The organism is Streptomyces griseus (assembly GCF_001715295.1).
Taxonomy (GTDB): Bacteria; Actinomycetota; Actinomycetes; order Streptomycetales; family Streptomycetaceae; genus Streptomyces; species Streptomyces griseus_G.
The window spans coordinates 665,770-1,127,142 of sequence record NZ_MDKB01000003.1 but is presented as its reverse complement, the minus strand read 5'-3'; the positions used below and the strand labels follow the sequence as shown (position 1 = coordinate 1,127,142).

Genomic DNA, 461,373 nt, shown 5'->3' with positions numbered 1-461,373 from the left:
GTGAACTGCCCCGGTCCTCGTTCCGGGCGCCCGGTGCGCCCTTCAGCAGCTGGTTCGCCCTCGCGTTCATCGGTCTCGTCGTCGTCATGATGGCCATCGACAAGGACGCCCGGATCTCGCTGTACTGCGCACCCCTGTGGGGGCTCATCCTCGGCGTCTCGTACCTGGTCCTCAAGGCCCGCAACCCCGAGAACGCCTCCTTCGCCAAGCGCTGACCCGCGCACGGCGACAGGTCACCGGCCGCCCGACGGCGGTGTCCGGCATCCGGCCCTCCTGTACCGCACCTCGGTACGGGAGGGCCTCTCCGCTCCCGGCGGCCGTGGCGCGGGAGCGCCTCTCCGCCCGCGGCGGGCCCGTCCTATCCTGGCGCCATGCTGACCATCACCCAGGCGCTCCACGACCAGATCGTCGCGCACTCCCGCGCCGACCACCCCGACGAGGCGTGCGGAGTGGTCGCGGGCCCGGCCGGAACCGGCCGCGCCGAACGCTTCATCCCGATGCTCAACGCCGCGCGCTCACCCACGTTCTACGAGTTCGACTCCACGGACCTGCTGAAGCTGTACCGCGACATGGACGACCGCGACGAGGAGCCGGTGATCATCTACCACTCCCACACGGCGACCGAGGCCTACCCCTCCCGCACCGACGTCTCGTACGCCAACGAGCCCGGCGCCCACTACGTGCTCGTCTCCACCGCGGACACCGACGAGGCGGGCCCCTTCCAGTTCCGCTCGTACCGCATCGTGGACGGCGAGATCACGGAGGAGGACGTGGAGATCGTCGAGGCCTACCCCTCGACCGCCTGACCGCACGGAAAGCGGGGCCGGTCGCCTCACCCCCCGCCCTTCTGTCCGCCTGGCGAACGCTCACCGTCCACGATGCGGGATCACACTCATGGTTCCGGGTGGGGAATCGATACGATGAGCGCATGGTTTCCCATGACGTGAGCGACAAGACGCCGGGCATGCTGCTCGTCGCGCGGCTGCACGTCGACCTGTGCAGGCTCTCCAGCGCGATGTGTCCCGCCGCGGCATGCCCGTGAACCGCACGGCCTGACCCCGGGTCCGAGCGCCCTCACCCACACACCACCCCCTGCGCGGGGGCCGCGAACGCGTGTCCCCGCGCCACCTCCACGCTTTCGACAGGAGCCCACGCCATGGCCATCGAGGTCCGCATCCCGACCATCCTCCGCACCTACACCGACGGCGCCAAGGCCGTCGAGGGCAACGGAGACACCCTCGCCGACCTCCTCACCGACCTGGAGAGCCGCCACAACGGCATCCGTGAGCGCATCGTCGACGGCGACAAGCTCCGCCGCTTCGTGAACGTCTACCTCAACGACGAGGACGTCCGCTTCCTCGACGGCATCTCCACCAAGCTGGCCGACGGCGACAACGTCACCATCCTCCCGGCCGTCGCCGGCGGCATGCGCTGATGAGGTACGACTCCCCGCTGGACGCCGTGGGCAACACGCCCCTGGTCCGCCTGCCGCGACTGTCCCCCTCCGAGGACGTCCGCATCTGGGCCAAGCTCGAGGACCGCAACCCCACCGGCTCGATCAAGGACCGCCCCGCGCTCCACATGGTCGAGCAGGCGGAGAAGGACGGCCGGCTCACCCCCGGCTGCACCATCCTCGAGCCGACCAGCGGCAACACCGGCATCTCGCTCGCCATGGCGGCCAAGCTCAAGGGCTACCGCATCGTGTGCGTCCTGCCGGAGAACACCTCGCAGGAACGGCGCGACCTGCTCGCCATGTGGGGTGCCGAGATCATCTCCTCCCCGGCCGCGGGCGGCTCCAACACCGCTGTACGCGTCGCCAAGGACCTCGCGGCCGAGCACCCCGACTGGGTGATGCTCTACCAGTACGGCAACCCGGACAACGCGGGCGCGCACTACGCCACCACCGGGCCGGAGATCCTCGCCGACCTCCCCTCCGTCACCCACTTCGTGGCCGGCCTCGGCACCACCGGCACCCTCATGGGCGTCGGCCGCTACCTTCGGGAGCACAAGCCGGACGTCAGGATCGTCGCCGCCGAACCCCGCTACGACGACCTCGTCTACGGCCTGCGCAACCTCGACGAGGGCTTCGTCCCCGAGCTCTACGACGCCTCGGTCCTCACGACCCGCTTCTCCGTCGGCTCCGCCGACGCCGTCACCCGCACCCGCGAACTGCTCCAGCAGGAGGGCATCTTCGCGGGCGTCTCCACCGGCGCCGCACTCCACGCCGCGATCGGCGTCGGCCGGAAGGCCGTCAAGGCCGGCGAGCAGGCCGACATCGTGTTCGTCGTCGCCGACGGCGGATGGAAATACCTGTCGACGGGCGTCTACACCGCCCCCACCACGGAGGCCGCCATCGAGACGCTGCACGGCCAGCTCTGGGCGTGACCCACCAGCCACCACAGGCACGACGGACACCACGGCTCACGGCGCGGGGCGGACCTGATCACCAGGCCCACCCCGCACCGCCGTCCCCGAGCCCGGAGCCCGCCGCGCGGAACGCATGGAGTTGTGGCCCGCGAGTCAGCGCCCCCGGAGTGCCCGTCCCGCAGCACGTGCCCGGAGTCCGGAGATAGCCCGGCCGGGGCGGGCGCCACCGACCACTCGTACGGATCCCCGGCCCGCGTGCCAGCAGTCCGGTCCGCGCCCGGAGTCGGGAGCTAGCCCAGCCCCCGCACCCGCTCCCACACCGACGCGTCCACCTCGCCCGCCTTCCGGCGGAACCCCGACACCGCAACGTCCCGCAGCTCGTCCGTCTCCAGGTAACTCCGCCGCCCCCGCGCGTCCCCCACCGCTCCCGGCGGGAGCGCGATCACCCCCGGCCGCTCCTCGTGACGCCTGCTGGTGATCTTGGCGACGACCACCGTGCCGCCCCGCACCGACAGCACGAGACACGGCCGGTCCTTGGACCCGGGCCCGTCCTCGAACGGCACGTCCGCCCACCAGATCTCCCCCGGCCGCGGCACCCCGTGCGGTCGTCCCCGCACCCGCTCCGGCGCCCGCCCCGGCGGCCGTGTCCGCCCGCCCGGCCTTCGCGGACCGCGCCCGCCCCGCCCCCGCGCGTCCGAGACCGTCGCCACGAGAGCCAGCAGGACGACGGCGGCCAGTGCCACCCACCACCACGTGTTCATCACCCGACCGTACCCGTGTCCCCACGCCCCGGGGCTTCCGTCGAACCGGTGACAGCACAGGTGAGTTCCCCCACAACGACAGGCCGTGGAGGAGCGACCACCGGTTTCGCGCCTTACGCTCGACGGACCGCACGAACCCTCCCCGTACCCACTCCCGGAGGTTCACGCTCCATGAAGCTCACCGTCGTCGGCTGCTCCGGCTCGTTCCCCTCCGCGGGTTCGGCGTGCTCGAGCTACCTCGTAGAGGCCGACGGCTTCCGGCTGCTCCTCGACATGGGCAACGGCGCCCTCGGCGAGCTGCAGCGCCATGTCGGTCTCTACGACCTCGACGCCATCTTCCTCAGCCACCTCCACGCCGACCACTGCATCGACATGTGCGCGTACTTCGTCGTGCGGTACTACCGTTTCGACGGCGGACGCCCCGCCGCCATCCCCGTGTACGGACCCGAGGGCACCGAGCAGCGGCTGACCACCGCCCACGGCGACACCCCGTCCGACCACGCCATGGGCGAGGTCTTCGACTTCCACACGCTCAAGCCGGGTTCGTTCGAGATCGGCCCCTTCTCGGTCCGCACCGAGAAAGTCCGCCACCCCGTCGACACGTTCGGCATTCGCATCGAACACGACGGCCGCTCCCTCGTCTACTCCGGAGACACGGGCACCTGCGAAGCGCTGGCCGAACTCGCCGAGGACGCCGATCTGTTCCTCTGCGAAGCCTCCTTCGTCCACGGCAAGGAGGACATCCCGGACCTCCACCTCAACGGCCGCGAAGCGGGCGAGTACGCCGCACGCGCCGGAGCCGGACGCCTGGTCCTCACGCACATCCCGCCGTGGACGGACGCCGAACGCAACCTCGCCGACGCACGCGAGGTCTACGCCGGCCCGGTCGAGCTCGCCGCGCCCGGCGCGGTGTACGAGATCTAGCGCCCCTCCCGGCAAGCTCTACCCCGTCCCGCCGCCCAGCACGCACGCTCACCTCGTTGGCCGGAAGTCCTGGTAGCTCCGCTACCAGGACTTCCGGCCGCCTTGCGATCGCACGCGCCGGACGACGCTCCTCATGGGGCAAACATTGCCGATCACGGCACTGGGTCCGGAGGGGCACCGGGAGCCGGGCACGAAGAGGGCCCCCACCATCCCTGTTCGGGAGGTGGAGGCCCTCGTCGTACACCGTCCGGGTTACGCCTTGGTGAGGTCCTCGACCTCCTCCTCGGGCTCACGCCCCGGGGTGGTGAGGTTGAACTTCGTGATGGCGAAGCGGAAGACCACGTAGTAGATCACCGCGAAGACCAGACCGATCGGGATGATCAGCCACGGCTTGGTGTCGAGTTTCCAGTAGAGGGCGTAGTCGATGAGACCGGCCGAGAAATTGAAGCCCGCGTGCACGCCGAGGGCCCAGGTGACGGCGAGTGAGAGAGCCGTGAGGACGGCGTGGATCACGTACAGCAGCGGTGCGATGAACATGAACGAGAACTCGATGGGCTCCGTCACACCGGTGACGAACGAGGTCAGCGCCAGGGAAATCATCATGCCCATCACAGCCTTGCGGCGCTCGGGGCGGGCGCTGTGGGCCATGGCGATGGCCGCGGCCGGGAGGCCGAACATCATGATGGGGAAGAAGCCGGACATGAACATTCCGGCGGACGGGTCGCCTGCGAGGAAGCGGCCGTAGTCGCCGTGTGCGACCTCGCCGGCGGCGTCGGTGAAGTCACCGAGCTGGAACCACGCGACGGTGTTGACGAACTGGTGCATGCCGATCGGGATCAGGCCGCGGTTGATCAGGCCGAACAGGGCGGCGCCGCCCGAGCCGAGACCGGTCATCCACTCACCGAAGTTGCCGATGCCCTCGCCGATGGGCTCCCAGACCAAGCCGAAGAACACGCCGACGATCACGCCGACGAAGGCCATGATGATCGGGACGAGACGGCGGCCGTTGAAGAAGCCGAGCCAGTCGACCAGCTTCTTGCGGTGATACCGCTGCCACAGGACTGCGGACAGCAGGCCCATGATGATGCCGCCGAGCACTCCCGGGTCGTTGTAAGTCGCAGCGACGTCCGCGCCCTTCTGGACCACCGCTTCGGTGACCGGGAAGGCTTCGAGGACCTTGCTGTACACCAGGAAGCCGACAAGGGCGGCGAGGGCGGTGGACCCGTCGGCCTTCTTCGCGAAGCCGATGGCGACACCTATACAGAACAGGATCGGCAGGTTGCCGGTGATCGCGCCGCCTGCGTTGCCGAATACCGCGGCGACCTTGTCCCAGCCGAGGCCGTCGGCGCCGAAGACGTCCGGCTGTCCCAGCCGCACCATGAGGCCCGCCGCAGGCAGCACGGCGATCGGCAGCTGCAGGCTGCGCCCCACCTTCTGCAGGCCCTGGAACACGCCGGAGCCCCGCTTCTTCGCGGGAGCCGCCGCCGCAGCGGTGTCCGTACTCATCAACTTCCTCCAGTAAGGCAAGGCGCCGCCAGGGACGGGATTTCCGGGGGCGGCGACTCGAGGAACGCGGCGGGGGACGGCCGCGTGGTCTGGACCACTCAGTGGTGTAGACCAGTTTTAGCACGGTGAGGGATAGATAAGGAACCTGCAATTCCCTCCCTGTTTGCCCTGTAGTTCCGTCACCACCGTGGGTGACACGGCGAAGGCCCCCGGACCGGCGGGTCCGAGGGCCTTGCGGAACGGGGAGAGCCTCTACTTCGTGAGGTCCTCCTCCGTCTTCCTCTCCTCCTCGACGGGCTCTCGCCCGGGGGTCTGGAGATCGAACGTGGTGATCGCGAACCGGAAGACAACATAATAGATCACCGCGAAACACAACCCGATGGGGATGATCAGCCACGGCTTCGTGTCCAGGTGCCAGTTGACGACGTAGTCGATCAGCCCCGCGGAGAAGCTGAACCCCGCGTGCACCCCGAAGGCCCAGGTGACCCCCATCGACACGCCGGTGAGAACCGCGTGGACGCCGTACAGCAGTGGCGCGACGAACAGGAACGAGAACTCCAACGGCTCCGTCACCCCCGTCACGAACGACGTCAGGGCCACGGACAGCATCAGCCCCGCGACCTCCTTGCGGCGCTCCGGCCGTGCGGTGTGGGCGATCGCCAGAGCCGCCGCCGGCAGGCCGAACATCATGATCGGGAAGAAGCCCGAGGTGAACTGCCCCGCCGTCGGGTCCTCCGCGAAGAAGCGGGAGATGTCGCCCTGTACGGTCTTGCCGTCGCTCCCCGTGAACTCGCCCGCCTGGAACCAGAAGAAGGTGTTCAGGAACTGGTGCATGCCGATCGGGATCAGCAGCCGGTTCGCGAACCCGAAGATCGCGGCGCCCCAGGCGCCGAGGTCGATCAGGTGCTTGGCGAACCAGGTCAGCGCGTCGCCCACCGGCTGCCACAGCAGCCCGAACAGGACGCCCAGGACCACGCAGAGGAACGCCATCAGGATCGGCACGAGTCGGCGCCCGTTGAAGAAGCCGAGCCAGTCGACCAGCTTCGTGCGGTGGTAGCGCTGCCAGACCACCGCCGTGAGCAGGCCGATGATGATGCCGCCCAGGACGCCGGGGTTCTGCGGGACGCCGTCCGGGGTCGCCGCGGTCACCGAGTCGGCCACGGGGAAAGCGGCCAGCACGCCCCGGTAGACGAGGAAGCCCACGACCGCCGCCAGCGCCGTCGAACCGTCGGCCTTCTTCGCGAATCCGATCGCCACACCGATGCAGAAGAGCAGGGGCAGACCCACCTGGCCGTCGAGGATCGCCGTTCCGCCGTTCAGCAGGACGGTGGCGAACTTGTCCCAGAAGGTGCCGTGCAGAGAGGAGTCGAACAGGTTGCCCAGGCTCACCAGCAGGCCCGCCGCAGGCAGCACGGCCACCGGCAACTGCAGGCTCCGGCCCACCTTCTGCAAGCCCTGCACCGGCCCGTTCCACCACGCACGCTGCGGTGCCGCAGCCGGGCTCGCACTCATCGGCATCCTCCCGGAACACGCCAGGTTTGGCAGGCGTCGCATACTGGTGTAGACCAGTTGTCGTACGGTCGGAGCCCGCCTGCAGGCAGGGCGCCGGTCACGTCATCATCGGGGACCGTGCGGTTACCCGCCCGTGAAGGTGGGCCAACCGTGCGTTACCTTGACGAAACGGACCCACGGTGGGCCGCCCACGCACGCACAGACCAGGAGAAGGACATGGCCAGCAAGGCTGAGAAGATCGTCGCCGGGCTCGGCGGTATCGACAACATCGACGAGATCGAGGGCTGCATCACCCGCCTCCGCACCGAGGTCCACGACCCCAGCAAGGTCGACGAAGCCGCGCTCAAGGCCGCCGGCGCCCACGGCGTCGTGAAGATGGGCACCGCGATCCAGGTCGTCATCGGTACCGACGCCGACCCCATCGCCGCCGACATCGAAGACATGATGTGACCTCCTGACCCACGGCCCACCCCGGCTCACCCACCGCGGTCCCACCCGTCCCGCACCGCAGGCCCCGCTCCCGCCGCCCCCACGGCCCGGGAACGGGGCCCGCGGCGTCACAGGCCCCGCCCTCCCCGCACGAGCACCCGAACGGAGTCATCCCCACCAGCCGATAGGCTCGACGCCATGTCTCGTATCGACGGCCGCACCCCCGCCCAGCTCCGCCCCGTCACCATCGAACGCGGATGGAGCAAGCACGCCGAAGGCTCCGTCCTCGTCTCCTTCGGCGACACCAAGGTCTTCTGCACCGCCTCCGTCACCGAAGGCGTCCCCCGCTGGCGCAAGGGCAGCGGCGAAGGCTGGGTCACCGCCGAATACTCCATGCTCCCCCGCGCCACCAACACCCGTGGCGACCGCGAAGCCGTACGCGGCAAGATCGGCGGGCGCACCCACGAGATCAGCCGCCTCATCGGACGCTCCCTGCGCGCGGTCATCGACTACAAGGCCCTCGGCGAGAACACCATCGTCCTGGACTGTGACGTCCTCCAGGCCGACGGCGGGACCCGCACCGCAGCGATCACCGGCGCCTACGTCGCCCTCGCCGACGCCGTCACCTGGGCCCAGGGGAAGAAGATCGTCAAGCACGGCCGCAAGCCCCTGACCGACACCGTCGCCGCGATCAGCGTCGGCATCGTCGACGGCACCCCCCTCCTCGACCTCTGCTACGAGGAGGACGTCCGCGCCGAGACCGACATGAATGTCGTCTGCACCGGCGACGGCCGCTTCGTCGAGGTGCAGGGCACCGCCGAGGCCCAGCCCTTCGACCGCACCGAACTGAGCGCCCTCCTCGACCTCGCCACCGCCGGCTGCGCCGACCTGGCGGCCCTGCAGAACGAGGCGCTCGCCCGCACGCTCGGCGAGTAAAGAAGCAACCAAGAAGGCAGCGCACGGCGTCGTAGCGGATACGGGCGCACGGGTCGAACCGTGCGCCCGTCCACGTATCCGCCCCCGGGGAGGGACCGCACCATGGCCTCGCGCCGCCACAGCCGCCACCACCGCACCGCGCTCGCCGTCACCGCCACCCTGCTGACCCTCGTGGCGGCGGTCGGCTGCGGAGCCGTCGACAAGGCCCTCGACTGCGTCCGCACCGCCGACGCCATAGCCACCAGCGTCGACAACCTCCAGCAGGCGATATCCAGCGCCTCCGACGACCCCACGCAGGCGTCCGAGGCACTGGACCGGATCGACAAGGAACTCGAGAACCTCGGCGACACCACGGACGACGCCGACCTCGGCAAGGCCGTCGACGACCTCCAGGCAGGCGTCACCAACGTCCGCGCCTCCCTCGAGAAGGGCGACGCCACCCCCGACATCACGCCCGTCACCGACGCCGCCACCGAGATGGGCAAAATCTGCACGCCGTGACCCCGGTGATAATCGAGGCATGACTCGCCTCATCCTCGCCACCCGCAACGCCGGGAAAGTCACCGAACTCCACGCGATCCTCGCCGACGCGGGACTCACCCACGAACTCGTCGGCGCGGACGCCTACCCCGAGATCCCCGACGTGAAGGAAACCGGCGTCACCTTCGCCGAGAACGCCCTCCTCAAGGCCCACGCCCTGGCCCGCGCCACCGGCCACCCGGCCGTCGCCGACGACTCCGGCCTCTGCGTCGACGTACTCGGCGGCGCCCCCGGCATCTTCTCGGCCCGCTGGGCCGGCACCCACGGCGACGACCGCGCCAACCTGAACCTGCTCCTGGCCCAGCTCTCCGACATCGCCGAGCCTCACCGCGGGGCCTACTTCGCCTGCGCCGCCGCCCTCGCCCTCCCCGACGGTACGGAACGCGTGGTGGAGGGCCGCCTCACCGGCATCCTGCGCCACGTCCCCGCCGGCACGAACGGCTTCGGCTACGACCCGATCCTCCAGCCGGACGACGAGACCCGGACCTGCGCGGAGCTGAGCCCGGCGGAGAAGAACGCGATCAGCCACCGGGGGAAGGCGTTCCGGGCGCTGGTACCGGTGGTGCGGGAGCTGGTGGGCTGACAGAAATGAGGCCTTTACCTTCGATGTGAAGGTAAAGGCCTCATTTCGCCTGTGGGCCCGGTGGGATTTGAACCCACGACACACCGGTTCTAAGCCGGCGCCCTCTAGCCTGCTGGGGTACGGGCCCGCGTTTCACTACTGTACTGGGTGTACCTTCGCCGCTTTGAGAAGGTTGCGGTCTGGCTGTGGCATGACGGACACAAGTAGCGCAGGTTCTCCCGGCAATTGTCCAGATGGTCACCGTTGATGTGATCGATCTCCAGTACCAGACGCTTGCCCTGCCAGGTGTCCCCGATGCCACACGCGGAACACACGCGCGGGCGTCCGATCTCATCGAGTGCACGGCGCAGGAGTGTGGTTCGGGTCCGTGCGGCGCCGGACTCCCGGCGCTGAAGGATCTCGGATGCAGCCTTGCGGTGAGGAGAGCTGGAGCCTCTGGTGTGTCCCTGTCCGGTGAAGTGGGCGGTTGAGAGGCCGTGTTCGGCGAGACTCCGTTCTAGGCGGGCGCGAGCCGCGCCGGTGTTCGTATGGCCCAGATGCTCCAATACTCCGGCCATGCTTTTGGACTTCCCGATGGCAGAAGCCAGTTCGTGTCGGGAGGTCAGAGGTGGCCCGTACCTGCGGCCGTCCGTGAAGTGTGAGGTGTCGATCCCTAGGCGGTCGAGCCTCTTCCTGATGTGGCCGTAGGGCCCGTCATCAGGCGGGACGTTCATGTACTCCAGCATTTCCCGGATGCTGTGCGCGTGGATGGCGGCTTCCTCGAGGAGTTCCCGCGTGTATGACCGCCGCTGTCGTTCCGGGAGAGCCTCGTCGACGAAGTGCGTGGTGTCGATGCCGTAGAGCTTCAGTCGATCGCGCACGTAGCGGAGAGGCCTGCTGCCCAGCGGCGCGCCCAATCGCCTGAGCAGGTCGACGAGGCTGGTCGAGGTGGCCGCGGTCCGGGTCAGCAAGTCGCGCGGATACTTGTTCTGGTCGCTCATGCGAGCTTCCGTCGATTGCGCCCGCGGTAGGTATCCGTAGCGGCATGGCAGTTGGGGCAGAGCAGGCGCAAATTGTCGGGCCGGTTGTCCCACCATTCGCCGTTCATGTGGTCGACCTCGAGCCGCAGTGGCCTGCCGTTCCACTCTGTGCCGATGCCGCATAGGGCGCAGAACTCCGCGATGCCCGTCCGGAGAAGCTCCCGGTGCAGGCGGTCGCCGGGGATTCTGCCGTTCGACGGAGAGCCCAGGGTCAGGGGGCTGCCCAAGGCGCCTTTTGGGCGGCCTCGGGGTGCGCGTAAGAAGTGCGATGTGTCGATTCGGAGGGTGGCGATCCGGCGGCCGATGTGGGCCTGGTTCCCTCCAACCGGGTTGATACCCAGTCGGCGAACGACTTCCGCCACGCTCCTGGAGCAGGCCACCAATTCGCGCAACCTCTCTTCTGTGTGGCGCACTCTGGGATCGGTGAAGTGTGAGATGTCGATCTCTGATTCCGACATCTTGGCCCGCAAGTAGCGTCTGCTCCCTGGTGTCGGTGTTCCTCCGCACCACCGAACGGCGTCGTTGCAGTTGGTCGTCTCGCGTGCCGCTTCTTCGAGCAGCTCGCGGGTGTACCGAGCCGGCATGTCCCCCTCTGCATTCCGGCCACGCGTTCGCGGCCTCGTACGGAGCAACGAACCGCTTATCGGATGGTCACGTCCAGAATGCGATGAGATGCGGAAGGGCCGGTGCCGCTTTGTGGCGGTACCGGCCCTTCCGCAGGGGCGTGCGTGCGTCAGAACTTCGGTTCCGGGCTCTGGGCGTGGACCAGCTCCGCGGCTTCCTCCGCCGTCTCCACCGAGGGCGGGGAGCCGTCCAGCGGCTTGTTGGCGGTCTCCTTCATGCAGGCCACGGCGATCACGCCGACCAAGGCCGCCGCCATGGCGTAGTAGGCCGGCATGAGGTTCGAGCCGGACCAGCTGATCAGGGCGGTGATCACCAGCGGGGTGGTGCCACCGAAGATCGAAGCCGAGAGGTTGTAGCCGACCGACAGGGAGCCGTAGCGGACGTTGGTCGGGAAGAGGGCGGGGAGCGCGGCGGACATCGTGCCCAGCATGCAGACCAGCGAGAAGCCCAGCAGGAGCATGCCGATGGCGATCGCCGGGATGCTGCCCTGGCGGATCAGCAGGAACGACGGCAGGGAGAGGATCAGGAAGCCGAGCATGCCGGTCATCAGCAGGGGCTTGCGGCCGAAGCGGTCCGACAGCTTGCCGAACCGGCTGATGACCAGCATCAGGAGGACCATGACGCCCAGCAGGATGAGCAGGCCGTGGGTCTCGCTGTAGCCGAGCTCGTCGGAGAGGTACGTCGGCATGTACGACAGCAGCATGTAGTCGGCGATGTTGTACGCGCCGACGAGGGCGATGCAGAGGATCAGGGTCGGCCAGTACTGCCGGAAGATCTTGGCGAGGTCACCCTTGGCGGTGGACTCGACGTGGTCGGCGGCCTCGGTGGCGTGCGCGGTGCCCCCCTCCAGCTTCTGGAAGGCGGGGGTCTCGTCCAGGCGCAGACGCAGGTAGAGGCCGACCAGGCCGAGGGGGCCCGCGACGAGGAAGGGGACGCGCCAGCCCCAGGACTCCATCTGGCCGGTGTCCAGCAGGGCGTAGAGGGCGGTGACGAGGCCTGCGGCGCCGACGTACCCGGCGAGGGTGCCGAACTCGAGGAAGCTGCCGAAGAATCCGCGGCGTTTGTCGGGGGCGTACTCGGCGATGAAGGTGGAGGCGCCGCCGTACTCGCCGCCGGTGGAGAAGCCCTGGAGCATGCGGAAGAAGATGAGCAGGACCGCGGCCCAGACGCCGATGGTGTCGTGGGAGGGGATCAGGCCGATCGCGAAGGTGCCGATCGCCATGAGGATCATGGTGAGGGCGAGGACCTTCTTGCGGCCGATCTTGTCGCCCATGGGCCCGAAGAACATTCCCCCGAGTGGGCGTACGAGGAAGGCGACGGCGAAGGTGGCGAACGAGGAGAGGAGCTGGGTGGTGTCGTTGTCCGAGGGGAAGAAGACGTGCCCGATGGTGACGGCCAGGTAGGAGTAGATGCCGAAGTCGAACCACTCCATGGCGTTACCGAGTGACGCCGCCTTCACCGCGCGTTTGACCGCCTGGTCGTCGGTGATCGTGATGTCGGTGCGACGGAGCCGGGGGTTCTGGCGCTTCCTGATGGCGCGGAAGAGCGCGGGGTGGCGTTTGACCGCGTCAGGGTCGGCCGCCTGGTGGGGGTCGGAGGCCGCCATGGCCGGTTCCTTTCCTCGAAGGGTGTTCCAGGAAAGGCTTCTGCGCTGTTATGGCGTTCGCAAACCGGATTCATGCCCGTGAGCGGTCCCCGTCACACCGCTCGCGGGCGTCCGGCCTTGAGGTTCCCGCCGGATCTCAGACGCCGAGATCCTTGATGATCTTGGCTACGTGGCCGGTCGCCTTGACGTTGTAGAGAGCCCGCTCCACCTTGCCCTCTTCGTCGACCACGACCGTGGAGCGGATGACGCCCGTCACCACTTTGCCGTAGAGCTTCTTCTCCCCGTAGGCGCCGTAGGCCTCCAGGGTCTCCTTGGAGGGGTCGCCGACCAGCGTGACCTCGAGGTTCTCCTTCTCCCGGAACTTCGCGAGCTTCTCCGGCTTGTCGGGGGACACGCCGATGACGTCGTAGCCCGCGCCGGCGAGGAGTTCGAGGTTGTCGGTGAAGTCGCAGGCCTGCTTGGTGCAACCGGGGGTAAGCGCAGCGGGGTAGAAGTAGACGATGACCTTGCGTCCCTTGTGGTCGGCGAGCGATACGTCGTTGCCGTCTGCGTCCGGAAGGGTGAAGGCGGGGGCGGTGTCGCCGGGCTGGAGTCGCTCGCTCATGTCTCTCCTCGAGTGGCACACGGACTGTGTGGGACCGAGCGTAATAGGGGGTGCCGTCGGGTGTTGGGGCGGCTCAGCTGACAGACTGTCGATGACGGTTTACCGGACGACGACCACGGAGGCGGCGCAGTGTCGGATACGAGGACCCCTGCGCAGATCGAGGCGGACATCATCAGCAGGCGTGAGCAGCTTGCGGTGGTGCTGGACGAGATCGGGGTGCGGATGCACCCGAAGACGATGATCGGTGACGCGAAGGCCAAGGTGGCGTCGACGGTGGACCGGACGGCGGGGCGCGCGTTCGTGGCGGTGAACCGGTCGGTGTCGGACGTGAAGGCGCAGTTCGTGTCGGAGGACGGCTCGCCCCGGATGGAGCGGGTGATCCCTGCGGCGCTGGTGGTCGCGGGAGCGGTGGCGCTGCTGACGGTGTCGGTGCGGCGCGGGAAGCGCTGACCCCGGTTCCCGGCGGACCGGGGGCGTGGGTGCGGGCGTGGGGCAGGTAGATTTCCGGGCGTGAGCGACAACGGCGTGAGCGAGAACCCCGACGACAAGCTGCCGATCCGCATGCTGCACGACCGGGTGCTGGTGCGGTCCGATTCGCCCGAGGGCGAGCGGCGTTCGGGTGGCGGCATCCTGATTCCGGCGACGGCTGCGGTGGGCCGGCGGCTGGCGTGGGCCGCGGTGGTCGCGGTGGGCCAGAACGTGCGGACGGTGGAGCCGGGCGACCGGGTGCTGTACGACCCTGAGGACCGTGCGGAGGTCGAGGTGCGGGGGGTCGCGTACGTGCTGATGCGGGAGCGGGATCTGCACGCGGTGGCGGCGGACCGGTTCGAGGGGTCCGTGGATTCCACGGGTCTGTATCTGTAGGCCCGATCTGTAGGCCCGGCGGGTTGGTGCCTGTGGTCCCGGCCTGGTGTCCGGCGGGCCCGGTGACGGTGTGTCTGTAGGCCTGGTGACGGTCGTCACCAGGCCTTTCGCTGTTCCTTGCTACGGTGGGACACCCCGACGAGACGCGCCGTACCGGGTTTCCGCAAAGACGACGCACGTGGTGTCCGTGTGTTCCGTCGTCGTGGAGGTGCCGTCGTGGCGTGGGTTCTGTTGCTGGTCGCGGGTCTGCTGGAAGTGGCCTGGTCGATCGGGATGAAGTACACCGAGGGGTTCACCCGGCTGTGGCCGAGCGTGTTCACGGGGCTCGGGATCGTGGCCAGCATGATGCTGCTGTCCCAGGCGGCGAAGACGCTGCCGATCGGTACGGCGTACGGGGTGTGGGTCGGGATCGGTGCGGCGGGGGCTGCGGTGCTGGGCATGGTGGTACTGAACGAGCCGGTGACGGCGGCCCGGATCTTCTTCGTGTGTCTGCTGCTGGTGGCGGTGGTGGGGTTGAAGGCGACGTCCGGTCACTGACGCCGCGTCCCGGCCCGTCCCTCGTGGATCGGCTCTGTCGTCCCGTCGTTGGCCTCGACTCTCTTCTGCGGCTCGGCCGCCCCGGTGGCCCGTCGTTCCCTCCCCCGCTCAGCGGCGGGGAGCGACGGGCCACCCGTCCGGTGCGGCTTCCCGGATCTCCCGTCCCTCCCGGATCTCCCGGCCTTCCCGGAGCTCCCCGCCTTCCCGGCCCCTCGGTGGGGAGTTCGGGTGGTCGCCGGGGGTCGCCGAGGTGCTCTTCCGGTCCGTGGGCCGGGGGGAGGCGGGTGCTCCGCCGGCCGGGTTGTCGGCGGAGGTGCCGTCCGGGTCGTCGGCCCGGGGGCTTCGGGCGGGGCGGTCGGTGGGCTTCGTGCCGGTGGGCGAGTCCGTGTCGCCGCCTTCGGCTTCCTCGGTGTCCCCGGACTCCCGGGGTGACTCCGAAGCGTCCGGGTCGGTCTCCTCGGGACCTTCGTCGGCCTCCAGGTCGAAGTCCTTCACCTCGCTGCCTTCGAGTGCTGCCCGGGTGTAGGCGGCCCACGTCTGGGCGGGGGCGCCGCCGCCGTTCATGCGGGCGAGGCCCAGGGCGCCGTACAGCGGTTTCTGGATGCCGGTTTCGGGGTCCTGGCCCATGACGGCGATGACGGTGGCGAGGTCGGGGGTGTAGCCGGCGAACCAGGCGGCCCGGTCCTCCTCGGCGGTGCCCGTCTTGCCGGCGGCGGGCCGGCCCGCGGCCTGGGCCGCGGTGCCCGTGCCGCCTTCGACGACGCTCTGCAGGACGGAGGTGGTGGTGTCGGCGGCTTCGCGGCTGACGGCCTGGCGGGTGGTGCGGGCGGGGAGCCGGAGATCGGTGCCGTCCTTGCTGACCTTGGTGACGAGGGTGCGGTCCCGGTGTCTGCCGTGGTCGGCGAGGGTGGCGTAGGCGGAGGCCATGTCGAGGACGCTGGCGGTGGCGGGGCCGAGGGCGATCGAGGGGGTGGCGGTGAGGTCGGGGGTGTCCTCGGGGATGCCGAGGGCGACGGCGGTGTCCTTGACCTCGGCGGGGCCGATGTCCTGGGCCATCTGGGCGTAGACGGCGTTGACGGACTTGTCGGTGGCCTCGCGGACGGTGATGGAGCCGTAGTCGACGTCGTCCTCGTTGGCGGGGGAGTAGCCGGTGGAGCCGGTGGAGCTCTGGACGGTGCGTTCGTTGGTGCCGTCGTAGTGGGTGTTGGGGGTGATGGCGCGGCCGCCCTGGGTGGTGGAGCCGCTGGCGAGTGCGGCGGCGAGGACGAAGGGTTTGAAGGTGGAGCCGACCTGGTAGTCGCGGCGGGTGGCGTTGTTGACGTACTGCCGGGTGTAGTCGACGCCGCCGTAGAGGGCGACGACGTGGCCGGTGGCGGGGTCGACGGAGGCACCGCCGGCGCGGACGTTGCGGTCGGCGTCGCGGTCGTCGCTCGTCCTGGAGAGGACGTTGTCCTCGACGGCTTCGACGAGGGCGTCCTGTTTGTCCTTCTGGAGGGTGGTGGTGATGCGGTAGCCGCCGGTGGCGAGGGTGTCGGCGTCGAGGATCTTGTTGGTGGCGAGGTAGTCGCCGACGGCGTGGACGACGTAGCCGCGCTGGCCGGAGAGGGCGGTGGCGGGCTTGGCTTCGTCGGGGACGGGGAATTCCATGCTCGCGCGTGCGGTGCGGGTGAGCCAGTTCTCCTTGACCATGCCGTCCAGTACGTAGTTCCAGCGGGCGAGGACGGCCTTCCGGTTCTCGGGGTGGGAGACGACGTCGTAGTTGCTGGGGGAGTTGAGCAGGGAGGCGAGGTAGGCGCCCTCGCCGGCGTCGAGGTCCTCGACGTCCTTGCCGTAGTAGGCGTGGGCGGCGGCTTGGATGCCGTAGGCGTTGCGGCCGAAGTAGCTGGTGTTGAGGTAGCCCTCGAGGATGTCGTCCTTGCTCTGTTCGCGGTCGAGCTTGATGGAGATGAAGAATTCCTTGGCCTTGCGGACGACGGTCTGTTCCTGGCCGAGGTAGTAGTTCTTGACGTACTGCTGGGTGATGGTGGAGCCGCCCTGGCGGCCCTTGCCGGTGAGGGTGTTCCAGCCGGCGCGGAGGGTGGCCGTGACGTCGATGGCGTCCTCGGAGTAGAAGTCGCGGTCCTCGGCGGCGAGTACGGCGTGCTGGATGGTGCGGGGAATGCGGCCGAGGGGGACCTTCTCGCGGTTGATCTCGCCGTCGCGGGCGATGACCGTGCCGTCGGCGTAGGTGTAGACGTTGGCCTGGGCGGTCGCGGTGGCGTTGGCGGCCGGGATGTCGATGAGCTGGTATCCGGCGATGAATCCGCCGACGAGGAGCAGGGCCAGGAGGGTGACGCCGCCGAGGACCATCCGCCAGGTGGGTACGGCCCGGCGCCAGCCGGTGCGCCGGGGGCGTTTCGTGCGCTTCTTCTTCTCGGGTGCGCCGCCCGTGCCCGAGGCGTCCGGGGCGGGTCGTGCGTCCGGGGCGTCCCGGGGGGTCCAGCCCCCGGGACCCCGCTGACCAGGGTCCGAGCTGTTCTGCGGTGGCTCGTGGCTCATGACGGTGGAGGCTCCTCGACGCCGGGTGATTTTCCCATAGTGCACTTTTCGGGCGGTTAACCCCCGGATCCGAGGCGGAAATCGGGTCGCGGCGGCCCGCGGGTCTCGGCTAGGTTCGTGCGCTTTGGTGCCGTGGGGTGGGGAGAGGTGGGGGCCGGTGCGGCTCTACGCGGTGGTGGCGGCCGGTGGGTTCCGGCGGCACGCCACCTACCGGATGGCGACGGCGGCGGGGGTGTTCACCAACACCGTCTTCGGTTTCGTCATGGCGTACACCTATATGGCCCTGTGGGCGGAGCGTCCGCGGCTGGGCGGGTACGACGCGTCGCAGGCGCTGACCTACGTGTGGCTCGGGCAGGCGCTGCTGATGACGTGCGCCATGATGGGCGGCGGTTTCGAGAGCGAGCTCATGGAGCGGATCCGTACGGGGGACATCGCGGTCGATCTGTACCGGCCGGCCGACCTGCAGGCGTGGTGGCTGGCGGGGGATCTGGGCCGGGCGGCGTTCCATCTGCTGGGGCGCGGTGTCGCACCGATGGCGCTGGGGGCACTGGTCTTCGATCTGGTGCTGCCGGATTCGCCCGTGAGGTGGCTGGCGTTCCTGGTGGCGGTGGCCCTGGGGGTGGTGGTCAGTTTCGCGGTGCGTTTCCTCGTGGCGCTGTCCGCGTTCTGGCTGCTGGACGGGGCGGGGGCGATGCAGATCGCGTGGCTGGCGGGGCTGTTCTTCTCCGGGATGCTGCTGCCGCTGAACCTGTTCCCGGGGGTGTTGGGTGAGGTGGCGCGGGCGCTGCCGTGGTCGTCGCTCCTGCAGGTGCCGGCCGATGTGTTCCTCGGCAGGCGCACGGGGTGGGACCTGATGGGGGCGTACGCGTTCCAGGCCGGCTGGGCGGTGGTGCTGCTGGTGGCCGGGCGGCTGCTCCAGTCGGCGGCGACCAGGAGGGTGGTGGTCCAGGGTGGCTGAGACCGAGGCGGTGCCGGTGGGCGCCGCGGAGGCGGGGCGGTGGCCGCGGGGGGCGGGGGACACGGGCCGGTCGCGGCCGGTGGAGGGTGTCCGGGCGTACGGGCTGATCGTGGGGATGTGGCTGCGGTCGACGCTGGCCTACCGGGCGTCGTTCGTGATGACGACGGTCGGCAACTTCGTGGCGACGGCGTTCGACTTCGTGACGATCATGCTGATGTTCACGCATGTCGACGCGCTCGGCGGCTACACGCTGCCGGAGATCGCGTTGCTGTACGGGGTGTCGGCGACCGCGTTCGGGCTGGCGGACCTGGTGCTGGGGTCGATGGACCGGCTCGGCCGGCGGGTGCGGGACGGGACGCTGGACACGTTGCTGGTGCGGCCCGTGCCGGTGCTGGCGCAGGTGGCGGCGGACCGTTTCGCGCTGCGCAGGCTGGGGCGGATCACGCAGGGGCTGCTGGTGCTGGGGTATGCGCTGGTCACGCTCGAGGTGGAGTGGACGCCGCTGAAGGTGCTGATGCTGCCGATGATGGTGCTGAGCGGGGCGGCGATCTTCGGGGCGGTGTTCGTGGCGGGTGCGGCGTTCCAGTTCTTCGCGCAGGACGCCTCGGAGGTGCAGAACGCGTTCACGTACGGGGGGACGACGCTGTTGCAGTATCCGCCGTCGATCTTCGCGCAGGATCTGGTGCGCGGGGTGACGTTCGTGGTGCCGCTGGCCTTCGTGAGCTGGCTGCCGGCGCTGTATGTGCTGGGCCGGGACTACCCGTTGGGGCTGCCGGGGTGGGTGGCCTTCCTGCCGCCGCTGGTGGCGGGGGTGTGCTGGGTGCTCGCGGGGCTGGCGTGGCGTGCGGGGCTGCGGGCGTACCGCAGTACGGGAAGCTGAGGGGCGGACATGGGCGATACGGATTTCATCGAGCTCGACGGGGTCGAGAAGGTCTTCGACGTGCGGCGCAGGGTGGGTTTCCTGCGGCGGGAGCGGCACGAGGTGCGTGCGGTGGACGGCATCAGTCTCCGGGTGCCGCGCGGGGAGATGGTGGGGTACATCGGGCCGAACGGGGCCGGCAAGTCGACGACGATCAAGATGCTGACGGGCATTCTCACGCCGAGTGGCGGCCGGCTGCGGGTGGCGGGGATCGACCCTTCCCGGGAGCGTACGAAGCTGGCGCACCGGATCGGGGTGGTGTTCGGGCAGCGGACCACGTTGTGGTGGGACCTGCCGTTGCGTGACTCGTACCGGCTGGTGCACCGGATGTACCGGATCCCGGACCGGCGTTTCCGGGAGAACATGGACCGGTGCATCGAACTCCTGGACCTGGGGGCGCTGTTGGACGTGCCGGTGCGCCAGTTGTCGCTGGGGCAGCGGATGCGGGGTGATATCGCCGCGGCGCTGCTGCACGATCCGGAGGTGCTGTACCTGGACGAGCCGACGATCGGGCTCGATGTGGTGTCGAAGGCCAGGGTGCGTGAGTTCCTGCGGGATCTGAACGCCGAGCGGTCCACGACGGTGCTGCTGACCACGCACGATCTCACCGACATCGAGCAGTTGTGCCGGCGGGTGATGGTGATCGACCACGGTCGTCTGGTGTACGACGGCGGGCTCGCCGGGCTGCACGAGGTGGGGGAGAGCGAGCGGACGCTGGTGGTGGACCTGGAGCGGGAGCTGCCGCCGATCGACGTGGGGACGGAGTCCTCGGCGCGGGTGGTGAAGGTGGAGGGGCCGCGGCAGTGGGTGGCGTTCCCGGCGTCGGCTTCGGCGGCGGGGCTGGTGGCGCGGATCGCCGCGGACTATCCGCTGGTGGACCTGTCGGTGCGGGAGCCGGACATCGAGGCCGTGATCGCGAAGATGTACGCGGCGTCCTCCTGACGGCTCCTCCTGTGCTTCCCGGCGGAGGCGGGCGAGGGCCGCTGTGCCGGCACGTGCGCGTCCGTCCGGGGTGGCATGTCTCTCCGCCTCGCGATGCGTCGCCGGTGACGTCCGGCGCCGACGCGCGGGGGGTCCGCGGGAGGGTCCTGGGGCCCTTCGTCCGGAAGGGCCTGGGCCTCTTCGGCCCCGCTCTATAGGGTTTGCGTCATGACAAGTGAACGTCCGGAGATGCGGGCCTCCGACGCGGAACGCGAGCGGGTCGCCGAGACGCTGCAGGATGCGGTGGCCGAGGGCCGGCTGGAGATGGACGAGTTCGAGCAGCGGCTCGACGCGGCGTACGCGGCGCGTACCCACGGGGAGTTGGAGCCGCTCGTCAGCGATCTGCCGGTGCCGGGGTCGGCGGTGGCGCCGGTCGCGGGCCTGGCGCCGGTCACGGCCCGCGGGGGGACCGTGGACCGGTCGCGGCGGATCGGCGGGCCCGCGACCTCGACCGGGGCGTTCGCCTTCTGGGGCGGGTTCGCCCGCAAGGGCCGCTGGACGGTGGGGCGGGCGTTCACCGCGTTCGCGATGTGGGGCGGCGGTGAGATCGATCTGCGCGAGGCGGACTTCGAGGACCGCGAGGTCGTGATCCGCTGCGTGACGATCATGGGCGGGATCCAGGTGACGGTCCCGCCCGACGTCCACCTGCACGTCAACGGCATCGGGATCATGGGCGGCTTCGACGAGCGGACGAAGGACGAGGGCGAGCCGGATCCGGATGCCCCGAGGGTGCGGGTGACCGGGTTCGCCCTGATGGGTGGCGTGGGCGTGGACCGCAAGTGGAGCAAGGCCCGGCGGCAGCGGCTGAAGGAGGCCGAGCGCGCGGAGCGGCTGCGGCTGGAGAAGCCGGACGCGGGGGAGGGGCCGGAGGGACCCAAGAGGCTCGGCTGAGGCGGGTCCCGCGCTCCGGGACGGCCGGTGGGCGTCGGCACCGGTGTCCCGGCTCCGGGCGCCGCCGCCGGGGCCTCCACGTCGTCCCGTCCCGCACCGTGCCGCTGTCAGAACACGTCGGCCCTGGCGGTCTCGGACACCGTGTGGAGATCGATGGAGCGGCCGAGGGCCCGGTAGCCGGTGTCGTTGAAGTGGAGCCGGTCGCCGGAGTCGTAGGCGGGCAGGATCCGGTCGGGGGCGTAGGGGTCGCGGACGGTCCGGTCGAAGTCGATGTAGTCGTCGTAGACCCGGCCCGAGCGGATCTGCCGGTTGACGGCGAGGCGTACGGCGTTGCGTTCGGGTGTCCAGGTGCGGAACCCCTGGAAGGGGGTCAGCGTCGTCCCGACGACGCGCAGCCCACGGGCGTGGGCACGTTCGGTGAGGGCGCGGAGGGCGGCGACGACGCGCCGCGGGTCGCTCTCCTGGGGGGCGAGCTGTACGTCGTTGATGCCCAGCGCGATGATCAGCGTCCTGGCTCCGGCGACGGAGAGCGCGTCGCGTTCGAAGCGGTGGGTGCCTCGGGGGCCGCCCCGGCCGCTCGGGCTCTCGCGCAGCAGGCGGTTGCCGGATATGCCCTGGTTGGCGATGCCGTACCGGTGGCCGAGGCGGTCGGACAGGACGTCCGGCCAGCGGCTGTCGGTGTCGGTGGTGGAGCCGCTGCCCGCGGTGAGGGAGTCGCCGAGGACGACGACGGCCCCGGGCGACCTGTCGTTGCGGACGTCGACGGCCGTCAGGTAGCGCCACGTCGTGGTGGTCCGGGTGGCGAGGGCGTCGGTGAGGTAGGACGTCCGGTGGCTGCCGGGGTGCTGGGTGACCGGCCCGCCCGGCCGCGGGGTGCGCAGGCTCACTTCCAGGTCGGCGTCCGGGGCGACGGCCACGAGTACGGGGTCGCTGACGACCTGCCGGCCCGCGGGGACGGTGACGGTGGGCCGCCCCTGGAAGGTGACCGGCCGGGCGCTGACGGTGGCCCGGTCGATGACGAGCGGGGTGGTGCCGAACAGGTTGGACACGGTGATGCGGGCCGCGTCCCCGCCGACGCTCGTGTGGATGACGTTGCGGATCGTGTGGCCGGGGTAGCCGTGCGGTGTGTTCGGTTCGCCGCTGACGGGGGCTCCGGTCCAGGTGGCGACCCAGCTGCCGGAGGAGTGGGCGGGAGCGGCGGGGTTGTGGGCTGCCGCGTTCGCCTCGGTGCCGGTGAGCGGGGTCGGCCGTTTCCCCGCGGTCAGTGCCGTACCGAACGCCATGGCGGCGGCCAGTACCGCGGTGCCGGCCATGAGGGCGATGAGCAGGGCGTACCCCTGGCGCCTGGGCATGTGCGGTGATTCTCCTTGCGGTGTTCGTGCGTGTCTCATGATGCGGCAGGCCCTGGGGAACTCGACGTGCGGCCCGGGAGTAAGTGAGGTAGGGACAATGCGTACGGCACGGCGTGACGCGTACGCGGACGGGTGGAGCGGATGGAACAGGACGCGGGGAAGAGTGCGGAGCCGGCCGGGGCCGCTGCGCGGGGTGCGGGGGCGCCGCTCGGCGGGTTCGCGTACACCGCCGCCGACGAGGAGAAGCGGCGTGGCGTACGCCGCATGAAGACCACCGCCACGGGTCTCCTCCTGCTTGTCGCACTCGTGTACACCCTCGCCACCTGGGCGAGGAATGCGGGTGTGAGCGGCTGGCCGGGCTACGTCGCCGCGGCTGCCGAGGCGGGAATGGTAGGTGCGCTGGCCGACTGGTTCGCGGTCACGGCGCTCTTCCGCCGCCCGCTCGGGCTGCCCATCCCCCACACCGCCATCATTCCCACCAAGAAGGATCAGCTCGGGGCATCTCTCGGTTCCTTCGTGGGCGAGAATTTTCTCTCCGGGGACGTCGTTCGTGACCGGATTCACGCGCTGGGGGTGGGCGCGAGGCTCGGGGCCTGGCTGTCCGAACCCGCACACGCGGACCGGGTCACCGCCGAGCTGGCCACCGCGCTGCGCGGTGCGCTGACCGTGCTGCGGGATTCCGACGTGCAGGCGGTGGTGGGCGAGGCGATCACCCGGCGGGCGGACGCGATGGAAGTCGGTCCGGGCGTGGGGAAGATGCTGGAGAAGATCGTCGCGGACGGCGGTCACCGCAGGGTGGTCGATCTGGTCTGCGTACGCGCGCACGACTGGCTGGTCGAGCACGAGAGTTCCGTCATGGACGCCGTGCAGGGCGGGGCGCCGGGCTGGACGCCGCGCTTCGTCGACAAGCGGGTGGGGGAGCGCGTCTACAAGGAACTGCTGCGCTTCGTCACGGAGATGCGTGACATGCCCGGCCATCCTGCGCGCGGCTCGATCGACACGTTCCTGAGGGACTTCGCGTCGGACCTCCGGACGGACGCGGACACCCGGGCGCGGGTGGAGCGGCTGAAGTCGGAGATCCTCGGGCGCGGTGAGGTGCAGGAGCTTATTGCCTCGGCCTGGTCCTCCGTCCGTTCGATGATCATCGCGGCGGCCGAGGACGAGGGGAGCGAGCTGAGGCTGCGGGCCAGGGCCTCGCTGCTGTCGCTGGGCGCCAGACTGTCGACGGACGAGCGGCTGCAGGCCAAGGTGGAGGGGTGGCTGGAGGATGCCGCGGTGTACGTCGTCACGACGTACCGCGCGGAGATCACGTCGCTGATCAGCGACACGGTCGCCGGCTGGGACGCCGATCAGACGTCGAGGAAGATCGAGGCGCACATCGGCCGTGACCTGCAGTTCATCCGGATCAACGGCACGGTGGTGGGTGCGCTGGCCGGTCTGGTGATCTACTCGGTCTCGCGGGCGCTGGGGGCCTGAGGCCCGGTCCCGGGAGCCCCGCCGGGCAGGGCTCCCGGGAGCGCCGGGTGCGCGTCTCCGGGCCGGGCGCACAGGGAGCGCACCGGGGGCGCATCCGTCCTGTCGTACGGGTGCGCCCCCGGGTTGTGCGGGGAGTTGCTGTTCAGTACGCACCCGCGCGGGCCCGTGTTCAACCCCTGGTACGAAACTTTTCCGGCGCGCCGTGCCGCGCGGGCGGGAGCGCCGGTCTTCGCGCGGCCTCGGAGCCTGTCGGGTGACCTCTGTTGGAGCGGCCACGCCCCGGCACGCACGCTTCCCGCGTTGCCGACATGTCCACGGAGCTCCGCTACGTGGGCCTTCCGGCGCCTTCACAGCGCACGCGCCGGACCGCGCCCGCTTTCCGATCCCAGGTCATCCGACAGGCTCTCAGGCGCTGCGCCGGGTGACCGCCCAGGAGGCCGCGGCCATGCCGCCGGCCACGGTGAAGACCGCGGGCCAGGCGCCGACCTTCTTGGCGAGCGGGTGCGATCCGGCGAACGCGGCCACGTACGCGGCGCTCAGTCCGGCGGCCGCGCGACCGCCCGCCTGCCGGTTCCACTCGTAGGCGGCCACCGAGCCGGCCGCGGCCAGGGCGACCCCGCCCAGCGGGCGCTTCTTCGTCCACCGGGCGATCGCGTACCCGCCGACGAGTCCGCCCGCCGCCACCACCGCTGCCGGGACCTGCGCCATAGCCGCCACCTTCGTTCGTTCCCTACCCGGTCTCGTACCTGGTCGGGAATCCGAGGCTAACGCGCGGGCCGGGGCGACCGTGCTCTCCGGGGTGCCTGAGTGTTCCCCCGCGGGCGAACGCTCCGGGCGCGGCCCGGGCGCGGGCTCCCTGGCCGTACCCGGAGGACCACCGCTGACGGCACGTCGGAATGCGGTCGGGCGGGGCCGGCGCGGCACGCACCAGGCGTGTCATACGCGCCGTACGTCGATCCCCAGGGCGGTGAACTCCTCGACTACGTCGTCGGGTGCGCCCTGGTCCGTGACCAGGATCGACACGGCATCCGTCGCGCACACCTGGGCGAAGGCGCGGCGGCCCAGCTTCGAGGAGTCGGCCACCACGATCACCGTGCCGGCGCATTCGGCGAGTGCCCGGTTCGCACCTGCTTCCGACTCGTCGTGGGTGGCCGCACCGAAGCGGGGGTGCACGGCGTCCACGCCGAGGATCGTGTAGTCCAGGGCCAGGGTCCGCAGGACGGAGTCCATGAGCGGGCCGACGAGTTCGTAGGAGTTGGGGCGGGCCACCCCGCCGGTGACGACGATCTTCACCTGGGGGCGCACCGCGAGTTCGTTGGCGATGTTGATCGCGTTCGTCACGACGGTGAGCGCGGTGCCGCCGCCCGCCGGCTCGGGTCGCACGGCAAGTTCCCGGGCCACCTCGGAGGTCGTCGTGCCTCCGTTGATCCCGACGGTCGAGCCCGACGGGATCAGTTCGGCCGCCGCCTTCGCGATCCGCTGCTTCTCGTCGGCCTTGCGGGCCGCCTTGTAGCGCAGCGGCAGGTCGTAGGCGACGGTGCTCACCACCGCACCGCCGCGGGTGCGGGTCAGCAGGTTCTGGCGGGCGAGTTCGTCCAGGTCACGGCGGACGGTGGCGGCGGAGCAGCCCAGCCGTTCGGCGGCGTCGAGTACGTCGAGGTGGCCCTGGTCGCCGAGGATCTCCAGCAGCCGGGTCCATCGCGTGTGTGCCGCCACCTGGTCCTCCTTGCTCGCCCGCCGACCCTATCGCGCCCGGTCGTGCCCGGTGCGGGCCAGCACGTGCAGCAGCCGCGTCACCTCCGCGGCGACCGCGTCGCGGGCCGGACCGAGGTACGTGCGGGGGTCGGCCACCCCGGCGTGGGTGTCGAGGTAGGTGCGGACGGCCCGCGTGAACAGCTTGTTCAGGTGGGTGGAGATGTTCACCTTCGTCATCCCGGCGGCGACGGCGTCGGCCAGGCCGGTGTCGCCGACGCCCGATGAGCCGTGCAGGACGAGCGGCACGTCGACCGCGTCGCGCAGCCGGGAGATGAGGGCGAGGTCGAGGACCGCGTCGCGCGTCAGCATGGCGTGCGAGCTGCCGACGGCCACGGCGAGGGCGTCGACGGCCGTGGCTCCGACGAACGCCCGCGCCTCCTCCGGGTCGGTCCGCACCCCGGGGGCGTGCGCCCCGTCCTTCCCGCCGACCTCGCCGAGCTCCGCCTCCACCCGGACGCCGTGGCCGTGGCAGTACTCCGTGATCGCGCGGGTCGCGGCGACGTTGTCGTCGTACGGGAGCGTGGACGCGTCGAACATGACGGAGGTGAATCCGAGCCGGACCGCCTCGTGGACCAGGGTGGTCGATTCGGCGTGGTCGAGGTGCACGGCCACCGGAACTCCGGCCGCCCGCGCGACGGCGAGCGAGGCGAGCCCGATCGGTTCGAGGGAGCCGTGGTAGCGGGCGGTGTTCTCGCTGATCTGGAGGATCACCGGCAGCCCGGCCGCTTCCGCCCCGCGGACGATGGCCTGGGCGTGCTCGATCTGTACGACGTTGAATGCCCCGATGCCCCTCGCGTTCGTCCGGGCCTCGTGCGTGATGTCACCGGTGGATATGAGCGGCATGGGCTTCCTTCGCGGATACGGGCTGCGTGAATCCAGACGGGTGATGCTCGAAGTTGCTCATTTATAGCGTGTTCGAAGCAGCTTGAAAAACAGCAGCCGCCTCGGCCGAGGGCCGGAGGCGGCTGCTGACGGGCCGACTGCTCGGCGAGGAGGTACAGATGCTCGCGTTCGTCGTCCGACAGATGCAGGGCGTGGGCGAGCGAGGACAGGACCGGCGGGGACGGGAGGTGGTCCGGCGCTGGACCGCAACTCCTCCAAGACCGCCCTGTGCATGGCCACTTCGCAAAGTGCCAAGGCCTTCCCCCGTGGAGCTGCCACGCGCCTGACCGGCCGTCCCGGACCGACGCCGGCCGCCGCCGTCCGCCGGTGATCCACATGCGGGTCCGGCGATCCGGAGTGAGGATCGGGGATACGGGCGGTGGCCCGGGCGCGCCCTGACCCTCTCGGGTCGGTTCTCCCTTCCGGGCGCCCCGGTCCGCCTCCCGGCCCAGCCACCAGGGGGGTCTGGAGGTACGGATGCCGCGGCCCCTGTGGACCGGAGCGATCAGTTTCGGGCTGGTCACCATCCCCATCAAGGTGGTGTCCGCGACCGAGGACCACTCGATCTCGTTCCACCAGTACCACGCGCAGGACATGGGCCGGATCCGTACCCGCAAGGTGTGCGAGCTGGACGGTGAGGTGCTCTCGCAGGAGGAGATCGGCAAGGGGTACGAGATCGCCAGGGACCGGACCGTCCCCGTCACGGATGAGGAACTCGACCGGATGCCGCTGCCGACGGCGAAGGCGATCGAGATCGTCGCGTTCGTCGACGCCGACACCGTGGACCCGGTGCGGATCGGCGACAGTTACTACCTGGCCGTGGACGGGCAGGTGGCGGCGAAGCCGTACACCCTCCTGCGCAGGGCGCTGGAGCGCAGCGACAAGGTGGCCGTGGCGAAGTTCGCCTGGCACAACCGGGAGCGGCTCGGCCTGCTGCGCGTACGGGACAACGCCATCGTGCTGCACTCCATGCGGTGGCCGGACGAGATCCGCAGCCCGGAGTCCCTGGCGCCCCGGGACGTCGAGTTGGAGGAGGACGAGGTCGACCGGGCGGTCCAGCTCACCGACACGATGTCCCTGGACGGCATCTCGGGCTTCCGGGACCGTTACCGGGAGGCCCTGGAGGAGTTGATCGCCGCCAAGTCGCAGGGCAAGGAACTGCCGGAACCCGGCGGGGGCGAGGAGCAGGAGCCGGGCAAGGTCATGGACCTGATGGCCGCCCTGAACGCCTCGGTGAAGGCCGCCCGGGAGACCCGCGGGGAGGAGGCGGAGGGCGAGCACGCGACCGTGCACGAGATGAAGACCCGCGAACCTCGCACCCGCAAGAAGGCCGCACCGGCGGCGAAGAAGACGGCGGCGCGAGGCAAGGCGGCACAGGGCAAGGCCGCCCAGGGCAAGGCGGCGCAGGGGAAAGCGGCCCGGGACGGGACGGCGGAGTCGTCCGGCCGCAAGCGGCAGCCCGCCAAGAAGACGGCGGCGAGGAAGCGGACCGCGTCCTGAGCGCTCCCGCTCCGGGCACGCGGAACGTCGGCCTCAGAAAGGAAACCCCCGGAACAAGGGTGCTGGATCGGTCTCCGGGGATCAGCAAGCTGGATGGGTTCCCGGAGCCGGGCGCTGGAGCGGCCTCCACGGGTCAGGGTGCTGGAACGGTTCCCGGAGCCAGGGTGGTGGAGCGGCCTCCAGGAATCAGGCGCTGGAATGGCCCCGGGGATCAGGGCGCGGGAACGGTCCCGGAGGCCGAGCCCGCGCCTCACGCGCCGTCGATGTCGTCCGGCGCCAGATCCGGCCGCAACCGGTGCCAGGACGGCTGGCGGAGTTTCCCCGCCTTCGTCCGGGTCGAGTACCGCACCTCGCCCACCAGCCGCGGCAGCACCCACCGCGCGCCCGCCACCCGGGGCACCTCGTCGAACGGGCACGTGTCGACGGCGGCGACCCTGAGCAGTTCGGCGAGCGTGGTGCGCTCCGCGTCGCTCCACCCCGTGCCCACACTGCCCGCGTACCGCAGACCGCCCTCGTGCCGCTCGCCGACCAGCAGGGCCCCGGGCAGGCCGCCCAGCCGCCCGCGGCCGGGCACCCAGCCGCCGACGATCACGTCGGCGGTACGGACATGGCGGATCTTGATCCACGTACGGGAGCGGACCCCGGGCTCGTACACGGAGTTCAGCCGTTTCGCGATCAGGCCCTCCAGCCCGGCCTCCCGTGTCATGTCCAGGGCCTGCGCGCCGTGGCCGACGGTCACCGAGGGCGTCGACCAGCGCGGCCCGTCCAGCTCCAGGGCCTCCAGGGCCGCCCGCCGCTCGGTGTAGGGCAGCGGGACCAGGCTCGTACCCCGCAGGTGAAGGGCGTCGAAGAGCACCAGATGGGCGGGGATCCGCTCCGCCATGCGGGCGGCCTTCGCGGGCGACCCGGCCAGCCCCATCCGGGACTGGAGCCGCTCGAAGTGGCTCCGCCCCCGGCTGTCCAGGGCGACGATCTCACCGTCCAGCACCGCCGGCACGCCGCCGAGCGCGGGCCCCAGGGCCATGAGGTCGGGGTAGGCCGCCGTGATGTCCGTCCCGGACCTGGCCCGCAGCTCCACGGAGCCGTCGCCCGGCAGATAGACCATGGCACGCTGGCCGTCCTGTTTGACCTCGTACGCCCACTGGTCGTCGGTGGCCGGCGGCGGCAGGGTGCCGGGCGTGGCGAGCATGGGGGCGAAGCGGGGCAGAGGGGTCATGGCAGCACCTTCTCAGCAGATGCCGCGCCGGGCCCGCGGCCGGGGCCGGGGGCGGTGCGGCTCTTCGGCCCGGAAGAGGGAGTTTTTTTCGGAGGCCGTGTCGATCCGGCACGGTGCCGTACGTCGTCATGGTGTACGCGGGAACGACGGAGTACGACAGGAGCTGGACCATGAAGTACATGCTGCTCATCCACAGCGGTTCCATCGACGGGAACGGCGGCGCCGCGGAGTGCACGGTCGAGGACTGGATGACCTACGACAAGGAGGTCAAGGACGCCGGGATCCACGTCTCCGGCGAGTCGCTCGCCGATCTGGTGACCGCCACGACGGTGCGCGTCGGCGCGACGGGGGAGCGGACCGTCACGGACGGACCGTTCGCCGAGACGCGCGAGGTCCTGGGCGGCTTCCTCGTCATCGACGTACCTCACCTCGACGCCGCCCTGGACTGGGCCGCCCGGTGCCCCGGCGCACGGGGCGGCGGCGCGGTCGTGGTGCGCCCGGTCGCGGACTTCGGGGCCTGACGGCGGTGGACGGGGCAGCGGCCGGGACGGGGGCCGGACCGGGGGAGCCGGGGGCGGGGAAGCCCGCCACGGCGCCCGTGTCCTGCGCGGCGTCCGTCGAGGCCGTCTTCCGGGAGGAGCGCGGCCGGCTGCTGGCCTCCCTCGTCCACCGCTTCGGCGACCTGGATCTGGCGGAGGAGGTCACCTCCGAGGCGATCGAGGCCGCGCTGGTGCACTGGCCGGCCGACGGGGTGCCGGCCAGGCCGGGTGCCTGGCTGCTGACGACGGCCCGGCGCAAGGCCGTCGACCGGCTGCGCCGCGACCAGGCGTACGCGGCCCGGCTGGCCGTCCTGCAGGTCGAGGCGGAGCGGGCCGGGCACGCTCCGCCCGCCGATGTGGAGGGCGAACTCCCCGACGAGCGGCTGCAGCTCTTCTTCACCTGTGCGCACCCGGCGCTCGGCGCGGAGGACCGCGGCGCCCTGACCCTGCGCTGCCTGGCGGGCCTGTCCACCCCCGAGGTGGCGCGGGCGTTCCTCGTGCCACCCGCGACGATGGCGCAGCGGATCGTGCGGGCCAAGAGGAAGATCCGGGAGGCCCGCATCCCCTTCCGTGTCCCCGGGCGCGACGAGTTGCCGGAGCGCCTGCCGGGTGTCCTCCAGGTCCTGTACTCGATCTTCACGGAGGGCTATGCGGCCAGCTCCGGACCGCACCTGCAGCGGATCGGCCCGGCCGAGGAGGCCATCCGGCTGGCGCGGATCCTGCACGGCCTGCTGCCGGCCGAGCGGGAGACGGCCGGGCTGCTTGCGCTGATGCTGCTGGTCCACGCCCGGCGCGGGGCCAGGACCGGACCCGACGGCGGGATCGTGCTCATGGACGACCAGGACAGGGGCCGCTGGGATCGGGCGATGATCGAGGAGGGCGCCCGCCTGGTGGTCACCGCACTGGACGGGGGCCCGCCCGGCCCGTACGGGGTGCAGGCCGCCATCGCCGCCCTGCACGACGAGGCCGACACGGTGGCGGCCACCGACTGGCCGCAGATCGTGGCGCTCTACGACGTGCTGCGGGTCCTGGCGCCCTCCCCCGTCGTCGCCCTGAACAGGGCGGTGGCCGTGGCGATGCGCGACGGCCCGGAGGCGGGCCTGGCCCTCCTCGACGAGCTGGCCGGTGAACCCAGGCTGCGCGCCTACGGTCCGTACGCCACCGCTCGTGCCGACCTGCTGGGCCGCCTGGGCCGCCGGGCCGAGGCCCGGAGCGCCTGGCTGGAGGCGCTCGCCTCGGCCGGTACGGAGCCCGAACGTGAGCTCGTCCGGCGGCGGTTGCGGGAGGAAGGTCTCGGCACCTCCGGTTCGGACGCCTGAACCGGAGGTGCCCTCCCGGGGGACGCGGCTGGGGTGGTGACGGGCGGTCAGGCCTTCGCGGCGCAGATCGCGTCGTACGGACGGCCCGGGCTGGGGAACAGCTCGATGGGCTCGTCGGCGGCGGCCGGGCACTCCTCGGCCGTCTTGGCCAGCGCCAGCACCTTGCTGCCGCCGCTCGCGCAGGCCACTTCCTTCGCCTGGTCGTCGACGCAGTCGCCCACCACGAGCTGCCCGCCGCCCATGCCCGCGTCCCCCGGGTGTTCGTCCGACAGGTTCCGGCCGCAGATCGTCCTGCTGGGCAGGCCGACGCTCGCGTCGCCGCCGTAGGAGACCTTCACCGAGATGATCTCGTCCGTCCCCGCGGGGCACTCGACGGCCCCCGCGAAGATCTCGCCGTCCTTGACCTGGAGGGCCTTGATCGTCGCCTTGGGGTCGTCGCAGTCGAGGGCCTGGTACCCGTCCTTCGACGTGCTCGTGTCCGGCCCGGCGCAGTCGCCGGTCTTCCACTCCCGGGCCTTCCGGTCGGCGCCGGCCGATGACGACGAGGAGTCGTTGCAGGCGGTGGCGCCGCCCAGGACGAGCGCGAGCAGCAGTCCCGCCTGTGCGCCGCCGCGGAGGACCGTACGCGTGCTGCGGGGGCCCCTCGCGCCGCCGGTGCGGGTGCGGGTGCTGCTCTGGGCGCTCATGCTGCTCCTCGGATGCGTGGCGTAGCCCGCACGGCACTCGTGGTGACACGCGCGGTCGTTCGCGCGTAAGGACGGGGTGAGTGAGCGGGGCGGTTCCCGTGGGGCGCCGGAACGTGGTCGGTCGGCGACGGAGTGGGTCCGGGCGGGACCAGGCGTATCCCGGAGGGAAGGGGAACGGATTCCGTCTACGGTGACAAATGCGGGCAATGCTGACATGACGCCCGGTCGGGGTGCCTGACGGACGCACCCGCCCCTTCGACGGAGGTACCGGTATGAAGATCGCAGTGATGGGTGGAACAGGGCTCATCGGTTCGCAGGTCGTCGACGTCCTGCACGCGGCCGGGCACGAAGCGGTGCCGCACTCGCTGTCCACGGGCGTGGACCTCCTCACCGGGAGGGGGCTCGCAGCGGCGCTGGAGGGGGCGGCCACCGTCGTCAATCTGACCAACTCGCCGACCTTCGACGAGGCTTCGCACGATTTCTTCCGCCGGACGATGGATCATCTTCTGGACGCCGCCGAACAGGCGGGCGTCGGTCACGCGGTGATCCTGTCCATCGTCGGCGCCGACCGGGTACCCGCCCTCGCCTACTACCGGGCGAAGGTGCTGCAGGAGGACATCCTGAAGGCCGGTCCCGTTCCGTACTCGATCGTCCGCGCCACCCAGTTCTTCGAGTTCGTGGACGCCGTCCTGTCCTGGACCGCCGACGAGGACACGGTCCGCCTGCCCTCCACACCGCTGCAGCCCATGGCCTCCGCCGATGTCGCCCGGGCCGTCGCGGAGGTCGCCGTGGGGGCCCCGCTCCAGGGCACGCGCGAGGTCGCGGGGGCCGACGTCTTCCCGCTGGACGAACTGGGCAGGATCACGCTGAAGGCCCGAGGGGACGAACGCACCGTCACCACGGACGAGGACGCGGGCATGTTCGCGGCCGTCGAGGGTGACGCGATCATCGCGGGCGACGGTGCGGTCATCGCCCCCACCCGCTACCGCGACTGGCTCGTGGTCTGACCCACCCACCCGGCCGACCGGTCCGCGTGCCGGCCGGCCGGCCCGTCGGAGGCCGTGCCGGCGGGGCCCGGCGCGCGGCCCGGTACGAGTCGCTCCGGACGCCTCCGAGTCGGCCCGGCCGCCCGGCGCCCCGCCGGGCGGCCTCCGGCGGACGTCCCTCGTCAGGCGGTCGCGCAGGGGGCGCCGCCGAGGGTGAACGTGGTCGGTGCCGTGTTCCTGGCTCCCTTCGCGGCGGTGAAGCCGATCGTCACCGCGCTGTGGGCGGGGATGGTGGACGTGTACGAGGCCGGGGTGACGCTCACCGAGGCGCCGCTCCGGGTGGCGACCCCGCCCCACATGGTGCTGATCTCCTGGCCGTCGGCGAAGGCGAAGCCGAGCCGCCAGCCGCTGACGGCCGTCGTGCCCGTGTTGCCCAGGGTGATCTCGCCCTGGAACCCGCCCGGCCACTCACCGACGACGCGGTAGGTGACGGAGCAGGCCGCACCCGGTGTGCCGCCGTCCTGTTCGGTGGTGGCGCTCACCGTCGCCGAGCGGGGCGAGCGGTTGCCGGCCGCGTCCCGGGCGTAGACGGCGAAGGTGTACGCCGTACCGGCGGTGAGGCCGCTCACGGTGGCGGTCGTGGTGGTGGACGCGGCGACCGTGGTCTCGGTGCCGCCCACGCGTACGACGTCGTATCCGGTGACGCCGACGTCGTCGGTGGCCGCCGCCCAGGTGAGGGTGGCCGAGGAACTCGTCACGGCGGTGACGGCGGGGGCGCCGGGTGCGGTCGGCGCCTGGGTGTCACCCGTGCCGCCGCCGTAGACGGTGGCCTCCTGGGAAGTCTGCGCGATGCCGTCGGGGCCGTGGAGGATCCGCTCCCCCCAGGCGCTGGGCCGGGTCGGGTCGAAGTCGGCGACCAGGTCGAGGACCGGGTCGGTGTTGCCGCTCCACGACCAGGCCAGGTAGCCGAGGCGGAGCTCTTCCGCGGTGGCCGTCATGGTGTCCTCGTCCGGGTCGCCGTACTGGTCGGCGGGTCCGCCGAACTCGCCTATGACCAGCGGCAGTCCGGCGTCGACGAAGGCGTCGAGGTAGTCGGTGACCTTCTCGGCGGTGTTGTAGACGCTGTACATGTGGATCGAGAAGATGAGGTTGCCGGTGGTGTCGGCGTCGTACACCGCCCGGGCGTCGGCGCGCATGACGCCCTGCCAGTCCTGGCCCCAGTTGGGTGCGTCCACCATGATCGTGTGGGTGAAGCCGGCGTCGCGCAGCTTCTTCACCGCGGCGGTCGTGGGGGCGGTCCAGCCGGCCGGGTCGGTGTTGCCCCACGGTTCGTTGCCGATGTTGATGACGACGTAGTCCTCCTGGCCGGCCAGGACGTCCGCCAGGCTGATCCAGTAGTCCGCCGCGTGGTCGAGCGTGCCGGCCGCGGCGTCCTCGCCGTAGCCGGTGGTGTCGTGCACCTCCAGGACACAGATCAGCCGGTTGGCCTTGCACCGGGAGATGACGGCGGCGACGTCGGCCGGGCTGTTCCTGCTCCAGCGGTAGCCGTCCGACAGGACGACGCGGACGGTGTTGGCGCCGGTCGCCTTGATGTCGGCGAGCGACTGCGTCTCGCCCGGATACCAGGTGTGGGCGTGGTTGACGCCGCGCATGACGAAGTCGTTGCCGTTGCCCTCGACCAGGCGGCCGTCGCGGATGTGGAGGCCGGTCGCGAGGGCGTCCGCCCGTGCGGGCCGGTCCGCGGCCTGCGCGGTGGCCGGAACGGGCGCAGCGGCGACCACGAGCCCGAGGAGGGCGGCTAGCCCTCGCAGGAGGAGGGTGACGGGGCTTGTGCGTGCCGTACTTCTTGCTGTTCTCACTGCGGACTCCAGGGGGTGGACGCGAGGGAGCGAGCATCGGCAGTACCGGGGAGCACGTGGAATGGGAGCGCTCCCATGAAGCCATCCAGGCAGGGCCACGTCAAGACGTCGGCGCGGGAGGATGCGTGTGCGGGAGCTGTCGGCGCCCCCGACAGTGCCGGGCACGGGATGTCGGGTCCGGCGGGGTGGTGTCTGCCTAGCGTGGTGGGTGAAAGGGAAGGAGGTCCGGGTGCTGGAGCGGTTGAACCAGGCCATGGAGCACGTCGAGGCGCATCTCCGCGAACCGATCGAGGCGGCCGAACTCGCGCGCATCGCGCTGACGTCGGAGTACCACCTGCGCCGGCTCTTCTCGGCGCTGGCAGGCATTCCGTTGTCGGAGTACATCCGCCGGAGGCGGCTGACCGTGGCGGGCGCCGAGGTGCTCGCCGGTGAGCGGACCTTGCTGGACGTCGCGGTGCGCTACGGCTACGGCTCCGGGGAGGCGTTCGCCCGGGCGTTCCGTGCCATGCACGGCGTCGGTCCGGGGGAGGCCCGCCGGACCGCAGCCGGCCTGCACGCGCAGCCCCGGATGTCCTTCCGCCTTGTCGTCGAAGGGAGTAGCAGCATGCGATACAGGATCGTCGCCAGGGAGGAGTTCCGGGTGGTGGGCAGGAAGGCCAGGGTCCCGCTCGTCCACGAGGGTGCCAACCCGGCGATCGCTGAATTCGTCCGGGGGATCGGCAGGGAGGCGCTCGGGCGCATCGCAGCCCTGTCCGACCAGGAGCCGACGGGGATCGTCGGGGTGAGTGACCAGCTCGATCCGAGTAGGGCGGAGGGCACCGAACTCGACTACTACCACGGTGCGGTGACGACCTCCGAGGCGCCCGAGGACATGGACGTACTCATCGTCCCGGCGGGCACCTGGGCCGTATTCGAAAGTGCCGGCGAGTTCCCCCGGGAGCTCCAGAACCTCTGGCGCGACGTGTACACGCAGTGGTTCCCCTCGAACCCGTACCGAAGCAGACCGGGCCCGGAAATCCTGAGCGTGCGCCTCTCGGACACGGCCGATCGGGCCGACGCCCAGCTGTGGATCCCCGTGGAGGACCTTCCCGGCTCGGTGTGAGGTACGGGACCGAATCGCGGACACTCTGTCCGCTTCCGGCGTCCCCCGCCTCCCGACGGCTCGGTTGTCCGGCCAGGGACGGTGGGGGTGCTGAGTACGGGGGCGCCGTGTTGCCGCCGGAGCTGAGTGCGGGGGCTCAGGACCGGGTCCAAGTCCCGGCGGACGATGGGGAATGCGGAGTTGCCGCGCCGCACCGCCCCGATCCGTCGCCGAACCGCAGGAGCACCCGTGCTCAGCCGCATAGCCGCCGCCGTCGTACCGTCGCTCGGCCGTCTGACGACCTCCGCCGAACCGGACGGTCCCCTGGCCCCCGGCATCCTCGTCGCCAACCACACCTCCCTCGCGGATCCCGGCGTCGTGCTGGCCGCCCTGCACCGGATGGGCGTCGAGCCGGTCGTGCTCGCCGCCGCAGGTCTGTGGCGCGTTCCCCTCCTGGGGCGCCTGCTGGAACGGGAGGGGCACATCCCCGTCCACCGGCGCACGGCCCGCGCGGCCGACGCTCTGACCGGGGCGCTGGCCGCGCTGGACGCGGGCCGTCACGTGCTCATCTACGGCGAGGGCGGCATCCCGGACCGCAGGGACGCCGCCGAAGCCGCTCCCGGAGCGTTCCGCAGCGGTCCCGCCCGCCTCGCGCTGGCCTCCGGCGCTCCGGTGATCCCGGTCGGCCAGGCCGGCGCCCGCCGGATCTCCTCCGGCAGCTGCGGCAAGCAGATAGCGGGGTTTCTCACCGCCCCCGCCCGCCGCCCCCGGCTGCATGTACACGTCGGCACTCCGGTCCGGCTCCCGCCGGACGTCGTCCCCGCGAGCGTGGCCGCCCACCGGGCCGTCACCGCCGCCTGGCGCACCGCTGCGGATCGCCTCGGGGCGCCCGTGGCACCGGCGGCGCACCCGGCGTGACTCCGCACGGTCCGGCAGCGCGGGGCCGTGGGGGTGAGTGCCGGGCCGCACCCGGTCAGGGCGCCTTGAGCAGGTCGCGGAGTCCGGCGATGTAGGTGCGGACGTCCCGTTCGGCGGGCAGGGCCGTGAGCGCGTCGGGCGCGGCGGCCGGGTCGGGGCCTGGCCTGCGGCAGGGGCGGCAGAGGCCGTCGGGGAGCGCCTCGGCGCGTCCGGGTGCCCCGCACGTGGTGCACTCCAGCATCACCCGGTGGACGGACCCGCCCTGCGCGGACGGTGTCGGCGGTGCCGCGGGTGCGTGCGGCGGGATCTTGTCGGCGAGGCGGCGGCGGAGGAAGCCGACCGGGGAGTCGACCTGCGCGGGCAGTCCGGCGGTGAGCGCCCGGGTGAGGTAGTCGGTGCTGACGCCACGTGCGAGCCATTCAGCGGCCCGCGCCTCCAGGACGGCGCAGTCGGCGGCGGAGAGGGCGAGGCGTGCGTCCAGGCGGCCGAGCTGTGCCAGGGCGAGGTAGGCGGGGGAGGGACCGGACGCCACCGCGGCCGGTGCGGGGGCTTCGGTGGGGGCCGGAGCCGGGGCGGCGGCCCGCTGCTGCGGTACGACGGCGGGCATGGGCGTGGGCGTGGGCGGGGGTACGGGAGCGGGCGTGGGTGCGGGCGTTGCCGGACGTACGGGCGTGGCGGCGGGGGCGGGCTCGTCGGCGGACTCCACGGCCCCCGGTGCACACGCGACCGCCCCCGCCTCTGCCCCCGCAGCTTCGCCTTCGGCCCCGGCCACGGCTCCGGCAGCGCGCTCGGCGACCCACGGCGGCGGCGGCGAAGCCGTCCTCCCGGGCCCGGTCCCTCTCCCGGCCCCGGCGGTGGCCGGTCGGGCGACCTCGGCGGCGGCCCACCACTCGTTGTCGCGCGCCGTGCGGGACCAGAAGGTGCGGGAGACCCAGCGGACTTGGCCCAATTCGCCGACGAGGCACCGTACGCGGCGCAGATGACCGGCGGCGGCAAGGGCCTTCAGGGCTGATCCGACCGCCTGCTGGCCGTACAGGGGCAGTTGTCCGGCCAGGCTCTTGACGTCCATGGCGGCGCCCTCGGGAAGGTGGTCGATGAATCCGGCGATGTACCGCTCACGCGTCGGCAGCAGAGCGAAGTCATCTGCCTGACGCGGTAGTTGGGACGGCATGGAGCGCTTGCCGTAGCCGGGCTTGGCCATCGGGTACGGGCGCGAGGATGCGCGTTCGCGCGGGGCGGAGCTAAGGTGCTTGGCAGCCACGAGATCGGTCCTGATCTTGAGGTGAGACCCCGGCCCGGTGCTACTAACACCGCGTCGGGGTCGTTCGGTTCTCGCACCGTAAGCAGTGACGACGCTCCGCCGCAAGTTGGTCACAATTAGTCATACTTGCTGGCCGTGACGGGTGAGGGAGGGCGGGGAGGTTGTCCTTCCTTCCCTTCTTTCCCTACCGGTCAAGAACAGCGCTCGAATCCCGGATCCCGGGTCCCGGCCCTCGGATCCCGAAGCTCGGGCGTCGGGCGGGACCGACGTGACCACGCCCCGAAAGAGTGAACCAACCGTCCCGGAACTCGGGTCCCGGGCTTCGGGCTTCGGGCTTCGGGCATCGGGTTCCGAGACTCGGGAGGCCTCGGCCCGGAACGGGGAGGAGGGGAAGGAACCCTGGCGTCCCCTCGCCTCGGAAGCCGGGCGGGGGAGGACCGTCCGGCAGGTACCGCCCGCGGGGGCCGGACCGATCGGCGGGTGCGGTCGGCGGGTGCGACGGCGCGGTCCGGTCGGTGGGTGCGGCTCGGCGGCGGGTGCGGTCGGCGGGTGCGACGGCGCGGCCCGGTCGGCGGGTACGGCCCGGTCGGTGGGTGCGGGGCGCAGTTCAGTACGCCGGTGGGGTGGGCGCGGCGGGGAGCCGCAGGGCGATGACCGCCATGTCGTCGCGGCCGTCGCTGGGGTGGTGATCGGCCAGCGCGCGGACGAAGTCGTCCAGCGGCAGGTGCACATGGGCGACGGCCAGCTCCGCAAGGGAGGCCAGCCCGCTGTCGATCGGGTGGTCCGGGTGCTCGACGAGCCCGTCCGTGAAGAGGAGGACGGTCGCGTCGGCCGCCAGCGGACGTGTGTGGTCGGGGCGGTCGATGCGCGGGTCGATACCGATCGGGAGGCCGGGTTCCGCCTCCAGGTACTCCGTCCTGCCGTCCGGAGTGACGATCAGCGGAGGTAGGTGGCCGGCGCTGCTCCAGTGCAGCTGCCACCCGTCGGCCGTTCTCTCGAACCGGGCCAGACACGCGGTCGTGATCGGCAGATCGGTGATCTCCGCCACGGTGCGGTCGAGTTGGGCGAGCACCGCGCTCGGCGGCGTCTTACGGTCGTACATCAGGGCCCGCAGCATGTTGCGGGCCTGCGCCATCGCGGCCGCCGCGTGCAGGTCATGGCCCAGCACGTCCCCGATCACGGCGGCGCACGCGGTGTCGGGCAGGACGACGGCGTCGTACCAGTCCCCGCCCAGGGTGGCGGGCTCGACGGCGGGACGGTAGGCGGCGGCCCCCGAGAAGGGGGTGAGGTCCGGCAGTCTCGGCAGCAGCAGGCGCTGGAAGAGTTCGGAGCTGTCCCGCACCCGGCTGAACAGGCGGGCGTTCTCGATGGCCAGCCCGGCCGCACCTGCCAGGGCCCGGACGACCTCCTCGTCCTCCCGGTCGAACGGCCGCCCGTCGTGCCGCTCCGACAGGTACAGGTCTCCGTAGATCTCGCCCCGGACGCTGACCGCCACCCCCAGCAGCGTACGCATCGCCGGATGGCCTGCCGGGAAGCCGACCGACGCCGGGTGGGACGGGATGTCGTCCACGAGGAGGGGTTCCGGATGCTGGATCAGCAGGCCCAGGACGCCGCGCCCGTGGGGGAAGTCGGTGCCCGCGAGCGCCTCCCGCTCCTCCTCCGTCAGCCCGGCGGTGACGAACTGTTCCAGGTGGTCGCCCGAGGCGTGCAGCACGCCGAGCGCCCCGTAGCGCGCGCCCACCAGGTGCATGGCGGTGGTGACGATGCGGTGCAGCACCCGGGGGAGGTCCAGCTCCCCGCTGATGCTCAGCACGGCGTCGAGCAGCCCTTGGAGCCGGCCCGTCGCCCTGGTCGCCGCGTGCAGGCTGTCGGTGATGCCTTCCAGTTGCCGGTCGAGCCCCTCGCCCGGCGCGGTCGCCGCGTGACCGGCCTCGGCAGCCTCCGAGGCCTCCGGAGGTCCGGTGGGCTCGGTCGAACGGGCGGGATCTCCCGGCAGGTCGGGCTCTCCCGACGCGGTGGGCTGCGTCGACTCGCTCGGCTCGTCGTCCGTCATTTCCGTACATCACCCCAATCGTCAGGGGGAAACGGTACGGAAGGCGTCGGCCGCCGCGGGGGTAACACGCTTGCCGGGAAGCCACCGCCTGTCACCGCCCGGCCGGCCGGGAGGCCGGTCGACGCCCGGCGGAAGGGGCCGGGAGGGTGTGTACGGACGTACGCTTTGGGGTGTACGTTCGTACGCATGCCGACGGACCACTTCGCTGACGACCCGCGCACCAACCTGGAACGGATGCTGGCGGGCGATCTGTACATCGCCGACGACCCGGAGATCGCCCGGCGCCAGCAGAACGCCATGCGGCTCGCCGCCCGCTACCAGGCCGCCTACCCCGAGGACCCCGAGGCGGCCAGGCCCCTCCTCGCGGAACTGCTCGACTCCCTCGGCGCGGGCGCCGACGTGCGTCCGCCGCTGTACGTGGACTACGGGAGCAACATCGCCATCGGCGCCCGTACGTTCGTGAACTACAACCTGACCGCGCTGGACGTCGCGCGGATCACCGTCGGCGAGGACTGCCAGATCGGCCCCAACGTCCAACTCCTCACCCCCACGCACCCCGTGGAGCCGGAGCCGCGCCGGGACAAGCTGGAGGCGGCGCTGCCGATCACGATCGGGAACAACGTCTGGCTCGGTGGCGGGGTGATCGTCTGTCCCGGGGTGACGATCGGCGACAACTCCGTCATCGGCGCCGGCGCGGTCGTCACCAAGGACATCCCCGCGAACGTCGTCGCCGTCGGCAACCCCGCCCGGCCCGTCCGCGAGCTCTGACCCGCGCACGATGGCCACCGGACGTACCGACCCCGAGCGGCGCGCACGCATCCTCGCCGCCACCCTCGACCACATCGCCGACGCGGGAGTCGCGGGGGTCTCGCACCGCAAGATCGCCGCCCGGGCGGGTGTGCCCCTCGGCTCGATGACCTACCACTTCACCGGCATGGACGACCTGCTGCACGAGGCCTTCACCGGCTTCGCCGCCCACATCGCGAGCCTCTTCGAGCAGCACCTCGGCGCCGCCACCGACGCGGTCCAGGCGTGCGAAGCGGTCACCGACCTCATCCACACGCTCTCCGAGGGACCCCAACGCGACCTGGTCATCACCCAGGAGCTCTACACCCTCGCCGCGCGCCGCCCCGAGTACCGAGTCCTCACCCAGACCTGGATGCACCGCAGCCGGCACGTGCTCCAGCAGCACTTCGACGCCGACACGGCGCGCCAGCTGGACGCCCTGATCGAGGGGCTGGCCCTGCACCGCTCCCTGGACACCGCCCCCCAGGGCCGTGACCTGACCCTCCTGGCCGTCACCCGCATCACCGGCACCGCCCGGCCGGCCGCCTGACCGCCCGTGGGCCGCGGACCTGACCCCGCGGCCCACGGGCTCATCTCCCACGGCTGCCCGGGCCGGGGACGGACGCCCAGGGAACGGCGGCCCCGCTCAGAGGGGTGCGGGGCGACGGTGCAGACCGTTTCCTGCTGCTGTACCGCCGGACGCGGGCGTGTCCGGCCTGCCGGACAGGGCGCACTCCGCCCAGACGGTCTTGCCCGGGCCGACGCGGTCGCGTACGCCCCAGCGGACGGCGAGCGCGTCCACGAGGACCAGGCCGCGGCCGTGGTCCACGTCGGCGGCCGGTACGCCGAGGACGGGCCGGGCCGGGTGTGTATCGGACACCTCGACACGGACGACGCCCCGGGCATCGTCATAGGTGAGGAGCAGGGCGAAGTCCCGGCCGGGTACCTGACCGTGCAGCACGGCGTTCGCGGCGAGTTCGGCGACGACGATCGTCACCGCGTCATGGTCGTCCGTCCCGCGAGGGTGTCCCCACTCGACGAGCTGCAGCGCGGTGAGCAGGCGCGCGAGACGCGCACCGCGCCGGGTGGCGGAAAAGCGCTGGGCGAACACCCCGGCGGAGGCCGGGGTGGGGGCGGGGGTTCGGGTGTGAGGGGCTGGCATGGGGCCCAGCGTGGCGGGCTGTGCGGGCCCGGCGGCAGACCCGGTACCGATACAGATCAGCTTGTACCGGCTGACGCGCTGGACTGGGCGGGTCACGTTACGTAACCATCGATCAGGACCAGGCGGGGGGAGCAGCCGCCCGGAGGCGCACGGTACGGCAGGGGTGGGCCCCGCGACAGGGGGCCCGGCACAGGGAGAGGCGGCCGCGGATGGCTACGGAGACCGGGGACAGGGCCGGAAGCGGCGGCGGGCACTGCGGTGAGCCGGAGCTGTCGGACAGCCTCAAGACCTTCGGAGCCGTACTCAAGGCGCTGCGGGACGAAGCCCGCCTGACGCAGGAGCAGTTCGCGCCCCTGGTGCAGTACTCGGCGGCGTACATCGCCAAGATCGAGCAGGGCAAGCGATTCCTACCCAGGGACCTGCTGGACCGCTCGGAGGAGGTTCTCGGAGCGGCGGCGGCACGGGTACTCGCGGCGGCGGCCAGGAGCCTGACGCGAAAGGTGGGACTGGCGTCGTGGTTCCTGCAGTGGGCGGCGATCGAGGAGGAGGCGGTCTCGCTCTATGCGTACGAGTGCCGCGTCGTCCCGGGTTTGTTGCAGCCTGAGCCGTACATCAGGGCGGTCTTCAGCAGCCGCCTGCCGCCCTTGACGGACGACCAACTCGAGACGCAGGTGGCTGCAAGGCTGGAACGGCAGCGTCTGCTCACTGACAAGAGGAACACCGCGTTCGGCTTCGTCGTGGAGCAGGCGCTGATCCAACGGGAAACCGGCGGCACGGAAGTCACGCGCGCCCTCATCGACTACATGATGGCGATGGCCTCCCTACGCAACGTGGAGATTCAGCTGATGCCCTTGCGGCAGACGTCGCACGCGGGGCTGGACGGCTCGATGTACCTGGCGGAAACTCCCGAGCATCAGTGGATCGGGTACACCGAGGGCCATGACACGAGTGCGCTCGCCACCCATGGGAAACAGGTCAGTTCCATGCTCCAGCGCTATGGCAAGATGCGCTCGCAGGCCCTCAGTCCCGAGGCGTCCGTCAGCCTGCTCGAGCAACTGCGAGGAGCGTTATGACCACCTCTGAACTCGCCTGGTTCAAGAGCAGCTACAGCGGCACCGGCGGCGACAACTGCGTCGAGGTCGCCAAACGCCATGAGGCGGTGCTGGTCCGGGACTCGAAGGACCCGCAGAGGCATGCGCTGGCTGTCTCGCCCCGTGCGTGGTCCGCGTTCACAGCGCTTGCTGCCGACTCACGCGTCTGACGGGCCGAGCGGCAATTCGGACGCGACTCCGTCCGGGCTCCCCTTCATCGGCGTTTCTGCCTCGGCAGACGGTGTTTCCGCACATTTCCTGAACGTGACGTCGGGCCTGACTACGGATGCCGCCCGCCTCGAGACGCGATCAGTCACTTTCCTCGTAGTTCATGAACCAGTGGGTGTCGCAATAGCGGGCCATCGTGAACGGGTGCTGCGGGTCGATGAGGATGCGGCAGACGAAATCTGCGGCCTGGCAGCGGAAGAGGGTTTCCTCGCCGTCGAAGGATGCGCCTGCAGGTGCTCGGCAGCGCGGTGCCCAAGCGCGACTCTCGGGGCAGTCCACGCCTGACCGCTGAGCAGGCCGTACCCAACCTGACCGGACAGCAGACGTTCCAGACACCCTTTGGCGCCTGCTGATTCCTTTGTCCACTGCCCCGCCACGCAGCTCGCGCGAGGCGGGACGCTTCCTTTCGAAGGTGTTGCGCCACCATGCTGCAAGCTGTCTTCAATGGGCGCGGTGAGTTCGTTCTCATCGCGTTGGTCGCGGTGTTGATTGCGACCTGCTTCGGATATTTCGCAGCGAAAAGGTTCTTGAATCGCCCGTGGGCGTATGCAGGACTTCTTGCTGCCCTGATGGCGGAGTTAATGCTTACCATATTCTTTCCGTCCCAGGGGCACGTGTCGGGTCAGTGTGTCCTTAACCGGAATTACAGTGAACCTTTCGCGACTGAGCAGGGCCTGCTGAATGTGGCGATGTTCCTGCCGATCGGGCTCTTTGGAGTCCTTGCTGTACGGCGAGTATTTCCTGTTTTCCTGGGTGGGGTGCTGCTGTCGGTGGTGACCGAGCTCGGCCAGGCACTGGCCCCATGGGTAGGGCGAAGTTGTGACAGCGGTGATGTGCTGACGAATACGCTGGGTGCGGGAATCGGAGCCTTGGCCGGTTGGGCTCTTGTCCGGACGACGAGAGGTGAGCTTCTCCCTCTACGCACTGCGGCGAAGTCAACTGGTGTGATCTTTGCTACGGGCTTTGTTGCCTGTGCTGTGGTGTGGGGAGCCTGGATCACCCCATTGGCCGTGGACTCCACGAGTCTGCAGATCGCGGGGGGTGACGAGAAGTCTCATGCGCAGCGAGTCCTCGCTGAGGCCTTCGATGACCATTTCAATATCGCAAACGTGCAGCTCCAGCCCGGACAGAACGATGCCCCGGATGTGCTGCTGATCACCACACAGACGGGGTTCGCTGAACTGAGCTGGCCGGACAAGGAACAGCTCACGGTCAACCTGGAAGACCCAAGCCAGCCAGGCCCCGACAGTTTTCCTGTGACAGGCGTCGGAGTCGCACCGAAAACGGCTGACGAAGCGCTCCAGATCGCAACGAAGTACGCGAAGGAACGTTTTCCTTGGGGTCTTGCAGGCTCATACGTGAAATCCTTCCCGGTCGGAGAAGATGCGGAGGTCGGCTGGGTGGTCAGCTGGCGAAGCCGTATCGACGGGGTGCTCATGCCTATGCGTCTAGACGTCGAGATCAACCGAGCCGGCCGTGTCTCTGCGCTGCTGGCACGTCACGCAGAAGACGTGGTCTCGCTTCCTCCGCGACGGGTGAGCGAAAAGCAGGCCGCGGCCGCCGCGTCCGCCTCCGCCGGTGGATCGAAGGCGGAGGTAGGCGATTTGCTGGCCATCCGGCGAGAAGGTGAATGGCGGGCACAATGGGTCATCCCGGTCTCGGCCGGCACCGATGTCTACCACGTCTACGTCGATGCCGAAACAGGACAAGTGGACGAAAGAGCCTCTCTCATCCAAGGCCTACCCACCACACCTACTGAGGCTGAGCTCGTGGTGTCGTAGGGGTGACGGCTGGCCGGGCGACCCGCAGAGGCATGCGCTGACGGTCTCTCCCCACTCCTGGGCGGCTTTCACGGCAGTCGCGGCCGAGTCGCCCGCCTGGACGGCCGAGCAGCGACACGATGACGGAGAGACCGTCATCGTGAGGCTGGAGACATGGAAATCGGCACAGAACGCCGGGAGTGCGGTCCCCTGGCTCACCAGTGGACTGTCGTGCGGGAGCGCAGCGTCCGGGGACTTCGCGGCTGTCGGGTGCTGTGACCCGTTCCGGCGGTCGTGAGCCTGCCCGACCGCCGGGCCGTTGGGCATCAGAGAGTGAAGAAGCCCGGTATCCGACCGTCGGGTGTTCCGATCAGAGTTGCGCGGTCGAGCAGGATGTTGTTGTTCTCGCAGCTCGTCTCGGGAAGCAGCAGGCAGGCATGGCAGGCGGCCATGTTCAGGCTGTCCGCCCCGCTCGACCCTGCTTCCATGCACAGGGGGTCGTTCGAGCACCAGCTCGCTCTGTGCAGGGCAGAGCGGAGGGACGCTTCCAGGCGGTCCGGTTCGCCCTGGGCGACGACGCCGCCGAGGCTGCCGGCGGAGTCGCTGGTAGCCGTGTAGATGAGCACGCCCGCCATGTCCTTCTCGCCGTAGATGCGCTCGCGGAGGGAAGCGGCCGGGTAACCACCGTCCAGACTCCACTCGTTGATCAATATGTGGGCCAGAGCGTGGAGAAGGAGGAAGCGAGGAGTCGCCGGCGAAGGCGGCACCGGCCTGTCCGAATCGCCGGTGCGGGCGGACAACAACTTCTCGTGATGTGTGCGGATCAGTTCGGCCCGAGCGAGCTGCTCCCGTTCCTGCTCCCACGCACCGAGCCGCTCGGGGTCGAGACGGACGAAGACGCCCTCACCGCTCACCTCGAAGGCGGGCAGCCAACTCGGTTTGGCCAGTGAGATGGCGGCTTCGCGTAGTGGGGAGTCCGCAGCGCTGGGTTCCTCCACGCGCCGGAACGACTGCAGTACGCGCACTTCGCGCAGCCGTTTGACCAGCATGACCTGAGTCAGACCCCAGGGGGAGCGCAGGGCGTCGATGGGGTCGGTGGGCGGCTCGCACACGAAGTCCTGTTCCTGCTCGGCGTCCTCCAGGTGCGGCTTGGACAGACTTCGGTACTCACCCTCGTAGATCTCCAGCCGGTAGTTGCGGGTCGGCTCGGGGCTCGTAGCGTCGGAGGTCGATTCCACCATCGGCGCCTCGGCCCTGCGTCTGCGTTCCACCTCGGCCACTACATCGTCCGTGGTGTAGTTCGGATGATGCCGAAGGATCTTGTGCATGCGCACGTACGTGGCGATGTCTGCGGAACTCTCGTTCCTGAAGACTTCGTAGTACGGCGCGACGAGCTTGGTGATGCCCTGACTCCACGGCGGGATGGACAAGGCCGAGTACATTACGGGGAACCACACCGAGGAGGAACCGCGCTGAAGTGTGCGCGGTGGCTCCTGGCAACTCTCGGCGGGCGCGTCCTTGAGCCACGGGCGGCGACCACCGCACCCAATGCCCAGTTCCCGCAGGGCCTGCCGTCGGAACGACCCCTCCAGGGAGACCTCCTGGACCCCGCAGCTGCAACCGATCAACACGGAACGCAGCGATGCGGTGGAGCCGTCGGCCCGGAAGGTCAGTTGACCACCGCAGGACCCGGCTTCCGTCCGGTTTCCCCGGTGGACCCACTTCCAGTAGGGGAAGTCCTCCAGATGGCCGCGCTCGCACGCGATGACGAAGCGGGACGGGACCAACCTATCCTGGCAGGTCGAGCACTCGGCGCGGCCGGCCGGTGAGTTGAACTTCCTGAAGTACTGCAGTTGGTGGCACTGGGGGCAGGAGTACATCTCCGGGAACCGCACGGCCCTCACGCCGTCCCGGGCTCGCTCGGGTTCGGGAGCCGGTGGCATCCGGAAGGTGGATACCCCCAGCTGCCTGGCCAACCGTGGCTCCGAGATGGGGGGCGCGTCGGAGATGTCCCACGAGTCGATACCCCGGACGAGGAAGGACTCGTTCTCCACCGCGATCATGGCACCGACGCCGTACGTCGTGATGAGCTGGGCGCGGCGGATCTCTCCGAGCTTGCGGGCGGTTCGAGCAGGAGTCGACGGGAGACCGCGGCGGCGGGTGCGGGGCGGGACTGGACCCATGGGTCAGCGCTCCTCGAAGAAGGTGGACGAGGCGTCTACGTCACGCAGACTCCAGAGTGTCTTCCACGGCGACGCGTCGGCGGACTCGTCGTCGTAGTTGGCCAACAGTGCGGGCCCGCGAGACCCACGAGAGGCTTCGTACACGAGGTTGGGACGTTCGCGCGCCTCTTGCTGCCACCATGCGACGAACTCCTCGAAGGCCGCAGCGGTGGTACGGAGCTCGTCCGGCTCGACCTCCGCCACCCGTTCGAGCAGAGCCCGACCGACCTCTTCGCGGAGTTCGGTGACGAAGTCATCGATACGGGCCGCCGCTTCGTTGGCCCGTGCGGCAGGAAGCATCAGCCGGGCCAGGGCCACCACGACGGCGTGCAGCCCTCGATCGCGAGCACGGGCGGAGAAAGGAGTCACGCTGGTGGACTCCACCTCGCGGTACAGGGCGGAGTGAAAGTTCTGGAAGTCCTCGTAGTGCGATCGGTCCCGTGACCGTGTGGAGTTGAGCATGATCGCGACGAGACCGGGGTGCTGCCGGCCTACGCGGCTCGTTGCCTGGATGTACTCGGCGGTGGTCTGGGGCTGCCCCATCACCGCCATCAGGCCCAGTCGGTCCACGTCGACACCTACGGAGATCATGTTGGTCGCGAGCAGTACATCCAGCACGTCCGGCATCGGGAGTTCCCGCTCCACCTGCTTGAGTCGACGCGAGATGTCGCTCGAATCCGCCCGGCTGCTCAGCTCGGTGACCGCGTCCGCGTGGCGCACCTTGACCCCGTCCCGTGCGGCCAGGTGGCCCAATCGCTCCTGCACATCGTCCAGTACCTGGAGTTCCGCCGCAGAGAGCAGTCGAAGACTGTTGAAGTAGCCGACCAGAGTCCAGTAGGCGTCCTTCACCTCGGGCGGGGCATCGTGGGTCTGTGCTCGATGGAGCAACGCCGCGTATACCCGGATCAACAGAGTGGCCTGGCTGGTGCTGGACGTGAGCAGCCCTACGTAGCGGCGGGCCGCTTTGCGCTCCCGCGGCGTTTCCACGGAGAACCAGGAATCCCGGGCGTCGAGGCCGCCGGGGGGGAACTGCTCCACGGAGCGGGCGAACAGTTGAGTGCCCTGCTTATCGGCGCGGCGAATGGTCGCGGTCGAGGCGATGACCTTGGGGCTGCAGGCCAGCGTGTCCACAGCCGTCTCGTACAGGCCGGTCAGCGTGCCCAGAGGGCCTGAGATCAGATGGAGTTCGTCCTGGACGATGAGCTCGGGCGGTCGGACACCGTCGACGTCTCGGTTGAACAGGGCGGCCGACGCGGGCCGCCACGGCATCGAGGCGAACTTGTCCACCGTCGCGATGACCAAGGTCGGACGGTGGGCGTAGACGGCCTCGTCGACGAGATGCACGGGCAATCCTCGGTGGAAGTCACAGCTTCCGGACGGGCATCGCACAGTCATGCGCACCGCGTCTTCGTCGACCGCGTAGTCGCGAGGGCGCAACGGTTCCCCGCACCACGGGCAGTTACGCAGTTGGACCGGGTTTTCGGTCTCCAGCTGCAGCGTCTCGTTGCGTACCAGATCAGCCAGCCGACCTTGTGCGACCGCGAGCGTGTTGGGTGTAGCCGAACGTCCGACCCACATGCCGATCGAGATCTCTTCCCGACCGAGGCCTGCCGGATCGGCGGACCGCTGCTTCTCCATGGCGCAGATCAGTGCCGTAGCGCGCTCGAACTGTTGGAGGGTGAGCAGTCGGAGGGTGTACCGCATGAGTACGGTCACACCGGCCCCGTCCTCGCCGTCCCGCAGGCGCCGCAGGAAGGTGGTGAAGGCGATCAGTCCGAGGTAGGCCTCCGTCTTACCACCGCCGGTAGGAAACCACAGGAGGTCGGAAACCTTGCGGTCCTCGTGGTCCGTGGAGACGATCCCGGCCAGACAGAGCAGCATGAAGGAGATCTGGAAGGGACGCCACCGTACCGCCCGGTCATCCGGCTCGCCTGACCTGCCACCTCGGATCCACACGGTGCGGGCCCGTTGTTCCGCCATGGTGAGATTCGCCAGCCGGAACGCACGAAGGATCTCCGGCCGGTCGGTGTCCTCCAGAAGAGCCACGCCTTCACGCATCCGGCCCAGGGCCCGGCGGCAGAGCCGGACCTGATCCGCCGCGGCACGCCCGTGCTCCGTGTCCCGCAGCAGCCGTGTTTGGTCCTCCTGCGATTCGATCCACAGTTCGTATCCGGTCAACAGGTCGCGAAGGGCCGAGACCACCTCGTCGGTCGGGTCGGTGCCCAGCCGGTGCATGGCCAGGGCCCCGTCGGCGATCCCAGGGTTCGAGTCGGTGAGCAACACCTCGTGAGAGGGGACGAACTCGGTCCGGAGAGCGGTCACGGCCGGGGGCTCGGACGAGACGGATCCCACCGGTGGCGGAGTCCAGTCCCACTGGGCCGCGCAGCCGTGACCGGTGGCGAAGCTCGGTGCGTGTCGGTACAGGAGCCGGCTCAGCGCTTGCTCCGAATCGACCGCCCGCGAGGCCGCCGGTCGCACCACGAACGCCGGGCTCTTGCCGTCCTCGGCGGTGACGGTCAGTACCGGCTGGTAGAAGCAGTGCGCATCCCGGAGGTCGTACTGTCCGACCTCAAGACTGTTCACGACCGTGGCAGTCACCGTTACTGTCCTGTCCACCTCCGACCGTGGGCGGACCAGGACGCGCAGCTCAAGACCCGGGTGCAGCACGAAGGGGTCCAACAGGCCCGGCTGCGTGACGTCCACGTCGACCGGGTCGATCCGAAGAACTGAACGCCGCCAGTGCTCCTGCTGGGCCTTCGTGCTGCGTGCCTCCGTCCGCTTCGCCGACACCGGCTTCCCCTCGGCGTCCTCGGGGGCGTAGACAGCGGCGCTCACGGACAAGCGAATCCGCGCGGAGACGCTCGGCTCCACGGCGAACGTCAGACCGATGGACGACGGCATCCGGACATTCGCCAACGAGACGCCGAGATCCCCGGGCCCTTCCTCGACGTCCTGACGGGCTCCGAGAGCGACGGAGTCCAGTCCGTCCCGCTCGGCCTCCAGCTCACCCTGTTCCGACGGACGGCTCGGGGACAGTCTGCCCGGCCCACTCGGGCGCGAGCGAGGGAACAGCACGCCGACCGGGTACATGGTGATCGGCGCGTCGTCCGTGAGAACCTCGTCCGGACCACCGACGGGACCGAGCAGGTCTTGGCGAAGGGCGTCGATGAGCGCATCACGTACCTCGTAATGCGCCTGGTGAGTCGACCCGCTCATCCTTCGTTCCCTTCCTCTGCTTCGTCCGCGTGCCAGTGGAAGCGCCCCAGACCGCACAGTCGGGGCGCGAGCCAGGCCCCGTGCGTGCCCAGGCCCGCGGCTTCGGTCGCCGCGGGAGCGCCCGCGACGCTCTCCACACAGTCGACCCTGAGGCCGGTGATCAACGGTGGCCATCGATCGACCAGAGAGTGTGCGTTGCGGCGCAGCAACCGGTGCAGGTCGGAGCGGAAGCGTTCCGACACCACCGCGATCTGTCGCCCGCCGACCACCACCGCGTACGGTGGCGACTGGTCCGCGGCGACGGGGATGCCGTGCAACAAAACGAGTTCCGCCTCGGCGCCGGCGACGACGTCCGTCAGGAGGTACCGCCAGATATCGGCGGCGTCCTGTCGGATCTCCTCCGTGCCCGGTGGCTGCTCATGGGAGACGTCCGAGCCGATCAACTCTATGCCGTTGCGTGCCCAGCTGCTGCGACCGCCCAGATACCAGCGGTCGATCCTCTTGTCCTTGCGGACGAGCCACGAGTGGGGAGGCTCCAGAACATACAGATCGTCCCGTGCACGGGTCATGGCCACATACAGCAGCCTGGCTTCAGCCGCCGGATCGTAGTCGTACCTCTTCTTCCGGACCTGGGTCGGCTCCCTCAGCACGCGGGGCTCCACGATCAGGACCCGGTCGAACTCCAAGCCCTTGGCCCGATGGACGGTCGAGATCACGAGTGAGGAAGGCTGCGGCGTGGTGAGCTCGTCGGGCAGTCTGCCCTCGGCGAGTGCTCGGTGCAGGGCTACGACATCAAGGGTGCCCCGGCCACTGCCCCGGGCCACCTTGCGCAGCGACCGCCACAGTGCCTCCGGTGTCGCGCCGACAGGGCTCCGGACGTCGGCCAGCAGTTCCCCGAAGCGCTCCCTGCCGAGAGTTGTCGCCTCGGTCGAGGCGAGCATTTGGCTGATCCAGACGGGTGCCGAACGTTCCCGAGCCGAATGCTGCAGTGTGTGAGGGACCCCGGCCTCGGCCAGCACGCCGGACAACGTCAACGCCTGACCGTTGTCACGGCACAGGATCGTGGTCGTGTCGGGGTATTCCCTCAGCGCCGCCTGCACGTACTCGTCCGTGAGGCTGCCGAAGTTCGGTGCGGAGAGCAGGAGAGCGCGCAGGTCACCATGGATGCGTTCCGCCGCGTCTGCCGCACCGCCCTTGTCACGGGGCAACCGCTGCAACTGGGCACCGTAGGGAAGAGCCATTCGGGCAGCATCACTGCGCGCCCTGAAGTTGTCCCCCAGGTGGAGCTCTACGAGATCATCGCCGAAGGTGGCACGCACCCAGTCCAGGAAGCGGTCCGTCTCTGCGGCCCGCTGGTCCGGGTCGGTCACCTGGAACCCGTAGACGGACTGGGCCGAGTCACCCACCACGGTGAAGCCGCTGTTCTCCTGGAACCGGTCGAGCAGGGCCTCGACCATCTCCCGACGGACGCCGACGAGATCCTGTACTTCGTCGATAACCACATGCGCGGGCGTGTAAGTGCCCACCTCGACCGCACCCTTGTCGATCGCCTCGGTGGCCGCCTCGATGCGACCGTCGAAGCTGTACGCGCTCCAGTCGACATCAGGGTACGCACGGTTGAGCAGCGCTGCGGCCCAGGAGTCGAAGGTTTGGACGCGGATGCGCTGGGCGGCGGCGGCATGCCGTTCGATCCGCTCGGTGAGCTCGCGTACGGCGGCCCGGGAGAAACTGAGCACAAGGATCTCCCCGGCCTCCAGTTCCTCGCGCTCCACCAACACGTCGAGCCTGCGTACGAGGGTGTGCGTCTTACCGGCCCCGGCCCCGGCGGTGACCAGTACCCGGGCGTCCCAGGGCTGGTCCACCACGGCTTGCTGTGCGGCGGTGAGCACATGTTCGGTGAGGGGGGCGTTGGTCACTGGTTCCCGTCCCACAGGTACTCGAACTCGGTGAAGGCGAGATTCTCACCGTAGTTGGTGATGTTGTCCCGAACGTTCAGGATCAGGCAGCTCTCCTTGCCGCCGTTCTTCGGGCCGCGCAGACCCCGTCCGATCATCTGCTGGTAGATGTTCGGGCTGTAGGTCGGGCGGGCGACGACCACGGCACGCGTGGCCGGTGCGTCGAAGCCCTGCGTGAGTACGCCGTAGTTCGTCAGGACCTGGATCTTGCCCTTTCGGAAGTCGTCGATCTGCTTCCGGCGTTCGTTGGTGGGGGTGGTCGAGTCGATCGCAGCCGCCTTGATGTCCCGGTCACCGAGCTTGGCGGCGAGCAGTTTGGCGTGTGCCACGGAGGTGGCGAACACCAGAACCGGCCAGTCCGAGGGCATGGCGGCGATCTCGTCGACGATGCGCTGGCTGCGTCCGTGATCCTCGGCAAGCCGCTGTTCGGCTCCCTTGGGCAGGGTGGCGAACTTCTCGGACTGGGCGCGCTCGTCGGCTGTCAGGGCTATGGCCGCACCCGGCAGCTCTCGATGCTTCACCTGGGCAAGGACACCGATCTTCTGCAATTCCCGGATGGCGACGGACAGGTCCCCGTCGAACACGCCGGTGTCCAGGCGATTGCCGAACCGCTGCACCAGCAGACGGGTCAGGTCAGCGTTGTTCTTGTACGGGGTTGCGGTGAGCCCGATCAGGTGCCGCGCGGTACGACGGTGCGTGAGGTCGAGCTGTTCGAGCAGACCGGTGTAGCGCTTGGACATCGCGGTGTGCGCCTCGTCGATGATGACGAGCGAGGCGGTCTCCCGCAGCCAGGCGTAGTCCTCCTCCGCCATGCAACGGTCCAGCTTGGCATCGGTCGCGACGACCAGGTGCGGGCGACCGTCGACAGGGGTGGCCTCGTTGGACGACCAGAGCCGGCTGATCACCAGCGGTTGTTCGGGGCCGACCTTCGACCACACGAACTTCCAACTCTGCACGGCCTGCTCGCACAACTCCTCGGTCTGGGCTGTCCACAGGATCGGTCCCGGCAGGTCCACCCGATCACGGATCCACCGGATCACACCCTCCGCCGTGACACGCGTCTTCCCGGCTCCGGTCGGCAGACTGAGCATGCCGCGCTGAGGCATCGGGTTCTTCAGGAGATTGAGTAGCGCCTGCGCCAGTTCTTCCTGGTACGGGTGCAGGGAGGGGAACTCGGAGGGCCCGTCGACCTCCAGCCGGGGGTCCAACGAGGGCACCTGGGCGCCGGCGAAGGAGTCCGGGAACCCGAGATCGGTGACGAAGCGCAGCGCCTTCGAGCTCCCACTGAAGGACGTCGGGGCGCGGGTGGGGAAGTCCAGCGCGAGGTCCCGGGAGTGGACCCGGAGGATCGCCTCGCCGTGTGCGTTGAAGGCCATCTCCGCGATGCGCCGTGAGCCCGGCTCGGCCCCCTGCTCGTGAATCTCGCTCTCCATCAGGCCGGGGGGGAGCTCGCCGCGCAACGCCTCTTCGCCGATCAACAGATCGATCTTGTCGATGATGCTTTCGGCTTCCCGCACGGCCTTCAGTCGGGCCTGGAGGGTCTGATCGTGTTCCTGCTTCTCCTGAAGAGCGAGAGCCTGGCTGCAGCCCGCAACCCCGAAGCCCCACTTGAACTCCTTGTCGGCGGCCTGCAGGACCTGCAGACGATCCAGGGAATCCAGGACGAGAAGCGTCTGGCCCTTCTTCGCGAAGGGGAGCGGCTTGCGGTCGCTGCCCCTGGGAGTACGGATCACCTGAGCGATCTCGGAGCAGCGCTGGATCTTGTGGCTACTGCCGGCCTGGCCAAGTCGTGCCTTGACTGTCGGGAACTCTTCGAAGAGCGACGACGCCCGCCCGGTCTTGACGAGTTCGATCTCCCTGCTGATGACGTCCGAGACCTTGAGCATGCCCCAGTCCTCGATCATCGCCTTCGCCGCATCGGCGTCCGCCCTGTCGGCGACGAGGAGCGCGGGGAGTCGCTCACGGACGAGCTCCGCGAACTCCACCGGGTTCGTCGCGACAGCGATCTCGTTGTCCGGACGCCCTTCCCAGGAGGACCCCACCCGGCAGCGGGTGGGCACGTCCTCGGGGAACTCGAAGCCGACGCGGAGCAACTGGGCGTACGCACGACCGATGAACTCGTCGTCCTCGCTCACGAGCAGAAGGTCCAGCAGCTTGCTCCAACGCCGGAGAGGCACTTCGTCGGTACTGGTGGGCATGCCGAGCCTTCGCGCCGTCTCCTCCGGGATCTCGGCGACGGGGAGCACGGAACGAAATGACTTGAGCTGCGGGCCGACGGCTTCGGGCACGCGGGTCAAGCCCATGGAGGTCTTCACGAGACCGTGCTTGTGGATCACCCAGCGGAGTGGGGACACGACGGCCTTGCGCGTGCCGGCGGCGGATCCGTACTGCATCTGCCAGTTCTGCGATATGTCGGACGGGGGCAGAGCCGACACGAAGGCGGCGCGACCCTCCTCGGACAGGACGGGCAACAGATGCAGTGGTCCCAGGGTCGCGGCGCCCTCGACCGTGAGACGGGAGATGCTGGGGCGCGGGGCGGTGCTTGCCAGGGTGCGCAGGTGCCGATCGTGAACGGCCTGTCGGTAGTCCTGGAACCAGACATCGTCGTGGGGGCGGTACCCGCCCGTGGGGCGGTCGAACAGCCCGAGGTCACGGAAGACCGCCTTGTCGCTCTCGTGGAACGTCAGGTCGACCGCGATGGCCTTGTCACGACTTCCGTCGGCGGGCACCACCGGACCGGGCAGGAGACAGTCGCGCATCGGACGGTACCGCCCGTCCAGGGTGCGGACGCGCAGCGTCTCCCGCGGCTTCGCTACTTTGGAACGGATCCGATCGACTTGCATGCTGCCCCCGGCGCTCCGCAGGAGAACCCAGAAGTTCGCCCACGCGCCGGCGTCGTAGTTGTCGAAACCCTGGTCGAGGACGCCCTCGAACCGCCCCTGCGCGTCGGCGACCCTGATGCCGATGTTGTGCAGGTGCCGGGCCATCTCGGGACGTCCGGAGATCGACGGATGGATGTAGACCATGTCGTCGCGGAGCGTGTCGGCCGAAGTCCGGTGAAAGATCTCGCCCGCCACGGGTGCGACCATCCCGTGCTCCTCGGTGAGGACGATCCGGGCTTTACGGGCCTCGGCAGTCAGGTCGGAATCCCCACGTAGCCGTCCTGCCTGGTCTTTGAGAACCATGAGGGAGAGGATTTCGATGGCGTGGGCGGAAGCCTCCGCGGAGCCGTCGGAGACGAGAGCCTCGAGCCAGTCCTTGGCGTTCTCGGGCGTCTTCCCCGCAGCATCCAGGATCTGCTTCATCTTGCCGCGGCGGAGGGCGTTGTCCGAGGCGTCGACGGACGGGTGCACCCAGTTGGTGGGTCGGCCGCTGTACTCCGACCAGATCTGGACCCATTCCTTGTCGAGGCCGGACGGTGTGATGAGTAGATCGCGAGGAACCTGGAGCTTGCCGTCCTGGTCAGGCAGCGAGGGGCGTTCGGCAGCGATCTCCCACACCCGCCGGAGGAAGTAGTCGTCGGCCCAGTTGAGCTTCTCCTTGCTGCGGCCGGGCAGCAGCGGAAGGTAGGCGGCGGGGTCTTCGGCAGGCACGAGATCGGGCAGAGTGTCGATCACCAACTGGGCAGCCACTTGCAGCAGTTCCCGGTTGAAGGGGCTGCCGTCGAGAAGGTGCTGACGGTCCTCGTTGGTCTTCCACGGGGCGTTCAGGATGCCGGTCAGGGACACCTCGTACTTGGTGGGGAAGAACGCCCAGAACGAGCCCCTGCCGACAGGCGCCGTGTACAGCCCGCTTCGGACGGTGTACTCGGGCACCGCCCAGGAGATTTCGAGCACCGGCCGGCCGTGCAGCTCACCCGCGCTCTCCGCTGCCTCGCCGGCGGGGGAGTAGGTGGCCGAGAACACCTTCCACTGCTCGATCGTCTGCTTGGCACCGCGTGCGACTTCCTTGAGGGTGCGGTGGCTGCCCTTGTGCTCGATCGAGATCTCCCTGCGCGCGGGCGGCATGGAGCGCTCGTCGTGCAGAAGGACCTGGCCGACATGGGAGGAGAACAGCTGGAAGTGGGCGGGGAAGGCGTCCGTCACCCGCCCGTCGCGGCTCCTGTGGCCGCTGATGTCGCGCCCGAGGCGTTCGGCGGCGCCGGGCTTCAGGGGCAGACGGACCACCGTGGTCGCCCAGCGCAGGAGTTTGTCCAGCACATCGTCGTCGGCACGTTCCTGCTCGACGTCGAGGGGGCGAGCCATGCGCAGTACGGGAGTGTCCATACCGATGTCACCCTGCCTACCGAGCGCTCGGGCGATCTCGGCGGCGGACCAGTCCCGGTCGAAGCCGAACCCGAAGCCACCTCCGTCGCTGAAGAACTGGGGTGAGTCGCACACGGAGAGCACGGACTTGACGCCGACGCCGAAGCGGCCGATCTGTCCGCCACGCTTGCGGGAGACACTCATACGCAGGATCGTCTCGGCTCCCTCCGGTGTGACCGGGGTGCCCTCGTTGGCGCAGTAGAGGTGATCATCCGTGAGTACGACGTGCAGCTTGCCGCCGGGCTTCGCCGCGATCTCGTCCGCCGCGTTCTGGACGAGTTCGAGCAACTGGCGTTCGCCGTAGCCGCCCTGGGTGATGCGACGTTCGCCGTTGGCGTGCTCCTGCACCAGTCCCGGGTCGACCTGATAGGTCTTCAGGACGGTGGCGGACTGCCGGATCACGGTGTCGATCACGGGCGGGAGTGAAGGGTCGGCGAACTGCCGGTCGACCATGAGGCACCTGTCTCGAATGAGAGGAACAAACCGAGGACGCGCGGGGGGAGACGGGGTGCCGGCGCAGGCGCGGGCACCCCGGTGAAGCAAGCGGCACAGCTGAGGCGAGCGGTCAGATGCTGGTGCGGGTGACCGTGGTGACGGTCGTGACCGTGACGGTGGTCGTGGTGACCGTGACGGTCTGCCCGGGCGTGCGGACCCTGCGGGTGTGGGTGACCCGGTAGGTGCGCGGAGCTCCGGCACGGCGAGGGGTGGTGGGGCGGCGCTTGGCCCGAACGGTGCGGGTCACGAGGGGGACGGAAGGTGCGACGGCCTGCTTCGTGGCCGGGGTCTGCGGGCGCCGGGCGAGGCGGCGCCGAGCCGAGGCGAGAACCTGGGGGTGGATACCGTGACAGGCCAGGAGTTCGGTGCGGAGGTCCGGGTCCTCCGTTTTGTCGTACTCCCTGATGATCCGCGCCATCCAGGCATCATCGTCTTCGATCATGTGGGTCCCCTCCCTGTGGGCACACCGACGAGTGCCCATGACTGGATGACGCAGGAAAACGCTGCACAACGGACCCTGAGGACAGAGCTCGGCCCCTGAGTAGGCGGCATCTGTCAACAACCCTCTTTGGGTTGCGAGTTGCCGAGACAGACCCTAGGACACGCGGGGTAGGCCTGTCGATCAGAAGAGGAAAGATTTCGAACGACCTTCGCTGGCGCTCGGATAGAAGGTTGGCGTCAAGTGGCATTTGACGTCACGGCGATGTCAAGCCGGGTGCTACGGTTACCCAACTCGCAACCGAGGGGAAGGGGGTTCGGTGGAGGACATCGAGGACTTCGGAGTCTGGCTGGGGCGCCAACTGCGTCGCAACGGCATGTCGCAGGCGGAACTCGCCCAGCAGCTGAAGCTGACGCGTGCGGCCGTGTCGGCGTGGGTCACCGGCAGAGCACAGCCCAGAGCCGAGGTGATGGTCAGGATCGCCGAGATCCTGGAGACGGACGTCGCCACCCTGCTCACCAGGGATGCGGACGCCGGATCCGACCGACCGATCGGCTGGTACCACCGCATCGCCCACCATGACGGCGGGCGCGAATACGGCAATGCGGCTGCGTTCGCCTTCGACGCGAGCCTCGCCGTGCTGGCCCGGGAGGCTACGCAGAATTCGCTGGACGAACGACTGGATCCCCGACGTCCGGTGCGCGTTCGCTTCACCCTCCACGAGCTGACCGGTGAGCACCTGCACTCCTTCCTCTCGGCATTGAAGTGGGAAGAGCTGGAGCCCCACTTCGCGGCGGCGGCGCGATCCCGACAGAAGGTCGGGCGAACCCTTTCCGAAGGGCTCCGGGCGCTGCGGGAGGACGCCTCGCTCCTGCTCCTCCGGATCGACGACTACAACGCCTCGGGCCTGACCGGGCCGGAGTACGAGGACGGGCGGTACGCCGCCGTGGTCCGTCGGCAGCTCGACAGTCACAAGAGCAACGATCGGGCCGGCGGCTCGTACGGGTTGGGTAAAGCCACCCTGTGGGCGGCCAGTCGACTCGGTCTGGTGTTGATCAACAGCACGTTGTCCGAACCGCACGAGGGGCGGACGGCTCGCCGGGTGATCGGCCGTCTCGACCTCCCTTGGCGCGAGGTCGACGGAGTGGCGTACGCCGGGCCCGCCTGGCTCGGCGAGCCCGACACCGAGAAGACGCACGAAGGTGTCTCCCGGTCGTGGTGGGCGGACGAACGAGTGGTTGCCGATTTGCAACTCGACCGTGAAAGTGAGGATCCGGGAACCTCCTTCCTGATCGTCGGCGCCCACGATGCGGCCGGCAACAGTGACATGTTGGAAGACCTGCACGCCGAACTCGGCAGGGCGCTGTCCGACAACTTCTGGGCCGCCATGACCGCGGGACGTTCGGCGCCGGCCATGCTGGAGGCCTCGGTCAGGTCACTTCGCAATGGCGAATCAGTGGTGGCGGAGCAGCGAGTCGATCCTCTCGACAGGCACCCCGCGTTGGTCCATGCCCTGCGGTCGTACATCGACGGCGAGACGGTCGAAGAACTGACCGCTCCCGGACAGGTGGCAGCTACGGAGGTCGGCCTTGTCGTCCCGCCGCTGCGGACGGCCGGGCGGAAGGCCGCAGGGGGCAACCATAGCGCCGTACTGCTGGTGACTCCGGCCGCTGACAAGGACGAGAAGCACAGCCGCATCATCTGTATGCGGGGCAACCGGATGACGGTCACGGCCCGGTCTCCCCGCAATCTGGGGATGGGGGCGGATCCCTTCCAAGCCGTTCTGCTGGCCGGTTTCGCCACCGGAGACGACAGCTCGACGACGCATGCCGCCGAAGCTTTCCTGCGAGCCGCCGAGCCGCCGGAGCACGACAGGTGGGGGGTGACGGAGGAGCTCACCGCCGCCTACGCCAATGCGCCGCGGCGGTTGACCGAGTTCAACTCGGCTATGGACACGGCGTTGCGGCGGGTGATCGGTAGGCGGGTCCCCGGAGGGGATTCGACCGGACCGGAGGTCCTCCGGAAGCTGCTGCGGCTCGACGCACCCGCGGGGGTGGGCACCCGTCGAGGGCACCCTGCCGTGGACCGGGTGGTCGGAAAGGTGGACGAATCCGGGGCCTGGACCTTGGACGTGACGCTGACCGTTCCCCAGCGGGACGGCGGCTGGCAGTTGCTACCGGTGGTCAAGTTCGATGTGCGATCAGGAGGACGACCCTCTTTGGACTGGGCCGAGTTGTCGGCCAAGGAGAACTGCGAGGTCGTCGGCGGCAGGCTGGTCATCGAGCCGGATGTGCGGTCGGCGCGCTTCGGCGGCGTCACGGCCGTAGGGAGCCACCCGGTGGCCGCCGCCATGGCGGGCGTCATCGTGGATGTGCAGCAGGCGCGGGAGGCTTCGACGTGAGCGCGGTGTATGCGTACCCGACCTTGGTGGGGAAGATCGAGGTCGCTGTCCGGGGGGCGAGCATGGATGGCAAGCCACTGCAGCTGTCCCTGATTTCGCAACGCGATCAGGTCGTCGCTCTCCACCAGGTCGAACGGGACGACTGGACCGAGGGGGTACTGGATCTCGAAGTCTCCCTGCCCACCGAGGAGCTGGCCGAGGGGCCGTGGGCCGGAGTCAGCTGTGTCGCCGTCCTGACCGAGGGAGCCACCAACACCCGGGTGGTGAGTCGACTGGAGCGCCGTCGTGGCGACACCCACTGGCGAGGGCAGGTTCGGGTGCGACGCTCCACTCATGCCTCGCGCGCCCTGCTCGATGTGAGCGTCGTCGGCAGCCACGGTGGAGTCGACGGACGCATCCTCGGCAGAGCGGACACGCCGTGGCTCGTCGACCTCCTCGGGAGGACTCCTTCCAGGCAACGGGACCTGGAGATCCTGGAAGAGGACTTCCGCGACGGACCTGAGGAGTGGCTGCGTCCCTTCATGGACGCGCCATGGCTGATCGATACCACGGGAGAGCTACCGACCATCCTTCTCAACACGTCCTTCGAGGGGCTCTCCGAGCTGCTGTCCGGCGCTCGCGGCCCCTTGGAGAAGGCGACCGCCGGACTCGTGGCAGCCCAGATCGCGGGTGAGGCATGGGCGACGATGTTCCACTCGGCCTTGAGCGACCTCGAGTTCGACGACGACGGCACCCCGCACTTCCCCGGTGGATGGCGCGAGTCCGTGCTGCGCTCCATGTTGCCTGAGGTCTTCCCCGGTCTGCCCCTTCACGACGCGTTGAGAGAGGCACACGACTGCCGTGGGGCCGGCCGAGGTTGGGCGGAGGTGCAGTCACGGATCGAGGTGGCCGCCGGGAAGCGCAGCCAGATGCCCAAGAACCTCGTGGCGACCATCCGCGCTGTTTCCCGTGCCCAGGAAGGTACGTACCGATGAGCCGAACGCGCTTCGAGCCTCCCGCACGGCTCTCCCTTCTCCCGGGCAACCTTGCCACGGCGTTCCTCACCCACGGCGTGCGTGCGGGTCAGGAAGATCTACCGCAGGTGGCGGTCCTGCGTGCGAGCACGCCGATCGAGGGTGATTCCGTCCGATGGAGCGTCGACCCGGTGCGAGAGCTCGTCGAGCAGGCCATGCTCAGATTCGACGCCGGCAGAACGGAAGCCGATGCCTGGCTGGCCCCCCGACTGCATGCGACCCTGCGCATGAGCCGTGCCGAGGCGGCGAATCCCGGACTCTGGAACTTCCTGTCCTTGGCCGTGGCGCCGGACTTCGTCCTCTGGCGCCATATGCCGTCGGGCACGGCCGAAGACGGCGCGCCCAGGAAGGTCAACAGTGCCAGGTTCGTCGGACCTCACTACAGCCAGGCCTTCGCCAGGCTCTGGTGGGCAGCCGAAATGTTCCGCGACGGAAGCGACTACGGCCCCGCAGAGGTCGCCTGCGGCAATCAGGACATGATCAACACGGCCCTCCGCCTCGACGCCATCGATCACAGGCCTACCGCGCTGGCCCTTGTCTCGGTCCTCAGGACCCTCTCCGACCGCGGGGCCACTCGGCTCGGGGACCGGGTCAACGCCTTGTGCACAGCGGTGAACGTGGCCGGCACCACACTTATGTACGAAGTGATCGCGCCGGACGACCCGCCCCGCCAAGACGCGCTCACGGCGTGGATCGAAGAAGCGGAGTCGGCACCGGCCGTTCCGTGGGAGCGGCTCCCGGAGGGCCCGGACGACGGCACCGCTCGGCGCTCCTCCTGCGAGACTCTGTCACGAATGTTCGAGAAATTTGCCGCCGAGGCGCCGTTGCGCGACCGGGCTCGGGCATCCAGGGCGGTGAGCGACTGACTGTTGTTCTGCGGCCACGTCTTTCCGCACCTGGCGCACTGCCGCAGGACCTTGTCGTGTTGCGGGGGACGAGCGGACGGTGCGGTCCTGGCTCACTCAGCCGTCGGCCGCACCATCGTCCGCGGAAGCGGCTCGGGGCTCCGGTTCCCACGTCGCCAGCTTGTCGAACACATCATTGCCGGGCTGTCCGAGTCGGAGTGCGCTGCACAAGATGTGCAGGGAGAGGCGCGGCGGGATGGCGTTCCCGATCTGCTGGGCCACATCGGTGGACTGCCACGGATAGCGGGCGGGGAACGACTGGAGGAGGCCGGCCTCCTCGAACGACAGCCGATCCAGTTCCTCGCCTATCTCCTTTGCTCCCGAATCGCTTTCCTTGAGGAGGAAGAGCCGATTGCGACGGCACTTCCCGGTGATCGTTGCCGCGGGTTCCTGCGAGGTTCGCCGTCCCCGGTTCTTCGGATCGCCGCCTGAGCCGTAGTTGGAGACCATCACGAAGTCCTGAGGACGGGATGCAGCGAGAGCGTCCTGCATGGACACCCAAGGTTCGATCATCCTTCCACGGGGCGGCGTGACGAACAGTGAGCCGTCCGAGCGGAGTTCCCCGCTTCGGCCCATGGGGAGACGCTCGATTCCCTTGCGGTACCGCTGGTGCGTCGCCTGCGGGAACGGAACAGCCCTCATCTCGTTGCCCGGGTCGTACTGGGCGATCAGAACGGCCCTGCGGCGTGTCTGTGGGACACCGAAGTCCTCGGCATGCAGCACATGGGCCTCGGCGGCGTAACCGATCTTCCTCAGGAGTTGGGCGTAGTGCTTCCAGACCGGGAGAACCGTGGGCACCTGCTCCAGTACGACCACCTCGTAAGGCCTGCGGTGTCGGGAGAGCTTCGCCTCCATGATCCAACGTAGAGGCTGTAGGACGAGCCCGGTCCGCTCGTCCGCAGCGAGGGCGGGATCAGCCTGGACTGCGGCCCACACGGATTCGAAGGAGGCGGAATGCTGGGCAGCCACCATGCATGTCGCCAGCCGTTTCACGTCTTCCAGCGCTTTGTGCCCCTTGCGGCTACCTGCTACCGAGAAGGACTGGCACGGGGGCCCGCCCGTGAGGACGTTCGCATCCATCACCTGCGCATCGCACGGGCTCAGGGCCGCGACGTCCTTCTCCTCAGTGGTCCGAAGTCCAGCCGCGTCGCGCGTCGCACGGGTCGCATCGTCCCACTCCACTCCGACGCTCTTCACACCCATGATCGTCGCCGCGATGTCGAGGCCTCCCGGGCCCGCGAACAAGTCCACGATGCGGAAATGCGCAGCTTGATGTGACGGGTCGAGCTCATGGGTCATGGGGATGAAGTGTAGCCGGCGGTTCGAGGTCAACCGGCCTGGTGATCGAGTCAGCTCCGGACGCGAAGAGCGTCCGCGACAGCCCTACCCAGCGCTTTCCCCACCGGTGGTGGCGAAGCGTGACCGATTTGCCGATATTGGAGGGTTTTCCCTCCGGTCAGGTGCCAGTCGGCCGGGAAGCCTTGCAGGAGGGCAGTCTGCGGCACGGTGAGCTTGATCATGTCGGAGGATCCGTCCTGGTCGGGGCCCGGGACCAGGTCGGCCAACGAGCCCCCGTTCACTCCTATGCGGGCCCACGCCTTCTTCGTCCCGGTAGGTCCCAGATCCGCCCCGCCTCGATTGTCGGATCCGCCGACCAGGGTGGGTGCCACGGACGACGCCTGGTCGGCCCAGGCGCCGGCACCGGCCCATCCCCGCGCGGCCATGGAGACGCGCAGGGCGCTGCCCACCGACACGTGGTTCTCGACCGTGGGCACCGGCGGCCGGAAGAGGTCGAAGTAGCGCTCCTTCAGGGCGACGAGTACGCCCTGCTTCCGGTCCTGAGGAACCCCGAAATCAGCCGCGTTCAAGACGAACCACCGCAACCGATACCCGAGGTGCTCCAATTCCTGGCGGATGAAGTCGCGCAGGGGCGCGAGCGCTTCTGCCTCGACCAGGCCGGGCACGTTCTCGATCAGGAGAGCGCGCGGCTGAACCGCGTGAGCGAGGAGGACCGCAGCCTCCAGAAGCTGCCTTTCCTCATCGGTCTCGGTCCTCGCCGCGGTCGCACTCGACTTCACGCGGGGTGGTCCGGCGGACAGCAGGTCGACGTCGTAGGTCTGGGGATGCTCGGTGGGGACGAAATCAAGCAGATCCATCTGCAAGACATCCCAGTCGGGGCGGTTGCGGCGCAGCGTCTCGCAGGCCACCTGCTTCTTGTCCAGTAACAGCACCGGGTCGAACCCGGCCTGCTCCAGGCCCAGCGCCAGACCACCCGCACCGGCGCACACGTCGAGGAATCGCAGACCGCTCACCGCTCTTCGCGCCCGGGGTTGCTTCTCCGCGCGGATTTCTCGCGATCGACGACCTCCGCCACCCGCTCGGCCACCTCGTCCGGGGGCTGGTGTTCCCAGAACCGCAGAACCGTCCACCCTGCGGCAACCAGATGCTCGTTCGTCTCCGCGTCCCGTGCGACGTTTCGCTCCAACTTGTCACGCCACCACTCGGCGTTCGACTTCGGCTGCGTCGCGTGTTCAGGGCAGCCGTGCCAGAAGCAGCCGTCCAGGAAGACCGCCACCTTGGCGCGGGTGAAGGCGATGTCGATCGTTCGCCGAGGCATGCTCGGCACCCGCTCGTTGAGGCGGTAGCGGTACCCGGACGCGTGCAGCAGCTTCCGGACCGCCACCTCAGGGGCCGTGTCGCTGCGGGCTTGGCGGCTCATCCGGGCGGAGACGCCGGGAGAGGAGGGCTTGGCGGTGTTCATCACTGTCAAGTCTCCTATGTTGCTGCCGGGTTCGTGATCGATGGACAACAGCGCACCGGTCTGAGGGCTTCCTCCTACAGTCGGGACGGGGGCGCGCACGGAGTAAGTGCCTGAGGCGGATCGGTGAATGTGATCGTATTGCAAAGGTGCGACATAGGGGAATCGGTCCTGTGTCGATCACCGGATCCGCGGGTCGAGTTCCGGAGGCAGGGTTGCCGGGTAGGGGAGATCGTTCCCGGGAGGGGGTGGGCGACCGGGCTTCCGCGCATGCCTCACGCCCCTGGAACCCCCCGATGGAGGCCCGGCCGCCGAGCGTCCGGCTTCCGCTGGCATGGTGCCCGCATGTTCCGACGCATACGGGCCACGGGACGTGCGGCCGCTCTGGCGGCCGGTGTCGCCGCCGCTCTCGCCGCGCCTCCGGCGCCCGCCGTCGCCGAGGGCTCCCGCGAGGTCGTGCTGCGGCTCGAAGGCCCGGCGGTCTTCTCCATGTACAACGCCGACGAGGGCGCCGGGGCCACGAACAGTGACTTCGTCCTGCCCGTCTCCGTGCGGCCTGAGGGTGGCGGCGGCCCGGCCCGCAACGTCAAGGTCGTGGTGGACACGTCCGGGTTGGCCGGCGTCGCCCGGGCGGACAAGGGCGGCTACGGGAACTGCACCGGCCGGGGACCGGTGTTCACCTGCGCTTACGGCGACCTGCAGAACGGCGACGGCGAGGCCGACGCGCCGTTCACCCTCCACGGTGTGGAGGGCGTCGAGCCCGGGGCCGGCGGGACGGTGACGTACACCGCCACCGCCGACAACGCGGCCCCGGTCACCGGCACCACCCGCATGACCGTGGGCGGTCCCACGCTCCAGTCACCCGGGAAGCAGGAGACCGTGAAGGGCGTGGAACCGGGCCGGACCGCGTCGCTGACCCCCAGGTTCGCCAACCACACCCGGTTCACCGCGGCCCGTGGTGTCGCCCTGAACCTCACGGCGCGGGACGGTCTCGTGCTGACGTCCCGCCCCGCCAACTGCTTCTTCGACACCACGTACACCGTGGCGTGGTGCGCGTTCCTTACGAGGGCCGCGCCGGGCACCGCGTACCGCACCGGTGCTCCGATCGGCTTCACTGCCGGCCGGCGCGAGCAGCTGAACGGCGGGCTCTCCTACAGCTGGTCCTCCGACCCGCGCAGGCCCGACGGACTCACCGTGCGGGGCACGGGAGCCCCGTTGAACCTGGCCAGGACCGCTGACCGGGGTCTCGTCGGTGACAGCACCGAGGTCGGTGTCGAGACCACCGCGCAGGCCGACTACGAGCCGGTGACCGCAACCGTCCGGGGCCGGGTCGGCGACACCGTGAAGGTGCGGCTCGGGGTGCGCGACCACGGACCGGGCAGGCCGACCGGCCCCGAATCGCTGGGCGGCTTCGAGGTGGTCCCGCCCGAGGGGACCACGGTCACCTCCGTCCCGTACGCCTTCGAGGAGTCGGGCGGTACCTGGGCGTGCGAGCGGCCCGAGAACCCCGGCGGGGCCTTCGTCTGCCGTATCGGTGGCGACGGCTTCCTCGACGTGCTGCACCCAGGGGGGACGACCGTCATCGACTTCCAGGTCCGCATCGACCGGCAGGTCCCCGGCGCGCGCGGCACCATCCGCACCTTCAACCCGTACGACCGCACACCCGGCAACGACTCCGCCGTCATCCCGCTCGACGCGTCACCCGCCCCGCCCTACCGAAGCCCCGCCCTGTGGGCGGTCGTTGCCGCGGGGGCCGTCTGCGTTGTCGGGATCGCGGCCGCTCTGCTCCGACGACGGCGGAGGCGCCCGGCCCTGGTGTAGCGCGCCCGCCCGGGGCGTGCCCGAACCCGCTCAGGGCGCCCAGCGCCTTCTCCGCGTACCGCACCGGAGTCTTTGGGGCCGTCGTCGTCGTTGCCGGTGTCGTCGCCTTGAGGTGTCGCCTTGTGGACCCGCGCCGGGCCTGCGGCGACGGGCCCCTCCCGGAGCGGGGAAAGGCCCTGTCGCATGTCGGGCCGACCGGTCGGCCACGTCAGTAGGGACGCGGGAACCGGAAGGCCTGGATGTCCCGGGCGAGTGTCAGGCAGGCCATCACGAAGTCCTGGGCGGCACCGGCCGATACGGATTCCGGGTGGTGGACCGCGGTGTCGCGCAACCGGTGAAGGCGGTCGACCACCACTTCGGCATCGTCGGACAGGCCCAGTGCCCTGAGGCCCGTCACCAGCTGCCGGATGTCGTACGGGCCGGCGGCCCTGCGCTGGGCCGGGAGGGAGTGCTGCAGCAGGACGTCCGCAGCGATCCGTTCGAGTGCGGACCACGCCGTGATCACGGCTTCGGCGGGGGATTCCCCGGTCATACCCAGAGGTCCCGTGAACAGGTCGTCCGTGAAGTGGCTGCCGACGGGCCGGTGACGCTGTCGTGTCACGTCGTCACCGGGTCTCGGCGTCGTGCCGGCCGCCCCTGGGGGCGGGGGTGGCGGGGCGGTTCCCCACGGCGGTGCCTGTGGCTGCTCCGCCGGGTCGTGGCCCGGCGGCCCGGCCGGGGGCCCCTCCGATTCGAGGTCTGCCATGGGCCACGGCGGGAGTGGTGGGGGGACCCCCCTGGCCGGCGCGGCACCCGGCTCGGCCTCCGTCGCACGTCCCGGCTCGGGTACCGGGTACCCCGACGGGTGGGGCGGAGGTGGACGCCGGTCGGTCACCACGCCGGGCGTGAGGGTCACCGACAGCTCGGCCGCCTCGTCGCGAAGTTCACGGGCCTCCACCGCGAACTCCAGACTCCCGGCGGGCGTCTCCAGCCGTGTCAGCCGTCCGAACGCATCCTTGATATGGGCCCGGAGTCCGTAGACCAGCGCCACCGTGACCAGCGGCCACACCAGCGCTTCCACGTACTTGAGTACCAGTTCCGCGATCTCCACGGAGCAATCCTGACCTGTCCCGCACGGAAATCGCGTCGGTCGGCGGCATTGTGACCTGCGTGGAACACACACGGCCACCGAGAGGGCGGGACTACCTGCCGCCGCTGTCCTCGGCGAGGGTGTGGGCGACCAGGGCGTTGGCGTGGCCGTGGCCCAGGGCGTGTTCCGTCTTCAGCCAGGAGACGAGCTCCATGTGTGCGGTCAGTGGTGAGGCGCGGATGAGCTCCTTCCACTCCGGGACCGGGCGGCCGTACTTCTTCTCGATCGAGGGGAAGTAGCTCGCGGGGCCCTTCGCTGCGTCCGTCATGTCGTCGTGTCCTGTCCGTCGTGGTGCGTCGCCGTTCGTGAACGCCGCGTTCACCCGTGCGGCAGTCCTGCCGTGGCCGGCAGGTTCTCCTGGTCTTCCAGCGGTGTCCCACCGGCGTCCTACGCGAGGGAAGACTGCGGGTCGGGCGGAAACTGATCGGCCGGGGCGGGGTGTGACAAAGGGGTGACCTTGCGTCAACACCCGTGAAATAGTCGTTGGTTCAGGAGTCGCTCGCTGGATCGCACGAGGGTTCGGGTGGGTGGTCACACAGCGGATCACCGGGCGGAAGGCCCGGCACCCGCCGGGCCGGCCGGATCACCGGGCCGGCCGGGCGGTCGATCAGGCGGCGACGTTGCCGATGGGGGCAGGGCGTATGACGTACGGGGCAGGACCTGGCGGGGCTGAGGCGGACGGACCGGAGCCGGAGAGGGGCACCGTCCGGTTACGGATCAGCGTGAGCGGTACGCACACCCGCCGCGACGATCTCGAAGCACTCCACGCCTGGCTGACGGCCACCCCCGCGCTGAAGCGGCAGGAGCAGGAGCGGGAGCTCAGTATCGAGCGCCGGGCCTCGCTCACGCAGACCGAGGCGATGAGCGGGGAGCTGATCCAGGACATCATCCTCGTCGTCTCCGTCGAGGTCGCCCGGTCCGTCAGCGAGAACGCGTGGCGTGCGGTGGAGACCTGGCTGCGCAACCGCCGCCGGTTCGCCGGTCCCGAGGAGGCGCCTCGCGTCACCCTGGACGGGCCGTCCCAGGGCGCGGGCTCCGGCCTGAGCCGTGACTCCGGGACCGGCCGGGCGCCGGACACGGGGCGCGAGGCCGGTGGACGGGACCCGGTGCGCGGCGGCGACGAGCCCGAGGAGGTCTAACCGGCGTGCCGCCCTACAGTGCGCGCGGCGAGGAGAACAGGGCGAAGCGGCACCGAGCCGTACTCATCGGGGTCGAGCACTACACCGGCAACCGGAACGACCTCCCGGCCGTCGCCGCGAACCTGCGTCTCATGCGGCATGCCCTGACCGCCGACGGCACCGGTGTGCTCGCCCCGGAAGACATCGTGGTCGTCGCGGGCGAAGGGAACCCGGCCGGGGACGGCACCCCGGTGGCGGGCGACCCGGGTGGGGTGAATCCGCTCCGGGTCCAGGCGGCGCTGAGCGCCGCCCGGGACGAGGTGACCGGGCTGCTGGTCGTCTACTTCGCCGGGCACGGCATCGTGCGCCCGGACGGCAGCGACCTCCACCTCATGTTCACCGGCTCCCGCCTCTCCGGGGACCGGCACCACCCCTTCGTGGACATGTTGTCCTGGCGCGACATCATGCTCGGCCTGCGCAACGCCCGCGCGGACTGGGTGGTCGTCATCCTCGACTGCTGTTTCGCGGGCAACGCCCTCCAGGCGTTCGCCCCCGCGAGCGAGCAGAACTTCGCGCTGCTGACGGCCGCGGAGCCGGGCGTGGAGATCCCGCCCGGCGATCCGGAGACCGGTACGGAGTTCACGGCGGCCCTGCACCGGTTGCTGACCGGTGGCACGGACGACGGGGAGCCGATGACCTTCACCCGGCTCGTCACCGGGATCCGCAACGAGATGGCCCCGCTCAAGGCGGTCGACGGGCACCGCTGGAAGCCGGACGAACGCCGCCACGGCGACGACGTGGTGCTCGCCCTCGCGCGGACCCGGGACCCGGGGACCGAGTCGCGTACGGGGACCGAGCCGGGCTCGGAAGCGAACACGGGCACGAACCCCGGCTCGGAAGCAGGTGCGGGCACGGACCCTGGTGCGGAAGCAGACACGCGCACGAACCCCGGCTCGGAAGCAGGTGCGGGCGAGGAGCCGGGTGCGGAGGCGCCCCCGCGGCGCAGGTGGTGGGCCGCCGTGCCGGGCGCCCTGCGCCGGCTGCTCTCCCCGCCGCGCCGCCGTCTCACCCCTACGACCGGCCTCGCCGTCGTGGCCTCCCTCGCCCTCGCCGGGGCCGGCGCCTGGTACCTGCTGGCACCCGGGGCCGGCGGCACCTGCGCGACGCCCCTGGAACTGCGCGTGCTGACCGACCCCGACATCCGGGCCACCGTGCAGAAGGCCGCCGACGCCTACCCGCAACAGGGCCGGAAGGGCCGGCGTGACTGCCGGGCCGTCAACCTCACCGTGTACGACGCCAAGGCCACCGACGCCGTCGCGGCCTTCCGCTCCTCCTCGCTCTGGCAGGAACCGCCGGCCGCCTGCCCCGCTTCGGGCGACTGCCCGCAGCCGCAGCGGGACGTCGGCGCCCAACCGGACATCTGGATCCCCGCGGCCGGGAGCACCTGGCGGCGGGCGACGGACAGGACGGAGGGCGGGGGCGCCGCGGCGTCGGCCGCGGCCGACGGCACCGGCGGGCAGGGGACGGCGGACCCGGGGAGCAGCACCGTGACGCTCGAGCCGCTGGGCTCCGTCGCCTTCACCCCCATGGTCCTCGCCGTGCCGTACACCATGCCCCTCACGGCGTCCCTGCAGACGGGGGCTCCCCTCGGAACGATCATCGCCGCGCTGAGGGCCGCGCAGAAGGACCCGGTCGAGATCCTGCGGCCCGACCCGGAGGGCACGGACGGCGCCCTCCTCTCGACGAAGGCGCTCTACGCGGCCCCGGAGACCGGGAGCCCCTCGTCCCTCGAACAGACCATGGCCCAGGAACTGCGACCCATGCCCCCCACCGCGTGGGAACTGATGTGCGCCCTGGCCGACGGTTCGCGCAACAGCCTGGAGAGCCGGTCCGCCGTGCTGATCCCGGAACAGACCCTGGCGCTGTTCAACCTGTCCCCGGCCCACGCCGCCCGCCCCGACTGCGCGACGGACGTCCTGCACCTCCGTACCGCCCAGTACCCCTCCGACATACCCATGCTCGACCTGCCGTTCCTCCGCGTCACCTGGCCCGGGGCCGACCGGGACGCGGAGGCGCGCGAGGCCGCCGTGACCGACTTCCGGGACTGGCTGGTCCGCGATCCGGAGGCGCAGGCGTACTTCACCGACGACGGCTTCCGCGGCGTCGACGCGCACGGCCGCCCCGCCCCGCCGGCCGACAACTCCCTGCTGCGGACCGGCGTCAACGAGTCGGCGGTGCGGGAGGAGATTCCCGCGACCGAGTACGGCGGCACGGGCGCGGTCACGTCCGCGTCGCTGACCACCACCCTGCGCCGCTACCGCTCCGCCCTCGGGCCCGGAAAGGTGCTGTACCTCCTGGACAACTCGCCCTCGATGGCCGACAAACGGGTATGGGACGGTCCCGGGCGCGCCAAGGAACTGGTGACACGTTCGATGAGCTCGCTCAGCACCCGGGACGCGTACGGCGTGTGGTCGATGGCCGTCGCGGAGGAGAAGAAGGCGACGGACACCGTGCCGGTGGGGCACCACGGCCGCGCCGACGCGGCCGAGGCCACCGCCGCCGTGACGATCGCCGACCACCACGCCCGGGTCGCGGAGAGCCTGCGCGACGCGTTCGCCGCGCTCCGGGGCGGCGGCAGCGACGCCGATCAGCCCCGGCTCCTGGTCCTGGTCTCCGACGGGGAGGACTCCGGGGAGATCGGGAAGAAGGAGCGGGACGCGCTGCTGGCCGAGGCCCGGGACACCCCCCTGGTGCGGGTCGTGGCGGTCTCCCTGCGCAACGGAGGCTGTGCACCGGGCCGTTTCGACGAACAGCTGGCCGTGGCGGGCGGCGGGCGGTGCCTTGACCCGGCCGACGACATCGCCACCGCACTGACCGCCGAGGTCGCCAAGGCCGGTACGGGGGACGCGGAATGAGGAAGCCCGGCACCCACCGTGGAGGACGCGGAACCAGGAACCCCCCCACCCGCCGCGGGGCCAGGACCGCCGCGGCCCTCGGCTGCCTGCTGGCGCTCGCCTCGGCCGGCTGCACGGGCGGGCCCGACCGGAGCCCGGGAGCCGGCCCGGAGGGGAAGGCCCCCGAGGGGCCCATCGTCGTCGCCAGCGGACTGGACGTCACCGGTTCGGGCGGTGTCCGCCAGCAGCTCATAGAGGAGTGGAACCGGCAGCACGCCGGTAGACCGGCCCAGCAGGCCACCCTCGTCGAACTGCCCGGCGGCGCCGACCAGCAGCGCAGCCAGCTCCTCGGCGCCCTCCAGTCCGGCAGCGCACGCTACGACGTGGTGAACCTCGACATCACCTGGATCCCCGAGTTCGCCGAGGCCGGGCTCGTCAGCCCCATGCCCGAGCCGGAGACCGGGAGCGAGGCCGACGACGACCTCGACTTCCTGAAGCGCGTCCACGCGACCACGCTGTGGGGAAGCCACTCCTACGCCAGGCCGTTCAACACCGACGTCGGCCTCCTCTACCACCGCCCCGACCTCCTGGCGAACGCCGGAATCCCGTCGAACCGCCGGCCCACCCCGCTGTGGACGTGGAGCGACCTCTACGCCTCCGCCAAGACCCTGGAACAGATCCCCGGCCGTCCGGCCGACCAGTCGGGCTGGACCACCCAGCTGCAGCGGTACGAAGGGCTGACGGCCAACACCGTCGAGGCGTTCGCGACCGTGGGCGTCCAGCTCACCGACGGCCATGGGCGCTACACGGGCAGTGCGGCGCAGATCGAGAAGGGGCTCGGTGAACTCCTCGACCGCGTCGACCGCGGCCGCCTCCGGCCCGCCGCGCTCACCTCGGACGAGACGGCGTCGCTCACCGACTTCGCCGAGGGGCGCGCCGTGTTCCTGCGGCACTGGCCCTATGTGTACGGGGCGCTGCGGAACCTGCTGAAGCCGGAGCAGTACGCGGTGAGCCGGCTGCCGGGCAAGGCCGTGCTCGGCGGGCAGAACCTCGCCGTCACCGCGGACTCCCCGCGCGCCGAGGACGCCCGCGCGCTCATCACGTTCCTGACCTCGCAGGAGAGCGAGAGCTGCCTCTTCGACGCGGGCTTCGCCGCGACCCGGGCCTCCGTGTACGACCACACGGCCAGACCCTGCTGGCCCCGTGTCGCCGCCGCGCTCCGGCCGGCCGGTGACGCCCCGAAGGCGGCCCCGACCGCGGGCGAGGACGTCCCGGAGGAACAGGACGCGTCGCAGCGCGAAGCGTACGCGCAGACCCTGAAGACGGCTCTGAACGAGGCGGTCCAGCGCCCGCGCACGCCCTACTACGGCGCCTTCACCCACGTACTGCAGTCCCGTGTGCACGCCTTGCTCGTCACCGACCCGCCCGACGGCGCCAAGGCGACCGCCATCGCTCTGGACCGCGAACTGCGCGACGTGTTCGAGGGCAGGTGAACCGGCGGGCGCCCCGGCCTGCGACCGTGGCGCCCGCCCGGCGTCAGGCCACCCCGTGACACTCCCGGTAGGTGCGGCCCGAACCGCACCAGCACTCCGCGGCGCGCGCCGGGGGCCAGGGCACGGCACGGCCGCGGGCCGCGAGCACGGTGGCGTACTGGGGGAGCAGGTCCGGGTCGGACGGGGAGGCGGCCTCCGACGCGGCGAACGCCTCGTACGAGGGGACCGTGCCCGTGACGATGCCGAGGTTCGGCGTCCCCGCGGCATGCAGGTCCCGCAACGCCGCTTCCAGCCGCGCGAGATGGTCCGCGTGGGAGTGGTACTCCTGCGCCAGCTCCGGGTAGCCGGCGAGGAGTTCGCGCAGTTCGTCCTCGGGCCAGTGCAGCACCGCCACCGGGAACGGACGGGACAACGCCGTGCGGTAGGTGCCCAGTTCGGCGCGGAGGCGGGTGATCTCGGCCCGCAGCTCACCCGGGTCGGAGGAGCCCAGCGACCACAGCCGCTTCGGGTCGTGCAGCTCGTCCAGGGGGACCGCGGCCGTGTGCAGGGTGTCGGCGAGCTCGTCCCACGCGTCGTGGGACACGCCCATCAGCCGGCGCACCCGGTGCCGGCCGGTCAGCAACGACTGTGTGGCGTAGGGGACTTCCTCGCCGGGTGTGATCAGGAGCGTCAGCGCGGTCGAGAAGAGGTCGTGGGCCGCCTCCAGCTCGTCATGGGCCTCGAGGGTCTCCGCGGCGATCTCCCACGGGGTGGCCTCGGCCGGGCGCGCGGTGCGGATGCCCTCGATGATCGCGCGGGCCTCCGCCTCGTGGCCGTACTCCCAGAGGTTGGCGGCTTTGAGTGCTTTGACCAGATGCGGGTTCTCGACCCCGGTTCCGGATGATCCGAGCAGTTCGTCGTAGAGGGTGGCGGCGCGGGCGCGGTCGCCCGCGAGCTCCAGATGGGCCGCGGCCTGGAGGAACAGCGGTTCGTGGTCCTCGGGGTACTGCGCCGCGGTGCGCAGCAGGCGCTCGGCTTCGGTGATGTGGTCGGCAGGCGTGTCGGGGCGCATGGACCACACGGTACTGCGACCCGGGGGAGAGGTGAGAGGGTACGGGCCGCAGTGCCGGGGAGCCGGACGCGACGGTCAGCGTTCGCGCAGCAGGAGGACGCCCACCGCCGCCGCGAGGGCCGCCCCGGCCGAGACGAGCACCGCCGCGTCCGCGCCCGACGGGGTGGCCGCCACCGCGATCGTCACGGCCACACCGGCCGAGGAACCCAGGTAGCGGGCCGTGTTGTTGGCGCCGGACCCCATCGCCGCCCGCTCCGGTGCCACGGACTCGACGGCCAGGCGGGGCAGCGCCGCGTTGAGAAGGCCGCTTCCGGCGCCGGCCACGACCAGCGCCGGGATCAGACGCGCCCAGACGGCGGTGCCCGTGCCGCCGCCGGTCAGGATCCCGAGCATCGGCAGCACCGCCACCCCGTGCAGCAGGAAGCCGGCCGCCAGCTGATGGCGGGCCGCCACCCGGCCCGTCAGCCGGCGGGCCTGCAGGGCCACGGCGAACGAGCTCCCGGACCACAGGAGGAACAGCCAGGCCGAATCGAGCGCGGAGAGGGACAGCGTGTGCTGGAGCAGGGTCGGCAGATAGCTGAACAGGCCGATCACCGCGATCCCCGTGAACAGCCCGCCGGTCAGGGAGGCGAGGAAGGGGCGGCTGCGGAACAGCGCCAGGTCGATCAGGGGCGCCGTCGCCCTGCGCTCCACCGCCGCGAACACGGCGGTCAGCGCGAGGGCCGCCAGCAGCAGGAGGCCGACGGGTGCCCGCAGCCAGCCGTCCCGGCCCAGGGTCAGTGCGGTCAGCAGCGCTGTCATCGCCAGGCCCAGTGCGGCGGCCCCCGCCAGATCGGGGCGCCCGGCCCGGGGCGCGCGGGACTCCGTGAGCGTACGGAGGGCGGATCCGGCCGTCACGAGGGCTCCGGCCCCCAGGGCGAGGTACGTCAGCCGCCAGTCCAGGGAGCCGAGGGAACCGGCGAGCAGCGGGCCCAGGGCGATGCCGGCGCTCACGGACGCGCCCCACACGCCCATCGCCCTGATCCGGGCGTGGCCGGCCGGATAGGCGCCCACGAGCAGACCGAGGCTGGTCGCCAGGATCGCGGCGCTCGCCGCGCCCTGCCCGGCCCGGGCGAGGGTGAAGCCGAAGGTGGAGGAGGCGAGGGCGCCGAGCGCGGTGGTGGCCGCGAGGCCGAAGGTGCCGATGAGGAAGAGCCTGCGCCGGCCGAAGTCGTCGGCGAGGCTGCCCGCGACGAGCAGCAGGACGGCGAGGCCGAGCGGGGCGCCGTTGAGCAGCCACGCCTGGGCGGCGGCCGGGGTGCCGAGGGAGGCGGCGATGCCGGACAGCGTCGACATGGGGGCGGTGTAGTTCATCAGCGCGACGGCGGTGGCGGCGCTGGTGACGGCGAGGGTCGCGCCGGGGCGGTGCGGGCGGCGGACGACGGGGCCCGCCCCTCCTTCCGGTGCGGGCCGGGTCCGTACGGGCTGCTGGGTCATGACGTCCCTCCGGGGCGCTCGGCCCGGCGGACCCGGGCTCGGTTCGGTGAATGAACCTGGCGAGGGCGGTCACGTTAGCACGAGTAGGTTCGGTCATCGAACCTACTGGGGTAAAGTGGTGCCATGGCTCTGGGCAAGGACTATGCGACACAGCAGTGCTCGATCGCCCGCGCACTGGAGGTGATCGGCGAACGCTGGACCCTCCTGGTCGTGCGCGACGCCTTCTACGGGGTGCGCCGCTACAACGACTTCCTCGGCCACCTCGGCATCCCGCGCGCCGTCCTGGCCGCCCGGCTCCAGTCCCTCACCGACGCCGGGGTCCTCGCCCGCCGCCGCTACCAGGAATCGCCCCCGCGCGACGAATACGTCCTCACCGACAGCGGCAGGGCCCTCTGGCCCACCCTGCGCTCGCTCGGCCTCTGGGGCCGCGAACACGTCGAGGGCACCGTCCCCATGCGGATCTTCGTGCACGCCCCGTGCGGCACGGAACTCGGCGCGTACGGCGAGTGCCCGGCCTGCGCCACCGGCGTACCGCTCGAGGACGTGGAGATGCGGCCCGGCCCCGGACTCGACCCGGACCCCGAGGACCCGGTCAGCCGCGCGCTGCTCGCACCCCGCCGACTCCTCGAACCGCTGGACCCCGATCGTGTATAACGGCTGAAGGACACAGGAGGCATGACACGCAGGGGGAGGGGCCGGTGAACGACGACACGAACCGTGTGCGCCGCGCCTGCGCCCGCCTGCTCCGGCCCGCCGCCTTCCTCGTCCTCTTCCTCACCGAGGTGCTGCTCGCCGAGGGCGGCAGCCTCTCCGCCGCCGTGGCGCTCGCCGCCACCGCGGCCGCCGGATCGGCGCTCCTCGTCTGCTCCGTCATCAGCGCCCGCTGCGCCGCCCCCGTGCCCCGCACGCGGGTACGCACCGCCATGCGCGACCGGGAGAAACGCACCGCCTTCCTCCCGCAACGGGATCCCGACGCCAGGGGCCGCACCAGGCCCCGAGCCCCCGGGGCCGCCCTCCCGGCGGCCGCGTAGGGGCATCGCTCCCCCGCGCGGTCCGTCCTGCCGAGTCACCCACTCCACCCGGCACGACGAGACCCCCGGAGGGCTCACCCATGTCCGCATTCATGTCCGCCTTCGCGAGCCTGGTCGGCTCGCTGGCCGATCTGCTCCAGCCGCTCTTCCAGAGCGCGTCCACCGCTGCCGCGATCGTCCTGTTCACCGCCCTGGTACGGCTCGCCGTCCACCCCCTGTCACGGGCGGCGGCGCGCGGCCAGAAGGCCCGCACCCGGCTCCAGCCGCAGATCGCGGAACTCCGCACGAAACACGCGAAGAACCCCGAGCGGATGCAGAAGGCGCTCATGGAACTGCACGCGCAGGAGAAGGTCTCGCCGCTCTCCGGCTGCCTGCCGAGCCTGCTCCAGATGCCGGCGTTCTTCCTGCTCTACCACCTGTTCTCCAGCCACCGGATCGGCGGTGAGCCCAACGCGCTGCTCGACCACGCGCTCTTCGGCGCTCCGCTCGGCGAGCGCTGGCACCAGGCCCTCGCCGATGGCGGGCCGTTCGGCGGGCAGGGGCTGGTCTACCTGGCGCTCTTCGCCGTCGTCGCGGCCGTCGCCACCTTCAACTACGGCCGCACCAAGCGCCAGATGGCGGCGAACCCCGTCACCCCGGCCACCGGACCCGACGGGCAGCCGGTGCCCGGCATGGGGGCCATGACGAAGGTGATGCCGCTGATGTCCTTCCTGACCCTCTTCTCGGTGGCCTTCGTACCGCTGGCCGCCGCGCTCTACATCGTCACCAGCACCACCTGGACGGCGATCGAGCGCGCCTTCCTCTACCGGACCGCCCCGGCCGCGGACACCGCACTCGCCCCGGCCGTATGACCGTATGAGGGGCGCGGGGTCCAGCTCGTGAACAGGGTCTTGCGGAGTGATCCGACGTCTTGGAGGATCAGCCAAGCCTTTCGCTGGCCGCAACCCACCGACGGGCTGGACCTCGACCAAGGGGAGATGGACCGTTGAAGCTGCTTCGAGTCGGTACGGCGGGCGCCGAGCGCCCGGCACTGCTGGACCGGAACGGGACGCTGCGTGACCTTTCGGGCCTTGTCGCCGACATCGACGGTGAACTGCTCGCCGACGCCTCGGCCCTGGCCCGCATACGGGAGGCGGCGCAGACACCCGACGTACTGCCGCCGCTCGACCGGGCCGGGCTGCGCATCGGCCCGCCGGTCGGCCGGATCGGCAAGATCGTGTGCATCGGGCTGAACTACCACGACCACGCGGCGGAGACCGGCGCGGCGATCCCGGACGAGCCGATCCTGTTCCTCAAGGCGCCGGACACCGTCGTCGGCCCCGAGGACACCGTGCTCGTCCCGCGCAACAGCCGAAAGACCGACTGGGAGGTCGAGCTCGCCGTCGTCATCGGCCGCACCGCCCGCTACCTGGGCTCCGCCGAGGAGGCCCTCGGGTACGTCGCCGGATACGCCACGGCGCACGACGTCTCGGAGCGGGAGTTCCAGCTCGAACACGGCGGCACCTGGGACAAGGGCAAGAACTGCGAGACGTTCAACCCCCTCGGGCCCTGGCTGGTCACCGCGGACGAGATCCCCGACCCGCAGGCGCTGCCGCTGAGGCTCTGGGTCAACGGGGAACTCGAGCAGGACGGCACGACGGCCGACCAGATCTTCCCGGTCGGCGAGGTCGTGCGCTACGTCAGCCACTTCATGACGCTCCACCCCGGCGACGTGATCAACACCGGCACGCCCGCGGGCGTGGCCATGGGACGCCCCGACCCCAAGCCGTACCTGCGCGCCGGGGACGTGGTGGAGGTGGAGGTGGAGGGACTGGGCCGCCAGCGCCAGCACCTCGCGGACGCGTAGCCCTCTCCATTCCGCTCCACCGTCTTCGCCGGTGGGAGGCGGAGGGCGGAGATCCGGGCGACCTGCCCGGCTCCGTGTCCCCGCCTCCCGACGACGGCCGTCGTGCCGGCTCTCGTGCGGCTCTCGCGCCGGCCGGTGTCAGCCGGTGCGGCGGGTGGCGAACTGCTCCAGCGCCTCGACCACCAGGGCGTGGTCCTCGGCCTGCGGGAGGCCGGAGACCGTGACCGAGCCGATCACCCCGGCCCCCTCCACCGCGATCGGGAACGAGCCGCCGTGCGCGGCGTACGTGTCCGGGTCCAGCCGGGAGGACTCCTCGAACGTCGTGCCCTTCGCCCGGAACCGCGTGCCCACCAGGTAGGAGCTCTCGCCGTACCGCTCCACCACCCGGCGCTTGCGGTCGATCCAGGCGTCGTTGTCCGCGCTCGAACCCGGCAGCGCGGCATGGAAGAGCTGCTGCGCGCCCCGCCGGATGTCGATCGCGACCGGGGCGTGCCGGTCGCGGGCCAGGGCGACCAGCAGCCCGCCCAGGGCGTACGCGTCGTCGTAGCCGAAGTGCGGCAGCGTCAGCCGCCGCTCCTGGGCGATCAGCTCGGAGATGGTCGGAGCGCCGGGGTTCATGCGTGCTGCTCCTCGTCGTGGTGCGGAAGAAGGGTCACGGACACGCCCTCGCGGGCCGAGCGGCGCGCGGCCTCCAGGACGTCCAGGGTGGTGGCGGCCTGCAGCGCCGTCACGGGATTCGCGCCGGTGCCCCGCAGGGCGGCGGCGACGGCGGCGTAGTACGCGGGATAGTCGCCGGGCACCGTACGGACCGGTTCGCCGCCGCCCGTCAGCGGGGACTCGCCGGCACCCAGCCGGCCCCACAGCTCCTCCGGCTCCTCGCCCCACGGTCGGCCGGCCACCGGACGGGCACCCTCGCGCAGCGCGGCCTCCTGGGGGTCGAGGCCGTACTTCACATAGCCCGCCTTCGAGCCGAGCACCCGGAAACGCGGCCCGAGCTGGGCCGTGGTGGCGCTGGCGTACAGGTGGGAGCGGACACCGCCGGCGTGCGTGATCGCGAGGAACGTGTCGTCGTCGGCCGCCGCACCCGGACGGCGTACGTCGGACTCCGCGTACACCCGCACCGCGGGACCGAACAGCGTCAGCGCCTGGTCCACGATGTGGCTGCCCAGGTCGTACAGCAGGCCCCCGATGTCCAGCGGGTCGCCCGACTCGCGCCAGCCGCCCTTCAGCTGCGGGCGCCACCGCTCGAAACGGGACTCGAAACGCTGTACGGCGCCGAGCTCACCGTCCTCGATCAGGCCGGCCAGGGTCAGGAAGTCGTTGTCCCAGCGGCGGTTCTGGAAGACCGACAGCAGGAGCCCCCGCTCACCGGCCAGCGCGGCCAGCTCCCTGGCCTCGGCCGCCGTCCCCGCGAGCGGCTTGTCCACGACCACCGGCAGACCCGCCTCCAGGGCGGCCCGCGCGATCGGGACGTGCGTCCTGTTCGGGGAGGCCACCACGACCAGATCCAGCTCGCCCGCCCGCGCGAGGAGTTCCCCGGACGAGCCCGCGAGCCGGACACCGGGGAACTCGGCGCGGGCCTGCGCCTGCCGCTCCTCGTCCGACGTGACGACCGTGTCCAGGACCAGGCCCTCGGTGGCCGAGATCAGCGGGGCGTGGAAGACGGACCCCGCCAGGCCGTAGCCCACGAGTCCGACGCGGAGGGGAGCGTTGGCAGTCATGCCGACCACTTAAGCAACGCTGTTGCCGAAGTGCAAGCGAAGGGGACAATGGGGTGGTGAACAGGAGCAGCAGCAGGAGCGGCGGAGCGAACCTCCCGGCCCTGCGCCACCACAACGCCTCCCTCGTCCTCGACCTGCTGCGCGTGGCCGGTGAGCAGGGGATCAGCCGACTGGAGCTCGCGGAGCGCACCGGACTCACCCCGCAGGCCGTCAGCAAGATCACCGCCAGGCTGCGCGCCGAGGGCCTCGCCGCCGAGGCCGGCCGCCGTGCCTCCACGGGCGGCAAACCCCGCACGGTGCTGCGGCTGGTCCCGGACGCCGGGTATGCGGTGGGGCTCCACCTGGACCGCGACGAGCTGAGCGCCGTCCTCGTCGACCTCGCCGGAACCCCGGTCGCGACCCGCACCACCCCGCTGGACCTCGGCGCCCCGGCCCGCGAGGTCCTCACGACGGCGGCCCACGCGGTGCAGAGGGTACGGGCAGACGCCCCCAGGACCGCGGACCGCCCGGTCCTCGGCGTGGGCGCCGCCCTCCCCGGACCCCTGGACCACCGCAGCGGCGTCCTCCACCGGGTCACGGGCTTCCCCGGGTGGAACGGCTACCCGCTGCGGGACGCCCTCGCCGAGCGGACCGGGATGCCCGTCGTCGTCGACAAGGACACCAATGCCGCCGCCCTCGGTCTCGCCCTGCGGGAACGGACCGGCGTCGACTTCGCCTACCTCCACCTGGGCACCGGGCTCGGCGCCGGACTCGTCCTCGGCGGTGCCCTGCACCGCGGAACCCGTACCGGCGCCGGGGAGTTCGGCCACCAGACCCTGCAACTGGACGGCCCCCCGTGCGGCTGCGGCGGACGCGGCTGCATCGAGGCCCTCTGCCTGGCCGCCGCCGCCCGGGGCGACATCGCGGAGGCCGCCAGGGTGCTCGGGGCGGGCGCCGCCAATCTCGTCGGGCTGCTCGACATCGACCGGGTGATCCTCGGCGGCCGTACCGTCGCGGCCGACGAGGACGCGTACGTGCGGGGCGTGCGCGAGGTGATCGAGGAGCGCGCCCGGCGGGAGGGCGCCGCCGCCCCCGTGCCGGTCACCGTCGTGGGCGGCGGCGATCGCCCGGTCGCCGAGGGGGCGGCCCAGCTGGTCCTCGCCCCGCTCTTCGGCCGCGCCGGGGAGGGCGGCGACCAGGAGGAGTCGGGACGTGCGGAGCGGACGGGGCGGGGGAGGAGAGGCGAGGAGGGCCCGGACGACGAGCGGGAGGGAGCCGGGGCCGGCTGAGCGGGCACCGGGCTCGGGGCGGGGGGCCGGCCGGGCGGTTTCCGACGCCCGATCGGGCGGTTCTCCCCGCTGGGCGGTGGCTCCCCCGGCAGCCCCGTGGCAGCGTCGCCGCCACAGCCGGTGGCCCTCCGCCCCGACCGTTCGCGAGCAGCGAAGGGTGTCCCCCTATGCCCCCCAAGCCTCCCGCACGACTGCGCGACGGCCGTGCCCTCACCCGTCTCGGACTCGCCGCGGGACTCGCCGTCCCGGCCGGCCTCCTCGGAAGTCCCGCCGCCATCGCCATCCCGGTCACGGCGCCGGTGGCCCAGTACGGAGCCGTCGCCGGCCCGCAGCCCGCCTGCGGCGACCCGGACGGTGCGGACTTCCCCATCGACACCCGGATCCACGGCGGCCCCGACACGTACGCGTCCGGCGGTGGCTACGGCACCTGGTACCTCGACCTGATCAACACCACCTCCGAGCCCTGCCACTCGATCCACCCCGTCCTGGTCCTCACCGACGAGGACCGCACGCTCACTCCCGAGCAGATCCAGCTGGAGTTCACCGAGCGGACGCACCCCGACGAGGAACACCGGGTCACCTGGGAGTCCACCGACCGCGACGAGCAGATCGGTGTCTTCGGCAGCGGCGAACACGGCGACGACTTCCCCGGCTTCACCGTCCCCGCGAAGCGGACCGTCACCGTGGAGATCCGGATGGCGTTCACCTCCGACACCCGGCCCGGCAGGGTCACGGCGAACGCGGCCATCGTCCAGCGGCGCCCCACGCAGGACGGCGGGAAACAGGACGCCGGGAAACGGGACGCCGGACAGGCCGACGGTGACTGGGTGGGCGAGTCGGCCGGGTACGACTTCGTCATCGTCGAGGGCGCGGCCGACGGGGGCACCGGCACGGACCCGGAGGAGGCCGGCGTGCCGCGTGACGCGGCGGGCGACCCCCTGCCGGAACTCGCCCGCACCGGCCGGCCGGACGCCGCGTGGGCGGCGCTGACCGCCGGGGCGCTGATCCTCGGCGGAGCGGCCCTCGTCCTCCGGTTCCGCCGGCGCACCTGAGACCGGCCGGCCCCGCCCACCTCCGCTCCCGGCGCTCCTTCGTCGGGGTACGGCCCAGCTCTTCGTCCGGACCGCGCCGGGCGCGGGCCCGCCCCGGCGCTGCTCGCCGCTCCGGAAGGTGGCGCCTTGTCGGGCCCTGGATGGCGGCGGCCCTCGGCCCGCTCCGCTCCCGTGTGCTTCTTCGTCGTGGTGCGGCCCGGTTGGTGGTCCGGGTCGTGCCGTCCGGACGGGCCCGCCCTGGTGCTGCGCGCCGCTCCGGAAGGTGGCGCCTTGTCGGGCCCTGGATGGCGGCGGCCCTCGGCCCGCTCCGCTCCCGTGTGCTTCTTCGTCGTGGTGCGGCCCGGTTGGTGGTCCGGGTCGTGCCGTCCGGACGGGCCCGCCCTGGTGCTGCGCGCCGCTCCGGAAGGTGGCGCCTTGTCGGGCCCCGGTTGCGGCGGCTCCCGGCCCGCTCCGCTCCCGGGGCTTTTCCGTCGCGGTGCGGCCCGGCCGGTGGTGCGGGTCGTGCCGGGCGCGGGCCCGCCCCGCCGCGGGCCCCCGGCGTCCCGCCGGACCCCGGCGCGCTTCCGGCCCGGGCCCGTCCGGACGGCAGGGGCCGGGGCCGGGCCGTGAGAAGACCGGTACCACCTGATCCGGTACGCCACCTCTTCGGCCTAAAATCGAGGGCGTCGGCGCTGCACAACGCGGTGCCGCCGGCGTCCCGGCACATTGCGTGCACAGCGTACGTACGGCAGGAGTCCCGTCACATGGCAGAGCGCAAGCCGATCGAATCCTGGCTGACCGACATGGACGGTGTCCTCATCCACGAGGGCACACCCATTCCGGGGGCCGACGCCTTCATCAAGCGGCTGCGGGAGTCGGGACTGCCCTTCCTGGTCCTCACCAACAACTCCATCTACACCGCCCGCGACCTGCACGCCCGCCTGAAGCGCATGGGCCTGGACGTGCCCGTGGAGAACATCTGGACCTCCGCCCTGGCCACGGCCCAGTTCCTGGACGACCAGCGCCCGCGCGGCACGGCGTACGTCATCGGGGAGGCGGGCCTCACCACGGCCCTGCACGACATCGGCTACGTACTGACCGACCACGAGCCCGACTACGTCGTCCTCGGGGAGACGCGCACCTACAGCTTCGAGGCGCTCACCAAGGCGATCCGCCTGATCAACGGGGGAGCGCGGTTCATCTGCACCAACCCGGACGAGACCGGCCCGTCCGCCGACGGACCGCTGCCCGCGACCGGGTCCGTCGCCGCGCTGATCACCAAGGCCACCGGCAAGGCGCCGTACTTCGCCGGCAAGCCCAACCCGCTGATGATGCGGACCGGGCTCAACGCCATCGGTGCCCACTCCGAGACCTCCGCCATGATCGGCGACCGGATGGACACCGACGTGCTCGCCGGGCTGGAGGCCGGTATGCAGACCTTCCTCGTGCTCACCGGCCTCACCACGACGGCCGACATGGACCGCTACCCCTTCAGGCCGTCCACCGTCGTCGACTCGATCGCCGACCTGGTCGACCTCGTCGACCTGCCCCTTCCGTAAACCGTCGCGGGCCGGTCGTCACCCGGCCGGCCCGCACCGGATGCGGGCACCCGTGACGCGCGCGAACCTGACCCCAGGAGGTTCACGATGCGTTCCATACCCCTCACGTTCTGTGCCACCGTGGCGGTCGCGGCCATAGCCCTGCCCGTATCCGCCGCGTACGCCGATTCCGAGTCCCGGGACCCCGGGTCCCACGAGAAGTCCGGTTCGGTCATGATCACCCCGTCCCGCGTCTCCCCGGGCGGGGAGGTGGAGCTCCGGGTCGACGTCTGCGGCAAGGGCAGATCGGCTCGCGGCAACTCCGAGGCCTTCGTCTCCGAGGCGCGCTTCCACCGGGCCGACGGCAAGGGCCTCGTCGCCGAGGCCCGGATCCGCTCCGACGCCGCACCCGACGACTACGAGGTCTGGGTGACCTGTGAGGACGGCCACGGCAAGGCCACCGGAACCCTCACCGTCGTCCACCGCGAGCGGCACTCGCCCGTCGCCCCGGTCAGGGCCGGTGGCGGGGGCACGGCGACCCTCGCCGGACAGGCCGACTCCGAGCGGAGCGGCCCCGGCACCCGGCAGACGGTGACCGGGTTGGCCCTGGGGGCCGCCGCGGCCGTCACCGTCGCCTACCGCAGTGCGCGCCGCCGTCGTTCGGCCTCGGCCTGACATGCCCGCCCCCGACAGTGCCGCCCCCGGCAGCCCCGGTCCCGACCGTTCCGCACCGGCGCGCCCCGCCGGAACCGGGCGGCTGCTGACGGGTGTCGCCTGGGCCGTTCTCCTGCTGGGGCTGTGGCTGTGGGGCCGCGGAGCCGACGGCGGCATCTCCGCCCCGACGACCGGTGACGTCGCGGCAGTCGGCCGTCCCCTGGGCGCACCGCTGCCCCCCGCGCACGAACCCCTCGGCGGGGCGGCCCCCCAGCGGGTCGAGATCCCGTCGATCGGTGTCGAGGCGCCCGTCGTACGGCGCGGTCTGGACGCTGAGGGGGCCATCGAACCACCGCCGTTCGGCACCCCGAACGCCGTCGGCTGGTACGCCGACGGCACGGAGCCCGGCACGGCAGGCGCCGCGCTTCTCGTCGGACACGTCGACACCGAGACGGAGCCGGCCGTCTTCTACGGGCTGAGCACGGCGCAACCCGGACAGAAGGTCAGGGTGAGCCGGTCGGACGGCACGGTCGCCGAGTTCACCATCGACGACGTCCAGGTCTTCACCCGGAAACGCTTCGACGCCGAGAAGGCGTACGGGCCCCGCCGGGACGGGCGGGCGGAACTCCGCCTCATCACCTGCGGCGGTACGTACGACCGCGCGTCCCACGCCTACACGGCCAACGTGGTCGTCTCGGCGTACCTGACGGGAGAGAAGCGCGGCGGGTGACGCCGCCCCCGGGTCGCGGCCTGCCTGGCCCGGCCGGCGCCACCCTCTCCTCGGGCCGCCCGCCGGCCGGTCCCCGACCGTGCGGCGCGGACTGCGGGAGTCGTCCGGCGCGGCACGGGACGCCGGGAGCCCACCCTGATCCGCCACGGCAGGACCGTCCCCCGGCGCCGCCCGGACGGTCCACCGTCCGGATCCGGACAGCCGCCGCGCACACGAACAAGGCCCCCTCACGCTCGGTGAGGGGGCCTTGCTGGTGCGTGCGCCGTCAGGGACTCGAACCCCGGACCCGCTGATTAAGAGTCAGCTGCTCTAACCAACTGAGCTAACGGCGCCTGCTGACCTGGAGAACATTACCCGATGAGCGGGGGTGCTCCTGACCAATTCCCGCCCGGTACGGCCTGTCGAATGGTCTTTTTGTCCCTTTAGTCAGTCAACATGATCTATGCCGTGAAAGTTGAGATACGGAAGATCTGACGACTGCCGAGGGAAGAGGAGTCGCATGACTGTCCCGGTCTTCGAGGAGTACGAACCTGCCACCGACTGCGGTTGCCCGGGATGTGCGCTGCGTCGGCGCACAGCGGCCGCGCTGCCCGTTCGGTACGGCGGACACCCGGCCGCCCACGGGGTGCGGCGGGCCCTGGTCCTGGTCACGGCGGCGGGGATGGTCCTGTCCTGCGGTGCGGCGGAGGCGGCGGCCGCCGCCTCCGGGCGGGGGACCCGGGCCGGCGCCGAGGCCGACCCCCGGCCGGTCACCCCGCAGGGGCCGGTCGGTCCGCTGGGCACGGACGGCGCCTCCGGCCCGCCCCCTGCCCCGCAGACCGTTCCGCGGGTGACGACCCGGGCCGACATCATCGACCGCGCCAGGAAGTGGGTGGACGCGAAGGTCCCGTACAGCATGTCCGCGTACTGGTCGGACGGGTACCGGCAGGACTGCTCCGGCTACGTCTCGATGGCCTGGAACCTCGGCACCAACGAATGGACCGGCAGCCTCGCCGCGTTCGGGACGAAGATCGCCCGGGCGGACCTGCAGCCCGGGGACATGCTGCTCTTCCACAACCCGGCCGACCCGGAGAAGGGGTCCCACGTCACCCTCTTCGGCGGCTGGGCGGACGACACGCACACCCACTACCTCGCCTACGAGCAGACCCCGCCGCACACGCGGCGGGCGACGACGCCCATGGCGTACTGGACCAACTCCTCCAGCTACGTGGCCTACCGCTACAAGGGACTGGCCGCCGGAGCGAGCGGCAGCGGTGCGGACACGCGGTTCCCGGGCGCCGGGAAGTTCGGCCCGGGGGCCGACAACGCGTACGTGACCCGGCTCGGGAAGCTGCTCATCGCCCAGGGCGGCAAGCGCTTCTACCGGACGGGCGCGGGCTCCCGATGGAGCGGGGCGGACCGGCGGGCGACCCAGGCCTTCCAACTGGCCCAGGGGTGGAGGGGCAAGGAGGCGGACGGCATCCCCGGCCCGGACACCTGGAGCCTGCTGATCCGGGGAACCGGACGGGCGATCCCCGCGGGGACGAACGGGACCACGGCCTTTCCCGGGCGCCAGTTCTTCCGCCCGGGGCAGTCCAACAGCCATGTGCGGCTGCTCGGCACGCGGCTGGTGAAGAAGGGATACGGCAGGCACTACGCGACGGGTCCGGGTCCGCGCTGGACGGAGGCGGACCGGCGCAACGTCGAGGCCTTCCAGCGGGCTCAGGGCTGGAGCGGCCGTGCGGCCGACGGATACCCGGGGCCCGAGACCTGGCTCCGGCTCTTCGCGTGACTGCTGTGACTGACGGAACGGACTTGACGGAGGCGGACATGCGCTACATGGAGAACCGACGGGACGGCTGGGGCGAGTGGGGCGCAGCGCCCGGTCCCGGCACCCATACGAGCACGGACGCGGGAGCACCCGCGGGTGAGGCGCCGGAAGCGGGACCGACACCCGCGCCCGCGCAGGTGGGCGGGGCGCGCATGCCGGACGGCGATGCGCCCGGGCTGGCGGCCGGGGTGTCGGGGGGTCTTCCGCACGAGGGTGCCCGGGCGGAGGCGGCCGGGGTGGCGGGGGGTCTTCCGTACGACGGTGACCGGGCTGAGGGAGCCGGGGTGGCGGGTACAGGGGATGCGGCGGACGGTGCCGGGGCTCCGCTCGCGGAGGCACCGCCGGAGGTGGCGCCCTCCGGCCTGGACACGTATCCGGCTGTGGACGTGTCGGCCGGCCTGGACACGTATCCGGCTGTGGACGTGCCGGTCGACCTGGGGCCCGCCATGGACGCGGTGGCGGGGGTCGGCCGGTCCGCCAAGCCGGGTGCCGAGATGCCGACCGGCCTGGCGCCGGTCCTGGACGCGGCCCCCGCGTCGGGGATGCGAGCGGTGGGGCAGTCCTCGGTGGAGGAGCCGGTGGACCTGGGCCCGGTCGGGGAGGCGGCGCCCGGCGCCGGTCCGGAGATCCCGGTCTCCGGGGAGCCGACGGACGGGGAGCCGACGGAGGTGGAGCCGACGGCGGTGGAGGCGGCGGACACGGATGCGGACGCGGACGCGGAGCCGGTGGTCCGGGCCGAGCCGTCCGAGGCCGTGGACATGGTGCCCGCCCAGGCCCAGGCTCAGGGTGTCGGCGCGGACGTGCCGGCGCCGGCGAACGCGGCGGACCGGAGAGCGGCGGACGAGGCAGCGGCGGCCGCGCACGGGGCCCGTGCCGAGCGCGCCCCGTCGGCCGTCACGACGGGGGCCGGGGACCCCGCTCCGCGGTGGGGCGCCGGCCGGCGGCGCACCTTGGCCGGTGAGACGACGGCACCTCTCCCCGGGCACCTCCTCCTCCGTGACACCCCCTCCTCCGGCGGCGGGCGGTCGATCCCGCCTGCCGACGCCGCTGCCGGCCGGCCGGGGGTCCGGCGCCCTCCCCTGCCACGCTCGCCCCGGACGCAGAACCCCACCCGTCCGGCCCCCGTGGCCGACCCCCGGCTCACCGAGCGGCCCGGGCCCGTACTCCCCGGCTGGGCCGCGCTGCTGGCCGGAGCGGCGGGGACGGCCGCCGGGGCGGCCGTCCTTGCATGGCACGGCGCCCTGCCCGCCGCGGTGACCGGCCGGCTCGGGATCGGCGTACGCCCGTACCACGGCCTCGGCATCGGCACCTGGGCCGTGCTGGCCCTGCTGCTGACCGTGGTCCTGCTGGCGCTCGGCGGCCTCGGGCGCGGGCGGGTCGGGTACGCCTCGGTGCTGACGCTGTTCGGTGACTACCGGGGCAGCGTCCGGCGCACGGGCCTCGTCTGGTCCTCGCCGCTGCTGCTGCGCCGCCGCGTCGACGTGCGGCTGAGGCACTGGCGCAGCGAGCCGCTGCCCGCCGTGGACGCGAGCGGCACCCCGCTGCGCGCTGTCGTCCTCGTCGTCTGGCGGGTACAGGACACGGCGCGGGCCACGCTCGGCGTCGCCGACCACGAGCAGTACCTCCGGGACCAGGTGGAGGCGGCCCTGGCCCGGGTGCTCTCCCAGCTCCCCGCCGACGCCTTCCACGAGGACACCCGCACCCTGCGCGACGCCGAGGCCGTGGGCGGCGCGCTGACCCGGATGCTGAAGGGCGACTGCTCACCCGTGGGCATCGAGGTCTACTCGGCGCAGCCGACCGCGATCGAGTACGCCCCCGAGGTCGCCGCGTCGATGCACCGCCGCCGGGTGGCTGCCCTCGACGCCAGGCACCGCGACAGTGTGCTGACGTCCGTGGTCGACGCGGTGGACGACACCGTCGGCCGCCTCACCGCGCGCGGCATCGTGGAGCTGGACGACTACGAACACAAGGCGCTGGTGAGGGACTTGACGGTGGCCTTCTACGCCGGCCGCAGCGGTGGCCCGGGCGTCTGACCCCGCCCGGGAGGCTGGAGAGGGCCTACGGAAAACGGTACCCACATTGGTCTGGACATGTTCATGCTCCGTCAATAATCTGGACTTGGTCTAGACCGCACACGACGACCTGCGCGCACGGTATTCCCCGGAAATCCCCCACGTTCGAGGAGCGACACAGCATGCGGAAAAGGGCAAGCGCGGCCGTTCTCGGCCTCGCGATAGCGGGCGTCTCCATGTTCGCGACCGGCAGTGCCAGCAGCCACGGCTACACGGATTCCCCCATCAGCCGGCAGAAGCTCTGCGCCAACGGCACCGTCACCGGCTGCGGCGCCATCCAGTGGGAACCGCAGAGCGTCGAGGGGCCCAAGGGCTTCCCGGCGGCAGGGCCGGCGGACGGGAAGATCTGCTCCGGCGGCAACAGCACCTTCGCCGCGCTCGACGACCCGCGCGGCGGCAACTGGCCGGCCACCAACGTCACCAGCGGGCAGGGCTACAGCTTCCGCTGGCAGTTCACCGCCCGCCACGCCACCACGGACTTCCGCTACTACATCACCAAGAACGGATGGGACTCGACCAAGCCGCTCACCAGGGCCGCACTCGAATCGCAGCCGTTCATGACCGTGCCGTACGGGAACCAGCAGCCCCCGGCGACACTGACCCACCAGGGCTCCATGCCCACCCAGAAGACCGGCAAGCACATCATCCTGGCCGTCTGGAACGTCGCTGACACCGGCAACGCGTTCTACGCCTGCTCCGACGTGAAGTTCTGATACGCCCCGGCACGACGCACAGTGGGCGGTCTCCCCGGAAGGAGACCGCCCACTGTGGTGTCTGTGCGCCGTCAGGGACTCGAACCCCGGACCCGCTGATTAAGAGTCAGCTGCTCTAACCAACTGAGCTAACGGCGCCTGCTGACGTGAAAATAATACCTGGTCCCGCAGGGTGCTGATGACACGTGGCCGCACCCCGTGCGTGGCCCTCCCCACAGACCCGCCCGGCCCCCGGCACGCGCGGCGCCGACGGCGCCCCGGCCCGAAGTCAGAGGGCCAGGGACAGGAGCACCGGTGCGGCCCGGCGGTTCAGGGTCGCCGCGGCCGCCCGGAGCCGGTGGGCGTCCTCGATCGGCAGCGACAGGGCCAGGCACCCGGCCGACGAGCCCGCCGTCAGCGGAACCGCCGCGCACACCGTCCCCACCGCGTACTCCTGGAGGTCGAGGACCGGGACCGTGGCCGGCTGGCTGTCCAGCTTCGAGAAGAGCACCTTCTCGTTCGTGATCGTCCGCGAGGTCAGCCGGGCCGTCCGGTGCCGGGCGAGGTGATCACGCCGCCCGTTCTGGTCGAGCTGGGTCAGCAGGCACTTGCCGATCGCGCTGGCGTGGGCCGCCGAGCGGAAGTCCACCCACTCGTTGACCGCGGGCGTGCGGGGCCCGTCGGCGACCTGGGTGATGCGGATCTCGCCGTCGACGTACCGGCTGACGTAGACGGCGGCGCCCACCGAGTCGCGCAGCTGGACGAGCGACTGCTGCAGCTTCGCCTCCAGCGCCTGCTTGCGGGCCGCACCGGAGCCGAGCTCCAGGAGCGAGGAGCCGATGACGTACGCGCCGTCGGCCACCTGCTGGACGTACCCCTCGCGGCGGAGGGTCAGCAGGAGCGGCGTGAGGTGGCCCATGGGCAGCCCGGTCTCGCGCGCGAGACGCACGTCGGTCACCCCGTCGCCGTGGGTGGACACGGACTCGAGGACGCGCAGGGCGTACTGCACCGAGTGGAACGGCGCCTTCGGCTCGGGCTTCAACGCCACGGTTTCCCCCTACCAGGTTGTGACCGCAAGCTTCCGCCCCACGATAGCCGTCACCGGTGCCGGTCGGAGGGGGTGTTGACGAGATGGTGGACGCGCCCCCTGCTCCGTCGCGGGGGCGCATCCGTGAGGGCATATGCCAAGGTCATTGCCCCACCTCGCTGCCGAGGTCACAGCACCGCGTTGAGGAACTCGCGCGTCCGTGCGTGTTCGGGGTCGGAGAAGATCTTCTCCGGCGTGCCGGACTCCACCACACGGCCCGCGTCGAACATCAGCACCTTCTCCGAGACGTCCCGGGCGAAGTTCATCTCGTGGGTCACGCAGAGCATCGTGATGTCGGTGTTCCTGGCGATGTCGCCGAGAAGCTCCAGCACGCCCGCCACCAGCTCCGGGTCGAGCGCGGAGGTCACCTCGTCGAGCAGCAGGATCTCCGGCCTCATCGCCAGCGCGCGGGCGATCGCCACCCGCTGCTGCTGGCCGCCGGAGAGCTGGGACGGGTGGGCGTCGACCTTCTGCGAGAGCCCGACCAGGTCGAGCAGTTCCCGCGCGCGGGACTCGGCCTCCTCGCGGTCCATGCCCAGCACGTTGACCGGGGCCTCGGTGATGTTCTGGAGCACCTTCATGTTCGGGAAGAGGTTGAACTGCTGGAAGACCATCCCGATCTTCTTCCGGGACTCCCGCAGCTGCTTCTCACCCGCCGGCTTCAGCGCGCCGGACGGCGTCCGCACATGCGAGAGCGGCGAGCCGTCGACCCAGATCACCCCGTCGCTGACCTTCTCCAGCGTCATCAGCAGCCGCAGGATGGTCGTCTTCCCGGAGCCGCTGGGCCCGATGAGCGTGACGTGCTCGCCACGCCTGACGGTGAAGTCCAGCTGGTCCAGGACCACGTGATCGCCGTACCGCTTGACGACCTTGTCGAAGCGGACCAGGGGCTCGACACCGGTCACCGCGCGGTCCGCGGCCGCGTCGGCGGGTTCCTTCAGGGGAGCAGAGTCAGTGGCCAAGGCGCTTCTCCAGCTTTCTCATCAGCAGGGAGGTGGGATAGCTCGCGACCAGGAAGATCAGCCCGGCGAGCGTGAACACCTCCGTGTACACGAAGTGGTCGGCCCCGTACTTACGGGCCTCGAAGACCATTTCCTGCACCGTGATCACGGCGAGGAAAGGGGTCTCCTTGAACATCGAGATCGCGTAGTTCCCGAGGGCCGGCAGCACGTTGCGCACCGCCTGCGGCAGGATCACCGCCTGCCAGGTCCGCCGGGGCGACATGGAGAGCGCCCGGCAGGCCTCCCACTGCCCCTGGGGCACACCGTCGATCCCGGCCCGGTAGACCTCGGAGGTGTACGCGGCGTAGTGGATGCCCAGCACCACGATGCCGACGACCAGCGGCTCCACGGAGCTGAAGACGGCCGCGGCGCCGACCAACTGGACCAGCAGGGGGGTCGAGCGGACGAACTCGGCCACCGCCTTGACCGGCACCGTCACCAGACGGGAGGGTGCCCGCCCGGCAACGGCGACGGCCAGCCCCAGCACCGCCGCCACGAGCGTGCCGAGCGCGGTGGCCAGCAGCGTGACGCGGAAACCTTCGAGCAGCAGCGGGAGCGCCTCGCGCGCCGCCTCCCAGTTGAACGACTGGTTCACCGCGTACCTCCGGCTGTGGCTGCGGCCTCCGCCGTACGCGTCCTGAGCAGGCTGCCCGCCCCGGTGTGCAGGCCCAGCCGCCGTTTGGCGGTGCGCTCCAGCATGTTCATGAGCAGCGTCAGCGCGTAGGCGAGGACGAAGTAGACGGCCAGCAGCAGCAGATAGGTGCCGAGGGTCTCACCGCTCCGGCTGCGGACGTGTTCGATCGCGGTCATCAGATCGGCCGCGGAGAGCAGCCACAGCAGGGGCGTGCACTTCAGCAGCTGGATCAGCAGGTTGGTGAAGGAGGGGATCATCTGCGCCCAGGCCTGCGGCATGATCACCTTCCGCATCCGGTGGAAGGGCGTCATGTTCAGCGCCACGGCCGCCTCGTACTGCGCGCGGGGCACCGCGTTGATCGCGCCGCGCACGATCTCGGAGCCGTACGCACCGTAGTTGAGGCCGAAGGCCACGACGCCGCAGAGCAGTGGGGTCAGTTCGTACCCCGTCAGCGGCGGCATCGCGTAGTAGAGCCAGAACAGCTGGATGTAGAGGGACGTGCCGCGGAAGAACTCCACGACGGTCCGGGAGACACCGCGCACCAGGAGCAGCCTGCTGCCGGCCATCAGGCCGAACGTGAACGACAGGACCAGCGCGAGCAGGGAGCCGAGGACCGTGGCCTCGAGCGTCACCCACAGGCCCGAGGTGACCTGGGGGAACTCTTCGCCGAGTACGGAGAGGAAGTCACTCATTCCGTGTGATCCGTCCCCGTCAGCCCTTGCACAGGTCTGCGGTCTTCAGCGTGGCCGGCGGGATCTCCGTGGCCCCGAAGCCGTACTCCCCGAGCAGCTCCACGTAGCGCGACCTGTCGGCGACGATCTTCTTGAGCTCGCGGTTGAAGGAGTCCCGCAGGTCCTCGTTACCCTGACGGAACACCGCGCCCCCCGGGGAGAACTGCTTCGTGCCGTCCAGTTCCGGTACGAAGGCCTCGGTGACCTCGGTCTCCGGGTTCGTCCTGGCCAGCCAGCGCAGTGAGATGCCGGTGAGCAGGAAGGCGTCGATCCGGCCGCCCTTGACGGCGTCGGCGCCGTCCTGCGGCTTCTGCAGCGTCTTGATCTTCCCCTCGGCGATGCCCGCGCCCTTGGCGTACGAGGCCTCGACCGCACCCGACATCACGCCGACGGTGACTCCGGCGGCCTTCGCCGACGCCAGGTCGGTGATCTTCCTCGGGTTGCCCTTCCGCACCATCATCGCGGTGGGGGAGATGAACTCCGGCTCGGAGAACAGGGCGTTGGCGCACCGCTCGGGGGTGATGGCCATGCCGGCGCTGACCACGTCGTACTTTCCGGCCTGCAAGCCGGGTATCAGGCCGTCCCACTCCGACAGGGTCGGTTTCAGCTCGTCGACCCCCAGTGCCTTGAAGATCTCCCGGTGCAGGGTGGGCGCCTCGCCCTTGAGCTCCTTGCCCTCCATGTAGCCGTAGGGGGCCTCGTTGGCGTACGCGACCCGGACGAACCCCTGCTTGCGGAGCTTGTCGAGCGCGCCCTCGCCGGTCGCCGCACCGGAGTCGGTCTTGCTGCACGCGGAGAGCACACCGGGGACGACGAGGAGTCCGCCCACGGCCGCCGAACGATTGAGGAAGCCCCGACGGGACAGGTGAGGGAAGTCAGCCATGGTTCGCAATCTCCTGGATGAATCGGGGAGTCGGACTGTCCGGACAGGTTCAGCGCCTGCCCGATCCCCGGTGTCTATGCGGGCCGCGCCCTCATGTGATCGAACGGTGGCCGGAGGGAGACCTTCCTGTGTCCCGTTGCGGGCGGAGGGCGACGACGGGAGTGCGGGGTGTGTTGCGGTGGTGCGGTTGGTTCCTGAGTGACCGTTCTGCCCCGCGTCGGGTGGTTCCCCCTGTATGCGGGGCGGTTCGGCGTGCGTGTCCAGGCTGTTGCCCGCGCGCCGGTGGATTCAGTCCGCGTGACGGTCCGTCGCCCGCGCGCCGGTGCGTTCGGTCCGCGTGGCGGGCGGCTTCCCCCGCGTCGGGGTGTATCAGTCCGCGGGTCCGGCGGGGATGTCCCGCGAGGGTACGTAACCGCGCCGCACGTCCACCACGTTCGGCAGCGGCTCACCGGCGGCCCAGCGCTCGTACATCGCGACGAACTGCTCGCCCAGCCGGTCCCGCCAGCCCGCCGTGTCCCCGCTCATGTGCGGGGAGACGACCAGGCCCGGTACATCCCACAGCGGGTTGTCCGGCCCCAGGGGCTCCTCCTGGAACACGTCGAGCGCGGCGCCCGCGATCCAGCGCCGGCGTACCGCGTCCACCAGGTCCTCCTGCACGACCACCGGCCCCCGCCCGACGTTCACGAAGTGGGCGGACGGCTGGAGCAGGCCGAAGAAGCGCGCGTCGAACATGCCGCGCGTCCCGTCCGTCAGCGGAGCCGCGCAGATCACCCAGTCGGCACCGGCCGCCAGCCGGTCCAGGTCCTCGACGCCGTGGATCGACCGCCGCGCCGTACGCCCCACGAGCGCCACCTGGACGCCGAGCGCGTGCAGCAACCGCATGATCTCCCGGCCGATCGGGCCCGCCCCGACGACGACCGCGCGGCTGCCGGCGAGCTGCCGGGTCTCCCGGTGGTGCCAGCGGTGGCCACGCTGGAGGTCCAGCGTGGCCGGGAGGTCCTTGGCGAAGGCCAGCACCAGGCCGGCGACGTACTCGGCGATCGGCAGCTCGAAGACGCCCCGCGCGTTGGTGACGACGGTGGGGGACGCGGCCAGGGCGGGGCAGAGCAGCCGGTCCACGCCCGCACTCGCCGTGTGCACCCAGCGGGGGCGCGGCCCCTCGCCGGGCCAGGCCCGGCGCACCGCGTCCGAGGTGAAGTCCCACACCAGCAGCACGTCCGCTTCCGGCAGCTGTCCGGCCAGCGTCCGCTCGTCGGCGTACCGGACGCGGGCCCGCCCGGTCAGCCGGCCCAGGCGCGGCGACGGGTCGGTGTCGAGGACGAGGATCACGGGATCGGTCATGAGGAACTCCTACGCTCGCACCTGGCCGGACGGCCGTCAACAGGATGATGACCGGAAGGGAAACCGCTGGTCACGCGCGTTGGGGGCGCCGACCGGCGGCATGTGGAGGAATACTTGACGCAGGCAGGGGCAGCGGTGACAGCGTGCGCAGGGAGCGGGGACATCCGGACGGACGGGAAGGATGGACATGACGACCGTAGGACTTCTCTACCCGGGCCACGCCGCGGAGGCCGACTTCCCGCGGATCGAGGTCATGCTCGACAGCGACATCAGGCTGCCGCTGTTCCACACCGACGACGCCGGGGGTGCAGGTGCCTCCCGGATCGAGGCCCTGCGGGAGACGGGTTCGCCCGACCGGCTGGCCGCCGGGGTGGAGGAGCTGCGCCTGGCCGGCGCCGAAGCGCTGGTGTGGGCCAGTACCGACGGCAGCTTCGTGTACGGCTGGGACGGTGCCCACCAGCAGGTCGCCGGCCTCGCCCGGGCCGCCGGGCTGCCCGCGTCCAGCACCTCCTTCGGCTTCGTGCACGCGGTGGGGGAGCTGGGTGCCTCACGGGTCGCGGTCGCCTCGCTCGACTCCGAAGACGTCGCACCTCTGTTCGCCGACTTCCTGACGGCCGCCGGACTGGGGGTGGTCTCCGTCCGGGCCGTCGGGGACGCCGCCGGGCCCACCCCCGAGGAAGCCGCCGCCTGGAGCCCCGAGCAGGTGAAGGAACTGGCCGCCGCCGCCGACCATCCGGACGCCGAGGTGCTGCTGCTGCCGTGCACCGCGCTGCACACGGCGGCCTTCGTCCCCGAGCTGGAGGAACGGGTGGGTAAGCCGGTCCTCACGGCGAGCCAGGTGACGGTCTGGGAAGGGCTCCGGCTCGCCGAGCGCCGGGTCTGGGCCCCCACGCTCGGTACCCTGTTCGCCACCCGGGAGCCTCCGCCCGGCCTGGCCGAGCCCCGGGGCATCGAGGTGCGGGAGTAGCGGCGGCCCGGTACGGATCCTCGGGCGGGCCGCGGCGGGCGGAGCGCTCGGGGCGGGTGCCGGCCGACGGAGAACGCCGGGCCGGGCGGCGGCGCCGGGAATAAGCGGAGCCATCCTCCTGTTCGTACTCTGCGATACACGGACGCAGCACAGGAGAGGCCGTACACGTGGACGAGAACCGAGGCGACGAGATCCGCGGCACCGCGAGGGGGACGGCCTCCGTGCCGCTGTCCGTCCTCGACCTGGTGACCGTGGGGCAGGGCAGCACCGCCACCCGGGCCCTGCGCACGAGCGTGGACATCGCCACCCTCGCCGAGCGCCGCGGGTTCCACCGCTTCTGGGTCGCCGAGCACCACTCGATGCCGGGCGTGGCCTCCTCCTCGCCCGCCGTGATCCTCGCCCACCTGGCCGCACGCACCGAGCGCATCAGGCTCGGCTCCGGCGGCGTCATGCTGCCCAACCACGCCCCGCTGGTGATCGCCGAGCAGTTCGGCACCCTGGAGGCCATGGCTCCCGGACGCATCGACCTGGGCCTCGGCCGCGCCCCGGGGACGGACGGCGCCACCGCGGCCGCCCTGCGCCGTACCGAGCGGCTCAACGAGGGGGCCGACGACTTCCCGCAGCAGCTGGCCGAGCTGACGCGCTTCCTGGACGACGACTTCCCGGACGGGCACCCCTACGCCCGCATCCACGCCGTACCCGGGCCGGTGCAGGCCACCTCCCCCGGCGGTGTGCAGTCGCCGGGCCGCCCGCCGATCTGGCTGCTGGGATCCTCCGGCTTCAGCGCCCGGCTGGCCGGCGCCCTCGGGCTGCCCTTCGCCTTCGCCCACCACTTCTCGGCCCGGAACACCATCCCCGCCCTGGAGCTGTACCGCGAGTCCTTCACGCCGTCCGCGGTGCTCGACGCCCCGTACGCCCTGATCGGCGTGGCGGCGCTGGCCGCCGACGACGAGCGCGAGGCCCGGCGCCAGGTGCTCACCGGCGCCCTGTCGATGGTGCGGCTGCGCACCGGGCAGCCCGGACTCGTGCCGACGCCCGAGGAGGCGGAGGCACACTCCTTCAGCTCGATGGAGCGCGACTTCGTCGACGGCTGGCTGGCCAACATCGTCCACGGCACCGCCGACGAGGTCCGCGGCGGACTGGACGACCTGGCCAAGCGCACGGGCGCCGACGAGCTGATGATCACGGCCAACGCCCACGGCGGAGAGGCCCGGCTGCGCTCGTACGAACTGATCGCCGACGCGTACGGGCTGCCCGACCTCGGCTGATCCGCCCGGGCCGGGGCGGAACCGTCCCGCGTTCCCCGGTCCCGGCTCCCGGCTCAGGTGCCGGGGGGCCGGGTACCGATCAGCTCCGCGATCCGCTCCGGGGCCACCGCACGCGAGTACAGCCATCCCTGGCCGGTGTCGCAGCCGATGCGCCGCAGCCGCTCCGCCTGGCCCGAGGTCTCCACGCACTCGGCGGTGACCGTCAGGCCGAGGCGGTGGGCGAGCTGGACCATGGCCTCGACGATCGTCTCGTCGGCGGGGCTGGGCCGGGCGCCGTCCTCGTACCGGAAACCGCGGACGAAGGAGCCGTCCAGCTTCAGCACCGAGACGGGCAGCCGGCTCAGGTAGGCGAGGTTGGAGTAGCCGGTGCCGAAGTCGTCGATGGCGATCCGGACACCCATGTCGCTGAGCTCCTGGAGCACCCGCAGCGGCCGGCCGGAGGATCCCATCACGGCGGACTCCGTCAGCTCCAGCTGGAGCAGGCCCGGTGCGAGCCCGGTCTCGGCGAGGACCGCCGCGACGTCGGCGACGAGATCCGAGTCCCTGATCTGGCGCACGGCCACGTTGACGCTGATGAACAGGGCCGGCTCGCCGGGGTGTTCCAGCTGCCAGCGGCGGGCCTGGCGGCATGCCGTACGCAGTACCCACCGGCCGAGCTGGACGATCGTGCCGTCCTCCTCGGCGATCGAGACGAACCGGTGCGGCGCCAGCGTGCCGAACTGCGGGTGCTTCCATCTGACCAGGGCCTCGACACCCCGGACGACCTCGTCGGACATGCCGACCAGCGGCTGGTACTCCAGTGTGAACTCGCCCCGTTCCACGGCGGCTCCGAGCGTGGAGGAGAGCGCCTGGCGGGTCACCCGGCTCGCGTTGCGCTCGGGGTCGAAGAGCGTCCAGCGGGCCCTGCCGTCCGCCTTCGCCCAGTACAGGGTGGTGTCGGCGGCCTGCATGAGGGCGGTGGGGGAGGTGCCCACGGTGGGCCGCTCCACCACACCGATCGACGCGGAGACCGAGAGCCGCCGTCCACCGAGGTCGAAGGGGCGCTCCAGCGCTGTGAGGACCGAGCGGGCGAGCTCGGTGAGCTGATGGGTGCCCGCCGAGTCCTCGACGAGGATCGCGAACTCGTCCCCGCCCAGACGGGCCACGAGGTGTCCGCCGCGCCGGTCGCCCGCGCGGTGGTGACCGTCCACCTCCGCGCAGTCGGTGAGACGCCCGGCCACGGCGCTGAGCAGCCGGTCCCCCGTGCGGTGTCCCAGGGTGTCGTTGACCGCCTTGAAGCCGTCGAGGTCCAGGTAGCAGAGGCCGATCCGGCTGTGCCGGGGCAGTGAGTCGTCCTGGAAGGGCGGGGTCTCCAGTGCGGTGGCGAGCCGTTCGAAGAAGAGCGTGCGGTTGGGTAGCCGGGTCACCGGGTCGTGCAGCCGCAGATGGCGCAGCCGCTCCCGCAGCTCGTGCCGGTCGCTGATGTCCGCGACCGACAGCAGTACGCCGGCCGCGCCGCGCCCGCGCGCGGACGGGTCCGCCATCGGCACGACGGTGACCTCGGTCCACACGGACCGGCCGTCGGCGTGCTTGAGCCGGGCGGCGCAGCGGAGCCGGGGCCGGGTGCCGTCCAGGACCTCGGTGTACGCCTGCCAGGTGGCCCGGTCGGAGGCGAGACCGACGAGGTCGGCGGCGGCCTGCCCGGCCAGCGAGCGGGGATCGGCGCCGATCAGCGCCCCCATCGCGTCGTTCACGCGGACGATCCGGCCCCCGGGGTCCACGACGGCCATCGGGAGGGCGGCCAGCCGGAAGGCCGCGCGGTAGTCGTCCGCCCCCGACGGGGTGGAGGGGTCCTCCGGTCCCGGCGGTGTCCCGGGAGCCCGCTGATCACGTTCGGTGACCATCGGCCGCCCGGTGCCGGGGGTCACGCCCGCCGGGACTGCCGGGCCTTCGGAGGTTCCGCTCACCGCTCGCTCCCGCTGTGCAGATGGTGTCGACAGATGTGGTCGGGCAGGGGTCATCGGGTGGAGTGCCGTACCGGAGGCGGACACCACGCAGGAAAGCGAGGTGAAGCATAGAGGGTGGCGCGTCGGCCGTTCCAGCGCGGCGACGGTTTCCGTCGTACGGCACGCGCTTGGCTCAGGGGGCCGATGCCATCCACTTTGCCCGCACGTGATGGTTTTGTTCTTCTCTGGTTCGTTGTGGTGGCGGGGTGATCGAAAATGACTTTCTGTGAGCGGATGTCAGCCCATGACGTCCCGGCGCGCGGTGACAGCGCGAGGCCGGGGCGGTGACAGCGCGGCAAGGGCGCCGACCGTGGCGAGGTGGGCCCCGCGCTGACCCGTGTGGGGCAGCACAACAGGGCGTACGGCGTCGAACCGGCACAGGGTGAGGGGGATGTTCCGCATTCGCCACCCCGGAGGTAGATGTGCCGCGTCAGCGCAGACCCGGGGGAGTGGAGAGGCCGAGTCTGCGCAGTGCGGCGGCTGCCCTCACCTCCCTCGCGGCGCTCGCCGCCACCGGACTGGTCGCGGGGCCCGCCGTGGCCTCCCCGCGCGATGCCGGCCCCTGCGCCCTGCCCCGCACCGCGGCCCACCACTCCCTGGGGCTGGACAGCTGGAACAACGCCTATCCCCGCCCCGGCCGCGACCTCGACGCGGTGATGGTGTTCCTGTCGTTCCCCGACTCCGAGCCCGCCGTACCTCCCGAGGTCCTCGCCGCCGACCACTTCCCCTCGACCACCCGTTTCTTCCAGCGCGCCTCGTACGGGAAGTTCACCCTGCGCGCCCACCCCCAGCGGCAGTGGACCCGGATGCCCCGTCCCTCCACCTGGTACGGCATACAGCGCGACTGGGACCCCGGCCGGCGCGGCGCCTACCTGCGCGACGCGATCCGCGCCGCCGACGAGCGGACCGACTTCTCCGCGTACGACATCGTCTACCTGGTCGCCGACCCGGACGCGCCCGGCGTGGACTCGGACGCCACGAAGGTCGTCAACTTCGACCGGCCGCTGCGCGCCGACGGTACGGACCTCCGGCGGGTGGTCACCGTGTTCGAGGAGCACCCGCCGGACCGCAACGTCCTCGCGCACGAGACCGGGCACGTCTTCGACCTGGCGGACCTCTACCACCGCCCGGAGGACGGCAAGGGCGACTGGGACACCCACGTCGGCGACTGGGACGTGATGGGCAGCCAGTTCGGACTGTCCCCGGAACTGTTCGGCTGGCACAAGTGGAAGCTCGGCTGGCTGGGACGCGGCCAGATCGTCTGCGTCCAGGGCAGCGCCGACCTCACCCTGGAGCCCATGGGCGAGGCCCCCCCGCCCGGCGGTTCCCTCGGGACCCGGCTCGCGGTCCTCAGGACGGGCACCGACAGCGCCGTGGCCGTCGAGGCCCGCAGCGCCACCGGGAACGACCGGGCGACCTGCACCGAAGGAGTGCTGATCTACCGCGTCCACAACGCCACCCCGTCCGGCGGCGGCCCGGTCGAGGTACTGGACACCCACCCGCACTCCGACGCCTGCCGGGACCGGTCCGTCTACCCGCCCCTCGCCGACGCCCCGCTCCGCGAGGGCGAGCGCTACACCGTGCCCGGCGAACGCCTCCGGATCGAGGTCACCGACCGGACACCCTCGGGGGCGTGGACGGTGCGCATCGACACCGGTACCTGAACCGGGACCCGCAGGCACACGAAGAGACCCCCCTCGCTTCCGCGAGGGGGGTCTCTTCCGTCTGTGCGCCGCCAGGGACTCGAACCCCGGACCCGCTGATTAAGAGTCAGCTGCTCTAACCAACTGAGCTAGCGGCGCCTGCTGACGTCGTAGACATTAGCACCCGGATCGGCGGGAGGAAAAATCGAATTCCCGGTGGTCGACGGGGCCGCCGACCTGCTGACCCGTACACACGCCCAGAGGAGCACGTCCGGACCCGGAAGCCAGGGGTGACGGGTGTCCGGTGCCACCAGCCAGCGGGGTCCCGCGCCGTTCGCTCCGCCGGCCGGCGGTGGCACGGTCACCGCGTCCCCCGTGCCGTGGCACAGCAGCGGAGGCAGCGAGCCCCGGTGCGCCCGGGCGTGGGCGGCGGAGCCGGTGCCCCACTCCTCCCAGGCCAGCAGTGAGGGCAGCCGCTGGGCGGTGCCGGGCGAGGCGAAGAGCAGCATCCGGCCCCGGTGGGTGGCGACCGGGCCCGAACCGGGGCCCTCGGCCCAGAGCTGCTCCAGCATGCGCCGCCCGAAGAGGGCCGGCACGCTCACCACGTCGAACGTGGAGCCGCACGGCAGGACGCCCGGGGACGCCGGGTGCGCCCGCCACCGGGAGAGCGTGCTGCGCGGACAGGGCGAGGCCGTGGCCAGCCAGGCCGCCCCGGCGGCGGTGACCTGGGCGGCCCGGTCGTCGGCCGTCCGGTGGTCGGTCCCGTCCCGCAGCAGAGCGACGAGGTCGACGGCGTGGCGTGGGGCGGCATCGGGGTGCGGAATCGTTGCGTCGTTCAGCCATGCGCTCATGGCGACAGGTCTACCGGCTGTGACGGTGCTGTTTCCCAGGGTTGCGCGAAAGCCGGACAGGTCAGCTGTCGAAGGAGTATCTTGCCCGGACGCATATGCCAGAGGCTGTGCCCGGAGTGACGTAGGGAAAGGCCGGCCGGCGCGCACCGGACCGTAGGACAGCTCTGCCCCGCGTCAGGGGCGGGGCGCGTTCAGCAGGGAGCGGCCGAACTCGATCATCTTCTTGGCGTAGTCCTCGGTCCACTCCGCGCGCTCCGCTATGTCCGCGGCCGTGAGCCGGTCGAACCTGCGGGGGTCGGCGAGCTGCGCGGCGGCCACGGCCTGGAACTCGACGGCCCGGTCGGCCGCGGCCCGGAAAGCGTGCGTCAGCTCCGTCGCGCGGGCCAGCAGCTCCTTCGGGTCGTCCATCGACTCCAGGTCGAAGAAGTGCTCCGGATCGGCTGCCGCCTCGGCCGGCTCGAAGAGCAGGGGCGCGGGGCGCAGCCTCTGCCGGTCGTTCCGCTCGGGTTGTGCCATGTGGTGTTCCTTCCTCGGGCGGCCGGAGGGCCACCTTCCATTGTCCAGCCCGGCGCAAGAGCGCTGCCCAGGAACGGCCCCGGCGATGCGTGCGGAGCGTTCCGGATTCACGGCCGCCAGGGGACGCGGTGCTCGGCGAGATGGGCCAGGACCGCGTGGTTCGCCTCCCAGCCGTCCGGGAACTTCACCGTCACACCCAGCTGGACCGGCTCCGTCGAGGGGTGCTCGTCCAGCAGCTCCGCCACGCCTTCGCGGCACACCACCACACAGGCGTGCCGGTGCCGCGAGGCCAGCACGCACAGGCGGCCCGTCTCCAGGTGGAAGGCCGTGGCGTCCGGGCGGCCGGACAGCGGGTGCAGGACCACCGTCACGTCGAACTCGCGGCCCTGGAGCCGGTTCGCCGTGTCCACCGCGACGCCCGTCACCCCCAGCTCGGCCAGGGCCGCCCGCACCGCCGCGGCCTGATCGCGGTGGGCCGTGCCGACGGCGACCCGGTCCGCCGTCACCGCGACGGCCTCCGGGGAACGCTCACTCGTCGCGGCGCCGTCCCGGTCCAGCAGCCGCCGGACCACCAGGGCCACCGCCCGCACCGCCTCCGGGTCGGTACGCGGGGTGTGGCGGGCCGGGAGCTCCAGCAGCCCCCAGCCGGACTCGGCCGCCTCGTCCAGCACCCGGTCGGGGCCGGAGCCGTCCGAGGGAACGCCGAACGACAGCCGCCGGTCCCCGTGGCCCGTACCGCTCCGGAAGGGGGTGTACGGGTAGAAGGCGTCCGAGACCAGCGGCGCCGCCGACGCGGGCAGCCGCCACGACACCGGCAGCCGGTGCTGCGGCAGCTCCGGGTTGTGCGCGAGCAGCGTGGACACGGCACTGGCCGACGGATCGTACGACAGCCCCGCCCATTGGTCGGCGCCCACGATCGAGAACGGGTCGAGCTGACCGGGGTCCCCGACGAACAGCGCCCGCTCGAAGAGCCCCGCCACGGCCAGCAGCGCGTCCGACCGCATCTGGTAGGCCTCGTCGACGATCGCGTGCCCCCAGGGCTCCACGTTCTTCACGTGGGCCCACTTGGCGGCCGTGGAGAGAACGATGTCGAGCCCGGCCAGATCCGCCGCCTTCGCCGACGTGCGGACGTGGGCCAGGCCGTCCAGCACCTTGTCGTACGGGTCGGAGTCGCTGCTGTGGAGGCGGCCCACCGGAAGTTCCGGCGCCTTCTCGGCGAGCCGGACCACCAGGTCGTCCACCTGGGCGTTGGTCTGCGCGACCACCATCAGCGGGCGGCCCGCCGCCGCGAGTTCGAGCGCCGCGCGCACCACCAGGGTCGACTTCCCGGCGCCCGGCGGCGAGTCCACGACGATGCCGCGCGACGTGCCCCGCAGGGTGTCCCCGAGGATCGCGTCGGTCGCCCGCGCCGCCGCGGAACCCGGGTCGAGAACGGCTGTCACAGGAGATCCTCCGCGGTGACGGGGTCGGGCTGCTCGGTGTGTCCGCCGGCCGCGGCGCCCGGCGGGCCGCCGTGGGTCCACGGCGTGTCCTCGGGGTCGGGCAGCTTCGGACCGCCCCGCTGGTCGTGCTCGAACAGCGTCCAGGCGATCCGGTCACCGGGCGCGGGCACCGAGCCGGGCGCGGGCTCCCTGCTCCGGCCCATGCGGTCGGTGATCTTCAGGACGAGCAGGAGCTCCCCGGCGTCCGGGCCGTCGGAGGCGTACGCGACGAACTCCGCCGTCTGCGGCTTTCCGTCCAGCGAGCGGTACACCTTCGTCCGCTCACCGAGGTGCGGGCGCTCGTCCGTGCGCACCGTGAGCAACGGGCGCGGCGAGGGCCGCTTCGACTCCGTGTACGTCATCTCGACGTCCGTCACCTCCGCGACGAACGCCTCGCCCGCCAGCCGCCGCCCCGCCAGCACCAGCGGATCGTCCAGCGCCTCCTGCGCCTCCAGCTGGGCCTGGGCCGACTCCCGTGAGGCCAGCTTCTGCGCCGCCGTCACCGCGTCGTCCCGGCGCGGCTGCGGAGGCTCGCCCGCCCGGACCCGGTCCCGGTGCGCGGTGAACGACCAGCGGTCCCTGGTCCAGCGGTCCTCGGTCCTGGCACCCGCCGGCAGCTCCCGCAGCAGGTCGAGCCCCCGCCACACGGCGTCCCACGTCGGCCGCAGCACCCCCGCGAGGAGCGACCTGATCTCCCGCTCGGCCCGGCTCAGCTCGCCGAGCCGGGCGTCGGCGACCAGACCGTCCTCGGCGGCGGCCAGCGCCGCGCGGGCCCGGTCGTACGCCTCGATCGCCGGCGCGAGGAGCTTGTTGTCGAACGCCGGGTCCGTGGCCGGTCCGGCGGGCGGGCAGACCAGCTGCCCGGTGCCGTCCCGCTCCAGCTCCGCCCGGAGGGCCGCCACCGCCCCCGACCCGCCCGCCGGCGGGTCGACCCAGGCGAGCAGCGCACCGAGGTGCTGGTCCTCCAGGCTGCTCTGTCCCGTCGCCCAGTGCCGGTTCAGCAGGTCCGTCGCGGACAGCAGCAGCGACGAGCCCGGCACCCGCGCCCGCTCCCCGTAATGCGTCAGCCAGCGGCCGAGCAGCGGCACCCGGGCGGGCGCCGGGTACGGGGTGTCCGGATCGTCCTCGGCGGTGCGGCGGAACCGCATGGACCGCCCGAGCAGGCGTACGAACTCGACGCCCGCCCGGCTCGGCACGATCAGCTGGGCGGCGTCCGCGCAGAGCTCGACCTCGACCTTGACCTTCTTGCCGGTCTCCGGGTCGGTCTCCGCACGCTCGGCCGGCTCGACGGCGTCGGCGTACGACTCGATGTGCGGCAGCACCGCCTCCGCCAGCTCGGCGAGGAACTGGAACCGCAGGTCGCGGTCGCGTGGCTGGGGCACCGCGAGCAGCCGGGGCGCCTCGCGGTCCGCGCCCACGAGTGCCCCGAGCGGGGCGCCCGCCTCCCCCGCGGTGGTCAGGGGCACCAGGACCAGCGGCCGGTCCGCCAGATGGCGGTGGCGCACGGTGGCCAGCGGCTGGGCCCGCCCGCTGTCGACCGCCTCCAGCCGGGCCAGGGTGGTGATCAGCGACATGGTGCGCCGCCCTCCAGTGCCTCGGCGCGCAGCGCCGCCGCCCGGCGCAGCGCGGCCACCGTCGGGTCCGCCGGGTCGCCTTCCTTGCCGGCCGCGGCCGCCAGTACCCCGGCGACGGTCGTCAGGCTGCCGAGCTCGCCGCGCACGCTCCGGCCCAGGGCCTCCACCGCGCCCTGGGCACGGGCCTTCGCCCGGCAGTGGAAGGCCAGCTCGCACGCGGCCAGGCACTCGGGGGCGTAGGCGGCGGGGACCGCGTCGACCGCCGTGCCCAGCTCCTCGGGCGAGCGCCCCGGGTCGAAGGTCGTCCCCTCCGGCAGGGCGGCGGCGATGTCCTCGACGCGCGTCAGCCTGGTCAGCTGGCGGTGGGTGACGGCACGCTGTTTGCGCACGTCCACGACCGACGCGGTCGGCAGGTTGGAGAAGTCCTTCGGGCAGACCAGCAGGACGCGGTGGCCGACCTCGGCCCCCTCGGTCAGTGCGGCGACCCGCTCCAGCGCGAGGACGTAGACGGCGGCCTGCCGGGCCGCGGCCCCCACCTTCGCGGCATCGGCGGAGCTGTCGATCATGGGAAACGACTTGATCTCGACGACGGTCCAGGTGCCGTCGGGGTGCACCACGACGGCGTCCGGCTCCAGATAGACGGGCGACCCGGCCACCTCCAGCGCCAGCATCGGGTGGTCCAGGAGTGACCAGCCGCCTGCAGCGGTGGCCTCGCGCAGCGCCAGCGCCGTGCGCGCGGCGCGGCCCTCGGGGCCGGCGGCCGTCAGATCGGGCACCTCGGCGGGCCCCGGGGCGTCCGCGCCGCTGCCGAGCCGCTCGAAGAGCAGGCGCAGCAGCTCCGTGCCGCCGTCGGCCTTGACCTTCGCCTCGAAGGCGTTGCCCCGGATGAACGCGAACTGTGACTGGCCGAACGCGGCGGGGGAGCCGAGCGCGGTCGCCAGCCCGGCCTTGTCGACCCCGGCGCCGTCGAGCAGGGCGCGCCGCTTGCAGCCCGGGTTGGCGGCGAGGGCGGCCAGCGCCCGCGCGTCGAGCGGATGCGGCGCGACGGACGGGCCGCGCAGCTCAGCGAGCCGCTGCCGGAGCGTCGTCGCTGGCGGCGTCGGCCGCGGAGCCGGTGGCTGCGTGGCTGGAATCTGCGGAGGTGGTCCGCTGGCCGGGGATGCGCTCACCCGCGGAAGTCTTGCATCCGCCACTGACAACCGGGTACTTCGAGGGGACGGCGGGGGCGGCCACCGGCGTGAACACGGCGCGCACCCGGTCCTTGACACGGTCGGCGGCCCGCATGACGGGCCTGGTCAGCAGCGCGCCGACGCCCATCACGGCCGCGCCGGCCACCGCGTCGAGGAAGTAGTGGTTCGCCGTCCCCATCACCACGAACACGGTGATCAGCGGGTAGGCGATCCCCGCCGCCCGGACGAGCGGGTGGCGGCCGTGGCGCCACAGCAGGAGCCCGCACCACACCGCCCAGCCGACGTGCAGGCTCGGCATCGCCGCGTACTGGTTGGTCATGCCGCTGAGCCCGCGGGGGGCGCTCGCGCCCGTACCCCACCAGCCGTAGGAGCTGTACTGGGCCATCGTGTCGACGAATCCGTGCCGGGCGTCGAGCAGCCGGGGCGGGCAGGTCGGCATCAGCGCGAAGCCGGCCAGTCCGAGGACGGTCGAGGTCATCAGCCAGGTGCGGGCCGCCCGGTAGGCGGCGGACCTGCGGCGGAACATCCATACGAGGACGGCCGGGGTGACCAGGTAGTGCAGGGAGGCGTAGGCGAAGTCGGCGGGGACGCCGAGTGCGGCGTGCTCGGTCAGCAGCCGGTTGAGAGGGTGCTCGGCGTTGAGGAACAGCGCCTTCTCGATCCGCAGGATCGCGAGACCGTGGTCCACGGCCGCCGGTATGTCCTCCCGGACCAGGAGGCGGCCCACCGAGTACAGCCCGTACACCACCGCCAGCAGGGGCAGCTCCGTCCACCAGCGGGGCCGCCGATGGCCGGAGGTGCGTATCGCGGCGGTGGCGTGCGGCATCCGGTTGCTCTCCCCGAGTTCGTGCGGTGGACGGCGGGCGTTCAACCGTACGGCGGTTGCCGGCCTTGTCACCCCCCGGGGGGCGTTCGGCCGCGGACGTCGCCGGTCACGCGTGGGGAGGGACGCCCGTACCGCCCCGCGGGTTGCCCCCGGGGCGGGTGAGAGATGATGGTCCGGGGCCTCGCCCGCGCCGTTTCCAGGACGGTCGTCACCGGTGCCGCCCCTCGCCGTCCCGGACACCGCTGTCCCGGACCCGTCAGATCCCAGGGTCCCCGGATCTTCGGATCTCAGTATTTTTCAGGGAGAGCCGTCATGGCACCGCGAATCCTGCTCGCCCGGCACGGCCAGACCCAGTGGTCGGTCCAGGGCAATCACACCGGCAGGACCGACATCCCCCTCCTGGACGCCGGTCGCGAAGGCGCCGAGCTGCTCGGGGAGCGGCTGCACCGGCAGCCCTGGGCGGGCTTGCCCGGGGTGGAGGTGCGGACCAGTCCGCTCGTCCGGGCGGCCGAGACGTGCGCACTCGCCGGATTCGGCGAGCGGGCCGAGCCGTGGGACGCGCTGATGGAGTGGGACTACGGGGAGTACGAGGGCCTGACCCCGGACCAGATCAGGGCGGACCGTCCCGACTGGCTCATCTGGCGCGACGGGGTGCCCGGCGGTGAGACCCTCGCCGAGGTCGCGGCCCGGGCCGACGCCGTCGTGGACTGGGCGCGTGCGGCCGACCGGGACGTGCTGGTCTTCGCCCACGGGCACATCCTGCGTGCCCTGGGCGCGCGGTGGCTCGGCGAGGACGTGTCCTTCGCCGCCCGGATCCGGCTGGAGCCGACCTCGCTGTCGGTGCTGGGATGGGCGTACGGGATGCCGGCCCTGGAGCGCTGGAACGACACCGGCCACCTGGACCGGTAGTCGGCCGGGCCGACGGGGCGGCGGCCCGGCTCTTCGCGGCGGGGCACCCGTCCTTCGCCGGGCGGTCGGCTCCACCGGGGCCGGGCCTGTGCGTCCGGTGGTGGTGGGGTGCCCGGCCCGTGCCGGGGCGCCGCCGCTCCGGGTGCAGCGGGGCGGTCCTGTGCGCGCCCTCCCGTGTGCCCGGGGCCGGTGCGCGGCGCGTGCCGCGTCGGGGGCAGGCGGGTTCACACCGTCGCTCGTGCGGCCCGGTGGCGGGTGCCCGCCCGTGTCGTGCTGCTCGGTCCCGTGCGCCGTGGCGCCGCCGGTCCGGGGCGCGTGCCGACCGGGGGCGCGGGCGCCCGTCATCCGGCGGGCGGGAGTCCGTCGTACCGGTTGAGCAGTGCGGCCACCTCCGGGCCGCCTCGCGGCCTCAGTACGCACACCGCGCTCGCCAGCATCCCGCGGATCCGCGAGGACCGGACCTGGTCCAGCAGGTCCAGCACCTGGTGCCCGGCCGCCGCGGCCTCGTCGGCCCTGCCCGCGCGGGCCAGGTCACCCGTGAGCTGCGCCTGGTAGAGAGCGAGGTTCCGCGTGAAGTGCGGATCCTGCAGCCGGGTCGCCCGCCGGGCGTGCCGTGCGGCCCTCGGCCAGTCGCCCAGCGCCGACCAGCACTGCGCCTGGAGCATCTCCAGCTCCGCTTCCCGGAAGAACGTCATCCACTCGGGGTCCGAGGCGCGCGCCCCCTGCTCGAACGCCGTCCGCGCACGCCCGACGGCCTGCTCGCACCCGGTACGGTCCCCGAGCCACGCCCGCCCGCCCGCCTCCCGCAGGGCGAGAAGGGCCGTCAGCCGCGGCGAGCCGAGCGGGCGGGCCGCCCGCTGACCGGCCTCCGCGGCCCTGACCGCCTCCCTGGCCCGCCCGGTGTCCCGGGCCAGGAACGACACGTTGCAGAAGGCGTGTGCCTCGAGCGCCGCGTCCCCGGCCAGCCGCGCCGTCGCGAGCGCCTCCGCGTAGTGCGAGCGCGCGTCCTCGAAGCGGCCCGAGTCGTGCGCCAGCCAGCCCACCGAGATCGCCAGCTCACCGGCGCCCGCGTGCAGCCGGTCCAGGGTGCTGCGGCGGGCCGCCGTATCGGCGTCGAGCAGGGCGTAGGCGGCCCGCAGCGGCTGGGAGGCGCGCCGGTAGAGGCGGTCCGCGCCGTGCCGGTCGTCCAGCAGCCGGATCCGGCGCACCGCGTTCTCGACGGCGCTCACCTCGGCCTCGCCGACCCGGCGCTGGGCGGGCACGGTGGTCAGGGCGGCGGCGGACGGGCCGCCGAGACCCAGGGACGCGGCTGCCACCGTGGCGGTGCCGCTGGTCATGAACACGCGACGCAGCACGTCGCTCTCCTCGTCGATGTCACTGTGGAGCGTGGGGGGCGTGGTGGGATGAGGAGGGGGCGCCGAGCGGGCCCTCCGGCCGCGCACGCTCTCGCGGGCCGAGAAGCCCAGACTCTCCAGGGTGGCCCCCGGGAACATGTGAAGGAACACCCGTTCGTACGCGTAGTTGGGGCAGCGGATCTCGCCGGACTCCACGCGCCCGATGTACCGCGCGTCGCACGCGACGTGTTCCCCGATCTCGCGGGCGGCCCTGCGGACCGTTGCCGCGAACTCCCCGGCGGAGCGCTGTCCGCGCAGCCGTCGGAAGGCGAGGTTGGGAACTGCCGGTGTCGACACCATGGCGGGGCCCTTCTCTGGTGTGCAGCCGGGCGCCTGCTTCCGCTGTCCCGGCGGAGCAAGAACGTACCTGCTGTGACGGAACGCACACGTTGCGTATGTGTTCAATTCGGGCATCTCGCCCCTGATCCGCCATGAACTGCCACCCTTTGCGGCGGCGTGCCGCCGTAGCCCTTGACGTCGTCGGCGCGTTGGTCCATGCGAGACGGGGCGTGGCCCCGTTCGGCGACAGAGGAGGGATTTCCCTTGCTGCACATGGGCCCGGAAACAACACCGTGCGACCTGGTGACTGTCCCGGCGCGTCAGGGCCTGGAGGCCGTCGACATCCTGCGCCGCGGCGCCGACCACGAGGCCGTCGGCCCGGTTCTCCACGACGGCTCCTGCGCCACCCTCGGCTTCCTGGTCCCGCCCGGCACCGCGGACGGATGGGACGTACCGGGCAGCGCCTGTACGCGGACGGACGGCCGCGGGCTGAGCCTCCCCACCGAGCCGCCCGTCGTCGGCGGCGGCTGGCTCCTGCCGCCCGGTGCCGACGCCCCGGTCACCGACCCGGAGGCGCTCCGGGCCGCACTCGGCCAGGCGGCCCGCCTCATCGAGGCGGCCGACAACTGCCGCTGAGCGATAATGGGCAGGTGGGCGGAGTTACCGCCTCGCCGGGCCCGTCCCAGGACACCGGCCGTGAGCGGTGGGCGAGTGAGCGAGGACGAGGGCGTGGCACGTCGAGGAGCATCCGCGAAGGGCGGGAGCGCCCGGAGGCGGCCCGACCGCGAGCAGGAGCCCGTCGCCACCCCGGTGGACGGCGGCCTCGCCGAACTCGTACCCGACCGTGAACGGCCGCGCGCACGGACCCTGCTCCTGGACGGCGCCCCGCAGTCCCACGTCGACCTCGACGACCCCGCGTACCTCTCGTTCGCCTACCAGCGCAGGCTCGGCCATGTCATCGATCTCGCCGCGCCCCCCGGCCGCCCCCTCCAGGTCCTGCACCTGGGAGGCGGCGCCTTCACACTCGCCCGCTACGTCGCTGCGGCCCGTCCCCGCTCCACCCAGCAGATCGTCGAGATCGACGCCGCCCTCGTGCAGTTCGTCCGCCGCGAACTCCCGCTGGACCCGCAGGCCCGGATACGGGTGCGTTCCACCGACGCCCGCGCCGGGCTCGGCAGGATCCAGGACGGCTGGGCCGACCTCGTCATCGCCGACGTGTTCGACGGAGCCCGGACCCCCGCACACCTCACCTCCGCCGAATTCCTCACCGAGGTGCGCCGCGTCCTGAGGGCCGGCGGACAGTACGCCGCCAACCTCACCGACGGCCCGCCGCTCGCCCACCTGCGGGGCCAGATCGCCACGGCCGCGTCCCTCTTCCGCGAGCTGGCCGTGGCCGCAGACCCGGCCGTCTGGCGGGGCCGGCGCTTCGGCAACGCGGTGCTGGTCGCCTCGGACCTGCCGCTCGCCGTCGCCGAACTGACCCGCAGGGTCGCGAGCGATCCGCACCCCGGCCGGGTCGAACACGGCCGCGCCCTCACGGACTTCACGGGCGGCGCCGCCGTCGTCACCGACGAGGGCGCCCGTCCCTCACCGAGCCCGCCGCCCGGCGCCTTCGACTGACCACCCGGCTCCGTGAGCAACCTCGTGGCCGCGTGTGCGGATCCCGGGACCGCGTTGCTCCGGATGGGTTACGGTCCGCCCATGCCAAGTGTGCTCGTGGTCGAGGACGACCAGTTCGTACGGTCGGCCCTCATCCGGCACCTGACCGCGGCCTCCCACACCGTACGGAGTGTCGGCACCCCCTTCGAAGCCCTCCGCGAGGTCGCGCACTTCCGCTTCGACGTGGTCGTCCTCGACCTCGGGCTACCCGACCGCGACGGCGCCGAGGTACTCCGGATGCTGCGGTCCGTCACCGACGTACCGGTCATCGTCGTGACCGAGCGGGACGACGAGGCCGAGATCGTCAGGCTGCTCAACGGCGGCGCCGACGACTACCTGACCAAGCCGTTCTCCGTGGAACACCTCTCCGCCCGCATGGCCGCCGTGCTGCGCCGCACCCGGCGAGCCGCCGGGCGGACGCCGCCCCCACGCGTCCTCCAGGTCGGCGGGCTCTCCATCGACCCGCTGCGCCGCCAGGCCGAACTGGACGGAGCCGCCCTGGACCTGACCCGCAGGGAGTTCGATCTGCTGGCCTTCCTCGCCGGGCGCCCCGGCGTCGTGGTCGCCCGCCGCGACCTGCTGGCCGAGGTCTGGCAGCAGTCCTACGGCGACGACCAGACCATCGACGTCCACCTCTCCTGGCTGCGCCGCAAGCTGGGCGAGACGGCGGCCCGGCCGCGATACCTGCACACCCTGCGCGGCGTCGGCGTGAAACTCGAGCCGCCTGCGTCGCCCGAGCAGCCCGCCTGAGAGGGGCCGTCCGTCCGGGAGAAGGGCATCGGACGGCCGGCGATGTCCCGCGCCCCTGCCTCCCGCAGCCGGTCTCCGTGCGGTGCGGTCCGTGCGTCCCGACGCCCGACGCCCGACGCCGAAGGCCCCCCGCTCCCGGCTTCTCGCCGCCGCTCCCGCGTCCTCCGTGCCCGAGTCCCGCACGGAGGGCGCCCCGAGGCGCCCTCGGCCGCTTCCGGGACACGCGGCCCGCCGGGCGGAACCCCCCGGCTCACGAACGGAGTTCGGGGAAAGAACGCGGAACGGCTCTCAGGTCCCCCTGTGCGCCTCCGAACCGCCGTGTCCCGTTCATCTTCCGGCGGGCGTCTCCGGCCCAGGGCGAGACCGCCACCCGCCGGAAGAAGCCGCGCCGGAATCTGCCGTGCAGGCGCCCTACCTCGGGCCCGGCCGTCGGTCTGTTCGCCCAACACCCGCCTGAACTGGGCTTTTTGGCGGGGCGGTACCCCAGTCATGCAGGGCGTGCCGGTGAACGCAAGACCTCGGTCGGACACGTTCGCGTGACTTGCAGGACACACTCGGGCAACGGAAGCGTCTTCAAGTCTTGACACCCACCCCCTTGAGGCAGCAATCTTCCGGCATCAGCGCATGGGAGCGCTCCCATATCGAACGAGGTTTTTCGCTCGTACGGGGACGGCACAGCCCATGTCCTCTCCGTACCACTGGCACCCGCACCCACCAGCGCGTATGCCGAGCAGATCGAACGCCAGTCCCACCCTGGAACAAGGAGTAGTGGAATGCGCATCACCCGCACCGTCGCAGGTCGACGCCGCAGAGCCGCCGTCATGGCTACCACGGGCCTCACGGCCACCGCCCTGCTGCTGACCGGCTGCAGCGACTCGGACTCGGACTCCGGCGAGGCCGACGCGAACGGGAACATCACCCTGACCGTGGCCGACTTCGGGCAGTTCGGGTACAAGGAGGCGGGGCTCTTCGCGAAGTACCACGAGCTCCACCCGAACATCACGGTCAAGGAAAACACCACGGCCGAGGAGAAGGTCTACTACCCCAAGTTCCTCCAGCAGCTCAACACGGGCAGCGGACTGGCCGACGTACAGGGCATAGAGGTCGGCCGCATCAAGGAACTCGTCGACACCAAGGCGGACGCGTTCGTCGACCTCGCCAAGGTGGTCGACACCGACCAGTGGGTCAACTGGAAGGCGCTGCAGGCCAGCACCGACGAGGGCAAGGTCATCGGCGCCGGTACCGACATCGGCCCCATGTCCATCTGCTACCGCCGCGACCTGTTCGAGCAGGCCGGTCTGCCGGCCGACCGCGAGGCGGTCGCCGCGAAGGTCGCCGGCGGCTGGGAGGACTACCTCAAGCTCGGTGAGGAGTACAAGAAGAAGGCCCCCGCGGGCACCTTCTTCATGGACTCCGCCAGCGCCATGTACAACGGCGTGGTCAGCTCCGACTCGGAGCAGTACTACTCCAAGGACGGCAAGCCGATCTACAAGGAGAGCGCCGGCGTCAAGGCGGGCTGGAACCTCGCCGCGGAGGCGGTCGACAAGAAGCTGACCCAGGGCCTGGCCCAGTTCAGCCCGCCGTGGCAGGCGGCCCTGCGCAAGGGCAGCATCGCCACCGTGGCCTGCCCCGCGTGGATGGCGGCGCAGATCTCCACGTACGCCGGTGACGCGTTCAAGGGCAAGTGGGACATCGCCCGCACCCCCGGTGAGACCGCGGCCAACTGGGGCGGTTCGTTCCTCTCCGTGCCCGCCAAGGGCAAGCACGTCAAGGAGGCCGGTGAGCTCGTCAAGTGGCTGACCGCGCCCGAGCAGCAGGCCGCCGTCTTCAAGGCGGTCGGTGTCTTCCCGTCGAACAAGGGCGCCTACGAGCTCGCCGACGTGAAGGGCGCCAAGCTGGAGTACTTCAACAACGCCCCCATCGGTGAGATCTACGCCCAGGAGGCGCAGGTCATCCCCGCGGCCGTGCTCGGCCCGAAGGACGGCATCATCAAGGACTCCATCTCCACCCAGATCAACAACATGGAGCAGCGCGGCACCAAGCCCGACAAGGCCTGGGACGACGCCGTCGAGGCCATCGACAAGGTGATCGGCTGACCCTCGCCGGTGCGGGTGGCCGGGATGCCTTCCAGGGTGTCCCGGCCGCCCGCACCGGTGCCGGTTCCCGTACCGGCCCCGTGCACGGCTTCCGACACCCCGCCGGACCTGACCAGAGGTCCGGCCTGCCCCTGCGGTGTCGGCACACCCCAGGGAAGGACTCCCACCTGTGGCAACCACGACCCCCACCAGGGGCGCACACGGCTCCCGGCCCAGCCGCCGCGCCCCGAAGCCCATGACCCCCGCCCGCCAGGCATGGCGCAGCCGGCTGTGGCGCTTCGACGACAAGGCGTCGCCGTACGCCTACATCGCCCCGTTCTTCCTCGTCTTCGGCGCCTTCGGGCTCTACCCGCTGATCTACACCGGATGGATCGCCCTGCACCGGGTGGAGATGACCGGTCTCGACCAGATGGAATGGGTCGGCTGGGCGAACTTCAGCACGATCCTCCAGGACTCCGAGTTCTGGACCGCGGTCACCAACACCTTCGTCATCGGCGTCATCTCGACCGTCCCGCAGCTGATGATGGCCCTGGGCCTCGCCCACCTGCTCAACTACAAGCTGCGTGCCAGCACCTTCTGGCGCACCGTCATCCTCACCCCGTACGCCACCTCGGTGGCCTCGGCGGCCCTCGTCTTCGCCCTGGTGTTCCGCGCGGACGGAGGACTGCTGAACTGGGTGCTCAGCTTCTTCGGCGCCGGTGAGACGAACTGGGTCAACGGTCACTGGACGTCCAACATCGCCATCGCCGTCATCGTCATCTGGCGCTGGACGGGCTACAACACGCTGATCTACCTGGCCGCGATGCAGGCGGTCCCTTCGGACCTGTACGAGGCCGCCTCGATCGACGGGGCCTCCCGCTGGCAGCAGTTCCGCAACGTGACGATTCCCGCTCTGCGGCCGACGATCCTCTTCACGATCGTCATCTCGACCATCGGCTCCATGCAGCTGTTCGGTGAGCCCCTCCTGCTGGAGGGCGGCGTCAACGGAGCGCAGGGCGGTACCGAGCACCAGTACGAAACGCTCAGTATCTACCTCTACAACTACGGCTGGAACCTCGGGCACCTCGGTCCGGCCGCCGCAGTCGCCTGGGCCATGCTCGTCCTGCTGCTGCTCATTGCCGCGATCAACTGGCTCATCGGGCGCTACGCGCGCAAGACCGCGGCCTGACGGGGAGCGATAACCATGACCACCACCAGCACCGTCACCACCCCGGACCGCCGCGGCGTCTCCAAGACCGTGGTCCGCCCCGGCGAACCGCCGCGCCGCGCCCGCTTCAGGCCCGGCGCCGGCCGGCAACACCACGCGGGACCCTTCGCCTACGTCGCCCTGGCGGTCGTCGGCCTCGGTTCGCTGTTCCCGCTGTACTGGACGCTCGTCACCGCCTCCCGCACCCAGGACGAGGTACTGGACACGCCGCCCCCGCTCCTCCCGGGCGGCAAGCTGTTCGACAACCTCGAAGCGGCCTGGGAACAGGCCCACCTCGGGACGGCCATCCTCAACACGTTCATCGTGTCCTGCTGCATCACCGCGGCGACCCTGTTCTTCTGCACCCTGGCCGGGTACGCCTTCGCCAAGATGCGCTTCAAGGGCCGCGGAGTACTGATGACCATGGTCATCGCCACGCTGACCATCCCCCCGCAGCTGAGCGTCGTCCCGCTGTTCATGATGATGTCCGACATCGGCTGGGGCGGTCAGCTGGAGTCGGTGATCTTCCCGACCCTGGTGAGCGCCTTCGGCGTGTTCTTCATGCGTCAGTACCTGCTGGAGGCCCTGCCCTACGAGCTCATCGAGGCGGGCAGGATGGACGGGGCGAACAACCTCCGGATCGTCCGGAGCATCGTGCTCCCCGTGGCCCGCCCGGCCATGATGGTGCTCGGCATGCTCACGTTCGTCCAGACCTGGAACGACTTCTTCTGGCCCTACCTCGCACTCAACCAGGAGAACCCCACCCTGCAGGTCGCCCTCGGCCAGCTCAGTGCCTCCTACGTCCCCGACCAGAGCATCATCATGGCCGGCGCGCTGATCAGCACCGTGCCCCTGCTCGTCGTCTTCGTGATCTTCGGCAAGCAGATCGTCGGCGGGATCATGGCCGGCGCCGTCAAGGGCTGATCTCCTCGCCCGCCGTGCCGTCCCGCTCGGGTCGGCGCCCCGGTGGGCCCGTACCGCCTGTACCCGACCCCAGGCCGTACGGGCCCCGGGGCCCGTACCTCCCCTCCCCGTCCTTGTCCCTCCACCTCATGGGAGCGCTCCCGCATGACTGCCGTACGACCCGACACCACTCCCCAGCAGGCGCCCGAGGCGCGGTTCCCCACAGGCTTCCTCTGGGGCGCGGCCACCGCTTCCTACCAGGTCGAGGGCGCCGCCGCCGAGGACGGCCGCACGCCGTCCATCTGGGACACCTTCAGCCGCACCCCGGGCAAGGTCCGCAACGGCGACACCGGTGACATCGCCGCCGACCACTACCACCGCTACCGCGACGACGTCGCCATGATGAAGCAGCTCGGGCTCAAGGCCTACCGCTTCTCCGTCTCCTGGTCCCGGGTCCAGCCCACCGGCCGCGGCCCGGCGGTCGAGCGCGGCCTGGACTTCTACCGCAAGCTCGTCGACGAACTGCTCGACGCCGGCATCATGCCCGTCGCCACCCTCTACCACTGGGACCTCCCCCAGGAGCTCGAGGACGCGGGCGGCTGGCCCGAGCGGGCGACCGCCGAGCGCTTCGCCGACTACGCGGCGATCGTCTCCGGTGCCCTCGGTGACCGCGTCGGCATGTGGACCACCCTCAACGAGCCCTGGTGCTCGGCCTACCTCGGTTACGGATCCGGTGTGCACGCCCCCGGCCGCACCGAGCCCGCAGCCTCCCTGCAGGCGGCCCATCACCTCAACCTCGCCCATGGCCGGGCGATCGAGGTTCTGCGCGCCCAACTCCCCGCTGCCGCGCAGACCTCGGTCACCCTCAACCTCCACCAGGTCCGCCCGCTGACCGGCAGCGAGGCCGACGCGGACGCCGCCCGCCGGATCGACGCCGTCGGCAACCGCGTCTTCACCGGCCCGATGCTGCGCGGCGAGTACCCCGAGGACCTGATCGCGGACACCTCCCACCTGGTGGACTGGTCCAAGCTGGTCCGGGACGGCGACCTCGCCTCCATCTCCCGGCCGATCGACACCCTCGGCGTCAACTACTACACGCCGACGCTGGTCTCCACGCCCGAGGGTGGGGCCGGAGACACGCGCAACGACGGTCACGGCAACAGCGACCACTCGCCGTGGCCCGGTTCCGAGCACGTCGCCTTCCACCTCGCCGAGGGGAAGGAGCGCACCGCGATGAACTGGTCGATCGACCCGAACGGGCTCTACAACCTGCTCATGGACGTCACCCGTGACCACCCGGGCCTGCCCCTCATGGTCACCGAGAACGGCGCGGCCTTCGACGACTACGTCTCGCCCGAGGGCAAGGTCGAGGACCCCGAGCGCATCGCGTACCTGCACGGGCACCTCGACGCCGTCCAGCGGGCGATCGCCGACGGTGCGGACGTGCGTGGGTACTTCCTGTGGTCGCTGATGGACAACTTCGAGTGGGCGTACGGCTACTCGAAGCGCTTCGGCGCGGTGTACGTCGACTACGCCTCCCAGCGCCGCATCCCCAAGGCGAGCGCCCACTGGTACTCCGACGTGATCCGCCGCCACGCCCTCCCCGGGGCCGGCGGCACGGTCTGACACGACGACGAAGGCGGGACCCGTCCGGGGGGCGGGTCCCGCCTTCGCGTGCCCGCCTTCGCGTGCCCGCCTTCGCGTGCCCGCCTTCGCGTGCCCGCCTTCGCGTGCCCGCCTTCGCGTGCCCGCCCCGCCTCTTTCCCTCCCGTCTCCTTCCTTCCCGCCTTACCTGCTGGTTACAAGGACCCCGTAGGCTTGGGAGCGCTCCCAAGAGGTGGGCGCCCCGCAGGGACCGCAGGTCCGTGCGAGTGCCGGGGAACAGGCAGCGGGACTTGGATTGGCTACCCCGCTGTGAGAAATTGACCGCGAACGGGAGGCAGCCATGGCGGCAGCGCGAGTACGGAGTGGTGGGCGTCCCACGCTCGAAGAGGTAGCGGCACGGGCCGGAGTGGGGCGGGGCACCGCCTCGCGCGTCATCAACGGCTCGCCCCGGGTCAGCGCGCAGACCAGGGAGGCCGTCGAGGCCGCCGTCGCCGAGCTGGGTTACGTGCCCAACCGGGCGGCCCGCGCGCTCGCCGGAAACCGGACGGATGCCATCGCCCTCGTCGTCCCCGAGTCCGAGACCCGGTTCTTCGCCGAGCCGTACTTCTCCGACATCGTCCGGGGAGTCGGAGCGGCCCTCGCCGACACCGAGATGCAGCTTCTGCTGACCCTCGCGGGCAACGACCGCGAGCGCCGCCGGCTGGCCCAGTACCTGACCGCCCACCGGGTCGACGGTGTGCTGCTGGTCTCCGTCCACGCGGACGACCCCCTGCCGGACCTGCTGGAGCAGCTCGGCATGCCCTCCGTGATCAGCGGCCGCAGGCACGCGGCGGAGATGCTGCCCTCCGTCGACTCCGACAACTTCGAGGGCGCCCGCGCGGCGGTCGACCACCTGATATCACGGGGCCGCCGCTGCATCGCCACGATCACCGGGCGCCTCGACGTGTACGGCGCCCAGCGCCGCCTGGACGGCTACCGCAAGGCCGTTGCCGCGGCCGGACTCGACCCCGACGAACGGCTGATCGCCCCTGCGGACTTCAGCGAGGAGGGCGGCGCCCGCGCCATGCGCGAGCTGCTGGCCCGCCGCCCCGACGTGGACGCCGTCTTCGCCGCCTCCGACGTGATGGCCGCCGGTGCCCGCCAGGTCCTGCGCGAGTCCGGCCGCCGCATCCCGGACGACGTGTCCCTGGTCGGCTTCGACGACTCGGCGGTGGCCCGCCACATGGACCCGCCGCTGACGAGCGTCCGTCAGCCGATCGAGGAGATGGGCCGCACGATGACCCGCGTCCTGCTCCAGGAGATCGCGCACCGCTCGTCGGGCGAGAGCCCCCAGGACCGCCCGAGGATCGTGCTGCCCACGGAACTGGTGGTGCGGGAGTCCTCCTGAGCCGGGCGGCCGCGCCGGACCACCTCCCCGGGCAGCGCGGTTTCACAACTTCTCCACAGGGGGAGCTCCCGCCCGCTAAGGTTCCCCGAGTACGGCGAACGTGTGACGCACCACACAACGTCACGCATCGTCCTGCCGCGCGTGCGCTCCGGTCCGGCAGTGGTTCTGGGGGACCGCATGCAGAAGATGGTCAAGGGTGCCAATGTCGGGCTGGCCGCGCTGAGCGAGGACATCGGCTCGGTGACGGTGAGCCTCGGATGGAGCAGCGCGACCGGTGGGGGAGACGTCCGCGTCGCCGTACTCCTGATCGACGGCGAGGGTAGGGTCCGCAGCGACAGTGACTTCTGTCATGACGGCAACCGGGTCGCGGGCAACGGCAGTGTGCACCTGCTCGGGAAGACTCCGACGGCCGGCGGCAACGAGGACCGGATCAGCTTCGCTCTGGACGCCGTACCGACGGACGTCGAGCAGATCGTCGTGGCGGCGAGCCGTCACGACGGGTCCCGGTTCGGGGGTCTCGACGACCTCCGCCTGACGCTCGCCGACCGTTCCGGTGAGGGTCTGGTCCACTTCCCCGTCGAGGATGCCGACGCCGTGAGCGCCGTCATCTTCGGCGCGCTCTACCGGCGCGATGGCGAGTGGAAGTTCCGGGCCGTGGGTCAGGGATACGAGTCCGGACTGGTGGGGCTGACCACGGACTTCGGTGTCGGCACCACCGGCGACGGGGACGTGGGGGAAGCGGCCCGGAGCCTGGACGCGGACGCCGTGGCCGACCCCGGCCCGGAGGAGTCGCCCCCGGCGGCGACGGTTCCTCCACCCCGGGCACCGTCGCCCGCGGCCCCGGCCCCGGTGAGCGACGGGGAGGCGGCGAGCGAGGAGAACCCTGCGGAGCGGCCTGACTCCGCGCAGAACGACCTGGGAGGACCCCCACCACCCGGAGCTCCGGTGGACGCTGTCGATGCCGGAGGCGACGACGCTGCCGACCGGGAGGCTGTCGAGCGGGAGCGAGCCGAGCTACGGGAATTCATCAAGGGGCTGAGCGCGGACGACATCAAGTCGGGTGGCTGGTTCACCGAACTAGCCGCTCAGGCCCTGAGTTCGTACACCGACCGGGTCGACTGGCAGTATTTCCAGGAGCGGTACGAGGGCGTACCCGCGGACGCCGTCGTCGATCAGCGGATCAAGATGGCGGCTCGGTACGCCGCGCTCGAAGGTGGGCTTTCCGCCGGCGCATACTCGGCGGCCGTCGCCGCCACCCTCGGGAGCCTCGGTGGCGCCTCGGCGGCGACCGTACCGGCCGCTGTCGCGACCATGATGGTCGACGTCGCGTTCATCACCCGTCTCCAGCTGCGCCTGGCCTACGACGTAGCAGTCCTCTACCGGGTCCCGCTCGACCTGTCCGACGCCGATGACCTGTGGAAGCTCATTCGCGTGGCCTTCACGATCAAGAGTGGGGAAATGGTCCGGGAAGGCGTGGTCAAGGTGGTGCCGGCCCTCATGCGGCCGGTTGTCAAGCGCTTCTACTCCCGAGGGGTACTGGCCGCCGCGAAGGGGCTACCGGTCGTGGGGAAGTACCTCCTGCAGCGCAACGTCATCAAGATAGGTATCCCCGTGGTCGGCGTTCCCCTCGCGGTGGTGCTGAACCGCTATACGACGTTGCTTGCGGGGCGGCACGCGCAAGCCGTCTTCCGGAACGAGGCGCGGGTGATCGAAGTCGCCGAAGGGCTGAGCAGGCGGAGCCGGCACCCGCAGTCGATGCTGTGGGTCGCGTGGCTTGTCGTCAGGGCGGACGGGAAGATCACGGACGACGAAGCACTGTTGATGCGACACCTGGTGAGGGCGGTCCGGGATCGGCATCAGGTGGTCGACGAACAGCTTGCTCACCTCGTCGACATCGATTCGGACGAGGTGTGGCGACGGCTGGACGCCGAGCCGGGAGATCTGAGCGACATCCTCGACGTGGCCGACCGGGTGGCCACCGTGGACGGCCCGCTCAGTGCGCCGGAGGCAGCCGTCATCTCCGAGATCCGCGAGCGCTGCCGCCGAGCCTGACGCCGTCGTCCGCCACCTCCCGCACGCGCCCCGCCCGTCCGGGAGACCTCAGGACAGCCCTCCGACTCAGCCCTCGTCGGCCCGGTCGGCAGCTCGTCGACCGGTGCCTGACGGGGGCACCTGGGTCTCCGGCTCGATGATCATGTGCGGGGCGCGCCGCCGGACCCGCTGACCCCGGTCCGTCACCGTCCGCCCGGACCGGTCGGGGCCGGGGCGTCCGAGCGCGGCGCGCTCCTGCCGTATCTGCTCTCTCTCCTCCCACCGGGGACCAGGCCCGTACCGCCACACCTCCCCGCCGCTCACCGACGTAGCGGCGGCCCCTTCCGCGCGGCTCGCCCCCCTGTGCGCCGTGCGGAGCGTCGGCGCCGGTCGACGCCCGTCTGCGGTGCCCGGCGTGCGGGACGCATCGAGGCGTGGGGACGTTCACCGGGGCCGGCCCCGCGCCCCTGTTTCTTCCCGCCGTGTTCCCCACGTTTCGAGAACGACGAAGGCCCGACCTGTCTTCACAGGTCGGGCCTTGATCATCAAGGGTGAGTAACGGGACTTGAACCCGCGACATCCTGGACCACAACCAGGTGCTCTACCATCTGAGCTATACCCACCATGTTGCCCGGTCCTTTTCCGACCGGCCGAGAAAAAGTGTACAGGGTCCGAGGGGGTGCTCGCGCCCTCGTTTCCCGAAGCCCGGAGCACGGGCCCCGAAGGGCCCGTGACCTGCGACGTCGTCGGCTACGGCGCGGGAGGCGGCGTGTGGCGGGCCGCGATCTCCTTGGCCCGTGCCGAGTCCGGGCCGGGCGGCGGCACGAACACCGCCTCGCGGTAGTAACGCAGCTCCGTGATGGAGTCGCGGATGTCCGCCAGCGCCCGGTGGTTGCCGTTCTTCTCCGGACTGTTGAAGTACGCCCTCGGGTACCAGCGCCGGGCCAGTTCCTTCACCGAGGACACATCGACGATCCGGTAGTGGAGGTAACTCTCCAGCGACGGCATGTCCCGCAGCAGGAAGCCGCGGTCGGTGCCGACCGTGTTTCCGCACAGCGGGGCCTTGCCCGGCTCCTTCACATGCTCGCGCACGTACGCCAGGACACGCTCCTCGGCGTCGGCCAGGGTCGTGCCCCCCGCCAGTTCGTCGAGGAGACCCGAGGCGGTGTGCATCTGCCGCACCACCTCGGGCATCGTCTCCAGCGCCGCGTCCGGCGGGCGGATAACGATGTCCACCCCTTCGCCGAGCACGTTCAGTTCCGAGTCGGTGACCAGCGCGGCCACCTCGATGAGTGCGTCGTCCGTCAACGAGAGCCCGGTCATCTCGCAGTCGATCCACACCATACGGTCGTTCATGCACCCCACCCTACGGGGCGCTCCGCTGCCCGGGCAGGGCCGGGCGACCGGGAACGTACGCATCCGAAACCCCGGCGAAGTGCTCCAGCGGACCGCCGGAGCCCGCCGCCGCGGTGACGGGTGCGGGGCCGGTCGAGGCCGCCCCTGCCGCCCGTCGGGTCGACGCCGTGCCCTGGGCGGGCACGGTGGTCTCCATCACCGAATTGACGCTCTCCATCGCCCCGCCCTGCGGACGGCGGGCCCGGTAGGCGGCCCGGTACGCGGCGGGGGAGGACCCCAGTTGCCGGCGGAAGTGCCCGCGCAGTGCGACCGGCGAGCGGAAACCGCAGCGTCCCGCGACCTCGTCGACCGAGTAGTCGGAGGTCTCCAGCAACCGCTGCGCCTGCAGCACGCGCTGGGTGATCAGCCACTGGAGCGGTGCGCTGCCCGTGAGTGAACGGAACCTGCGGTCGAAGGTCCGCCTGCTCATGTAGGCGCGCGCGGCCAGCGTCTCCACGTCGAACTGCTCGTGGAGGTGCTCCAGTGCCCAGGCCACGACCTCGGCGAGCGGGTCGGAGCCGATCTCCTCCGGTAAAGACCTGTCCAGATAGCGCTCCTGACCGCCACTGCGCCGCGGAGGTACGACGAGCCGGCGCGCCAGCGCCCCCGCCGCCTCGGTGCCGTGGTCGGTACGGACTATGTGGAGGCACAGATCGATTCCGGCCGCGGTACCGGCGGAGGTGAGTACGTCACCGTCGTCGACGAACAGCTCCCGCGGATCGACGTGCACCGACGGATAGCGCTTGGCGAGCGTCGGGGCGTACATCCAGTGCGTGGTGGCCGGGCGGCCGTCCAGCAGGCCGGCCGCGGCGAGCACGAAGGCGCCCGTGCACAGACCGACGATGCGGGCCCCCTCCTCGTGGGCGCGGCGCAGCGCGTCCAGTGCCTCGGCCGGCGGCGGCGAGGTGATGGAGCGCCAGGCGGGCACCACGACGGTGCCGGCCCTGCTGATCGCCTCCAGGCCGTAGGGCGTGCTGAGTTCGAGCCCGCCGGTCGTGCGCAGCGGTCCTTCCTCACCCCCGCACACCAGCAGGCGGTAGCGCGGAACGCCCGCGTCCTGGCGGTCGATTCCGAAAACGGAGAGCGGGATGGAGCTCTCGAAGATAGGGCCCCCACTGAACAGCAGTACGGCTACGACTTCCCGGCGTCGCCGCCCGGTCAGTTTCCGTGCGGCCTCCGTTGCGGTGGCGGAGTCCTGGCTCATGACGCTAAGCCCCCCTCGGTGTTCGCGTCTCCCTGGTCCCTACGGGCCTGTCGCTCCTGCACGTTTCCCCTCGGTCTCGCACGCGTCCCCAGTCTTCGATACTCATGATCGAATCTACTGCGTTCCGTGGTGCCGACGTGACACGTTCCCCCGCCGGCACTATGTCGACAAGGCCACTTGGCGCGAAGCATTCGATCACGAAGCGTTTCACCCGCGAGCGTCGCAGGGAAGGGCGCCCGGTGATCATGGCCCGTCTGTGTGGGTTCAAAGCGTACCGCGCGGTCTATTCCTGCCTGCTGGCACGTGGCTTGGTCGGCCATGACGGCGAGAAAGTGGGGTCGATGTGAAGTTGGCTGAAAACAAGCGGTTGTGTGTACTCGTTCCAGTCGTGTGACCGGCGTGCGACCCTGAGGGCCGAGAGCTCCCGCGCGCCCCTGAGGGCCCCGAAAGGCTCCCGGGCGCCCGGATGTACACCACTCGGAGCCGCCCGGTGGCAGCGAGTGACGGCGGGCCGGAGGGGCGGATGAGCCACAGCCGGACGCCGCTCCCGGATTCGTCACAGCGGGGCGGCGAGAACCGGAAGGGAAGCCGACCGCTCGTCCCGAGCTGGATGTACGACACAACCGGCATTGCCATACGGGGCGGTGTCGGGCATGCTCCCCCCATTACCGCATGCGCCGTACGAGGACTGGGCGGTGAAGGAGTGGCGCCGTACCCTTGGGGGTAAGGGGTTGGGAAGATGATTCCCGGACACAGCTTCGCCGCTCGCAGTCACACCTCCCCACCGCTCCCTCCTCACGAGGATTCTCTTCGCCGAGACACCGATGGCCGGTCACGAAATCCCTGAACCCGCAGACCGCAAGCAGGTAGCCGACCCCCGGTCGGAGCCGCGGACGGTCGAAGAGTCGCGCCCCTCGTGCGATCCAGCCTTCCGGCATGGGGTCGTGGTCGGTTTCGACGGCTCGATGTCCAGCGAACGAGCCCTCGCCTACGCCATCGGCATGGCGGGGAGGCTCAGTTCCGGGCTGATCATCGTTCATGTGGCCAACCGGCTGCCGACCACGGTCTGGGCCGGCTGCGAGCCGCCGGTCTTCGTCGATGTGCCCGACCACCGGACCGAGGTCCTGGGGTTGGAGCTTGCCTGCGCGGACTACCTCTCCGACGTGCCGTGGGTGCTCGTCGAGCGCGGCGGTGACATCTGCCACGAGCTGGAGGAGGTCGGCCGCGAGTACGCGGCGGACGCCATCGTGGTGGGATCCACGCACGGCCTCGTGGGCCGGATCTTCGGGTCCGTGGCGGGCCGTCTCGCGCGCCGGGCCCAGCGCCCCGTCATCGTCATCCCCTGAGCTGCCGTAAGGCCGTCTGACGGCCCGTCAACCGCTGCGCGGCCCCCCGGACGGTCACCTGCTCGCGGACAGGGAGCGGCCCCGCACACGCCACGGCGTGTGCGGGGCCGCTCCCTGTCGCGGTCGGCCGCTCCGGGTGTGCGCCGTGGCCCGGCCGCGCCCCGCGCCGGACCACCGGTGGCACTCCCGGCCTCTGCGTCCTACTCGACGGTGACCGACTTCGCCAGGTTGCGCGGCTTGTCGATGTCCCTGCCCATGGCCAGCGCCGTGTGGTACGCCAGCAGCTGGAGCGGGATCCCCATCAGGATCGGGTCCAGCTCGTTCTCGTTCTTGGGCACGACGAAGGTGTGGTCGGCCTTCTCCTGCTCGCGGTGGGCCACGGCGAGGATGCGGCCGCTGCGGGCCTTGATCTCCTCCAGCGCGGCACGGTTCTTCTCCAGCAGGTCGTCGTCCGGGACGATTGCGACCGTGGGCAGCGCGGGCTCGATGAGGGCGAGCGGGCCGTGCTTCAGCTCGGAGGCGGGATAGGCCTCCGCGTGGATGTAGGAGATCTCCTTGAGCTTCAGGGATGCCTCCAGCGCGACGGGATAGCCCCGCACACGGCCGATGAACATCATCGACTGGGCGCCCGCGTACTCCTCGGCCAGCTTCTTGATCTCGTCCTCGGCCTCGAGGATCTCCCCGATCTGCGCGGGCAGCTTCCGCAGGCCTTCGATGATCCGCTTGCCGTCGGAGACGGACAGGTCGCGGATGCGGCCCAGGTGCAGTGCGAGCAGCGCGAAGGCGACGACGGTGTTGGTGAAGCACTTGGTGGAGACGACGCAGACCTCGGGGCCCGCGTGGACGTACATCCCGCCGTCGGCCTCCCGGGCGATCGCCGAGCCGACGACGTTCACGACACCCAGGACGCGCGCGCCCTTGCGCTTGAGCTCCTGGACGGCGGCCAGCACGTCGTACGTCTCGCCGGACTGGGACACGGCGACGTACAGCGTGTCGGGGTCCACGACCGGGTTGCGGTAGCGGAACTCGGAGGCGGGCTCGGCGTCCGCGGGGATGCGCGCCAGCTCCTCGATGAGGCCGGCGCCGATCAGCCCCGCGTGGTACGAGGTGCCGCAGCCGAGGATCTTGATGCGACGGACCCCGCGGGCCTCGCGGGCGTCGAGGTTGAGGCCGCCGAGGTGCACGGTGGAGAAGCGGTCGTCGATGCGGCCGCGCAGCACGCGGTCCACGGCGTCGGCCTGCTCGGAGATCTCCTTGTGCATGTACGTGTCGTGGCCGCCCATGTCGTACGACTCGGCCTCCCACTCCACCGTGGTGGGCGTGGCCGTCGTGGTCGAGCCCTCGGTGGTGTACGTACGGAAGTCGTCGGCCTTCAGGGTGGCCATCTCGCCGTCGTCGAGCGTGACGATCTGGCGGGTGTGGGCGACGAGGGCGGCCACGTCGGAGGCGACGAACATCTCCTTCTCGCCGATGCCCAGGACGACGGGGGAGCCGTTGCGGGCGACGACGATGCGGTCGTTGAACTCGGCGTGCAGGACGGCGATGCCGTACGTGCCCTCGACGCACTTCAGCGCCTCGCGGACCTTTTCCTCCAGCGTGGCGGCCTGCGCCCGGGAGATCAGGTGGACCAGCACCTCGGTGTCGGTCTCGGAGAGGAAGGTGACACCGTCCGCGACGAGCTTGGCGCGCAGCTCGGAGGCGTTGTCGATGATGCCGTTGTGGACGACGGCGACCTTGTTCTCCGCGTCCAGGTGCGGGTGCGCGTTCTCGTCGCTCGGGGCGCCGTGCGTGGCCCAGCGGGTGTGGGCGATACCGGTGGTGCCGGCGAACCGCTTGGGCACCCGGGCCTCCAGCTCGCGGACCCGGCCCTTGGCCTTGACCGTCTTCAGGACGCCCGGCTTCCCCGCCGCGGCCTTGCCCGTGATGACGATGCCCGCGGAGTCGTAACCCCGGTACTCCAGCCGCTGCAGGCCTTCCAGCAGCAGCGGAGCCACGTCACGCTTCCCGATGTAACCGACGATCCCGCACATAGAGTCCTGCCCTCCATCGACGTACAGAGTGGGTGCCCGGCCGCCCGGCCGTTCTGATCGACTGGAAAGTCCGGAACGTCCGGTCTTGCCGTCCGGCCGTTCAGCCGTAGACGATGCGGCGCAGCTGCCGGAGCGAGAGCTCCTGCGGTGCCACCGCCCGGTGTGGCAGTTCGGCCGCGATCCGCTCGAAGATCTCCGTGTTCACCAGGCCGCCGGACTGCAGTTCACGGTGGCGCCGGCGGACGAAGTCCTCGACCGTCTCGTCGAAGTACGCCAGCACGTCGAGGATCACCCGGGCCGCTTCCCCGCGCTGGAGCGGGGTGGAGCGTACGAGGTGGTCGACGAGGTCGTCATGCGACGGGCGGTGTTCGAGCATCCGTTGATATTGCTCGGAATGAGCGGCATACGCAAGAAATCTGCCCGATATCGGGCAGGGTGGCGTGCGGACGTGTCGCCCGGTGGGCTTCCGGGCGATGTGGAAGCGCTCCTCCTGCGGCGCTGAACGCGGCGCCGCGCCCGGTGAGGGTCGCCTCGTGCGGCTCGCCCGAGGCTGTCCCGCGATCCCCGGGGGGTCGGCGCACCGTGGCGGATACGGGTGGGCCGCGAGGGTGAGGGGCGTCCGTGCGTCGGAGGTGCGGGGATGTTCCGGCGGCGCCGTCGAGGGCCGTAGGGGGTGCCGTGGCCGTGGGGTGCCGTATACGTCGTCGCGCCCCGCCGGGACGCGCGGGGCGGCCGTGTCGTCGGTCCCGGCCATGCCCTCCAACACCCGCCCGCCAGGGAAGCGCCGGACGGCCCTGTCGTGCACGCGGCCGGTGCGGCAGGGTGGGTCGTGGCCGTCCCGAGCCGGCGCCGCACTCCCGGCCACATCGGTCCCGGACGCGGCCCCGGACGGTCATGGGGGCGGAAGGGGCCCCCGGCCTGGGCGCCGGGTGTCCGCAGGAGAACGGCGGCGGCCGCCGGGGCGGCGTGTACCCACGCTCCGGGGCCCCCGGGGCCGGCGTCCGTACCGACTGAACGGTACGGACAGGCTCGGACCCCCACGGATCGGCCATCCCGGCGGCTTCCCTCCGCCCCGGACCGAACGGTGGCCGGACCGGGGCGCAGCCCATCGGACCGGTGGGTCAGCTGACCTTCTTCGCCTTCTCGACCGCCTCGGCGAGGTCCTCGAGGATCGGCGCGCACTTGGCGTACGAGTAGATGGGCTCCGTCGTACGCGGGACGACCTGGCCGGCCTTGACGGCGGGCAGCTGGGACCAGGTCGGCTTGGAGGTCAGTGCGCCGGGCTGCAGGGCGGAGGAGCGGTTGTCCATCATGATGATGTCGGCGCCGTACTTGTCGACGTTCTCCCAGCTCAACTCCTCGAAGAAGCCGGCCGCGTTGACCTTCGGCTCGACGAACCGCACGCCGAGCTCCTGGAAGTACCGGGTGTCCGCGGACATCGTGGCGAGCGAGACGTAGAAGAGGTCCTGGCTGGCGGAGCCGACCATGACCTTGATCTCCGGCCGGGACTTCGCGGCGGCGCGCAGCCGGGCGGCGGCCTTCTCGAAGCGGGCCTTCGCGTCGGTCACCGCCGCGGCCTTCACATCGGCGCCGAGGGAGGCGGCGAGGTCCTCGTGACGCTGGATCGCCTTGGGGACCGTGGTCTGCGCGGCCCACAGGGCCACGCTCGGCGCCAGCTTCAGGATCTTGTCCTTGGACTGGTCCGGTACGTACCAGAGGGCGTCCTTCTCCCACATCGCGGTGACGAGCAGCTCCGGTGCGAGAGAGGTGTACTTCTCGACGTTGAACTCGCCCCAGACGTTGCCGAGCACGGCGACCTTGCTGATGTCGAGGTCCCCGGCCTGCACGTCGGGCTTGCCGTCGGCGGTCTTCGTCGGGCCGAAGACCCCCTTTACCTCGATGCCGTAGTCATGGAGCGCCGCGGCGACACCGATGAAGGCGACGATGTTCTTCGGTACGGAACCGGCCTTCGCCGTCTGCCCGCGGTCGTCCTCGAAGCTCCAGGGGCCGGACTTCGCGGCCCCGCCCTCCGGGCCGGGGTCCTGCGTGTCGCCGTCCCCGCATGCGGCGAGTACGGCACCGAGGCCGACGGCTCCACCGGCGGCCAGCAGGCCGCGGCGGGAGAGGGAGGGTATCCGGGCGTGGGGCATGTTGGCTCTGCTTTCATGCGGGTCACGGCTGGCCGCCGACGGGTCGAAGCGTAGGTTAGCCTAACCTTACGATTTGGCCCAGGTGGCCGGAAAGGGCCGCCCTTTCGTCATCGAAGGAGCGGCCCCCGCATAGCCCGGCAGTCCGTCAGGCGCCCATCCCCAGCTCCCGGGCGATCAGTATCCGCTGCACCTCGCTCGTGCCCTCCCCGATCTCCAGGATCTTGGAGTCGCGCCACATCCGGGCCACCGGATACTCGTTCATGAAGCCGTAGCCGCCGTGGATCTGCGTCGCCTCGCGGGCGTTGTCCACCGCGACCGTGGACGAGTACAGCTTGGCGATCGCCGCCTCCTTCTTGAACGGCTCGCCCGCCAGCAGCCGCGAGGCCGCGTCCCGCCAGCCGATCCGGGCCATGTGCGCCCGCATCTCCATGTCGGCGATCTTGAACTGGATGGCCTGGTTGTCACCGATCGGCTTGCCGAACGCGTGCCGCTCCCGCGCGTACTTCACCGACTCGTCCACGCACCCCTGCGCCAGGCCCGTCGACAGTGCCGAGATGGCGATCCTGCCCTCGTCCAGGATGCGCAGGAACTGTGCGTACCCGCGGCCCTCCTCGCCCAGCAGGTTGGCCGCCGGCACGCGCACATCGGAGAACGACAGCTCCCGGGTGTCCGAGGCGTTCCACCCGACCTTCGAGTACGGGGCGGCGACCGTGAAGCCCGGGGTGCCGGACGGGACGATGATCGAGGAGATGCGCGGGGCGCCGTTCTCCTTGCGGCCGGTCACCGCGGTCACCGTCACCAGGTCCGTGATGTCCGTGCCCGAGTTGGTGATGAAGCACTTGGAACCGTTGATGACCCACTCGTCCGTGGCCTCGTCCAGCACGGCCGTCGTCCGCGTGCCGCCCGCGTCCGACCCGCCGTCCGGCTCCGTCAGCCCGAAAGCGCCCAGCGCCTCGCCCGAGCAGAGCCTCGGCAGCCACCGGCGCTTCTGCTCCTCGGTGCCGAAGCGGTAGACGGGCATGGCACCCAGCGAGACCCCGGCCTCCAGGGTGATCGCCACGGACGAGTCGACCCGGGCCAGCTCCTCCAGGGCGATCCCGAGGGCGAGGTAGTCACCGCCCATGCCGCCGTACTCCTCCGGGAAGGGCAGGCCGAAGAGGCCCATCCGCCCCATCTCCCGCACGATCTCGTACGGGAACTCGTGGCGCTCGTAGAAGTCGCCGATCTTCGGGGCGATCACGTCGTGGGCGAACTCCTCGACGGTACGGCGCAGTTCCTCGTGCTCGGCGGTCAGCCGGTGGTCCAGGGACATGGGGCGGGTCACTCCTTGTGAGAGAGGGCACGGACGGTGCGGGACGGGCTGGGCCGGCCCAGTTGTTCGGCCATCCACACGCTCGTGGCGGTGAGTGCGCCGAGATCGACACCCGTTTCGACACCGAGGCCGTCGAGCATCCACACGAGGTCCTCGGTGGCGAGGTTGCCCGTCGCGCTCCTGGCGTACGGGCAGCCCCCGAGGCCGCCCGCCGAGGCGTCCACCGTCGTCACCCCCTGCTGGAGCGCGGCCAGGGTGTTGGAGAGCGCCTGACCATAGGTGTCGTGGAAGTGCACGCCGATCGCGCCGGTGGGGATCCCCGAGTCGTTCAGCGCGGTCAGCAGGGCCACCACATGGCCCGGCGTGGCGACGCCGATGGTGTCGCCGAGGGAGAGTTCGTCGCAGCCGAGGTCCATCAGCGCCCTCGCGACCCTGACGACCTGGGCGACCGGCACCGCCCCCTCCCACGGGTCGCCGAAGCACATGGACAGATAGCCGCGCACATGCACCGCCTCCGCCTTGGCACGGGCCACGACCGGCTCGAACATGGCGAGCGACTCGTCCACCGTGCGGTTGAGGTTGCGGGCGGCGAACGTCTCGGTCGCCGAACCGAACACGGCGATCCGCCGGGCACCCAGGGCGAGCGCCCGGTCCATCCCGCGCTCGTTCGGTACGAGGACCGGCAGGGCCACGTCCCCGACGTCCGCGATGTCTCCGAGCAGCGGGAAGAGCTGTTCGGCGTCGGCGAGCTGCGGCACCCACTTCGGGTGGACGAAGCTGGTCGCCTCGATCGTGGAGAGCCCGGCCACGGCGAGCCGGCGCACGAACTCCGCCTTCACCTCCGTGGGCACGACGGACTTCTCGTTCTGCAGGCCGTCGCGGGCGCCGACCTCATGGATGCGGATCCGGGCCGGCAGACCCGGCGCGGGCACCGTCATGGGCAGTCCTGTCCCGGTCACGATTCCTCCTTCGGGGCCACCACGGCCAGGATCTGGTCCATGGCGACCGGGGTGCCCGCGGTGACGTCCAGTTCGGTGACCGTGCCGGCGTGCGGAGCGGAGATGACGTGCTCCATCTTCATCGCCTCGACGACCAGCAGACTCTGCCCGGCCGCGACCTCGTCCCCGACGGCCACCTTCACCACCGTGACCGTGCCGGGCATGGGCGCGGCAAGTGTGTCCGCGCCGGAGCCGGCGGCGCCGCTTAGTGACGCCGCCACCGGGTCGTGGTCCTGGACGTGCCAGGTGTCCCCGTCCCGGCCGAGCCAGACCCCCTCCGGGGAGGTGGCCCGGCTGAACGTACAGGTGAGTCCGTCGACCTCGACGGTGACGTGCAGCGGGTCCACGGAGACCAGCCGGGACGCCTCCGCGCCGGGCAGCGAGGGCACCGGGCCGCACGCGTCGGCCGGCTCCTCCCGGTCCCCGGCGTGCCCGAACGTCAGCCGGGCCGTGCCCCCCGGCTCCGCACGCACCCCCACGCGCACCGGGTCGTGACCCGGGACCCGGAAGTGGTGGAAGGTCTCGGCCGGCGTCCCGCCCAGCCGCCAGCCGTTGGGTACCGAGAACGGGTCGACCCAGCCCGCGGAGGACGGCGGCGAGGGCGTACGCAGCAGCGCCGCCGCCGCGTACACCTCCTCCGGTACGCCCTCGGGCACCAGGCCGTCGGCCTCGCGCTCGACGAGACCGGTGTCCAGGTCGCCCGCGACGACCGCCGGATGGGCCAGCAGCCGCCGCAGGAACCCGGCGTTCGTCGGCACACCCAGCACCACGGTGTCCGCGAGCGCCGCCCGCAGCCGGCGCAGAGCCGTCGCCCGGTCGGGTCCGTACGCGATGACCTTCGACAGCATCGGGTCGTACGTGCTGCCGACCGGGACGCCCTCGCCGAGACCCGAGTCCGTCCGCACCCCACCGCCCTGCGGCTCGTGCAGGGCGAGCACCGTGCCGCCGGAGGGCAGGAAGCCGCGCGCCGGGTCCTCCGCGCAGACCCGTGCCTCGACGGCGTGCCCGGTGAGGGTGATGTCTTCCTGGGCGTACGGGAGCCGCTCCCCGGAGGCGACCCGGAGCTGCCACTCGACCAGGTCGAGACCGGTGATCAGCTCGGTGACGGGGTGCTCGACCTGGAGACGGGTGTTCATCTCCATGAAGTAGTACGACGAGGGGTCGTTGCCCGGGACGATGAACTCGACCGTGCCCGCGCCCACATACCCGCAGGAACGTGCCGCCTGGACGGCCGCCTCGCCCATCGCCGCCCGGGTGCCCTCGTCGAGCAGGACCGAGGGGGCCTCCTCGATGATCTTCTGGTGGCGTCGCTGGAGGGAGCACTCGCGCTCGCCGAGGTGCACGACACCGCCGTGCCCGTCGGCCAGGACCTGGATCTCGATGTGGCGCGGCCGGTCGATCCACCGCTCCACCAGCAGCGTGTCGTCCCCGAACGAGGCGCGCGCCTCACGCCTCGCCGCCGCGATCTCGTCCGCGAGCAGCGGCTCCTCGCGGACCAGCCGCATGCCCTTGCCGCCACCGCCGGCGGAGGGCTTAAGCAGGACCGGCGTGCCGATCTCTCGTGCAGCGGAGGCCAGTTGCTCATCGGTGAGCCCGCTTCCGGAGGAACCGGGCACCACCGGGACGCCGGCCGCCGCGACCGTCTCCTTGGCGCGGATCTTGTCGCCCATGAGGGAGATCGCCGAGGCGGGCGGGCCGATGAAGACGAGGCCCGCCTCCGCGCACGCCCGGGCGAAGGCGGCGTTCTCCGCGAGGAAGCCGTACCCGGGGTGGACGGCTTCCGCGCCCGTGCGCCGGGCGGCGTCCAGGAGCCGCTCCACGGAGAGATAACTCTCGGCGGCCGGCGCCGGTCCGATCCGGACCGCGGTGTCCGCCTCCCGCACGTGCCGGGCGTCCGCGTCCGCGTCGCTGAAGACGGCGACCGACCGCACACCGAGCTCGCGCAGGGTCCGGATGACCCGGACCGCGATCTCGCCGCGGTTGGCGACCAGAACAGTGCTGAACATGGAAGTCCTCACATCACATCCGGAAGACGCCGAACTGGGGGTCACCCAGAGGGGCGTTGGCACACGCGGTCAGGGCGAGACCCAGCACCTGCCGGGTCTCCATCGGGTCGATCACGCCGTCGTCCCACAGCCGGGCGGTCGCGTAGTAGGCGTTGCCCTGCTGCTCGTACTGCGCGCGGACCGGATCCTTGAAGGCCTCCTCGTCCTCGGCGGGCCACTCCTCGCCGCGTCCCTCGATCTGGTCGCGCTTGACCGTGGCCAGCACGGAGGCGGCCTGCTCGCCGCCCATGACGGAGATCTTGGCGTTGGGCCACATCCAGAGGAAGCGCGGCGAATACGCCCGCCCGCACATGGAGTAGTTGCCCGCCCCGTAGGAACCCCCGACGACCACGGTCAGCTTCGGCACCCGGGTGCACGCCACGGCCGTCACCATCTTGGCGCCGTGCTTGGCGATGCCGCCCGCCTCGTAATCCCGGCCCACCATGAAGCCGGAGATGTTCTGCAGGAAGACCAGCGGGATGGAGCGCTGATCGCACAGCTCGATGAAGTGGGCGCCCTTCTGGGCGGACTCGGAGAACAGGATGCCGTTGTTCGCGACGATGCCGACCGGGTGGCCGTGGATCCGGGCGAAGCCGGTGATCAGCGTCTGGCCGTACTCCGCCTTGAACTCGGCGAAGCGGGAGCCGTCCACCACCCGGGCGATGACCTCCCGCACGTCGTAGGGGGTGCGGGAGTCGACGGGCACCGCGCCGTACAGCCCGGCGGGGTCGACCTTCGGCTCCTCGGCGGGCTCCACCGTCCAGGGGAGCGGCCCCCGGCCCGGGAGGGTCGCCACGATGTTCCGGACGATCCGCAGCGCGTGCGGGTCGTCCTCGGCGAGGTGGTCGGTGACCCCCGACGTACGGGAGTGCACCTCGCCGCCGCCGAGCTCCTCGGCCGTGACGACCTCGCCGGTGGCGGCCTTCACCAGGGGCGGACCCCCCAGGAAGATCGTCCCCTGGTTGCGGACGATGACGGCCTCGTCGCTCATGGCCGGTACGTACGCCCCGCCCGCCGTGCAGGACCCGAGCACCGCGGCGATCTGCGGAATGCCCGCACCCGACATCCGGGCCTGGTTGTAGAAGATCCGGCCGAAGTGCTCCCGGTCGGGGAACACCTCGTCCTGCATCGGGAGGAACGCCCCGCCCGAGTCGACGAGGTAGAGGCAGGGCAGCCGGTTCTCCAGGGCCACCTCCTGGGCGCGCAGGTGCTTCTTCACCGTCATCGGGTAGTAGGTGCCGCCCTTGACGGTCGCGTCATTGGCGACGATCACGCACTCGCGGCCGCTGACCCGCCCGATCCCGGCGATCACCCCGGCCGCCGGCGCGGCGCCCCCGTAGAGCCCCTCGGCCGCCAGCGGCGCCAGCTCCAGGAAGGGCGAACCCGGATCGAGCAGGGCGTCCACACGCTCCCGCGGCAGCAGCTTGCCACGCGCCACATGGCGGGCGCGGGCCTTCTCACCCCCGCCGAGCCGTGCCGTGGCGAGCCGCGTGCGCAGCTCCTCGACGAGCGCGTGATGCGCCGCCTCGTTGGCCTGCCAGGCCTCCGAGGCGGGATCGGCCGCGCTCGTCAGGACCGGTGCCTGCTGCATCTGTCGAGCCCCCTTGCCCGTACCGCAGTGGTCGGCCGCCCGCACCGCGGGGACCGACGAGAGTTAATGAGCGTTAACGCGTTCCGTTCAGGTTAACGAGCGCTAACCCGCCTGTCTAGAATGAATCCTCATGAGCACCCACGCCGCCGACCGCAACGCCGCCCGTGCCGTCACCCGCGTCGCGGCCCCCACCCGCCGCGAGCAGATCCTCCGGGAGGCCGCCCGCCTCTTCGCCGAACGCGGGTTCCACGGGGTGGGCGTCGACGAGATAGGGGCGGCGGTCGGCATCAGCGGTCCCGGCCTCTACCGTCACTTCCCCGGCAAGGACGCGATGCTCGCGGAGCTCCTCGTCGGCATCAGCGAGCGGCTGCTGGAGGGGGGCAGGCTCCGCGTCGCGGAGGACGCCGCGGCCCCGGGCGGCTCTCCGGAGGCGCTCCTGGACGCCCTCATCGAGGGCCACATCGACTTCGCCCTGGACGACCGGCCCCTGATCACCCTCCACGACAGGGAACTGGACCGTCTGCGTGACGCCGACCGCAAGCGGGTGCGCCGGCTCCAGCGGCAGTACGTCGAGGTCTGGGTCGAGGTCGTCCGTGCCCTCTACCCGGCCCTCGCGGAGAACGAGGCGCGCGTCACCGTCCACGCGGTCTTCGGTCTGCTGAACTCCACGCCCCACCTGGCCCGCCCGGAGGCCCTGCCGGGCCGCGCGGCCACCGCCGCCCTGCTGCACCGGCTGGCCCGCGGCGCCTTCGCGGCGGCGGGCGGCTGAGGCCTCCAGGGGGCGCGGGCCGACCGCGCGTGTGCGTGACCCGTTCGGGTGATGAGGTGTGGCGCTCCGGAGGGGCCTGCCCATGCCCGCCCGGGGCTGGTCCCGGCGGGGGGTCGCCGAGGCCCCGGCCGGTCTTCCTCGGGCGGTGTTCCCGGCGGTCGCACGATGCCGCCCGCCGGGTCGGGGTCAGGAAAAGTCGACGGAATGCCATTTCCGTACATAATAGGACTAATCATTCGTGATGACTGACAGTTGTCACATGGCTCCGCACAGTACCGCCGTGTGTCCCGAGCGTCTCTCCTACGCTGCCCGGTGCGCGCGATCGCCAGGGCCGAGTCCGGTCCGCGGCCCCCCAGGTGGTGTCCCGGCCCCAGTGGCGGGGAGACCTCCAGGCCTCCGCGCACATCGGCGGCACGGGTGGGACGCGACGCCGGTGACGTGCACATCGGCGGGCACGGCGGCCACCCGTACCGACCCGACCGAGGAGAGCCGAGAGCTGTGGCTGATCACACGACACGTCGACGGGGTTACCGGGAGGGTCTGGGCGGCGAGATGCTCGCCGAGTTCCTGGGCACCTTCGTCCTCATTCTGCTGGGTATCGGCTCGGTGGCCCTCGCGGTCGCCGGCCTCCCCGGGTCGGGGCGCCAGTCCGTCCCCTTCGGACCCGCCGACTGGCTGATCATCGCCTGGGGCTGGGGCTTCGGAGTGATCTTCGGTGTGTACGTCGCCGGAGGCGTGACCGGCGCACACCTGAATCCGGCCGTCACGCTCGCCTTCGCGGTCCGGCGCTCAGTCGCCTGGCGGAAGGTCCTGCCCTACTGGATCGCCCAGCTGGCAGGGGCCTTCGTGGCCGCCGCGCTCGTGTACGCGTCCTACCGGTGGGCGATCGACTCCTTCAACCAGAAGGCCGGCCTCTCCCGGGAGGAATCGCTCCCCACCTTCTCCATCTTCGCCACCTTCCCGGCCGAGTACTTCGGGAACTCCTGGTGGGGTCCGCTGCTCGACCAGATCATCGGCACAGGCATCCTGCTCCTCCTGATCTGCGCGATCACCGACACCCGGAACATGGCGCCGATGGGCAACCTCGCGCCGTTCGTCATCGGCCTCGTCGTCGTGGCGATCGGCATGACCTTCGGTACGAACGCCGGGTACGCCATCAACCCCGCCCGTGACTTCGGTCCCCGGCTGTTCACCTTCTTCGAGGGCTGGGGCTCCATCGCCCTGCCCGGGCGGTACCAGTGGTTCAGCGGTTACTGGTGGATCCCCATCGTGGGCCCGCTCATCGGCGGCGTCATCGGGGCCGTGGTCTACGACCTGCTGATCAGCCCTCTGGTCAAGGCGCGCCGCGGCCCCGAGCAGGAGGGCCACGTCCCCGACGAACCGACGCGGAAGCGCTGAGACCCACGGCCGGTGCGCCGGCCCGCCCGCACCGGCCCTCCAATGGACGCGCCCTGCGGGCAGGCCGGCCGGCCGGCCCCGATGCTGAGGGCAGACGGTGCCGGCGCCCGCCCGGCGCGGCGCGTTCCAGCGGCGCGCCCTCTGCACAAGGAGAAGGGACGGCAGCGATGCCCGAATTCGTCGGCGCGGTGGACCAGGGGACCACCAGCACGCGCTTCATGATCTTCGACCACGCCGGTAACGAGGTGGCCCGCCACCAGCTGGAGCACAGCCAGATTCTTCCCAGGTCGGGATGGGTCGAACACGACCCCGTGGAGATCTGGGAACGCACGAACACGGTGATGCAGAACGCCGTCCGGGCAGGCGGCCTGCAGGCCTCGGACCTCCGGACCATCGGGATCACCAACCAGCGCGAGACCACGGTGGTCTGGGACCCGCGCAACGGCCGTCCGTACTACAACGCCATCGTCTGGCAGGACACCCGCACGGACAAGATCGCCGCAGCCCTGGAGCGTGAGGGCCACGGGGACGTCATCCGGCACAAGGCGGGCCTGCCGCCCGCCACCTACTTCTCCGCAGGCAAGATCAAGTGGTTGCTGGAGAACGTCGACGGGCTCCGCCAGGCCGCCGAGGCGGGCCACGCGGTCTTCGGCAACACGGACGCGTGGGTGCTGTGGAACCTTACCGGCGGACCGAACGGCGGGATCCACGCCACCGACGTCACCAACGCCAGCCGCACGATGCTGATGAACCTGGAGACGCTGGACTGGGACGACGAACTGCTGGACATCTTCGGGATCCCGCGGTCGATGCTGCCCAGCATCCACCCGTCCTCGGACGCGGAGGCCTACGGAGCCTGCCGCACCTCACGGCCGCTGAACGCCGCCGTCCCGATCACCGGGGTCCTCGGTGACCAGCACGCGGCCACGGTCGGCCAGGTCTGCTTCGCGCCCGGCGAGGCGAAGAACACCTACGGCACCGGCAACTTCCTCGTCCTCAACACCGGCAACGAGCTGGTGCGTTCGCGCAACGGGCTGCTGACCACCGTGGCGTACCAGTTCGCCGGCAGCCCCGCCGTCTACGCGCTGGAAGGCTCCATCGCCGTCACCGGCGCGGCCGTGCAGTGGCTCCGCGACCAGTTGAAGATCATCAGCACCGCCGCCGACAGCGAGCAGCTCGCCCGGTCGGTGGAGGACAACGGCGGGATGTACTTCGTACCCGCCTTCTCCGGCCTGTTCGCGCCCTACTGGCGCTCGGACGCGCGAGGGGCGATGGTCGGCCTGGCCCGTTACAACACCAACGCGCACATCGCACGCGCCACCCTGGAGGCCATCTGCTACCAGAGCCGCGACGTGGTGGACGCGATGGAACAGGACTCCGGAGTGCACCTCGACGTGCTCAGGGTCGACGGCGGCGTGACCGCCAACGACCTGTGCATGCAGATCCAGGCAGACGTGCTGGGCGTACCCGTCAGCCGTCCCGTGGTCGCCGAGACCACGGCGCTCGGCGCGGCGTACGCGGCCGGACTCGCCACCGGTTTCTGGCGCGACACCGACGAACTGCGCACCCACTGGCAGGAGTCCAGGCGCTGGGAGCCGCAGTGGAGCGAGGAGCGGCGCCAGGAGGGGTACGCGGGCTGGAAGCGGGCCGTGGAGCGCACCCTGGACTGGGTACGGACGGAGGCCGGCTGAGGAGCCGCGCCCCGAGGCGCCCGCCCTCGTCCCGCGCCCGCACGGGGTCCACCGCCCCGTGCGGGCGCGTCGCTCGTGCGATACCCGGGCGCACCCACGTACGTGACGGCACAATGGGTGCATGCCGATACCCAGCCGAGCCGCCCTCGTGGAGCACCTCGTCCGTTCCCGTATCGCGGGCGACGTCGCCACTCCCCGCGACAACAACCTCTCCCACTACCGCAAGCTCGCCAACGGGGACCGCCACTACTGGCTGGGACTCGAACTCGGCGACCGGTGGCGGGACGAGCAGGACGTGCTGGCCGTGATGGCCGAGCGGTGCGGTGTCAGCGACGACCCGGAGCACCGGCAGGGACAGGACACCATCGACCCGGAGCTGACCGTCGCCGCCCTGGACCGGATGGCGGCACGGCTGCGCAAGGCGGCGGACGGCGGCCAGCGCGTGCTGTTCGCGACCGGGCACCCGGGCGGGCTGCTGGACGTGCACCGGCAGACGGCGGCGGCGCTGCGAGCCGCCGGATGCGAGATCGTACGGATTCCCGGCGGCCTCATGGCGGACGAGGGCATGGTCTTCCAGTTCGCGGACGTGGCCGTCCTGGAGCGCGGCGCGACCCTGTGGCACACGCACTCCCCGGCCCCGATGGCCGCCGTCCTGGACGGGCTGGAGCGGGAGGGCCGGCCGCAGCCCGACCTGGTCGTGGCGGACCACGGGTGGGCCGGGTGCGCCGGGCAGCGCGGGCTCGACTCCATCGGGTACGCGGACTCCAACGATCCGGCGCTGTTCCTGGGGGAGTCGGAGGGCACCCTCCAGGTCACCGTGCCCCTGGACGACCACGTCACCGACCCGCGCTTCTACGACCCGATGACCGACTACCTGCTGGACGCGGCCGGACTGCTCCCGACCGCGGACCTGGCGTAAGGCGCCGGCCTCCCGCAGGCGGGCGGCTCAGGGACTCCGCCCGCCTGCCGGTCCCTACACCGGGCACAGGCGTACGGGCAGGGACCGGTGACCGTTGCTGATCAGCGAGGCCATGGGTTCCAGCTCCCCTTCGGCCACGGCGAGCTCGGCGTCCGGGAACCGGCCGAAGAAGGCGCGCAGCGCGGTCTCGCCCTCCAGCCGTGCCAGGGCCGCCCCCAGGCAGAAGTGGATGCCGTGGCCGAAGGCCAGGTGCTCCTTGGTCAGCCGCGTGACGTCGAAGCGGTCGGGGTCCTCGTGCCAGTCGGGGTGGCGGTTGGCGGCCGCGTAGGAGGCGAGGATCGCCTCGCCCCGGCGGATGACCCGCCCGTCGGGCAGGGGGATGTCGGCGACGGCGTACCGCAGGGGCAGGTGTTTGACGGGCGGTTCGTGGCGCAGGGTCTCCTCCACCACGTCCGCCCAGGTGGCGCGGCCCGCGCGGACGTGGGCGAGCTGTTCGGGGCGGGTGAGCAGGGAGGTGACGGCCTGGTCGATCAGATTGACCGTGGTCTCGTATCCGGCGTTGATGAGCAGGAGCAGCGTGTCACGCAACTCCGACTCGCTCAGTGCGGGCCCGCCGGCCGTCTCTCCGTCCGCGCGCAGGGTGATCAGTGCGGAGGTCAGGTCGTCGCCCGGGGCGGCCTGCTTGGTGGCGATGAGGTCGTCGAGCATCGCGTACAGCCGCTGGGTGTTGTCGGCGGCCTCCTCGGGGGAACGCGTGGTGTCGAACACCCCGTCGACGAGCGCTCGGAAGTCGCCGCCGCGGTCGTCGGACATGCCCATGAGGTGGCCGATGACGGCGATGGGCAGCGGATGCGCGAACCGCTCCCGCAGCTCCGCGCTTCCGCCCCGGGGTGTGGTCTCCAGGGCGTCGAGGAGCCGCTCCACGAGGTCCTCGACGACGGGCTTCAACGCGGCGACGCGCCGGACGCTGAGCGCCGGGGCGACGATCCGGCGCAGGCGGCGGTGATCGCCGCCGTAGGCGGTGAACATGTTCGTGGCGGCGATCCACAGGGCGAGCGGCCAGCTCCGGACGGCCTGCTCGTAACCGGGCCAGTGCCGGCGTCCGTCCTTGGAGACGTCCGGGCTGGTCAGCAGCTCTCTGAGCAGCGCGGGGTCGGACACGGACCAGGCCGGTACCCCGAGTATGTCGACGCGCGCCGCGAGCCCCTCGGCGCGCAGGAGCCGGTGCTCGGCGTCCGCGTCGCGGGCCGCGGGGTCGAGGACGATGCGTGCTGCGTGCTGGGCCACGACGGGACTCCTCGGGGGGAGGGAGGCGGCGGGCGGAAGGCCCGCCAGGGTCCTGCCCGCCGCGAGCCGCCCGGACCCCGGCGCTCGGGCGCACGTCCCTCTGTCCGGTGTGCGACCGGCTCACTCGGCGCCCGTCCGCGTCCCGTCATCCGCCGGAGCGCGCCGCCGACCGCTGTGCGAGCCCCGGGGTCGGGTCCAGATACACCCGCCGGATCGACGGGTACCGCTCGCGCAGCCGCTGCTCCGCCTCCTCGCAGGCCCACTCGATCTCCGCGGCGGTCGACGCGTCCCGGAAGTCGACCTTCGCCGCGACCAGCAGTTCCCTCGGGCCCTGGATCAGCGTGGTCAGCTCCAGCACCTCGACGACGTGCGGGACGGACAGCAGCTCCTCGCGCACCCCGGCCCGCATCTCCGCGGGGAGCGGGCGGCCGATGAGCAGCTGGGCGTTGGACCGGCAGAGCACCCAGGCCACGTACACCAGCAGGACGCCGATCAGGACGGAGGCGATGCCGTCCCAGATCCCGGAACCCGACAGCTGCCCGCCGAGGAGGCCACCGGCGGCCAGCAGGAGACCGGTGAGGGCGGCGGAGTCCTCCATCACCACGGCCTTGACGGCCGTGTCCGAGGTCCGGCGCAGGTAGTGGGGAGCGGGCATGCGGAGGCGGGCCGCCTCGCCGCGGACCTGGCGGATCCCGGTGCGCAGCGAGAGACCCTCCAGGACGAAGGCGACCGCGAGGACGAGGTACGAGACGAGCGGATCACCGAGCTCCTCACCCTGTGTGAGGGTGTGGATGCCGTCGTACAGGGAGAACACCGCGCCGCCGACGAACGTCGCCACGGCGGCGAGCATCGCCCAGATGTACCGCTCGGGGCCGTACCCCAGCGGGTGCTCCTCGTCGGCGGGCTTCCCGCTGCGCTTGAGCGCGGTGAGGAGCATGACCTCGGTGACGGTGTCGGCGACCGAATGGGCGGCCTCGGAGAGCATGGCGCTGGAACCGCTGATCAGCCCCGCGACCAGCTTGGCCACGGCGATGCCGAGATTGGCGGCCGCGGCGACGACGACGGTGACCGTGGACTCGCCGCCGGAGTCCCCGCCCCGGTTCTTCTCGTCGCTCATGGGGGCGAGTATGTCCGAAGGGGCGCCGCTCAGTCCCTCGGGACGCGGACCACGCCCTCCTGGATCACGGTGATGGCGAGCTGCCCGTCCGCCGTGTAGATCCGGGCCTGGCCGAGGCCGCGCCCGCCGGACGCCGACGGCGACTCCTGGTCGTACAGCAGCCACTCGTCCGCCCGGAAGGGCCGGTGGAACCACATCGCGTGGTCGAGGCTGGCACCCACCACGTCGCCCACGGCCCAGCCGCCGCGCCCGTGGGCGAGGAGCACCGCGTCGAGCAGTGTCATGTCGGAGACGTACGTCGCCATGCAGACGTGCAGCAGCGGGTCGTCGGCCAGCTTGCCGTCGGTGCGGAACCACACCTGCGACCTCGGCTCGCGCGGCTCGCCGACGCTGGCGAACGGCGGGGCGTCCACGTACCGCAGGTCGACGGCCGCACGCGCCTCGATCAGGCGGTCCACGACCGACGGGTCGCCGAAGCGGTCGGCGTACCGGGGGAGTGCCTGCTCGGCCGTGGGCAGCGTCCCGGGGTCCGGGGCGGGTGGCATCGGGGTCTGGTGGTCCAGACCGTCCTCATGCGCCTGGAAGGAGGCGGAGAGGTGGAAGATCGGCTTGCCGTGCTGGACGGCGACGACCCGGCGGGTGGTGAAGGACCGTCCGTCGCGGATCCGGTCGACGCTGTAGACGATGGGCGCCCCGGGGTCCCCGGCGCGCAGGAAGTACGCGTGGAGGGAGTGGGTGGCCCGGTCCGGTGCGACCGTACGGCCCGCCGCGACCAGGGCCTGGGCGGCGACCTGGCCACCGAACACCCGGGGCACGACCGCCGAACGGCTCGTGCCCCGGAAGATGTCCTGCTCGATCCGCTCGAGGTCGAGCAGATCGAGCAGGGAGTCGAGTGCTGAGCTCATGGGGAGAGGGCGACCGCTCTACAGACCCATGGACTTGGCGATGATCGACTTCATGACCTCGCTGGTGCCGCCGTAGATACGGTTGACCCGGTTGTCCGTGTACAGGCGGGCGATCGGGTACTCGTTCATGAAGCCGTACCCGCCGTGCAGTTGGAGGCAGCGGTCGATCACGCGGTGCGCGACCTCGGTGCAGAACAACTTCGCGGAGGCGGCCTCGGCGGCGGTGAGCTCCCCGGCGTCATGGGCGTCCATGGCCCGGTCGACGACGGCCTCGGCCGCGTCCACCTCGGCCTTGCAGGCGGCCAGTTCGAACTTGGTGTTCTGGAAGGACGCGACCGTCTTGCCGAAGACGGTGCGGTCCTGCGTGTACTGCTGGGCGAAGCGCACGGCGGCGGCGGCCTGGGCGTACGCGCCGACGGCGATGCCGAGGCGCTCCTGCGGGAGGTTCTGGCCGAGGTAGGAGAAGCCCTTGTTCTCCTCGCCGAGCAGGTCCTCGACGGGCACCTTGACGTCCACGAAGGCCAGTTCGGCGGTGTCGGAGACCTTCAGGCCCAGCTTGTCGAGCTTGCGGCCGACCGAGTAGCCCTCGGACTTGGTGTCCACGACGAGGAGCGAGATGCCGTGGCGCCGGTCGTCGGCCCTGGGGGCGTCGGTGCGGGCGCAGACGATGACCTTGTCCGCGTGCACGCCGCCGGTGATGAAGGTCTTGGCGCCGTTGAGGACGTAGTGCGTGCCGTCCTCGGAGAGCTTGGCCGTCGTCTTCATGCCGGCCAGGTCCGAACCGGTGCCCGGCTCGGTCATGGCTATCGCGTACATCGTCTTCCCGCTGACGAAGTCCGGGAGCCAGCGCTTCTTCTGCTCCTCGGTGGCGTACGACTTGATGTACGGCAGGCAGAGCAGGACGTGCACCCCGGAACCGCCGAAGGAGACGCCCGCGCGTGCGGTCTCCTCGTACATGATGGCCTCGAACTTGAAGGACTCCTCGCCCGCGCCGCCGTACTCCTCGGGCACCTCGATGCCGAAGATGCCCAGCTCGGCGAGCTTGTAGTAGAAGTCGCGAGGAGCCTGGCCGGCGGCGAACCACTCGTCGTAGACGGGGACGACCTCGGCCTCGATGAAGGCGCGGATGGTCTCCCGGAACGCCTCGTGGTCCTCGTTGTACACCGTACGGCGCACGGGGGTGCCTCCTCAGTCGGCTTCAGCTGCAGCTTCGGTCAGGATGGCTAAGCGCTTGCTCAGTCCTGGTCAGAAGTTACCCGGCGGTCACGGTGGCTGTCCAGGGTGATGCTGAGCACGCCCGCCGCCCCGGCTGCACCTCCGGGCGGGCGGGGACGACAGGCGGTCCCGGCCGCGCCTCACGCGCCGACGGGGCTGTCCGCCGGAGGGCACGGCACCACGGAGGGGAAGCCCGGGGAGTGCGGGGTGGGATCGGGGCGGCGCGCGCGAGGGGCTCTGCGAAGGGCTGTCCGGGGGCGCGGGCCGCCGCGCCCCCGGACAGGGAGGTGAGGGCTGGTCCTGACCCTCACCGGTGATTCGGAGCCGGTCCGCCCCCGGATGGGCCGGGCGTCCGGAAGATGGCGGAGAGTGCCGAGGCGCGGCGCTGTGTCACTCCGATGGCGGCGGGCGACGGGCGGGCGCACTGTGGAACGAGGGTCGGTGAGAACCGGGCCGGCCTGTCGTACCAACCCTCTGTGAGGCAGTCATGGCTGAACTGGACGGGAACACGGAAAAGACCGGACGCGGCACGACCACCATCTCCGACAACGTCGTCGCCACCATCGCGGGCATCGCCATCCGTGACACGGACGGCGTGCACGCGGTGGGCACAGGGGCGTCCAAGGCGCTGGGAGCCGTCACCGGCCGGGTGTCCGGGTCCTCCGCGGCAGGGCGCTCCGTCAAGGTGGAAGTGGGGGAGAAGCAGACGGCGGTCGATGTCGCCATCAAGGTGGAGTACGGCGTGCCGATCCACGAACTCGCCGACCGGGTCAGGACCAACGTGACGGACGCGGTCGAGAGCATGACCGGTCTGGAGGTCGTCGAGATCAACATCACCGTCTTCGACGTCCACATCCCGGGCGACGACAGCGACGAGGACGAAGGCGGTCGGTCGTCCGCCCGCGTGCAGTGAGCCCGCGCCGGGTCCGAGCCCCGGCGCCGGCCGCCCGCCCGTCCGTCCGTCCCCGGGATGGGGCGGCTTCCCCGGCTACTGGGGCTTGAAGGAGCGGATCTGGTAGTCGCCCTGGAGGTTGCCGCCCTGCCCGGCGAGCGTGGAACCGACCCGTGAGTGGAAGTTCGTCTGCGTGTAGTACTGCACCCGGTGCTCGGTCTTGTTCCACACCGACAGGACGTTCCGCCCCTCGCGGATGAACGAGCAGTTGTCGGCGGTGTTCCGCATCTCGCGGACCGTCCACTGGCAGCGGGTCCCCTCGCCGTTCCAGCCGGCGAACGCGCAGAAGTAGCCGTGCGTGCACCGGGTGAACGCGGCGGCCGGGGCGGCGTGCCCGCTCTGCCCGGCGGCCGTGCGCGCGTCGGTGGCCGAGACGGGGCCCGACCCCAGCCCGACGGCCAGGAGGATCGCGGTGGCGGCACATGCGGTGATGCGGTTCATGGTGACTACCTCTCACTGTTCGTCGGCGGGACGATGCCCGTGGCAGAAGCAGCGTGGCACCCCGATGACCTGCGCAGACAGGTCCGAAAGGGGGGCGCGCGAGGTCAGGGTGACGGTAGGAACGCGCCTGTGCGCACCGGCGTGGAGCCGGCCTCCGCCGACGGAGGGCCGCTCCGTCACCGCGGAGCTGCGCGCGGTCCGGCCGGTGGTCTCGCCGTCACCGTGAGCGGTGCCTCCCGAGTGCGGTGCGACGACGGGCCCGTCCCGATCGCGAACTCGCCGGGCTCCACGGCCCAGTGCCCGGTGAGGGTGAACGAGGCGAGTGTCCGCGCGTCCACCGCGAAGGTGACCTCGGTGCTCCCGCCGGGCGCCAGTTCCACCTGCGCGAAACCGCGCAGCTCGCGCACCCGTGGCCACGAGGTCCCGCCGAGCACCCGGCGCACGTAGAGCTGGACCGTCTCCCGCACCGGTCGCGTGCCCGTGTTGGCGACGCGGACCGCACAGCTCACCGGTGCCGGTCCCTCGAACCGGTCCACCGCCAGGGACGACCGGGACAGCCGGGGTGCGCCGTACTCGACCGTCGTGCAGGACAGCCCGTGACCGAAAGGATGACGGGCCGTGGCGGGCTGGTCGACGTACCCCCGGTAGCCGTGGTCCTTCCCGTTGTAGAAGACGGGCAGTTGGGCCGCCGAGCGGGGTACGGACACGGGCAGCCGCCCCTGCGGCTGGGCCGCGCCGAACAGCACGTCCGCGACCGCCCTCCCGCCCCACGGACCCGGATACCAGGCACTCAGTACCGCGGCCGCCCTGCCGGAGAGGTCGGGCAGCGCGTGGGGGCGGCCCTGGACGATCACCACGACCACCGGTGTCCCGGTCGCGGCGACGGCGTCCAGCAGGGCCGACTGCCCCGCAGGCAGGCCGAGTTCGGCGAGGTCGACGCCCTCGCCGCAGGTCATCTCCACCGGATTGCCGGAGGTGACCACGGCTGCCCCGTTGGCGTCGAAACGGGTTCCGGACTCGCGTGCGCTCGATCCGCCGAGGACCAGCACGGCCACATCGGCGGCGCCGGCGAGCGCCACCGCCTCGGGCAGATCAGACAGATCCCCGCCCACGAGGCCGCAGCCCTCGGCGTACACGACGTCGGTCCCCTGCGGCGCGGCGGCCCGGATGCCGGCGAGCACGCTGCTGCCCGTCCCGGGCGGTTGCGGGGCGGTGTAGTCGCCGATCTGCTGCGGAACGGAATCGGCGTTCGGCCCGATGACCGCTACGGTCCCGATCCGCCGGCCCGCGAGCGGCAGCGTCACCGCGTCGTGTTCGAGGAGGGTGACGGACTCGCGGGCGATGCGCTCGCTCAGCCGCTCCAGGCGGGCGCGGTCCGGCCCCCGCCCGGCGGCCCGCCCCGCGGTGTACGGGTGCTCGAAGAGGCCGAGGCGGAACTTCAGCGCGAGGACGCGGCCCACCGCGGTGTCGAGCGCGGATTCCTCGACGAGACCCCGCCGGACCGCCTCCGCCAGCCGGGGGTAGCAGTCGTCCCACAGGCTCAGATCGGTCCCCGCACGCAGCGCCAGCGCACCGGCCGCAACCGGGTCACCCGCCATCCGCACCAGACGGTCGACCGCGAGCCCGTCGGCCATCACCAGGCCGTCGTAGCCCCACTGTTCCCGGAGGATTCCGGTCAGCAGACGGTGGTTCGCCGCGCACGGCACGCCGTCGAACTCGTTGTACGCCGCCATCAGACCCGCGGCTCCGGCCCGCACACCCGCCAGTGCCGCCACCAGGTGGATCTCGTGCAGCTCCCTCGCGCCCAGCTCGGTGGCCGCGCTGTTGCGGCCCCCGACCGTGGCCCCCTGCCCGGCGAAGTGCTTGAGGACGACGGCCGCGCGGTCCGGCCCGATGCGCTCCCCGGCCGGACCCTGCACACCGCGTACGAGTGCCTCGGTGAACCGCGCCGCGAGATACGGGTCCTCTCCGAAGCACTCCTCCGCGCGACCCCAGCGCGGATCCCGCACCAGGTCGAGCGCCGAGACCAGCGCGACATGGCCCCCACGGGCCCGGAGCTCGGCGGCCGCGAGGGCGGCCGCCTCCTCGTACAGCTCCGGGTTCCAGGTGGCGCCGACCGCCAGGTTCACCGGCAGCACGGTTCCGTCCAGCGCCTGAAGCCCGTGCGGCATCTCCTCGACCAGCAGGACGGGAATGCCGAGCCGGGTGTTCTGGACGACGTGCCGCTGCACGGCGTCGGAGACCCGCGCCCCGTCCGCCGCGCCGATACCCGTCTCCGGCGTCACGCCGGACCACGGGTCGGCGCGCTGGAGCCCGTACAGCGCGCCCATCCCGTCGTAGGCCGCCACCTCCGCCCGGAACGCGTCCGTCAGCCGATGGCCGGACGGGGTCCGCTCGTACGCGTCCCAGCCGTACATCCGCTGGTTGACCTGGCCCACCTTCTCGGTGAGCGTCATCCGTGACAGCAGATCGCGGACCCGGTCGGCGACGGGCACCTCGGGGTCGCGGAACAGCGGCTCGGGCATGGGGCGGTTCACCTCGGGAGGTCGGGAGGGCAGGGCGGTCAGCGCAGTTCGAGTACGCGCACCCCGTACGGGGGGAGGACCACGTCCCGCACCGGCTCCCCGCCGGTCAGCTCGCGCAGCTCCCCGTCCGCCGCCGGGCACACGGTCAGCTCCTCGCCGGACTGGCTCACCAGCCACACGAAACGCGTCCCGTCCTCGCGGACCAGCGTGTCGGCGCTGACGTACGGGGTGTCGACGGTCACCGGCCGTGCGGCGCCCGCCAGTTCCGCCAGGGCCGCGTACAGCCGGTGCGTCTGCTCCGGATTGACGCGTGCCGTGCGCGCCGCCATGTGCTCCAGCGGATACGTCGCCAGGACCGTGCGGCCCTCGCCCGTCCCGTGACACAGCAGTGCCGGGCGGCCGTGCGCGTCGGTGGCCACGACCCGTGCGCCGTCCGGGACGACGGGCAGATAGGCGCGGCTGTCCTCGTTGCCGGCGACCGGGAAGGTGAGCACCTCGCCCGCCGCTATCGACCCGAAGTCCTCGGCGAACGTCATCTCCAGGACGTCGTCCTCGATCGGCTCCGCGACCCCGTAGGACAGCTGGAGCTCCACCCCGAACAGCCCGTCGAGGTCGTGGAACCACGGGCCACGGGTCGTCGGGTACTCGCCCGAGCAGAAGGACAGATAGACCGTCGCCCCTTCCCGCGCCCGGCGCTCCAGGGCGCGGCGGGTGCGGGTGGTCAGCTGGCGGGTCGAGGGCAGCAGGTACAGCGAGGCGTCCTCCGGCAGCCCGTCCGCCTCCCGGGCGAACGCCACCGGCAGGTCCGCACCGCGCGCCGCCACATAGCCCTGGTGCAGCGAGGTGAAGATCAGCGGACGGTCGGCGGGCCTGCTGTAGGGGTAGCCCCGCTCCAGGAACGCCGGCACGACCAGGGCCGCGTCCGCGTCGGTACGCCGGCAGCGCCTGAAGTCGACCTGTTCCAGGACCTTCGCGAAGGCGGCCAGTTCGCGCAGCGGCTCCTTGGGGCGGCCGGCGCCGTCGGTGATCCCGAAGTGCATCTCGAAGGGGTGGTGGTCGTACGGCGACCGGTCCCACAGGTCGTCGTAGTCCGTGTTGTTCCAGGCCATCCAGCCGGTCGCCCCACCCAGCAGCGAGTTGTGCAGGGTCTGCCGGTAGAAGATCCCGGCGTTCGCGGCCGAGACCGTGTCGGTGGAGAGCCCGAACTCCTCCAGGACGACCGGCTGCCCCGTCACGGCGGCCAGCTCGCACTCGAACGCGGCCCGGTAGTGCTGGCGCGGCCGGTCCGTGTCCGAGCGGTAGACGTGCGGCCCCACGAAGTCGACGTACTCCGCGGTCTCCCGCAGCGAGAAACCGTTGTCACGCCCGGTCACCTCGATGCCCCAGGCGCCGTCGCCGAGCGACACCGGCTGGGTGCCACCCGCCGCGCGCACGGCGTCGCACATGAACTGCGCCCAGGCGGTGACGACATCGCTGGACGGAGGGTCGACCTGGTAGATCCGGCCGTAACCGGGCATCTCGTTCGTGATCAGCCAGCCCGTGACCGCCGGATGGTCCTTGAAGCGCCGGGTCATCTGGGAGACGAACCACGCCTGCCGGCCGACGAGCCACACGTCCTCGTAGAGGTCCCGGTCGCCGCGCCAGGCCGGGTCCCAGTTCTCGCCCGACATGTGGCCGACGATGAAGGTGGGGACCGTGCCCATCCCCGCCTCGTGATGGGCGTCCAGGAAGTCCCGGAACCGGTGGCAGAGTTCCTCGTCGATCCGTCCCGGCTCGGGGTGGAAGTCGGGCCAGTAGAAGAACGACCTCGTCATGTTCAGACCGTGCTCCCTGAGCACGGCCAGCTCCTCGCGCACCGTCCGCGGCTCGTAGTTCCGCCACATCAGCGGACCGCCGGTGCGGGACCAGAAGTTGGCCCCCAGCCAGGGGAGTACGGAGGAGTCGTGGGTGAGCTGGGCGCTGTGGCGTCGCATGGTTCTACAGGTCCTCTTCGGTGTGCGGGGGGTGCCGTGGTGCGGCGGTTCAGGCCGGGGACGGCAGGGGGCCGGTCGATTCGCGTACGACCAGACGGGGGCGGCCGTCGAGCACGGGTGGCGGTACGTCCTCGCCGCAGCCGACGAGCAGGGTCCGGGCGGCTGCCGCGCCGACGCGCTGCACCTGCTGGTCGACGGTGGTGAGCCGGGGGTGGACCCAGCGGCCGAGCGAGAGGTTGTCGTACCCGACCACCGACAGGTCGCCGGGCACCCGGAGACCGGCGCGCTGTGCGGTGCCGATCGCGCAGACGGCCATGGAGTCGTTCGGGAAGACGAGGGCCGTCGGCCGGTCGGGCAGCGCGAGCAGTTCCTCGGTCACCCCCACGGCCGCCCGTTCCGTGAAGTCGCTGTGCCGTACGGCGACGGGGAGCAGACCCGCCTCGGCCAGACGCTCCTCGAAGGCGTGCAACCGCAGCCGGGTGTGCAGCAGTTCGGCCGGCCCCGCGACGTAGGCCACGCGCCGGTGGCCGAGCTCCAGCAGATGGCCGACCGCCTCCCGTATGCCGGCCCCCTGCTGTCCGAGGCCCACCCGGGGCACCGGCGAGGCGGTGTCGGGGGCACCCAGCAGCACGGCGGGCAGTCCGAGGCCGCGCAGCAGCTCCGGACGCGGGTCGTCGGCGCGGGCGTCGGTCAGCACGGCGCCGTCTATCCGGCCCTCGGCGGCCAGGCGTTCGTACAGCGCGCTCTCCTGCGCCATGTCGGCGACCAGGTGGAGCAGCAGACCGTAGCCCCGCGGGGCGAGTTCGCCCTCCAGACCGGTGATCAGCTCGCTGAAGTGCGGGTCGGAGCCCAGCACGTCGGTGGGCCGCCGGACGACGAGCGCGATCGTGCGGGTCCTGGCCCGGCGCAACGCGGTCGCGGAGGCGCTGGGGGACCAGCCGAGCTCCGTGGCCGTGTCCAGGACCCGGCGGCGGGTGGCCTCCGAGAGCCGGCCGGTGCCGTTGACGGCCTGGGAGACCGCCGCGGTCGACACCCCCGCGGCGGCGGCCACGGCCTTGATCGTGGGGCGCGCCGGGGCACGCCCTTCGGGACGCTTGGTCACATCTTCACCGCTCCGCTGACGAGGGCCTGCTGCATCCGCTTCTGGAGCACCGTGTAGACCACCCAGACCGGGACCAGGGTCAGCACCGTGCCCGCGGTAAGGATGCCGTAGTCCGTACCCGTCAGGGACTTGAGCGTGGGCAGGGCGACCTGCACCGTCCGCAGGTCCGGGTCGGGGCCGATGATCACGAGGGAGTAGAGGTACTCGTTCCAGAAGGTCAGGAAGTTCAGCAGCAGGATCGTCGCGATGCCGGGCATGCACATCGGTGTGTAGACGTGCCGCAGGACGGCGAAGGTGGACGCCCCGTCCATGCGCGCCGCCTCCTCCATCTCGCGGGGGATGGTCCGCATGAACTGCACGAGGATGACGACGGACAGCGGCATCGCCGTCGCCGGCAGGAACAGCACCATGAACGCCCGGGTGTGGAACAGCCCGGTGGCGGCGGCGAGCAGGAACGTCGGGAAGAGGGCCGCGAAGGTGGGGACCAGGAACCCCAGCGAGAACACCCGCTCCACCAGCGCCCCGAGACGCCCCTCGGTCCGGGCGATGGCGAAGGCCGCCGGCAGGGCGAGCGCCAGGGTGAGCGCCAGCGCCAGCGCCGTCACGAGCAACGAGTTGAGGACGGCCGGCCCGAGGTGCGCGGAGGAGAACGACTCGGTGAAGTTGGTGGGGGAGAGAGAGGTGGGCAGGGAGAACGGGCTCCCGAAGATCTGGTCGTTCGTCTTGAACGCCGAGACCAGCAGGTAGTAGAGGGGCACGACCAGCAGCGCCACGTACAGCCAGGCGAAGACGTGCGCCGGCAGCCAGGACCTTCCGGACTTCATGGGACCTGCTCCGATCAGTAGTTCTGGCGGAAGACGCGACGGATGGTGAGCAGACCGGCCAGGCCCACCAGGAAGAGGACCACTCCGACGGTCTGGCTGTAGCCGAGGTCGGCCGCGATGAACGCCTTCTGGTAGACGAGGAAGGACAACGTCGTCGACGAGCTTCCCGGGCCGCCCTGGGTGAGCAGCAGGACGTTCTGCGCGGAGCCGAACAGCGTCCAGAGGAACTGGAGCATCGTCACGACACCGACGAAGTCCCGTATGACGGGGAAGTGGATGCGCCACATGGCACGCCAGTGACCGGCGCCGTCGAGCTGCGCGGCCTCACCGATCTCGTCCGGGACGCTGCCCAGCCGGGCCGCGAACAGCACGGCGGTGAACCCGACGCCGCTCCACAAGTCGAGGACGATGAGGGAGGCGAGCGCGGTGGAGGGCGAGGCGAGCCAGGCGTCGGTCATGGAGCCGAGACCGACCTTGTCCAGCGCGCCGTTGAGCAGGCCGTCCGGTGAGAGGACCGCGTAGAAGACCATCGCCTTGGCGGGGGTCGAGATCAGCCCGGGGACGAAGAGCAGGTAGCGCAGGACGCGGTGCCCCGGGGGCTTCTGCGCCACGTAGTACCCGAGCATGTACGCGCCGACGATCATCAGCGGCAGGGCCACGGCGAGTTGTACGGCGGTGTTGCGCACCGCGTCCAGGAAGACCGGGTCGCCGAGGACGGCGCTGACGTTGCCGGTGCCGGCGAAGGTGACCGGCTGGAGCATGCCCGGCCAGTGCAGGGCCGCGATGACGAAGATGGCGACCAGCGGGCCGACCATGAAGACCAGGTACCAGACCAGGGCGGGCACCGCGAGGACGACCCCGCCCTGCGTACGGCGCTTCGTGGTGGTGGCGGTGGAGGGCTGGGGGGCGGCCGGTCCGCGGACCGAGGCGCCGCCCGGGGCGGACGAGAGCATCGTCATGGGAGGACTCGCAAAGGCTCGGGCGCGCGGATTCAGGCCGTGCGGTAGGCGGATTCCAGGGCTGAGCGCACGGAGGCCGCGCTCGTGCCCCGCGTGAAGGCGGTGCTGGTCGCGGTGATCAGCGGCTGGGTGGCGGTGGGCGGGACGTAGAGGTCGGGCAGGAGCGCCTGGCCGACCCGGTCGCCGAGGCGCTGGGCGGCGGCCACCAGCGGGAACTCCTTGCTGACCGTGTCGGTCACCAGCGCCATGTCCCGGCCGCTCTCGGTGATGAAGCGCGAGACGATGTCGGGCCGGTACATGAAGCGGAGGAACTTCTCGACCGAGGACAGCTTCTTCAGGCCGTTGGGGCTGATCCAGAAGCCGATGAGGGTGTACGAGCGCAGGATGGTCGGCTTCTCGTGCGCGGCGCCCGGCGCGAGCGGCCAGCCGCCGACCTCGGTGTGCCCGGCCGTCCCGGCGGGGACCTTCGCCAGCGCGGAGGACATCGCGGACTGGATGGCCGCCGCCTCCGTGTTGTACTGCGTGGTCATCGTGTCGGACGTCAGACCCTGGGCCTTGTCGGCGAAGACACCGGCGTCCCGCAGCGACACGAAGTAGTCGATGCCCGCGCGGGCGCCCCGGCTGCCGCTGAAGTCACCGGTCGTGTAGACCTGCCGGGCCTCCTCCGGGGTGAGGAAGGTCTGGATGATCTGGGCGAGCAGCTTCTGTCCCGTCCAGTCGTTGCCGCCGACGGTCACCGGTGCGATGCCCTTCGCCCGCAGCTTCCGCGCGGCGCCGATGAGCTGGTCCCCGGTGGTGGGCACGGCGTCGACGCCGGCGCGGTCGAGCAGGTGGGTGTTGAAGGCGACGGGCCAGTTGGTGGCGAAGTAGGGGAAGGCGCGGAGCCTGCCCTTCCCGTCGGTCCACTCGGTGAGTGCGGCGGGCAGGACGCGCTCGCGAAGGCCCCAGTCGTCGAGGTAGTCCTTCACGTCGACGGTGGCGCCGACGTCGGTCCAGGCGAGCGTCTTGTCGTACAGGTTGACCATGACGACGTCCGGCTCCTTACGGGCCAGCCGCGAGGTCTCGTACACCTGGGGGAGGTCGTCGCCGTTGACGAGGTTCTTCACCCGGAGTCCCGGGTTCTCCTTCTCGAAGGCCTTGACGGCGGCGGTGTACGTGGGCGAGCCCGGCGCGGTCGTGCCGAGCTGGGTGTGGACGACGAGCGTGCCGGGGTCGGAATCGGCCGAGGCGAGCGTGGAGCAGCCGGACATTGCGGGCAGCGCGGTAGCGGCGGCGAGGCCGGAACCAGCGGCAAGGAAACCGCGCCGACTCAGGGGTGAGCGCACAGCGGGATGTCTCCAACCAGGACGTTAACCGGAGTGGTTAATCGATGTACCAGCGGGTTGCGAGAAACCTAGGGGCGGGGGGAGAAATGGTCAACCCCCGGTTGCGCATGCTGGAATAGCCGACATTTCGGGCCGTGTGTCATGCGGAGGGAGCCGGTCGGTCGTCGTCCCTCGCCATGCCGTAGGGGGCATGGCGATCGGCCGTCGTCCCTATGCTCCGTACATGCGTGCGAGATGGGTGGGGGCCGCCTTCGCGGCGGGGCTGATGCTCTGGTTCGGCTGGGGCCTGGCCGGAATGGTGACCTAAGGACTGTCCCGCAATTCCCGGCGGGCGTGCGACGACAGCTACGGCACCTCGCCGCGTTGTCGGAACGTCCCCATACATCCAGTATGCGGACGTCCCTCCGCCGTGGGATGCCTCGCATCTGACGCCGCACGCTGATCCACCGGGAAGTGCGGGACAGCCCTTAGGGGTGCGCGCCGCATCCCAAGGGCGGCTGTGGCGTACCGGAAGGCGGCGGGAAGTACTTCACGGCATCCATGGCCGCGCTCCGGCCGCTGGGCATCATGGCCAAAGCCTTCGGGCGCTACCGCACGGACTGGCGCCCGGCTCCGGGGTACTCGGCCGGAGCGGTGGCCGGAGCGGTGGGCGCGCTGACCATGGGCACCTCGCTCGGGCACTGGATCGTGGCGTTCGCCCTCGTCTCGGCCGGTGTCGCGATTCCCTGGACTGCGCGGCGCCGGACCGACAGGGCGCGCGAGGCGCGGCGCCTGGAGCGCGAGCGCCGCATGCGCGAGGAACGGCTGGCGCGCTCCCGGGCGCGGAGGGCCGAGCGTCGACGTGAACGCCGTAGACGACGGCGCGAGGAGAACAGCGGTACATGACATGAAGGCACGAGCCGGGCGCGCCCTCGGTGCGTCGCTGTGACGTTCGGTGTGCCCCGATCAGGGCCACGCGCACACCCCGCATGCCGGTGATCCCGGCCGGGGCGGGGTGCGCGGCTCAGGCGGCGAGACGGCCGGCTTTGACGGCGGCTACGAAGGACGACCAGCCTGCGGCCGGTATCAACAGGGTCGGCCCGTTCGGGGACTTGGAGTCGCGGACGGGGATGCCGGAGGGGTGGCCGGCCAGGACCTCCACGCAGCTGCCTGATTCCGGACCGCTGTGCGCCGACCTGCGCCATCCGTGCAGCACGGACGCGTCCGGGATCGCGCGTTCGATCCTCATGCCCATAGTCCTTGGCCGCCGCTCGCACCATGGCGAGTGACTCTCTCCGTGGAAGTGCGTCGCTCAGTGCGAGAGCGTAGATGTCCTGCAACCGGGCGACAACGGCCGGGGACTCGTGAATCTTCCCCGTCGACAGCCCCTCGCTGTACGCGACAGGTGGCTGATCCTCGAAGGACATGAGCGAGACCATGACACGAATCGTATGGAAGTCGTCACCTGGATTCCCTTTCCGCCGGGTCGAACATCGTTACGCTGCACCGCAGTCAGCGACAGTCACGGAGGCCGCGGTGGGGGAGCCGACGTTCGGGATCCTGGGGCCGCTCCAGGTGCGGGCCCACGGGGCCCCGGTGCGGATCAACGGGGCGAAGCCCAGGGCCCTGCTGGCCACCCTGCTGCTTCAGCCGAACGGTTTCGTCTCGCTGGACCTTCTGACAGAGGTTCTCTGGCCCGGCGGCGCACCGAGGTCCGCGGTCGCCAACGTGCGCACCTACGTTCGGACGCTGCGGCGCCTGATACCGCCCGCGGCGGTCGAGGGGCTGCGCACCATGCCCTCGGGGTACTCGCTGGACGCTGCCCCTGGCGAGGTGGACATGCTGCTCTTCGAGCAGCAGCTCGCGGCCGCCCGTGCCGCTCGCGACCGCGGTGAGGACGCCGTCGCGCTGCGCTTCTACGAATCGGCCCTGGAGCTGTGGCGCGGCGGGGTGCTCCAGGACGTGCCCTCCAGCGTGGTGTGGGACCCGGCCATCACGCGCATGGAGGGGCTGCGGTCGGTCGCCGTCGACGAGTGCCTGGAGTTACGGCTCCGGCTCGGGGACTACGCCCATCTGGTCTCCGGCCTCCGATCCCGGCTGACCGAGAACCCTCTGCGGGAGGACCTGTGGCGGATGCTCGTGCACGCGCTTCACGACGCGGGCCGCAGCGCCGAGGCGCGGTCCGCGTACGCCGAGGCGGAGCGGGTGATCGCCGCCGAGCTGGGCATCGAGCCGAGCGCTCCGCTACGGGCCATCGGTGCCGAGGTGAACGGCTACGCGGGCCGGCGCCACGCGGCGGTGCCCGCGTCCGTCTGCCAGCTGCCGATGGACATACCCGACTTCACCGGTCGCGCCGTCGAGGTCGCCGACCTGGAGGAGCTGCTGTCCACCGCAGCGCGACAGCCCGTGGTCGCGGCGGTGTCGGGACCACCGGGTGCCGGGAAGTCCACGCTCGCCGTACACGTCGCCCACCGGGTGCGCGACACCTTTCCCGATGGTCAGCTCTTCGTCGACCTCGCGGGGACGAGCGAGTGCCCCCGTGAACCGGCGGACGTCCTGGCGGAGATGCTGCGCGGCCTCGGGGTCATCGACAGCGCGATACCTGGTGAAACGGGCGAACGCGCCGCGATGTTCCGTTCCCGTCTGGCACAGCGGCGCTTCCTCGTCGTGCTCGACGACGCCCTGGACAGCACACAGGTGAGCCCGCTGCTCCCAGGCACCGGCGGCTCGGCCGTACTGGTCAGCTCCCGGCGCCGGATGCCCGGGCTGCCCGCGCACCACTGCCCGCTCGGGCTGATGCGGCCCGACGACGCCCGTGCCCTGTTCGGGACCATCGTGGGCGCGGACCGGCTGCTCCGGGAGCGCTCCGACGCCGACCGTGTCCTCGCCGAGTGCGGATCGCTGCCGCTGGCCGTACGGATCGCTGCGGCGCGGCTGGTGAACCGGCCCGGGTGGAGCGTCGGCACCCTGGCCGACTCGCTGCACGACGAACGCGGGCGTCTCGGGGCGGTCCGCTCCGGTGAGCTCGAGGTACGTGCCGGCGCCGAGCTCAGCTACCGCCATCTTCCCGAGCCCGCCGCCCACGCCTTCCGCACCTTCGGGGACCTGCCTGACGACGCCGTCCCCGGCTGGCTCGTCGCCGTGGCGACGGGGTGCGACGGTGAGGCGGGGGGCCTGGAGACCCTGGTCGACGAACACCTCGTGGAAGTCGTGGGCAGGGACGATCTCGGTCTGAACCGCTACCGCATGCACGGCCTGCTGCGTTCCTACGCCCGCGAGCTGACCCTGACGGGCAATCAGGAGGACCGGCTCCGGCGTCGCCTCCAGGTCATCGACGCCCTCATCGCCCTCGCACGCTCAGCCAACGCCGCGATGCCCACCCGTTTCCTCGGTGTCCTGGGCGGGCCCGACGAGCACGGCCCGCCGGACGGACCGGCGCACGCTGTCGCGGCCAAGGTGCGTGCCCGGCCGGTGGACTGGTTCGAGAGTGAGCACCGCAACCTCATGGCTGCCGTCGACGCTGCTGTCCGGCTCGGGCGGACCGACCGGGCCGCCGACCTGGCCATCGAACTGGCGGGCTTCTTCGACATGCGCGGCTACTACGGGGACTGGCTGCGGACCCACCGGCTCGTACTCGACGCCATGCCGCGCCACGAAGACGTCAGGGCGGCGGCCCTGCTGCGCAACCTCGGCCAGCTCCACCTCTACCAGGACCGGTACGCGGACGCGCTGACGTCCTTCGACCGCTCCCGCGCGCTCTTCGCCGAACTCGGCCACCCGACGGGGGAGGCCGTCGCCGCGGTGGGGGCCGGCTCGGTCCACCGGGTCGTGGGTGATCTCCGCGCCGCCCTCGGGGCGTTCACCGCCGCGCTCCAGGACTTCACCGCCGCCGGTGACCCGCACGGTGAGGCGGTGGCACGCAACGCGATCGCCTCCGTCTGGCTGGAGCGCAAGGAACCGGAGGCCGCGGCCGGCTGGCTGCGCGGGGCGCTGGAGCTGTCCCGCGGCGTGGGGGACCGCCACCGCGAGGCGCAGGTGCGCCGCCGGGTCGCCGTCCTGCACGAACTGCGCGGTGAGGCGCGGTCGGCGCGTGGCGAGCTGGAGCGCGCCCTCCGCATCTTCGACGAGCTGGCCGACCTGCACTGCGCCGCCTACGTGCAGCAGAGCATCGCGGAACTGTGCTTACGGCAGGGCGATGCCCGGGAGGCGTCGGCACTGCTGATCGGTGCCCTCGCCGTGCAGCAGCAGCTCGGTGACCGCCGCGCCGAGGCGCGGGTGGCCGGCCTGCTGGGCGAGTTGCACGATGCGACCGGCCGGAAGCAGACCGCGCGGCACTACTTCCACCGCTCCCTGGCCACCTGGCACCGCCTGGGTCTTCCCGACGAGGCAGGACTGGTGGACGCCAGACTCCGTTCGATGCGCTGAGCGGTCCGCCGGAGACGGGTGCGACCGCCGTCGCACCCGCACCGGAGGGGGTCATCGGACGGCGGGCCGTCCTTTGGCCCGCACCCGATGGCACGTCAGCATCTGTTGGTGCTGGCCTGGTTGCGCTTGAGGTAGTCGCTCCAGGTGACGCCCTGGACGACCGCGACGACGACCGAACCGTTGTACTTCTGCTCGTAGTGCAGGTGCGGGGTGATGTCGTACAGGGCGGACGTAGCGCCGACCTCGCCGATCTTCTGGCCCATGTTGACCGTGTCACCGGCGCTCACCGTGCGCGTCTTCAGATGCGCGTACCGCGTCTGCCAGCCGCCCCCGTGGCCGATGACTATCGTGTTGCCGTATCCGGCGCCCGTGGAGTAGTACGACTCGAGCACCGTGCCACCCGCACTGGCGAACACCCGGCGGCCCAGATCGTCAGGGTTGCCGTTCGCGTCGTAGTGGTTCCAGTCGATCGAGTGCGCGGGGCTGTGCCCGGACCAGTTGCTGCCGAGCCAGGTCTGGTTGCACTCGAAGGGCATCTTGAAGGCGGGCCGCGAGGTGACCACGGCCTCCGACGAATCCGCCACCGGTACCGCGACAGCGACCGGAGCGGTGAGCGTGACGGCTGCGAACGCGGCCATGGCGGTCAGCGACCGGCGAAACTTCCTGTGCATGGTTCTCCCCTTGTCGTCGGGTGACACGGCGATTCAAGGAGGCGCGCATACACAGCGGATACATTCCGGCGGGACCGCGGTGACGACGCCGCCGCACCTTTCAGTCGGCGAACGCGCTGCCGAACTGCTGTGCCACGCCGCCGACATGCTGGACGACCGGCAGGTGACCGCGCCGCAACTGCGGTACGTCGTAGCCCGCATGGCCGAGTCGCTGGGTGACGTCCACCGGATCGCCCGAAGCCGAGGCGAACGCCTGGCGGCTCTGCGCACCGGCCACGAGGACTGAGCGGGCGACGGCTCTCAGGCGTCGAGCACCGCTGCGACCGCTTCGATCTCCACGAGCTGGTCGCTGTACCCGAGGACCGTGACGCCCAGCAGCGTGCTCGGCGCGTCGTGGTCCCCGAAACCGGCCCGCACCACGTCCCAGGCGGTCACGAGGTCCTCCTGCCGCGAGGACGCGACCAGAACCCGCGTGCTGATGACGTCCTCCAGCGAGGCGCCCGCGTCGGCGAGGGCGGTGCGCATGTTCTCGAACGCCTTCGCCGCCTGGCCCGCGTAGTCGCCCACCGCCGCCGTGGAACCGTCCTCGTTCAGCGGGCACGACCCGGCGAGGAAGACCAGCCGGGCGTCGGCGGGGGCAGTGGCGGCGTAGGCGTACTCGGCCACGTCGGAGAGGGTGGTGGAGCGGATGAGTGTGACGGCGCGGGGCATGGCATCCAAGTCCTGTGGCGTGGGCGGGAGATCCCCTGTCTAGCAGACTCCCACCGGGGCGTCCTCCCCATTTCCCTCCGCGCGGCCGGTGCCTCCCGCCGGACGTTCCGGTGCATCGCTTGGCGTGATGTCCCTGGAGCCCGACGTCGGGGAGGCTGTCATGCAGTGCCTCGACTGGATGCGGCAGGCAGAGGCGCGACCGGGTCACGGCGTCATCGACTTCCGCTCCTGAAGCGCGCGGGGACGCCTCGGCGACCCTCCTCGGACCGAGGAGAGCCGGTACGAGCATCTGCGCGCCACCTCTCAGGGCCGGGTGGACCCGGCCGTCGGGAAGCTGCGGATGTTCATGTGCTGGCCAGCCGGGTTCACCTGCCTGAGCGGCCTACCCGCCTGGTGAAGCGCCGTATCCCTCTTCGGGTGGGCGCGAGAGGCGGGTCAGCGGGGGCGACCTGGACCTGAGCCGCGGGCAGGGCCGGTGCGGGGACGGGTGCCGGGGTCCGCGCGTACCGGTTGCCTCGTTCGATCCGGCTCCGGACGGCCTGGGCCATGGCGTGGTGGGACGGCTCCCGCAGCAGACCCTCTGCGGACAACCTCTGCCACATGTGCAGCAGTTCCTGTCCCCTGGCCGCCACCTGGGCCTCGTCACGCAGCCGTTGCCACGCGGCGGTGGCACGGGCCACCTCGGGAACGGCCCGGTGCAGATCGCTGCTGCAGCGTATGCGCGCGACGGTCAGCGCGAGGCCGACGGAGGTGGTGTAGTCGCCGCGGCGATAGGCGATGTACGCCTCGATCGCCCTGGCCTCCAGTGACATCTCGTCCTCCGCGCCCCGGCGCAGCGTCAGGTGTTCCCGCAGTGCGCCGGCGAGGACGAACGCGGCGTGCAGTTCCTCGCGCTGCGCGTGCTGGATGATCCGTTCGACGCGGGCGAGCGGAGGAAACGCTCTCTCCTCGGCGGCGGTCCGCTCGTGCCCCGGCGGGAGGTCCTCCTCCTCGGCGATGGTCCGGCTGGAGCCGTCGGGGTACACCCGAAGCCGCGCCACCTGCCGCACGCTGCGGTCGATGACGGTCGCCGCCACCGGAGCCCCCAGGGTGCGGGCGAACATGGCTATCGCGTCGAGGATCGCCTCGTTGGGCGGGCGTGTGCCGCCCATCGCCAGCAGGTGGCCGTTGACCACCGTCGACCCGTCCTCCGCCACGTAGGCGTCGAGACGGACGAGTGGCTGTGCGCTGAGGGCGGGGAGGTTTGCCTTGTCAGGGGGCGTCAGTGGGTGAGGCATCCGCTCAGGCTCCGGGCCGGACCACGTCGAGGGCGGGCAAGGAGGCAGCCGGTGCGGTGGTGTGTCCGGGCTGTGGAACGTGGACCATATGTTCGCCTCCGAGGTACATGCCCACGTGCGTGGCGTCATCCTAATAGATGATCAGGTTGCGGGGCCGGGCGGATGTCAGGCCGGTCCGGGGCACATCGCGCGTGCGGCCGATCACCTCGCCCTCGGAGACGTATGGGATCGGTCGACGAAGCGGCTTACCTTGCGTGCCGCGGGCAGCGCTTTCGCGACGAGGGCACCCTTATCCCGGGCGGTGGCCGCGCCGCCTACGTAAGGCGCGATCAGGCCCCCGCGCGGCAAGGGCCCTGCCATGGACCTCTATGTGAGGAAGGTGGAGTTAGTGAGCCTCCGTGGACTGGCCACCGATCGGGTGATGGGGCGTGAGCGCAACGAGCGAGGGCTCCGGGTTGTTGATCGAGACGACTGACGTCTCACCCACGTGACTCGGGGGCCTCGTTGGTCATCCATCCTGCCGCACTCGACCTGCCGAACGAACTCGTGGAGTGGGACACGATGCTGATCATCATCCGTCAGGGCGACCGGCGCTGCAAGCTCCGTCCGTCCCAGCGCGCGATGGTGGTAATGGTGTACCTGCGCGGCATACCACTCTCGCGAAGATCGCAGCCGGGTTCGGGATCAGCGAGTCCACCGCCCACGCCTACACCGGCGCGGTCGTCGACCTGCTCGCAGAGCGTGCACCGAGCCTGCTGCAGACGCTGCGCGAGCACGAACCCGAGTTCGTCCTGCTCGATGGCACCCTCGCCGAGTGCGACAGGGTCGGCGACGGCCGGGCTGCCTATCTCCACAAACACGGCGTGAACGTGCAGGTCGTCGCCCACCAAGACGGCCAGTTGCTGTGGCTCTCACTCGCCCTGCCCGGCCGCACCCGCGACCTGTCCGCCGCCCGCACCCACCGGATCATCCGCATCTGCGAACGCCAAGGGGTTCCGTTCTGGCCCACCTCGCTTACCAGCCGCGCCGGCCCATGGCTGACCACCGGCATCAAACGCCGACCCCCTGCGGGAGCTCACCCCCACCGAAAAGTCCCGCAACCAGGCACTGGTTGCAGCCCGAGCGCTCGTCCAACGCGGCATTGCGAGGCTGAAGTCCTGGCGCATCCGCCGCAGGTCCGATGTTGCCCCAACTGCACGACGTCAATCGCCAAGGCCATCCTCACGCTGGAGGGGCAACGCTGAAGAAGCTCATTCTGTGTGGGCTCCGCCAGGGGTATCCGACGCTGATCTCTTTGCGTAGACGTCATGTCTCTTCGGCGTCCAGCGCGTCAAGGGTGGCCGGGTCGAGCGTGAGGAAGGGAGCAGCGGAGGCGTTGCTCTCCAGGTCGCGCAGCGGGATCATTACGCCGTTGAGGTCGAGGTACTCCTCAAGGTGGTAGCCGCCACCCCGTTCGTACATGACCAGCAGTGGCTCGTACGGATCCGGTAGATCCGTGGGTAGGTCGCTGTGGGCTTCCCGCAGGACTGCCCAGCGGACTGCGCCGCGACAGGTGGTCCTGAGGGAGGCGGGGGCGAGTTCCTCCAGGAGTTCCTCCAGTTCGTCAGCGATGTCCGGCGGGGTCGTAGTTTCGGCGTCGACGTGCTCGGCTATGTCGAAGAAGGGCCAGGCTGCCTCGACGTTGTAAGCCTTGGCCCACAAAGCCGCCCGGCGCAGGTACTCACGCATCAGCAGAGCACGCGAATTGGGGTGGTCAAAGGCGGCTGAGTCGTCATCCCAGTTGATGGCCCGCAGCCTGGCCAACACGATGCGTGAAGAGTCCTCGGTCACTTCAGGTTCAGCCCCTTGGCTCGCAGCTCATGGAAAACATCCTTCACGAAGTCATCGATATTCGACAAATCCGCATCAAGTTCCGTTTTCGGATGCTTCAGGTCGAGCTTCTGCCAGGCGGTTCCGAAGCCACCCCGCACCGGGTTCGGCGCCAGGTCGTGGGCGCCAGCCGCACCACGTCCCAGGGGCTGTTTCAGGGCGCGTTCACGGGGTGCGCCCCCGCAGGGCGAACCACAGCTCCGTCCGTACGTCCATGTCGTCCAGGTCCACGTCCAGCAGGGCCGCGCACCGCGCGACGCGCTGGCGGATCGTGTTGCGGTGGAGGCGCAGGGCCACCGCCGTACGGTCCCAGCTGCCGTGGAGGCTCAGCCAGCAGCGCAGCGTCTCGGCCAGGGGCGCGGTGAGGGGGGCCAGCAGGGCGCGGGCGTGGGCCTCGGCGCGGTCGGCCGGGATCAGGCCGGCCAGGCCCCCGGCGCCGGAGCGGTGCGTGGTCAGCGGGGCGCGGGTCGCCTCGGCGTGGCCCAGGGCCCGGGACGCCTGGCTTTCGGCGGCGGGCAGGGCGGTCACCGGGACGGAGGCGGAGACGCCGAGGGTCCAGCCGGGCTGTGCGGCCACCGCCTCGGGAGGGCCGGGGAGCAGGATCCGTACGGTCCCCCGGTCCACGTCCGTCAGGGCCGAGCCCAGCGCCGCGCCGAGCGCCCCGGCGTTCAGCGGGTCGGCCGGGGCGCCGTCGGCGCGGCGGGCATGGGCCACCGTCCAGGAGTCGCCGTCGCCCAGCAGCGGGGCCACGTCCTCGGGGGCCGCGCCCAGCAGGAGCCGCACGAGCGCCGCCGAGCGGCCCGCCGCGTCGGCGCCCTGGTGCGGCACGGTGAGCAGGGAGAGCAGGACGGCCGCGATCCCCGCGACGGTGTGGTCGCCGGGGTCACGGCGGGGCGTCGCCAGGGCGAGGACCAGCCCCTGTCCGCCGCCGAGCGCGTACGCGAACAGGTGGGTGCCGCCCCGGGTGTCGGTGGCCGACGACGGGCTCGGCGCCCGGCCGGCCGCCGGGCCCGTGCCGCTGTCGGGGGCGGCGGGGGCCACCACTCCGGCCAGCCGCGCCAGAGCCGCCCGCACCTCCGGTGCCGGATGCCCGCCCGCCGTGTGCAGCGCTCCGCCGTCCGGCTTGAGGACCGCGACCTGGCCGTCCAGGTGCACGGCCAGCTGACGCAGCACCGCCGGCACCGGGTCGGGGCGGGCCGCCGCCGTCGCCAGGGCCTGCTGGGCGCGGGTCACCCTGCGCAGCTCACGGTGGCGCGCCTCCGCCATCAGCCGCCACACGGCCCGGGCGAGGGCGGTGAAGCGGGTCCCGGGAGGGACCTCCACCAGGGGCAGCCCGTGCCGGTCGCACGCGTCCACCAGGCCGGACGGCACCGTGTCGTGTACCGGCGCCAGCCCGAAGCCGAGCGCCGCCGCCCCCGCCTGCACGAGCCGGGCCACGTAGGTGTCCGCGTCCGTGAGCTGGACCCCGGCGGTCAGCAGCAGCTCACCGCCGAGCAGATACGGATACGGGTCGGCCATCTCCGAGGCGTGTACCCACAGGAGATCCGCGTGGTCGGGACCGGCGATCCGGCGCAGCCCCAGTTCCTCCCGGGCCAGCAGTTCGGCCAGGGCGACGGGCGGGGCCGGTGGTCCGGCGGGGAGTTCCGGCATGGACGATCCATCCATCAACGTGGTCGGGAATGGATGAAACGTACACTTCAGCGTCGGCTTCCGGCCACCTACCGTCGTCCCTGCGGGCGGCACCCGAGCGGACACCCGGCCGCCGCGCACCCGAACGAAAGGCACCCCACCATGAGCAGCAACGAGACGCCGCGCGGTCCGATCGACTCCTCGCGCGTGCCCCGGTACGCCGGGCCCGCCACGTTCGCCCGGCTGCCCCGGCTCGACGAGGTCGGTACCGCCGATGTCGCCGTCGTCGGCGTGCCCTTCGACAGCGGGGTCTCCTACCGCCCCGGCGCCCGCTTCGGCGGCAACGCCATCCGCGAGGCGTCCCGCCTGCTGCGCCCGTACAACCCCGCCCAGGACGCCTCCCCCTTCGCGCTCGCCCAGGTCGCGGACGCCGGGGACATCGCCGCCAACCCGTTCCACATCGACGAGGCCGTCGAGACCGTCGAGGCGGCCGCCGACGACCTGCTCGCGACCGGCGCCCGCCTGATGACGCTCGGCGGGGACCACACCATCGCGCTGCCGCTCCTGCGGTCCGTCGCCAAGAAGCACGGGCCGGTCGCCCTGCTCCACTTCGACGCGCACCTGGACACCTGGGACACCTACTTCGGTGCCGAGTACACCCACGGCACACCCTTCCGCCGGGCCGTCGAGGAGGGGATCCTCGACACCGAAGCGCTGTCCCACGTGGGCACCCGCGGACCGCTGTACGGCAAGCAGGACCTCACCGACGACGCCAAGATGGGGTTCGGCATCGTCACCTCCGCCGACGTCATGCGGCGCGGGGTCGACGAGATCGCCGACCAGCTCCGGCAGCGCATCGGCGACCGGCCGCTCTACATCTCCATCGACATCGACGTCCTGGACCCGGCCCACGCCCCCGGGACCGGCACCCCGGAGGCCGGCGGCCTCACCTCGCGCGAACTCCTGGAGATCCTGCGCGGCCTCTCCTCCTGCCACCTGGTCTCCGCCGACCTGGTCGAGGTCGCCCCCGCGTACGACCACGCGGAGATCACCTCCGTCGCCGCCTCCCACACGGCGTACGAGCTGACCACGATCATGTCCCGCCAGATCGCGGAGGGCCGCGGCCGGTGAGCCACGACCACGACGGCCTGTGACGGACACGGGGGACCTCGCCCCCTGCCACTCCGTCGTGACCGCCCTCGCGGCCGCCGCTCACCCCCGCCCGGGCGCAGGCCGCCCTGAACCCGGGGGCCGGCGCCCGGCCACCGCACCGCACCGCACGCGGGCACTGCGCGTCCTGTGCCCACCGGACGCAGCGGCGGCGGTCCCGTGGCCCAGAACCTCGCGCGCCTTCGGTGAGGCCACGGCGACGCAACCGGCCCGCCCGGGCTGCGTCGCCCTCGCCCCTTTCCTTCGGAACGAGTGAGCCGGAGGCGGGGGGCGGATGGTCCTAGGACCATCCGCCCCCCGCCTCCGCCCATAAGCCGAGAATTGTTGCAGCGGGATGAAATCCGCAGCTGACCGTGTTGGTGACTGGCGGTAGACCGGCGGGCGGTACGGGGACATGCGGGAGGCACGATGGCGGGCGAGAGCGTGGACGGGGAGCGGAAGGACGCGACGGAGAAGGGCACGGCGCAGCCGGGGTGGGCCCGGCGGCTGACCGGATACGCGTGGCGCTACCGCCGCAACGTCCTGCTCGCCCTGGGTTCCTCCCTGGCCGGCATGGCCGTGATGGCCCTCGTCCCGCTGATCACCAAGGTGATCATCGACGACGTCGTCGGAAACCACACCCGGTCCCTCGGTCTCTGGACCGGGATGCTCGTCGCCGCGGCCGTCCTCGTCTACGCCGCCACCTACGTCCGCCGCTACTACGGCGGCCGGCTCGCCCTCGACGTACAGCACGATCTGCGGACCGAGATGTACGGCACCCTCGCCCGGCTCGACGGGAAGCGGCAGGACGAGCTGTCCACCGGCCAGGTCGTCGGGCGTGCCACCAGCGACCTCCAGCTGATCCAGGGACTCCTCTTCATGCTCCCGATGACCATCGGGAACGTCCTGCTCTTCCTCATCTCCCTGGTGATCATGGCGTGGCTGTCGCTGCCGCTGACCCTGATCGCCCTCGCCGTCGCCCCCGCCCTCTGGTACATAGCCCGCCGCTCCCGCGCCCGCCTCTTCCCGGCCACCTGGTACGCCCAGAGCCAGGCCGCCGCCGTGGCCGGAGTGGTCGACGGGGCCGTCTCCGGTGTCCGGGTCGTCAAGGGGTTCGGGCAGGAGGAGCAGGAGACGGGCAAGCTCCGCGAGGTCGGGCGCAGGCTCTTCGCGGGGCGGCTGCGGACGATCCGGCTGAACTCCCGCTACACCCCCGCACTGCAGGCCGTCCCCTCGCTGGGCCAGGTCGCGATGCTGGCCCTCGGCGGCTGGCTGGCCACCCGGGGCGAGATCACCCTCGGCACGTTCGTCGCCTTCTCCACCTACCTCGCCCAGCTCGTCGGCCCCGTCCGGATGCTCGCCATGGTCCTCACCGTCGGCCAGCAGGCCCGGGCAGGCGTGGAGCGCGTCCTGGAGCTGATCGACACCGAGCCCTCCATGCAGGACGGGACGAAGGAGCTGCCCGCCGACGCCCCGGCGAGCGTCGAGTTCGACGACGTGCGCTTCGGCTACGGCTCCCCGGACCCGGGGTCCGCCCGTGACGGGGAGACCGGAGAAGGAGCGGGCGAGCGTCCCGTCCTCGACGGGTTCTCCCTGACCATCGAGCCCGGCGAGACCGTCGCCGTCGTCGGCGCCTCCGGCAGCGGCAAGTCCACCGTCTCCCTCCTGCTGCCCCGCTTCTACGACGTGTCGCACGGCGCCGTCCTCGTCGGCGGCCACGACGTCCGCGAGCTGACCCAGGACTCCCTGCGGGCCGCCATCGGGCTCGTGCCCGAGGACAGCTTCCTCTTCTCCGACTCGGTCCGCGCCAACATCGCGTACGGACACCCGGACGCCACCCAGGAGCAGATCGAGCGGGCCGCGCGCGCCGCCCAGGCACACGGCTTCATCTCCCGGCTGCCGGAGGGGTACGACACCAAGGTCGGCGAACACGGACTCACCCTGTCCGGCGGCCAGCGCCAGCGCGTGGCCCTCGCCCGCGCCATCCTCACCGACCCCCGCCTGCTCCTCCTCGACGACGCCACCTCAGCCGTCGACGCCCGCGTCGAGCACGAGATCCACGAGGCGCTGGCCCAGGTCATGGCCGGCCGCACCACCCTGCTGATCGCCCACCGGCGTTCCACCCTCGGCCTCGCCGACCGCATCGCCGTCCTCGACCAGGGGCGGCTCGCCGACATCGGCACGCACGCCGAGCTGGAGCAGCGCTCCGCCCTCTACCGTCGGCTGCTCACCGACCCGGACGAGCTCGGCGGCACCTCACCGGGCCACCAGCGGGTGACGGACGCGGCGCCGGACGACGACCGCGCGCTCCAGGAGGAACTGGAGGCCGAGTTCGACGCCGAGCGCGGCATCACCCCCGAACTCTGGATCCGCAAGGAGGAGCGGCGTGACACGGCGGCGGCCGGCATGCCCGCCACACCCGAGCTCCTCGCCCAGGTCGAGGCCCTGCCACCGGCCACCGACACACCCGGCATCGACGAGGCCGGCGCCGTCCGCCCGGAGGAGTCGTACGGCCTGCGCCGGCTGCTGCACGGCTTCGGGCTGCCGCTGCTGGTGAGCCTGGTACTGGTCGCCCTGGACGCGGGCATGGGTCTGCTGCTGCCGGTACTGATCCGGCACGGCATCGACGACGGCGTGCAGCGGATGGCGCTCGGCGCCGTCTGGACCGCGGCCGGACTGGGCCTGCTCGCCGTCCTCGCGCAGTGGGCGGCCCAGATCGGGGAGACCCGGATGACGGGCCGCACGGGCGAACGCGTCCTGTACTCCCTGCGCCTGAAGATCTTCGCGCAGCTCCAGCGGCTCGGCCTCGACTACTACGAGCGCGAGCTGACCGGCCGCATCATGACCCGGATGACGACGGACGTGGACGCGCTGTCCACGTTCCTGCAGACCGGCCTGGTCACGGCCTTCGTCTCCGTGGTCACCTTCTTCGGCATCATGGTGGTGCTCCTCGTCCTGGACGTGCAGCTGGCCCTGGTCGTCTTCGCGACCCTGCCGGTGCTGGTCGTCGGCACGTTCTTCTTCCGCCGCAAGAGCGTCAAGGCCTACGAACTCGCCCGGGAACGCATCAGCGTCGTCAACGCCGACCTCCAGGAGTCCGTCGCCGGGCTGCGGATCGTGCAGGCGTTCCGCCGCGAGCGCGACGGAGCCGAGCGGTTCGCGGCCCGCAGCGACCACTACCGCCAGGCCCGGGTGCGCGGGCAGTGGCTGATCTCCGTCTACTTCCCGTTCGTCCAGCTGCTGGCCTCGGTCGCGGCGGCCGCCGTGCTGATCGTCGGCGCCGGCCGGGTCGACAACGGCACACTGACCACGGGCGCCCTGGTCGCCTATCTCCTCTACATCGACCTGTTCTTCGCCCCGGTGCAGCAGCTCTCCCAGGTCTTCGACGGCTACCAGCAGGCCACGGTCTCGCTCGGCCGGATCCAGGAGCTGCTGCGGGAGCCGACCTCCACCGCCGACCACGAGGCCCCGCAGAGCGTGACCTCGCTGCGCGGCGAGATCGCCTTCGAGGACGTGTCGTTCGCCTACGACGGCGAGGAGGAGGCCCTCACCGGCATCGACCTGCGCATCCCGGCCGGCCAGACGGTGGCCTTCGTCGGGGAGACCGGCGCGGGCAAGTCCACGCTCGTCAAGCTGGTCGCCCGCTTCTACGACCCGACGAGCGGGCGGGTCACGGCGGACGGTACGGATCTGCGCAGGCTGGACCGGACCGCGTACCGGCACCGGCTCGGAGTCGTCCCCCAGGAGGCCTACCTCTTCGCGGGAACGGTCCGCGACGCCATCGCCTACGGACTGCCGGACGCCACCGACGCCCAGGTGGAGGCGGCGGCCCGGGCGGTCGGCGCCCACGAGATGATCGCCACCCTGGAGGGCGGCTACCTGCACGAGGTCGCCGAACGGGGCCGTAACCTCTCCGCGGGCCAGCGCCAGCTGATCGCCCTCGCCCGTGCCGAGCTGGTCGACCCCGACATCCTGCTGCTCGACGAGGCGACCGCCTCCCTGGACCTCGCCAGCGAGGCACAGGTCAACCAGGCCACCGACCGGATCGCCGGCCGCCGCACCACGCTCGTCGTGGCCCACCGGCTGACGACGGCCGCCCGCGCGGACCGGGTCGTGGTGATGGACGGCGGGCGGGTCGCCGAGGACGGTACGCACGACGAACTCCTCGCCAGGAACGGCCATTACGCCCGGCTGTGGCGCACGTTCATAGGGGAGGGACTGGGCGAGGACGCCCCGGTGACGGTCTGACACCGTTGTCCGCCCCGGTTTCCCGGAACCTCGGGGGCCCCCTTGCGCGTCGTACACCCGTACGCATGTGTGCCCCGTGAGGGCCGCAGGGTTCGACGGAGCGGGTGGGGTGGACGAGTGGCGGGACGACCGAGGGCCTCGGGACGGCGGCGGCCTGCGCGACCGGCATCGGGCCGGCGCCTGGGAGCGGCACTGTTCGTGCTGCCGCTCCTCGCCTCCGCCGGCCTGGTACTGGGCGGCGGAGGCGTGGCGTCCGCGCAGGCCGCGGCAGCGTGTTCCGGACGGCTGGCCAAGACGGTGACGTTCGCCACCGGCTCGCTGCGCGTCTACGAGAGCCGGTCCTACGCCTGCGCCGTCGCGGTCGCCAAGAAGCCGGGCACGCGCCGTGCGATGCGCGTGTCGCTGCAGCCGCGCGGGGGACGGGCGGTCGTGGACAGCGGCACCTTCACCACGCTGGCCGGACCCGTCACGGTCCACGCCCTGAACCGGTGTGTGCGCGCCTCCGGTTCCGTCGCGGGTTCCTCGGGTTCCACCGGATGGATCCTGTGCTGAGGTGCGTCCGGGTCTGGCGTGGCGGGTGTGGTCCCCGCTAGGTTCACGGCGTCTGTCGTGAATCAAGGGGAGGGTGCATGCGCAAGGCGCTCACAGGGGTTCTGTCGCTGGCGGTGCTCATCGGCACGGCGAGTGCGACCGGAGCCTCGGCCGGTGCGGCCACCGCCGCGGAACCGGCCGCGAAGCAGAGCAGCGGCTCCGTCAGCAGCAACGGCGAGAGCAGCGGCGAGGACATCAAGGACCGCATCCTGGCCATCCCGGGCATGCGTCTGATCGAGGAGAAGCCGTACCCCGGTTACCGCTTCTTCGTCCTCGACTACACCCAGCCGGTCGACCACAGGGACCCGGCCAAGGGAACCTTCCAGCAGCGTGTCACCCTGCTGCACAAGGACACGACCCGCCCCACGGTCTTCTTCACCAGCGGCTACAACGTCTCCACCAACCCGAGCCGCAGTGAGCCGACGCAGATCATCGACGGTAACCAGGTCTCCCTGGAGTATCGTTACTTCACCCCGTCCCGCCCGGCCCCCGCCGACTGGTCGAAGCTCGACATCTGGCAGGCCGCCAGCGACCAGCACCGGGTCTTCACGGCGCTGAAGAAGATCTACTCCGCGAACTGGCTGACCACCGGCGGCTCCAAGGGCGGCATGACCGCCACCTACTTCGAGCGGTTCTACCCGAAGGACATGGACGGCGTCGTCGCCTACGTGGCGCCCAACGACGTGGTGAACAAGGAGGATTCGGCCTACGACCGGTTCTTCGAGAAGGTCGGCACCAAGGAGTGCCGCGACCGGCTGAACGGCGTCCAGCGCGAGGCGCTCGTGCGCCGCGGCCCGCTGGAGGAGAAGTTCGCGGCGTACGCAGCCGAGAACAGCCTCACCTTCGACACCGTCGGCTCGCTCGACAAGGCGTACGAAGCCGTCGTCATGGACTACGTCTGGGCGTTCTGGCAGTACAGCCTGCTCTCCGACTGCGAGGCCATCCCGGCCGACGCCCCGAACGCCACCGACCAGGAGATATGGGACTCCATCGACGGCATATCGGGCTTCTCCGCCTACGCCGACCAGGGCCTGGAGCGGTACACGCCGTACTACTACCAGGCGGGCACCCAGCTCGGATCGCCCGACATCGAGCAGCCGTGGCTGGACGGTCTCAGCCGCTACGGCTACCAGCCGCCCCGCACCTTCGTGCCGCGCTCCATCCCGATGAAGTTCGAGCCCTCGGTGATGCGCGACGTGGACACCTGGGTGCGGAACAACGCCGAGCACATGCTGTACGTCTACGGCGGGAACGACCCGTGGGGCGCCGAGCCCTTCCGCCTCGGCCGGGGTGCGCGTGACAGCTACGTCTTCACGGTGCCGGGCGGCAACCACGGCTCCAAGGTCTCCGGCCTCGTCGCCGACCAGAAGGCCACGGCGACCGCCGCCATCCTGCGCTGGGCCGGAGTCGCCCCGGCGGCCGTCGAGGCCGACCCGGCGAAGGCGAAGCCGCTCGCGAAGTTCGACGCGAAGCTGGACAAGCGGGACCAGGAGCTCGAAAGGAACCCGGGCACGCTGAGGCCGTAGCGCCGAGGCCGGGGTACGGCCCCGGCGGAACCGCACGTGGACGGGCCGGTCGTACCGGGTGGGCCCACCCGGTACGACCGGCCCGTAGCCGTGTCAGTAGGACAGGCCGTAGCCGACGGGGTACAGCGTCCGTTCCGGGTCGTCCACGCGCTGCACCGGAACCGGCAGGCGGCCCACCGGCTCGGCCCGGCCCGCGATGACCCGGACGGCAGCCCGCAGCTCGACGTCGGTCCAGGAGTACGCGGCCAGGCTCGCCGCGTAGCCCGTACCGGTCAGCTGGGCGATGTCGTACGGGTTGCGCAGGGCGAGCGTGATCACCGGGACGCCGGTGGCCGCGAGCGCGCTGACCAGGGTGCGCTGGGAGCTGGTCGCCGAGACGTTGTACGTCCCGACGACCACGGCGTCCTTGCCCTGGGCGGCCGCCACCGCCTCCGCGATCCTCGCCTTCGAGGGGGCCGTCCCCGTGGACAGGGCGGTCGCCGAGAACCCCAGCTCCTGGAAGGCGCCTGCGAGCGTGGTGGTCGGCGGTCCCGTAGTACCGGACGGTGAGGCGGGATCCGCGCCGACCACCAGCAGGTCGCGGTGCGAGCGGCGGGAGAGCGGCAGCAGCGCACCGGTGTTGGCGAGCAGCGTGGTGGTGTGCTCGGCGATCCGGTCGGCGGAGGCCAGATGGGCCCGGGTGCCGACGGTCCGGTCCACACCCGCGTGCGTGACGTAGGGGTCGCGGAACAGCCCGAGCTTCGACTTCAGCCGGAAGATGCGCAGGATCGATTCCTCGATCCTGGCCTCACTGATCTCCCCGCTCTTCACCGCCGCCAGGACGGCGTTCCAGGCGACCGAGAGGTCCGGCGGGTTCAGCAGCTGGTCGACCCCGGCCTTCAGGGCCAGGACGGGGACGCGCTCGTCGCCGTACTTGGTGCGCACACCCTCCATGCCGAGCGAGTCGGTGACGACGACGCCGTCGTAGCCGAGCTCCTCGCGCAGGATGCCGGTGAGGATGGGGCGCGAGAGGGTGGCCGGGTCCTCCGAGGGGTCCAGGGCGGGGACGACGATGTGCGCCGTCATGATCGAGTCGATGCCCGCCGCCGCGGCGGCCCGGAACGGCGGGGCGTCCAGCTCCGCCCACTGCTCCCGGGTGTGGTGGATGGAGGGCAGACCGGTGTGGCTGTCGGTGCTGGTGTCGCCGTGACCGGGGAAGTGCTTGGCCGTGGCGGCGACCCCCGCGCTCTGGTACCCCTTCACCTGGGCGGCGACCAGGGCAGCCACCGACCGGGGGTCGGAGCCGAAGGACCGTACGCCGATGACGGGGTTGGCCGGGTTCACGTTGACGTCGGCGTCGGGCGCGTAGTTCTGCCGGATGCCGAGGGCGGCCAGCTCGGCCCCGGCGATCCGGGCGGCCGTGCGCGCGTCCGAACGGGAACCGCCCGCACCGAGGGCCATGGCGCCGGGCATGAGCGTGGCCGGCTCGCCCACGCGGCACACGATGCCGTGCTCCTGGTCCGTCGAGATCAGGAGCGGCAGAGGTGTCGGCCCGGCGAGCCCGGCGCGCTGGATGCCGTTGGAGAGCTCGGCGATCTGGTGCGGGTCGCGGGTGTTGTGCGCCCAGGTGAAGTAGATGATGCCGCCGACGTGGTACGTCGAGATCAGCTCGGCCGCGGTGCGGACCCCGATCTCGGCGAGGTTGGCGTCGATGTCCGCCTGGTCGGGGGCGGTGGCGGAGTGCCCGTACACCCGCATCACGAAGAGCTGGCCGACCTTCTCCTCGAGGCTCATCCGGGCGATGAGCCGCTTGAGGCCGCTGTCGGACGAGGGACCGGTGGCCTGTGCGGCGCCGGAAATGCCGACGACCCCGGTGGCGGCCGCGGCGACGGTGGCCGCGGTGGCGGCGAGGAGGGTGCGTCTGGAGGTGCGGTGGTGCACGTGAGCCCCTTCCGGTACTGAAAGAAACTTCCAAGAAGGTACGGATATATGGAAAGTAACTTCCGGTCAAGAGGATCACCCGAAAAAACCGGGACACGCGCGGGGACGGGCGGGGGTGACGGGCGAAAGGGTGAGGAGGCCGGGCCTGCCGGACGCGCACGCCGGCGGGGCGGGTCACGCCGACCCGCCGAGGGCGGCCCGCCAGACGGGGCTGTCCACGTAGTGGTTGTCGAAGCGCTCGGCGGACTCGGCGATCTCCTTCGGGTCGGCCTCGCCGCGCATCACCCGGCCGAGCAGCCGCAGGTAGTCGAACCGTCCCATGCCCGGGGTGAAGACGAACAGGACGTCCGCCTCATGGCCGGGCGCCGCCGCGAACGCGTGCGGGGTGTGGGGCGGCACCAGCAGGAAGTCGCCTTCGCTCAGGACGGTGACCTCCTCGCCCACCAGCACGCGCAGGGCTCCGCCGAGCACGAAGAAGAGCTCCGACGCCCTGGTGTGGAAGTGGGCCGGTGCGCCCACCGCGCCCTCGGTGAACGTGGACCGGTAGCTGGTGCAGCCGCCCCCGGTGCTGTCCGAGTCGGCCAGCAGGGTCATCACGCTGCTCGGGTCGGCGCAGGTTTCGGCGTCCGCGCGGCGGGTCAGCACGGCGGGGAAGGAGGGGGAAGTCGTGGACACGGGAGGCGTCTCGTCGGTCATGAGAACGACCCTACGACCCGAAAAGCCCCCTTCCGTAGGTCACTTCCGTGCAGAAAGCTTGGGCCAATTCGCCTTCTCCTCATGGGCGTTCGTGGTCCGGGTGTGCCGCCCGTAGGCGCCGGGCCGGTCCCGCGCGCCCGGGGCCCGGACGCCTTGGCCTACTGCTTGGGCGCGCCGAGCCGCAGCAGATACTCCCGTCCCATCGACAGCAGCCCCGGCAGGGGTGCGGCGGCCGGGTGCCAGCGCTTCTCGTACTCCCAGCAGACCCAGGCATCGGGGTCGAGCGTGTCCAGGCACGCCTTCAGGGGCAGCACCCCGTCCCCCAGTGCCAGCGGTGTGGTCTCCTCGGCGGACGCGAGGTCCTTCACCTGGACGTAGCCGAGGTGGGGGGCGAGCACCGCGTGCGTGGCCGCCGGCTCCTCGCCTGCCAGCCAGGTGTGCATGACGTCCCAGACGGCACCGATCTGCTGGTGGCCGACCGTGCCCACGACCCTGGCCACGTCCACCCCGGCGCGGTGCGAGTCGTGGGTCTCCAGGAGGATGCGTACGCCCAGGTCGGCGGCGTGCGGAGCCGCGGCGCCCAGCCGGCGGGCGGCGTCGGCGTCGGCCTCGGCGGCATCCCGGTCGCCGCCGCCGGGGAAGACCCGGACGTTCGCCGCCCCCAGGTCGTGGGCCAGTTCGACGAGCTCGGTGAGCTCGGCCTGGACGGCTGCGTCGTCCCCCTCGGCGGCGACCCGTACGTATCCGGCGAGAGCCAGGATCTCGACCCCGGCCTTCGCGAACTCCGCCGCCACCGCCTCCCGTTCGGCGGGTGTCAGTCCGGTGTGCACCGGCTCCTCGGGGTGTGTGCGCAGTTCCACCCCCGCATACCCGTGGTCGGCGGCGAGCCGCGCCACCTCGGCGACCGGCGTCCCCGGGACTCCGAGGGTCGAGAAAGCGAGCTTCACGTGCGTGTCCTTTCGTCGGTGCCGGTGAACCGGTACCCAGGTACGGGGCGCGAAACCCTCACCCCACCCGGGGGGCCGCCGTCGACCCGCGCACCGTCAGCTCGGCCGGTATCGTCGCGATGCCGCCGGGTGGGGGCTCCTCCTTGCCCATCGCCAGCCGCCCCGCCCGTGCCCCGGCGTCGAACAGCGGCAGCCGTACGGTCGTCAGCCCCGCGTCCACCGAGAACGGCAGGTCGTCGAAGCCGGCCACGGAGACGTCCTCGGGGATGCGGAGGCCGCGCTCCCGGACCGCCGCGCACGCGCCCAGGGCCACCGTGTCGTTGGCGGCGACGATCGCCGTCACCCCCGGCTGCCGGCGCAGGAGTTCCAGCGTGGCGTCGTAACCGGAGCCCCGGTCGTACGGTCCGTGCACGGTGAGGCTCTCCCCGTCCCCGTGCACCCCCGCCGCCTCCAGCGCCTCGCGGTGGCCCTCCAGGCGGTGGCGGGTCGTGGTGCGCTCCAGCGGCCCGGCGACATAACCGATCCGGCGGTGTCCGAGGCCGAGCAGGTGCTCGGTCAGGACCCGGCCGCCGCCCCGGTTGTCGAAGGCCAGCGAGGCCACGACCGCGTCGGAGTCCGGCAGCGGGGGGCGTCCGCAGAAGACGATCCGCGTCCCGGCGTCCGCGAGTTTCGCCAGTTTCGCGGTCATGGCGGCCTGGTGTGCGGAGTCCTCCAGGGCGCCGCCCGTGAGGACGAGGGCGGCCGCGCGCTGGCGCTGGAGGAGGGTGAGGTAGGTGAGTTCCCGCTCGGGCGAGCCGCCCGTGTTGCAGACGACGGCGAGCTTTTCGCCCCCCGCGCGGCCCGTTCCGTCGCCGGGCCCGCCGATCTCGCTCTGCGCGGCCCCCGCCATGATGCCGAAGAACGGGTCGGCGATGTCGTTGACCAGGATGCCGACGAGGTCGGACGTGGCGGCGGCCAGCGAGCTGGCGGGGCCGTTCAGCACGTAGTCGAGATCGTCCACCGCGCGCAGGACCCGCTCCCTCGTGGAGGTGGCCACCGGATAGTTGCCGTTCAGCACGCGGGACACGGTGGCCGGGGACACCCGGGCGCGAGCCGCCACGTCCGCCAGGGTGACTGTCATCGCTCTCCTCCGAGGAGTTGTGGGGCGCCCCTCTTGTCCGGGCCGCAGTCGGCAGGCTAGCGTCATACCGTATAGAAAGCGCTTGCTACGGCTGTATGGAGGTACTTCGTGACACGCAGGACAGTGCGCATCGCCATGAACGGCGTCACCGGACGCATGGGATACCGGCAGCACCTGGTGCGCTCGATCCTCGCGATCCGTGAGCAGGGCGGCCTCGACCTCGGCGACGGCGAGGTGCTGTGGCCCGAGCCCGTCCTCGTCGGCCGCCGCGCCCACGCCCTGGAGGCACTCGCCGACCGGCACGGCCTGACCGAGTGGTCGACCGACCTGGACGCGGTGCTCGCCGATGATTCGATCGACATCTACTTCGACGCCCAGGTCACCTCGGCGCGCGTCGAGGCGATCAGGAAGGCGATCGCCGCGGGCAAGCACATCTACACCGAGAAGCCCACCGCCACCGACGTCGAGGGCGCCCTCGCACTGGCCCGCCTCGCCCGTGACGCCGGGATCAAGCACGGTGTCGTCCAGGACAAGATCTTCCTGCCGGGCCTGCTGAAGCTGAAGCGCCTCATCGACGGCGGCTTCTTCGGCGAGATCCTCTCCGTGCGCGGCGAGTTCGGCTACTGGGTCTTCGAGGGTGACTGGCAGGAGGCCCAGCGGCCGTCCTGGAACTACCGCGCGGAGGACGGCGGCGGCATCGTGGTCGACATGTTCCCGCACTGGCAGTACGTCCTGCACGAGCTGTTCGGCCAGGTCACCAGCGTCTCCGCGCACGTACGGACACACATCCCGCAGCGCTGGGACGAGCACGGCAAGCCCTACGCCGCCACCGCCGACGACGCCGCGTACGGCACCTTCCAGCTGGCCGGAGGCGCCGTCGCCCAGATCAACTCCTCCTGGGCGGTCCGGGTCAACCGCGACGAACTCGTCGAGTTCCAGGTGGACGGCACCCACGGCTCCGCCGTCGCGGGACTCCGCAACTGCCGTGTCCAGCACCGCTCGGCCACCCCCAAGCCGGTCTGGAACCCCGACCTCCCGGTCACCGAACCGTTCCGCGACCAGTGGCAGGAAGTCCCCGACAACGCCGTCTTCGACAACGGCTTCAAGGCCCAGTGGGAGCTGTTCCTCCGCCACATCGTCCTCGACGAGCCCTACACCTGGGACCTGATGGCCGGCGCCCGCGGTGTCCAGCTGGCCGAGCTCGGACTCAGGTCCTCCGCGGAGGGCCGCCGCCTCGACGTACCGGAGCTGACCCTGTGACCGCCCCCGCCACCCCCGGAGCACCGGAGCTGATCCCGTGACGATCCATCTCCCGCAGGGCCCGTACGAACCCCGCAGCACCCCCCTCGACCTCACCCCGGGCGGCGGCCCCCTCGCCTCCCGGACGGTCTTCTCCGCCGCCCACGTGGTGGCCGACCCGTACGCCGACATCAGCCCCGACGACCCGGCCGCCGTGGACTGGGACGCCACACTCGCCTTCCGCCGCCACCTCTGGTCCCACGGCCTGGGCGTCGCCGAGGCGATGGACACCGCGCAACGGGGCATGGGCCTGGACTGGGCCGGGGCCGCCGAACTGATCCGGCGCTCGGCCGCCGAGGCGAAGTCGGTCGGCGGCGCCCTCGCGTGCGGCGTGGGCACCGACCAGCTCACCGGCCCGGCGACGCTCGCCGAGGTGCGCGCCGCGTACGAGGAGCAGCTCGCCCTGGTCGAGGAGAGCGGCGCCCGGGCCATCCTGATGGCCTCCCGGGCGCTGGCCGCCGCGGCCCGAGGCCCCGAGGACTATCTGGAGACGTACGCCCACCTCCTGCGCCAGGCCACGGAACCGGTCGTCCTGCACTGGCTCGGACCGATGTTCGACCCGGCTCTGGAGGGGTACTGGGGCTCCGCCGACCTCGACGCCGCCACCGACACGTTCCTGGAGGTCATCGCCGGACACCCGGACAAGGTCGACGGCATCAAGATCTCGCTCCTGGACGCCGCACGCGAGATCGACGTGCGGCGCCGGCTGCCCGGCGGGGTGCGCTGCTACACCGGCGACGACTTCAACTACCCGGAGCTGATCGCGGGCGACGACCGGGGCTTCAGCCACGCCCTGCTCGGCATCTTCGACCCGCTGGGCCCGCTGGCCGCCCACGCGGTACGGATCCTCGACACCGGGGACGTCGAAGGCTTCCGCGCCGTCCTGGACCCCACGGTCGAGCTGTCCCGCCACCTCTTCCGGGCCCCGACGCGCTTCTACAAGACCGGCGTGGTCTTCCTCGCCTGGCTGGCGGGCCACCAGGACCACTTCACGATGGTCGGCGGCCTGCAGTCCGCGCGCTCGCTCCCGCACCTGGCGAGGGCATACGAACTGGCCGACCGGCTCGGCCTGTTCCCTGACCCCGGGCTGGCCGAGTCCCGGATGCGCGCGCTGCTGGCCGTCCACGGAGGAAGCCGATGAACACGGAACTCTCCTGCCTGTCCCTCAACCAGGAGACGGTCCGGCAGCTGTCCTTGCCCGAGCTCGCCGAGAGCTGCGCCACGGCGGGCATCGGCCGGGTCGGCCTGTGGCGGGCCCCCGTGCAGGAGTACGGGGTCGAGCGCGCCGGGCAGCTGATGAAGGACGCCGGTCTCACCGTCACCAGCCTCTGCCGGGGCGGCTTCCTCACAGCGACCGACCCCGCCGATCGCGCGCGCGCCCTGGACGACAACCGCGCGGCCGTGGACGAGGCGGCCGGCCTGTCCACCGACACCCTGGTCCTGGTCTCCGGCGGGCTCCCCGCCGGGGACAAGGACCTGTACGGCGCCCGGGAGCGGATCGCCGACGCGCTGGGCGAGCTGGCCCCGTACGCACAGGAGCGGGGCGTCCGTCTGGCCGTCGAACCGCTGCACCCGATGTTCGCCTCGGACCGCTGTGTGGTCTCCACCCTCTCCCAGGCGCTGGACCTGGCGGAACGCTTCCCCGCCGAACAGGTCGGCGTGGTCGTGGACGCCTACCACGTCTGGTGGGACGACCAGGTGCCCGCCCAGATCGCCCGGGCGGGGGCGGGCGGCCGGATCCACTCCTTCCAGCTCGCCGACTGGATCACTCCGCTTCCGGCGGGCGTACTCGTGGGCCGTGGCCAACTCGGCGACGGGTGCGTGGACTTCCGTGCGATGCGCCGTCAGGTCGAGGCGGCCGGGTTCACCGGGCCCATCGAGGTCGAGATCTTCAACGAGGGCCTCTGGGCCCGCGACGGCGCCGACGTGGTGGCCGAAGTGGCCGCCCGCTACCTGGAACATGCCTGCTGAGAGCCCTGTCAGGGCGGCCGGGCAAAGAGACGGTCAAGGCGTGCAACCTTTCCGCACCCTGCCCGGTCATATTCGGCGTCGGGACTTCCGGGGAGGGGTCCGGGGGGAACGGGAAGCCCGACGGAGGGGGAGAGCGAGGGGGGTCCGGCCTGTGGGCCGGGCCCCATTCCGCTTTCCGTGCCGCCGTGCCGCCGTACCGCCTACGCCGGGGATCCGGCTTCGCCGCGTTCGCCCCGGTCAGCCGTCGAAGTCGCGGCGGGAGGATTCGATGTGGGCGAGGTTGCGCTGGGTCCACTCGCACATCACGTCGACCGTCCTCCGCAGGGCCCGGCCCGGCTCCGTGAGGGCGTACTCGACCTTGGGCGGCACGGTGGGGTACACCGTCCGGTCCACCAGCCCGTTGCGCTCCAGCATGCGCAGGTTCTGGGTGAGCATCTTGTGGCTGATCCCCTCGACGGCGCTCCGCAGCTCACTGAAGCGCAGGGTGCGGTCTCCCAGGGCTTCGATGATCAGGAGCGCCCATTTGTTGGCGACGTCCGAGAAGATCTCCCGCGCCAGCGAGTCCGCGCGCCGCAGGTCGGCCTGTTCCTCGGGGGAGCCGTCGAATTGCTTGGTCACCTTCTGGTTCCCCTGTCACCAATAAGTGCGTTCTTCCACGTCAGCCCACACTCTCCTACGGTTATCCAGTAACCACAAGAGAGTGCGCGACGGCCTCTGTCGGGCCGCGCGGCAAGGAGGCGGACAGCATGGCCATCACCCTGACGAACCCCGCAGGACTGCCCGAGATCGACGTCTACCGGCAGGTGTCGGTCGCGACGGGTTCGAAGCTGGTCTTCGTCGCCGGACAGGTCGCCTGGGGCGCCGACGGCGTCACGGTCGGTGAAGGCGACCTGGCGGCCCAGGTCGAGCAGTGTTACGTCAACGTCGCCACCGCCCTGGCGGGTGTCGGCGCCTCCTTCGACGACGTGGCGAAGCTGAACGTCCACGTCGTCGACTGGACGCCGGAGAAGATGCCCCTGCTTCTGGAGGGCATCTCCCGGGCGTCCGCCCGGCTGGGGACCACTCCGGCTGCGCCGGCCACGCTTCTGGGCGTCGCCGCACTGGACGTCCCCGAGCATCTGGTCGAGGTCGAGGCCACGGCGATGCTCGACTGACCGGATGTGATGACTCCCGTGTGTGGGGGGACTGCGGGAGTCATCCGGCTCACCTGAGCAGCGGTGGCGAGGGCAGCGCGAAGTGGTCGGCGATGATCCGGAGCGTGAGTGTTCCGCCGGCGTTGAAACCGGGATCGGCCTCGTACGCCGGTGTGTCCCGGCCGATGATGCCGGCGTCGAGCAGCTCGCGTACCAGGAGATCTCCGCTCCGGCGTGATTCGCGGCGATCGCCCATGTTGAAGCACGTCCGTGCGAACCCGCCCCGGCTGTAGGCGAACTGGAACGGATGGACGTCGCAGTGCGGCACCATGTAGTTCTGTCCGTGCTCGCACGGACAGGCGGGCGTCGACGCCAGGAACACGGTTTCCATCGGCTCGGGGAGGTCCGCGCGGTCCGCGTAGCGGAAGCCGGTGACGTAGCACGCCAGAGCGCTGACGGAGAATCCGTCCGATGCCGATGCCGATGCCGATGCCGATGCAGTGCGCGCGTCGTGCGTCACCCAGGTCCAGCCGGACGACCGGCCACCGTCGGATATGGGATGCCCGGCCTCGGCGAAGACGGCGGACAGCGTGGGCAGGCTCATGCCCTTGCACCATGTGGCGAACGTGTCGGGGGCGAGCTGGATCACGCCGCCGCCACCTCTGCCGACAGGGGCGCCGAGGGCAGCAGGAAGTAGTCCGCGATCGTCCGCACGAGACGGTCCTCGTCATCGGTGTAGTGGTCGAAGCAGTCATGGTCGCCGCCGCTCTCCTCCTCGCACGAGGAGCCGGGGCCTATCAGACGCGCGGCCAGGAGCTCGGCGGAGAGGTAATCCGGATTCTCCCCCACTCGGGAACTCACGTCCTCGAAGCTGAAGTGGAGGATCGTGCGGCCGTCACGGAAGTACGAGAACTCCGGGCCGTGCGCCTTCGCGCTGCACGGCTCGGTCACGAAGACGACGATCTCTCCGCCGTCCCGGCAGATGCTGTTGTAGTCGACCGATTCGAAGTCATCGGCCTCGGGGTCGAACATCTCGTGCACGGCCCAGGCCCACCCGCCCGCCTCGCCGTCGGCGAGGGGCTCACGGAGCGCACCGCGCAACCCCTCCGCGAGCGTGCCGGTGGTCATCCCCCGGGCGAAGACGATGTTCACGTCGAGGCCGGGGAACGCGTGGCCCGTCCAGTCCGTCATTGCACTCATGCCGACGACTTTATGTCCGGGCACTGACAGTCGGCCCGGACCGGAATGAGGGAGCGACGTGCTTCGGAAAGGAAACGGGCGTCGACGGTCGCCGGACCCCCCGGCAGGACCCGTCGGCGCCATGCTCGTGGAGCGGTGCGGTCAGGAAGAGGAAGTCCTCACCGGAGCCCAGGAGCCGGCCGCTTCACGGGGACCGGATGTCCGCCCCCACCTCGTCGGCCCGCTCCTGGGCCCGCGCGCGACGGCCCCGGCACCGGAGCGACGGCCCCGGCACCGGCGTGGCGGCATCCGCCTCGAATCCGTCCTTTCCGCACGGACACGGAGCGGGCGGTGGCTTCCGCCCCCGGGGAGGCGTGCCGTCGGTGCGGGCTTTGTCGGCCGACCGTGGTCAACGGAGTTCCTGTACCGTCGTCCCGGGCCCGAACCGTGTCAGGCACGACCCCCCTCGCCTCTCGCCAACACGGTTGCTCCTCGCAGGATTTCGCCCATCCGACGGCTGAGGTGGGTGAGGTCCGGTCGTGCGTGGGTGCGGAGCGCGACAGGAACGCCGAACCCCCATATGAGTAAGGAAATTGCATGGCACGTGAGCATGATCCTTCCAGCCACATACCCCCGAGTTCGGGCACGTCCTCCGGCGCCTCCGGGGCGTCCGGGAGTTCACCGGTCTCCGTCCGCCGGGCGGTGCCGATGCAGGGAGCGGCCGGGGACCCCGGTGACGCCCTGACGCCCGGCGGCCTGCGCGGGCGTGCGGGCTCGTCGTCCCCGGCGGCCGCGCCGGACGCCGCCACGCAGGGCCCGACGAGCGAGAGCACGAGGAGCGGGAGCACGACGAGCGCTTCGCCGACGGGCGGGGGCTCCGGGAACGAGACTGCCGAGGGCGCTGCCGCCCGGACGCGGAGCGCGGAGCGAGCGAGCAACGCCGGAGCGTCCACTGCTGCTTCCGGCACCGGTGCCGCGCGGGGCATCGGCGCTCCGGAGCCGTCGGCGGAGGGGACACCCGGACCGGCCTCGGCCGACTCCGCCGAGACCACGGTGACTTCGCGGTCCTCGGTGTCCGCGTCCGACCGGGCCGCGGCGTCGGCCGCCACCGGCGCCGTCGGCGGGACCCCGGCCGCCGCGGTCGCGGCGGCGGGCAGCGGCGGCGCGGGCGCGGGCACGCACGCGGACGGCGAACCGCCCGGCAGCCGACCGAAGAAGCCGATGCTGGCCGCAGCGGCGATCATCGGTGCGATCCTGGTCTCCGTGCCCTTCCTCGTGGCGGGTCAGGACGACCGCAAGCCCGAGAAGGAACGCACGCAGAACGCCGCAGGCACGGTCCTGAACACCGAAGCCTCCGCGCACCCGCAGACCTACACCAGCAAGTCGCCGACCCCCTCCGTGACTCCGAGCAAGGAGAAGGAGAAGGAGAAGCCGAAGCAGGTGCGGACGGAGAAGCCGTCCGAGCCGCCGCCCTCCGAACCGGTGGTCGTGCCGCCACCGGTCAAGCCCGAACGCAAGCCCACGGCCACGGTGACGGCGAAGGCCCCGCCGTACACGGCTGCCAGTGCGTTGAGCAGCCTCGCCAAGGGCGACCCCGGGGGGCGGCACATCTGCTACCGGGCCTTCGTGTCCGGGAGCGGCTGGCAGGCGCCGGTGTGTGACGGGACGATGGCCGGGACGGCCGGCCAGGGCAAGCGGATCACGGCCCTCAACATCGCGGTGTGGAACGTCGGCGGATCCTCCGCCAACGCCATGCTGCACGACTCGGGTTCGACGAGCGGCAACGCCAAGTGGGCCCCGAGCTGGACGGCCGTCATCGAAGACGGCAAGAACAACTACATAGGCAGCTCGAAGCCGGGCGCCCCCTTCATGACGGCCTTCGCCATGAACGTCGGCAAGGGCAGCGTCTGCCACACGGCCAAGATGAACAACGGCGGCTGGGGCCCGCAGTACTGCAAGAACAGCCGACCCGAGTTCATGTTCGTCGGCACCACCGGCAACAACAACTGGTTCGAGGCAGTGAAGCTCACGGTGTGACCCAGCGGGCCTCCGGCCCGCGAGGTGGAGCCCTCCGGTCGTCGCCGGAGGGCTCCACCGTGTCGGGCCCGGGGGTGCGCTGGATCACACCGGAGCGACCGCCCGGACCGTCCGGACGCCGCTCCGCACGCCGCCGATCTCACGCGCCCGCAGACCCTCGGCCTCAGCGCGGTCCGGCGGTGTCGGAGCGGGTGCACCCCGGCCGGTGGACGGCTCCCGGCCCGGCCTGGGCGGCCGTCGGGGCGACGGCGCTCACCGGCCGGGAGTGCGGGGGCTCTCCGGCTTCCTGAACAGCGCCGTCCAGAGGAAGTCCGCACCGAAGCGGAGGGAGTCATCCGGCTCGTCCCGCATCCGCCGGAGTTCGACCTCCTCCATCCCGGAGAAGATCCAGCGGAGGGACTCCGGTGTGTAGGCGAGGCCGCCGCGAAGCCCCGCACCACCGTAGAGCTCGGCGTCGGAGAGCTCGGAACCCATCGCCCCGGCGGCGAAGCAGCTGAGCGCGAGGTGCCCGCCCGGTACCAGGGTGCGCTCCACCAGTTCGAGGTAGCTGACGCGCCGGTGGGGCGGGAGGTGGTGGAAGCAGCCCGAGTCGCAGATCAGGTCGTACGGCCCGGCAGGCGCGTCCTCGGCGAAGGCGTCCCCGCAGTGGAAGCGGATGCCTGCCCCCGCCTCACCGGCCCGCTCCTCGGCCCAGGCGAGCGCCCCGGGCGACAGGTCGACGGCGTCCACCTCGTAGCCGAGCGAGGCCAGGTACAGCGCGTTGCGACCCGGCCCGCAGCCGAGGTCGAGCGCCCGCCCCGGGCGGATCAGGCCCCGGTCGACGTACGACGCCAGGCTCTCGTCGGGCTTCGCCACGAAGAACGGCACGGGCTTCGACCGGTCCTCGTAGAACGCGTCCCACCACGCCCCCGCCTTGTCGGTCCACCGGTCGGCCTCCGGCGCGAAGAGGCCGTCCATGAGCCGCAGTACATCCTCGACCGAGCGTGTGTTCCGGTCCATCCGGCCCCCCCTTTCGGAAGGTTCGAACCTATCGCTCGCCCTGCGTATCAGGCCAGGTCAGCGCGGTGGTCCGGCCGGCCTGAGCGGACGGTCGGCGGCCTCGGGGGCCCCTGCCGCCCCCACCGCGCCACCCCCGGCCCGTACGTGTCTCCCCGCACCCTCCAGCTCCCGCCCAGGACCCCGTACCGCCCCCGCCGGCCCCCCTTTTTTTCTCCACGGCCCGCGGGGTGTCCCGGTCCTCGGGGAGTCAGGGCGGGACCACGGGTGCCATGCCGGGGACGTCGTGCCCGTGGCTTCCCCGACGGCCGTCACCCGGCGCGGGCCCGGGGGCGGGTGACGGGGACGGCTTCCGGGGAGAGTTGCAGGGGAGGGTTTCGCAGTGCGGCCTACGGGCTGTCGGTCCCGCCCGATACGGTCGGGACCATGTCCAACACGGCCGTGCTCGAAGGCGTCCTGGAGCGGATCACCTATGCCAACGAGGAGAACGGCTACACCGTCGCCCGGGTCGACACCGGGCGCGGGAGCAACGATCTGCTCACCGTCGTCGGTTCGCTGCTGGGGGCCCAACCGGGCGAGTCCCTGCGGATGGAAGGGCGTTGGGGATCCCATCCGCAGTACGGGAAGCAGTTCACGGTCGAGAACTACACCACCGTCCTCCCCGCCACCGTCCAGGGCATCCGCCGCTACCTCGGCTCCGGCCTGATCAAGGGCATCGGGCCGGTCATGGCCGACCGCATCACCACCCACTTCGGCGTCGACACCCTGGACATCATCGAGCAGCAGCCCGGGCGGCTGGTGGAGGTGCCCGGGCTCGGCCCGAAGCGGACGAAGATGATCGCCGCCGCCTGGGAGGAACAGAAGGCCATCAAGGAGGTGATGGTCTTCCTGCAGAGCGTCGGCGTCTCGACCTCCATCGCCGTCCGCATCTACAAGAAGTACGGGGACGCCTCCATCTCCGTCGTGAAGAACCAGCCCTACCGGCTGGCCGCCGATGTCTGGGGCATCGGCTTCCTCACCGCCGACCGCATCGCCCAGGCCGTCGGCATCCCGCACGACAGCCCCGAGCGGGTCAAGGCCGGTCTGCAGTACGCGCTGTCGCAGTCCACCGACCAAGGGCACTGCTTCCTCCCCGAGGAGCGGCTGATCGCGGACGGCGTGAAGCTGCTCCAGGTGGACACGGGGCTCGTCATCGAGTGCCTGGCCGAGCTCGCCGAGGATCCGGAGGGCGTCGTACGGGAGAAGGTGCCGGGGCCGGAGGACGGACAACCCGTCACCGCCGTGTACCTCGTGCCCTTCCACCGCGCCGAGATCTCCCTCGCCGCCCAGGTGCAGCGCCTCCTGCGTACGCCGGAGGACCGCATGCCGGCCTTCCGGGACGTCGACTGGACGAAGGCGCTCGGCTGGCTCGCCCGGCGTACGGGGGCGAAGCTGGCGCCCGAACAGGAGTCCGCCGTCCGGCTCGCACTCAGCCGGAAGGTCGCCGTCCTGACCGGCGGTCCCGGCTGCGGCAAGTCGTTCACCGTACGGTCCGTCGTCGAGCTGGCCCGTGCCAAGAACGCGAAGGTGGTGCTGGCCGCGCCCACCGGGCGGGCCGCGAAGCGGCTCTCGGAGCTGACCGGCGCCGAGGCGTCGACCGTCCACCGGCTGCTGGAGCTGAAGCCGGGCGGGGACGCGGCGTACGACCGGGACCGGCCGCTGGACGCCGACCTCGTCGTCGTCGACGAGGCGTCGATGCTCGACCTGTTGCTCGCCAACAAGCTGGTCAAGGCGGTGGCACCCGGTGCCCATCTCCTGCTGGTGGGAGACGTGGACCAGCTCCCCTCGGTCGGCGCGGGGGAGGTGCTGCGGGACCTGCTCGCCGAGGGCGGCCCGGTCCCGTCCGTCCGGCTGACGACGATCTTCCGGCAGGCCCAGCAGTCCGGGGTCGTGACCAACGCCCACCGGATCAACTCCGGGGTGCCCCCGCTCACCCAGGGGCTGAGCGACTTCTTCCTCTTCGTGGCGGACGAGACGGAGGACGCCGGAGTGCTCGCCGTGGATGTCGCGGCCCGCCGCATCCCCGCCAAGTTCGGGCTGGACGCCCGCCGTGACGTGCAGGTCCTCGCCCCGATGCACCGGGGGCCGGCCGGTGCCGGACACCTCAACGGCCTGCTCCAGCAGGCCATCACCCCCGGCCGTCCCGATCTGCCCGAGAAGCGGTTCGGGGGCCGGGTCTTCCGGGTCGGCGACAAGGTCACCCAGATCCGCAACAACTACGAGAAAGGGGAGAACGGCGTCTTCAACGGCACGGTCGGCGTCGTCACCGCCCTCGACACGGACGAACAGAAGCTGACGGTCCGCACGGACGAGGACGAGGAGATCGCCTACGACTTCGACGAACTCGACGAGCTGGCCCATGCCTACGCCATGACGATCCACCGCTCCCAGGGCAGTGAGTACCCGGCGGTCGTCATCCCCGTCACCACCAGCGCCTGGATGATGCTCCAGCGAAACCTGCTGTACACGGCCGTGACCAGGGCGAAGAAGCTCGTCGTACTCGTCGGTTCCCGCAAGGCCGTCGGGCAGGCGGTCCGCACGGTTTCCGCAGGCAGACGCTGCACGGCTCTGGATTTCCGGCTGCGCGGAGGACCGCTGGAAGACTTCTCGGCAAAATGATCGATCAAAACGGTGGGAAACATCACTGAGCCCTTCCGGAACCGGGGGACAGGGGGCAGGATGAGTAAGTTGGCGGCACTCAGTGCCGCCAGTAGGTCCAATGGACGACCCCGAGTGCACTCTCCTGAGCCGAATGGGGGAGGGTGGAGAACAGTCAGGGCACCTCGAAGAAGAGGCACTACGTCGGTGAGGGATGACGTGAGCGAGCACACCAACAACGCTGTAGTACTGCGGTACGGCGATGACGAGTACACCTACCCGGTGATCGACAGCACCGTCGGCGACAGGGGCTTCGACATCGGGAAGCTCCGGGCCAACACGGGCCTGGTCACGCTGGACAGCGGATACGGCAACACAGCCGCGTACAAATCCGCCATCACCTACCTCGACGGCGAGCAGGGCATCCTGCGCTACCGCGGCTACCCGATCGAGCAGCTCGCGGAGAGCTCGACGTTCCTCGAGGTCGCCTACACGCTGATCAACGGCGAGCTTCCCAAGGTCGACGAGCTGTCGGCCTTCAAGAACGAGATCACCCGGCACACGCTGCTGCACGAGGACGTCAAGCGTTTCTTCGACGGCTTCCCGCGTGACGCCCACCCGATGGCCATGCTCTCCTCGGTCGTCAGCGCGCTGTCCACCTTCTACCAGGACAGCCACAACCCGTTCGACGAGGAGCAGCGCCACCTCTCGACGATCCGTCTGCTGGCCAAGCTCCCGACGATCGCGGCGTACGCCTACAAGAAGTCGATCGGCCACCCGTTCGTCTACCCGCGCAACGACCTCGGCTACGTCGAGAACTTCCTGCGCATGACGTTCTCCGTGCCGGCCCAGGAGTACGTGCCGGACCCGGTCGTCGTCGCGGCGCTCGAGAAGCTGCTCATCCTGCACGCGGACCACGAGCAGAACTGTTCGACCTCCACCGTGCGTCTGGTCGGCTCCTCGCAGGCGAACATGTTCGCGTCGATCTCCGCCGGCATCTCGGCCCTGTGGGGCCCGCTGCACGGTGGCGCCAACCAGTCGGTGCTGGAGATGCTCGAGGGCATCCAGGCCAACGGCGGCGACGTCGACTCCTTCATCCAGAAGGTGAAGAACAAGGAGGACGGCGTCCGCCTGATGGGCTTCGGCCACCGGGTGTACAAGTCCTTCGACCCGCGCGCCAAGATCATCAAGGCCGCGGCCCACGACGTGCTGTCGTCGCTCGGCAAGTCGGACGAGCTGCTCGACATCGCCCTCAAGCTGGAGGAGCACGCGCTCTCCGACGAGTACTTCGTCTCGCGCAACCTCTACCCCAACGTGGACTTCTACACGGGGCTGATCTACCGCGCCATGGGCTTCCCGACCGAGATGTTCACCGTGCTCTTCGCGCTCGGCCGGCTTCCCGGCTGGATCGCCCAGTGGCACGAGATGATCAAGGAGCCGGGATCGCGCATCGGCCGCCCGCGCCAGATCTACACCGGTGAGGTCCTGCGGGACTTCGTCCCGGCCGAGAGCCGCTGACGCCGGGTCCGCCGGGACCTGGTGGCTGACAGCGGGTCACCGGGAACGCGTCACGGGGACCGGTCCGTCGAGGCCGGTCCCGTAGAACCGCCGTAGTATCCGGGTCGCCTTTCCGGCCCGCGGCCTTCGCCCCGCGTGCCGCCCCCTGTCCAGCAGGGTGCGGTGTCCGGGGCGATTCGGCGTTCCGGGTGAAGTCCCGGGCGGGATCGGGACCCGGGGACCTGGGGTTCCCGGGTGCTCCACCGGCTGGTGCGCTGCGGCGTCCGGCATGTGCGGTGCTCCACGAGCGCGAGAAACGCCCCGCCGCCGATCCCCCCACGGGTCGACGGACGGGGCGCTTCCCATGTCCCGGAGCGGATTCCCCCCACGGGATCCGGCCGGGCGTCTGCCGGGAGCCGTGGCTCCCGTCGTCCTTGCGGTGGTGCTGTTCAGTTCTGTCCTGCTGTGCGGTCCGCCGGGGTACGTACGCACGGGAGGGCCGCTCAAAGCTCCCCGGTGCACGTGCCCCGGCCAACGCTTGCCCGGAGCGTCCCCCAAGACACTCCGTCGGACGTCCCCCAAGACATCCTTGGCATCGCACTCTTAGACTCACCAACCCATCAGATGGTTACCCTCGAATCGGTGTGATCTAAGTCTCTTTGTGTGCATCATGTGAAGGTGTACAACCCCCGGTCGACCGTTACGGCCGAGGCCGGCGGAAACGCCGTGGCCGCACCCGCGTTCACCGAGCTGAGCAGCCCGGATGCGGCGCGGAGCGGAGCAGCCACGAAGGAACCGAAGGCCTGGAAGAGGTTGCTTCCGATGGCTGACAGCGTACGCCGTGACGGCCGGTCGGGGGCAGTCGCCACCTTGATATCTTCACCAACACGTCGGGCCGGCTCCCCTGGTCGCGTCTGCGGCGGGGAGCCGGCCCGGCGGGGCGGTGCGGGGGTGGGGTCTTTGCGCGTCGGGGTGTCCGGGCGGCGGGCCGTCCCGCGGGGCGGTTGCTCAGGCGAGGCCGATCAGCTCGTAACCGGCCTCGTCGACGGCGGCGCGTACGGCGTCCTCCGCCAGGGGGGCGGCGGACGCGACGGTCACCCGCCCGGTCGAGGCCTCGGCCTTCACCGAGGTGACCCCTTCGAGTCCGGAGATCTCCTCGGAGACGGCCCCTTCGCAGTGGCCGCAGGTCATGCCCTTCACCTCGTACACCGTGGTGACCGCGCCGGTCGTGGCGCCGGACGCCTCGTCGCCGCAGGAGCCGTCGGGCGAGCAGCAGGAGCCGGCGGCCTGGGGGGTCTGGGTCTCGGCGGTCATGGCGTTCTCCTCTTCGCGAGCACACTGGGACTGACGTGCGGGGGTATCCGGGATGGGTGCCCCCGTACGCCGACCACTATACCCCTAGGGGGTATGGATGTCCCGTGACGCGCCTTCCGTGGTCCGCCCGGCGGCCGGCGGCTCCAGGTAGCGGTGGATCACCGTCTTCGACTCGCGGACGTACGTGGCCCGTTCGGCGCCCTCGTGCGACATGATCAGGTCTGCGGGTGACCGCACGAGCCGCGGTGGCTGCTCAGCTGGAGGGGCCGAGGACCGCTGGGGTCCATGGCGCAGTGAGCTGATGCTCGGTCGCCGGCCCCGTTGCCCAGACGCCCCGACACCCCGTGCGCCCTGCTGCCGCTGCCGCCCCCTGACCGTCGTGGCCGGCGGGATCAGATCGCGGGCCGTGCCGGGCCGCAGATCCGGAGGAACTCGCGGGTGCGGCGGGCGATGGGCAGCGGTTTGTCCGGGGGGCACGGGTACATGTCCTGCTCCACGATCGCGAAGAGATCGGTGCCGAGGGCACGCGCCGCGTCCAGTACGGGTTCCAGCGCGGGCACGCCGCCCGGTGGCTCGCACATCACCCCGCGCGCCACCGCGGGCCCGAACGGCACCTCGTTCGCCACGACATCGGCCAGGATCACCGGGTCCACCTGCTTGAGGTGCAGATAGCCGATGCGTTCGCCGTACGTCTCGATGAGCTTCACGCTGTCCCCGCCGCAGTACGCGTAGTGGCCGGTGTCCAGGCAGAGGGAGACCAGGTCGGGGTCGGTCGCGTCGAGGAAGCGGCTGACGTTCTCCTCGCTGTCGATGTGCGTGTCGGCGTGCGGGTGCACGACGATCCGCAGCCCGTAGCGCTCCCGCACCTCATGTCCCAGCCGCTCCGTCTGGGCGGTGAGGTCACGCCACTGGGCCGCCGTGAGCGTGCGGTCCTCCAGGACCGCGCCCGTCTTGTCGTCCCGCCAGAACGACGGGATGACGACCAGGTGTTCGGCGCCCATCGCCCGGGTGAGTGCCGCGATGCCGGCGACATGTGCCCAGGTGCTGTCCCAGACGTCCGGGCCGTGGTGCAGTCCGGTGAAGACGGTGCCCGCGGAGACGGTGAGGCCGCGGCGGGCGGTCTCGTCCGCGAGCCGGGCGGGGTCGGTGGGCAGATAGCCGTACGGGCCGAGTTCGATCCACTCGTACCCCGCCTCGGAGACCTCGTCGAGGAAGCGTTCCCAGGGCACCTGCCGCGGGTCGTCGGGGAACCACACCCCCCAGGAGTCGGGTGCCGAACCGATGCGGATGCGGGCCGGGCCGGGTGCGGAGGAGGTCATGTCGCCCACCTTTCAGGGCCGGAAATCGGGTGTCAAGGCACCGTCCGCATGTCCGGACATAGTGTTGACAGGGTGCGGGGCGAGGGCTAGACCTGGGACCAGCCGCCCGGCCGCGACCGAGACGCGGACCGAAGGGATGCGTATGCCTGAGCCGTACGACGTGATCACCATGGGGCGGATCGGGGTGGACATCTACCCGCTGCAGACCGGTGTTCCGCTGGCCCGGGTCGAGACCTTCGGAAAGTTCCTCGGCGGCTCGCCGTCCAACGTCGCGGTGGCCGCCGCGCGGCTCGGGCGGCGCACGGCCGTGATCACGCGGACCGGCCGGGACCCCTTCGGGGACTACCTCCGTCAGGAACTCGGGGCGTTCGGCGTGGACGCCCGCTGGGCGAGCGAGGTGGCGGGCAGCCCCACCCCCGTCACCTTCTGCGAGATCTTCCCGCCGGACGACTTCCCGCTCTACTTCTACCGGCAGCCCAAGGCCCCCGATCTGGAGATCCACGCCGGCGAACTGGACCTCGACGCGGTGCGTGCCGCCCGCGTCTTCTGGATGACCGGAACCGGGCTGTGCGCCGAGCCCAGCCGCTCCGCCACCCTCGCCGCGCTCCGGGCCCGCGCCGCGGCACCCGGGCCGCCGCCCGGACCCGCCACGGTCTTCGACCTCGACTGGCGTCCGATGTTCTGGGAGGAGGGGGACCACGGTTCCGTCGCCCGCGCCCGGTACCGCGAGGCGCTCGCCCACGCCACGATCGCCGTGGGGAACGTCGACGAGTGCGAGATCGCCACCGGTGAACGCGATCCGCACGCGGCCGCCCGCGCCCTGCTGGCCGCCGGGGTCGAACTCGCCGTCGTCAAGCAGGGCCCCGCGGGCGTGCTCGCCCTCCACCGCGACGGCACCACCGCCGAGGTCCCGCCCCTGCCCGTGGACGTCGTCAACGGTCTCGGCGCGGGCGACGCGTTCGGCGGCGCCCTCTGCCACGGCCTGCTCGCCGGATGGGACACCGCACGCACGGTGCGCTACGCGAACGCGGCGGGCGCCATCGTCGCCTCCCGCCTCGCCTGCTCGTCCGCGATGCCGTTCCCGCACGAGGTCGAACAGGCCCTCGCCGACGGGGCCGTGCCCTCGGCCGCCCCGGCCGCGGAAGCCCCCGGGGCCGCCCCGTGACCCCGCCCGCCGCATCGGGCGTCGCCGACCTCGTCCGGCTCCGGGCGCACCGCCCGGAGGCGGTCGCCGAGGCCGCCGCCGCCCGCAGCAGACGCCCCCTCCTCGGCCCCACCGGCCGCCTGATGATCATCGCCGCGGACCATCCGGCCCGCGGCGCCCTGGCCGTCGGCGAGGACGAGACGGCCATGGCCGACCGCTTCGAGCTGCTGGAACGCCTCTGTATCGCCCTCTCCCGCCCCGGTGTCGACGGCGTGCTGGCCGCAGCCGACGTCCTGGAGGACCTGCTCCTCCTCGGCGCCCTGGAGGACAAGGTCGTCATCGGCTCCATGAACCGCGGCGGGCTCGCCGGAGCCGCCTTCGAACTCGACGACCGCTTCACCGGCCACCGCCCCATCGACCTGGCCAGGCAGAACTTCGACGCGGGCAAGATGCTGCTGCGGATCGACCACGAGGACCCCGCCTCCCTGGAGACCCTGCACACCGCCGCCCGCACCGTGAACGCGATGGCCGATCACCGGCTGCCCGTCTTCATCGAGCCGTTCCTCTGCCGCCGCACCGGCGACGGGCTCCGCACCGACCTCGGGGCCGCCGCCGTCACGGCCTCCATCGCCATCGCCTCGGGGCTGGGCGGCACCTCCGCCTACACCTGGCTCAAGGTCCCCGTGACGGAGGACCCCGACGCCATGGAACGGGTGCTGCGCGCCTCGACCCTGCCCACGGTCCTGCTCGGCGGCGAGGTCAAGGGCGATCTGGACGGGGCGTACGAGAAGTGGCGCGGCGCTCTGCGGCTGCCGACGGTGCGGGGCCTGGTCGTCGGGCGTTCCCTGCTCTACCCGGCCGGCGGGGACGTGGCGGCGGCGGTCGACACCGCCGTGGGGCTGTTGTGAGGGGAACCCGCCGGGCGAAGGGGTAGGGATGCGGTCATGACGACGCGCGAGGAGCAGCAGCGGTACCACCTGCGGGCCGGGGACACGGCGAACGCCCCGTACTCCCTCGACATCGGGCCGGAGACGGCCGGCTGGGACCGGTCGAGCCTGCGGGTACTGGAGCTCGAACCGGGTGGTGTTCACACCCTGGTCACCGGGGAGAGCGAATGGATCGTCCTGCCGTTGACCGGTGGCTGTACGGTGCGGACCGCAAGTGAGATCTTTGAACTGCGGGGCAGGGAGAGCCCGTTCGGCGCAGTGACCGATTTTGCCTATCTTCCGCGTGACGCCCGCGCACAGATCGCCTCCGGCGCAGGAGGCCGCTTCGCCCTGGCAGGAGCGAAGTGCGAGCGACGACTCCCCGCTCGCTACGGCCCCGCGCCGGAGGTACCGGTCGAACTCAGGGGTGCCGGCACCTGCTCGCGGCAGGTCAACAACTTCGCCGCCGCCGACACCTTCGCGTGCGACCGGCTCATCGCCGTCGAGGTCCTCACCCCCGGCGGCAACTGGTCCTCGTACCCCCCGCACAAGCACGACGAGCACCGTCCCGGCGTCGAGTGCGAACTCGAGGAGATCTACTACTTCGAGGTCGAGGGCGACGGCCTCGGATACCACCGGGTCTCCCCGTCCCGCGCGGGCGGCACGGACGTCCTCGCCGAGGTCGCCACCGGCGACGCCGTCCTCGTCCCCGACGGCTGGCACGGCCCTTCCATCGCCCCGCCCGGCCGCACCCTGTACTACCTGAACGTGATGGCGGGCCCCGGCGAGCAACGCGCGTGGCTGATCCAGGACCACCCCGGCCATCGCTGGATCCGCGACACATGGCCCGCCCAGCCGGTCGACCCACGGCTCCCGCTGTACGACCGGGAGGCCGGCCGGTGACCACGTCCCGTACCACCACCCGCAGGCTCACCACCGCCCAGGCGCTGATCGCCTTCCTCACCCGGCAGTACACCGAGCGCGACGGCCGGCGCCGACGGCTGATCAACGCCACCTGGGGCATCTTCGGCCACGGCAACGTCGCGGGCGTGGGGCAGGCGCTCGTCGAGTCCGGCCCCGCGATGCCCTTCCTCCAGGGCCGCAACGAACAGGCCATGGTGCACGCGGCCGTCGGATTCGCCCGCCAGTCCGGCCGGCTCTCCGCGCAGGCCGTGACCACCTCCATCGGCCCCGGCGCCACCAACCTCGTCACCGGCGCGGCCCTCGCCACCGTCAACCACCTGCCCGTCCTGCTCCTGCCCGGCGACACCTTCGCGACCCGCCCCGCCGACCCCGTGCTCCAGCAGCTCGAAGTACCCTCCGCCGGCGACGTCTCCGTCAACGACTGCCTGCGGCCCGTCTCCCGCTACTTCGACCGCGTCACCCGCCCCGAGGCCCTGATCCCGGCGGCCCTGCAGGCGATGCGGACCCTCGCCGACCCGGCCGGCACGGGCGCCGTCACGCTCGCGCTGCCCCAGGACGTCCAGGCCGAGGCGTACGACTGGCCGGCCGAGTTCTTCGCCGAGCGCGTCTGGCACGTGCGCAGGCCCGCCCCCGACCCGGACGAACTGGAGCAGGCCGTACGGGCGGTGCGCGGCGCCCGCCGGCCCCTGATCGTCGCGGGCGGCGGTGTCCACCACAGCGCCGCCGAGGAGGCCCTCGCCGCCTTCGCCGCCGCCACCCGCATCCCCGTCGCCTCCACCCAGGCGGGCAAGGGCTCCCTGCGTCACGACCACCCCGCCGACGTCGGCGGCATCGGCCACACCGGCACCGCGACGGCCGACGCCCTCGCTCGCGACGCCGACCTCGTCATCGGGATCGGCACCCGTTACACCGACTTCACCACCGCCTCCGGCACCCTCTTCGCCCGTCCGGGGGTCCGCTTCCTCAACCTCACCATCACCGGCTTCGACGCCCACAAGCTCGCCGCCCTTCCCCTCGTCGCGGACGCCCGCACCGGCCTCGAAGCGCTCGGCGCCGCCCTGCACGCACGCGGTCACCGCGTCGACCCCGCCTACGAGACCGAGTACACCGGTGCGAAGGAACGCTGGGAGCAGCGCGTCGACGCCGCCTACGCCACCCCCGATCCGGACGCCCGCCCCACGCAGGCCCAGGTCCTCGGCCTGCTCGACGCCCTGGTCACCGAGGACGACATCCTGATCAACGCGGCCGGCTCGCTCCCCGGTGACCTCCACAAACTGTGGCGGGCCCGCTCCCCGCGCCAGTACCACGTCGAGTACGGCTACTCCTGCATGGGATACGAGATCCCGGCCGCCATCGGCGTGCAGCTCGCCGCGCCCGGCCGGCCCGTCTGGGCCCTCGTCGGCGACGGCACGTACCTGATGAACCCCACCGAGATCGTCACGGCCGTGCAGGAGGGCCTCCCCCTCAAGCTCGTCATCCTGCAGAACCACGGGTACGCGTCCATCGGAGGCCTCTCCGAGTCCGTCGGCGCCGAACGCTTCGGCACGGGCTACCGCTACCGGGACGCGGACGGCGGCTACACCGGCTTCCCGCTCCCGGTGGATCTGGCGGCGAACGCGGCCTCCCTCGGCATGCGGGTGCTGCGGGCGAAGTCCGTGGCCGGCCTGCGCGCGTCCCTGGCCGAGGCGCGCGGCGCGGACCGCCCCACTTGTGTCTACGTGGAGACCGAAACGCCAGACACAGTGTCGGGCCCCCCTCCCGCACAGGCGTGGTGGGATGTTCCCGTGGCCGAGACCGCGACCCGCCCGTCGGCGGCCGAGGCACGCAAGGAGTACGACCGGCAGATCGCAGCCCGACGCCGCCACCTCTGAAGGAGCATCCCGTCATGAAGACCGTCAACCACTGGATCGGTGGCAAGGCCGTCGAGGGCACGTCGGGTACCTACGGCCCGGTCACCGACCCGGCGACCGGCGCCGTCACCACCCAGGTCGCGCTCGCCTCCGCCGAGGAGGTCGACACCGCGGTCGCCGCCGCGAAGAGCGCCTTCGCCACGTGGGGCACCTCCTCGCTGTCCGCCCGTACCGCGGTCCTCTTCCGCTACCGCGCCCTGCTCGACGCACACCGCGACGAGATCGCCGCCCTCATCACCGCCGAGCACGGCAAGGTGCACTCCGACGCCCTCGGCGAGGTCGCCCGCGGGCTGGAGATCGTCGAGCTGGCCTGCGGGATCACCACCCAGCTCAAGGGCGAGCTGTCCACCGAGGTCTCCAGCCGGGTCGACGTCTCCTCGATCCGCCAGCCGATCGGTGTCGTCGCGGGCATCACGCCGTTCAACTTCCCGGCCATGGTGCCGATGTGGATGTTCCCGCTGGCCGTCGCCTGCGGGAACACCTTCGTGCTCAAGCCCAGCGAGAAGGACCCGTCGGCCGCCAACCTGCTGGCCGAGCTGGCCGCCGAGGCCGGCCTGCCCGACGGCGTGCTCAACGTCCTGCACGGCGACAGGGTCGCCGTCGACGCGCTCCTCGCCCACCCCGACGTCGCCGCCGTTTCCTTCGTCGGTTCCACCCCGATCGCCCGTCACATCCACGCGACGGCCTCCGCGAACGGCAAGCGCGTCCAGGCGCTGGGCGGGGCGAAGAACCACATGCTGGTCCTCCCGGACGCCGACCTGGACGCGGCGGCGGACGCCGCCGTCTCCGCCGCGTACGGCAGCGCCGGGGAGCGCTGCATGGCCATCTCCGCCGTCGTCGCCGTCGGCGCGGTCGGAGACGACCTCGTGGCCCGCATCAAGGAGCGCGCCGAGAAGATCAGGATCGGCCCCGGTACCGACCCCGCTTCCGAGATGGGCCCCCTGATCACCGCCGCCCACCGCGACAAGGTCGCCTCCTACGTCACCGGCGCCGCCGCCCAGGGCGCCGAGGTCGTCCTGGACGGCACCGGCCACACGGTCGAGGGCTTCGAGGACGGCCACTGGATCGGCCTCTCCCTCCTCGACCACGTCTCCACGGACTCCGACGCCTACCGGGACGAGATCTTCGGGCCGGTCCTGTGCGTCCTGCGCGTCGACACGTACGAGGAGGGCGTCGCCCTCATGAACGCCTCGCCGTTCGGCAACGGCACCGCGATCTTCACCCGCGACGGCGGCGCCGCCCGGCGCTTCCAGCTGGAGATCGAAGCGGGCATGGTCGGCGTCAACGTCCCGATCCCGGTACCGGTGGGCTACCACTCCTTCGGCGGCTGGAAGGACTCCCTCTTCGGCGACCACCACATCTACGGCAACGACGGGGTGCACTTCTACACCCGCGGCAAGGTCGTCACGACCCGCTGGCCGGACCCGGCCGACGCCCCGTCATCCGTCGACCTGGGCTTCCCCCGCAACCACTGAGGCCCACAACGCCCGGCCCCCGGTGGTCGCCGCCTTCGGAAAAGGCGGCGACCACCGGCCGGTCCGGGTGCGAGACTCACCGCATGGTGACGGCGTCGCGGCTCCCGTTCGGCACGGTTCTCAGCGCCCGGCTGGGGCCACCCGCGCACCCCGCCCAGTTGGAGAGCAGCCCTCGCTCCCACGTCTGGCGCATCGAGCTGGCCGGCGGGCCGGCCGTCCTGAAACAGCTGGTGGCGGGCCCCGGAGCCGACGAGCGGTACGAGCGCGAGGTGGCCGCGCTGCGCATCGCGGCCCGGGCCTCCGGATCCCCCGTCGTGCCCGCGCTGCTCGCCACCGACCCCGCCGAACGGGTCGTCGTCCTCGAACACCTCGACCACGCCCGCCCCGCCGCCGGCTGGACCGTCGGGTACGCGGCTGCCCTCGCCCGGCTGCACGCCACCGCGGGCCCCGGTGACGCCGGAGCCCTGCCCCGGTGGCAGGGTCCGGCCGACTCGGACGTCACCTCCTTCCTCGCCCTGGCCGAGAAGCTCGGCGTCCGGGCGGCACCGCGCGCCGAGGAGGAACTGCGCGCCCTCGTCGAGCGGCTCGGCCGGGCGGAGGGGACCGCGCTGCTCCACGGCGACCCGTGCCCGGGCAACGACCTGCACACCCCCGACGGGGTCAGGTTCATCGACTTCGAGCAGGCGTCCCTGGGTAGCGGGCTGATGGAACTCGCCTACCTGCGCATCGGGTTTCCGACCTGCTGGTGCGTCACCCGGGCGGCCGGGCCCCTGCTGGAGAGAGCGGAGTCCGCGTACCGCACGGCCTGGCACGCCGCGACCGGCCGCGCGCTCCCGGACACCGGCCTCGCCGACGCCTGCGCGGGCTGGCTTATCCGCGGCGACGCCCTGGTCCCGCGCGCCCGGCGCGGCGCTGCCGACCACCTGGCCCGGCTTCCGGACGAGGACTGGGAGTGGGGCACGGCGACCGCCCGCCGACGGCTCGTCCACCGGCTCGGCGTGGTCGCCGCCCTGGCCGAGGAGCAGCCCGGCCTGCGGGGCCTCGGCGGCCTCGCGGCGGACCTCCGCCGCGCCGCCCTCGCCCGCTGGCCTGGACTCCGGCCGGTGCCGGCCCGGCGCCCGTAGCCGGCCCGGCACCTGCCGCGCGGCGGAAAACCCGTGGCCACGGGCGCGCGGCCCGGCCCATCCTGTACGCCATGACCGCATCGCACCACCGGATACGCGCCCGGCACACCGCCACCACGGTCACCGTCTACCAGGCCTATCCGCCCGCCATCGGCCTCCCGGCCGCCCGCGACCAGGCCTTCCCCGCCGCCTGGAGACGCGACCGCATGACCTGGGTCAAACCGAGCTTCCTCTGGATGATGTACCGCTGCGGCTGGGCGACGAAGGAGGGCCAGGAGACCGTCCTGGCCATCGAGATCACCCGCGAGGGCTTCGACTGGGCGCTCGCGCACGCCGAACTGTCCCACTACGCCGCCGGAGTCCACCCCGACCGCACCACGTGGCGACGCAGCCTGCGCCGTGCCCCGGCCCGTGTCCAGTGGGACCCGGAGCGGGACCTGCACCTGAACCCGCTGCCGTACCGCTCCCTCCAGCTCGGCCTGAGCGGTGAGGCCGCGCGCCGGTACGCCGACGAGTGGACCGTCTCCGTACGGGACGTCACCCCGCTGGCCCGGGAGATCCACGCACGGGTGCGGGCCGGCCAGGACGACGCGGCGACCGCGCTGCTCCCGCGGGAGACGCCGTACGACCCGGGCGCACTCAGGTCCGCCCCCCTGGCCGGGCCGGGGTGAACGCACCGCAGCCCCCCGTACCGCGTCCGGAGTACGGGGCGGGTGGACCCTACCTCTGAGGGAGGCCCCGGACCTCACCCCGGGGGCACCCCGGGAGGACGTGTACTCCGTTTAGGGTCGAGTCATGGAGAACCCAACTTCCCGGTGGCGCCGCCGGCTGCCCCGAACGCGCGGCCGGTGGGCCGCGGTCGCCGCCGCCCTCGCCGTGCTCGTGGGGGCGGGTACCTGGACCGCCGTCGCCGACGACGGTGCGCCGGCCGTGCACCGCCAGGACCGGATGATCCGGACGAACGGCGTGTCCGTCGACACCTCCTACTTCACGACCGGGGGCTCGGAGCCCAGGCCCGCCGTCCTCATCGGCCACGGCTTCGGCGGCAGCAAGGACGACGTGCGCGCCCAGGCGAGGAAGCTGGCCGCCGAGGGGTACGCGGTCCTCACCTGGTCGGCCCGCGGTTTCGGGAAGACCACCGGGGAGATCTCGCTCAACGCTCCGGACAGGGAGGTCAAGGACGTCTCCGGGCTCATCGACTGGCTGGCCGAGCGGCCCGAGGTGCGGCTCGACGCGAAGGGCGACCCGCGGGTCGGCGTCACGGGGGCCTCCTACGGCGGCGCGGTGGCGCTGCTCGCCGCCGGGTACGACAAACGGGTCGACGCCGTCGCTCCCGTGATCAGCTACTGGAACCTGGCCGACGCGCTCTTCCCCGACGGGGTGTTCAAAAAGCTCTGGGCCGGAATCTTCGTCACCACCGGCGGCGGCTGCCAGAAGTTCGAGAAGCGGCTCTGCGCGATGTACGAGAGGGTCGCCGTCACCGGGAAGCCGGACGCCGCCGCCCGCGCACTGCTGACGGAACGTTCCCCCGTCGCCGTGGCCGACCGCATCGACGTCCCCGCGCTCATCGTGCAGGGACAGAGCGACTCCCTCTTCCCGCTCGGCCAGGCCGACGCCATGGCCCAGGCCGTCCGCGCCAACGGGGCACCCGTGTCGGTCGACTGGATCGCGGGTGGGCACGACGGCGGGGACATGGAGACCGACCGCGTCCGGAACCGGATCGGTGACTGGTTCGACCGGTACCTGAAGAAGCACGAGGACGCCGACACCGGGCCGGGCTTCCGCGTGACCCGGACCGGCGGTGTCGACTCCACCGACGGCGCCGCCCTGAAGCGCGGCGCGAGCAGCGACTCGTACCCCGGGCTGACCAGCGGCGGACGGAAGATCCCCCTCACCGGCGCCCACCGGCAGCCCGGCCAGGGCGGCGGGCAGGACGCGGCCACCGGCGGCGAGGGCGGCGGACGGAAAGCGCCGGACGGTCTCATCCAGACCTTCCGCAACCCCGCCGGCGCCGCCCCGCCGTCCGTCTCCGCCCTCCCCGGCGTCGGGGGCGGGCTCTCCCAGCTGTCCTCGCTCGGCGTCGGGCTCTCCCTCGACTTCCCCGGGCAGTACGCGAGCTTCGAGTCCGCCCCGCTGGACAGCTCCGTACGCGTCACCGGATCACCCACCGTCACCGTGAACGTGAAGGCGGACCGGGGCGACGCGGTGCTGTTCGGCAAGGTCTACGACGTCTCCCCGGACGGGAAGCGGCAGGTGCTGCCCTCCCAGCTGGTCTCCCCCTACCGGATCACCCCCGCCGAGCAGGGCAAGCCGGTCGAGCTGGCCCTGCCCGCCGTCGACCACGAGGTCGACGCAGGGCACCGGCTCCGTCTGGTCCTCTCCGCGACCGACCTCGCCTACGCCTCACCCGCCGAGCCCGCGACGTACACAGTCACCCTCGGCGGGGCGCTGACCGTGCCCACCGCACCCGGCGTGAAGACCGCGTCGGCCGCCCTGCCCTGGTGGACCTGGGGACTCCCGGCCGCCGCGCTCGTCGTCGCCGCCGCACTCCTGGTCACCGCACGCCGCCGCACCGCGACCCCGGCGCCGGATCCGTCGCTGACCGGCGTACCGCTGCAGATCACCGGCCTGTCGAAGAAGTACTCCAAAGCCTCCGACCGGTACGCGGTTCGGGAGCTGGGCTTCCGGGTCGAGAAGGGGCAGGTCCTCGGACTCCTCGGCCCCAACGGAGCCGGCAAGACCACCACACTGCGCATGCTGATGGGCCTCATCACCCCGGACGCCGGTGAGATCCGCGTCTTCGGGCATGCCATCCGGCCCGGAGCACCGGTGCTGTCCCGGGTGGGTTCCTTCGTCGAGGGCGCCGGCTTCCTGCCGCACCTCTCCGGCCGCGCCAACCTGGAGCTGTACTGGCAGGCCACCGGACGGCCTCCCGGGGACGCGCACCTCGACGAGGCGCTGGAGATCGCGGGACTCGGCGACGCCCTGGCCCGCGCGGTCCGCACCTACTCCCAGGGCATGCGGCAACGGCTCGCCATCGCCCAGGCCATGCTCGGCATGCCCGACCTGCTCATCCTCGACGAGCCGACCAACGGCCTCGACCCGCCCCAGATCCGCGAGATGCGCGACGTGATGATCCGGTACGCGGCCGGCGGCCGCACCGTGATCGTCTCCAGCCACCTGCTCTCCGAGGTCGAGCAGTCCTGCACCCACCTGGTGGTCATGGACCGCGGCAGGCTCGTGCAGGCGGGCCCGGTCGCCGAGATCACCGGCAGCGGCGACATGCTGCTCGTCACCACCGCGGAGGAGGCCACCGGACCGCTCGTGGACAAGGTGGCCGCGCTGCCCGGCATCGGCTCGGCCGTCCGCGTGGACGGCGGCCACGGGCTGCTCGTCCGCCTCGACGGTGCCACCGCCGCCCAACTGGTCGCCGAACTGGTGCGGCTCGACGTGCCGGTGACCGGTGTCGGCCCGCACCGCCGCCTGGAGGACGCCTTCCTCACCCTCATCAACGGAGAGCCCGCATGAGCGCCGCGACCGAGCTCCGAAGCCTCGCCGAAGCCCCCGGCTACCATCCCCGCCGCACCCTTCCGCTGCGCGTCGAGGCGATGCGCCAGTTGCGCAGACGCCGCACCCTGCTCATGGGAGGAGTACTGGCCGCCCTGCCGTTCGTCCTGATCATCGCCTTCGCGATCGGCGGCACCCCCGACGGCGAGGGCGGCGGCGGGGGAGGGGGCTCGCGGATCAACCTCATGGACGTCGCCACGGAGTCCGCCGCCAACTTCGCGGCGACCTGCCTGTTCGTCTCCGCCGGCTTCCTGCTGGTGGTGCCGGTGGCCCTGTTCTGCGGGGACACCGTCGCCTCCGAGGCGAGCTGGTCCTCGCTGCGCTACCTGCTCGCGGCGCCCGTCCCGCGCGCCCGGCTGCTGTGGAGCAAGCTCGTCGTGGCGCTCGGCTTCAGCCTGGCGGCCATGGTGCTGCTGCCGCTCGTCGCCCTGGCCGCCGGAGCCGCCGCGTACGGCTGGGGACCCCTGCGCCTGCCCACCGGCGGCGCGCTCGGCACTGCCGACACCGTGCCGCGCCTCGCCCTCGTCGTCGCCTTCGTCTTCGTCTCCCAACTGGTCACGGCCGGACTCGCGTTCTGGCTGTCGACCAAGACCGACGCACCACTGGGCGCGGTCGGCGGCGCGGTCGGGCTGACCATCGTCGGCAACGTCCTGGACGCCGTCACCGCCCTCGGGTCCTGGCGCGAGTTCCTGCCCGCGCACTGGCAGTTCGCCTGGGCGGACGCCCTCCAGCCGGAGCTCGAATGGGGCGGGATGGTGAAGGGCGCCGCGGTCTCGGTGACGTACGCCCTGATCCTCTTCGCCCTCGCCTTCCGGGGGTTCGGCCGCAAGGACATCGTGTCCTGACGGCGATGCCCCGCGCCGGTGCTGCGCCGTTGCCGCATCGAGACGGATCCGCAACACGTTCGTCCGTTCCTTCCGGGCCTCCCGTACGTCCCATACACAGATGTCGACGACGTGGGGGGTACGGATGGGACGCAGGGCGAGGGCACACCGCGGCGCGCTGGCGCTGCTGCTGGCAGGGGGCATGCTGATCACCGGATGCAGCGCGGGAGGGACGAACGACGAATCCGCCACCGCGCGAGGCGGCGGCGCACGCGGCCCCGTGAGCGGACAGCCCGCCCCCGGCGCCCCCGGCGGCGCCCGGCAGAAGGAGGACGGCGCGCGGGAGGGCGACGCCCGGAAGGCGGCACCGCCCGACTACCTCTCGACCTTCGCGCTGGACGTGGACACCGCGAGCTACGGATACGCGCGCCGCACCCTCGGCGACGGCCGGCTGCCCGAGGCGGACACGGTGCGCCCGGAGGAGTTCGTCAACAGTTTCCGCCAGGGCTACGCGCGGCCGGAGGGCAACGGCTTCTCGGTGAGCGTCGACGGGGCACGGCCCGGCACCGGCGCCGCCGGCTGGTCGCTGGTACGGGTCGGACTGGCCACCGGGGAAGCCGCCGCGACGGGCGAACGCCCGCCCGCCGCACTGACCTTCGTCGTCGACATCTCCGGATCGATGGCCGAACCCGGCCGCCTCGACCTGGTGAGGACGTCGCTGGGCGTCCTCGCCGACGAACTGCGCGACGACGACTCCGTCTCCCTGGTCACCTTCAGCGACGAGGCCGAGACCCGGTTGCCGATGACCCGCCTCCGGGGCAACCGCACCAAGGTCCGGGACGCCATCGAGGAGATGGAACCCGCCGACTCCACGAACGTGGCGGCGGGCGTCACCCGGGGCTACGACGAGGCCGTCAAGGGCCACCGCAAGGGCGCCGCCAACAGGGTCGTCCTGCTCTCCGACGCCCTCGCCAACACCGGCGAGACCGACGCCGACGCGATCCTGGAGCGGATCGGCGACGCACGCGAGGAGTACGGCATCACACTCTTCGGCGTCGGGGTCGGCAGCGACTACGGTGACGCGCTGATGGAGCGGCTCACCGACAGGGGCGACGGAAACACCACCTACATCGGCGACGAGACCCAGGCCAGGAAGGTCTTCGTGGACCAGTTGCCCGCCCACGTCCAACTGCGGGCCCGGGACGCGAAGGCCCAGGTGGCGTTCGACCGCAGGACCGTCCAGCGATTCCGGCTCATCGGTTACGAGAACCGCAAGGTGGCCGACGACGACTTCCGCGACGACGGCGTCGACGGCGGCGAGGTCGGCCCCGGCCACACGGTGACCGCGCTCTACGCCGTACGTCTGCGCGAGGGCGCCTCCGGCCACGTGGCGACGGCTACCGTGCGCTGGCAGGACCCCGGCACCCGCGAGGCGCACGAGGAGACCGGGTCGGTGGAGACCGGAGCGCTCGGCGGCAGGCTCTGGGGCGGTGACAGCCCCCGGCTCCAGGTGGCCGCGGTCGCCGCGTACTTCGCGGACACCCTGCGCGGCGGCGACCTGCCGGGTACCCCGTCCCTCGCCGCACTGGCCTCCCGGGCACGGAGGCTGGCGACCGCCACCGAGGACAGCGCGGTGGCGAAACTCGCCACGGCGATCGAACAGGCCGACCGGCTCAGGAACGGCGCCCGCGAGGAACCCCCGGGCACCGAGGGCGAGATCGGCTGAACCGGGTCTCCGGACCGGCCGGCCCGGCGGAGACCCGGTGACCGCTCCGGCCGGCCGACGAGGTCGACCACCCGGACGTACGGGGCGCTCCCGCCCCTGCGCAGACCGCTGCCCCGGCTGTCCGCGACAGCCGGGGCAGCGGTCTGCGCGGCAGTCTCCCGGGGCGTGCTCCGCACGTCCCGCCCGCCCGGCGACGTGGCACGCACGCGCCGCGTCGCCCCGGAACAGCCCTTAGGCCCGATACCGGTGTTTCAGGTGACAGTTTGGCGGCTGCCGGTTGCTTTGGTGGGTGGGACGAGTGCGATTGCCCTGGTGGGTGGTTGGGGTGGGTTGCGGTGGTGGGTGCGTTTGAGGTGCCAGTTACTCATCTTGCGTTTGATGACGCGGGGGTTGGAGCGTTGTCTGCGGGGTGGGAGAAGTCGTTCCAGCAGCTCACGGGCGGTGTGGGTCAAGGCTCGGCTGAGTCGAGAGGGAGGAAGTGCCGCCTGGTCGGTGACGTGTCGGCGGGCGATGCGAAGGGTGCGGGTGAAAGACAGCCGGTCGGGGCCGAGGCCGGCTTGGTGAGCTGTGCGGTGCATAACGTCCCGTAATGCGTGATGCACAAGGAGGAACCGTAGATTTCCTGCTCGACGCCATCGGGATACTGCGATCTCAGGACCAGCTGACGGCCACGACGTCGGTCCGTACCTGCGCGCGGGCGCCAACACCATCGAGGTGGAGGTCGCCACGACCCTCCTCAACCGGCTGCGGGTCAGCAACGCGCCCGTCTTCGGGGTGGCGCAGCGGCAGAAGTACGGACTGGTCGGACCGGTCCGGCTCGTTCCGTACGGGCGGGCGGTGGCCGGCCGCTGACGGTGGCGGCGGGAGTGTGGCGCCGGGCCGGAAGTACCGCGGGAGGCCATGGGCTTCGGCCCGCGGTGCCCGGCTCGCGGCCGCCCGCCGGTCTGTCGCAGGCGTCCGGCGCCGGCCCTACCCGGCCTGCCGCACCAGATGACCGGTGAACCAGTCCCTCGCCAGGTCGGCGACCCGGTCCAGGGTGCCCGGCTCCTCGAAGAGGTGGGTGGCGCCCGGCACGATCTCCAGCCGGTTCTCGCAGTACAGCGCCGCCTGGGCCTGCCGGTTGAGGTCGATCACCGTGGTGTCGGCGCCGCCCACGATGAGCAGCGTCGGCGCCCGTACCAAGGACAGGTCCGCCCCGGCCAGGTCGGGGCGCCCGCCTCGGGAGACCACGGCGCCGACGCCCGAGTCGGGCGCGGCGGCTGCCCGCAGCGCGGCCGCCGCCCCTGTGCTCGCCCCGAAGGAGCCGACCGGGAGGGAGACCCGGCCCCGCAGCCAGTGGGTGGCGTCCGCCAGCCGTCCGGCGAGCAGGCCGATGTCGAAGACGTTGGCGCGGTCGGCCTCCTCGCCGGGCGTGAGGAGATCGAGGAGGAGGGTGCCCAGGCCCGCCCGGTTCAGGGCGGACGCCACGGCGCGGTTGCGCGGACTGTGACGGCTGCTGCCGGAGCCGTGGGCGAACACCACGACGGCCCCGGCGTCCGCGGGTAGTGCGAGATCCCCGACCAGGCCGGTCGGGCCGGAGACGACCTCCACCTCCTCGGCGGACACGGCCGGGAAGCCGTCGCCCTTCCGGGCGCGGGCCAGCAGGGAGACGACCTCTTCGTCGGTGGTCTGGGAGAAGTCCCGGTACCACTCCCCGACGGCCGAGAACAGGTTCGGCGTGGACAGGCACACCACCTCGTCCACGTCGTCCCGCAGCCGGGCGACCGCGTCGGGCGAGGCCACCGGTACGGCGAGGACGACGTACGCGGCGCCCTGCGCCCGTACCACCCGGCAGGCGGCTCTGGCGGTCGCCCCGGTGGCGATCCCGTCGTCCACCACGACCACCGCGCGGCCCGTGAGCGGGAGACGCGGGCGGCCCTCCCGGTAGGCGTGCGCACGCCGTACGAGTTCCGCCTCCTCGGTCCGCTCGACGGAGGTGAGGTCCTCCGCCCGTACCCCGGCGTGGCGGACGATCTCGTCGCTGATGACGCGGACCCCGCCCTCACCGATGGCGCCGAAGCCGAGCTCGGGGTGGTAGGGGACCCCGAGCTTGCGGACCACGGCCACATCCAGCGGGGCGTCGAGCTCCCGTGCCACCTCGTACGCCACCGGGACGCCGCCACGCGGCAGTCCCAGGACGACGGGATCGCGCTGCCTCAGGTGGCGCAGCGCCTCGGCGAGCTGCCGTCCGGCGTCCGTGCGGTCGGTGAACAGCACAGTGGTTCGCCTCCAAGCGGGCGACGGCATCCGTTCCGCGGCCCGGCGTCCGGAATCTCTCCCTTTCCCAGGGTCGCACCTCGGTCGGGGCCGCGGCGAGGCGACGGAATCCGCCGGCGTCCTCCGCCTCGCCCCACCCGCCGACGGCGTCGTGCTCGCCGCGGTCCCGCAGGGCCCGCACCTGCGGCCGGTGCCCGGCATGCGCCTCGTGCGGTCGGCGGGGGGCGGTGGCGGCCGCGATGATTCCCGGATCGCCGTCGAGTGGGTACGAGAGTGCCCCGTACGCCTTCTCAGGCGACCACTGGCCTCTGACCTACATGAATGTGCGCCCCCGGCAGGACTCGAACCTGCGGCCAAGCGCTTAGAAGGCGCCTGCTCTATCCACTGAGCTACGGGGGCCGGTGTCGGCCTCTGTGGTCCGGAGGGCACTGGATCGAGCCATCCGGGACCTTGCCGGGACAAGGATAGGGCTCAGATCGCCTCGTCCCGCTTGCTTCACCTGCGTGGCACGATGTGTAGGTTCGGTGAAGCGAACCGATAATCGCAGTTAGGTGCGCTTCATGCACCGCTTTTCGCGCCTCGGGCGCCGGGTGTTGTGCACTCGTTATGCCTGCGCCCCGCTCGTCCCCTCTGTCCCCCGGGTGGATCCGCCGCGCAGAGAGGGCTATACGCTTCAAAAAGCCTTCAAAATTGGGCATTCTTCCCATGTGGTCACCATGGATGTACGGCCCCAGCTCATCGACGCACTTTCCGCCCTGCGCGACCGTGTCGCTGCCGTGCGTCTTCCCCTCCCGCTGCCGGGGGCCGCCCGGGCCCGGCAGACCAGGACCGAACTGCTCGCCCAGCTCGACGACTACCTCGTTCCGCGCCTCAAGGACCCCGAAGCGCCGGTGCTCGCCGTGATCGGCGGTTCCACCGGTGCCGGCAAGTCGACGCTCGTCAACTCGCTCGTGGGCTGCCGGGTCAGTGAGGCCGGTGTGCTGCGCCCGACGACGCGGACGCCGGTACTCGTCTGCCACCCCGACGACCACCACTGGTTCGCAGGTGTCCGGGTCCTGCCCCAGCTGACCCGGATCTGGCTTCCTCCGGGGCAGGTCCCGGACCCGGACGGGCTGGACCACCTGGGGGCGGACGGGGACCAGGACGGCACCGTACTGCGCGTGGAGACCGCCGCGACGCTGCCCCGGGGGCTCGCGCTCCTGGACGCCCCCGACATCGACTCACTCGTCGTGGGCAACCGGGTCCTGGCCGCCGAACTCATCTGCGCGGCCGACGTGTGGGTCATGGTCACCACCGCTTCCCGGTACGCCGACGCGGTCCCGTGGCACATGCTCCGTACCGCCAAGGAGTACGACGCCTCCCTCGTCACCGTTCTGGACCGGGTGCCGCACCAGGTGATCGCCGAGGTGTCACGGCAGTACGCGGCGCTGCTCACCCGGGCCGGACTCGGCGACGTGCCCCGGTTCACCATCCCCGAACTGCCCGAGTCCGCGGGCGGCGGCAGCGGGCTGCTCCCCACCACGGCCGTCGCCCCGCTGCGCGCCTGGCTCACCCACCGGGCGCAGGACCCGGCGGCCCGTCAGCAGGCCGTGGGCCGCACCGCGTCGGGAGTCATCGGCTCACTCGACATGCGGCTGCCCGAACTCGCGGGGGCCGTGGCCGCGCAGTACGCGGCGGCCGTGCGGCTGACCGGCGTGGTGGAGGAGGCCTACACGAAGGAGTCGTCCCGCGTCCGCCGGCGGTTGCAGAGCGGCGCCGTACTCGCCGGTGGAGCCCGCACCCGGTGGCGCGGATACCCGCTCTACAGCACGGCCGGTGAACTGCTGGACGCCCTCGTGGAGAGCCTCGCCGCACTGCTCCAGTGCGCCGTCGCCGCCGCCGACGAACAGATCCGCACCGCCTGGCGGCGGGACCCCGCGGCGGGTGACTTCCGGTTCGAGGGCGCGGGCCGGGAGGCCGGGGGATGGGGGCCGACCGAGGACGTCCAGGGCCGGATCGCCATGGCCGTACGGCGTTGGCGGCGCGTCCTGGAGGAACTGGCCGAAGAGGAGGTGCGGCAGATGGAGCGCAACGCCGCGCCCGACGCCGAAACGGTCGCCGCGCTGCTGGCCGCCGCCCTGCTCGGGGGACGCCGGGCCCGTGGCGCCGGGGAGCAGCTCGCCGAACGGATCGGCGCCCACGGCGCGTTGCGGCTGCGCGACAAGGGCGGGGCATTGCTGACCAGCTATCTGGAGCAGGTCCTGCACGGTGAGCGCGACCGGCGGCTCGCCCCGCTCGACGCGCTGGAGATCGCCCCCGAGCCGCAGGCCGAACTCATCGCCGCGCTCTCCCTACTGCAGAAGGCGAGGTGGCAGCGTTGACTGCCCTCACGGACAAGGATCGCGGCCAGGGGCCGGGACCGGAGCGCGGAAAGGCCGAGGCGGCGGAGGCGGCCGAGGCGTGGCGCTGGGACGACGGGCTCATCGCGCGGCGCGCCGCCGAGGCCCTGCCCGAGGACGACCGGTCGGAACAGCGGCCGACCCGCGACGACGCCCCTCCCCAGGCCGAGGCGTACGGGCTGCCGGGCGGCGCCCTGGGGCCGAGGGTCGACGCGCTGCGCGAACTGGTCGGGCTCTCCCGCGCCAGGCTCGAGGGGGACACGCTCGCCGAGGCGGGGCGGGTGCTCGACGAGGCGTCGGCCCGCCGCCGGCTCTCCTCCCGGCACACGGTCGTCGCCGTCGCGGGGGCCACCGGGAGTGGGAAGTCCACGCTCTTCAACGCGCTCGCGGGCGCGCAGATCTCCGAGACCGGGCTGCGCCGGCCGACGACGTCCGCGCCGATCGCCTGCAGCTGGACGGACGGTGCCGCCGGGCTGCTGGACCGGCTGGCCATCCCCGGCCGCCTGCGGCGCAGGCCGGTCCCGGGCAGCGCGCAGGCCGACGAGGCGCTGCGGGGACTCGTCCTCGTGGACCTCCCGGACCACGACTCCGCCGCCACCGGCCACCGGGACCAGGTGGACCGGGTGCTGGCCCTGGTCGATGCGGTGATCTGGGTCGTCGACCCGGAGAAGTACGCCGACGCGACCCTGCACGAACGCTATCTGCGCCCGCTGGCCGGGCACGCGGAGGTCACCTTCGTCGTCCTCAACCAGATCGACCGGCTCCCCGGCGAGGCGGCCGATCTCGTCCTGGACGATCTGCGCAGGCTGCTCGACGAGGACGGCATGGCGGTGGGGGAGCACGGAGAGCCGGGCGCCACGGTCATGTCCCTGTCCGCCCTCACCGGTGAGGGCCTCGCCGACCTGCGGGAACTGCTGGGCAAGCTGGTGCAGGACCGCTCGGCGGCGGCGCTCCGGCTCTCCGCCGACGTGGACGCGGCGGCCGCGCGGCTGCGGCCCGTGTACGTCGCCGAGGGGCGTCCCGGACTCGGTGAGCGGTCCCGTGAGGAGTTCACCGACCGGCTGGCGGAGGCCGTCGGCGCGGCGGCGGCCGGACAGGCGGCCGAGCGCGAGTGGCGCAGGAACGCCGGGCGGGCCTGTGGGACCCCGTGGCTGCGGCTGTGGCGCTGGTACCGGTCCACCCGGCAGCTCGGCGGCCTGGACCTGATGGCGCAGGTGCTCGCGCCGCCCGCGGAGGAGGAGCTCACCGCCCGGCAGCGGGTGGAGCAGGCCGTGCGGATGCTGGCGGACGACGCGGTCGAGGGACTGCCCGCCCCGTGGGCCCAGGCCGTGCGCGAGGCGGCGGTGAACGGCGCGCGAGGGCTGCCGGAGGCACTGGACGCCCTCTCCCGGAACGCCGGGTCGCAGTCCGGCGGGGGGAGCCGGGGCCGTACGGGGAGCCGGGGTGCCGGTCCGGCCGCCTCGGAGGGCGCGAACGGCTCCGGACGTGCAGAGTCTTCCGCGGGCCCGGGGACGGTACGCACCGGGGACGGGGGACGCGGCGCGGCGGGTACGGGGGCGACCTCGGGGTCAGCGGGCAGAGGCAGGAGCGCGCGAACGGCGGGCAGGGGCAGGACCACGGCTGCGGGCCGGCCCGCCGGTCCGGCCGAGGCCGCGGCAGAGGGTGCGCCCCCGGGAGCGGCCGGGGCCGACGGCCGGGCGGGTACGTCCACCGCGGGGCCGGTCGGCGGCCGGGCCGGCCGGCCGCCCCGCCCCGCCTGGTGGCCCGCGGCAGTGCTGGCACAGGCCTCCATGTCGCTGCTTCAGCTCTTCGGCGGCCTCTGGCTGCTCGGCCAGATCGTCGGTGTGCTCGAACCCGGTCTGGTCACCCCGGCCCTGCTCATGCTGGCCGGCGTCCTCGGCGGGCCGCTCGTGGAATGGTCCTGCGTCGCCGCCGCCCGCGGACCCGCGCGCCGGTACGGGCAGGAGGCGGAGCGGCGGCTGCGCGAGGCGGCCGCGGGCTGCGGCCGGGCCAGGGTCCTCGACCCGGTCGCCGCGGAACTGGCCCGGTACCGGGAAGTGCGGGAGCGGTACGTGGCGGTGACGGAGTTGTCCACAACCGGCCGGTAATCCACAGGCCCGGCGGAATTCCGCTATCCCGTCCAGCATGGAGGACATCGGAGCGGACCCGGTGCGGACCGGGTCCGTTCGAACGGACACGATGGGCACGGGGGACGGGAAATGAACGAGACATGGGTGACGCTGGTGGGCAATGCCGCCACCCCGGTGGATTTCCGGGATACGGCGACGGGTCCGACGGCACGCTTCCGTATGGCGGTGACGCCCAGGCGCTGGGACCGCGAGAGGCAGCTCTGGGCCGACGGGCGCACGAGTTTCTACACGGTCTGGGCCTGGCGGACGCTCGCGTCGAACCTGGCGGGTTCGGTCTCCGTGGGGGAGCCCCTCCTCGTCCACGGCCGTCTGAAGGTGCGCGAGGAGGAACGGGACGGGGCGTGGAAGACGTTCGTGGACGTCGAGGCCACGACGGTGGGACACGATCTGAGCAGAGGCACCGCCGCGTTCAGACGGGTGGCCAAGGCGGAGCCCGCACTCACGGAACCGGTGCATCGTCAGAAACAGGCCAAAGCAATGGTGTCGGTGACCTGAACAAGGGGGGCGCGCCGAAGTCGGCTATAACGATTGCGAGTCGGAATGGTTATCTGACGGCATGACGGGGGACTCTCCTCCGCCTGCTCCATACGATTCCCCCGTACTCATGCGGCACTTGAGTTTGCTGGCGAGGCACCTCCCACACGCACACCACGCGTGAAGGTCTCGCCCGGAGGGGAATTCTGTGTTTTCAGCGTCTTCAGCATCCGCCCCGTCGTCCTCGGCGACGACGGCGCATTCGATACGGAGCCGGAGCGGAGGTCACCGCCACGGCCTCGCCCGCGCGGCAGCCGCCGTGATGGCCTCCGGCCTTCTGGCGGCCGGCACCCTCGCCGGTGCGACGACGGCTTCGGCGGAGGAGCCCAGCCAGCACCAGGGCGGCGCGACCGCCGTCCTGGGCGGGCTGAAGAAGGACGCCTACGACTACGCGCTGCTCAACACCGGCGACGGCAAGAAGCCCCAGCAGCTTCCCGCCGGCCTGTTCGAGATGCAGGTCGACGGCGGCGGCACGATCAAGACGTACTGCATCGACTTCCACACCCCGACCAAGGACGGCGCGAAGTACCAGGAGACCCCCTGGGACCAGTCCTCGCTCGGTAAGAACGAGAACGCGGGCAAGATCCGCTGGATCCTGCAGCACTCCTACCCGCAGATCGACGACTTCGCGGCGCTCGCGAAGGAGGCCGGGACCGGCCCGCTCACCGAGAAGACCGCTGCCGCGGGCACCCAGGTCGCCATCTGGCGCTACTCGGACAAGGCCGACGTCACGGCCAAGGACGAGAACGCCGAGAAGCTGGCCGACTGGCTCGAGGAGAAGGCCGAGGACGTCGCCGAGCCCAAGGCGTCCGTCGCCCTGGAGCCCGCCGCCGTCTCCGGCAAGGCCGGCGAGCGGCTCGGTCCGATCACCGTCCACACGGACGCGGACCAGGTGTCCGTGGCCCCGCCCGTCGACTCCGCCGCCAGCGGGGTCAAGGTCACCGACAAGGACGGCAAGCCCGTCACCGAGGCCGCCGACGGAGCGGCGCTCTACTTCGACGTCCCCGCGGGCACCGCGGACGGCAACGCCTCGCTGAGCGTGCAGGCGACGACCTCGGTCCCCGTGGGCCGGGTCTTCACCGGGCTGATCAAGAGCCAGACGATGATCCTGGCCGGCTCCAGCGAGTCCGCCGTCACCGCCGCGGCCACCGCCACCTGGGCCAAGACGGGCCCCGTCCCCGCCCTCACCGCGGAGAAGAACTGCGCCAAGGGCGGCGTGGACATCACCGCGAGCAACACGGGTGACGAGCCGTTCACCTTCGAGCTGGCCGGCAAGAAGAACACGATCGAGGCCGGCGGGACCCGCACGGTGACCATCCCGGTCGGCGAGGACCAGGCGTACGACTTCACGATCACCGGCCCGGGCGGCTACGAGAAGAACTTCAAGGGCGTCCTGGACTGCAAGACCGCCGGCACCCCCGCGCCGGGTGGCGACACCGAGACGCAGACCGGCTCCGACCAGCCCACGCCGGCACCGTCCGGCGCCGGCACCACCGGAACCACCGGCACGACCGGCGCCGAGGGTGACCTCGCCGCGACGGGCGGCTCCAGCGCCACCCCCGTGATCGCCGGTGTGGCCATCGCTCTCGTCGTCCTCGGCGGCGGCGCGGTCTTCTTCCTCCGCCGGAAGAAGCCGCAGGCCAACGCCTGAGCGCATGACCACGGGCGCGTCATGAGACCGCCCCGCTGAAGGGCCCGGTACGGACATCCGTACCGGGCCCGACGCTTTCCCGCGGCGGGACGGTGCTGACCGGAGGTTGTACTGGTTTCCGTCCGGGCGCGGGTGTCAGGCAAGATGGGTGTATCTGCCCACACCTCTATTGCTGCCGGACGGTTTCTCTTGGCTGAGTACATCTACACCATGCGCAAGACGCGCAAGGCGCATGGCGACAAGGTGATCCTCGACGACGTCACCCTGAACTTCCTGCCCGGTGCGAAGATCGGTGTGGTGGGCCCCAACGGTGCCGGTAAGTCCACGGTGCTGAAGATCATGGCGGGCCTGGAGCAGCCGTCCAACGGCGACGCCTTCCTGTCCCCCGGCTTCAGCGTCGGCATCCTCATGCAGGAGCCGGAGCTCGACGAGAACAAGACCGTCCTGGAGAACGTCCAGGACGGCGCCGCCGAGATCATGGGCAAGCTCAAGCGCTTCAACGAGGTCGCCGAGCTCATGGCGACCGACTACTCCGACGCCCTCATGGACGAGATGGGCAAGCTCCAGGAGGACCTGGACCACGCCAACGCGTGGGACCTCGACGCCCAGCTGGAGCAGGCCATGGACGCCCTGGGCTGCCCGCCCGGTGACTGGCCCGTCGTGAACCTCTCCGGTGGGGAGAAGCGCCGGGTGGCGCTCTGCAAGCTGCTCATCGAAGCTCCGGACCTGCTCCTCCTCGACGAGCCCACCAACCACCTCGACGCCGAGTCGGTGAACTGGCTGGAGCAGCACCTCTCGAAGTACTCGGGCGCCGTCGTCGCCGTCACGCACGACCGGTACTTCCTGAACAACGTCGCCGAGTGGATCCTCGAGCTCGACCGCGGCCGCGCCCTGCCCTACGAGGGCAACTACTCCACGTACCTCGACAAGAAGGCCACCCGCCTCAAGGTCGAGGGCCGCAAGGACGAGAAGCGCGCCAAGCGGCTCAAGGAAGAGCTGGAGTGGGTCCGCTCCAACGCCAAGGGCCGGCAGACCAAGTCCAAGGCGCGTCTCGCCCGTTACGAGGAGATGGCGGCCGAGGCGGACAAGATGCGGAAGCTGGACTTCGAGGAGATCCAGATCCCGCCGGGCCCGCGGCTCGGTTCCATCGTCGTCGAGGTGGAGAACCTCTCCAAGGCCTTCGGCGACAAGGTCCTCATCGACGACCTGTCGTTCACGCTGCCGCGCAACGGCATCGTCGGCGTCATCGGCCCGAACGGCGCGGGCAAGACCACGCTGTTCAAGATGATCCAGGGCCTGGAGACCCCCGACTCCGGCTCGATCAAGGTCGGCGACACGGTCAAGATCTCCTACGTCGACCAGTCCCGCGCCAACATCGACCCCAAGAAGACCCTCTGGGCCGTCGTGTCGGACGAGCTGGACTACATCAACGTGGGCCAGGTCGAGATGCCCTCGCGGGCCTACGTCTCCGCGTTCGGCTTCAAGGGCCCCGACCAGCAGAAGCCGGCCGGCGTCCTGTCCGGCGGTGAGCGCAACCGCCTCAACCTGGCGCTGACGCTCAAGGAGGGCGGCAACCTGCTGCTCCTCGACGAGCCCACCAACGACCTCGACGTCGAGACGCTGTCCTCGCTCGAGAACGCGCTGCTGGAGTTCCCGGGAGCCGCAGTGGTCATCTCCCACGACCGCTGGTTCCTGGACCGCGTCGCCACGCACATCCTGGCGTACGAGGGCGACTCCTCCTGGTACTGGTTCGAGGGGAACTTCGAGTCGTACGAGAAGAACAAGGTCGAGCGCCTCGGCGCGGACGCGGCCCGCCCGCACCGCGCCACGTACAAGAAGCTCACGCGAGGCTGATCGTGGCCCGTCACCTCTACAGCTGCCCGCTGCGCTGGTCGGACATGGACGCCTTCGGCCACGTGAACAACGTGGTCTTCCTCCGCTACCTGGAGGAGGCGCGCATCGACTTCATGTTCCGGCTGGCGCCGGGGGACGGCTCGCCGTCCTTCGCCGGCGGGTCCGTCGTGGCACGGCACGAGATCGACTACGTACGTCCGCTGGTCCACCGGCACGCACCGGTGACCGTCGAGTCGTGGGTCACGAAGATCGGTGCCGCGTCGCTGACGATCGCCTACGAGATCAAGGACCCGGAACAGGTCTACGTACGGGCGTCGACGATCGTCGTCCCCTACGACCTGGCAGCGGAGCGGCCCCGGCGGATCACCGCCGAGGAGAAGCTCTTCCTCCAGGAGTACCTCGACCAGGAGCCCGCTGCCGCATGACGGTGCCCGTGCGGTCGCTGCTGTTCGCCGACGCGAGGGAGGCGGCGGATCTCGCCGCCTTCCTCGGCCGGCTGCTCCACTACGACCGGGCCGCCGCCGTCCGCCTCCAGGCGGGCGGCGGCGCGCTGGCGGTCTTCGGCCGGCCCCCGTCGTTCGAGGTGCTGGCGATCCGCACGGCCCGGCTGGCCGGTGTCCACGACTTCGACGCCACCGTCTCGGCCGGCGAACTCCTCGAAGCCCTGGACCCCGAAGCCCTGGACACGGACGGGGAGGCCGGGCTCGACGCCCTGCCCGCGCCCGTCACCGGTCCGCCCTGGGCCGGGGTCCTGCCGCCGCGCGGCGGCTGGCGGGAGCACCCGGGCCTGCCCGGCCCACCGGTCCTGCGCACCGAGCTCGCCGACGCGGTGGCCGAGTTCCGGGCCCGCGACGCGGCCCTGCCCGAGGACCGGCGTACGCGCACGGAGCGTGACGTCATCGGCCGTGACATCTGGTCCCGTACGGTCGGCGGCACCCCGCTCCCGCTGCGCGCCGTCCACGCCGCGCAGTCCCTCGGTTTCCTGCGGTGGGCACCCGACTTCCCGGTCGCGCTGCTGACCGCCGGAGCCTGGCTACGGCTGCGCACGCCCTACGGTTCGATCGCCCTGCGGGGCGCGGGTGGCGGCCTCGGCACCCTCGCCGTGACGGTCGGGACCGCCTGAGAGCCTGTCGGGTGACCTCTGACCGAGCGGCCACGCCCCGGCGCGCACGCTTCCCGCGTTGCCGGAATGCCCATGTAGCTCCGCTACGAGGGCTTTCCGGCGCCTTGGAACGCACGCACCGGACCGCGTCCGCTGTACGGTCCCAGGTCACCCGACAGGCTCTGAGCGTCCGGCCGCCCGGCCGCCCGGCCGCCGGAGGCCTGCGGCCGCCGGGGCCGTCCGCCCACCCGTCCCCCCGGAGCGCCGGGTCGCCCGGCCGTCACTCCCGCGGCGCGTCCGGCCACACCCCGATGTGGTCCTGCTCCAGCTCCAGCATCACCCGGTGCTCCATCCCCAGGGCCTCGGTGTAGTCCGCGGGGAGCTGCAGCCGTCCGGCCCGGTCGAGCATCGCGTACTCCCGCGCCACCTGGGACTCCTGCCCCGTCGCCGCGTCCACCTCGGTGCGCCGCAGGACCTCCGAGGACGTACGGCCGTCCCGGATGGCGACCGTACGGCGCACCTCGCTCGCCACCGCCTGGTCGTGCGTGACGATCACGATCGTCGTACCGAGCTCCTCGTTGGCGCGGCGGAAGGCGGCGAACACCTGCTCGCCCGTGGCGGAGTCCAGCTCACCCGTCGGCTCGTCGGCGAGCAGCACCGACGGGTTGTTGGCCAGGGCCACGGCGATCGCCACCCGCTGCTGCTGGCCGCCCGACATCTGGGCGGGGCGGCGGTCGCGGCACTCCGCGACCTCCAGCATCCGCAGCAACGACTCGGCACGCGCGGCCCGTTCGCGGGCGCGTCCGCCGCCGCGCAGCTGCATGGGCAGCGTGATGTTCTGGACGGCGGTCAGATACGGCAGCAGGTTACGGGCGGTCTGCTGCCACACGAACCCCACCACGTCGCGGCGGTAGCGCAGGCGCTCCTTCGGGCCCATCGCGAGCAGGTCCCCGCCGGCCACCTTCGCCGACCCCGCCGTGGGCACGTCCAGGCCCGCCAGGATGTTCATCAGGGTCGACTTCCCGCTGCCCGAGGCACCGACCAGGGCCATCAGTTCCCCCTCGGCGACGAGCAGGTCGAGACCCTGCAGGGCCTGCACCTCCACGCCGTCCACCGAGAAGACGCGCACCAGCCGGTCGCAGGTGATCAGCGCGTCGTGGCCGTACGTCGGCCGGTCGCGCCGCGCGGCGGCCCGCCGTTCGAGTTCCGCCAGTGTGGTCTCCGCGGACGACGTCATCGGCTGTCTCCTGCCCTGAGTTCCTTGATCGATCCACGGCGGCCCGACCACCACGCCTGCACACCGGCGACGGCGGCGGTGAGGAGTACCACGCCGAGCGCCGGAAGGACCAGTGAGACGGTATCGGCGCGCAGCGAAGCGGACCGCGGTGTCCCGGGATCCGCGCCGGCGAGCGCGAGCGCCGCCAGGTCGATGCCGGGGGCCAGCAGGGCGACGGTCGCCCAGCCGACGAGGAGCCCGCCGACCGCGGCCAGGAGTGCCTGCGGCATGGCCTCCGAGGCGAGCAGCCGCCGGCCCTGCCGGGTGGTGAGCCCCATGGTGCGCAGCCGGGCCAGCAGGGTGAGGCGTTCCGGGGCGGTCTGCAGCAGGGACAGGAGTACGGCGAGCAGCGCGTAACCGGCGCCCGCGACGACCGCCGCACCGTAGATCCGCTCGGCACCCGACTGGATCGGGGTGTCCACGAACGTCTCGCGCTCCGCCGACCGCAGCCGTAGGTCGAACTCCGGGCCTGCCGTGCGCACGGCGGCCCGCAGCTTCCGGCCGTCGAGCGCCGCTCCCGTCACCAGCAGTGTCGTGGGCGCCGGCCGGCCGAGCGAGGCGGAGTCCACGACCAGGAACTCGGCATCGCTCACCGCCGAGGTGCGGGCGAGGACCGCGGCGACCCGCACCCTGATGTCCCCGGCCTGCGAGCTGACGGTGTGCGGTCCCTCGCCGAGCCGCTCCGCGAGCGCCGGTGAGACGGCCGCGGGCAGCACCTCGCCCCCGCCGGGGCCTTTCGCGATCCGGGCGGCGGGGAACGCCGGCAGACCGCCGGCCCGGGCCAGCCGCGCGTACGACTCCGGCTCGACCCCCAGCAGCGTCGCCCGCTTCGTCCCGGACGTGACGTCCACGGACGCCGCCAGCGGGGTGCCGTACTCGATGTGTACGGCCGCCACGTCCTCGACCCCGGGCACCGCGCGTGTCCTTCGGACGTCGTCCTCGGAGAGCGGGGACGAGCCGCCCTCCCCGCTGATCCGGGCGTCCGCGCCGACCGCCCGGAGCGCCGCCCCGTCGCGTGCGTCGGCGATCCCGGCGATGACGGAGCCGCCGAACGCCGCAGTGCTCAGGGCGATCAGCAGGGCCAGCAGCGGCAGGGTCCCGCTCGCGGACGACCGGCCGGCCCGGGCCAGCGACAGGAAGCCGACCGCTCCGCGCAGCCGTGCGGCCGGGCGCGCGGCCAGCCGCAGCGGCAGCGGGTAGAGCCGCACCAGGACCAGGGCGGCGATCAGCCCGACCAGGACGGGGGCGGACGTGACCAGCAGATCGGTACCCGAGCCGGCCGTCGTCCCGCGGCGGCGCAGCGCCACGACGGCGCCGACGGCCAGGACGAGCACGGTCACTTCGGCGACCGTACGCCGCCGGGACGGCGCGGCGGTGACGACGTCCTCGCGGGCGCCGTGCAGCAGCGGCCTGCGGTGGTGCAGCGTCGTGCGGAGCGGCAGCGCCACGCAGACCGCCCCGGCGACCACGGCAGCGCCCATTACGGCCGGCCACCACCGGGCCTCGCCGACGAGCAGGACGGCGAGCAGCAGTCCCAGCGCGGCCGCGGGCAGCACGGCTACCGCGGTCTCGGCGAGGAGACGGGTCCCGATGCCGCGCAGCGAGCCGCCGCGGGAGCGCAGCAGGGCCAGTTCGTGGTGACGGCGAGCGCCGATCAGCCCGCCGGTCATCAGCAGGACGACGAGGGCCACCGCCCCGATACCGACGGCGGCGACGGTCACGACGGGACGGATGGCGGTGCGCATCGCGGTGTAGGCGCCGAGGACGGCGTCCAGGTCGGTGGTGAGGGTGGTGTTCGGCCCCGCGAGGTCGCGCAGCTTCAGCAGCCCGGGCCCGGTCTCCACCGAGGCGATGCCGGTCTCCAGCGCGGGCACGTCGGCCGCGGTCAGTTCCGAAACGTCCGGTGCCAGGCGCCAGAACAGCTCCGGTTCACCCGTGGTGGCGAGCAGCGCCGGGCCCGCGTCCGGAGGCAGGAGCAGCGTCGCGCGCCAGTAGAAGACGGGAGCGGAGGACCGGGGGTCCTTGATCAGGGAGGGCGCGCGGAGCAGCGGGTCGACCGCCCAGTAGCCGCTCTCGGGGTGGAGCGGGGCGACGATGCCGGTGACGCGTACGATCAGCGGCTCACCGCCCTGGGTGGGCACCGCGACGGTGGAGCCCGGCTTCATGCGCAGCTCCTCGGCCGTCTCCTCGGTGACGGCCGCCTCCACCTCCCGGGTGTCCAGCGTCACCGTGCTCCGTACCACCGGCCACCGCCCGGCCCGCAGGACGCTGTGGTCGGGGAGCGCCGACGGGGCGGCGTAGGTCAGCTCGGGCGGCATCGCGTCGGGACGGGGCAGCCAGGGTTCGTTCGCGGGCAGGGGCTTCGTGGTGTGCACGCCGTGCGAGGAGTGGGGCACGTCGGCGCGTACGGGGTCGGGAAGCGCCTTGACGAGTGCGCCCTGGGCCCACGACAGGACCTCCTCCCGCATCGCGCGTTCCCGGACGGCGGGAGGCAGCCCGAGCGCGGGCGGCGGTGTCGTCACCTCCAGGACGCTCCGGCCCGGGGACGCGCTCGTCACGTCGTGGCGCAGCGCCCTCGTCTCGTACGCGTCGACGGAGCGCGGGAGCGCGGCGGCGAGGAACGCGGTCACGCCCACCAGGAGCGCGAGCGCGGCGGAGATCCCGGGTGCGGTGCGCAGCCGGGTGCGCACCCAGGGGGCGCAGGCGGCCGAAACCTTGTCGGCGTTCATGTCAGTTGTCCCCCTGGTGGCGCAGCGACACCGCAGGATCGGCGCGGCGCAGTGTGACCGCCGCGACGATCAGCAGCGGCAGGGCGGCGACCGAGGCGAGCAGTACGGCGACCTGCCCGGCCGGCAGCAGCACCAGCACGTCCGGTACGGGTCTGGCGGCCTGCCCGGTCAGTACGACCAGGGGGACGACGGCCCTGGTCAGTACGGCTCCGAGGGCGAGCCCGATCAGCAGGGCGAGGGCGATCAGCACGCCCTGTTCGGCGGCCAGCATCCGGGCGAGCCCACGGCGGGAGGCGCCCAGCGCCCGCAGGACGGCGAACTCCGCGGTCCGTTCACGCTGCGAGCCCACGAGACCGACGGCGAAGCCGACCGCGGCCAGCGCCGCCGCGGCCACGGCGACCGCCAGCAGCGCGGACTGCGGCCCCGCCCCCAGCGGATCATCCGTCAGGTCCCGCACCGTCTCGTCGCGCACCCGCACCTGGGCGGCGTCCGCGCCGGGCAGCGCGCGCAGCCCGGCCGCCACCCGCGGACCGTCCCCCGGTGCCGTGCTCAGCCACCACTCCGTGGGCGCGAGGGCGGCACCCGCCCGGTGGGCCAGCACCTCCGAGACCGCCCTGAGGTCCAGCAGCAGGCTTCCGCCCGGCTTCGTGGACGACTCCTCCGGGGCGTCCCCGGCCCCGGCGCCCGTGGTCGGGATCTGCCGCACCGACGTCACCAGAGTCACCCGGACCGTGGTGCCCGCCAGGGTGAGGTCGACGTCCTGGCCGGGTTCCGCCCCCGTGTACTTCAGATACGCGTCGGTGGCCACCGCCTTGAGCGCGGGGGCGGCGGGCCTGGCCGCGGTGACCCTGAGGGTGCTGACCTGCTCGCCGTAGGAGCCGCCGGCCGCGGGGGCGTGGCCGGTCTCGTACCGGAAGGCCGGTGAGGCACCCGATCCCGTCATCGTCTCCGGAGTCGTGCCGGTCCGCTCCTCGCCGGCCGCCGTGACGACGACCCCGGCCTGCCAGCGCACCCGGTCCGCGCCGGTGACCTGCCGCCGGTCGCCCTCCGCGGTGACCGTCCTGAGGCCGGTCAGGGCGGCCAGACGCTTCTCGGCACGGCCCTCCGGCACACCGCTGTCGATCTCGAAGCCCGTCACCGCCAGTCCACCGGCGGCCGACACGGGAAAGGACAGGGCGTGCGTACGGCCGTCGACGGGGACGGTCCCCACCCCGACCCGGTACCCGATGCCGTACCGGTCCTCCAGCAGCACGCCGACCACCGCCGCGGCACCGGACGGGGACTTCCCGCCCGGCGACGAGGTGTCGCGGACCCGCAGGTCGAACAGCACCCGTTCACTGCCCTCGGGCAGCACCACCCCGGTCCGCGCGGTCCTCGGCGGCGCGACGGCGTCGAACAGCTCTCCCGGTGAGGTCCCGGCGAGGTCCTCGCGCATCAGCATCCGCTCCCGCGCGTGCGCGGTGTCCAGGACGAGCACCTCGGCCGTCCGCCCACCGGAGAGTTCGGCCGTCGTACGGTACGCCGGAGCCGCCTCCCGCACACCCGGCAGGTCCGAGTACGGAGCGGCGCCCACCGGGTCGCCGGACAGCGTGCCCACCACGCGTACGGAGGCGCCCGACGCGAAGTCCGCCCGGTCGCGCTGCGAGCGGTCCCACGACGCGCTCTGACCGATCGCCAGCATGCCCGTGGCCACGGCAAGGACCAGCAGCAGTACCGGCCCGGCGCCCCGGAGCGGGCGGCGGCTGAACTGCCAGCCCGCCAGCGCCGCGGACAGGCCGCGGCCCCCCGCCGCACGGCGCTCCGCGAGCCGGGCCGCCGGCGGCAGCAGCCGCAGGGTCAGTACCGTGCCCGCCAGCAGGGCCAGCGCGGGGGCGGCCACCAGCAGCGGATCGATCCCGAGGTTCCCCTCCCGGTCACCGCTGAGCGCGCCACCGCCCGAGGCCCCGGTCTGCCGGTCCAACTGCCAGTACGCGACCCCGGCGACGAGCAGCAGACCGATGTCCGCGCCCGCCCGCACCGGAGCCGGCAGCGCCGCCGCCCGCCCGCCGCGGCGCCCGTCGGCACCCGCCGTGAGCGCGGGAGCCACCACGGCCAGCGCGCAGGTCAGCGCCACGGCACCGGCCACCAGCCACACCGCGCCGTCCACACCGCCGTCGAGCCGCAGCCCGATCCGGGTGAGGTCGCTCCGGTCGGCGAGCAGCCGCGTCAACGGGCCGGCCAGCAGCGGGGCGACGACCGCGGCGGGCACCGCCAGCATCAGCGCCTCGATCGAGGCCAGCGAGGCGATCCGGCCCCGGGAAGCGCCCCGCGCCCGCAGAAGTTCGGTCTCGCCACCGCGCTCGCTGCTCAGCAGCCGGGACACGAGCAGCAGGGCGTAGCCGGCGAGGAGGACGAGCTGAACGGCGACGATCATGATCGTCGAGCGGGAGACCAGCAGCGCCCGCTCGATCTGGCCGAGGACGGTGGGTAGCGAGGTCCGTACCGTGGCGCCGTCACCGAGGGCCGGGGCGTTCCGCAACTTTTTCGGTCCGTCCGTCGACGCCCGGACCAGTGCCCCCGTCCGCTCGGTCGTCAGGGTGCGGAAGTCCGCGGAGGCAAGCCAGGACAGCCGCTCGGAACCGATCCGGCCCGAGCCGAACGCCGTGGGGTCGGTGAGCAGCGGGCCGTAGGTGGTGAAGACGACCTCGCGGACCCCGCGCCCGGCCAGCGGATCCAGCTGCCAGTAGGGATCCGCCGGCTCGACGGCCTCGTACAGACCGGTGACCTCGATGCGGAGCGGCGCTCCCTTCAGCCGGTCGGTGAGGGTCAGCGCGGCGCCCGGCTTCAGCCGCAGGGCCTCGGCGGCCGTACGGGGCAGCGCCACCTGGACGGGACCGGTCGCCGCCCCCGCGGCGGGCAGGCGGCCCGCGGTGAGACGGATCCGGTCGCGGTCGAGGGAGGCGAAGTGTGTGAGGTCAGGTTTGCCGCGCCGCTCCGACGAGGTCTGCAGGGTGCGCGGCAGCGCGTAGGCACCCGAACTCTCCAGCTTCCCCACGGTCACGGGCAGCCCGCCGAACGTCTCGGCGGCGGCCCGGCGCACCGCGGCGTCCGCCTCCGCGCGCTTCTCGTGGTCCACCCCGGCGGACACGAGGAGGGCAGCCTGTCCGGCGGACCGGTGGGTGAGCGTGTGCCGCAGCGCGGCGTCGCCGATGGAACCGGAGAAGGCGGTGAGCGCGGCGAGCACACACGTGGTGAGGAGCACGGCCAGGACCGCGGCGGCCAGAAGCAGGCGGTGCGCGCGTACCCGCAGAAAGACGAACCCCGCCATCTGATCCCCCGAAACTCGGCAGCCGCACGCCCCCCGGCGTTCCGTGGATGGTTTCAGAGTGCACCGGCCACGGAGAACGGGCGGTGGCACACCTTGATGGGATCGTGATCGTTATGCGAGGCCGGAGCACCGCATTCCGCACAGGGGTGGGGTCAGTCCGCCGTGTTGACCATCGAGGCGGCGGCATACGTGAGGTAGTCCCACAGCTGCCGCTCGTGCGCCGGGGACAGGCCCAGCTCGTCGACGGCGACCCGCATGTGGGCGAGCCAGGCGTCATGAGCCGCCTGGTCCACCGTGAAGGGCGCGTGCCGCATCCGCAGCCGGGGATGCCCCCGCCGGTCGCTGTAGGTGCGCGGCCCGCCCCAGTACTGCATGAGGAACAGGGCGAACCGGTCCTCGGCCGGACCGAGATCCTCCTCCGGGTACATCGGCCGCAGCAGCGGATCCTCGGCGACCCCCTGGTAGAACCGGTGGACCAGGCGTCGGAAGGTGTCCTCGCCGCCGACCTGCTCGTAGAAGGTCTGCTCCTGAAGCGTGTCGCGCGGAATGTCTGTCACCCCTCCATCGTCGCAGACGTCCCGGCCGAGTACCGGGGACCTAGGGCGTGTATCGAAAGTCCCGCCTGCCCGGCGGCGCCCGGCACGCACACTCGCCGCGTTGTCGGGATCGCCCCGATACATCCAGTATCGGGGCGACCCTCCGCCTTGCGATCGCACGCACCGGACACCGCCGAGCCTGCCCTTCGGGCAGACGGCGCTACTTTCGACACACGCCCTAGGACCCCCGAACCCGGCCGGCGCGCGGGCGGTTCAGTCGCGGCGGACCGTGATCGTCGTCCAGGCCCCGACGTGCACCTGGTCCCCGTCCTGCAGCGGCACCGGGACATAGGGCTGGATCGGGTCCTCGGCCCCGTTGAGCGTGGTGCCGTTGGTGGAGTTCTGGTCCACGACGGCCCAGCTCCCGTCCGGCTGCCGCACCAGCACGGCGTGCTGGTGCGAGACCCCCGGATCCTCCGGCGGCACGGCCAGATCGATGTCGGGGGACTCGCCGGTGCTGTGCCGGCGGCGCCCGATGGTGATCTGGCCGCCGGTGAGCGCGAGACGCTGTTCCGGGGAGTACGCGGGCAGGTTGAGCCCGGTCGCCTCGGGGCCGCTGCGCTGCATCATCGCCAGGAAGTAGTCCCGGTCCGGCGCGATGACGGCCGTCCAGGTGCCCGGCCCCTGGTCCTGTCCCCGGCCTTGCGCGGGCCCCTGTTCCTGACCGGGGAACTGCTGCTGGGGAGCCTGAGGTGCCTGCGGGCCCTGCTGGAAGGCCGCGGGCGGTTGCTGCTGCTGCGAGGGCGGCGGCAGCATCCAGTCGTCGTCCCCGTCCGTCTGCGGAGCGCGGGGCTGCGGTGGGGCCGGAGGCGCAGACGGCTGCTGGAAGGACGGCGGAGGCGGCGGCGCCTGTCGCTGCGACTCGAACGGCGAGGGCGGGCCCGGCTGACCGGGCTGTTCCCGCGGTTCGAAGGGCGAGGGCGCACCCTGTTGCCCGGGCCGGCTCTGCCGCTCGAACGGTGAGGGCTGTCCCGGTTGTTCCTGCCGCTCGAACGGTGAGGGCTGTCCCGGCTGTTCCCGCCGCTCGAACGGCGAGGGTGACTGCTGCTGGAAGGCGGGCGGAGGCGGAGGCCCCTGCGGGAACGACGGCGGCGGGCCGGGCCGGCCCGCCTGCTCCGAGAGGGGTTCCGCCGGCCGGTTCACCTGCGAGGGGCGGGAGCCCTGGTACTCGAACGGGTCGTGCTGCTGCCGGGGCGGCGGGCCCTGCTGCGCCTGGAAGCCGGGCGGCAGGTTGAGACCCGGCACCGGGCCGCCCACGCCGCCCTGCGGGGCCAGCGGGGTGTACGACGTCGCCGTGTTCGTCAGGAAGTTCCAGCGGCACTCCTCGCAGAACGGCGCCATCGCCTCGCGCGGGGTGCGGCACTGCGGACAGAGCTCCGCCTGGGCGGTCGGCTCCCCGGGCCCCGAGCTCTGCGGGTAGCCGTAACCGGGCGCGGGCGGCGGGGGAGGCGGCGGCGGGACCGCGGGCGTGTTCGCCCCGGCCATGCGATGGCCGCAGACCTCGCACCAGTCCTCGGAACCCGACTGGTGTCCGTTCGGGCAGGTCGGCATGTCGGCGCTTCCTCCTCTCCTCGTCCGGCCCGGAGGCCGTCATGCTCGTAGGTGCGCCGCCCGGCGGGCCGGGCGGCCCTCCGTACGGCTGTGTCGTTCTCGTGCGCGCACCTGTTCGTGCGCTGTTTCCGGCCGCTACTTCTTGACGCGAACGGTCTTGGTCGAGCGCGTTTCGAGTGTCATCTCGTCCGCTTCGGCCACCCTCGCTTTCAGTCGCACAGTACCGGTCGCCGCGTCGACGACATCGACCACCTTCGAAAGGAGTTTCGCAGTATCCGCGTTTCCGGAGGCCGACGCGAGCTGCACCGCACGGCCCAGTTTCGCGGTCGCGCCGTCGATGTCACCCGATTTGCGCGCATCAAGTCCCTGCTGGATGACTTGTGCCAGTTCCGCCTGTCCTGTGTAGTGCGCGACCTGCGGGTCGATCGAGGTGGACGCCGCCATGTCGTCCGTCCACACCGCACGTACGAGGCCCTGCGAGAGGGTCTGCGGGGCCCCGCCCCCGGTGGGTGCGGGCAGGATCAGGGAGACGCGGGCCGCCAGCATCTCCTGGCCGATTCCGGCCTCCGGAACCCGTACGCACACGTGGTAGTCCCGCGACTCGTCGCCCCAGGAGCCGGTCGGGTAGTCCCCGGCACGCGGCCCCGCCTCGGTGCGCCGGCCGGTCAGCTCGGCGACCGTGGGCGCCACCTGCTTGACGAAGACGATCTCCACGCCGACGGGTGTCCAGAGCCGTAGCGCCACGTCCGCGACCTCCTTGCCCATGGCGTTCTCCATCATCCGCGTGAAGTCCGCGGCGAGCCCCGCCGGATCAGCCACGATGTCGGCCGTGCCCAGCAGGGCCGAGGCGACGGCTGTGACCTCTTTCACCTCCCAGTCGGTGCCGACACCACGGGTGTCGCAGGTGAAACGGCCCGCACAGGCGTCCAGCGCGGCCCGCAGGTCCTCGGGGGACTCGTGCTCGTTGCGCCCGTCGGTGAGGAGGATGCCGTGCCGGATGTCCACATCGGCCGCCCCGAGCAGCCGGTCCGCCAGCCGCAGCCACGTGCCGATCGCCGTGCCGCCGCCCGCGCCGAGCCGGCGCAGGGCCTCCTTCGCCTGCGCCTTCGTCTGCGCGTCGGCGGTCGCCAGTCTGCCGTTGCCCGGATAGACGTCCTTGGCGACGTGGGTCCCCGCGACCACGGCGAACCGGGTGCCGTCCCGCAGGGTCTCGATGGCCGCCGCCGTGGCGTCCCGCGCGTTGCGCATCTTCGTCGGCGGGTAGTCCATCGAGCCGGAGCAGTCGACCATGAGCACGACGGCGGCGTCCGGTCCCCGGCCCGGCACGCGCGCGTCCGCCGGGGCCGCCACCGGCGGCACCCCGCCGGTGGTGCCCCCGCCGGTCGAGGTCACGGTGACGATCGCGTTGACCTCACGTCCGCCCTCCGGCAGATAGGCGTTCTGGTACACCTCGACGGAGAACCGCGGCGCATTGGACTTGGAGAAGTTGGCCATCTGATCGGCTCCTCGAGGCTCCACGGATGTCGGGCGACGACAGACGTGCGAACAAGGTTCAGGGCGGGCAGGGCAGACAGGTCGGACCGGGCGGGGCGTGCGGGGCGCGCAGATCGGTCGGGCGGCTCCCGCGGTCCGGGCGACTGCCCGGGTGCCCGCGGACCGGGCGGTGCCTCAGGCCGATCCTGCCCCTTGCGGCGGCACGGCGAACGGCAGGAGTGCCACTGTTACGTTGTCGTGGCCCCCGCCGTCGAGCGCGTGACCGACCAGTACCTGGGCGCCGTGCAGCGGCCGTTCGTACGCGTCGGCCGGCACCGCCGTGGCCATCTCGGCCGCCGCCTCCGCGTAGTTCCAGAGGCCGTCGGTGCAGACCACCACGAGCCCCGGCCGGTCCGGTTTGAACGACGCTGTGTGCGGCTCCAGTTCGTACGCGTCGGCCCCGAGCCAGCCCGTGATGGCGTGGGCCCGCTCGTCGGCGTACGCCTCCGCCTCGTTCATCAGGCCGGTCGCCACCATCTGCGCCGCCCAGGAGTCGTCCTCCGTCAGCCGGGCCGGCGGGTGGGCGCGGTCCCGGGGCACCCAGTAGACGCGGCTGTCGCCGACCCAGCCGACGACCAGCAGACCGCTCGCCGCGATCGCGCCGACCAGCGTGCAGGCCGGGGCGTTCCGGTGGCGGTGCGGATCGTGCTCCATCGCCCCGCCCGGCTCCTGCGCCAGGGAGTTGACCGCCTCGGACGCGGCGAGGATCGCGTCGTGCATCGCCTGCTGGGGGTGCGTGCCGCGCGGCAGCGACTCCATCAGCGCCCCGTTGGCGGCGCTCGCCGCCGCGGCCGACGCCTCGTCGGGGCGGGTCGCCGAGGAGACGCCGTCGCACACGATGGCGACGACGGCCGGTGACCCGTCCGGGAGCGCGGTGCTGGACACCGCGAACGCGTCCTCGTTGCGGTGGTGGCGCAGGCCGCGGTCGCTGACCGCCGCCACGGAGCCGAGCTCCTGTTCCATGTGGTCGCGCTCGCGAGGCTGGGCGTGGCCGCAGTTCTCGCAGTAGCCGTCGGGATCCACGTGGCCCGAGCGGCAGGCCACACAGACCTTGCCGCGGGCGGCCGCCGGGGCGGCCGTGCGGGGGTCGGGGGCGGCCAGTTGGAAGTCGCCCGCGGCTTCGGGCACGCCGCCCGGCGGGTCGAGGCGGACCGCCGGGGGAGCCTCGGTCGGCAGCGGCCTGCCAGCCGAGTCCGTGCCGGGGAGGTCGGTCGGCCTGTGCGTGGGGGCAGGGTGGCCGGAGCCGCCGGCCCCGGCGGCCGGGGGCCACTCCACGGCCCCGGCGTCCTGGGCGCCCGGCTCGTCCGGTACTCGTGCGGCCGAGTCCGGTGCTCCCGCGCCCTGCGAGGGGACCGTGAGGGCGACCGTCGGCCGTTCGCCCGGAGGCGCGGGAACGACCGAGAGGTCGTAACCGCAGGCTCCGCAGAACAGGTCGCCCGGCTCCAGCGGTTCCTCGCAGCTGGGGCACCCCGGCAAGGAGGCCTGCTGGTGGCTCTGTGACATCTTCACACCCAGGTCCGGGGGCGGAAACGGTTGGCCCGCTCCACCAGTTCGATCCTCTCGTCGCCCCGCTGCGCGAGCCGGGCGAGCACGCGGTACGAGCGTTCGAGACCGAACCGGAGGCCCCGCTCGTCCAGCTCGCTGCCCAGCAGCGTCCTCGGTCCCGCTGCCGCCGGGGAGGCCGGAGCCGGGGACCGATCCATGGGACTACCGGAGAGTACCCAGTCGAGGCCCGTACCCAGCACCTCGGTCGACAACTGCTCGCGGCGCACCGCGTCCAGGCCGTACTCCCGCAGCGCGGTCACCTGCTCCGCCGCGGCGGAGAGGTCGTCGATCAGCGGCTCACGCGGGTCACGCTCCCGCAGCCGTGCCCGCACCGCGGCCACCCGGGCCGCGGTGTAGTGGATCGACGACTCCGGTACGGACTCCAGCGTCCGGACCGACCCGGCCCGGTCAGCGGTGGCGATCTGTACCCGGGCCAGACCGAACGCCGCACTGACGAAGCTCGGGTCGGTCGCCCACACCAGGCGGTAGTACTCGGCGGCGTTGTCCAGCTGACCCAGCACCTCCGCGCAGACGCCCAGCGCGAGCTTGGGCGCGGGCTCGCCGGGGAAGGCGTCGTACACCGCGTCGAAGGACAGCGCCGCGTTCTCGTGGTCGCCGGTCACCAGCGAGGTGACACCCCGGTACCACACGACCCGCCAGTCGTCGGGGTGCTGCGACTCCACGGCACCCAGCGCCCGGACGGCGGAGTCGAGTTCGTTCATCTCCAGGCGGGCGCGCAGCTCCCGCAGCCGGGTCTCCAACGAGGCGGCCGGCACCGAGTGCAGTGCGGAGATCAGCTCGGCGGGCGCCGACGCCATCAGCCCGGCGAGGAAGCCCGCGTTCGGGTCGGTGGCGTCGACCCGCGGCACCGGCAGGGCGAGCGCGGTCCCCCGCGCGTCGAAGTCCGCGAGCCGTGGGGCGCGGGGCGCGTACGCGGCCGGCAGCGGTGGGGGAGCGGGGACGGCGGCACGGGGGGCCGGAACCGCCGGTACCGAGGCCGGGACCCCACCCCGCGGGCCGCCGGCGCCGCCCCGCACATGGGTGTCCGGGGCGTGCACGGGCCCGGCGCCGACGGCTTGCGGGGTGGGTCCGCCCACCGGCAGGGCGGCGGCCACCGGGGCCGCCACCGCGCCCTGCGGAACGGGCACCGGCGCCGGGGCCACCGCCGCGTTGCGGCGCCGGCCGAAGCGCCCCCCACCGCCGGACGGAGCAGCCGCGCGGGCACCGAGCCGTGAGGCGTCGGCCGGGGGATCGGCGAACAACTCGGTGTCCGTCACCCGCAGTTCCGTGCCGAACAAGGTCGACAGCGCCGGGCGCGGGCGCCCCGTCCGCAGGGCCACCACCTCCCGCAGGACGCCCGTCAGCTGCTCGGCCATCTCGGCGGCCGAGGCGAACCGCCGCGCCGGATCGGGGTCGGTGGCCCGCACCAGCAGCCGGTAGAACGACTCGTACCTGCGGAAGACCTCGATGCTGTCCGGATCGGGCAGCGAGTCCACGAAGACGTTCGTGTACCCCTGGAAGTCGAAGGTCAGGACGGCGAGCGTGCGGGCGACCGTGTACAGGTCCGAGGCGACGGACGGGCCGGCCTCGGCCACCTCCGGAGCCTGGTAGCCGACGGTGCCGTAGATGGCCGACTCCTGGTCGTCCATCCTGCGGACCGCGCCCATGTCGATGAGCTTGAGCTGGTCCTCGGTCTGGATCGCGTTGTCGACCTTGAAGTCGCAGTACAGGAGGTTACGGCTGTGCAGGTGACCGAGCGCCTCCAGTGCCTCGATCCCGTACGCGCACGCCTGGTCGACCGGCAGCGGGTCCCGCTTCCCGGCCGGTGTCCGGCGCTCGTTGGCGATCTCCTTGAGCGCCTTGCCGCCGACGTACTCCATCACGATGTAGCCGTCGAGCGAACCGGTGCGCTGGTCCAGATGCTCCACGAAGTTGTAGATGCGGACGATGTTGGAGTGCTCGATCTCCGCGAGGAAGCGCCGCTCGGAGATGGCCGCCGCCATGGCGTCCTGGTCCCCGGTGTCCAGCAGGCCCTTCAGGACGACCCAGCGGTCGGAGACCGCGCGGTCCACGGCGAGATAGACCCAGCCGAGCCCGCCGTGCGCCAGGCAGCCCGCCACCTCGTACTGCCCGTGCACGACGTCACCGCCGCGCAGCTTGGGTACGAAGGAGTACGGGTGCCCGCACTTGGTGCAGAACCCCTCGGTACGGCCCGCCCGTTCGCCGCGCGACCGGCCCACCGGGGCGCCGCAGTCGGAGCGCGAGCAGAACCGCTTGCGCTCGGGGACCTCCGGGTTCTCCATCACCGCCGTCCGCGGATCCGGCCGGGGCACGTCCGGAACCTGCACCAGTCCGGCGCCCAGTCTGCCCCGCCGCGAGGAGGCGCCGGTCGAACTGCCCGAGGAGCGCACCGACACCGACCGGGACGCGGACCCCCCGGACAGCGAGCGGGAGAGCCGCCCGGAGACCGAACGCCGGGAGGTGGACGAGCGCGAGGAGGACCGGGAGGACGGCCGTGAACCGGTGCGCTGCGAGGTGCTGCCGCTCCCCCGGCCCCCCGCCCCGCCGCCGGCGATGCCGGTGGGCAGTGAACCCACCGTGCCGTCCGCCGGGCGGCCGACGACCGGCGCGAGGCCGCAGGTGTCGCAGTACAGCTCGCCGCCGCCCATGTCCTCGTACCGGCCCTCGCACCCCGGGCGCTGGCACTGCGTGTTCACGAAGTCTCCCCCTGTCCGCCGTGGCCGTCCGGACGGAGCGGCGTCAGCAGATCGGCGGCGGCCTGCTGGTAGCGCAGCACCGCCTGTTCGGCGACGCGCAGATCGCACGGCGCACTCCACAGCATCCGGCGGGCGGCGTCGTACCGTTCGATCAGGACGGGGTCCTCCGCCATGCCGTGCCGTGCCACCTTCGCCTTGTAGGCGTCGAGCCGGCCGCGCAGCTCCGCGCGGACGGCGAGGGGCGCCGTCACGGACGTCAGCGACTCCCGGGCGCGCAGCAGTTCGTCCTCGGCCTCCCGCTCCAGCGAGTCCAGCAGCGGGGAGAGCCGGTTCCACCGGGCGTGCCTGCGGTGTTCCGAGGCCGCGGCCAGCCGCTCCTGCAGTGCGGTCGGCGGCCCGCTGACCGCCGGCACCTCCGAGGCGGCGATCTTCGCCAGCACCTCGCCGCGCGCCGACCGCGCCTCGGCCAGCGTGCGGTCCGCGCGGGAGAGGACGTCCCGCAGCCTGACCAGGCGCTGTTCGGCGTCCTGCCGGACCGCGAGCACCGCCTCGATCTCCCGGCGCACGTCCTCCAGGGCCCGGGCCGCCCGGTCGTACCGCGCGGTGTCCGGGCGCCCGCCGCCGGGCGCGGCGCTGCCGGGGCCCGGCAGCCAGAACGCCAGCGGGTCGGAGATCACTTGTACGCGCAGCGTGGTCAGCTCCTCGGTGATCGCCTCCAGGTCGTCACCGGCCGGATGCTCGCCGGGCCGCACACCGACGGAGTGCGCCAGCGAGCGCGTGCGGCGCAGCTCGGCGGCGAGCAGGTCGATCCGGGCGGGCAGGGCCGACCACACGGAGTCCGCGGCGACGACCACGTCCAGCGAGCGCGCGTACAGGTCGTTCATCCGCGTGACCAGCTCCTCCAGCGTGAACCGCTCGGAGAGCCGGGCGGGACCGGTGAGCGCCGGGCCGGCCGCGGCCGCGTGCGCGACGGTCACGCTGTCGCCCCGCAGCACGTCGGTCAGCGCGGCCAGGTCCTCCTTGCCGGGGTAGCGGCGTGCGGCCCTGATCTCCCGGGCACGCCCGAGCGCTCCCGCGTAGGCGTCGAAGTACCCCCACAACAGGGTGATCGCCTGCTCGGCGGCGGCCCAGCGCTCCTGGGTGACGCCGGTCAGCTCGGCGCCCTCCAGGAGCCGGCGGCCCGCGTGGTCCTGCAGGGCGAGGAGGGAGGTCTCGATGGCCTCGTGCTCTGCGCCGAGCCGGGCCAGCGCACGGTCCGCCTCGTCCCGGTCCATGACCGGGCCGGGGGGCCTCCCCGCGAAGCTGGGGAAGGATCCCGCGACGCCCATCGATCACCTCTCCGCTCGTCCGCCGGGCCGGGGGCCCGGACGGGTCAGTTGTTCCGGTACTCGGGTGCGGGAGGCGCCGTGATCCCGGGCAGTCCCTCCGCCAGCCAGGTGCGGTACGACCGCATCCAGGCGCTGTTCGCCCCTCCGCTGCGGTAGCCCTCCAGCACGTGGTTGATCCGGGCCACCAGGTCGTCCGCGCCGAGCTTCGCGGCCACGCCGTAGTACTCGGTGGTGAACGGCTTGTCGCCCTTGAGCTCCACCGCCGGGTCCTGCGCGGCCTGGCCGGCGGCCAGGGCGTTGTCCGTGACGACCGCGTCGACCTCACCCAGCTGGAGCCGCACCAGGCAGTCCAGCTGGTTGGGTACGGTCAGCTGGTCCCGGTCCCGCGCGGTGCCGTCGTGCTCGTCCCGGAACACCGCGCCGTACGACTGCCGCTCCATGGCCTCGTAGGCCGTGGAGCCCTCCGCCGTGCATACCCGCTTGCCCTTCAGCGACGCGTCGTACCCGGTGATGTCCGATTCCTTGGGGGCCAGGACCTGCTGCCCCGCCTGGAAGTAGGCGGTGGAGAAGGAAACCTGTTCGAGGCGCTTGCAGTTGATCGTCATCGTCCGGACGACGACGTCGACCCTGTCGTGCTCCAGCGCCGCGATGCGCTGACTGGTCGGGATGGCACGGAAGATCACCGCGTCGGGGTCGCCGAGCACGTCCTTCGCGATCGCCCGTACGAGATCGATGTCGAAGCCCTCGAGCCTGCCCGTCTCCGGATCGCGGTAGCCCCACCGGTAACTGTTCTGGTCGACCCCCGCGATCAGCTTGCCGCGCTTGCGGATCTTCGTGATGTCCGGCCCCTCGGCGGACGACGGCGGCAGGCTCGCCTCCGGGTCCGTGCACGCGTCCGCCTGCACGGACAGCGCGGACGTCGCCCCCCGGCCCACGGTGTCCCCGCCGGGGGAGCCGGCGCCGTGCGTCAGCGGCAGCAGGGTCACCGCGGCCGTGACGGCACAGGCCACGGCCATGCCCGTCACACCGCCCCAGCCACGCAGCCCGGCGCGTGGCGCCCGGTTCCTCGCCCTGGTCATCGCTCCCCCTCTCACCGGTACTCCGAGAGTCTGCGGTTGACCCCGGCTATCGCGGCCACCGCACCGAGCACGGCGAGGACGGCGGCACCGGCCGGCAGACCGCCCAGCACCCCTTCCCCGCTCCTGGCGGCCGCGGAGAACTCGCGCTGCTCGTGGTCGAGCGCCTCGCGCAGCGCGTCGTCCACCTGCCGGAAGGACTCGCCCGTGGAGTCCTCCGGGCCGATGACCTGCTTCAGGGCGCCGTCGTAGTCGCCCCGGTCGTCCGTCGCCCGGGCCTTCCTGTGGCGCTCCTGCCACTGGGACACACCGCTGACGGCGTCCGCCACCGGTCGGCTCCCGCGGGCGTCGTCGGCGAGCTTCCCGGCGCTCGCGAGCTGCTCGCCGAGGGACTTCATGCCCGTGCCGTAATCGGTCTCGTACTGGTCCTGCGTGCCGTCCGCGGTGAGCACCGCGCCACGGGCGACGAGCGTGAGGTTCTCGTTGGCGCGCGCCTTCAGCGAACTGATCCGCGCCTTGTTGAGGACGTCGAGCGACTCCTGTCCGTGGACCATGGCGTCCCGCAGCTCCGCCCGCGCCACCGTGTGGCCCACGGCCAGCCAGAGCAGCACCACCGTCGCCGCGGCGGTGGCCGCGAGCAGTCCCTGGCTGAAGACCCGGTTGGTCGCGCGGTAGTGGCGCCGCTGGGCCCACACCAGTACGGCCAGCGCCACGATCCCCGCCGCGAGCGAGACGAACGGCCACTGCCGGGCGTCGTCCGCGTCGGTGTCCAGCCTGCCCGTCTCCGCCGCGTACAACCGCTCCGCGGCGGGCAGGAGTTCACCGGCCATCTTCTGGTTGGCGTACCGGAGGTAGGCACCGCCGAGCGGCAGCCCCTGCCGGTTGTTCGCCCGGGCGCGCTCGACCAGTCCCGTGTACACGGGCAGCAGTTCGTTGAGCGTGGCGATCTCCTTCGCCGAGGAGGTCGAGGCGCCCGTGCTCGCCGCCGCCCGGACCAGGAGCCGGGAGGCCTCCGTGATGTCCCGCTCGTACTGCTCGTGGACGTCCTTCGGCTCCTGGGCCCCCGCCAGGAAGCCGCTCGCCGCCATCGTGTCCGCGTCGGCCAGCGAGCGGTAGATGCGCGCGGCGTCCGCGCTCAGCGGCTGGCTGCGGCTCACCACGTCGTGGGCGGCCGAGGCCCGCCCGTCGATCTCCAGCGCGGTGACCGCGCCGAACCCCAGGACCAGCAGGGCCAGTACGGCGCCGATGATCCGCAGCCGGCCCGGCTCGGTCGTCGCCGCGGCACGCAGCTGGTCGGCGCCGGCCCGGACACCGCGCCGCTGTGCGGGGACGGCCGGAGGGGCGGGCGCGCCCGCCCGCCGCGGCTCCCCGTTCGGCGGGTATGTCACTCGACCTCCCCCTCGGTCACTGACGTCGGTCCTGCCCCCGGCCGGCCGGGGACCGGTGTATCCGGCCAGAAGTATGGCGGCAGGGAACGGTATTCACCAGGATGGTCCGGTCCCGGCGTCGATCCCCGCGTGTGTGTCCGGTGTTTCCGGTATTCGATCAGTACGGACGCGGCCGATCAAGGCGTTCGGCCGGGAAGGCGCCCCGAACCCCCCGGAACGGATCGATCTCCCCCTCGTGAACACGTCCGGGACACCTGATCGGTTCCCGGACGGAAGGGGCGTTCCGCGGTGGCGGGCCGCGGAACGCCCCCGAGCTCTCACGCGTAGTGCGCGCGCAGCCTGGCGTGGACCCCGGCGTCCGCCCCGGTGCGGTCCAGCCCCAGCAGCGCGGCGCCCAGCACCGGGGGCTGGGACACCACGCGGATCGCGGCACGGGGGGCGCGCTCGGACAGCAGCCGGGCGATCCGCTCGTCCAGGCGGCTGTGCCGGGCGGCCAGCACGCTGCCGCCCAGGACCACGGGCACGTCCTCGCCCAGCAGCCCGAGCCGGCCCAGCGCGACGGAGGCCAGCGCGACCACCTCGTCCGCCAGCCGGTCCACCAGGGCGCTCGCCACCGCGTCACCGGCCGCACCCGTCGCGAACAGCACCGGGGTCAGCTCGTGCCGGCGCTCGTAGGTGATCCGCCCGCGGTGCAGCGCCTCGATCAGTTCGTACATGGAGCCGAGGCCGAAGTGAGCGGGGAGCGTGCGGGCCAGCTCCGTCGGCTCCCCGCGCCCGTCCTCGGCGCGGGCCGCGTACCACAGGGCCTCCTCCGCGAGCCCCGAACCGCCGCCCCAGTCCCCGGATATCCGGCCGATCGCGGGGAAGCGGGCGGTGCGGCCGTCCGGGACCATCCCGACGCAGTTGATGCCGGCGCCGCAGACGACGGCCACCCCGCGCGGCTCGTCCACCCCGGCGCGCAGGACGGCGAAGGTGTCGTTGCGGACCTCCACCGTGCGGCCCCAGCCCCGTCGCCGCAACGCGTCGGTCAGCTCCGCCTCCTCGACGGGGAGATCGGCGTTGGCCAGGCACGCCGAGACGTGCCCGACGCCGTCGACGGACTCCGCGCACCGGGCGAGGGCCTTCTCCAGCACGCCGGCCAGCACGTCGACGGCCGTCTCGACGCCGACGGCCGGCGGCTGGAAGCCGCCTCCCCGGGCCTCGGCGAGCACCGAGCCGTCCTCGCCGATGACCGCCACGTCGGTCTTGCTGTTGCCCGCGTCCACGGCGACGACCGAAGCGTTCACGCCCACGCGAAGTGCTCCCGGTTGTGCGCGATCAGACGGTCGGTGAGGGTCTCCGCGTACGCGTACTGGCCGACGAGCGGGTGCGCGAGGAGCGCCCTGAACACCCGCTCCCGCCCGCCGCGCAGCGCGGCCTCCAGCGCCAGGTCCTCGTACGCCGTCACGTGCGCGAGGAGCCCCGCGTACATCGGGTCCAGCGCGGGCACCGGCAGCGGCGTCGCCCCCGTGCCGTCGACCCGCGCCTGCACCTCGATCACGGCGTCGTCCGCGAGGAAGGGCAGCGTGCCGTCGTTGTACGTGTTGACCACCTGCACCGCCGAGCCGCCCCCGCCGAGCAGCGAGGCCGCCAGGTCCACGGCCGCCTCCGAGTAGAAGGCCCCGCCGCGCCGGGCGAGCAGCTCCGGCTTCTCGTCCAGTGCGGGGTCGCCGTACATGGCCAGGAGTTCCTTCTCCATCGCGGCGACCTGCGAGGCCCGGGACGGCGAGGTGCCCTGTTCCCTGACGACCTCGTCGTGCGCGTAGAAGTACCGCAGGTAGTAGGAGGGGACGGCGCCGAGCCGGTCCAGGATCTGCCGGGGCATGCGCAGGTCGCCTGCGAGGGTGTCGCCGTGCTCGGCCAGCAGCCGCGGCAGGACGTTCTCGCCGTCCGGTCCGCCGAGCCGCACCCCGAGCTCCCACGAGAGGTGGTTGAGCCCCACATGGTCCAGGTGGACCTCGCCGGGCGCGATGTCGAGCAGCCGGGCGAACTTCCGCTGGAAGCCGATCGCGACGTTGCACAGGCCGACGGCCTTGTGCCCGGCCCGTAGGAGGGCCCGCGTGACGATGCCGACCGGGTTGGTGAAGTCGATGATCCACGCGTCCGGGTTGGCGCGGCGCACCCGCTCGGCGATGTCGAGGACGACCGGGACGGTGCGCATCGCCTTGGCGAGCCCGCCGGCCCCGGTGGTCTCCTGGCCGACGCAGCCGCACTCGAGCGGCCAGGTCTCGTCCTGGTCGCGGGCCGCCTGCCCGCCGACGCGCAGCTGGAGCAGGACCGCGTCGGCGCCCTCCACCCCCGCGTCCAGGTCGGCGGTCGTGGTGATCCGCCCGGGGTGGCCCTGCTTGGCGAAGATCCGCCGCGCGAGTCCGCCCACGAGTGCGAGACGGTCGGCGGCCGGGTCGACGAGCACGAGCTCCTCGACCGGCAGCGTGTCCCGCAACCGGGCGAACCCGTCGATCAGTTCAGGGGTGTAGGTGGACCCGCCACCCACTACTGCGAGCTTCATGTCAGCCCTTTACTCCGGTCAGTGTGACGCCCTCGACGAATGCCCTCTGGGCGAAGAAGAAGACGGCGATCACGGGGGCCATGACCAGGACGGTCGCGGCCATGGTCAGATTCCAGTCGGTGTGGTGCGCGCCCTTGAAGGATTCCAGGCCGTAACTGAGCGTCCAGGCGGCCGGGTTCTCCGAGGCGTAGATCTGTGGCCCGAAATAGTCGTTCCAGGCGGCGAAGAACTGGAACAGGGCGATCGCCGCGATGCCGGGTCTGGCCATCGGCAGGACGACCCTGGTCAGGGTGCGGAACTCACCGCAGCCGTCGACCTTCGCGGCGTCGAGGTACTCGTTCGGGATGGTCAGCAGGAACTGCCGCAGCAGGAAGATGGAGAAGGCGTCGCCGAAGGCCGTCGGGATGATCAGCGGCCACAGCGTGCCCGAAAGGTCCAGCTGCTTCGCCCAGAACAGGTACATCGGGATGATGACCACCTGGGGCGGCAGCATCATCATCGAGATGACCAGCATGAGCGACAGCTTCCGGCCGCGGAAGCGGAACTTCGCCAGCGCGTACGCCACCGGTACGGAGGACACGACGGTCAGGACGGTGCCCAGCCCGGCGTAGAGCAGGGTGTTGCGCCACCACGTCAGGAAGCCCGGGGTGTCCCACACCCGTCGGTAGTTCTCCCACTCCCAGGTGTCGGGGGTGAGGTCCCGGGTCAGCGCCTGCTGGTCGCTCATCAGCGAGGTCAGGAGGACGAAGACGAACGGCAGGACGAAGAAGAGGGCGGCCGCGACGCCCAGCGCGTGCACGGCGATCCAGTGCAGCAGCGCCGTGCGCCGGGCGGTGCGTCCGGCCGGTGTCGGTGCGTCGGCGGGCCGCACGGGCGCGGCCGGTACGAGGAGTCGGGTCATGGGTCAGTCACCGGCGATCAGGTTGTCGCGGCCCCGCATCAGCAGCGCGGTGAAGGCCATGGCCAGGGCGAACAGCACCAGGGCGACGACACAGGCGGAGCCGTAGTCGAAGCGCTGGAAGCCGAGGTTGTAGACGAGCTGGGGGAGTGTCAGGGTCGACCGGTCGGGATAGCCGGGTTCGAACTGCTGCCCGGAGCCGCCGATCACCCCCGAGGCGACCTTCCCCGCCACCAGCGGCTGGGTGTAGTACTGCATCGCCTGGATCACCCCTGTGACCACGGCGAACAGCACGATCGGCGAGATGTTCGGCAGGGTGACGAAGCGGAACCGCTGCCAGGCCGACGTACCGTCCAGCTCCGCCGCCTCGTACTGCTCCTTCGGAACGTCGAGGAGCGCGGCCATGAAGATCACCATCAGATCGCCGATGCCCCACACGGCGAGCATCGTCAGGGCGGGCTTGGACCAGGAGGCGTCGTTGAACCAGCCCGGGGTCGGCAGCCCCAGGTCGCCGAGGACCGAGTTGACCGGCCCCGTCCCCGGGTTGAGCAGGAAGACGAAGGCGAGCGTGGCGGCCACCGGCGGGGCCAGGTAGGGCAGGTAGAAGAGGGTCCGGAAGAGACCCGTGCCGGTCTTGATCCTGGTGATCAGCATGCCGACGCCGAGGCCGAAGAGGACCCGGCAGGTGACCATGACGAGCACCAGCCAGAGCGTGTTGCGCAGCGACGGCCAGAACATCGGGTAGTCCTGGAAGACGTACGTCCAGTTCGCCAGGCCGTTGAACGACGGCACCCCGAAGCCGTCGTAGTCCATGAACGAGAAGTACACGGTCGAGACCATCGGGTACGCGAAGAAGACCGTGAACCCGATCAGCCACGGCGCCATGAAGGCCGCCGTCCGCAGCGCCGATCCGCGGCGCTTGGAGCGCAGCGTGTGCGTCGTCATCGGGCTACTTCACCTTGGCCAGGTCGGTGTCGATCTGCGCCGCGGTCTGCTCCAGACCCGCCTGCAGGTCCTTCACCGCGCCCTTCTCGTACCGGAAGCCGAAGTCCTGGATCGTCTGCTGGTACGCGGCGCCGTTCACGGCCCCGTCCGGGGTGCTGGACTCCGGGTGCTGCGCGATGTCGAGGAAGGTCCGGAAGCGCGGGTCGAACTTCAGGTCCGGGGACTTCAGCGCCGCGAAGGTCGAGGGGACGTTGCGGATGCCGTTCGCGAACTCGACCACGGCCTGCGTGTCGCTCGTCATGAACTTGACCAGCTCCCAGGCGGCGTTCTGCTTCCTGCTCGCCGGGGCGATCCCCATGATCGTGCCGGAGAGGAAGCCCTTGCCGTAGCTGTCGGCCTCGTCGTCGGCGACGGGCATCGGTGCCACACCGATCTCGAAGGGCACCTTCGCGTCCTCGGCCATGCCCAGCCGCCACTCGCCGTCCAGCTGCATCGCGACCTGGCCGGTGTGGAAGGGGTGCTTGGCCCCCCACTCGTCACCGAAGGTGCCGCGGTACCTCTCCAGCTTGGCGTAGCCGCCCAGGTCCTCGACCAGCTTCTTCTGGTACGTGAACATCTCGGCGAAGGCCGGGTCCTTCGCGATGTTCGACCGGCCGTCCGCGTCGAAGTACGTGTGGTCCCATGAGGACAGGTAGTGGTCGGCGACGGTCTCGTAGCCGTGGAAGGTCGGCATGAAGCCGAGCTGCCGGTAGCCGTCGCCCTCGGTGACCGTCAGTTTCTTCGCGACCGAGGCCAGTTCCGACATCGTCCTCGGCGGCGCGGTGATCCCGGCCTTCTCGAACGCGTCCTTGTTGTAGTAGAGGCCGTAGGCGTCGGCGAGCAGGGGCAGGGCGCAGCGCTTGCCCTCGAACTGGGTGTAGTCGAGCAGGACCTCGGGGAAGGTCTTCTCCAGGTCCAGCTTCGACTTCTCGATGAAGGGTTCCAGGTCGGCGAAGGCTCCGGACGAGCAGAACTTGCCGACGTTGGAGGTCGTGAAGGACGACACCACGTCGGGACCGTTCGAACCGCCCGCTCGCAGTGCTTGGTTGAGCTTGTCGTCGTTGATGTTGCCCACGGCCTCGACCGTGATGTTGGGGTGGGTCTTCTCGAACCGGTCGATGGTGTCCTGGACGGCCTTCACCTCGGAGGGCGCACTCCAGCCGTGCCAGAAGGTGATCGTCGTCCTCGCGTTCGGATCGTCGTCGGCCCCGGACGCGGCCTGGCCCGTACAGGCGGTGGCGAGCACGGATATCGCGGCGACGGCGACGGCGGCGGTGGTCATCGTGCGGCTTCTGCGCATGGCAAAGCTCCAAGGGGCGGGAGAGAAGAGGAAGACGGGAGGGGCCGGGGGTCAGCGCGACGTGTCGAAGACCTCGTCGCGGGTGTCCGCGAGGGCCCGTTCGAGGGCTCCCCGCAGGACCGGATGCCGGTCGATCGCGCCGAGCGCGAGGCGCGGCCGGGACGCGGCGAGCTCGGCGAGCTCGGACTGGATCAGCGACCGCAGCAGTTCACCGCCCGAGGAGACCAGACCGCCCGAGAGGACGATCAGGCCGGGGTCGAGGACGGCCGTGAGGGAGGCGAGGCCGGTGGCCAGCCGCTGGGCGTACTGCCGGAGGAGCTCGGTGAGCGCCGGGTCCCGCTCGTACGCGCCGGCCGCCCGCGCCAGCAGGGCGGCGGCGACGTCCGCGTAGGGCTGGTGCGGAGTCTCGATGCCGAGCGAGGTGGCGAGCCGCGGCACCGCCTGCGCACCGGCCAGCTCCTGGAAACCACCGGCGTTCGCCTTCACGACCTGGCGTACCAGGGGGGTGCCGGGCACCGGCAGGAAGCCGACCTCGCCCGCGCCGCCGGTGAAGCCGCGGTGCAGCCTCCCGTTGATGACCAGGGCGGCTCCCAGGCCCTCCTCGTTCCAGAGCAGGACGAAGTCGTCGTGGCCCCGGGCCGCGCCGAGCCGCTGCTCGGCGACGGCGACCAGGTTCACGTCGTTCTCGTACTCGACCGGCATCGGCAGGGCGGCGGCCAGTTCGTCCAGCAGGGTGGGGGAGTGCCAGCCGGGCAGGTGGGAGGCGTAACGCAGCCGTCCGGTGCCGGGGTCGAAGGCGCCCGGGGTCCCGATGACGACCCGGTGCACCTCGTCGCGGGCGAGGCCGGCCGCCTTGACCGCTCCGTCCAGGGCGTCCGTCACCTGCCGGACCACACCGTGGGCGCGCCGCCCCGAGGTGGGCAGTTCGAACTCGCCGACCGTCCTTCCGGTCACGTCGGCGACGGCGGCGGCGATGCGGTGCGCGGTCACGTCCAGCCCCGCCACATGCGCGGCCCGCGGGTTGACCGTGTACAGCTGGGCGTTGGGGCCCGGCCGCCCCTCGCTCGTACCGGTGGCGAGGACCAGGCCCGCGGCTTCCAGCCGGGCGAGGAGCTGGGAGGCGGTGGGCTTGGACAGTCCCGTCAGCTTCCCGATCCTCGTACGGGTGAGGGGGCCGTGTTCCAGCAGCAGGTCGAGAGCGGCCCGGTCGTTCATGGCGCGCAGGACGCGCGGGGTGCCCGGCGTGGCTCCGGCCATGTGTGACGCCCCCTCTCTGTTAGGAAACTTTCCTGTTCGGTGAGAGGAAGGTAGGACCCGCGTCACCCGATCGTCAATGGGAGGCGGCCACCGGGCTGCCGAAGCGTTGCCCGCGGGCGGACGCCGGGGTCCGCGCGGCGCGCGTCCCGGGGGGAGCCGCCGACCGGCCCGCGACCCAGGGAGAGGGGCGCCCCGCGGTCTCGCCGGGCGCCCCTTCGGCAGGTCCTACTTCGTCAGGCCGGGCGGGGGTATCGGGGTCGCCGCCAGCGACTGCGGCGACGTCGTCGACGCGTACGCCGAGGGGGCCGCCATCGCGGCGGTCGGGTCCGGGAGCGCGGCACCGTCCGCTTCGAGGGGCAGGGTGCCGACCATCCGGATGCCCGCGGCGTCGAGCGCCTGCTTGATCCGCCAGCGCAGTTCCCGCTCCACGCCCAGCGACTTGCCCGGCATCGTCTTCGCCGTCACCCGCACGGTCATGGAGTCGAGCAGGACGGCGTCCAGACCCAGGACCTCCACCGGGCCCCACAGCCGTTCCGACCAGGGCTCCTCCGCGGTCATGGTCTCCGCCGCCCGGGCGATCGCCTTGCGGACGAGTTCCAGGTCCTCCACCGGGCGGACGGTGACGTCGACACCGGCCGTGGACCAGCCCTGGCTGAGGTTGCCGATCCGCTTCACCTCGCCGTTGCGGACGTACCAGATCTCGCCGTTGTCGCCGCGCAGCTTGGTGACCCGCAGGCCGACCTCGATGACCTCTCCCGAGGCCACCCCCGCGTCGATCTGGTCGCCGACGCCGTACTGGTCCTCCAGGATCATGAAGACGCCGGAGAGGAAGTCGGTGACGAGGTTGCGCGCACCGAAGCCCAGAGCCACCCCGGCGACCCCGGCGGAGGCCAGCAGCGGTGCGAGGTTGATCTGGAACGCGCCCAGGATCATCAGGGCCGCGGTGCCGAGGATCAGGAACGACGTCACCGAACGCAGGACGGAACCGATGGCCTCCGACCGCTGGCGGCGCCGCTCCGCGTTGACCAGCAGACCGCCGAGCGCGGTGCCCTCCACGGCCTGGGCGCTGCGGTTCATCCGGTCGATGAGATTGGTCAGCGCCCGGCGGATCGCGTAGCGCAGCACGATCGCGACGGCCGCGATGAGCATGATGCGCAGACCGGTGTTCAGCCAGGTGGACCAGTTCTCCTCCACCCAGCCCGCGGCGTTCCCGGCCCGCTCGGCCGCTTCGTCCAGGGAACCGGCCGGCTCCGGTGACGGGGCCGCGGCCAGGAGGGCGGACAGGGACACGGCGGGGACCTCCAGATGGGCGACAGCAGACCAACCACAGTAACGAAGCCGCGGGAGCGGTTCGTGGCCGCCGACGGCGGAGAGACGCGTCTCACCGGGGCGTGGGCGCGGATGTGGCCGATCGCACAGCGCCGGCGTACGCGGTGGTGACGTGCCTGTTCCGGTGTGCGGCGGGGGCGCGTCCGGGCGGGTGGTGAGCGGAATCCCTCCGGCCCGTTACGCGTACGTGGTGGCGCTCGGACCAGGCATGAGGCGAAACTGAGAGCGGATCGTCCCGGCGCGAGCCACGCGTCGCCGGCGTACAAGGAGGCATCCACCGTGCCGCATGTCCTGGTTCTCAACGCGTCGTACGAGCCGCTCGGCGTCGTACCGCTCCGCCGCGCGCTCGTCCTCGTCCTCGAGAACAAGGCCATCTGCCTCGAGGAGTCCGGCGCCTTCATGCACAGTGCCACCCGCGCCGTGCCGGCGCCCAGCGTCGTCCGCCTCAAGCGGTTCGTGCGGGTCCCTTACCGGGGGCCCGTTCCCCTCACCCGCCGGGCGCTCTTCGCCCGCGACGGTGGCCGCTGCGTGTACTGCGGCGCCGCCGCCACCAGCGTCGACCACGTCATCCCGCGCAGCCGCGGCGGGCAGCACGCCTGGGACAACGTGGTGGCGGCCTGCCGCCGCTGCAACCACGTCAAGGCCGACCGCCATCTGCCCGAGCTCGGCTGGCGGCTGCGCCACCAGCCCGCCCCGCCCAGCGGCCTGGCCTGGCGGATCATCGGGACCGGACACCGCGATCCGCGCTGGCTGCCCTACCTGCAGCCCTTCGGCGCGGACGACGTGATGGCCCGGATCGACGGCGTTTCCGCCTGAGAGACCGGGCCTTCGCCGTCCGGGGCCCGTCTCTCAGCGGGCGACGGCGTAGGCCTCCACGGAACGGAGCGAGTAGCCGTACCGGGTGGCCCGGCCGTCGCCCCGCACCCTGACGAAACGGGTGTCCTCCGCGTCCATCCGGACGGACTCGGTGCCGCCCCGGCCCTCGCGGACGGTCGCCGCCGTACGCCAGGTCCGGCCGTCCGAGGAGACCTGGACCCGGTAGCGGGCGGCGTAGGCGTCCTCCCAGCGCAGCACGACCCGGCCCAGCCGGGCGGGACCGGCCAGTCGTGCCTGCCACCAGGCGTCGTCCTCGACGGGCGAGGACCAGCGGGTCCCGGGGTCCCCGTCCGTGGCCGCGGAGGCCGGGAAGTCCGGGGTCTCGTCGCCGGACGAGGACGCCGTGGCCGTCCGCAGCAGATCGGGGCCCGCCGTACGGGGGAAGGCCCGCACGGTCAGGGTGCTCTCCTCGTCGCCGAAGCGCAGCGGTACCTCGTACTCACCCGCCGGGGTGCCGGCCGGCACGGTGATGTCCACCGGCACATCGGTGCGTGAGCCGCGCGGCACCGTCGTGCGCTCCGGCACCTTCACCTCGATGCCCTCGGGCGCCTTCGCGGTGAGGGTTCCCTTCACCTCGGCGGGGCGCCCGCCCGCCAGCCGGGCCTCGACACGCTGGGGGCCGCCGCCGATCACGGCGTCCGTCTCGCCGCGCACGAGGTCGAGCCGGGCCGCCGGCTCGTCACCGAACCACGGCACGAGGGCCCGCACCGCTGTGAGGGGCGCGCCGGGGCCGGCCGGGGACGCGCCCGGGGTGAGGGGGCCCGTGAGGGCGGGGCGGGCGGAGGAAACGGTGACCCGCAGGGCGTCCGCCCGCAGCCCCTTCGCCCGGGTCTGCGTCCAGCCCCCCGCCGCGAGGGAGCCGAGCCCGCGCCAGCCATGGCCCGGCACATGGGCCTCCAGCACCGCGCCCGCCGTCCGCCGTCCGGGTTCGGCCAGGGTGGTGACGGCCTCGACGGGGCGGGTCCGGCCGAGGCGGACCGTGTAGCTCTGCGCGTCCCGGTGCACCGTGCCCGCCGCACGGTCGGTGCCGTTCCAGCCGTCGGCCGCCGTGCGGACCCGGTCCAGGAACGGCCCGAGGACGCCCTCGCCGACCGTCGCCCCGCTCGCACCGATCTCCTCGCGCAGCGGTTCGAGCTCCAGCTGGGCCTTCCAGGCGGCCGGCCCGTCACCGCGCGCCTGGGCCTGCAGCAGGTCGACGGCGAGCTCGCCGGCACGGCCGTAGCGGGCCAGCTGCTCGGTCCACGGCCGTACCTCCTCGCCCAGCCGGCCGTCCGCGGCCGTCCCCAGCCGCCGCGGAGCCGTCCGCATCACACCGAACGCGGTCCTCAGCTCCCGTGCCGCGGCGTCCCGGGCGGCCGGTTCCGCCGTGCGGGAGGCCCAGAACGCGGCGAGCAGCGGCTTCAGGTACGCGGACTCCTCGCCGCCCAGCACCGAGGCGGCGCTGTTGCCCGCCAGGGCCCGCAGCGCGGCCCGGGTGGCCGCGTCGCCGCCCGCCAGCTCGTCCGTCGCCGCCCGCCAGGAGTCCTGCGGCCGGTAGCCCCTCGGGTTCCAGGCGAAGTCGGCGGCCGTGGACAGGGGGATCCGGGACGCCGAGGCCTGTTCCATGGCGTTGGCGAGCAGGGCCGCCGAACCGCCGGCCACCGCCGGATCCCGGCCGGTGTAGGGGCCGAGGAAGATACGGTCCTGCGCGTAGTCGTTGACCGGGTAGTTGTCCATGGTGACCAGGGGGTGCCGGAAGGCGGCCCGCGCGCCGGCCAGCTCCCGCCCGGTGATGGTCCTCGGCACGACGCCGACCCCGGTCCAGGCCACCTGTACCCGGTCGTCCAGCTCGGCGGCGAGCGCCGTGCGGTAGTCGGTCGCGCCGTCCTGGTAGAACTCCGTCGGCAGGACGGAGAGGGGTTCCGCGTCCGGGTGGCGGTCCGCGAGGTGGCGGGCGACCGCGCCCGCGACGCGGGCCTGGGCCCTGGCCGCGGCCTCCGGTCCGCTGCCGAACCTCTCCGCGTCCCCGGCGCAGTGCCATTCGCTGTAGCTGACGTCCTGGAACTGCAGCTGGAAGAACCGGAAGCCCAGCGCCCACATGGCGTCGATCTTCCCCTCCAGGGCCTTCACGTCCGCGTCCGAGGCCATGCACATCGCCTGCCCCGGAGAGACGGCCCAGCCCAGCGTCACGTGCTGGGCGCGCGCCTTCTCCGCCAGGGCGCGGAAGCCGTCGCGCCGGCCGGCGGGGTACGGCTCGCGCCAGCGGGCCTGCCGGTAGGGGTCGTCGCCCGCCGCGTAGAGGTAGCTGTTCTGCTTCGTACGCCCCATGAACCCGATCTGGGCGAGGCGCTCCTGCTCGGTCCACGGCCGCCCGTAGAAGCCCTCGGTCATCCCGCGCCGGGCGGTCACCGGCCAGTCGCGGACGAGCGCGCCGGCGACGGTACCGTCCGTGACGAGCCGGCGCAGGGTCTGCACGCCGTGGAAGAGCCCGTCCTCCCCGGCGCCGTCCAGGGCGACGGTGGGCCGGCCGGCGACGTCGCCGACGGCGAGGCGGTAGCCGCCGGAGGGCAGGCCTGCCCGGTCGGAGGCGTGCAGGGCCCGGAGCGCCCGGTCGGCGTCCGCGCCGTGGAGCAGGAGCACCGGTCCCCGGCCGGGCAGGGCGTCGTGCACCGTGCGGACGCCCGCCTCGCGCAGGAGCGCCCGCAGCTCGTCGAGGGCGTAGGGATCGGCGTCCGCGCCGGCGACGAGCGTGACCTCGCTGCCCAGGTCCACAGGGCTGCCGGTCGCCTCGATGCTCTGCGGGCGGGGCAGCACGTCGGGCAGCCCCGCCGCGTGGGCACGGTCCGTGGCGGACGCCGCCGGGGCAGCGGGCTCCGCGGTCGCGGCCGGGGCGAACGGGCCGAGCAGTCCGCCGATCACGGCGACGGCGAGGGCCGCCGTACGCCTCCTGCGCCCGAACCGCACGCCGATTCTCCCTCGTCCTCGTCCTGGGGACCCCTCGTCCGGAGCGGATCCGGTGCGCACGGGCCGCCGACGGGTGCGCCCGAGGGGCCCGCGCGGGCGAGGGGCCCGCGTGCGCCTCGTCCTGCCGATGGCATCCGACCCCACCACCCGCGCGTGAGGGTGTCAACGCATGTGACCGTTATGGTGGGATTTTCTCCGATCCGTCGCAGGATAGGGGAAGTCACCTCCGGGGGAGTCGCCGAATGGCTGAAAAGCACCCATAGTGGGCGTACGGGGGAACGGAATGTGACCTACGGCACGTTGGGCTCGTTGTCATAACGCGTATGTCACGTCCACGCCTGCCCCCGCGTCAGATGGGTAGGCCTGCTGTGTCCTGTTGTCCACGGCCAGGAGGCCACCGTGCCCGCTTCCGCACAACTTCTGCTCTCCGCCCTCTCCAAACAGGTACCGAACCCCACAGGCCCGGCCGCGCCCGAGGGTGATCCGCTCCCGACCGCCGCCGCGCCGTGGATGATCAGCGAGCTCCCGCTCGCCGAGGTGTCCCCCCAGGCGGGTGAAGCCGCCGTCGCCGACGCCGCCCCGCTGACCAGTGAGCCCCCGCTCGCCGACGCCACCCCCCTCACGAGCGAGCCCCCGCTCGCCGCCGTCGCCCCACTCACCAGCGAGCCGACAGCACCCGGCACCGCAGGGGGCATGGAGTCCCCAGGAGTCTGAATGGGCTTGTCCCGGCTCGCCGCACTGCACGGCGTCGCCACCTCCTTCTCCCCGTCCCCGGAGGTCACGGTCTCCGTCCCCGACGACACGGTCACAGCCGTGCTCGCCGCCCTGGGCGTCGACGCCGCCACCCCCGTGGACGTACGGAGATCCCTCGCCGCGGCCGAGTCGGCAGCGGCCTCCCGGCTGCTCCCGCCCACGGTGGTGGTCTGGTCGGGTGAGCCGCTGCCGCCGGCTCTGGCCGCGCTGCCGCCCGGCGCGGTTCTCACGGTGGAGCCGGAGCCGGGGAGCACCTGCGCGCCACCGCCCCCGCGGATGCGGATGCGCGTGCCCGGACCCGCCCCGGCGCCTTCCGCCGGGCGTACGCCCGCCTGGTGGACCGAGCCGCCCCTGGGCGTCCACCGGCTGACCGTCCGTACGCCCGACCACCGCTACGCCACCGCCACACTCGTCGTCGCCCCGGACCGCGTACCCCGGCCCCCGGCCCGCACGCACGGATTCCTCGTCCAGCTGTACTCGCTGCTCTCCACCCGCTCCTGGGGCATGGGCGACCTCGGTGACCTGGCCGATCTCGCCGCCTGGTCGGGGCGCACCCTGGGGGCCGGATTCGTCCAGGTCAACCCGCTGCACGCCGCCGTACCCGGCACGCCCACCGATCCCTCCCCGTACCGGCCCTCGTCCCGGCGCTTCCCCGACCCCGTCCACCTGCACATCGAGTCGATCCCCGAGTACGGGCACGTCGGTGACCCGGGCCGGGCGGTACTGGACGACCTGCGCCAGGACGCCGCGGCGTTACGCGAGGCCGTGCTGAACAAGGGCGCCCTGATCGACCGGGACGCCGTCTGGGAGCTGAAGAAGCAGGCCCTCGAACTGATTCACCAGGTCCCCCTGACGCCCGGCCGCCGCGCCGCGTACTGCGACTTCCTCGCCGAGCAGGGACAGGCCCTGGAGGACCACGCGCTGTGGTGCGCGCTGGCCGAGGTGCACGGCCCCCGGTGGCGCGACTGGCCGGCCGCCCTGCGTGACCCGCGCTCCCCGCAGAGCACGCGCGCCCGCACCGAACTCCTGGACCGGGTCGACTTCCACTGCCGGCTGGCCTGGCTGACGGACACCCAGCTCGCCGCAGCCCAGAGCGCCGCCCGGGACGCGGGGATGGCCGTCGGCCTCGTCCACGACCTGGCCGTCGGGGTCCATCCCGACGGCGCCGACACCTGGGCGCAGCAGGACGCCTTCGCGCGGGGCATGTCCGTCGGCGCGCCCCCGGACGCCTTCAACGCGCTCGGCCAGGACTGGGGGCTGCCCCCCTGGCGCCCCGACGCACTGGCCGCCTCGGGCTACGCCCCCTACCGCGACCTGCTGCGCGGCCTCCTCGCCCACGCCGGCGCCTTGCGCATCGACCACGTCATGGGCCTCTTCCGGCTCTGGTGGATCCCCGAGGGCCGCCCGCCCACCGAAGGGGCCTACGTCGCGCAGGACGCCGAGGCGATGCTCGCCGTCCTCGTCCTGGAGGCGTACCGTGCCGGCGCCGTCGTCGTGGGCGAAGACCTCGGCACGGTCGAGCCCGGAGTGCGCGAGAGGCTCGCCCGGCGCGGGGTGCTCGGCACCTCCGTGCTCTGGTTCGAGCGCGACTGGGGCGGCACCGGGAGGCCTCTGGCCCCGGAGGAGTGGCGCCGGGACTGCGTGGCCACGGCGACCACCCACGACCTGCCGTCCACCGCCGCCCGGCTGACGGGCGACCACGTGACGCTCCGCCACCGCCTCGGGCTGCTCACCCGCCCCCTGGAACAGGAGCTGGCCGAGGACGCCGCCGGCACCGCCGAGTGGCTGGCCTGCCTGGCCCGGCTGCGGATGCTGCCGGAGGGCGGGGGCGACGAGGAGGCGGCCGTCCGGGCCGTCCACCGCTTCCTGCTGCGCACCCCGGCCCGGATGGTAGGCGTCTGGCTCCCGGACACCGTGGGCGACCGCCGCCCGCAGAACCTCCCGGGCACCTGGGACCAGTACCCCAACTGGCGCCTGCCCGTCGCCGACGCGCAGGGCCATCCCGTCACCCTGGAGGAGATCGCCGCGTCACCCAGGCTGCACCGGCTGATGGACGTCCTGCGGCCCCGGCGGTCCCGTACGGCACCCCCGGACGCGCGGCCCTCCTAGGCGTTCGCTACGTTTGCACCGTGGACAAGAAGAACGCTATGCGCGCCGGTGCCGTCGCGGCCGGTACGACGCTGATGATGCTGCTCATGTCGTCCCCCGCGCTCGCGCTGACCCGTGACGCCGGTGACGACCCGGGCCAGGGCCTGAGCGTGATGGAGACGCTCGGCCTGTACGTCGCGGCTCCCCTCGTCCTGTTCCTGGTCATCGCGGGCCTCGTCATGGTCCTCGACCGGTCGGAGAAGCGGGTCTAGGCCCTCGGGCCGTTCCGTGCGCCGCCGGTACCCCGTACCGCGCGGCGCCCCCGCATGTCCGGGAGCGGGTGGGTTCCGGACATGACCGAGTGGGACGTCAAGAAGCTCCGCGTCCTGCGCACCCTGCGCGACCGGGGCACGGTCACCGCCACGGCCGAGGTCCTTTCGATGACCCCGTCGGCCGTCTCCCAGCAGCTCACCAGCCTCGCGAAGCAGCTCGGGGTGCCGCTCCTGGAGGCCACGGGCCGCCGGGTACGGCTTACCGACGCGGCGCACCTCGTGCTGGGCCACGCGGAGGCGGTCTTCGCGCAGCTGGAAGAGGCCGACGCCGAGCTGACCGGCTATCTGCGCGGCGAGGCCGGGCAGGTGCGGGTCGGTGCCTTCTCCACGGCTGTCCCGTCCCTCGTCGTACCGGCGGTGCGGCTGCTGCGGTCGAAGGACCGGCCGGGCCCCGGCGTACGCGTACGGGAGGCGGAGGCCGCCCAGGTGTACGAGCTGCTCTCGGCCGGTGACGTGGACCTCGCGCTCTCCCTGGCGGCCCACGCCCCGACGGCGCGCGACCCCCGTTTCACCCTCACGCCGCTGCTCGCAGACCCGCTGGACGTGGCCCTGCCCGTGGGCCATCCCCTCGCCCGGACCCCTGGCCTGCGCCTGGCCGACCTGGCCCGTGAGCCCTGGATCTTCGGCGGCTCGGGGCCGTGGTCGCAGATCACGACGGCCGCCTGCGAGACCGCCGGTTTCGTGCCCGAGCAGGCCCACAGCGCCTCCGGCTGGACCGCCATCCTCGCCATGGTCGAGGCGGACATGGGTGTGGCGCTGATCCCCCGGATGGCGTCCGGCCCCGAACGGCAGCGGCCGGGCGTCGTCATGCGGGTCCTGGACGCCGACCGGCCGCGGCGCCATGTGGTGGCCGCGGTGCGGCGGGGAGCCGAGCGGAATCCCGGGGTGGCCCGGGTGCTGGAGGCGCTGCGGGAGGCGGCGGACGGCATGCGTGACCGTTAAGCGCTGCTGAAAGAACTGTGCGGAAACTTTCGATGGACCTGACGGTTCCCGGGGGGCGACAGTCGTCCCATGACCACCGACGCGAGCGGGACCACCTACCAGGACTCCGACCCCCACGCCCATGACGCGGCCCCCTACGGCGGCGGCGACCCCTACGCCGACTACCGCACCGCCACCGGTCCGGACTTCACCGGCCTCGTCGACCTCGCCGACCGTCGGCTCGGCGCCGGGGTGATCGCCGCCAACGACGAGTTCTTCGCCGAGCGCGAGAACCTCCTGATCCCCGAGCCCGCCGTCTTCGACCCCGAGCGCTTCGGCCACAAGGGCAAGATCATGGACGGCTGGGAGACCCGCCGCCGCCGCGGTACCGACGGCGCCCACCCCTTCCCCGCCCCCGACGACCACGACTGGGCGATCGTGCGCCTCGGCGCTCCCGGCGTCATCCGGGGCGTCGTCGTCGACACCGCGCACTTCCGGGGCAACTACCCCCAGCGCGTCTCCGTCCAGGCGACCGCGGTCGACGGCGCCCCGGCCCCCGAGGACCTCCTCGCCGACGACGTGACGTGGGAGGAGCTCCTCCCCCCGACCCCCGTACGCGGCCACGCGGCCAACGCCTTCGAGATCCCGGGCGAACGCCGGTACACCCACGTCCGCCTCTGCCAGCACCCCGACGGAGGCATCGCCCGCCTCCGCGTCCACGGCGAGGTCGTCCCCGACCCGGCCTGGCTCGCGGCCCTGGGCACGGTCGACCTGATCTCGATCCTGAACGGCGGCGTGTACGAGGACGCCTCGGACCGCTTCTACTCCTCACCGGCCCAGATCATCCTGCCCGGGACGTCCCGCACGATGGACGACGGCTGGGAGAACCGCCGCCGCCGGGTCCGCGGCACCCACGACTGGGTCCGCTTCCGCCTGCCCGCCCAGGGCGCGGTACGCGCCGTCGAGATCGACACCGCCTACCTCAAGGGCAACGCGGCGGGCTGGATCAGCCTCCACGGCCGCGACGGCGGCACCGGGGAATGGTTCGAGATCATCCCCCGCACCCGGCTCCAGCCCGACACCCTCCACCGCTTCGTCCTCGACGCCGAGGCCGTGGTCACCCACGTACGCCTGGACGCCTTCCCCGACGGCGGAGTGGCCCGCATGCGCCTGCACGGGTGCCTGACCGAGGCCGGAACCGCCGAACTGACCGGCCGCTACGAGCGATCGGCCACCTGAGAGTCCGTCGGGTGACCCCCGGTCGAGCGGCCACGCCCCGGCACGCACGCTTCCCGCGTTGCCGGAACGCCCACGTAGCTCCGCTACGAGGGCTTTCCGGAATCGCACGCACCGGACCGCGTCCGCTCTTCGACCGGAGGTCGTCCGCCAGGCTCTGACCCACCGCTCCCGCCCGGCGGACGGCTGCGCAGCGCGCCTGCCCGCCGGGCGGTTCCCACTCCGGTCAGGCGGTGGCCGCCGCCGCGTCCGCGGCCTGGGCCCGCAGCGCGCGCTCCACACCCGCACGGGACTCCGACATCAGCCGCCGCAGCGCGGCGCTCGGCCGCGCCGACTCCAGCCAGGCGTCCGTGGCGTCCAGAGTCTCCTGGGAGACCTGGAGGGCCGGGTACAGGCCGACCGCGATCTGCTGGGCCATCTCGTGACTGCGTGCGTCCCAGACGTCCTTCACCGCCGCGAAGTACTTCTCCGTGTACGGGGCCAGCAGCTCACGCTGCTCCGTCTGCACGAAGCCGCCGATCACCGCCTCCTGGAGGGAGTTCGGCAGCTTGTCGGACTCGACGACCGACGCCCAGGCCTCGGCCTTCGCCGCCTCGGTCGGCTGCGCCGCGCGCGCGGACGCCGCGTGGCGCTCCCCCGCCGCCGTCCTGTCCCGCTCGTACTCGGCGGTGATCTCCTCCTCGTCGAGCAGACCGGCCGCGGCCAGCCGCTGCACGAACGCCCAGCGCAGCTCCGTGTCCACGGCCAGGCCCTCGATCTCCTGGGTGCCGTCCAGCAGCGCCTGCAGCAGGTCCAGGTGGAGGGGGCTACGGGCCGTCGCGGCGAAGGCACGGGCCCACGCCAGCTGGTGGTCGCTGCCCGGCTCCGCCGCGCGCAGGTGCGCCAGCGTGGCCTCGGTCCACTGCGACAGACCCGCCTCGCGCCACTCGGGCGCCGCGTACAGGTCCAGTGCCAGCTTCACCTGGCGGTGCAGCGACTGGACGACCCCGATGTCGGACTCCTTGCCGATCCCGGAGAGGACCAGCGCCAGGTAGTCGCGCGTCGCCATCTCGCCGTCGCGCGTCATGTCCCAGGCGGAGGCCCAGCTCAGCGCGCGGGGCAGGGACTCGGCGAAGTCGCCCAGGTGCGCGGTGACGACCCGCAGCGACTCCTCGTCGAGGCGGACCTTGGCGTACGACAGGTCGTCGTCGTTGAGCAGGACGACCGCGGGGCGTGCCGTGCCCGACGGGAACGGCACCGTGGTGCGCTCGCCGTCCACGTCCAGCTCGATCCGGTCCGTGCGGACCAGCTTCCCCGCGGCGTCGAGGTCGTAGCAGCCGATGGCGATCCGGTGCGGACGCAAGGTGGGCTCGCCCTTCGCGCCGGCGGGCAGCGCCGGGGCCTCCTGCAGGACGGTGAACGAGCTGACGTGACCGTTGCCGTCGGTCTCGATCTCCGGGCGCAGGATGTTGATGCCGGCCGTCTCCAGCCACGCCTTCGACCAGGCCTTCAGGTCGCGGCCGGAGGTCTCCTCCAGGGCGCCCAGCAGGTCGGACAGACGCGTGTTGCCGAAGGCGTGCGCCTTGAAGTACGCCTGCACGCCCTGGAAGAACGCGTCCTTGCCGACGTACGCCACGAGCTGCTTCAGGACCGAGGCGCCCTTGGCGTAGGTGATCCCGTCGAAGTTCACCAGGACGTCGTCGAGGTCCTGGATGTCCGCCATGATCGGGTGCGTGGACGGCAGCTGGTCCTGGCGGTAGGCCCAGGTCTTCATGGAGTTGGCGAACGTGGTCCAGGAGTGCGGCCACTTCGAGCCCTCGGCGTCCGCCTGGCAGGCGATCGAGGTGTAGGTGGCGAACGACTCGTTCAGCCAGAGGTCGTTCCACCACTCCATGGTGACCAGGTCGCCGAACCACATGTGGGCCAGCTCGTGGAGGATCGTCTCCGCGCGCGTCTCGTACGCGGCGTCCGTGACCTTCGAGCGGAACACGTACTGGTCGCGGATGGTGACCGCGCCGGCGTTCTCCATCGCGCCCGCGTTGAACTCCGGGACGAAGAGCTGGTCGTACTTGGCGAACGGGTACGCGTAGTCGAACTTCTCCTGGAACCAGTCGAAGCCCTGCCGCGTGACCGCGAAGATCTCCTCGGCGTCGAGGTACTCGGCGAGCGAGGGGCGGCAGTAGATGCCGAGCGGCACGGACCGGCCGTCCTTCTCGTAACTGCTGTGCACCGCGTGGTACGGCCCGGCGATCAGGGCCGTGATGTACGTGGAGATGCGCGGCGTCGGCTCGAAGGACCAGACGTCGCCCGATGGTTCGGGCGTCGGCGAGTTGGAGATCACGGTCCAGCCGGACGGTGCCTTCACGGTGAACCGGAAGGTCGCCTTCAGGTCGGGCTGCTCGAAGCTCGCGAACACGCGCCGCGCGTCCGGCACCTCGAACTGGGTGTAGAGGTAGGCCTGCTCGTCGACCGGGTCGACGAAGCGGTGCAGGCCCTCGCCGGTGTTCGTGTACGAGCAGTCGGCGACGACCTTGAGCTCGTTGGCACCGGCCTGGAGGTGCTCCAGCGTGATACGGGAGTCCCGGAAGACGGCGGCGACGTCCAGGTCCTTGCCGTTCAGCACGACGGCGTGCACGGCGGGGGCGACCAGGTCGATGAAGGTCTCCGCACCGGCTTCGGCGGAGTCGAAGCGCACCGTGGTGACGGACCGGTAGGTGCCACCCTCCTGCGCCCCGGAGAGGTCGAGATCGATCTCGTACGCGTCCACGGTCAGCAGGCGCGCCCGCTCCTGTGCCTCTTCGCGGGTCAGATTCGTACCAGGCACGCGGTCATCTCCTTGATCTGTGACGTTTTCGGTCATCCTTCCACGTGGGAGAGGTGCAGCGCGATGTCCGTTTCCGCCGGACCGGTCGCGGTGTGACGGGTCTGACACCGAGGGGTGGCTGTGCCGTTCCTACCTTGGTAGGATGGATGGCATGAAGATCAGTGTGAGCTTGCCGCAGGAGGATGTCGCCTTCGTCGACGAGTACGCCGCGAAGACCGAGGCGGACTCCCGGTCGGCGGTGATACATGCCGCCATCGACCTGCTGCGCGAGGCGGGGCTCGAAGCTGAGTACACAGAGGCCTTCGAGGAATGGGATGCGAGCGAGGATGCCGCTCTCTGGGACCGCACGGTCGGGGACGGGATCGCCGGTGCGTAGGGGGGACATCCACCTGATCGATCTGGAACCAGCCAGAGGTAGCGAGGCCAACAAGGTCAGACCGGCTGTGATCGTGTCGAACAACGCGGCGAACCTGTCGGTCGAGGCGAACGGACGCGGTGTGGTCACTGTGGTGCCTCTGACGTCCAATACCGCCCGTGTTCTCACCTTCCAGACACTTCTCCGGGCAGCGGAGAGCGGGCTGGCCATGGATTCGAAGGTGCAGTGCGAGCAGGTCCGGGCGGTCTCACCGGACCGCGTACTGAAGCGCGTCGGCACCGTCCCCCGGCAGCGCATGGCCGAGATCGACACAGCCCTGCGCAGGCACCTCGCGCTCTGAGGGCGGAAGGGACACGAAGGGGCGGCCACCGGATTCCGGTGGCCGCCCCTTCACTCACGCGGGTGGGGAGGGCGTCAGCCCTTCAGCTCGGCCGCGACCAGCTCCGCGATCTGCACCGCGTTCAGCGCGGCACCCTTGCGCAGGTTGTCGTTGGAGACGAAGAGCGCGAGACCGTGCTCGACGGTCTCGTCGACCCGGATGCGGCCCACGTACGAGGCGTCCTTGCCGGCCGCCTGGAGCGGGGTCGGGATCTCGGAGAGCTCCACGCCCTCGGCGTCCTTCAGCAGCTCGTAGGCGCGCTCGACGCTGATCGGGCGCGCGAACCGGGCGTTGATCTGGAGGGAGTGGCCGGAGAAGACCGGAACCCGCACACAGGTGCCGGAGACCTTGAGCTCCGGGATCTCCAGGATCTTGCGGGACTCGTTGCGGAGCTTCTGCTCCTCGTCCGTCTCGAAGGAACCGTCGTCGACGATCGAACCGGCGAGCGGGAGCACGTTGAAGGCGATCGGGCGCTTGTAGACGGCCGGCTCGGGGAAGTCGACGGCGCCGCCGTCGTGCGTCAGCCTGTCCGCGTCCGCGACGACCTTGGAGGTCTGGCCGTGCAGCTCCGCGACGCCCGCGACGCCGGAACCGGACACCGCCTGGTAGGTGGCGACCGTCAGCGCGTCGAGCTGCGCCTCCTGGTGCAGCGGGCGCAGCACGGGCATGGCGGCCATCGTCGTGCAGTTCGGGTTGGCGATGATGCCCTTGGGGCGGTTCCTGACCGCGTGCGCGTTGACCTCGGAGACGACCAGCGGGACCTCGGGGTCCTTGCGCCAGGCGGAGGAGTTGTCGATCACGACGGCCCCCTGGGAGGCGACCTTCTCGGCCAGCGCCTTCGAGGTCGCGCCACCCGCGGAGAACAGCACGATGTCCAGGCCGCTGTAGTCCGCCGTGGAGGCGTCCTCCACGGTGATGTCGGTGCCCTCGTACGTGAGGGTGGAGCCCGCGGAACGCGCGGAGGCGAAGAGCCGCAGCTCGGCGACGGGGAACTTCCGCTCGGCCAGGATGCTGCGCATGACTGTCCCCACCTGACCGGTGGCGCCGACGATTCCGACCTTCACAGGGACTCCCTCACAGATGCGAACGGGCACGATTGCCGGTCCATGATGCGTATGTCCCGGGCGCCCTTGTCCAATCCATTGTCCGGCAGACGGACGGGCCGCGCACAGAACGGTGGGGCGGGGGCCCCGGAGAGCACCCGCCCCACCGCCATGAGGTGTCGTACGGATCACACCGCGGTGACGGCTACGGCGTGACCTTCCCGATCACGACGCTGCCGGTGCCCGCCGCTGTGCCGCGGGCGTTCACCAGCTGGACCTCGCCGAAGAACTGCCGGCCCTCGGGGGCCGCCCCGGCGACCACGACCTGGGCGCCGACCTGGGCGGACGCTCCGTTGGCCAGGTTCACCGCCTTCGACGCGTCGACCTTGATCTCACCGAGTGACGGCGCGTAGTAGACGTCGCGGTAGTCGTACTCGGTGGTCCCGGCCGGGACCGAGTAGCCGTCGATGACGACGGTGTACGTACCGGCCGCCGGGTTCACCAGGCTGACGGACTCCTCGGAGCCCGCCGTCGTGGAGGCACCGACCTCGGTGGCGCCCTTGTAGACGTACAGGTCGATGTCGGCGTTGGCGTCCGAGGTGCCGCCGATGGCGACGTCCAGCTTCTCGACGCCCTCACCGATGGTGACCGTCCGGGTGTACTCGTCCCCCGTGGAGATCGACGGACGCTCGACGTCGGCGGAGCCCAGCGAGCCGCCCTTCAGCGAGCCCTCCAGGTCACCGGCGTTGTTGGTGACCGTCCAGTCCACCGCGGCCGGGGTGCCGATCTTCGCCTCGGCGATGGTGCGCACCGCCGGGTCGAAGGTGGCGCCGAGCAGCGAGACGTCCAGCTTGTAGGGGTTGTCCAGCAGCGGCGACGTACGGCGCGACTCGACCTCGATCTCCCAGACGCCGGGCTGCGGGTCCGTGTAGGAGCGCGTGTCCGGGCGGCAGGTGTTGGCCGGGTTCTCGTAGTTCGGGTAGCAGAAGACCGTGGAGCTGTTCTCCACCGCGACCCCGTAGGGGTGGATGGAGATGAACCGCGTCTGGCTGCCCGAGCGCAGGGCGCTGAGCGCGACCTCGAGGGTCCTGGAACCTTCCGGGACGTTCAGGAAGTACGACGTGGAGCTGTTGCGCTGCACCGAGCCGCTCGCCGAGAACGCGTACCCGGGCTTCACCAGCTCCTCGGCCACGACGACCGTGGAGAGGATCTGCTGGTCCACGCCCTTGGTCCGCGCGTCGTCCACCTGGAGGATCGCGCTGTGCACGCCCGCCGTGCGGGGCTTCGCCTGGACCTTGACGGTCACCGGCTTGCCGAGCGGCAGCGAGACGGTGCCCGGGCCGGTCAGAGAGAAGGTGCCGTCGTTGTTCTTCCACGACAGCTTGTGCTTCACGGCCTGGTCCGGACCCGTGGTGCGGGTGACGGTGACGTCGTACGACTTCTTCTGGCCGGCCTTCAGGCCGCCCTCACGGTCGTACAGGCCGGTGCCGAAGCCGGGGGTCTTGAGCGCGAAGTCGATCGCGGTGTCGACCGGGGCCTTCACCGTGTACTCGTGCGCCGCGGCGCCCCTCTTCTCGATCTGCTTCCAGGCGCCGACGATGTTGATCAGCCCGGCACCCTGGGCGTGCGCGGGCACTCCCTTGATGTGGGTGGCGGTGCTGGTCAGCGCGGTGCGCAGGTCGGCCGGGGGCAGCTCGATGTGCTTCTGCTTCGCGGCCGAGAGCAGCAGTGCGGTCGCACCGGCGGCCTGCGGCGAGGACATCGAGGTGCCCTGCAGCATGGAGTAGCCGGCCGGGAGCGAGTAGCCCGCTTCCTTGACCGGCCCGCCGGGGAGCCAGGTCTGGGTGGTGTTGATGGACGCACCCGGAGCCGTCAGGATCGGCGCGAAGCCGCCGTCCTCACGCGGACCGCGCGAGGAGAAGGGCAGCATGTCGTACTTCTTGGTGACGGCGGAGCCGTAGTTCGCGGCCCACGTCTCCTTGGAGATGGACGCGCCCACGGAGATGACGTGGTCGGCCAGGCCGGGGTCACCGATGGTGTTGACACCCGGACCGTCGTTGCCGGCCGAGATGACCAGCTGGACGCCGTAGATGTCGATGAGCCGCTTGTAGAGCTCGGCGCGCGCGTTGTTGCCGTCGTTGAGCGGCGGCAGGCCGCCGATCGACATGTTGACGACGTCGACCCCGCGGTTGACGACGAGGTCGATCATGCCCTCGGTCAGCGCGATGTTGGTGCAGCCGCCGGACCAGGTGCAGGCGCGCGAGGAGACGATCTTGGCGCCGGGTGCCGCACCGTTCATCTTGCCGCCGAACAGGCCGTTGGCCGCGGTGATGCCCGCGACGTGCGTGCCGTGCTCGCTCTCGATGACACCGATGCTGACGAAGTCGGCCTTGGCGCCGGCCGCGTTGTACACGACGTTCTTGCGGGTCTCCACGACGAACGGGATGCGCTCGACGACGTCGGTCCGCGGGTCGTCCTCACCGAAGTAGGCGACCTGGTGCTCGTCCTTGTAGGGCTTGAGCACGGCGTCGTCGGAGAAGTCCGCGTTGTTGTTCAGGTCGACCCGGGTGGTGCCGGTGACGGGGTCGTACAGCACGCCCCACGCGTCGGTGGTGTCACCGTCGCGGTTGAGGTCGCCCGCCATGTCGCCGCCCTTGGTGGCGGCTTCCTTGAACTCCTTGAAGCGGTAGGAGCCGGCCGGCGCCGAGTACGTCCTGCCGCCGGCGGTGAACGTCGGGCCCGTGACGGCCGCGTCCATCCGCAGCCAGGTGCCGTCGCCGTCGCTGACCGGGTCCGTCGCCGTCACCCAGTCGACGATCTTGCGCTCGCCGGTCGTGGTCTTCTGCAGGGCGGGGTGGCCGAGGTCGACACCGGAGTCCAGGACGCCGATGGTGATCCCGCGTCCGTCGGCCTTCGGGTGCTGCTTCACGAAGTCGACCGCGCCCGTCTCGAAGGACGGGTTGTACGGGTTCTTCGCGGGGGTGTTCCTGTCCGGCGCCGGGTAACTTCCCGTGGCCTTCTGCTGCTTCACCCCGGCGGCCCGGTCGCCTGCGGGCGTCGGGTCGTCGAGCTGGATCTCCTGCTTGAGATCGATGCCGTGGACCGACGACAGCTTCTGCGCCGCCTTGATGGTGGCTTCCGCGGTCGCGGTCGGCACGGTCGCGCGGACGTAGCCGAGCTTGTCGTACGTCCGGCCCAGCACGGACCCCTTGACGGAGTCCAGCTGCGCGGCCACCTGCTCGGTGGCACCCGGCGCGGTGGCGACCATCATGGTGATGTTCTTCTCGCCCTCGGCCTCGGCCTTCGCCAGGACGTCGGCGTCGGCGCGGCCGAGCTTGTCACCCTTGTCACCGGTGGCGGCGGGCTTCACCGGGGCGGCCGCCGGCTCGTCGGCGGCGAAGACCGGGGCGGCGCCGGAGGCGGCCAGCGCGGCCGCCAGGCCGGCGGCGGCGGCGATCCGTACCGCGCGTCTCGCCCCGGGTATGGAGCTGGGGGATTCCTTGGTCATCAGCATCCCTGTGATGTGAAAGAGAGAGTCCGGAATTCGGTACCGGATGACCGGTCAGCCTTTCGCAGAAGAAGGGGTTTTGTGGAGACTTGGCGAGGGTGAGAATCGAACATGGCGGAGACCCGCCACCGTTGACATCGCGCCACGTGGGACGAACGGGACGAAGTCCCCGTCATCGCGGCAGCACCACCACGTACGCGGCCGGTTCGCGGTCGGCGGACGCCATCATCGCCGTACGCACCACCACCGCCTGGTCCGCCGGGGCCTCACGCAGCAGCGCGGGGCTCGTGCGCACCACCGTGATCCCGAGCCGCTCCAGGTGCTCCCGCTCGGCGGCGAACACGACGTGCTCCTCGTGCGGCGCGCGTGCGCCGAGCTCCAGGGCGACGGCCTGATCGGGCCAGTACGCGTCCACCCCGCCCAGGAACGTGCCGCCCGGCAGGCGCAGGTCCACGTTCCACAGCGGCTCCGGCAGCCCGTGGCCGCGCACCATCGCGTAGAGCCGCCCCTCCGCCACCGCGCGGCCCTCGGCGAGCAGGGCGTCCACCGCGTCCACCACCTGCGGCCGGCCCAGCAGCCGGGCGGCGCTCAGCTCCCTTACGACCGCGGCCGGTTCGCAGTGACCCGCACGGACCGCCTCCGTCAGGATCCCGCGCACCGTGGAGGCGTCCGTCAACGCGGAGACGGCGTCGGCCAGGGCCCGTTCCACCGGGGCCAGCGGCACCCCGCTCCGCCGCTCGGGCCGGGGGAGCGAGGCCGCCCGGTTCACCTGCACGAACCGGGTGGAGCGTAGCCGCCTCGTGCGCGGCACGAGCACGTCGATCCGGTGGAGCCCGATCGCCGGCGGCGCGGCCGCGAAGCCGTACAGGGTCAGCGCCGCCAGGCCTGTGACCATCGCCCCGCCGTATCCGCGTCCCGACGGGCCTCCGGCGGCCGGGGGCCGTCCCGCGTACAGCAGGGCGCCGTGCAGCCGTTCCCGGTTCGTGGGCGGGTCGGGGTGCAGCAGATACACGCCGGGCAGCAACTGCTGCCAGGGGCCGCAGGGCAGGCACCGGGCGGCGGTCTGCGCGGCGGTCACACCGAGGGCGCGCAGTTGCGCGGCGGACCGTACGCGGTGGTGGGGGTTCTGGGCGGGGCGGAGGGGCAGGGGGGTGTTCCGGTTCATGACCGGCAGGTTTCCCCCGAGACGCCCGGGAGCCGACGTGTGTTACAGGGCCGTCGATGTTTCAGGACAACTCCGCCCTGAAGCACGGGCGTTCGGCTGTCGAAAAGGGGGAGCGCGGCCGGGAATGGGGCGGCGCGCGCCCCGCTCACGCGAGCGGGGGGCGCGCGCCGGGGGTTCACGCCGCCGCGTCGCACTCCTGGCCCCGCAGCGCCCGGGCCAGGTCGTCCCGCGCTTCCAGGACCAGCCGTCGCAGCGCCGGGGCCGCGTCCGGGTGCGAGGCCAGCCAGGCGTCCGTCGCCGCGAGCGTCGCGGGGTCGTCCTGAAGACCCGGGAACAGGCCCTTGACCACGTCCATGCCGATCTGGATGGAGCGCTCGGCCCACACCCGTTCGATCGCCTCGAAGTACGCGGCCGTGTACGGCGCCAGCAGCGTCCGCTGCGAGGGCTGTTCGAAGCCCGCGATGGTCGCCGCGACGAGCGCGTTGGACAGCTTGTCCGACTCCACGACCACCGCCCACGCCTGCGCCTTGACCTCCGCCGACGGGCGCGAGGCCAGGCACCGCACGTGGTGCCGCTTGCCGGACGCCGTGTCGTCGCGCGCCAGCTCGGCGTCGACGGCCGCCTCGTCGGCCGCGCCGTGCGCGACCAGCGCGGACAGGAAGGCCCACCGCAGCTCCTGGTCGACCTCCAGGCCCTCGATCACCGCCGTGCCGCCGAGCAGCCCGGCCAGCAGCCGGAAGTCGTCGCCCGAGACGGCGGCCGAGGCGAAGAACCGCGCCCAGGTCAGCTGGTGCTGGCTCCCCGCCTCCGCGCGCCGCAACTCCCGCAGGGCGCCCTCGGCCAGTGCCCGGCCACCCTCCTCCCGCCACCCCGGCGCGGCGTAGTGCACGAGCGCCGACCGCGCCCAGGCGTGCACCATCTGGAGCACGCCGATGTCCGACTCCCCGCCGGCGAAAGCCAGCACCAGGGAGACGAAGTCGCGGGCCGGCAGCAGCGCGTCCCGGGTCAGGTTCCACAGGGCCGACCAGCACAGCGCACGGGCCAGCGGGTCCCGGACCTCCCCGAGGTGCTCGCGCAGGGTGGCCAGGGAGACGGCGTCGAAGCGGACCTTGCAGTACGTGAGGTCGTCGTCGTTGACCAGGACCAGGTCCGGCCGCTCCGCGCCGGCCAGCTCGGCCACCACCGTGCGCGCCCCGGCGACGTCCACCTCGGCCCTGGCGTACCGCGTGAGCCCGTTCCCGGGCGAGAGCCGGTACAGGCCCACGGCGACGCGGTGCGGGCGCAGCTCCGGGTGGGAGGCCGGCGCCTCCTGCTCCACCGCGAGCTCCGCGACGCCTCCCTCGGCGTCGTACGTCAGGACCGGGGTCAGCGTGTTGACGCCCGCCGTCTGCAGCCACGCGCGGGACCAGGCCGTCATGTCGCGCCCCGACGTCTCGGCCAGCACGGAGAGCAGGTCGCCCAGCTGGGTGTTGCCGTACGCGTGCTGCTTGAAGTAGCGGCGCGCGCCCTCCAGGAAGGCGTCCCGGCCCACGTAGGCCACCAGTTGCTTCAGCACCGAGGCGCCCTTGGCGTACGTGATGCCGTCGAAGTTCAGCTTGGCGTCCTCCAGGTCACGGATGTCGGCCGTGACGGGGTGCGTGGACGGCAGCTGGTCGGCGCGGTAGGCCCAGGCCTTGCGGTTGTTGGCGAAGGTGATCCAGCCGTCGGTGAAGCGGGTCGCCTCCACCATCGAGAAGGACCCCATGAAGTCGGCGAAGGACTCCTTGAGCCACAGGTCGTCCCACCAGCGCATGGTGACCAGGTCGCCGAACCACATGTGCGCCATCTCGTGCAGGATGACGTTGGCGCGGCGCTCGTAGGACGCCGAGGTCACCTTGGAGCGGTAGATGTACTCCTCGCGGAAGGTGACGCAGCCGGGGTTCTCCATGGCGCCGAGGTTGTACTCGGGCACGAAGGCCTGGTCGTACTTCCCGAACGGGTACGGGTAGTCGAAGTTGTCGTGGAAGAAGTCCAGGCCCTGCTTGGTGATCAGGAAGATGTCGTCCGCGTCGAAGTGCCGCGCGAGCCCCTTGCGGCACATCGCGCCGAGCGGGATCTCCAGCGTCGAGCCGTTGTCGAAGGTACGGGTGTAGAGGTCGCTCTCGCAGTGGTACGGGCCGGCGACGACCGCCGTGATGTAGGTCGAGATGGGCTTCGTCTCGGCGAACCGCCACACCTCGCCCTCGTGGAACTCCTCCGCCTCGTTGGACCGGACCGTCCAGCCCTCGGGGGCCGTCACCTGGAAGCGATAGGGCGCCTTCAGATCGGGCTGCTCGAAGTTGGCGAAGACGCGGCGCGCGTCGGCCGGCTCGTACTGCGTGTACAGGTAGACCTCGCCGTCCTCCGGGTCGACGAAGCGGTGCATGCCCTCGCCGGTCCGGCTGTACGCGCACCGCGCGTCGACCACCAGGACGTTCTCCCCCTCGGCGAGACCGTCCAGCGCGATCCGCGTGCCGTCGAACACGGCCGCCGGGTCCAGTGCCCGCCCGTTGAGGGTCACCGTGGCCACGGACGGCGCCACCAGGTCGGCGAAGGTCGACGCTCCGGCGCGGGCGGAGCGGAAGCGGATCGTGGTCACCGAGCGGAAGGTCCGCGGGCCGGCGTCCCCGTCGTCCCCGTCGGGCCCACCGACGGCGGAACGCAGGTCGAGTGCGACCTCGTAACCGTCCACGGTCAGCAGCTCGGCCCTCTCGCGGGCCTCCTCGCGAGACAGGTTCTCACCCGGCACGGAACACTCCTCTGTGTCACGGACCGACCTGCCGTCGGAGGCGGCCGTCGGTCCCATCCGATCGGCTCCGATCCTCGCACGTGGACGGCCGCGCCGATCAGGGGGAATGCCCGGAGGGGCCCGAAGTGTTCTGTGCCACACGAGGCACCTACATCGCACGAGGAGAGACATGCCCGAGAACAGCACGTCGCACGGCAGGACCCCGGTCGACTTCTGGTTCGACCCGCTCTGCCCCTGGGCCTGGATGACCTCCCGCTGGATGCTCGAGGTCGAGAAGGTCCGTGACGTGGAGGTGCGCTGGCACGTCATGAGCCTGGCCGTGCTCAACGAGAACAGGATGGACGAGCTGCCCGAGGAGTACCGGGAGATGATGCGGACCCAGGCCTGGGCCCCCGTCCGGGTGGTGGTCGCCGCCCGGCAGAAGCACGGCGACGAGATCGTCGGCGAGCTGTACACGGCCCTGGGGACGCGCTTCCACAACCAGGGCGAGGGCGCGACCCGCGAGGCGATCGCGGGCGCCCTGGCCGACGTCGGCCTGCCGGCGGAGCTGCTGGAATACGCCGACTCCGACGCGTACGACAAGGAGCTGCGCGCCTCCCACAAGGAGGGCATCGACAAGGTCGGTCAGGACGTCGGCACCCCGGTGATCGCCGTACCTGGCTCCGACGGCGAGCAGATCGCCTTCTTCGGCCCGGTCGTCACCCCCGCCCCCAAGGGCGAGGAGGCGGCGAAGCTCTGGGACGGCACGCTCCTGGTGGCGTCGGTCCCCGGCTTCTACGAGATCAAGCGGACCCGCACACAGGGCCCGATCTTCGACTGACGCCCCCGTCGCCCCGAGCCCGTGCGCGCGTCCTGCGGCAGGGGTGAACCCCCGCGAGTCCTGTCCTCGCGGGGGTTCTCCGTTGTTCCGCCTGCCGGGTGAAGGCTGAGAAGACGATCACGGGGCAGGACGACTGCGGCTGTCAGGGGGCGAGCAGGAGCACGTCCCCGCGCTCCTTCGCCGCGGCGTACCGCTTCGCCACGTCCTGCCAGTCGACGACGCGCCACATGGCCTCGATGAAGTCCACCTTCTGGTTCTTGTACTGCAGGTAGAAGGCGTGCTCCCAGGCGTCGAACACCAGGATCGGGACGGAGCCCTGGCCGACGTTGCCCTGGTGGTCGTAGACCTGCTCGACGATCAGCTTCCCGCTGAGCGGCTCGTAGGCGAGGACGCCCCAGCCGGAGCCCTGGGTGGTGGCGGCCGCCTTGGTCAGCTGGGCCTTGAAGCCGGCGTACGAGCCGAAGGACTCGGCGATGGCGTCCGCCAGGTCCCCCACACCGTCCGCGGCGAGCGGCTCGCCCCCGCCGTCACCGCTCATGTTGTGCCAGTAGATCGAGTGGAGGATGTGGCCGGAGAGGTGGAAGGCGAGGCTCTTCTGGAGACCGTTGACTGCGCCCCAGGCGCCCTTGTCACGCGCTTCCTCCAACTGCTCCAGGGTGTCGTTGGCCCCCTTGACGTACGCGGCGTGGTGCTTGTCGTGGTGGAGCTCGATGATCTGCGGGTTGATGACCGGTTCGAGCGCCGCGTAGTCGTACGGGAGTTCCGGGAGCGTGTACGTGGCCATGAGTGCGAAGCCTCCAACTGCAGCATGGTTGTTATTGCAAGTCACTCGCAATTGGAGGCTATCAAAAGGAGCCCCGGGATGGGGGCCGGTCGTGCGTAAGGCCGGGGAGTGACGGGAGATCAGGGGAGACCGATGCCGTACGTACGGGACGGCCGGCCCGGCGAGGCGGCCGCGCTGACCGCACCTGCTCTGCGGTCCACGGCGCACCGGGGTTACGGCGAGGCGCTCATGGAAGCCTGCCGCGAGGAGCTCGCCGTACGCCCGCAGGACGTGCCGGCGCGACGTACGGCGGTGGCGGAGCGGGGCGGCGGGGTCCTCGGCTTCACCGTGCTGGACGGCGAGCCGCCCCGGGGCGCCCTGGGCACGATGTTCGTCGAGCCGGACACCATCGGCGGGGGCGTGGGCAGGCTGCTCCCCGAGCACACGGCGGAGCGGGCCCGGCGGCCCGGTTTCGTCGTGCTCCACCGTCGACGCGGACCCGGGCGCCGGGCCCCTGCGCGCGGCGATGGGCGCGGTGCGCGTCGGGACGGTCCCCTCGGGGTCCGTCCCCGGCCGTCGGCTGCCGTTGACGGAACTCGCCCTCACCTGACCGCGGGAGGTGTGTGAGGGTGGGTCCCGTCGGGTGACCTGACAGGGACATGGGGGTGTCATGAGCGAGGTGCTCTACGGCGAGCGGTCGTGGAATCCGCTGGCGAGAACGGTGGAGCTGACGGCGGACCGGCTGCGCGGGGGTGGCGGGACCACCCCGCTGGACGAGCTGAACCTCGGAGCCATGGCGGAGGCGTACGTGCGCGGATGCTGGCTGGGAGGCGGTGGGGCGGAGCGTCCGCTGGAGCGGCTCGCGGAGGGTGCCGGAGTCGTGCCGGTGACCCGGGTGACCGGCACCGCGAGGCCGGTGAGGGCGCGTCAGGCCGCTTCTTTCGCACGGGCGTTGGGCGAGCTCGCGGTACGGCGGTGCGGTGGGCCGGAGCAGGCCGCCGCCTTGGCGGACCGGGCCAGGGCCGAGGGCGTACCGCTGTGGATCGCGCGGAGGGCCGCTCCCGGCCCCGCCGGACCCGTCACGGTCGCCGTGGACCGCCGCCTGGTCCGGGTGGACGTATGGGGGCCACAGGCCCCGACCGTACGGATACGCGCCCCGCGCGGTTTCCGCGGGGCCGCGGGTGGCCTCTCCGGCGGCCTGCGGCTGACCGTCGGTGACGTGGCGGCGGAGCTCGAACTCAGGAAGAAGCTGCGCAAGTCCCGGAGCACGGTCGAGGTGCGGCTGCCCGGTCAGCGCTGGACGCTGCGGCGGGAGAACGCCACGAGCTCGTGGCTGCTGCGCGACGAGCGGCGCGTCGCCCTGCTGGCCCGTCCCCCGCGCCGCCCGGCACGAGAGCCGGGCACGGTCCTGCTGCCCCTGGCCCCCGTGCGCTACGAGAGCGCCGACCCGCTGGACGCCGTCATGGCCCAGGTCTTCGCGGTGACCTTCGGACTCGGGGATACGACCGGCGCGGCGCGCTTCCGGGCGGAGCGGTCCCGGGACGCGGGGGGCGAGCCGATCGCCACCGATTTCGCGTGGGACCGCCCCTGGTTCAGCAACCTCGGCGTCGGCCGTGACGACAACGAACCCGGCGGCGGGGACGGCTGGGGCGCGGACGGCGGCGACGCGGGTGACTCCGGCGGAGGAGGCGACGGCGGCGACGGCGGCGGGGGCGGCGACGGAGGGGGCGGCGGCGACTGAGGGCTGTCCGGCCGTTCCCGGTGGGACGGCGCGCGGTGCCGGATGCGGTGCGGCGCACGGCTCGGGGGTGTCCGCAAGCGCGGCAACGCGGCGAGGCGCCGTAGCGGTCGTCGCGCACCCGCCGGGACGTGCGGGAGCCCTCGTGCTTCTCGGGCCGTCCCGCCCGTCCGGGGACGCCGGGCACGCCCCACGCCGCGTGCCCGGGGCCGGCCCCCACCCGCCGGTCGTGCGCGCTCCGGACGCCACCGGGCCCGCCCCCTCGGGGCGGACCGCGCTCCTTGCGGAGTACGCCCTGGGCGGAGCGCACCCCGCTACCCGCCCTCAGACGCGGGGGCCGCGTGCCGCACGCCTCTGCCGCACCAGTCCGACGGCGATCAGCACCCCGGTCAGCGCCCCGGTGGCCAGGAGCTGGTCCCGGGTGTCCGGCTGGCGCAGCATCAGGAGGAAGATGCCCGCCATGGCGAGGAGCGCCACGACGCTGAGGCCCGGGAAGAGCCACATGCGGACGACGAGCCGGTCCGGGGCCTCGCGTTCCAGCCGCCGGCGCAGGACCAGCTGGGAGACGGCGATGAAGATCCAGACGACCAGGATCACCGCGCCGATCATGTTGAGCAGCCACGGGAACACGTCGTCCGGACGCCAGTAGCTGAGCAGGACGCACAGGAAGCCGAAGGCGGACGAGACCAGTACCGCCCTGCGGGGCACACCCGAGGTGACCGTGCCGAGCCGCTTCGGGCCCTGACCGCGCGCGACGAGCGAGCAGGCCATGCGCGAGGCGCCGTAGATGTTGGCGTTCATCGCGGAGAGCAGCGCGACCAGGATGACGACGTTCATGATCTCGGCGGCGCCGCTGATGCCGAGGTGGTCGAGGGCGGCGTAGAACGGCCCCACCTCGGCGACCTTCGGGTCGTCCCACGGTACGAGGGTGACGACGACCGCCATCGAGCCGACGTAGAAGACCGCGATCCGCCACATCGCGGTGCGCACCGCCATGGCGACACCCGCCACCGGGTTCTCCGACTCGGCCGCGGCGATCGTGACCGTCTCCAGCCCGCCGTAGGCGAACACGGAGGCCAGCAGCCCGATGATGAAGCCGTTCGAACCGTTCGGCAGGAAGCCGCCCTCCCCGGTGAGGTTCGAGCCGCCGGGGGAGTCGGTGCCGGGCAGGACGCCGAGGATCGCGAGCACGCCGAGCACGAGGAAGAGCGTGATCGCGATGACCTTGAGCGCGGCGAACCAGAACTCGAACTCGCCGAAGTTCTTCACGGCGGCCAGGTTCGTGCCGAGGAAGACCAGCATGAACAGCGCGACCCACGCCCACTCGGGCGTGCCGGGCAGCCAGCCCGTCACGATCTGCGCGGCGCCGATGCCCTCCAGGCCGACGGCGACGCAGAGCAGCACCCAGAACGCCCACCCCGCGGTGAAGCCCGCCCACGGCCCGATCGCCCGCTCGGCGTGGACGGAGAACGAGCCGGACGCCGGGTTGGCGGCCGACATCTCGCCGAGCATGCGCATCACGAACATGACCAGCAGGCCCGAGATGCCGTAGGCGACGACGATCGAGGGGCCGGAGGCGGCGATGCCGGCCCCGGAGCCGACGAACAGGCCGGCCCCGATGACGCCCCCCAGGGCGATCATCGACAGGTGGCGCTGTTTGAGGCCGTGGGTCAGCGCGGAGTCGGCCACGGGGGCGGCGGCGTCCGTGGGCGGCGGCGTGGAGGTCCGGGACATGGACGGGCTCTGTTCACTGGGCGGGACGGAGGACGGCACACAGTCTGGGCACGCGTCCCGTTCACAGGGAACGGGCGTCCGCTATACGGTCACCGGGCTCACACGTGGTGCACACCCGCCTACGGCCCTTACTCTGGAACCCCATTATGGGAAACCTACAGTCCCCTGGGATGGAGCTGTTTCCCTCCCGTCGCGACCGACCCACCGCTCACCACCGTGACGAGCATCACTCCCCTGCGGGATTGAGTCCCGCCCTTTGTGGAAACCCGACGAAGGCGTCAACCGCCGCTTTGTGGGCGGCTGATGGTGATCGGGCGATATACCGTCGGCTAACGTCACCCTCAGTCCGTCCCACCCGTCCTGCTGCCCTACCCGCGGAGTCCCGATGAGCACTGCTGCCGCCCCCACCCGTTCCGGAGTGGTCCTCGCCGACCTGCTGCCCGCGGCCCGGCACCGCTTCGCCGTGGACACGGCGCTGGTCGCCGGCGGTGCCGCGCTCACCGGTCTCGCGGCCCAGATCGCCGTGCCCGTCCCCGGCTCCCCGGTCCCCGTCACCGGCCAGACGTTCGCCGCGCTGCTCATCGGCACCGCACTCGGCGCCCGCCGCGGCTTCCTCGCCCTGGCCCTGTACGCGGTCGTCGGCATGGCCGGCGTGCCGTGGTTCTCCGAGGGCAGCTCCGGAGCCGGCGGCGCCTCCTTCGGGTACGTCCTGGGCATGCTGCTCGCCGCCACGGTCACGGGCGCTCTGGCCCGTCGCGGCGGTGACCGCTCCGTGCTGCGCACCGCGGGCACCATGGCCGTGGGCTCGCTGATCATCTACGCCGTCGGTGTGCCCTACCTCGCGCTCTCCACCGGGATGTCGGCGAGCGCCGCCGTGGCCGCCGGCCTCACCCCGTTCCTGATCGGCGACGCCCTCAAGGCCGCCCTGGCCATGGGCGCGCTGCCCGCCTCGTGGAAGCTCCTCGGGCGTCGCGGCTGACGCCGTAGGGACCACCGCACAGGCTCGCCGGGTCGTCACGCGACACACCCGGCGAGCCTTTCGCGTGTCCGGCGTCGTGGAGACCCCCGGGGTGCGGTTGCCGCCGCCGACGGGGAAGTCCACGGTCCGGCCCCGTACGTCCGGCGCCGGACCTCCGGTGACGCGCGCGTGCGGCGCCCGTACCACCGCGCCACGTCCGTGCCGTCCTGCGGGAGGGCAGCCGCGGCGGGCAGGCCGCGTCGCGGAAGGGCGACCCCGGCGCCGTCCCCCGTCCGCGTCGGACCTTGAAGGCCCGGGTCCGGTCGCGCGGGCCCTGGGCGCGCCGGCCGGGTCCCGGACCTCGGCGAGGGCCCCGCGTCCGGGCGGCAGGCGGACGGCGGAAGGCAGCAGGCGGAAGGCGGTGCGGGCGGAGACGAGGCGGTGGGCCAACGGGAGAGGCTCTCCTCCACCGCGCGGCCGCGCGGCGGAGGAGAGCCTCCGGTTGATGCCTGACTCCTGCCGTCAGGTGTCCCGCCCGGTCACTCGGCCGGGGTCGCCTCCGCCTTCCGGGAGCGGGCGTCGCGTACCAGGGAGACGGCCACCACCAGCGCGGCGACCAGCAGAGAGAGGAGCACCTGCTCCCGCCCGGCGTCGTCGGTCAGCATGTAGACGAGGACGAACGAGATCATCGCGATGGTCGCCCACGTCAGGTACGGGAAGAGCCACATCCGTACGACGAGCTTCTCGGGCGCCTCGCGCAGGATGATGCCCCGCATGCGCAGCTGCGTGAAACAGATCACCAGCCAGACGAACAGGGCGACCGCGCCGGAGGAGTTCAGCAGGAACTGGAAGACGGTGTCGGGCCACTGGTAGTTGAAGAACACGGCCACGAAGCCGAACACGACGGACGAGAGGATGGCCGTCTGCGGCACACCCCGGCTGTTCACCTTGGCGAAGGAGCGGGGCGCGTCGCCCCGCTCCCCGAGCGAGAAGGCCATGCGCGAGGCCGTGTAGAGGCCGGAGTTGAGGCAGGAGAGCACGGCGGTCAGCACGATGACGTCCATGACCTGGCCGGCGTGCGGGATGCCGATGACGTTCAGCGCGGCGACGTACGAGCCGTCCTCGACGATCGAGGGGTCGTTCCACGGCAGCAGCGTCAGGACGACGAAGATCGAGCCCAGGTAGAAGATGGCGATGCGCCAGATCACACTGTTGGTGGCCTTGGAGACCGCGCGCCGCGGGTCCTCCGACTCGCCGGCCGCCAGGGTCACGATCTCACTGCCCATGAAGGAGAAGACGACCATCAGCACACCCGTGAGGATGGCGCCCGGGCCCTCGGGGAAGAAGCCGCCGGTGTCCGTGAGATGGGCGAGTCCCGAGCCCCCGCCGTCCGAGCCGGGCAGCACGCCGAAGACGGCGAGCAGGCCGACGACGACGAAGGCGCCGATCGCCACGACCTTGATCCCGGCGAACCAGAACTCGAACTCGCCGTAGGAGCCCACGGAGACCAGGTTGGTCGCCGTCAGCACCACCATGACGATCAGGGCCCAGGCCCACTGCGGCACGCCCGGGACCCAGCCCTCAAGGATCTTGGCACCCGCCGTGGCCTCGACGGCGAGCACCACGACCCAGAAGAACCAGTACAGCCAGCCGATCGAGAAGCCCGCCCAGCGGCCCAGGGCCCGGTCCGCGTAGGCGGAGAAGGAGCCGGAGCTCGGACGGGCGACGGCCATCTCGCCGAGCATCCGCATGACGAAGACGACCATGAGGCCGACCAGCGCGTACGACAGGAGAATGGCGGGGCCCGCGGCCGCGATGCCGGCGCCGGAGCCCACGAAGAGGCCCGCGCCGATCACGCCGCCGATGGCGATCATCGAGAGGTGGCGGTTCTTGAGGCCGGCCTTGAGACCGTCCGGGGAGTGCGGCTGCTCCGGATCACCGGGCTCGTGGCCCGACTGCTCCAGGGTCGTCTGCGACGTCATGGATCGAATCCTTACGTGTCTGATCGCGGGTGCCGGTCCTGCCGTCGCGAGGGTGGTGCGCGGCGCGTCACGCATTCAAGCCCGGACGGCACCGGAAGCGGAACCCTTTGGTCCAGTTCCTTGACCCGATCGTTGCCGGAGTGGCGTCGCACACAGCCGGGGTCCGGTGCCGCCCCGGTGGGCGGCCCGACGGTCCGGACCCCGCTGACGGCTACCCCGCCCCGTCCGTGCCACACTTCGCCCCATGCGCGTGTACCTCGGCTCCGACCATGCCGGCTACGAACTCAAGAACCACCTCGTCGAGTGGCTCACGGCCCACGGCCACGAGCCCGTCGACTGCGGTCCCCACATCTACGACGCCCAGGACGACTACCCGCCGTTCTGCCTCCGCGCCGCCGAGCGGACGGCGGCGGACGAGGGCAGCCTCGGCATCGTCATCGGCGGCTCCGGCAACGGCGAGCAGATCGCCGCGAACAAGGTCAAGGGCGTACGCGCCGCACTCGCCTGGAGCGAGCAGACCGCCGCGCTCGGCCGTGAGCACAACAACGCCAACGTGGTCGCCGTCGGCGGCCGGATGCACACCCAGGAGGAGGCCACGAAGTTCGTCGAGATCTTCCTGGCCACCCCGTACTCGGGTGAGGAGCGCCACACCCGGCGCATCGAGATGCTGTCGGCCTACGAGACCACCGGCGAGCTGCCCCCCATTCCGGCGCACCACCCGCAGCAGGGCTGAACCGCCCGTACCCGCTTCCCTGTGCCGCCGGGTCCCCACCCGGCGGCACAGGCGTGTCCCAGGAGATCCACCGTGCCCGAGGGGCATACGATCCACCGCCTCGCCGCCGACCACCAGGAGCGTTTCGCCGGCGGGCCGGTGCGCGTCAGCAGCCCGCAGGGGAAGTTCGCCGCGGGCGCGGAGCTGCTCGACGGCCGCCCCCTCACCGCCGTCGACGCCCACGGCAAGCACCTCTTCCTCGGCTTCGGCGGTAACGGGGCCGTGGGCGGCGGACCGTCCTGGGTCCACATCCACCTCGGCCTGTTCGGCAAGCTCGGCTTCGGCGCGGCGCCGGCCCCGCCGCCCACCGACACGGTCCGCCTCCGTCTGGTCAACGACGCCCACTACGCCGATCTGCGCGGCCCCACCACCTGCGCCCTGATCACGGGACCCGAGAAACAGGCCGTACACGACCGGCTCGGCCCGGACCCGCTGCGCACCGACGAGGACGGCGAGCGGGCCTGGCGGCGCATCTCCCGCAGCCGCGTCACGGTGGCCGCCCTGCTGATGGACCAGAGGACCGTCGCGGGCGTCGGCAACGTCTACCGTGCCGAGGCCCTCTTCCGGCACGGCATCGACCCGTACCGGCCGGGCAAGGACCTCACCCGCGGGGAGTGGGACGCCCTCTGGGCCGACCTCCGCGAGCTGATGCGCGAGGGCGTGCGGAACAACCGGATCGACACGGTCCGCCCCGAGCACCTGCCCGAGGCCATGGGCCGCCCGCCGCGCGTCGACGACCACGGGGGAGAGGTCTACGTCTACCGCCGCGCCCGCCAGGCCTGCCACATCTGCGGCACCGCGATCCGTACGGCGGACCTGGCGGCCCGCAACCTCTTCTGGTGCCCGGCCTGCCAGAGCCGCTGACGGCCGATCCGCGCCTCCCGATGGACCGGTGTACGGCGGTCGGGCGCCGCACGGCGGAGGGAGGCCCGTGGACCGGATGCACGGGCCCGCCCCGCACCGCGGTGAGGTGCCGTCGCTGTCGCCGCGCGCCTGCCGGGAGGTGCGGGCCGGCCCCCGGACGGCGCCCGGCGCGGCCTGTTGCGCACGCGCACCGCGTGCGGAAGGGTCCGTGCTGCCGGAAGTCCCCGCCGTCCACCCGTCCACGGGAGCCGCCCGATGCCCGTCCGCCGTGTCATGCCCGTCATCCGGTCCGAGGCCGCCCAGGAGAACCGCGAGTTCTACGGCCGGCTGGGGTTGGACGAGGTCATGGACCTCGGCTGGATCACGATGTACGCCTCCCCGTCCGCCCCGGCGGCGCAGGTCGGTTTCATGACAAGCGACAGGACCGCGCCGGTCGACCCCGACCTGAGTGTGGAGGTCGACGACGTGGACGCGGTCCACGCGGCCGTGCGGGAGAGCGGAGCGGAGATCCTTCACCCGCTCCAGGACGAGGAGTGGGGCGTGCGGCGGTTCTTCGTACGGGACCCCGACGGGCGCGTGGTGAACGTGCTGAGCCACCGCTGAACCCCCGGCCGGCACGGCCCGCGCGTGCTCAGAACCCGTGCGGGCACCACGGCTCCACGTCCGAGGAGAACGCCGAGGACGCCTCGGCCACCGCGCCCTGCCGTGTCTCCCGTACCAGCCCGGCGGCGGCCAGCTCCGTCAGCGACACCCCGCCGAGGTACACGGCGCCCAGCTCCCGTACGGACAGTGCGAGATCGGCTGGGTCCTCGGTACGGCGGCAGGAGGCCGCGCCCCCCGCCTCCGCGGTCAGCCGCCAACGCCCCGCGTTCCACGGGCAGAAGGCGTCCTCCACGTCCAGCACCACGTCCACCGGGGACCGGTAGCTCCGCGCCTCGAGCGCCGCGCCCACCTCGACCAGGCGTACGTACAGCCCGTCCCGCAGGCGCACGTCGCAGCGCCGGACGTCCGAGACCAGGTGCAGCACGGCGTCGTCCACCGGCCGGTTGGAGCACTCGACGACGGAGGTCAGATCGATCCCGAAGAGGAAGCGCCACAGTGCGGCGTAGGAGGCCGGGTCCAGCGCCCCGAGATCCCGCAGCAGCACCCGCCCCCTGGGCCCCTCGTGGTCCCAGTCCGGCCTCGTCCGGTACGTCGCGTAGCCGGTGACCCGGTCGTCCCGCTCCGCGAGGACGCACCGCAACGGGGAGCCGCCGTCCCGGGCCTGCTCGGGGTCGAGGACCGCCATCCGCTCCCAGCCGGGCTGCCGGACCGGGGTACCGGGCCGGGTGGCCGCCAGCTCGGCGTACACCGCCTCGCAGGCGGCGAGCGCCCGCACGGGGGAGGCGTACCGCACCCGCACCCCGTCCGCGCCGGGCGGCACGTCGAGGCGCACGCGCGACGTGTCGATCCGCATGTTCAGCTCGCGGGTGGCCGCGCCGTAACCGAAGCGGCCGTAGATGCCGGGCTCCGAGGCCGTCAGCACCGCGAGGGGCTCCCCCCACGAGCGGACGTCGTCCAACTGCCGCCGCATCATCGCGGTCAGCAGCCCCCGTCTGCGGTGCGTGGCCGCGACGCTGACCATCGTCACACCGGCGGCGGCCACCTCGGACCCCCCGGGCACCGTCACACGGAAACGGTGCGCGCCGGCCGTGGCCACCCAGTCCGCCCCGTCCCGGTGACCGATCGACCGCTCCGGGGCGGCCAGCGCGGCGTACGTCTCGAGGCTTTCCGGAGCCGTGGGGACACCGCCGAAGGCGAGTTCGAGACATTCGAACCACGTGTTCCACTCGGACGCGCTCGGTACCCGCAGCTCTGTTGTCATATGCCATGCCTACCAGGGGCGGCGGCAGGCGAGCGACACATTTTCCGACACATTGTCACAGGGGTCCCTCTGCACCGGAGGCCGCGCAGTGGATAAAGTCCCCGCAATGGCCCGTCGCGAAGGAGTAGACGCGTACCCGGCCCGGTGGCGAAGATCGGCGCACCGGGCGCGCATCGCGCTGCGCAGGTCGGGGGTCGACTACTTCCGCGGGGACGGGTCGGACTGGATAGCCCTCGTCGGTCTGCTGCTCACCGTTCCGGCGATCGCGGGGGCCGGCCTGGTCAACCCGGTGTGGTGCTCACCGGCCGCCCTGGCCCTGCCGGTCGTCGCGGGCGGCCTGCTGCTGCGGCCGGCCAGCCTGCTGGGGCTCTACGCCGCGGCCGCGACCGCCCTGATCGTGGAGTCCATCGCCCTCGGCCCCTACACGGAGGGCCCTGCCCGGGTCACCCCGGGCATCGTCCTGGTGGTGGCCGCCTGCGGTTTCTTCGGGCTCGTACTCGCCCAGTTCCGGGCCCGGGTCGGGGTGCCGTGGCGACGCGGCGGCACCATGCTCTTCGACCTCCGCGAACGCATCCGCGTCCAGAGCGCCCTGCCGCGGCTCCCCGAGGGCTGGCACTGCGAGATGGCGCTCCGTCCGGCGGGCGGTCAGTCCTTCTCCGGCGACTTCGTCGTCGCGGCCCGCACCAGCGGCGGACGGACGCTGGAAGCGGTGCTCACCGACGTGTCGGGCAAGGGCATGGACGCCGGCTCCCGGGCACTGCTGCTGTCCGGGGCCTTCGGCGGTCTCCTGGGCTCACTGCCGCCGCACGGCTTCCTTCCCGCCGCCAACGGCTACCTCCTGCGCCAGGACTGGGACGAGGGCTTCGCCACCTCCATCCACCTCGTGCTCGACCTGGAGTCGGGGGACTACGAACTGCTCTCGGCCGGCCATCCTCCTGCCCTGCAACTGCACGCCGGAAGCGGGCAGTGGGAGGAGAAGGCGGCCGAGGGGCCGCTGCTGGGGGTCTACGACGGGGCGCAGTTCGACGCGGTGAAGGGCTCGCTGGCACCGGGCGACGTGCTGATGCTGTTCACGGACGGACTCGTGGAAGCCTCCGACCGGGACATGGCCGAGGGCATCGACCGGCTGACCGGCGAGGCCGACCGCTACGTCGCCACCGGCTTCGAGGGCGCGGCCTGGCACCTCATCGAGGCGTGCGCGAAGGACGTCAACGACGACCGCGCGCTGCTCCTGTTGTCGCGTCGCGCGTGAACCGCGCGAACCGTACGAAACCGTCCGGGCGTCAATGTGCCGCGGTCTCTTCACTCGAACGAGAAGTCCCGGGCGGAGAGCGGTGGATGACGGCGGCGGGCGGATGCCCCGGCCGGTTCGGGGGTACGGCCCGGCAGACGGAGGACCGGGCGGGCGACCCGGGAGGGTGACCCGCGGGCGCGGTCCCGGCGGTGCGCGCGGGCACAGCCCCGGGACCGTGGCAGGAGGGCGCAGCCCCGGGACCGCCCGCCGCCTCAGACCGGGGCGGCCTCCCTGTCCGTGTCCCGTTCCCGCCCACGCCCACCGGGCGGGATCCTGGCAAGCCGGTGCGACCGGCCGGCCGCCAGGGGCGACAGCACCGCGAGCAGGAGCACGTACCCGGCGATGAACGGGGAGAGCCGCTCGTCCAGGCCCGCCCCCGCCGCCATGGTGGCGAGGATGAGGGCGAACTCGCCGCGCGCCAGCAGGGTGGTGGAGATGTTCGCCGTCGCCTGCGGACCGAAACCGTAGACCCTGGCGGCGGCGATCCCGGCGAAGACGTTCATCGCCACGGTCACCGCCACGGCGGCCAGCACCGGCCACACCACGCTCGGCAGGTCACCCGGGTCGATGGACAGTCCGAAGGCGAAGAAGAAGATCGCGCCGAAGGCGTCCCGGAGCGGATGGACCAGCTTGAGGATGCGCTCGCCCGAGGCGGTGCTGCCCAGCATCAGACCCACCATGAACGCGCCGATGGCGTCCGCGACGCCGAACCACTCCGAGACCCCGGCCACGAAGACGGCTGCGCCGAGGAAGGAGATGACGAGCAGTTCGTCGTCCTTGGTGTGGAACAGCCTGCCGACGACCCTGGTACCGAACCGGGCCACCACGGCGAGCAGCAGCAGGAAGCCGAAGGCCTTGCCGCCGTCGACCACCGCCGCGGCGAGGCTGTCCGCGCCGGACAGGATCGGTTGCAGGGCAGCCAGATAGAGGGCGAGGAAGACGTCCTCCACGACGATGATGCCCAGGATCGGGCGCGTCTCCGGATTGCCGATCCGTCCCAGGTCCACCAGGACCTTCGTGACGATCGCGGACGAGGAGATGCCCAGCACCCCGGCGAGCACCAGCGCCTCCGAGGTTCCCCAGCCCAGCGCGAAGCCGAAACCGAGACCCGCGCCCACGTTGAGGGCGAGGTAGGTACCACCGGCGAGCGCCATCTTGCGCCCGCCCTTCTTCAGGTCGTCGAGATGGAATTCGAGGCCGAGGTAGAAGAGGAGGAGTACGAGGCCGAGTGCGGAGAGCATCTCGAGCTCATGGGGGTCCTCGACGAGGACGACCCCGGGGGTGTGCGGGCCGAGCAGGATCCCGGCCAGGATGAACAGCGGGATGGTCGGCAGTCCGATGCGCCCGCCGAGGCGGGCGAGGACGGCGGCGGCCAGGAAGGCGCCTCCCATGGCGATGAGTGTGTCTGCGTGTCCGATGAGCCTGTCCTTCACTTGGTCAAGAGAGCGTCAAGGAATCGTCAGTAATTAGTTTACCGAATGATCGGAGTGGCTTCTCCGGACCGTCGGGACACTGCGCACCCGCACCCGCGGGGGGACCTTCCGGCCGGGCGTACAGTCGGGCGCATGCCGACTCCGCACCTGTCCCTGGCCGAGGTCGAGGCGATCGCCCGCGAGGCCCACCGCACCCGGACCGACAAGGCCGGCCGTCCTTACGCCGAGCATCTCGCCGCAGTCGCCGAGGGGGTACGGGTCCGGGGCGGCACGGACGAGCAGGTGGCCGCCGCCTGGCTGCACGACGCCGTGGAGGACGACGTGCTCTCCCGGCGGTGGCTGGACGAGGCCGCCCTGCCCCGGCGGGTGAAAGACATGGTCCTCGCCGTCACCAGACGGGACGGCGAGGACCTGGGTGCGTACGCGGAGCGGATTCTGGCCACCCCGGGGGCGTTGCTGATCAAGGAGTCGGACCTGGCGCACAACGCGGACCCCGACCGCCTCGCGGTCCTGGAACCCGCGACGCGTGTCCGCCTGACGGAGAAGTACGCCGTGGTGCGCGGGCTGTTGGGGCTGGCCGGGGAGCCTGCGCCCGCCCCGCGGCGGGAACCGGCCGGGGGCGCCGCGCAGTGAGCCCCCGGCCGGCGTCGACCCGGGCGGGACCGGACGGGCCGGTCGGGCTCAGCGCTCGGCCGGGTCCCGGCGGAACGCCCAGTTCATCTCGGGCTCGGTGGCGAAGCGCAGCGCGCGCCGGACCGGCGGGGTGCACAGCAGGGTCACCGCCGAGGCCGCGACGAGGGAGACGAGGACCACTCCGGCGGGCTCCGAGAGCCAGGTGTACCGGTCGAACAGGCCCAGGTATCCGGCGCCCTTCACCAGGAAGCCGTGCAGGAGGTAGCCGCAGATCGTTCCGGCGCCCAGCGCCGTGAACCAGAGGCGGCGCCGCGGCACCCAGGCCAGGAAGCCGACCGTGAGCAGCAGTGCGCACCCGAACATCGCGAGGGACATCACGGCCCCCGACCACCACGGGGCCCCCAGTTCCTGGGCGCTGCTGCTGCGGTAGAACCAGCCGAGCCGCATGCGCGGGGCGGCCCAGTAGGCGAACAGCAGGGCCACGGCGATCAGCGGCAGGGAGAGCAGCCTGACCTGGCGCCGGCGGACGAACTCGAAGTGCTCGGGCTTCAGCAGGAGACCGAGCACGAAGAACGGCAGGAGCTGCAGGACGCGTTGCAGGTCCAGGTCGTCACCGATGCCCGGGGTCAGCGAGGCGAGCACGGCGAGCGTGAGCGCCACCGGCAGCGGATGGCGCAGCGCACGCCACAGCGGCGTGGTGACCCGCCAGACGAACAGGGCGATCAGGAACCAGGTGAGGTACATCGGGTCGAGCAGCGTGATGGCCACGTCGTCCGAGCCCGCGTACCGCCTGAACAGCGAGTAGGCCGTCTCGAACAGCACGTAGGGCACGGCGACCCCGGCGACCAGACGCTTCACCCTGGCCGGGCTCATGTCGAACGACCGCGAGAAATAACCGGAAACAAGGATGAACGCGGGCATGTGGAACGTGTAGACGAACATGTACAGCGCCCGGGTGACACGGCTGCCGTCCATGACCGGTTCCCATGCGTGCGCCACCGCGACGAGCACGATCGCGAGGTACTTCACATTGTCGAAGTAGGCGTCACGCCGCTTCGGCGTCGCGGGGGAAGGTGCCGTCGGAGCATGGGGCGCGGCTGTCGCTGCGGCCGTCGGGGTCCGCTGGTGTCCGGGCTCCGACTCCCGGGTCTCCGGGGGGATCGGGGCCCTCTGCATTTCGCTCGGAGCTTTGAACATCCCAGGCACCCTAGCCCCGTCGATCGACACGCGTGAAACTCCTCCGGAATATCGCGTGTTCCCGCGCATTCGGAAACGAAACCATCGGCGACTGTGCGCTATGGGGTGTTTTGCCCGGGTCAAAACGGGTGCAACAGGGCGCAGTTGAGGGAGTGAATTCCGTCGCACCGACCCCCGGTGGAAGGCTGTGAATGAAGTGTGGGGATATGGAAACCGTCACACCGGCGCATATTCGAAGGGGTTTCGCGCAGGGGGTCCGCCGTTATCCCCGAGCCCGCGGGTGAGGCCGGTCCGCACCTTGTGCGAGATCCGGTGTGAGGCCCGCCGCAGGCCCCGCGAGGCGTGCCCGCGCGGACCCCGCGGGGCGCCACCGGACCCGGTGTCCCCCGGCGCATGCTCCTCACGCGCGGGGCGTGCGCGGGCGCGGCTATGGCGCGATCCGGACAGTCGGCTTCGTCACGCGGCAGCATGCACAGGGGAGTTGGTGGCACGATGGTCGCGACGGAGGTGTGCTCGGCCGCACGCCGCCGGGCCGGCAAGGCGGACCGACCAAGGGTGTGATCAGTTGTGGCCATTTCGCTGTCTGTGGTGCTTCTGCTGGGGATCGTCCTGGTGGTGTTCATCCGCGGCGGGTCCCTCAAGGGTGGGCCGGCGGTCGTCGCCGTGCTCTTCGGCTTCTTCCTCGCGTCGACGGGCATGGCTCCGTCGATCAACAGATTCATGAACTCGATAGCGGACACGATCAACCAGATCAGCTTCTGATCAGTTCCTGATCGTTCCTGAGCGGCCTCGGGTCCGCTTCCGGGGGGCCTGTCCGGTCCGCGGACGGGGCCCGCTCCGGCGTGCCGTCGGCGGGCTCTCCCTGAAGGTCCCGTAGGCCGGGAACGCCACAGGGCCTGTCCGGAGGATCATCCTCCGGACAGGCCCTGTGGCCTGGAGCGGGCGACGGGAATCGAACCCGCGTAGCTAGTTTGGAAGACTAGGGCTCTACCATTGAGCTACGCCCGCACGTGTCGCACCGCAGGTCCGTGGACCGCGGCACGGAAAGCATCGTAGCGGGTCGGGGACGGTCCGCGCACACCCGCATGGCCGGTGGGTCCGCGTGCCTGCTCCGCGGAACGGCCGACGCACCGCTTGTGGGCATGTACCCTACGTGTCGCACCGACGGGGTGTGGCGCAGCTTGGTAGCGCGTCCGCTTTGGGAGCGGAAGGTCGTCGGTTCGAATCCGGCCACCCCGACCACCAGCAAGATCGCACAGGCAAGATCGCGTTGTGGGAGTCATCCCGCTTGCCGTTACTATGCAAAATGCGTGCCCGTGTGTCTGATGTACCGGGCTCGATCCGCGAAGCCGCCTCTCGGCGGCCCAGCAGAACCCCAAGAAGTCAGCCACCAAGGAGACCGAACCGTGAAGAGCGCCGTGGAGACCCTGAACCCGACCCGGGTTCGGCTCAGCATCGAGGTGCCCTTCGAGGAGCTCAAGGACAGCCTCGACGCGGCGTACAAGAAGATCAACCAGCAGGTCACGGTGAAGGGCTTCCGTAAGGGCAAGATCCCCAACCGGGTCATCGACCAGCGGTTCGGCCGTGGTGCAGTGCTGGAGGAGGCCGTCAACGACGCCCTTCCGAAGTTCTACACCGAGGCTGTCAACGAGGGTGAGCTCAACGTTCTGGGCCAGCCCGAGGTCGACATCACCGAACTCAAGGACGGCGAGCTGCTGGCCTTCACCGCCGAGGTGGACGTCCGTCCCGAGATCGAGATCCCGGACTACTCCGGCATCGAGGTCACCGTGGACGCACTCGAGGTCACCGACGAGGACGTCGACAAGGCCGTGGAGCAGCTCCGTGAGCGCTTCGCCTCCACCAACCCGGTCGAGCGTGCCGCCGCCGAGGGCGACGTCGTGACGATCGACCTGGAGGCCAAGGTCGACGGAGAGGTCCTCGAGGACGGCGTGGCCGCCGGTGTCTCGTACACCATCGGTTCCGGCGAGCTCCTCGACGGCATCGACGAGGCCGTGACCGGCCTGGAGGCCGGTGGCGAGGCCACCTTCACCTCCGAGCTGAAGGGCGGCTCCGCCGAGGGCAAGGAAGCGGAGGTCACCGTCAAGGTCGCTTCCGTCGCCTCCCGCGAACTGCCCGAGCTGGACGACGACTTCGCGCAGATGGCGAGCGAGTTCGACACGCTCGCCGAGCTCCGCGAGGACAGCCGCAAGCGCCTCGAGAACACCAAGCAGTACGACCAGGCCACCCAGGCCCAGGAGCGCGTCCTGGACGAGCTGCTGAAGCTGGCCGAGGTCCCGATCCCCGAGAAGCTCCTCGCGGACGAGGTCCAGACCCGCAAGCACAACCTCGAGCACCACCAGCTCGGCCAGATGGGTCTCGACCTGGAGAAGTACCTCGAGATCCAGGGCAAGACCCTCGAGGAGTTCGAGGCCGAGACCGCCGAGCAGGCCGTCAAGGGCATCAAGACCCAGTTCATCCTGGACGAGCTCGTCAACAAGGAGAAGCTGAACGTCAACCAGGAGGAGCTCACCGAGCACCTCATGCGGCGTGCCGCCTCCTCCGGCATGAGCCCGGACCAGTTCGCCCAGGCCGTCGTCGAGGGCGGCCAGGTTCCGATGCTCGTCGGCGAGGTCGCCCGGGGCAAGGCGCTCGCCGTCGTCGTGGAGGCCGCCAAGGTCGTCGACACCAACGGTGAGATCGTCGACCTGGAGGACGAGGAGGACGAGGCCGCCGAGACGGCCGAGGCCGCCGCCGAGGCTCCCGCCACCGAGAAGGACGACGCGAAGAGCGACGAGAAGTCCGAGGCCTGAGCCTCGCACCGATCGGCCCGCCCGATCGCACCGACGGGCTCCGGACGTACCACGTCCGGAGCCCGTCGGCATATCGGCCCCCGCACCCCCGGGACCCTTGTGCGGACTGCCGACCTTGCGCTCCCAGCGAACAGTTGGGGAACCGGGATGGCGTTGTCCCACCTGCGCGTTAGGGTCCATGAAGAGGAAGGGTCGGGTAGTCCCGGCCCACCCGGTACGAAGACGCTGAGACGGCCGGAGCCGTCAGAGACGAGCAGGTGGATACGTGACGAATCTGATGCCCTACGCCGCCGGAGAGCCGTCCCTCGGTGGAGGCCTCGGTGACCAGGTCTACAGCCGACTGCTCGGCGAGCGCATCATCTTCCTCGGTCAGCAGGTCGACGATGACATCGCCAACAAGATCACCGCACAGCTCCTGCTCCTTGCCGCCGACCCCGACAAGGACATCTACCTCTACATCAACAGCCCCGGCGGTTCGGTGACGGCCGGCATGGCGGTCTACGACACCATGCAGTACATCCCGAACGACGTGGTCACCATCGGCATGGGCATGGCGGCCTCCATGGGCCAGTTCCTGCTCACCGGCGGTACGGCGGGCAAGCGCTTCGCGCTCCCGAACACCGACATCCTCATGCACCAGGGCTCGGCCGGCATCGGCGGCACCGCCTCGGACATCAAGATCCAGGCCGAGTACCTCCTCCGCACGAAGAAGCGGATGGCGGAGATCACCGCCCACCACTCCGGCCAGACCGTGGAGACGATCATCCGCGACGGCGACCGCGACCGCTGGTACACCGCGGACGAGGCCAAGGAGTACGGCCTCATCGACGAGATCATCACGTTCGCGTCGGGCATCCCGGGCGGCGGCGGCACCGGCGCCTGATCCGGCCTCCTCCGGACCTCGCGCCCCCGCAGACCTCTCGTACGCCACTCGTACGCCGAGCAGCCCCCCAGCCCACATGAACGCCACCAGGATGGTGAACACCCATATGAACAACTTCCCCGGCGCCTCCGCGAGCGGCCTCTACACCGGCCCGCAGGTGGACAACCGCTACGTCGTCCCGCGCTTCGTGGAGCGCACCTCGCAGGGCGTGCGCGAGTACGACCCGTATGCGAAGCTCTTCGAGGAGCGCGTGATCTTCCTCGGTGTGCAGATCGATGACGCCTCGGCCAACGACGTGATGGCGCAGCTGCTGTGCCTGGAGTCGATGGACCCGGACCGCGACATCTCGATCTACATCAACAGCCCCGGCGGCTCGTTCACCGCGCTCACCGCGATCTACGACACGATGCAGTTCGTGAAGCCGGACATCCAGACGGTCTGCATGGGCCAGGCGGCCTCCGCCGCCGCCGTCCTGCTCGCCGCGGGCACGCCGGGCAAGCGCATGGCGCTCCCGCACGCCCGGGTGCTCATCCACCAGCCGTCCTCGCAGACGGGCCGTGAGCAGCTCTCCGACCTGGAGATCGCGGCCAACGAGATCCTGCGGATGCGCACCCAGCTCGAGGAGATGCTGGCCAAGCACTCCACCACCTCGCTGGAGAAGATCAGCGAGGACATCGAGCGGGACAAGATCCTTACCGCGGAGGACGCTCTCGAGTACGGTCTGGTGGACCAGATCGTCTCCACCCGCAAGACCACAGCCGGCGCGTCCGTCTGACGTCGGTCTTTTCCCCTTGGCACATTCCGTTCGCACGGCCCCGGCCGTGTGAACCGTGCCAAGGGGGGCCCGAACGGGGGGTCAGGCAAGGTACCGTCGGATAGAGGCACCAGGAGCCGCTGAACCAGGCTGCTCCCAGGCGAAGGGGAAGCACCTCGTGGCACGCATCGGTGATGGCGGCGACCTGCTCAAGTGCTCGTTCTGCGGAAAGAGCCAGAAGCAGGTGAAGAAGCTCATCGCGGGACCCGGTGTGTACATCTGCGACGAGTGCATCGATCTCTGCAACGAGATCATCGAGGAGGAGCTCGCCGAGACCTCCGAGGTGCGGTGGGAGGAACTCCCCAAGCCGCGCGAGATCTACGAGTTCCTCGAGGGGTACGTCGTCGGGCAGGAGCCCGCGAAGAAGGCCCTCTCGGTCGCTGTGTACAACCACTACAAGCGGGTCCAGGCGGGGGAGAACGGCGGCGGCGGTCGCGACGACGCGATCGAGCTCGCCAAGTCCAACATCCTGCTGCTCGGCCCGACGGGCTCGGGCAAGACGCTCCTGGCGCAGACGCTGGCCCGCATGCTCAACGTCCCGTTCGCCATCGCCGACGCGACGGCGCTGACGGAGGCCGGGTACGTCGGCGAAGACGTCGAGAACATCCTGCTCAAGCTGATCCAGGCCGCGGACTACGACGTCAAGAAGGCCGAGACCGGGATCATCTACATCGACGAGATCGACAAGGTCGCCCGCAAGAGCGAGAACCCGTCGATCACCCGCGATGTCTCCGGCGAGGGCGTCCAGCAGGCCCTGCTGAAGATCCTGGAGGGCACCACCGCCTCCGTGCCGCCTCAGGGCGGACGGAAGCACCCGCACCAGGAGTTCATCCAGATCGACACGACGAACGTCCTGTTCATCGTGGGCGGCGCCTTCTCGGGCCTGGAGAAGATCATCGAGTCGCGGGCCGGCGCGAAGGGCATCGGTTTCGGCGCGACGATCCGGTCCAAGCTGGAGATCCAGGCGAGCGACCAGTTCCAGGAGGTCATGCCGGAGGACCTGGTGAAGTTCGGGATGATCCCCGAGTTCATCGGCCGCCTCCCCGTACTGACCTCGGTCCACAACCTGGACCGCGAGGCGCTGCTCCAGATCCTGGTCGAGCCGCGCAACGCCCTGGTGAAGCAGTACCAAAGGCTGTTCGAACTCGACGGCGTGGAGCTGGACTTCGAGCGCGAGGCGCTGGAGGCCATCGCGGACCAGGCGATCCTGCGCCAGACCGGCGCACGCGGTCTGCGGGCCATCATGGAGGAAGTCCTCCAGTCAGTGATGTACGAGGTCCCGTCCCGCAAGGACGTGGCCCGCGTGGTCATCACCCCGGACGTGGTCCGCGACAACGTCAACCCGACGCTGGTCCCGCGCGAGCCGCGCACGATCGGCAAGAACGACGGCGGCCGCCACGAGAAGTCCGCGTAGCGGCAACACACCGCAGACGCCGAAGGGGCGCCCGGCCGAAGCCGGGCGCCCCTTCGCTGCTGTGCGGGGTCAGACCTTGGTGCGGGAGGTGTTGTAGAGCTTGGCGGCGAGGTCAGCCACCTCGCTCTGGGGCATCGGCTTGTTCGTCATGGCCCCACCGATGTCGAATCCGACGACGGCGGCGACCGTGCTGTAGTCGGCCCAGACACACACCGGCATGGTCATGTCCTTGGGGCCGTTCTGGACCGAGCCGTCGCCCTTCTCGTTGACGATTTTCATGTTCTGGCACTTCATCAGCGCACCCTTGAAACCGTTCGGAGTGACCTTCTCCGGGCTGCCCACGAGCGAGCCCTTCGTGTCCTCGTCCTTCATGGTCTCCTTCTCGGCGCTCTTGAAGAAGGCGTCGATGACCTTGTCGGGGTCGTCGATCTGGCCCCAGGCCCCGTAGAGCATGAGCAACTTCGCCGTGAGCGGGTTCTTCTGCATGTCGCCGCTCACGTACTGGGCGCTCGCCTGGCTGGGGTTCTTGACCCCCATGGCCTCCGACTCGGACTTCTCCTTGCCCGTGAGCGGACCCGAGGGCTTCTGCTCCGACGTGTCCTGCTTGTAGGCGTCCACCGAGGCCGCCGGCGTCAGCTTGTACCCCTTGGTGGAGTCCGCGACGTCGCTGTTGCCGGAACCGCCCGAGGTGAGGAAGTACACGCCGCCCGCGATCACGGCGAGCGCCACGACGGCCGCGCCGATGATGAGCCCGGTCTTCTTCTTCGGGGCGCCCGGCTGCGGAGGCATGCCGTACGGCTGCTGACCGCCGTACGCGGGCTGCTGGCCGTACGGCGGCGTCGGCGGCTGCTGGCCGTACGGGCCCGGCTGCTGCTGGCCCTGCTGCGGGTAGCCGTAACCCGGCTGCGGGGGCTGCTGCTGCGGCGGGACGCCCTGGGGGGCCTGCTGCGGGTAGCCGTAGCCGGGCTGGCCCTGCGGCTGGCCCTGCGGCTGGCCCTGCGGCGGTCCGCCGTAGGGGCCCGGCTGCTGTCCGTACGGTCCGGGCTGGCCCTGCGGCGGCTGCCCGCCGTACGGGCCCGGCTGGTTGTAACTCATCGCGCTGTCCCCTCCGGAATGCTTATGCGTTCCGAACATCCTGACGGACGGAGCGCTGACATGGGGCATCGCAGCTCACACCGTTACTGAACAATCCTGTTTCAGTGCAGGACTGTGACGGCCCTAAACTGTCCCCCGTGACCGAGAACACTCAGCAGCAGACAGCCAGCAACCCCGAACTGCCGACCCAGTACGCGCCGGCCGAGGTGGAGGGGAAGCTGTACGAGCGCTGGGTAGAACGCGGGTACTTCGAAGCCGACGAGCACAGCGACAAGCCGCCCTACAGCATCGTCATCCCGCCGCCGAACGTCACCGGAAGCCTCCACCTGGGGCACGCCTTCGAGCACACCCTGATCGACGCCCTCGTCCGCCGTAAGCGCATGCAGGGCTTCGAGGCGCTGTACCAGCCCGGCATGGACCACGCGGGCATCGCCACCCAGAACGTCGTCGAGCGCGAACTCGCCAAGGAGGGCAAGTCCCGTCACGACCTGGGACGCGAGGCCTTCGTCGAGCGCATCTGGCAGTGGAAGAACGAGTCGGGGGGCCAGATCTCCGGCCAGATGCGCCGCCTCGGCGAGGGCGTCGCCTGGTCCCGTGAACGCTTCACCATGGACGAGGGCCTGTCCAAGGCCGTCCAGACCGTCTTCAAGAAGATGTACGACGACGGGCTGATCTACCGCGCCGAGCGCATCATCAACTGGTGCCCCCGCTGCCTGACCGCGATCTCCGACATCGAGGTCGAGTACCAGGAGGACGACGGCGAGCTCGTCTCCATGACGTACGGGGAGGGCGACGAGACGATCGTCGTCGCGACCACCCGCGCCGAGACGATGCTGGGTGACACGGCGGTCGCCGTCCACCCCGACGACGAGCGCTACCGGCACCTGGTCGGCAAGCAGATCAAGCTGCCCCTCACCGACCGAACGATCCCGGTCGTCGCCGACCACCACGTCGACCCCGAGTTCGGCACCGGTGCCGTCAAGGTGACCCCCGCGCACGACCCGAACGACTTCGAGATCGGCCGGCGCCACGACCTGCCGTTCCTCACGGTCATGGACGAGCGGGCCGTCATCACCGTCCCCGGCCCCTTCGAGGGCCTGGACCGCCTGGAGGCACGCTCGGCCATCGTCGCCGCGCTCCGCGCCGACGGCCGGATCGTCGCCGAGAAGCGTCCGTACGTCCACTCCGTCGGCCACTGCTCGCGTTGCAAGACGACCATCGAGCCGCGGCTCTCCCTCCAGTGGTGGGTGAAGGTCGCCCCGCTCGCCGAGGCGGCCGGTGACGCCGTCCGCGACGGGAGCGTCAAGATCCACCCGCAGGAGATGGAGAAGCGGTACTTCGACTGGGTCGACAACCTCCACGACTGGACGATCTCGCGCCAGCTCTGGTGGGGGCACCGCATCCCCGTCTGGTACGGGCCGAACGGTGAGGTCGTCTGCGTCGGACCGGACGACGAGGCGCCCACCGGTGAGGGCTGGACCCAGGACAGCGACGTCCTGGACACCTGGTTCTCCTCCGGCCTGTGGCCGTTCTCGACGCTCGGCTGGCCCGAACAGACCGACAGCCTCGCGAAGTTCTACCCGAACTCCGTCCTGGTCACCGGCTACGACATCCTCTTCTTCTGGGTTGCCCGGATGATGATGTTCGGCCTGTACGTCAACGACGGCGTCCCGCCGTTCGGCACCATCGTCCTGCACGGCATGGTCCGCGACGAGCACGGCAAGAAGATGTCGAAGTCCTTCGGCAACGTGGTCAACCCGCTGGACTGGATGGACAAGTACGGCTCCGACGCGCTGCGCTTCACCCTCGCCCGCGGTGCCAACCCGGGCACCGACGTCCCGATCGGTGAGGAGTGGGTGCAGGGTTCGGCGAAGTTCTCCAACAAGATCTGGAACGCCACCCGCTTCGCCCTGATGAACGGCGCCACGATCGAGGGCGCCCTTCCCCCGGTCGAGGAGATGTCGGTCACCGACCGCTGGATCCTCTCCCGCCTCAACAAGACGGTCGCCGACGTCGACGCCTTCTACGACGACTACCAGTTCGCCAAGATCAGCGAGACGCTGCGCCACTTCGCCTGGGACGAGGTCTTCGACTGGTACGTCGAGCTGTCCAAGACGACGTTCTTCGCGGGCGGGCGCCCGGCGGAGGTCTCGGGCCGGGTCCTCGGCGAGGTCCTGGACGTGATGTTGCGGCTGCTGCACCCGATCGTCCCGTTCGTCACGGAGGCGCTGTGGACCGCGCTCACCGGGCGCGAGTCGATCGTGATCGCCGAGTGGCCGGGCGACTCCGGCTTCCGCGACGACGCGGCCGAGAAGGAGATCGAGCTCGTCCAGCAGGTCGTCACCGAGGTCCGCCGCTTCCGTAACGACCAGGGTCTCCAGCCCGGCCAGAAGGTCCCGGCCGCGCTCACCCTGAGCGGCACGGCACTGGCCCCGCACGAGGCGGCCATCCGGCAGCTGCTGCGCCTGCAGCCCGCCGGGGACGGCTTCCAGGCCACCGCCTCGCTGCCCGTCGCCGGTGCCACCGTCGCGCTCGACCTCTCGGGCACGATCGACGTCGCGGCGGAGCGCAAGCGCCTGACCAAGGATCTCGAGGCGGCCGAGAAGGAGAAGGCCCAGGCCACCGGCAAGCTCGGCAACGAGGCCTTCCTCGCCAAGGCGCCGGACCAGGTGGTCGACAAGATCCGTGGCCGGCTCTCCAAGGCCGAGGCCGACATCGCACGCATCTCCGCCCAGCTGGCGCATCTGCCGCAGGCCTGATGAGCTGACCACGGAGCCCCCGCACGCCCGACCGACCGGGAGCGCGGGGGCTTCGCCGTGCCCGGGAGGCGGAGGGAGACGGCCGCCCGCGAGGTCCCGCCGCGTCCGCCCGGAGCGTCACGCCGGGCGCCGCGCACGATGTCCGCGGCCATCCGTAGACTGGCCCTGTGAGTGAGCCCCGCCCTTCAGACCGGCACGACGCGTCAGATCCCGACGACACCTTCGAGGAGATCGTCGAAGAGGCGACCCAGCGCGACCCCGACCTGGCGGTGATCGAGGCCGGGAGCCGCACCCTGCGCACCCAGTCGGGCCCGGCCCAGGCCGACGCGGTGCCCGCGCGTCCCACCGACCCGGAGACGGACAGGGCGCTGCGCGCCGTGGAGCAGGAGCTCGCCGGCCGCTGGGGCGAGACCAAGCTCGAGCCGTCCGTGACCCGCATCGCGGCCCTGATGGATGTGCTGGGTGAGCCGCAGCGCGCCTATCCCTCGATCCACATCACGGGGACGAACGGCAAGACCAGCACGGCCCGCATGATCGAGGCCCTGCTCAACGCCTTCGAGCTGCGGACCGGCCGCTACACCTCCCCGCACGTCCAGTCGATCACCGAGCGGATCAGCCTGGACGGCGCCCCGATCGACGCCGAGCGCTTCGTCGAGACGTACGACGACATCAAGCCGTACGTCGAGATGGTCGACGCCCAGCAGCCCTACCGGCTGTCGTTCTTCGAGGTGCTGACCGGCATGGCGTACGCCGCGTTCGCCGACGCTCCGGTCGACGTGGCGGTCGTCGAGGTCGGCATGGGCGGCACCTGGGACGCGACGAACGTCATCGACGGCTCGGTCGCCGTCGTCACCCCCATCTCGCTGGACCACACCGACCGCCTCGGCACCACACCGGCCGAGATCGCGGGTGAGAAGGCCGGAGTGATCAAGCAGGGGGCGACGGTGATCCTGGCCCAGCAGCCGGTCGACGCCGCTCAGGTGATGCTGAAGAAGGCCGTGGAGGTCGATGCCACCGTGGCCCGCGAGGGCATGGAGTTCGGCGTCGTCTCCCGGGAGGTCGCGGTCGGCGGTCAGTTGCTGACACTGCGCGGACTCGGTGGCGAGTACGACGACATCTTTCTGCCGCTCTACGGTGCCCACCAGGCGCACAACGCGGCGGTGGCGCTCGCCGCCGTCGAGGCGTTCTTCGGCATCGGGGCCGACCAGGCCCGCAGCCTCGACGTCGAATCCGTCCGCAAGGCCTTCCTCTCCGTGCTCTCACCGGGCCGTCTGGAAGTCGTCCGGTCGAGCCCGACCGTCGTCCTGGACGCCGCCCACAACCCGGCGGGCGCCGCTGCCGCCGCCGAGGGGATCTCCGAGGCGTTCAGCTTCTCGCGGCTCGTGGGGGTGGTCGGCACCAGCGGCGACAAGGACGTCAAGGGGCTGCTGGAAGCCTTCGAACCGATCTTCGCCGAGGTGGTCGTGACGCAGAACTCCACCGCCCGCGCGATGGACGTGGACGCGCTCGCCGCGGTCGCCGTGGAGGTCTTCGGCAACGACCGCGTACAGGTCGAGCCGCGCCTGGACGACGCCCTGGAGGCGGCCATCACCCTCGCGGAGGAAGAGGCCGAGTACGCGGGTGCCGGGGTCCTGGTGACCGGTTCCGTCATCACGGTCGGCGAGGCCCGGCTGCTTCTGGGAAGGCGCTGACCCATGCGGACCCTCTGTGCTTCGACGCTGATCGGCGAGTTCTTCGTGATCGGCTTCGCCGGCCTGGTGGCCATGAAGCTGGACGGCATGTCCATGGCCACGGTGTGGACGGTCTGCGGCATCGGCATGCTGGTGTCCGTCCTGCTCTGCGGCGTGATCACCCGGCCCGGCGGCGTACAGCTCGGCTGGGTCCTGCAGGCCGCGCTCTTCATGAGCGGCCTGTTCGTGCCGATGATGTACATCCTCGGGGTGGTCTTCGCCGCCCTGTGGTGGGCCTCGGTGCACTACGGCCGCACGATCGACGAGGCGAAGGCGCGGTGGGCGGCGCAGGCGGAGGCGGAGCCCCAGGAGGCCGGCCAGGCCTGAGGCAGGCCCCGGCACGTACTGCCCGGCGGGCCCGGCACGCACTGCCGGGCTGCGCTCGGCACGCACTGCCCGGAGGGCGCACCCCGGCCGCGGTGCCGGGGCGCTCCGGTCCATCCGGTAGCAGGCCGGCCCTCCGTCCCGTGCCCGCACCTGCCGGGCACCTCCGGCGGACGGCGCTGCGTGCGGAACACGTGCCGGGCTGAGGATGACGCAGCGTAAACCCCGGCGTCGGCCCGCTCCCGTGCCCCTGTAATCTCAGGGCTCCCACCGCACCCGTAACGACCTGGGAGCAAGCAGGGAGCGGCGTCGCGGCCGCTTGCTCGCCATGTCGTCAGCCCGCAAGGAGCCGCACATGACGCAGCGCACCCTCGTCCTTCTCAAGCCCGACGCCGTCCGGCGCGGGCTGATCGGCGAGATCGTCGGCCGTATCGAGCGCAAGGCCGACTGGAAGATCACCGCGCTGGAGCTGCGCACGCTGGACCTGGCGACGCTGGAGCAGCACTACGGCGAGCACAAGGGCCGCCCGTTCTACGAGCCGCTGGTCGAGTTCATGGCCTCGGGTCCCGTCGTCGCCCTGGTGGCCGAAGGCGAGCGGGTGATCGAAGGTGTCCGTGCCCTGGCCGGCCCCACCGACCCGATCGCCGCCGCGCCCGGCTCCATCCGGGGTGACTTCGGCACCGTCACCCGGGAGAACCTCATCCACGCCTCGGACTCCGAGGAGTCCGCAGAGCGGGAATTGAAGCTTTTCTTCCCCGGACTTTCCTGAGCCGGCTCGGCCGAACAGCGCTCAGTACCTGGGGCGACCGAAGTAATTCGGCCGCCCTTCGGCATAGGGTCAGGTATCGCGGGAACGCATCGTTCCGACGTAACGTCACCATGGGTGGGACGGGCAGCCGTTCCACCCGCACAGGCGAAGGACCCTCGCGCTGTGTCCGTGCATACGGCACTACGATGGAAGCTTCCACGCCCGCAGCGCCAACCTCGCCTACCTGGAACAAGCCATTTTCCGCTTCCTGGGAAGGCTCGACGCATCCTCATGGGGAACAAGGGGAACTCAATGTCGTTCATCGGCCGTGACATGGCTATCGACCTCGGGACTGCCAACACGCTGGTGTACGTCAGGGGGCGCGGCATCGTCCTGAACGAGCCGTCCGTCGTGGCCATCAACACCAACACCGGCGGAATTCTGGCGGTCGGCTCCGAGGCCAAGAAGATGATCGGCCGCACACCGGGCAACATCGTTGCCGTGCGGCCGCTGAAGGACGGCGTCATCGCCGACTTCGAGATCACGGAGCGCATGCTCCGCTACTTCATCCTCAAGATCCACAAGCGCCGCTACCTGGCCCGCCCGCGGGTCGTCGTCTGCGTGCCCTCCGGCATCACAGGGGTCGAGCGACGCGCCGTCATCGAGGCGTCGACGCAGGCGGGCGCGCGTCAGGTGCACATCATCGAGGAGCCCATGGCCGCGGCCATCGGTTCCGGGCTCCCGGTCCACGAGGCCACGGGAAACATGGTCGTCGACATCGGTGGCGGCACCACCGAGGTCGCCGTGATCTCGCTCGGCGGTATCGTCACCGCCCAGTCGATCCGGGTCGCCGGTGACGAGCTGGACAACGCGATCATCCAGCACATCAAGAAGGAGTACTCGCTCCTCCTCGGTGAGCGCACCGCCGAGCAGATCAAGATCACCATCGGCTCGGCCTACGACCTGGACAAGGACGAACACACCGAGATCCGCGGTCGCGACCTGGTCTCCGGGCTGCCCAAGACCGTGGTCATCTCGGCGGCCGAGGTCCGCAAGGCCATCGAGGAGCCGGTCAACGCGATCGTCGACGCCGTCAAGACGACGCTCGACAAGTGCCCGCCGGAGCTCTCGGGCGACGTGATGGACCGCGGCATCGTCCTCACCGGCGGCGGCGCACTCCTGCGCGGACTCGACGAGCGGCTGCGCCACGAGACGGGCATGCCGATCCACATCGCCGAGGACCCGCTGGACTCGGTGGCGCTGGGATCCGGGAAGTGCGTCGAGGAGTTCGAGGCGCTCCAGCAGGTCCTGGACGCCCAGCCCCGACGGTAGGACCGGCGTTCCGCCGTACGGGCGCTGCCGTCCCGTACGGCGGAACGCTGATATACAGGCACGAACATTCCGACGAGGAAGGCACGGCCGCCGCACGTGAGGGACACACGAGAGAGCCGGCTGCTCCTGGTGCTGCTGATCGCCATCGCATTCGCCCTGATCACGGTCGACATCCGCGGGGGCGAGGAGTCACCGGTGGACGGGGCCCGGCAGGCCGCCGCCACGGTCTTCGGACCGGTCGAGAACGGCGTCGCGGCGGCGGTGGACCCGGTGGGCAACGCCATCGGCGCCGTACGGGACTCCGGTGACCGGCACGACCGGATCGCGGCGCTGGAGCACGAGAACGCGACGCTCAAGACCAAGCTCGGCAGTGACGACCGGACCGGCAGCAAGGTCCGCCAGCTCGACACCATGCTGAAGAGCGCGGGGGCCGGTCAGTACGGCATCAAGGCCGCCGAGGTCATCGCCATAGGAGCGGCCCAGGGCTTCTCCTGGACGATCACCATCGACGCCGGTGCCCACGACGGTCTCAAGCGCGACATGACCGTGCTGAACGGTGAGGGCCTCGTCGGCCGGATCACCACGGTCGGCCCCGACACGGCGACCGTCCTGCTGGCCAACGACCCGGACTTCACCGTCGGGACCCGGCTGGAGAAGACCGACGAGCTCGGGTTCGCCACCGGTCAGGGATCGCGGCCGCTGTCGGTCCAGTTCCTCAACGGCAAGGCCAAGGTGGGCAAGGGCGACCGGCTCGTCACCTTCGGCTCCAGCAAGGACAAGCCCTTCGTGCCCGGCGTCCCGGTGGGCGAGGTCGTCCGCGTCGACCCGTCCGGGGGCGGCCTCACCCGGAGCGTCTACGTACGCCCGTTCGTGGGCTTCACCAAACTCGACATCGTCGGCGTCGTCGTCCAGGCCCCCCGCGAGGACCCGCGCGACATGGTCCTGCCGAAGCAGCCCAGGAAGCCGGCGAAGCCCAAGCCCACTCCGACCGTCACCGTCACCGCCCAGCCGAACGGGGACCTCGTGGACGCCGACGGCAAGGTCGTCGGCAACATCAACGACACGCCCGGGACGGAGGCCGGCGGCAGCGCCTCCCCGGACGCCGGCACAGACGCCGGTGACGCGGCAAACGAGCAGAGGTAGAGCTGATCCCCATGCCCTTCAACCGGACACTGCTCTCCGTCACGCTGGTCGTCGTCGCCCTCGTCGTCCAGGTATCCGTACTCGCCCGCCTCCAGCTCCCCGGCGCCACGCCCGATCTGCTGCTCCTCGTCGTCCTCGGACTCGCCTTCGTGTACGGGCCCGTCAGCGGCTCCCTCATCGGCTTCGCCGCAGGACTCCTCGCCGACCTGGCACCGCCCGCCGACCACGCCGCCGGCCGCTACGCCCTCGTGCTCTGCGTCATCGGGTACGTCGCCGGGATGACCCGGCCCGAGAACGGCCAGATCAAGTCGGCGTTCGCCCCGATGGCCTTCGTCGCCGTCGCGGCCGTCGGATCGACGCTCCTCTACGCGGGCGTCGGCGCCCTCGTCGGTGACACGGCAGCCCGCCACGTGGGCCTGGGCAGCCTGCTGTTCACCGCCGTGGTGTACGACCTGCTCCTCGCGCCGTTCACCGTTCCACTGATCATGGCGCTGGCCAGACGCACCGAGAACGACCCGGTCGCCGAGAGTTCCACCGGCGGGGACGTCGCCGCGGGCTGGCTGGCCTCCGGCACCGGGCTGCGGATCGGCAGCCAGCGGAGCGGGATGCGCCTGAGGGCGGCCCGTGGCCGTGCCGCACGCGCAGGACGGATCAAGGGGGTCAAGCGACTGTGACGCCTCATCAGCACCGGTCGGCCCACAGGGGCACACCCCGCACCCCCGGGCCGGCCCACCACCACCGGGGGCGCGCCGTGAGGCTGTGTTCTTCCGGGGGCGACCCCCGCACCCCCGGCCGACCCACCACCGGGGGCACCCCGTGAGCAACATCCCGGAGACCGGCCGGACCCCCCGGGTCCGCATCCGGCTCGTCGTCATCCAGGTCCTCGTCTTCTCGCTGCTCCTGACACTGGGCGGCCGGCTCTGGTACCTCCAGATCCGCAACGGCCAGGAGTACACGGACGAAGCCAAGAACAACCACGTCCAGCAGGTCGTGCAGCCCGCCGTGCGCGGTTCCATCCTCGACGCGCGCGGGGTGCCCCTCGCCGACAACGAGACCCGCCTCGTGGTCTCCGCCAGCCGCACCGAGCTGATGAAGACGAAGGACGACGGCGCCGCCGTCCTCACCCGGCTCGCCGGCGTCCTGGGCATGACGCCCAAGGAGGTCCGGGACAAGGTCCGCCTCTGCGACTCCAAGACCCCGCAGCCCTGCTGGAACGGCTCGCCCTACCAGCCGATCCCGGTCACGGACGAGGCCACCACCCAGCAGGCCCTCACCATCCGCGAGCGTGCCGAGGACTTCCCCGGCATCACCGCCGAGCCCACCGCCGTACGCCGCTACGCCGCACCCGGCAAGGCGAACACCGCGCAGGTTCTCGGTTACCTCTCGCCGGTCACCGACGAAGAGGTCACCAAGGCCCAGGACACCGATTCGCCCTATCTCCGCTCCGACCAGGTCGGCCGCTCCGGCCTGGAGCGCACGTACGACAAGGAGTTGCGGGGCAAGGCCGGCGTCACCCGCTACGAGGTCGACAATCTCGGCCGTGTCATCGGCGAGGCGCAGAACGACGAGGCCGAGCCCGGGGCCAGCATCGTCACCTCCATCGACGCCCGGGTCCAGGCGGTCGCCGAGTACGAGCTCAACAAGGCCATGGAGACGGCCCGCAAGGAGATGGACCGCAACACCAACGAGTTGTACAAGGCCGACTCGGGCGCCGTCGTCGTCATGGAGGCCAAGACCGGCCGCATCGTCTCGATGGCGTCGCTGCCGACCTACGACCCCAACGCCTGGATCGGCGGCATCTCCGCCAAGGACTACGCCAAGCTCACCGGGAAGAAGTCCAACTTCCCGCTGCTGAACCGCGCCATCCAGGGCACCGCCGCCCCCGGCTCCGTCTTCAAGGTCATCTCCTCCACCGCCGCGGTCAACGCCGGATACGACTTCGACGGCAACTACCCGTGCCCCAGCTCGTACAACGTCGGCGGCCAGACCTTCAAGAACTTCGAGTCGCAGGGCTACGGCAGCATCACCATCGGCCGCGCCCTCGAAGTCTCCTGCGACACGGTCTACTACGGGCTGGCGCACAAGGAGTGGCTGAAGGACGGCGGCAACAAGCCCAAGAAGAACCCCAAGGACTGGTTCTACAAGACCGCCCACCAGTTCGGCCTCGGCAAGGAGACCGGCATCGACCTCCCCAACGAGGTCGCCGGCCGCGTCCCCGACCGCCGCTGGAAGCAGGCGTTCTACGACGCCAACAAGGCGGCCTGGTGCAAGCAGGGCAAGAAGAACGGCACGTACGTCGAGAAGATCGCGTACGAGGGCTGCGTCGAGGGCAACAAGATGCGCGCCGGTGACTCCGTCAACTACTCGATCGGCCAGGGGGACACCCTCGTCACCCCGATCCAGATGGCGACCATCTACGCCGGGATCTCCAACGGCGGCACGCTGTACGACCCCACCGTGGGCAAGGCCGTCATCAGCGGTGACGGCCGGTCCGTCCGGGAGATCAAGCCCCGGTCGCACGGCAGACTGCCCTTCACCGGAGAGACCCGCGACAAGATAGACGAAGCCCTCGCGGGAGTCGCGACCCGGGGCAGCGCCGCCTGGCGATTCGGCGGATGGCCCCAGGACAAGATCCCGATGCACGCCAAGACGGGCACGGCCGAGGTCTACGGCAAGCAGACGACCTCCTGGTTCGCCACGTACACCAAGGAATACTCGATCGTCATGACGATCTCCCAGGGCGGTACGGGCTCCGGGGCGTCCGGGCCCGCCGTGCGCAACATCTACAACGCGCTCTACGGACTCGACGCCTCCGGGAAGCAGGACCTCAAGAAGGCCCTCCTCCCCAAGCCCCAGACGACCCTGCCGAAGATCCAGCCGGACGGCTCGATCGACGCACCGAAGATCAAGCCCTACATCCCGGAGGCGCCCGCGGGAGACGGCACGCAGGCACTCGCGGGGGCGCTCGCCGCGGTCCCGGGGAGGCGCGACTGATGGCAGGCTTCTCCGTCTCCCGCTACGCCCCCGAGCGTTCCTCCTGGGCCAGGCTCACCGCCCGTGACTCCGTCGTGCGGCGGCTGGACTGGCCGCTGCTCGGCTCGGCCGTCGCGCTCTCCGTGATCGGGTCGCTGCTCGTCTGGTCGGCGACCCGCGGCCGCGACTCGCTCACCCACGGCGACCCGTACTACTTCCTGTTCCGGCACGTCCTCAACACGGGCATCGGCCTGGCGCTGATGGTCGGCACCGTCTGGCTCGGCCACCGCACCCTGCGGGGGGCCGTACCCGTCCTCTACGGGATCTCCGTCCTGCTGGTGCTCGCCGTCCTCACCCCGCTCGGCGCCACCGTCAACGGCGCCCACGCCTGGATCATCATCGGCGGCGGCTTCTCGCTGCAGCCCTCCGAGTTCACCAAGATCACGATCATCCTGGGGATGGCGATGCTGCTCGCCTCCCGCGTCGACGCGGGCGACCAGCTGCACCCCGACCACCGCACGGTAGCCAAGGCGCTCGGCGTGGCGATCGTCCCCATGGCGGTCGTCATGCTGATGCCCGACCTCGGCTCCGTCATGGTCATGGCCGTCATCGTGCTCGGCGTCCTCCTCGCCTCCGGCGCGTCCAACCGCTGGGTCTTCGGGCTTCTCGGCGCGGGTGCCACCGGAGCCGTCGCGGTCTGGCAGCTCGGTCTGCTGGACGAGTACCAGATCGCCCGCTTCGCCGCCTTCGCCAACCCGGCGCTGGACCCGGCGGGCGTCGGCTACAACACCAACCAGGCCCGCATCGCGATCGGGTCCGGCGGACTCACCGGTACCGGTCTGTTCAACGGGTCGCAGACCACCGGCCAGTTCGTCCCCGAGCAGCAGACCGACTTCGTCTTCACGGTCGCCGGCGAGGAGCTCGGTTTCCTCGGCGCCGGACTGATCATCGTCCTGCTCGGCGTCGTGCTGTGGCGCGCCTGCCGCATCGCCCGCGAGACCACCGAGCTCTACGGCACCGTCGTCGCCGCCGGGATCATCGCCTGGTTCGCCTTCCAGTCGTTCGAGAACATCGGGATGACGCTCGGCATCATGCCGGTGGCGGGGCTCCCGTTGCCCTTCGTCTCGTACGGCGGATCGTCGATGTTCGCCGTGTGGGTGGCCATCGGACTGCTCCAGTCGATCCGGGTGCAACGGCCGATAACGGCCTGAACGGGCACGGACCGGCCTGCATATCCGCCCCTGTCGCGGAAAGATGCGGTACATGGCGGATTCCAAGCGCGAGATCGAGCGGAAGTACGAAGCCACGACCGACACCCGGCTGCCCGACCTGCGGAAGGCGGCCGGGGTCGCGGCCGTCGTCCACCGGGGAGTGAGCGAACTCGACGCCGTCTACTACGACACCCCTGATCTCCGCCTGGCCGCGGACTCCCTCACCCTGCGGCGCAGGAGCGGGGGGAGCGACGCCGGCTGGCACCTCAAGTTCCCCGTCGCCCCCGGCGTCCGCGACGAGATCCAGGCCCCACCGGCCGGCGCCCTCCCCCCGGACCTCGCCGCGTTGCTCCGCTCCCGGCTCCGCGACGCGGAGGTCGTCCCCGTGGTCCGACTCCTCACCACCCGCGACGTCCACCACCTCACCGACGCCCAAGGGGGCCTGCTGGCCGAACTCAGCGTCGACGAGGTCTGCGCGGAACGGCTGACGGAGGGCGGCGGACCCACGGCGGCCTGGACCGAGATCGAGGTCGAACTCGCCGACGACGCTGACCCCGCCCTCCTGGACGCCGTCGAGAAGCGGCTGCGCAAGGCGGGCGTGCGGCCCGCGGCCTCCGCGTCCAAGCTGGCCAGGGCCCTGGAGGAGACGGCAGGGGAGCCCCGGCCCGCTCCCACCGCACAGCGCAAGCGCCCCGCCCCCGTCACCGCCGGGGACCACGTCCTCGCCTACGCGCGCCGCCAGGCCGAGGCGATCGTCACCCTCGACCCGGCGGTCCGGCGTGACCTGCCCGACTCCGTGCACCGCATGCGGGTCGCCACCCGACGGCTGCGCAGCGCCTTCAAGACGTACCGGGCCGTCCTGGACCGGACCGTCACCGACCCCGTCGGCGACGAGCTGAAGTGGCTCGCCACCGAACTCGGCGCGGGACGGGACCACGAGGTGCTCGAAGCGCGCCTGCGCGCCGACCTCGGCGGCGTCCCGCGCACCCTGCTGCTGGGGCCGGCCACCGCCCGGCTGGACGTGTGGTCCGCCGCCCACGGCACCGCATCCCGCGAGCGCGTCCTCGCCGCGCTGGACGGCGAGCGCTACCTGGCCCTCCTGGAGGCCCTCGACGCACTCCTCGCCGACCCGCCGCTGCGCCCGTCCGCCGGCCGGGCCCCCGGCGAGGTGCTGCCCCGGGCCGTCCTGAAGGAGTACGACCGGCTGGCCGCCCGGGTGGCCCGCGCCTTCGGGCAGCCGCCCGGCCACGACCGCGACGTGGCGACGCACGAGGCCCGCAAGGCCGCCAAGCGCGCCCGCTACGCGGCGGAGGCCGCCCGCCCCGCCCTCGGAAAGCCCGCCAGGAAGTTCGCCAAGCGGATGAAGGCCGTGCAGTCCGTGCTCGGCGACCACCAGGACAGCGTCGTCGCCCGCGCCACGCTGCGCGGCCTGGCCGTCCAGGCGCACGCGGCGGGGGAGACCGCCTTCACCTGGGGGTTGCTGTACGGGGAGGAGGAGGCGGCGGCCGCGGACCGGGAGCGCGAACTGCCCGAGGTGTGGGCCCGGGCGTCGCGGCCACGGCTGCGGTCGGCGCTGAAGGGCTGAGCACCGGGGTACGCTGGATGGTCACCCCTGCCAGCCCAGCTCACGAAGGTCCCAGATGTCTGCCGAGTCGGTCTTCCCACAGCTCGAAGCTCTGCTCCCGCATGTGCAGAAGCCCATCCAGTACGTCGGCGGTGAGCTGAACTCCACCGTCAAGCCGTGGGACGAATGCGACGTCCGCTGGGCACTCATGTACCCGGACGCGTACGAGGTCGGGCTCCCCAACCAGGGCGTCATGATCCTTTACGAGGTGCTCAACGAGCGCGAGGGCGTCCTCGCCGAGCGCACGTACAGCGTCTGGCCGGACCTCGAGGAACTGATGCGCGAGCACCGCGTGCCCCAGTTCACCGTGGACAGCCACCGCCCGGTCGGCGCCTTCGACGTCTTCGGGCTCAGCTTCTCCACCGAGCTCGGCTACACCAACATGCTCACCGCCCTGGACCTGGCGGGCATCCCGCTGGAGTCCAAGGACCGCACCGTCGACCACCCGATCGTGCTGGCGGGCGGGCACGCCGCCTTCAACCCCGAGCCGATCGCGGACTTCATCGACTGCGCCGTCATCGGCGACGGCGAGCAGGCCGTCCTGGAGATCACCGACATCGTCCGGGCCTGGAAGGCCGAGGGCAGGCCCGGCGGCCGCGAAGAGGTCCTGTTCCGTCTCGCGAAGACCGGAGGCGTGTACGTCCCGGGCTTCTACGACGTCGAGTACCTCCCCGACGGCCGCATCGGCCGGGTCGTGCCCAACAGGTCCGGGGTGCCGTGGCGGGTGTCCAAGCACACCGTCATGGACCTCGACGAGTGGCCCTACCCCAAGCAGCCCCTCGTCCCGCTCGCCGAGACCGTCCACGAGCGGATGTCCGTGGAGATCTTCCGCGGCTGCACCCGCGGCTGCCGTTTCTGCCAGGCCGGCATGATCACGCGCCCCGTGCGGGAGCGAAGCATCACCGGCATCGGCGAGATGGTGGACAAGGGTCTCAAGGCCACCGGCTTCGAGGAGGTCGGGCTCCTCTCGCTCTCCTCCGCCGACCACAGCGAGATCGGCGACATCGCCAAGGGCCTCGCCGACCGCTACACCGAGGACAAGATCGGCCTCTCCCTGCCCTCGACCCGCGTCGACGCGTTCAACGTCGACCTGGCCAACGAGCTGACCCGCAACGGCCGCAGGTCCGGGCTCACCTTCGCCCCCGAAGGCGGCTCCGAGCGCATGCGCAAGGTCATCAACAAGATGGTCTCGGAGGAGGACCTGATCCGCACGGTCGCCACCGCCTACGGCAACGGCTGGCGCCAGGTGAAGCTGTACTTCATGTGCGGCCTGCCCACGGAGACCGACGAGGACGTCCTCCAGATCGGCGACATGGCGGTCAACGTCATCGCCAAGGGCCGTGAGGTGTCCGGTCAGAACGACATCCGCTGCACCGTCTCCATCGGCGGCTTCGTACCCAAGCCGCACACCCCCTTCCAGTGGGCCCCGCAGCTCAGCGCCGAGGACACCGACGCCCGGCTGAAGAAGCTGCGGGACAAGATCCGCGACGACAAGAAGTACGGCCGGTCCATCGGTTTCCGCTACCACGACGGCAAGCCCGGCATCGTCGAAGGCCTGCTCTCCCGCGGCGACCGCCGCGTCGGCTCCGTCATCCGCGCGGTCTACGAGTCCGGCGGCCGTTTCGACGGCTGGCGCGAGCACTTCAGCTACGACCTGTGGATGCGGAGCGCCGGGGAGACGCTGCCTGCCTTCGGCGTGGACGTCGACTGGTACACCACGCGCGAGCGGACGTACGAGGAGGTCCTGCCCTGGGACCACCTGGACTCCGGCCTCGACAAGGACTGGCTCTGGGAGGACTGGCAGGACTCGCTCGACGAGACCGAGGTCGAGGACTGCCGCTGGACCCCGTGCTTCGACTGCGGTGTCTGCCCCCAGCTCGACCTCGACATCCAGATCGGCCCGACCGGCAAGAAGCTCCTGCCGCTCACCGTCGTGAAGTAGCGCATGACGTGACACCGCCCGGGTGACGCCCCGGTGACGAAGGCACGGACCGGGAACCCCCGGTCCGTGCCTTCGCGTCGTGCAGGGCATGGACGACGCGAAGGACCGGACACCCGTGCCCCACGAGGGCGGGGAGGGCTGCCTCACCACTCTCGTCAGGATTCCCGTACGCCTCGTGGTGCTGGTTCTCGTGCTGCCCGTGCGGATGGTGTGGGACCTGGCCGTGGGCGGGGCGCGGGCCCTCGACCGGGTGCTGCTGCGCCCGCTGGGCCGCGGCCTGGAGCGGCTGTACGCCACCGTGGTCGCCCCCACCGGGCGGGCGCTCGCGTGGCTGGCCGTCGCCGTCCTCGTCCGGCCCTGGACCGCGCTGTGGCGCCACCTGGTCGTGCCGGGCGTCCGGTACGGGATCGTCGTCCCGCTGATGTGGCTCCACGCCACCGTGGTCACCCCGGCCGGCCGCGGGCTGCGGTGGGTGTACCGCACGCTGCTCGTCCCGGCGGGGCGGGTCGCCGCCGCGACGGTCGTCGCCCTGGTGACCGTCGTCCTGGTGTGGCCCGTGGCCGCGGTGTGGCGCCATGTCCTCGAGCCGCTCGGGAGGGCGGGCGCGTGGCTGGCCCGGCAGGGGCTGGTGAGGCCGGTCCTGTGGGTGCACCGTCATCTCCTGACCCCCCTCGGCCACGCCCTCGTGCACACGTTCCTCGTGCTGGGGCGCGGGCTCGCCGCCACGGTGCGGGGGCTGGGGACCGCCGCCGTGCGGATGGTCGTGACGCTGCTCGTCGTCCCCGTCTCCTGGGTGTACCGGCGGATCCTCGTCCCGGTCGGCCGGGAGACCGCGGCGGCCGTGGGCGTCGCCTGGCGGATCGCGGGCTTCGTCTCCCGCGCGGTCGGCCGGGGGCTTGTGTGGCTCGCCCGGCACCTGGTCGGCGCGCCGGCCGGCTGGGTCTACCGTGCGGTGTGCACTCCCGTGGGGCACGTGCTGCGCGACGCGGTCCTGGCGCCCGCCCGGCGCGCCGTCCGGGAAGCGGGACGTGCGGCCCGCGGCGTCCTGGGCGCGGCCCGGGAGACCCTGCGCGCGGCACGCCGGGACGCCTGGCGCGCTCTGGTGGGGAAGCCGCAGGTCACGGCGGCGCGGGAACTCGAGGGGTCCGCTGCGCGTACCCTGGGTAGGACAACGACTGTCCCCAGCGCGGCGACCGCGCCCGAGATCTCCCTGCCCGTCGGCTCAGCCGGTGAGCGGGGGTGAGCCGGAGCGGCACCCCGGGGCACCCCGTACTTCGTGGGCGGTACGCCACCGCGTCCGCCCCGCACCGAGGAGAAGAACCACTGGGCAAGCGACAGCCCGAAGGCCCGCCGCCCGCACCGGCGGTGCAGCGCATCCGACTGCGCTACACCAAGCGGGGCCGCCTCCGGTTCACCAGTCACCGAGATTTCCAGCGTGCCTTCGAGCGGGCGCTGCGCCGCTCCGAGGTGCCCATGGCCTACTCGGCGGGTTTCACCCCGCACCCGAAGGTGTCGTACGCCAACGCCGCCCCGACCGGTACGGGCAGTGAGGCCGAGTTCCTGGAGATCGCCCTCACCGAGGCGCGTGACCCCGAGGTCCTGCGAGTCCTGCTCGACGCGTCGATGCCCGCGGGCCTCGACGTCGTCGACGCGGTGGAGGCCCGTACCTCCGGCCTCGCGGACCGTCTGACCGCCTCCGTGTGGGAGATGCGCCTGGACGGGGTCGAGGTGCAGGACGCGGAGAAGGCCGTGGCCGCCTTCCTGGCGGCCGGGACCGTGGAGGTCCAGCGCCGGGCGAAGAACGGCATGCGGAGCTTCGACGCGCGAGCGGCCGTGGCCGACCTGCAGGCCCTTGATCCACAGGCCGATAGGCCCGGGGACAGGCCCTGTGCGATACTGCGCCTGGTAGTGCGGCACGTGACACCTGCCGTGCGACCCGACGACGTCCTGTCCGGTCTCCGAGCTGTGGCCGACCTGGCGCCGCCGGTCCCCGCAGCGGTGACCAGGCTGGCGCAGGGGCTCTTCGACGAGGAGTCCGGCACGGTGACCGACCCGCTCGCGCCCGACCGCGAGGCAGCCCCGGCCGTTTCCACGGCCGATCCGGCAGCCGCCGCGGCGGCGCCGGAAGGTGCAGGTTCCGCGTAAGGCGGTCGTTGTAGCGCAGCCCTCGGACCCGGGAGCCACCTGGGTCGGGCCGCGCACCGCCCCATAAGACTTTCGCCAGGCCGTGCACCGTACGGAACCGGCGAGCCAGACATCAGCTCCCGTGCGGCGCCCGCGCCCCGGACGGCGGTCCCGCGCACATCACGCGGCCGACCGGACCGGAATCAGACGCGGCGCCCGGGAGCGTGACGGGAGAACCACCCGCATGCCCGAGCCGATCGAACCCGGAAACACCGGAAACACCGAGGACAGCAACGCTCCCGGGGACAAGCTGCCGCCGCGCCGCAGGCGTCGTGCGGCCTCCCGGCCCGCCGGCCCGCCCGGCGGGGCCGGTGCCGAGAGCGTCTCCGCCGCCGTGACGGCCGAGGACACCCCGGTGACCACGCCGGCCCCGGCGCAGAGCGCCGAGGCCGAGGAACCGGCGCCGCCGGCGCGTACCCGCCGCCGCGCGGTCCGCAAGGCGACCGCTCCGGCGGGCGCCCCGCAGGCCACCGAACCCGCGGCCGAAGCCCCGGCCGCCGAGGAACCGGCCGCCGAGGTGCCGGCCGAGGACGCCGAACCCGCGCCGCCGGTACGTGGCCGCCGCCGCGCGGTCCGCAAGGCGACCGCTCCTGCGGGCGCCCCGCAGGCCGCCGAGATCGTGGCCGAGCCGGCCGCCCCGGCAGCCGCGGAGATCCCCGCCGCGACTCCCGCCGCGGAGGAGACCGCCGAGGCCCCCGCCGAAGCGCCCCGTCGTCGTCGCGCCACGCGCAAGGCGACCGCCCCCGCGGGCGCCCCGCAGGTCGTCGACACCGAGACGGTGGAGCTCCCCCCGGCCGAGCCGGCGAAGGCCGAGGAGCCCGCCGCAGCCGCGGAGCCCGCCGTCGAGCCCGCCGCACCGCGTGGCCGTACCCGGCGTCGTGCGTCGGCTCCGGCCGGTGCACCGCAGGCGGCGCGGACCGCCGAAGCCGCCGCCGAGTCCGCCGAAGCGCCCGCCGCCGAAGCTGCCCAGGCCCCCGAGGCCGCGGAGACCCCTGAGGTCGCGGAGACCCCTGAGGTCGCCGAAGCCCCCGCCGCCCCGCGCGGCCGTCGTCGTGCCACCCGCAGGGCGTCCGCTCCCGCCGGTGCGCCGCAGCCCGACGAGGAGGAGGCCGCCGAGCAGGCCGCCGAGACCGGCGAGAGCCTCCCCGAGGCCGTCGCCGAGGAGCTGGCCGCGGAGACCCAGGAGGTCGAGGAGGCCGCACCGCGCGGTCGCCAGCGCCGCCGGGCCACCGCCGCGGCTGGCCGCCCGGAGTTCACCGCCAAGGCCGAGGAGCCCGCGCGCAAGAGCCGGCGTGCCACGCGCCCCGCCGTCGCCGTCTTCCAGGCTCCCGTCTTCGCCGAGCCGATGTTCCAGACCCCTGAGACGGCCGCCGCCGCGGCAGCCGCCGCCGGGTCCGCGCCGCAGCGGGAGAGCGACACCCACGAAGAGCCCCAGGCTCCGGAGCGGGTGTCCCGCCGGACCGGCGGCACGCGGACCGTCGAGCCCGCCGACGGGGGTGCCGCGCCCGCCGAGGCCGCCGAGGAGGCGCCGCAGGGCGGATCGCGCCGCCGCCGCCGCCGTCGTGGCGAGGCCGTGGAGACCGAGCCGGCGGCGACGCCGGTCACGCTCCCCGCCGAGCATGCCGTCGAGGACGAGCACGAGGCCGAGACCGAGACGGACACCGACCACGAGGGCGACGAGCAGGACGAGTACGGCGACCGCCCCTCGCGCCGCCGCCGCCGGGGCGGCCGTCGCCGTCGCCGAGGCGAGGCCAACGACACGGACGAGGCCGAGCAGCACGAGGACGCCTCCGCCGACCGCTCCGAGGAGGAGCCGCAGGCCCGGGACGAGGAGGACGAGGACGACGACTCCTCCGGATCCAGCAGCAGCCGTCGCCGTCGCCGCCGTCGCCGTCGCAGCGGGGACGCCTCGGGCGAGGAGACCGCGACGGGCGCCGACGACCCGGAGCGTACGGTCGTCAAGGTCCGTGAGCCGCGCCGCAAGGAGGTCGAGCGCGAGCCCGGCACCGGCTTCGACGAGGTCCAGTCCATCAAGGGCTCGACCCGTATGGAGGCCAAGAAGCAGCGCCGCCGCGAAGGCCGCGAGCAGGGCCGCCGCCGGGTCCCCATCATCACCGAGGCGGAGTTCCTGGCGCGCCGCGAGGCCGTCGAGCGCGTGATGGTCGTCCGTCAGAGCGGCGAACGCACCCAGATCGGCGTCCTCGAGGACAACGTGCTCGTCGAGCACTACGTCAACAAGGAACAGGCCACCAGCTACGTCGGCAACGTCTACCTGGGCAAGGTGCAGAACGTACTGCCGTCCATGGAGGCCGCCTTCGTCGACATCGGCAAGGGCCGCAACGCCGTGCTGTACGCCGGCGAGGTCAACTTCGAGGCGCTCGGCATGGCGCACGGGCCGCGCCGCATCGAGACCGCGCTGAAGTCCGGCCAGTCCGTCCTCGTCCAGGTGACGAAGGACCCGATCGGCCACAAGGGCGCCCGCCTGACCAGCCAGGTCTCGCTGCCCGGCCGCTACCTGGTCTACGTGCCCGAGGGCTCGATGACCGGCATCAGCCGCAAGCTGCCCGACACCGAGCGGGCCCGGCTCAAGAGCATCCTCAAGAAGATCGTTCCCGAGGACGCGGGCGTCATCGTGCGCACCGCCGCCGAGGGCGCGAGCGAGGACGAGCTGCGCCGTGACGTCGAGCGGCTGCAGGGCCAGTGGGAAGAGATCCAGAAGAAGTCCAGGAACACCACCGGTTCCAACGCGCCGACGCTGCTCTACGGCGAGCCGGACATGACCGTCAGGGTCGTCCGGGACATCTTCAACGAGGACTTCTCGAAGGTCATCGTCAGCGGTGACGACGCCTGGGAGACGATCCACGGCTACGTCTCGCACGTGGCGCCGGACCTCACGGACCGGCTGTCGCGCTGGACGTCCGAGGTCGACGTCTTCGCGACGTACCGGATCGACGAGCAGCTGATGAAGGCGCTGGACCGCAAGGTCTACCTGCCGAGCGGTGGCTCGCTCGTGATCGACAAGACCGAGGCGATGGTCGTCGTCGACGTCAACACCGGCAAGTTCACCGGCCAGGGCGGGAACCTCGAGGAGACCGTCACCAAGAACAACCTGGAGGCGGCCGAGGAGATCGTGCGTCAGCTGCGGCTGCGCGACCTCGGCGGGATCGTCGTCGTCGACTTCATCGACATGGTGCTGGAGTCCAACCGGGACCTGGTGCTGCGGCGTCTGCTGGAGTGCCTGGGCCGGGACCGTACGAAGCACCAGGTCGCCGAGGTCACCTCGCTGGGTCTGGTGCAGATGACCCGCAAGCGGGTGGGCCAGGGTCTGCTGGAGTCCTTCTCCGAGACCTGCGTCCACTGCAACGGCCGCGGTGTGATCGTCCACATGGAGCAGCCGACGTCCACCGGTGGTGGCGGCGGGGGCAAGCGCTCCAAGAAGCGTGGACGTGGCGGTGCCGGGCACGAGCACGACCACGAGCAGCACGAGCACGCCGAGATCACCGAGACCGCCGAGGACACGGCCGGCCACGAGGCCGAGAGCGAGGCGGAGGTGGCCGCGGAGGTCGCCGCCCCGGTGGCGCTGCCCGAGCCGGAGTTCGTCGCGGACGAGGAGCTGTACAGCAGCCCGGCCGAGGCGGAGGCCGCCGCCTCGCGCGGTCGTGGCCGCCGCCGCGCCACCCGTAAGGTGTCGGCGCCCGCCGGTGCTCCGAAGGCCCCGGCCCCGGCCGAGGCCGAGGAGACGCGGACCGCGCAGGTGCCCTCCGCCGTCGCGGAGCCCGCCGAGGCGCCCACCGCCGAGCCGGTGGCGGAGGCACCCGAGGCCCCGGAGGCATCCGAGGCCGCCGCGCCGCAGGGCCGTACCCGTCGCAGGGCGACCAGGAAGGCGACCGCTCCGGCGGGCTCGCCGAGGCCGGCCGGTACGGCGGAGCCGGTGCGGCCGGTCGAGCCGGTGGCCGATCCCGTCGCCGTCGAGGACCCGGTCGTCGAGGCACCCGCCCCGGCCGCCGAGGCCCCCGACGCCTCCGGAGCCGCCGGTACCGCTGAGGTGCCTGAGGTGCCTGAGGCCAAGGCTCCGCGGCCCCGGCGTCGCGCGACCCGCAAGGTGACCGCTCCGGCGGGCTCGCCCTCCGGAGCCGAGGAGGCCGAGATCGTCGTGGTGACGGGCGCGCCCGCCACCGAGGCACCGGCCGCCGAGGCTCCGGTCGCGGAGGACGCCGCCTCCGCCGACGGGGAGACGGCTCCGCCGGCCAGGAAGACGGCCACGCGCAAGGCCGCCAAGACGGCTCCGGCCAAGAAGGCGGCGGCGAAGAAGACGGCGGCCAAGAAGACCACGGCGGCCAAGAAGACGACGGCGAAGAAGACGACCGCGAAGAAGGCGACGAAGAAGTCCGTCGCCGCCGAGCAGCCGTCCGCCTCCGCCCCGTCCGAGGCGTAGCCGCGGGCTGATCCCGCGTGACCGCGGTGGGCCGTCCTCCTGCACCGGGGGACGGCCCACCCGTGCGTCGGGTGTTCGACATGCCTTCTCGTGGGGGGACGGCATGAGGGGTTCGGATCCATGGGGTGGGACGGAAAGTCATGCTGAAAGTCACTGTCGTGGTGCCCGTGTACAACGCGGGGCCGTACCTGGAGCGCTGTGCGCCGTCCTTGCTGGGACAGAGCCTCGCGACGGACGAGTACGAGGTCGTCTACGTGGACGACGGGTCCACCGACGGATCCGCCGAGGTCCTCGACCGGCTCGCCGCGGATCACCCTCACGTTCGGGTGCACCACCAGGAGAACTCCGGCTGGCCGGGCAAGCCGCGCAACGTCGGTGTCGCCATGGCGCGGGGGGAGTACGTCCAGTTCGTCGACCAGGACGACAGGCTGGCGCCGGAGGCGCTGGAACGGCTCTACGCGATGGCCCACCGCAACGGCTCCGACATCGTGCTGGGCAAGATGGCCGGCTCCATGGTCGGGCCTTCCGCCGTCTTCCGCCGCAACCGTGAGGTCTGCACCGTCGCGGACGCGCCGCTGATCGAGACCCTCACCGCGCACCGCATGTTCCGCCGCGCCTTCCTGGAGGAGCACGGGCTCCGCTTCCCCGAGGGGTACTGGCGCATGGAGGACCTGCTCTTCATGGTCCGCGCCTACCCCAGGGCCCGGGTCGTCTCGATCCTCGCCGACTACCCCTGCTACTTCTGGGACCGCAGGGAGGACGGCGGCAACAACAGCGAGGCGGAGTACGACGTCGCCGAGGACTTCGGCCGTCTGCGCACGATCATCGAGGCCCTCGCCGCGTCCACCGAGCCCGGTGAGCTGCAGGACCGGCTGATGCGCCGCCTGTACCGCGTCGAGACGATGAGGGGGGTCAGCGAGCCGTTCGTCGTGAAGGCCGAGGACGAGGAACGGCTGACGGCCTACCGCCTCGTCCGCCCCCTGGCGACCGAGTGCTTCCCGCCGGGCGTCCGCGAGGGGATGCCCGCGGTGCAGAGACTGCGCGCCACCCTCCTGGAGGACGGACGGCCCGACTCCCTCCTGGAGCTGGCCCGCCGGGTGCGTGGGATCCGCCCGCGCCTCGACGTCGACGCCGTCGAACAGGACGGGGGCGGGCGGCTGAGCCTGCGCCTGCGGGCCACCTTCCACCAGGCCGACGGGACCCCGCTGGCCCTGACCGGGAACCCCGGCGGACATGTGCTCGACCCGCGGTTCACCGAGGGCATCGAGGGCGCCGACGGTCTGACGGTCGCGGACCCGCTGGCGTACGCCACCGGTGAGGTGGTCGTCCACGACCTCAGCCGCAAGGTGTGGTGGCACGCGGAGGACACCCTCGAACCCCGGCTCGAGACGCTCGGTGACGGGCTGAGCCACGTCGTCGTCGAGGGCTCGGTCGTGATCGACCCGGCCACCCTCGCGGGCGGCGAGCCGCTCCTGCCCGGCACGTACGAGGTGTGGACCGGCGTCCAGGTGCTCGGTGTGGGACGGCGGCCACGGCTGACCCCGGCGGACGCCGGACGGCGCGTCGCCCTCACCTCCACGCCGATCGCCGGGACCCGCCGCACGGTCCGCCCCGACTGGTCGGGGCGGGGCGCACAGCTGAGGCTCGTGGTGAAGAAGCCCGCACCGGCCCCGAAGCCGGTGAAGCCCCCGCCTACGGGGCTGCGCCGGATCTACCGCGGCGTGCTGCGCAGGCTGCCCGCGGGCCCGCGCAGGGCCGTGCGGCGGATCGTGGCGGGCGCGGCTCGTCCGCTGCGCCGCCGGGGCTGAGGAGCCGGGCCCGAGGAGCCGGGGGAGGCGCCGCCCTGAAGGCCCGCCCGCGCGCCTCGGCCCGCGCCGCCGTCGGGTGCCGGACGCCGGAGGGCGGACGACGGACCGGCCCGGGGCGGTTTGACCGGCGGTGCGGTGGCCCCGTAGCCTCTACCTTCGGCGTGTTTGTCTGTGCGCCTGCCCCTGAGCACATCCCTCCCGGTGCGGTTTCCGTACGGGAGAGGCCGCTCATCCTTCCGGATCGCCCCGGGCCTCGGCCCGTGCGAGCGGCTGGCATCAGGGGATCCGTTCCGAGTGAGAGAGAGATCCGCGTGTACGCCATCGTGCGCAGCGGTGGTCGCCAGCACAAGGTTGCTGTCGGCGACATCGTTGAGGTTGACAAGATTTCCACTGCCAAGGTTGGCGACACGGTCGAGCTCTCGACCCTGCTCGTTGTCGACGGCGACGCCGTGACCAGCGACCCCTGGGTCCTGGACGGCATCAAGGTCCAGGCCGAGGTCGTGGACCACCACAAGGGCGCGAAGATCGACATCCTTCGCTACAAGAACAAGACGGGTTACCGCCGTCGCCAGGGTCACCGCCAGCAGTACACGGCGATCAAGGTCACCGGTATCCCCGCGGCTGCGAAGTAAGGGACTGAGGAGACATGGCACACAAGAAGGGCGCATCGTCCACTCGGAACGGGCGCGATTCCAACGCTCAGCGGCTCGGCGTCAAGCGCTTCGGCGGCCAGGCCGTCAACGCCGGTGAGATCCTGGTCCGCCAGCGCGGCACCCACTTCCACCCGGGCACGGGCGTCGGCCGTGGCGGCGACGACACGCTGTTCGCGCTGACCGCCGGTGCGGTGGAGTTCGGTACCCACCGTGGCCGCAAGGTCGTGAACATCGTTCCCGTCGCTGCCTGATCCAGGCACCGGCTGAACGACTCAGCACCTTCCGAGGGCGGATCTCGGCTTTCCCGGTGAACGGGGAAGCGGATCCGCCCTCGGCGCGTTACGTCAAAAGACATTCCCGTCTGTATCCGCAGTACCTGGAGGCACCAACCATGACCACCTTCGTGGACCGCGTCGAGCTGCATGCCGCCGCGGGTAACGGGGGCCACGGCTGCGCCTCCGTCCACCGTGAGAAGTTCAAGCCGCTGGGCGGCCCCGACGGGGGCAACGGCGGACGCGGCGGCGACGTGATCCTCGTCGTCGAGCAGTCCGTCACCACGCTGCTGGACTACCACCACAGCCCCCACCGCAAGGCCACGAACGGTCAGCCCGGTGCGGGTGACAACCGCTCCGGAAAGGACGGCACGGACCTCGTGCTGCCCGTCCCCGACGGCACCGTGGTGCTCGACAAGGACGGCAACGTCCTCGCGGACATGGTCGGCCAGGGCACCACCTTCGTCGCCGGCCAGGGCGGCCGCGGCGGCCTCGGCAACGCCGCGCTGGCCTCGGCCCGCCGCAAGGCGCCCGGCTTCGCGCTGCTCGGCGAGCCCGGGGAGAGCCGGGACATCGTCCTGGAGCTCAAGACCGTCGCCGACGTGGCCCTCGTCGGTTACCCGAGTGCCGGCAAGTCCTCCCTGATCTCGGTGCTCTCGGCGGCCAAGCCGAAGATCGCCGACTACCCGTTCACGACCCTGGTGCCCAACCTGGGCGTCGTGACCGCCGGTTCGACCGTCTACACGATCGCGGACGTCCCCGGCCTCATCCCGGGCGCCAGCCAGGGCAAGGGCCTCGGTCTGGAGTTCCTGCGGCACGTCGAGCGCTGCTCGGTCCTGGTGCACGTCCTCGACACCGCGACGCTCGAGTCGGACCGTGACCCCCTCACCGACCTCGACATGATCGAGGAGGAGCTGCGGCTGTACGGCGGGCTCGAGAACCGGCCGCGCATCGTGGCCCTCAACAAGGTCGACATCCCGGACGGTCAGGACCTGGCCGACATGATCCGCCCCGACCTGGAGGCGCGCGGCTACCGCGTCTTCGAGGTCTCGGCCATCGCGCACAAGGGGCTCAACGACCTGTCGTACGCCCTCGCCGGGATCATCGCCGAGGCGCGCGCCACCAAGCCGAAGGAGGAGTCGACCAGGGTCGTCATCCGCCCGAAGGCCGTCGACGACGCGGGCTTCACGGTGACCAGGGACGACGACGGCATCTACCGTGTGCGCGGCGAGAAGCCCGAGCGCTGGATCCGGCAGACCGACTTCAACAACGACGAGGCCGTCGGCTACCTCGCGGACCGGCTCAACCGGCTCGGCGTCGAGGACGCGCTGCGCAAGGCGGGGGCCCAGGCCGGTGACGGCGTGGCGATCGGACCCGAGGAGAACGCGGTCGTCTTCGACTGGGAGCCGACGATGACGGCGGGCGCCGAGATGCTGGGCCGCCGCGGTGAGGACCACCGGCTCGAGGCCCCGCGCCCCGCGGAGCAGCGCCGCCGCGACCGGGACGCCGAACGCCACGACGCCCAGGGTGAGTACGAGGCGTTCGAGCCCTTCGGGGAGTGAGCGGCCGCACCCGCGGGGCCGGCGGCGGTGCGGCCGTCGCCCCCCGGGGGTCCCCGGCGCCGGGGCCGGACCGGGCGGCGGCTCACCCGGCGGGGAGCCGCCGATGGGCCGCCCGGGTGAAATGCGGAGGGCGGCTGTTTCCGCTCCTCGGTGATCCATGCCGCTCAGACGTGTGGTGTCGGTCACGCGTCCGTACGGCCGCTGCCCAGGCGTTTTCCCTGTGTGGGCGGGGAACGGGAGGTGTCCGCCGGGTGAGCCGGGCTCGACGTCCACCTTGCGAGATGGTAACGGAGAGTGTAACCATCGGGATGTTCCCCAGCCCTCGCGAGGTAGGTCGTCTGTGTCTGAGCAGTACATAGCCCAAGTCCGCACCACGGCAGTCGTACTCGCCGGCGGTACCGGTCAGCGCGTGGGTCTCTCGATACCGAAGCAGTTGCTGAAGATCGCGGGCAAAGCGGTCATCGAGCACACCCTGACCATCTTCCAGCAGGCCGAGTCGATCGACGACATCATCGTCCTGATGGCGCCGGGCTATGTGCCCGATGTCGAGAAGATCGTCACCAAGGCGGGTCTGACCAAGGTCGTCAAGGTGATCGAGGGCGGGGCCACCCGTAACGAGACGACCGAGCGTGCCATCGCGGCTCTCGGTGAGGGCCTGGCCGAGGGGGAGGACCGTAACGTCCTGTTCCACGACGCCGTGCGTCCCCTGCTGTCGCAGCGCGTCATCAAGGACTGTGTCGACGCCCTCGACCGCTACCAGGCCGTCGACGTCGCCATCCCGTCCGCGGACACCATCATCGTCACCCGCACCCACGGGGAGGACGGCGAGTTCATCACGGACGTGCCCGACCGCTCCAGGCTGCGCCGCGGCCAGACGCCCCAGGCCTTCAAGCTCTCCACCATCCGGCGTGCCTACGAGGTGGCGGCGGGGGACCCCAACTTCCAGGCCACCGACGACTGTTCTGTGGTCCTGAAGTACCTGCCGGACGTGCCGATCTACGTCGTCGCGGGCGACGAGTACAACATGAAGGTCACGCAGCCCGTCGACGTCTTCATCGCGGACAAGCTGTTCCAGCTCGCCTCCACGGCCGTTCCCCAGCCGACGGGTGAGGCGAGTTACCGGGAACTGCTCACCGGCAGGACGATGGTGGTCTTCGGCGGCTCGTACGGCATCGGGGCGGACATCGCCGCGCTCGCCGAGTCGTTCGGCGCCACGGTGTACGCGCTGGGCCGTTCCACCACCGGTACGCACGTCGAGAACCCGGAGCACGTCGACGACGCGCTCTCCAAGGCGTACGCCGAGACCGGGCGGATCGACTACGTGGTCAACACCGCGGGTGTGCTGCGGATCGGCAAGCTGGCCGAGACGGACAACACGGCGATCCAGGAAGCGCTCAACGTCAACTACCTGGCACCGGTGCAGATCGCCCGCGCCTCGTACAAGTACCTGGCGGAGACCAAGGGTCAGCTGCTGCTCTACACCTCCAGCAGCTACACCCGGGGCCGTGCGGAGTACAGCCTCTACTCCTCCACCAAGGCCGCCATGGTCAACCTCACCCAGGCGCTCTCGGACGAGTGGGCGGCGGACGGTGTGCGGGTGAACTGCGTGAACCCCGAGCGCACCGCGACGCCCATGCGGACCAAGGCCTTCGGTGACGAGCCGGTGGGCTCGCTGCTCTCCTCGGAGGCGGTGGCCCGTACGTCCGTCGACGTCCTGCTCTCGGAGATGACCGGCCATGTGATCGACGTGCGGCAGCAGGACCCGACCCGCGGTGCGAGCGAGGCCTCCGGCTTCGAGCAGGCGCTGGCCTCGGTGCTGGACCGTCAGATCGATGTGTAATACTTAATGATCGACTTTTCGGGCCCCGTCGGTTCGCCGTAACGGTGAATCGGCGGGGTCCGAATTCGTGAAGTTGCTCTTCACATTTCCCCCGCAAGGTAATCAGTCGGATCCTCGGGAGCGGTACTTCGTGATTTCGAAAGCCATTCGTTTGGCTCGTGTCGGCAGCGTTTCGGAGCTGGCCGCCGCGCTCCTCGTGGGCTTGGGCTTCCCGTGCGTCATGCTCGCGGCCATCATCCCCAATCTCTGGTTCTTCGCGTTCGCCGCCTTCGTGACCTATGCGGCCGACCATTATCTGCACCGCTGCGGCAGCTACCTCGTGAACCGGCTGGCCGCCGTGCGCGCGGGTCTCTCGATCCGTTTCCTCGTGCGTCAGCTGCTGCTGATCCTGCTGCTCTCGCGCATGGGCTACGGCGAGGGCATGCTCTTCTACGTGACCATGGCCAGCCTGCTGGCCTTCTACGGCCTCCAGGCACCGCAGAGCGCGATGGTCACCCTCATCCGGCTCCGCCGCAAGCTGCCGGTGGTCACGCGCAACGTGGACCTCGGCGTGCTGGCCTTGGGCGACGCCCCGCCGAAGCTGCTGATGAACCGCCCGGCCGAGAAGATGCTCCACCTGGACCTCTTCGGGATGATCGGCGTGCTGATCGCGGTCGGGACCGGCGTGGAGGGCGTCGCGTTCGTCGGCCTCGCCCTCATGCTGGGCTCGGCCCTGCTCTACCTCGCCGCCCTGCTGCCGCACATCCGTCCGAGCCGGCTCGTCGTGCCCGAGGCGAAGGTCCTCGCGGCGGTCGACGCGTGGCTGGGCGAGTACCGGCCCACGGTGATCCTGTACTTCTCCGGTTCCAAGGACTCGGCGTACCAGGTCAACATGTGGCTGGAGACGATGGCCAAGCTCGGCGGGCGGCCGCTGATCTTCCTGCGCGAGCGCAACATCGTCCCCCAGCTCGCCATGACCTCCGTGCCGGTGCTCTGCGTGCCGGGCGGGGTGCACCTGATGAACCTGGACCTCTCCTCCGTACGGGTCGCGCTGTACGCCGCCAACGTCGGCAAGAACATCCACATGCTGCGGGTCCCGACGATGAAGCACGTCTTCATCGGGCACGGCGACAGCGACAAGCTCGCCAGCGTCAACCCGTACAGCAAGGTGTACGACGAGGTGTGGACGGCGGGCAAGGCCGGCCGCGACCGTTACGCACTGGCCGACGTCGGGGTCCGGGACGAGGACATCGTCGAGGTGGGACGCCCTCAGCTGGCCTCCATCGAGTCGTGGACCGGTACGCCGAAGAACCCGGTCCCGACCGTGCTGTACGCCCCCACGTGGGAGGGCTGGGACGACAACCCGGGCAACACCTCCCTGCTGCTGGCGGGCGAGAACATCGTCCGGCGTCTGCTGGCGGCGGACCAGCCGGTCCGGGTGCTCTACAAGCCGCATCCCTTCACCGGCACCCGCAGCGCCCAGGCGAAGGCGGCGCACTTCCGTATCACCGCGATGATCGAGCAGGCGGCGGCCGAGCGTGCCGTCGACCCGCGGTGGGCGAAGGAGCGGGAGGCGCTGCGCGCGGGACAGGTCGAGGCGCGGGCCGAGATGGTCCGGATCGAGGCACGGCTGTCCCAGCTCGCGGGCAGTTCGAGCACCGAGAAGGACGAGGCTGAGCTCTCGCGCGACTCCAGGATCGCCCCGGAGACCGAAGCGGAGACGCTGAGGCTCAGGGACGAGTGGAACGACGCGTACTGGCGTGCGGCCGGCTGGTGGGAGCACAAGGTCATCACCGGGGCCGAGCCCCGTCTGTACGACTGCTTCAACGAATCGGACGCCATGGTCTCCGACATCTCCAGCGTCGTGTCGGACTTCATCGCCAGCGGCAAGCCGTACGCCGTGACGGACTCTGCGGGAATGGGCGCCGAGGAGTTCCAGCGCCAGAACACCGCCGTGCGCGCCGCGGTCATCCTGTCCAACCCGGCGACCGAGATCGACGCGCTCCTGGCGGCGGTCACCGATCCGGCGGCCGACACCCTCGCGGAGGCCAGGCGTGAGCTGAAGCGGTATCTGCTCGGCCCGGACGAGCCCACGTCGCTCGAACAGTTCGACACTGCGGTGCGAGCCCTGGCCGCCAAGGCCGAGGCACGCAACATCGGCGTCGCCCGGAGCCTGGGCGAACCCGTCGGCGGCTGAACGACGACGCATCGGTCCGACCGAACGGCCCAGTAGCCCATGCGAGGGCTTTACTGGGCCGTTTGTGCGACGAGTCACACATCGGATGGGTGCCGTCGCACAACCACCCGTCCGTTCCGGCTGTCTTCTGTTTGTGTGAACGTCACACGTACTCCTGATGTCAGTGTCATCGTCGGCGCATACCAGGCGATGCCCTATCTCATCCGCTGCCTCGAATCGGTGGAGGCGCAGACCATCGGTGCCGACCGCATCGAAATCATCGCGGTGGACGACGGTTCGACCGACGGAACGGGCGAGTACCTGGAGGAATTCGCGGCCCGTTCGCCCGTTCCCACGCGCGTGATCAGGCAGAAGAATTCGGGGGGCCCGAGCGGGCCACGCAATGTGGGAATCGGCCTGGCGCGCGGCCGCTACGTCTTCTTCCTGGACGCGGACGACTACTTCGGTGACGAGGCCCTCGAACGCATGGTGGACATGGCCGACCGGGCCGGCACCGACGTGGTGCTCGGCAAGGTGGTCGGCGTCAACCGGGGAGCCCCCCAGTCGATGTGGACGCGTACCCAGGAACGTGTCGACGTCCATCGCTCCAAGGTCATTTACACCCTGAGTGCGCAGAAACTCTTCCGCCGGGAACTCCTGTTACGGACCGGTCTGCGTTTCGACGAGGAACTGAAGACGGGTGAGGACGCCCTCTTCACCATGGAGGCGTATCTGAGGGGAGCGGGTGTCTCCGTCATCTCCGATTACACCTGCTATCACCTCGTCGGCCGCGAGGACGGCAACCACGCCACCAGGAGGGGCAGTTACGTACTGCGCTTCGAAGCGGTGGCGGCGATGGCGGCGCTCATCCACCGGCTGGAGCCGCCCGGTCCCAAGCGTGATCTCCTCATGGTCAGGCCGTTCACGGTCGGACTGCTCCAGCAGTTCGCGCCGGGCATCCTGAAGCAGCCGGAGAGCGAGCGGAAGCACCGGATGGAACTCGCGGCTCCGATCATGGAGGCATACTGGACCGACGGTGTGGCCCGCAGGATCAAGGTGGGCGAGCGGCTGAGGCTGGTCTGCGTCGCACACGGGCGGCTGGACCTGCTGGCCGACGTCCTGAGGTTCCTGCAGGCCAAGGAAGTTCCGGAGCTGGTCGCTTCCGAGGACGGCGGCAGGCTCTTCCTCGCCTACCCGCACTTCCGCGATCCGGATGCTGGTCTCCGTGACGAGGACTACGAGGTGACCGTGCCGGACTGGCACGGTACCCGCCGCGTCGAGAGGCCGAAGAGAGTGCCGAGGCCGGCACCGAAGCCGTCCACGACGCGGCGCGTCGTCCGGCGGGTGCGCAGGGACCTGCGTCGCTGGCGTGCGCGCCTGGGCGCAGGCTGAGTGCTCCGGTCGCCCGCGCAAGCGCCCACGGCCCCTGTGGGCACCTCGCGGCAGGACGGCGGGTGAACGCACCGTTAAACTCGCACAAGAATTCGCGGTCCGGCACCGGGCCGGTACCTCACCATCGGGACAGGACAACGTGAAGGCTCTCGTACTCTCCGGCGGGGCGGGCACCCGCCTTCGCCCCATCACACACACGTCGGCCAAGCAGCTGGTTCCGGTGGCCAACAAGCCGGTCCTGTTCTACGGGCTGGAAGCCATCGCCGAGGCCGGGATCACGGATGTCGGCATCATCGTGGGTGACACGGCACCGGAGATCCGTGAGGCGGTCGGTGACGGTTCCGCGCTGGGCATCGACGTCACGTACATCCCGCAGGACGAGCCGCGCGGTCTCGCCCACGCGGTGCTCATCGCACGGGACTTCCTCGGTGACGACGACTTCGTCATGTACCTCGGCGACAACTTCATCGTGGGCGGCATCTCCGGGCTCGTCGAGGAGTTTCGCTCCGAGCGCCCCGAGGCGCAGATCCTGCTGACGAAGGTGCCCAACCCGACCGCCTTCGGTGTCGCGGAGCTCGACGACGAGGGCCGGGTGGCCTCGCTCGAGGAGAAGCCGAAGGAGCCGAAGAGCGATCTCGCGCTCGTCGGCGTCTACCTCTTCACCCCGGCCGTCCACGAGGCCGTACGCGCGATCGAGCCGTCCTGGCGCGGCGAGCTGGAGATCACGCACGCCATCCAGTGGCTGATCGACAAGCAGCACGACGTCCGCTCCACGACCATCTCCGGGTACTGGAAGGACACCGGCAACGTCACCGACATGCTGGAGGTCAACCGTTCCGTCCTGGAGACCCTGAAGCCCTCCACGGAGGGGACGGTCGACGAGAGCAGCGAGATCATCGGACGGGTCCGGATCGAGCCGGGGGCACGCGTCACCAGCAGCCGCATCGTCGGCCCGGTGATCATCGGCGCCGACTCGGTCATCAGCGACTCCTACGTCGGCCCGTTCACCTCGGTCTCGGAAGGCTGCCGGATCGAGGACAGCGAGATCGAGTACTCCATCGTCCTCCGCGGCGCGTCCATCTCCGGTGTGCGGCGCGTCGAGGCCTCGCTCATCGGCCGGGACGTCGAAGTGACCCCCGCGCCCCGTAACCCGTCCGCCCACCGACTCGTGCTCGGCGACCACAGCAAGGTGCAGATCTCTTCATGACGACCAACATCCTGGTGACCGGCGGGGCCGGATTCATCGGCTCCCACTACGTCCGTACCGTACTGGGCCCCCAGGGACCGGGCGATGTCGCCGTCACGGTCCTCGACAAGCTCACGTACGCGGGCAACCCGGCCAACCTCGACGAAGTCCGTGACCACCCGGGCTTCGCCTTCGTGCAGGGTGACATCTGCGACGCCGAGCTGGTCGGCAAGCTGATGGCCGAGCACGACCAGGTCGTGCACTTCGCCGCGGAGTCCCACGTGGACCGCTCCATCGACGGCGGTGCCGAGTTCGTCCGTACGAACGTCGTCGGCACGCACACCCTGATCCACGCCGCGCACCTGGCCGGTGTGAAGACCTTCGTGCACATCTCCACCGACGAGGTCTACGGGTCGATCGACGAGGGCTCCTGGCCCGAGACGCACCCGCTGGAGCCCAACTCGCCGTACTCCTCGGCCAAGGCCTCCAGTGACCTGATCGCCCTCTCCTACCACCGCACCCACGGCCTCGACGTGCGGGTGACCCGCTGCTCCAACAACTACGGGCACCACCACTTCCCGGAGAAGGTCATCCCGCTCTTCGTCACCAACCTGCTGGACGGCAAGACCGTGCCGCTGTACGGCGACGGCGCCAACGTGCGCGACTGGCTGCACATCGACGACCACGTCCAGGGCATCGAGCTCGTCCGCACCAAGGGCCGGGCCGGCGAGGTCTACAACATCGGCGGTGGCACCGAGCTCTCCAACAAGGAGCTCACCGGGCTGCTCCTGGAAGCCTGCGGCGCCGACTGGGAGACCAGCGTCACCTACGTCGAGGACCGCAAGGGCCACGACCGCCGCTACTCGGTCGACTGCACCAAGATCCGTGAGGAGCTCGGCTACGAGCCCCGCATGGACTTCGCCACCGGCCTCGCCGAGACCGTGCAGTGGTACCGCGACAACCGGGCCTGGTGGGAGCCGCTGAAGGACAGGGCCGCTCTGTGAGCGCCGTCTGGCTGGTGACCGGGGCCCAGGGCATGCTCGGGCAGGACGTCATGGCGCGGCTCGCCGGCGAGGACGTCACCGCCCTCGCCGCGGGCCGCGGCACCGTGGACGTCACCGACCCCTCCTCGGTCCGCGCCGCCTTCGCGGAGCACCGCCCCGCGGTGGTCGTCAACTGCGCCGCCTGGACGGCCGTCGACGACGCCGAGACGCAGGAGGAGGCCGCCCTGCGGGTCAACGGCAGGGGCGCCGAGGTCCTCGCCGAGGCGTGCCGCGAGCACGGCGCCGTCCTCCTGCAGGTGTCCACCGACTACGTCTTCGCCGGCGACGCGGAGAAGCCGTACCAGGAGGACGCCGCCACCGGGCCGCGCAGCGCCTACGGACGCACCAAGCTGGCCGGGGAGCGCGCGGTACTGGACACCCTCCCGGACACCGGGTACGTCGTGCGGACGGCCTGGCTGTACGGGGCCGGCGGCGGCAACTTCGTCCGGACGATGATCAAGCTGGAGGGCGTCAAGGACACCCTCGACGTGGTGGACGACCAGCGCGGTCAGCCCACCTGGACCGTCGACCTGGCCGACCGTCTGGTCCGGCTCGGGCAGGCGGCGCTCGCGGGTACCGCTCCCGCCGGTGTCTACCACGGCACCAGCGGTGGCGAGACGACCTGGTTCGGCCTCACCCGGGAGATCTTCGGTCTGCTGGGCGCGGACCCGGAGCGGGTGCGCCCGACGACCAGCGAGGCCTTCGTACGGCCGGCTCCCCGCCCCGCGTTCAGTGTGCTGGGGCACGACCGCTGGACGGCGGCCGGGATCGAGCCGATCCGCGACTGGCGGTCCGCGCTGGGCGAGGCCTTCCCCGCGCTGGTGGCGGCCGAAAGGCCCTGAACGCACCGCCCGACGCAACGGCCACGGCCGGGCTCCCCCAGGGGGAGCCCGGCCGTGGCCGTACCGGCACCAGGGCTTCCGAACCCCTGCGCGTAGGTCGTACGGAAAGGCTGCCGGACGACACGCTCATGGGATAGTTTCTTCGGAAAACCTGGCCAGTTGGTCCCTGTCGAAGGGCTGCTCCACGTGAACCGCCATGAGTTCCTCCGCTCCCTGCACCGCGTCTACCGGCCCCGGAACTATCTGGAGATCGGCGTCAACGACGGCAGGAGCCTGGCCCTTTCCCGGGTACCCTCGGTCGCCGTCGACCCGGCCTTCCGCGTGGTGACGGACATCAGCTGCGACGTCCACCTGGTCAGGGCCACGAGCGACGACTTCTTCGCGCGCAAGGACCCGCTGCTTCACCTGCGCAACGGCCGCAACCCCTTCCGGGCCCTCGCCCGGCGCGACCCGCTCAACCTGCTCGGCGCGGACCCGAAGCTGGAGCTCTCCTTCATCGACGGGATGCACCTCTTCGAGTACGCCCTGCGCGACTTCATGAACGTCGAGCGGCACTCCCGCTGGACGAGCGTGATCGTCCTGGACGACATGCTCCCGCGCGACGTCGACGAGGCGGCCCGGGACCGGCACACCAAGTTCTGGACCGGGGACGTCTACAAGGTGGCCCAGGTGCTGCGCCGCTACCGCCCCGACCTGCTGGTCGTCGAGGTGGACACGGAACCCACCGGGGTGGTGGCCGTCTTCGGCGCGGACCCCGACAACACCGTCCTGAAGGACGCGTACGACACGATCGTCGAGGAGTACGTCGTGCCCGACCCGCAGAACGTGCCCGACGAGGTGCTGGTGCGCAAGAACGCCGTCAGGCCCGAGGCACTCCTCGGTGCCGGTTTCTGGCCGGCGCTCGCCCGGGCGCGCAATCTGCGCCGGTCCCGGTCGGCCTTCGCTCCGCTCCGCAGGAGCATCGAGGCCGTGACGGTCTGAGCCGGACGGGGAACGCCGCCCCGCTCGTGGTGGCCGGGGGAGCGCCTAGGCACCCCGGCGGCCACGGCCGCGGGGGTGCCGCACACGGGAAGTCCCCGGTCCGTTTCTCCGGACCGGGGACTTTTCGTTCTCGCACCGCCTGTGCGGATCAGCCGCGGGCGCGCAGCTCCGCGTAGTACGCCCGGCAGTCCTCGTAGGAGGGCAGGAGGCCCTGCTTCTCCGCCTCGGCCAGGGTGGGGGCCGCGGCGTCCTTGTCGGAGAGCAGCGGGGTGACGTCGGCGGGCCATTCGATGCCCAGCGCCGGGTCGAGGGGGTTGATGCCGTGCTCACGGCCGGGGGAGTAGCCCTCCGAGCACAGGTAGACGACCGTCGCGTCGTCCGTCAGGGCCATGAAGGCGTGGCCGAGGCCCTCCGCGAGGTAGACGGACCGGTGGTCGACGTCGTCGAGCCGCACGGCCTCCCACTGCTTGTAGGTCGGGGAGCCGACCCGGATGTCCACGATGACGTCGAGTACCGCGCCCCGTACGCACTTGACGTACTTCGCCTGGCTCGGCGGCACGTCGGCGAAGTGGATCCCCCGCAGGGTGCCCCGGCTGGAGACGGAGCAGTTGGCCTGTTCGAGGCTCAGCCGGTGGCCGGCCCCCTCGGCGAAGGCGGCCCCCTGGAACCACTCGTGGAAGCTGCCGCGGCTGTCCGGGAAGACCTTGGGTTCATGGACCAGGGCACCCGCGATGGAGAGCTGCCGCATGTTGATCACGTCCTTGTGCTTGTTGCCGGTTCTGTTGCTCGGTGTGCGGTCAGCCGATGATCCGTGCGGCCAGACGACGGGCGCTCCTGCGGGCCCTGCCGGGGAGGCGGCGGGCGAGCGGACCGCCGACCGTGCGCAGCGCGCGGCGCACGGTGACCTTCCGGCGCCGGGACACCGCCCTGGCCACGAGCTCCGCGTCCGCCTCGGGCAGATCCGCGGGCAGCTTCACGCGGCCGCGGGAGTCGACGGAGACCTCGAAGAGGGGCAGCGGCGCGTTCTTCGCGCCGTCCAGGCGTACGGACAGCTGCCAGGTGCCTGCCGGGACGCCCGCCGCCCGGGTGGGCAGGGGGAGGTGGGCGCGTCCCTCCGTGGGCACCAGGACGGCCGGGAGCGTGTGGGTGGTGTCCCCCGAGGACAGGACGAGCTGAACCGGGGACTGGGCCGTCGCCGTGATGGTGAAGAGGTCCAGCCGGAGCTCGGGCCGACCGCCCGGGACGAGCAGGACGGGACGGCCCTCGAGGTACGTCGCCAGCCGCTTGCCGCGGCGGGCGACGTCGAGCGTGAGGTTGCCGTGCGGGTCGGTGAAGTACGGGATGACGGCGCGCGCGGGGGAGCCCAGGGACGCGGGAAGGCAGGCGGCGTCCACGTGCTGGGCGCGGTCCGCGCCGAGGCGGGCCTTGCGCACCAGACCCAGGCCGCGCAGCGGGACCCAGACGTCCCAGAAGCCGCGCGAGACGCGTCCGCGGCCCTTGACGGCCTCGGAGGTCACGTGCCCGGAGCCGTGCAGGACCACTTCGCAGGTGTCGTCGCCGAGATCCTCGATCTCGGTCGTGAACGTCGCCGGACAGGGCCACTCGACGGCCGTCTCGCGGTTCCGCAGGGAGATCTCCCCGGCGTAGCCGCCGATGTCGTCCGTGACGTCCAGGAGTTCTCCGGCCGGCAGCAGCCCTTCGGTGAAGTCGGGGTGCAGGAAGTAGCGGTCGTCGCGCCGGAGCAGCTTGAGCGGCGCCCGGTCCTCACCGTGGACGAGACGGCCGGTCACGGTGACGGCGATCCGCCCGTCCGGCTGCCAGGTGAAGTCCTGCAGGCGGGCCGTCGCCTTCACGGAGGCGGCGAACCGGGCGATCCGAAGGAGACCCTGACGGTCGTCCTTGCGCAGCAGCGTGGAGCGCAGCCGCTGGACGGGACCCAGTCCGTCGTGGACGCCGTCGTCCATGAAGTCCTCGGCCAGGGGCCTGACGGCGTCGCACATCTCGTCGAGGTACTCCGGCGTGTACTTGACGACGGCCGGCTCGCTGAGGCGGCCCAGCATCTCCACACGGTAGAAGCGGCGGAGCAGGAGGTCCCGGAACTCCCCGGGCTCGGTGTTCTCCACGACGACGTCGAGGACCTCGCGGAGGTTCCCGTAGTAGCCGGACGGGACGATCTTCGCGGATCCGGCGTTCTGCCCGTCGTCCCGCTTCGAGTAGTAGTAGCAGGTGTAGTTGCCCAGGATGGAGACGACCTTCGCGGGGAAGTACGCCTGCATCATGTAGAGCTGGTCCTCCAGGCGGCGCTTCCCCTCGGGGTAGGCGATGCCGTTCTCGCGGAGGAACTCCGTGCGGAACATCTTGTGCGGGGTCAGGCTGTCGTACAGGGGGGCGTCCTGCAGGGTGCACTTCTCGCGCGTCTTCTTGAAGACGCCGTGCGGGACACCCCGGAAGTTGCTGGCCACCTTGCCGATGACGATGTCCGAACCGTTACGGTGCCCGATCGCGTACAGGCGCTGCAGCGCCTCCGTGGCGAGGTAGTCGTCCTGGTCCACGAATTGCACGTATTCGCCCTTGGCCTCCGCCACCCCGATATTGCGGGGCTTTCCGGGCCACCCCGAATTGGGGATGGTGATCACACGGAAGTGGGGGTGCTCGACCGCCAGCGCCTCGAGCCGTTCGCGGGTGTCGTCCGTCGAGCCGTCGTTGACGAAAAGGACCTCGAAATCGTCCGCGGGGAGGCTCTGGCGCAGCAGCGAATCGATGCAGGGATCGATGTACTTGCCCGGGTTGTACACCGGAATGACGACACTCACTTTGACTGACACGACTGTGCCCCATCTCTGAGAACCCTGGACGACAAGGTGGGGTTGGGACCGGCAGCCGATCTTTAGGCATGGGCCACCGCCCGCATGCACTCTAGCGGTTGTCAGGATCGAACAGTTCGGACACCTGTGGGCGCGGTGTCATGTGCCGGTGGTCACGGCGTCACCCGAGAGGTACCCGGATCCCCTCAAGTGTGTCCGGATCCTCACACACAGATGTGACCGGACACGGCATATGTGCGTTAGCGTCGGGCGTTCTCATGACACACCTGTGAGCGGATCCAGGGCGCACCGCCCCCGTTCAGCTCTTCCGGGAGGGCGCACATCTCTTCGCGCATCGTCAGCCGTATCCGCAGTACACGCTGGTCACGCGGTTCGGTGGCCGAGTGTTTCTCGGGTCGCGACAACAGCCTCGGTCTCATAAGGCTCACGTTGGCCTCCGCCGTCGTCGTCTCCCACGCGAGCGTGCTGGGCTTCGGCGACACCGAGTTCGGCCACGACTTCAGCCACGGGCAGACCGACCTCGGGAAGATGTCCGTCTACGGCTTCTTCGTCCTCTCCGGGATCCTCGTCACACGCAGCGGGAAGAGGCTGTCCCTGGGGCGCTTCCTCTGGCACCGCGCACTGCGGCTGCTTCCCGGCCTGTGGGTCTGCCTCGCGGTGACCGCCTTCGTCGTCGCCCCCTTCCTCTACTGGCGGCAGCAGGGCGGGCTGGACGGCTTCTGGGGACACGAGCGCGGTCCGCTCGATTACATGGCGTCCAACTGGGCGGTCGCCCCCCGGCAGAACGACGTCTCCGGCGTCGTGGCCACCGCGGGCAACTCGGGGCTCGCGCACAGTCCCAGCATCGACGCCGCCCTGTGGTCACTGCGCTACGAGGTGCTCTGTTACGTCGGGGTGGCCGTGCTCGCCCTGACGGGGGCTCTCGCTCGGGCGCGCCGGGTCGTGCTCCTGCTCGTCGGTGTGCTGGGCTGGCTGATTCTCCGCAACGCCCTCACCACCCCGTTCTGGGCGGGCTTCAGCGACTCCTCGTACCACGGATCCATCGAGTTCTTCACGGTGACGGGCCGGTTCGACCCGGACGTCGTTCTCTACCTCAGCTTCGCCTTCGGCCTCGGGACGCTGATCGAGCTGTACCGCGAGCGCGTCCCGGTCAGCGACGTCCTGGGTGTGGCCTCGGGCCTGGTCCTGCTCGGCAGCCTCCGTTTCGGTTACTTCTTCGTCGTCGGCCTGCCCGCCTTCGCCTACCTGCTGCTGTGGCTCGCCATTCGGCTGCCCGCGCCGTTCCGGCGCATCGGCGCCCGCCACGACTACTCGTACGGCATCTACATCTACGGCTTCGCCGTGCAGCAGTCCCTGGTCGCGCTGGGGCTGGCACGGTGGGGTTTCTGGCCCTACCTCGCCCTGTCGCTGGCGGGTGCGGTGACCGCTGCGGTGCTCTCCTGGCACCTGGTGGAACGGCCGGCCATGCGGCTCAAGGACATCGGCTCCGCGCGGAAGACGCGGCCGGGAACCGCCGCGGGGGAACCGACCGCCTCCGAGCCGGCGACCGGCCCGGGCGCCGCCGCTGGGACCGCCGGAGGGCTCGCTCCCCGGCCGGCGGCGATGACCGCCGTAGGGGACGCCGATGTGCCCGCCTCCGCCGGGAGCCTGGAAGGCGCGAGCGGACCGCACGCCCGCTGACCCCGCAGGCCCGCCCCGGTGGGTAGTCCTCCGGCCCCCGCCCGACGGGCGGGGGCCGGCCCGTTTTCCCGGGCCGCAGGCCGCGAGGCGCCCGCGGGCCGGACGACGTCCGGATGAAGTCGGCCTGTCATCCGGATGTACGCGATCTTCCGCATGAAGCAACCTGTTGCACGAACTGCCCGTCCTCCCTCGGGGAAGGGAACGAACGGCGCGCCCGTGCGCCCGTGCTGTTCTCCCGAGCGATGCGGACCAGGAGCGATGACCAGTAACACGCCGGACGTGAGTGTCGTGATCGGCGCCTACGAAGCGATGCCCTACCTGACCCGCTGCCTGGATTCCGTCGAGGCCCAGACGCTTCCGGCCGACCGGATGGAGATCATCGCCGTCGACGACGGCTCCACGGACGGCACGGGGGAATACCTGGACGAGTTCGCCGCCCGGACCGCCGTCCCGATGCGTGTGGTCCACCAGGAGAACTCCGGCGGGCCCAGCAACCCGCGCAACGTCGGGCTCGGCCTCGCCCGAGGCCGCTACGTCTTCTTCCTGGACGCGGACGACTACTTCGGCGAGCAGGCCCTGGAGCGCATGGTCGCGATGGCTGACCGGGCGGGCACGGACGTCGTGCTCGGCCGTACCGTCGGCGTCAACCGGGGAGCGCCGAAGTCGATGTGGAAGGAGACCGTCGAGCGGGCGGACCTCTACTCCTCCCACATCAAATACACCCTGAGCGCCCAGAAGCTGTTCCGGCGGTCACTGCTCGTCCGGCTGGGGATGACGTTCGACGAAGGGCTGAAAACAGGCGAGGACGCCCTGTTCACCATGGAGGCGTACCTCCGGGGCGACGGGGTCTCCGTCGTCGCCGACCACACCTGCTACTACCTGGTGGGCCGGGAGGACGGCAAACACGTCACGCGCAGTGGAGGGCATCTGCTGCGCTTCGACTCGGCCCGCGCGCTGATGGGCCTCATCGCGCGGTACGTCCCGCCGGGCCCGCGCCGGGACACGCTGATGATCCGGCCGTTCGTCGTCACCCTGCTCCCGCAGTTCGGGCCGGTGCTGCTGAGGCAGTCCGAGGCCGTACGGCGGGAGAAGACGGAACGGGCGGTACCGCTGATGGAGGCCTACTGGACCCCGGGAGTGGCCCGTCGCCTCAAGGTGCAGGAACGGCTGAGGCTGCTCTGTGTGGCCGAAGGGCGCATCGACCTGCTCCTGGACGTCCTGCGCTTCATGGAGAGCGGCGAGGAACCCGAGGTGGTCCGCAGGGGGGCCCGTCTCTACCTGGCCTATCCGCACTTCCGGGAGGACGGCGCCCTGCCCGACCCGGCGTACGAGGTGACGGTGACCGAGTGGATCGGCGGCAGAAGGATCGAGGTGCCGGCAGGCCGGTCCCCGGCCGCTCTCGCCCGGCGGCTGGCGCGCCGGGCGCGTAACCGGGCCCGGCGTGTCCTGCGCGCGCGGTGACGGCTGTGCGGGGCCCGCGGCCCGGTGGACACGGCGGTCCGGGCCCGGTCCTCACTGGTCGGGGCGCAGAAGCTTCTTCACCGGACGCCCCACCACACGCCTGGCCCGCCGGTAGACCGCCGGCAGCGCGGTCGCGCTGTCGGTGCCCTGCCCCCTGAAGCCCACCCGGCGGCTCCGGGCGCCGAGCTGGGAGAGCAGGGCGGCGTTCTGCTGGGTCAGCTCGTCGAGCCTGCTCTGCATGAAGCTGAAGCGACCACGCAGCGACTCGGGGTCGCTGTCCACCCACGGCCGGACGGCGGGCGGGAGGCTCAGCTCGGCCAGTCGCGCGTCGAACGCCGCCCCGCCGTCGCCATGGGTGAAGGCGTTCTCCAGGCCGTTCTTCTCCATGAAGCCGGTGAAGCGCAGGAAACGCTCCTTGTGACCGTTGACCAGGTCACCGAAGTCGGCGGCCTCGTAGAGCTCGGCGGGGTCGGTGTTCCTGGGCGTCTCGGATATCTTGCGGTGCGGTATGGCGAAGTACCGGCACAGCTCCAGGGTCCGGGAGTCGCTGCACAGCACGGTGCTCGGCACGCCCGCCAGCAGGGCCGCGATGTTGCCGTGGATGCGGGAGCCGAACGAGAAGTCGAAGGCGCGCAGTTCCCTGATCCAGGTGGCCGGGTCCACGTAGAGCCGGACCTTGCCCTCCTGGTACATCGGGTGGGAGGGGTGCGTCGGCATCGAGGTCTGCGCCCCGGTCGGGTGCGCGGTCTCCCGCCAGTGCAGCAACTCGGCCTCGAGAAGGTTCTGTCCGACGAACCGCAGATGCGGGTAGCGCGCGTGGGCCTGCCGGATGATGGCGTCGAGGCCGTGCGAACGTACGGCGCTGTGCGAGCCGTTCACCGAGATGCGGGACTCCGAGGTGAGCGCTTCCACCCGCTTCTCGAGCGTGAACGTTTCGCCGTTCATGAACATCGAGGGGCAGCCGATGACCTCGACGTCCCGGAAGCCCATGGCGTTGAGGTACTGCTCGGTGAACTCTCCCCGCACGCCGACGGACGCGCTGCGGTTGAGTACCTCGGTGACGAATTCCCTGACCGTCGGCTCCATGGGCTTCAGCCGCGCCGCGTTGTACTTGAGGTCCGCCTGTGCGCCGACACCCAGCACGACCACGGGTATGCGCAGCTTCTTGATCAACTGCGTCATCCGCTTGAGCGGCCGTTCGAAGCTCGGCCGGAAGGCGTTGGCCAGGGGAACGACGAAGACGTCGTACTCCTCGTTGATGCGCTCGGCCGCCGACGGGTCCGCACGGATGCCGTTGGAGGAGACCTCGGTCCGCGGCGTGCTCAGCAGTTTGTGCGCCGCGTCGCTGAAGATCAGGTTGCCCGCGTTCGTCGCGAAGACGTCTCTGTGGAGTGACTGCTCCACGGAAGCGACATCGAAGGGGCTCTTGCCCGATCTGACGAGAATGCGCCTTTTGCGGGTCGGTTCATCTGTCACCCGTAGAGCGTAGCCCGATGAATGGGCGATGGAGATGACGTGAATGGCTCTTTTCCGCTGTACGCCGACGGGTCGTCGGGTGTCCCGGCGCGGCCCGACGCTGACGTTCCGTCGGCCGGCCGGCCGCGGCGTCGGAACGGGCGTGATACGGGCGTTGGGCAGGCAGTGGTACGCCGGCTGAGACGGCACGGCGCGGTGTCGGCCGCCTCGCGTAGATTGTGGGAATCGAGCAGGCCGACGTGATGGGGACGTACGTGTCAGGGGCAACGGAATCCGAAGGCGTACTCCGCGCACCCTCCGGTGGCGGCGCGGGGCAGCGAAGGCCGGGCGTGACCGACGCCCGCCGGATCGTGGTCAAGGTCGGCTCCTCCTCGCTCACCACCGCGGCCGGCGGCCTCGACGCCGACCGCGTCGACGCGCTCGTCGACGTACTCGCCAAGGTCAGGAGCGGCGGGGAGCGGGAGATCGTCCTCGTCTCCAGCGGTGCCATCGCCGCCGGCCTCGCGCCCCTCGGGCTCGTCCGCAGGCCCAAGGACCTGGCCCGCCAGCAGGCCGCGGCCAGCGTCGGCCAGGGACTGCTCGTCGCCCGGTACACCGCGTCCTTCGCCCGCTACGGCGTACGCGTCGGCCAGGTGCTCCTCACGTCCGACGACACCAGCCGGCGTGCCCACTACCGCAACGCCTACAGCACGCTCGACCAGCTCCTGGAGATGGGTGCGTTCCCCGTCGTCAACGAGAACGACACCGTCGCCACGGACGAGATCCGGTTCGGAGACAACGACCGGCTCGCGGCCCTCGTCGCCCATCTCGTCCACGCCGACCTCCTCGTCCTGCTCTCCGACGTGGACGGCCTCTACGACGGTGACCCGAGCACCCCCGGCACCTCCCGCATCGCCGAGGTGAGCGGACCGGCGGACCTGGAGGGCGTCACGATCGGCAGCGCGGGCAAGGCGGGCGTCGGCACCGGGGGCATGGTCACCAAGGTGGAGGCCGCCCGGATCGCCACCGCCGCCGGGATCCCGGTGGTCCTCACGTCCGCGAGCCGGGTCGCCGACGCACTCGCCGGCCGCGATACCGGTACGTACTTCCACCGCACCGGGCGGCGCTCGGCCGACCGGCTGCTCTGGCTGGCCCACGCCTCGACCCCGCAGGGCGCGCTCGTCCTGGACGACGGCGCCGTGCGGGCTGTCGTCGAGCGCCGCACGTCGCTGCTGCCCGCCGGCATCTGCTCCGTCGAGGGCGAGTTCTCGGCGGGCGATCCCGTGGAGCTGCGGGACACGGCCGGGGCCGCGGTCGCCCGCGGGCTCGTCAACTTCGACGCCAAGGAGATCCCCCAGCTGCTCGGCCGCTCCACCCGCGACCTGGCACGCGAGCTCGGCCCGGCGTACGAGCGGGAGGTCGTACACAGGGACGATCTCGTCGTCCTGACGCCCCGCCCGGTCTCCCGAAACGGCTGAAAGTCCAGTCTCCGGAGGAGAGCTTTACCAAAACCCCTCCAAGCCCGCCCCCGGACTGGTCAACTTTGTCACGGGGATACGAGGGGGCAGTACTGCCACGCATTCAGCACCGCTACGCATTCACAGGAGGCCGCCGGTGAGACGAGCGCGCCCGGGGGCGCCGCCCCGCGGAACGGGCAGCCGTGCCCTGACCAGCGTCGGAGCAGGGGCCGACTTCCACGGCCCGCCCACCGACCCCACCTCCGAGCAGGAACCGGTGGCCACGGACGGGGAGGGGGTCAGGTCCAGGCTGTGGCACATCACCCTCAGCGTCTCCGGCAGTGAGACACCGCTGAAGGAGGTCAGACGCGGACTGGAACAGCTGGCACACGACCATCCCTTCCTGCTGACCAGCCGCTACGCCAACGACCACGCCGAGGTCCGCTACTGGGAGGAGGCGCGCGACCTGCACGACGCCGCGGCGGTGGCGCTGCGGTTGTGGGGCGAGCACCGCTCCAGTGCCGGACTGCCGCCCTGGGAGATCGTCGGGTTGGAGGTCATCGACCGGGAGACGTACCACCAGCGCATCGCGGAGGGCTACGGCCCGCCCCCGGCGGCACCGGTGGGGGTGCATCCGTACTGAGCGGGGCGCGTCCGTACGGCGCATCCGTACTGCGCCTGGCGCGTCCGTACCGGTCGCTGAGGGTGGGGCGGCGCACGGCGAGCGGGCCGCGTGCGGTGCGGGCGCCGGGCGAAGGGAAACGGGCAGGCGGCTCGCCTCCGCCCCCTGGTGTACGGAGAGCGTGCGCGCCCTTCGGGGAGTGTCCTTCCGTGCGTACCGGTGCGGGGGGCCGGGGCACGCACCCGTGCCCGTGCCGGTCATGGGCGGTGCGGAGACGGGGCCGGCCCGGTTGCCGGCCCTGGGACGCCCGTCTCGCATCACGGGATACGAGGCGGATGCCCGCGGCCCGCGCATTACCCTGCGGGCATGACCACGCTTTCGCCGTACGACAACATGTCCCCGGTCGTCCAGGCCGCCTACCGGTCGCGTGCCGCCGCCGCCGACATCGCGCCACTCCCGCGCTCGGCGAAGGACGACGCTCTGCTGGCGATCGCGGACGCGCTGGAGGTACGCACCAGCGAACTCGTCGAGGCCAACGCCCAGGACGTCGCAAGGGCCCGAGAGGCGGGGACGGGCGAGTCGATCGTCGACCGGCTCACGCTCACGCCGGAGCGCATCCGGGCCATCGCCGCGGACGTCCGCGCCGTGGCCGCCCTGCCCGACCCCGTCGGCGAGGTGGTCCGTGGGTCCACCCTTCCCAACGGTATCGATCTGCGCCAGGTGCGGGTCCCGCTCGGTGTGGTCGGCATCATCTACGAGGCGCGGCCCAACGTGACGGTCGACGCTGCCGCGCTCTGCCTGAAGTCCGGCAACGCCGTGCTCCTGCGGGGGTCCTCGTCCGCGCACGCCTCCAACACGGCCCTCGTGCGGGTGCTGCGCGACGCGGTGGGCGGTTCCGGGCTGCCGGCCGACGCGGTGCAGCTGGTCCCGGGGGAGAGCCGCGACTCGGTGCGCGAACTGATGCGGGCCCGCGGCCTGGTCGACGTGCTGATCCCGCGCGGGGGTGCGTCCCTCATCCGCACGGTCGTGGAGGAGTCGACGGTGCCGGTCATCGAGACCGGCACCGGTAATTGTCACGTCTACGTGGACGCGCAGACGGACCTGGACATGGCCGTCGACATCCTGCTCAACTCCAAGGCCCAGCGGCCGAGTGTCTGCAACTCCGCGGAGACCCTCCTCGTCCACCAGGACGTCGCCGCGGCCTTCCTGCCGCGAGCTCTGGACGCGCTGGCCACGGCGGGGGTGACGGTGCACGGCGACGAGCGGGTGCTGGAGTACGCCCGGGGGACCAAGGCGACGGTCGTCGCGGCGACGCCGGAGGACTGGGAGACCGAGTACCTCTCGTACGACATCGCGGCGGCGGTCGTGGAGTCCCTGGACGCGGCCGTGGCACACATCCGGCTCTGGTCCTCCGGTCACACCGAGGCGATCGTCACCACCTCGCAGGCGGCGGCCCGCCGGTTCACCCAGTTGGTGGATTCGACGACGGTGGCGGTGAACGCGTCCACGCGTTTCACGGACGGCGGCGAGTTCGGCTTCGGCGCCGAGATCGGCATCTCCACCCAGAAGCTGCACGCCCGCGGCCCGATGGGGCTGCCGGAACTCACGTCGACGAAGTACATCGTCACGGGGGACGGCCACATCCGGTAGGCAGGCTGTCGCACGCGTCCCCGTTCGGTGCCCGGAGCGCTCTCCGCAGGTGCCCGGAGCGCTTATCGCCAGGTGCGGTGAGCTCTTCGCCGAGGTGCTGAGTGCTTTTCGCGGGGGTGCACCGGAGTGCCTCTCGCGGGTGTGCGAAGGGGCGACCCGCAGGTGTGCGGCGGGTGCTCGTAGGGCGCGTGTCGCAGAGAGCCCGCAGCTGTGGCGCAGGTGCCCTGCCGGCGACTCTCGGACCTCCCGGGGCCCGGGCGCGGAGCCAGACGGCAGAGGACGCGGGCGCCGTGTGCAGACCGGTGTGCCGACGGCGGCGGCCCGGCGGTGGTGAGGAGGGCGAGTTCGTGAGCTGTCTGCCCAAACCGCCCCGTCGGGGCTACCCTGATGCTGTGCCGGACGACGTGGGGGGCAGGCCGTTTCCCGACGGCTGGGAGCCCGACGACGACCGCGGGGGCGCGGACGAGGACTTCGCCTCCGTGGTGTTCGACGAGGACTTCGTGAGGTCCGCGGAGATACACGAACCCACCGCGGTGGAGCGACTGCTCGAGGCCGCGCAGGCCCGGGCCGAAGCCGAGGCGAGCCGCGCACGCTCCGGTGGCGCCGCCATGGACGACGACCTCTACGACGCCGACTACGGGCCGGACGGCGCGTACGGCCGCGACAGGGGCTCCGGCAGTTCGTACGACCTCGATGAGCCCTACGGCGACGTTGACGGCCCCGACGGCCCGTACGGTCGCCATGGTGGCGCCCTGCGGCCCTACCGGGGCACCGCGCGCTGGCATCGGCCGGTCGCCTGGCTTCTTGCCGTGCTGATGGGGATCGGAATGGTCGCCCTCGCCTTCAACGCCGTCTACAGAGGCGGCGCCGCCTCTCGGCAGGAACAGGTGCCCTCACCGGTGACCAGCGGCTCCGGCGCACCGGGCGCGGCGCCCACCGCCACCGCCGGGCACCCCCTCCCCGCAGTCTCCGCAGCCCCCCGCACACCCTGAGTCCCCCGCCACGGGGCGCGTCGCCGTACCGCTGACGCACGGCCGCCGCCGCCCCCGCGAGGCTCCGCTTGCGCAGTTCCGCGAGGGCAGCGCGGCCCGGGCTCGTCCGCGTGGTTCGGCTCGGTCTGCTGGTGGCGTCCGGCCCGGGCTCGTCTGTGTGCTTCGGCTCGGGTCTGCTTGTGTGGTTCGGCCCAGGCCCGCTGCGTGGTCCCACCTGACCGGTCCCGTCCGCGCGGTGACCGGTCCCGCCTGCGCGGCCCCGCCCTGTCCGGCACGCTCGGGCCGCCGGCAGAGCCCGAGGCCCCCCGCCTCGTGGGGCGGGGTGGTCACCCGCGCTCCGTGGGTGCGGGACGGCCACCCGCGCTCCATGGGGGTGGGACGGCCGGCCGCCCGCGCTGCTCGCTGGTGTCCCGCACCGGCGGCCGTTCGAGCCGCGTGGTTCACAAGGCCCGGCGCCGCGCGGCCCGGCCATGAGGGTCACCGACCAGCGGCTCGGACCGGTGTGGGCGGGCGGTGGACCGCCCTGTGGTGCCGGGCGACGGATCGGCCCGGTGGCGTAACCGCGTGGGCTCCCGGCTGCGCTCCCACCTGCAGGGCGTTTACCTTGATGGCGATCGACCTACTCTGCATGGAGGACCTGGTGCCCCGGTCCCCCGCTCCCCGTCCGTCTCCCGGGCAGAGGGGTGCGGGCCGCGCACGTATCACTCCGCCACGCACGACCCGTGAAGACAGGTCCGCCCGACGCCACCGGCCCGGGCGGAACCCGGCACCCGCCCTCGCCGATGGCGTGGAGATCGGGAGTAGTCATGACAGGCCACGGAGAACCGCCGGAAGGACCGCCGCCGCCCGAGAACCCATCAGGTGGAGAGGACGAGTACCGCTCCCTCGTCTTCGACGAATCGTTCGTGCGTGCTGCGCAACTCCAGGAGTTCTCCGCGCAGGAACGGATGGGCGCACACGCGCGCGCTGTGCGCTCCCTCCCGAGGCGTGGCACCCGTCGGCGCTCCCGGGCTGCCATCGCTCTCGTCGTGCTGATAACCCTCGCCTTCGCCACCGCCGTCTACATGGGTTTCCGCAGCCCCTACCCCACCCCCGTGGGCAGGGACGCGGAGCCGCTACGGACCACGGTCGTCCCCTTGGCCCCCCGGGGCCCCGTGCCCGGCGGCGCGCCCGACTCCCTCCTGGCCGACGGTCCGGCCGCCACCTTCCGGACCGGGGCGTCGGGGATCAACCTGCCACCCGTCCGGCGGACGGAGAACTTCTCGGACAGCCAGGTCACCAGCGCCCTGAGCACGGTCAAGGATTACCTGGTCGAGTCCTCGCTCGACCCCGACGTCATCACCGGCGGCGTCGTGCGGCCGGTCGGGCGGCTGCTCGACCCCGACCAGACGAGCCAGTTCGAAGCGAGCGTGAACTCACCGGCCGACGACGGCGTGCACTCCGCCACCGGCTGGCTGGTGCGTTTCGACCCGGCCCAGGTGGAGCTGGCCGACCCTGACATCCGCGTGCACGGGACCCTCTCGTACGCCGATGCGGGTTCGGACACCCTGGAGGTGGTGTCCGACCACACCTTCACCTACGCACTGCGCCCCGCCGTGTCAGGCCCGCACCAGGCGGACGAGGCGTCCCTGTTCACCGTGCGCCGTGTGCTGCACTTCCTCCTCGACAGGGAGGATCTGCGACTGCACCGGCTGGAGGTGCGCAGCGCCTATGTCCAGGCGGGACCGCAGTCCTGCTCGGCCGACATGGCCGGCGCCCTCCGTCCGCTCCTCGCCGGTGAGCGGGCGGACACCCGGGGCCCGCACGGCACCGACCCGTACGCCACCGGACAGCCCGCGGCCGCGCTGTGCGGGACGCTGGCTGTCAGCTCCCCGTCCCCGGGGTCTCTTCCTCGGGGCCCGGACGCCGCCAGGTCCCCTCGGAACCGCCCGTAGCGTCCGCGTCCTGGGTGGAGCCGCCCTTGCCCGCCGCGCTGCCGTTGCCCCCGCCGCCCGCGCCGGTGAACTTGTCCCGAAGCTTGCCGCCCAGGTCACCCGCCCCGCCCGCGATGTCACCCACGAGCTTCATCAACGGGTCCTTGCTGCTGCGCACCGTGTCCGCGTAATGAGCAGCCGACTCCCGGAAGGAGTCCGTCACGGACGTGTCCTTGTCCTCCTCGCGCTTGGGGTAGTGACCGTCCATGATGCGCTGGTAGTCCCGGGTCTCCGACCACTTCTTCAGCTCCGCGGCCCGCACGGTGGCGAAGGGGTGTGAGCGGGGCAGCACGTTGAGGATCTTGAGGACGGAGTCGCGGAGATCCCCGCCCTTCTCGTACTCGTCGGCCTGCGCGAGGAACGCGTCGACGTTCATCTCGTGGAGGTGGTTGCCGCCCGCGATCTTCATCAGGCCGCGCATGGACGCCTGTAGGTCCTGCCCGACCAGCAACCCGGCCCGATCGGCCGACAGCTCCGACTTGCGGAACCACTCCCGCAGCGCCGTGACGATCGTCATGATCGCGACGTTGCCGAGCGGGATCCACGCCACCTTGACGGCGAGGCCGGTGAGGAAGAGCAGTATCGTGCGGTACACCGAGTGCCCGGAGAGGGCGTGGCCCACCTCATGGCCCACGACGGCCCGCATCTCCTCCTCGTCCAGCAGCTCCACCAGCCCGGTCGTCAGCACGATGATCGGCTCGTCCAGGCCGATGCACATGGCGTTGGGCTGCGGGTCCTGCCTGACGTACATCGGCGGGACCTTCTGAAGGTCCAGGATGTAACAGGCGTCCCGCAGCATGTCGTTGAGGTGGGCGAACTGGGCATCGCTCACCCGGACGGAGTCCGAGAGGAAGAGCAGTCGCAGACTGCGCTCGGGAAGCAGCCCGCTGAGCGCCTTGAACACGGTGTCGAAACCGCTCAGCCTGCGCAGGGCCACCAGGGCCGAGCGGTCCGCCGGGTGCTCGTAGGCCCGGGAGGAGATACCCGGGAACCTCATACGCTGCCTGCTCGGCATGCTCTCGTGACTGTTTTCGGTCATGGATGGCCCCCTGTTCGTACGAGACGTCGCTCGTCCCCCTGGCACAAGCCAGCGTATGTGCTGGCGCTACGGTGTGCGGGGGGCTGTGGATAACTGTGAGGAGCGCCCGAAATGCCGCACACCGCCGTACTGCTCGCTGCCGCATCCGAGGACCAGGGGCCGGGCAGCACACTCCGCGTCGTGCTGCTCGTCTCCCTCGTCGGCGCGGCCCTGCTCGCCTGGTTCCTCCTGCGCGGATACCGCAACCACGACGACAACGACTGAGTCGGCGTGAGCGTGCCCGGAGCTCCCGCATACGATGTGCGCGACGTCTTCCTTCCGACTCCCGATCGATAGGTCCTGCAGAAGATGAGCCTCACGAGCACCGCGCACCAGCTGGTCACCCTCGCCTCCGAAGGCGGCGAGCAGGGTGGTAACCACGAAAGCCTCAGCCCGTACCTCACCGGTGGTGGCGCCCTCGTCGCCCTGCTGCTCCTGCTGTGGATCACCACCCGCTTCAACCGCGACCGCTGAGGCAGAGGCGAACAGCCGTGCCAGTAGGGTCTGCACGCATGGGAGAGCAGGAAGTGCCTACCGGCCGGGGCAGACGCCGACTCGGCGTGATGGGCGGGACGTTCGACCCGATCCACCACGGCCACCTGGTCGCGGCGAGCGAGGTGGCCGCCCAGTTCGACCTCGACGAGGTCGTCTTCGTACCGACCGGGCAGCCGTGGCAGAAGAGCCACAAGCAGGTGTCCCCGGCCGAGGACCGTTATCTGATGACGGTCATCGCCACGGCGTCCAACCCACAGTTCTCCGTCTCCCGCAGCGACATCGACCGCGAGGGACCGACGTACACGATCGATACGCTGCGGGACCTGCGCGCGGTGCACGGCGACGCGGACCTCTTCTTCATCACCGGCGCCGACGCGCTGGCCCAGATCCTCACGTGGCGGGACGCCGAGGAATTGTTCTCGCTCTCCCACTTCATCGGGGTGACCCGCCCGGGGCACGTACTGACGGACGACGGGCTGCCCAAGGGCGGCGTGTCACTCGTGGAGGTGCCCGCCCTGGCGATCTCGTCCACGGACTGCCGCGCGAGGGTGGCGCAGGGAGAGCCCGTCTGGTATCTGGTGCCGGACGGCGTCGTCCGCTACATCGACAAGCGCCAGCTGTACCGCGGCGAATGAGCCACGGAGAGGGGCACCGGTGAACGACCGCCAGAACCCGTACGACCCGTACTACCCGCAGCAGCCGCAGATCGTCGGTTACGACGAGTACGGGCAGCCGGTCTATCAGCAGCAGGAGCAGCAAGGGCACCAGCAGTACGACCCGTACGCGGGCACGCAGCAGGGCGGGCAGCCCCAGCAGGATCCCGGCGCACCCCAGGGGTACGGCTACGACCCGTACGCGGGCACGCAGCAGCAGTACGACCCGTACGCCGCCCAGCAGGCCCAGCAGGCCCAGCAGCAGACGCAGCAACAGCCCCAGCAGGGTTATGCCTACGGCTCCGCAGGCTACGGCGACGGCTCCGCGGCCTACGGCTACGACACCGGTCGGCAGCCCGCCGTGGACGACACCGGCCAGCAGTGGACCGCCCCGCAGGCCGCTCCGGCGGCCGCACCCCCGGAGCCCCGGCACGAGCCCGAGCCGGCCCCCGACGCCCTCGTCCCCGAGCAGCGGCGGGGCGACCGCGACTACCGCACCGAGCAGTTCTCGTTCATCGAAGAACCGGACGAGGACTCCGAAGACGTCATCGACTGGCTGAAATTCACCGAGAGCCGTAGCGAGCGGCGCGAGGAGGCACGGCGCCGCGGGCGCAACCGGATGGTCGCGCTCATAGTCGTCGTGGTCCTGGTGGTCGTCGGCGGCGTCGGCTACCTCTGGTTCGCGGGCAACATCCCCGGGGTTTCCGGCCAGGACGAGAAGAAGTCCGCGGCGACGGGCCCGCAGAAGAGGGACGTCATCGTCGTCCACCTGCACGACACGAAGAGCGGCGGCACCTCCACGGCGCTGCTCGTCGACAACGTCACCACCGGGCAGGGCACCACCGTCCTGCTGCCCAACTCGTTGTCCGTGACCCTGGACGACGGTTCCACCACCACACTCGGCAAGTCGGTCGACGAGGACGGTTCCACCGGCACACGCGAGGCCATCGACGCGCTGTTCGGCACCGCGATCAGCGGCACCTGGCGGCTGGACACCCCCTATCTGGAGAACCTCGTCGAGCTGGTCGGCACCATCGAGGTCGACACCGACATCGAGGTACCCGACCCCAAGAAGGGCGCGGCTCCACTCGTCAGGAGGGGGGAGGCGCAGACGCTGAACGGGCAGATGGCGGTCGCGTACGCCACCTACCGCGGGCCCGGCGAGCAGGACGCCGAGCAGTTGATGCGCTTCGGGCAGGTCATGCGCGGGGTGCTGCGCAAGATGTCCGAGGACCCCAAGTCCGCGACGGTCACCGTCGAGACGCTGGCGCAGATCCTCGACCCGTCGCTGCCCGAGCAGGACCTGGGCGCCTCGCTGGCCAAGCTCGCCGGGCACGCGAAGGTCGGCGACTACAAGACCTCGCTGCTTCCGGTCCAGGACGACGGCACGCTGACGGAGAAGGCCACGGAGGAGGTCGTCAAGGACATCCTGGGCGGCGCGGTCAAGTCTTCGGAGCAGGGCGCCGCCGTACGCGTCGGTATCAAGAACGCCACCGGCAGCGCGGGCGGCACCGAAGCCGCCAGGGTCCAGTTGGTCAACGGCGGCTACGCGTTCGTGGACAGCGGCAAGGCCGCTGCCGAGGCCACCTCCGAGGTCCTCTACGGAACGCCGGAGGATAAGGCGAAGGCGGTCGAGATCGCCAAGACCCTGGGGCTCCCGGACAGCGCGGCGAAGCAGGGCAAGCCGGCGGCGAACGCCGACGTGTCCGTCGTCCTCGGCCAGGACTATGAGATCCCGGACCCGACGTAGTGAGGGCCGTCGGCGGTCCGTGAGACCCTAGGAGGGTACTGAAGGGCGTGGCTCGGCCCGCGACCACGATCTTCAGCACCCTCCCGGAGGGTGACCCCGACCGCCGACGAAAGCCTGCATGTGACCGCCACGGACCGCTCCATCGAGCTCATCACCACTGCCGCCCAGGCGGCGGCCGACCGGCTCGCGCACGACATCATCGCCTACGACGTCAGCGACGTGCTGTCGATCACCGACGCCTTCCTGCTGGCCTCGGCCCCCAACGACCGCCAGGTCAAGTCGATCGTCGACGAGATCGAGGAGCGGCTCCAGAAGGAGCTCGGCGCCAAGCCGGTACGCCGCGAGGGCGACCGCGACGCCCGCTGGATCCTTCTCGACTACGTCGACATCGTGATCCACGTCCAGCACAGCGAGGAGCGCGTCTTCTACGCGCTCGAACGCCTGTGGAAGGACTGCCCCGAGATCGCCCTCCCCGAGGACGCGCTGAAGACCTGCGGCAAGGCCGAGGAGCACGCCCAGCTCCACGGCGTCACGGAAGGTGAGCAGAGCTGAACGGCACCAGGAGCGGCAGAGGCCGCAGGATCGTCCTCTGGCGACACGGCCAGACAGCGTGGAATCTGGAACGCCGCTTCCAGGGTTCCACCGACATCGACCTCACCGAGACCGGTGTCAGCCAGGCCCGCCGGGCCGCCCGGCTCCTCGCCTCCCTGCAGCCGGACGCGATCGTGGCCTCCGACCTGCGGCGGGCAGCCGACACGGCCGCCGAGCTGGCCGCGGTCACGGGTCTCGACGTCGCCCACGACTCAGGTCTGCGCGAAACGTACGCAGGCGCCTGGCAGGGCCTGACGCACGAGGAGATCGTCGAACAGTACGGCGAGCAGTACGCCGCGTGGAAGCGCGGCGAGCCCGTACGCAGGGGTGGCGGCGAGCTGGAGACCGAGGTGGCCGACCGGGCCGCCCCGGTCGTGCTGGAGCACGCCGGCAAGCTCCCCGATGCGGGGACGCTGGTCGTCGTGAGCCACGGCGGCACGATCCGCACCACCATCGGCCGGCTGCTCGGACTGGACTCCTACCACTGGGAGGGACTCGGTGGTCTTTCCAACTGCTGCTGGTCCGTGCTGGGCGAGGGTGCCCGCGGCTGGCGGCTGCTCGAGCACAACGCCGGGACGCTTCCCGAGCCGGTGCTCGGCGACGACGACTGACGCGTGCCCACCGCGGCGCGTGCTCCCGGGCCGCCTCCCGGCGGTGACGGCCGGATTTCACTTTCCGGCTGGTCGCAGGCTAAAGTTCTTCTTGTTCGCAGCGCGGAAACGCAGGGAAACACAGCGGACAGCGGGGCTATAGCTCAGTTGGTAGAGCGCCTGCATGGCATGCAGGAGGTCAGGAGTTCAATTCTCCTTAGCTCCACAGCAGGATCCCGTCCCCATCAGGGGGCGGGATCTTTTCATGTCTCCACTCCCTCCCGCCCCCGCCCCCGCCCTCCGTGCCCTTCCGCACTTCACGGATCCGTACCGGGCCGGAGGCGACTGTTCCCGGCCGACACCGCCGACGGGTTTCTCAGCGGGCTGACCTGCTTGCGGGGGCATGGCAGAATCGGAACGCCGGAGGGGGCGACGGACCGATCGGGAGGGAGCGCGATGCCTGCGAGCCGCGTACAGGTCCTGGACCTGCCCGTCACCTCCACCCCGCCCACCGGTCCCCCGGTATGCCCGACCGGCTACGGCGCGTGTACGGCCTGCCCCTTCAGTCGGGGCTGACCGGATGGGTGTGCACAGGCGGAAGTGCGACTGGTGCGGCAGCGGTACGCCCATCGTCAGGGACATGGATCCCGTGAACACCGAGTTCCAGTACTGGTGCGAGGAGTGCGCGCGGGCGCTGATCATAAAAGGCGACCCCATCGAGACGTACCGGGAACTGGAAGGGGAGCCGATCTACGGCCGGCTCCTGGAGGAGCACTGCACCCTCAAGCGCTTCTACTCCTTCGCCACTGCCTGACCGGTACGGACGCCGGACGCCCCCGGCCGGTGCGATGCCCGCCAGGCATATCGGGAGGTAGTGGAAACGATTTTTGATGCGCCGGGGAGACCGTGTAGTGTTCTCGATGTCGCCAGGGAAACCGGGTGACGAGAAGCACGGGGCTATAGCTCAGTTGGTAGAGCGCCTGCATGGCATGCAGGAGGTCAGGAGTTCAATTCTCCTTAGCTCCACAGTGAAGAAGCGGGTCGTCCGAATCGGGCGACCCGCTTCTCGTCTTCCTGGACGGGCCAGGGCGCCCAAGGAACCGGCGGGTCGCACGTGCTCGCCTGCCAGGACCGTCGGAAGGCGGTGTGGGACGTACAGCACGTGTGCACGTGCTGCGTCGGGCCCGTGCCGATGGCGTGCGGCGGCAGGCCGGGGAAAGGCCGGGCCGTCCCTTCGCGCCGGTGACCGCCGCTCCTCGCGCGGGTAACTGCGGGGCGGTGCTCGGGGGCCGTGCGGTACCCTGGCGCCATGCGTGCCGTAGGCCTTCTGCTTAGCGAGCCGCGCTGATCAGTACCGACCGGTGAGAACGCCTGGTCGGACTCGGCGCGGCGTCCCCTCCTGTGCGAGGGGATTTTTCGTTTCCGTAGACGTGTGTCCGTAGACGTGTGTCCGTGGACGTGGGCGCCGCAGATGACGATCGATGGAGCTTTGAGGATCATGAGCGAGACGAACACCGCGGCCGAGGTCGCCGCGCCGCACCGCTACACGGCGGCGATGGCCGCTGACATCGAGGCACGCTGGCAGGACTTCTGGGACGCCGAAGGGACGTACGAGGCGCCGAACCCGACCGGCGACCTCGCTGGCGATCCGGACATGGCCGCCAAGCCCAAGAAGTTCATCATGGACATGTTCCCCTACCCGTCGGGCGCGGGGCTGCACGTCGGCCACCCGCTCGGCTACATCGCCACCGACGTCTACGCACGCCACCAGCGGATGACCGGGCACAACGTCCTGCACACCCTGGGCTTCGACGCCTTCGGGCTGCCGGCGGAGCAGTACGCCGTGCAGACCGGCACGCATCCTCGGATCTCCACCGAGGCCAACATGGAGAACATGAAGGTCCAGCTGCGCCGACTGGGCCTGGGCCATGACAAGCGCCGTTCCTTCGCGACGATCGACGCGGACTACTACAGATGGACCCAGTGGATCTTCCTGCAGATCTTCAACTCCTGGTACGACACCGAGGCGGACCGGGCGCGTCCGATCGCCGACCTCATCGCCCAGTTCGAGAACGGTGAGCGTCCGACCCCGGACGGCCGTGAGTGGACCGCGCTGAGCTCCGTGGAGCGCGCCGACCTCCTGGGGCGTTACCGCCTGGCGTACGCCTCGGACGCGCCTGTCAACTGGTCGCCCGGGCTGGGTACGGTGCTGGCCAACGAAGAGGTCACGGCGGACGGCCGCTCCGAGCGTGGCAACTTCCCCGTCTTCAAGGCCAAGCTGCGCCAGTGGAACATGCGCATCACCGCCTACGCCGACCGGCTGCTGAACGACCTGGACGGGCTGGACTGGCCCGAGGCGATCAAGCTGCAGCAGCGCAACTGGATCGGCCGTTCGGAGGGCGCGCGCGTCGACTTCCCGGTCGACGGCGCGGGCGGTATCACGGTCTTCACCACCCGTCAGGACACCCTGTTCGGCGCCACCTACATGGTGCTGGCACCCGAACACGACCTGGTCGAGCGGATCATCCCCGCCGCCTGGCCGGAGGGCACCCACCCGGTGTGGACCGGTGGTCACGCGAGCCCGGCCGAGGCCGTGACGGCGTACCGCAAGCAGGCCGCCGCCAAGTCCGACGTCGAGCGGCAGGCCGAGGCCAAGGACAAGACCGGTGTCTTCACCGGTGCGTACGCGACCAATCCGGTCAGCGGGGAGAAGGTCCCCGTCTTCATCGCCGACTACGTTCTGATGGGCTACGGCACGGGCGCGATCATGGCCGTTCCGGCGCACGACGCACGTGACTTCGCGTTCGCACGCGCCTTCGAGCTGCCGATGCGCTGTGTGGTCCAGCCGTCCGACGGCCGCGGTACGGATCCCTCGACGTGGGAGGACGCCTTCTCCTCCTACGAGGCGAAGCTGGTCAACTCCGCCAACGAGGAGATCTCGCTGGACGGCCTGGGGGTCGTCGAAGCCAAGGCGAAGATCACCGACTGGCTGCAGGAGCGGGGCGTCGGCGAGGGAACCGTCAACTTCCGGCTGCGTGACTGGCTGTTCAGCCGTCAGCGCTACTGGGGCGAGCCCTTCCCGATCGTGTACGACGAGGAGGGCATCGCCCACCCGCTGCCCGAGTCGATGCTGCCCCTGGAGCTGCCCGAGGTCGAGGACTACTCACCGCGCACCTTCGACCCGGAGGACGCCGACACCCAGCCCGAGACACCGCTGTCCCGGAACGCCGACTGGGTCAACGTCACCCTGGATCTCGGCGACGGCGCTGGTCCGCGGAGCTACCGCCGTGAGACCAACACCATGCCGAACTGGGCGGGTTCCTGCTGGTACGAGCTGCGTTACCTGGACCCGGACAACGACCGCCGGCTGGTCGACCCAGAGGTCGAGCAGTACTGGATGGGCCCGCGTGAAGGCCAGCCCACCGGAGGCGTCGACCTGTACGTGGGTGGTGCGGAGCACGCCGTGCTGCACCTGCTGTACGCGCGCTTCTGGTCCAAGGTGCTGCACGACCTGGGCCACATCTCGTCCGCCGAGCCGTTCCACAAGCTGTACAACCAGGGCATGATCCAGGCCTTCGTGTACCGGGACAGCCGAGGCATCGCGGTCCCGGCCGCCGAGGTCGAGGAGCGCGACGGGGCGTACTACCACGGAGGCGAGAAGGTCAGCCGTGTCCTGGGCAAGATGGGCAAATCCCTGAAGAACGCCGTGACGCCCGACGAGATCTGCGGCGAGTACGGTGCGGACACCCTGCGGCTGTACGAGATGGCGATGGGCCCGCTGGACGTCTCGCGTCCCTGGGACACGCGCGCCGTGGTCGGCCAGTACCGGCTGCTGCAGCGACTGTGGCGCAACGTGGTCGACGAGGAGACCGGTGAGGTCACCGTCGTCGACACGGAGCCCGACGAGGACACGCTGCGGGCCTTGCACAAGGCCGTCGACGGTGTCGGCAAGGACATGGCGGGGATGCGGTTCAACACGGCCATCGCCAAGGTGACCGAGCTGAACAACCATCTGACGAAGACCGGTGGCCCGCTGTCGCGGTCGGTCGCCGAGCGTCTGGTGCTGCTGATCGCCCCGCTGGCACCGCACGTCGCGGAGGAGCTGTGGCACCGGCTGGGCCACACGGAGTCGGTCGTGCACCAGGACTTCCCGGTCGCCGACCCCGCGTACGTCGTGGACGAGACCGTGACCTGTGTCGTGCAGGTCAAGGGCAAGGTCAAGGCACGTCTGGAGATCTCCCCGTCGATCACGGACGCGGAACTGGAGGCGCTGGCGCTGGCCGACGAGAGCGTCGTCGCCGCTCTGGGCGGGGCCGGCATCCGCAAGGTGATCGTGCGGGCGCCGAAGCTGGTCAACATCGTTCCTGCGTAAGCGGTAGGTCCCCGCCTCGCGCAGGGCTGCCGGACCGCTCTCCGCGCAGGCGGTCGGTTCGGCCCGGCGCGGGCGGGCGGACGCGCCCGGTGGGGCGGTCGGCATGATCCCGCGCCTGGGAGACGGGCGGCGGGAGGTATGGGGGCTTTCCCCTACGGGCAGGTTGAGGGTCCAGGTGGAACCCTCGGCCTGCCCGTTCCGTTTACGGTAGAGGTGGCGGTCGTACCGGCAGCCGAGTCGACAAGCGAGGGGCGTTCATGGAAGCCGTGATCCTGATCCTGACGCTGCTGTTCGTCGCCCTCGCTGCCCTCGGGGTGTACGCGGGCGTCAAGGTGGTTCGTGCCGCGAAGCGTGGCGTGGACCGCACGGTCACCCAGGCACGCCGCTCCGTGGAGGACACCGCGCTGCGGGCCAAGAGCTACGGTCAGCCCGGTGTGGCGGGGGAGCTGGCGCAGCTCCGTCTGGCGCTGCGTACCTCCATGCGGGCCACGCAGGAGGCACTGAACGCGCAGGCTGCCCAGGACGCCTCGCTCTCGGAGTCCCTGGGGCTCTTCCAGCGGCTCAGTGTGCACGGACGCGAGCTGGACGAGGACCTCAAGCGCCTGGAGCGGGAGCCGGACCGGGCGACCGTGGCCACGCTGCTGCCGGGCCTGAAGGAGCGCACGGAGCGCATCACACACTCGGCGGAGTCGCTGCGCTGGGCCGCACGTGACCGTGCGCGGCAGTTCGCCGACGACGATCTGACGGCGCTGAATGCGCAGATCGACGTCGAGGCGGGAGCCCTGCGGCACTGGACGACCGAGGAGCAGCCGGAGCGGCGCGCCGCGACCGGGCCCGCTGCCGGCGCCGGGGACGCGTGGGACGAGCCGCGCGAGGAGAAGACGCCCCAGGCGCTCACCCCTCCGGACCCGCGGCAGCACACCGGCTACTCCTGGCAGAAGTCCGCCCGGCCCGAGACCACGAACTGACGCGGGCGCACCGTCTCCGAGACCGGCAGGACGGGTCCCGGGCCGAGCGGTAACGATCAGCGGGCCGGGGCCGGGCTGCGACGCCCGCGCCCCGGGAGGTAACCTCCGGCTCATGTCCCGCCATGTCGCGATCGTCACCGATTCAACGGCCTACCTGCCGCCGCAGACGATGGAACGGCACAGCATCACCGCGGTGCCCCTGACCGTCGTTCTGGGTAATCAGGCCTTGGAGGAAGGTACGGAGATCTCGGCCCGGTCGCTTGCCCTGGCACTGCAGAGGCGCCGTTCCGTGACCACGTCCCGGCCCAGCCCCGAAGTCATCGCGGCCGCCTACCGTGCCGCCGCCGACGCGGGGGCGGAGGGCATCGTCTCGCTCCATCTGTCGGCCGAGTTCTCGGGTACGTACGACGCGGCGCTGCTCGCGGCGCAGGACGCGCCGGTGCCGGTGCGCGTCGTCGACACCGGGATGGTCGCCATGGCCCTGGGCTTCTGCGCACTGGCCGCCGCCGAGGCCGCCGAGGTGGGCGGAGGGCTCGACGAGGCGGTCGCCGCCGCCGAGAAGCGGGCCGCCGGTACATCCGCGTACTTCTACGTCGACACCCTGGACTACCTGCGACGGGGCGGCCGGATCGGCGCCGCACAGGCATTGCTGGGTTCGGCTCTCGCGGTGAAGCCCCTGCTGCAGCTCACGGGGGGACGCATCGAAATGCTGGAGAAGGTCCGGACGGCGTCCAAGGCGATCGCACGGCTGGAGGAGATCGTCGCGGAGCAGGCCGGAACGGGCGCGGTGGACATCGCCGTGCACCACCTCACCGCGCCGGACCGTGCCGAGCGGCTGGCCGAACGGCTCCAGGAGCGGGTTCCGGGGCTCGTGGATCTGCACGTGAGTGAGGTGGGGGCGGTGATCGGGGCGCACACCGGGCCGGGACTTCTGGCAGCGGTGGTCTCGCCGCGCTGAGGCCGCGATCCTTCTCGCCGTACCGGTGCTTTCCGGCCCTGCCCTCTTTCCTCTTGCGCCGGATCTTTCTCCTTCTGCCTCGAACCGCTCTCTTTCGAGTGGCGGAGTTATCCACAACTGCAGAGTTTTCCACCGTGATTGAGGCTGCTCAGCGGGTTCGGGCGGAAGTGTCTAGCGTCCTGAGGCATGACTCTCCGATCACCTCACGCATCCATCCGCGCCACCGTCCGTCAGGCCGGCGGTGCCCTCGCCGAGGCGATGCCCCGCGCTACGGGCTCGGGGGCGCACCGGGCTGCTCCGCCTGCGACGAGAAGGCACCGGGCCTCCGGCCACGCTCGACGAGGGCCGGGCGCCGGCCCCAGGGGAGCGGCAGGAACCGGGCCCCACACCCGCAGCGCGCGCCGACGGCGGGCCCTGGGCGGCGCGGACGCCCAGGCCGCGGCCGCATTCCGGCTCCGGGCTGATGCCCTGCTTGCCGGAGGTGGACCACCGGCGGGGGCTCCGTCCGTGCGCGCGGTGGCGTCGGACGGGATGCTGTCGGGTGGAGTATCGGCCGGTGGGGTGCCGCTGGACGGGGTGCCATCGGCTGTGGCACCGCCCAGCGTGGTACCTCCGGGGGGAAGGGTTTTCTCCCGCACCCGCACCCGCGCCGCGCCGTCGTGGGCGCCGGCTCCGGTGCGATCCGCGTCGCCGCTCTCCACGACCGAGACGCTTCTCCCGACCCGGTCGCCGTCATCGACCCGGGTGCTTCATTCCTCCTCAGCGCCTTCCACTCCCCGTTCGTCGTCCTCCATGCGCGCATCGTCCCTGGGTCCGTCAGGGGTGGCAGCGGCGCACTGTGCCCCATCGCCGCCGCATTCCTCCCTGCCCCCTCACCCGCCACCGGCCGGGTCGGCCGACCGACCATCCACACCGAGCGGGAGCCCGAGCCCGGTCTTGAGCCCGAGCGGGAGTGCGGGCCCGAATCCGAATCCGAGCCCGAACCCGAACGCGAATCCGAGCGCAGGCGCAGGCGCAGGCGGGAGCGTGCGCGTGGGTCCGAGTGGGATCTTGGGCCTGAGCCCGATCCCGAGCCCGGGCGGGAGTGTGGGCCCGAGTTCGGGCGGGGGTGCGGGCCCGAGTGTGGGCCCGAGCCCGGGCGGGAGTGTGGGCCCGAGCATGAGCCTGGGCTCGAGCCCGAGCCCAGGCGGGAGCGTGGGTGTGGGTGTGGGTCCGAGGGGGTTCCTGAGCCCGAGTTTGAGCCTGAGCCCGCGTCTGAGCGCAGGTGCAGGCGGGAGTGCGGGCGTGAGTCCGAGTGGGTTCCTGAGCCCGAATCCGAGCCCGAACCCGATCCCGCGTCCGATCTCAAGTCCGAGCCCGAGCGGGAGTGCGGGCGCGGGTCCCGGCGAGAGTCCGGGGGGTGACGGGCTGTTCGTCGGGTCGGCGGCCACCCCCGCACGGTGGTGGCGGATGGCCGGGCCTGCTCTCCGCGATCGGCTGCCCCTGTGGGTGCAGCTCCGCTGCGGGCTGGAGCCCCGGTCACTCGCGGCCCTCGCTGTCGTTCTGGTCGGGGCCGCGGTTCTCGCCGTGACGCATTTCTGGTCGGCTCGCCCCGAGTCCGTACGGGCCCCCGAACGGGTGGCGGAGGCAGCGGAGGCCCGCCCGGGGGAACGGGCGTCCTCCGATCGGCTGGTCCCCGGCGCCCTGCCAAGGACGGCGCCGTCCTCCGGAGTCTCCGCCCTCGCCGGCAACGGCGGACAGGTCGTCGTCGACGTGAGCGGCAAGGTGCGTCGGCCGGGCGTCCGGCGTCTGCCGGCCGGCTCGCGTGTGGCCGACGCTCTGCGCGCGGCGGGGGGCGTGCGCGAGGGTACGGACGTCACCGGGCTCAACCGGGCCCGTGTACTGACGGACGGCGAGCAGGTGATCGTCGGCCTGCCCGCGGTCCAGGCCGCCACGGGCGCGGCAGTCGGCGGTGCGGGCGGCTCCGGTGCGGGGCAAACCGGCCCGGCAGTACCTGTCAGCCTCACCACGGCGACGGTCGAGCAGCTCGACGCCCTGCCCGGTGTCGGGCCGGTGCTCGCTCAGCACATCATCGATTACCGCACGGAACACGGGGGTTACCGCTCCGTCGACGAACTCGGCGAGGTCAAGGGGATCGGCGACCGCCGGCTGGCGGACCTGCGGCCACTGGTCCGGCCGTGAACAGCCACACCGTCACCACCCGGGATCCCGGCGACCGGGAGGGGGAGGGGCGGCGACCACCCGACCCCGACGCCCGCCCGGAAGGTCCCCTCGATCTCCGGCTGGTGCCGCCGGCTCTCGCCACCTGGGCGGCCTCCGTACTCGCCCTGGGCGTACCCGGACGGTGGGCAGCCGTGGGGGCTCTTCTCAGCGCGTGTGCCGCTCTCGTTCTCGTATCCGTTCCCCGAGCAGCGGCCGCAGTCCGCGCGCGGCGCAGGGAAGCCGAGGAGCGCGGTGCGGACCGGGGAAGGGGTGTCGGCCACGGCCGGGCAGGGGAGCCTGGTGCGAGCGGTGCCGGCCCACTCCGGCCCACGTGGCGTATGACCCCCGTCTTCGGTCCCACGCGGTTGCGCGCAACCCCTGCCTCCTATTCCCCCTGGTGGCGAACGAGGACGGCGACCTCCAGTTCCGCGCGCTTGCGTACGAGTGCTGCCTCCGGCCCTCCGTGGCTGCGTACGACCGCCGTCGCCGGGGTGCTGCTCAGCGTGGCGGCCGGAGCGACCACGGCGGGGCTGCACGGCGCGGACACCCGCAGGGGTCCGGTCCCCGGGCTGGCGCAGGACTACGCGCGCGTCGAAGCCGAGGTGACCGTCACCTCCGACGCACGGCAGACCACGTCCCGGGTGAGGGGCGACCGCAGCACGCCGGTCTCCCTGCTCCTGGAAGCAGAGGTCGACCGGCTGACCGCACCCGACGGGTCGGTCACCAGGGTCCGCACCCCGGTCCTCCTCATGGTCGCGCCGGGTGACGCGGCCGCGACGTGGAAGCGGCTGCTGCCCTCCACCCGGCTTCGTGTCGGCGGGCGGCTCGCGCCACCGCGCCACGAAGGCGAAGGCATCGCGGCCGTGCTCGGCACCGACGCGGACGACCCACCCCGCGTCACGTCCGCGCCGACCCTTCTCCAACGGGGCGCGGGGCGGCTCCGCTCCGGCCTGCGGGAGGCCACCGACGGGCTTGACGCCGACGCGCGGGCGCTTCTGCCGGGTCTCGTGGTCGGCGACACCTCGCGGGTCCCGCCCGAACTGCACGACGCGTTCCAGGCCACCGATCTCACCCACCTGCTCTCCGTGTCGGGAGCCAATCTGTCGATCCTTCTCTTTCTCCTCATCGGACCACCGGGCACGGCCCTGCGCAGCGAACGTCGCGGTCTGGCACCCCGGCTGGGCATCTCCCTGCGCGTGACCGCACTCATCGGAGGGGTGCTCGCACTCGCCTTCGTGATCGTGTGCCGGCCCGAGCCGAGTGTGCTGCGCGCTGCCGCCTGCGGCATGATCACGTTGCTCGCCATCGGCACGGGCCGCCGCCGCTCGCTGCTGCCGGCCCTGGCCGCCGCCGTTCTCCTGCTGGTGCTCTACGACCCCTGGCTGGCGCGTAGTTACGGCTTCCTGCTGTCCGTGCTGGCCACCGGAGCGCTGCTGACCCTGGCACCGCGGTGGAGCAGTGCCCTGCAGCGGCACGGCGTCCCACTGCGACTCGCCGAGATGCTGGCTGCCGCCGGGGCGGCCCAGGCCGTCTGCGCACCCGTGGTCGCTGTCCTCGCCTCGCGGGTGAGCCTCGTCGCGATCCCTTGCAACCTGCTGGCCGAGTTCGCGGTGGCTCCCGCGACGGTCCTCGGGTTCGGCGCGCTCGCGGTGGCCCCCCTGTCGATACCGGCGGCCGAGGCACTGGCCACCGTCGCGGGCTGGCCCGTGGGATGGATCGCGTCCGTGGCCCGCACCGGAGCGGGACTGCCCGGCGCGCAGGCCGACTGGCCGGGCGGCTGGCGCGGCGCCGCGCTGCTAGCTCTCCTCACGACCGTACTGGCACTGTCCGCCCGCCGTCTGGCGCGTCACCCGTGGGTGTGTTCGGCCGCTGCGTTCCTCCTCGTACTGGCTGTCCTGCGGCCCGTACCGCTGACCAGGCTGATGACCGGATGGCCGCCCCCGGGCTGGGCGTTCGCCATGTGTGACGTGGGTCAGGGGGACGCGATGGTCCTCGCTGCGGGGAAGCACACAGGCGTCGTCGTGGACACGGGCCCGGAGCCCCAACTCGTCGACCGGTGCCTGCGAGATCTCGGCATCACCCGTGTGCCGCTCCTCCTGCTGACCCACTTCCATGCCGACCATGTACGCGGCCTGCCGGGTGTTCTCAGGGCACGGCAGGTCGGTGCCGTCCAGACGACCGGTCTCGACGAACCGGCGGACCAGGCCGCCTTCGTCAGGAGAACGGCGGCGAGCGCACACGTCCCCGTCGTCCGGGCCTTGCCGGGGGAGCGCCGCACGGTGGGCCCGCTCGACTGGCAGGTGCTCTGGCCGACGGCCGACGCGCGAGGAGCGGCCATGACGACGGAGGAGCCCAACGACTCCAGCGTGACGCTCTTCGTACGCGCCGGTGGGTTGACCCTGCTGCTCCTCGGCGACCTCGAACCTCCGGCCCAGCGGGGTGTGTTGCGCACCCATCCTGCCCTGCCCCGGGTGGATGTGCTCAAGGTCGCCCACCACGGCTCGGCCCACCAGGACCCCGCACTGCTGCGCAGCACCCGTCCACGACTCGCACTCATCAGCTGCGGTACGGACAATCCGTACGGGCACCCGGCAGCTCGTACGGTGCGGGCGCTCACGGAAGGCGGGGCGCGGGTGTTCCGTACGGACATCGACGGAGCGGTCGCCGTGGCGGGTGCAGGCGCGGGGCTGCGTGCGGCAGGCCGCTCATGACCGGGGGTACCGGCCGGGCCCGCTGCCGGGCCTGCCGGTCAGACCAGCCACACGCCGTCGGCCATCAGATCGCGTCCGGCCAGTTCGTTCACCTCTCGCCAGGCCTTGACGGTGCGGGGCGTGATGCGCAGGTACACCCAGGAGGGACGGCCGCGCGGATCCCAGCCGAGCTTCGCCGCGAACGCGTCTCCCGAGGCGGCGGGGAGCGCGGACCCTTCCACGGTCTCCGCCGTTCCCTCGATCAGCACCACGTCGCGTGTACCGCCCAGGGCGACCCGGACCTGCCCCGTGGGCGTGACGTTGACGGCGGTCGGGTTGGTCCGCCGGGTGGCCAGAAGCAGCGTCTCCCGGTCCCGGACGAACGACAGCGGCACCAGGCACGGCACACCGTCCGTGGAGACCGTGGCCACCCAGGCGTCGGCGTCCTGCTCAAGACGATCGAGTACGTCCTTCTTGCGCTGTTCCGGGTCGCGTGCCGGCTTCTGTTCCGTCATGTCCCGCACGCTAGTCACCAGCCCGGTCCGCCACCTCCGTCCTCGGACCTACGACCTGCGGCTCATGGTGCACCCCTGCGCACCGGGACAGACTTCCGCCATGCAGCAGCAATCGGCGCGGCCTCCTCTGACGTTCGGCAACCCTTCGCCCACCCGTGCGGACTGGGTGGACGCGTACCTGGAGCGCATCGGCGCCACCCACCCCGCCCGCCCCGATGCGGAGGCCCTGCGGACACTGCAGCTCCGGCACCTGACGGCCGTGCCCTTCGAGAACCTTTCCGTCCATCTGGGCGAGGACATCGTCCTGGACGAGGAGAGGCTTGTCGACAAGATCGTCACGGACCGCCGCGGTGGCTTCTGCTACGAACTCAACGGCGCCTTCGCGGCGCTGCTGCGCGCATTGGGGTTCCGCGTCACGCTGCTCCAGGCGCGGGTCTTCGGCGACGACGGAGGCCTGGGAATCCCGTACGACCATCTGGCGCTTCGGGTGGCGACGGAGGACGGAACCGGCCCCTGGCTCGCGGACGTGGGCTTCGGCGATCACGCCCTGTGGCCGTTGGCACTGGACGACCGCACCGAACAGGACGACCCGTGCGGTGTCTTCCGTCTTCGGGAGGCGCCGCAGGGAGACCTCGATCTGCTGCGCGGGGGCTCGGGCCGGCTCCGCCTGGATCTGCGGCCGCGGGTGCTCGCGGACTTCGGGGCCGGTGCCTGGTACCACCGCACGTCGCCCGATTCCGTCTTCACGCGGTCACTCGTGTGTTCGCGACGTACCGGCACGGGCCGGGTGACACTCAGCGGCCGTACTCTCGTCACGACCGTAGGGGGTGAACGGCACGAGACCCTGCTGGACACCGACACCGAGGTGCTGGCCGCCTACCGCGATCATTTCGGCATTCACCTCGTGTCCCCGCCCACGGTGCGCCGGGTCCCGGACGCGTGACCCAGTACCTCGGTCTGGGCAACGGCGTGGAGGGCGAGACCCGCGCCGCCTGCCGGGCCACCACCGAGCTGCACCGTGAGGACTTCACTCTCACCTGGCAGACGATGCTGGCCCGTGGGATCGCCGTCCTCGGTCCGAGCATCAAGATCGATCTGGACGTCCAGATCGTCCCCAAGGGCTGACCGGTCTTCCGCCGGGAGTCGGCCAGGCCGGGATCCGCCAGGAGCCGGCCAGGCCGGGATCCGCCGGAAGCCGGGCGGTACCTGGGGCCGGCCGGAGATCCACCGAGAACCTCCCCTCGGTACTGCCGAGGTCTCCCACACAGCCACGGCCCCGGGCTGCCCTGGCACTCGCACTCCGCCCGGAGCTGTCCTGCCCCCCGGCGCCGGCCCTGGTACGGGCCTTGGTGCGGTCCCGCCCCGCCCCGTTCCCGGCACTCCGCCCGGAGCTGTCCTGCCGCCCCCCCGGCGCCAGCCCCGGTACGGGCCCATCCTCGGTACGGGCCCCGTCCCCGGTGCGCCCCGCCTCGCCCGTCCCGGTCCGCCTCGCCCTGCCCCCGGCACCTGCTCGGCTGCCCGCCCCCTTTGCGACACCGCTCCGGAGGCCGGCGGGACAGCCCTCAGGGCGCCTCCAGCCATCCTTCGTACTCCGAGGCGAACGCGTCGAGGGCGGTGGTGTCCAGCCGCCCGGCCGGGTCCTCCACCACGACCAGCCACTGGGCGTCCTCCGCGTCGTCCTCGCCCGCCAGGGCGTCGCGTACGAGCTGCGGCTCCTCCGCGACGCCGAATCGATCGGGGAGTTCCTCGGCCACCTCCTGGGCCGAGTCGCGGTCGGGCAGCACCAGTACATGTCTCACGTCGCTCACCCGGTCATTCTCCGGTACGCCGGGCCCTGGGGGTACGCGCGCCCATGCCCGGCGGAGGTGGGGCCCGGGCGCCGGCGGCCCCGGGGGTGAGGGCCCGCGCCCCGTGGCCACAGCGGCCATGGCGGCCCGGCGGGTACGCGCACCCGCGGCCCGGCCCGCGTTGTCACAGGGGCGTGGGATGCTGGAGCGCGATGGCCACCAGAAGCAGATCCTCCGACGACCCGCTCGCCCCCGTCACGCTCGCCGTGGGCCAGGAAGACCTGCTCCTGGATCGCGCCGTGCAGCATGTGGTGGCCGCGGCCCGCGCCTCCGACGCCGACACGGACGTCCGCGACCTCACCTCCGACCAGGTGCAGCCGGGGACGCTCGCCGAGCTGACCAGCCCCTCGCTCTTCGCCGAGCGCAAGGTGGTGATCGTGCGCAACGCCCAGGACCTCTCCGCCGACACCGTCAAGGACGTCAAGGCCTATCTGGGAGCGCCCGCGGAGGAGATCACCCTCGTGCTCCTGCACGCGGGTGGAGCCAAGGGCAAGGGTCTGCTGGACGCGGTGCGCAAGGCGGGTGCGCGCGAGGTCGCCTGCCCCAGAACGACCAAGCCGGCCGAGCGGCTCTCCTTCGTGCGGTCGGAGTTCCGGACCCTGGGACGCTCGGCGACTCCCGAGGCCTGCCAGGCGCTCGTGGACTCGATCGGCAGCGATCTGCGGGAGCTGGCCAGTGCCGTCTCGCAACTGGTGGCGGACGTCGAGGGCACCATCGACGAAGCGGTCGTCGGCCGTTACTACACGGGCCGTGCGGAAGCCTCCTCGTTCACCGTGGCCGACCGTGCCGTCGAGGGCCGTGCGGCGGAAGCGCTGGAGGCGCTGCGCTGGTCCCTGTCCACGGGAGTCGCCCCCGTCCTCATCACGAGCGCGCTCGCCCAAGGTGTCCGGGCCATCGGCAAGCTGTCCTCCGCCCGGGGCGGACGGCCGGCCGACCTGGCCCGCGAGCTCGGCATGCCGCCCTGGAAGATCGACCGCGTGCGCCAGCAGATGCGCGGATGGACCCCGGACGGTGTGGCAGCCGCGCTGCGGGCGGTCGCGGCGGCCGACGCGGGGGTCAAGGGCGGCGGAGACGACCCTGAGTACGCCCTGGAGAAGGCCGTCGTCGCGGTCGCCCGTGCGGCACGGCCCGGCGGCCGCTGAGCGCCGCGCCGCTCATGGTCCGCGGGAGCCCGGGGCATACCGTCCGCGCGCTCCGCTCAGGTCCCGGGCGGGCCGACCGGGCCTCATCTTCCGTGCATCCCCGGTTCCCGCCGGCTCCCAGGGGCGTCTGACGCATGCCCGCAGCGCGGCGGTGTCCGGCACGCACGCTCGCCACGGTCCCGTCCCGTGTTGCCGGAGTGCCCGCGTGGTTTCGCCACGGTCCCGTCCCACGTGGTGACGAAAGGCCCACGAGGTCGCTCCGGGCCAGCGAGGCCGCTCCGGGCCTGGACGAGGCCGCTCCGGGCCCGCGAGGCCGCTCCGGGCCTGACGAGGCCGCTCCGCCCCGGCGCCCTGCGATCGCATGCGCACCGGGCGCCGTTCCTTCTCCCGTGCTCATCCGTCAGGCACCCCTCAGCCCCCGCACAGACCGAAACCCTCGCACAGGCCTCAGCCCCCGTACATACCGAAGCCCCACACAGACCGAAGGCCCCGGCCGCGTCCTGGGGAGGACGCGGCCGGGGCCTTCGGTTCACGCTTGGTGCGCCGCACCCGCGTGGCGAACGCAGGTTCGGTGTGCGGCGCGGGGTGCCGGTCAGGAGCGGGAGAGAGGGCCCACTGGATCCGTCCCGGCGATCACATCAGTAGCTCAGCCCTGGAGGGCGGCAACCTTGAGCGCCAGCGCCGACTTCTTGTTGGCGGCGGCGTTCTTGTGGATGACACCCTTCGAGACAGCCTTGTCGAGCTGGCGCGACGCGTCACGGACGGCCACAGTGGCCTTCTCGACGTCACCGGCAGCGGCGGCCTCGCGGGCCTTGCGGATCGAGGTCTTGAGCGAGGACTTGACGGCCTTGTTGCGCAGGCGCGCCTTCTCGTTCGTCTTGTTCCGCTTGATCTGGGACTTGATGTTCGCCACGAAAGAGCCTTTTCAGGTTCGTTGGATCTTCTATGTGCGCCACGCCGCTTCTTCAGGCCACGAGGCACAGCTGCCCACGGTACCAGTCACCGTCGGACCGGCCCAAACCGGTCCCTGCCCCGCAGGCGTGGGACGATGGAAGCTACGTATCGATCCGTCCGACCCGACATCGACCCGAGACACGGCGTTCGGCGTCTCAAGAATCAGGACCCTGCGTGCCCGCGACTCCTACCAACGTGCCCGAGCCGAGCCGTACCGACCCGGCGCTGATCCGCAACTTCTGCATCATCGCGCACATCGACCACGGCAAGTCGACGCTTGCCGACCGGATGCTCCAGCTGACCGGTGTGGTCGACCAGCGGCAGATGCGCGCTCAGTACCTCGACCGTATGGACATCGAGCGCGAGCGCGGTATCACCATCAAATCCCAGGCGGTACGTCTGCCGTGGGCGCCCACCGAGGGCGAGGACACGGGCACGACCCACGTCCTCAACATGATCGACACCCCCGGCCACGTGGACTTCACGTACGAGGTCTCCCGGTCCCTCGCCGCCTGTGAGGGCACGGTCCTGCTGGTCGACGCGGCCCAGGGCATCGAGGCGCAGACGCTCGCCAACCTCTACCTGGCGATGGAGAACGACCTCACCATCGTCCCCGTGCTGAACAAGATCGACCTGCCCGCCGCGCAGCCCGAGAAGTTCTCCGAGGAACTGGCGAACCTCATCGGCTGCCAGCCGGAGGACGTGCTCAAGGTCTCCGCGAAGACGGGCGTCGGCGTGGACGCGCTGCTCGACCGCGTGGTCAGGGACGTGCCGGCGCCCGTCGGCGTGGCGGACGCCGCGGCCCGCGCGATGATCTTCGACTCGGTCTACGACCCGTACCGCGGTGTCGTCACCTATGTCAGGGTCGTCGACGGGCAGCTCAACAAGCGCGAGCGCATCAGGATGATGTCCACGGGCGCCACCCACGAGCTGCTGGAGATCGGTGTCTCCTCCCCGGAGATGACCCCCGCCGACGGCATCGGCGTGGGCGAGGTGGGCTACATCATCACCGGGGTCAAGGACGTCCGGCAGTCCAAGGTCGGTGACACCATCACCTCCCTCAACAAGGGGGCGACCGAGGCGCTGGGCGGCTACAAGGACCCCAAGCCGATGGTGTTCTCGGGCCTGTACCCGCTGGACGGTTCGGACTACCCGGACCTGCGCGAGGCCCTGGACAAGCTCCAGCTCAACGACGCCGCCCTGGTGTACGAGCCGGAGACCTCCGCCGCGCTCGGCTTCGGCTTCCGCGTCGGCTTCCTCGGCCTGCTGCACCTCGACGTGATCCGTGAGCGCCTGGAGCGCGAGTTCGGGCTGGAGCTCATCGCCACCGCCCCCAACGTGGTCTACCGCGTGGAGATGGAGGACGGCTCGGAGCACATCGTGACCAACCCGAGCGAGTTCCCCGAGGGCAAGATCGACAAGGTCCACGAGCCGGTCGTCCGGGCCACGGTCCTGGCGCCCAGCGAGTTCATCGGCGCGATCATGGAGCTGTGCCAGAACCGGCGCGGCACCCTGCTCGGCATGGACTACCTCTCCGAGGACCGGGTGGAGATCCGCTACACCCTGCCGCTCGCCGAGATCGTGTTCGACTTCTTCGACCAGCTGAAGTCGAAGACCCGCGGGTACGCCTCGCTGGACTACGAGCCCACGGGCGAGCAGTCCGCCCAGCTCGTCAAGGTCGACATCCTGCTGCACGGCGACAAGGTCGACGCCTTCTCCGCGGTCACGCACAAGGACAAGGCGTACGCCTACGGCGTCCGGCTCGTCGCCAAGCTGCAGAAGCTCATCCCCCGGCAGAACTTCGAGGTGCCGATCCAGGCGGCCATCGGCTCCCGGGTCATCGCCCGTGAGACCGTCCGCGCCATCCGCAAGGACGTCCTCGCCAAGTGCTACGGCGGTGACATCTCCCGTAAGCGGAAGCTGCTGGAGAAGCAGAAGGAGGGCAAGAAGCGGATGAAGATGGTCGGCAACGTCGAGGTGCCCCAGGACGCGTTCATCTCCGTCCTGTCGACCGACGAGTCGGCCGCCGAGGGCAAGGGCAAGAAGTAGGACCGCGCGGGTGTCCGGGATGACCTCCCACGGGGCGTACGGGGCCGGCCCCGCCTCCCTGGGCGGGGAAATGCCGCACAGGGAGCCGTATCTCGCGTCACCCGCCACGCCCGGGTAGCAGCACGGGCCCCCGCGCCGCAGACTCGGCGGCGCGGGGGCCCGTTCGTTATGAACCGGCGGCCTGTTGCCCCTTACGCCGCGGTCCCGTGCGCTCTACTCTGATCACCACCCGTTAGTTACTCGCCAGTTAAACAAGCAGGTCGAGCGGGAACGAGAACCAGGACCCCCCAAGCAGCAGCAACCAGCAGCCGGTCGTAGCAATGCCGCAGGCCCGGAGGACGTCGTGAGCGACAATCTGACCTTGATCGATAATCGGCCGCCCTCCGTGGCGACTCTCTTCATCGACCGTGTGGCGGCCACGCCGGAGGGGGAGGCCTACCGCTACCCGGTGCCGTCCCCGTCGGGTCAGGGCCCGGACGAGTGGAAGTCGCTGACCTGGGCGCAGGCCGCCGAGAGGGTCTACGCGATCGCCGCCGGTCTGATCGGTCTGGGCGTCGGGCCCGAGGAGCGGGTCGCGCTCGCCTCCTCCACCCGGGTCGAATGGATCCTGGCCGACCTCGGGGTGATGTGCGCCGGTGCCGCGACCACGACGGTCTATCCGTCCACCAACGCCGAGGAATCCGCCTTCATCCTGGCCGACTCCGACAGCCGGGTGCTGATCGCCGAGGACGCCGTCCAGTTGGCGAAGGCCCGGGAGCGCCGTGGGGACCTGCCCGGCCTGGCCCACGTCGTCGTGATCGACCCGGCCGGGGCCGAGCCCGCCGAGGGTGATCCCGAAGGCTGGATCGTCACCCTGGCCGAGCTGGAGGCCCGGGGGAACGCCTACCTGGCGGACAAGCCGGAGGCGGTCACCGAGCGGGTCGCCGCCATCACGGCCGACCAGCTGGCGACCATCATCTACACCTCGGGCACCACCGGCCGTCCCAAGGGTGTACGGCTGCCGCACGACAACTGGTCGTACATGGCCAAGGCGACCGTGGCCACGGGAATGATCAACGCGGACGACACCCAGTACCTCTGGCTGCCGCTGGCCCACGTCTTCGGCAAGGTCCTCACCTCCGGCCAGATCGAGGTCGGCCACGTCACGGCGGTCGACGGCCGGGTCGACAAGATCATCGACAATCTCCCGGTGGTCCAGCCGACCTACATGGCGGCCGTCCCCCGCATCTTCGAGAAGGTCTACAACGGTGTCGCGGCCAAGGCCCGGGCCGGCGGCGGTGCCAAGTACAAGATCTTCCAGTGGGCGGCCGGTGTCGCCCGCGAGTACGCGACGGTGTCGCAGGACAACTTCCGCCGCACCGGCAACGCCTCCGTGCCGTTCGGCCTCAGCGCCCGGCACAAGGTCGCCGACGCCCTGGTCTTCTCGAAGATCCGTGAGGCCTTCGGAGGCCGGCTCCGCGCCTGCATCTCCGGTTCCGCCGCGCTCGCCCCCGACATCGGCCTCTTCTTCGCCGGTGCCGGGATCCACATCCTCGAGGGCTACGGACTCACCGAGTCCAGCGCCGCCTCCTTCGTCAACAGGGGCGAGGCGTACCGCACCGGGACCGTGGGCAAGCCGCTCCCCGGTACCGAGGTGCGGATCGCGGACGACGGCGAGATCCTCCTGCGCGGCCCCGGCATCATGGAGGGCTACCACCGGCTGCCCGAGAAGACCGCGGAGGTGCTGGAGTCCGACGGCTGGTTCCACACCGGTGACATCGGCGAGCTCTCCCAGGACGGCTACCTGCGGATCACCGACCGCAAGAAGGACCTGATCAAGACGTCCGGCGGCAAGTACATCGCCCCGGCAGAGGTCGAAGGCCAGTTCAAGGCGGTGTGCCCGTACGTCTCCAACATCCTCGTGCACGGCGCGGACCGTAACTTCTGCACCGCCCTCATCGCGCTCGACGAGGCGACGATCCTCGGCTGGGCGAAGGAGAACGGCCTGGGCGGCAAGCCGTACGCGGACGTGGTGGCCTCCCCGCAGGCGGTGGAGCTCGTCGAGGGTTATGTGAAGGAGCTCAACGAGGGTCTGCAGCGCTGGCAGACCATCAAGAAGTTCCGTCTGCTGCCCCGCGACCTCGACATCGAGCACGGCGAACTGACCCCCAGCCTCAAGCTGAAGCGGCCGGTCGTCGAGCGCGAGTACCAGGACCTGATCGACGACATGTACGCGGGTTCCCGCGAGGCCTGAGCCGACGGAACCGGCCCAGCGCCCGGAAAGCCCCGAACGGGACGTGGGCGGCCGAGCGGGGCACGACGCGGGCGGGTGGCGGAAGCGCAGGGGGAGAACAGAGGGAGCGCAGGGGCAACCCGGGGGGACAACGGAAGAAGAGCAGGTGAGGGGCGGGGCCGGTGGGCGCGTGAGCAGCCGTCGGCCCCGCCCGTCGTGCGGCTCCTCGCGTCCTGGCTCCGGCCACTTCGGTCACTCGGTGCTTACGGGCGCGGCCGGTCTGTCACTCTGTCGTAGACGCCAGCGGCGTTTCGAGAGAACGGTCAGGAGCCGCACCGTGGGGCCCATACCCTTGCAACGGGACATCGCGCACCGTCCCGGATCCCTCGTCGCCGGTCAGGGCGACGACCCGCGTCTGGTCACGCGGACGAGCCTGCCCGGAATCCCGCAGGCCCCCTCGGCGGGCCGGCGGTTCGTCCGTGCGGCGCTCGCCGACTGGACCGCGCTCGGCCTGCCCTCCGCCGGAGGGTTCGGCGACCGGCTCACCGACGACGCCGTGACCGTGGCCAACGAACTGGTCACCAACGCCGTCGTGCACGCCGGTACGACGGTCGAGCTGCTCCTGAGGCTGGAGGACGCCGCCGGGCAGGAGCCCGCCGCGCTGGTGCTGGAGATCACCGACCACCACCCCGCCCGCTCGGTGCGCGACGGAGGGGCCGAGCGGCCCGATCCCGCCGAGTACGGCCGGGGCCTCCAGCTCGTCGCCACCCTCGCCGAATCCTGGGGCATCACCTACCGCACCGGCCTCAAGACCGTCTGGGCACGCCTCCCGGCCGACGACCGGGAGGGCCTGCCCGGGCCGTCGCCGGCCGAGGAGGCCGCCCGGCGGCGCGGTCTGCGCGCCGCCGGGGTCCTCGCCCCCACGGCCCGGCACGCCGAACACGACGACGCCGGCTGGGCAGGCGGCGGGGCGCTCTCCTTCCTGGCCGAGGCCTCCGACATGCTCGCGGGCCAGCTCGACGAGGACCTCGTGGCGTCGACGGCCGGACAGCTCCTGGTGCCCAGGCTCGCGGACTGGTGCGCGATCTGGCTGGAGAGCGACGGTCCCGGCCCGGCTGCCGCCCCTCGCCTCGCCGGGGTCTGGCACCGCGACGAGGCCCGGAGCGAGCTGCTACGCCCGGCGCTGGAGAAGGACCCGCTCCGCCTGCCCGGCAGCGTCGGCACCGCCCCCGTACCCGTGCCGTGGCCCGGTGAGGCCATGCCGGAGCGCGCTGGCGGAGCCGCGCTCGCCCACCGCATCACCTCGGGCGGCCGCACCCTCGGCGTCGTCCTGACGGGCCGCGCGGGCGTGGCGCAGTTCCCCGAGGAGGTGGCCGTGCTCCTCGCGGACTTCGTACGCCGGGTCGGCCTCGCCGTGGGCGCCGCACGCGCGTACACCCGCCAGGCCACCATCAGCCGCATCCTGCAGCGCGGGCTGCTGCCCAGCAAGGTGGCCGAGATACCCGGGGTCAGCAGCGCGCTGGTGTACGAACCCGGCGACGACGGGGTGGTCGGCGGCGACTTCAACGACCTCTTCCCGTGTCCCGGCGGACGCTGGTGCTTCGTCCTCGGCGACGTGCAGGGCAGTGGCCCCGAGGCCGCCGTCGTGACCGGCCTCGCCCGCCCGTGGCTGCGGCTGCTGTCCCGCGAGGGCTTCCGCGTCGGCGAGGTGCTCGACCGGCTCAACCGGCTCCTGCTGGACGACGCGATGGAGGCCGCCGAGGCCGCCGCCCTGATGGTCGCGGCGGCGGGTGGGCAGCAGATCCAGGACGGCCTGCGCGGCCGCAGCGGGCCGCCCGCCCAGGACGGCTCCCAGTCGCGCTTCCTCTCCCTGCTCTACGGCGACCTCGTCCCGCTCCCGGACGGCGGGGTGCGCTGCACCGTGGCGAGCGCCGGCCACCCGCTCCCGCTGCTGCTGCGCCCGGACGGCTCCGTCCACACGGCCGCCGAGCCGCAGGTGCTGCTCGGGATCGTCGAGGACGTCGCGTACGAGAGCCAGAGCTTCGACCTGGCCCTCGGCGACAGCCTTCTCTGCGTGACCGACGGAGTGACCGAGCGGCGCTCGGGACGGCAGATGTTCGACGACGGGGACGGTCTCGCGCGGGCCCTGGCCGGCTGCGCGGGGCTGTCCGCCGACGGGATCGCCGACCGGATCAAGCGGGCCGTCCACGCCTTCGCCGTGCGCCCGCCCGACGACGACCTGGCCCTGCTCGTGCTCCAGGTCGGCTGAGGGGCGGCGGGAACGTCGCCGGGTCTGGACCGGGGAACTCCGCGGGCGAGTGACAATGGACGGTATGCCTTCCGTACTGCCCGATGGTGAGCCCGTGCCCGACGACGGGGCGCTGCCCCGCCATGCCCTGGAAGGCGCCGCCGGCCGTCCGCTCGGCTTCTACCTGCACGTGCCGTACTGCGCCACCCGCTGCGGCTACTGCGACTTCAACACCTACACCGCCACGGAGCTGCGTGGTTCCGGCGGGGCACTGGCCTCCCGGACGAACTACGCGGCGCACCTGACCGAGGAGGTCCGCCAGGCCCGCAAGGTGCTCGGCGACGACCCGCGCCCGGTCCGCACCGTCTTCGTCGGCGGCGGTACGCCGACCCTGCTGCCCGCCGCCGACCTCGTCCGGATGCTCGCCGCGATCCGCGAGGAGTTCGGGCTCGCCGACGACGCCGAGATCACCACGGAGGCCAATCCGGAGTCCGTCGACCCGGCCTATCTGTCGGTGCTGCGGGAGGGCGGCTTCAACCGCGTCTCCTTCGGCATGCAGAGCGCCCGGCAGCACGTCCTGAAGATCCTGGACCGCACCCACACCCCGGGCAGGCCCGAGGCCTGCGTCGCCGAGGCCCGCGCGGCCGGCTTCGAGCACGTCAACCTCGACCTGATCTACGGCACCCCGGGCGAGTCCGACGACGACTGGCGGGCCTCGCTGGACGCGGCGATCGGCGCCGGCCCCGACCACGTGTCGGCGTACGCGCTGATCGTCGAGGAGGGCACCCAGCTCGCCCGGCGCATCCGGCGCGGCGAGGTCCCGATGACGGACGACGACGTCCACGCCGACCGCTACCTCATCGCCGACGAGGCGATGGCCGCCGCCGGGTTCTCCTGGTACGAGGTGTCGAACTGGTCCCGCACGCCCGAGGGCCGCTGCCTGCACAACGAGCTGTACTGGCGCGGCGCCGACTGGTGGGGCGCCGGCCCCGGGGCGCACAGCCACGTCGGCGGCGTGCGCTGGTGGAACGTGAAGCACCCCGGAGCGTACGCGCAGGCCCTGGCCGAGGGGCGTTCGCCCGGAGCCGGGCGGGAGATCCTCGGGGACGAGGACCGCCGGGTCGAGCGCATCCTGCTGGAGCTGCGCCTCGTCGAGGGGTGCCCGCTGTCCCTGCTCGCTCCCTCCGGTCTCGCGGCGGCCGGCCGGGCCGTGACGGACGGGCTGCTGGAGAGCGGTCCGTACGAGGAGGGGCGCGCGGTCCTCACCCTGCGCGGGCGGCTGCTGGCCGATGCCGTGGTGCGGGACCTGGTGGACTGAGGCCGGCTCCGGCTCCCCGGGGGGCCTCCCGCCCCTCCGGCCCCCCGCTCAGGCCGGGACGGTGACGAAGTCGATCAGCTCCTCGACCCGGCCGAGCAACTGCGGTTCCAGATCCTTGTAGGAGCGGACCCGGGACAGGATGTGCTGCCACGCGGCACCCGTGTTCTCCGGCCATCCCAGCGCGCGGCACACCCCCGTCTTCCAGTCCTGGCCGTGCGGCACCACCGGCCACGCGTCGATGCCCACGGACGACGGCTTCACGGCCTCCCAGACGTCGATGTACGGGTGCCCCACGACCAGGACGTCGCCGTCCGTGACCTGGGCGGCGATGCGGGACTCCTTGGACCCCGGCACCAGGTGGTCGACCAGCACCCCGAGCCGGGCGTCCGGCCCCGGCCCGAACTCCCGGACGATCGCCGGCAGGTCGTCGATGCCCTCCAGGTACTCCACGACGACCCCTTCGACGCGCAGGTCGTCGCCCCAGACCCGCTCGACCAGCTCGGCGTCGTGGCGGCCCTCCACATAGATCCGGCCGGCCCGGGCCACCCGCGCCCGCGCCCCCGGGACGGCCACCGAGCCGGAGGCCGTACGGGCAAGCCGGGCGGGCCCGCCGGCCGACGGGCGTACGAGGGTGACCACCCTGCCCTCCAGCAGGAAGCCGCGCGGTTCCATCGGGAACACCCGGTGCTTGCCGAACCGGTCCTCCAGCGTGACCGTCGGCCCCTGGGCCGTCTTCTCGCAGCGGATCACCGCGCCGCAGAAGCCGGTGGCGACCTCCTCCACGACCAGATCGGGCTCGGCGGGTACCTCGGGGACGGGGGCGGACCTCTTCCACGGCGGGGTCAGATCCTGCTGGTAGCTGCGCATGGCACGACGATAAACGGCGGGGCGGCGCGGGGGGCCCGTCATGCGACGCCGTGGGGGGCCGGGCGGTGACCAGGCGGACCCTTCACGACATGCCGAAACGGCGGGCCAGCGCGTCGCGCTGCGCCCGTACGAACGCGGCGTCCACGACGGCTCCGTGCCCCGGCACGTACAGCGCGTCCTCGCCGCCCAGCTCCAGCAGCCGGTCCAGGGCGGCCGGCCAGTGGGAGGGGACGGCGTCCGGGCCCGCCTGCGGCTCGCCGGACTCCTCGACCAGATCGCCGCAGAGCACGACCACGGGGGAGCCGGGCACCAGCACCGCCAGGTCGTGGCCGCTGTGGCCCGGACCCACGTTGGCCAGCAGGACCTGCAGGCCGCCGCCCAGATCGAGCGTCAGCTCACCGCTCACCTGGTGGTGCGGCACCACCAGGGCGTCGGTCGCCGTGACGGCGTCGTCCTCGCTCATACCGTGACGCAGCGCGTCCTCGCGCAGCTCCCCTGCGCCGTGCCGCAGCAGGCCGGCCGTCCCGACCGCGCCGTAGACCTCCGCCCCGGCGAACGCGGCGGTGCCCAGTACGTGATCGAAGTGCGGGTGGCTGAGTGCGATATGCGTCACCCTGCGGCCGAGCATGGCCTGCACCTGGGTCCGCAGTTCCACCCCCTCCCGGAGCGTCGCACCGGTGTCGTGGAGCAGTACGCCGTCCGCTCCCGCCACCAGGGAGACCGTCGCGTCCCAGACGGGAAGGCGCCGCCGCCCCGTACCGTCGCCCAACCGCTCCCAGCCGAACTCTTCCCAAGAGACGTCCATACGACGACGCTATCCGCAACGGCCCGCGCGGTCCCGCGACGGCCCGTCCGGTCACCCTTGCCCCGGGGCCACCCCGCCCCCGTACACTGGCCGGGGGAATTGCTGGCACTCGAACGCGCAGAGTGCCAGGCTGACGCCGAAGAACCACAGCTGGAGGTGTGCGCCGTGCTCAGTGAACGCAGACTCGAGGTGCTGCGCGCCATCGTCCAGGACTACGTCGGCACCGAGGAGCCCGTCGGCTCGAAGGCGCTCACGGAGCGGCACAGGCTGGGAGTCTCCCCGGCCACCGTCCGCAACGACATGGCGGTGCTGGAGGAAGAGGGCTTCATCGCCCAGCCGCACACCAGTGCGGGGCGCATCCCCACGGACAAGGGCTACCGCCTCTTCGTCGACAAGCTCGCGGGCGTCAAGCCCCTGTCGTCGCCGGAGCGCCGGGCCATCCAGAACTTCCTCGACGGCGCGGTCGACCTCGACGACGTCGTGGGCCGTACGGTGCGGCTGCTCGCGCAGCTGACCCGGCAGGTCGCCGTCGTGCAGTACCCCTCGCTGACCCGCTCGACGGTGCGCCATGTGGAGCTGCTGTCCCTGGCCCCGGCCCGGCTGATGCTCGTACTGATCACGGACACGGGCCGGGTCGAACAGCGTATGATCGACTGCCCTGCACCGTTCGGGGACACCTCCCTGGCAGATCTGCGGGCCCGGCTCAACAGCCGGGTCGTCGGACGCCGTTTCTCGGATGTCCCGCATCTGGTGCAGGACCTGCCGGAGTCCTTCGAGAGCGAGGACCGGGGAACCGTGTCCACGGTGCTCTCCGTTCTTCTCGAGACTCTGGTCGAAGAGACGGAGGAGCGGCTCATCATCGGCGGCACCTCCAACCTCACCCGCTTCGGGCACGACTTCCCTGTGATGATCCGGCCGGTGCTGGAGGCACTGGAGGAGCAGGTCGTGCTGCTGAAGCTGCTCGGTGAGGCGACGGACTCGGGCATGACCGTACGGATCGGGCACGAGAACGCCCACGAGGGCCTCAACGCCACGTCCGTCGTCGCGGTCGGCTACGGTTCGGGCGACGAGGCAGTCGCCAAACTCGGCGTGGTCGGACCGACCCGCATGGACTACCCCGGAACGATGGGAGCGGTACGCGCAGTGGCACGTTACGTCGGACAGATCCTGGCGGAGTCGTAAGTGGCCACGGACTACTACGCCGTACTCGGCGTGCGCCGCGACGCTTCCCAGGACGAGATCAAGAAGGCATTCCGCAGACTCGCCCGCGAGCTGCACCCGGATGTCAACCCGGATCCGAAGACCCAGGAGCGGTTCAAGGAGATCAACGCCGCTTACGAGGTGCTGTCGGACCCGCAGAAGAAGCAGGTCTACGACCTGGGCGGGGACCCGCTCTCCCAGTCGGGCGGCGGCGGTGGGGCCGGCGGCTTCGGCGCCGGGGGTTTCGGCAACTTCAGCGACATCATGGACGCGTTCTTCGGCAACGCCACGCAGCGCGGTCCCCGGTCGCGCACCCGGCGCGGCCAGGACGCCATGATCCGGCTGGAGATCGACCTCAACGAGGCGGCCTTCGGCACCACCAAGGACATCCAGGTCGACACGGCCGTCGTCTGTACGACCTGCAGCGGCGAGGGCGCCGCTCCCGGCACCTCCGCTCAGACCTGTGACATGTGCCGCGGCCGCGGCGAGGTCTCCCAGGTCACCCGGTCCTTCCTCGGCCAGGTCATGACCTCGCGGCCCTGCCCGCAGTGCCAGGGCTTCGGCACGGTCGTGCCGACCCCGTGCCCCGAGTGCGCCGGCGACGGCCGCATCCGCTCGCGGCGCACCCTGACCGTGAAGATCCCCGCGGGTGTCGACAACGGCACGCGCATCCAGCTCGCGGGTGAGGGCGAGGTCGGCCCCGGCGGCGGCCCCGCCGGCGACCTCTACGTCGAGATCCACGAGGTCTCGCACGCCGTGTTCCAGCGCCGCGGCGACGACCTCCACTGCACGGTCACCATTCCGATGACGGCCGCCGCGCTGGGCACCCAGGTGCCCCTGGAGACGCTCGACGGCCTGGAGGAGATCGACATCCGGCCGGGCACCCAGTCCGGCCAGTCGGTCCCGCTGCACGGGCGCGGCATCACGCACCTGCGGGGCGGCGGACGCGGCGACCTGATCGTGCACGTCGAGGTCATGACGCCGACGAAGATGGACCCCGAGCAGGAGCGCCTGCTGCGGGAGCTGGCGAAGCTGCGTGGCGAGGAGCGGCCCACCGGCCAGTTCCAGCCAGGTCAGCAGGGCCTTTTCTCCCGGCTGAAGGACGCTTTCAACGGCCGTTGACGCCTGACGGCGGGCCGTCGGCGGTGCCCTGGCGCCCGCAGCGGCGACGGGGACGACCGCCGCACCACGCCGGAGGGCGCCGAAGCACCACCCCGGGGAGCCGCTCGGACGCCCGCCCCGACCGTGCCACCGCTCCGCCCGCCGGTTCCTCACCGGCGGGCGGAGCGGTGGCACGGGGGTGCCCGGCCGGGATGCGGAAAACGGCTGATTCGGCACGGTGCACCGGACGTGGCACGATGCGGGCATGTCCTTGGCGCTGACCGATCTCTGCCGGTATCCGATCGTGCAGGCCCCGATGGCGGGTGGCGTCTCCGGCCCGCAGCTCGCCGGGGCCGTCGCCGAGGCGGGGGCCCTCGGCTTCCTCGCCGCCGGGTACAAGACGGCGGACGGGATGTACAACGAGGTCAAAGACGTGCGGCGGCTGACCGGCCGGCCCTTCGGCGTCAACCTGTTCATGCCCCAGCAGCTGCTCGCCGACCCGAGCGCCGTCGAGGTGTACCGCCACCAGCTCGCCGGTGAGGCCTCCTGGTACGAGACCCCGCTCGGCGACCCCGACGCCGACGGCGACGACGGCTACGAGGCCAAGGTCGCCATCCTGCTCGAGGACCCCGTGCCCGTGGTCTCTTTCACCTTCGGCTGCCCGGCCCGGGAGGTGCTCGACGCCTTCGCGGAGGCCGGGACGTTCACCGTCGTGACGGTCACCTCCGCCCAGGAGGCGCGCAACGCACAGTGGGCGGGCGCCCGGGCGGTCTGCGTCCAGGGCACCGAGGCGGGCGGACACCGGTCCACGCACCGCGACGATCCGCAGGGCGGCCTCACCGGCACCGGGCTGCTCACGCTCGTCGCGGAGGTCCGCGAGGCCGTCACGCTGCCCCTGGTCGCGGCCGGCGGGCTGATGCGCGGTTCCCAGATCACGGCGGTCCTGGCGGCCGGCGCGGAGGCGGCGCAGCTGGGGACGGCGTTCCTCGCCTGCCCCGAGTCGGGAGCCCACCCGCTGCACAAGCAGGCCCTGACCGACCCGCTGTTCGTGACGACGGCCCTGACCCGCGCCTTCACCGGCCGCCCGGCGCGCGGGCTGGTCAACCGGTTCGTACGCGAGCACGGCCGGTACGCCCCCGCCGCCTACCCGCAGGTGCACCAGCTGACCAGCGGTCTACGCAAGGCCGCCGCGAAGAGCGGGGACGCCCAGGGCATGGCCCTGTGGGCGGGCCAGGGCCACCGGATGGCACGCGAGCTGCCCGCCGGGGAACTCGTGCACCTGCTCGCCGCCGAAACGGAAGCCGCGCGTGCGGCAGTGAGTGGGAGGAGTGCCCGGTGACGGCACCGGTCTTCGTCGTCGAACAGATGCCCGATGGGCGGGAGTTCACCCTGGACGGTCCCGAGGGGCGGCACGCCGTCTCCGTGAAGCGGCTGAACCCCGGGGAGGACGTCGTCCTGACCGACGGGCGGGGCCGGTGGGCCGAGGGAGTCGTACGCGCGGCCGAGGGCAAGGACCGGCTGCTGCTCACCGGCCTGGAGCCGGTGCGCGAGGCGCCCGCGCCCACCCCGTTCATCACCGTCGTCCAGGCCCTGCCCAAGGGGGACCGCGGGGAACTCGCCGTGGAGACGATGACCGAGACGGGCGTCGACGCGATCGTCCCCTGGCAGGCGTCCCGGTGCATCACGCAGTGGAAGGGCGACCGCGGACTCAAGTCCCTGGCCAAGTGGCGCAGTACCGCCCGCGAAGCGGGGAAGCAGTCGCGACGGGTGAGGTTTCCCGAGGTGGCGGAGGTCATGTCGACCAAGCAGGTCGCCGCGCTGCTCGCCACCGCGGACTTCGCGGGAGTCCTGCACGAGGACCGGGAGAGCGGCAGCGCGGCGCTGGCGACCGCCCCGCTCCCGGGCCGGGGCTCGATCGTGCTGGTGGTGGGACCGGAGGGCGGAGTGTCCCCCCAGGAGCTCGCCGCCTTCGCCGCCGCGGGAGCGCCGCCCTACCGGCTCGGCCCCAGCGTGCTGCGCACCTCGACGGCGGGGACGGCCGCCGCCGCGCTGCTGATGGGGCGCACGGGGCGCTGGGGCTGAGGACCCCGCCTGCCGGGCGGGCCGTAGCCGCCACCACCGGGCGGACACGGCCCGCTAGCATGCCGGTGTACTGATCACGGTCCGTGCGACGCGCGGGACCGCCGGCGCCGGCCGGTACGGCGGGCACGGAGCACGATCACCGAGAGAGACGACCGAGGAGGCCGGGCCATGGCGGGAGAGCCGCAGACCGACTGCCTGTTCTGCAGGATCGTTACGGGCGAGATCCCGGCGACCATCGTCCGCGAGAGCGACACGACCGTCGCCTTCCGCGACATAAACCCCCAGGCCCCCACGCACGTCCTGGTCATCCCGAAGGCGCACTACCCGGACGCCGCCGCGCTCGCCGCCGCCGAGCCGCAGATCGCCGCCGACGTGCTGCGCGAGGCCGGACTCGTCGCCGCCGACGAGGGCATCGTCGGCAGTGGCTACCGCATCATCCTCAACACCGGTACCGGGGCCGGCCAGACCGTCTTCCACGCGCACGCCCACGTCATGGGCGGACGCGGGATGCAGTGGCCCCCCGGTTAGCCCGTGTCCGCACGAGAACTCGTCGTCCTCGGCACCGCGAGCCAGGTCCCGACCCGCCACCGCAACCACAACGGCTACCTGCTGCGCTGGGACGGCGAGGGCATCCTCTTCGACCCGGGCGAGGGAACCCAGCGCCAGATGGTGAGGGCGGGCGTCGCCGCGCACGACATCGACCGGATCTGCGTCACGCACTTCCACGGCGACCACTCGCTGGGCCTGGCCGGGGTGATCCAGCGGATCAGCCTCGACCAGGTGCCGCACACCGTCACCGCCCACTTCCCGGCGAGCGGGCAGCACTACTTCGACCGGCTGCGGTACGCGACCGCCTACCGCGCGTCCGCGGATCTGGCGGAGGCACCCGTCGCCGCCGACGGCGTCCTCGCCACCACGGACGCCTACACCCTGGACAGCCACCTGCTCTCGCATCCTGTCGAGTCCTACGGCTACCGCCTGACCGAGCCCGACCGGCGGCGCATGCTGCCCGCGAAGCTCGCCGAGCACGGCATCGCCGGACCCGACGTCGGGCGGATCCAGCGGGAGGGCGTCCTGCGCGGTGTGACCCTCGACGAGGTGTCCGAGCACCGGCGCGGGCAGCGGTTCGCCTTCGTCATGGACACCCGGCTCTGCGACGGCGCCCACGCGCTCGCCGAAGGGTGCGACATGCTGGTCATCGAGTCGACCTTTCTCGACGAGGACGCCCGCCTCGCCGCCGACCACGGCCACCTCACCGCCGGGCAGGCGGCCGGGGTTGCGCGGGAGGCCGGTGTGCGGCATCTCGTGCTGACGCACTTCTCGCAGCGCTACCCCGACCCGGACGCCTTCGAGCACCAGGCCAGGGCCGCCGGCTACGAGGGCGAACTGACCATCGCGAAGGACCTGATCACGGTCCCCGTACCCACCCGACACCAGTGACGGGAATCCCGTGCACCTCCCCAAAGCAGAGCTCCACCTCCACATCGAAGGGACCCTCGAACCCGAGCTGGCCTTCGCCCTCGCCGCGCGCAACGGCGTGGACCTGCCCTACGCGGACACCGAGGAGCTGCGTACCGCCTACCTCTTCGACGACCTGCAGAGCTTCCTCGACCTGTACTACGCGCTCATGGCCGTCCTGCGCACCGAGGACGACTTCACCGAGCTGGCCGACGCCTACCTCGCCCGGGCCGCTGCCCAGGGTGTCCGGCACGCGGAGATCTTCTTCGACCCGCAGGCCCACACCGACCGCGGCGTCCCGATCGGCACCGTGATCGAAGGGCTCGGCAGGGCGCTGGAGCGCAGCGAGGAGACGCACGGCGTCTCGACGCAGCTCATCATGTGCTTCCTGCGCGACAAGTCCGCCGAGTCGGCCCTGGAGACCCTGGAGGCCGCCAAGCCCTACCTCCACCGCATCAGCGCCGTCGGCCTCGACTCCGCCGAGGTCGGCCACCCGCCCGCAGCGTTCCGCGAGGTGTACGAGGCGGCCGGGGCCCTCGGCCTGCGCAAGGTCGCGCACGCCGGCGAGGAGGGGCCGCCCTCCTACATCACCGAGGCCCTGGACGTCCTGGGCGTCGAGCGCGTCGATCACGGGCTGCGCTGCATGGAGGACCCCGAGCTGGTGGAGCGGCTGGTCGCCGAACGCGTGCCGCTCACGCTCTGCCCGCTGTCCAACGTACGGCTGCGCGCGGTCGACGTCCTGGAGGACCATCCGCTGCCGGCCATGATGGCCGCCGGACTGCTCTGCACGGTGAACTCCGACGACCCCGCCTACTTCGGCGGCTACGCCGGGGACACCTTCCGGGCCGTCCAGGAGGCCCTCGGCCTGGACCGCGAACAGCTGCGCACCCTGGCGCGCAACTCCTTCGAGGCGGCCTTCCTCGACCACGACGAGGAGCGCAGGGCGCGCTACCTCTCCGAGGTCGAGGCGTACGCGTTCGACTGACCGGACCCGCCCGCGGGACCGGCCGTTCGGAACGCGCTCCTGACCAGCCGCCGGCGGCGCAGACCGGGCACGCTGATCTCCGTGACCGCCTGCTCCGGCGCACCCAGCTTGGGTACCGCGCCGGACAGGCTGCCGGTCGTCGCGGCGAGCAGCGCCGCCGGGGCGCCGCCGCGGCGCCGTACCGAGCCGGGGACCAGCGGACGGCCGCCGGTGTGCAGCGCGACGGCGGTGACCGGGGCGGCGACCAGCAGCGTGGCCGTTCCCAGGATCAGGCCCATCACGGCGTAGCCCGCCTGCTCGGAGAGCACACTGCCCAGCACGGGGCCGCACGCCGTGCCCACGGACGCCGCCGAGCCCGCGAGGACGGCCCAGCGGCCGCGGACGTCCAGCGAGGCGGCCAGACCGATGAGGTAGGACAGGACCACCGGGTAGAAGGTGTTCCACACGATCTCGCCGGTCGCGAACGAGCCGAGCCCCTCGGCCGACGAGCTGAGCACGATGCTCGCCGCGATGATCATCGTGCCGACGCCGATCGGCACGGCCCGGCCGAGCCGCGCCCCCAGCATCCCGGCGCCCATGACCCCGAGCAGGCCGGCCCCGAGCGCCGCGGCGAACACCGCGCCGATCGTCACTTCGGACAGCCCCACCTGTACGGCGCCGATGCGGCTGCTCACCCCCCACAGGGCGTTCTGGGACATGGACCAGACGAGCATGCCGCCCGCGAGCACCAGGCCCGACCGCCGGTGCGGCAGCCGTCCCTGCACACCCGGGGCCGCGCCCGCGGGCAGCGGGCCGCCGAGCCGGGAGGTGGCCGGCCAGACGAGGAGCGCGACCAGGGCGATCGAGGCGAAGGGCAGCCGGTGACCGCCGCCCAGGTGGGGGACGGTCAGGTAGAGGGCGCCCGCCGTCGCCGAGACGCTCAGCAGCCCCAGTGACGAGGTGCGGTGCGGATCGCGCTGCGCGGCGATGCCGGCCGCGGCGACCGCGGTCGCCGTTCCGGAGCCGAGCCCGCCGATCACCACGCCCGCGACCACGAGAGGCACCGAGCCGGTCAGTGCCGCGCAGCCGTAACCCAGCGCGGCCAGGACCAGGCCGGCCCGTGCGGGCCGGCGGGACCCGTACCGCTCGACGCGTCCCGCCAGGGCGAAACCGGCTGATGCCGAACTCAGCAGCAGGGCGCTGCCGACCAGGCCGGCCTGGGCGGAGGTCAGCCCCAGGTAGACGCTGAGGCGGCCGACGATGGTGGGGAGGAGATAGGCGGCGAGGTAACCGGCGGTGAACACGGCGACCAAGGGCCACGCGGCGCGCGGGCGCGAGGACATGGGCGTTCCTGAGGACGTGCCAGAAGAGGCAGAAGGCAGGGGAGGGCAGAGCGGGGGTGAGGCGGGGGCGTGGAGCCGCACGAAGGCAGGGGAGGGCGAAGCGGGAAAAAGCGGGAGACGCGGCACTCGTCGTCAACTGTCCCGAACGGTGCTCGCGGGCCAATTTGTATCAAGCGCGTACAGCGCACGGAAAGCCGCGTCGCTGTGATGTGAGTCACTTTCGGGTTTACGTGTTTTTCGACCGGGTAATACCGCAAGTTTGCGCAGGTGGGAGCGGGTCGGGAGCAGGTCGGAGCGCGTATGCGCACACCGCCCGCGGACCCCCCGGATGCCGCCCGACTTCCGGCACACTGGCCGAAACTCGCACTGTCCAGATCGACCACGGCCGGGGAGCGCACGGTGAGCACGGACCACACAGGCAGCGACCCGCTGCTCGACCCCCTGCTCGGGCTGCGCGCCCCGCAGGACCCCGCCTGCGACGTCTTCCTGACGGGCACGGTCTTCCTGGACATCATCTTCACGGGCCTGGACAGCGCTCCGGTCCGCGGCACCGAGTCCTGGGCCCGAGGCATGGGATCCAGCCCCGGCGGCGTCGCCAACATGGCCACCGCGCTCGCCCGACTCGGCCTGCGCACCTCGCTGGCCGCCGCGTTCGGCGACGACCACTACGGCGAGTACTGCTGGGACGCCCTCCAGCAGGGGGAGGGCATCGACCTGTCCATGTCGCGCACGATTCCCGGCTGGCACTCGCCGGTCACCGTCTCCATGGCGTACGAGGGCGAGCGCACCATGGTCTCGCACGGCCACGAGGCGCCCGCACCGGCCACCCCCGCCCTGCCCGGCCGGACCTTCCCGCACTGCCCGCCACGCGCCCGCGCCGCCATCGCCTCGCTGACCCCCGGCCGCAGCGAGCCCTGGGTGGCGGGCGCGGCCCGTAACGGCGCCCTCCTCTTCGCCGACGTCGGCTGGGACGAGACCGGCCGCTGGGACCTGGACGCGCTGCCCGACCTCGGGCACTGCCTGGCCTTCCTCCCCAACGCCGAGGAGGCCATGCGCTACACCCGCACCACGTGCCCCCGCGCGGCCGCCCACGCCCTGGCCGAGCGGGTGCCGCTCGCCGTGGTCACCCTGGGGGCGGAGGGTGCGTACGCCGTGGACCGGGAGACCGGGGCCGCGGCCGAGGTGCCCGCCATCGAGGTGGAGGCCCTGGATCCCACCGGAGCGGGCGACGTCTTCGTCGCCGGGTTCGTCACCGGCACGCTGGCGGGCTGGCCGCTCGCCGACCGCCTCGCCTTCGCCGGACTCACCGCGGCCCTCTCCGTACAGGAGTTCGGCGGATCGCTGTCCGCACCCGGCTGGGCCGAGATCGCCGCCTGGTGGCAGCGGGTACGCACCTGCGCCGGCCAGGACCCGGCGGCACTGGAGCGGTACGCGTTCCTCGACGACTTGCTGCCCGCCGCGAGCCGTGGCTGGCCGCTGCGCCGGGCCGTGCCCACGATCGGCTTCCGGCAGTGACGGGCGGGGACCGCCGGACGATCACCCGGTAAACCGCTCGGTGTTGTCGGTGGGGAGTCGTACGCTTGGAGTCCAGAGGCCGTCGACCGGCGACTGCCCTGTACAAGGAGGTATGCGCAGGCCCGAGGGCCGGCCCATGACTCAGTCACCCACACCGCCGCAGGCGCGCGCCCAGATCAGCATTCCGGCCGCACACCCCATGGTGATGCTCCTGGGATCGGGCGACTCCCTGCTTCGCGTGATCGAAACGGCGTTCCCGGCCGTCGATATCCATGTCCGGGGCAACGAGGTCAGTGCGACTGGAAACGCGGCGGACGTCGCCCTGATCCAGCGCCTGTTCGACGAGATGGTGCTGGTGCTCCGCACCGGGCTGCCGATGACGGAGGACGCTGTGGAACGCTCGATCGCCATGCTCAGGGCGAGCGAGAACGGCGAGGGGGACGGCGCCGAGACCCCCGCGGAGGTGCTGACGCAGAACATCCTGTCCAGCCGCGGCCGCACGATCCGCCCCAAGACGCTCAACCAGAAGCGCTACGTCGACGCCATCGACAAGCACACCGTCGTCTTCGGTATCGGCCCCGCGGGCACCGGCAAGACCTACCTCGCCATGGCCAAGGCGGTCCAGGCCCTGCAGTCCAAGCAGGTCAGCCGGATCATCCTGACCAGACCCGCCGTCGAGGCGGGGGAGCGGCTCGGTTTCCTGCCCGGCACCCTCTTCGACAAGATCGACCCGTACCTGCGCCCGCTGTACGACGCCCTGCACGACATGCTCGACCCCGACTCGATCCCCCGGCTCATGGCCGCGGGCACGATCGAGGTCGCGCCGCTGGCGTACATGCGCGGCCGTACGCTGAACGACGCTTTCATCATCCTGGACGAGGCGCAGAACACCAGCGCCGAGCAGATGAAGATGTTCCTCACCCGGCTCGGCTTCGACTCGAAGATCGTCGTCACCGGCGACGTCACCCAGGTCGACCTGCCGAGCGGCACCAAGAGCGGCCTGCGCCAGGTCCAGGAGATCCTGGAGGGCCTGGACGACGTGCACTTCTCACGGCTCACCTCCCAGGACGTCGTCCGGCACAAGCTGGTCGGCCGTATCGTCGACGCGTACGAGAAGTACGACATCGCAGAGGGCCGTGACGGCCGCAACGGGAAGTAGTCGCAGCGCACCATGTCGATCGACGTCAACAACGAGTCCGGAACCGAGGTCGACGAGCAGGCGATCCTCGACATCGCCCGCTACGCGCTCGCCCGGATGCGCATCCATCCCCTGTCCGAACTCTCGGTGATCGTGGTGGACACCGCGGCCATGGAGCAGCTCCACATCCAGTGGATGGACCTCCCGGGGCCGACGGACGTCATGTCCTTCCCGATGGACGAGCTGCGCCCGCCGTCCAAGGACACCGAGGAGCCCCCGCAGGGCCTCCTCGGTGACATCGTGCTCTGCCCTGAGGTCGCGAAGAAGCAGGGCGAGGAGGCGCCGACCCGGCACTCCATGGACGAGGAGCTCCAGCTGCTCACCGTCCACGGAGTGCTGCACCTCCTCGGGTACGACCACGAGGAGCCGGACGAGAAGGCCGAGATGTTCGGGCTCCAGGCGGCGATCGTCGACGGCTGGCGCGGTGAGCACGGGCTGACCGGGCCGTCCCCCGCCCCCACCGTCTCGTGAGCGTCCCTCTCGTCTCGGGCGCGGTCCTGCTGATCGTCGTCGGCTGGCTGGCGGCGTGCGCCGAGGCCGGTATCGCCCGCACGTCCAGTTTCCGGGCGGCGGAAGCCGTGCGCTCCGGGCGGCGGGGCAGTGCGAAGCTGGAGCAGGTGGCCGCCGACCCCACCCGCTACCTCAACGTGGCGCTGCTCGTCCGGGTCGCCTGCGAGATGTCGGCAGGGGTGCTCGTCACCTACGCCTGCCTGCAGGAGTTCTCCGAGACCTGGCAGGCGCTGGCCGTCGCCATGGGGGTCATGGTCCTCGTCAGCTACGTCGCCATCGGGGTCTCGCCGCGCACCATCGGCCGTCAGCACCCGCTGAACACGGCTACGGCGGCGGCGTACGTCCTGCTGCCGCTGGCCAGGATCATGGGCCCGGTCCCGCAGCTCCTCATCCTCCTCGGCAACGCCCTCACACCCGGCAAGGGCTTCCGCAAGGGCCCCTTCGCCAGTGAGGCCGAACTGCGGGCGATGGTCGACCTCGCGGAGCAGGAGTCGCTCATCGAGGACGAGGAGCGCCGCATGGTGCACTCCGTCTTCGAACTGGGGGACACGCTCGTACGCGAGGTGATGGTGCCCCGCACCGACCTGGTCGCCATCGAGCGCTACAAGACGGTCCGGCAGGCCCTGACCCTCGCCCTGCGCTCCGGCTTCTCGCGCATCCCGGTCACCGGGGAGAACGAGGACGACATCGTCGGGATCGTCTACCTCAAGGACCTGGTCCGCAAGACGCACATCAACCGGGAGGCGGAGGCCGACCTGGTCTCCACGGCGATGCGCCCCGCCGCGTTCGTGCCCGACACGAAGAACGCCGGTGACCTGCTGCGCGAGATGCAGCAGGAGCGCAGCCACGTCGCCGTCGTCATCGACGAGTACGGCGGCACGGCCGGCATCGTCACCATCGAGGACATCCTGGAGGAGATCGTCGGCGAGATCACCGACGAGTACGACCGCGAACTCCCGCCCGTCCAGGAGCTGGAGAACGGCTGCTACCGGGTGACCGCCAGGCTCGACATCGGCGACCTCGGCGAGCTCTTCGGGCTCGACGAGTACGACGACGAGGACGTGGAGACGGTCGGCGGTCTGCTGGCCAAGGCGCTCGGGCGGGTGCCGATCGCCGGCGCCTCGTCCGTGGTCGAGCTCCCCGACGGGCGGAAGATCCGCCTGACCGCCGAGTCGCCGGCCGGCCGCCGGAACAAGATCGTCACGGTGCTGGCCGAACCGGAGGGGACGGAAGCGGAATGACACCCGAGCAGCTGCGCGCGCTCTGCCTGGAGTTCGAGGCCAGCGCGGAGGAGTTCCCGTTCGGGCCCGGGACCTCCGTGTTCAAGGTGCTCGGGAAGATGTTCGCGCTCAGCGCCCTGGACGCGAGGCCCCTCACGGTCAATCTCAAGTGCGACCCCGACGAGGCCCTGCGGCTCCGGGAGGAGCACTCCGCGATCGTGCCCGGCTATCACATGAACAAGCGGCACTGGAACACGGTCACGGTCTCCGGGCTGCCGGACCGCATGGTCCGGGAGCTCGTCGAGGACAGCTACGACCTCGTGGTGGCCGGACTCCCGAAAGCGGAACGGCTGCGCCTGGACCGGCCGTAGCGCGACCGCAGGGCCGCCGCACCCGGGCGGCCCTGCGGCCCGGTCCGCGAGGTGCTCGACGGCCTCCCGCACGCCGGGTCCGTCCCGCCGGGGGCACCGGCACGGTGGGCCGTGTCCTCGTGCCGCACGCCCGCTGCCCGCACCGGCACCGAGGCGGGACGCCGGGGACGCGCCTCGCAGGAGGGGCGGCGCGGACCGGTGACCCCCTCCCGGCACGAGCGCCCGCGCCGCCGGGCGGGCCACGTGGGAGAGGAGCGACCCCGTTGCCGGGAGGGGGCGCACCGCCTTCGTATGCTCAGCACATGACCGATACCACCGACCTCGGCCCCGAGGACCGCAAGATCGTCACGCTGGCACGCAGCGTCCGTGCCCGCAACGGAGTGCCCGAGGGCGCGGCGGTCCGGGACGAGACAGGACGCACCTACGCCGCGGGCACCGTGGAACTGGAGTCGCTGAAGCTCAGCGCGCTGCAGACCGCCGTCGCCATGGCGGTGGCGGGGGGCGCCACGTCCCTGGAGGCGGCGGCGGTCGTCACCGCGGCCGGGACCCCCTCGGAGGCGGACCGGGCGGCCGTACGGGACCTGGGCGGCCCGGGCACCCCCGTGCTGCTCGCCGGGCCCGACGGGACGCTCCGGACCCGGGTGACCGCCGGCTGAACCGGGGCCGCCGTGCCCCCTCCGGGCGTACGCGGCGCCCTGCTGTGCAACGGCGCCGCCGGGATCGGGGAGAATGGGCGCCATGAGCGCTCGACCGAACACAGAAGTTGCTGCGGAGCAGACGGAGAACGACGTCCCCCACCGGGCCGGCTTCGCCTGCTTCGTGGGCCGCCCCAACGCGGGCAAGTCCACCCTCACGAACGCTCTGGTCGGTCAGAAGGTGGCGATCACCTCCAACCGCCCCCAGACCACCCGGCACACCGTGCGGGGCATCGTGCACCGCCCCGACGCCCAGCTGATCCTGGTGGACACGCCTGGTCTCCACAAGCCGCGCACGCTGCTCGGCGAGCGGCTGAACGACGTCGTGCGGACCACCTGGGCCGAGGTCGACGTCATCGGCTTCTGCCTGCCCGCCGACCAGAAGCTCGGCCCCGGCGACACGTTCATCATCAAGGAACTCGCCGGGATCAAGAAGACCCCGAAGATCGCGATCATCACCAAGACCGACCTGGTCGACTCCAAGACGCTCGCCGAACAGCTGCTGGCCGTCTCCCGGCTCGGCGAGGAACTCGGCTTCGAGTGGGCGGAGATCGTCCCGGTCTCCGCGGTCAAGGAGGAGCAGGAGGCGGGACGCAGTCCCTCGAACAAGGGCGGTGGTGGGCGAGGGGCAGGCCAGGTCGGACTCCTGGCCGACCTGATCGCCCCGCTGCTCCCGGAGAGCCCGCCGCTCTACCCGGAGGGCGACCTCACCGACGAGCCCGAGATGGTCATGGTCGCGGAGCTGATCCGCGAGGCCGCCCTGGAAGGGGTGCGGGACGAGCTGCCGCACTCCATCGCGGTCGTCGTCGAGGAGATGCTGCCGCGCGAGGACCGTCCGGCGGACAAGCCGCTGCTGGACATCCACGCGAACGTCTACATCGAGCGGCCGAGCCAGAAGGGCATCATCATCGGCCCGAAGGGCAAGCGGCTGAAGGACGTGGGCACCAAGTCGCGTAAGCACATCGAGGCGCTGCTGGGGACGCCGGTCTTCCTGGACCTGCACGTGAAGGTCGCCAAGGACTGGCAGCGGGACCCGAAGCAGCTGCGCAAGCTGGGGTTCTGAGCGGCCCCGCCTCCGAGCCGTCCGGCGCCCCGGACCGGCCGGGAGCGGGTGCGGCGGAGGCCACCCGGGCCCGGCCGCCCGCCCCCGGGCCGGCCGGGGCGCCCCGCTTCAGGCGCCCTCGTCCAGCACACGTGAGATCAGCGTGCGCTGCGCGTCCGTCAGACGGGGGTCCGCGCAGTGCACCGTCCGGTCGCCCACGGTGATCCGGTAGCGGAAACCGTCCGGCACCCCCGCCGGGGGGCCTTCCCGGCCGGCGGTGAGCACCGCTTCGGCCAGGGACTCCCACTCCGCGGCGTCCGGCCGACCCGAGGTGTCGACCTCCCCGTGACGTGCGATGCCGGCGAAACCACCGGTCCGGCTCACCTGAATGCGCATGTGTGGCGGCTCCTGCCCGACCCGTCCGGACGATCCCGGTTCCGTATCCGTACGTACCCGGTCAGCGGGTCGGCACGCCCACCTCCGACCAGGCCTTCAGTACCGCCTCGGTGTCGTCGCCCTCCCCGAAACGGCTCCGGGCCGCGGCGACGGTGAGCTTCGCGAAGTCCGTGAACGACGCGTCCTGGGCCAGCTCGCCCCCGGTCAGCACGTCGAACCAGATCCGGCCGGCCCGCTCCCAGGCGTTGCCGCCGAGGGCGGTGGCGAGGAGGTAGAAGGCACGGTTGGGGATGCCGGAGTTGAGGTGCACCCCGCCGTTGTCCTCCTCCGTCTCGATGTAGTCGTCCATCGAGGCGGGCTGCGGGTCCTTGCCGAGGACGTCGTCGTCGTACGCCGTGCCCGGGGCCTTCATCGAGCGCAGCGCGACCCCGCTGACCCGGGGTGCGAGCAGCCCCGCGCCGATCAGCCAGTCGCCCTGTTCCGCGCTCTGGCCGAGCGAGTACTGCTTGACCAGGGAGCCGAAGACGTCGGACACCGACTCGTTGAGCGCGCCCGACTGGCCCTCGTACGCCAGGTTGGCCGTGTACTGGGTCAGCCCGTGCGCCAGTTCGTGCGCGATGACGTCGATGGCGACGGTGAAGTCGAGGAAGATCTCCCCGTCCCCGTCCCCGAAGACCATCTGCTCGCCGTCGAAGAAGGCGTTGTTGTACTTCTCGTCGTAGTGCACGGAGCCGATGAGGGGCAGCCCCCTGCCGTCGATCGAACTGCGGCCGTACTCCGTGAGCAGCAGGTCGAAGGTGGCGCCGAGCCCGGCGTACGCGCGGTTGACGCTGGCGTCCCGGGTGGGTTCGTCGCCCTCGTCGCGGACCTTGTGGCCGGGCAGGTCGGTGCCGTGCCGGCAGTCGTAGAGGGTGCGGTGGGGCTTGGTCGGCACCGGGTCGGCGTTGCGGGGGCCGGAGGGTGTCCGGGCCAGCGCGGTCGTGCGCCGGTGGCGGCGCCGGGCCCCGTCGGTCTCCAGGGTGCGGCGGGCGGGACCGGCCAGGACCGGGTCGTCGGCCTGGGACAGCTTGTCGAGGAGGTGGGGCGGAACGATGGTGCAGAAGACGGGCTGGAAGCCGTTGTTCGGTCGAGGCTGCATGGATGCGACTGTGGCACTCCGTCATCGCGCTGTCACTGGTTGCGACCGTGATTGACGAAATGGAGTGATGAGTCACCGTTTTGCCCCCATGGGCGTCCGATCCCGCATACTGATACAGGCCGACGCGGTGGAGATCTCTCGGTTAGTCTCGTCGCATCATGCGTTTCGGGCTGCTCCTCCTTAGCTGCCGCGGCGAGGGCCTGTAGTCGTAGGCCGGCTCCCTCCCCGCGGAGTTCGCTGGTGCAGCGACCCAGTCGGCCGCCCCGCTGTACCTCAGAGGAGCCGTACGCCATGACTGCCGTAAACCCCGCCCGGAACGCCGCGGACGCCGAGAGCGCCGCCCCTGTCGGCGGCCCCACCCCGGTCACCAACGCGACGCAGCTGCAGAAGCCGTCCGGGATGCCGGTCCACAAGTACCGCGGGTACGAGGCCGTGGACATCGCCGACCGCACCTGGCCGGACAACCGCATCACCCGCGCCCCCCGCTGGCTGTCCACGGACCTGCGCGACGGCAATCAGGCACTGATCGACCCGATGTCCCCGGCCCGCAAGCGCGAGATGTTCGACCTGCTCGTACGCATGGGCTACAAGGAGATCGAGGTCGGCTTCCCGTCCTCCGGCGAGACCGACTTCGCCTTCGTGCGCTCCATCATCGAAGAGGGCGCGATCCCCGAGGACGTGACGATCTCCGTCCTGACGCAGGCGCGCGAGGAGCTGATCGAGCGGACCGTCGAGTCGCTGGTCGGCGCGCGCCGCGCCACCGTCCACCTCTACAACGCCACCGCGCCCACCTTCCGCCGTGTGGTCTTCCGCGGTTCGAAGGAGCAGGTCAAGCAGATCGCCGTGGACGGCACCCGGCTGGTCATGGAGTACGCGGACAAGATCCTGGGCAGCGAGACGATCTTCGGCTACCAGTACAGCCCGGAGATCTTCACCGACACCGAACTGGACTTCGCCCTGGAGGTCTGCGAGGCCGTCTGTGACGTCTGGCAGCCCGAGGAGGGCCGGGAGATCATCCTGAACCTGCCCGCCACCGTGGAGCGTTCGACGCCGTCCACGCACGCGGACCGGTTCGAGTGGATGTCCCGCCACCTGACCCGCCGGGAGCACGTCTGCCTGTCGGTGCACCCGCACAACGACCGCGGCACCGCCGTGGCCGCCGCCGAGCTGGCCCTGATGGCCGGCGCGGACCGCATCGAGGGCTGTCTGTTCGGGCAGGGCGAGCGCACCGGCAACGTCGACCTGGTGACCCTGGGCATGAACCTCTTCTCCCAGGGCGTCGACCCGCAGATCGACTTCTCCCAGATCGACGAGATCCGCCGCACCAGCGAGTACTGCAACCAGATGGAGGTCCACCCGCGCCACCCCTACGCGGGCGACCTCGTCTACACCGCCTTCTCCGGCTCCCACCAGGACGCCATCAAGAAGGGCTTCGACGCCATGGAGGCCGACGCGGCCGCCCGGGGCGAGGGTGTCACCGTCGACGATCTCGAGTGGGCCGTGCCGTACCTGCCGATCGACCCGAAGGACGTCGGCCGCTCGTACGAGGCGGTCATCCGGGTCAACTCGCAGTCCGGCAAGGGCGGCATCGCCTACGTCCTGAAGAACGACCACAAGCTGGACCTGCCGCGCCGCATGCAGATCGAGTTCTCCCGGATCATTCAGGCCAAGACCGACGCCGAGGGCGGCGAGGTCACGCCGGACCAGATCTGGTCCACCTTCCAGGACGAGTACCTGCCCAACCCGGACGACGCCGCGGACCGGTGGGGACGCGTACAGATCCGCTCCGGCCAGACCACGACCGGGTCGGACGGCCGCGACACGATCACCGTCGAGGCCACCGTCGACGGTGTGGACACCGTGCTGAGCGGCGTCGGCAACGGGCCCATCTCCGCCTTCTTCGAAGCGCTGCAGGCCATCGGCATCGACGCCCGCCTGCTGGACTACACCGAGCACACGATGAGCGAGGGCGCGAGCGCCCAGGCCGCCTCCTACATCGAGTGCGCCATCGACGGCAAGGTGCTGTGGGGCATCGGTATCGACGCCAACACCACGCGCGCCTCGCTCAAGGCCGTGGTCTCCGCGGTCAACCGCGCGACCCGCTGACGCGGTACGGCCCCCGACGGCACAAACGTCCGATAAGCCGCGGAACCGTCCGGTCCACGAGCCCCGTCCGCCCGCCGAGGGTGGCCGGGGTTCGGCCATGTCCGGGTGTTGTGACGTCCGGAAGGCTGACGTCCCCACGCGCATGTGGCTAACATCACGTCCAACGCGGCAATGTCGCCGTGGGGTACCTCCCGTGCCTGAAGGGCCAGGGGGAGTTGCGGAGGTGTGCGACGTGCGGCCGGCCAAGGGACAACGCGCCATAGGACTGCGCATGTACGGCATCCGTACCGTGTGGGACACCGTCGGCGACGGCGAGTTCTTCTGTCCGGGCTGCGGAGGCGACCGCAACTACCGGCGTCTCAGCGGGCGCCGACGCCTCACCGTGCTCGGCCTGCCGCTTTGGGCGCGCGGGAGCGCGGGGCCCGTCGTCGAATGCGCCGCCTGCCGGGATCACTTCCCGGTCGACACCCTCGACCACCCCACCACCACCCGCTTCTCCGCCATGCTGCGCGAGGCCGTGCACACCGTCGCCCTCGCCGTGCTCGCGGCCGGCGGCACCACCTCCCGTACGGTCCTGGAGACCGCCGCGGCCACCGTCCGCGACGCCGGGCTCGACGACTGCACCCAGGAGCAGCTCTTCACGATCGCCGAGGTCCTCGCAGCCGACACCGGCCCGGACGGCACCGGTCCCGGGGCCGAGGCCTGCAGCGCCGCCCTCGCCATCGAACTGCACGAGGCGCTGGGGCCGCTCGCCCCGCACCTGGCCGTGGCCGGACGGGAGTCGGTCCTGCTGCAGGGCGCCAGGATCGCGCTCGCCGACGGCCCGTACGGCCAGGCGGAGCGCGAGGTCCTGGCCACCGTGGGCAGCGCCCTGCGGATCCGCCCCGACGACACCACGAGGCTGCTCGCCGCCGCGGCGCGCACGCCCTCCTGACCTCGCGGGGCCCGGAGACGTCCCCGGGGCACCGGGAGCGAGGACCGCCGACGGGGCGCCGTCGCGGTGGGCGACAATGGACGCATGAGCTTGTTCCGGGACGACGGCGTCGTACTGCGTACGCAGAAGCTGGGCGAGGCCGACCGGATCATCACGATCCTGACCCGGGGCCACGGCCGGGTACGCGCCGTCGCGCGCGGGGTGCGCCGCACCAAGTCGAAGTTCGGTGCGCGCCTCGAGCCCTTCTCCCACGTGGACGTGCAGTTCTTCGCCCGCGGCAGCGAGCTGGTCGGCCGCGGACTGCCCCTGTGCACCCAGAGCGAGACGATCGCCCCGTACGGCGGTGGCATCGTCTCCGACTACGGCCGCTACACGGCGGGCACCGCGATGCTGGAGACCGCCGAGCGGTTCACCGACCACGAGGGCGAACCCGCGGTCCAGCAGTACCTGCTGCTCGTCGGCGGGCTGCGCACCCTCGCCCGCGCCGAGCACGCCCCGAACCTCATCCTGGACGCCTTCCTGCTGCGTTCCCTCGCCGTCAACGGCTACGCCCCGAGCTTCGACGACTGCGCCAAGTGCGGAATGCCCGGACCGAACCGGTTCTTCTCCGTCGCGGCCGGCGGCGTCATATGCGGCGACTGCCGGGTGCCCGGCAGCGTCGTACCCTCGGCGGAGGCCGTCGAACTGCTGAGCGCACTGCTCACCGGTGACTGGGAGACGGCGGACGCGTCCCAGGCGCGTCATGTCAGGGAGGGGAGCGGGCTCGTGTCCGCCTATCTGCACTGGCATCTGGAGCGCGGCCTGCGCTCGCTCCGGTACGTAGAGAAGTGACACAGGGAGACGAGAGAAGCCCATGGCAGTACGCGGGATGCTCGGCGGCCGAAACCGGCGTGAGTACAAGACCCCCGAGCCGCACCCCTCCGGCGCCACCCCGCCGAAGATCCCCGGCGAGCTCGTGCCCAAGCACGTCGCCGTGGTGATGGACGGCAACGGACGCTGGGCCAAGGAGCGTGGCCTCCCGCGCACCGAGGGCCACAAGGTCGGCGAGGGCGTCGTCATGGACGTCCTCAAGGGCTGCATCGAGATGGGGGTCAAGAACCTCTCGCTGTACGCCTTCTCCACCGAGAACTGGAAGCGTTCGCCGGAGGAGGTGAAGTTCCTCATGAACTTCAACCGGGACGTCATCCGCCGCCGCCGTGACGAGATGGACGAGCTCGGTATCCGCATCCGCTGGGTCGGCCGCATGCCGAAGCTGTGGAAGTCCGTCGTCCAGGAGCTCCAGGTCGCCCAGGAGCAGACCGAGGACAACGACAGGATGACGTTGTACTTCTGCGTCAACTACGGCGGCCGGGCCGAGATCGCGGACGCCGCCCAGGCCATCGCGCGGGACGTCGCGGCGGGGAAGCTGGACCCGTCCAAGGTCAACGAGAAGACGTTCGCGAAGTACATCTACTACCCCGACATGCCGGACGTGGACCTCTTCGTGCGCCCCAGCGGTGAGCAGCGCACGTCCAACTACCTGATCTGGCAGAGCGCCTACGCCGAGATGGTCTTCCAGGACGTGCTGTGGCCGGACTTCGACCGCCGCGACCTGTGGCGGGCCTGCCTGGAGTTCGCCCGGCGGGACCGGCGCTTCGGCGGTGCGGTGGAGGCCGCCTCGTCCTGAGGCGGGGTGGCGCCCGGGGGTGTGCGGGGCCCCCGGGCGACGCCGGGGGCTTCCGGGGGCCGAGCCCCCGGGGGCGTCATCCCCGCGCGCCCGCGCAGTCGGCGCACGTGCCGAAGATCTCCACGGTGTGCGCCACGTTCACGTAGCCGTGCTGCGAGGCGATGGTCTCGGCCCACTGCTCCACGGCCGGGCCCTCCACCTCGACCGCCTTGCCGCAGACCCGGCACACCAGGTGGTGGTGGTGTTCACCCGTCGAGCAGCGGCGGTAGACCGCCTCGCCGTCCGTGGTGCGCAGGACGTCGACCTCGCCCGCGTCGGCGAGGGACTGGAGCGTGCGGTAGACGGTGGTCAGCCCGACCGAGTCCCCCCGGTGCTTGAGCACGTCGTGGAGGTCCTGCGCGCTCCGGAACTCGTCCACCTCGTCGAGCGCCGCCGCGACCGCCGCCCGCTGCCGGGTGGACCGGCCGCGCACCGGAGCCGCGTTCGTGCCACTGATCGGCGCTGTCGCCACAGCTGCCTCCTCGTGTCGCCCGTACGTGTGTCGGGCCATTGTGCCAGCCCGCTCCCGCATCGCGGTCACACCCGTACGTCGTCCCCGGCCGGGCGCGCCGCCGGTACCTCCAGGGTGCACTGCCCCGGGTCCTCCTCGCGTGCGCGGGCCCGCCTGCGGGCCAGTGGTGTGGCGAGCGCGGTCAGCGCGACGAACGCGGCGATGGCCAGCAGCACGATCGTCGCGCCGGGTGGTACGTCCTGGTAGTACGAGGTCACCGTCCCGGCCAGGGTCACGGCCGTGCCGATGACCACGGCCAGGACGAACGTCGCCCGGAAGGACTTCGAGATCTGCTGGGCGGCGGCGACCGGGACGACCATGAGCGCGCTGACGAGCAGCAGGCCGACGACCCGCATCGCGACGGTGACCGTGACCGCCGCCGTCACGGCGACCAGCAGGTTGAGCGCGCGCACCGGCAGCCCGGTGACCCGGGCGAACTCCTCGTCCTGGCTGACCGCGAACAGTTGCCGCCGCAGCCCCACGGTGACCAGCACCACGAGGGCGGCCAGCACCACGATCGCGGTGACGTCCTCCTCGGAGACCGTCGACAGGGAGCCGAAGAGGAACGAGGTGAGGTTGGCGTTGGAGCCGGTGTCGGAGAGGTTGATCAGCATCACGCCGCCCGCCATGCCGCCGTAGAACAGCATGGCCAGGGCGATGTCGCCGCGGGTGCGCCCGTACCAGCGGATCAGTTCCATGACGACGGAGCCCGCCACGGCGACGAGGGTGGCCATCCAGACGGGGTTGGTGGAGAGCAGGAAGCCGAGACCGACGCCGGTCATGGCGATGTGCCCGATGCCGTCGCCCATGAGGGCCTGGCGGCGCTGGACCAGGTAGATGCCGATGGCGGGAGCGGTGATCCCGACCAGCACGGCCGCGACGAGTGCCCGCTGCATGAAGGGCGGTGTGAGGAATTCCATGATCAGGTCAGCAGTCCCGTCCGGGCGGGCTCGGAGGCCGCGTGGGGGTGTACGTGGTCGTGGCCGGGCAGGGCGTGCTGGCCCACGGCCTCGGGGGGTGGTCCGTCGTGCGTCACGCAGCCGTCGCGCAGCACGACCGCCCGGTCGATGAGCGGTTCCAGCGGGCCGAGTTCGTGCAGGACGAGCAGCACCGTCGTACCGGCGGCGACCTGCTCGCGCAGGGTCTGGGCGAGGATCTCCTGACTGGCCAGGTCGACGCCCGCCATCGGTTCGTCCATGATCAGCAGTTCGGGCTCCGAGGCGAGGGCCCGGGCGATCAGGACGCGCTGGTGCTGGCCGCCGGAGAGGGCGTTCACGGAGTCGGCGGCCCGGTCGGTGAGACCGACGAGCCCGATGGCCCGTTCGACGGCCGCCCGGTCCGCCCGGCCCGGGGGCCGCAGCCTCGTGCGGGACAGCCGGCCGGAGGCGACGACCTCGCGGACCGTGGCGGGGACGCCTCCGGCGGCGGTGGTGCGCTGCGGGACGTACCCGACGCGGGCCCACCGGCGGAAGCGCCGCAGCGGGGTGCCGAAGAGCTCGACGGTGCCGCCGGTGAGCGGGACCTGGCCGATGACGGAGCGTACGGCGGTGGACTTGCCGGACCCGTTGGCGCCGAGCAGCGCCGCGACCTCCCCGGCATGGACGGTGAGGTCGACGCCACGCAGTACGGGGCGCGCGCCGAGCGTCGCCGTGGCTCCACGCATGCGGATCACGGGTTCGGACGTACGGGGCTCGGTCACGATCGCCTCCGGTGCTGCTGCGGCTGGTACGGACGGTGCGGGGGTCACTTCGCGCCGAGGGCCTTCTGCAGCGCGGTCAGGTTGGACGTCATGACCTCGATGTAGTCAGCGCCCTTGGACTTGCCGGTGATTCCCTCCAGGGGATCCAGCACGTCCGTCCTCAGGCCGAGGTCCTTCGCCAGGGTCCTGGCGGTGCGGTCGCTGGCGAGCGTCTCGAAGAAGACCGTGGTGGCCTTGTTCTTCTCGGCGACGGAGTGGATCTCGCTGATCCGGGCGGGGCTGGGCTCGGTCTCGGGGTCGAGGCCGGCGATGCCCTCCTGGGTGAGGCCGTAGCGTTCGGCGAGGTAGCCGAAGGCTGAGTGCGTGGTGACGAACGTCCTGGTCGCGGTGGTCTTCAGCCCGTTCTCGTACGCCGTGTCCAGTGCGTGGAGCTTGCCGACCAGGGCGGTGGTGTTCTTGCGGTAGTCCGCGGCGTGGTCGGGGTCGGCCTTCTCCAGGGACTTCCCGACCCCCTCGGCGACCTCGGCGTACTTCACCGGGTCCAGCCAGACGTGGGGGTCCCGACCGGCCTCCTCGCTCCCGTGCCCTTCGTCCCCGTGCCCTTCGTCCCCGTGCTCCTCGCCCTCCGCGTGCCCGTGGTCGTGGCCGTCGACCTCGGAGCCGTGGTTCTCCAGCGTGGTGAGCTCCGCCGCGTCCACGGTGTTCTTCACCCCCGCCTGGCCGACGGCGTCGTCGACGGCGGGCTGGACGCCCTTGAGGAAGAGGATGTAGTCGGCGTCGCTCAGGCCGCCGATCTGCCTCGGCGAGAGCTCCAGGTCGTGCGGCTCCACGCCGGGCTTGGTCAGGGTGGTGACGGAGACGTGCGAGCCGCCGATCTCCTCGGCGAGGTACGTCATCGGGTAGAAGGACGCCACCACCTCGAGCTTGCCGCCGTCCGCGTGGCCGGCCGCGTCGGAGGAGGAACAGGCGGTCAGCGTGGTGAGACCGAGGGCGGCCGTGGCGGCGACGGCGGCGGTGGGTATGAGGCGGCGTACGTTCATGACAGTCATTTTCAACAAAAGTGGAAACGATTGTCAACAAGGCGTATGAGATGACTGGTCACGGTTCGGGGCCGGCGGTACGGCCCCACCGATTTGATCCGGGGGGTGCGCCCGCCGGTAATCTGAGGTATTCGCCCGCCCGTCTTCGGATCACCACCCCCCACCGCGGCGCTCCGCGCCGTCCTTGTCCCCGTTTCGTCGTAATGAAGAGAGCACCGTGGCCGCCGACAAGATCGACACCATCGTCAGCCTGAGCAAGCGCCGTGGCTTCGTCTATCCCTGCAGTGAGATCTACGGTGGCCAGAAGGCCGCCTGGGACTACGGGCCGCTGGGCGTCGAGCTGAAGGAGAACCTCAAGCGCCAGTGGTGGCGCTACATGGTCACCTCCCGCGAGGACGTGGTCGGTCTCGACTCGTCGGTCATCCTGGCCCCCGAGGTGTGGGTCGCCTCCGGCCACGTCGCCACGTTCTCCGACCCGCTCACCGAGTGCACCTCCTGCCACAAGCGCTACCGCGCCGACCACCTGGAGGAGGCGTACGAGGAGAAGCACGGCAAGCCGCCCGTCAACGGGCTGGCCGACCTCAACTGCCCCAACTGCGGCAACAAGGGCACGTTCACCGAGCCCAAGCAGTTCTCGGGTCTGCTCTCCACCCACCTCGGCCCGACCCAGGACTCCGGCTCGGTCGCCTACCTGCGTCCCGAGACCGCCCAGGGCATCTTCACCAATTTCGGCCAGGTGCAGCAGACCTCGCGCAAGAAGCCGCCGTTCGGCATCGCGCAGATGGGCAAGTCCTTCCGGAACGAGATCACTCCGGGCAACTTCATCTTCCGCACGCGCGAGTTCGAGCAGATGGAGATGGAGTTCTTCGTCAAGCCGGGCGAGGACGAGCAGTGGCAGGAGTACTGGATGGAGCAGCGCTGGAACTGGTACACCGGTCTCGGCCTGCGCGAGGAGAACATGCGGTGGTTCGAGCACCCGCAGGAGAAGCTCTCCCACTACTCCAAGCGCACCGCCGACATCGAGTACCGCTTCCGCTTCGGCGGCAGCGAGTGGGGTGAGCTGGAGGGCGTCGCCAACCGCACGGACTACGACCTCACCGCGCACTCCAAGGCCTCCGGCACGGACCTCTCCTACTTCGACCAGGAGAAGGGCGAGCGTTACACGCCGTACGTCATCGAGCCCGCGGCCGGCGTCGGCCGTTCGCTGCTGGCCTTCCTCCTGGACGCCTACAACGAGGACGAGGCGCCCAACGCCAAGGGCGTCATGGAGAAGCGCGCCGTGATGCGTCTCGACCCGCGCCTCGCGCCGGTCAAGGTCGCCGTCCTGCCGCTGTCCCGTAACCCGCAGCTGTCGCCGAAGGCCAAGGGCCTCGCCGCCGACCTGCGGCAGAACTGGAACATCGAGTTCGACGACGCGGGCGCCATCGGCCGCCGTTACCGCCGCCAGGACGAGATCGGCACGCCGTTCTGCGTCACCGTCGACTTCGACACCCTCGACGACAACGCGGTGACCGTGCGCGAGCGCGACACCATGAAGCAGGAGCGCGTCTCCCTGGACCAGATCCAGAGCTACCTCGGCTCCCGCCTGCTGGGCTGCTGACCGCCCCGCCGCGTACCGGAGCCCCCGTTTCCCCACCGGGAAACGGGGGCTCCGGGCACACCGGGCGCACCCCGTCCCCAGGGGGCCGGGATGCCGTCCAGGACCACGAGCACGGTCACGAGACGGGACCGGCGCGGTCGTGCACACGTCGTGCACGTGAGGAGGCCGGGGGTGCGGCGGCAGCCGGCCTGCGACACCTGCGACCGGCGTGGAGCGGCGTAGTTCCTGCCCTGGCCGGAGGCCGAGGAGCACCTGACCGACGCCCACCGGGCGACGGTCGACCCGACGGCCTGAGCGGGGGAGCGGCGCGCCGGCGGGGAGGCCGGGACCGGCGGCGGCGGAAAACCGGATGAGGCGCACCGGCAGGCGGGGTACCTTCTGGGTATGTATTCGTTCTTCCAGATCTACGAGTGAGCGCGCGACGGGCCCGAACGCCCGTCGCCCATCGATTCGATTCCCGGTCCCCGATCACGTCGGACCTCACGTCTCACCACGAATGGGAGAACCCCGTGGCCAAGAGCCGCAACAACCTTCTCGGTGTGGGCGGACAGCGCAAGAAGCTGTCCCGCGCCGAACAGCAGGGTGCGGGCCCCGCCCGCACAGCCGACCGCAAGGCCGCCGAGGACAAGAAGCAGGAGCTCGTACGCAAGATGCGTGAGCGGGCCGCCGAGGCCGCACCGGCGCAGGACGCACCGGCCGAGAGCTGACCTCCTCGCACCACCCGTACGAGCGCGGCCCGGACCACCTCGGTGTTCCGGGCCGCGCCCGTCTTCCCGCTCATCCCACCGAGCGGGGCAGCCGCAGGCTCAGCAGGGTCGTCAGCACGACGGCCGCCAGCTGCACCAGCAGCGTCACGGCCAGGGCGTCCCGCATCCCCTGCCCCGACGCCAGCGACAGGAACAGCGTGCCGAGCGTCGCGACGCCCAGCGCCAGAGCGGCCTGCCGCGCTCGTCGACCTGCCGGGCACGCACCGGGTGATGGCGGCGAAGTTCCGCGGCGCCATGGCGGAGCACCTGGCCGAGCCCGCGTGGAAGACGCTCCTGGCCCGTCTGGAAGCGGCCTCGCCGGAGTTCCGTGAGGTCTGGGCCCGGCACGCGGTCGTGGGCCCCGCCAACGGGACCAAACTCTTCCGTAACGCCGAGGTGGGGCTGCTCCGGCTCGACCACACCGACCTGTGGCTCGGCCCCTCGACGGGCCCGCGCCTGGTGTCGTACGTCCCCGCCGACGAAGAGTCCCGCCGGGGGGTGGAGCGCCTGACGGAGTCGGCGCTCGCCCGGGACCGCGCCTGACCCGGGGCCGGCGTCCCGGCCGGGGGCCGCTGTCCTCCGGAGGCCGCTCGCCGACCGGGCTGCGGCCGGGGTGCGCGACAATGGGGGAATGACCACGCTCGCCCCCGCTCTCCCGCTGCTCACGATCGGCCCGCACGCCGTGCGGCCGCCGGTCGTGCTCGCCCCCATGGCCGGCATCACCAACGCCCCGTTCCGCACCCTGTGCCGTGAGTTCTCCGGCGGCAAGGGGCTGTTCGTCAGCGAGATGATCACCACCCGGGCGCTGGTCGAGCGCAACGAGAAGACCATGCAGCTCATCCACTTCGACGCGAGCGAGACCCCGCGCTCCATCCAGCTGTACGGAGTGGACCCGGTCACCGTCGGCAAGGCGGTCCGCATGATCGTGGACGAGGACCTCGCCGACCACATCGACCTGAACTTCGGCTGCCCGGTCCCCAAGGTGACCCGTAAGGGCGGCGGTTCCGCGCTTCCGTACAAGCGGCCGCTGCTGCGCGCCATCCTCCGTGAGGCCGTGGCCCACGCGGGCGATCTCCCGGTCACCATCAAGATGCGCAAGGGCATCGACGACGACCACACGACGTACCTCGACGCCGGCCGCATCGCCGTCGAGGAAGGCATCACGGCGGTCGCCCTGCACGGCAGGACCACCGCCCAGCACTACGGCGGCACCGCGGACTGGGACGCCATCGCCCGCCTCAAGGAGCACGTGCCCGAGATCCCCGTCCTCGGCAACGGCGACATCTGGTGCGCGGACGACGCCCTGCGGATGATGCGCGAGACGGGCTGCGACGGCGTGGTCGTCGGCCGCGGCTGCCTGGGACGGCCCTGGCTCTTCGCGGACCTGGTCAGCGCGTTCGAGGGGACGGGCACCCGGCAGGCGCCCACCCTGCGGGAGGTCGCCGACGTCATGGTGCGGCACGCGACGCTGCTGGGGGAGTGGATCGGCGACGAGAGCCGGGGCGTGATCGACTTCCGCAAACACGTGGCCTGGTACCTCAAGGGCTTCGCGGTGGGTTCCGAGATGCGCAGGAAGCTCGCGGTCACCTCCTCGCTGGAGGAGCTGGACGGCCAGCTGCGGGAGCTGGACCTCTCCCAGCCGTGGCCGGAGGGGGCGGACGGCCCCCGCGGGCGCACTTCCGGCAACAACCGGGTGGCCCTGCCCGACGGCTGGCTCAAGGACCCCTACGACTGCGCGGGTGTGGGTGCCGAGGCGGAACTGGACACCTCGGGCGGCTGAGGCCTCCTGGGCACCGAGTGCCCTCACGATGTCCCGCTCATATGAGCGGGACTTTTGCGTGTCGCGCTTGCGTTTCGGCGGTGTGTGCGAGGGGGTCTACCGCCGCCAGCTCCGAATCGTCACGCTCCGCCCATGCTGGTGTACCCCTGAGTGACCGAAATGTGGCCGCAGGGCGTCCGGATCGTGACATCTGAGCGGAAGGGGCGGAGTGATTCTCGCCACCCTTGAGGCTGGGTTTGCTCAGATGAGCGCCCTTATGGTTGCTGTATTACTCAAATGATGGCACTGGGTGCCAGGGGTCTGCATTTTGATCGATCGACGCGATCGCTGCTCTCCGTGCTCGGAAGGGGGCGTGGGTATGCACAGTGCGTCATGAATCCTTCAAGAGGTGAACGAACGAGGTGGTGACCCCTGATCGCCGCGTCACTTTGGATCTGCTGGCGGACGGGTGGTTGGAACCTCATGACCCGCACGTGGGCGTACCCAGACACCTTCGATCTGGGTATGTTCCTCGCCGTCAGGGCAGCCACCGCGTCCTCGAGGAGTCGAGACCCGTGTCGGAAAACAAAGACCCCCAGAAGTTCGTCTACGACTTCACCGAGGGCAACAAGGATCTGAAGGATCTTCTGGGTGGCAAGGGCGCCAACCTCGCCGAGATGACCAACCTCGGACTGCCGGTCCCTCCCGGCTTCACCATCACCACCGAGGCGTGCAAGGTCTACCTCGACAGCGGGGACGAACCGTCCGCGCTGCGCGACGAGGTCAGCGCGCACCTCGGGGCGCTCGAGAAGCGGATGGGCAAGAGCCTCGGCCAGGCCGACGACCCGCTGCTCGTCTCCGTCCGCTCGGGCGCGAAGTTCTCCATGCCCGGCATGATGGACACCGTTCTCAACATCGGCCTCTCCGACGCCTCGGTCGTCGGACTGGCCGAGCAGGCCGGCGACGAGCGTTTCGCCTGGGACTCCTACCGCCGGCTCATCCAGATGTTCGGCAAGACCGTCCTCGGGGTCGACGGCGACCTCTTCGAGGAGGCGCTGGAGGCGGCGAAGCAGGCCAAGGGTGTCACCGTCGACGTGGACCTCGACGCCGCCGACCTGAAGAAGCTCGTCAAGCAGTTCAAGAAGATCGTCAGCAGGGATGCCGGACGCGACTTCCCGCAGGACCCGCGCGAGCAGATGGACCTGGCCATAAAGGCGGTCTTCGACTCGTGGAACACCGACCGGGCCAAGCTCTACCGCCGCCAGGAGCGCATTCCCGGCGACCTCGGCACGGCCGTCAACGTCTGCTCGATGGTCTTCGGCAACCTCGGCCCCGACTCGGGTACGGGCGTCGCCTTCACCCGGGACCCGGCCAGCGGCCACCAGGGGGTCTACGGCGACTACCTGCAGAACGCGCAGGGCGAGGACGTCGTCGCGGGCATCCGCAACACCGTGCCGCTCGCCGATCTGGAGTCGATCGACAAGGCGTCGTACGACCAGCTGATGAAGATCATGGAGACGCTGGAGACCCACTACAAGGATCTCTGCGACATCGAGTTCACCATCGAGCGCGGCCACCTCTGGATGCTCCAGACCCGGGTCGGCAAGCGCACGGCGGGCGCCGCCTTCCGGATCGCCACCCAACTCGTCGACCAGGGCCTCATCGACGAGGCCGAGGCCCTGCAGCGGGTCAACGGCGCCCAGCTCGCACAGCTCATGTTCCCGCGCTTCGACGACCAGGCCACCACCGTCCTGCTGGGCCGCGGTATCGCCGCCTCGCCGGGCGCGGCCGTCGGCAAGGCCGTCTTCGACTCGTACACCGCCGTCAAGTGGTCGCGGTCCGGCGAGAAGGTCATCCTCATCCGCCGGGAGACCAACCCCGACGACCTGGACGGCATGATCGCCGCCGAGGGCATCCTCACCTCGCGTGGCGGCAAGACCTCGCACGCCGCCGTCGTCGCCCGCGGCATGGGCAAGACCTGTGTCTGCGGCGCCGAGGAGATCGAGGTCGACACCAAGCGCCGCCGGCTGACGGTCGGCACCACCGTCGTGGAGGAGGGCGACCTCGTCTCCGTCGACGGCTCCACCGGCAAGGTGTACCTCGGGGAGGTGCCCGTCGTACCGTCCCCGGTCGTCGAGTACTTCGAGGGACGCATGCACGCCGGCGCCGACGACGCGGACGAACTCGTCGCCGCCGTGCACCGGATCATGGCCTACGCGGACCGGGTGCGCCGCCTGCGCGTACGGGCCAACGCGGACAGCGCCGAGGACGCCCTGCGGGCCCGCCGCTTCGGCGCGCAGGGCATCGGCCTGTGCCGCACCGAGCACATGTTCCTCGGCGAGCGCCGCGAGATGGTCGAGAAGCTGATCCTGGCCGACACCGACGACGAGCGTGAGGCGGCCCTGGCCGCTCTGCTGCCGCTCCAGAGGGCCGACTTCATCGAGCTGTTCGAGTCGATGGACGGGCTGCCCGTCACCGTGCGTCTGCTCGATCCGCCGCTGCACGAGTTCCTGCCCGACATCACGGAGCTCTCCGTGCGGGTCGCCCTCGCCGAGTCCCGCAAGGACGCCAACGAGAACGACCTGCGCCTGCTGCAGGCCGTGCACAAACTGCACGAGCAGAACCCGATGCTCGGCCTGCGCGGAGTGCGCCTCGGCCTGGTCATCCCCGGCCTGTTCGCGATGCAGGTCCGGGCGATCGCCGAGGCCGCGGCGCACCGCAAGAACGCCAAGGGCGACCCGCGGGCCGAGATCATGATCCCGCTCGTCGGCACCGTCCAGGAGCTGGAGATCGTCCGCGAGGAGGCCGACCGGGTCATCGCCGAGGTCGAGGCCGCCACCGGCACCGGACTGAAGCTGACCATCGGCACGATGATCGAGCTGCCGCGGGCCGCGCTGACCGCCGGTCAGATCGCCGAGGCGGCGCAGTTCTTCTCCTTCGGCACGAACGACCTCACCCAGACGGTCTGGGGCTTCTCCCGCGACGACGTGGAGGCCTCGTTCTTCACCGCGTACCTGGAGAAGGGCATCTTCGGGGTGTCGCCGTTCGAGACGATCGACAAGGACGGCGTCGGCTCGCTCGTGCGCAGCGCCGTGGAGGCGGGCCGGGCCACCCGCCCGGACCTCAAACTCGGAGTCTGCGGCGAGCACGGCGGGGACCCGGAGTCCGTGCACTTCTTCCACGAGGTCGGCCTCGACTACGTCTCCTGCTCGCCGTTCCGCATTCCGGTCGCGCGGCTCGAGGCGGGCCGGGCCGCCGCCGGACCGAAGGGCAGCGACAGCGCCTGAGAACGCGGCCGGGACACGGCCGCACGACCTCCGGGGCCGCCGTCGGACATGCCCACCCTCACCGTCCGGCGGCGGACCCGGACCACCCGGAAGCGGCGGCACCCTGTGCGGGGGTGCCGCCGCTTCGTCAATTGAATTGCGAACCGTTCTGTTTTCTTTCTTTCCTCGTTCGGTGCGCAAATAACGGGCCGGGCGGACCGGGGTGCGGTCCATGGATCCCCACCCATGGACCGCACCCGGCTCACCCCCGCCGGGTGCGGAGCCGCACCGGTCACCACCGCCGCCGGACGGGCGAAGCCCCCCACGGCCCTCACCCGCCCTTTCGGTCGTGCCGGATGCGCACCCGACGTCGTACAGCTTTTCCGGTGACGAGGATGCGGGCGAGACGTTTCAACTGTGGCCGAAACCCCGTGGTGACCTGCTGTGACCGCGTGTATACCCTTTGATGGGGGCGATTGCTGTTGCAACAGGTGGGGGTTCGGTGCTGCGTATCCATGTGTCCGGGGTGGACCTGTCCAGAGTGCGTATGGCCACCAGGCCGGACGCAATGTGGGAAACCATTCTGAGTTTCCACCGGCTCAGGGACCGGCGGGGTTCCACGGTGTTCGGGAAATGGCGGACGGAAACCCGTGCGCGGTTGAATGGTGAAGCACGTCTGCTGTCGGCGGTGGTCCCCGTCCGCGGTTATTTCCCCGACTTCCTGACGCCTTCCCGGGAAGGCGTCGAGCCATTCGGTCTGGACGCGGGAACGGAGGCGCTGCGCGAAACCCCCCAGGACCGTCTCCGTGACGAGATGGCGCTGCTGGCCGGTGACCGGGCCCCGGCGCATCGGTCGTCGCGGGGCGGGCGCTCGCCCGCCGCCCTGCCGGCCGCGCTCGCCGAAGGCCGTACGGAACCGCTGGCCCGCCTCGTCACCGCTCTGCGCGGCTACCACCGCGCCGCGGTCGCACCGTACTGGCCGCACATCCGGGCGAGCGTCGAGGCGGACCGCGCCCTGCGGGGCCGTGCCCTGCTGGACGGCGGCGCGGACGAACTTCTCGCCACCCTCCCGTCCACGATCCGCTGGCGTGCGCCCGTGCTGGAGGCGGACTACCCGGTCGACCGCGATCTGCGTCTGGACGGCCGGGGACTCCTGCTGCAGCCCTCGTTCTTCTGCCGGGGTACGCCCGTCGTCTACCGCGACCCGCGGCTCCCGCCCGTCCTCGTCTACCCGGTCACCCATCCCGCTGCCCCGGTGTTCGCCGAGCCCGGACCGTGGCTCGGCCGTCTCGTGGGCCACACCCGTTCCGCCGTCCTCACGGCGATCGGCGACGGCTGCACCACGAGCGAGCTGTCCCGCAGGGCGGGGGTCTCCCTGGCCTCGGCGAGTCAGCACGCCTGCGTGCTGCGCGAGGCCGGCCTCGTCCTCACCCTGCGCCACGGCAGCTCGGTCCTGCACACGCTGACCCCGCTGGGCGCCTCGCTGCTCAGGGGAGGGGCGCCGCTCGTGCCGGCGTGACCGGGAGGGCCGGCCGGGACGTGTTTTTGAACTCGACCAGTTCCGTTCCGAAGTCTGCGCATACGTCGCGCATGACCTCCTCGCAGCGGCGCAGGATCTCGTCCGTGAACGGCCCGCGCCGGTACTCGGGTGTGAAGACCAAATGAGCATGGAGGGTGTGGACGACCGTACGACCCCTGCGGATATCGGGGTTTGGCTACCAGCATGGCGACATAGATCATCCGAGTGCGGTTACATCGACCGGCGCAACCGCCAGTCACAAGCGACGTTCGCCTGCCGGTCCTGCGGGGCCCTCATGCACGCGGACGACAACGCGTCCCACAACATCGGCCGCAAGGGCGAGACGGTGTGGACCGCGGGGCGTGAGTCACGCGTCCCTGCCACCCCATAGGGGTGTCTGGACGGAGGGGCCAACCCAGCAGCCAGTTGGGCGCTACCTCCAAGCCCGGCCCTCCAGGGCCGGGTCAAGTTGACTGACGAGAGCACGGCCTGTCTGGTCATCAGCGACACCATCTTCGCCATGCTCATCGGCGAGTCGCGCTTCAAGGACTTCACCAAGAAGGAGATCGCCGACGCCGGCAGGTCGACCGAGGTGCTCATCGCGCTGAGCGCGGACAGCCGTGCCCAGGTCGACGAGATGGCGGACGCCGCCCTCGCCGCGGGCGGGTTCCCCGCCAACGACCCGATGGACGAGGGGTTCATGTACGGCCGGTCGTTCCAGGACCCGGACCACCACATCTGGGAGGTCGTGTGGATGGACCCGGCCGCCGTCGAGGCCGGCGGTCAGGCCTGACCGTCGCGAGGGCAGCGGCGCGCCGCCGCTGCCCCGGCGTCCCCCCGGCCGCGGGCCGGGTCAGCCGCGGAACGGCCCGGTGACCTCGTAGGTGATGCCCCCCGAGGAGCTGCCGCTCGTCCCGCGCTGCGAGGAGAAGTAGAGCCGCTTCCCGTCCGGGGAGAAGGCGGGCCCGGTGATCTCCGACCCCGACTGGCCGCTGATCCGCAGGAACGGTGCGACGGTGTCGTCCGGTGTGATCAGGCAGATCTCCATGGTGCCGCCGTCCTCGGCCACGTACAGGTCGCCCGAGGCGGACCTGGTGACGTTGTCGACGCCCGTGAGCGGTGCGGTGCCGCCGGTGACCAGCGAGTCGTCGTAGGCGAGCGACAGGGAGGACGTGTTCGCGTCGTACGCCCACACCCTGTTGTCCCCCTTGGTGGTGAACCAGCAGGTGCCGGCCGCGTAGAAGCAGCCCTCGCCGCCGTCGAAGACCTTGGCGCCGGACACCTGGTAGCGGGTCTGGGTGGGGGAGCCGTCCGGGTCGGGGACGGTCGCCCAGGTCACCGGGCCCGAGGTTCCGGTGCCCGCCACCAGCACCTGGAGGATGCCGGAGGAGAGGTCGCCCCACGTGGCGGGGCGGAAACGGTAGAACCGGCCGTCCGTCTCGTCCTCGGTGAGGTAGACGTAGCCGTGGTCGGGGTCCGCGGCCGCCGCCTCGTGCTTGAAACGCCCCAGCGCGGGCCGCTGCACGGCGGCGTTCACCCCCCACGGGTCGGTCTCGTACACGAAGCCGCGGCTGACCTCCTCGCAGGAGAGCCAGGTGTTCCACGGGGTGCGTCCGCCCGCGCAGTTGTTGTTCGTGCCGGACAGGATCCGGTAGGCCGAGGTGACCGTCCCGGAGGAGTCGAAGCGCACCGCGCTCGCCCCGCCGCCGCTGCCCGAGGACACCTCCGCGTTGGAGACGTAGATCCAGCCGTTGCCGTCGGTGAACGTCGCGCCCCCGTCGGGTGCGCTGTGCCAGGCGTACGAGGTGCCGGGGACGGTCTTCCCCGAGCGGGCGACGACGCGGCTGGTGAAGCCGCTCGGCAGCAGGATGCCGTCGGCGTTCGCCGCCTGCAGGACGCCGTAGGGGCCGGTGGCCGGCTGGGCCGGAGCGGCGACGGCGGCACCCCGCCAGAGAGTGCCGCCGAAGGCCGCCGCCGAACTGCCGATCACCGCTGTGCGCAAGAAGGTCCGACGTTCCACGATCACTCCACGGGTGACGTGCGGGCCCGCCGGTCCGGTCGGCCCGGCGGGTCGAACGTCAGGACAGTAGAGGCCGGTGGTTGACGGAGCGTCAATGAAGGGTGAACGGTACGTGATCAGTGCGCGCGGACCGCGAAGACCGGCACGGTGACCTCGTCGTCGTCCAGGCAGGCCCCGGTCTCCAGGTCGAACCGCTGCTTCAGCAGCGGGGAGGCGACGAACGGCCGGCCCGCCGCGGAGCCGACGAGCCCCCGCGAGAGGACGTAGGCGCCCGTGAACGGGTCGCGGTTGTCGATCGCGTACGTGCGGCCCGCCCGGTCCACGAACAGCGCGACCTGCCGGCCGTCCGGGAGGAGGGCGGCCACCCCGCGGCCCGGGGTCAGCAGGGCGCGGTCGCAGACCGTGAGCCAGTCCGCTCCGTCCGACAGCTGGATCGTCCGGGTGTCCTGCACGGTGTCCATGGTCCGGGTCGTCATCAGGAGGGAGTCCCTTCGAGAGTGCGGACGGCCAGCACGGGGCCCGCGAGGATGTCCAGGTCGGGCTTGACCTGGTCGCGCTCGGGGACGAACTTGACCGAGGGGTCGGGTGCGTCGGGGGCGTTGACGAAGGTGACGAAGCGGCGGAGCCGTTCGGGATCGTTGACGGTCTCGGCCCACTCGTCGCGGTAGCCGGCGACGTGGTCGGCCATCAGCCGCTCCAGTTCGTCGCAGAGCCCCAGGGAGTCGTGGACGACGACGTCCCGAACGTGCTCCAGGCCGCCCTCGATCCGGTCCAGCCAGGTCGAGGTGCGCTCCAGGCGGTCCGCCGTACGGATGTAGAACATCAGGAACCTGTCGACGAGCCGCACCAGTTCGGCGTCGGAGAGGTCCTGGGCCAGCAGGTCCGCGTGGCGCGGGGTGGCGCCGCCGTTGCCGCCGACGTACAGATTCCAGCCCTGGGCGGTGGCGATGATCCCGAAGTCCTTGCCGCGGGCCTCCGCGCACTCCCGGGCGCAGCCGGAGACCGCCGACTTCAGCTTGTGCGGGGAGCGCAGTCCCCGGTAGCGCAACTCCAGGTCGATGGCCATCTTCACCGAGTCCTGCACGCCGTAGCGGCACCAGGTGCTCCCCACGCAGGACTTGACCGTCCGCAGCGACTTCCCGTACGCGTGCCCCGATTCGAAGCCCGCGTCGACCAGCCGGGTCCAGATCAGCGGCAGCTGGTCCACGCGGGCGCCGAACAGGTCGATCCGCTGGCCCCCGGTGATCTTCGTGTAGAGGCCGAAGTCCCGGGCCACCTCGCCGATCACGATCAGCTTCTCCGGGGTGATCTCTCCGCCCGGGATGCGCGGCACGATCGAGTAGGAGCCGTTGCGCTGGAGGTTGGCCAGGAAATGGTCGTTGGTGTCCTGCAGCGCCGCCTGTTCGCCGTCCAGGACGTAGCCGCTCGCACCGACCGTCGGCGCCAGCGAGGCGATGATCGAGCCGACCGTCGGCTTGCAGACCTCGCAGCCGTCCCCGCCCCTGGCCGTGTCGCGACCGTGCGAGTCCAGCAGCCCGGCGTACGTCGTGACCCCCAGGGTGCGGACGATCTCGTACAGCTCGGTGCGGGTGTACGCGAAGCAGCCGCACAGCCCCTGGTCCTCGGGCTGCGGCAGCAACTGGCCGATGACCTTCAGGCAACTCCCGCAGCCGGTGCCCGCCTTGGTGCACTTCTTCACCTCGGGCAGCGTGGTGTGCTCGCAGATCGCCCCCTTGCTCACGTTGTGGCAGGAACAGATCACGGCCTCGTCCGGCAGCGAGGACGGCCCGAGGGCGACGGGGGCGCCCGCACCGGCCGGGAGCACCAGCTGCTCCGGTGCCACCGGCAGGACCCTGCCGGTCATCGGCCGCAGCGTGCCGTACTGGTCGGCGTCCCCGACCAGGACCCCGCCGAGCAGCGTGCCGTCCCGGCCGATCACCAGCTTCTTGTAGACCCCCGAGCGGGAGTCCGCGTAGACGACGTCCAGGCAGCCCTCGGCCGCGCCGTGCGCGTCACCGAACGAGGCGACGTCCACACCGAGCAGCTTCAGCTTCGTCGACAGGTCGGCGCCGGTGAACGCTCCCGCCTGTCCCGCGATCACCCCGGCGGCCACCTGCGCCATCTCGTAGCCCGGCGCCACCAGGCCGTACACCCGGCCGTCCGAGGCCAGCGCGCACTCACCGATCGCGAAGACGTCGCCGTCGGAGGTGCGGCACTGCTCGTCGACGACGATGCCGCCGCGCGGCCCCACCGCGAGACCGCAGTCGCGGGCCAGCTGGTCGCGGGGGCGTACGCCGGCGGAGAAGACGACGAGGTCGGTGGCGAGCGAGGAGCCGTCGGACAGCGACATCCCGGTCACCCGGCCGTCGTCGTCCGCGGTGATCTCCTGGGTGCCGACGCCGGTGTGGACGGAGAGGCCCATGTCCTCGATCGTGCGCAGCAGCGCGGCTCCGCCGCCCTCGTCGACCTGGACCGGCATCAGCCGGGGGGCGAACTCCACGACGTGCGTCGCGAGCCCGAGGCCCTTGAGCGCGCCGGCGGCCTCCAGCCCGAGCAGCCCGCCCCCGACCACCGCGCCGGTCGTCGCGCCCTTCGCGTACTCCTCGATCGCGAGGAGGTCCTCGACGGTGCGGTAGACGAAGCAGCCCTCGGCGTCCTTGCCGGGGACCGGGGGGACGAACGGGTACGAGCCGGTGGCCAGGACCAGCGTGTCGTAGGAGAACGTCTCCCCGGAACGCGCGGTGACGGTGCGTGCCTGACGGTCGACGCTCTCCGCCGGGTCGCCGACGCGCAGCTCGATGCCGTGACGGGCCATGAAGTCCGGCTCGGCGAGGGCGAGTTCCTCCGGCGTCCGCCCGGAGAAGTACGAGGTCAGCCGGACGCGGTCGTAGGCGGGGCGGGGCTCCTCGCAGAGCACGACGACCCGGGCCGTGCCCGCCGCCGCGGTCAGCCCGCGGTCCGCGAGCGCCTCCAGGAACCGCTGGCCGACCATGCCGTGCCCGACGACCACGATCGTCGGCACGCCCGCGGTGGGGGCGGTCGGGGGGGTGGGCACCGGCATCAGAAGCCTCCGTCGTTGGTGAGCAGGTGGAGCAGGGACGTGTCGGCGGGGAGCGGTTCGTCGTCCTGCCAGGTCCGGGCGAGGGTGCCGACCGCGGCGAGGTCGCCGAACAGCACCCCGCCGGCCAGCCGGTCACCGCGGACCACGACCGTGCGGTACGCGCCCCGGGTGGCGTCCGCCAGCCGGACCACGTCGTCGCCGGGCAGGGGGCGGGAGTCGCCGAAGGCGGCCAGGTCGAGCGCCCCGGGAGCGCCGGCGGCGACGGTGGGGGCGGCGGGGGAGCGGAGCGTCAGACGGGTGAGGGCCCGGGTGCCCCCGTAGCGGGCGGTCCCTCCGGCCAGCACCTCGGCCAGCACGTCCGCCTGTTCCAGCGCGGCCCCCGCCAGTCCGTACACGGTGCCGCTGTGCTCGGCGCAGTCGCCGACCGCGTGGATGTACGGGTCCGAGGTGCGCAGCTCGTCATCGACGACGACGCCCTTGCGGACGTCGAGACCGGCGGCCTGCGCCAGACCGGTCCTCGGGCGGACCCCGCAGGCCAGCACCGCGATCCCGGCCTCCAGCTCGTAGCCGTCGGCCAGTTCCACGGCCCGCACCGCCGGTGCGGCCCCGTCGGTACAGCGCAGCCCCCGCACCCGGCACTCCGTGTGCACCTCGACCCCGAGGGCCTCCAGGTGGCTCCGCAGCATCCCGGCCGCCTCGGCGTCCAGCTGACGCTCCATGAGGTGCTCGCCCTGCTGGGCCAGCACCACGTGGGCGCCGCGTTCGGCCAGGGCGCGTGCGGCCGAGACCCCGAGGAGCCCACCGCCGATCACGACGGCGCGCACGCCGGGGCGTACGACCGCGCCCAGCGCCAGGCAGTCGTCGAGGGTGCGGAAGGGATGTACGCCGTCCGGCAGGGTGCGTCCCGGACCGCGCAGCGGTGGCAGCACCGGGTTGGAGCCGGTGGCCAGCACGAGGCGCCCGTAGCCGATGACGCCGCCGTCGTCGCAGTGCACGAGCCGCTCGGCCCGGTCGATCCGGACGACCCGCACGCCCCGCCGTACCTCGGCGGACGGCAGGGCGATGACGTCCGGCCCGTACCGGCCGGCGAGCACCTCGGCCAGGAGCACCCTGTTGTACGGCGCGTGCTCCTCCTCGCCGACGACGGTGACACCGGGGACCCGGGCGGCGAGCCGCGCGCCCGCCATCCCGGCGCCGATCACCACCACCCGCTCCGCGTTCCCGCTCCGTGTCCTCATGGAGAAGAGACTGCGGGGCCGGTGTTTCCCGACCGCATCCCCGCTGTTTCCCCGGAGGAACCGTGCGCTCAGCACGCCGGCCCGCTCCCTGTGAGGGCGGGGCGGCCGGTTGGACGGGGCCTCGGCCGCCTGCTTAGGGTCCGGGCATGCCCGAGATAACGCTGACCACCCTTGTCCTCCTGTGCCTGGCCGCGGCGGCGGCCGGCTGGATCGACGCGGTGGTGGGCGGCGGGGGGCTCCTCCTGCTGCCCGCGCTGCTGCTGGGCCTGCCGCACGTCCCGGCGGCCCAGGTGCTCGGGACGAACAAGGCGGTCGCCGTGGTCGGCACCACGGGCGCGGCCGTCACCTACGTCCGCAAGGCTCCCGTCCAGGTCGGCACCGCCGTGCGGATCGGGCTGACGGCGCTGGCCGGGTCGATGACCGGCGCCTTCTTCGCCGCCGGGATCAGCAGCGAGGTGCTGCGCCCGGTGATCATGGTCGTGCTGCTCGGCGTGGCGGCCTTCGTGCTCCTGCGTCCGTCGTTCGGCGCGGCGGTGCCCGGTGCCGGGGAGGGGGGAGAGCTCACCCGGGCCCGCACGGTCACCGCCATCGTGCTGGTCGGCGGGGGAATCGGCTTCTACGACGGGCTGTTCGGTCCCGGCACCGGCACCTTCCTGGTGCTGGCGCTGACCGCGGTGCTCCGCCTCGACCTGGTCACCGCGTCCGCCAACGCCAAGATAGTGAACGTGTGCACCAACGCCGGCGCCCTGGCGATGTTCGCCTACCAGGGCACCGTGCTCTGGCAGCTCGCCGCACTGATGGCCGTGTTCAATCTCGCGGGCGGCATGGCGGGAGCGCACATGGCGCTCCGGAAGGGCAGCGGCTTCGTCCGGGGGGTGCTGCTGGTCGTCGTCCTCTCGCTCGTCGCCAAGCTCGGCTTCGACCAGTGGACCGGCTGATCACCGCACCCCGGTGAGGTGGGCGTACGCCACCACGTTGCCCTGGTAGCCGGTCGTCCGGCTGAAAGCCCCACCGCAGGTGATCAGCCGCAGCGAGGCGTCCGGCGAGGGGCCGTAGACCCGCCGGTCGGGGAAGTCGTCGTTCGCGTACACCTCGACCGCGTCGACGGCGAAGACGGCGGTGCGGCCGTCCCCCCGTCCGATCTCGACGCGGTCGCCCTTCTTCAGGGAGCCGAGGGCGTAGAAGACGGACGGCCCCTGGGCGTTGTCGACATGACCGGCGACGATCGCGGTGCCCTTCGCGCCCGGCGGGGTCCCCTTCGCGAACCAGCCCGCGAGGTTGCGGTCCCGGGCGGGCGGTACCTCCAGGCTGCCGTCCGCACGCAGCCCCAGCCGTGTCATGGGCGCGTCCACGCCGATGCGCGGGATCCGGATGCGGACCGGTTCGGAGCGTGGCAGGGGTGCGGTGGCGGCCACCCGTGGCGGCGGACCGGCGGCGAAGGCCTCGGCCGCGGCCGGCCGCGGCGGGTCGGTGCGGGTGGCCGCTCCGTTCTGGACCAGCCAGAGGCCGCAGAGTGCGGTGATGCCCACCAGCCAGGCCCTGGCCCGCAGGGCCGTCCGTGTCGTCTCGTTCACGGGTGGCGTCCCCGGCGTGCCGCGTCAGCCGTCCTGCGCGCCGTGCGCACGGCGCCGCACCAGGCAGGCGCCGGCGACGGCGGCCGCGCAGAGGACACCGGCCCCGGCGGCGATGCGCGTGGTTCCGGGACCGACGCTGCCGCCGACCCCCGCGCTGACGTGCCCGGAAGGGCGGTCCGGCCATGCCTCGGACGGGGTGGCGGGCTCGGGCCTGACCCCCAGGCCCGGCTCCGGCTCGGTCCCCGTCCCCGTCCCGGTCCCGGGCTCCGGCTTCTTCCCGGCGCCCGGTTCCCGCTCGGCGGGCGCTTTCGGCCAGGCGGAGGAGCCCGCCGAAGAGCCCCCGGAGGACGCCCCGGCAGCCGCCGCCGAGGAGGCGGCCGTCACCTGGAACTCCCCGGACGCCTCGTCGCCGTTGTCGCAGAAGACCCCGACGGCGTACGTCCCCGGTTCGGCCTCCGCCGGCACGGTGAACCGGCCGGTCGCCCCCGCCCCGGACAGGGGCTCCAGCTCGAACTCCCCGGCCTCCAGTTCGGCCGCGTCACCGAACCCCGAGCCGTCGGCGCCGCAGGCGCCGGTGTTCACGGTGACCTGAGCGCCCGGCGGGGCCGTCGCCGGAGCGAACTCCAGCCGCCCGGCGTCGTCGGCGTACGCGGACGGGGCGACGGTGGCGGTGGCGGCGAGACCGAGCACGGCGGCGGTGAGGGCCGCGGCGGCGGTACCGGTCGCGAGGCGGGCAGGGCTGCGCATGGGAGTCCTCCGGGCAGACGGATGTGTCCTGGCTCCGAGGTAACGCCCGGTCCCGGGCCCCCGCCTGCTGACGTACCGTCAGCTTTCACCCGCGCGGGTGCGCGGACCGCACCGGTCCGGCCGCGTCCGGCGCAGGTCGCGGCGGTGACTCCGGCCGCTCGGGGGGCGCGGCGCCGATCGGGTGACCACCGGCGGTGCGGTGTGATGCGCGTCACATGTATGCTCCGGCCCCGGCGGGGCACACGACGGATACCCCCCCACGGGAACGGCACCCCCCCGCCGTCCCCTGGCGACCGCCCTCACCCGCCCTTCCCCCCCGGGCCCGGTGAGGGCGGTGTCGTGCCCGCCGGACCCGGCGCGGACCGTCAGGCCCCGTCCGTGGCCGACCATGTGATGTCCGGCGGGCGCACGCGGGCGCACCGGGGCAGCCCCCTGTCGTCGCTCAGCCTCAGCCGAGCGGTGAGATGGCCGGACCGGGCGGCGGCCTCCAGGACGTCCGGGTCGATGTCGCCGATCATCAGCTTGGCGCGCCGGAACATGGTGAACACACCCGCCTCGTCCACGGTGCCCCAGGAGAGATAGACGAAGTGCCCGCCGAGCCGGTCCTGGATGTACGGGCCGGCGACCCGTGTGCCGTCCGGGCCCGGCGTCGTCGTGCAGTCCAGGGTCCAGGAGGCACGGGGTGCGTCCCCCGGGTGGGGGGTGAGCAGCTCCCCGGGCCGGTCCTTGCGCTGCACACCCACGTGGATGTTGTCGAAACCGGCGAAGTCGGTCCCGGGCCCGCAGGTGCGCCCCGGGAGTTCTGAACCTTCGATGTGGATCTGCATGCGCCCATGCTCCTGTACGGAGTCTCGTTCTCCGGCGCCCGGAACCACGCTGCCCGCCCGGAAGTCCGTGCTTCCCGCGGGGGAGGGGTCAGACGGCGTCCCCGGGAACCTCCTCGTACACCCGTCCCAGCAACTCCATCAGCTCCTCGTCGACCTCGAGGACCGTGTCGTCGATCCGGTGGACGGGCGCGATCCCCTGGGAGTTGGTGACGAATGCCGCCCGGTACGCGCCGAGGCCGTCCAGCGTGACCGGCCGTCGCACCGACGCCCGGTCCGTACGGGCGAGGCCGCGCTCCAGGAGCGCCATCGTGATGCCGGTCAGTGCCGGGGCGTCGGGCCAGACCACCGAAACCTCGTCCAGGAAGCCTATGTTGGTGATGGCGCCCTCGGTCACCACACCGCCGGGCAGGGTCAGCAACGCCTCGTCGAAACCCGCGCGCACGGCCGACCGGCCGTAGTGGACCTGCCCGAACTCGCCCGGGCGCTTGATGTGCGGCACGGCACGGGCGTACGGGACCGACATGAGGGCCTGGGGCGTGGTGGACATCCGCGCGGGCTCCCGCACGGTCACCATGACCGTGGTGGCCGTCCCGCCGGGCGGCATGAACCCGTGCACCCGGACCGAGGCGTCGCGCATCGCCGTGCTGTCGAGGGCGTGCGCGATCAGCTCGCACACCCGGGCCCCGTCCAGCGGCACGCCGAACACCTCCTGGTTCGCGGCGTCCAGTCGGTCCAGGTGCAGGCCGAGGCCCCGCACCGTACGGTCCCTGACCTGCATCGCCGTGAAGTGGCCGTAGCCGCTGAAAGCCGGGATCCGCAGGTCACCGGCAGTCGCGGGACGGCCGTCGAACTCCACGTACGGATCGAAGGGGGCGCGTGTCATGCGCTCCAGGTTAGGGCGTGCCGGTGGGCCCGTACCTCGGCCGCGGCCGAGGCACGGGCATGCGACGCGTCGACGCTTCCCCGACTCCGCGGCGACGCCCGGCCGGCTCGTCCCCGCCCGGGGCCGACAATCGGTGGTGCACGTACCGAGAGGACCGAGGAGACCCGGCATGACCGAGCCCGCATGGCTGACCGTACTGACCACGACGGACAGCGAGGAGAAGGCCCACGCCCTCGCGCGGGACGCGGTGGAGGGCCGGTTCGCCGCCTGCGCCCAGATCTCCGCGCCGGTCCGCTCGGTCTACCGGTGGCAGAACGCGGTCGAGACGAGCCAGGAGTGGCAGGTGCTGTTCAAGACGACGGCACGGCGCTACGACGCACTGGAGGCGCACCTCCTCGCGGCGCACGACTACGACACCCCGGAGATCATCGCGACACCCGTCGTCCGCGGCAGCGCCGGCTACCTCGCCTGGGTCTCGGCGGAGACCGCCCCGCCCCCGGCCCCGTGACCGCCCCGGCAGCGCCGTCACCCGCCTACGCCACCCGCCGCCCGGCGAGCGCGACCACGACCGCGTCGCCCGCGCCCGCTCGCCGTCCCCCCGCTCCCCGCGCATCGGCGGCACCCACGTGCCAGGAGGCGGCCGGCTCAGCCGGCGGCCTCCACCCGCACCGCGCACACCTTGAACTCGGGCATCCGCGAGGTCGGGTCCAGGGCCGGATTGGTCAGGGAGTTGGCCCGTCCCTCGCCCGGCCAGTGGAACGGCATGAAGACGGTGTCCTGCCGGATCGCCACCGTGATCCGGGCCGGCGCCAGCGCGCGCCCCCGCCGTGAAATGACCGCGACCGGGTCGCCCTCGGCCACCCCGATCCGCTCGGCGAGCCGCGGATGCAGCTCGACGAACGGCCCCGGCGCCGCGGCGTTGAGCGCGTCGACCCTGCGCGTCTGCGCCCCCGACTGGTACTGGGACACCACCCGCCCCGTCGTCAGCACCACCGGGTACTCCGCATCGGTCTCCTCCGCCGCGGGCCGGTGCGTCACCGGGACGAACCGGGCCCGCCCGTCGTCCGTCGCGAACCGGTCCAGGAAGAGCCGCGGCGTCCCGGGGTGCTTCGCGTCCGGGCAGGGCCAGAACACCCCGTCCTGTTCCGCGATCCTGGCGTAGGTGATGCCCGCGTAGTCGGCGGGGCCGCCCGCGGACGCCCGCCGCAGCTCGTCGAAGACCTCCTCCGGATCGGCCGGGAAGCCCTTCCCGTGCCCCAGCAGCCCCGCCAGGGCGTTGAGCACCTCCAGATCGCTGCGCACCCCCTCGGGCGCCGTGACCGCACGCTGCCGCAGCAGCACCCGGCCCTCCAGACTGGTCGTCGTCCCGCTCTCCTCCGCCCACTGCGTCACCGGCAGCACCACATCGGCCAGCGCCGCCGTCTCCGACAGCACGACGTCGGCGACCGCGAGGAAGTCCAGCGACCGCAGCCGCTCCTCCACATGACCCGCGTGCGGCGCGGAGACGACCGGATTGGACCCCATCACCAGCAGCGCCCGCACCTCCCGGCCCAGCGCGTCCAGCAGCTCGTACGCGCTGCGCCCCGGTCCCGGCAGCGTGTCGGGGTCCACGCCCCACACCCCGGCCACGTGGCGGCGGGCCGCGGGGTCGGTCAGCCTGCGGTAACCCGGCAGCTGATCGGCCTTCTGGCCGTGCTCCCGGCCGCCCTGGCCGTTGCCCTGGCCCGTCAGGCAGCCGTACCCGGACAGCGGGCGCCCCGCCCGGCCGGTGGCGAGTGCGAAGTTGATCCACGCGCCGACGGTGTCCGTCCCCTTCGCCTGCTGCTCGGGGCCGCGTGCGGTGAGGACCATGCCGCTCTCCGCCCCGCAGAACAGCTCGACGGCCTCGCGCAGTCGGGGAACCGGCACACCGGTGATGCGCTCCACCAGCTCCGGCCAGTGCGCCATCGCGCCCGCCCTGGCCTCGTCCCAGCCGCTCGTGCGGGTACGGACGAAGTCCTCGTCCACCCGCCCGTCCGCCACCACCAGGTGCAGCATGCCGAGCGCGAGCGCCAGATCCGTGCCCGGCCGGGGGGACAGGTGCAGGTCCGCCTGCTCGGCCGTCCGCGTCCGTCGCGGGTCGATGACGACGAGCCGGCCGCCGTTCTCCCGCAGTCCGGTCAGATAGCGCAGGGCCGGCGGCATGGTCTCGGCGAGGTTCGAACCGACCAGGATCACGCACCCGGTCCGGGGGATGTCCTCCAGCGGGAACGGCAGCCCCCGGTCGAGCCCGAACGCCCGCTGGTGCGCGGCGGCCGCCGAGGACATGCAGAAGCGGCCGTTGTAGTCGATCTGCGAGGTGCCGAGCACCACCCGGGCGAACTTGCCGAGCGCGTACGCCTTCTCGTTCGTGAGCCCGCCCCCGCCGAACACGCCCACGGCGTCCGCCCCGTGGCCGTCCCGCGTCCCCCGCAGCCCGTCGGCGATCCGGCCCAGCGCCTCGTCCCAGCCCGCCGGCTCCAGTTCGCCGCCCACCCTGCGGCGTACAAGGGGAGAGGTCAGCCGTACGCCGGCGGCGAGCACAGCGGGCGCGGTGCGGCCCTTACCGCACAGGGCGCCCCGGTTGACGGGGAAGTCGGTGCGCTCCACGACCTCGGCCACCGGTCCGCCGGGGACGGGGCGCAGGATCATCCCGCACTGGAGGGCGCAGTACGGGCAGTGGGTGGGAGTCTCGGTGCGGGCCATGCGCCCAGCGTGCGGGGCGGGTATTACGGGGACCGGTTCCTCCGGTTACGCCCCCGGTACGCGCCCCTCAGCCCGGGCCGCCCGACTCCGTGAGGTCAGGGCCTCCCCGCGCCGGGGGAGCGAGGTACGACGCTCACCGGTCCCGCACCCGCGGGGTGGGAAGGCCGCCGGCCGTCAAGGCGTCCGCCACCCCCGTCTCGCGCGGCCCCAGGAAGCGCGGGTCGGGCCGGAACACGGTGTCCAGGAGCGCCTTGCCCGCCGCCAGCACCTCCCGCGCCCCGCCGTAGTACCAGGTCACATCGTGTACGGCGTCGACCCCCACCCCGTACGCGTCGATCCCCGCGGACCGGCACAGGGCGATCGCCCGCCGGATGTGGAAGCCCTGGCTCACCAGCACCGCCCGGTCGACCCCGAAGATCTTCTTGGCCCGGACGCAGGAGTCCCAGGTGTCGAACCCGGCGTAGTCGCTGACGATCCGGCCGTCGGGGACCCCGTGCGCGGTGAGGTAGGCCCGCATGGCGTCCGGCTCGTCGTACTCCTCGCGGCTGTTGTCCCCGGTGACCAGGACCACCTTCACCTTCCCGGTCCGGTACAGCTCGGCCGCGGCGTCCAGCCGGTGGGCGAGGTAGGGCGACGGCCTGCCCTGCCACAGTCCGGCCCCGAACACCACGGCGACCTGCCGCGCCGGGGCGTCGCCCGTCGTCCGCACCCGGGCGTCGGCCGTGGTGTGCAGCCAGGTGGCGGGCAGCAGGGCGATCACGCAGGCCGCCATCAGTCCCTGCGCCAGCCGCCGCTGCCCACGCCGGGTACGCGGCAGCCGCGGTCGCGGCAGCCCCGCGCGGGCGGGCCTCTTCGGCCGCTCCGGCGCGTGCGGTGCCTTCACCCCCATGCGGCGTCCCCCCTGTCCCTGCCGTCCTGGCCTGTCGTCCGTCGCCCGGAGAGACGAGGGGGAGGCGGAAAAGGTTCGCCGGCCTCCTGGACCGTCCCACCCGACAGCGCCGGGCGGCGCCCCGTGAGGTGGCGGAAAACATCCGTCACCGGTGCGAAACGGCCCGGAAACGTCCACCCTGGCATCCTGGACGTACGGCGGGGACGGCACGGGAACAGCCTCGAGCGTCCCCCGGCAGCCCGGCGCACCTCCTGCCCGTACCACCGCCCAGCCCGGACACCGGCTCGGCCTCGTCTCCCGGAACGGAACCCGCAGCCCATGCACCGCACCCGGCACGTCACCCGGTCCTCCGCCCCCACCCTGGTCGCCGTCGCGCACGGCAGCCGGGACCCGCAGGCCCTGCGCACCGTCCTGGAGCTCCTGGACCTCGTACGGGAGCTGCGCCCCGGGCTCGACGTCCGTCCGGGGCACATCGAGCTGAACGAGCCCCTCCTTCCGGCGACCCTGGCCCGTATCGGCACCGGCGATGCCGTGCTCGTACCGCTGCTGCTCGGCCGGGGGCACCACGTCCGGCACGACCTGCCCCGCGCGGCGGCCGAGGCCGGCGCCCTGCGGACCCGCATCGCCGCGCCACTCGGCCCGCACCCGCTGCTGATCGAGACCCTCCACGAGCGGCTGGTCGAGGCCGGCTGGCGGTCCGAGGACGGGGAGAGCCGCAGTGCGGCCGTCGTGCTCGCCGCCGCCGGGTCACGCGACCCCGACTCGGCCGCCGACGCCCGCCGGACCGCCCGCATGCTCGGCGACCGGCTCGGCGGGGTGCCCGTCCTGCCGGCGTACGCCTCCGCCGCCACGCCCACCGTGCCGGCCGCCGTGCGCGCCCTCGCGGCACGGGGCCGCCACCGGGTCGCCGTCGCCTCGTACTTCACCGCACCGGGACGCTTCGCGACCGCCGCGGCCGCCGCCGCCCCCGGCGTCGCCGCCGCACCGCTCGGCGCGCACCCGGCGATGGCGCGGCTCCTGCTGCACCGCTACGACCAGGCACTGACCGGCGCCACCCACCCGCGCGGCGCCCTGACCCGCCCGCACCTCCTGGCCACCGCCTGACCCCCACCGCCGCGGGCAGGCCGCTACTGTCGGGAACATGGACGGTACGCACGCCCCCCGGGACGCACAGGAGTACGGCACCTCGCCCTACGGCAAGGGCGACACCGAGCGCTGGGACACCGAGCCCGACAAACGGCCGGGCCGTACCGCCTTCCAGCGCGACCGGGCGCGCGTGCTGCACTCCGCCGCCCTGCGCAGGCTCGCCGGGAAGACCCAGGTGGTCACGCCCGGCACCCGCGGCCTGGCCTGGGACGCCAGCCCCCGCACACGGCTCACGCACTCCCTGGAGTGCGCCCAGGTCGGCCGGGAGCTGGGGGCCGCGCTCGGCTGCGACCCCGACCTCGTCGAGACGGCCTGCCTCGCCCACGACCTGGGCCACCCGCCCTTCGGGCACAACGGCGAACAGGCGCTCAACGACTTCGCGTCGGACTGCGGCGGCTTCGAGGGCAACGCCCAGTCGCTGCGCCTGCTGACCCGGCTCGAGCCCAAGCGTTTCGTACGCGACCCGCGCAGCGGCGACCTCGTCAGCGTCGGGCTCAACCTGACCCGTGCCGCCCTGGACGCCGCCACCAAGTACCCCTGGCCCCGGGGCGCCCACCCGACCGACCCGGGCTCACCGAAGTTCGGGGTGTACGAGGACGACCTGCCGGTCTTCGACTGGGCCCGCAGCGGTGCGCCCGGCAACCGCACGTGCTTCGAGGCCCAGGTCATGGACTGGTCCGACGACGTCGCCTACTCCGTGCACGACTTCGAGGACGGACTGCACGCCGGGCACATCGACCCGGACCGCCTTTTCGCCGAGCCCGAGCGCGCGGAGATCTGGGAGGTCGCCATCGGGCGGTACGTCCCGGTGGACACCGACCCGCAGGAGCTCGCCGACGCCCTCGACCGGCTCGTCGCCCAGGAGTGGTGGCCGCACGGCTACGACGGCTCCGCGGTCGCCCAGGCACGCCTGAAGGACGCGACGAGCCAGCTCATCGGCCGGTTCTGCCTCGCCGCCGAGGCCGCCACCCACGCGGTGTACGGCCCCGGCCGCCTCGGCAGGTACGGCGCCGAGCTCGTCGTCCCGGCCGAGGCCCGCAACGAGTGCGCCGTGCTCAAGGCGGTCGCCGACCGTTACGTCATGCAGCGCGCCGAGCAGGAGGCCATCCGCGCCGACCAGCGCATCGTGATCGCCGAACTCGCCGCCGCGCTCACCGCCCGCGCGCCCGAGGGCCTGGAGCCCCAGTTCCGGGCCCTCTTCGAGGCGGCGACCGACGACCGGGCCCGCAAGCGGGTCCTCGTCGACCAGATCGCCGCGCTCACCGACGCATCCGCACGCACCCTGCACGGAACACTCACCGGCGTTCGGCAGACTGGGTCCTGACCGGGCCGCACGCCCAACGGGGTGCGACCCGGCCGTGGCACACCCTCTTTCGCCATCACGCTGCGTGCGGGACGCTCGCAGGTGGCGGCGCAGCGCAGCACAGCACCGAGGAGGCACCAAGTGGTCGACGCACATCGCACGTTCGTCATCGTCGGCGGGGGACTGGCCGGAGCGAAGGCGGCCGAGACGCTCCGGGCGGAGGGTTTCAGTGGCCGGGTGATCCTGATCGGCGACGAGCGTGACCATCCGTACGAACGGCCTCCCCTCTCCAAGGGGTACCTGGCGGGCACGGCGGAACGGGACAGCGTCTTCGTCCACGAGACGGCCTGGTACGCCGGGGCCGACATCGAACTGCACCTCGGGCAGGTCGTCACGTCCATCGACCGGGCCGGCCGGTCCGTGCAGCTCGGCGACAACACCGTCGTCCACTACGACAAGCTGCTGCTCGCGACCGGCGCCGAGCCGCGCCGCCTCGACATCCCCGGCACCGACCTGGCCGGGGTGCACCACCTGCGCCGCCTCGCCCACGCCGACCGGCTGCGCAACGTGCTGGCCTCGCTCGGCCGCGACAACGGCCACCTGGTCATCGCCGGAGGCGGCTGGATCGGCCTGGAGGTCGCCGCCGCCGCCCGCGGCTACGGTGCCGAGGTCACGATCGTCGAACCCTCCCCGACCCCGCTGCACCACGTCATCGGCCCGGAGGTCGGCCAGATCTTCACCGATCTGCACACCGAGCACGGCGTCCGCTTCCACTTCGGCGCCCGCCTGACCGAGATCACCGGGCAGGACGGCCTCGTCCTCGCCGCCCGCACTGACGACGGTGAGGAGCACCCCGCGCACGACGTGCTCGCCGCGATCGGCGCGGCACCGCGCACCGCCCTCGCCGAGGCCGCCGGACTGGAGACGGCCGACCGTGCGCACGGCGGCGGCGTCGCCGTCGACGCCTCCCTGCGCACCTCCGACCCGCACATCTACGCCGCCGGGGACATCGCCTCCGTCGACCACCCGCTGTTCGGGACCCGGCTGCGCGTGGAGCACTGGGCGAACGCCCTGAACAGCGGCCCCGCCGCCGCGCGGGCCATGCTCGGCCTGGACGTGTCGTACGACCGGGTGCCGTACTTCTTCTCCGACCAGTACGACCTCGGCCTGGAGTACTCCGGCTGGGCGCCGCCCGGCTCGTACGACCAGGTCGTCATCCGCGGGGACGCCGGCAAGCGGGAGTTCATCGCGTTCTGGCTGAAGGACCGCCGGGTGCTCGCCGGGATGAACGTCAACGTGTGGGACGTCACCGACACCGTCCAAGGGCTGGTCCGGGCCGGCCGGCCGGTCGACCCGGACGCGCTGGGGGACCCGTCGGTGCCGCTGGAATCCCTTCTCTGACCCGGCCACGCCGCCCCTCACGCCCTCTCCGCGGTTCCGCCGCGGCCTCCCGCCACCCCTCGGACCGGCCGGCATCCCCGGTGCCCGCCCCGCCGCCGGCCGGTCCCGGATGTCCGACCCCACCCGTAGACTTCACCCGTGGCAGGCAGGATCAACGACGACGACGTGAAGGCGGTCCGGGACGCGGTCCCGATCGACGCCGTGGTGTCCGAGTACCTCCAGCTGCGCAACGCCGGCGGCGGAAACCTCAAGGGCCTGTGCCCCTTCCACGACGAGAAGTCCCCCTCCTTCCAGGTGAGCCCGGGCAAGGGGCTCTTCCACTGCTTCGGCTGCCAGGAGGGCGGCGACACGATCGCCTTCGTGATGAAGATCGACCATCTCACCTTCTCCGAGACGGTCGAGCGCCTCGCCGCCAAGGCGGGCATCACCCTGCGGTACGAGGAGGGCGGTTACAACCCCTCCCACCAGCGCGGCGAACGCATCCGGCTGATCGAGGCGCACAAGGCGGCCGCCGACTTCTACCGCGACCAGCTGAACGGCCCCGAGGCGGAGATCGGCCGCAGGTTCCTCGCCGAGCGCGGCTTCGACCAGGACGCGGCAGCCCACTTCGGCGTCGGTTACAGCCCCGCCGGCTGGGACCACCTGACCCGCTACCTCCGCGGCAAGGGCTTCAGCGACAAGGAGCTCATCGGCTCCGGCCTCTCCCAGGACGGCCGCCGCGGTCCCATCGACCGCTTCCGCGGCCGGCTGATGTGGCCGATCAGCGACACCTCGGGCGAGATCGTCGGCTTCGGCGCCCGCAAGCTCCGTGACGACGACAACGGCCCGAAGTACCTCAACACCCCCGAGACGTCGATCTACAAGAAGTCCCAGGTGCTGTACGGCATCGACCTGGCCAAGAAGGACATCGCCAAGGCCAGCCGGGCCGTCGTCGTCGAGGGCTACACCGACGTCATGGCCTGTCACCTGGCCGGGGTCACCACGGCCATCGCCACCTGCGGCACCGCGTTCGGCAACGACCACATCAAGATCCTGCGCCGGCTCCTGATGGACAACGGCAGCGCCCGCGTCATCTTCACCTTCGACGGGGACGCGGCCGGCCAGAAGGCCGCCCTGCGCGCCTTCGAGGACGACCAGAAGTTCGCCGCCGAGACGTACATCGCGATCGCCCCGGACAACATGGACCCGTGCGACCTGCGCCTCGCCAAGGGCGACGACGCCGTCCGCGACCTGGTGGAACCCCGCACCCCGCTCTTCGAGTTCGCCCTCCGCCAGATCGTCGGCCGGTACGACCTGGAGACCCCGGCGGGCCGGGCCGCGGCGCTCGACGAGGCGGCGCCGGTCGTCGCCCGTATCAAGAACAGCTCCTCGCAGCACGAGGTCGCCGTCCAGCTGGCCGGGCTGCTGGGCATCCTCGACACCCAGTTCGTCGTCAAGCGGGTCGGCCAGCTCGCCCGCTGGGCCCGCGACCGGGGCGAGCGCGGCCCGTCCCAGGGCGGCCCCCCGCGGGGCGGCCCTCCGCAGCACCAGGTCCAGGCCCCGAAGGCACCGTCGGGGCCGGCGCTCAACCTCCGCAGCCCCGCCCACCGCACCGAGCGCGAGCTGCTCAAGCTCGCCCTGCAGAAGCCCGCCCTGGTCTCCCCGGCCTTCGACGCCTACGGCGCCGACGAGTTCACCGCCCCGCCGTACGCGGCGGTGCGCCAGTGCATCGCCGAGGCCGGCGGCGCCGAGCAGGGCATGACCGAGACCCGCGACTACCTCGCGAGCGTGCTGGACGCGGCACCCCACGACACCGTGCGCAACCTCGTCACGGAGCTCGCCGTCGAGGTGTTCCACGGCAAGACCATCGACGAGACGTACGCGGGCATGCAGCTCGTCCAGGTCCGCCTGCGCGCCGTCGACCGGCGGATCAACGACGTCCAGGGAAGCCTCGCCCGCCTCGGGAGCAACGTGGCCCCCGAACACCTGGCCGCCGCGCAGAACGAGGTCTGGGTCCTCCAGCAGTACGCCCAGTCGCTGCGGAGCCACGGCGCCGCCGCGCTCTGAGCATCAGCCCGTCCCGCCCCGCTGTCCACGCCGAACCATGGACGGCGCCCCGCCCTCTGCGTATCGGCGCCACGCCTCCCCTGCGCTCCGCGCACCGGGACCCGGCTCGGTACCGCCCCCGGACCACCAAGCGCCCCGCCCCAGGCCCTCTGCGTATCAGCGCCACGTATCCCCCTGGGCTCCACGCACCACGACCCGGCTCCGTACCGCCCCCGACCACCGGCGCCCCACCCCGGCGCGGCCCGTCAGCGCCACCGCCCCTGCGGGGGCCACCGTGCGCCGGGCCTTCGCCCGGTACTGCGTACCGCCCCCCGACCGCCACGCGCGCACACCCCGTTCCCGCGCCCCGGCCCCCGCCTCGCCCCGGCCTCGACCCACCGGCGCTCCACCCCACCGGCTCCGCGCTCCGGTCACCGGCGCCGCCCATGAGCGCCCCGTTGCGCGCCGGGCGCAAAAAGTCACCGCACGCCCCTCGTGGCGGCGATGTGTCGTACCCCACACTGGGGTCCGGTGCCTGACTCATCGGAGCGCGGCCGGCTCGCCCCGGGCCTCCATCCCCCGCGACCCGGCAGCGATCACCTGGAGGTCGCCCCGTGCAGACCCGGACCGTGACGCCCACGACCGAGCACGTCCCGGCGATTCCCGCGCAGAACCGGGTCACCCTCCACCCGGAGACGGCCGGCCCGACCGACGCGGTGCCGGAGGAACCGATCCGCGAGGAACCGGTCCTGGAGGAACCGGTGGACCACCCCGAGCCGGCCGGGGCGAGGAGCCGTCCGGAAGCCGGCGGCCCCTCCTCCGACCTCCTCCGCCAGTACCTGCGGGAGATCGGCAGGATCCCGCTGCTCACCGCCGCGGAGGAGGTCGACCTCGCCCGGTGCGTGGAGGCCGGGCTGTTCGCGGAGGAACGCCTCGCCGGCACACCCGACCCGGACTCCCGGCTCGCGGTCGACCTCGACCGGCTCGTCGTCATGGGCCGGATGGCGAAGCGCCGTCTCATCGAGGCCAACCTCCGCCTCGTGGTCTCCGTCGCCAAGCGGTACGTCGGCCGCGGGCTGACCATGCTGGACCTCGTCCAGGAGGGCAACCTCGGCCTGATCAGGGCGGTCGAGAAGTTCGACTACGCCCGGGGCTACAAGTTCTCCACGTACGCGACCTGGTGGATCCGCCAGGCCATGTCCCGGGCCCTCGCCGACCAGGCGCGGACCATCCGGGTGCCGGTCCACGTCGTCGAGCTGATCAACCGCGTCGTCCGCGCCCAGCGCCGCATGCTGCAGGAACGCGGCTACGAGCCGACCGCCGAGGAGGTCGCCGCGCAGCTCGGCCTGACGCCCGAACGCGTGGGCGAGATCCTGCGCCTCGCCCAGGAACCCGTCTCGCTGCACGCGCCCGTCGGCGCGGAGGACGACGTCGCCTTCGGCGACCTCATCGAGGACGGCGACGCCGCCTCACCCGTCGAATCCGCGGCCTTCCTCCTGCTCCGCGAACACCTGGACACGGTGCTCTCGACCCTCGGCGAACGCGAGCGGAAGGTCGTCCAGCTGCGCTACGGCCTGGACGACGGGCGGCCCCGCACCCTGGAGGAGATCGGCCGGATCTTCGGCGTGACACGCGAACGCATCCGCCAGATCGAGTCCAGGACCCTCGCCAAGCTGCGGGACCACGCCTTCGCCGACCAGCTCCGCGGCTACCTCGACTGACGCGGGGGCACCCTCAGTCGACCGCAGCCGGCGCCTGCGCGAACTGTGCCGCGTACAGCCGGGCGTAGGCGCCCTCCGCCGCCAGCAGCTCGTCGTGCGTGCCCTGTTCGACGATCGACCCGTCCTCCATGACCAGGATCACGTCGGCGTCCCTGATCGTCGAGAGCCGGTGCGCGATCACGAAGCTCGTACGGCCGTGCGCCAGGCGCGCCATCGCCTTCTGGATGAGCACCTCCGTACGGGTGTCCACCGAGCTGGTGGCCTCGTCGAGCACCAGGATCACCGGGTCGGACAGGAACGCCCGCGCGATGGTGATCAGCTGCTTCTCGCCCGCGCTGACCCCCGATCCCTCGTCGTCGATCACCGTGTCGTAGCCGTCGGGCAGGGTACGCACGAAGCGGTCGGCGTGGGCCGCCCGGGCCGCCTCCTCGATCTCCTCCCGGGTGACCTCGCGCGAGGCGCCGTAGGCGATGTTCTCCGCTATCGTCCCGCCGAACAGCCAGGTGTCCTGCAGCACCATCCCTATGCCCGAGCGCAGTTCGTCACGTGACATCTTCGCCACGTCCACGCCGTCCAGGGTGATCCGGCCACCCGTGACCTCGTAGAACCGCATCAGCAGATTGACCAGCGTGGTCTTGCCGGCCCCGGTCGGGCCGACGATGGCGACGGTGTGGCCGGGCTCCACGTTCAGTGACAGGTCCTCGATCAGCGGCTTCTCCGGGTCGTACCGGAAGGCCACCTTCTCCAGCGACACGCTGCCGCGCAGCGCCTTCGGCCGCTCGGCGGCCTCGGGATCGGGCGACTGCTCCTCGGCGTCCAGCAGTTCGAAGACCCGCTCGGCCGAGGCGACGCCCGACTGCAGCAGGTTCGCCATCGACGCGACCTGCGTCAGCGGCATCGAGAACTGCCGCGAGTACTGGATGAACGCCTGCACGTCACCGATCGACAGCGCGCCCGAGGCCACCCGCAGACCGCCGACGACCGCGACCAGCACGTAGTTCAGGTTCGACACGAACATCATCAGCGGCTGCATGATCCCGCTGTTGAACTGGGCCTTGAAACCTGCCTCGTACAGCGCTTCGTTCTGCTCGGCGAAGTCCCTCGCGGACTCCTCCTGACGGCCGAAGACCTTCACCAGGGTGTGGCCGGTGTACATCTCCTCGATGTGGGCGTTGAGCCGCCCCGTCACCTTCCACTGCGCCACGAACTGCGGCTGCGACCGCTTGCCGACCCGTGCGGCGACGAGCACCGACAGCGGGATCGTGACGAGCGCGACCAGGGCGAGCAGCGGCGAGATCCAGAACATCATGATCAGTACGCCGATGATGGTCAGCACCGAGTTGATGAGCTGACCCATCGTCTGCTGCATCGTCTGCGAGATGTTGTCGATGTCGTTCGTGGCCCGGCTCAGCACCTCGCCGCGCTTCTGCCGGTCGAAGTAGGAGAGCGGGAGCCGCGACAGCTTGGTCTGGATGTCCTCACGCAGCTGGAAGACGACCCGGTTGATCACCCGGATCGACAGCCGGGTCGACACCAGCATCAGCAGCCCCGCCCCGACGTACACCAGCAGCGCCGCCAGCAGGACCTTGCCCACCGCGTCGAAGTCGATGCCCGCACCGGGGGTGAAGTCCACCCCGGACAGCATGTCGGCGAGCCCGCCGTCGCCCCGGTCCCGCAGGCCCTCGACGGCCTGTTCCTTCGTCGTCCCCGCCGGCATCTGCCGCCCGACGACCCCCGCGAAGATGAGGTCGGTCGCCCCGCCGAGGATCTTCGGCCCGACCACCGAGAGCGCCACGCTCAGCGTTCCGGCGCCCAGCATCAGGTACAGCGAGGACTTCTCCTTGCTGAACCGGCCCAGCAGCCGCTTCCCCGACCCCTTGAAGTCCGCGGACCGCTCGGTGGGTCCTCCGGCCATCATCCGTCCGCCCGGCCCTGCCATCAGGCGGCCTCCGCTTCCGTCAGCTGGGAGAGCACGATCTCCCGATAGGTTTCGTTGCCGTCCATCAGCTCGTGGTGGCTGCCCGACCCGACGACCCGGCCCTCGTCCAGCACCAGGATCCGGTCGGCGTCACGGATCGTGGACACCCGCTGCGCCACGATCACGACGGTCGCCTCCGAGGTCTCCCGCGCCAGGGCGCCGCGCAGCGCGGCGTCCGTGGCGTAGTCCAGGGCCGAGAACGAGTCGTCGAAGAGGTAGATCTCGGGCCGCTGCACCAGCGTCCTCGCGATCGCGAGCCGCTGCCGCTGCCCGCCGGACACGTTCGTCCCGCCCTGGGCTATCGGTGCGTCCAGGCCGTGCTCCAGCGCCGCCACGAAGTCCTTGGCCTGGGCCACCTCCAGGGCGTGCCAGAGCTCCTCGTCGGTGGCGTCGGGATTCCCGTAGCGCAGATTCGTCGCGACCGTACCGGAGAACAGGTACGGCTTCTGCGGGACCAGGCTCACGGTCCGCGCCAGCAGGACCGGATCCAGGGTCCGCACGTCCACCCCGTCCACCAGCACCGCGCCGTCCGTCGCGTCGAACAGCCGCGCCACGAGGCCGAGCAGCGTCGACTTCCCGCTGCCCGTCGACCCGATGATCGCCGTGGTCTCGCCGGGCCGCGCCGTGAGGCCGACCGCCCGCAGGACGGGCTCCTCGGCGCCCGGGTAGCGGAACTCGGCGTCGCGTATCTCCAGATGCCCGCGCTCGGTCAGCTCCCTGACCGGGGAGACCGGCGGCACCACGCTCGACTCGGTCTCCAGGACCTCCTGGATCCGCTCGGCGCACACCTCGGCGCGCGGCACCATCATGAACATGAAGGTGGCCATCATCACCGACATGACGATCTGCATCAGATACGCGAGGAACGCGGTCAGCGCGCCGATCTGCATCCCGCCGCTGTCGATGCGGTGCGCCCCGAACCAGACGACGGCGATGGAGGACAGGTTCACCACCGTCATCACCGTCGGGAACATCAGCGCCATCAGTCGTCCCGTCGACACGGCGACATCCGTCAACTCCGTGTTGGCGGCCCGGAAACGCTTCACCTCGTAGTCGTCACGGACGAAGGCGCGGATGACGCGGTTACCGGTGATCTGTTCGCGCAGCACCCGGTTCACGGTGTCCAGCCGCGTCTGCATCGTGCGGAACAGGGGCCGCATCCGACGGACGATGAGACTCACCGCGATACCCAGGACGGGAATCACGCCCAGCAGCACCGCGGACAGCGGGACGTCCTGGCCCAGCGCCATGATGACGCCGCCCACGCACATGATGGGCGCCGACACCATCAGCGTGAACGCCATCAGGACCAGCATCTGGACCTGCTGGACGTCATTGGTCGTACGGGTGATCAGCGAGGGTGCCCCGAACCGTCCGAGCTCGCGGGCGGAGAACGACTGCACCCGGTCGAAGACCGACGCCCGCACGTCGCGGCCCAGCGCCGAGGCGGTCCGGGCGCCGTAGTACACGGCGCCGACGTTGCAGAGGACCTGGACGACGCTGACGGCGATCATCACGCCGCCGAACTCCAGGATGTAACCGGTGTCACCCTTCACGACACCGTTGTCGATGATGTCGGCGTTGAGGCTGGGCAGATAGAGCGTGGCACAGGTCTGCAGGAGCTGGAGCAGCACCAGCAGCACGATGGGTTTCTTGTACGGTCCCAGATAGGTCCGCAGGATTTTTATGAGCACGCGGGTCTCTCGGAGTCGGCGGAGGGCAGAAGCCGGACCATCCTCCGGCACCCCGCACCCCGACGGCCAACGCTTTTCCCCAAACCCGGGTCAAAACCCGGGCCGCGCCCAGCCCTTTCAGTCCGTGCCGAACGCCCCCGGGTGGAGCTGGTCACGGGTGGCCCCGTACTGCTGCCGCACCGCCCGGCCCACAGCGGCCTCCTCGCCCGGCTCCAGGACCTGCGTCGCGGCACCCTGCCAGGCCGGGGGAGTCCGCGGATCGAGCGTTCCCTGCGCGACCCCGAGCGCCCACGCCGCCTGCCGGGCCGCGCCCTGCGCGGCGTACTGGGCGGGCTGCGGCACGACGGCCTGCGTACCGAACACCGCGGGCGCCAGAGCCTGTACGGCGGGCAGTTCGGCCGCCGCGCCCAGCAGGAACACCCGCCGCACCTCCACACCCCGGCCGCGCAGCACGTCCAGCGCGTCGGCCAGCGAACACAGCATGCCCTCGAACGCCGCCCGGGCCAGGTGCTCGGGCTTCATCGACTCGCGCCGCAGCCCGGTCAGCGTCCCCGCCGTGTGCGGCAGACGCGGGGTGCGCTCGCCCTCCAGGTACGGGAGGAACACGAGCCCGGAGGAGCCCGGGGTCGACTCGAGCGCCAGCGCGGACAGCTCGTCCAGGCCCGCCACACCCAGCATCTCGGCCGTGCCGCGCAGCACGCGCACGGCGTTCGACGTGTGGACGACCGGGAGGTGCATCCCGGTCGCGTCCGCGAACGAGGTGATCATCCCGCTGGGATCGGCCAGCGCCTCGTGGTGCACGGCCATGACGGAACCGGACGCGCCCAGTGACACCACGGCGTCCCCGACGGCGACCCCCAGCCCGAAGGCCGCGGCCATCGTCTCGCCGGTCCCGGCCGAGATCAGCAGCCCCTCCGGCGTCGTACCGGCGGTGTCGGCCGGGCCGAGCACCTCCGGCAGCGCCGCCGGGTGGCCGAGCGCGAGCTCCACGAGGTCGGGCCGGTAGGAGCCGGACCGCGCCGACCAGTAGCCCGTACCGGAAGCGGCACCGCGGTCGGTCGTCCGGCGGGCGGGCCGGCCCAGCAGCTGCCACACCAGCCAGTCGTGCGGCTGCAGGACGGCGGCGACACGCTGCGCGTTCTCGGGTTCCGTACGGGCCAGCCAGCGCAGCTTCGCCACGGGCTGCGCCGCCTGCGGTACGGCCCCGACGGCCTCCGCCCAGGCCTGCCGTCCGCCCAGCCCGTCGACCAGGTCGGCCGCGGCGACCTGCGCCCGCCGGTCGTTGCCGAGCAGCGCGGGCCGTACGAGATTGCCCTGGTGGTCCAGCGGCACCAGGCCGTGCTGCTGCGCGGACACCCCGATGGCCTGTACGCCTTCGAGCAGCCCGCCGGAGGCCGCCTCACCGAGTGAGAGCAGCCATGCCTGCGGGTCCACCTCCGAGGCCTTGGCCTCGACGGGATGTGCGGCGTACCCCTGCCGCAGCACCGCACCGGTGTCCGTGTCGCAGACGACGATGTGCGTGTAGGCGGAAGAACTGTCCAAGCCGGCGACTATGCCCATACACAGAATTCTGCCGCACCGCCGGACCGTTCCGTGCCGGGCCCCGCCCGTACCGGGCGGGGCCCGGCACGGGGAGGCTCCCTCAGGTGTTGGTCGTGCCCCAGTCGTCGCCCCCGCCGTGGCCGTTGCGCTCCCGCAGCGAACGCACCCGGTCGGCGACGGAGACCGGCACCCTGTCCCCGACCTTCTCGCTCACCGAGTGGTAGGCCTTGCCCGCGAAGTCCCGGCCGCCGTGCGCGGCGGACTCCGCGGCGTTGCGTACGGCGGGATTCTCGGAGAGCCGCCGCGCGGCCTTCCGGATCTGCTCGTAACGCTCGCGCCCTGCCCGTGTGCCGAGCACGTAGCCGAGGGCCACTCCGGCGATGAACGTGAGCCGGTACCGCATGGCTGCCACCCTTCCTTCGCTCTGTGCGACGTGTGCTGCCCGCCTACCCGCGAGCACCCGAGATCACCCCGGCAGATACCGATTGGCGGAGCACCCCCCTGCTTGCGCTAATGTATGTGTCGCAGCGAACGCGCGCCGCCCGGCAGCCGCCAGGCAGGTACGATTCGAGGCACCGCAGCAATCCCCTGTAGCTCAATTGGCAGAGCAGCCGGCTGTTAACCGGCAGGTTACTGGTTCGAGTCCAGTCGGGGGAGCGCGATCCCCTGTAGCTCAATTGGCAGAGCATTCGGCTGTTAACCGGAGGGTTACTGGTTCGAGTCCAGTCGGGGGAGCGATGCGGAGGAGGGCCCTTCGGGGTCCTTTTTCGTGTGCCCGCACGGGCCCCGCCGGGGGCCCGGCCACTCTTTCCGGGCCGATCTCCGACCGGCCGGAACCGGGCAGCACGCAGCGCGGTCTTCATGGTCACGCGAAGCCGGCCATCCGCAGCAGGAGATCGTATGACCGGCTATGCTGCGGCAGACGGCGCGCACACATGTACGCGCCACGCCGAGACGGGGCGGTAGCTCAGCCGGTTAGAGCAGCGGACTCATAATCCGTCGGCCGTGGGTTCGAGTCCCACCCGCCCCACCGAGCATCCCCAGGCAGAATCGTTCTGACCTGGGGAAACGCGTTTTCTGGGTGTTTTCGCGGGCAGCGTTTGCCGTGCGGACCTGCAGTGAGCGTGAGGCATCGCTTCAAGGCGTGCCTTGCACGGATGGGAACCGGCCCTTCGCGGCCCTGCCCTCGACGGGCGTTTCTCCGCCCAGGTGCCGGCAGCGTCGCCCTTCCTCTGCGCGAGGCTGGTCATTCCTCCGCGTCACGCACCAGGAGTGCGATCCGCACCCGGTTGTCGACCCCCAGCTTGGCGAACAGGCTGCCCACGTGTGCCTTGACGGTCGCGACGCTGATGGACAACCGCTCGGCGATCTCCGCGTTGCCCAGGCCGTCCGCCACGGCCCGAGCGGTTTCGCGTTCTCGTTCCGTCAGTACGGACAGCTGTCCCCGCGCGGCTTCGCGGGATGAGCCGCGAGCGTAGGACGACCGTGGGCTGGTCGCTGCGGCGATCACGCGTGCCGTGGCCGCCGGGGACAGTACGGAGTTGCCCTCCGCGACGGTCCGCACCGCGTCGAGAATCCGCGCCGGCTGGGTGTCCTTGAGGACGAACCCGAGTGCTCCGGCGTGCAGCGCGCCGAGTACCAGATCGTCGGAGTCGAAGGTGGTCAGCATGAGCACCCGCGGCCGCACCGGCCGGGTGAGGAGTTCCCGGGTCGCGCTGAGACCGTCGCGGCCGGGCATCCGCACGTCCATCAGGACGACGTCCGGCCGCTGCTCGTCCACCACGGTGATGGCCGCGTCCCCGTCGGCCGCTTCCCCGACGACGGTCAGGTCCGGTTCGCCGTCGATGACGAGCCGCAGTGCCATCCGCACCAGCTGGTCGTCGTCGACGACGACGACGACGCGGACCGGCTCCCGCTCGGTGTCCACTCATACCCTCTTCTCGTGGGTGGGGTGGGGCCAGGGTAGCTGCGCGGTGAGGACGTATCCGTTATCGGAGGTGGGGTGGTGGCTGAGCTCTCCGCCGGCGAGGCTGATGCGTTCGGTGAGGCCGAGCAGACCGAATCCCGAGGGTGGTGGTGGTGCGGTCGCCGTGGTGGCGGGGGAGTTGTGGACGCTCACCCCGAGGTCGTCACCGGCTGTGCCGTCGAGGGTGATGTGCACCTGCGCGCCTGGGGCGTGCTTCGCGGCGTTGGTCAGTCCCTCCTGGACGATCCGGTAGCAGGTGCGTCCGAGGGCATCGGACGGCGTTCCCGCCACGGTGCTGGTGAGGGTGACGTCCAGCCCGGACGTGCGGGCTTCGGCTACCAGTTCGGGGATACGGTCGAAGGAGGGCTGGGGTGGTTCCGGGCGGCCCGGGTCGGCCCGGAGTACACCGAGGACATCCCGTAGTTCCTCCAGGGCTTGTCGGGAGCCGTCGGTGATACCGCGGACCAGCACGCGGCTTTCCTCCGCGGTGAGGTCGCTGCGGTGGTCCAGGACTCCGGCCTGCATGGCGACCAGGGAGATCCGGTGCGCGAGCACGTCGTGCATCTCCCGGGCGATCCGGTTCCGTTCCAGAGCCCGGGCCTGCGCCGCCCGGGCGGTCTGTTCACGTTCCGCGCTCTCCGCCCGGTATCGCAAGGACCGCACCTCGACACGCCGCGCCCCGATGGCCATGCCCAGGGTCACCGCGATGCCCGCGAGCAGTGCCGGGAACGCGAGCTGGTACCACAACAGGCCGGACGAGCTCCGGACCGGGTAGAACCCGCCGGTGAACTGTGACGCGGTCACCAAGGCCAGGGCGACGACCCCGATCTCCACCGGACGACGACGCGTGGAGATCGACACCAGCGCCAGCAACGCGGCGCCGGAAGCGAGTGCCGAGGCGGTCGAGGCGATCACGACCGTCAGGGCGACGGCGAGCGGGAACCGCCGCCGCCACAGAAGCGCTGTGAGGCAGCCGGCAGCCACCAGCGGATCACCGATCAGGAACCACGAGCCCGTCTCGTCCGTCTGCTCCCGCAGCACCACACCGATGGACAGCCACAGCGGTATCCCCACTGCCGCAGCCGCGCCCAGCCGCCATGCCTGCTGCCACCACCCGAGCCGTGGCGCTACCTCCGTGTTCACCCGGCCATTGTCGCGAAGCCGTGCGGCCGGTGAGTCGGACCGCGGGACGATGGGCCCCCGACCGGAGTCGCATCACCGGCCCGCCTCCGGTCGAAGGCGTCGCGAGCCGCCGGGCCGATGCGCCTGCCGCAGCGCGTGGACAGACTCGTGCACGTGCCGAGACAACCGAACCCCGGACGGAGAGACGCGATGCGCAAGGGCGGCTATGCGGCCCTCGAGGCGGTCGGCCTGGTGATCACGGCCCTGGCCGCCCAGGGGATGATCCGCGCTCCGCTCGACCAGGGCTCCGAGCCGCTCCGGGGCATCCTCCACCGCGTCCCCGGCGGCCTCATCGGCCGGATGATCCTCCTCGGACTCGTCACGCTCGTCGCCACGGTGACCGGTGGCTGGGCACACACGCGCAGGGAATCGACCACCGGGCGGGCCGGAGATCTGGGGGGAGCCGCGACCGAGGAACGACCCGGCACGGGCCGTAGGAGGTGTGTGTGGCGCAGCCGGAAGCGTCTGCCGACGCAGCCGGGACCGTCTTTCGATCCGTGAGGACAGGGCGCGGGGTGTCCGGCGCCTCACACCCCGTCGCGACGGTCCATCGCGACGGGGCCAGGTGTACCGGCTCGGGGGATCGGGGAGCGGGAGGGGCTCTTCGCGAGTCGCCGGGCCCGGCACCGGGCACTCGCGCGGTGACGGACGGCAGGCAAGCTGCCTGCGGCGTTCGAAGGCTTTCAGGCGGGGTTGCGGCGGACGATCGACGCGTTCAGGGCGGTGGCGAACGCGCACCAGGCCGCATAGGGGAGCAGGCTCCTACCTGCTGTGCGATCGATGCGGGTGGTTCGGCGGATCAGCTCCGCGTTGCTCACATCGAGCGCGAGCGTGCCCAGCAGGCCCGCCTTCGGGCTGCGGCAGCCGAAGAACATCCAGTTCCACGCCGCGTTCAGGGCGAGGTTCGCCCCCACGCCGGCGGCGAGGCCGCGTCGATCGTCTCCCCGGGCGCGGTGCAGGGCTCGGCCGCCCGCCCAGGCGATCGACGCGTACAGCGGTGTCCATACCGCGCCGAAAGCCCAGGACGGGGGTTGCCACCGCGGCTTTTCCAGCCCGCGGTACCAGGTGCTGTCCGGGTTCACCGCTGCGGCCCCGGCCACCGCGCAGGCGGTGACGGCCACGGTGGTGAGCGCGTACGGCTGCCAGGAGGCCTGCGGCGAAACGTGCTTCGGTGTCTTGATCTGTCTCATGTACTCCGTCTTTCCCCGGAACCCGCGTCCACCCCGACCGTGGACATATGCGTCACGGTGCTTCGCGTGGCGATGTACGGAGCTTGCGCGGTCGGCGCACCCGGACGCGAGCACCATGGACCGGCTCGCCTCCGTCCGTCCCGCAGTTCTCTCCGGTCAACTGCTCTGCAGCTGACGGGTCAGGCCCAGCTGGCTCATGATGGCGCCGGTGTCCATGTAGACCCGGCCCTCCTTGATCTTGCCGTCCTTCATCTTGTAGACGTCGCACGCGTGCACCGTGATGTGCTGCCCCGTGGCGGGCAGGGTGCCCGCGTGAAGGGCGAGGTCTCCCGTCTGGGTCCCGGTGCCCGTGTACTCGACGACCACCGTGTCCCCTTGGGACGTGAGGTGGTCCAGCGCGAAGCGGCCGTCGGGCATCGCGTCGAACATCGCCTTCGCGAGCTGGGTGAAGCCCTCCGGACCCTTCAGGGTTCTGCCGCTGCCCTCCTCGACGACGGTGCAGTCAGGAGCCACGGCCCCCGCGATGGAGTCGTAGTCCCGGTGGTTCCACGCCGTGAACAGGTCGCGTACGAACGTTTCGTTGTCAGCCATGGGAACCTCCGTTCAGACATATCCCGCACCTCCCATGCTGACGGGTAGGGCCTGACCGTGCATCCCCTGCCGGAGGCCCGACGCCTCCGAAGGCGAAGGCTCCCGGAGCGCCTCGGCGCCTCGCTGCCTGATGCCGTGTCACACACGCTCCCGGGCGGCGTGCGCGGGCCGCGGGAGCGGGAGAATCCGTGGTGGCCGGTGGCCGGTGGCCGGTGGCCCGTGGCCCGTGGCCGGCTCGTCCGGGGCGGCAGCCGGCCCCGCCCCCGGGTTCGGATCGGGGCGGGGCGGGGCCGTGCGGGGGCTCGACGAACACCCGGCCGAACGGCGTCGGCGGCGGGTCAGCGTCTGCGGGAGGGGCGGCCCGCTCCGATCCCCGCCACGTGCAGGGCGAGGAGTGCCAGGCCCAGGAGCATGACGTTCACGGAGGCGAAGACGTCGTTGGTGGTGATGTCCGCGGCGTTGATCAGGAAGGCGATGGCGAACAGGACGGCAGCGGCTATGCCGAGCATGGTGGTGTCCTACCTTCTTAGTTGTGGGTCTGAGCTGGTCATTCGTAGGATCGGCGGCCCAGGGGTCCTGGGTATGGCTGGCATGGTGCCGCCGTTGGATGGCTCAAGGAACTTGGCCGCCCGGGGCCCCGCGACGACTCGACCGCTAATTGGGAGACGCGACGCGATCGCTATGTAGGACAACGTCGGCGAGGTCGTCTGCTGGGTTGTGTACGACGAGCTGACGGAGGTGGCCGTGCCCGAGATCTGGGCCGGAGTGGACATCGGCAAGGAGCATCACCACTGCGTGGTGATCGACGCCCAGGGCACGCGGCTGTTGTCGCGTCGGGTGCTGAACGACGAGACCGAGCTGCTTCAGCTCCTGGCCGACGTGCTGGCGTTGTCGCGGAACGTGCTGTGGGCGGTGGATATCAACCACGGTGGGGCCGCGCTCCTGCTCGGCCTGCTTGTCAGTCACGACCAGCACGTCACCTACATCACCGGTCTGGCCGTCCACCGTGCTTCGGCGGGCTACCGGGGCCAGGCCAAGACCGACGCGAAAGACGCCTTCGTCATCGCTGACCAGGCCCGTATGCGCACCGACCTCGGCGTTCTGCGACCCGGCGACGAGATAGCGGTCGATCTGCGCACCTTGGTAACCCGCCGCACCGATCTGGTCTGCGACCGGACCCGGCAGATCAACCGACTGCGTGCCCAACTCCTGGAGATCTTCCCTGCGCTGGAACGCTCGCTGGACCTGACGAAGAAGGGCCCGGTCCTGCTGCTGACCGGCTACCAGACCCCGGCCGCGATCCGCCGCGCAGGAGCTGCCCGCATCACGACGTGGCTGAAGAACCGCAAGGTCCGCAGCAGCGAGGCCCTGGCCCGGAGCGTCGTGGAGGCGGCCGAGGCACAGTTCAGCGCACTGCCAGGCGAAAAGCTCGCGGCCACGATGGTGGCCCGGCTCGCGAAGGGGGTGATGGCCCTCGATGAGGAGATCGCCGAGCTCGACGCTCTCATCGAGGGCCGGTTTCGCGAGCATCCGCGCGCCGAGGTGATCCAGAGCCTGCCCGGCATGGGCACCCTGCTGAGCGCGGAGTTCCTCGCCGCGACCGGCGGTGACATGGTCGCCTTCGGCACCGCCGACCGCTTGGCCGGCTACGCCGGCCTCGCCCCCGTCCCCCGCGACTCCGGACGCGTCAGCGGCAACCTCCACCGCCCGCGCCGCTACCACCGCGGCCTGCTCCGCGCCTTCTACCTCTCCGCCTTCGCCAGTCTCCGGAGCTGCCCCGCCTCGAAACGCTTCTACGAACGCAAGCGGGCCGAGGGCAAGGGGCACAAGCAGGCGCTGCTGGCGCTCGCCCGACGCCGGGCCAACGTCCTGTGGGCCATGATCCGCGACGGAGCGTGCTACCAAGCCACACCACCAGTCACGGCAGCTGCTTGACAACGTCATTGGGAAGTTCCTTTCCGAAGGGTGAGGTGCTTGTGCCCGGGGAGCCCACGGACAGGCCTCGCGTCCGGCTTCCGGTTACCGCGGGCCGCGTGGGTGTGTCTCCCAGGCGGGGGTAGAGGAAGAGGAAGGAGCCGAGAGAGGAGGACCCATGACGAAGGACACGTCGCTGCGTGCCGTGGGATGGGCGCAGTCGTTCCCGGCTTCGAAGGGGGTGCGGGCAGGCCGCCGCTGGACCCGGGAGCATCTGGCGTCCCTGGAGTGGACGAAGGACGCGCCGGAAACCGTGGACGCGATCCTGCTCAGTGTTTCCGAGCTGATCACCAACGCCCACGTGCACGCGCACAGCGACGCGCAGCTGGTCCTGACCTGGGACAGCCGTTGTCTGCACGTGAGTGTGCACGACTCCGACCCCCTGCCGCCCGCCCAGCAGCCGGAGAACCTCACGACGACCGGGGGGCGCGGCATGGCCATCGTCGACGCGCTCGCCGACGCGTGGACGACGCATCCCCAGCGGTCGGGCAAGACCGTCTCGGCCTGTTTCGTGCCCCCGGGGGCTCCGAAGCCCCGGCACGACACCGCCGTCGGCTGATACACCGGGGCCTGCCACCCCGCACGCCGGAGGGCCGCCGAGCGGTCCCGACCGGCGACCGCGCCCCGCACCCGGTACGGGGGAAGGGGGGCGCCGGTACCCACGACACCGGCGGACCCGTGCGGCGGCACCCGCCGGACCTGTCCGGCGACACCCGCCGGATCTGTCCGGCGACACCCGCCTGGCCCGTGCGGCGGGATGCGGGTACCCGTGCGGCGACACCCGCCGGCCCCGTACAGCGAGACGCGTGTACCTGTGCGGCGGCACCCGCCGGACCTGTCCGGCGACACCCGCCTGGCCCGTACATCGAGATGCGTGCACCCGTGCGGCGGTACCCGTGTACCCGTCCAACGAGATGCGCGTACCCGTACGCGGACATGCGTGTGGCCCGGCGCCGGCCGGGCCACACGCAGCGGCGGGAGAGCGCGTCTCGCGCTCCCGTGGCCGTCAGTGCTTGAAGGCGTCCTTCGCCTTCTCCTTGGCCTGACGGGCGTCGCCCTTGGATTGATCGGCCCGGCCTTCGGCGGCGAGGCGCTCGTTGCCGGTCGCCCGGCCGGCGGCCTCCTTGACCTTGCCCTTGGCCTGCTCGGTCTTGGCCTGGGTCTTCTCGTCGGCAGTCATGTCATTCACACCTTGCTGTACTCGGCGGCAGGAATACTTGCCGTATGACCGGGACCGGCCCGCGCAAACACCCCCGGGGTCCGGAGCGCGTGCCCGGCCTCCGCTGCCGGAGGACGTCATCCGCGGCCGGCCGGGGCCGGACCGCCGCCTGCCGGGCCGACGACCGAGCGGGCGACGCCGAGTTCCACCAGGTCCTGCGGGCGCAGCCGGAGCTGGTCGGCGGTGGAACGCACCTCCTCCGGGCCGCGCTTGAGAATCGCGGCGGCCAGTTCCGGGGCGATCACCGAGAAGTAGCTGTCCGCCGTGACATGGGTGTTGTCCGGCGCCGCCAGTGCGAGCGCGCCGCCCGAGCCGCCCTCACCGATCACCAGCGTCGTCACGGGCACCTGGGCGCCGGCGACCGCCGCGAAGGTCCCGGCGATGGCCGCTCCGGCGCCCGCCCGCTCCGCCTCGGCGTCGTTGGCCGCGCCGGGGGTGTCGACCAGGGTCAGAACGGGGATGCCGAGGCGGTCCGCCAGGTGGATCACCCGGGACGCCGTGCGGTATCCGGCCGGGAGGGTGGCGGTGCCGCACTGGGCCACGTACGCCACCGGCCGCCCCCGGTGCAGTCCGACCCCGCAGAGCAGCCCCGGGTCGCTGCCCCCGCACCGGTCGCCGCTCAGCGGCAGCCGGTCCTCGAAGTAGGCGTCCAGGTACGCCGCTGCCCGCGGCCGGGCCGCCGAGCGGGCCTGCTCCACCGCCGCCCAGCCGGTCTCCGGCAGTCCCGTGCCCGACAGCGGCCCCGGCACCGGGGCCGGCCGCGCCGGGCCGGACACCGTCAGTGCGGCCAGCCAGCGCCCCAGCGTCCCCGGCAGTTCCCCGGGCGGCACCACCGCATCCACCTGACCGGCCGTCAACTGCCCCTCTGCGGTGTACGCGTACGGGTCCGCGTCGGCCGGCCGCACCCGGGACCCGGCGAAACCGATCTGCGCGCCGGGCAGGGCCAGCACCACGTCGGCCCCCGCTCCCAGGGTGGCCCAGCCGCCCCCGGTCGTCGGGTCGCGCACCACCGCGATCTGCGGCAGGCCCGCCGCCCGCAGCAGCGCGGAGGCCCGGGCCACCCGCTGGAGCTGTATCAGCGCGATCATGCCCTCCTGCATGCGGCTGCCTCCGGTGGCGACGAACGAGACGAGCGGCAGGCGGCGTTCACGGGCCAGCGCATACGCGGCCTCCAGTCGGTCGCCGGTGTGCCCGCCGAGCGACCCGCCCAGGAAGCCGAACTCGAAGGAGACCAGCACGCAGGAGAGGCCGCCGAGGCCGGCCACCCCGTACACGACCGATTCCTCCTCGCCGGTGCGTGCCGCGGCGCGGGCCCGGGACTCGCCGTAACCGGCCCAGCCGAGCGGGCCGTCGGCCGGGGCCGGGCGCACGGGCGGGCGGTGCTCGGTGAAGCTCCCGGCCACGGCGGCGATGATCTCCCGGGCCGTCATGCGGGCGCTGCCGCCGCCGTCACCGGGGGAGCTGGACACCGAGCGACCTTTTCATGATCTTGCCCAGGTCGTTGCGGGGCAGGGCGTCGAGGTGGCGGACGGCACGCGGGCGTTTGTGCGGGGCCAGCAGGGCCGCCACATGATCCGCCAACTCCCGTTCGCCGGGCGGTGATCCGGGATCCTCGGGGACGATCCAGGCGACGATCCGCTCGCCCAGGTCCGCGTCGGGCTCGCCGGTGACGGCGGCCTCCCGCACGCCGGGGTGCTCCAGCAGGGCGTTCTCGATCTCCCCGGCTCCGATCTTGTAACCGCCGCTCTTGATCAGGTCGGTGGCCTTGCGCCCGACGATCCGTACGTAGCCGTCGGGATCGACCGTGGCCATGTCCCCGGTCCGGAAGAAGCCGTCCTCGGTGAAGGCCGCCGCCGTCGCGTCGGGACGGTTGAGGTAGCCGGTGAAGAGGTTCGGCCCGCGCACCTGGATCTCCCCGATGGACGCCGGGTCCACGAGCACGCTGCCGTCCTCCTCGACGAGCCGCAGTTCCACCCCGGCCAGCGGTGGCCCGACCGTGCCGGCGCGGGGGGCGCCGTCCGCCCGTACCCCCGTGTTCATCAGGGTCTCCGTCATGCCGTACCGCTCGATGACACGGCGGCCGGTGGCGGCGGCGATCCGTTCGTGGTCGTGGACGGGCAGCGCGGCCGAGCCGGAGACCAGCAGCCTGGCTCCCGCCAGCGCCTTCGTGAGGCTCCCGGAGCCGGCCGGATCACCCAGGGCGCCCGCCAGCCGGTGGTACATCGTGGGCACGCCGAACAGCATCGTCCCCCCGGAGAGCAGCTCCCGAGCCACCCCCTCCGGGGAGAAGCGCCCCAGGTGGCGCACCGAGCCACCCCGGCGGAGCGGGCCGAGGACGCCCAGGATCAGACCGTGCACGTGGAAGAGCGGCAGGGCGTGCACGAGGACGTCGTCGGCGGTCCACCGCCAGGCGTCCTCCAGTGCGTCCAGCGAGGCGGCGATCGCCCGGCGGGGCAGGACCGCGCCCTTGGGCGGTCCTGTCGTGCCCGAGGTGTAGACGATCAGCGCCGGGGAGTCCGGCGCGGGCTCGGCCGGGAAGGCACCCGCGCTGATCGCCTCCGCGCTGATCGCCCCCGTACCGGCGTCCAGCCGTCGCAGGCCGGCCAGCGCGGGCGGGAGCGTGTCGCCTGCCCCGGCGAGTACCGCCGAGGGGGCGCTGTCCGCGACGATGTGCGCCAGTTCCCGCTCACCCGTGTTCGGGTTGAGCGGTACGGCGGGCACGCCCGCCCGCAGCGCCGCCACCACCGCGATCACCGTCCACGGCGTGGACGTGGCCCAGACGGCGACGCGCCCCGCCCCCGCGATCTCGGCCGCGAGCGCGTCGGACGCCGCGGCCAGCTGGGCGTACGTCAGGCTGTGTGCGCCGAACCGGACGGCCTCCGAGGAGTCCGTCCGGCCGGACGGCCCGTGCAGTGCGGGCAGAAGAAGGGTCACCCGGAGCAGCCTAAGGGCTGTCCCGGGCGCCGTCCCGGGGTCCGGGCGCCCGCTCAGGTATCGCGTACGAGGACTTCGCGCCAGATCGCCCCCATCACCAGCGGCGGCACGAAGCCGCCGAGGCCGCCCGTCGCCCCCGCGATGCCCGTCACGCTCCCCACCTGGGCCTGCGGCGTCACCTGGAGACCAGGGCGAAGACGCTGCCGCTCGCGGTACCCAGCCCGGCGGCCATGCAGAGCAGCGCGATCGTCCCGACCGGGTACAGCGCCGGTTCGAACGCCTGGGCGATCGCCGTCAGGGCGGCGAGGAGCAGCGAAGGAGGTGGCCCCAGCCGCTCCTTGTAGTCGCCCGACATCGGGGCGATCAGATTCCACGCCCAGAAGGTGAGCGTGAACCCGATCGTGGCCATGACCAGATTCCGGTAGGCGGCGGGTCGGGTCCGTTCGGGGGCCGGGGCCTGCTCGACCGCTGTGTCCACACGGCAAGTCAACGCGGCGGGGGAGGCCCGGGCCTCCCGGACTGCGCCATCCGGGAAGGGCCGCGCACGACAGGCGCCCCTAGGCGCACGGGCCTCCGGGCGGCCGGGCCGGCAACCGCTCGCCCGCCGTCAACAGCCCCCGACTGCGACAATCGCGGGTATGGACCGCATGGACAGAGAGATCCTCGGGATCCTCCAGGAGGACGCGCGGATCTCGTACCGGGATCTGGGCCTGCGCGTGGGACTGAGCGCCAACGCGGCGGGCGACCGCGTACGCCGCATGCGCCGCGAGGGGGTGATCCGGGGCTTCACGGTGATCATCGACCCGGCCGCCGACACGCGCTCGGGCCTCGTCGTCTTCATCGACGTGTCGCTGCGCCTCGACACGACGAACGAGGAGTTCGAACGGGCCGTGCTCGCCCTCCCCGGCATCACCGAGGTGGTGCACGTGACCGGCGGCCACGACTACCTGGTGCGGGCCACCGCCGCCGACTCCGGCTCCCTGGACGCCCTGCTGCGCCGGCTGAAACGGGACGCGGGCGTCGCGCACTCCAACACCCGTATCGCGCTCAGAGCGGCGCCTGCCAGATGACCGTGGGCGAACGGGTGCCGTCCTCGGCGCGCCCGTCGTCGGCGACCACCAGGCGCACCGCGGGGCGCCCGTCGGGCAGCCGGGCCGTGACGTCGACCTCCACCTCGATGACCGACACCCCCGGCCGCCGGTGCGCGGTGGCCAGCGCCCCGCGCAGTACGCCGAGCAGCTGACCGTCCACGGGCTCCGGCACCAGGGCGTCCACGGCCCCGGTGAAGTGCACCGACGGCTGGAAGCCGAGCACCGCCGCCGCGCCCGCCGTCTCCCGCAGCACCCGGCCCCGGAAGGTCGCCGGAGCCTCGGCCGGCGGCTGCTGGAGTGCGAAGATCGCCGTCCTGACCTCCTGGATCGTGGAGTCCAGCTCGTCGACGGCCCGCGCCAGCAGCTCCGCGGTGGCGCCGTCGCCCGCCAGGTCCTTGCGGCGGGTCGACTCCAGCATCATCTCCGTCGCGAACAGCCGCTGGACGACGAGGTCGTGCAGATCGCGGGCGATCCGGTCGCGGTCCTCGTAGACCGCCAGCTGCTCCCGGTAGTGCTGCGCGTCGGCCATCACGAGGGCCAGTGCGGCCTGGGAGGCGAACTGCGAGGCCAGCAGCCGTTCCACCGCCGTGTACGGGCGGCCGCCACGCCGCCGGGGCAGGGCGAGGGTGCCGATGAGCCGGCCGCCGCTCTGCAGGGGGAGCATCATGCTCGGCCCGAACCGCTCCCGAACGTGCGTCGTCATCCGGGGATCCGTCGCGGAGTCCTCCAGGAACACCGGTTCGCCGCCCAGCAGCTGGACGAGGACCGGGGAGCCCGGCTCGATCACGGTGCCGACGATGCCCGCCGGGTCCTCGCGCGTGGAGGCGGCGACGATCTCCATCCCGCCGTCCGCGGTCGGCTGGAGGATCACCCCGGCCGAGGCGCCCGCCAGCACCCTGGCCCGCTCCGCGACGGTCACCAGGGCGTCCGTCGTGCCGCTCCCGGCCAGCAGGGCCCGGGTGACGGCGGCGGCCCCCTCGATCCACTGCTCCCGCTGCCGTGCCGCCTCGTACAGATGGGCTCCGTCGACCGCCGCGGCCGCCTGGGAGGCGAGCAGCCGCAGCAGGGCCAGGTCCGTGTCCGTGAACCTCCCCGGGTCCGTCCCGGTGAGGCAGAGACCGCCCAGCACCTCGGTGCGCAGGCGGATCGGGGCCCCCAGGAAGGAGCGCTGCGGCGGCCGTCCGGGCGCCGTGCCGCCGAAGCGCGGGTCGCTGCTCACGTCGTCGCCGCGCAGCGGCTCGCCGTCACGGACCAGGGCCCCGAGGAACGCGCCGCGCACGTCGAGGAGCGGGCCCGGGTGCCGGCGTTCGGCGTCCGGCAGGCCGGTGGTGAACAGGTCGGTGACGCGGGCGTGTTCGTGGTCCAGGAGGGCGAGCGCACCGCGGTCCGCCCCGGCCAGCGCCGTGGCGGTGTCCACGATGTGCTGCAGGGTGGTCCGCAGGTCGAGGCCGGTTCCGCCCACGGATCGGTGGGGCCCTCAGCCGGCGAGCGGGTTGAGGACCAGGGGCTGGACCGTGCCGTCCAGCATGGCGCCCAGCCCCAGCACGGAGCAGACGTCGGGCCGCTCGGCGATGTGCACCGGCACGCCCGTGGCCTCGCGCAGCATCTGGTCCAGCCCGGGCAGCAGGGCGCTCCCGCCGACCATCATGATCCCGGAGTCCGCGATGTCCGCCACCAGGTCGGGCGGGCAGTCGCGCAGTACCTTGCCCAGACCGTCGAGCACCGCGGTCAGCGGGGTGTGGATGGCCTCCCGGACGGCGGCCGTGTCGACCTGCACCGAGCGGGCCAGGCCCGTGGCCACGTCACGGCCGTGGATCTCGGTGACCGCCGGGCCCTTGAGCGTCAGGCCGTTGCCGCGCAGTGCCAGTTGCAGGGGGCGCACGGACTGGCTGGGCAGCATCAGCTGGTGGTGCTGGCGCAGGTGCTGGATCACCGCGCGGTCGATGGCCTCGCCGCCGATCGGGATGCGTACGGCCGTCACGATCGAGCCCAGCGAGAGCACCGCGATCTGGGTCGTGGCGGCCCCGCACACCATGATCATGGTGGCGGTCGGCTGTTCCACCGGCAGCCCGCAGCCGACGGCCGCCGCGATCAGTGTGTCGACCAGCTCCACCCGCCGCGCGCCGAGTCCGACCAGCGTCTCGACGGTCGCCCGCTGGGCCAGCGGGTCGGCTTCGTGCGGGGTACAGGCCGCGGCCCTCAGCCGGGGCTTGCGGCGCAGCTGGCGCCGGAGCTTCTCGCCCAGGAGATGGCGCAGCATGCGCTGGGCCATCTCGATGTCGACGACGGTTCCGCCGGTCACCGGCCGGGCCACCCGGATGTAGGCGGGCGTGCGGCCGGTCATCTGCTCGGCGAGGGCGCCGACGGCGATGAGGGAACCGGTGCGGGTGTTCACGGCGGCGACGCTGGGCTCGTCGACGACGAGCCCGACTCCCTTGATGTACACGCGGGTCCTCGCGGCCCCGAGATCGACGGCGACATGGCAACGGCGCAACTGCTCAAGACTGACGGTCACGGCAGGTTCTCCCGAGAGCGCTGACGGGCGGGCACCGGCGGCAGCCGGCTCTCCTGGCATCGTCGCGCCGGGCGTGGGGCGGCGCGCGCTGGGTGAGGCGTACGAGGGAAGGCCGGGCCGTTCCGACGGAGCGGCAGCCGGGAGACGCACCGGGCTCAGGCCGTGCCGGGGAGGAGGCGCTGGAGGAGGCCCCAGGTGAACTCGGCGACGTACCGCCGGCCGTCGGCGGGGTCCGTGAGGGCGAGCGCCCAGCGGGTCGGCGCGCTGCCCTCCATCGGGCGGGCCCCCTCGAAGGCCCGGGCCACCTCGTCCACGGTGCACGACCACGGGCGCAGGTCCCCGGCCGTACGCAGTTGAGGACCCGGCAGGCCCGGGGCGCGGACCAGCCACTCGTTCCACACGGCCCCGCCGGGGCCCACCATCACCTCGAACCGCAGGTCCGGCCAGAGCGGCAGCGGCCACCGCAGCGCGTCGCACGTGAGGTCGCCGACCGTGCGGTGTACGGACGTCTCGGGCTCGCCGAGCACCGAGCGGTAGCGGCGCAGGGCTCCCCGGCCGCGCGGGGCCCGCACCATGGCCTGCCAGCGCCGGTTCGCCTCCCGCATCTCGGCGAGCGAGGCGCTCAGTTCGTGGCGGGCGTCCTCCGCCAGGCCCGGCTGGTGATCGGCCATCCGGCGCAGCAGGACGAGCTGGAACTCCAGCGGCCCGAAAGGGGTGGGAGCGGTCATGGCACCCATCCTGCCGCGTCTCACGCGTATCGGACGGCGTGCCCCGGATTCCGCTCTTCCACACAGGATTCTCACCTGGGCGGCTTCCTCCGCCGTTTGCCGCCCGTCTAGTCTGCGGGCGCCATGGATTACTGCCACCCGTGCCAACGGCACCTCAACGGCGCCCTGGCCTGCGCCGGCTGTGGAACCCCCGCCGAGGCGCTGGCCCCGTACGCCGTCCCGGTCCACCCCGGTCACGAACCGGAACCGCCGGGCGAGACCCTCGAGCCCTCCCGGGCGGGAGGGCCCCGTCGGCGTGACCGGGGGACGGCGGGCAGGAAGGGCGGTCGGCGGGGGCACCGGCGCCGCAGGCGCGGGGTGCTGCTGACGGCGGCCGGGGTGGTGCTGGCCGCCGGTGCGCTGAGCCTGGCCGAGCTGGCCACCGAGCCCGAGCACGAGAGCGGCGCCGCCGAGTACGTGAGCGAGGCCACGGGCACCGCGACCGAATCCACCCCTGCCCCGTCGGACTCCACGGCCCCCGACGGCCCGGGGCCGGTGGACGCGCCCACGGCCCCCGGGCCGGTGACGGAGTCCGGCGCCGGGGAGCCGCGGCCGTCCGCCCCGGCCGCGCCGAAGCCTTCCGGTGCGTCCGGCCCGGTGTCCGCCCCGCCGGAGGACGCGCCTTCCGGGCCCGTGTCCGCGTCCGCGTACCCGTCCCCGGATCCCGAGGACACCGGGACGCCGGACGTGCCGTCGCCGTCCGGCCGGCCGGCCGAGGAGCCCACACACCCGGAGCCGCCGGCCGACCCCTCACCCACCCCCTCGCCGACCGAGACCTGCACCCGCTGGCTCTGGTTCTGCACCTGAGGGACGGGGGCCGGGCCCCGGGAAGCCCGCCCGGTCCGGGGTCCGCCGGCCGCGGGAGGGTCATCCGGCGGCGGCGCCCGGGGACGGCGGGGCCGCGTCCGCCGCCCCGGAGGGTTCGTCGCCGAGCATCCGGCGCAGCAGGTCGCGCAGCATCGTCCGCTCCGCTTCCGACAGGTCGGCGAGCGGCTCGCGGGCGAAGTCCAGCGCGTCCCGCAGCTGCCGGGCCGTCCGCATCCCGTCCTCGGTCGGGGCGGCCAGCTTCACCCGCCGGTCGGCGGGGTCGGGGCGGCGCTCCACGAGGCCGCGGAGCTCGAGCCGGTCGACTATTCCGGTGATGTTGGAGGGCTCGCACTTCAGCGTGCGGGCGACCTTGCGCATGGGCATCGGCTCGTGGGACAGGAGACCGAGGACACGGGCCTGCGCGCCGGTCAGGGCGTGCGCGGCCGCGGCGCGGTCGTACTCCTCGTGGTAGCGGGCCACGACGCCACCGATGAGTGCGATGACGTCCAGGGTCAGCGGGTCCGTGCGCGGGGTGGCCATGACACCCAGGTTACCCAATTACTTGACAAGATGAAATATCGCTGCGCATGGTTGTTTCAGGTGGTGAAGCATTTACGCTTCCCTCCCCCCACCGTTCCGTGAGACATCGAGGAGACCCCCAGCCCATGTCTGCAGCACTTCCCACGTCCAGCCGCGAATGGCACCTCGTCGCCCGCCCCCAGGGCTGGCCGGAGGCGAAGGACTTCGCGCTGCGCGAGGCGCCGGTGAACGCCCCCGGCGAGGGCCGCGTCCTCGTCCGCAACCTGTACTTCTCCGTCGACCCGTACATGCGCGGCCGGATGAACGACGTGAAGTCGTACACCCCGCCGTTCAAGCTCGACCACCCCATGGACGGCGGCGCGGTCGGCGAGGTCATCGCCTCGAACGCCGACGGCTTCGCCGTCGGTGACCACGTGCTGCACGGCCTCGGCTGGCGCGAGTACGCCGACGTCCCGGCCCAGCACGCCGTGAAGGTCGACGCCTCGCTCGCCCCGCTCTCCGCCTACCTCGGCGTGCTCGGCATGACCGGACTCACCGCCTACGCGGGCCTGTTCGAGGTCGCCTCCTTCAAGGAGGGCGACGCCGTCTTCGTCTCCGGCGCGGCCGGGGCGGTCGGCAGCCAGGTCGGCCAGATGGCGAAGCTCAAGGGCGCCTCCCGCGTCATCGGCTCCGCCGGGTCCGACGAGAAGGTCAGGCTCCTGGTCGAGGAGTACGGCTTCGACGCGGCGTTCAACTACAAGAACGGCCCGGTCGCCGAGCAGCTCCGCAAGGCGGCGCCGGACGGCATCGACGTCTACTTCGACAACGTCGGCGGTGAGCACCTGGAGGCCGCGCTCTCCTCGTTCAACGTGCACGGCCGCGCCACCATCTGCGGCATGATCGCCCAGTACAACGCCACGGAGCCCACCCCCGCCCCGCGCAACCTCGCGCTGATCATCGGCAAGCGGCTGCGCCTGCAGGGCATGCTCGTCGGCGACCACTCCGCGCTGCAGCCGCAGTTCGTCCAGGAGGTCGCCGGCTGGCTGGCCTCCGGGGAGCTCAAGTACCGCGAGACGAAGGTCGAGGGCATCGAGAACGGCTTCGACGCGTTCCTGGGCCTCCTGCGCGGCGAGAACACCGGCAAGATGATCGTCGCGCTGGACGCCTGACCTGACCGCCGCCGGCACCCGTTAGGCTCGCTCCCAGGCCGTCGCGGTCGTGGGCGCGAGCCGCGGCGCACCAGCAGGAGGTATGCCCGGTATGACGATCCAGAACATCGACGTGGCCTACACGGCCGTGGCCACCGCGGAGAACGGCCGTGACGGCCGGGTCTCGAGCGACGACGGCAAGCTCGACGTCGTCGTCAACCCGCCGAAGGAGATGGGCGGCAGCGGCGCGGGCACCAACCCCGAGCAGCTTTTCGCGGCCGGCTACAGCGCCTGCTTCCAGGGGGCGCTCGGAGTGGTCGCCCGCAAGGAGAAGGCCGACATCTCCGGTTCGACGGTCACCGCGTCCGTCGGCATCGGCAGGACCGAGGCGGGCGGTTTCGGCCTGGAGGTGGCGATCACCGCCTCCATCCCGAACGTCGACCGGGCCACCGCCCGGTCGCTCGTCGAGAAGGCGCACGAGGTGTGCCCCTACTCGAACGCCACCCGCGGCAACATCAAGGTGGAGCTGTCGGTCGCCTGACCGGGTCTCCCGTACGTCCGAGGGCCGCGTTCCGTCACCGGGACGCGGCCCTCGGCCGTGTCCGCCGGCCGGAGCGGGCACGGGGCGCCGGGGCGCACCGGGACCACAACCTCCGCCCGTTCGGGGTTGCGGGCGCAGGCGGCCGGCCTGGGAACGGGTCACGACCCGCCCACGGCGGCTCCGGAGCCGATGTCGTGGAACGCGATCCGGCGGGAGCGACGACGGCGGCCGGTGCCCTCCCCGCCGGGGGAGGACACCGGCCGCCGTCCGTGGTCAGCGTGCCGAGAAGGCGTGCACCGTCGTCGAACGGTACGTCTCACCGGGGCGCAGCACCGTCGAGGGGAACGACGGCTGGTTGGGGGAGTCCGGGAAGTGCTGGGACTCCAGGCAGAACGCGTCGCCCTGGCGGTAGACCCGGCCGGAGGTGCCGGTCAGGGTGCCGTCGAGGAAGTTCCCGGTGTAGAACTGCATGCCGGGCTCCGTGGTGTACATCTTCATCACCCGGCCGGAGCCGGGGTCCGTCACGGTCAGCGCGTACTCCGGGCGGGCCGTGATCCCCTTGTCCAGCACGTAGTTGTGGTCGATCCCCTGGCCGTGGCCGATCTGCTCGTGCGGGGTGCGTACCGCCTCGCCGATGACCCGCGGCCGCCGGAAGTCGAACGGCGTGCGGGCCACCGGGGCGAGCTCACCCGTGGGGATGAGCGTCGCGCCGACCGGGGTGTAGCGCCTGGCGGCCAGTTCCAGCAGGTGCCCGTCGACGCTGCCGCTGCCCTCGCCCACCAGGTTGAAATACGTGTGGCTGGTGAGGTTGAGGACGGTGGCACGGTCCGTCGTCGCCGTGTAGTCGATGCGCCACTCCCCCCGAGAGGTGAGGGTGTACACGACCCGCACGGCGAGCGTGCCCGGATAGCCGGCCTCGCCGTCCGGGCTGGTCCGGGTCAGGACCAGCCCGATGTCCCCGCGCGAGGTGAACGGCTCGACGTCCCAGACCCGCTTGTCGAAGCCCTGGTCGCCGCCGTGCAGGCTGTTGGGCCCGTCGTTGAGGGGCAGCCGGTACGTCACCCCGTCGAGGGTGAAGCGCCCCTCGGCGATGCGGTTGCCGTACCGCCCGATCAGCCCGCCGAAGTACGGCGACTTCGCCACGTAGTCCGCGAGGTTGTCGAAGCCGAGCGAGACGTTCCTCGTCCGGCCCCTGCGGTCGGGGGTCTCCAGGGACTGGACGACACCGCCCCAGGACAGGACCTTCAGCCGGGTCCCGCCGTTGGCGAGGGTCCAGCGGTGCACCTTCGTCCCGTCGGCGAGCGTGCCGAAGAGCTCCCTCGACGGCGTGCGCCCGGTGGCCGCGGCCTCCGCGGCGGGGGCGCCCGCCGCCACCGCGAGCCCGGCGGCGGCCGTGGCCGCCAGGACGGCCCGTCTGCTGGTTCCGGTCATGAGACAACTCCTGTCGTCGGAAAGGATGTGACGTACCGAGAAGGGGTGTGACGTACCGAGGGAGAAGGCGGGACGGGCCCGGAGGAGGGACGTCCGGGAGGGGGTGTTACGAGCCGACCTTCCGTTTGTTCCAGACGTCGAAGCCGACCGCGGCCAGCAGCACCGCGCCCTTGATGACCTGCTGCCAGTCGGTACCGACGCCGACGAGGTTCATGCCGTTGTTCAGCACGCCCAGGACCAGACCACCGATGATCGCGCCGAGGACCGTGCCCACCCCGCCGCTCATCGACGCGCCACCGATGAACGAGGCGGCGATGGCTTCCAGTTCGAAGTTGAGGCCCGCCTTGGGTGAGGCGGCGTTGAAGCGGGCGGCGAAGACCAGCCCCGCCAGGGCCGCGAGCATGCCCATGTTCAGGAAGACCAGGAAGGTGACCTTCTTGTCCTTCACGCCCGACAGCTTGGCCGCGGGCAGGTTGCCGCCGATGGCGTAGATGTGACGGCCGATGATCGCGTTGCGCATGAGGTAGCCGAAGCCGACGACCAGTACCCCGAGGATGAGCAGCACGACCGGTGCGCCCTTGTAGCTGGCGAGCAGCAGCGTGACCACGAGGACGGCCGCGACGAGGGCGACCAGCTTCAGCAGGAACAGCGTGGTGGGCGGCACGTCGAGGGCGAACTCCTGCTGCCGCTTGCGGTCGCGGACCTCCTGGAACACCACGAAGACGATCAGGGCGAGGCCCAGCAGCAGGGTGAGGTTGTGGTAGTTGGTGTCGGGGCCGACCTCGGGCAGGAAGCCGTTGGCGACCTTCTGCAGGTCCTTCGGGAAGGGGCCGAGGGTCTGTCCCTTCAGGAAGATCTCCGTCAGACCGCGGAAGAGCAGCATGCCCGCGAGGGTCACGATGAACGACGGTATGCCGAGGTAGGCGATGAAGAACCCCTGCACCGCGCCCGCCACCGCGCCGATGGCCAGGCACAGCACCACCGCGAGGGGCCAGGAGAGATGGTTCTCCACCATCAGTACGGCGGCCATCGCGCCGATGAACGCGGTCAGCGAGCCGACCGAGAGGTCGATGTGGCCCGCGATGATGACCAGCATCATGCCGATCGCCAGGATCAGGATGTAGCTGTTCTGCAGCACCAGGTTGGAGACGTTGCGCGGCAGCAGCAGGTCGCCGTCCGTCCACACCGCGAACAGCACCACGATCAGGCCGAGGGCCATCAGCATGCCGTACTGGCGCATGTTGCGGCGCATGCCGCCGAGCATCAGCTGCAGCAGACCGTCGCCGGAGGCCGCTCCGCCTCCGCCGGACGGCGCGGGGGCCGGGGTCTTGGCAGTCACGTCCGTGCTCATCGGGTTACCTCTTTGTCCTTCGTCATCTGACGCATCAGCGCTTCCTGCGAGGCCTCGGCCCGCGAGAACTCACCCGTCAGCCGTCCTGCGGCCATCGTGTAGATGCGGTCGCACATGCCGAGCAGCTCCGGCAGTTCGGAGGAAATGAAGACGACCGCCTTGCCCTCGGCGGCCAGCCGGTCGATGACCGTGTAGATCTCGTACTTGGCGCCCACGTCGATGCCGCGCGTGGGCTCGTCCAGGATCAGCACCTCGGGACCCGCGAAGATCCACTTGCTGAGGACGACCTTCTGCTGGTTGCCGCCGGAGAGCTTGCCCACCGGCTCGTAGACGGTGGGCGCCTTGATGTTCATGGAGGTGCGGAAGCCCTCGGCGACCTGCCGCTCCCCGTGCTCGTCGACCAGACCCCGCCGGGCGACCTTGCCCAGCGCGGTCAGCGAGATGTTCCGGTTGATGGTGTCGATGAGGTTGAGGCCGTAGTGCTTCCGGTCCTCGGTGGCGTACGCGATGCCGTGCCCGACCGCCTCCGGGACGGTCTTCGTACGGATCTCGGTGCCGTCCCTGAGGACGGTGCCGCCCGCGTACCGGCCGTAGGAGCGGCCGAAGACGCTCATGGCCAGCTCGGTGCGGCCGGCGCCCATGAGGCCGGCGATGCCGACGATCTCGCCGCGCCGCACCGTGATCGAGACGTCGTCGACGACCTTGCGCTGCTGGTCGATGGGATGGTGGACGGTCCAGTTGCGGATCTCCAGGGCGGGCGCGGTGCCCTCCTCGGGGTGGTGCGGGGTCCGCTCGGGGAAGCGGTTCTCCAGGTCGCGGCCGACCATCCCGCTGATGATCCGGTCCTCGGTCGTCTCCGCCGCCTTCACGTCGAGCGTCTCGATGGAGCGCCCGTCGCGGATGATCGTGACCGAGTCGGCGACCCGGCGGATCTCGTTCAGCTTGTGCGAGATGATGATCGAGGTCATGCCCTGGTCCTTCAGCGAGAGGATCAGGTCGAGGAGTTTGCCGCTGTCCTCGTCGTTGAGGGCCGCCGTCGGCTCGTCGAGGATGAGCAGCTTCACCTTCTTCGACAGCGCCTTGGCGATCTCCACCAGTTGCTGTTTGCCCACGCCGATGTCGGCGACGCGGGTCTCCGGGTGTTCGTCGAGGCCGACCCGGCGCAGCAGTTCGCCGGCGTGCCTCAGGGTGTCGTTCCAGTTGATCAGTCCGCGCTTGGCGTGCTCGTTGCCGAGGAAGATGTTCTCCGCGATGGAGAGGTAGGGCACCAGCGCCAGCTCCTGGTGGATGATCACGATGCCGCGCTGTTCGCTCGCCCGGATGTCCTTGAACCGGCAGGTCCCGCCCTCGAAGAGGATGTCCCCTTCGTAGCTGCCGTGCGGATGGACACCGGAGAGCACCTTCATCAGGGTCGACTTGCCGGCGCCGTTCTCACCGCAGATGGCGTGGACCTCGCCCTGACGGACGGTCAGCGTGACGTCCGACAGCGCTTTGACACCGGGAAAGGTCTTGACGATCGAGCGCATTTCCAGGACGGGTCCCGCCATGGTCTTGCCTTCCAATCCTTGAGGGAGCCCGGTTACTTGAGGTCGTTCTCGGTGTAGTAGCCGCCGTCGACGAGGACCTGCTTGTAGTTGTTCTTGTCGACGCTGACCGGCTGCAGCAGGAACGCGGGGACGACCTTGGAGCCGTTGTCGTAGGACTTGGTGTCGTTGACCTCGGGCTTCTTGTCGTTCAGCACCGCGTCGACCATGTTCGAGGCGACCTTGGCAAGCTGGCGCAGGTCCTTGTAGACGGTCTGCGTCTGCTCGCCCAGGATGATCGACTTCACCGAGGCGACCTCGGCGTCCTGGCCCGTGACGACCGGCATCGGCTTGGCCTTGGAGCCGTAGCCGTCCGACTTCAGTGCGGAGAGGATGCCGATGGAGATGCCGTCGTACGGCGAGAGCACGGCGTCGACCCGGGCGCTGCGGTAGCTGGACGTCAGCAGGTCGTCCATGCGCTTCTGCGCGGTGCCGCCGTCCCAGCGCAGCGTGGTGACCTGGTTGAGGGCGGTCTGCTTGGACCTGACGACCAGTTCGCCCTTGTCGATGTAGGGCTTGAGGACGTTCATCGCGCCCTGGAAGAAGTACTTCGTGTTGTTGTCGTCGTTGGAACCGGCGAACAGCTCGATGCTGAAGGGGCCCTTCTTGCCGTCGCCCAGGCCGAGCTTGTCCACGATGTACGTGCCCTGCAGCTCGCCGACCTTCTCGTTGTCGAACGAGGCGTAGTAGTCGACGTTCTCCGTGCCGAGGATCAGCCGGTCGTAGGAGATCACCGGGATGTCGGCGTCCTTGGCCTGCTGGAGGACGTTGCCGAGGGACTTGTTGTCGATCGCGGCGACGATCAGCGCGTCCACGCCCTGCGTGATCATGTTCTCGATCTGCGAGACCTGCTGGTCGGGGTCGTCCTCGCCGTAGACGAGCTTGGTCCTGTACCCCTTGCTCTTCAGTTCCTTCACGACGTTGGCGCCGTCGGCGATCCAGCGCTCGGAGGACTTGGTCGGCATCGCGACGCCGATGGTGGCGCCGCCGGCCCCGTTCTTGTCCTCCTCGCTGCCGCCCTCACCGCTCTGGCCGCAGGCGGTCAGAGTGAGGGCGAGGGAGGCGGCGGACGCTACGGCGGCGAGTGCGGCTCTGCGGTTGCGCATGGTCATCATCCTTGATGGGGGGTCAGGGTCTGCCCGGTGGTGCCGGACCGCGGGAGGCGGACCGGCCAGGAACAGGTGTGTGGGATTGTGCGCGGCTGTGTCTTCTTTTGGGAGGTACGTTTCCGGAACGTTATGACGAGATCGCGAACCGGTTGAGCGGGCCCGGCAGCCGGGTGCCGAGCGGGGCCATGCCGCCGTCCGCCCCGTGCCGCGCGAGCAGGTCCAGGGCGAGCCGGCCGCGCCGCACCCGCTCCTTCGCGGAGGCCAGCGCCAGGTCCCGCAGGTGCCGGCCGTACGGGTAGATCCCCGGCGCCCTGGCGAGGCCGAACTTCAGGTACAGCGGCGCCCCGCGCCGGATCAGTTCGGCGACCTCGTACATCCGCACATAGCCGCCCAGGTCGTCCGGGGCCTCGATGTAGAGGTCCATCGGCGCCCGGGAGACCCGGCGGATCTCCGTGAACTGGGCGAGCGTCAGGTCGGACGGGATGTTGACCGAGTCGGCGCCGAGCTGCTCGTACACGGCGTACGAGGCCGGGTTCACCGGCCCGATGAGCGCCGAGACCTTGAAGGTGGTGTCCGCCGGCAGGACGCCCTGCTCGCGCAGCCGGTGCAGGGTCCACAGCACGCCCTCGTCGGCGACGAGCAGGCACCTCACCCCCAGCCCGGTGGCGCGCAGGGCGTCCTCGACGCAGCCGGCCAGGGCGTCGTGGCCCCGGGCGCGCAGCCCGGCACCGCCGGAGTCCGTACGGACCGAGGCGCCGGTGTCCCAGGTGCCGCGCGGCCCGGTGAACAGGCAGAGCTCGATGTCCCGTTCGGCACAGCCCTTCACCATCTCGGTGATCTCCGCGTCCGTGAGCATCCAGACGCCGCTGCCCTGGCTGATGCGGTGCACGGGTACGTCGAGGCGCGCGGACTCCTCGAGGACCACGCCGAGGGCCTCCGGGCCCTCCACGGACGGCACCTCGGTGCGCCAGGTCCCGCCGTCGGGGAAGGAGTGCGGGGAGGCGTCGGAGGGCAGCAGGGGCGCCGGACCGAGACCGAGCCCGGTGAGCGCGGCGTCGCCGGGCCGGCGGAGGCCGTCGGTGCCGGGGGGAGGAGCGGGGACGTCGTTCACGACTGGTCCTTCATGTTCGGTATTTCGGACTGAGTTCGGATCTTTGGGTACGCGTCGGTGCGGAGGCGGGGCGTACCCGTCACGGGCGCAGCAGCACCTTCCCGGTCTCCGGACCTCCGGCGCCGACCAGCGCCACGGCCTCGGAGAACCGCTCCAGCGGGAACTCGTGGGTGATCAGCGGGGCCGGGTCGAGCAGCCCGGCCGAGAACGCCCGTACCGCGTACGACCAGGCCGCCGAGGGCGCACCGAAGACACTGCGCACCGTGAGCTGGTTCAGGGACAGGTGCACGGGGTCGATGCCCACCGCGCCCGGCGTGAACATCCCGGTGAGGACGACGCGGCCGCCGCGCCGTGCCAGCAGGCAGGCGTCGGCCGCGGTGGTGGGGGCGCCCGCGGTCTCCACGACGAGGTCGTAACGGCCCCGAGCCTCCCGCGCCTCGCCGGGGCTCAGGGCCTCGTCCGCCCCGAAGCCCAGCGCCTGGGAGGCCCGCGTCCCGCGCGGGTCGACCACGGTGAGCTCCGCCGGCGACACGGCCGCCAGCAGCTGCACCGCGAGCAGTCCGAGTGTCCCCGCCCCGACCACGGCGATCCGCTCACCCGGCTCGGGCGCCCCGGCCCGTACCGCCGCCGCGACCACCGCGGCGGGCTCCAGCAGGGCGGCGGCCCGCAGGTCCGCGTCGTCGGGCAGCGGGTGCAGCAGCCGGGCCGGCACCACCACGTGGTCGGCGAACGCGCCGGGCCGGGTGAACCCCGTCTCCGCGTAACCCGCCGTGCACAGGGACGTCTCCCCGCACCGGCACCGCTCGCAGGACCCGCAGGCGCGGAAGCCCTCGGCGACCGTGCGCCGGCCGGTGAGCGCGGGGTCGACGCCCTCGCCCACGGCGTCGACGGTTCCCGACCACTCGTGGCCGGGGACCACGGGATACCGCACGTAGGCCGCGTCGCGGTGGCCGTCGTACACCTCGCGGTCGCTCATGCAGATCCCGGCCGCGGCGACCCGCACCCGGACCTCCCCGGGACCCGGCTCCGGGACGGCCCCCTCGGACAGCCGGTGGCTGCCGGGGCGCTCGACCACCAGCGAACGCGAGAGCGTGCTCACTTGGGCTGCCTCTTCTCCCAGCCGTCCGCCCACAGGTCGAACCGCGCCTGCTGCTGCGGGAACTCCGCCGCGGCCTCCACGTCCAGCTCCACACCCAGCCCGGGAGCGTGGGAGAGCTCGAAGCAGCCGGTGGCCGGATCGACCTGCGGTGCGCCCTTGACGACCTTCTTGATGTCGGCGTCCGCGAAGTCGTTGAAGTGTTCGAGGATCTTGAAGTTCGGCGTGCACCCCGCGAGCTGGAGGCTGGCCGCCGTCAGCACCGAACCGCCCACGTTGTGCGGGGCGACCAGGGTGTAGTGGGTCTCGGCGGTCGCGGCGAGCTTGCGGGTCTCCAGGATGCCGCCGATGTGGCCGAGGTCCGGCTGGATGATGTCGGCGGCCTGCGACTCGAAGAGCTCGCGGAACTCGATCCGGTCGTGGATGCGCTCACCCGTGGCGATCGGCATATCGACCTTCCCCGCGACCTTGGCGAGCGCCTTGAGGTTCTCCGGCGGTACCGGCTCCTCCAGCCACGCCGGCGCGAACGGCGCCATCTCGCGGGCGATCCGCACCGCCGTGGAGGGGCTGAACCGCCCGTGCATCTCCAGCATCAGCTCGGTGTCGGGGCCGATGGCGTCCCGCACGGCCTCGATGAGGGAGACCGCGTACCGCGTCTCCTCCTGGCCCAGCTCGAAGTGGCCCGTCCCGAAGGGGTCGATCTTCAGCGCCCGGTAGCCGCGCGCCACGACCCCCTGGGCCGCCTTGTGGTAGGCCTCCGGGGTGCGCTCGGTGGTGTACCAGCCGTTGGCGTACGCCTTGACCCGGTCGGTGACCTTCCCGCCGAGCAGCTGCCAGACGGGCACCCCGAGGGCCTTGCCCTTGATGTCCCAGCAGGCCATCTCCACGACGGCGATGCCGGACATCACGATCTCGCCGGCCCGCCCGTAGTCGCCGTACTTCATCCGGCGCACCAGGTCCTCCACCGCGAACGGGTCGGAGCCGGTGATGTGGTTGGCGGACGCCTCCCGCAGATAGCCGACCAGCGCGTCCGTGCGCCCGAGCATCCGCGTCTCGCCGACCCCGGTGAGACCCTCGTCGGTGTGTACCTGGACATAGGTGAGGTTGCGCCACGGGGTGCCCACGACATGCGTGCTGATTCCGGTGATACGCACGGGTGTTGCCTCTCTGGGTGTTCGGTATTTCGTCACACGTTCGAAATGCTGGCGTGACGGTAATGACGGGCCGGGGGACGTGTCAATGGTTCACGCAAGTACGCTGACGCGCATGAGTGATCTCGGGGCGGGTTTCGGTTACTTGGTCAAGGGGCAGCGCTGGGTCCTCGGACACGGCCGGTGGTTCGGATTCGGCCTGCTGCCGGGCCTCATCACCCTCGTCCTGTACGTGGGCGCGCTGGTCGGACTCGGTTACGGCGCGGACGACTTCGTCGCCTGGGCCACGCCGTTCGCCGACGACTGGTCCTCGCCCTGGGCGGCGCTCCTGCGCAACACCCTGGTGGTCCTCGTCTTCGTCCTCGGCCTGTTCCTCGCGGTGATCACCTTCACCGCCGTGACCCTGCTGGTCGGCCAGCCCTTCTACGAGTCCCTCTCGGAGGAGGTCGACCGCAGCGAGGGCGGCGAGGTTCCGGAATCGGGGCTGCCGCTCTGGCGGGAACTGTGGATCTCGGCCCGCGACTCCGTCCGCATCCTGGTGCGCGTCGCGCTGTACGGCGTGCTCCTCTTCGCCCTCGGATTCGTGCCCGTCATCGGCCAGACCGTCGTTCCCGCGCTCGGCTTCTGCGTCTCCGGCTACTTCCTCTGCGAGGAACTCACGGCGGTCGCCCTGCAGCGGCGGGGCGTGGCCCTCAAGGAGCGGCTCGCGCTGCTGCGCGGACGCCGGGCGGCGGTCCTCGGCTTCGGCGTCCCGCTCGCCCTCGCCTTCCTCGTCCCCCTCGTCGCCGTGTTCCTGATGCCGGGCGCCGTCGCCGGGGCCACCCTGCTCGCCCGCGACCTCACCGCATCCCCGCAGGACGAGGACGCCCCGGCGCCCTACACCCTGGACAAGAGCTGAGGGACGGCCCCCGGGCACCCGGCGGGCCGTCCCCGGACGTCGGCGGTCAGCGCACCGAGAAGCCGTACACCGTCGTGGACGTGAACTCCTCGCCCGGCCGCAGGACGGTGGACGGGAACTCCGGCCGGTTCGGGGAGTCGGGGAAGTGCTGGGTCTCCAGGGCGATCCCGGCACACGGCGGGAAGGGCTGCCCGTCCAGGTGATCGGCCGTGTAGAGCTGCATCCCCGGCTCCGTCGTGCGCACGGTCAGCAGCCGCCCCGACGCGGGGTCGTACAGCTCGGCGACCGGCTCCCCGCCGGTCCCGTCGAGCACGTAGTTGGTGTCGTACCCGGCGCCCACCGGCTTCGGCAGCCGGAAGTCGAAGCGGGTGCCGTCCACCGGCGCCAACGCACCCGTCGGGACGGACTCCGCGTCCGCCGGTGTGATCCGGCCGGCCGCGAGCCGCAGCTCGTGCCCGAGCGCCCTCCCGCTGCCCGCCCCGGCGAGATTCCAGTAGGTGTGGTTCGTCAGGTTCACGACCGTCGGCGCGTCCGTCGTCGCCCGGTAGGCGATCCGCAGCGCCCCGCCCTCGTCCAGGGTGTACGTCACCGAGACCGCCAGCCGCCCCGGGTAGCCCTCCTCGCCGTCCTCCGCGACCAGGGAGAGCCGCACACCGTCCGGCACCTCCTCGGCGTCCCACACCCGCCGGTCGAAGCCGCGCGCCCCGCCGTGGAGGTGGTTGCGGCCCTCGTTGGGTGTCACCCGGTGCGTGTGCCCGTCGAGGACGAACGAGGCGCCCCCGATCCGGTTCGCGTACCGCCCGACCACGGCACCGAGGTACGGGCCCACGCTCTTCTCGTAGGCCACCGCGTCCGGCAGCCCGAGCGCCACCCCGGTCCGTGTGCCGTCCCGGCCGGGCACCTCGACGGACTGCACCACGGCGCCGTACGTCAGCACGCGCACCCGCGTGCCGTCCCGCTCCAAGGTCCAGCGCCGGACGGGGGCGCCGTCCGTGAGCGTGGAGAAGTCTTCGCCGTGTACCGCCGCACCCGTCTTCATGATCGGCAACTTTACGCCGGTGGACCGGCCGCCGTGACCTTGCGGTAAGCGATCTCCGCCAGCCTGGCCTGGCCGTCGCGGCCGGGATGGAACCAGTCCCAGGGGCTGAGCTGCTCGCCCGTGAACCGGTAGTCGAACACCGCCCCGCCGTCGTACCTGCACCGCGCGTCCTTCGCGCAGACGTCCCTGAGCACGCCGTTGTACGCGACGACCCGCTCCTGCACCGCCTCCCGCCGGGCCGTGGCCGCCTCACCCATGTCGTCCGCGTCCTGGAGCATCGACCGGCAGATCCCCAGCTTCCAGATCTGCTTGCCCATCGGGTTCACGCGCCCCGTCGACCAGAGACGTTTCAGGTCCGGCACGCTCGACACGTACACCTGGGCCTTCGGAGCCGTACCGCGCAACTGCCGCAGCGACGCCTCGAAGGAGGCCCGGAAATCCGCCACCGGGGTCATGAGCCGCACCGAGTCCCGGCAGGCGTCGTTCGCGCCGATCATCACCGTGACCAGTTCGGGCCGCTCCTTCGCGGCGAGGGCCATCTGCTCCGGCAGCTGGGCGATCCGGGCGCCCGCCACGGCGTGGTTCGAGCTGTGCGAAGCCGCCCGCGCCGCCCCGAGGAGGCGCACCGCGAGACTCCGGACCGCACCGTCGGTGCCCGTCGCCC

375 protein-coding genes, 13 tRNA genes, 9 pseudogenes and 1 riboswitch (2 of these 398 cut by a window edge) are annotated in these 461,373 nt (G+C 71.8%); of the genes and pseudogenes, 219 read left to right on the top strand and 178 right to left on the bottom strand.

The annotated features are described in order from the left end of the window. The 5 genes from BA175_RS21135 to BA175_RS21120 form a co-directional block, all read left to right on the top strand. On the top strand, positions 1-215 hold the 3' portion of the coding sequence (locus tag BA175_RS21135) for an amino acid permease (protein WP_069172985.1). 1,216 nt of this gene lie to the left of the window's left edge; only the last 215 of its 1,431 coding nucleotides appear in the window; its start codon lies off the left edge, out of view; its stop codon occupies positions 213-215. Positions 216-371: 156 nt separating this feature from the next. Continuing rightward, positions 372-806 carry a Mov34/MPN/PAD-1 family protein gene (locus BA175_RS21130; protein WP_069172984.1) on the top strand — a complete coding sequence of 145 codons (435 nt, stop codon included), beginning with the start codon at positions 372-374 and terminating at the stop codon, positions 804-806. Between the two features lie 122 nt (positions 807-928). Further along, complete coding sequence (locus BA175_RS32225) at positions 929-1,042, top strand: putative leader peptide (RefSeq protein WP_368073321.1); 114 nt, start codon at positions 929-931, stop codon at positions 1,040-1,042. A 114-nt stretch (positions 1,043-1,156) separates the two neighbouring features. Next, complete coding sequence (locus tag BA175_RS21125; protein WP_069172983.1) at positions 1,157-1,435, top strand: MoaD/ThiS family protein; 279 nt, start codon at positions 1,157-1,159, stop codon at positions 1,433-1,435. After that, the gene (locus BA175_RS21120; RefSeq protein WP_069172982.1) at positions 1,435-2,385 is read left to right on the top strand and encodes a PLP-dependent cysteine synthase family protein; all 951 of its coding nucleotides are present in this window, start codon (positions 1,435-1,437) and stop codon (positions 2,383-2,385) included. Before BA175_RS21125 ends, BA175_RS21120 begins: the two co-directional genes overlap by 1 nt. A gap of 272 nt (positions 2,386-2,657) precedes the next feature. Here BA175_RS21120 and BA175_RS21115 read toward each other — a convergent pair whose 3' ends face one another. After that, positions 2,658-3,128 (bottom strand): type II toxin-antitoxin system PemK/MazF family toxin, encoded by a 471-nt coding sequence (locus tag BA175_RS21115; protein ID WP_069173156.1) that lies wholly within the window; start codon positions 3,126-3,128, stop codon positions 2,658-2,660. Positions 3,129-3,299: 171 nt separating this feature from the next. On the opposite strand from BA175_RS21115, the gene BA175_RS21110 reads away from it, so the two are divergent. Further along, a complete protein-coding gene (locus tag BA175_RS21110; RefSeq protein WP_069172981.1) occupies positions 3,300-4,052 on the top strand; it encodes an MBL fold metallo-hydrolase in 753 nt (250 codons plus the stop codon). Between the two features lie 252 nt (positions 4,053-4,304). Here BA175_RS21110 and BA175_RS21105 read toward each other — a convergent pair whose 3' ends face one another. Both BA175_RS21105 and BA175_RS21100 read right to left on the bottom strand, forming a co-directional pair. Further along, a complete protein-coding gene (locus BA175_RS21105) occupies positions 4,305-5,558 on the bottom strand; it encodes a PTS transporter subunit EIIC (protein ID WP_069172980.1) in 1,254 nt (417 codons plus the stop codon). A gap of 252 nt (positions 5,559-5,810) precedes the next feature. Next, complete coding sequence (locus tag BA175_RS21100; RefSeq protein WP_069172979.1) at positions 5,811-7,070, bottom strand: PTS transporter subunit EIIC; 1,260 nt, start codon at positions 7,068-7,070, stop codon at positions 5,811-5,813. 216 nt (positions 7,071-7,286) lie between these two features. Between BA175_RS21100 and BA175_RS21095 the strand changes: the two genes are divergently transcribed. The 4 genes from BA175_RS21095 (at position 7,287) to rdgB (ending at position 9,558) form a co-directional block, all read left to right on the top strand. Next, positions 7,287-7,520, top strand: coding sequence for a glucose PTS transporter subunit EIIB (locus tag BA175_RS21095; protein WP_014046255.1), 234 nt, complete (start codon positions 7,287-7,289; stop codon positions 7,518-7,520). Positions 7,521-7,697: 177 nt separating this feature from the next. Next, positions 7,698-8,435: a ribonuclease PH gene (gene rph / locus BA175_RS21090; RefSeq protein ID WP_069172978.1), complete on the top strand. Its 738-nt coding sequence runs from the start codon at positions 7,698-7,700 to the stop codon at positions 8,433-8,435. 102 nt (positions 8,436-8,537) lie between these two features. Next, positions 8,538-8,936, top strand: a complete 399-nt coding sequence (locus BA175_RS21085; protein ID WP_069172977.1) for a hypothetical protein — start codon at positions 8,538-8,540, stop codon at positions 8,934-8,936. Between the two features lie 19 nt (positions 8,937-8,955). Then, entirely contained in the window at positions 8,956-9,558 is a 603-nt protein-coding gene (rdgB, locus tag BA175_RS21080) for an RdgB/HAM1 family non-canonical purine NTP pyrophosphatase (protein WP_069172976.1), read from the top strand. Between the two features lie 52 nt (positions 9,559-9,610). Here rdgB and BA175_RS21075 read toward each other — a convergent pair. The 5 genes from BA175_RS21075 to bcp all read right to left on the bottom strand — a co-directional run bounded on the left by BA175_RS21075 (position 9,611) and on the right by bcp (position 13,411). After that, a tRNA-Leu gene (locus BA175_RS21075) sits at positions 9,611-9,685 on the bottom strand. Continuing rightward, a complete protein-coding gene (locus BA175_RS21070; RefSeq protein WP_079159708.1) occupies positions 9,663-10,538 on the bottom strand; it encodes an HNH endonuclease signature motif containing protein in 876 nt (291 codons plus the stop codon). Before BA175_RS21070 ends, BA175_RS21075 begins: the two co-directional genes overlap by 23 nt. Then, positions 10,535-11,161: an HNH endonuclease gene (locus BA175_RS29875; protein ID WP_079159707.1), complete on the bottom strand. Its 627-nt coding sequence runs from the start codon at positions 11,159-11,161 to the stop codon at positions 10,535-10,537. Before BA175_RS29875 ends, BA175_RS21070 begins: the two co-directional genes overlap by 4 nt. A 149-nt stretch (positions 11,162-11,310) precedes the next feature. Then, positions 11,311-12,807, bottom strand: coding sequence for a glycine betaine/L-proline transporter ProP (gene proP / locus BA175_RS21065; protein ID WP_069172975.1), 1,497 nt, complete (start codon positions 12,805-12,807; stop codon positions 11,311-11,313). Between the two features lie 136 nt (positions 12,808-12,943). Further along, a complete protein-coding gene (gene bcp / locus BA175_RS21060; RefSeq protein ID WP_069172974.1) occupies positions 12,944-13,411 on the bottom strand; it encodes a thioredoxin-dependent thiol peroxidase in 468 nt (155 codons plus the stop codon). A gap of 129 nt (positions 13,412-13,540) precedes the next feature. Between bcp and BA175_RS21055 the strand changes: the two genes are divergently transcribed. The 3 genes from BA175_RS21055 (at position 13,541) to BA175_RS21045 (ending at position 14,812) form a co-directional block, all read left to right on the top strand. Continuing rightward, positions 13,541-13,861, top strand: a complete 321-nt coding sequence (locus BA175_RS21055; protein WP_069172973.1) for a DUF3618 domain-containing protein — start codon at positions 13,541-13,543, stop codon at positions 13,859-13,861. A gap of 75 nt (positions 13,862-13,936) precedes the next feature. After that, the gene (locus tag BA175_RS21050; RefSeq protein WP_069173155.1) at positions 13,937-14,275 is read left to right on the top strand and encodes a GroES family chaperonin; all 339 of its coding nucleotides are present in this window, start codon (positions 13,937-13,939) and stop codon (positions 14,273-14,275) included. Between the two features lie 109 nt (positions 14,276-14,384). After that, a riboswitch (guanidine-III (ykkC-III) riboswitch) is annotated at positions 14,385-14,454 on the top strand. Positions 14,455-14,491: 37 nt separating this feature from the next. After that, positions 14,492-14,812, top strand: a complete 321-nt coding sequence (locus BA175_RS21045) for a DMT family transporter (RefSeq protein ID WP_069172972.1) — start codon at positions 14,492-14,494, stop codon at positions 14,810-14,812. 108 nt (positions 14,813-14,920) lie between these two features. Here the strand turns inward: BA175_RS21045 and BA175_RS21040 are convergent, their stop codons facing one another. Then, a complete protein-coding gene (locus BA175_RS21040) occupies positions 14,921-17,350 on the bottom strand; it encodes a transglycosylase domain-containing protein (RefSeq protein WP_079159706.1) in 2,430 nt (809 codons plus the stop codon). Positions 17,351-17,507: 157 nt separating this feature from the next. On the opposite strand from BA175_RS21040, the gene BA175_RS21035 reads away from it, so the two are divergent. From BA175_RS21035 to BA175_RS21020, 4 genes are all read left to right on the top strand, one after another. Beyond that, on the top strand, positions 17,508-18,308 hold the full coding sequence (locus BA175_RS21035; protein ID WP_069172971.1) for an ABC transporter permease: 801 nt from the start codon (positions 17,508-17,510) through the stop codon (positions 18,306-18,308). Between the two features lie 16 nt (positions 18,309-18,324). Then, complete coding sequence (locus tag BA175_RS21030; RefSeq protein ID WP_069173154.1) at positions 18,325-19,188, top strand: ABC transporter permease; 864 nt, start codon at positions 18,325-18,327, stop codon at positions 19,186-19,188. A gap of 9 nt (positions 19,189-19,197) precedes the next feature. Then, positions 19,198-20,169, top strand: coding sequence for an ABC transporter ATP-binding protein (locus BA175_RS21025; RefSeq protein WP_069172970.1), 972 nt, complete (start codon positions 19,198-19,200; stop codon positions 20,167-20,169). 228 nt (positions 20,170-20,397) lie between these two features. Beyond that, positions 20,398-21,099, top strand: a complete 702-nt coding sequence (locus BA175_RS21020; RefSeq protein ID WP_069172969.1) for a DUF1707 SHOCT-like domain-containing protein — start codon at positions 20,398-20,400, stop codon at positions 21,097-21,099. 107 nt (positions 21,100-21,206) lie between these two features. On the opposite strand, the gene BA175_RS21015 is transcribed toward BA175_RS21020, so the two are convergent. Further along, positions 21,207-22,451 (bottom strand): SGNH/GDSL hydrolase family protein, encoded by a 1,245-nt coding sequence (locus tag BA175_RS21015; protein WP_069172968.1) that lies wholly within the window; start codon positions 22,449-22,451, stop codon positions 21,207-21,209. 141 nt (positions 22,452-22,592) lie between these two features. On the opposite strand from BA175_RS21015, the gene BA175_RS21010 reads away from it, so the two are divergent. After that, on the top strand, positions 22,593-23,927 hold the full coding sequence (locus tag BA175_RS21010) for a DUF445 domain-containing protein (protein ID WP_069172967.1): 1,335 nt from the start codon (positions 22,593-22,595) through the stop codon (positions 23,925-23,927). 405 nt (positions 23,928-24,332) lie between these two features. Here BA175_RS21010 and BA175_RS21005 read toward each other — a convergent pair whose 3' ends face one another. From BA175_RS21005 to BA175_RS20995, 3 genes are all read right to left on the bottom strand, one after another. Beyond that, the gene (locus BA175_RS21005; protein ID WP_069172966.1) at positions 24,333-24,635 is read right to left on the bottom strand and encodes a hypothetical protein; all 303 of its coding nucleotides are present in this window, start codon (positions 24,633-24,635) and stop codon (positions 24,333-24,335) included. A 228-nt stretch (positions 24,636-24,863) separates the two neighbouring features. Beyond that, positions 24,864-25,643 carry a DeoR/GlpR family DNA-binding transcription regulator gene (locus BA175_RS21000; RefSeq protein ID WP_069172965.1) on the bottom strand — a complete coding sequence of 260 codons (780 nt, stop codon included), beginning with the start codon at positions 25,641-25,643 and terminating at the stop codon, positions 24,864-24,866. A 27-nt stretch (positions 25,644-25,670) separates the two neighbouring features. Then, positions 25,671-26,525, bottom strand: coding sequence for a class II fructose-bisphosphate aldolase (locus tag BA175_RS20995; RefSeq protein ID WP_069172964.1), 855 nt, complete (start codon positions 26,523-26,525; stop codon positions 25,671-25,673). A 516-nt stretch (positions 26,526-27,041) separates the two neighbouring features. Between BA175_RS20995 and BA175_RS20990 the strand changes: the two genes are divergently transcribed. Beyond that, a complete protein-coding gene (locus BA175_RS20990; RefSeq protein ID WP_069172963.1) occupies positions 27,042-28,064 on the top strand; it encodes a non-homologous end joining protein Ku in 1,023 nt (340 codons plus the stop codon). Positions 28,065-28,314: 250 nt separating this feature from the next. On the opposite strand, the gene ligD is transcribed toward BA175_RS20990, so the two are convergent. Then, the gene (ligD, locus tag BA175_RS20985; RefSeq protein WP_069172962.1) at positions 28,315-29,280 is read right to left on the bottom strand and encodes a non-homologous end-joining DNA ligase; all 966 of its coding nucleotides are present in this window, start codon (positions 29,278-29,280) and stop codon (positions 28,315-28,317) included. Between the two features lie 170 nt (positions 29,281-29,450). Here ligD and BA175_RS20980 point away from each other — a divergent pair, with 170 nt between their 5' ends. After that, a complete protein-coding gene (locus BA175_RS20980; RefSeq protein ID WP_069173153.1) occupies positions 29,451-29,801 on the top strand; it encodes a YciI family protein in 351 nt (116 codons plus the stop codon). A gap of 77 nt (positions 29,802-29,878) precedes the next feature. Next, positions 29,879-31,138: an RNA polymerase sigma factor gene (locus tag BA175_RS20975; protein WP_069172961.1), complete on the top strand. Its 1,260-nt coding sequence runs from the start codon at positions 29,879-29,881 to the stop codon at positions 31,136-31,138. A gap of 47 nt (positions 31,139-31,185) precedes the next feature. Here the strand turns inward: BA175_RS20975 and BA175_RS20970 are convergent, their stop codons facing one another. Further along, on the bottom strand, positions 31,186-31,824 hold the full coding sequence (locus BA175_RS20970) for a hypothetical protein (protein ID WP_069172960.1): 639 nt from the start codon (positions 31,822-31,824) through the stop codon (positions 31,186-31,188). Between the two features lie 272 nt (positions 31,825-32,096). Here BA175_RS20970 and BA175_RS20965 point away from each other — a divergent pair, with 272 nt between their 5' ends. Next, a complete protein-coding gene (locus tag BA175_RS20965; RefSeq protein ID WP_069172959.1) occupies positions 32,097-32,831 on the top strand; it encodes an SDR family oxidoreductase in 735 nt (244 codons plus the stop codon). Positions 32,832-32,992: 161 nt separating this feature from the next. On the opposite strand, the gene BA175_RS20960 is transcribed toward BA175_RS20965, so the two are convergent. Beyond that, the gene (locus BA175_RS20960; RefSeq protein WP_069172958.1) at positions 32,993-34,669 is read right to left on the bottom strand and encodes a cellulase family glycosylhydrolase; all 1,677 of its coding nucleotides are present in this window, start codon (positions 34,667-34,669) and stop codon (positions 32,993-32,995) included. Between the two features lie 229 nt (positions 34,670-34,898). Here BA175_RS20960 and BA175_RS20955 point away from each other — a divergent pair, with 229 nt between their 5' ends. Further along, positions 34,899-35,771, top strand: a complete 873-nt coding sequence (locus BA175_RS20955) for an AraC family transcriptional regulator (RefSeq protein ID WP_069172957.1) — start codon at positions 34,899-34,901, stop codon at positions 35,769-35,771. 228 nt (positions 35,772-35,999) lie between these two features. Further along, the gene (locus tag BA175_RS20950; protein WP_069172956.1) at positions 36,000-36,668 is read left to right on the top strand and encodes a lysophospholipid acyltransferase family protein; all 669 of its coding nucleotides are present in this window, start codon (positions 36,000-36,002) and stop codon (positions 36,666-36,668) included. A 55-nt stretch (positions 36,669-36,723) separates the two neighbouring features. Here the strand turns inward: BA175_RS20950 and BA175_RS20945 are convergent, their stop codons facing one another. Together BA175_RS20945 and BA175_RS20940 are read right to left on the bottom strand one after the other, a co-directional pair. Next, positions 36,724-37,929: a MarR family transcriptional regulator gene (locus BA175_RS20945; RefSeq protein WP_254667925.1), complete on the bottom strand. Its 1,206-nt coding sequence runs from the start codon at positions 37,927-37,929 to the stop codon at positions 36,724-36,726. 607 nt (positions 37,930-38,536) lie between these two features. Further along, on the bottom strand, positions 38,537-39,982 hold the full coding sequence (locus tag BA175_RS20940) for a PP2C family protein-serine/threonine phosphatase (RefSeq protein ID WP_079159703.1): 1,446 nt from the start codon (positions 39,980-39,982) through the stop codon (positions 38,537-38,539). Positions 39,983-40,168: 186 nt separating this feature from the next. On the opposite strand from BA175_RS20940, the gene BA175_RS20935 reads away from it, so the two are divergent. Together BA175_RS20935 and BA175_RS20930 are read left to right on the top strand one after the other, a co-directional pair. Next, positions 40,169-40,750 (top strand): sugar O-acetyltransferase, encoded by a 582-nt coding sequence (locus tag BA175_RS20935; RefSeq protein WP_069172954.1) that lies wholly within the window; start codon positions 40,169-40,171, stop codon positions 40,748-40,750. A gap of 10 nt (positions 40,751-40,760) precedes the next feature. After that, entirely contained in the window at positions 40,761-41,318 is a 558-nt protein-coding gene (locus BA175_RS20930) for a TetR/AcrR family transcriptional regulator (RefSeq protein ID WP_069172953.1), read from the top strand. A 96-nt stretch (positions 41,319-41,414) separates the two neighbouring features. On the opposite strand, the gene BA175_RS20925 is transcribed toward BA175_RS20930, so the two are convergent. Then, positions 41,415-41,930, bottom strand: coding sequence for an ATP-binding protein (locus tag BA175_RS20925; RefSeq protein WP_079159723.1), 516 nt, complete (start codon positions 41,928-41,930; stop codon positions 41,415-41,417). A 209-nt stretch (positions 41,931-42,139) separates the two neighbouring features. Here BA175_RS20925 and BA175_RS20920 point away from each other — a divergent pair, with 209 nt between their 5' ends. From BA175_RS20920 to BA175_RS29865, 3 genes are all read left to right on the top strand, one after another. After that, positions 42,140-43,003: a helix-turn-helix domain-containing protein gene (locus BA175_RS20920; protein ID WP_069172952.1), complete on the top strand. Its 864-nt coding sequence runs from the start codon at positions 42,140-42,142 to the stop codon at positions 43,001-43,003. Next, positions 43,000-43,191, top strand: coding sequence for a DUF397 domain-containing protein (locus BA175_RS20915; protein ID WP_069172951.1), 192 nt, complete (start codon positions 43,000-43,002; stop codon positions 43,189-43,191). The genes BA175_RS20920 and BA175_RS20915 overlap by 4 nt, the downstream gene beginning before the upstream one ends. 483 nt (positions 43,192-43,674) lie before the next feature. Next, positions 43,675-45,030 carry a VanZ family protein gene (locus BA175_RS29865; protein ID WP_079159701.1) on the top strand — a complete coding sequence of 452 codons (1,356 nt, stop codon included), beginning with the start codon at positions 43,675-43,677 and terminating at the stop codon, positions 45,028-45,030. Between the two features lie 305 nt (positions 45,031-45,335). Here the strand turns inward: BA175_RS29865 and drmB are convergent, their stop codons facing one another. The 5 genes from drmB to BA175_RS20890 form a co-directional block, all read right to left on the bottom strand. Further along, entirely contained in the window at positions 45,336-47,192 is a 1,857-nt protein-coding gene (gene drmB / locus BA175_RS20910) for a DUF1998 domain-containing protein (RefSeq protein WP_069172950.1), read from the bottom strand. Between the two features lie 3 nt (positions 47,193-47,195). After that, positions 47,196-50,447 (bottom strand): helicase-related protein, encoded by a 3,252-nt coding sequence (locus BA175_RS20905; RefSeq protein ID WP_069172949.1) that lies wholly within the window; start codon positions 50,445-50,447, stop codon positions 47,196-47,198. Then, the gene (locus BA175_RS20900) at positions 50,444-52,363 is read right to left on the bottom strand and encodes a UvrD-helicase domain-containing protein (protein WP_069172948.1); all 1,920 of its coding nucleotides are present in this window, start codon (positions 52,361-52,363) and stop codon (positions 50,444-50,446) included. The genes BA175_RS20905 and BA175_RS20900 overlap by 4 nt, the downstream gene beginning before the upstream one ends. Beyond that, complete coding sequence (locus tag BA175_RS20895; protein ID WP_069172947.1) at positions 52,360-57,159, bottom strand: DEAD/DEAH box helicase; 4,800 nt, start codon at positions 57,157-57,159, stop codon at positions 52,360-52,362. The genes BA175_RS20900 and BA175_RS20895 overlap by 4 nt, the downstream gene beginning before the upstream one ends. Before the next feature lie 112 nt (positions 57,160-57,271). Then, entirely contained in the window at positions 57,272-57,643 is a 372-nt protein-coding gene (locus tag BA175_RS20890; protein WP_069172946.1) for a hypothetical protein, read from the bottom strand. Between the two features lie 316 nt (positions 57,644-57,959). Between BA175_RS20890 and BA175_RS20885 the strand changes: the two genes are divergently transcribed. The 3 genes from BA175_RS20885 to BA175_RS20875 are packed head-to-tail and all read left to right on the top strand — an operon-like array spanning position 57,960 to position 61,920. After that, complete coding sequence (locus BA175_RS20885; protein WP_069172945.1) at positions 57,960-60,041, top strand: helix-turn-helix domain-containing protein; 2,082 nt, start codon at positions 57,960-57,962, stop codon at positions 60,039-60,041. After that, positions 60,038-61,015 (top strand): hypothetical protein, encoded by a 978-nt coding sequence (locus BA175_RS20880; RefSeq protein WP_069172944.1) that lies wholly within the window; start codon positions 60,038-60,040, stop codon positions 61,013-61,015. The genes BA175_RS20885 and BA175_RS20880 overlap by 4 nt, the downstream gene beginning before the upstream one ends. Next, the gene (locus BA175_RS20875; RefSeq protein ID WP_069172943.1) at positions 61,012-61,920 is read left to right on the top strand and encodes a DUF6339 family protein; all 909 of its coding nucleotides are present in this window, start codon (positions 61,012-61,014) and stop codon (positions 61,918-61,920) included. The genes BA175_RS20880 and BA175_RS20875 overlap by 4 nt, the downstream gene beginning before the upstream one ends. A gap of 96 nt (positions 61,921-62,016) precedes the next feature. Here BA175_RS20875 and BA175_RS20870 read toward each other — a convergent pair whose 3' ends face one another. From BA175_RS20870 to BA175_RS20860, 3 genes are read right to left on the bottom strand one after another with little or no spacing between them, the layout of a single operon-like run. After that, positions 62,017-63,258 (bottom strand): DNA cytosine methyltransferase, encoded by a 1,242-nt coding sequence (locus BA175_RS20870; protein ID WP_079159721.1) that lies wholly within the window; start codon positions 63,256-63,258, stop codon positions 62,017-62,019. Between the two features lie 50 nt (positions 63,259-63,308). Then, positions 63,309-64,271, bottom strand: coding sequence for a DNA cytosine methyltransferase (locus BA175_RS20865; protein WP_069172942.1), 963 nt, complete (start codon positions 64,269-64,271; stop codon positions 63,309-63,311). Further along, positions 64,268-64,720, bottom strand: coding sequence for a very short patch repair endonuclease (locus BA175_RS20860; RefSeq protein ID WP_069172941.1), 453 nt, complete (start codon positions 64,718-64,720; stop codon positions 64,268-64,270). The genes BA175_RS20865 and BA175_RS20860 overlap by 4 nt, the downstream gene beginning before the upstream one ends. 342 nt (positions 64,721-65,062) lie before the next feature. Between BA175_RS20860 and BA175_RS20855 the strand changes: the two genes are divergently transcribed. Beyond that, positions 65,063-66,538, top strand: coding sequence for a hypothetical protein (locus tag BA175_RS20855; RefSeq protein ID WP_069172940.1), 1,476 nt, complete (start codon positions 65,063-65,065; stop codon positions 66,536-66,538). A gap of 208 nt (positions 66,539-66,746) precedes the next feature. Here the strand turns inward: BA175_RS20855 and BA175_RS31880 are convergent, their stop codons facing one another. Both BA175_RS31880 and BA175_RS20845 read right to left on the bottom strand, forming a co-directional pair. Beyond that, positions 66,747-67,628: a hypothetical protein gene (locus BA175_RS31880; protein ID WP_069172939.1), complete on the bottom strand. Its 882-nt coding sequence runs from the start codon at positions 67,626-67,628 to the stop codon at positions 66,747-66,749. Positions 67,629-67,719: 91 nt separating this feature from the next. Next, positions 67,720-67,935: a DUF4287 domain-containing protein gene (locus tag BA175_RS20845; protein WP_069173150.1), complete on the bottom strand. Its 216-nt coding sequence runs from the start codon at positions 67,933-67,935 to the stop codon at positions 67,720-67,722. 454 nt (positions 67,936-68,389) lie between these two features. Here BA175_RS20845 and BA175_RS20840 point away from each other — a divergent pair, with 454 nt between their 5' ends. Genes BA175_RS20840 through BA175_RS20830 form a run of 3 tightly spaced genes read left to right on the top strand, consistent with a single transcriptional unit; the run spans position 68,390 to position 73,172 of the window. Then, positions 68,390-68,806: a hypothetical protein gene (locus BA175_RS20840; RefSeq protein WP_254667923.1), complete on the top strand. Its 417-nt coding sequence runs from the start codon at positions 68,390-68,392 to the stop codon at positions 68,804-68,806. Positions 68,807-68,811: 5 nt separating this feature from the next. Next, positions 68,812-71,700, top strand: a complete 2,889-nt coding sequence (locus BA175_RS31240; protein WP_069172938.1) for a caspase family protein — start codon at positions 68,812-68,814, stop codon at positions 71,698-71,700. Further along, positions 71,697-73,172 (top strand): extracellular solute-binding protein, encoded by a 1,476-nt coding sequence (locus BA175_RS20830; protein ID WP_079159699.1) that lies wholly within the window; start codon positions 71,697-71,699, stop codon positions 73,170-73,172. Before BA175_RS31240 ends, BA175_RS20830 begins: the two co-directional genes overlap by 4 nt. Before the next feature lie 43 nt (positions 73,173-73,215). Here BA175_RS20830 and BA175_RS20825 read toward each other — a convergent pair whose 3' ends face one another. After that, positions 73,216-74,223 (bottom strand): SEC-C domain-containing protein, encoded by a 1,008-nt coding sequence (locus tag BA175_RS20825; protein WP_069172937.1) that lies wholly within the window; start codon positions 74,221-74,223, stop codon positions 73,216-73,218. 75 nt (positions 74,224-74,298) lie between these two features. Then, positions 74,299-75,699: an MFS transporter gene (locus BA175_RS20820; protein ID WP_069172936.1), complete on the bottom strand. Its 1,401-nt coding sequence runs from the start codon at positions 75,697-75,699 to the stop codon at positions 74,299-74,301. A gap of 123 nt (positions 75,700-75,822) precedes the next feature. Between BA175_RS20820 and BA175_RS20815 the strand changes: the two genes are divergently transcribed. From BA175_RS20815 to BA175_RS20800, 4 genes are all read left to right on the top strand, one after another. Next, positions 75,823-76,353, top strand: a complete 531-nt coding sequence (locus BA175_RS20815; protein WP_069172935.1) for a winged helix-turn-helix transcriptional regulator — start codon at positions 75,823-75,825, stop codon at positions 76,351-76,353. A gap of 44 nt (positions 76,354-76,397) precedes the next feature. Then, the gene (locus BA175_RS20810; protein ID WP_069172934.1) at positions 76,398-76,730 is read left to right on the top strand and encodes a DUF6412 domain-containing protein; all 333 of its coding nucleotides are present in this window, start codon (positions 76,398-76,400) and stop codon (positions 76,728-76,730) included. A gap of 80 nt (positions 76,731-76,810) precedes the next feature. Further along, entirely contained in the window at positions 76,811-77,581 is a 771-nt protein-coding gene (locus BA175_RS20805; RefSeq protein ID WP_069172933.1) for a YidC/Oxa1 family membrane protein insertase, read from the top strand. A gap of 134 nt (positions 77,582-77,715) precedes the next feature. Beyond that, positions 77,716-78,576, top strand: coding sequence for a fumarylacetoacetate hydrolase family protein (locus BA175_RS20800; RefSeq protein WP_069172932.1), 861 nt, complete (start codon positions 77,716-77,718; stop codon positions 78,574-78,576). Between the two features lie 138 nt (positions 78,577-78,714). Here BA175_RS20800 and BA175_RS20795 read toward each other — a convergent pair whose 3' ends face one another. Together BA175_RS20795 and BA175_RS20790 are read right to left on the bottom strand one after the other, a co-directional pair. Continuing rightward, a complete protein-coding gene (locus tag BA175_RS20795) occupies positions 78,715-79,194 on the bottom strand; it encodes a heme-degrading domain-containing protein (protein WP_069172931.1) in 480 nt (159 codons plus the stop codon). Continuing rightward, positions 79,191-80,297 (bottom strand): Gfo/Idh/MocA family oxidoreductase, encoded by a 1,107-nt coding sequence (locus BA175_RS20790; protein WP_069172930.1) that lies wholly within the window; start codon positions 80,295-80,297, stop codon positions 79,191-79,193. Before BA175_RS20790 ends, BA175_RS20795 begins: the two co-directional genes overlap by 4 nt. A 53-nt stretch (positions 80,298-80,350) precedes the next feature. On the opposite strand from BA175_RS20790, the gene BA175_RS20785 reads away from it, so the two are divergent. From BA175_RS20785 to BA175_RS20765, 5 genes are all read left to right on the top strand, one after another. Beyond that, a complete protein-coding gene (locus BA175_RS20785) occupies positions 80,351-81,565 on the top strand; it encodes an ROK family transcriptional regulator (RefSeq protein ID WP_079159698.1) in 1,215 nt (404 codons plus the stop codon). Between the two features lie 167 nt (positions 81,566-81,732). Next, entirely contained in the window at positions 81,733-82,617 is an 885-nt protein-coding gene (locus tag BA175_RS20780; RefSeq protein WP_069172929.1) for an LPXTG cell wall anchor domain-containing protein, read from the top strand. Positions 82,618-83,360: 743 nt separating this feature from the next. After that, the gene (locus tag BA175_RS20775) at positions 83,361-84,155 is read left to right on the top strand and encodes an HAD-IIA family hydrolase (RefSeq protein ID WP_069172928.1); all 795 of its coding nucleotides are present in this window, start codon (positions 83,361-83,363) and stop codon (positions 84,153-84,155) included. Positions 84,156-84,242: 87 nt separating this feature from the next. Then, positions 84,243-84,809 (top strand): hypothetical protein, encoded by a 567-nt coding sequence (locus BA175_RS20770; protein WP_069172927.1) that lies wholly within the window; start codon positions 84,243-84,245, stop codon positions 84,807-84,809. A gap of 1 nt (position 84,810) precedes the next feature. Continuing rightward, positions 84,811-85,518: a class F sortase gene (locus tag BA175_RS20765; RefSeq protein WP_069172926.1), complete on the top strand. Its 708-nt coding sequence runs from the start codon at positions 84,811-84,813 to the stop codon at positions 85,516-85,518. 258 nt (positions 85,519-85,776) lie between these two features. Here the strand turns inward: BA175_RS20765 and BA175_RS20760 are convergent. Beyond that, positions 85,777-85,850, bottom strand: a tRNA-Lys gene (locus BA175_RS20760). A 167-nt stretch (positions 85,851-86,017) separates the two neighbouring features. Here BA175_RS20760 and BA175_RS20755 point away from each other — a divergent pair. From BA175_RS20755 to BA175_RS20745, 3 genes are all read left to right on the top strand, one after another. Continuing rightward, the gene (locus BA175_RS20755) at positions 86,018-87,289 is read left to right on the top strand and encodes a peptidoglycan-binding protein (protein ID WP_069172925.1); all 1,272 of its coding nucleotides are present in this window, start codon (positions 86,018-86,020) and stop codon (positions 87,287-87,289) included. Between the two features lie 5 nt (positions 87,290-87,294). Next, positions 87,295-89,361, top strand: a complete 2,067-nt coding sequence (locus BA175_RS20750) for an SPFH domain-containing protein (protein ID WP_438947348.1) — start codon at positions 87,295-87,297, stop codon at positions 89,359-89,361. A gap of 161 nt (positions 89,362-89,522) precedes the next feature. After that, a complete protein-coding gene (locus BA175_RS20745) occupies positions 89,523-90,113 on the top strand; it encodes a lytic polysaccharide monooxygenase auxiliary activity family 9 protein (RefSeq protein ID WP_069172924.1) in 591 nt (196 codons plus the stop codon). A 64-nt stretch (positions 90,114-90,177) separates the two neighbouring features. On the opposite strand, the gene BA175_RS20740 is transcribed toward BA175_RS20745, so the two are convergent. From BA175_RS20740 to BA175_RS20710, 7 genes are all read right to left on the bottom strand, one after another. After that, positions 90,178-90,251, bottom strand: a tRNA-Lys gene (locus BA175_RS20740). Positions 90,252-90,381: 130 nt separating this feature from the next. Next, a complete protein-coding gene (locus BA175_RS20735) occupies positions 90,382-91,140 on the bottom strand; it encodes an IclR family transcriptional regulator (RefSeq protein WP_069172923.1) in 759 nt (252 codons plus the stop codon). Between the two features lie 167 nt (positions 91,141-91,307). After that, positions 91,308-92,141: an ectoine/hydroxyectoine ABC transporter ATP-binding protein EhuA gene (gene ehuA, locus BA175_RS20730; protein ID WP_069172922.1), complete on the bottom strand. Its 834-nt coding sequence runs from the start codon at positions 92,139-92,141 to the stop codon at positions 91,308-91,310. Further along, positions 92,131-92,775 carry an ectoine/hydroxyectoine ABC transporter permease subunit EhuD gene (gene ehuD, locus BA175_RS20725; RefSeq protein ID WP_069172921.1) on the bottom strand — a complete coding sequence of 215 codons (645 nt, stop codon included), beginning with the start codon at positions 92,773-92,775 and terminating at the stop codon, positions 92,131-92,133. The genes ehuA and ehuD overlap by 11 nt, the downstream gene beginning before the upstream one ends. Next, positions 92,772-93,506: an ectoine/hydroxyectoine ABC transporter permease subunit EhuC gene (gene ehuC, locus BA175_RS20720; protein WP_069172920.1), complete on the bottom strand. Its 735-nt coding sequence runs from the start codon at positions 93,504-93,506 to the stop codon at positions 92,772-92,774. Before ehuC ends, ehuD begins: the two co-directional genes overlap by 4 nt. Positions 93,507-93,525: 19 nt before the next feature. After that, entirely contained in the window at positions 93,526-94,428 is a 903-nt protein-coding gene (ehuB, locus tag BA175_RS20715) for an ectoine/hydroxyectoine ABC transporter substrate-binding protein EhuB (protein ID WP_069172919.1), read from the bottom strand. A gap of 369 nt (positions 94,429-94,797) precedes the next feature. Continuing rightward, positions 94,798-95,769 (bottom strand): D-2-hydroxyacid dehydrogenase, encoded by a 972-nt coding sequence (locus tag BA175_RS20710; RefSeq protein WP_069172918.1) that lies wholly within the window; start codon positions 95,767-95,769, stop codon positions 94,798-94,800. A 187-nt stretch (positions 95,770-95,956) separates the two neighbouring features. Between BA175_RS20710 and BA175_RS20705 the strand changes: the two genes are divergently transcribed. Continuing rightward, the gene (locus BA175_RS20705; protein WP_069173146.1) at positions 95,957-96,736 is read left to right on the top strand and encodes a maleate cis-trans isomerase family protein; all 780 of its coding nucleotides are present in this window, start codon (positions 95,957-95,959) and stop codon (positions 96,734-96,736) included. Between the two features lie 167 nt (positions 96,737-96,903). Continuing rightward, the gene (locus BA175_RS20700) at positions 96,904-98,004 is read left to right on the top strand and encodes an LLM class flavin-dependent oxidoreductase (RefSeq protein WP_069172917.1); all 1,101 of its coding nucleotides are present in this window, start codon (positions 96,904-96,906) and stop codon (positions 98,002-98,004) included. Positions 98,005-98,057: 53 nt separating this feature from the next. On the opposite strand, the gene BA175_RS20695 is transcribed toward BA175_RS20700, so the two are convergent. Further along, positions 98,058-99,950: a putative bifunctional diguanylate cyclase/phosphodiesterase gene (locus BA175_RS20695; RefSeq protein ID WP_069172916.1), complete on the bottom strand. Its 1,893-nt coding sequence runs from the start codon at positions 99,948-99,950 to the stop codon at positions 98,058-98,060. Positions 99,951-100,226: 276 nt separating this feature from the next. Further along, entirely contained in the window at positions 100,227-100,391 is a 165-nt protein-coding gene (locus tag BA175_RS31235; protein WP_175420876.1) for a hypothetical protein, read from the bottom strand. 20 nt (positions 100,392-100,411) lie between these two features. On the opposite strand from BA175_RS31235, the gene BA175_RS20690 reads away from it, so the two are divergent. Beyond that, a complete protein-coding gene (locus tag BA175_RS20690; protein WP_069172915.1) occupies positions 100,412-101,653 on the top strand; it encodes a M6 family metalloprotease domain-containing protein in 1,242 nt (413 codons plus the stop codon). 64 nt (positions 101,654-101,717) lie between these two features. On the opposite strand, the gene BA175_RS20685 is transcribed toward BA175_RS20690, so the two are convergent. The 7 genes from BA175_RS20685 to BA175_RS20655 all read right to left on the bottom strand — a co-directional run bounded on the left by BA175_RS20685 (position 101,718) and on the right by BA175_RS20655 (position 108,070). Further along, a tRNA-Lys gene (locus BA175_RS20685) sits at positions 101,718-101,791 on the bottom strand. Continuing rightward, the gene (locus BA175_RS20680) at positions 101,782-102,483 is read right to left on the bottom strand and encodes a hypothetical protein (RefSeq protein ID WP_069172914.1); all 702 of its coding nucleotides are present in this window, start codon (positions 102,481-102,483) and stop codon (positions 101,782-101,784) included. The genes BA175_RS20685 and BA175_RS20680 overlap by 10 nt, the downstream gene beginning before the upstream one ends. 174 nt (positions 102,484-102,657) lie before the next feature. Next, positions 102,658-102,999, bottom strand: a complete 342-nt coding sequence (locus BA175_RS20675) for a hypothetical protein (RefSeq protein WP_069172913.1) — start codon at positions 102,997-102,999, stop codon at positions 102,658-102,660. A 107-nt stretch (positions 103,000-103,106) separates the two neighbouring features. Then, complete coding sequence (locus tag BA175_RS20670; RefSeq protein WP_069172912.1) at positions 103,107-104,441, bottom strand: AAA domain-containing protein; 1,335 nt, start codon at positions 104,439-104,441, stop codon at positions 103,107-103,109. Beyond that, positions 104,438-106,054 carry a hypothetical protein gene (locus BA175_RS20665; protein WP_069172911.1) on the bottom strand — a complete coding sequence of 539 codons (1,617 nt, stop codon included), beginning with the start codon at positions 106,052-106,054 and terminating at the stop codon, positions 104,438-104,440. Before BA175_RS20665 ends, BA175_RS20670 begins: the two co-directional genes overlap by 4 nt. Next, positions 106,045-107,223 carry a hypothetical protein gene (locus tag BA175_RS20660; protein ID WP_069172910.1) on the bottom strand — a complete coding sequence of 393 codons (1,179 nt, stop codon included), beginning with the start codon at positions 107,221-107,223 and terminating at the stop codon, positions 106,045-106,047. The genes BA175_RS20665 and BA175_RS20660 overlap by 10 nt, the downstream gene beginning before the upstream one ends. Continuing rightward, positions 107,117-108,070: a phosphatase PAP2 family protein gene (locus BA175_RS20655; RefSeq protein WP_069172909.1), complete on the bottom strand. Its 954-nt coding sequence runs from the start codon at positions 108,068-108,070 to the stop codon at positions 107,117-107,119. Before BA175_RS20655 ends, BA175_RS20660 begins: the two co-directional genes overlap by 107 nt. 312 nt (positions 108,071-108,382) lie before the next feature. Here BA175_RS20655 and BA175_RS20650 point away from each other — a divergent pair, with 312 nt between their 5' ends. Further along, positions 108,383-108,979, top strand: a complete 597-nt coding sequence (locus BA175_RS20650) for a histidine phosphatase family protein (protein ID WP_069172908.1) — start codon at positions 108,383-108,385, stop codon at positions 108,977-108,979. Between the two features lie 341 nt (positions 108,980-109,320). Here BA175_RS20650 and BA175_RS20645 read toward each other — a convergent pair whose 3' ends face one another. Then, positions 109,321-110,673, bottom strand: coding sequence for a transcriptional regulator (locus tag BA175_RS20645; protein WP_069172907.1), 1,353 nt, complete (start codon positions 110,671-110,673; stop codon positions 109,321-109,323). Positions 110,674-110,925: 252 nt separating this feature from the next. On the opposite strand from BA175_RS20645, the gene BA175_RS20640 reads away from it, so the two are divergent. The 9 genes from BA175_RS20640 (at position 110,926) to BA175_RS31875 (ending at position 122,290) form a co-directional block, all read left to right on the top strand. Further along, a complete protein-coding gene (locus tag BA175_RS20640; protein WP_254667939.1) occupies positions 110,926-111,288 on the top strand; it encodes a hypothetical protein in 363 nt (120 codons plus the stop codon). 93 nt (positions 111,289-111,381) lie between these two features. After that, positions 111,382-112,272, top strand: coding sequence for a spermidine synthase (locus BA175_RS20635; protein ID WP_069173145.1), 891 nt, complete (start codon positions 111,382-111,384; stop codon positions 112,270-112,272). 81 nt (positions 112,273-112,353) lie between these two features. Next, a complete protein-coding gene (locus tag BA175_RS20630) occupies positions 112,354-113,061 on the top strand; it encodes a response regulator transcription factor (protein WP_069173144.1) in 708 nt (235 codons plus the stop codon). 773 nt (positions 113,062-113,834) lie between these two features. Beyond that, complete coding sequence (locus BA175_RS20625) at positions 113,835-115,157, top strand: ABC transporter substrate-binding protein (protein ID WP_069172905.1); 1,323 nt, start codon at positions 113,835-113,837, stop codon at positions 115,155-115,157. A 169-nt stretch (positions 115,158-115,326) separates the two neighbouring features. Further along, positions 115,327-116,325 (top strand): carbohydrate ABC transporter permease, encoded by a 999-nt coding sequence (locus tag BA175_RS20620; protein ID WP_069172904.1) that lies wholly within the window; start codon positions 115,327-115,329, stop codon positions 116,323-116,325. A gap of 15 nt (positions 116,326-116,340) precedes the next feature. After that, on the top strand, positions 116,341-117,267 hold the full coding sequence (locus BA175_RS20615; RefSeq protein WP_069172903.1) for a carbohydrate ABC transporter permease: 927 nt from the start codon (positions 116,341-116,343) through the stop codon (positions 117,265-117,267). A gap of 144 nt (positions 117,268-117,411) precedes the next feature. After that, the gene (locus BA175_RS20610) at positions 117,412-118,872 is read left to right on the top strand and encodes a GH1 family beta-glucosidase (RefSeq protein WP_069172902.1); all 1,461 of its coding nucleotides are present in this window, start codon (positions 117,412-117,414) and stop codon (positions 118,870-118,872) included. Between the two features lie 319 nt (positions 118,873-119,191). Next, positions 119,192-120,238, top strand: coding sequence for a LacI family DNA-binding transcriptional regulator (locus tag BA175_RS20605; protein WP_069172901.1), 1,047 nt, complete (start codon positions 119,192-119,194; stop codon positions 120,236-120,238). A 177-nt stretch (positions 120,239-120,415) separates the two neighbouring features. Further along, positions 120,416-122,290, top strand: a complete 1,875-nt coding sequence (locus BA175_RS31875; protein WP_254667938.1) for a TerD family protein — start codon at positions 120,416-120,418, stop codon at positions 122,288-122,290. 529 nt (positions 122,291-122,819) lie between these two features. Here the strand turns inward: BA175_RS31875 and BA175_RS20595 are convergent. From BA175_RS20595 to BA175_RS20585, 3 genes are all read right to left on the bottom strand, one after another. Further along, positions 122,820-122,892: transfer RNA gene (locus BA175_RS20595), tRNA-His, on the bottom strand. Positions 122,893-123,019: 127 nt separating this feature from the next. Further along, positions 123,020-123,625 (bottom strand): oligoribonuclease, encoded by a 606-nt coding sequence (orn, locus tag BA175_RS20590; RefSeq protein ID WP_069173142.1) that lies wholly within the window; start codon positions 123,623-123,625, stop codon positions 123,020-123,022. Between the two features lie 10 nt (positions 123,626-123,635). Then, positions 123,636-124,868: a helix-turn-helix domain-containing protein gene (locus BA175_RS20585; RefSeq protein ID WP_069172900.1), complete on the bottom strand. Its 1,233-nt coding sequence runs from the start codon at positions 124,866-124,868 to the stop codon at positions 123,636-123,638. Positions 124,869-125,692: 824 nt separating this feature from the next. Here BA175_RS20585 and BA175_RS20580 point away from each other — a divergent pair. Beyond that, positions 125,693-126,214 (top strand): universal stress protein, encoded by a 522-nt coding sequence (locus BA175_RS20580; protein ID WP_069172899.1) that lies wholly within the window; start codon positions 125,693-125,695, stop codon positions 126,212-126,214. A gap of 200 nt (positions 126,215-126,414) precedes the next feature. On the opposite strand, the gene glmS is transcribed toward BA175_RS20580, so the two are convergent. From glmS to BA175_RS20545, 7 genes are all read right to left on the bottom strand, one after another. Beyond that, complete coding sequence (gene glmS, locus BA175_RS20575; RefSeq protein WP_069172898.1) at positions 126,415-128,244, bottom strand: glutamine--fructose-6-phosphate transaminase (isomerizing); 1,830 nt, start codon at positions 128,242-128,244, stop codon at positions 126,415-126,417. A gap of 100 nt (positions 128,245-128,344) precedes the next feature. Continuing rightward, positions 128,345-128,620 carry a hypothetical protein gene (locus tag BA175_RS20570; RefSeq protein ID WP_069172897.1) on the bottom strand — a complete coding sequence of 92 codons (276 nt, stop codon included), beginning with the start codon at positions 128,618-128,620 and terminating at the stop codon, positions 128,345-128,347. Between the two features lie 745 nt (positions 128,621-129,365). Further along, the gene (locus BA175_RS20565; protein ID WP_069172896.1) at positions 129,366-130,394 is read right to left on the bottom strand and encodes an ABC transporter substrate-binding protein; all 1,029 of its coding nucleotides are present in this window, start codon (positions 130,392-130,394) and stop codon (positions 129,366-129,368) included. 145 nt (positions 130,395-130,539) lie between these two features. Further along, positions 130,540-131,706: an acyl-CoA dehydrogenase family protein gene (locus BA175_RS20560; protein WP_069172895.1), complete on the bottom strand. Its 1,167-nt coding sequence runs from the start codon at positions 131,704-131,706 to the stop codon at positions 130,540-130,542. An 8-nt stretch (positions 131,707-131,714) separates the two neighbouring features. Continuing rightward, positions 131,715-132,644 carry a hydroxymethylglutaryl-CoA lyase gene (locus tag BA175_RS20555; RefSeq protein WP_069172894.1) on the bottom strand — a complete coding sequence of 310 codons (930 nt, stop codon included), beginning with the start codon at positions 132,642-132,644 and terminating at the stop codon, positions 131,715-131,717. A 17-nt stretch (positions 132,645-132,661) separates the two neighbouring features. Next, positions 132,662-134,710, bottom strand: coding sequence for an ATP-binding protein (locus BA175_RS20550; RefSeq protein WP_069172893.1), 2,049 nt, complete (start codon positions 134,708-134,710; stop codon positions 132,662-132,664). Positions 134,711-134,723: 13 nt separating this feature from the next. Further along, positions 134,724-136,340 carry a carboxyl transferase domain-containing protein gene (locus BA175_RS20545; RefSeq protein WP_069172892.1) on the bottom strand — a complete coding sequence of 539 codons (1,617 nt, stop codon included), beginning with the start codon at positions 136,338-136,340 and terminating at the stop codon, positions 134,724-134,726. 130 nt (positions 136,341-136,470) lie between these two features. On the opposite strand from BA175_RS20545, the gene BA175_RS20540 reads away from it, so the two are divergent. The 4 genes from BA175_RS20540 (at position 136,471) to BA175_RS20525 (ending at position 141,117) form a co-directional block, all read left to right on the top strand. After that, positions 136,471-137,109, top strand: a complete 639-nt coding sequence (locus BA175_RS20540) for an SACE_7040 family transcriptional regulator (protein WP_069172891.1) — start codon at positions 136,471-136,473, stop codon at positions 137,107-137,109. A gap of 552 nt (positions 137,110-137,661) precedes the next feature. Further along, positions 137,662-138,507, top strand: a complete 846-nt coding sequence (locus tag BA175_RS20535; RefSeq protein ID WP_107407600.1) for an MIP/aquaporin family protein — start codon at positions 137,662-137,664, stop codon at positions 138,505-138,507. Between the two features lie 167 nt (positions 138,508-138,674). After that, complete coding sequence (glpK, locus tag BA175_RS20530) at positions 138,675-140,198, top strand: glycerol kinase GlpK (protein WP_069172889.1); 1,524 nt, start codon at positions 138,675-138,677, stop codon at positions 140,196-140,198. A gap of 121 nt (positions 140,199-140,319) precedes the next feature. Then, complete coding sequence (locus BA175_RS20525; protein WP_069172888.1) at positions 140,320-141,117, top strand: phosphatase; 798 nt, start codon at positions 140,320-140,322, stop codon at positions 141,115-141,117. Between the two features lie 54 nt (positions 141,118-141,171). Here the strand turns inward: BA175_RS20525 and BA175_RS20520 are convergent, their stop codons facing one another. The 4 genes from BA175_RS20520 to BA175_RS20505 all read right to left on the bottom strand — a co-directional run bounded on the left by BA175_RS20520 (position 141,172) and on the right by BA175_RS20505 (position 145,602). Then, on the bottom strand, positions 141,172-142,404 hold the full coding sequence (locus BA175_RS20520) for a cytochrome P450 family protein (RefSeq protein WP_069172887.1): 1,233 nt from the start codon (positions 142,402-142,404) through the stop codon (positions 141,172-141,174). Positions 142,405-142,549: 145 nt separating this feature from the next. Then, positions 142,550-143,521, bottom strand: coding sequence for a cation diffusion facilitator family transporter (locus tag BA175_RS20515; protein WP_069172886.1), 972 nt, complete (start codon positions 143,519-143,521; stop codon positions 142,550-142,552). 29 nt (positions 143,522-143,550) lie between these two features. After that, positions 143,551-144,426 carry an acyl-CoA thioesterase gene (locus tag BA175_RS20510; RefSeq protein WP_069172885.1) on the bottom strand — a complete coding sequence of 292 codons (876 nt, stop codon included), beginning with the start codon at positions 144,424-144,426 and terminating at the stop codon, positions 143,551-143,553. An 18-nt stretch (positions 144,427-144,444) separates the two neighbouring features. Further along, the gene (locus BA175_RS20505) at positions 144,445-145,602 is read right to left on the bottom strand and encodes an acyl-CoA dehydrogenase family protein (RefSeq protein ID WP_069172884.1); all 1,158 of its coding nucleotides are present in this window, start codon (positions 145,600-145,602) and stop codon (positions 144,445-144,447) included. A gap of 526 nt (positions 145,603-146,128) precedes the next feature. Here BA175_RS20505 and BA175_RS20500 point away from each other — a divergent pair. After that, a complete protein-coding gene (locus tag BA175_RS20500; protein WP_069172883.1) occupies positions 146,129-146,554 on the top strand; it encodes an Asp23/Gls24 family envelope stress response protein in 426 nt (141 codons plus the stop codon). A 75-nt stretch (positions 146,555-146,629) separates the two neighbouring features. Here BA175_RS20500 and BA175_RS20495 read toward each other — a convergent pair whose 3' ends face one another. From BA175_RS20495 to BA175_RS20465, 7 genes are all read right to left on the bottom strand, one after another. After that, complete coding sequence (locus BA175_RS20495) at positions 146,630-147,034, bottom strand: peptidase inhibitor family I36 protein (protein WP_069172882.1); 405 nt, start codon at positions 147,032-147,034, stop codon at positions 146,630-146,632. A 176-nt stretch (positions 147,035-147,210) separates the two neighbouring features. Next, positions 147,211-149,559, bottom strand: a complete 2,349-nt coding sequence (locus BA175_RS20490; protein WP_069172881.1) for a glycoside hydrolase family 3 N-terminal domain-containing protein — start codon at positions 149,557-149,559, stop codon at positions 147,211-147,213. A 38-nt stretch (positions 149,560-149,597) separates the two neighbouring features. Further along, entirely contained in the window at positions 149,598-151,532 is a 1,935-nt protein-coding gene (locus BA175_RS20485; RefSeq protein ID WP_069172880.1) for a glycoside hydrolase 5 family protein, read from the bottom strand. Between the two features lie 49 nt (positions 151,533-151,581). Next, positions 151,582-152,634 carry a LacI family DNA-binding transcriptional regulator gene (locus tag BA175_RS20480; RefSeq protein ID WP_069172879.1) on the bottom strand — a complete coding sequence of 351 codons (1,053 nt, stop codon included), beginning with the start codon at positions 152,632-152,634 and terminating at the stop codon, positions 151,582-151,584. Then, positions 152,631-153,458: a carbohydrate ABC transporter permease gene (locus tag BA175_RS20475; protein ID WP_069172878.1), complete on the bottom strand. Its 828-nt coding sequence runs from the start codon at positions 153,456-153,458 to the stop codon at positions 152,631-152,633. The genes BA175_RS20480 and BA175_RS20475 overlap by 4 nt, the downstream gene beginning before the upstream one ends. 14 nt (positions 153,459-153,472) lie before the next feature. Further along, positions 153,473-154,417 (bottom strand): carbohydrate ABC transporter permease, encoded by a 945-nt coding sequence (locus tag BA175_RS20470; RefSeq protein WP_069172877.1) that lies wholly within the window; start codon positions 154,415-154,417, stop codon positions 153,473-153,475. 32 nt (positions 154,418-154,449) lie between these two features. Beyond that, positions 154,450-155,742 (bottom strand): ABC transporter substrate-binding protein, encoded by a 1,293-nt coding sequence (locus tag BA175_RS20465; protein ID WP_069172876.1) that lies wholly within the window; start codon positions 155,740-155,742, stop codon positions 154,450-154,452. Positions 155,743-156,282: 540 nt separating this feature from the next. Here BA175_RS20465 and BA175_RS20460 point away from each other — a divergent pair. Further along, a complete protein-coding gene (locus tag BA175_RS20460; RefSeq protein WP_254667922.1) occupies positions 156,283-156,627 on the top strand; it encodes a hypothetical protein in 345 nt (114 codons plus the stop codon). Between the two features lie 118 nt (positions 156,628-156,745). Here BA175_RS20460 and BA175_RS20455 read toward each other — a convergent pair whose 3' ends face one another. Together BA175_RS20455 and BA175_RS31870 are read right to left on the bottom strand one after the other, a co-directional pair. Further along, positions 156,746-156,970, bottom strand: a complete 225-nt coding sequence (locus BA175_RS20455; protein WP_069172875.1) for a DUF397 domain-containing protein — start codon at positions 156,968-156,970, stop codon at positions 156,746-156,748. A gap of 34 nt (positions 156,971-157,004) precedes the next feature. Next, positions 157,005-157,160: pseudogene (locus tag BA175_RS31870) on the bottom strand (Scr1 family TA system antitoxin-like transcriptional regulator); the annotation flags it as partial. Positions 157,161-157,257: 97 nt separating this feature from the next. Here BA175_RS31870 and BA175_RS20450 point away from each other — a divergent pair. After that, positions 157,258-160,146, top strand: a complete 2,889-nt coding sequence (locus BA175_RS20450) for an AfsR/SARP family transcriptional regulator (RefSeq protein WP_069172874.1) — start codon at positions 157,258-157,260, stop codon at positions 160,144-160,146. A 95-nt stretch (positions 160,147-160,241) separates the two neighbouring features. Here the strand turns inward: BA175_RS20450 and BA175_RS20445 are convergent, their stop codons facing one another. Continuing rightward, positions 160,242-160,817: a M23 family metallopeptidase gene (locus tag BA175_RS20445; RefSeq protein ID WP_069172873.1), complete on the bottom strand. Its 576-nt coding sequence runs from the start codon at positions 160,815-160,817 to the stop codon at positions 160,242-160,244. Between the two features lie 79 nt (positions 160,818-160,896). On the opposite strand from BA175_RS20445, the gene BA175_RS20440 reads away from it, so the two are divergent. Next, positions 160,897-161,103: a hypothetical protein gene (locus tag BA175_RS20440; RefSeq protein WP_069172872.1), complete on the top strand. Its 207-nt coding sequence runs from the start codon at positions 160,897-160,899 to the stop codon at positions 161,101-161,103. Between the two features lie 14 nt (positions 161,104-161,117). Here BA175_RS20440 and BA175_RS20435 read toward each other — a convergent pair whose 3' ends face one another. Both BA175_RS20435 and BA175_RS20430 read right to left on the bottom strand, forming a co-directional pair. After that, positions 161,118-161,528 carry a RidA family protein gene (locus BA175_RS20435; RefSeq protein WP_069172871.1) on the bottom strand — a complete coding sequence of 137 codons (411 nt, stop codon included), beginning with the start codon at positions 161,526-161,528 and terminating at the stop codon, positions 161,118-161,120. Positions 161,529-161,893: 365 nt separating this feature from the next. Next, positions 161,894-162,805, bottom strand: coding sequence for a hypothetical protein (locus BA175_RS20430; RefSeq protein ID WP_069172870.1), 912 nt, complete (start codon positions 162,803-162,805; stop codon positions 161,894-161,896). A gap of 504 nt (positions 162,806-163,309) precedes the next feature. On the opposite strand from BA175_RS20430, the pseudogene BA175_RS29845 reads away from it, so the two are divergent. Next, positions 163,310-164,049, top strand: a pseudogene (locus tag BA175_RS29845) (transposase family protein). A 61-nt stretch (positions 164,050-164,110) separates the two neighbouring features. Here BA175_RS29845 and BA175_RS20420 read toward each other — a convergent pair. Beyond that, positions 164,111-164,533, bottom strand: a complete 423-nt coding sequence (locus tag BA175_RS20420; protein ID WP_254667921.1) for a hypothetical protein — start codon at positions 164,531-164,533, stop codon at positions 164,111-164,113. Positions 164,534-164,839: 306 nt separating this feature from the next. Next, the gene (locus tag BA175_RS20415) at positions 164,840-166,324 is read right to left on the bottom strand and encodes a PucR family transcriptional regulator ligand-binding domain-containing protein (protein WP_069172868.1); all 1,485 of its coding nucleotides are present in this window, start codon (positions 166,322-166,324) and stop codon (positions 164,840-164,842) included. Positions 166,325-166,465: 141 nt separating this feature from the next. On the opposite strand from BA175_RS20415, the gene speB reads away from it, so the two are divergent. The 4 genes from speB to BA175_RS20395 all read left to right on the top strand — a co-directional run bounded on the left by speB (position 166,466) and on the right by BA175_RS20395 (position 173,817). Then, positions 166,466-167,434 carry an agmatinase gene (gene speB / locus BA175_RS20410; RefSeq protein ID WP_069172867.1) on the top strand — a complete coding sequence of 323 codons (969 nt, stop codon included), beginning with the start codon at positions 166,466-166,468 and terminating at the stop codon, positions 167,432-167,434. A 447-nt stretch (positions 167,435-167,881) separates the two neighbouring features. After that, complete coding sequence (locus tag BA175_RS20405; protein WP_069172866.1) at positions 167,882-171,700, top strand: ABC transporter ATP-binding protein; 3,819 nt, start codon at positions 167,882-167,884, stop codon at positions 171,698-171,700. A 180-nt stretch (positions 171,701-171,880) separates the two neighbouring features. Continuing rightward, complete coding sequence (locus BA175_RS20400) at positions 171,881-172,252, top strand: hypothetical protein (protein ID WP_069173140.1); 372 nt, start codon at positions 171,881-171,883, stop codon at positions 172,250-172,252. Positions 172,253-172,329: 77 nt separating this feature from the next. Then, the gene (locus BA175_RS20395) at positions 172,330-173,817 is read left to right on the top strand and encodes a S28 family serine protease (RefSeq protein ID WP_069172865.1); all 1,488 of its coding nucleotides are present in this window, start codon (positions 172,330-172,332) and stop codon (positions 173,815-173,817) included. Positions 173,818-173,910: 93 nt separating this feature from the next. Here the strand turns inward: BA175_RS20395 and BA175_RS20390 are convergent, their stop codons facing one another. The 4 genes from BA175_RS20390 to BA175_RS20375 form a co-directional block, all read right to left on the bottom strand. Further along, a complete protein-coding gene (locus tag BA175_RS20390; RefSeq protein WP_069172864.1) occupies positions 173,911-175,737 on the bottom strand; it encodes a glycoside hydrolase family 3 protein in 1,827 nt (608 codons plus the stop codon). 174 nt (positions 175,738-175,911) lie between these two features. Next, positions 175,912-176,433: a cupin domain-containing protein gene (locus tag BA175_RS20385; protein ID WP_069172863.1), complete on the bottom strand. Its 522-nt coding sequence runs from the start codon at positions 176,431-176,433 to the stop codon at positions 175,912-175,914. A gap of 158 nt (positions 176,434-176,591) precedes the next feature. Continuing rightward, the gene (locus BA175_RS20380) at positions 176,592-177,380 is read right to left on the bottom strand and encodes a sugar phosphate isomerase/epimerase family protein (protein ID WP_069172862.1); all 789 of its coding nucleotides are present in this window, start codon (positions 177,378-177,380) and stop codon (positions 176,592-176,594) included. 58 nt (positions 177,381-177,438) lie between these two features. Further along, positions 177,439-178,500 (bottom strand): LacI family DNA-binding transcriptional regulator, encoded by a 1,062-nt coding sequence (locus BA175_RS20375; RefSeq protein WP_069172861.1) that lies wholly within the window; start codon positions 178,498-178,500, stop codon positions 177,439-177,441. A gap of 108 nt (positions 178,501-178,608) precedes the next feature. Here BA175_RS20375 and BA175_RS20370 point away from each other — a divergent pair, with 108 nt between their 5' ends. Genes BA175_RS20370 through BA175_RS20360 form a run of 3 tightly spaced genes read left to right on the top strand, consistent with a single transcriptional unit; the run spans position 178,609 to position 181,770 of the window. Further along, positions 178,609-179,760, top strand: coding sequence for a Gfo/Idh/MocA family protein (locus BA175_RS20370; protein ID WP_069172860.1), 1,152 nt, complete (start codon positions 178,609-178,611; stop codon positions 179,758-179,760). A 37-nt stretch (positions 179,761-179,797) separates the two neighbouring features. Continuing rightward, positions 179,798-180,940: a dihydrodipicolinate synthase family protein gene (locus BA175_RS20365; RefSeq protein WP_069172859.1), complete on the top strand. Its 1,143-nt coding sequence runs from the start codon at positions 179,798-179,800 to the stop codon at positions 180,938-180,940. Continuing rightward, positions 180,937-181,770 (top strand): sugar phosphate isomerase/epimerase family protein, encoded by an 834-nt coding sequence (locus BA175_RS20360; RefSeq protein ID WP_069172858.1) that lies wholly within the window; start codon positions 180,937-180,939, stop codon positions 181,768-181,770. Before BA175_RS20365 ends, BA175_RS20360 begins: the two co-directional genes overlap by 4 nt. Positions 181,771-182,007: 237 nt before the next feature. Here the strand turns inward: BA175_RS20360 and BA175_RS20355 are convergent, their stop codons facing one another. After that, a complete protein-coding gene (locus tag BA175_RS20355; RefSeq protein WP_069172857.1) occupies positions 182,008-182,388 on the bottom strand; it encodes a winged helix-turn-helix transcriptional regulator in 381 nt (126 codons plus the stop codon). Positions 182,389-182,516: 128 nt separating this feature from the next. On the opposite strand from BA175_RS20355, the gene BA175_RS20350 reads away from it, so the two are divergent. Continuing rightward, on the top strand, positions 182,517-182,924 hold the full coding sequence (locus BA175_RS20350) for a RidA family protein (protein ID WP_069172856.1): 408 nt from the start codon (positions 182,517-182,519) through the stop codon (positions 182,922-182,924). Between the two features lie 49 nt (positions 182,925-182,973). Here the strand turns inward: BA175_RS20350 and BA175_RS31865 are convergent, their stop codons facing one another. Both BA175_RS31865 and BA175_RS20340 read right to left on the bottom strand, forming a co-directional pair. Continuing rightward, positions 182,974-183,552, bottom strand: coding sequence for a hypothetical protein (locus BA175_RS31865; protein ID WP_254667920.1), 579 nt, complete (start codon positions 183,550-183,552; stop codon positions 182,974-182,976). Next, complete coding sequence (locus BA175_RS20340; protein WP_368073320.1) at positions 183,549-184,103, bottom strand: hypothetical protein; 555 nt, start codon at positions 184,101-184,103, stop codon at positions 183,549-183,551. Before BA175_RS20340 ends, BA175_RS31865 begins: the two co-directional genes overlap by 4 nt. Before the next feature lie 576 nt (positions 184,104-184,679). Here BA175_RS20340 and BA175_RS20335 point away from each other — a divergent pair. Further along, complete coding sequence (locus BA175_RS20335; RefSeq protein ID WP_069172854.1) at positions 184,680-186,119, top strand: hydrogenase expression protein HypA; 1,440 nt, start codon at positions 184,680-184,682, stop codon at positions 186,117-186,119. Positions 186,120-186,371: 252 nt separating this feature from the next. On the opposite strand, the gene BA175_RS20330 is transcribed toward BA175_RS20335, so the two are convergent. Further along, positions 186,372-187,118 (bottom strand): class I SAM-dependent methyltransferase, encoded by a 747-nt coding sequence (locus BA175_RS20330; RefSeq protein WP_069172853.1) that lies wholly within the window; start codon positions 187,116-187,118, stop codon positions 186,372-186,374. Between the two features lie 423 nt (positions 187,119-187,541). Between BA175_RS20330 and recD2 the strand changes: the two genes are divergently transcribed. Together recD2 and BA175_RS20320 are read left to right on the top strand one after the other, a co-directional pair. Then, positions 187,542-189,773 carry an SF1B family DNA helicase RecD2 gene (gene recD2 / locus BA175_RS20325; RefSeq protein ID WP_069172852.1) on the top strand — a complete coding sequence of 744 codons (2,232 nt, stop codon included), beginning with the start codon at positions 187,542-187,544 and terminating at the stop codon, positions 189,771-189,773. 198 nt (positions 189,774-189,971) lie between these two features. After that, entirely contained in the window at positions 189,972-191,270 is a 1,299-nt protein-coding gene (locus BA175_RS20320; protein ID WP_069172851.1) for a citrate synthase, read from the top strand. Positions 191,271-192,257: 987 nt separating this feature from the next. On the opposite strand, the gene BA175_RS20315 is transcribed toward BA175_RS20320, so the two are convergent. The 3 genes from BA175_RS20315 to BA175_RS20310 form a co-directional block, all read right to left on the bottom strand. Further along, a complete protein-coding gene (locus BA175_RS20315; protein ID WP_069172850.1) occupies positions 192,258-192,563 on the bottom strand; it encodes a heavy-metal-associated domain-containing protein in 306 nt (101 codons plus the stop codon). 84 nt (positions 192,564-192,647) lie between these two features. Then, positions 192,648-192,800, bottom strand: a complete 153-nt coding sequence (locus BA175_RS31225) for a hypothetical protein (RefSeq protein ID WP_175420874.1) — start codon at positions 192,798-192,800, stop codon at positions 192,648-192,650. 155 nt (positions 192,801-192,955) lie between these two features. After that, positions 192,956-193,882, bottom strand: coding sequence for a sugar phosphate isomerase/epimerase family protein (locus BA175_RS20310; RefSeq protein ID WP_069172849.1), 927 nt, complete (start codon positions 193,880-193,882; stop codon positions 192,956-192,958). Between the two features lie 142 nt (positions 193,883-194,024). Between BA175_RS20310 and iolC the strand changes: the two genes are divergently transcribed. From iolC to BA175_RS29830, 11 genes and pseudogenes are all read left to right on the top strand, one after another. Continuing rightward, complete coding sequence (iolC, locus tag BA175_RS20305; protein WP_069172848.1) at positions 194,025-195,047, top strand: 5-dehydro-2-deoxygluconokinase; 1,023 nt, start codon at positions 194,025-194,027, stop codon at positions 195,045-195,047. Next, on the top strand, positions 195,044-195,934 hold the full coding sequence (locus BA175_RS20300; protein ID WP_069172847.1) for a Cgl0159 family (beta/alpha)8-fold protein: 891 nt from the start codon (positions 195,044-195,046) through the stop codon (positions 195,932-195,934). Before iolC ends, BA175_RS20300 begins: the two co-directional genes overlap by 4 nt. Positions 195,935-195,970: 36 nt before the next feature. Continuing rightward, entirely contained in the window at positions 195,971-196,855 is an 885-nt protein-coding gene (iolB, locus tag BA175_RS20295) for a 5-deoxy-glucuronate isomerase (protein WP_069172846.1), read from the top strand. Next, positions 196,795-198,747, top strand: a complete 1,953-nt coding sequence (gene iolD, locus BA175_RS20290) for a 3D-(3,5/4)-trihydroxycyclohexane-1,2-dione acylhydrolase (decyclizing) (protein WP_438947345.1) — start codon at positions 196,795-196,797, stop codon at positions 198,745-198,747. Before iolB ends, iolD begins: the two co-directional genes overlap by 61 nt. Positions 198,748-198,761: 14 nt before the next feature. Continuing rightward, positions 198,762-200,261: a CoA-acylating methylmalonate-semialdehyde dehydrogenase gene (locus tag BA175_RS20285; protein ID WP_069172844.1), complete on the top strand. Its 1,500-nt coding sequence runs from the start codon at positions 198,762-198,764 to the stop codon at positions 200,259-200,261. Positions 200,262-200,344: 83 nt separating this feature from the next. Further along, entirely contained in the window at positions 200,345-201,385 is a 1,041-nt protein-coding gene (locus tag BA175_RS20280; protein ID WP_069172843.1) for a phosphotransferase family protein, read from the top strand. 71 nt (positions 201,386-201,456) lie between these two features. Beyond that, positions 201,457-202,056 carry a DUF4291 domain-containing protein gene (locus BA175_RS20275; protein ID WP_069172842.1) on the top strand — a complete coding sequence of 200 codons (600 nt, stop codon included), beginning with the start codon at positions 201,457-201,459 and terminating at the stop codon, positions 202,054-202,056. 124 nt (positions 202,057-202,180) lie between these two features. After that, positions 202,181-204,913, top strand: coding sequence for an alpha/beta fold hydrolase (locus tag BA175_RS20270; RefSeq protein WP_079159697.1), 2,733 nt, complete (start codon positions 202,181-202,183; stop codon positions 204,911-204,913). After that, a complete protein-coding gene (locus BA175_RS20265; protein ID WP_069172841.1) occupies positions 204,910-205,797 on the top strand; it encodes an ABC transporter permease in 888 nt (295 codons plus the stop codon). Before BA175_RS20270 ends, BA175_RS20265 begins: the two co-directional genes overlap by 4 nt. Positions 205,798-205,921: 124 nt before the next feature. Further along, the gene (locus BA175_RS20260; protein WP_069172840.1) at positions 205,922-207,502 is read left to right on the top strand and encodes a vWA domain-containing protein; all 1,581 of its coding nucleotides are present in this window, start codon (positions 205,922-205,924) and stop codon (positions 207,500-207,502) included. Between the two features lie 672 nt (positions 207,503-208,174). Continuing rightward, positions 208,175-208,354 (top strand): annotated as a pseudogene (locus BA175_RS29830) (hypothetical protein); the annotation flags it as partial. Positions 208,355-208,471: 117 nt separating this feature from the next. On the opposite strand, the gene BA175_RS20255 reads toward BA175_RS29830, so the two are convergent. Together BA175_RS20255 and BA175_RS20250 are read right to left on the bottom strand one after the other, a co-directional pair. Continuing rightward, the gene (locus BA175_RS20255; protein WP_069172839.1) at positions 208,472-209,758 is read right to left on the bottom strand and encodes a phosphoribosyltransferase family protein; all 1,287 of its coding nucleotides are present in this window, start codon (positions 209,756-209,758) and stop codon (positions 208,472-208,474) included. Positions 209,759-210,084: 326 nt separating this feature from the next. Next, positions 210,085-210,157 (bottom strand) — tRNA-Arg (locus BA175_RS20250). Between the two features lie 317 nt (positions 210,158-210,474). Between BA175_RS20250 and BA175_RS20245 the strand changes: the two genes are divergently transcribed. The 7 genes from BA175_RS20245 to BA175_RS20215 all read left to right on the top strand — a co-directional run bounded on the left by BA175_RS20245 (position 210,475) and on the right by BA175_RS20215 (position 219,448). Then, positions 210,475-212,118, top strand: a complete 1,644-nt coding sequence (locus BA175_RS20245) for a GTPase domain-containing protein (RefSeq protein WP_069172838.1) — start codon at positions 210,475-210,477, stop codon at positions 212,116-212,118. Beyond that, positions 212,115-214,244, top strand: a complete 2,130-nt coding sequence (locus BA175_RS20240) for a GTPase (protein WP_069172837.1) — start codon at positions 212,115-212,117, stop codon at positions 214,242-214,244. The genes BA175_RS20245 and BA175_RS20240 overlap by 4 nt, the downstream gene beginning before the upstream one ends. 111 nt (positions 214,245-214,355) lie before the next feature. Next, on the top strand, positions 214,356-214,781 hold the full coding sequence (locus BA175_RS20235; protein ID WP_069172836.1) for a single-stranded DNA-binding protein: 426 nt from the start codon (positions 214,356-214,358) through the stop codon (positions 214,779-214,781). 187 nt (positions 214,782-214,968) lie between these two features. Beyond that, positions 214,969-216,471, top strand: a complete 1,503-nt coding sequence (locus BA175_RS20230; RefSeq protein ID WP_438947343.1) for a Cys-Gln thioester bond-forming surface protein — start codon at positions 214,969-214,971, stop codon at positions 216,469-216,471. Between the two features lie 189 nt (positions 216,472-216,660). Continuing rightward, positions 216,661-218,325 carry an energy-dependent translational throttle protein EttA gene (ettA, locus tag BA175_RS20225; RefSeq protein ID WP_079159696.1) on the top strand — a complete coding sequence of 555 codons (1,665 nt, stop codon included), beginning with the start codon at positions 216,661-216,663 and terminating at the stop codon, positions 218,323-218,325. A 2-nt stretch (positions 218,326-218,327) separates the two neighbouring features. Beyond that, entirely contained in the window at positions 218,328-218,750 is a 423-nt protein-coding gene (locus BA175_RS20220) for an acyl-CoA thioesterase (RefSeq protein ID WP_069172835.1), read from the top strand. Then, the gene (locus BA175_RS20215) at positions 218,747-219,448 is read left to right on the top strand and encodes a hypothetical protein (RefSeq protein WP_069172834.1); all 702 of its coding nucleotides are present in this window, start codon (positions 218,747-218,749) and stop codon (positions 219,446-219,448) included. The genes BA175_RS20220 and BA175_RS20215 overlap by 4 nt, the downstream gene beginning before the upstream one ends. A gap of 259 nt (positions 219,449-219,707) precedes the next feature. On the opposite strand, the gene BA175_RS20210 is transcribed toward BA175_RS20215, so the two are convergent. The 18 genes from BA175_RS20210 to BA175_RS20125 all read right to left on the bottom strand — a co-directional run bounded on the left by BA175_RS20210 (position 219,708) and on the right by BA175_RS20125 (position 246,750). Continuing rightward, entirely contained in the window at positions 219,708-220,664 is a 957-nt protein-coding gene (locus BA175_RS20210) for an ATP-binding cassette domain-containing protein (protein ID WP_069172833.1), read from the bottom strand. Continuing rightward, a complete protein-coding gene (locus BA175_RS20205; protein ID WP_069172832.1) occupies positions 220,661-223,432 on the bottom strand; it encodes an ABC transporter permease in 2,772 nt (923 codons plus the stop codon). Before BA175_RS20205 ends, BA175_RS20210 begins: the two co-directional genes overlap by 4 nt. 1 nt (position 223,433) lies before the next feature. Then, positions 223,434-226,739: an ABC transporter permease gene (locus tag BA175_RS20200; RefSeq protein ID WP_069172831.1), complete on the bottom strand. Its 3,306-nt coding sequence runs from the start codon at positions 226,737-226,739 to the stop codon at positions 223,434-223,436. 152 nt (positions 226,740-226,891) lie between these two features. After that, positions 226,892-227,296 carry a globin gene (locus BA175_RS20195; RefSeq protein WP_069172830.1) on the bottom strand — a complete coding sequence of 135 codons (405 nt, stop codon included), beginning with the start codon at positions 227,294-227,296 and terminating at the stop codon, positions 226,892-226,894. A gap of 252 nt (positions 227,297-227,548) precedes the next feature. Next, positions 227,549-228,886: an FHA domain-containing protein gene (locus BA175_RS20190; RefSeq protein WP_069172829.1), complete on the bottom strand. Its 1,338-nt coding sequence runs from the start codon at positions 228,884-228,886 to the stop codon at positions 227,549-227,551. A 135-nt stretch (positions 228,887-229,021) separates the two neighbouring features. After that, entirely contained in the window at positions 229,022-230,380 is a 1,359-nt protein-coding gene (locus BA175_RS20185) for a vWA domain-containing protein (protein WP_069172828.1), read from the bottom strand. Between the two features lie 174 nt (positions 230,381-230,554). Next, a complete protein-coding gene (locus tag BA175_RS20180; RefSeq protein WP_069173135.1) occupies positions 230,555-231,922 on the bottom strand; it encodes a PP2C family serine/threonine-protein phosphatase in 1,368 nt (455 codons plus the stop codon). A gap of 2 nt (positions 231,923-231,924) precedes the next feature. Continuing rightward, positions 231,925-234,681, bottom strand: coding sequence for a serine/threonine-protein kinase (locus tag BA175_RS20175; protein ID WP_069172827.1), 2,757 nt, complete (start codon positions 234,679-234,681; stop codon positions 231,925-231,927). Next, a complete protein-coding gene (locus BA175_RS20170) occupies positions 234,678-236,009 on the bottom strand; it encodes a hypothetical protein (RefSeq protein ID WP_069172826.1) in 1,332 nt (443 codons plus the stop codon). The genes BA175_RS20175 and BA175_RS20170 overlap by 4 nt, the downstream gene beginning before the upstream one ends. A gap of 44 nt (positions 236,010-236,053) precedes the next feature. Beyond that, complete coding sequence (locus BA175_RS20165) at positions 236,054-237,088, bottom strand: glutamate ABC transporter substrate-binding protein (protein WP_069172825.1); 1,035 nt, start codon at positions 237,086-237,088, stop codon at positions 236,054-236,056. Between the two features lie 11 nt (positions 237,089-237,099). Next, entirely contained in the window at positions 237,100-238,473 is a 1,374-nt protein-coding gene (locus BA175_RS20160; RefSeq protein WP_069172824.1) for a hypothetical protein, read from the bottom strand. Positions 238,474-238,790: 317 nt separating this feature from the next. After that, positions 238,791-239,765, bottom strand: coding sequence for an N-acetylglucosamine kinase (locus tag BA175_RS20155; RefSeq protein WP_069172823.1), 975 nt, complete (start codon positions 239,763-239,765; stop codon positions 238,791-238,793). Continuing rightward, positions 239,756-241,021 (bottom strand): 6-phospho-beta-glucosidase, encoded by a 1,266-nt coding sequence (locus BA175_RS20150; protein ID WP_069172822.1) that lies wholly within the window; start codon positions 241,019-241,021, stop codon positions 239,756-239,758. Before BA175_RS20150 ends, BA175_RS20155 begins: the two co-directional genes overlap by 10 nt. A gap of 1 nt (position 241,022) precedes the next feature. Further along, positions 241,023-241,922 carry a carbohydrate ABC transporter permease gene (locus tag BA175_RS20145; protein WP_069172821.1) on the bottom strand — a complete coding sequence of 300 codons (900 nt, stop codon included), beginning with the start codon at positions 241,920-241,922 and terminating at the stop codon, positions 241,023-241,025. 3 nt (positions 241,923-241,925) lie between these two features. Further along, positions 241,926-242,864 (bottom strand): carbohydrate ABC transporter permease, encoded by a 939-nt coding sequence (locus BA175_RS20140; protein ID WP_069172820.1) that lies wholly within the window; start codon positions 242,862-242,864, stop codon positions 241,926-241,928. Positions 242,865-242,868: 4 nt separating this feature from the next. After that, positions 242,869-244,203, bottom strand: coding sequence for an ABC transporter substrate-binding protein (locus tag BA175_RS20135; RefSeq protein ID WP_069172819.1), 1,335 nt, complete (start codon positions 244,201-244,203; stop codon positions 242,869-242,871). Positions 244,204-244,254: 51 nt separating this feature from the next. Next, complete coding sequence (locus tag BA175_RS20130) at positions 244,255-245,460, bottom strand: ROK family transcriptional regulator (protein ID WP_069172818.1); 1,206 nt, start codon at positions 245,458-245,460, stop codon at positions 244,255-244,257. A gap of 225 nt (positions 245,461-245,685) precedes the next feature. Next, a complete protein-coding gene (locus tag BA175_RS20125) occupies positions 245,686-246,750 on the bottom strand; it encodes a mechanosensitive ion channel family protein (protein ID WP_069172817.1) in 1,065 nt (354 codons plus the stop codon). Between the two features lie 318 nt (positions 246,751-247,068). Here BA175_RS20125 and BA175_RS20120 point away from each other — a divergent pair, with 318 nt between their 5' ends. Then, the gene (locus tag BA175_RS20120; protein ID WP_069172816.1) at positions 247,069-247,605 is read left to right on the top strand and encodes an HNH endonuclease; all 537 of its coding nucleotides are present in this window, start codon (positions 247,069-247,071) and stop codon (positions 247,603-247,605) included. Between the two features lie 33 nt (positions 247,606-247,638). Here the strand turns inward: BA175_RS20120 and BA175_RS20115 are convergent, their stop codons facing one another. Further along, on the bottom strand, positions 247,639-250,608 hold the full coding sequence (locus BA175_RS20115) for a beta-N-acetylglucosaminidase domain-containing protein (protein WP_069172815.1): 2,970 nt from the start codon (positions 250,606-250,608) through the stop codon (positions 247,639-247,641). A gap of 399 nt (positions 250,609-251,007) precedes the next feature. On the opposite strand from BA175_RS20115, the gene BA175_RS20110 reads away from it, so the two are divergent. The 5 genes from BA175_RS20110 to alc all read left to right on the top strand — a co-directional run bounded on the left by BA175_RS20110 (position 251,008) and on the right by alc (position 255,941). Further along, complete coding sequence (locus tag BA175_RS20110) at positions 251,008-251,322, top strand: hypothetical protein (protein ID WP_069172814.1); 315 nt, start codon at positions 251,008-251,010, stop codon at positions 251,320-251,322. Beyond that, a complete protein-coding gene (gene malQ / locus BA175_RS20105; RefSeq protein ID WP_069172813.1) occupies positions 251,323-253,470 on the top strand; it encodes a 4-alpha-glucanotransferase in 2,148 nt (715 codons plus the stop codon). It abuts the gene before it with no gap. A gap of 20 nt (positions 253,471-253,490) precedes the next feature. Further along, entirely contained in the window at positions 253,491-253,721 is a 231-nt protein-coding gene (locus BA175_RS20100) for a hypothetical protein (protein ID WP_079159693.1), read from the top strand. Between the two features lie 81 nt (positions 253,722-253,802). Then, positions 253,803-254,723, top strand: coding sequence for a LysR family transcriptional regulator (locus BA175_RS20095; protein ID WP_069172811.1), 921 nt, complete (start codon positions 253,803-253,805; stop codon positions 254,721-254,723). 69 nt (positions 254,724-254,792) lie between these two features. Next, positions 254,793-255,941, top strand: a complete 1,149-nt coding sequence (alc, locus tag BA175_RS20090; RefSeq protein WP_069172810.1) for an allantoicase — start codon at positions 254,793-254,795, stop codon at positions 255,939-255,941. 223 nt (positions 255,942-256,164) lie between these two features. Here the strand turns inward: alc and pepN (BA175_RS20085) are convergent, their stop codons facing one another. Then, positions 256,165-258,741, bottom strand: a complete 2,577-nt coding sequence (gene pepN, locus BA175_RS20085) for an aminopeptidase N (RefSeq protein WP_069172809.1) — start codon at positions 258,739-258,741, stop codon at positions 256,165-256,167. A gap of 151 nt (positions 258,742-258,892) precedes the next feature. Between pepN (BA175_RS20085) and BA175_RS20080 the strand changes: the two genes are divergently transcribed. Both BA175_RS20080 and BA175_RS20075 read left to right on the top strand, forming a co-directional pair. Beyond that, entirely contained in the window at positions 258,893-259,117 is a 225-nt protein-coding gene (locus BA175_RS20080) for a ribbon-helix-helix domain-containing protein (protein ID WP_069173134.1), read from the top strand. After that, positions 259,110-259,457, top strand: coding sequence for a type II toxin-antitoxin system PemK/MazF family toxin (locus tag BA175_RS20075; protein WP_069172808.1), 348 nt, complete (start codon positions 259,110-259,112; stop codon positions 259,455-259,457). The genes BA175_RS20080 and BA175_RS20075 overlap by 8 nt, the downstream gene beginning before the upstream one ends. Positions 259,458-259,531: 74 nt before the next feature. On the opposite strand, the gene BA175_RS20070 is transcribed toward BA175_RS20075, so the two are convergent. The 4 genes from BA175_RS20070 to pepN (BA175_RS20055) all read right to left on the bottom strand — a co-directional run bounded on the left by BA175_RS20070 (position 259,532) and on the right by pepN (BA175_RS20055) (position 267,979). Then, entirely contained in the window at positions 259,532-260,560 is a 1,029-nt protein-coding gene (locus BA175_RS20070; protein ID WP_069172807.1) for an aspartate-semialdehyde dehydrogenase, read from the bottom strand. 184 nt (positions 260,561-260,744) lie between these two features. Continuing rightward, positions 260,745-264,053 (bottom strand): S8 family serine peptidase, encoded by a 3,309-nt coding sequence (locus tag BA175_RS20065; protein ID WP_254667919.1) that lies wholly within the window; start codon positions 264,051-264,053, stop codon positions 260,745-260,747. A gap of 166 nt (positions 264,054-264,219) precedes the next feature. Continuing rightward, on the bottom strand, positions 264,220-265,212 hold the full coding sequence (locus BA175_RS20060) for a hypothetical protein (protein WP_069172806.1): 993 nt from the start codon (positions 265,210-265,212) through the stop codon (positions 264,220-264,222). Positions 265,213-265,387: 175 nt separating this feature from the next. Continuing rightward, a complete protein-coding gene (gene pepN, locus BA175_RS20055; protein WP_069173132.1) occupies positions 265,388-267,979 on the bottom strand; it encodes an aminopeptidase N in 2,592 nt (863 codons plus the stop codon). A 169-nt stretch (positions 267,980-268,148) separates the two neighbouring features. Here pepN (BA175_RS20055) and BA175_RS20050 point away from each other — a divergent pair, with 169 nt between their 5' ends. After that, complete coding sequence (locus tag BA175_RS20050) at positions 268,149-268,799, top strand: mycothiol-dependent nitroreductase Rv2466c family protein (protein ID WP_069172805.1); 651 nt, start codon at positions 268,149-268,151, stop codon at positions 268,797-268,799. Between the two features lie 142 nt (positions 268,800-268,941). Here the strand turns inward: BA175_RS20050 and BA175_RS20045 are convergent, their stop codons facing one another. Next, positions 268,942-269,583, bottom strand: a complete 642-nt coding sequence (locus tag BA175_RS20045) for a superoxide dismutase (protein ID WP_069172804.1) — start codon at positions 269,581-269,583, stop codon at positions 268,942-268,944. 132 nt (positions 269,584-269,715) lie between these two features. Here BA175_RS20045 and BA175_RS20040 point away from each other — a divergent pair. Continuing rightward, positions 269,716-270,172 (top strand): annotated as a pseudogene (locus BA175_RS20040) (GNAT family N-acetyltransferase). 60 nt (positions 270,173-270,232) lie between these two features. Continuing rightward, positions 270,233-271,303, top strand: a complete 1,071-nt coding sequence (locus BA175_RS20035) for a hypothetical protein (protein ID WP_069172803.1) — start codon at positions 270,233-270,235, stop codon at positions 271,301-271,303. A gap of 321 nt (positions 271,304-271,624) precedes the next feature. On the opposite strand, the gene BA175_RS20030 is transcribed toward BA175_RS20035, so the two are convergent. Further along, positions 271,625-273,034: an amino acid permease gene (locus BA175_RS20030; RefSeq protein WP_069172802.1), complete on the bottom strand. Its 1,410-nt coding sequence runs from the start codon at positions 273,032-273,034 to the stop codon at positions 271,625-271,627. A gap of 385 nt (positions 273,035-273,419) precedes the next feature. Here BA175_RS20030 and BA175_RS20025 point away from each other — a divergent pair, with 385 nt between their 5' ends. Next, positions 273,420-274,013, top strand: coding sequence for a biotin transporter BioY (locus BA175_RS20025; RefSeq protein WP_069172801.1), 594 nt, complete (start codon positions 273,420-273,422; stop codon positions 274,011-274,013). A gap of 518 nt (positions 274,014-274,531) precedes the next feature. Here the strand turns inward: BA175_RS20025 and BA175_RS20020 are convergent. Beyond that, a complete protein-coding gene (locus tag BA175_RS20020) occupies positions 274,532-275,974 on the bottom strand; it encodes an amino acid permease (protein ID WP_069172800.1) in 1,443 nt (480 codons plus the stop codon). 244 nt (positions 275,975-276,218) lie between these two features. Between BA175_RS20020 and BA175_RS20015 the strand changes: the two genes are divergently transcribed. From BA175_RS20015 to BA175_RS20005, 3 genes are all read left to right on the top strand, one after another. Then, positions 276,219-276,707, top strand: a complete 489-nt coding sequence (locus BA175_RS20015; RefSeq protein ID WP_069172799.1) for a ribose-5-phosphate isomerase — start codon at positions 276,219-276,221, stop codon at positions 276,705-276,707. 72 nt (positions 276,708-276,779) lie between these two features. Next, positions 276,780-277,610 carry an Fpg/Nei family DNA glycosylase gene (locus BA175_RS32145; RefSeq protein WP_069172798.1) on the top strand — a complete coding sequence of 277 codons (831 nt, stop codon included), beginning with the start codon at positions 276,780-276,782 and terminating at the stop codon, positions 277,608-277,610. A 255-nt stretch (positions 277,611-277,865) separates the two neighbouring features. Further along, entirely contained in the window at positions 277,866-278,213 is a 348-nt protein-coding gene (locus BA175_RS20005) for a VOC family protein (RefSeq protein ID WP_069172797.1), read from the top strand. 28 nt (positions 278,214-278,241) lie between these two features. Here the strand turns inward: BA175_RS20005 and BA175_RS20000 are convergent, their stop codons facing one another. Continuing rightward, a complete protein-coding gene (locus tag BA175_RS20000) occupies positions 278,242-279,474 on the bottom strand; it encodes a GNAT family N-acetyltransferase (RefSeq protein WP_079159692.1) in 1,233 nt (410 codons plus the stop codon). Between the two features lie 106 nt (positions 279,475-279,580). On the opposite strand from BA175_RS20000, the gene BA175_RS19995 reads away from it, so the two are divergent. Continuing rightward, entirely contained in the window at positions 279,581-280,726 is a 1,146-nt protein-coding gene (locus BA175_RS19995; protein WP_069172796.1) for a PP2C family protein-serine/threonine phosphatase, read from the top strand. A 254-nt stretch (positions 280,727-280,980) separates the two neighbouring features. Here the strand turns inward: BA175_RS19995 and BA175_RS19990 are convergent, their stop codons facing one another. Next, the gene (locus tag BA175_RS19990; RefSeq protein ID WP_069173130.1) at positions 280,981-282,159 is read right to left on the bottom strand and encodes a cation:proton antiporter; all 1,179 of its coding nucleotides are present in this window, start codon (positions 282,157-282,159) and stop codon (positions 280,981-280,983) included. Positions 282,160-282,333: 174 nt separating this feature from the next. Between BA175_RS19990 and BA175_RS19985 the strand changes: the two genes are divergently transcribed. Then, on the top strand, positions 282,334-282,834 hold the full coding sequence (locus tag BA175_RS19985; RefSeq protein ID WP_069172795.1) for an HD domain-containing protein: 501 nt from the start codon (positions 282,334-282,336) through the stop codon (positions 282,832-282,834). Between the two features lie 48 nt (positions 282,835-282,882). On the opposite strand, the gene BA175_RS19980 is transcribed toward BA175_RS19985, so the two are convergent. Next, complete coding sequence (locus BA175_RS19980) at positions 282,883-284,031, bottom strand: acyltransferase family protein (protein ID WP_079159691.1); 1,149 nt, start codon at positions 284,029-284,031, stop codon at positions 282,883-282,885. Positions 284,032-284,598: 567 nt separating this feature from the next. Here BA175_RS19980 and BA175_RS19975 point away from each other — a divergent pair. After that, positions 284,599-284,793 (top strand): hypothetical protein, encoded by a 195-nt coding sequence (locus BA175_RS19975; protein WP_069172794.1) that lies wholly within the window; start codon positions 284,599-284,601, stop codon positions 284,791-284,793. A 172-nt stretch (positions 284,794-284,965) separates the two neighbouring features. On the opposite strand, the gene BA175_RS19970 is transcribed toward BA175_RS19975, so the two are convergent. Further along, positions 284,966-285,039: transfer RNA gene (locus BA175_RS19970), tRNA-Gly, on the bottom strand. A gap of 157 nt (positions 285,040-285,196) precedes the next feature. On the opposite strand from BA175_RS19970, the gene BA175_RS19965 reads away from it, so the two are divergent. From BA175_RS19965 to clpX, 5 genes are all read left to right on the top strand, one after another. Next, positions 285,197-285,273 (top strand) — tRNA-Pro (locus BA175_RS19965). Positions 285,274-285,437: 164 nt separating this feature from the next. Continuing rightward, positions 285,438-286,841, top strand: a complete 1,404-nt coding sequence (gene tig, locus BA175_RS19960; RefSeq protein WP_069172793.1) for a trigger factor — start codon at positions 285,438-285,440, stop codon at positions 286,839-286,841. Positions 286,842-287,118: 277 nt separating this feature from the next. Then, positions 287,119-287,724, top strand: coding sequence for an ATP-dependent Clp protease proteolytic subunit (locus BA175_RS19955; protein ID WP_069173128.1), 606 nt, complete (start codon positions 287,119-287,121; stop codon positions 287,722-287,724). A gap of 91 nt (positions 287,725-287,815) precedes the next feature. Next, positions 287,816-288,499 (top strand): ATP-dependent Clp protease proteolytic subunit, encoded by a 684-nt coding sequence (locus BA175_RS19950; RefSeq protein ID WP_069172792.1) that lies wholly within the window; start codon positions 287,816-287,818, stop codon positions 288,497-288,499. Between the two features lie 157 nt (positions 288,500-288,656). After that, entirely contained in the window at positions 288,657-289,952 is a 1,296-nt protein-coding gene (gene clpX / locus BA175_RS19945; protein ID WP_069172791.1) for an ATP-dependent Clp protease ATP-binding subunit ClpX, read from the top strand. A 69-nt stretch (positions 289,953-290,021) separates the two neighbouring features. Here clpX and BA175_RS19940 read toward each other — a convergent pair whose 3' ends face one another. Continuing rightward, on the bottom strand, positions 290,022-291,047 hold the full coding sequence (locus tag BA175_RS19940) for a hypothetical protein (RefSeq protein ID WP_069172790.1): 1,026 nt from the start codon (positions 291,045-291,047) through the stop codon (positions 290,022-290,024). A 137-nt stretch (positions 291,048-291,184) separates the two neighbouring features. On the opposite strand from BA175_RS19940, the gene BA175_RS19935 reads away from it, so the two are divergent. From BA175_RS19935 to BA175_RS19815, 25 genes are all read left to right on the top strand, one after another. Continuing rightward, positions 291,185-293,806, top strand: a complete 2,622-nt coding sequence (locus tag BA175_RS19935) for a valine--tRNA ligase (protein WP_069172789.1) — start codon at positions 291,185-291,187, stop codon at positions 293,804-293,806. A 167-nt stretch (positions 293,807-293,973) separates the two neighbouring features. Continuing rightward, positions 293,974-295,497, top strand: coding sequence for a bifunctional tetrahydrofolate synthase/dihydrofolate synthase (folC, locus tag BA175_RS19930; RefSeq protein ID WP_069172788.1), 1,524 nt, complete (start codon positions 293,974-293,976; stop codon positions 295,495-295,497). Positions 295,498-295,500: 3 nt separating this feature from the next. Continuing rightward, on the top strand, positions 295,501-295,863 hold the full coding sequence (locus tag BA175_RS19925) for a DUF4233 domain-containing protein (RefSeq protein WP_069172787.1): 363 nt from the start codon (positions 295,501-295,503) through the stop codon (positions 295,861-295,863). A 352-nt stretch (positions 295,864-296,215) separates the two neighbouring features. Further along, the gene (ndk, locus tag BA175_RS19920) at positions 296,216-296,629 is read left to right on the top strand and encodes a nucleoside-diphosphate kinase (protein WP_069172786.1); all 414 of its coding nucleotides are present in this window, start codon (positions 296,216-296,218) and stop codon (positions 296,627-296,629) included. Positions 296,630-296,920: 291 nt separating this feature from the next. Next, positions 296,921-297,940: a rod shape-determining protein gene (locus BA175_RS19915; protein WP_069172785.1), complete on the top strand. Its 1,020-nt coding sequence runs from the start codon at positions 296,921-296,923 to the stop codon at positions 297,938-297,940. 96 nt (positions 297,941-298,036) lie between these two features. Beyond that, positions 298,037-299,083, top strand: coding sequence for a rod shape-determining protein MreC (mreC, locus tag BA175_RS19910; protein ID WP_069172784.1), 1,047 nt, complete (start codon positions 298,037-298,039; stop codon positions 299,081-299,083). An 11-nt stretch (positions 299,084-299,094) separates the two neighbouring features. Beyond that, on the top strand, positions 299,095-299,757 hold the full coding sequence (gene mreD, locus BA175_RS19905; protein WP_069172783.1) for a rod shape-determining protein MreD: 663 nt from the start codon (positions 299,095-299,097) through the stop codon (positions 299,755-299,757). Positions 299,758-299,899: 142 nt separating this feature from the next. Next, complete coding sequence (gene mrdA, locus BA175_RS19900; protein WP_069172782.1) at positions 299,900-302,077, top strand: penicillin-binding protein 2; 2,178 nt, start codon at positions 299,900-299,902, stop codon at positions 302,075-302,077. Continuing rightward, entirely contained in the window at positions 302,077-303,267 is a 1,191-nt protein-coding gene (rodA, locus tag BA175_RS19895) for a rod shape-determining protein RodA (RefSeq protein ID WP_069172781.1), read from the top strand. Before mrdA ends, rodA begins: the two co-directional genes overlap by 1 nt. Before the next feature lie 52 nt (positions 303,268-303,319). Further along, positions 303,320-304,852, top strand: coding sequence for a CYTH and CHAD domain-containing protein (locus tag BA175_RS19890; RefSeq protein ID WP_069173127.1), 1,533 nt, complete (start codon positions 303,320-303,322; stop codon positions 304,850-304,852). A gap of 55 nt (positions 304,853-304,907) precedes the next feature. Next, a complete protein-coding gene (locus BA175_RS19885) occupies positions 304,908-306,833 on the top strand; it encodes a TIGR03960 family B12-binding radical SAM protein (RefSeq protein WP_069172780.1) in 1,926 nt (641 codons plus the stop codon). Between the two features lie 88 nt (positions 306,834-306,921). Continuing rightward, positions 306,922-308,076 (top strand): hypothetical protein, encoded by a 1,155-nt coding sequence (locus BA175_RS19880; protein ID WP_069172779.1) that lies wholly within the window; start codon positions 306,922-306,924, stop codon positions 308,074-308,076. Positions 308,077-308,198: 122 nt separating this feature from the next. Then, a complete protein-coding gene (locus tag BA175_RS19875) occupies positions 308,199-308,978 on the top strand; it encodes a TIGR03936 family radical SAM-associated protein (protein ID WP_069172778.1) in 780 nt (259 codons plus the stop codon). 223 nt (positions 308,979-309,201) lie between these two features. Beyond that, complete coding sequence (locus tag BA175_RS19870; protein ID WP_069172777.1) at positions 309,202-313,452, top strand: Rne/Rng family ribonuclease; 4,251 nt, start codon at positions 309,202-309,204, stop codon at positions 313,450-313,452. 140 nt (positions 313,453-313,592) lie between these two features. Continuing rightward, a complete protein-coding gene (locus BA175_RS19865) occupies positions 313,593-315,260 on the top strand; it encodes a glycosyltransferase family A protein (protein WP_069172776.1) in 1,668 nt (555 codons plus the stop codon). Between the two features lie 311 nt (positions 315,261-315,571). Next, the gene (gene rplU, locus BA175_RS19860; protein WP_014045903.1) at positions 315,572-315,892 is read left to right on the top strand and encodes a 50S ribosomal protein L21; all 321 of its coding nucleotides are present in this window, start codon (positions 315,572-315,574) and stop codon (positions 315,890-315,892) included. A gap of 14 nt (positions 315,893-315,906) precedes the next feature. Beyond that, positions 315,907-316,164 (top strand): 50S ribosomal protein L27, encoded by a 258-nt coding sequence (rpmA, locus tag BA175_RS19855; RefSeq protein ID WP_014045902.1) that lies wholly within the window; start codon positions 315,907-315,909, stop codon positions 316,162-316,164. A 140-nt stretch (positions 316,165-316,304) separates the two neighbouring features. After that, complete coding sequence (gene obgE / locus BA175_RS19850) at positions 316,305-317,747, top strand: GTPase ObgE (RefSeq protein ID WP_069172775.1); 1,443 nt, start codon at positions 316,305-316,307, stop codon at positions 317,745-317,747. A gap of 340 nt (positions 317,748-318,087) precedes the next feature. Continuing rightward, positions 318,088-319,587, top strand: coding sequence for a bifunctional cytidylyltransferase/SDR family oxidoreductase (locus BA175_RS19845; RefSeq protein ID WP_069172774.1), 1,500 nt, complete (start codon positions 318,088-318,090; stop codon positions 319,585-319,587). Positions 319,588-319,717: 130 nt separating this feature from the next. Next, a complete protein-coding gene (locus BA175_RS19840) occupies positions 319,718-321,763 on the top strand; it encodes a hypothetical protein (RefSeq protein ID WP_069172773.1) in 2,046 nt (681 codons plus the stop codon). 135 nt (positions 321,764-321,898) lie between these two features. Next, positions 321,899-323,134, top strand: a complete 1,236-nt coding sequence (locus tag BA175_RS19835; RefSeq protein WP_302622498.1) for a glycosyltransferase family 2 protein — start codon at positions 321,899-321,901, stop codon at positions 323,132-323,134. A gap of 139 nt (positions 323,135-323,273) precedes the next feature. Next, the gene (locus BA175_RS19830) at positions 323,274-324,341 is read left to right on the top strand and encodes a glucose-1-phosphate thymidylyltransferase (RefSeq protein ID WP_069172771.1); all 1,068 of its coding nucleotides are present in this window, start codon (positions 323,274-323,276) and stop codon (positions 324,339-324,341) included. Then, a complete protein-coding gene (rfbB, locus tag BA175_RS19825) occupies positions 324,338-325,324 on the top strand; it encodes a dTDP-glucose 4,6-dehydratase (protein ID WP_069172770.1) in 987 nt (328 codons plus the stop codon). Before BA175_RS19830 ends, rfbB begins: the two co-directional genes overlap by 4 nt. Next, the gene (gene rfbD, locus BA175_RS19820; protein ID WP_079159688.1) at positions 325,321-326,205 is read left to right on the top strand and encodes a dTDP-4-dehydrorhamnose reductase; all 885 of its coding nucleotides are present in this window, start codon (positions 325,321-325,323) and stop codon (positions 326,203-326,205) included. The genes rfbB and rfbD overlap by 4 nt, the downstream gene beginning before the upstream one ends. A gap of 186 nt (positions 326,206-326,391) precedes the next feature. Continuing rightward, complete coding sequence (locus tag BA175_RS19815) at positions 326,392-327,186, top strand: methyltransferase type 11 (protein WP_069173125.1); 795 nt, start codon at positions 326,392-326,394, stop codon at positions 327,184-327,186. Positions 327,187-327,334: 148 nt separating this feature from the next. On the opposite strand, the gene rfbC is transcribed toward BA175_RS19815, so the two are convergent. Next, positions 327,335-327,934 carry a dTDP-4-dehydrorhamnose 3,5-epimerase gene (gene rfbC, locus BA175_RS19810; protein ID WP_069173124.1) on the bottom strand — a complete coding sequence of 200 codons (600 nt, stop codon included), beginning with the start codon at positions 327,932-327,934 and terminating at the stop codon, positions 327,335-327,337. A gap of 49 nt (positions 327,935-327,983) precedes the next feature. Beyond that, positions 327,984-330,011, bottom strand: a complete 2,028-nt coding sequence (locus BA175_RS19805) for a glycosyltransferase family 2 protein (RefSeq protein ID WP_069172769.1) — start codon at positions 330,009-330,011, stop codon at positions 327,984-327,986. Between the two features lie 375 nt (positions 330,012-330,386). On the opposite strand from BA175_RS19805, the gene BA175_RS19800 reads away from it, so the two are divergent. Then, positions 330,387-331,691, top strand: a complete 1,305-nt coding sequence (locus BA175_RS19800; protein ID WP_302622497.1) for an acyltransferase family protein — start codon at positions 330,387-330,389, stop codon at positions 331,689-331,691. Positions 331,692-331,949: 258 nt separating this feature from the next. Further along, positions 331,950-333,152, top strand: coding sequence for a glycosyltransferase family 2 protein (locus BA175_RS19795; protein WP_069172768.1), 1,203 nt, complete (start codon positions 331,950-331,952; stop codon positions 333,150-333,152). Between the two features lie 51 nt (positions 333,153-333,203). Here the strand turns inward: BA175_RS19795 and BA175_RS19790 are convergent, their stop codons facing one another. After that, positions 333,204-334,628 (bottom strand): polysaccharide pyruvyl transferase family protein, encoded by a 1,425-nt coding sequence (locus BA175_RS19790; RefSeq protein WP_069172767.1) that lies wholly within the window; start codon positions 334,626-334,628, stop codon positions 333,204-333,206. A 329-nt stretch (positions 334,629-334,957) separates the two neighbouring features. Here BA175_RS19790 and proB point away from each other — a divergent pair, with 329 nt between their 5' ends. The 5 genes from proB to BA175_RS19765 all read left to right on the top strand — a co-directional run bounded on the left by proB (position 334,958) and on the right by BA175_RS19765 (position 341,262). Beyond that, on the top strand, positions 334,958-336,085 hold the full coding sequence (gene proB, locus BA175_RS19785) for a glutamate 5-kinase (RefSeq protein ID WP_069172766.1): 1,128 nt from the start codon (positions 334,958-334,960) through the stop codon (positions 336,083-336,085). Between the two features lie 136 nt (positions 336,086-336,221). Beyond that, complete coding sequence (locus BA175_RS19780; protein WP_069172765.1) at positions 336,222-336,707, top strand: hypothetical protein; 486 nt, start codon at positions 336,222-336,224, stop codon at positions 336,705-336,707. Positions 336,708-337,052: 345 nt separating this feature from the next. Further along, positions 337,053-338,336: a glutamate-5-semialdehyde dehydrogenase gene (locus BA175_RS19775; RefSeq protein ID WP_069172764.1), complete on the top strand. Its 1,284-nt coding sequence runs from the start codon at positions 337,053-337,055 to the stop codon at positions 338,334-338,336. Positions 338,337-338,728: 392 nt separating this feature from the next. After that, complete coding sequence (locus BA175_RS19770) at positions 338,729-339,328, top strand: SCO2584 family spore wall biosynthesis protein (protein WP_069172763.1); 600 nt, start codon at positions 338,729-338,731, stop codon at positions 339,326-339,328. Positions 339,329-340,134: 806 nt separating this feature from the next. Beyond that, complete coding sequence (locus tag BA175_RS19765) at positions 340,135-341,262, top strand: SCO2583 family membrane protein (RefSeq protein WP_069172762.1); 1,128 nt, start codon at positions 340,135-340,137, stop codon at positions 341,260-341,262. On the opposite strand, the gene BA175_RS19760 is transcribed toward BA175_RS19765, so the two are convergent. Then, positions 341,192-342,340 (bottom strand): M48 family metallopeptidase, encoded by a 1,149-nt coding sequence (locus BA175_RS19760; RefSeq protein ID WP_069172761.1) that lies wholly within the window; start codon positions 342,338-342,340, stop codon positions 341,192-341,194. The two genes, BA175_RS19765 and BA175_RS19760, sit on opposite strands and share 71 nt — an antisense overlap. A gap of 111 nt (positions 342,341-342,451) precedes the next feature. Here BA175_RS19760 and BA175_RS31220 point away from each other — a divergent pair, with 111 nt between their 5' ends. The 14 genes from BA175_RS31220 to BA175_RS19700 all read left to right on the top strand — a co-directional run bounded on the left by BA175_RS31220 (position 342,452) and on the right by BA175_RS19700 (position 357,669). Continuing rightward, on the top strand, positions 342,452-342,604 hold the full coding sequence (locus BA175_RS31220) for a hypothetical protein (protein ID WP_175420872.1): 153 nt from the start codon (positions 342,452-342,454) through the stop codon (positions 342,602-342,604). Between the two features lie 84 nt (positions 342,605-342,688). Then, a complete protein-coding gene (locus tag BA175_RS31215) occupies positions 342,689-342,853 on the top strand; it encodes a hypothetical protein (protein WP_175420871.1) in 165 nt (54 codons plus the stop codon). Positions 342,854-342,891: 38 nt separating this feature from the next. After that, complete coding sequence (nadD, locus tag BA175_RS19755) at positions 342,892-343,509, top strand: nicotinate-nucleotide adenylyltransferase (RefSeq protein ID WP_069172760.1); 618 nt, start codon at positions 342,892-342,894, stop codon at positions 343,507-343,509. 19 nt (positions 343,510-343,528) lie between these two features. Continuing rightward, positions 343,529-345,277: an LCP family protein gene (locus tag BA175_RS19750; RefSeq protein WP_069172759.1), complete on the top strand. Its 1,749-nt coding sequence runs from the start codon at positions 343,529-343,531 to the stop codon at positions 345,275-345,277. A 120-nt stretch (positions 345,278-345,397) separates the two neighbouring features. Further along, the gene (gene rsfS / locus BA175_RS19745) at positions 345,398-345,829 is read left to right on the top strand and encodes a ribosome silencing factor (protein WP_069173123.1); all 432 of its coding nucleotides are present in this window, start codon (positions 345,398-345,400) and stop codon (positions 345,827-345,829) included. Beyond that, positions 345,826-346,479 carry a histidine phosphatase family protein gene (locus tag BA175_RS19740; protein ID WP_069172758.1) on the top strand — a complete coding sequence of 218 codons (654 nt, stop codon included), beginning with the start codon at positions 345,826-345,828 and terminating at the stop codon, positions 346,477-346,479. The genes rsfS and BA175_RS19740 overlap by 4 nt, the downstream gene beginning before the upstream one ends. A 132-nt stretch (positions 346,480-346,611) precedes the next feature. Next, positions 346,612-346,684: transfer RNA gene (locus tag BA175_RS19735), tRNA-Ala, on the top strand. A 354-nt stretch (positions 346,685-347,038) separates the two neighbouring features. Beyond that, on the top strand, positions 347,039-347,272 hold the full coding sequence (locus BA175_RS19730; RefSeq protein WP_069172757.1) for a hypothetical protein: 234 nt from the start codon (positions 347,039-347,041) through the stop codon (positions 347,270-347,272). Positions 347,273-347,411: 139 nt separating this feature from the next. After that, positions 347,412-347,484, top strand: a tRNA-Ala gene (locus BA175_RS19725). A gap of 472 nt (positions 347,485-347,956) precedes the next feature. After that, positions 347,957-350,830 carry a leucine--tRNA ligase gene (leuS, locus tag BA175_RS19720; RefSeq protein ID WP_069172756.1) on the top strand — a complete coding sequence of 958 codons (2,874 nt, stop codon included), beginning with the start codon at positions 347,957-347,959 and terminating at the stop codon, positions 350,828-350,830. A gap of 257 nt (positions 350,831-351,087) precedes the next feature. Next, entirely contained in the window at positions 351,088-351,798 is a 711-nt protein-coding gene (locus BA175_RS19715; RefSeq protein WP_069172755.1) for a hypothetical protein, read from the top strand. Between the two features lie 112 nt (positions 351,799-351,910). Next, complete coding sequence (locus BA175_RS19710; RefSeq protein ID WP_069172754.1) at positions 351,911-352,756, top strand: DegV family protein; 846 nt, start codon at positions 351,911-351,913, stop codon at positions 352,754-352,756. A gap of 1,164 nt (positions 352,757-353,920) precedes the next feature. Continuing rightward, positions 353,921-354,937, top strand: coding sequence for a helix-hairpin-helix domain-containing protein (locus BA175_RS19705; RefSeq protein ID WP_438947357.1), 1,017 nt, complete (start codon positions 353,921-353,923; stop codon positions 354,935-354,937). A 104-nt stretch (positions 354,938-355,041) separates the two neighbouring features. Beyond that, the gene (locus tag BA175_RS19700; protein ID WP_254667935.1) at positions 355,042-357,669 is read left to right on the top strand and encodes a ComEC/Rec2 family competence protein; all 2,628 of its coding nucleotides are present in this window, start codon (positions 355,042-355,044) and stop codon (positions 357,667-357,669) included. Between the two features lie 38 nt (positions 357,670-357,707). Here the strand turns inward: BA175_RS19700 and BA175_RS19695 are convergent, their stop codons facing one another. Beyond that, positions 357,708-358,163 (bottom strand): pyridoxamine 5'-phosphate oxidase family protein, encoded by a 456-nt coding sequence (locus BA175_RS19695; protein WP_069172752.1) that lies wholly within the window; start codon positions 358,161-358,163, stop codon positions 357,708-357,710. A 100-nt stretch (positions 358,164-358,263) separates the two neighbouring features. On the opposite strand from BA175_RS19695, the gene BA175_RS19690 reads away from it, so the two are divergent. Beyond that, complete coding sequence (locus BA175_RS19690) at positions 358,264-359,106, top strand: arylamine N-acetyltransferase family protein (RefSeq protein WP_079159686.1); 843 nt, start codon at positions 358,264-358,266, stop codon at positions 359,104-359,106. Next, positions 359,106-359,288 (top strand): annotated as a pseudogene (locus BA175_RS19685) (YceI family protein); the annotation flags it as partial. The gene BA175_RS19690 and the pseudogene BA175_RS19685, both read left to right, overlap by 1 nt. 437 nt (positions 359,289-359,725) lie before the next feature. On the opposite strand, the gene BA175_RS19680 reads toward BA175_RS19685, so the two are convergent. After that, positions 359,726-359,971, bottom strand: coding sequence for a hypothetical protein (locus tag BA175_RS19680; protein ID WP_069172750.1), 246 nt, complete (start codon positions 359,969-359,971; stop codon positions 359,726-359,728). Between the two features lie 191 nt (positions 359,972-360,162). Here BA175_RS19680 and holA point away from each other — a divergent pair, with 191 nt between their 5' ends. Further along, positions 360,163-361,152, top strand: a complete 990-nt coding sequence (holA, locus tag BA175_RS19675) for a DNA polymerase III subunit delta (RefSeq protein WP_069172749.1) — start codon at positions 360,163-360,165, stop codon at positions 361,150-361,152. A 646-nt stretch (positions 361,153-361,798) separates the two neighbouring features. Here holA and rpsT read toward each other — a convergent pair. Next, the gene (rpsT, locus tag BA175_RS19670) at positions 361,799-362,065 is read right to left on the bottom strand and encodes a 30S ribosomal protein S20 (protein WP_014156344.1); all 267 of its coding nucleotides are present in this window, start codon (positions 362,063-362,065) and stop codon (positions 361,799-361,801) included. 215 nt (positions 362,066-362,280) lie between these two features. On the opposite strand from rpsT, the gene lepA reads away from it, so the two are divergent. From lepA to hemW, 4 genes are all read left to right on the top strand, one after another. Further along, entirely contained in the window at positions 362,281-364,155 is a 1,875-nt protein-coding gene (gene lepA, locus BA175_RS19665) for a translation elongation factor 4 (protein ID WP_079159685.1), read from the top strand. A 343-nt stretch (positions 364,156-364,498) separates the two neighbouring features. Then, positions 364,499-366,388, top strand: a complete 1,890-nt coding sequence (locus tag BA175_RS19660) for an AMP-dependent synthetase/ligase (protein WP_069172747.1) — start codon at positions 364,499-364,501, stop codon at positions 366,386-366,388. Between the two features lie 316 nt (positions 366,389-366,704). Beyond that, positions 366,705-368,636 carry an ATP-binding SpoIIE family protein phosphatase gene (locus BA175_RS19655; RefSeq protein ID WP_069172746.1) on the top strand — a complete coding sequence of 644 codons (1,932 nt, stop codon included), beginning with the start codon at positions 366,705-366,707 and terminating at the stop codon, positions 368,634-368,636. A gap of 64 nt (positions 368,637-368,700) precedes the next feature. Further along, entirely contained in the window at positions 368,701-369,933 is a 1,233-nt protein-coding gene (gene hemW, locus BA175_RS19650) for a radical SAM family heme chaperone HemW (RefSeq protein WP_069173120.1), read from the top strand. 48 nt (positions 369,934-369,981) lie between these two features. Here the strand turns inward: hemW and BA175_RS19645 are convergent, their stop codons facing one another. After that, complete coding sequence (locus BA175_RS19645) at positions 369,982-370,800, bottom strand: DUF3097 domain-containing protein (RefSeq protein WP_069172745.1); 819 nt, start codon at positions 370,798-370,800, stop codon at positions 369,982-369,984. Positions 370,801-370,882: 82 nt separating this feature from the next. Further along, entirely contained in the window at positions 370,883-371,605 is a 723-nt protein-coding gene (locus tag BA175_RS19640; protein WP_069172744.1) for an MBL fold metallo-hydrolase, read from the bottom strand. A gap of 165 nt (positions 371,606-371,770) precedes the next feature. Between BA175_RS19640 and hrcA the strand changes: the two genes are divergently transcribed. The 7 genes from hrcA to BA175_RS19605 all read left to right on the top strand — a co-directional run bounded on the left by hrcA (position 371,771) and on the right by BA175_RS19605 (position 378,431). Continuing rightward, entirely contained in the window at positions 371,771-372,787 is a 1,017-nt protein-coding gene (gene hrcA / locus BA175_RS19635) for a heat-inducible transcriptional repressor HrcA (protein ID WP_069172743.1), read from the top strand. Further along, the gene (gene dnaJ, locus BA175_RS19630; RefSeq protein ID WP_069172742.1) at positions 372,788-373,927 is read left to right on the top strand and encodes a molecular chaperone DnaJ; all 1,140 of its coding nucleotides are present in this window, start codon (positions 372,788-372,790) and stop codon (positions 373,925-373,927) included. A gap of 244 nt (positions 373,928-374,171) precedes the next feature. After that, the gene (locus BA175_RS19625; protein WP_069172741.1) at positions 374,172-375,245 is read left to right on the top strand and encodes a nitronate monooxygenase; all 1,074 of its coding nucleotides are present in this window, start codon (positions 374,172-374,174) and stop codon (positions 375,243-375,245) included. Next, complete coding sequence (locus tag BA175_RS19620) at positions 375,242-375,988, top strand: 16S rRNA (uracil(1498)-N(3))-methyltransferase (protein WP_069172740.1); 747 nt, start codon at positions 375,242-375,244, stop codon at positions 375,986-375,988. The genes BA175_RS19625 and BA175_RS19620 overlap by 4 nt, the downstream gene beginning before the upstream one ends. 168 nt (positions 375,989-376,156) lie before the next feature. Further along, the gene (locus BA175_RS19615; protein WP_069172739.1) at positions 376,157-376,516 is read left to right on the top strand and encodes a histidine triad nucleotide-binding protein; all 360 of its coding nucleotides are present in this window, start codon (positions 376,157-376,159) and stop codon (positions 376,514-376,516) included. Positions 376,517-376,519: 3 nt separating this feature from the next. Continuing rightward, positions 376,520-377,428 (top strand): ribonuclease Z, encoded by a 909-nt coding sequence (locus BA175_RS19610; RefSeq protein ID WP_069172738.1) that lies wholly within the window; start codon positions 376,520-376,522, stop codon positions 377,426-377,428. Positions 377,429-377,438: 10 nt separating this feature from the next. Next, on the top strand, positions 377,439-378,431 hold the full coding sequence (locus tag BA175_RS19605; RefSeq protein WP_069172737.1) for an adenosine deaminase: 993 nt from the start codon (positions 377,439-377,441) through the stop codon (positions 378,429-378,431). Here BA175_RS19605 and BA175_RS19600 read toward each other — a convergent pair. Continuing rightward, positions 378,395-379,753 (bottom strand): MFS transporter, encoded by a 1,359-nt coding sequence (locus BA175_RS19600; protein ID WP_069172736.1) that lies wholly within the window; start codon positions 379,751-379,753, stop codon positions 378,395-378,397. The two genes, BA175_RS19605 and BA175_RS19600, sit on opposite strands and share 37 nt — an antisense overlap. Positions 379,754-380,152: 399 nt before the next feature. On the opposite strand from BA175_RS19600, the gene BA175_RS19595 reads away from it, so the two are divergent. The 7 genes from BA175_RS19595 to BA175_RS19565 all read left to right on the top strand — a co-directional run bounded on the left by BA175_RS19595 (position 380,153) and on the right by BA175_RS19565 (position 386,325). Then, positions 380,153-381,268, top strand: coding sequence for a PfkB family carbohydrate kinase (locus BA175_RS19595; RefSeq protein ID WP_069172735.1), 1,116 nt, complete (start codon positions 380,153-380,155; stop codon positions 381,266-381,268). Positions 381,269-381,404: 136 nt separating this feature from the next. Next, on the top strand, positions 381,405-382,427 hold the full coding sequence (locus tag BA175_RS19590) for a PhoH family protein (RefSeq protein ID WP_069172734.1): 1,023 nt from the start codon (positions 381,405-381,407) through the stop codon (positions 382,425-382,427). Between the two features lie 12 nt (positions 382,428-382,439). Further along, a complete protein-coding gene (ybeY, locus tag BA175_RS19585) occupies positions 382,440-382,937 on the top strand; it encodes an rRNA maturation RNase YbeY (RefSeq protein ID WP_069172733.1) in 498 nt (165 codons plus the stop codon). After that, positions 382,934-384,217: a hemolysin family protein gene (locus BA175_RS19580; RefSeq protein WP_069172732.1), complete on the top strand. Its 1,284-nt coding sequence runs from the start codon at positions 382,934-382,936 to the stop codon at positions 384,215-384,217. The genes ybeY and BA175_RS19580 overlap by 4 nt, the downstream gene beginning before the upstream one ends. Next, positions 384,214-384,567 (top strand): MmcQ/YjbR family DNA-binding protein, encoded by a 354-nt coding sequence (locus BA175_RS19575; protein ID WP_069172731.1) that lies wholly within the window; start codon positions 384,214-384,216, stop codon positions 384,565-384,567. Before BA175_RS19580 ends, BA175_RS19575 begins: the two co-directional genes overlap by 4 nt. A gap of 302 nt (positions 384,568-384,869) precedes the next feature. Beyond that, on the top strand, positions 384,870-385,223 hold the full coding sequence (locus tag BA175_RS19570) for a cytidine deaminase (RefSeq protein WP_069172730.1): 354 nt from the start codon (positions 384,870-384,872) through the stop codon (positions 385,221-385,223). A gap of 73 nt (positions 385,224-385,296) precedes the next feature. Further along, positions 385,297-386,325 (top strand): GTPase Era, encoded by a 1,029-nt coding sequence (locus BA175_RS19565; protein WP_069172729.1) that lies wholly within the window; start codon positions 385,297-385,299, stop codon positions 386,323-386,325. Positions 386,326-386,433: 108 nt separating this feature from the next. Here BA175_RS19565 and BA175_RS19560 read toward each other — a convergent pair whose 3' ends face one another. Next, positions 386,434-386,700, bottom strand: a complete 267-nt coding sequence (locus tag BA175_RS19560; protein WP_069172728.1) for a protealysin inhibitor emfourin — start codon at positions 386,698-386,700, stop codon at positions 386,434-386,436. 61 nt (positions 386,701-386,761) lie between these two features. Further along, positions 386,762-387,838 carry a M4 family metallopeptidase gene (locus BA175_RS19555; protein WP_069172727.1) on the bottom strand — a complete coding sequence of 359 codons (1,077 nt, stop codon included), beginning with the start codon at positions 387,836-387,838 and terminating at the stop codon, positions 386,762-386,764. Positions 387,839-388,129: 291 nt separating this feature from the next. Between BA175_RS19555 and leuA the strand changes: the two genes are divergently transcribed. The 4 genes from leuA to BA175_RS19535 all read left to right on the top strand — a co-directional run bounded on the left by leuA (position 388,130) and on the right by BA175_RS19535 (position 392,544). Then, positions 388,130-389,944, top strand: coding sequence for a 2-isopropylmalate synthase (gene leuA / locus BA175_RS19550; RefSeq protein WP_069172726.1), 1,815 nt, complete (start codon positions 388,130-388,132; stop codon positions 389,942-389,944). A gap of 232 nt (positions 389,945-390,176) precedes the next feature. Continuing rightward, complete coding sequence (locus tag BA175_RS19545; protein ID WP_079159718.1) at positions 390,177-390,878, top strand: TerB family tellurite resistance protein; 702 nt, start codon at positions 390,177-390,179, stop codon at positions 390,876-390,878. Between the two features lie 84 nt (positions 390,879-390,962). After that, positions 390,963-391,709 (top strand): DNA repair protein RecO, encoded by a 747-nt coding sequence (recO, locus tag BA175_RS19540; protein ID WP_069172724.1) that lies wholly within the window; start codon positions 390,963-390,965, stop codon positions 391,707-391,709. A gap of 22 nt (positions 391,710-391,731) precedes the next feature. Then, on the top strand, positions 391,732-392,544 hold the full coding sequence (locus tag BA175_RS19535; protein ID WP_069172723.1) for an isoprenyl transferase: 813 nt from the start codon (positions 391,732-391,734) through the stop codon (positions 392,542-392,544). A 76-nt stretch (positions 392,545-392,620) separates the two neighbouring features. Here BA175_RS19535 and BA175_RS19530 read toward each other — a convergent pair whose 3' ends face one another. The 4 genes from BA175_RS19530 to BA175_RS19515 all read right to left on the bottom strand — a co-directional run bounded on the left by BA175_RS19530 (position 392,621) and on the right by BA175_RS19515 (position 395,833). Beyond that, on the bottom strand, positions 392,621-393,055 hold the full coding sequence (locus BA175_RS19530) for a Fur family transcriptional regulator (protein WP_069172722.1): 435 nt from the start codon (positions 393,053-393,055) through the stop codon (positions 392,621-392,623). A gap of 65 nt (positions 393,056-393,120) precedes the next feature. Next, on the bottom strand, positions 393,121-394,014 hold the full coding sequence (locus BA175_RS19525; RefSeq protein ID WP_069172721.1) for a metal ABC transporter permease: 894 nt from the start codon (positions 394,012-394,014) through the stop codon (positions 393,121-393,123). A gap of 2 nt (positions 394,015-394,016) precedes the next feature. Then, the gene (locus tag BA175_RS19520) at positions 394,017-394,757 is read right to left on the bottom strand and encodes a metal ABC transporter ATP-binding protein (protein ID WP_254667934.1); all 741 of its coding nucleotides are present in this window, start codon (positions 394,755-394,757) and stop codon (positions 394,017-394,019) included. A gap of 80 nt (positions 394,758-394,837) precedes the next feature. Further along, a complete protein-coding gene (locus BA175_RS19515; protein WP_069172719.1) occupies positions 394,838-395,833 on the bottom strand; it encodes a metal ABC transporter substrate-binding protein in 996 nt (331 codons plus the stop codon). Between the two features lie 217 nt (positions 395,834-396,050). On the opposite strand from BA175_RS19515, the gene BA175_RS19510 reads away from it, so the two are divergent. After that, positions 396,051-397,433, top strand: a complete 1,383-nt coding sequence (locus BA175_RS19510) for a glycine--tRNA ligase (protein WP_069172718.1) — start codon at positions 396,051-396,053, stop codon at positions 397,431-397,433. A gap of 509 nt (positions 397,434-397,942) precedes the next feature. Next, complete coding sequence (locus tag BA175_RS19505; RefSeq protein WP_069172717.1) at positions 397,943-398,140, top strand: DUF6243 family protein; 198 nt, start codon at positions 397,943-397,945, stop codon at positions 398,138-398,140. A 70-nt stretch (positions 398,141-398,210) separates the two neighbouring features. Here BA175_RS19505 and BA175_RS30600 read toward each other — a convergent pair. Beyond that, positions 398,211-398,378 (bottom strand): annotated as a pseudogene (locus BA175_RS30600) (MFS transporter); the annotation flags it as partial. Here BA175_RS30600 and BA175_RS19500 point away from each other — a divergent pair. The 4 genes and pseudogenes from BA175_RS19500 to BA175_RS19485 all read left to right on the top strand — a co-directional run. Then, a pseudogene (locus BA175_RS19500) lies at positions 398,375-398,722 on the top strand (MmyB family transcriptional regulator); the annotation flags it as partial. The pseudogenes BA175_RS30600 and BA175_RS19500 sit on opposite strands and share 4 nt — an antisense overlap. 88 nt (positions 398,723-398,810) lie before the next feature. Further along, positions 398,811-399,959, top strand: a complete 1,149-nt coding sequence (gene dusB, locus BA175_RS19495; RefSeq protein ID WP_069172716.1) for a tRNA dihydrouridine synthase DusB — start codon at positions 398,811-398,813, stop codon at positions 399,957-399,959. Between the two features lie 554 nt (positions 399,960-400,513). Then, on the top strand, positions 400,514-403,225 hold the full coding sequence (gene ppdK / locus BA175_RS19490; RefSeq protein WP_069172715.1) for a pyruvate, phosphate dikinase: 2,712 nt from the start codon (positions 400,514-400,516) through the stop codon (positions 403,223-403,225). 481 nt (positions 403,226-403,706) lie between these two features. After that, the gene (locus BA175_RS19485) at positions 403,707-404,723 is read left to right on the top strand and encodes an ArsR/SmtB family transcription factor (RefSeq protein WP_069172714.1); all 1,017 of its coding nucleotides are present in this window, start codon (positions 403,707-403,709) and stop codon (positions 404,721-404,723) included. Here BA175_RS19485 and BA175_RS29805 read toward each other — a convergent pair. Next, entirely contained in the window at positions 404,692-404,907 is a 216-nt protein-coding gene (locus BA175_RS29805) for a transposase (protein ID WP_079159684.1), read from the bottom strand. The genes BA175_RS19485 and BA175_RS29805 overlap by 32 nt on opposite strands. 282 nt (positions 404,908-405,189) lie before the next feature. On the opposite strand from BA175_RS29805, the pseudogene BA175_RS19480 reads away from it, so the two are divergent. Continuing rightward, positions 405,190-405,516, top strand: a pseudogene (locus BA175_RS19480) (VOC family protein); the annotation flags it as partial. Between the two features lie 60 nt (positions 405,517-405,576). On the opposite strand, the gene BA175_RS19475 reads toward BA175_RS19480, so the two are convergent. From BA175_RS19475 to BA175_RS19460, 4 genes are all read right to left on the bottom strand, one after another. Further along, complete coding sequence (locus BA175_RS19475; protein ID WP_069173119.1) at positions 405,577-406,743, bottom strand: alkaline phosphatase PhoX; 1,167 nt, start codon at positions 406,741-406,743, stop codon at positions 405,577-405,579. A 116-nt stretch (positions 406,744-406,859) separates the two neighbouring features. After that, the gene (gene nirD / locus BA175_RS19470) at positions 406,860-407,219 is read right to left on the bottom strand and encodes a nitrite reductase small subunit NirD (protein WP_069172713.1); all 360 of its coding nucleotides are present in this window, start codon (positions 407,217-407,219) and stop codon (positions 406,860-406,862) included. Continuing rightward, positions 407,219-409,804: a nitrite reductase large subunit NirB gene (nirB, locus tag BA175_RS19465; protein WP_069172712.1), complete on the bottom strand. Its 2,586-nt coding sequence runs from the start codon at positions 409,802-409,804 to the stop codon at positions 407,219-407,221. The genes nirD and nirB overlap by 1 nt, the downstream gene beginning before the upstream one ends. Beyond that, positions 409,804-411,042, bottom strand: coding sequence for an NAD(P)/FAD-dependent oxidoreductase (locus tag BA175_RS19460; RefSeq protein WP_069172711.1), 1,239 nt, complete (start codon positions 411,040-411,042; stop codon positions 409,804-409,806). Before BA175_RS19460 ends, nirB begins: the two co-directional genes overlap by 1 nt. A 146-nt stretch (positions 411,043-411,188) precedes the next feature. Between BA175_RS19460 and BA175_RS19455 the strand changes: the two genes are divergently transcribed. Continuing rightward, positions 411,189-411,980 (top strand): sulfite exporter TauE/SafE family protein, encoded by a 792-nt coding sequence (locus BA175_RS19455; RefSeq protein WP_069172710.1) that lies wholly within the window; start codon positions 411,189-411,191, stop codon positions 411,978-411,980. On the opposite strand, the gene BA175_RS19450 is transcribed toward BA175_RS19455, so the two are convergent. The 4 genes from BA175_RS19450 to BA175_RS19435 all read right to left on the bottom strand — a co-directional run bounded on the left by BA175_RS19450 (position 411,981) and on the right by BA175_RS19435 (position 415,073). Beyond that, positions 411,981-412,616, bottom strand: a complete 636-nt coding sequence (locus tag BA175_RS19450) for a class F sortase (RefSeq protein ID WP_069172709.1) — start codon at positions 412,614-412,616, stop codon at positions 411,981-411,983. Positions 412,617-412,640: 24 nt separating this feature from the next. Further along, the gene (locus BA175_RS19445; RefSeq protein ID WP_069172708.1) at positions 412,641-413,363 is read right to left on the bottom strand and encodes a hypothetical protein; all 723 of its coding nucleotides are present in this window, start codon (positions 413,361-413,363) and stop codon (positions 412,641-412,643) included. 365 nt (positions 413,364-413,728) lie between these two features. Then, complete coding sequence (locus BA175_RS19440) at positions 413,729-414,190, bottom strand: DUF5990 family protein (protein ID WP_069172707.1); 462 nt, start codon at positions 414,188-414,190, stop codon at positions 413,729-413,731. An 88-nt stretch (positions 414,191-414,278) separates the two neighbouring features. Next, entirely contained in the window at positions 414,279-415,073 is a 795-nt protein-coding gene (locus BA175_RS19435; protein WP_069172706.1) for an aminotransferase class IV family protein, read from the bottom strand. 169 nt (positions 415,074-415,242) lie between these two features. On the opposite strand from BA175_RS19435, the gene cutA reads away from it, so the two are divergent. Beyond that, the gene (gene cutA, locus BA175_RS19430) at positions 415,243-415,581 is read left to right on the top strand and encodes a divalent-cation tolerance protein CutA (RefSeq protein ID WP_069172705.1); all 339 of its coding nucleotides are present in this window, start codon (positions 415,243-415,245) and stop codon (positions 415,579-415,581) included. Positions 415,582-415,718: 137 nt separating this feature from the next. On the opposite strand, the gene BA175_RS19425 is transcribed toward cutA, so the two are convergent. Both BA175_RS19425 and BA175_RS19420 read right to left on the bottom strand, forming a co-directional pair. Beyond that, positions 415,719-417,797: a molybdopterin oxidoreductase family protein gene (locus tag BA175_RS19425; RefSeq protein ID WP_069172704.1), complete on the bottom strand. Its 2,079-nt coding sequence runs from the start codon at positions 417,795-417,797 to the stop codon at positions 415,719-415,721. 133 nt (positions 417,798-417,930) lie between these two features. Next, positions 417,931-418,686 (bottom strand): SanA/YdcF family protein, encoded by a 756-nt coding sequence (locus BA175_RS19420; RefSeq protein ID WP_069172703.1) that lies wholly within the window; start codon positions 418,684-418,686, stop codon positions 417,931-417,933. A 318-nt stretch (positions 418,687-419,004) separates the two neighbouring features. Here BA175_RS19420 and BA175_RS19415 point away from each other — a divergent pair, with 318 nt between their 5' ends. The 5 genes from BA175_RS19415 to BA175_RS19395 all read left to right on the top strand — a co-directional run bounded on the left by BA175_RS19415 (position 419,005) and on the right by BA175_RS19395 (position 426,282). Then, complete coding sequence (locus BA175_RS19415; protein WP_069172702.1) at positions 419,005-419,790, top strand: sirohydrochlorin chelatase; 786 nt, start codon at positions 419,005-419,007, stop codon at positions 419,788-419,790. Between the two features lie 37 nt (positions 419,791-419,827). Next, on the top strand, positions 419,828-421,156 hold the full coding sequence (locus BA175_RS19410; RefSeq protein ID WP_069172701.1) for a deoxyguanosinetriphosphate triphosphohydrolase: 1,329 nt from the start codon (positions 419,828-419,830) through the stop codon (positions 421,154-421,156). A 120-nt stretch (positions 421,157-421,276) separates the two neighbouring features. Continuing rightward, positions 421,277-422,536, top strand: a complete 1,260-nt coding sequence (locus tag BA175_RS19405) for an NAD(P)/FAD-dependent oxidoreductase (RefSeq protein WP_069172700.1) — start codon at positions 421,277-421,279, stop codon at positions 422,534-422,536. 138 nt (positions 422,537-422,674) lie between these two features. Beyond that, positions 422,675-424,582, top strand: coding sequence for a DNA primase (gene dnaG, locus BA175_RS19400; RefSeq protein ID WP_069172699.1), 1,908 nt, complete (start codon positions 422,675-422,677; stop codon positions 424,580-424,582). Positions 424,583-425,175: 593 nt separating this feature from the next. Continuing rightward, on the top strand, positions 425,176-426,282 hold the full coding sequence (locus BA175_RS19395; protein WP_069172698.1) for an RNA polymerase sigma factor: 1,107 nt from the start codon (positions 425,176-425,178) through the stop codon (positions 426,280-426,282). A gap of 13 nt (positions 426,283-426,295) precedes the next feature. Here the strand turns inward: BA175_RS19395 and BA175_RS19390 are convergent, their stop codons facing one another. The 4 genes from BA175_RS19390 to BA175_RS19375 form a co-directional block, all read right to left on the bottom strand. Then, the gene (locus tag BA175_RS19390) at positions 426,296-428,221 is read right to left on the bottom strand and encodes an ABC transporter ATP-binding protein (RefSeq protein ID WP_069172697.1); all 1,926 of its coding nucleotides are present in this window, start codon (positions 428,219-428,221) and stop codon (positions 426,296-426,298) included. Next, positions 428,221-429,954 carry an ABC transporter ATP-binding protein gene (locus tag BA175_RS19385; RefSeq protein WP_069172696.1) on the bottom strand — a complete coding sequence of 578 codons (1,734 nt, stop codon included), beginning with the start codon at positions 429,952-429,954 and terminating at the stop codon, positions 428,221-428,223. The genes BA175_RS19390 and BA175_RS19385 overlap by 1 nt, the downstream gene beginning before the upstream one ends. Positions 429,955-430,071: 117 nt before the next feature. Next, positions 430,072-431,514 carry an FGGY family carbohydrate kinase gene (locus BA175_RS19380; protein WP_069172695.1) on the bottom strand — a complete coding sequence of 481 codons (1,443 nt, stop codon included), beginning with the start codon at positions 431,512-431,514 and terminating at the stop codon, positions 430,072-430,074. An 82-nt stretch (positions 431,515-431,596) separates the two neighbouring features. Then, positions 431,597-431,899 carry a hypothetical protein gene (locus BA175_RS19375; RefSeq protein ID WP_069172694.1) on the bottom strand — a complete coding sequence of 101 codons (303 nt, stop codon included), beginning with the start codon at positions 431,897-431,899 and terminating at the stop codon, positions 431,597-431,599. A gap of 181 nt (positions 431,900-432,080) precedes the next feature. On the opposite strand from BA175_RS19375, the gene BA175_RS19370 reads away from it, so the two are divergent. From BA175_RS19370 to BA175_RS19360, 3 genes are all read left to right on the top strand, one after another. After that, positions 432,081-432,153 (top strand) — tRNA-Asn (locus BA175_RS19370). Positions 432,154-432,158: 5 nt separating this feature from the next. Further along, a tRNA-Asn gene (locus BA175_RS19365) sits at positions 432,159-432,231 on the top strand. A 221-nt stretch (positions 432,232-432,452) separates the two neighbouring features. After that, a tRNA-Ile gene (locus BA175_RS19360) sits at positions 432,453-432,526 on the top strand. A 216-nt stretch (positions 432,527-432,742) separates the two neighbouring features. On the opposite strand, the gene BA175_RS19355 is transcribed toward BA175_RS19360, so the two are convergent. Continuing rightward, positions 432,743-433,423: a response regulator transcription factor gene (locus BA175_RS19355; protein ID WP_069172693.1), complete on the bottom strand. Its 681-nt coding sequence runs from the start codon at positions 433,421-433,423 to the stop codon at positions 432,743-432,745. After that, positions 433,424-434,605 (bottom strand): sensor histidine kinase, encoded by a 1,182-nt coding sequence (locus BA175_RS19350; RefSeq protein ID WP_069172692.1) that lies wholly within the window; start codon positions 434,603-434,605, stop codon positions 433,424-433,426. It lies immediately after the preceding gene. A 153-nt stretch (positions 434,606-434,758) separates the two neighbouring features. On the opposite strand from BA175_RS19350, the gene BA175_RS19345 reads away from it, so the two are divergent. Then, entirely contained in the window at positions 434,759-435,145 is a 387-nt protein-coding gene (locus BA175_RS19345; protein WP_139131406.1) for a hypothetical protein, read from the top strand. A 182-nt stretch (positions 435,146-435,327) separates the two neighbouring features. Here the strand turns inward: BA175_RS19345 and BA175_RS19340 are convergent, their stop codons facing one another. The 3 genes from BA175_RS19340 to BA175_RS31210 form a co-directional block, all read right to left on the bottom strand. Then, complete coding sequence (locus BA175_RS19340; RefSeq protein ID WP_069172690.1) at positions 435,328-435,834, bottom strand: TspO/MBR family protein; 507 nt, start codon at positions 435,832-435,834, stop codon at positions 435,328-435,330. A 156-nt stretch (positions 435,835-435,990) separates the two neighbouring features. Then, positions 435,991-436,425, bottom strand: a complete 435-nt coding sequence (locus BA175_RS19335; RefSeq protein WP_069172689.1) for an ester cyclase — start codon at positions 436,423-436,425, stop codon at positions 435,991-435,993. A gap of 338 nt (positions 436,426-436,763) precedes the next feature. Next, positions 436,764-436,934, bottom strand: coding sequence for a hypothetical protein (locus BA175_RS31210; RefSeq protein WP_175420869.1), 171 nt, complete (start codon positions 436,932-436,934; stop codon positions 436,764-436,766). A gap of 229 nt (positions 436,935-437,163) precedes the next feature. Here BA175_RS31210 and BA175_RS19330 point away from each other — a divergent pair, with 229 nt between their 5' ends. Next, entirely contained in the window at positions 437,164-438,360 is a 1,197-nt protein-coding gene (locus BA175_RS19330) for an IS110 family transposase (RefSeq protein WP_107407610.1), read from the top strand. A gap of 157 nt (positions 438,361-438,517) precedes the next feature. Further along, positions 438,518-438,958, top strand: coding sequence for an ATP-binding protein (locus BA175_RS19325; RefSeq protein WP_175420868.1), 441 nt, complete (start codon positions 438,518-438,520; stop codon positions 438,956-438,958). A 447-nt stretch (positions 438,959-439,405) separates the two neighbouring features. Here the strand turns inward: BA175_RS19325 and BA175_RS19320 are convergent, their stop codons facing one another. The 4 genes and pseudogenes from BA175_RS19320 to BA175_RS32140 form a co-directional block, all read right to left on the bottom strand. Continuing rightward, positions 439,406-439,579: a CsbD family protein gene (locus BA175_RS19320; RefSeq protein WP_069172688.1), complete on the bottom strand. Its 174-nt coding sequence runs from the start codon at positions 439,577-439,579 to the stop codon at positions 439,406-439,408. A gap of 116 nt (positions 439,580-439,695) precedes the next feature. After that, positions 439,696-441,048, bottom strand: coding sequence for a carboxyl transferase domain-containing protein (locus tag BA175_RS19315; RefSeq protein ID WP_069173116.1), 1,353 nt, complete (start codon positions 441,046-441,048; stop codon positions 439,696-439,698). A 19-nt stretch (positions 441,049-441,067) separates the two neighbouring features. Beyond that, complete coding sequence (locus tag BA175_RS19310; RefSeq protein WP_069172687.1) at positions 441,068-442,552, bottom strand: acyl-CoA synthetase; 1,485 nt, start codon at positions 442,550-442,552, stop codon at positions 441,068-441,070. Between the two features lie 58 nt (positions 442,553-442,610). After that, positions 442,611-442,868: pseudogene (locus tag BA175_RS32140) on the bottom strand (MFS transporter); the annotation flags it as partial. A 322-nt stretch (positions 442,869-443,190) separates the two neighbouring features. Here BA175_RS32140 and BA175_RS19300 point away from each other — a divergent pair. Further along, positions 443,191-443,622: an Lrp/AsnC family transcriptional regulator gene (locus tag BA175_RS19300; protein ID WP_069172685.1), complete on the top strand. Its 432-nt coding sequence runs from the start codon at positions 443,191-443,193 to the stop codon at positions 443,620-443,622. On the opposite strand, the gene BA175_RS19295 is transcribed toward BA175_RS19300, so the two are convergent. From BA175_RS19295 to BA175_RS19285, 3 genes are all read right to left on the bottom strand, one after another. After that, positions 443,600-445,105 carry a GAF domain-containing sensor histidine kinase gene (locus BA175_RS19295; protein WP_069172684.1) on the bottom strand — a complete coding sequence of 502 codons (1,506 nt, stop codon included), beginning with the start codon at positions 445,103-445,105 and terminating at the stop codon, positions 443,600-443,602. The two genes, BA175_RS19300 and BA175_RS19295, sit on opposite strands and share 23 nt — an antisense overlap. 15 nt (positions 445,106-445,120) lie before the next feature. Next, positions 445,121-446,158, bottom strand: coding sequence for a rod shape-determining protein (locus BA175_RS19290; protein WP_069172683.1), 1,038 nt, complete (start codon positions 446,156-446,158; stop codon positions 445,121-445,123). A 155-nt stretch (positions 446,159-446,313) separates the two neighbouring features. Further along, the gene (locus BA175_RS19285) at positions 446,314-446,886 is read right to left on the bottom strand and encodes a hypothetical protein (RefSeq protein WP_069172682.1); all 573 of its coding nucleotides are present in this window, start codon (positions 446,884-446,886) and stop codon (positions 446,314-446,316) included. A gap of 123 nt (positions 446,887-447,009) precedes the next feature. Here BA175_RS19285 and BA175_RS19280 point away from each other — a divergent pair, with 123 nt between their 5' ends. Next, positions 447,010-447,732, top strand: coding sequence for an SCO2400 family protein (locus tag BA175_RS19280; protein ID WP_175420867.1), 723 nt, complete (start codon positions 447,010-447,012; stop codon positions 447,730-447,732). Positions 447,733-447,792: 60 nt separating this feature from the next. Here BA175_RS19280 and BA175_RS19275 read toward each other — a convergent pair whose 3' ends face one another. Further along, the gene (locus BA175_RS19275; protein WP_069172680.1) at positions 447,793-448,272 is read right to left on the bottom strand and encodes a MarR family winged helix-turn-helix transcriptional regulator; all 480 of its coding nucleotides are present in this window, start codon (positions 448,270-448,272) and stop codon (positions 447,793-447,795) included. 125 nt (positions 448,273-448,397) lie between these two features. On the opposite strand from BA175_RS19275, the gene BA175_RS19270 reads away from it, so the two are divergent. Together BA175_RS19270 and BA175_RS19265 are read left to right on the top strand one after the other, a co-directional pair. Next, the gene (locus BA175_RS19270) at positions 448,398-449,420 is read left to right on the top strand and encodes an NADP-dependent oxidoreductase (protein ID WP_069172679.1); all 1,023 of its coding nucleotides are present in this window, start codon (positions 448,398-448,400) and stop codon (positions 449,418-449,420) included. 91 nt (positions 449,421-449,511) lie between these two features. Continuing rightward, positions 449,512-449,940 carry an organic hydroperoxide resistance protein gene (locus tag BA175_RS19265; RefSeq protein ID WP_069172678.1) on the top strand — a complete coding sequence of 143 codons (429 nt, stop codon included), beginning with the start codon at positions 449,512-449,514 and terminating at the stop codon, positions 449,938-449,940. Between the two features lie 273 nt (positions 449,941-450,213). Here the strand turns inward: BA175_RS19265 and BA175_RS19260 are convergent, their stop codons facing one another. From BA175_RS19260 to BA175_RS19230, 7 genes are all read right to left on the bottom strand, one after another. Further along, complete coding sequence (locus BA175_RS19260; protein ID WP_069172677.1) at positions 450,214-451,371, bottom strand: aldose epimerase family protein; 1,158 nt, start codon at positions 451,369-451,371, stop codon at positions 450,214-450,216. Positions 451,372-451,477: 106 nt separating this feature from the next. After that, entirely contained in the window at positions 451,478-452,722 is a 1,245-nt protein-coding gene (mmsB, locus tag BA175_RS19255; RefSeq protein ID WP_069172676.1) for a multiple monosaccharide ABC transporter permease, read from the bottom strand. Further along, a complete protein-coding gene (mmsA, locus tag BA175_RS19250; protein WP_069172675.1) occupies positions 452,719-454,269 on the bottom strand; it encodes a multiple monosaccharide ABC transporter ATP-binding protein in 1,551 nt (516 codons plus the stop codon). The genes mmsB and mmsA overlap by 4 nt, the downstream gene beginning before the upstream one ends. A 32-nt stretch (positions 454,270-454,301) precedes the next feature. After that, positions 454,302-455,411, bottom strand: a complete 1,110-nt coding sequence (chvE, locus tag BA175_RS19245; RefSeq protein ID WP_069172674.1) for a multiple monosaccharide ABC transporter substrate-binding protein — start codon at positions 455,409-455,411, stop codon at positions 454,302-454,304. A gap of 130 nt (positions 455,412-455,541) precedes the next feature. Then, positions 455,542-456,525 (bottom strand): hypothetical protein, encoded by a 984-nt coding sequence (locus BA175_RS19240; protein ID WP_069172673.1) that lies wholly within the window; start codon positions 456,523-456,525, stop codon positions 455,542-455,544. Positions 456,526-456,604: 79 nt separating this feature from the next. Then, on the bottom strand, positions 456,605-457,624 hold the full coding sequence (locus tag BA175_RS19235; RefSeq protein WP_069172672.1) for a zinc-dependent alcohol dehydrogenase: 1,020 nt from the start codon (positions 457,622-457,624) through the stop codon (positions 456,605-456,607). Then, positions 457,621-458,775, bottom strand: a complete 1,155-nt coding sequence (locus BA175_RS19230) for a mandelate racemase/muconate lactonizing enzyme family protein (protein WP_069172671.1) — start codon at positions 458,773-458,775, stop codon at positions 457,621-457,623. Before BA175_RS19230 ends, BA175_RS19235 begins: the two co-directional genes overlap by 4 nt. Positions 458,776-458,887: 112 nt before the next feature. On the opposite strand from BA175_RS19230, the gene BA175_RS19225 reads away from it, so the two are divergent. Continuing rightward, positions 458,888-459,670, top strand: a complete 783-nt coding sequence (locus BA175_RS19225) for an EI24 domain-containing protein (RefSeq protein WP_069172670.1) — start codon at positions 458,888-458,890, stop codon at positions 459,668-459,670. 46 nt (positions 459,671-459,716) lie between these two features. On the opposite strand, the gene BA175_RS19220 is transcribed toward BA175_RS19225, so the two are convergent. Both BA175_RS19220 and BA175_RS19215 read right to left on the bottom strand, forming a co-directional pair. Then, complete coding sequence (locus BA175_RS19220; RefSeq protein ID WP_069173115.1) at positions 459,717-460,709, bottom strand: aldose epimerase family protein; 993 nt, start codon at positions 460,707-460,709, stop codon at positions 459,717-459,719. Between the two features lie 11 nt (positions 460,710-460,720). Beyond that, positions 460,721-461,373 carry the 3' portion of an SGNH/GDSL hydrolase family protein gene (locus tag BA175_RS19215; RefSeq protein ID WP_069172669.1) on the bottom strand. Its footprint extends 262 nt past the window's final position, so the window shows 653 of its 915 coding nt (coding positions 263-915); the start codon falls outside the window, past its right edge — the gene reads right to left on this strand; it ends in the stop codon at positions 460,721-460,723.

What these genes read in the sequence shown, in the direction of transcription:
- BA175_RS19460 (WP_069172711.1), bottom strand. Translation starts at nt 411,042, where the DNA reads ATGAGGACACGGAGCGGGAACGCGGAGCGGGTGGTGGTGATCGGCGCC.
- BA175_RS20285 (WP_069172844.1), top strand. Translation starts at nt 198,762, where the DNA reads ATGAAGACCGTCAACCACTGGATCGGTGGCAAGGCCGTCGAGGGCACG.
- BA175_RS20540 (WP_069172891.1), top strand. Translation starts at nt 136,471, where the DNA reads ATGAGCACCCACGCCGCCGACCGCAACGCCGCCCGTGCCGTCACCCGC.
- nirD (WP_069172713.1), bottom strand. Translation starts at nt 407,219, where the DNA reads ATGACGACCCGGACCATGGACACCGTGCAGGACACCCGGACGATCCAG.
- BA175_RS20805 (WP_069172933.1), top strand. Translation starts at nt 76,811, where the DNA reads ATGTCCGCATTCATGTCCGCCTTCGCGAGCCTGGTCGGCTCGCTGGCC.
- ehuC (WP_069172920.1), bottom strand. Translation starts at nt 93,506, where the DNA reads ATGAGTGACTTCCTCTCCGTACTCGGCGAAGAGTTCCCCCAGGTCACC.
- BA175_RS20210 (WP_069172833.1), bottom strand. Translation starts at nt 220,664, where the DNA reads ATGACGTCGTCCGCGGAGACCACACTGGCGGAACTCGAACGGCGGGCC.
- BA175_RS19985 (WP_069172795.1), top strand. Translation starts at nt 282,334, where the DNA reads ATGCCGACTCCGCACCTGTCCCTGGCCGAGGTCGAGGCGATCGCCCGC.
- nadD (WP_069172760.1), top strand. Translation starts at nt 342,892, where the DNA reads ATGGGAGAGCAGGAAGTGCCTACCGGCCGGGGCAGACGCCGACTCGGC.
- BA175_RS21005 (WP_069172966.1), bottom strand. Translation starts at nt 24,635, where the DNA reads ATGGCGCAGGTCCCGGCAGCGGTGGTGGCGGCGGGCGGACTCGTCGGC.
- BA175_RS19525 (WP_069172721.1), bottom strand. Translation starts at nt 394,014, where the DNA reads ATGGAATTCCTCACACCGCCCTTCATGCAGCGGGCACTCGTCGCGGCC.
- ybeY (WP_069172733.1), top strand. Translation starts at nt 382,440, where the DNA reads ATGTCGATCGACGTCAACAACGAGTCCGGAACCGAGGTCGACGAGCAG.
- mreD (WP_069172783.1), top strand. Translation starts at nt 299,095, where the DNA reads ATGCCCTTCAACCGGACACTGCTCTCCGTCACGCTGGTCGTCGTCGCC.
- BA175_RS20360 (WP_069172858.1), top strand. Translation starts at nt 180,937, where the DNA reads ATGAACACGGAACTCTCCTGCCTGTCCCTCAACCAGGAGACGGTCCGG.
- BA175_RS19520 (WP_254667934.1), bottom strand. Translation starts at nt 394,757, where the DNA reads ATGCGTGGAGCCACGGCGACGCTCGGCGCGCGCCCCGTACTGCGTGGC.
- BA175_RS20995 (WP_069172964.1), bottom strand. Translation starts at nt 26,525, where the DNA reads ATGCCGCTCATATCCACCGGTGACATCACGCACGAGGCCCGGACGAAC.
- BA175_RS19600 (WP_069172736.1), bottom strand. Translation starts at nt 379,753, where the DNA reads ATGTCCTCGCGCCCGCGCGCCGCGTGGCCCTTGGTCGCCGTGTTCACC.
- rfbC (WP_069173124.1), bottom strand. Translation starts at nt 327,934, where the DNA reads ATGCGGCAGCTCTCCATCGCGGGTGCCCTGGTCCATGAACCCAAGGTC.
- BA175_RS20495 (WP_069172882.1), bottom strand. Translation starts at nt 147,034, where the DNA reads ATGAACCGCATCACCGCATGTGCCGCCACCGCGATCCTCCTGGCCGTC.
- BA175_RS20965 (WP_069172959.1), top strand. Translation starts at nt 32,097, where the DNA reads ATGAAGATCGCAGTGATGGGTGGAACAGGGCTCATCGGTTCGCAGGTC.
- BA175_RS20140 (WP_069172820.1), bottom strand. Translation starts at nt 242,864, where the DNA reads ATGACGACGCACACGCTGCGCTCCAAGCGCCGCGGATCGGCGCTGCGG.
- BA175_RS29865 (WP_079159701.1), top strand. Translation starts at nt 43,675, where the DNA reads ATGCTGCAAGCTGTCTTCAATGGGCGCGGTGAGTTCGTTCTCATCGCG.
- dusB (WP_069172716.1), top strand. Translation starts at nt 398,811, where the DNA reads ATGACCACGCTCGCCCCCGCTCTCCCGCTGCTCACGATCGGCCCGCAC.
- rodA (WP_069172781.1), top strand. Translation starts at nt 302,077, where the DNA reads ATGGCAGGCTTCTCCGTCTCCCGCTACGCCCCCGAGCGTTCCTCCTGG.
- BA175_RS19440 (WP_069172707.1), bottom strand. Translation starts at nt 414,190, where the DNA reads ATGCAGATCCACATCGAAGGTTCAGAACTCCCGGGGCGCACCTGCGGG.
- drmB (WP_069172950.1), bottom strand. Translation starts at nt 47,192, where the DNA reads ATGGGTCCAGTCCCGCCCCGCACCCGCCGCCGCGGTCTCCCGTCGACT.
- BA175_RS20485 (WP_069172880.1), bottom strand. Translation starts at nt 151,532, where the DNA reads ATGCGACGCCACAGCGCCCAGCTCACCCACGACTCCTCCGTACTCCCC.
- glmS (WP_069172898.1), bottom strand. Translation starts at nt 128,244, where the DNA reads ATGTGCGGGATCGTCGGTTACATCGGGAAGCGTGACGTGGCTCCGCTG.
- BA175_RS20025 (WP_069172801.1), top strand. Translation starts at nt 273,420, where the DNA reads ATGAGCACTGCTGCCGCCCCCACCCGTTCCGGAGTGGTCCTCGCCGAC.
- BA175_RS20020 (WP_069172800.1), bottom strand. Translation starts at nt 275,974, where the DNA reads ATGACGTCGCAGACGACCCTGGAGCAGTCGGGCCACGAGCCCGGTGAT.
- BA175_RS20015 (WP_069172799.1), top strand. Translation starts at nt 276,219, where the DNA reads ATGCGCGTGTACCTCGGCTCCGACCATGCCGGCTACGAACTCAAGAAC.
- BA175_RS19435 (WP_069172706.1), bottom strand. Translation starts at nt 415,073, where the DNA reads ATGACACGCGCCCCCTTCGATCCGTACGTGGAGTTCGACGGCCGTCCC.
- BA175_RS20145 (WP_069172821.1), bottom strand. Translation starts at nt 241,922, where the DNA reads ATGACCCGACTCCTCGTACCGGCCGCGCCCGTGCGGCCCGCCGACGCA.
- BA175_RS20330 (WP_069172853.1), bottom strand. Translation starts at nt 187,118, where the DNA reads ATGGACCGGAACACACGCTCGGTCGAGGATGTACTGCGGCTCATGGAC.
- recO (WP_069172724.1), top strand. Translation starts at nt 390,963, where the DNA reads ATGAGCTTGTTCCGGGACGACGGCGTCGTACTGCGTACGCAGAAGCTG.
- BA175_RS20235 (WP_069172836.1), top strand. Translation starts at nt 214,356, where the DNA reads ATGAACGAGACATGGGTGACGCTGGTGGGCAATGCCGCCACCCCGGTG.
- BA175_RS20770 (WP_069172927.1), top strand. Translation starts at nt 84,243, where the DNA reads ATGCGTTCCATACCCCTCACGTTCTGTGCCACCGTGGCGGTCGCGGCC.
- obgE (WP_069172775.1), top strand. Translation starts at nt 316,305, where the DNA reads ATGACCACCTTCGTGGACCGCGTCGAGCTGCATGCCGCCGCGGGTAAC.
- BA175_RS19560 (WP_069172728.1), bottom strand. Translation starts at nt 386,700, where the DNA reads ATGCGCATTCAGGTGAGCCGGACCGGTGGTTTCGCCGGCATCGCACGT.
- BA175_RS19410 (WP_069172701.1), top strand. Translation starts at nt 419,828, where the DNA reads ATGGACGGTACGCACGCCCCCCGGGACGCACAGGAGTACGGCACCTCG.
- BA175_RS19335 (WP_069172689.1), bottom strand. Translation starts at nt 436,425, where the DNA reads ATGGCTGACAACGAAACGTTCGTACGCGACCTGTTCACGGCGTGGAAC.
- mmsA (WP_069172675.1), bottom strand. Translation starts at nt 454,269, where the DNA reads ATGGCGGGACCCGTCCTGGAAATGCGCTCGATCGTCAAGACCTTTCCC.
- BA175_RS20825 (WP_069172937.1), bottom strand. Translation starts at nt 74,223, where the DNA reads ATGCGCCCCGACACGCCTGCCGACCACATCACCGAAGCCGAGCGCCTG.
- BA175_RS19280 (WP_175420867.1), top strand. Translation starts at nt 447,010, where the DNA reads ATGGATTACTGCCACCCGTGCCAACGGCACCTCAACGGCGCCCTGGCC.
- BA175_RS19415 (WP_069172702.1), top strand. Translation starts at nt 419,005, where the DNA reads ATGCACCGCACCCGGCACGTCACCCGGTCCTCCGCCCCCACCCTGGTC.
- BA175_RS20415 (WP_069172868.1), bottom strand. Translation starts at nt 166,324, where the DNA reads ATGCCGGAACTCCCCGCCGGACCACCGGCCCCGCCCGTCGCCCTGGCC.
- BA175_RS20990 (WP_069172963.1), top strand. Translation starts at nt 27,042, where the DNA reads ATGCCGCGGCCCCTGTGGACCGGAGCGATCAGTTTCGGGCTGGTCACC.
- BA175_RS20675 (WP_069172913.1), bottom strand. Translation starts at nt 102,999, where the DNA reads ATGGCACAACCCGAGCGGAACGACCGGCAGAGGCTGCGCCCCGCGCCC.
- BA175_RS20605 (WP_069172901.1), top strand. Translation starts at nt 119,192, where the DNA reads ATGGCGGCAGCGCGAGTACGGAGTGGTGGGCGTCCCACGCTCGAAGAG.
- BA175_RS20875 (WP_069172943.1), top strand. Translation starts at nt 61,012, where the DNA reads ATGAGCCGAACGCGCTTCGAGCCTCCCGCACGGCTCTCCCTTCTCCCG.
- BA175_RS20490 (WP_069172881.1), bottom strand. Translation starts at nt 149,559, where the DNA reads ATGCCCGAGCCGCTGTTCCGCGACCCCGAGGTGCCCGTCGCCGACCGG.
- BA175_RS31235 (WP_175420876.1), bottom strand. Translation starts at nt 100,391, where the DNA reads ATGCGGAACATCCCCCTCACCCTGTGCCGGTTCGACGCCGTACGCCCT.
- BA175_RS20890 (WP_069172946.1), bottom strand. Translation starts at nt 57,643, where the DNA reads ATGATCGAAGACGATGATGCCTGGATGGCGCGGATCATCAGGGAGTAC.
- BA175_RS20535 (WP_107407600.1), top strand. Translation starts at nt 137,662, where the DNA reads ATGCTCGCCGAGTTCCTGGGCACCTTCGTCCTCATTCTGCTGGGTATC.
- BA175_RS20570 (WP_069172897.1), bottom strand. Translation starts at nt 128,620, where the DNA reads ATGCTCGAACACCGCCCGTCGCATGACGACCTCGTCGACCACCTCGTA.
- BA175_RS20500 (WP_069172883.1), top strand. Translation starts at nt 146,129, where the DNA reads ATGGCTGAACTGGACGGGAACACGGAAAAGACCGGACGCGGCACGACC.
- BA175_RS19445 (WP_069172708.1), bottom strand. Translation starts at nt 413,363, where the DNA reads ATGCGCAGCCCTGCCCGCCTCGCGACCGGTACCGCCGCCGCGGCCCTC.
- BA175_RS20170 (WP_069172826.1), bottom strand. Translation starts at nt 236,009, where the DNA reads ATGGGCGTCGCGGGATCCTTCCCCAGCTTCGCGGGGAGGCCCCCCGGC.
- BA175_RS21105 (WP_069172980.1), bottom strand. Translation starts at nt 5,558, where the DNA reads ATGAGTACGGACACCGCTGCGGCGGCGGCTCCCGCGAAGAAGCGGGGC.
- BA175_RS20525 (WP_069172888.1), top strand. Translation starts at nt 140,320, where the DNA reads ATGCCGATACCCAGCCGAGCCGCCCTCGTGGAGCACCTCGTCCGTTCC.
- BA175_RS21010 (WP_069172967.1), top strand. Translation starts at nt 22,593, where the DNA reads ATGGAACAGGACGCGGGGAAGAGTGCGGAGCCGGCCGGGGCCGCTGCG.
- BA175_RS20060 (WP_069172806.1), bottom strand. Translation starts at nt 265,212, where the DNA reads ATGAACCGGAACACCCCCCTGCCCCTCCGCCCCGCCCAGAACCCCCAC.
- leuS (WP_069172756.1), top strand. Translation starts at nt 347,957, where the DNA reads ATGAGCGAGACGAACACCGCGGCCGAGGTCGCCGCGCCGCACCGCTAC.
- iolB (WP_069172846.1), top strand. Translation starts at nt 195,971, where the DNA reads ATGACGACGCGCGAGGAGCAGCAGCGGTACCACCTGCGGGCCGGGGAC.
- BA175_RS19420 (WP_069172703.1), bottom strand. Translation starts at nt 418,686, where the DNA reads ATGGGGGTGAAGGCACCGCACGCGCCGGAGCGGCCGAAGAGGCCCGCC.
- BA175_RS19260 (WP_069172677.1), bottom strand. Translation starts at nt 451,371, where the DNA reads ATGACCGGAACCAGCAGACGGGCCGTCCTGGCGGCCACGGCCGCCGCC.
- BA175_RS19275 (WP_069172680.1), bottom strand. Translation starts at nt 448,272, where the DNA reads ATGGCCACCCCGCGCACGGACCCGCTGACCCTGGACGTCATCGCACTC.
- BA175_RS20310 (WP_069172849.1), bottom strand. Translation starts at nt 193,882, where the DNA reads ATGACCTCCTCCGCACCCGGCCCGGCCCGCATCCGCATCGGTTCGGCA.
- BA175_RS20455 (WP_069172875.1), bottom strand. Translation starts at nt 156,970, where the DNA reads ATGAGGATCGAACGCGCGATCCCGGACGCGTCCGTGCTGCACGGATGG.
- BA175_RS20940 (WP_079159703.1), bottom strand. Translation starts at nt 39,982, where the DNA reads ATGACGGACGACGAGCCGAGCGAGTCGACGCAGCCCACCGCGTCGGGA.
- BA175_RS19715 (WP_069172755.1), top strand. Translation starts at nt 351,088, where the DNA reads ATGGAAGCCGTGATCCTGATCCTGACGCTGCTGTTCGTCGCCCTCGCT.
- BA175_RS19880 (WP_069172779.1), top strand. Translation starts at nt 306,922, where the DNA reads ATGGACGACGCGAAGGACCGGACACCCGTGCCCCACGAGGGCGGGGAG.
- BA175_RS20460 (WP_254667922.1), top strand. Translation starts at nt 156,283, where the DNA reads ATGGCCGCGCTCCGGCCGCTGGGCATCATGGCCAAAGCCTTCGGGCGC.
- nirB (WP_069172712.1), bottom strand. Translation starts at nt 409,804, where the DNA reads ATGCCGGTGCCCACCCCCCCGACCGCCCCCACCGCGGGCGTGCCGACG.
- BA175_RS19870 (WP_069172777.1), top strand. Translation starts at nt 309,202, where the DNA reads ATGCCCGAGCCGATCGAACCCGGAAACACCGGAAACACCGAGGACAGC.
- BA175_RS20420 (WP_254667921.1), bottom strand. Translation starts at nt 164,533, where the DNA reads ATGCGTGAGTACCTGCGCCGGGCGGCTTTGTGGGCCAAGGCTTACAAC.
- BA175_RS20405 (WP_069172866.1), top strand. Translation starts at nt 167,882, where the DNA reads ATGGCGGGCGAGAGCGTGGACGGGGAGCGGAAGGACGCGACGGAGAAG.
- BA175_RS20445 (WP_069172873.1), bottom strand. Translation starts at nt 160,817, where the DNA reads ATGCACAGGAAGTTTCGCCGGTCGCTGACCGCCATGGCCGCGTTCGCA.
- BA175_RS21025 (WP_069172970.1), top strand. Translation starts at nt 19,198, where the DNA reads ATGGGCGATACGGATTTCATCGAGCTCGACGGGGTCGAGAAGGTCTTC.
- BA175_RS19570 (WP_069172730.1), top strand. Translation starts at nt 384,870, where the DNA reads ATGACCGATACCACCGACCTCGGCCCCGAGGACCGCAAGATCGTCACG.
- BA175_RS20915 (WP_069172951.1), top strand. Translation starts at nt 43,000, where the DNA reads ATGACCACCTCTGAACTCGCCTGGTTCAAGAGCAGCTACAGCGGCACC.
- malQ (WP_069172813.1), top strand. Translation starts at nt 251,323, where the DNA reads ATGGGCTTGTCCCGGCTCGCCGCACTGCACGGCGTCGCCACCTCCTTC.
- BA175_RS19640 (WP_069172744.1), bottom strand. Translation starts at nt 371,605, where the DNA reads ATGGACGTCTCTTGGGAAGAGTTCGGCTGGGAGCGGTTGGGCGACGGT.
- proP (WP_069172975.1), bottom strand. Translation starts at nt 12,807, where the DNA reads ATGGCGGCCTCCGACCCCCACCAGGCGGCCGACCCTGACGCGGTCAAA.
- recD2 (WP_069172852.1), top strand. Translation starts at nt 187,542, where the DNA reads ATGTCCAACACGGCCGTGCTCGAAGGCGTCCTGGAGCGGATCACCTAT.
- BA175_RS21120 (WP_069172982.1), top strand. Translation starts at nt 1,435, where the DNA reads ATGAGGTACGACTCCCCGCTGGACGCCGTGGGCAACACGCCCCTGGTC.
- BA175_RS20665 (WP_069172911.1), bottom strand. Translation starts at nt 106,054, where the DNA reads ATGTCGCTGATCACCACCCTGGCCCGGCTGGAGGCGGTCGACAGCGGG.
- holA (WP_069172749.1), top strand. Translation starts at nt 360,163, where the DNA reads ATGGCCACCAGAAGCAGATCCTCCGACGACCCGCTCGCCCCCGTCACG.
- rdgB (WP_069172976.1), top strand. Translation starts at nt 8,956, where the DNA reads ATGACTCGCCTCATCCTCGCCACCCGCAACGCCGGGAAAGTCACCGAA.
- BA175_RS20180 (WP_069173135.1), bottom strand. Translation starts at nt 231,922, where the DNA reads ATGTCACAGAGCCACCAGCAGGCCTCCTTGCCGGGGTGCCCCAGCTGC.
- BA175_RS19315 (WP_069173116.1), bottom strand. Translation starts at nt 441,048, where the DNA reads ATGACGGCCCGGGAGATCATCGCCGCCGTGGCCGGGAGCTTCACCGAG.
- BA175_RS19925 (WP_069172787.1), top strand. Translation starts at nt 295,501, where the DNA reads ATGCGGACCCTCTGTGCTTCGACGCTGATCGGCGAGTTCTTCGTGATC.
- BA175_RS20855 (WP_069172940.1), top strand. Translation starts at nt 65,063, where the DNA reads ATGTTCCGACGCATACGGGCCACGGGACGTGCGGCCGCTCTGGCGGCC.
- BA175_RS19590 (WP_069172734.1), top strand. Translation starts at nt 381,405, where the DNA reads ATGACTCAGTCACCCACACCGCCGCAGGCGCGCGCCCAGATCAGCATT.
- BA175_RS19220 (WP_069173115.1), bottom strand. Translation starts at nt 460,709, where the DNA reads ATGAAGACGGGTGCGGCGGTACACGGCGAAGACTTCTCCACGCTCACG.
- BA175_RS20780 (WP_069172929.1), top strand. Translation starts at nt 81,733, where the DNA reads ATGCCCCCCAAGCCTCCCGCACGACTGCGCGACGGCCGTGCCCTCACC.
- BA175_RS19225 (WP_069172670.1), top strand. Translation starts at nt 458,888, where the DNA reads ATGAGTGATCTCGGGGCGGGTTTCGGTTACTTGGTCAAGGGGCAGCGC.
- glpK (WP_069172889.1), top strand. Translation starts at nt 138,675, where the DNA reads ATGCCCGAATTCGTCGGCGCGGTGGACCAGGGGACCACCAGCACGCGC.
- BA175_RS20150 (WP_069172822.1), bottom strand. Translation starts at nt 241,021, where the DNA reads ATGAAGCTCGCAGTAGTGGGTGGCGGGTCCACCTACACCCCTGAACTG.
- BA175_RS19300 (WP_069172685.1), top strand. Translation starts at nt 443,191, where the DNA reads ATGGACCGCATGGACAGAGAGATCCTCGGGATCCTCCAGGAGGACGCG.
- ligD (WP_069172962.1), bottom strand. Translation starts at nt 29,280, where the DNA reads ATGACCCCTCTGCCCCGCTTCGCCCCCATGCTCGCCACGCCCGGCACC.
- BA175_RS19555 (WP_069172727.1), bottom strand. Translation starts at nt 387,838, where the DNA reads ATGCAGCCTCGACCGAACAACGGCTTCCAGCCCGTCTTCTGCACCATC.
- rpmA (WP_014045902.1), top strand. Translation starts at nt 315,907, where the DNA reads ATGGCACACAAGAAGGGCGCATCGTCCACTCGGAACGGGCGCGATTCC.
- BA175_RS20585 (WP_069172900.1), bottom strand. Translation starts at nt 124,868, where the DNA reads ATGAGCCAGGACTCCGCCACCGCAACGGAGGCCGCACGGAAACTGACC.
- BA175_RS20385 (WP_069172863.1), bottom strand. Translation starts at nt 176,433, where the DNA reads ATGACCGACGAGACGCCTCCCGTGTCCACGACTTCCCCCTCCTTCCCC.
- BA175_RS20045 (WP_069172804.1), bottom strand. Translation starts at nt 269,583, where the DNA reads ATGGCCACGTACACGCTCCCGGAACTCCCGTACGACTACGCGGCGCTC.
- BA175_RS21070 (WP_079159708.1), bottom strand. Translation starts at nt 10,538, where the DNA reads ATGAGCGACCAGAACAAGTATCCGCGCGACTTGCTGACCCGGACCGCG.
- BA175_RS21085 (WP_069172977.1), top strand. Translation starts at nt 8,538, where the DNA reads ATGGCCTCGCGCCGCCACAGCCGCCACCACCGCACCGCGCTCGCCGTC.
- rph (WP_069172978.1), top strand. Translation starts at nt 7,698, where the DNA reads ATGTCTCGTATCGACGGCCGCACCCCCGCCCAGCTCCGCCCCGTCACC.
- BA175_RS20270 (WP_079159697.1), top strand. Translation starts at nt 202,181, where the DNA reads ATGGAGAACCCAACTTCCCGGTGGCGCCGCCGGCTGCCCCGAACGCGC.
- BA175_RS20035 (WP_069172803.1), top strand. Translation starts at nt 270,233, where the DNA reads ATGAGCGAGGTGCTCTACGGCGAGCGGTCGTGGAATCCGCTGGCGAGA.
- BA175_RS20130 (WP_069172818.1), bottom strand. Translation starts at nt 245,460, where the DNA reads ATGGCCGGAGCCACGCCGGGCACCCCGCGCGTCCTGCGCGCCATGAAC.
- BA175_RS19565 (WP_069172729.1), top strand. Translation starts at nt 385,297, where the DNA reads ATGGGCGCCATGAGCGCTCGACCGAACACAGAAGTTGCTGCGGAGCAG.
- BA175_RS20030 (WP_069172802.1), bottom strand. Translation starts at nt 273,034, where the DNA reads ATGTCCCGGACCTCCACGCCGCCGCCCACGGACGCCGCCGCCCCCGTG.
- BA175_RS31875 (WP_254667938.1), top strand. Translation starts at nt 120,416, where the DNA reads ATGCAGAAGATGGTCAAGGGTGCCAATGTCGGGCTGGCCGCGCTGAGC.
- BA175_RS20190 (WP_069172829.1), bottom strand. Translation starts at nt 228,886, where the DNA reads ATGCCGACCTGCCCGAACGGACACCAGTCGGGTTCCGAGGACTGGTGC.
- BA175_RS20935 (WP_069172954.1), top strand. Translation starts at nt 40,169, where the DNA reads ATGCCGACGGACCACTTCGCTGACGACCCGCGCACCAACCTGGAACGG.
- BA175_RS21020 (WP_069172969.1), top strand. Translation starts at nt 20,398, where the DNA reads ATGCGGGCCTCCGACGCGGAACGCGAGCGGGTCGCCGAGACGCTGCAG.
- BA175_RS20925 (WP_079159723.1), bottom strand. Translation starts at nt 41,930, where the DNA reads ATGCCAGCCCCTCACACCCGAACCCCCGCCCCCACCCCGGCCTCCGCC.
- BA175_RS19775 (WP_069172764.1), top strand. Translation starts at nt 337,053, where the DNA reads ATGACCACGCTTTCGCCGTACGACAACATGTCCCCGGTCGTCCAGGCC.
- BA175_RS20265 (WP_069172841.1), top strand. Translation starts at nt 204,910, where the DNA reads ATGAGCGCCGCGACCGAGCTCCGAAGCCTCGCCGAAGCCCCCGGCTAC.
- BA175_RS20815 (WP_069172935.1), top strand. Translation starts at nt 75,823, where the DNA reads ATGGCTCTGGGCAAGGACTATGCGACACAGCAGTGCTCGATCGCCCGC.
- BA175_RS19625 (WP_069172741.1), top strand. Translation starts at nt 374,172, where the DNA reads ATGTCCTTGGCGCTGACCGATCTCTGCCGGTATCCGATCGTGCAGGCC.
- BA175_RS21095 (WP_014046255.1), top strand. Translation starts at nt 7,287, where the DNA reads ATGGCCAGCAAGGCTGAGAAGATCGTCGCCGGGCTCGGCGGTATCGAC.
- BA175_RS19955 (WP_069173128.1), top strand. Translation starts at nt 287,119, where the DNA reads ATGCCCTACGCCGCCGGAGAGCCGTCCCTCGGTGGAGGCCTCGGTGAC.
- BA175_RS20245 (WP_069172838.1), top strand. Translation starts at nt 210,475, where the DNA reads ATGGATGTACGGCCCCAGCTCATCGACGCACTTTCCGCCCTGCGCGAC.
- bcp (WP_069172974.1), bottom strand. Translation starts at nt 13,411, where the DNA reads ATGAGCGAGCGACTCCAGCCCGGCGACACCGCCCCCGCCTTCACCCTT.
- BA175_RS20775 (WP_069172928.1), top strand. Translation starts at nt 83,361, where the DNA reads ATGGCAGAGCGCAAGCCGATCGAATCCTGGCTGACCGACATGGACGGT.
- hemW (WP_069173120.1), top strand. Translation starts at nt 368,701, where the DNA reads ATGCCTTCCGTACTGCCCGATGGTGAGCCCGTGCCCGACGACGGGGCG.
- iolC (WP_069172848.1), top strand. Translation starts at nt 194,025, where the DNA reads ATGCCTGAGCCGTACGACGTGATCACCATGGGGCGGATCGGGGTGGAC.
- BA175_RS20350 (WP_069172856.1), top strand. Translation starts at nt 182,517, where the DNA reads ATGGCCATCACCCTGACGAACCCCGCAGGACTGCCCGAGATCGACGTC.
- BA175_RS20050 (WP_069172805.1), top strand. Translation starts at nt 268,149, where the DNA reads ATGCCCGAGAACAGCACGTCGCACGGCAGGACCCCGGTCGACTTCTGG.
- BA175_RS19535 (WP_069172723.1), top strand. Translation starts at nt 391,732, where the DNA reads ATGGCAGTACGCGGGATGCTCGGCGGCCGAAACCGGCGTGAGTACAAG.
- BA175_RS20550 (WP_069172893.1), bottom strand. Translation starts at nt 134,710, where the DNA reads ATGTTCAGCACTGTTCTGGTCGCCAACCGCGGCGAGATCGCGGTCCGG.
- BA175_RS20710 (WP_069172918.1), bottom strand. Translation starts at nt 95,769, where the DNA reads ATGACCGATCCCGTGATCCTCGTCCTCGACACCGACCCGTCGCCGCGC.
- BA175_RS20645 (WP_069172907.1), bottom strand. Translation starts at nt 110,673, where the DNA reads ATGGTGTCGACACCGGCAGTTCCCAACCTCGCCTTCCGACGGCTGCGC.
- BA175_RS19765 (WP_069172762.1), top strand. Translation starts at nt 340,135, where the DNA reads ATGACAGGCCACGGAGAACCGCCGGAAGGACCGCCGCCGCCCGAGAAC.
- ndk (WP_069172786.1), top strand. Translation starts at nt 296,216, where the DNA reads ATGACGCAGCGCACCCTCGTCCTTCTCAAGCCCGACGCCGTCCGGCGC.
- BA175_RS19890 (WP_069173127.1), top strand. Translation starts at nt 303,320, where the DNA reads ATGGCGGATTCCAAGCGCGAGATCGAGCGGAAGTACGAAGCCACGACC.
- BA175_RS20615 (WP_069172903.1), top strand. Translation starts at nt 116,341, where the DNA reads ATGACCACCACCAGCACCGTCACCACCCCGGACCGCCGCGGCGTCTCC.
- BA175_RS31215 (WP_175420871.1), top strand. Translation starts at nt 342,689, where the DNA reads ATGAGCCTCACGAGCACCGCGCACCAGCTGGTCACCCTCGCCTCCGAA.
- BA175_RS19325 (WP_175420868.1), top strand. Translation starts at nt 438,518, where the DNA reads ATGACGAAGGACACGTCGCTGCGTGCCGTGGGATGGGCGCAGTCGTTC.
- BA175_RS19690 (WP_079159686.1), top strand. Translation starts at nt 358,264, where the DNA reads ATGCAGCAGCAATCGGCGCGGCCTCCTCTGACGTTCGGCAACCCTTCG.
- BA175_RS21130 (WP_069172984.1), top strand. Translation starts at nt 372, where the DNA reads ATGCTGACCATCACCCAGGCGCTCCACGACCAGATCGTCGCGCACTCC.
- BA175_RS20555 (WP_069172894.1), bottom strand. Translation starts at nt 132,644, where the DNA reads ATGACGGTGCCCGCGCCGGGTCTGCCGGCCCGGATCCGCATCCATGAG.
- BA175_RS19455 (WP_069172710.1), top strand. Translation starts at nt 411,189, where the DNA reads ATGCCCGAGATAACGCTGACCACCCTTGTCCTCCTGTGCCTGGCCGCG.
- mmsB (WP_069172676.1), bottom strand. Translation starts at nt 452,722, where the DNA reads ATGAGCACGGACGTGACTGCCAAGACCCCGGCCCCCGCGCCGTCCGGC.
- BA175_RS32225 (WP_368073321.1), top strand. Translation starts at nt 929, where the DNA reads ATGGTTTCCCATGACGTGAGCGACAAGACGCCGGGCATGCTGCTCGTC.
- BA175_RS20870 (WP_079159721.1), bottom strand. Translation starts at nt 63,258, where the DNA reads ATGACCCATGAGCTCGACCCGTCACATCAAGCTGCGCATTTCCGCATC.
- cutA (WP_069172705.1), top strand. Translation starts at nt 415,243, where the DNA reads ATGACCGAGCCCGCATGGCTGACCGTACTGACCACGACGGACAGCGAG.
- orn (WP_069173142.1), bottom strand. Translation starts at nt 123,625, where the DNA reads ATGAACGACCGTATGGTGTGGATCGACTGCGAGATGACCGGGCTCTCG.
- BA175_RS20755 (WP_069172925.1), top strand. Translation starts at nt 86,018, where the DNA reads ATGACTGTCCCGGTCTTCGAGGAGTACGAACCTGCCACCGACTGCGGT.
- BA175_RS20820 (WP_069172936.1), bottom strand. Translation starts at nt 75,699, where the DNA reads ATGACCCAGCAGCCCGTACGGACCCGGCCCGCACCGGAAGGAGGGGCG.
- BA175_RS31220 (WP_175420872.1), top strand. Translation starts at nt 342,452, where the DNA reads ATGCCGCACACCGCCGTACTGCTCGCTGCCGCATCCGAGGACCAGGGG.
- BA175_RS19710 (WP_069172754.1), top strand. Translation starts at nt 351,911, where the DNA reads ATGTCCCGCCATGTCGCGATCGTCACCGATTCAACGGCCTACCTGCCG.
- BA175_RS19380 (WP_069172695.1), bottom strand. Translation starts at nt 431,514, where the DNA reads ATGGGCATAGTCGCCGGCTTGGACAGTTCTTCCGCCTACACGCACATC.
- BA175_RS31210 (WP_175420869.1), bottom strand. Translation starts at nt 436,934, where the DNA reads ATGCTCGGCATAGCCGCTGCCGTCCTGTTCGCCATCGCCTTCCTGATC.
- BA175_RS20315 (WP_069172850.1), bottom strand. Translation starts at nt 192,563, where the DNA reads ATGACCGCCGAGACCCAGACCCCCCAGGCCGCCGGCTCCTGCTGCTCG.
- BA175_RS20470 (WP_069172877.1), bottom strand. Translation starts at nt 154,417, where the DNA reads ATGACGATGCTCTCGTCCGCCCCGGGCGGCGCCTCGGTCCGCGGACCG.
- BA175_RS21040 (WP_079159706.1), bottom strand. Translation starts at nt 17,350, where the DNA reads ATGAGCCACGAGCCACCGCAGAACAGCTCGGACCCTGGTCAGCGGGGT.
- BA175_RS20135 (WP_069172819.1), bottom strand. Translation starts at nt 244,203, where the DNA reads ATGCGCAGAAGCCGCACGATGACCACCGCCGCCGTCGCCGTCGCCGCG.
- BA175_RS19795 (WP_069172768.1), top strand. Translation starts at nt 331,950, where the DNA reads ATGACCAGTAACACGCCGGACGTGAGTGTCGTGATCGGCGCCTACGAA.
- BA175_RS19320 (WP_069172688.1), bottom strand. Translation starts at nt 439,579, where the DNA reads ATGACTGCCGACGAGAAGACCCAGGCCAAGACCGAGCAGGCCAAGGGC.
- BA175_RS21115 (WP_069173156.1), bottom strand. Translation starts at nt 3,128, where the DNA reads ATGAACACGTGGTGGTGGGTGGCACTGGCCGCCGTCGTCCTGCTGGCT.
- BA175_RS20860 (WP_069172941.1), bottom strand. Translation starts at nt 64,720, where the DNA reads ATGAACACCGCCAAGCCCTCCTCTCCCGGCGTCTCCGCCCGGATGAGC.
- BA175_RS20545 (WP_069172892.1), bottom strand. Translation starts at nt 136,340, where the DNA reads ATGCAGCAGGCACCGGTCCTGACGAGCGCGGCCGATCCCGCCTCGGAG.
- speB (WP_069172867.1), top strand. Translation starts at nt 166,466, where the DNA reads ATGAGCAGCAACGAGACGCCGCGCGGTCCGATCGACTCCTCGCGCGTG.
- BA175_RS19760 (WP_069172761.1), bottom strand. Translation starts at nt 342,340, where the DNA reads ATGACCGAAAACAGTCACGAGAGCATGCCGAGCAGGCAGCGTATGAGG.
- BA175_RS20430 (WP_069172870.1), bottom strand. Translation starts at nt 162,805, where the DNA reads ATGCCTCACCCACTGACGCCCCCTGACAAGGCAAACCTCCCCGCCCTC.
- BA175_RS29875 (WP_079159707.1), bottom strand. Translation starts at nt 11,161, where the DNA reads ATGCCGGCTCGGTACACCCGCGAGCTGCTCGAAGAAGCGGCACGCGAG.
- BA175_RS21100 (WP_069172979.1), bottom strand. Translation starts at nt 7,070, where the DNA reads ATGAGTGCGAGCCCGGCTGCGGCACCGCAGCGTGCGTGGTGGAACGGG.
- BA175_RS20845 (WP_069173150.1), bottom strand. Translation starts at nt 67,935, where the DNA reads ATGACGGACGCAGCGAAGGGCCCCGCGAGCTACTTCCCCTCGATCGAG.
- BA175_RS19865 (WP_069172776.1), top strand. Translation starts at nt 313,593, where the DNA reads ATGCTGAAAGTCACTGTCGTGGTGCCCGTGTACAACGCGGGGCCGTAC.
- BA175_RS20830 (WP_079159699.1), top strand. Translation starts at nt 71,697, where the DNA reads ATGAGGAAGCCCGGCACCCACCGTGGAGGACGCGGAACCAGGAACCCC.
- BA175_RS20920 (WP_069172952.1), top strand. Translation starts at nt 42,140, where the DNA reads ATGGCTACGGAGACCGGGGACAGGGCCGGAAGCGGCGGCGGGCACTGC.
- BA175_RS19515 (WP_069172719.1), bottom strand. Translation starts at nt 395,833, where the DNA reads ATGAACGTACGCCGCCTCATACCCACCGCCGCCGTCGCCGCCACGGCC.
- BA175_RS20560 (WP_069172895.1), bottom strand. Translation starts at nt 131,706, where the DNA reads ATGTCCCTGGACCACCGGCTGACCGCCGAGCACGAGGAACTGCGCCGT.
- BA175_RS20970 (WP_069172960.1), bottom strand. Translation starts at nt 31,824, where the DNA reads ATGAGCGCCCAGAGCAGCACCCGCACCCGCACCGGCGGCGCGAGGGGC.
- BA175_RS20335 (WP_069172854.1), top strand. Translation starts at nt 184,680, where the DNA reads ATGGCACGTGAGCATGATCCTTCCAGCCACATACCCCCGAGTTCGGGC.
- BA175_RS19915 (WP_069172785.1), top strand. Translation starts at nt 296,921, where the DNA reads ATGTCGTTCATCGGCCGTGACATGGCTATCGACCTCGGGACTGCCAAC.
- BA175_RS19375 (WP_069172694.1), bottom strand. Translation starts at nt 431,899, where the DNA reads ATGCGGTACCGGCTCACGTTCATCGCCGGAGTGGCCCTCGGCTACGTG.
- BA175_RS20475 (WP_069172878.1), bottom strand. Translation starts at nt 153,458, where the DNA reads ATGAAGTCCGGAAGGTCCTGGCTGCCGGCGCACGTCTTCGCCTGGCTG.
- BA175_RS20745 (WP_069172924.1), top strand. Translation starts at nt 89,523, where the DNA reads ATGCGGAAAAGGGCAAGCGCGGCCGTTCTCGGCCTCGCGATAGCGGGC.
- BA175_RS21110 (WP_069172981.1), top strand. Translation starts at nt 3,300, where the DNA reads ATGAAGCTCACCGTCGTCGGCTGCTCCGGCTCGTTCCCCTCCGCGGGT.
- BA175_RS20275 (WP_069172842.1), top strand. Translation starts at nt 201,457, where the DNA reads ATGACCGCATCGCACCACCGGATACGCGCCCGGCACACCGCCACCACG.
- BA175_RS20340 (WP_368073320.1), bottom strand. Translation starts at nt 184,103, where the DNA reads ATGAGTGCAATGACGGACTGGACGGGCCACGCGTTCCCCGGCCTCGAC.
- BA175_RS20000 (WP_079159692.1), bottom strand. Translation starts at nt 279,474, where the DNA reads ATGACAACAGAGCTGCGGGTACCGAGCGCGTCCGAGTGGAACACGTGG.
- BA175_RS19265 (WP_069172678.1), top strand. Translation starts at nt 449,512, where the DNA reads ATGACGATCCAGAACATCGACGTGGCCTACACGGCCGTGGCCACCGCG.
- BA175_RS20610 (WP_069172902.1), top strand. Translation starts at nt 117,412, where the DNA reads ATGACTGCCGTACGACCCGACACCACTCCCCAGCAGGCGCCCGAGGCG.
- BA175_RS19990 (WP_069173130.1), bottom strand. Translation starts at nt 282,159, where the DNA reads ATGGGAGGCGCCTTCCTGGCCGCCGCCGTCCTCGCCCGCCTCGGCGGG.
- BA175_RS20215 (WP_069172834.1), top strand. Translation starts at nt 218,747, where the DNA reads ATGACGGTGCCCGTGCGGTCGCTGCTGTTCGCCGACGCGAGGGAGGCG.
- BA175_RS20395 (WP_069172865.1), top strand. Translation starts at nt 172,330, where the DNA reads ATGCGCAAGGCGCTCACAGGGGTTCTGTCGCTGGCGGTGCTCATCGGC.
- BA175_RS19285 (WP_069172682.1), bottom strand. Translation starts at nt 446,886, where the DNA reads ATGACCGCTCCCACCCCTTTCGGGCCGCTGGAGTTCCAGCTCGTCCTG.
- BA175_RS20200 (WP_069172831.1), bottom strand. Translation starts at nt 226,739, where the DNA reads ATGGCGGGGTTCGTCTTTCTGCGGGTACGCGCGCACCGCCTGCTTCTG.
- BA175_RS20515 (WP_069172886.1), bottom strand. Translation starts at nt 143,521, where the DNA reads ATGAGCGACGAGAAGAACCGGGGCGGGGACTCCGGCGGCGAGTCCACG.
- BA175_RS20705 (WP_069173146.1), top strand. Translation starts at nt 95,957, where the DNA reads ATGACGACCGTAGGACTTCTCTACCCGGGCCACGCCGCGGAGGCCGAC.
- BA175_RS20795 (WP_069172931.1), bottom strand. Translation starts at nt 79,194, where the DNA reads ATGAACCCCGGCGCTCCGACCATCTCCGAGCTGATCGCCCAGGAGCGG.
- BA175_RS19390 (WP_069172697.1), bottom strand. Translation starts at nt 428,221, where the DNA reads ATGGCAGGGCCGGGCGGACGGATGATGGCCGGAGGACCCACCGAGCGG.
- BA175_RS20580 (WP_069172899.1), top strand. Translation starts at nt 125,693, where the DNA reads ATGGCCGGTCACGAAATCCCTGAACCCGCAGACCGCAAGCAGGTAGCC.
- BA175_RS20640 (WP_254667939.1), top strand. Translation starts at nt 110,926, where the DNA reads ATGGGCCCGGAAACAACACCGTGCGACCTGGTGACTGTCCCGGCGCGT.
- rfbB (WP_069172770.1), top strand. Translation starts at nt 324,338, where the DNA reads ATGACGACCAACATCCTGGTGACCGGCGGGGCCGGATTCATCGGCTCC.
- BA175_RS20280 (WP_069172843.1), top strand. Translation starts at nt 200,345, where the DNA reads ATGGTGACGGCGTCGCGGCTCCCGTTCGGCACGGTTCTCAGCGCCCGG.
- BA175_RS20185 (WP_069172828.1), bottom strand. Translation starts at nt 230,380, where the DNA reads ATGGCCAACTTCTCCAAGTCCAATGCGCCGCGGTTCTCCGTCGAGGTG.
- BA175_RS20435 (WP_069172871.1), bottom strand. Translation starts at nt 161,528, where the DNA reads ATGCCCCGCGCCGTCACACTCATCCGCTCCACCACCCTCTCCGACGTG.
- BA175_RS20065 (WP_254667919.1), bottom strand. Translation starts at nt 264,053, where the DNA reads ATGCTGATGACCAAGGAATCCCCCAGCTCCATACCCGGGGCGAGACGC.
- BA175_RS20565 (WP_069172896.1), bottom strand. Translation starts at nt 130,394, where the DNA reads ATGCCCCACGCCCGGATACCCTCCCTCTCCCGCCGCGGCCTGCTGGCC.
- BA175_RS19995 (WP_069172796.1), top strand. Translation starts at nt 279,581, where the DNA reads ATGGCCCGTCGCGAAGGAGTAGACGCGTACCCGGCCCGGTGGCGAAGA.
- BA175_RS19695 (WP_069172752.1), bottom strand. Translation starts at nt 358,163, where the DNA reads ATGACGGAACAGAAGCCGGCACGCGACCCGGAACAGCGCAAGAAGGAC.
- BA175_RS19340 (WP_069172690.1), bottom strand. Translation starts at nt 435,834, where the DNA reads ATGAGACAGATCAAGACACCGAAGCACGTTTCGCCGCAGGCCTCCTGG.
- BA175_RS21015 (WP_069172968.1), bottom strand. Translation starts at nt 22,451, where the DNA reads ATGCCCAGGCGCCAGGGGTACGCCCTGCTCATCGCCCTCATGGCCGGC.
- ehuB (WP_069172919.1), bottom strand. Translation starts at nt 94,428, where the DNA reads ATGGCTGACTTCCCTCACCTGTCCCGTCGGGGCTTCCTCAATCGTTCG.
- BA175_RS20375 (WP_069172861.1), bottom strand. Translation starts at nt 178,500, where the DNA reads ATGACAGTCACCCTGGCGGACGTGGCGGCTCGCGCCCGGGTGTCCCCG.
- BA175_RS20680 (WP_069172914.1), bottom strand. Translation starts at nt 102,483, where the DNA reads ATGAGCGCATGGCTGAACGACGCAACGATTCCGCACCCCGATGCCGCC.
- BA175_RS20980 (WP_069173153.1), top strand. Translation starts at nt 29,451, where the DNA reads ATGAAGTACATGCTGCTCATCCACAGCGGTTCCATCGACGGGAACGGC.
- BA175_RS19980 (WP_079159691.1), bottom strand. Translation starts at nt 284,031, where the DNA reads ATGTTCAAAGCTCCGAGCGAAATGCAGAGGGCCCCGATCCCCCCGGAG.
- iolD (WP_438947345.1), top strand. Translation starts at nt 196,795, where the DNA reads ATGGCCCGCCCAGCCGGTCGACCCACGGCTCCCGCTGTACGACCGGGA.
- BA175_RS19950 (WP_069172792.1), top strand. Translation starts at nt 287,816, where the DNA reads ATGGTGAACACCCATATGAACAACTTCCCCGGCGCCTCCGCGAGCGGC.
- BA175_RS20005 (WP_069172797.1), top strand. Translation starts at nt 277,866, where the DNA reads ATGCCCGTCCGCCGTGTCATGCCCGTCATCCGGTCCGAGGCCGCCCAG.
- BA175_RS20930 (WP_069172953.1), top strand. Translation starts at nt 40,761, where the DNA reads ATGGCCACCGGACGTACCGACCCCGAGCGGCGCGCACGCATCCTCGCC.
- BA175_RS20260 (WP_069172840.1), top strand. Translation starts at nt 205,922, where the DNA reads ATGGGACGCAGGGCGAGGGCACACCGCGGCGCGCTGGCGCTGCTGCTG.
- BA175_RS20905 (WP_069172949.1), bottom strand. Translation starts at nt 50,447, where the DNA reads ATGAGCGGGTCGACTCACCAGGCGCATTACGAGGTACGTGATGCGCTC.
- BA175_RS20655 (WP_069172909.1), bottom strand. Translation starts at nt 108,070, where the DNA reads ATGCCGCACGCCACCGCCGCGATACGCACCTCCGGCCATCGGCGGCCC.
- BA175_RS20895 (WP_069172947.1), bottom strand. Translation starts at nt 57,159, where the DNA reads ATGGTCGACCGGCAGTTCGCCGACCCTTCACTCCCGCCCGTGATCGAC.
- BA175_RS19885 (WP_069172780.1), top strand. Translation starts at nt 304,908, where the DNA reads ATGTCTGCCGAGTCGGTCTTCCCACAGCTCGAAGCTCTGCTCCCGCAT.
- BA175_RS19645 (WP_069172745.1), bottom strand. Translation starts at nt 370,800, where the DNA reads ATGCGCAGCTACCAGCAGGATCTGACCCCGCCGTGGAAGAGGTCCGCC.
- BA175_RS19270 (WP_069172679.1), top strand. Translation starts at nt 448,398, where the DNA reads ATGTCTGCAGCACTTCCCACGTCCAGCCGCGAATGGCACCTCGTCGCC.
- BA175_RS20765 (WP_069172926.1), top strand. Translation starts at nt 84,811, where the DNA reads ATGCCCGCCCCCGACAGTGCCGCCCCCGGCAGCCCCGGTCCCGACCGT.
- BA175_RS19730 (WP_069172757.1), top strand. Translation starts at nt 347,039, where the DNA reads ATGGGTGTGCACAGGCGGAAGTGCGACTGGTGCGGCAGCGGTACGCCC.
- BA175_RS20205 (WP_069172832.1), bottom strand. Translation starts at nt 223,432, where the DNA reads ATGAACGCCGACAAGGTTTCGGCCGCCTGCGCCCCCTGGGTGCGCACC.
- BA175_RS20095 (WP_069172811.1), top strand. Translation starts at nt 253,803, where the DNA reads ATGACCGAGTGGGACGTCAAGAAGCTCCGCGTCCTGCGCACCCTGCGC.
- BA175_RS20165 (WP_069172825.1), bottom strand. Translation starts at nt 237,088, where the DNA reads ATGACCAGGGCGAGGAACCGGGCGCCACGCGCCGGGCTGCGTGGCTGG.
- BA175_RS20625 (WP_069172905.1), top strand. Translation starts at nt 113,835, where the DNA reads ATGCGCATCACCCGCACCGTCGCAGGTCGACGCCGCAGAGCCGCCGTC.
- leuA (WP_069172726.1), top strand. Translation starts at nt 388,130, where the DNA reads ATGACTGCCGTAAACCCCGCCCGGAACGCCGCGGACGCCGAGAGCGCC.
- chvE (WP_069172674.1), bottom strand. Translation starts at nt 455,411, where the DNA reads ATGCGCAACCGCAGAGCCGCACTCGCCGCCGTAGCGTCCGCCGCCTCC.
- BA175_RS21125 (WP_069172983.1), top strand. Translation starts at nt 1,157, where the DNA reads ATGGCCATCGAGGTCCGCATCCCGACCATCCTCCGCACCTACACCGAC.
- alc (WP_069172810.1), top strand. Translation starts at nt 254,793, where the DNA reads ATGACCACCGACGCGAGCGGGACCACCTACCAGGACTCCGACCCCCAC.
- BA175_RS20510 (WP_069172885.1), bottom strand. Translation starts at nt 144,426, where the DNA reads ATGAGCTCAGCACTCGACTCCCTGCTCGATCTGCTCGACCTCGAGCGG.
- BA175_RS19940 (WP_069172790.1), bottom strand. Translation starts at nt 291,047, where the DNA reads ATGAGTTACAACCAGCCGGGCCCGTACGGCGGGCAGCCGCCGCAGGGC.
- BA175_RS20650 (WP_069172908.1), top strand. Translation starts at nt 108,383, where the DNA reads ATGGCACCGCGAATCCTGCTCGCCCGGCACGGCCAGACCCAGTGGTCG.
- BA175_RS19615 (WP_069172739.1), top strand. Translation starts at nt 376,157, where the DNA reads ATGGCGGGAGAGCCGCAGACCGACTGCCTGTTCTGCAGGATCGTTACG.
- BA175_RS20080 (WP_069173134.1), top strand. Translation starts at nt 258,893, where the DNA reads ATGAAGATCAGTGTGAGCTTGCCGCAGGAGGATGTCGCCTTCGTCGAC.
- BA175_RS20630 (WP_069173144.1), top strand. Translation starts at nt 112,354, where the DNA reads ATGCCAAGTGTGCTCGTGGTCGAGGACGACCAGTTCGTACGGTCGGCC.
- BA175_RS19425 (WP_069172704.1), bottom strand. Translation starts at nt 417,797, where the DNA reads ATGGCCCGCACCGAGACTCCCACCCACTGCCCGTACTGCGCCCTCCAG.
- BA175_RS19575 (WP_069172731.1), top strand. Translation starts at nt 384,214, where the DNA reads ATGACACCCGAGCAGCTGCGCGCGCTCTGCCTGGAGTTCGAGGCCAGC.
- BA175_RS20790 (WP_069172930.1), bottom strand. Translation starts at nt 80,297, where the DNA reads ATGACTGCCAACGCTCCCCTCCGCGTCGGACTCGTGGGCTACGGCCTG.